Annotated in this window: 227 protein-coding genes and 9 pseudogenes; 115 read left to right on the top strand and 121 right to left on the bottom strand. The window is 72.4% G+C overall.

From position 1 onward, the window contains the following. A partial coding sequence (locus ABFY07_RS04255) for a TIGR00366 family protein (RefSeq protein ID WP_346173115.1) occupies positions 1–1074 on the top strand: 1074 nt, incomplete at its 5' end. Between the two features lie 7 nt (positions 1075–1081). Here ABFY07_RS04255 and ABFY07_RS04250 read toward each other — a convergent pair. From ABFY07_RS04250 to ABFY07_RS04240, 3 genes are all read right to left on the bottom strand, one after another. Next, a complete protein-coding gene (locus tag ABFY07_RS04250; RefSeq protein ID WP_346173114.1) occupies positions 1082–1867 on the bottom strand; it encodes a glycosyltransferase family 2 protein in 786 nt (261 codons plus the stop codon). A gap of 40 nt (positions 1868–1907) precedes the next feature. Beyond that, complete coding sequence (locus tag ABFY07_RS04245; RefSeq protein ID WP_346173113.1) at positions 1908–2963, bottom strand: DUF8094 domain-containing protein; 1056 nt, start codon at positions 2961–2963, stop codon at positions 1908–1910. 153 nt (positions 2964–3116) lie between these two features. Beyond that, entirely contained in the window at positions 3117–4010 is an 894-nt protein-coding gene (locus tag ABFY07_RS04240; protein WP_346173112.1) for a Vgb family protein, read from the bottom strand. Between the two features lie 296 nt (positions 4011–4306). Between ABFY07_RS04240 and ABFY07_RS04235 the strand changes: the two genes are divergently transcribed. Both ABFY07_RS04235 and ABFY07_RS04230 read left to right on the top strand, forming a co-directional pair. Continuing rightward, complete coding sequence (locus tag ABFY07_RS04235; protein ID WP_346173111.1) at positions 4307–5959, top strand: MFS transporter; 1653 nt, start codon at positions 4307–4309, stop codon at positions 5957–5959. A gap of 204 nt (positions 5960–6163) precedes the next feature. Continuing rightward, a complete protein-coding gene (locus ABFY07_RS04230; protein ID WP_346173110.1) occupies positions 6164–6556 on the top strand; it encodes an SsgA family sporulation/cell division regulator in 393 nt (130 codons plus the stop codon). 170 nt (positions 6557–6726) lie between these two features. Here ABFY07_RS04230 and ABFY07_RS04225 read toward each other — a convergent pair whose 3' ends face one another. Then, a complete protein-coding gene (locus ABFY07_RS04225; RefSeq protein ID WP_346173109.1) occupies positions 6727–7248 on the bottom strand; it encodes a hypothetical protein in 522 nt (173 codons plus the stop codon). A gap of 289 nt (positions 7249–7537) precedes the next feature. Here ABFY07_RS04225 and ABFY07_RS04220 point away from each other — a divergent pair, with 289 nt between their 5' ends. Genes ABFY07_RS04220 through ABFY07_RS04210 form a run of 3 tightly spaced genes read left to right on the top strand, consistent with a single transcriptional unit; the run spans position 7538 to position 10754 of the window. Continuing rightward, positions 7538–8716: a hypothetical protein gene (locus ABFY07_RS04220; RefSeq protein WP_346173108.1), complete on the top strand. Its 1179-nt coding sequence runs from the start codon at positions 7538–7540 to the stop codon at positions 8714–8716. After that, a complete protein-coding gene (locus ABFY07_RS04215) occupies positions 8713–9582 on the top strand; it encodes a carbohydrate kinase family protein (protein WP_346173107.1) in 870 nt (289 codons plus the stop codon). Before ABFY07_RS04220 ends, ABFY07_RS04215 begins: the two co-directional genes overlap by 4 nt. Further along, positions 9579–10754, top strand: a complete 1176-nt coding sequence (locus ABFY07_RS04210; protein ID WP_346173106.1) for an MFS transporter — start codon at positions 9579–9581, stop codon at positions 10752–10754. The genes ABFY07_RS04215 and ABFY07_RS04210 overlap by 4 nt, the downstream gene beginning before the upstream one ends. A gap of 591 nt (positions 10755–11345) precedes the next feature. Here ABFY07_RS04210 and ABFY07_RS04205 read toward each other — a convergent pair. From ABFY07_RS04205 to ABFY07_RS04175, 7 genes are read right to left on the bottom strand one after another with little or no spacing between them, the layout of a single operon-like run. Beyond that, a complete protein-coding gene (locus ABFY07_RS04205; RefSeq protein ID WP_346173105.1) occupies positions 11346–12005 on the bottom strand; it encodes an OsmC family protein in 660 nt (219 codons plus the stop codon). Positions 12006–12023: 18 nt separating this feature from the next. Further along, on the bottom strand, positions 12024–13160 hold the full coding sequence (locus tag ABFY07_RS04200) for an alkylhydroperoxidase domain protein (protein WP_346173104.1): 1137 nt from the start codon (positions 13158–13160) through the stop codon (positions 12024–12026). Further along, a complete protein-coding gene (locus ABFY07_RS04195) occupies positions 13157–14299 on the bottom strand; it encodes an LLM class flavin-dependent oxidoreductase (RefSeq protein ID WP_346173103.1) in 1143 nt (380 codons plus the stop codon). Before ABFY07_RS04195 ends, ABFY07_RS04200 begins: the two co-directional genes overlap by 4 nt. Further along, positions 14299–15033, bottom strand: coding sequence for an ABC transporter ATP-binding protein (locus ABFY07_RS04190; protein ID WP_346173102.1), 735 nt, complete (start codon positions 15031–15033; stop codon positions 14299–14301). The genes ABFY07_RS04195 and ABFY07_RS04190 overlap by 1 nt, the downstream gene beginning before the upstream one ends. Next, entirely contained in the window at positions 15030–15908 is an 879-nt protein-coding gene (locus ABFY07_RS04185; protein WP_346173101.1) for an ABC transporter ATP-binding protein, read from the bottom strand. The genes ABFY07_RS04190 and ABFY07_RS04185 overlap by 4 nt, the downstream gene beginning before the upstream one ends. Continuing rightward, positions 15905–17722 carry an ABC transporter permease gene (locus ABFY07_RS04180; RefSeq protein WP_346173100.1) on the bottom strand — a complete coding sequence of 606 codons (1818 nt, stop codon included), beginning with the start codon at positions 17720–17722 and terminating at the stop codon, positions 15905–15907. Before ABFY07_RS04180 ends, ABFY07_RS04185 begins: the two co-directional genes overlap by 4 nt. A 10-nt stretch (positions 17723–17732) precedes the next feature. After that, a complete protein-coding gene (locus ABFY07_RS04175; RefSeq protein WP_346173099.1) occupies positions 17733–18872 on the bottom strand; it encodes an ABC transporter substrate-binding protein in 1140 nt (379 codons plus the stop codon). Positions 18873–19288: 416 nt separating this feature from the next. Here ABFY07_RS04175 and ABFY07_RS04170 point away from each other — a divergent pair, with 416 nt between their 5' ends. Further along, the gene (locus ABFY07_RS04170; RefSeq protein ID WP_346173098.1) at positions 19289–19921 is read left to right on the top strand and encodes a VOC family protein; all 633 of its coding nucleotides are present in this window, start codon (positions 19289–19291) and stop codon (positions 19919–19921) included. Continuing rightward, positions 19918–20577, top strand: a complete 660-nt coding sequence (locus ABFY07_RS04165; protein WP_346173097.1) for a GntR family transcriptional regulator — start codon at positions 19918–19920, stop codon at positions 20575–20577. The genes ABFY07_RS04170 and ABFY07_RS04165 overlap by 4 nt, the downstream gene beginning before the upstream one ends. A 216-nt stretch (positions 20578–20793) precedes the next feature. On the opposite strand, the gene ABFY07_RS04160 is transcribed toward ABFY07_RS04165, so the two are convergent. Then, positions 20794–22170, bottom strand: coding sequence for an FAD-binding oxidoreductase (locus tag ABFY07_RS04160; RefSeq protein ID WP_346173096.1), 1377 nt, complete (start codon positions 22168–22170; stop codon positions 20794–20796). Positions 22171–22330: 160 nt separating this feature from the next. On the opposite strand from ABFY07_RS04160, the gene ABFY07_RS04155 reads away from it, so the two are divergent. From ABFY07_RS04155 to fabG, 9 genes are all read left to right on the top strand, one after another. Then, complete coding sequence (locus ABFY07_RS04155; protein WP_346173095.1) at positions 22331–23350, top strand: beta-ketoacyl-ACP synthase III; 1020 nt, start codon at positions 22331–22333, stop codon at positions 23348–23350. 131 nt (positions 23351–23481) lie between these two features. Then, positions 23482–23721, top strand: coding sequence for an acyl carrier protein (locus ABFY07_RS04150; protein WP_346173094.1), 240 nt, complete (start codon positions 23482–23484; stop codon positions 23719–23721). Beyond that, complete coding sequence (locus ABFY07_RS04145) at positions 23721–24944, top strand: beta-ketoacyl-[acyl-carrier-protein] synthase family protein (protein ID WP_346173093.1); 1224 nt, start codon at positions 23721–23723, stop codon at positions 24942–24944. The genes ABFY07_RS04150 and ABFY07_RS04145 overlap by 1 nt, the downstream gene beginning before the upstream one ends. A 62-nt stretch (positions 24945–25006) precedes the next feature. After that, a complete protein-coding gene (locus ABFY07_RS04140; protein ID WP_346173092.1) occupies positions 25007–26860 on the top strand; it encodes an acyl-CoA dehydrogenase family protein in 1854 nt (617 codons plus the stop codon). Between the two features lie 3 nt (positions 26861–26863). Next, the gene (locus ABFY07_RS04135) at positions 26864–27286 is read left to right on the top strand and encodes an acyl-CoA thioesterase (RefSeq protein WP_346173091.1); all 423 of its coding nucleotides are present in this window, start codon (positions 26864–26866) and stop codon (positions 27284–27286) included. A 1-nt stretch (position 27287) separates the two neighbouring features. Then, entirely contained in the window at positions 27288–28166 is an 879-nt protein-coding gene (locus tag ABFY07_RS04130) for a fumarylacetoacetate hydrolase family protein (RefSeq protein ID WP_346173090.1), read from the top strand. A gap of 21 nt (positions 28167–28187) precedes the next feature. Beyond that, complete coding sequence (locus ABFY07_RS04125) at positions 28188–29765, top strand: acyl-CoA carboxylase subunit beta (RefSeq protein ID WP_346173089.1); 1578 nt, start codon at positions 28188–28190, stop codon at positions 29763–29765. A 35-nt stretch (positions 29766–29800) separates the two neighbouring features. Further along, entirely contained in the window at positions 29801–30883 is a 1083-nt protein-coding gene (locus ABFY07_RS04120) for a branched-chain amino acid aminotransferase (RefSeq protein ID WP_346173088.1), read from the top strand. A gap of 135 nt (positions 30884–31018) precedes the next feature. Then, positions 31019–31735, top strand: coding sequence for a 3-oxoacyl-[acyl-carrier-protein] reductase (fabG, locus tag ABFY07_RS04115; RefSeq protein ID WP_346173133.1), 717 nt, complete (start codon positions 31019–31021; stop codon positions 31733–31735). Positions 31736–31763: 28 nt separating this feature from the next. Here fabG and ABFY07_RS04110 read toward each other — a convergent pair whose 3' ends face one another. Continuing rightward, complete coding sequence (locus ABFY07_RS04110; protein WP_065967893.1) at positions 31764–32333, bottom strand: helix-turn-helix domain-containing protein; 570 nt, start codon at positions 32331–32333, stop codon at positions 31764–31766. A gap of 69 nt (positions 32334–32402) precedes the next feature. Between ABFY07_RS04110 and ABFY07_RS04105 the strand changes: the two genes are divergently transcribed. The 4 genes from ABFY07_RS04105 to ABFY07_RS04090 all read left to right on the top strand — a co-directional run bounded on the left by ABFY07_RS04105 (position 32403) and on the right by ABFY07_RS04090 (position 34621). Further along, entirely contained in the window at positions 32403–33086 is a 684-nt protein-coding gene (locus ABFY07_RS04105; RefSeq protein WP_346173087.1) for an AzlC family ABC transporter permease, read from the top strand. Positions 33087–33100: 14 nt separating this feature from the next. Beyond that, positions 33101–33415 (top strand): AzlD domain-containing protein, encoded by a 315-nt coding sequence (locus ABFY07_RS04100; RefSeq protein ID WP_065967916.1) that lies wholly within the window; start codon positions 33101–33103, stop codon positions 33413–33415. Positions 33416–34061: 646 nt separating this feature from the next. Then, entirely contained in the window at positions 34062–34280 is a 219-nt protein-coding gene (locus tag ABFY07_RS04095; protein WP_346173086.1) for a LuxR C-terminal-related transcriptional regulator, read from the top strand. Between the two features lie 191 nt (positions 34281–34471). After that, the gene (locus ABFY07_RS04090) at positions 34472–34621 is read left to right on the top strand and encodes a VOC family protein (protein ID WP_346173132.1); all 150 of its coding nucleotides are present in this window, start codon (positions 34472–34474) and stop codon (positions 34619–34621) included. Here the strand turns inward: ABFY07_RS04090 and ABFY07_RS04085 are convergent. Continuing rightward, a complete protein-coding gene (locus ABFY07_RS04085) occupies positions 34605–35864 on the bottom strand; it encodes an MFS transporter (RefSeq protein ID WP_428836850.1) in 1260 nt (419 codons plus the stop codon). The two genes, ABFY07_RS04090 and ABFY07_RS04085, sit on opposite strands and share 17 nt — an antisense overlap. A gap of 119 nt (positions 35865–35983) precedes the next feature. On the opposite strand from ABFY07_RS04085, the gene ABFY07_RS04080 reads away from it, so the two are divergent. From ABFY07_RS04080 to ABFY07_RS04060, 5 genes and pseudogenes are all read left to right on the top strand, one after another. Then, complete coding sequence (locus ABFY07_RS04080) at positions 35984–36436, top strand: winged helix-turn-helix transcriptional regulator (protein WP_346173130.1); 453 nt, start codon at positions 35984–35986, stop codon at positions 36434–36436. Between the two features lie 207 nt (positions 36437–36643). Then, positions 36644–37735 carry a homoserine dehydrogenase gene (locus tag ABFY07_RS04075; protein ID WP_346173085.1) on the top strand — a complete coding sequence of 364 codons (1092 nt, stop codon included), beginning with the start codon at positions 36644–36646 and terminating at the stop codon, positions 37733–37735. Continuing rightward, entirely contained in the window at positions 37728–39155 is a 1428-nt protein-coding gene (locus tag ABFY07_RS04070) for an aldehyde dehydrogenase family protein (RefSeq protein ID WP_346173084.1), read from the top strand. The genes ABFY07_RS04075 and ABFY07_RS04070 overlap by 8 nt, the downstream gene beginning before the upstream one ends. Positions 39156–39290: 135 nt before the next feature. Further along, positions 39291–39743 (top strand): annotated as a pseudogene (locus ABFY07_RS04065) (tellurite resistance TerB family protein); the annotation flags it as partial. A gap of 15 nt (positions 39744–39758) precedes the next feature. Next, positions 39759–40136: an ArsR/SmtB family transcription factor gene (locus ABFY07_RS04060; protein ID WP_346173129.1), complete on the top strand. Its 378-nt coding sequence runs from the start codon at positions 39759–39761 to the stop codon at positions 40134–40136. Between the two features lie 49 nt (positions 40137–40185). Here the strand turns inward: ABFY07_RS04060 and yicI are convergent, their stop codons facing one another. The 6 genes from yicI to ABFY07_RS04030 all read right to left on the bottom strand — a co-directional run bounded on the left by yicI (position 40186) and on the right by ABFY07_RS04030 (position 48238). After that, a complete protein-coding gene (gene yicI, locus ABFY07_RS04055; RefSeq protein WP_346173083.1) occupies positions 40186–42507 on the bottom strand; it encodes an alpha-xylosidase in 2322 nt (773 codons plus the stop codon). Between the two features lies 1 nt (position 42508). Beyond that, positions 42509–43927, bottom strand: coding sequence for a GH1 family beta-glucosidase (locus ABFY07_RS04050; RefSeq protein ID WP_346173082.1), 1419 nt, complete (start codon positions 43925–43927; stop codon positions 42509–42511). A 32-nt stretch (positions 43928–43959) separates the two neighbouring features. After that, positions 43960–44784: a carbohydrate ABC transporter permease gene (locus tag ABFY07_RS04045; RefSeq protein ID WP_104531495.1), complete on the bottom strand. Its 825-nt coding sequence runs from the start codon at positions 44782–44784 to the stop codon at positions 43960–43962. Further along, positions 44781–45734: a carbohydrate ABC transporter permease gene (locus ABFY07_RS04040; RefSeq protein ID WP_346173081.1), complete on the bottom strand. Its 954-nt coding sequence runs from the start codon at positions 45732–45734 to the stop codon at positions 44781–44783. Before ABFY07_RS04040 ends, ABFY07_RS04045 begins: the two co-directional genes overlap by 4 nt. 10 nt (positions 45735–45744) lie before the next feature. Then, complete coding sequence (locus ABFY07_RS04035; RefSeq protein WP_346173080.1) at positions 45745–46977, bottom strand: sugar ABC transporter substrate-binding protein; 1233 nt, start codon at positions 46975–46977, stop codon at positions 45745–45747. A 187-nt stretch (positions 46978–47164) separates the two neighbouring features. Beyond that, positions 47165–48238, bottom strand: a complete 1074-nt coding sequence (locus ABFY07_RS04030) for a LacI family DNA-binding transcriptional regulator (protein WP_346173079.1) — start codon at positions 48236–48238, stop codon at positions 47165–47167. Between the two features lie 177 nt (positions 48239–48415). On the opposite strand from ABFY07_RS04030, the gene ABFY07_RS04025 reads away from it, so the two are divergent. From ABFY07_RS04025 to ABFY07_RS04010, 4 genes and pseudogenes are all read left to right on the top strand, one after another. Further along, positions 48416–48973 carry a hypothetical protein gene (locus ABFY07_RS04025; RefSeq protein ID WP_346173078.1) on the top strand — a complete coding sequence of 186 codons (558 nt, stop codon included), beginning with the start codon at positions 48416–48418 and terminating at the stop codon, positions 48971–48973. Between the two features lie 55 nt (positions 48974–49028). Beyond that, positions 49029–50324 carry a DUF1266 domain-containing protein gene (locus ABFY07_RS04020; RefSeq protein WP_346173077.1) on the top strand — a complete coding sequence of 432 codons (1296 nt, stop codon included), beginning with the start codon at positions 49029–49031 and terminating at the stop codon, positions 50322–50324. A 172-nt stretch (positions 50325–50496) separates the two neighbouring features. Continuing rightward, a complete protein-coding gene (locus tag ABFY07_RS04015; protein WP_346173076.1) occupies positions 50497–51144 on the top strand; it encodes a carbonic anhydrase in 648 nt (215 codons plus the stop codon). Between the two features lie 242 nt (positions 51145–51386). Then, positions 51387–51794, top strand: a pseudogene (locus ABFY07_RS04010) (GNAT family N-acetyltransferase); the annotation flags it as partial. A 21-nt stretch (positions 51795–51815) separates the two neighbouring features. Here ABFY07_RS04010 and ABFY07_RS04005 read toward each other — a convergent pair. The 4 genes from ABFY07_RS04005 to ABFY07_RS03990 all read right to left on the bottom strand — a co-directional run bounded on the left by ABFY07_RS04005 (position 51816) and on the right by ABFY07_RS03990 (position 58138). Then, positions 51816–54713 carry an NHLP bacteriocin export ABC transporter permease/ATPase subunit gene (locus ABFY07_RS04005; protein ID WP_346173075.1) on the bottom strand — a complete coding sequence of 966 codons (2898 nt, stop codon included), beginning with the start codon at positions 54711–54713 and terminating at the stop codon, positions 51816–51818. Position 54714: 1 nt separating this feature from the next. Continuing rightward, positions 54715–56997, bottom strand: a complete 2283-nt coding sequence (locus tag ABFY07_RS04000) for an NHLP family bacteriocin export ABC transporter peptidase/permease/ATPase subunit (RefSeq protein WP_428836849.1) — start codon at positions 56995–56997, stop codon at positions 54715–54717. Continuing rightward, positions 56994–57800, bottom strand: coding sequence for an HlyD family efflux transporter periplasmic adaptor subunit (locus tag ABFY07_RS03995; RefSeq protein ID WP_346173074.1), 807 nt, complete (start codon positions 57798–57800; stop codon positions 56994–56996). The genes ABFY07_RS04000 and ABFY07_RS03995 overlap by 4 nt, the downstream gene beginning before the upstream one ends. 122 nt (positions 57801–57922) lie before the next feature. After that, positions 57923–58138 carry a type A2 lanthipeptide gene (locus ABFY07_RS03990; protein WP_346173073.1) on the bottom strand — a complete coding sequence of 72 codons (216 nt, stop codon included), beginning with the start codon at positions 58136–58138 and terminating at the stop codon, positions 57923–57925. A gap of 584 nt (positions 58139–58722) precedes the next feature. Here ABFY07_RS03990 and ABFY07_RS03985 point away from each other — a divergent pair. Next, complete coding sequence (locus ABFY07_RS03985; protein ID WP_346173072.1) at positions 58723–59688, top strand: alpha/beta hydrolase; 966 nt, start codon at positions 58723–58725, stop codon at positions 59686–59688. Positions 59689–59790: 102 nt separating this feature from the next. Here the strand turns inward: ABFY07_RS03985 and ABFY07_RS03980 are convergent, their stop codons facing one another. Next, complete coding sequence (locus tag ABFY07_RS03980; protein ID WP_346173071.1) at positions 59791–60744, bottom strand: LysR family transcriptional regulator; 954 nt, start codon at positions 60742–60744, stop codon at positions 59791–59793. A gap of 155 nt (positions 60745–60899) precedes the next feature. Here ABFY07_RS03980 and ABFY07_RS03975 point away from each other — a divergent pair, with 155 nt between their 5' ends. Further along, on the top strand, positions 60900–61922 hold the full coding sequence (locus ABFY07_RS03975) for a YeiH family protein (RefSeq protein WP_346173070.1): 1023 nt from the start codon (positions 60900–60902) through the stop codon (positions 61920–61922). A gap of 90 nt (positions 61923–62012) precedes the next feature. Here the strand turns inward: ABFY07_RS03975 and ABFY07_RS03970 are convergent, their stop codons facing one another. From ABFY07_RS03970 to eccD, 15 genes are all read right to left on the bottom strand, one after another. Next, the gene (locus ABFY07_RS03970; RefSeq protein WP_065967912.1) at positions 62013–62633 is read right to left on the bottom strand and encodes an L-threonylcarbamoyladenylate synthase; all 621 of its coding nucleotides are present in this window, start codon (positions 62631–62633) and stop codon (positions 62013–62015) included. Between the two features lie 88 nt (positions 62634–62721). Then, positions 62722–62880, bottom strand: a complete 159-nt coding sequence (locus ABFY07_RS03965) for a DUF6585 family protein (protein ID WP_346173127.1) — start codon at positions 62878–62880, stop codon at positions 62722–62724. A gap of 67 nt (positions 62881–62947) precedes the next feature. Continuing rightward, positions 62948–64249: a glucuronoarabinoxylan endo-1,4-beta-xylanase XynC gene (gene xynC / locus ABFY07_RS03960; protein ID WP_346173126.1), complete on the bottom strand. Its 1302-nt coding sequence runs from the start codon at positions 64247–64249 to the stop codon at positions 62948–62950. A 160-nt stretch (positions 64250–64409) separates the two neighbouring features. Next, on the bottom strand, positions 64410–65687 hold the full coding sequence (locus ABFY07_RS03955; protein WP_346173069.1) for an RICIN domain-containing protein: 1278 nt from the start codon (positions 65685–65687) through the stop codon (positions 64410–64412). A gap of 26 nt (positions 65688–65713) precedes the next feature. Then, the gene (locus tag ABFY07_RS03950) at positions 65714–69472 is read right to left on the bottom strand and encodes a hypothetical protein (protein ID WP_346173068.1); all 3759 of its coding nucleotides are present in this window, start codon (positions 69470–69472) and stop codon (positions 65714–65716) included. A gap of 348 nt (positions 69473–69820) precedes the next feature. Further along, positions 69821–70525, bottom strand: a complete 705-nt coding sequence (locus tag ABFY07_RS03945; RefSeq protein WP_346173125.1) for a type VII secretion system-associated protein — start codon at positions 70523–70525, stop codon at positions 69821–69823. 269 nt (positions 70526–70794) lie between these two features. Beyond that, positions 70795–113001, bottom strand: a complete 42207-nt coding sequence (locus ABFY07_RS03940) for a lonely Cys domain-containing protein (RefSeq protein ID WP_346173067.1) — start codon at positions 112999–113001, stop codon at positions 70795–70797. Between the two features lie 36 nt (positions 113002–113037). Further along, complete coding sequence (locus ABFY07_RS03935; protein WP_346173066.1) at positions 113038–113403, bottom strand: hypothetical protein; 366 nt, start codon at positions 113401–113403, stop codon at positions 113038–113040. 22 nt (positions 113404–113425) lie between these two features. Then, positions 113426–113872 carry a YbaB/EbfC family nucleoid-associated protein gene (locus ABFY07_RS03930; protein WP_346173065.1) on the bottom strand — a complete coding sequence of 149 codons (447 nt, stop codon included), beginning with the start codon at positions 113870–113872 and terminating at the stop codon, positions 113426–113428. A 72-nt stretch (positions 113873–113944) separates the two neighbouring features. Beyond that, positions 113945–117592 carry an AAWKG family protein gene (locus ABFY07_RS03925; RefSeq protein ID WP_346173064.1) on the bottom strand — a complete coding sequence of 1216 codons (3648 nt, stop codon included), beginning with the start codon at positions 117590–117592 and terminating at the stop codon, positions 113945–113947. A 77-nt stretch (positions 117593–117669) separates the two neighbouring features. Next, positions 117670–118161 carry a type VII secretion system-associated protein gene (locus ABFY07_RS03920; protein WP_346173063.1) on the bottom strand — a complete coding sequence of 164 codons (492 nt, stop codon included), beginning with the start codon at positions 118159–118161 and terminating at the stop codon, positions 117670–117672. Between the two features lie 97 nt (positions 118162–118258). Beyond that, complete coding sequence (locus ABFY07_RS03915) at positions 118259–118582, bottom strand: WXG100 family type VII secretion target (RefSeq protein ID WP_065967929.1); 324 nt, start codon at positions 118580–118582, stop codon at positions 118259–118261. 97 nt (positions 118583–118679) lie between these two features. After that, positions 118680–119030 (bottom strand): hypothetical protein, encoded by a 351-nt coding sequence (locus ABFY07_RS03910; RefSeq protein ID WP_346173062.1) that lies wholly within the window; start codon positions 119028–119030, stop codon positions 118680–118682. Positions 119031–119299: 269 nt separating this feature from the next. After that, positions 119300–120763 (bottom strand): type VII secretion protein EccB, encoded by a 1464-nt coding sequence (eccB, locus tag ABFY07_RS03905; protein WP_346173061.1) that lies wholly within the window; start codon positions 120761–120763, stop codon positions 119300–119302. A gap of 25 nt (positions 120764–120788) precedes the next feature. Beyond that, the gene (gene eccD, locus ABFY07_RS03900; RefSeq protein ID WP_346173060.1) at positions 120789–122189 is read right to left on the bottom strand and encodes a type VII secretion integral membrane protein EccD; all 1401 of its coding nucleotides are present in this window, start codon (positions 122187–122189) and stop codon (positions 120789–120791) included. A gap of 290 nt (positions 122190–122479) precedes the next feature. On the opposite strand from eccD, the gene eccCa reads away from it, so the two are divergent. Continuing rightward, positions 122480–126451, top strand: coding sequence for a type VII secretion protein EccCa (gene eccCa / locus ABFY07_RS03895; RefSeq protein WP_346173124.1), 3972 nt, complete (start codon positions 122480–122482; stop codon positions 126449–126451). A gap of 306 nt (positions 126452–126757) precedes the next feature. On the opposite strand, the gene ABFY07_RS03890 is transcribed toward eccCa, so the two are convergent. Beyond that, positions 126758–127969, bottom strand: coding sequence for a S8 family serine peptidase (locus tag ABFY07_RS03890; RefSeq protein ID WP_346173059.1), 1212 nt, complete (start codon positions 127967–127969; stop codon positions 126758–126760). 243 nt (positions 127970–128212) lie between these two features. Between ABFY07_RS03890 and ABFY07_RS03885 the strand changes: the two genes are divergently transcribed. Then, the gene (locus ABFY07_RS03885; RefSeq protein WP_346173058.1) at positions 128213–131524 is read left to right on the top strand and encodes a right-handed parallel beta-helix repeat-containing protein; all 3312 of its coding nucleotides are present in this window, start codon (positions 128213–128215) and stop codon (positions 131522–131524) included. 10 nt (positions 131525–131534) lie between these two features. Here the strand turns inward: ABFY07_RS03885 and ABFY07_RS03880 are convergent, their stop codons facing one another. The 10 genes from ABFY07_RS03880 to ABFY07_RS03835 all read right to left on the bottom strand — a co-directional run bounded on the left by ABFY07_RS03880 (position 131535) and on the right by ABFY07_RS03835 (position 140223). Further along, positions 131535–132155, bottom strand: a complete 621-nt coding sequence (locus ABFY07_RS03880; protein WP_346173057.1) for a YkgJ family cysteine cluster protein — start codon at positions 132153–132155, stop codon at positions 131535–131537. Continuing rightward, positions 132152–132721, bottom strand: a complete 570-nt coding sequence (locus ABFY07_RS03875) for a hypothetical protein (protein ID WP_346173056.1) — start codon at positions 132719–132721, stop codon at positions 132152–132154. Before ABFY07_RS03875 ends, ABFY07_RS03880 begins: the two co-directional genes overlap by 4 nt. A 161-nt stretch (positions 132722–132882) precedes the next feature. Continuing rightward, entirely contained in the window at positions 132883–133320 is a 438-nt protein-coding gene (locus ABFY07_RS03870; protein WP_346173055.1) for a universal stress protein, read from the bottom strand. Positions 133321–133406: 86 nt separating this feature from the next. After that, positions 133407–134066, bottom strand: a complete 660-nt coding sequence (locus ABFY07_RS03865; RefSeq protein WP_346173054.1) for an oxidoreductase — start codon at positions 134064–134066, stop codon at positions 133407–133409. Between the two features lie 56 nt (positions 134067–134122). Further along, positions 134123–135163, bottom strand: a complete 1041-nt coding sequence (locus ABFY07_RS03860) for a Gfo/Idh/MocA family protein (RefSeq protein WP_346173053.1) — start codon at positions 135161–135163, stop codon at positions 134123–134125. A 146-nt stretch (positions 135164–135309) separates the two neighbouring features. Then, positions 135310–136446: an NAD(P)/FAD-dependent oxidoreductase gene (locus ABFY07_RS03855; protein WP_346173052.1), complete on the bottom strand. Its 1137-nt coding sequence runs from the start codon at positions 136444–136446 to the stop codon at positions 135310–135312. A 273-nt stretch (positions 136447–136719) separates the two neighbouring features. Continuing rightward, the gene (locus ABFY07_RS03850; RefSeq protein WP_346173051.1) at positions 136720–137841 is read right to left on the bottom strand and encodes a LacI family DNA-binding transcriptional regulator; all 1122 of its coding nucleotides are present in this window, start codon (positions 137839–137841) and stop codon (positions 136720–136722) included. Beyond that, a complete protein-coding gene (locus tag ABFY07_RS03845) occupies positions 137841–138620 on the bottom strand; it encodes an amino acid ABC transporter ATP-binding protein (protein ID WP_065967941.1) in 780 nt (259 codons plus the stop codon). The genes ABFY07_RS03850 and ABFY07_RS03845 overlap by 1 nt, the downstream gene beginning before the upstream one ends. Further along, a complete protein-coding gene (locus ABFY07_RS03840; RefSeq protein ID WP_065967942.1) occupies positions 138617–139369 on the bottom strand; it encodes an amino acid ABC transporter permease in 753 nt (250 codons plus the stop codon). The genes ABFY07_RS03845 and ABFY07_RS03840 overlap by 4 nt, the downstream gene beginning before the upstream one ends. A gap of 2 nt (positions 139370–139371) precedes the next feature. Next, positions 139372–140223, bottom strand: coding sequence for an ABC transporter substrate-binding protein (locus tag ABFY07_RS03835; protein ID WP_346173050.1), 852 nt, complete (start codon positions 140221–140223; stop codon positions 139372–139374). Between the two features lie 905 nt (positions 140224–141128). On the opposite strand from ABFY07_RS03835, the gene ABFY07_RS03830 reads away from it, so the two are divergent. Then, the gene (locus ABFY07_RS03830; RefSeq protein ID WP_065967944.1) at positions 141129–141593 is read left to right on the top strand and encodes a DUF5709 domain-containing protein; all 465 of its coding nucleotides are present in this window, start codon (positions 141129–141131) and stop codon (positions 141591–141593) included. Positions 141594–141614: 21 nt separating this feature from the next. On the opposite strand, the gene ABFY07_RS03825 is transcribed toward ABFY07_RS03830, so the two are convergent. Continuing rightward, a complete protein-coding gene (locus ABFY07_RS03825) occupies positions 141615–142100 on the bottom strand; it encodes a hypothetical protein (protein ID WP_346173134.1) in 486 nt (161 codons plus the stop codon). Here ABFY07_RS03825 and ABFY07_RS03820 point away from each other — a divergent pair. Then, positions 142068–143132 (top strand): APC family permease, encoded by a 1065-nt coding sequence (locus ABFY07_RS03820; RefSeq protein ID WP_346173123.1) that lies wholly within the window; start codon positions 142068–142070, stop codon positions 143130–143132. The genes ABFY07_RS03825 and ABFY07_RS03820 overlap by 33 nt on opposite strands. 112 nt (positions 143133–143244) lie before the next feature. Further along, entirely contained in the window at positions 143245–143919 is a 675-nt protein-coding gene (locus ABFY07_RS03815; RefSeq protein WP_346173049.1) for a class I SAM-dependent methyltransferase, read from the top strand. Here the strand turns inward: ABFY07_RS03815 and ABFY07_RS03810 are convergent. Next, positions 143873–146674 carry a hypothetical protein gene (locus ABFY07_RS03810; RefSeq protein WP_346173048.1) on the bottom strand — a complete coding sequence of 934 codons (2802 nt, stop codon included), beginning with the start codon at positions 146672–146674 and terminating at the stop codon, positions 143873–143875. The genes ABFY07_RS03815 and ABFY07_RS03810 overlap by 47 nt on opposite strands. A 5-nt stretch (positions 146675–146679) precedes the next feature. Further along, positions 146680–148230 carry a purine-cytosine permease family protein gene (locus ABFY07_RS03805; RefSeq protein ID WP_346173047.1) on the bottom strand — a complete coding sequence of 517 codons (1551 nt, stop codon included), beginning with the start codon at positions 148228–148230 and terminating at the stop codon, positions 146680–146682. A gap of 189 nt (positions 148231–148419) precedes the next feature. Between ABFY07_RS03805 and ABFY07_RS03800 the strand changes: the two genes are divergently transcribed. Further along, positions 148420–149391 (top strand): LacI family DNA-binding transcriptional regulator, encoded by a 972-nt coding sequence (locus ABFY07_RS03800; RefSeq protein ID WP_346173046.1) that lies wholly within the window; start codon positions 148420–148422, stop codon positions 149389–149391. 29 nt (positions 149392–149420) lie between these two features. Here the strand turns inward: ABFY07_RS03800 and ABFY07_RS03795 are convergent, their stop codons facing one another. The 3 genes from ABFY07_RS03795 to ABFY07_RS03785 are packed head-to-tail and all read right to left on the bottom strand — an operon-like array spanning position 149421 to position 152253. Then, positions 149421–150419, bottom strand: coding sequence for an ABC transporter substrate-binding protein (locus tag ABFY07_RS03795; RefSeq protein ID WP_346173045.1), 999 nt, complete (start codon positions 150417–150419; stop codon positions 149421–149423). A gap of 8 nt (positions 150420–150427) precedes the next feature. Then, the gene (locus tag ABFY07_RS03790; RefSeq protein ID WP_346173044.1) at positions 150428–151195 is read right to left on the bottom strand and encodes an ABC transporter ATP-binding protein; all 768 of its coding nucleotides are present in this window, start codon (positions 151193–151195) and stop codon (positions 150428–150430) included. A gap of 2 nt (positions 151196–151197) precedes the next feature. Continuing rightward, complete coding sequence (locus tag ABFY07_RS03785; protein ID WP_346173043.1) at positions 151198–152253, bottom strand: FecCD family ABC transporter permease; 1056 nt, start codon at positions 152251–152253, stop codon at positions 151198–151200. A 451-nt stretch (positions 152254–152704) separates the two neighbouring features. Here ABFY07_RS03785 and ABFY07_RS03780 point away from each other — a divergent pair, with 451 nt between their 5' ends. Further along, positions 152705–153280, top strand: coding sequence for a Dps family protein (locus tag ABFY07_RS03780; protein ID WP_346173042.1), 576 nt, complete (start codon positions 152705–152707; stop codon positions 153278–153280). Positions 153281–153350: 70 nt separating this feature from the next. Here ABFY07_RS03780 and ABFY07_RS03775 read toward each other — a convergent pair whose 3' ends face one another. Then, on the bottom strand, positions 153351–154709 hold the full coding sequence (locus ABFY07_RS03775; protein WP_346173041.1) for an MFS transporter: 1359 nt from the start codon (positions 154707–154709) through the stop codon (positions 153351–153353). A gap of 159 nt (positions 154710–154868) precedes the next feature. On the opposite strand from ABFY07_RS03775, the gene ABFY07_RS03770 reads away from it, so the two are divergent. Then, positions 154869–155564 carry a GntR family transcriptional regulator gene (locus ABFY07_RS03770; RefSeq protein WP_346173040.1) on the top strand — a complete coding sequence of 232 codons (696 nt, stop codon included), beginning with the start codon at positions 154869–154871 and terminating at the stop codon, positions 155562–155564. A 35-nt stretch (positions 155565–155599) separates the two neighbouring features. Here the strand turns inward: ABFY07_RS03770 and gap (ABFY07_RS03765) are convergent, their stop codons facing one another. After that, on the bottom strand, positions 155600–156601 hold the full coding sequence (gene gap, locus ABFY07_RS03765; RefSeq protein WP_346173039.1) for a type I glyceraldehyde-3-phosphate dehydrogenase: 1002 nt from the start codon (positions 156599–156601) through the stop codon (positions 155600–155602). Between the two features lie 105 nt (positions 156602–156706). Further along, positions 156707–157663, bottom strand: a complete 957-nt coding sequence (locus ABFY07_RS03760; RefSeq protein ID WP_065967956.1) for a GlxA family transcriptional regulator — start codon at positions 157661–157663, stop codon at positions 156707–156709. 74 nt (positions 157664–157737) lie between these two features. Here ABFY07_RS03760 and ABFY07_RS03755 point away from each other — a divergent pair. Beyond that, positions 157738–158109 (top strand): annotated as a pseudogene (locus ABFY07_RS03755) (inositol monophosphatase family protein); the annotation flags it as partial. An 80-nt stretch (positions 158110–158189) separates the two neighbouring features. Here the strand turns inward: ABFY07_RS03755 and ABFY07_RS03750 are convergent. The 4 genes and pseudogenes from ABFY07_RS03750 to ABFY07_RS03735 form a co-directional block, all read right to left on the bottom strand. Further along, entirely contained in the window at positions 158190–158738 is a 549-nt protein-coding gene (locus ABFY07_RS03750; RefSeq protein ID WP_346173038.1) for a GNAT family N-acetyltransferase, read from the bottom strand. Between the two features lie 46 nt (positions 158739–158784). After that, complete coding sequence (locus ABFY07_RS03745; RefSeq protein WP_346173037.1) at positions 158785–160542, bottom strand: amylo-alpha-1,6-glucosidase; 1758 nt, start codon at positions 160540–160542, stop codon at positions 158785–158787. Between the two features lie 71 nt (positions 160543–160613). After that, positions 160614–161252, bottom strand: a pseudogene (locus ABFY07_RS03740) (carbohydrate ABC transporter permease); the annotation flags it as partial. 15 nt (positions 161253–161267) lie between these two features. Further along, complete coding sequence (locus ABFY07_RS03735; RefSeq protein ID WP_346173036.1) at positions 161268–162314, bottom strand: LacI family DNA-binding transcriptional regulator; 1047 nt, start codon at positions 162312–162314, stop codon at positions 161268–161270. 383 nt (positions 162315–162697) lie between these two features. Here ABFY07_RS03735 and ABFY07_RS03730 point away from each other — a divergent pair, with 383 nt between their 5' ends. From ABFY07_RS03730 to ABFY07_RS03720, 3 genes and pseudogenes are all read left to right on the top strand, one after another. Further along, positions 162698–166360: a LamG-like jellyroll fold domain-containing protein gene (locus ABFY07_RS03730; protein ID WP_346173035.1), complete on the top strand. Its 3663-nt coding sequence runs from the start codon at positions 162698–162700 to the stop codon at positions 166358–166360. A 69-nt stretch (positions 166361–166429) separates the two neighbouring features. After that, a pseudogene (locus ABFY07_RS03725) lies at positions 166430–167212 on the top strand (sensor histidine kinase); the annotation flags it as partial. Next, positions 167209–167838 carry a response regulator gene (locus tag ABFY07_RS03720; protein ID WP_346173034.1) on the top strand — a complete coding sequence of 210 codons (630 nt, stop codon included), beginning with the start codon at positions 167209–167211 and terminating at the stop codon, positions 167836–167838. The pseudogene ABFY07_RS03725 and the gene ABFY07_RS03720, both read left to right, overlap by 4 nt. A 24-nt stretch (positions 167839–167862) precedes the next feature. Here the strand turns inward: ABFY07_RS03720 and ABFY07_RS03715 are convergent, their stop codons facing one another. Then, on the bottom strand, positions 167863–168876 hold the full coding sequence (locus ABFY07_RS03715; protein WP_346173033.1) for a LacI family DNA-binding transcriptional regulator: 1014 nt from the start codon (positions 168874–168876) through the stop codon (positions 167863–167865). A 346-nt stretch (positions 168877–169222) separates the two neighbouring features. Between ABFY07_RS03715 and ABFY07_RS03710 the strand changes: the two genes are divergently transcribed. Further along, the gene (locus ABFY07_RS03710; RefSeq protein ID WP_346173032.1) at positions 169223–170188 is read left to right on the top strand and encodes a glycoside hydrolase family 6 protein; all 966 of its coding nucleotides are present in this window, start codon (positions 169223–169225) and stop codon (positions 170186–170188) included. Positions 170189–170249: 61 nt separating this feature from the next. Here ABFY07_RS03710 and ABFY07_RS03705 read toward each other — a convergent pair whose 3' ends face one another. Continuing rightward, positions 170250–171071 (bottom strand): class I SAM-dependent methyltransferase, encoded by an 822-nt coding sequence (locus ABFY07_RS03705; protein ID WP_346173031.1) that lies wholly within the window; start codon positions 171069–171071, stop codon positions 170250–170252. A 162-nt stretch (positions 171072–171233) separates the two neighbouring features. After that, entirely contained in the window at positions 171234–172502 is a 1269-nt protein-coding gene (locus ABFY07_RS03700) for a metal-dependent hydrolase family protein (RefSeq protein ID WP_346173030.1), read from the bottom strand. 199 nt (positions 172503–172701) lie between these two features. Here ABFY07_RS03700 and ABFY07_RS03695 point away from each other — a divergent pair, with 199 nt between their 5' ends. Continuing rightward, a complete protein-coding gene (locus tag ABFY07_RS03695; RefSeq protein ID WP_346173029.1) occupies positions 172702–173373 on the top strand; it encodes a trimeric intracellular cation channel family protein in 672 nt (223 codons plus the stop codon). A 60-nt stretch (positions 173374–173433) separates the two neighbouring features. Here the strand turns inward: ABFY07_RS03695 and ABFY07_RS03690 are convergent, their stop codons facing one another. The 3 genes from ABFY07_RS03690 to ABFY07_RS03680 all read right to left on the bottom strand — a co-directional run bounded on the left by ABFY07_RS03690 (position 173434) and on the right by ABFY07_RS03680 (position 175626). After that, complete coding sequence (locus ABFY07_RS03690) at positions 173434–174327, bottom strand: NAD-dependent protein deacetylase (protein WP_346173028.1); 894 nt, start codon at positions 174325–174327, stop codon at positions 173434–173436. 344 nt (positions 174328–174671) lie between these two features. Beyond that, a complete protein-coding gene (locus ABFY07_RS03685; RefSeq protein ID WP_346173027.1) occupies positions 174672–175058 on the bottom strand; it encodes a VOC family protein in 387 nt (128 codons plus the stop codon). 10 nt (positions 175059–175068) lie between these two features. After that, positions 175069–175626 carry a helix-turn-helix domain-containing protein gene (locus ABFY07_RS03680; protein ID WP_346173026.1) on the bottom strand — a complete coding sequence of 186 codons (558 nt, stop codon included), beginning with the start codon at positions 175624–175626 and terminating at the stop codon, positions 175069–175071. Positions 175627–176229: 603 nt separating this feature from the next. Between ABFY07_RS03680 and ABFY07_RS03675 the strand changes: the two genes are divergently transcribed. Then, a complete protein-coding gene (locus ABFY07_RS03675) occupies positions 176230–177867 on the top strand; it encodes a glycoside hydrolase family 43 protein (RefSeq protein WP_346173025.1) in 1638 nt (545 codons plus the stop codon). Between the two features lie 25 nt (positions 177868–177892). Continuing rightward, positions 177893–179782: pseudogene (locus tag ABFY07_RS03670) on the top strand (glycoside hydrolase family 127 protein); the annotation flags it as partial. A gap of 278 nt (positions 179783–180060) precedes the next feature. Here ABFY07_RS03670 and ABFY07_RS03665 read toward each other — a convergent pair. Genes ABFY07_RS03665 through ABFY07_RS03645 form a run of 5 tightly spaced genes read right to left on the bottom strand, consistent with a single transcriptional unit; the run spans position 180061 to position 186060 of the window. Continuing rightward, positions 180061–181137: a LacI family DNA-binding transcriptional regulator gene (locus ABFY07_RS03665; protein WP_346173024.1), complete on the bottom strand. Its 1077-nt coding sequence runs from the start codon at positions 181135–181137 to the stop codon at positions 180061–180063. Further along, a complete protein-coding gene (locus ABFY07_RS03660) occupies positions 181125–182783 on the bottom strand; it encodes a glycoside hydrolase family 13 protein (RefSeq protein WP_346173023.1) in 1659 nt (552 codons plus the stop codon). Before ABFY07_RS03660 ends, ABFY07_RS03665 begins: the two co-directional genes overlap by 13 nt. Before the next feature lie 60 nt (positions 182784–182843). Next, positions 182844–183755: a sugar ABC transporter permease gene (locus ABFY07_RS03655; protein WP_428836848.1), complete on the bottom strand. Its 912-nt coding sequence runs from the start codon at positions 183753–183755 to the stop codon at positions 182844–182846. After that, positions 183752–184762: a carbohydrate ABC transporter permease gene (locus tag ABFY07_RS03650; protein ID WP_346173022.1), complete on the bottom strand. Its 1011-nt coding sequence runs from the start codon at positions 184760–184762 to the stop codon at positions 183752–183754. The genes ABFY07_RS03655 and ABFY07_RS03650 overlap by 4 nt, the downstream gene beginning before the upstream one ends. 23 nt (positions 184763–184785) lie before the next feature. After that, the gene (locus ABFY07_RS03645; protein ID WP_346173021.1) at positions 184786–186060 is read right to left on the bottom strand and encodes an extracellular solute-binding protein; all 1275 of its coding nucleotides are present in this window, start codon (positions 186058–186060) and stop codon (positions 184786–184788) included. A gap of 237 nt (positions 186061–186297) precedes the next feature. On the opposite strand from ABFY07_RS03645, the gene ABFY07_RS03640 reads away from it, so the two are divergent. Beyond that, entirely contained in the window at positions 186298–187341 is a 1044-nt protein-coding gene (locus ABFY07_RS03640; protein ID WP_346173020.1) for a LacI family DNA-binding transcriptional regulator, read from the top strand. Positions 187342–187473: 132 nt separating this feature from the next. Here ABFY07_RS03640 and ABFY07_RS03635 read toward each other — a convergent pair whose 3' ends face one another. The 4 genes from ABFY07_RS03635 to ABFY07_RS03620 all read right to left on the bottom strand — a co-directional run bounded on the left by ABFY07_RS03635 (position 187474) and on the right by ABFY07_RS03620 (position 192470). Further along, entirely contained in the window at positions 187474–189168 is a 1695-nt protein-coding gene (locus ABFY07_RS03635) for a carbohydrate-binding module family 20 domain-containing protein (protein WP_346173019.1), read from the bottom strand. A gap of 250 nt (positions 189169–189418) precedes the next feature. Further along, the gene (locus tag ABFY07_RS03630; protein WP_346173018.1) at positions 189419–189931 is read right to left on the bottom strand and encodes a copper chaperone PCu(A)C; all 513 of its coding nucleotides are present in this window, start codon (positions 189929–189931) and stop codon (positions 189419–189421) included. Then, on the bottom strand, positions 189928–192189 hold the full coding sequence (locus tag ABFY07_RS03625) for a heavy metal translocating P-type ATPase (protein ID WP_346173017.1): 2262 nt from the start codon (positions 192187–192189) through the stop codon (positions 189928–189930). Before ABFY07_RS03625 ends, ABFY07_RS03630 begins: the two co-directional genes overlap by 4 nt. Further along, entirely contained in the window at positions 192189–192470 is a 282-nt protein-coding gene (locus ABFY07_RS03620) for a hypothetical protein (protein ID WP_346173016.1), read from the bottom strand. Before ABFY07_RS03620 ends, ABFY07_RS03625 begins: the two co-directional genes overlap by 1 nt. A 215-nt stretch (positions 192471–192685) precedes the next feature. Here ABFY07_RS03620 and ABFY07_RS03615 point away from each other — a divergent pair, with 215 nt between their 5' ends. Continuing rightward, complete coding sequence (locus ABFY07_RS03615) at positions 192686–193423, top strand: phosphotransferase family protein (RefSeq protein ID WP_346173015.1); 738 nt, start codon at positions 192686–192688, stop codon at positions 193421–193423. Positions 193424–193466: 43 nt separating this feature from the next. Here ABFY07_RS03615 and ABFY07_RS03610 read toward each other — a convergent pair whose 3' ends face one another. Beyond that, the gene (locus ABFY07_RS03610; protein ID WP_245738470.1) at positions 193467–193928 is read right to left on the bottom strand and encodes a MarR family winged helix-turn-helix transcriptional regulator; all 462 of its coding nucleotides are present in this window, start codon (positions 193926–193928) and stop codon (positions 193467–193469) included. Positions 193929–194070: 142 nt separating this feature from the next. Between ABFY07_RS03610 and gap (ABFY07_RS03605) the strand changes: the two genes are divergently transcribed. From gap (ABFY07_RS03605) to ABFY07_RS03550, 12 genes are all read left to right on the top strand, one after another. Then, complete coding sequence (gene gap / locus ABFY07_RS03605; protein ID WP_346173014.1) at positions 194071–195075, top strand: type I glyceraldehyde-3-phosphate dehydrogenase; 1005 nt, start codon at positions 194071–194073, stop codon at positions 195073–195075. A 374-nt stretch (positions 195076–195449) separates the two neighbouring features. Further along, positions 195450–196646, top strand: a complete 1197-nt coding sequence (gene penM / locus ABFY07_RS03600) for a pentalenolactone synthase (protein ID WP_346173013.1) — start codon at positions 195450–195452, stop codon at positions 196644–196646. Between the two features lie 153 nt (positions 196647–196799). Next, positions 196800–197651 (top strand): 1-deoxypentalenic acid 11-beta-hydroxylase, encoded by an 852-nt coding sequence (ptlH, locus tag ABFY07_RS03595; protein WP_346173012.1) that lies wholly within the window; start codon positions 196800–196802, stop codon positions 197649–197651. Positions 197652–197709: 58 nt separating this feature from the next. Further along, positions 197710–199164: an MFS transporter gene (locus ABFY07_RS03590; protein WP_346173011.1), complete on the top strand. Its 1455-nt coding sequence runs from the start codon at positions 197710–197712 to the stop codon at positions 199162–199164. Positions 199165–199290: 126 nt separating this feature from the next. After that, positions 199291–200091 (top strand): 1-deoxy-11-beta-hydroxypentalenate dehydrogenase, encoded by an 801-nt coding sequence (gene ptlF / locus ABFY07_RS03585; protein ID WP_346173010.1) that lies wholly within the window; start codon positions 199291–199293, stop codon positions 200089–200091. Continuing rightward, entirely contained in the window at positions 200049–201863 is a 1815-nt protein-coding gene (gene ptlE, locus ABFY07_RS03580) for a neopentalenolactone/pentalenolactone D synthase (RefSeq protein WP_346173009.1), read from the top strand. The genes ptlF and ptlE overlap by 43 nt, the downstream gene beginning before the upstream one ends. A 34-nt stretch (positions 201864–201897) precedes the next feature. Beyond that, positions 201898–202797: a neopentalenolactone/pentalenolactone F synthase gene (ptlD, locus tag ABFY07_RS03575; RefSeq protein ID WP_346173008.1), complete on the top strand. Its 900-nt coding sequence runs from the start codon at positions 201898–201900 to the stop codon at positions 202795–202797. A gap of 118 nt (positions 202798–202915) precedes the next feature. Further along, a complete protein-coding gene (locus tag ABFY07_RS03570; RefSeq protein ID WP_346173007.1) occupies positions 202916–203965 on the top strand; it encodes a polyprenyl synthetase family protein in 1050 nt (349 codons plus the stop codon). 218 nt (positions 203966–204183) lie between these two features. After that, a complete protein-coding gene (gene ptlA / locus ABFY07_RS03565; protein WP_346173006.1) occupies positions 204184–205197 on the top strand; it encodes a pentalenene synthase in 1014 nt (337 codons plus the stop codon). A gap of 32 nt (positions 205198–205229) precedes the next feature. Further along, positions 205230–206624 (top strand): pentalenene oxygenase, encoded by a 1395-nt coding sequence (gene ptlI / locus ABFY07_RS03560; RefSeq protein WP_346173005.1) that lies wholly within the window; start codon positions 205230–205232, stop codon positions 206622–206624. A 333-nt stretch (positions 206625–206957) separates the two neighbouring features. After that, positions 206958–207461: a hypothetical protein gene (locus ABFY07_RS03555; RefSeq protein WP_346173004.1), complete on the top strand. Its 504-nt coding sequence runs from the start codon at positions 206958–206960 to the stop codon at positions 207459–207461. 49 nt (positions 207462–207510) lie between these two features. Next, a complete protein-coding gene (locus ABFY07_RS03550; protein ID WP_346173003.1) occupies positions 207511–208335 on the top strand; it encodes an SDR family NAD(P)-dependent oxidoreductase in 825 nt (274 codons plus the stop codon). A 165-nt stretch (positions 208336–208500) separates the two neighbouring features. On the opposite strand, the gene ABFY07_RS03545 is transcribed toward ABFY07_RS03550, so the two are convergent. The 3 genes from ABFY07_RS03545 to ABFY07_RS03535 form a co-directional block, all read right to left on the bottom strand. Beyond that, the gene (locus ABFY07_RS03545) at positions 208501–209292 is read right to left on the bottom strand and encodes a copper homeostasis protein CutC (protein WP_346173121.1); all 792 of its coding nucleotides are present in this window, start codon (positions 209290–209292) and stop codon (positions 208501–208503) included. A 110-nt stretch (positions 209293–209402) separates the two neighbouring features. Continuing rightward, positions 209403–210923, bottom strand: coding sequence for a M81 family metallopeptidase (locus ABFY07_RS03540; RefSeq protein ID WP_346173002.1), 1521 nt, complete (start codon positions 210921–210923; stop codon positions 209403–209405). 25 nt (positions 210924–210948) lie between these two features. After that, positions 210949–212181, bottom strand: a complete 1233-nt coding sequence (locus tag ABFY07_RS03535) for an ROK family transcriptional regulator (protein ID WP_346173001.1) — start codon at positions 212179–212181, stop codon at positions 210949–210951. A gap of 301 nt (positions 212182–212482) precedes the next feature. Between ABFY07_RS03535 and ABFY07_RS03530 the strand changes: the two genes are divergently transcribed. From ABFY07_RS03530 to ABFY07_RS03375, 32 genes and pseudogenes are all read left to right on the top strand, one after another. After that, on the top strand, positions 212483–214300 hold the full coding sequence (locus ABFY07_RS03530) for a peptide ABC transporter substrate-binding protein (RefSeq protein WP_346173000.1): 1818 nt from the start codon (positions 212483–212485) through the stop codon (positions 214298–214300). Positions 214301–214350: 50 nt separating this feature from the next. Further along, the gene (locus ABFY07_RS03525; protein WP_346172999.1) at positions 214351–215310 is read left to right on the top strand and encodes an ABC transporter permease; all 960 of its coding nucleotides are present in this window, start codon (positions 214351–214353) and stop codon (positions 215308–215310) included. Next, positions 215307–216206: an ABC transporter permease gene (locus ABFY07_RS03520; RefSeq protein ID WP_346172998.1), complete on the top strand. Its 900-nt coding sequence runs from the start codon at positions 215307–215309 to the stop codon at positions 216204–216206. Before ABFY07_RS03525 ends, ABFY07_RS03520 begins: the two co-directional genes overlap by 4 nt. Further along, positions 216203–217933, top strand: coding sequence for a dipeptide ABC transporter ATP-binding protein (locus ABFY07_RS03515; RefSeq protein ID WP_346172997.1), 1731 nt, complete (start codon positions 216203–216205; stop codon positions 217931–217933). Before ABFY07_RS03520 ends, ABFY07_RS03515 begins: the two co-directional genes overlap by 4 nt. Before the next feature lie 11 nt (positions 217934–217944). Then, a complete protein-coding gene (locus tag ABFY07_RS03510; RefSeq protein ID WP_428836853.1) occupies positions 217945–218871 on the top strand; it encodes an ROK family protein in 927 nt (308 codons plus the stop codon). A 219-nt stretch (positions 218872–219090) separates the two neighbouring features. After that, entirely contained in the window at positions 219091–221838 is a 2748-nt protein-coding gene (locus ABFY07_RS03505) for a helix-turn-helix transcriptional regulator (protein WP_346172995.1), read from the top strand. A 90-nt stretch (positions 221839–221928) separates the two neighbouring features. Further along, complete coding sequence (locus ABFY07_RS03500; protein WP_346172994.1) at positions 221929–222717, top strand: alpha/beta fold hydrolase; 789 nt, start codon at positions 221929–221931, stop codon at positions 222715–222717. A 115-nt stretch (positions 222718–222832) separates the two neighbouring features. Continuing rightward, positions 222833–224041, top strand: a complete 1209-nt coding sequence (locus tag ABFY07_RS03495) for a sugar ABC transporter substrate-binding protein (protein ID WP_346172993.1) — start codon at positions 222833–222835, stop codon at positions 224039–224041. Between the two features lie 106 nt (positions 224042–224147). Further along, positions 224148–225002, top strand: coding sequence for a carbohydrate ABC transporter permease (locus ABFY07_RS03490; RefSeq protein ID WP_428836852.1), 855 nt, complete (start codon positions 224148–224150; stop codon positions 225000–225002). A 10-nt stretch (positions 225003–225012) separates the two neighbouring features. Then, entirely contained in the window at positions 225013–225801 is a 789-nt protein-coding gene (locus ABFY07_RS03485) for a carbohydrate ABC transporter permease (protein ID WP_346172991.1), read from the top strand. 76 nt (positions 225802–225877) lie between these two features. Continuing rightward, on the top strand, positions 225878–226918 hold the full coding sequence (locus ABFY07_RS03480) for an AraC-like ligand-binding domain-containing protein (RefSeq protein WP_346172990.1): 1041 nt from the start codon (positions 225878–225880) through the stop codon (positions 226916–226918). Positions 226919–227412: 494 nt separating this feature from the next. Further along, positions 227413–228891, top strand: a complete 1479-nt coding sequence (locus tag ABFY07_RS03475; RefSeq protein ID WP_346172989.1) for a sugar transferase — start codon at positions 227413–227415, stop codon at positions 228889–228891. A gap of 82 nt (positions 228892–228973) precedes the next feature. Continuing rightward, positions 228974–230299, top strand: a complete 1326-nt coding sequence (locus ABFY07_RS03470; RefSeq protein ID WP_065968057.1) for a nucleotide sugar dehydrogenase — start codon at positions 228974–228976, stop codon at positions 230297–230299. Next, positions 230289–231583 (top strand): annotated as a pseudogene (locus ABFY07_RS03465) (glycosyltransferase family 4 protein). Before ABFY07_RS03470 ends, ABFY07_RS03465 begins: the two are co-directional and overlap by 11 nt. Next, the gene (locus ABFY07_RS03460; protein ID WP_346172988.1) at positions 231580–232947 is read left to right on the top strand and encodes a Wzz/FepE/Etk N-terminal domain-containing protein; all 1368 of its coding nucleotides are present in this window, start codon (positions 231580–231582) and stop codon (positions 232945–232947) included. The pseudogene ABFY07_RS03465 and the gene ABFY07_RS03460 overlap by 4 nt, the downstream one beginning before the upstream one ends. Next, positions 232944–234470 (top strand): Wzz/FepE/Etk N-terminal domain-containing protein, encoded by a 1527-nt coding sequence (locus ABFY07_RS03455; protein WP_346172987.1) that lies wholly within the window; start codon positions 232944–232946, stop codon positions 234468–234470. The genes ABFY07_RS03460 and ABFY07_RS03455 overlap by 4 nt, the downstream gene beginning before the upstream one ends. A 3-nt stretch (positions 234471–234473) precedes the next feature. Then, positions 234474–236408, top strand: a complete 1935-nt coding sequence (asnB, locus tag ABFY07_RS03450) for an asparagine synthase (glutamine-hydrolyzing) (RefSeq protein WP_346172986.1) — start codon at positions 234474–234476, stop codon at positions 236406–236408. 18 nt (positions 236409–236426) lie between these two features. Then, positions 236427–238625, top strand: a complete 2199-nt coding sequence (locus ABFY07_RS03445) for a bi-domain-containing oxidoreductase (protein WP_346172985.1) — start codon at positions 236427–236429, stop codon at positions 238623–238625. Continuing rightward, a complete protein-coding gene (locus tag ABFY07_RS03440; RefSeq protein ID WP_346172984.1) occupies positions 238622–240598 on the top strand; it encodes an alginate lyase family protein in 1977 nt (658 codons plus the stop codon). Before ABFY07_RS03445 ends, ABFY07_RS03440 begins: the two co-directional genes overlap by 4 nt. A gap of 198 nt (positions 240599–240796) precedes the next feature. After that, the gene (locus tag ABFY07_RS03435) at positions 240797–242335 is read left to right on the top strand and encodes a right-handed parallel beta-helix repeat-containing protein (protein WP_346172983.1); all 1539 of its coding nucleotides are present in this window, start codon (positions 240797–240799) and stop codon (positions 242333–242335) included. A gap of 1 nt (position 242336) precedes the next feature. Further along, positions 242337–243647: an O-antigen ligase domain-containing protein gene (locus tag ABFY07_RS03430; protein ID WP_346172982.1), complete on the top strand. Its 1311-nt coding sequence runs from the start codon at positions 242337–242339 to the stop codon at positions 243645–243647. A 2-nt stretch (positions 243648–243649) separates the two neighbouring features. Then, entirely contained in the window at positions 243650–244870 is a 1221-nt protein-coding gene (locus ABFY07_RS03425) for a glycosyltransferase (protein ID WP_346172981.1), read from the top strand. Further along, on the top strand, positions 244871–246145 hold the full coding sequence (locus ABFY07_RS03420; RefSeq protein ID WP_346172980.1) for a class I SAM-dependent methyltransferase: 1275 nt from the start codon (positions 244871–244873) through the stop codon (positions 246143–246145). Beyond that, positions 246142–246936 (top strand): glycosyltransferase family protein, encoded by a 795-nt coding sequence (locus ABFY07_RS03415; protein ID WP_065968079.1) that lies wholly within the window; start codon positions 246142–246144, stop codon positions 246934–246936. The genes ABFY07_RS03420 and ABFY07_RS03415 overlap by 4 nt, the downstream gene beginning before the upstream one ends. Then, complete coding sequence (locus ABFY07_RS03410; RefSeq protein ID WP_346172979.1) at positions 246933–247580, top strand: PIG-L deacetylase family protein; 648 nt, start codon at positions 246933–246935, stop codon at positions 247578–247580. Before ABFY07_RS03415 ends, ABFY07_RS03410 begins: the two co-directional genes overlap by 4 nt. Before the next feature lie 3 nt (positions 247581–247583). Then, entirely contained in the window at positions 247584–248645 is a 1062-nt protein-coding gene (locus tag ABFY07_RS03405; RefSeq protein ID WP_346172978.1) for an NAD-dependent epimerase/dehydratase family protein, read from the top strand. Then, complete coding sequence (locus ABFY07_RS03400; protein ID WP_346172977.1) at positions 248633–249916, top strand: DUF4910 domain-containing protein; 1284 nt, start codon at positions 248633–248635, stop codon at positions 249914–249916. The genes ABFY07_RS03405 and ABFY07_RS03400 overlap by 13 nt, the downstream gene beginning before the upstream one ends. 17 nt (positions 249917–249933) lie before the next feature. Next, the gene (locus ABFY07_RS03395; protein WP_346173119.1) at positions 249934–251232 is read left to right on the top strand and encodes an MATE family efflux transporter; all 1299 of its coding nucleotides are present in this window, start codon (positions 249934–249936) and stop codon (positions 251230–251232) included. Continuing rightward, positions 251229–252239: a glycosyltransferase family 2 protein gene (locus ABFY07_RS03390; RefSeq protein WP_346172976.1), complete on the top strand. Its 1011-nt coding sequence runs from the start codon at positions 251229–251231 to the stop codon at positions 252237–252239. The genes ABFY07_RS03395 and ABFY07_RS03390 overlap by 4 nt, the downstream gene beginning before the upstream one ends. Further along, a complete protein-coding gene (locus ABFY07_RS03385) occupies positions 252236–253477 on the top strand; it encodes a polysaccharide pyruvyl transferase family protein (protein ID WP_346172975.1) in 1242 nt (413 codons plus the stop codon). Before ABFY07_RS03390 ends, ABFY07_RS03385 begins: the two co-directional genes overlap by 4 nt. Further along, complete coding sequence (locus ABFY07_RS03380) at positions 253474–254025, top strand: dTDP-4-dehydrorhamnose 3,5-epimerase family protein (protein ID WP_346172974.1); 552 nt, start codon at positions 253474–253476, stop codon at positions 254023–254025. The genes ABFY07_RS03385 and ABFY07_RS03380 overlap by 4 nt, the downstream gene beginning before the upstream one ends. A gap of 7 nt (positions 254026–254032) precedes the next feature. Then, positions 254033–255385, top strand: coding sequence for a glutamate-1-semialdehyde 2,1-aminomutase (locus ABFY07_RS03375; protein ID WP_346172973.1), 1353 nt, complete (start codon positions 254033–254035; stop codon positions 255383–255385). 12 nt (positions 255386–255397) lie between these two features. Here the strand turns inward: ABFY07_RS03375 and ABFY07_RS03370 are convergent, their stop codons facing one another. Continuing rightward, positions 255398–256078, bottom strand: coding sequence for a phosphatase PAP2 family protein (locus ABFY07_RS03370; protein WP_346172972.1), 681 nt, complete (start codon positions 256076–256078; stop codon positions 255398–255400). A 529-nt stretch (positions 256079–256607) separates the two neighbouring features. Between ABFY07_RS03370 and gyrB the strand changes: the two genes are divergently transcribed. Next, positions 256608–258668: a DNA topoisomerase (ATP-hydrolyzing) subunit B gene (gene gyrB / locus ABFY07_RS03365; protein WP_346172971.1), complete on the top strand. Its 2061-nt coding sequence runs from the start codon at positions 256608–256610 to the stop codon at positions 258666–258668. 34 nt (positions 258669–258702) lie between these two features. Here the strand turns inward: gyrB and ABFY07_RS03360 are convergent, their stop codons facing one another. Continuing rightward, entirely contained in the window at positions 258703–260217 is a 1515-nt protein-coding gene (locus ABFY07_RS03360; protein ID WP_346173118.1) for a carotenoid oxygenase family protein, read from the bottom strand. A gap of 720 nt (positions 260218–260937) precedes the next feature. On the opposite strand from ABFY07_RS03360, the gene ABFY07_RS03355 reads away from it, so the two are divergent. The 6 genes from ABFY07_RS03355 (at position 260938) to ABFY07_RS03330 (ending at position 267086) form a co-directional block, all read left to right on the top strand. Next, positions 260938–262737, top strand: coding sequence for a hypothetical protein (locus ABFY07_RS03355; protein ID WP_346172970.1), 1800 nt, complete (start codon positions 260938–260940; stop codon positions 262735–262737). A 4-nt stretch (positions 262738–262741) separates the two neighbouring features. Further along, a complete protein-coding gene (locus ABFY07_RS03350; RefSeq protein ID WP_346172969.1) occupies positions 262742–263506 on the top strand; it encodes a hypothetical protein in 765 nt (254 codons plus the stop codon). A gap of 166 nt (positions 263507–263672) precedes the next feature. Next, positions 263673–263837, top strand: a complete 165-nt coding sequence (gene rpmG, locus ABFY07_RS03345) for a 50S ribosomal protein L33 (RefSeq protein WP_076971187.1) — start codon at positions 263673–263675, stop codon at positions 263835–263837. Positions 263838–263887: 50 nt separating this feature from the next. Then, positions 263888–264148, top strand: a complete 261-nt coding sequence (locus ABFY07_RS03340) for a type B 50S ribosomal protein L31 (RefSeq protein WP_346172968.1) — start codon at positions 263888–263890, stop codon at positions 264146–264148. Positions 264149–264414: 266 nt separating this feature from the next. Beyond that, positions 264415–265812 (top strand): MFS transporter, encoded by a 1398-nt coding sequence (locus ABFY07_RS03335; RefSeq protein ID WP_346172967.1) that lies wholly within the window; start codon positions 264415–264417, stop codon positions 265810–265812. Continuing rightward, on the top strand, positions 265809–267086 hold the full coding sequence (locus ABFY07_RS03330) for an FAD-dependent monooxygenase (protein WP_346172966.1): 1278 nt from the start codon (positions 265809–265811) through the stop codon (positions 267084–267086). Before ABFY07_RS03335 ends, ABFY07_RS03330 begins: the two co-directional genes overlap by 4 nt. Here the strand turns inward: ABFY07_RS03330 and ABFY07_RS03325 are convergent. The 7 genes and pseudogenes from ABFY07_RS03325 to ABFY07_RS03295 all read right to left on the bottom strand — a co-directional run bounded on the left by ABFY07_RS03325 (position 267029) and on the right by ABFY07_RS03295 (position 273941). Then, positions 267029–267718, bottom strand: coding sequence for a response regulator transcription factor (locus tag ABFY07_RS03325; protein ID WP_346172965.1), 690 nt, complete (start codon positions 267716–267718; stop codon positions 267029–267031). The genes ABFY07_RS03330 and ABFY07_RS03325 overlap by 58 nt on opposite strands. Then, positions 267715–269103, bottom strand: a complete 1389-nt coding sequence (locus tag ABFY07_RS03320; RefSeq protein WP_346172964.1) for a sensor histidine kinase — start codon at positions 269101–269103, stop codon at positions 267715–267717. Before ABFY07_RS03320 ends, ABFY07_RS03325 begins: the two co-directional genes overlap by 4 nt. Before the next feature lie 135 nt (positions 269104–269238). After that, positions 269239–270632: pseudogene (locus ABFY07_RS03315) on the bottom strand (MMPL family transporter); the annotation flags it as partial. A gap of 183 nt (positions 270633–270815) precedes the next feature. Further along, complete coding sequence (locus tag ABFY07_RS03310; protein ID WP_346172963.1) at positions 270816–272078, bottom strand: MFS transporter; 1263 nt, start codon at positions 272076–272078, stop codon at positions 270816–270818. Next, positions 272075–272563 carry a MarR family winged helix-turn-helix transcriptional regulator gene (locus ABFY07_RS03305; protein ID WP_346172962.1) on the bottom strand — a complete coding sequence of 163 codons (489 nt, stop codon included), beginning with the start codon at positions 272561–272563 and terminating at the stop codon, positions 272075–272077. The genes ABFY07_RS03310 and ABFY07_RS03305 overlap by 4 nt, the downstream gene beginning before the upstream one ends. A 204-nt stretch (positions 272564–272767) precedes the next feature. Next, positions 272768–273481 (bottom strand): VOC family protein, encoded by a 714-nt coding sequence (locus tag ABFY07_RS03300; protein ID WP_346172961.1) that lies wholly within the window; start codon positions 273479–273481, stop codon positions 272768–272770. Between the two features lie 82 nt (positions 273482–273563). Then, positions 273564–273941, bottom strand: a complete 378-nt coding sequence (locus ABFY07_RS03295; RefSeq protein ID WP_018088611.1) for a nuclear transport factor 2 family protein — start codon at positions 273939–273941, stop codon at positions 273564–273566. A gap of 119 nt (positions 273942–274060) precedes the next feature. On the opposite strand from ABFY07_RS03295, the gene ABFY07_RS03290 reads away from it, so the two are divergent. After that, a complete protein-coding gene (locus ABFY07_RS03290; protein WP_428836847.1) occupies positions 274061–274327 on the top strand; it encodes a hypothetical protein in 267 nt (88 codons plus the stop codon). Positions 274328–274531: 204 nt separating this feature from the next. Beyond that, on the top strand, positions 274532–277399 hold the full coding sequence (locus tag ABFY07_RS03285; protein WP_346172960.1) for a tetratricopeptide repeat protein: 2868 nt from the start codon (positions 274532–274534) through the stop codon (positions 277397–277399). Here the strand turns inward: ABFY07_RS03285 and ABFY07_RS03280 are convergent. The 13 genes from ABFY07_RS03280 to ABFY07_RS03220 all read right to left on the bottom strand — a co-directional run bounded on the left by ABFY07_RS03280 (position 277369) and on the right by ABFY07_RS03220 (position 292508). Beyond that, a complete protein-coding gene (locus ABFY07_RS03280) occupies positions 277369–277848 on the bottom strand; it encodes a MarR family winged helix-turn-helix transcriptional regulator (protein ID WP_346172959.1) in 480 nt (159 codons plus the stop codon). The two genes, ABFY07_RS03285 and ABFY07_RS03280, sit on opposite strands and share 31 nt — an antisense overlap. Positions 277849–277909: 61 nt before the next feature. Further along, a complete protein-coding gene (locus tag ABFY07_RS03275) occupies positions 277910–280375 on the bottom strand; it encodes a SpoIIE family protein phosphatase (protein WP_346172958.1) in 2466 nt (821 codons plus the stop codon). 88 nt (positions 280376–280463) lie between these two features. Next, a complete protein-coding gene (locus ABFY07_RS03270; protein ID WP_346172957.1) occupies positions 280464–281609 on the bottom strand; it encodes an XdhC family protein in 1146 nt (381 codons plus the stop codon). 46 nt (positions 281610–281655) lie between these two features. Then, on the bottom strand, positions 281656–282426 hold the full coding sequence (locus ABFY07_RS03265) for a maleate cis-trans isomerase family protein (protein ID WP_346172956.1): 771 nt from the start codon (positions 282424–282426) through the stop codon (positions 281656–281658). 72 nt (positions 282427–282498) lie between these two features. Further along, a complete protein-coding gene (locus ABFY07_RS03260) occupies positions 282499–283359 on the bottom strand; it encodes an alpha/beta fold hydrolase (RefSeq protein ID WP_346172955.1) in 861 nt (286 codons plus the stop codon). A gap of 51 nt (positions 283360–283410) precedes the next feature. Further along, positions 283411–284094, bottom strand: a complete 684-nt coding sequence (locus tag ABFY07_RS03255) for an isochorismatase family protein (protein ID WP_346172954.1) — start codon at positions 284092–284094, stop codon at positions 283411–283413. Beyond that, the gene (locus tag ABFY07_RS03250) at positions 284091–284735 is read right to left on the bottom strand and encodes an SRPBCC family protein (protein WP_346172953.1); all 645 of its coding nucleotides are present in this window, start codon (positions 284733–284735) and stop codon (positions 284091–284093) included. Before ABFY07_RS03250 ends, ABFY07_RS03255 begins: the two co-directional genes overlap by 4 nt. Continuing rightward, positions 284726–285265 (bottom strand): (2Fe-2S)-binding protein, encoded by a 540-nt coding sequence (locus ABFY07_RS03245; RefSeq protein ID WP_346172952.1) that lies wholly within the window; start codon positions 285263–285265, stop codon positions 284726–284728. The genes ABFY07_RS03250 and ABFY07_RS03245 overlap by 10 nt, the downstream gene beginning before the upstream one ends. Then, positions 285262–287634 (bottom strand): xanthine dehydrogenase family protein molybdopterin-binding subunit, encoded by a 2373-nt coding sequence (locus tag ABFY07_RS03240; protein WP_346172951.1) that lies wholly within the window; start codon positions 287632–287634, stop codon positions 285262–285264. Before ABFY07_RS03240 ends, ABFY07_RS03245 begins: the two co-directional genes overlap by 4 nt. Further along, positions 287631–288479 (bottom strand): FAD binding domain-containing protein, encoded by an 849-nt coding sequence (locus ABFY07_RS03235; protein ID WP_346172950.1) that lies wholly within the window; start codon positions 288477–288479, stop codon positions 287631–287633. The genes ABFY07_RS03240 and ABFY07_RS03235 overlap by 4 nt, the downstream gene beginning before the upstream one ends. A gap of 59 nt (positions 288480–288538) precedes the next feature. Beyond that, entirely contained in the window at positions 288539–289942 is a 1404-nt protein-coding gene (locus ABFY07_RS03230) for an MFS transporter (RefSeq protein ID WP_346172949.1), read from the bottom strand. A gap of 228 nt (positions 289943–290170) precedes the next feature. Beyond that, positions 290171–291442, bottom strand: a complete 1272-nt coding sequence (locus ABFY07_RS03225) for an FAD-dependent monooxygenase (protein ID WP_346172948.1) — start codon at positions 291440–291442, stop codon at positions 290171–290173. Positions 291443–291476: 34 nt separating this feature from the next. Next, positions 291477–292508 carry a 2,5-dihydroxypyridine 5,6-dioxygenase NicX family protein gene (locus ABFY07_RS03220; RefSeq protein WP_065968151.1) on the bottom strand — a complete coding sequence of 344 codons (1032 nt, stop codon included), beginning with the start codon at positions 292506–292508 and terminating at the stop codon, positions 291477–291479. A 536-nt stretch (positions 292509–293044) separates the two neighbouring features. On the opposite strand from ABFY07_RS03220, the pseudogene ABFY07_RS03215 reads away from it, so the two are divergent. Then, positions 293045–293596, top strand: a pseudogene (locus tag ABFY07_RS03215) (aminoglycoside phosphotransferase family protein); the annotation flags it as partial. 244 nt (positions 293597–293840) lie between these two features. On the opposite strand, the gene ABFY07_RS03210 reads toward ABFY07_RS03215, so the two are convergent. Then, positions 293841–294734, bottom strand: coding sequence for an NADP-dependent oxidoreductase (locus ABFY07_RS03210; protein WP_346172947.1), 894 nt, complete (start codon positions 294732–294734; stop codon positions 293841–293843). 70 nt (positions 294735–294804) lie between these two features. On the opposite strand from ABFY07_RS03210, the gene ABFY07_RS03205 reads away from it, so the two are divergent. Next, positions 294805–295410 carry a TetR/AcrR family transcriptional regulator gene (locus tag ABFY07_RS03205; protein WP_346172946.1) on the top strand — a complete coding sequence of 202 codons (606 nt, stop codon included), beginning with the start codon at positions 294805–294807 and terminating at the stop codon, positions 295408–295410. Positions 295411–295526: 116 nt separating this feature from the next. Here ABFY07_RS03205 and ABFY07_RS03200 read toward each other — a convergent pair whose 3' ends face one another. After that, positions 295527–296450, bottom strand: a complete 924-nt coding sequence (locus tag ABFY07_RS03200) for a glycoside hydrolase family 16 protein (protein ID WP_346172945.1) — start codon at positions 296448–296450, stop codon at positions 295527–295529. Positions 296451–296793: 343 nt separating this feature from the next. Between ABFY07_RS03200 and ABFY07_RS03195 the strand changes: the two genes are divergently transcribed. The 3 genes from ABFY07_RS03195 to ABFY07_RS03185 all read left to right on the top strand — a co-directional run bounded on the left by ABFY07_RS03195 (position 296794) and on the right by ABFY07_RS03185 (position 299599). Beyond that, complete coding sequence (locus tag ABFY07_RS03195) at positions 296794–297462, top strand: DUF4232 domain-containing protein (RefSeq protein ID WP_346172944.1); 669 nt, start codon at positions 296794–296796, stop codon at positions 297460–297462. 169 nt (positions 297463–297631) lie between these two features. Continuing rightward, the gene (locus ABFY07_RS03190; RefSeq protein ID WP_346172943.1) at positions 297632–297775 is read left to right on the top strand and encodes a hypothetical protein; all 144 of its coding nucleotides are present in this window, start codon (positions 297632–297634) and stop codon (positions 297773–297775) included. A gap of 219 nt (positions 297776–297994) precedes the next feature. After that, the gene (locus ABFY07_RS03185; RefSeq protein WP_346172942.1) at positions 297995–299599 is read left to right on the top strand and encodes an ABC-F family ATP-binding cassette domain-containing protein; all 1605 of its coding nucleotides are present in this window, start codon (positions 297995–297997) and stop codon (positions 299597–299599) included. 111 nt (positions 299600–299710) lie between these two features. Here the strand turns inward: ABFY07_RS03185 and ABFY07_RS03180 are convergent, their stop codons facing one another. The 8 genes from ABFY07_RS03180 to ABFY07_RS03145 all read right to left on the bottom strand — a co-directional run bounded on the left by ABFY07_RS03180 (position 299711) and on the right by ABFY07_RS03145 (position 348457). Then, positions 299711–299881 carry a hypothetical protein gene (locus tag ABFY07_RS03180; RefSeq protein WP_346172941.1) on the bottom strand — a complete coding sequence of 57 codons (171 nt, stop codon included), beginning with the start codon at positions 299879–299881 and terminating at the stop codon, positions 299711–299713. 215 nt (positions 299882–300096) lie between these two features. Continuing rightward, positions 300097–301161 (bottom strand): methyltransferase, encoded by a 1065-nt coding sequence (locus tag ABFY07_RS03175; RefSeq protein ID WP_346172940.1) that lies wholly within the window; start codon positions 301159–301161, stop codon positions 300097–300099. Positions 301162–301197: 36 nt separating this feature from the next. Then, positions 301198–302322 carry a cytochrome P450 gene (locus ABFY07_RS03170; RefSeq protein ID WP_346172939.1) on the bottom strand — a complete coding sequence of 375 codons (1125 nt, stop codon included), beginning with the start codon at positions 302320–302322 and terminating at the stop codon, positions 301198–301200. A 158-nt stretch (positions 302323–302480) separates the two neighbouring features. Further along, on the bottom strand, positions 302481–305879 hold the full coding sequence (gene fabD / locus ABFY07_RS03165; RefSeq protein ID WP_346172938.1) for an ACP S-malonyltransferase: 3399 nt from the start codon (positions 305877–305879) through the stop codon (positions 302481–302483). Then, positions 305876–311998, bottom strand: a complete 6123-nt coding sequence (locus ABFY07_RS03160; protein WP_346172937.1) for a non-ribosomal peptide synthetase — start codon at positions 311996–311998, stop codon at positions 305876–305878. The genes fabD and ABFY07_RS03160 overlap by 4 nt, the downstream gene beginning before the upstream one ends. Before the next feature lie 69 nt (positions 311999–312067). Continuing rightward, a complete protein-coding gene (locus ABFY07_RS03155) occupies positions 312068–315733 on the bottom strand; it encodes a beta-ketoacyl synthase N-terminal-like domain-containing protein (RefSeq protein ID WP_346172936.1) in 3666 nt (1221 codons plus the stop codon). 16 nt (positions 315734–315749) lie between these two features. Continuing rightward, entirely contained in the window at positions 315750–324872 is a 9123-nt protein-coding gene (locus ABFY07_RS03150; protein ID WP_346172935.1) for an SDR family NAD(P)-dependent oxidoreductase, read from the bottom strand. Beyond that, positions 324869–348457 carry an amino acid adenylation domain-containing protein gene (locus tag ABFY07_RS03145; protein ID WP_346172934.1) on the bottom strand — a complete coding sequence of 7863 codons (23589 nt, stop codon included), beginning with the start codon at positions 348455–348457 and terminating at the stop codon, positions 324869–324871. Before ABFY07_RS03145 ends, ABFY07_RS03150 begins: the two co-directional genes overlap by 4 nt. Before the next feature lie 655 nt (positions 348458–349112). Between ABFY07_RS03145 and ABFY07_RS03140 the strand changes: the two genes are divergently transcribed. From ABFY07_RS03140 to ABFY07_RS03115, 6 genes are read left to right on the top strand one after another with little or no spacing between them, the layout of a single operon-like run. After that, on the top strand, positions 349113–349973 hold the full coding sequence (locus ABFY07_RS03140) for a 3-hydroxyacyl-CoA dehydrogenase family protein (RefSeq protein ID WP_346172933.1): 861 nt from the start codon (positions 349113–349115) through the stop codon (positions 349971–349973). Then, a complete protein-coding gene (locus ABFY07_RS03135; protein WP_346172932.1) occupies positions 349973–350653 on the top strand; it encodes an O-methyltransferase in 681 nt (226 codons plus the stop codon). Before ABFY07_RS03140 ends, ABFY07_RS03135 begins: the two co-directional genes overlap by 1 nt. Beyond that, the gene (locus tag ABFY07_RS03130; protein WP_346172931.1) at positions 350650–350931 is read left to right on the top strand and encodes an acyl carrier protein; all 282 of its coding nucleotides are present in this window, start codon (positions 350650–350652) and stop codon (positions 350929–350931) included. The genes ABFY07_RS03135 and ABFY07_RS03130 overlap by 4 nt, the downstream gene beginning before the upstream one ends. Next, the gene (locus ABFY07_RS03125) at positions 350918–352024 is read left to right on the top strand and encodes an acyl-CoA dehydrogenase family protein (protein WP_346172930.1); all 1107 of its coding nucleotides are present in this window, start codon (positions 350918–350920) and stop codon (positions 352022–352024) included. Before ABFY07_RS03130 ends, ABFY07_RS03125 begins: the two co-directional genes overlap by 14 nt. After that, the gene (locus ABFY07_RS03120; protein WP_065968181.1) at positions 352021–353007 is read left to right on the top strand and encodes a 3-oxoacyl-[acyl-carrier-protein] synthase III C-terminal domain-containing protein; all 987 of its coding nucleotides are present in this window, start codon (positions 352021–352023) and stop codon (positions 353005–353007) included. Before ABFY07_RS03125 ends, ABFY07_RS03120 begins: the two co-directional genes overlap by 4 nt. A gap of 10 nt (positions 353008–353017) precedes the next feature. Further along, positions 353018–354124, top strand: a complete 1107-nt coding sequence (locus ABFY07_RS03115) for an HAD-IIIC family phosphatase (protein ID WP_346172929.1) — start codon at positions 353018–353020, stop codon at positions 354122–354124. A gap of 378 nt (positions 354125–354502) precedes the next feature. Here ABFY07_RS03115 and ABFY07_RS03110 read toward each other — a convergent pair whose 3' ends face one another. The 5 genes from ABFY07_RS03110 to ABFY07_RS03090 all read right to left on the bottom strand — a co-directional run bounded on the left by ABFY07_RS03110 (position 354503) and on the right by ABFY07_RS03090 (position 377566). Further along, entirely contained in the window at positions 354503–357049 is a 2547-nt protein-coding gene (locus tag ABFY07_RS03110) for a type I polyketide synthase (protein ID WP_346172928.1), read from the bottom strand. A gap of 11 nt (positions 357050–357060) precedes the next feature. Continuing rightward, positions 357061–358197 carry an adenine nucleotide alpha hydrolase family protein gene (locus ABFY07_RS03105; protein WP_346172927.1) on the bottom strand — a complete coding sequence of 379 codons (1137 nt, stop codon included), beginning with the start codon at positions 358195–358197 and terminating at the stop codon, positions 357061–357063. A 58-nt stretch (positions 358198–358255) separates the two neighbouring features. Next, positions 358256–362110: a non-ribosomal peptide synthetase gene (locus ABFY07_RS03100; RefSeq protein ID WP_346172926.1), complete on the bottom strand. Its 3855-nt coding sequence runs from the start codon at positions 362108–362110 to the stop codon at positions 358256–358258. Positions 362111–362168: 58 nt separating this feature from the next. Then, positions 362169–376991, bottom strand: a complete 14823-nt coding sequence (locus ABFY07_RS03095; RefSeq protein WP_346172925.1) for an SDR family NAD(P)-dependent oxidoreductase — start codon at positions 376989–376991, stop codon at positions 362169–362171. A 131-nt stretch (positions 376992–377122) separates the two neighbouring features. Further along, entirely contained in the window at positions 377123–377566 is a 444-nt protein-coding gene (locus ABFY07_RS03090; protein ID WP_346172924.1) for a hypothetical protein, read from the bottom strand. A gap of 926 nt (positions 377567–378492) precedes the next feature. On the opposite strand from ABFY07_RS03090, the gene vph reads away from it, so the two are divergent. Next, complete coding sequence (gene vph, locus ABFY07_RS03085) at positions 378493–379356, top strand: viomycin phosphotransferase (RefSeq protein WP_346172923.1); 864 nt, start codon at positions 378493–378495, stop codon at positions 379354–379356. A 61-nt stretch (positions 379357–379417) separates the two neighbouring features. On the opposite strand, the gene ABFY07_RS03080 is transcribed toward vph, so the two are convergent. Further along, positions 379418–380383 carry an ArsR/SmtB family transcription factor gene (locus tag ABFY07_RS03080; protein ID WP_346172922.1) on the bottom strand — a complete coding sequence of 322 codons (966 nt, stop codon included), beginning with the start codon at positions 380381–380383 and terminating at the stop codon, positions 379418–379420. Positions 380384–380408 lie beyond the last annotated feature (25 nt).

Below are 380408 nucleotides of genomic sequence, written 5' to 3'. Positions count from 1 at the left end.
GCCACGGCGTATGTGAACTGGGCCTTCAGCCTCGTCTTCACCGCCATCCTCGCCAAGGAGATCGCCCGCCGGCTGGCCGGCGTCGACTACCGCGCCATCGGAGCCATGGCCTTCCTCGGCCTCGGCACGGTCTGGGCCCAGGGCCTGTCGGGGTCGGCCGCGCTCCAGGTGGCCAGCGCGGTGTCCAGCCCCGCCGCCGTACAGGAGATCATCGCCGAGGGGCGTGGCAGCGGGGTCATTCCCCTGACCGACACCATCTTCCTCTGGCAGGGCGTGGTGGCCACCGCGGTGGTCTTCGCGGTCGCGGTCACCATGGCCTGGTTCCTGGCCCCGTCGCCGGAGCGGGCGATGACCGCGGAGCGCCTCGGCATCGATCTCGGGCCCGGACTCCGCACGAACAGCCCGGACTCCCGGCGCAGCCGCCCCGGCGAGTGGGTCGAGTTCAGCCCGACCCTCACGATCGCGCTGTTCGTTCTGGGCGTGTGGTATCTCGTCCGCCACTTCGCCCAGGCCAAGGGCAACCCGCTCAACGCGCTGGACCTGAACACCGTCAATCTGATCCTGATCCTGCTGGCCCTCATCCTGCACTGGCGGCCCGTGCACCTCGCCCGCGCCTTCAAGGAGGGGGCGCCGGCCGCCTCAGGTGTGCTGCTGCAGTTCCCGCTGTACGGCGGCATCTTCGGGATGATCGCCTTCACCGGGCTGCACCAGACCATCGCGGACTGGCTGGTGTCGGTGTCGAACGAGTACCTCTATCCGCCCCTCATCGCCATCTACAGCTGTGTGCTCGGTGTGTTCGTGCCCAGCGGCGGTGGCAAGTGGGTGGTCGAGGCGCCCTATGTCCTGGGGGCGGCCAACGAGCTCCATGTGAACCAGGGGTGGATGGTCGTGGTGTACGACCTCGGCGAAGCCAGCGCCAATCTGCTCCAGCCGTTCTGGATGCTCCCCACCCTCGCGATCCTCGGTCTGAAGGCGCGGGACATCATGGGCTACACCTTCGCCATGTTCCTCGCCCTGTTCCCCACGGTGCTCGTGCTGGTGACGTTGCTCGCCCGGACTCTGACCTTCCCCTGACGGGCCCTCAGGGGGCGGTGGAACAGGCCTGCCCGCGCGGGCGCAGCATGTCGCGGAGGGCGCGGGTGTGGTGTTCGATGATGTGCATGCGGGCCTCCCACTCCGGTCCCCGGGAGTGGGAGGGGTGCTGGGTGATCTGGTCGGGGTGCTTCCGGTAGAGAAGGCCGACCTCGTCGTGGAACCAGCCGTCGGCCAGGGCGTCGAGGCCGAGGAGCAGGCCGGTGTCGCCGGACGCCGGCAACGCCATCCACCCGCCGAGGACCAGCAGGAGTTCTCGGCGGGCGCACAGCGTGGCGGGGTGGACCTGCGCCCGCTTGTTGTCCTGCCAGTACCGCCAGACGCTGCCGGCCGGGAGGACGCCTCGTTCGGGGTCTCCGTCGAAGCCCACGGTCGACCCGTCCGGAAGCAGGTCCAGCGCGCGCGACGTGGTCCATCCCACGGTGGGACGACGGCTCAGGATGTCGATGTCCCGGGCGAGCGCGCCCGGCGCCATCAGGTCGTCCGCGTCGAAGACCTTGATGTACTCGCTCTCCCCGGACATGCAGCTGCGGGCGAAGGCCATGGTGCGTGCCACCTGGGGGCCGCCGCGGCGCGAGGAGTCGATGGAGATCCTGGGGTCGCCGCCGGGCAGGTGCGCGGCGGCGTGGACGCCTTCGCCGTCCTCTTGTATCAGCCATTCCCACTCCCAGCCGTCGGGGAGTTCCTGCCGGAGGATCGACTCGTATGCTTCCGGCAGCAGGGACACGGCGGGCCCGTGCACGGGAGTGACGATCGAAACCAGGTGGCGGCTCACTGGTACTCCTCAGGGCTCACCGATGCGGAAGATCGACATGCTAGCCCTTGGCGTTGATGAGCTGGAAGCTGTACCCGGTCACGCGGACCCGCTTGCCGGACGGCGGGACGACGGCCATGGCCATCAGGGAGTCGGAGCGGGTCAGGCGGGTCGAGGTGGTCCTGCCGTCCAGGTAGACGTCCGTGACCGCGGGCATGTTGTCGATGCGCATGACGGCCTCGCACTGCAGGCCGTCGGTCTTCGCCCAGTTCACGTAGTCGACCCCGAAGTCGTACAGGGCCACGGCGCCGCCGTCGGTGGTCCTGAGGCCGTAGACCGTCTCGGCGGCGGTGCGGCCCGGGTTGTAGGTGCCGTTGACGCAGCCGTCGGGGAAGTCGGCGCGCTTCGCGTAATCCCTCTTCCAGTCCTTCACCGCCGAGGTGTCCGTGAATCTGCTGCCCGCCTTCTTGCCGCCGGTCAGGTAGAAGTCCTGGGACAGCCCGCGCAGATCGTCGAGCTCGGTGTTTCCCACCCGGTCCGACGCCCCCAGCACCGAGGCGAATCCGTCGCGGTCGCGCTGGATCTCCGGCGTTTTCTTTCCGAGCTCTCCGACAGCCACCGCCTTCCAGGCGGCGCCCTGACCGCTCTTGTCGCGCTTGAAGGCGATCAGTCGCCGGCGGTCCTTGCCGATGTTCTTGCCGGTGACCCGGGTGTCGACCCAGAAGACGCTCTCGGCGCCCTTGCGGGGAATGTAGAAGTGGGCGCCCTCGACCGGGTAGTAAAAGGGAACCTTGTAGGAATTCTGTTCCTTCTCCGACCAGGCGGAGAACTGGGTGAAGGTCGCCTGACTCTGCTGGAGCAGCGCGCCGCCCTCCACCTGGGCGATCTTCTTCGGGTCCTGTACGGCGTTGGCCTCGTTGTTGACCTTCGCGTAGTGGAGCAGGACTCCCCGCGCCGCTGTGAGGGAGATGACGCCGGCCGACGTGGACGACTCGTCCTCGGCGGCGGCGCTTTCGCCCGTGGAATCCGATCCGCCCCGGCCTCCGCCCCCGGACGTGGATCCCGAACCGGAGCAGGCGGTAAGGGCGACGGCGAGCGCGGCTGCGGAGACAGCCATTCGCCCAAGTCCGGATATGTGGTGGCGCATTGTTCGGGTCCTCTGCCATGGATTTCCGCGCGATGACCGCCACAGGCTAACGGACCGAGTCACTCCGCATATCGTGAGGCCCCCGCGGGGCGCGGCGCGCGGCGTGCGCCCCGCGCGGAGGCCTCACCGTCCGATACGGGCGATACGGGCGAGGGCGCCGATCTCGAGCGCCGTCCACAGCGCGCCGTCCGGGCCGAGGGCGATGCCGTGCGGCTCGCTGCCGGGGGTCGGCAGGTCGTACTCGCTGACCCTGCCGTCCGGGGTGATCGTCCCGACGCGGTTGCCGCCCCACTCGGTGAACCACACGGCGCCCTCGGCGTCGGTGGTGAGGGCGTGCGGCCGCGCCTGGCGGTCGGGCAGCGGGAATTCGGTGATGTCGCCTTCGGTCGTGATGCGGCCGATCTGACCGGCGGCGATCTCGACGAACCAGAGCGCGCCGTCGTGTCCCGCGGTGATGCCCACCGGTGCCGCGGCCTCCGTCGGCAGGGGGTGGAGTCGTACCGTGCCCGCGGTGTCGATCCGCCCGATGGCGTTCGCCTGGTTCAGGGTGAACCACAGCGCGCCGTCGCCGCCCGCGGTGATCGCGGAGGGAAACGCGCCGGTGACCGGCAGCTCGTACTCGGTGACCTGCCCGCCGGGGGTGATCCGGCCGATGCGGTCGGCCGTGGTCTCGGTGAACCACAGGGCGCCGTCGGGCCCCTGGGCGATGCCGAACGGGCCGCAGTCGGGAGTGGGCAGCGGGAACTCGTCGATCACCCCGGCGGTCGTGACGCGGCCGATCCGGTGCGCCCGGTATTCGGTGAACCACAGGGCGCCGTCGGGGCCGGGCGTGATGATCGTCGGCCCGCGGTCCGGCCCGAGCGGGTGGTCCGTCCGCTCACCGGCGAGGGTGAGCCGGCCGATCCGGCCGCTGTGGACCTGCGTGTACCACAGCGCGCCGTCCGGGCCGGCCGTGACCGCGTACGGGCCGCTCTCGCGGTCGGTCACCTGGTGTTCTTCGATCGAGGGCCGGGGCACTGTGTCTTCTCCTCCACGTGTTGGCCGAAACCACCACGGCACCCTGCCCACGGGCGGAAGCGAGTGCAACCACTCTTCTCGGGGAACGGGTGAGGATCGCATGGGCGGGGGCCGCCTCCGGCCCGCCCTGGCGCGCTGCGCTACGGGACCACAGCCCGTGCGCTGTCAGGCAACGCCTCCGGGCCGCGGTCCGTAGTCTCAGGGCCGACCGCGGCCTCAGGGCCGACCGCGCCCGCCGCACCGACCACCGCCCGCCAGAGCCATGGCATCCACAACGCACACCGGCATGGACCAGGATGAGCCCCGCACCATCACCGCGAACGACTTCGAAGCCGGAATCCGCCTGGGCGCCCCTCGCGGCGCGCGTCTTCCGGGCGCTGTGGATCGCCCAGCTGGTCTCCAACATCGGCAGCTGGATGCAGACGGTGGGCGCCCAGTGGCTGCTGATCGGGCACGACGCGGCTCTGGTGACCCTCGTCCAGACCGCTTCGAGTCTCCCCGTCGTGCTGCTGGCCCTGCCCTCCGGTGTGCTGGCCGACCGCTTCGACCGTCGTTCGGTGCTGCTGACCGCGCAGTTCGCGATGCTCGCGGTGTCCTGCGCGCTGACCGCGCTGGCGTTCACGGGCGCGCTCACCCCGGCCCTGCTGCTCACCCTCACCTTCCTGCTGGGCTGCGGCACCGCGTTGATGGGCCCGGCGTGGCAGGCGATCCAGCCGGAACTGGTGGCACGCGACCGGCTGTCCCAGGCGGCCGCGCTCGGCGCGGTGAACATGAACCTGGCCCGGGCCCTCGGGCCGGCGCTCGGCGGAGCGGTGGTCGCGGCGGCCGGCTCGGGGTGGGTCTTCGCCTTCAACGCCGCCTCCTACCTGGGCATCGCGGGTGTGCTCGTGTTCTGGCGGCGCCCGGCGGCGGCCCGCCCCGTCGCCGGGGGCGAGAAGGCGCTGGCCGCCCTGTACGCCGGCCGCCGCTATGTGTGGAACGCGCCGGGCGTCCGCCGGGTCCTCCTGCGCACGGTGTTGTTCATCCCCGGCGCCGCCGCCCTGTGGTCGCTGCTGCCGCTGACCGCGAGCCGTTCCCTCGGCCTCGGCTCGGGCGGGTACGGGCTGCTCCTGGGCGCGGTGGGGGTGGGCGCCGTGGCGGGGGCCTTCGCCCTGCCGCGGATCCGCCGCGCCCTCGGCGCGGGCGGCGTACTCGGCGGCGGCGCCCTGGTCTTCGCCTGCGTGCTGGCGGTGCTGGCCACGGTCCGGATCCCCTGGCTGGTGACGCTCGCGCTGCTGCCCGCGGGTCTGGCCTGGATCGGTGTGCTGTCCACCCTCAACGCGGCCGTGCAGACACGGCTTCCCGGCTGGGTCAGGGCTCGCGGCCTCGCCGTCTACCTCCTGGTCTTCCAGGGCGGGCAGGCGCTGGCGGCGCCGCTGTGGGGGGCCTTGGCCGGGTGGCTCGGGCTCGGCACCGCCCTGCTGATCGGCAGCCTCCTGATGCTGCTCGGCGTGGCCAGCGTGCGCCTGTGGCCGCTGTACGACGCGGAGGGCATCGACCCGTCGCCGTCCGACCACTGGCCCACTCCCCCGCTGGTGTTCGACCCCGGGCCGGCCCACGGCCCCGTGCTGGTCTCCGTCGCCTACCGGGTCGCCCCCGAGCACCGGGCCGAGTTCGTGACCCGCATGGGCCGCGTCGCCCGTTCGCGCCGCCGCACCGGGGCCCTCACCTGGGGCCTCTACCAGGACGGCAACGACCCGGCACGGTTCATCGAGAACTACCTGGTCGCCTCCTGGTCGGAACACCTCGCCCAGCACCACAGCCGGCTCACGGCCACCGATCGCCGCCACGAGGAACAGGCGCGCCGCCTGCTCGCCCCGGGCACCCGGCCGGAGGTGACACACGCCTTCGACACGGCCGAGGGGGCCGTCGTCCCGGACCCGGGCGACCCCGTGTCGCCCTCCCGCTGAGCAGCGGACACGACGGTTCCTCACCGGACAATTCCACGTGCGCTCCTCGGCAACCCGTCCGCCCGGGTCCGCCGTACGGTCGTCCTCGGCACCTGCCGCAGAGCCAGGGCCGACCGACCGAACCGCACCAACAGCCGCTGACAGGGGGCGATGATGGGACACTCTCCGTCCCGTGCTCACGACGGACTCTCGATCACTTTCCCGGTGGACGTCCACGTCACCGTCCCGGGCGCACCGCCGGTGCCGCTGCCCGCAGAGCTGCGGTACGACAGGGCGGACCCCTACGCCGTGTGCCTGTCCCTGGGCAGGCCCACCCCGTTCTCCGTCGACTGGTTCTTCGCCCGGTCGCTGCTCGCGGAGGGGCTCCACCGGCCCGCGGGGATCGGGGACATCGTGGTGATCCCGCAGCGCCACCGCCATCCCGACGCGCTCCGCATCCTCCTGCGGCCACGCGCCGGGGTGGCGCTCCTGGACGTCAAGGCCTCCGCGGTCGGCGCCTTCCTGCGGCAGACCGAGGCGATGGTGGAGCCGGGCACCGAGCACCGCCACCTCGACATCGACGATGTCGTCGCCAGGCTCACCGCCGACAGCGAGTGACCCGCCCACGGGGCGCCGTCACCGAGTACAGTGACGCGGCATGGCGTGCGGCGACGACCTCTCGAGCGGACCGGGATGCTGAAGCGGCCACATCGGCTCCTCGCCCCGGCCGCTCTCGCGGGCAGGCCGGTGGCGGGCCGGCGGGTCAACTTCTGGCTCTACGACAGGGGTCAGCCGCCGGCGTGCGGCTGACACCGTCCGCCGGAGACCGTGGCGGACGCCCGGACCCCCTCGGTGGTCCTGGCGTCCGAACCGATGGATCCCGGAGAGACGACGGTGGCCTTGGTCGTGGTCACCCGGATGCAGTGAGCGGGTCCGTCCTCCTCGGCGAAGACCGTGAAGTCCAGCCCCCGGTCGAGCACCTGCAGCTCCTCCCAGGCGCCCGTGCCCTCGGCCGCGCGCCGCAGGGCGTCATCCACCGCGTCACGGACGGCGTGGGCGCTGCTGTACGTGTCTCCGTCGACGGCCTCGGCCGCTTCCCGCGCCACCGCCCCGACCTCGCCGTCGCTCCACGTCCGCTCCTGGTGCACGTTCACCAGATAGAGGCCCAGGCCCACCAGAACGACTCCGTAGAGCAGCCATCCCGCCCGGCGGGAGAGGACGGCGTCGCCCGTCGGGGCGGGGGAGGTACGCGCGGCGGCTGTGAAGCAGGCCACCGCCAGCACGAAGACGACGACGATGACAGCAATCACCCACTCATGATGTCCCGGCCGGACACCCCCCGAAACCCGAAACGCCCGAACGACAGGGAAGGGCAGCGGACTCTCTCCCCGGGACCGCGGCACGGGTTTTCCGCGCATGCGCGTCGATAAACATCCGCCGATGTCCGGAATCGCGCGCGTATTGATAAACGGCACCGGAAAATCCCCGGTGTTCCGTCACCCGAAATTCCTTGAAAGGCAACGGAGTCGAACCCGCATCGCGTGATTGTTGTAACCTCTGCCTTCTCGCCCGATCACCCTGGCATCGAGAGGAACACGCGTGGGTTTATCCCCCGGCGCCGGAATTCCGTCCGCCCGCTCGACGGAGAAGACACGTGCCGTCCTTTACGTCGTCCACAACCGGGTTTCCCTGCGAACGCTGCGCCGGGTGCACCGGCTGCTGGCGGGCGACGGCCGGCTGTCCTTCGCCGCGACGCTCGCCCCGGACCGCTTCGGGCGGGGCTGCGAGGCGGAGGCGGACCGCTGGGGCCTGCCCCTGGTGCCGTTCGAGGCCGCGGCCGCCGAGCCGTGGGACCTGGCGCTCTTCGGCAACCACGGCGGGGCCCACCTGTTCACGCGGGCCGCGGCACGGGTGTTCGTCCCGCACGGGGTGGGCGCGGGCAAGTTGGCGCTGGGCCAGGACTTCACCTACGGCCCGGACTTCGTCCTGCGCTCGGGAAAGCCCATCTACACCGCCATGTTCGAGGCGAGCGAGGAGGGGCGGCAGCGGGCGGAGGACATCACCCCCCGGCTCGCCGGGCGGATACGGGTCGTCGGTGACCTGGAGACCGACGAGTTCCTCGCCGTCCTCGCGCGCCGCGCCACCGCCCGGGCCGTGCTGGGCGTGGCCCCCGAGGACTTCCTCGTGCTGCTCTCGGCCACCTGGGGCGACGCCGGGATGCTCGCGTGGCACGGCCCCGCCCTGCTGAGGAGCGCCCGCCGGCTGCCCGGGGACGTCCGCGTGGTCCTCAAGCCGCACCCCCACAACTGGGGCCCGCGCGGCCGCCCCCGCCCCCCTCTCGCCCGCGCGCTCGCCGCGGCCCCGGAGACGGTCTGCCTCGTCCCGCCGTGGCAGTCCTGGATGGGCGCGTACGCGGCCGCCGACCTGGCGGTGTACGACTTCGGCTCGCTCGCGCTGCGGTTCGCCCTGCGGCCCAGGCCGATGGTGGCCGTCCCCGCCGGGCCGGGCGCCGTCACCCCCGGGTCCCCGGTGGACGCGCTGCGCGCCATGACGCCCGAGCTGACCGAGCCCTCACTGCCCCGGGCGCTCGAACTCGCCTCGGCCGCGGGGGTGCCGCCGGACCTCGCCGACCTCGCGCCCCGCTTCGTCAGCCACCCCGGCCAGGCCGCGCACCGCACCCGTGGCGCGCTGTACGAGCTGCTCGACCTGGCCGCACCGGGCCCGCGGGAGGGAGAGGAGCGGGAGATACGGGAAAGGGCGCTGGAGGGCAGCGGATGAGGGCCGTCGTCGCCGGCATCGCCAACCAGCAGACCCGGCTGCCGGTGGAGGGCTTCCCGCACCCGTACAGCCCCGCGCGCCACCTGCCCGGCCGGATCGAGGACGCGGTCGGCGGGGTGGGCTTCAACGTGGCCGCCGCCCTCGCGCGGCTGGGGGCCGCCGTCGACCTGCTCGCGCCCCTGGCCGACGACCCCCCGGGGCGGGCGGTGCTGGCCGCGGCGGACCGCCTGGGTGTCGGCACCCGCCTGTGCACCCGGGCCCTGGACCGCACCCCGCGCTCCGTCGTCCTCGTGGACGCCACGGGCCGCCGCCAGGTCAACACCGACCTCGGCGGGGCCCTGGCCGCGTCCTTCGACCCGGCCGCCTTCCGCGCCGCCGCCACGGGGGCGGACGTGTGCGTCCTGGGCAACCTCGACTTCTCCCGCCCGCTGCTGCCCGCCGCCCGGGGTCTTCGCGTGCCGGTGGTGGTGGACCTGCAGGACGTGCGCGGCCCCGACCACCCGTACGACCAGGACTTCCTCGCCGCCGACACCCTCGTCATGAGCCACGAGCGCCTCGGGGGCCGGGACCTGCCCGGCTTCCTGCGCGCGCTGCGGTCCCGCTCCCGCGCCTCCCTGCTGGTCCTCACCCTCGGCGCCGACGGCAGCCTCGCCCTCACCCCCGACGACGCGGACTGCTGGCGCACCCCGGCCGTGGACGTGGGCCCGGTGTCCGACACCACCGGGGCGGGCGACGCCTTCACCGCCGCCCTCGCCCACGCGCTGCACGGCCGGCGCCTGCCCGCCCGGGAGGCCGTCCGCGCCGCCACCGCCCACGCGGCCTCCCGCCTCGCCCGCCGCCCCGCCCGGGGCGGGCCGCCGCGATGACGGGGCTGCGCGTGCTGGTGGCGGCCCAGGCGGTGTCGCTGGCCGGCTCGGGGATCAACGCGGCCGCCGTGGCCTACCTGGTGACGGTCCGTTCCGGCGTACCCGCCCTCGGGCTGGTGCAGGGAATCCCGCTGGTCGCCACCGTCGTGTGCGCCCCCTGGATCGGCGTCCTGGTGGACCGTCACGACGCCCGCCGCGCCCTGGTCGCCGCCTCGACGGTGCTGGCCGCCCTCACCGCGCTCATGCTCCACTACGGAGCCTGGTGGTACGCCCTGGTCCTGGCCGTCCGCACCCCGTGGGAGGTCGCCCTCTCCGGGTCCCTGGCCCGCCTCCTGCCGGCCGCCGCCGCCCGCGCCGCCGTGCCCGTGGCCAAGGCGAGCGGGACGATGTCGCTCACCGGCCGGCTGGCCACCGCCGCCGGGGTCGCCGCCGGCCCCTTCCTCGCCGGCACGCTGGGGCCGGCCGTGTTCGTGGCGGACGCGGCCACCTTCGCCGCCACCGCCGTCGCCTTCCACGCCCTGTGCCTGCCGGCCCAGGCCACCGCCACGCGCACCGGAGCGGGCGTGACCCGCCAGTTCCACGAGGGCCTGCGCTATCTGCACGGCCGCCCCCTGGCCCTCTATACGGCCGCGCTGTACACCGTCGCGGGCGTCGCCTGGGGCGCCAAGGACACCCTCTACGTCGCCTACGTCGACGAACGCCTGGGGCTGCCGGCCCAGGTGTGGGCCGGGCCCTACGGGGCCGCGGCCCTCGTCGGGGAGACCGCCGCCGCTGCCCTCATCGCCTCCGGCCGCCTGGGCCGGCCCGAGCGCATCCCCGCCGTGGCCACCGGCGCGGTGCTGCTGCTGGGCGGCTGCCTGCTGACGGCCGCCGTGACGACCTCGCCGCCGGTGGCCTTCGCCGCCAAGGTGCTGGAGGGAGCGGCGACGAACGTGGTCGGGGTGCTGGCCGTGACCTTCGTGTCGCTGCTGGCCGCCGAGCGCATGCGCGGCCGGATGAAGACCCTGCTGACCACCGCCAACCGGGTCTCCCTGGGCGCGGCGAAGGGGGCGCTGCCGGCCCTGGCCGGGGCGCGGGGCGTCCACACCGCCTACGCCGCGGCGGGGGCGGCGGTGCTGGCCGGGGTCGCCCTGGCCGCGCTCCTCCCGCGCCGCCGCCCGGCTCCACCCTGAGCAGCCCGACACCGGCACGGTGCGCAGCATCTGCACCGAGGTGTCGAGCAGTCGCTCGGACAGGGCGGACAGCCCGACGAGCGAGCCGAGCAGCAGCCCCAGCGAGGCGCCGATCAGGAAGCCGGAGGCCCAGCGCTCGACGCTCGTGGACAGGTCGGTGACGAGCGTGCCGTCTCCGGCGGAGTCCCACAGGACACGCGCCACCGCCCCGGGCGAGGGCAGCAGCAGCGGATCCATCCAGGTGTTCCAGGAGGCCAGCTGCCACACGGCGAGCACGCCGAGCGGACGCAGCCACGGCAGCGGGTCGTGCCGGAGGGCGCGGCGCCGCCGCGCACCGGCGGGATCCGTCTTCCGCGCCGACGGTCGCCAGGCCCGCCGGGTGCCGGGCGGCGCGGCCCTCGTCCCCGTACCGCTCACGGTGGTCACGGGCGGGCCTCCCCGCTCGCTCCCGCGCCCACGGGGGCGTTCAGCAGCGGGGCGACCTCGGTCGCGACGAGCTCCAGAGTGCGCAGCGACTCCGCCACCGTCGCCCCGTAGTGTCGACGGGGCCGTTCGCGTGGGTGAGGAAGCCGAGCCGTAGGCGGGGAGCCGTCATATCTCCTCCGGACTGCCGGTCAGGACGACCCGGCCGGTGATGTGCTGCGGGTTGATGAGGAGGTTGTAGATCGGGCACTTGCGCTCGACCGTCTCGTGCAGCTCGCGGATGCGCGCCTTGCCGGCGGGAGAGGTGATGTGCACGGTGTACGAGATGTTGTGCGGGTAGATCGGCACCTGCTCGAACCCGGGCCGGCCGGCGCGCGGGTCCTGGTCGGCCTGCACCTCGACCTCCAGGGAGTCCAGCGGGATCCGCAGGTCGGCGGCCTGGATGAGGAAGATGTGGGTGAGGCAGCTCGACAGCACGCCGAGCTGGATCTCGGGCGAGGCGGGCCCGAGGTCGTAACCGGCGAAGTCGGGCGGGGAATCACTGAGGATCTGGTGGTGGCGGATCCGGATGCGCCGTACGCCGCTGCGTTCCTCGGCCTTGGTCCTGGCTCGCAGCCGGTTGGGCCCGGTCACGGAGCCGGCGCGCTCGGCCTCGCGTTCGGCCTCGCGCTTGGCGAGCAGCGCGGCGCGCTTGACCTCGAGGTAGGCGCGCAGTCCGGGCCGCGGGTCGGGGGCGGTGGCGAGCAACTGCTGTACTTCCTGCTGTTCTCCCCGCTGCTCTTCCTGTCGGCTCTTGCCGGTGGTGTTCGGTGTGGCGGTGGTGGGCATGTGGGTCGCTCCTTCGGTTCAGGAATGCGCGGGCGGCTCGGGGTCGCCGAGGGTGAGCATCAGGCGGTTGGCCCAGGCGAAGAACGCGGCGGCCTGGACGGCGTCGAGGATGTCCAGGTCCTCCAGGCCGAGCTCGCGCAGGGCGGCGATGTGCGTGCGGTCGGCCGTCGGCGGGGTCGTGGTCAGCGCCGCCGCGAGGTCCGTGATGGCCCGCCAGCGACCGTCCAGCGGGGTGTCCACGCCTTCGTCCAGAAGCCGCTGCACGTCCTGGTCCCGCTTGCTCAGCTGGGAGGCGAACCGACTGTGCACCGACGCGCAGAACACGCAGCCGTTCACCCGCGAGGTCACGGTGGCGGCGAGTTCGCGCTCCTGCCGGGGCAGGCCGCCGCGGGTGTAGAAGATGCCGTTGTCGGTGGCGGTGCGTTCACCGAGTACGGCCGGGTCCAGGGCGAGCAGCCGGAAGTACGGGGACTGCAGGCGCTGTCCGGGCAGGACGGCGCGCTGTTCGTCCGTCACCTCCTCGACGGCGACGGGCTCCAGCCAGGGCGTCCAGCCCAGCTGTTCCTGCGTGAATCCGGTCCGGGGCGCGTCCAGCGGACCGCGTGCGGGGCCCGGCGCGGGCCGCTCGTCCCCCCGGATCAGCGCCAGGCCGGCGAGCAGCCGGACCTGGAAGCTGACGTACGCGATGAGCTGCGACACCGTGATGATCTCCGCCGCCCCGAGCCCGGCCTTGGCCAGGGCGTCCAGGTCGGCGGGGGTGGCCGCCGCGGGCCGCAGGACCAGCAGGTCCGCGTGCGCGAGGACGGCGCGCAGCCGGTCGGGCAGCGGTTCGGTGGCGGGGGGCAGCGGTCGGAGGTCCTTGACGGCTGTCACGAGCTCCTTCGTCGCACCCCCGGCCGCGAGCAGCTGCCCGGTGTAGTGCTCGGCCAGGGCCTGGTCGCCGTGCAGCTCCGCCACCCGCAACGCGGCCGCGAACCGCTCGGTGGGGGTCACGGAACCGGCGGGGGCGGCGGGCGGGAACAGCGCGTCGTAGCTGCCCTGCGTGTGACGGGTCGCCTCCGGTCGGAGGGCGCGCAGCCGCGCCACCGGCGAGCCCGGTTCGACACCGAGCAGCGTGTCGATCAGGTCGGTGGGTGTTGCGGGTCGGGTGGTCATCGTGGGTGGCCCTTCTGCACGGGGGTATCGGGGGTGGTGGTCTGCGCGGAGGACTCGGGGGTGGTGGTCCGCGCGGGGGAATCGGGGGTGGTGGAGCCACGCCCGGGGACGGTCCGCGCGGGGGCGGGGGTCCCGTCGTCACCGCCGGGCCGCCAGCCCAGCGCCGGGGCGACCTCGGTGGCGATCAGCTCCAGGGACCGGAGCGTCTTCTCCTGCGAGGGGTCGACCGAGTGGACCTGGACGATCAGGTCGCTCGCCAGCGGCAGCAGCCGGTCGGCGCCGAGCGAGGAGATGACGTCGTCGGGGCTGCCGACATGGGCGTCGTCCCGGGTGCGCCGGGCCGCCGCCTCGCCGGCCGCCGCGGCGAACCGGCGGAAGCCGTCCTCGGCGTCCGCCAGCGCCTCCGCGCGGCTCGGCGCCACGTACACCGACCGGGACAGGCCGATGCGGGGAGCGGCGTCCGGCGAGGCCCAGTGCTCCAGGTAGGCCGAGACCAGGGGGTACTGCGCCTCGCCGAGGGCTACGCGGGGCGGCTCGGGCCCCCCGTCCGGCACCGGGCTGACGGCGGTGCGGGCGAGCAGCAGACCACTGCCGTTCCGCGCGGCGCGGATCGCTCCCGCCGTTCCGAACGTGGCCTCCCAGAGCCGGTCGCCCAGGGTGCCGGCGGGTGGGAAGAGGGGCGGGGCGCCGGGCGCGGGTTCCTTGCCGGACAGCGCGTCGCGCACCACCCGCAGGGCCCGTTCGTACGCGTCGCGGCGGTCCTCCACACGCCGGCCGAAGACGGAGAACACGAGGTCGCCGCCGCCCGTGCCGAAGCCGAGCTCCAGCCGTCCACCGCTGAGCGCGTCGAGCACCGCGGCGTCCTCGGCGAGCCGGAAGGGGCTCTCCAGGGGCAGGGTGATGATCCCGGTGGCGAGCCGCAGCCGTGTCGTGCGAGCCGCGGCGGCCGTCAGGAAGACCAGCGGCGACGGCAGCCCGCCCTGGTCGCGCAGGTGGTGCTGGGCGACCCAGCCGGTGTCGAAGCCGAGTTCCTCGGCGACGGTGAACAGCTCCAGTGCCCGCGCGTACAGCTCGGCGGGCGGGGCGTCGTCGACCAGGCGGGTGAAGACGCCCAGGCGGAACGGTTGTCGTCCAGTCATCAGGTGGCCCTTCCCAGGTAGGACTCGCGGACAGACGGGTCGTCGAGGAGCGCTGCCGCCCGCCCGTGCAGCACGATCGACCCCGTGCGCAGCACATAGCCGCGGGAGGCGATGGACAGGGCCAGTTCGGCGTTCTGCTCGACGATGAGCACCGCGACGCCCAGCGTGCGGTTGATGTCGGCGATCATGTCCAGCACCCGGTCGACGAAGAGCGGGGACAGCCCCATCGTGGGTTCGTCCATGCAGATCAGCCGGGGTCTGCTCATCAGCGCCCGGGCGAAGGCGAGCATCTGCTGTTCCCCGCCGCTGAGGGTGCCGGCCTGCTGGGTGCGGCGTTCGGCGAGGCGCGGAAAGGACGTGTAGAGGCGCTCGATGTCCTCGCGGATCCCGGCGCGCCCCCTGCGGGTGAAGGCGCCGATGTGCAGGTTCTCCTCGACGGTCATGCCGGTGAACACCCGTCGGGCCTCGGGCACGGAGGCGACGCCCCGGCGCACCCGGGCCGCGGGGGGCAGGGTGTCGATCCGCTCGCCGTCCAGCAGGACCTGGCCGGCCGCCGGCCGCAGCAGGCCGAGGACGGTCTTCATGGTGGTCGACTTGCCGGAGGCGTTTCCGCCGAGCAGGGACACGATCTCGCCCGGTCCGACCCGCAGGGACACCTGGGTCAGCGCCTGTGAGGGGCCGTAGAACACGTCCACGTCCTTGAGTTCCAGCAGCGGGGGGCCGGTCACCGTCATCGGGAGGCCTCCTCGCGCCGGGCGCGGCGGCGGCCGAGGTAGGCCTCGACGACCCGCTCGTCGTCGCGGACCTCCGCGGGCGTCCCGGCGGCGATCACCTGTCCCTCGTCCATCACGATCACCCGGTCGGAGACCGCCAGCACCAGGTCGATCTTGTGCTCGACCAGCACGGTGGTCTGCCCCTCGGCCTTCAACGCGAGGAGTTGCTCCAGCACTTCGGCCGTCTCGGTCTGGTTCATGCCGGCCGTCGGCTCGTCGAGGAGCAGCAGCGTCGGTTCGAGGGCGAGTGCGCGGGCGATCTCGGTGCGCCGCCGGTTGGCGTACGACAGGGTGTGCGCGCGGTGGTCGGCGCGCGGGAGCAGCCGTGTCCCGAAGCGGGCGAGCTGCGCTTCGGTGCGCGCGGCGGCCTCGGACTGTTCGCGTCGTACGGCCGGTGGGGGGACGAGGGCCAGCAGCAGCTCGGCGAGCAGGGGGATCCAGCGCAGCACGGGCAGGTGGCGGAGCCGGGGGAAGGGCCGGGTGCGCCTCAGCTTGGCGTACTGGCCGACCTGGACGTTGTCCGCGACCGGCAGGCTCGCGAAGACCCTGCCGTTCTGGAAGGTGCGGGCGATGCCCAGTTCCGCCCGGCGCTCGGCGGGCAGCCGTTCGATGCGGCGCCCGTGCAGTCGGATCTCGCCGCTGTCGGGGGTGAGCAGACCGCCGAGCAGGTTCAGCGTGGTGGTCTTGCCGGAGCCGTTGGGGCCGATGAGGCTGACCACATCGCCCTGCCGGACCTGGAAGGAGACGCCGGCCACGGCTCGTACGGCGCCGAAGGAGCGGGCGAGGCCGGCGACCTCGAGTACGGGCGCGGGGCGGGGAGGGGGCGCGGCGGTCATGCCCGCCTCGCCCACAGGCCCTGCGGCCGGAAGCGGATGAGCAACAGCAAGAGCACTCCGTAGGTGAGAAGCCTGGCGTCCTGCGCCATCCGCAGGAACTCGGGGGCGCCCACGAGCACCACCGCGCCCAGCACGGCGCCGAACGGGCTGTTCATCCCGCCGAGCACGATGATGGTCAGGGCGAGCATGGACAGGTCCGGGCCGAACATCGTCGGGTCCAGATAGCTGTACTGGTGGGCCAGCAGGCTTCCGGCGAGCCCGGCGAGGAAGGCCCCGACGGCGTAGGCGAGCGCCTTGTAGTCGGCCGCGCGCAGGCCCGAGGCGCGCAGAGCCGTCTCGTCCGCGCCGACCGCCGACCAGACGGTGCCGAGGGCGGATTTCCGCAGCCGTACGACGATCGCGAGGGCGACCAGCAGCACGGCCAGGTCGAGGAGGTAGGTCTCGGTGGGCGTGATGATCTGGTGGCCGAGGAGGCTGGGCGGCGGGATCGCCGTGATGCCCAGCGGGCCGTGGGTGAGCCAGTCGAGGTTGAGGATGGCGGCCACGGTCACGGCGCCGATCCCGAGGGTGGCGATGGACACGTAGTGGCCGCTGAGCCGCCACGTCGGTGACATCAGAACGGTGCCGACGACCGCGGCCGCCAGGCCGCCGGCGAACAGGCCTGCCAGGAAGGGCCAGCCGTGTTCCCCGACGAGCAGCGCCGAGGAGTAGGCGCCCACCGCCATGGGCCCGGCCTGGCCGAGCGAGACCTGGGCCGCCGACCCGGAGACGAGGGTGAGGGAGAGCGCCAGGATCGCGAAGATCAGCACCTGGGTGCCGGTGGTGAGCTGGTAGTCGTCCGCCACCCACGGCACGACGCCGGCGGCGGCCCCGACCAGGGCCAGGGCCTGCCACCACCTCAGCCGGATGGGCCGTCCGCCGCCGAGGAACGTCCCCGTCAGCGGCTCGGCGGAGATCAGGGGCACCTTGCCCAGCAGTCCTCCGGGCCGGAGCCAGAGCACGAGCAGCAGGACGCCGAAGACGATGAGGTTGTCGACACCGGCGCCCCAGTACGAGATGCCGAAGGCCTCGACGACGCCCAGCGCCAGGCCGCCGAGCACGGCTCCGGGCAGATTGCCCAGGCCGCCCAGGGTCGCGGCGGTGAAGGCGGTCAGCCCCGCGGCCGTGCCGGAGCTGGGCGAGACGTTGCTGTTGTACATGCCGACCAGGACACCGGCCAGGCCGCCGAGCGCCGAGGCGAGCATGAACGACAGGTTGCGTACTCTGCCGACGGGCACGCCCATCTGCAGCGCCGCGTCGGAGTCCTGGGCGGTGGCGCGGATGGCCTGCCCGTACCGGGTGAACTTCAGGAAGCCGCCGAGCAGCAGGATGCAGCCGACGCTCACCGCGAACATCACCACGTCGAGGGTGCCGAAGCGGAAGCCCCCCACATGGAAGTTGAGCGTGTCCAGGGCCTGCGGGAACCGCCGGGTTTCGGGGCCGAACACCAGCTGGGAGAGGTTGTCCAGGATGACCGAGACCGCGTACGTGGCCAGCAGCGCGGCGATGGGCGGCACCTTGGACAGCGGCCGGACCGCCAGCAGGTTGACGCCCAGGCCCAGGACGGCGGTGAAGGCGCAGACGCCGGCGATCGCGGCCCACAGCGGCCAGTGCTGTTCGGCGATGAGCCACCAGCCGGACATGGTGCCGGCCGCGAAGACCGATCCCTGGGCGAAGTTGACCACATTGGATACGCCGAAGATCAGCGAGAGTCCGATCGCGACGAGCGCGTAGGTGTTGCCGTGGATGATCCCGGCGAGCAGTGTGTCGATCATGCTTCGGCCGTCATCCCTTTGCCGGGACCTGTTCGCCGTCCTTGACGATCACCGCGACGGGGGCCGGCGGGTCGGCGGGACGGCGGTCGGACTGGAAGCGGAACTTTCCGTACTGCACGCTCGGCAGGTCGGTGGAGTCCTTCAGCCCCCGGTACACGCCCTGCCGGGTCGCGCCGCCCTTCTTGGCCGCGTGGACCAACTGGGTCAGCGCGTCGTACGCGTACACCTCGAAGGCGCCGGGAACATGGCCGTACTTGGCCTTGAACGCCTTGGTGAACGCCTTGACCCGGGGCTCGGTGGAGTTGGGGAACCAGGTGGCCGTGGTGAGCGCGCCCTCGGCGCTCTTGCCGGCCAGCTCGATGCCCGTGGCCGTCAGCTGCTCGGTGAAGATCTTGGCGGTGACCCCCGCCTTGGGCGCCTGGGTGAGGACCGCCGCCGCGTCGTTGTCGTAGCCGATGTCGTAGACGAGGTCGGGTTTCGAATCCCTCGCCTTGATGAGCAGTGGCCGGAAGTCGGTGGTGGAGGGGAGGTAGGCGGAGCTGTAGGTGACCGTGAGCCCGAGCTTCCTGGCGCGCTTCCGGAAGATCTCGAACACCTGCTTGCCCCAGTCGGTGTTCTGGTAGATCACCGCTACCCGCTTGCCGAACTTCGCCAGCTCATCGGTCTGCTGGACCTCGGCGGTGGCCTGCGAGATGCCCGGGCTCCACATGTACTGCCCGCCGAGCGTGAACTTCGGCGAGGAGTTGGTGAAGCCGTACTGCACCAGCTTGTTCCGCTCGTAGACCGGGGAGGCGGCCATCGAGGCGGGGCTGGAGAAGTCGCCGAGCTCGGCGATGACGCTCTTGTCGTTGACGAACTTCTGGGCGATCGGGACGGATTGCTTGGGGTCGGACTGGCTGTCCTCCCACTTCAGTTTCACCTTGCGGCCGTTGATGCCGCCATCGGCGTTGATCTTGTCGAGCGCGAGGTCGAAGCCCTGCTTGTAGAACTTCCCGTACTCGGCGTACTGGCCGGTCACGGGAGCCGATACGCCGAAGTAGACGGGACCGGTGCCGTCGGCCGGGTCGCCGGGGCCTTCGCACGCCGACAGGGCCAGCAGGGAGGTGGTGGTCAGGGCCCCGATGAGCAGGCGTCTCTTGCTGGATATCACGGTCGTACTCCTGGTGAGGACATGGCATCGCGAGCCGGCCGCCCGAGCGCGCGGACGCACACGGCGGCAGCCGGGGGAAGATGAGAAGAAAGGGCGGAAAACGCCATATGGCGGGTCAGAACCCCGCGAACGCGGGACAGTGCCGCGGACGGTGGCGGGACGCTACCGGCCCCTCGCGGGGGCGGACCCGATCGAGGTCAGGCGCGACAGAGCGTGCCGGAGACCCGCAGCAGATCGATGTGGCGACGCAGGGCGCGGGCGAAGCCGACGAGGCGGACGGGGGCGCCGTACACAACGGACTTCACGGCTGCTCCCTCCCATCAGACCTCGGACTCGACTGGGCTCCGACCGTAGCCGGGCGCGTTCGCCCACGTCAAGGCTTGAACGTATACACGCGTGTACGTAGTCTCGCCGGGATGAACGCCCATCCCGCGCTCCTCGACCACATCGTCCTCGCCACGCCCGATCTCGAGGCCACGGTCGCCGACTTCGCCCGGCGCACCGGCGTGCACCCGGTCCCCGGTGGCGCCCACCCGGACCGGGGCACCCGCAACTACCTGGTGTCACTGGGCGGTTCCGGCTATCTGGAGATCATCGGCCCGGACGCGGACCAGCCCGAGCCGCCACGGCCCCGCCCCTTCGGCATCGACCGGCTGACCGGCCCCAGGACGGTGACCTGGGCCATCAGCCCGCCCGACCTGGACAAGGCGGTGGCCGACGCCCACGCGGTGGGCTACGACCCGGGGCCGGTGTCCCCGATGAGCCGCCGCCGTCCGGACGGCACCCTGCTGACGTGGCGCCTGACGTCCGCCGACACCGCGCACCCCTCCGGCCTGGTGCCGTTCCTCATCGACTGGACCGGATCGGCCCACCCCACCGAGGCCGCCCTCCCGCGGACCCCCCTGCTGGACCTGTCCGCCCGCACCCCGGACCCGGACGGGGTCCGCGCCCTCGTCCTGGCCCTCGGCACCGCCCTGCCGCTGGACACCGGCCCGCTGAGGCTCTCCTTCACCGTGGACACCCCCCGTGGACCGGTGACCTTCACATGAGCGTCTACGACTCCGCCGCCGCGCAGTACGAATCCATCCGCGCCATGATCATCGGTGGCGAACTGCCGCCCGGGACCGTCCTCCTGGAGACCGTCCTGGCGAAGAAGCTCGGCGTCTCCCGCACCCCCGTACGGGAAGCGCTCGCCCGCCTGGCCCAGGAGGAGCTGATCAACCGCGAGATACGCGGCTACGTCGTCAAGACGCGGACACCGGAGGAGATCCGCGAGATCTACGACGTCCGGATCATCCTCGAGTCCGCCTGCGCCGCGGCGGCCGCGGAACAGGCGTCCCGCCGCGATCTGATGTCCCTGGAGCGCATCACCGCCGAGGCCGGACACTGCGCGGACCAGGAGAAACACGCCGAGCTCAACGCCGAGTGGCACCGGGCCCTGCGAGCCGCGGCACACAACGGCACGATGTCCCGGCTGCTCGACGGGCTCGGCGTGCTCCAGCAGATCTACAATCCGCAGATGACGCAGGTCGACGACCTGGACCAGGCCCTCCGCGCCGGCCAGGAGGAACACGTGCTGATCCTCGACGCCATCCGCCGGGGTGACGCGGAAACGGCCCGCACGACGATGATCCGCCATCTGTCCCGCACCCGGGACCTGCGCGTGGACGCCTTCCAGAAGAACCACACGGCCATCCGGTGTTAGGGTCCGTCTTCAAAGGGGGCGTCCGGCCGCGAGCGGCGTCTGGTGCGGTGCATCGCAAGGCGGAGCATCGCCCTCGTACTGGGCGTACTCGGGCGTTGCGACAACGCAGCGAGGTGCCGTGCCAGGCGTCGCGAGCAGGGCGCCCCCTTTGAAGACGGGCCCTAGCCGGCCGCCTGCCGGGTGCGCGCGCCGAGGCGGGCACCCGCCCGGCGGGCGTCAGGCGGTGAAGACCTTCCCCGGGTTGAGGATGCCCGCCGGATCCCACACCCGCTTGATGCCGCGGTGCAGGTCCACCACGGCCGGGCTGAGCTCCCTGGCCAGGCCGCGCATCTTCAGCAGGCCCACCCCGTGCTCGCCGGTGACCGTGCCGCCCAGGGCGATCGCCTGGTCGACGACCTCCTCGAACACCTCGCGGCCCCGGGCCAGTTGCCGCTCGTCGCCACGCGGCACGACCAGCATCGGGTGCAGGTTGCCGTCCCCGGCGTGGGCGAGGCTCGCGATGCGTACGCCGTTGCTCTCGGCGGTGCGCTCCAGGCGGGCGAGCATCTCGGGGACGAGGGTGCGGGGGACGCAGATGTCCTCGCTGAGCACCATGCCCAGGCGTTCCAGCGCGGGGTAGACCAGCCGGCGGGCGGCGAACAGGGCGTCCGCCTCGGCCGGGTCGGCGGACCGGGCGCTCCAGGTGGCGCCCGCGGCCTCGAAGCAGGCCAGGACCGTGTCGGCCTCCTGGAGGCCGGCCGCTCCGGGGGCGTCGCAGCGGGCCAGCAGCAGCACGTCGCCGCCGTCGGTGAGGCCCATGTTCTTCCACTCGTCGACGGCGCGCAGACAGTAGCGGTCGACGAGTTCGAGGGCGCTGGGGACGACGCCGGAGGCCACCACGTGGGCGACGGCCCGTCCGGCGCTCGGCAGGTCGTCGAAGTAGCCGACGACGGTGTGCTCCTGGGCGCGCTCGCCGCGCAGCCGCAGGGTGATCTCGGTGACCAGACCCAGCGTGCCCTCGGAACCCACCAGCAGGCCGGCCAGTTCGAAGCCGGCCGAGCTCTTGGCGGTTCGCCGGCCGAGCCGGACCACCTCGCCGCGGCCGGTGACCGCCTCGAGGCCGAGCACGTAGTCACGGGTCACGCCGTACTTCACGCAGCACACCCCGCCCGCGTTGGTGGCGACGTTGCCCCCGATGGTGGACCACGGGGCGCTGGCCGGGTCGGGCGGATACCACAGACCCTTGGCCGCGCAGGCGGCCCGCAGGTGGTCGTTGACGACGCCGGGCTGCACCACGGCCAGGCGCTCGTCCGGGTCGATGCTCAGGACGCGGTCCATCGCGGCGAAGGAGACGACCACGCAGCCCTCCACGGCGTTGGCGCCACCGGACAGGCCGGTGCCGGCCCCGCGGGCGACCACGGGCACCCCGCGTTCGGCGCAGTACGCCACGACGGCCGCGACCTCGCCGGTGTCACGCGGCCGCACCACGGCCGCCGGGAGGGCGTACGGCGCGCCGGCGGCCTCGTCGTGGGCGAAGGAGGCCAGCCGGGCCGGGTCGGTGATCAGCCGGTCGGCCGGGAGGAGCCCCGCGAGATCACAAGGTGTCGTGGTCATGTCGGCGAGATTCGCACCGGGCCGCAAGCGGGGCAATTGGCCCTTGGTACACCGCCGCGCCGGGTGTACCAAGGGCCAATTGACCCCCTGACGAGGCGTCGGCAAGCCTGGTCCAACGCCACGCCAGGCCGTGAGAGGCGGCGATCAGGAGGGTGAGTCGATGACGGCGGTGCTCGCGGGAATCGGGGGCTTTCTCCCACCCAGGGTGGTCACGAACGACGACCTCTCGCGCACATTGGACACCACGGACGAGTGGATCCGCACCCGGACCGGGATCCGGGAGCGACGGGTCGTGGCCGACGGGCTGTCGACCGGGGGCCTGGCCGTGGCGGCCGGCGCCCGGGCCCTGCGTTCGGCGGGGGTGACCGGGGTGGACGCGGTGGTCGTGGCGACCACCTCGCCCGAGCGGCTGTGCCCGGCGGTGGCGCCGGAGGTGGCGGCCCGGCTGGGCCTCGGCACGGTGGCCGCCTTCGACCTGACCTCGGCGTGCAGCGGGTTCCTGTACGGGCTCGCCACCGCCTCCGGCCTGATCGACTCCGGCACCGCCGACACCGTCCTGCTCATCGGCTCGGAGGCGTTCACCACGCTGGTGAACCAGCGGGACCGGACCACCGCGCCGATCTTCGGCGACGGGGCGGGCGCGGTGGTGCTGCGCCGAGGCGAGCCGGAAGAGCCGGGCGCGCTGGGCCCGTTCGACCTGGGCAGCGACGGCGCGCTGGCCGACCTGCTGGCCATCCCGGCCGGCGGCTCGCGGCAGCGCTCCGCGGACGGCGGGCTCGGACACGACACGGTGACGACCGCGGACTGGTATCTGCGGATGGAGGGCCGTCCGCTGTACACCCAGGCCGTCGCGCGGATGACGCAGTCGGCGCAGACGGTCCTCAAGCGCGTGGACTGGTCGGTGGCGGACGTCGACTGGTTCGTCGGCCACCAGGCCAACATCCGCATCGTGCGGGCGGTCGCCGAGGAGCTGGAGCTGCCCGAGGAGCGGGTCGCGGTGAACATCGACCGGGTGGGCAACGCCCTGGCGGCGTCGGTGCCGCTGCTGCTGAACGACTACGCCGCCCGCGGCCTCCTCGCGCCGGGCCAGCGGGTGCTGCTGTCCGCCTTCGGGGCCGGCCTCTCCTGGGGCTCGACCACGCTGCGGTGGCCGGACGTCGAGGCCGAACCCGTCCACTGAGCCACGTCCACTGAGCCATGTCCTTCGCGTGTTCCAGCTGTTCCCCCTGCCGCACCTGTTCCCCCTGCCTCACCTGTCCTGCCCTGCCTCACCTGTCCTGCCCTGCCTCACCTGTTCCGGGAGGAAACGCCATGAGTTCCGTGCACGACTCCGTCGTCGAGGTCTTCGTCGCCCGTTTCGATCTCGACCCCGCGACGGTGGTGCCCGACGCCACCTTCGACGACCTGGGGCTCGACTCGCTGTCGCAGATCGAGCTGGCCACCGCGCTGAAGAAACGCCTGGGCATCGTGATCACCGACGAGGAGCTGGCCGAGATCGCCGTCGTCGGGGACATCATCGCCCTGGCCGAGCAGAAGGGCGCCGCGGTCTGATGACCGGCTTCGCCGCCGCCATCACCGGGATCGGGCTGGTCACGCCCGCCGGTATCGGGGTCAAGGAGAACTGGGACCGGGTGGTCGAGGGGAGGCCGACGGCGGCGTGCCACGCCGACCTGGACGGCCTGCCGGTCACCATGGCCTGCCGGGTGCCCGACTTCGATCCGGCCGGTCTGGGGTTGCGCGGCGCCTGGCAGTGGGACCGCTACGCCCAGTTCGCCCTCGTCGCCGCGCGCGAGGCCCTGGCCCAGGCCGGGCTCGCCCCCGGCGGGTGGGCGGACAGCTCCCGGGTGGCCGTGATCCTCGGCTCGGGCGCGGGCGGCACCACGACGCTGGAGGAGCAGCACCGGGTGCTGCTCGAGGAGGGGCCGTCGGAGGTGTCCGCGATGACCCTGCCGATGGGGCTGCTGAACATGGCGGCGGGCCAGGTGGCGATCGACATCGGCGCCCATGGGCCCTGCCTGGCGCCGTGCACGGCGTGTGCCGCCGGCGCCAGCGCGATCGGCCTGGGCCGGGAGCTGCTCCGGTCGGGGGTGGCCGATGTGGTGGTGGCCGGCGGCGCGGAGGCGCCGATCACTCCGCTGTACCTGTCCTCGTTCGCCAGGATGCGGGCGCTGTCGCGGCGGCTGGATGACCCTGGGACCGCGTCCCGCCCGTTCGACACGGGCCGCGACGGTTTCGTGCTCGGCGAGGGCGCCGGGGTCGTCGTCCTGGAGTCCGAGGAAGGCGCGCGGGCCCGGGGCGTGCGGCCGGTGGCCCGGGTGGTCGGGTACGGCGCCTCCGCGGACGCGCACCACGTCACCTCCCCTCACCCCGAGGGCAAGGGTGCCGAGCTGGCCGTGCGGGCGGCTCTCAGGGACGCCGGGCTGACCGGCCGGGACATCGGGTACGTCAACGCCCACGGCACCTCCACACCGCAGGGCGACGTCGTCGAGGCGGGGGTGATCCACCGGGTGGCCGGGCCGGACGTGCGGGTCAGCTCCACCAAAGGGGTCACCGGACATCCGCTCGGCGCGGCCGGGTCCATCGAGGCCGCGTTCGCCGCCCTCACGTTGCACCACGGGGTGATCCCGCCGACGGCGAGCACCACCGAGGTCGACCCGAGGGTGGAGGTGGACGTCGTGCACGGCGCGGCCCGAGGCGGCCGCGTGGAGGTGGCCCTGAGCAATTCCTTCGGCTTCGGCGGCCAGAACGCCGCGTTGCTGATCGCGGCCGCCTGACCGTGGTGGCCCGCCCCCTTCCGCCGGTCCTCACGAACCGAACCGCAGGAAAGGACCCACAGATGACCCCGTCGGTCTCGGCCGACCTGTCCCGGTTGCTCTTCGACGGCAGGTACGAGCAGACCCACCAGGACCTCCACGAGCTGCTGCTGGACCCGGTGTTCGACCCCCGCGAGGGGCTGACCATGGCCGAGGCCGGGAGGCTGGCCTACGAGCGGTCGCGGGCCGTGCACGCCGGCCTGGAGCGGCCACGGGAGATCCTGGCGGACCCGTGGCGGCTGTTCGCGCTGGCCGAGTGGCCGTCGCTGGTGGACGTGTCCACGTTCTCGCTGCTGATGGTGCACTACAACCTGGCCTTCGGCACGGTCGTGGAACACGGGGCCCGGGACGATCTGAAGGACCTGTTCGACGAGTTGGACCGGCTGGACTCGTTCAGCCCGTACATGGCCACCGAGCTGGGCTACGGCAACAACGTGGCCGCGCTGCGCACCGAGGCCGTGTACGACGCCGGGACCGGGACGTTCGTCCTGAACACCCCCGACGCGCTCGCGCAGAAGTACATGTCGTACAGCGGGTTCCAGGACATCCCGAAGCTGGCCGTGGTGATGGCCCGGCTGAAGGCGGACGGCAGGGACCACGGGGTGTTCCCGTTCCTGGTCCGGATCAGCGACCGGGACGGGCTGCGTCCGGGGGTGCACGCGGCGCCCTGCCCGGAGAAGCCGGTGCAGGGCCTGGACAACGGCCTCACCTGGTTCGACCATGTGCGGGTCCCGCGCCGCAACCTGCTCCACGGCGACATGGGCGGCTTCGACGAGAACGGTGTGTTCCGCCCGGCCGCCGGCAACCAGCGGAAGCGGTTCCTGCGCGCGATGAGCCGGATCCTGCCCGGTCGGCTGTGCGTCTCCAGCGCGGCCACGGGCGCGGGCCGGGCCGCCGTGTACATCGCCCTGCGGTACGCGGCGCGGCGGCTCACCAACGCGCCGGGCCGCAACGACCTGCCGGTCATCGAGTACCGCAGCCACCAGCTCGCGCTGTTCACCGCGCTGTCCAAGACGTACGCGATGACGCTGCTGCTCAACCACGCCAAGCGGGAGTTCACCAGCGCGCCGCGGGATGCGGTGCCGGCCGGGCTGGGCGACCTGGTGTCGATCACCAAGGCGCTGTCCACCTGGGAGATGACCGAGGTGGTCGCCACCTGCCGGGAGCGCTGCGGCGCGCAGGGCATCTTCAGCGTCAACCGGATCGCGGACTACGGCTCGCTGTTGCAGGGCCTGGTCACCGCGGAGGGCGACAACCAGGTGCTGCTGGCCACCACGGCGGGGCAGATCATCGCGCGGGGCGGCGACGGGACGGAGGACGGCGCGGAGCCGGGCACCGCCCCCGACCCGCGGGGCCGGAGCCTGCGGGACCCGGCGTTCCTGGGGGCGGCGCTGCGCCACCGGGAGCGGGAGCTGCTCCGGGCGGCCCGGGCGGCCATGGCGGACGACTCCGGGGACCGGACGTACTTCGAGGCGTGGAACGGGACCATCAACTCCGGTCTGGAGATGGCCCGGGCGCGCGGGGTGCGGATCGCGCTGGAGTGCTTCACGGCGGCGGTGGACGCGGCGCGGGACGAGACCGCGCGGGCGGCGCTGGGCCTGCTGGCGGCCCTGTACGGGCTGACCGAGGTGCGGCGGGCCGCCGACTGGCTCCTGGCGCGCGGGGCGCTGACGGCCGAGCAGGTGGAGCGGCTGCCGCTGGAGGCCGACGCGCTGTGCGCGGAGATCCGGCCGTACGCCGAGACGCTGATCGGCGGGTTCAACCTGTCGCCCGAGCTGCTGCGGGCGCCGATCGCGGCGGACGACTACGTGGCCGCGTTCCAGCGGCGGACCGGCGCCTTCGGCCCGGCCGCCGCCCGGCCCGCCGAGGGGGGCTGAGGGGTGGCGCGGCACAGCTACTTCTGCCCGATCCGCTGGTCGGACATGGACGCCTACGGGATCGTCAACAACGTGTCGTTCCTGCGCTATCTGGAGGAGGCCCGGGTCGACTTCGTCTTCCGGATGGCGCCGACCGAGGGGGACGCCTTCTTCCGGGACGGCTCGGTGGTGGTGGGGCACACGATCCGCTACCGGCGGCAGCTGGTGCACCGGCACGAGCCGGTCGAGATCGAGATGTGGGTCTCCGACCTCCAGTCGGCGACGGTGACCATCGACTACGCGGTCAAGGACGGCGACACCGTGTACGCCACCGCCTCGACCACGATGGCGCCGTTCGACTACCGGGCGGGCCGGCCCCGGCGGCTGACCGACGACGAGGCCCGTTTCTTCGAGAAGTACCTCGAGGACACCCGGGCGGTCGGCTGATATGCGGCTGCTGCGGATCGGTGCGCCGGGCGAGGAGCGGCCCTGCGCGGTGGGCCCCGGCGGGGTGGTGCGGGACCTGTCGGCGTGGGTGCCCGACTGGACGGGCGCGGCCCTGGACCCGGACGCGCTGCGGGAGCTGGGCGCACGGCTGGGGCGGGAGGCCGCCGGGCTGCCGGCGGTCGACCCGGCCGCCGAGCGCGTCGGGCCGCCCGTGCGTCCCGGCGGGCACCTGCTGTCGATCGGGCTCAACTACCGCATGCACGCGGCCGAGGCGGGCCTGGCGCTGCCGGACGAGCCGATCGTCTCGAGCAAGGCGCCGTCCACCCTGGTCGGCCCGCACGACGACCTGCTGCTGCCGCCGGGCGGGGAGAAGACCGACTGGGAGGTGGAGCTGGCGGTGGTGATCGGGCGGCGCGCCCGGTATCTGCCGGACCGCTCCGCCGCGCTCGCCCATGTCGCGGGCTTCGCCACGGGCAACGACGTGTCCGAGCGGAGCTGGCTGCTGGAGCGCGGCGGCCAGTGGGTGAAGGGCAAGTCGTTCGAGTCGTTCGGTCCGCTGGGTCCGTACCTGGTCACTCCGGACGAGGCCGGCGACCCGCAGCGGCTGCGGCTGACCTGCCGGGTCAACGGCCGGCTGATGCAGGACGGGTCGACCGCGGACATGGTGTTCGACGTGGCGCATCTGGTCTGGTACCTGAGCCGGTTCATGGTGCTGCACCCCGGTGACGTGGTGCTGACCGGGACGCCGGGCGGGGTCGCGCTGGGCCGCCCCGACCAGCCGTATCTGCGGGCCGGTGACGTGGTGGAGGCGGAGGTGGCGGGGCTGGGGGCGCAGCGGCAGCGCTGCCGCGCGGCGGCCTGGGCACAGGCCCGGGGGTGACAGGAAGGAGAGCGGGAGCGGATGACCGTCCAGCCGGAACTCATCGGGGGCGACACCCGGGCACGGGTGTCCGAACTGCACGCGACCAAGGAGCTGGCCCGCCACGGTCCGGGCGAGCGCGCGACTCGCACACAGCACGCGAAGGGCAAGCTGACCGCCCGTGAGCGCATCGACCTGCTGCTGGACGCCGGGTCGTTCGCCGAGGTGGAGCAGTTGCGCCGGCACCGGGCCGTCGGCTTCGGGATCGAGGAGCGCAAGCCGCACACGGACGGTGTGATCACGGGCTGGGGCACGGTCGAGGGCCGCACCGTGTTCGTCTACGCGCACGATTTCCGGATCTTCGGCGGGGCGCTCGGGGAGGCGCACGCCGAGAAGATCCACAAGATCATGGACATGGCCCTCGCGGCCGGCGCGCCACTGGTGGCGCTCAACGACGGGGCCGGGGCCCGGATCCAGGAGGGCGTCTCGGCCCTGGCCGGCTACGGAGGGATCTTCCGGCGCAATGTGCGGGCCTCCGGGGTGATCCCGCAGATCTCGGTCATCCTGGGGCCGTGCGCGGGCGGCGCGGCGTACTCCCCCGCGCTGACCGACTTCGTGTTCATGGTGCGCGGCACCTCGCAGATGTTCATCACCGGCCCGGACGTGGTGAAGGCCGTCACCGGCGAGGACGTCACCCAGGAGCGGCTCGGCGGCGCCGACATGCACGCCGAGCTGTCGGGCGTGTCCCACTTCGTGTACGACGACGAGTGGACCTGTCTCAGCGAGGTCCGTTACCTGCTGTCCCTGCTGCCGTCCAACAACCAGCAGAACCCGCCCTTCGCCCGGAGCACGGACCCGGCCGACCGGCGCACCGAGGCGCTGTCCGACCTGGTCCCGGCGGAGGGCAGGCTGCCGTACGACATGCGCCGGGTGATCGAGGAGATCGTGGACCACGGCGACTTCCTGGAGGTCCATGAGCGGTGGGCGCCCAACATCCTGTGCGGTCTGGCCCGGCTCGGCGGCCAGGTGATCGGCATCGTCGCCAACCAGCCGATCGCCCTGGCGGGGGTGCTGGACATCCGGGCCAGCGAGAAGGCCGCCCGCTTCGTGCGGCTGTGTGACGCCTTCAGCGTTCCGCTGCTGTCCCTGGTGGACGTGCCGGGTTTCCTGCCCGGGGTGGACCAGGAGCACGGCGGGGTGATCCGGCACGGGGCGAAGCTGCTCTACGCGTACTGCGAGGCCACCGTCCCGCGGGTGCAGCTGATCCTGCGCAAGGCCTACGGCGGCGCGTACATCGTGATGGACTCCCGCTCGATCGGCGCCGATCTGTCCTACGCCTGGCCGACCAACGAGATCGCGGTGATGGGCGCCGAGGGCGCCGCGAACGTCATCTTCCGCAAGCAGATCGCGGAGGCGGCCGATCCGGAAGCCGTGCGGACCCGGGTGGTCAAGGACTACCGGTCGGAGCTGATGCACCCCTACTACGCGGCCGAGCGCGGGCTGGTCGACGATGTGATCGACCCCGCCGAGACCCGGGCGGTGCTGGCGCGCGCCTTCCGCATGCTGCGGACCAAGCACGCCGAGCAGCCGTCCCGCAAGCACGCCAACACCCCCCTGTGACCCTCAAGTCCGGTGTCCCCTGCCCTGGAGCGCCCATGACCATCACCTTCACCACCGAGCCGGCCGTCCCGCGGCCCGCCGCCGAGCGGGCGGCGCTGCTGGAGGCGCCCGCCTTCGGCGAGGTGTTCACCGACCACATGATCAGCATCGACTGGGACCGGGAGCGGGGCTGGCACGACGCCCGGCTGCATCCGTACGGGCCGCTGGTGCTCGACCCGTCGGCCCAGGTCTTCCACTACGGCCAGGAGGTGTTCGAGGGCATGAAGGCCTACCGGCGCCCCGACGGCTCGGTGGTGACCTTCCGCCCGTACGCCAACGCGGCCCGGCTCAACCGCTCCTGTGCGCGGATGGCGATGCCACAGCTCCCCGAGGAGACCTTCGTGGAGGCCCTGGAGCTGCTGGTCACCGCCGACCGGGACTGGGTTCCGGACCGCCCGGGCCACAGCCTGTACCTGCGCCCGTTCATGATCGCCACCCAGCACACCATCGGCTTCTACGGGCCCTCCACCGCCTACCGGTTCATGGTGATCGCCTCACCGGCGGCCGCCTACTTCAAGGCCGGGGCGAAACCGCTCACGGTGTGGCTCTCGCGGGACTACACCCGGGCGGCTCCCGGGGGCACCGGCGAGGCCAAGTGCGGCGGCAACTACGCGGGCACCCTGGTGGCCCAGGCGCAGGCCCGGGAGAAGGGCTGCGACCAGGTGGTGTGGCTGGACTGCGTGGAGCACCGCTGGGTGGACGAGATGGGCACCAGCAACCTGTTCTTCGTCTACGGCAACCGGCTGGTCACCCCGGAGCTGTCGGGGACCCTGCTGGCCGGCGTCACCCGGGACTCGGTGCTGGCGCTGGCGGCCGAGCTCGGCTACCGGGCCGAGGAAGGGAGGGTCAGCGTGGAGCAGTGGCGCGCCGACGCCGAGTCGGGGGCGCTCACCGAGGTGTTCTCCTGCGGCACCTCGTCGATGGTCACGCCGGTCGGCTTCGTCAGGAGCGCGGACGGCGACTGGACGATCGGCGGCGGGGCGCCCGGCCCGGTCACCTCGCGGCTGCGAACGGAGTTGACGGACATTCAGCTCGGCGCGCGGCCGGACCCCTTCGGCTGGGTCCACAAGATCGCCTGACCGGCCCGGCGCCGGGTCCGGGCCCGCCGAATCCGGGTTTGTCGGGTCCGGGGCTGCCGGGCCCGGGGCTGCCGGGTCCGGGGCTGCCCGGTGCGTACCCATCGTGAACCGTCGAGAAGGGGTGTGGTGAGCATCGTGAGCCGTTCGGTCCTCGTGACGGGAGGGAACCGGGGCATCGGCCTCGCGGTCGCCCGCGCCTTCGCGGAGGCGGGCGACAGGGTGGCGCTGACCTACCGGACGGGCCCGCCGGAGGCCGCCACCGGGCTCGGCTGTCTCGCCGTCCGCTGCGATGTCACCGACGCCGGGCAGGTCGACCGGGCGTACAAGGAGGTGGAGGCGGCGCACGGGCCGGTGGAGGTGCTGGTGGCGAACGCCGGGATCACCCGGGACCAGCTGCTGCTGAGGATGGCCGAGAAGGACTTCTCGGATGTGCTGGACACCAATGTCATGGGGGCCTTCCGGGTGGCGAAGCGGGCCGCCGAGGAGATGGTCGAGGCGCGGCGGGGGCGGATCGTGCTGATCTCCTCGGTGGTCGGTCTGCTCGGCGCGGCCGGGCAGACCAACTACGCGGCCTCGAAGGCCGGTCTGATCGGCTTCGCCCGGTCCGTGGCGCGCGAGCTCGGCTCACGGGGCGTCACCTGCAACGTGGTGGCGCCGGGGTTCGTCGAGACGGACATGACCAGGGCGCTGAACGACAAGCAGCGGGCCGCCCTGCTGGGCAAGGTGCCCCTGGGGCGCGGCGCGCGGGCGGAGGAGGTGGCGGCGGCGGTGCGGTTCCTCGCCTCCGAGGACGCCGCCTACATCACCGGGGCCGTCCTGCCGGTGGACGGCGGCCTGGGCATGGGGCACTGAGGCCGACGGGCGCCGCGGCCACGGGTGCTCAGGGGTGCTCCGAGACCAGCACCGCGCGGGTGCCGGGCTCCTGCGCGTGGAAGACGTGCGGCACATCGGCCGGATAGCAGATGTAGTCGCCCGGGTGGAGTTCGACGGGCTCGTCGGCGGTTCCCACCAGGGCCCGGCCCGCGCTGATCACGACGTGCTCCACGACTCCCGGCAGGTGGGGCGCCGAGGAGCGCTGCGGGCCGGGCTCGGCGGCGATGCTGTAGACGTCCCGCCGGGCCCGGGGCGGGGAGGCGGCAAGGAGGGTGGCCCGGTAGTCGCTCTGGGCGGATCCGATGGCCGGCCCCTCCCCCGCCCGGATCACCTGGACCTGCGGCCGGGAGACGGCCAGCAGCCGGGAGAAGGGGATCTCCAGGGCCACGCAGAGCGCCCACAGCGTCTCCAGGCTGGGGTTTCCGGTGCCGGACTCCAGCTGGGAGAGCGTGGACTTGGCGAGCCCGGCCCGGCGGGCGACCTCGGTGAGGGAGAGGCCCGCTCGGGCACGCTCCGCCCGCAGGGACGCGGCGATCAGTTCGAGCGGAGGTTTGAGCGCGGGGTCGGCGTCGGACACGGGTCGTTCGCTCCAATGGTCGATCGTTCGGCTTGACGAACATTCGCTGATGCGTTCAGCATAAACTCCATGCGTTCGTTATGGAGAACTCTGGACGGGGGGCTGCTGCGCGACATCGCGCTCGTCTGCCTGGCCGTCGGCGTCATCGGCCTGTCGTACGGCGCCGTGGCGGTCACCTCGGGCTTCGCCTGGTGGTTCCCGGTCCTGATGGGGGCGCTCGTCCTGGCCGCGTCCTCCGAGTTCCTGTTCATCGGGATCATCGCGGCCGGGGGCAGCCCGATCGCCGCCCTGCTGGCCGGCCTCCTGGTGAACGCCCGCCATCTGCCGTTCGGCCTGGCGGTGCCCGATGTGCTCGGACGGGGGTGGCGCAGAATGCTCGGCACCCATCTGATGAACGACGAGACCGTCGTCTTCGCCATCGCCCAGGACGAGCTGTCGAGCAAGCGGGCCGCGTACTGGACCTGCGGCCTGGGCATCCTGCTCTGCTGGCCGGTGGGCGCCGCGCTGGGCGCGCTGCTCGGCAGCGTCGTGGAGGACACCGCGACCCTCGGGCTCGACGCCATGTTCCCCGCGGTGATCCTGGCGCTGATCCTGCCCGCCCTGAAGGACCGGGCGGTGCGGCGGACCGCGCTGGCCGGCATCGCGCTGGCGCTGGCCGCCACCACGTTCCTGCCGACCGGGCTGCCGGTACTGGCCGCCCTGGCCGCGCTCCCGCTGTTCACCGCGAAGGCGGCGGAAGGAGCCGCGCGGTGAGCGACGCCGTGCCGATGCTGCCGACGCTGGCGGCGATGTTCGCCCTGGCGGTCGGGACCTTTCTGCTCCGCCTCTCTGGGCCGTTCCTGCGGGCCAAGATCACCTTCCCGGCGCGGGCCGAGAAGCTGCTGGAGGCCTCGGCGGTGGTGCTGCTCGCCGCGCTCACCGCCATCGCCGCGCTCACCGAGGGGGACGACTTCGTCGGCCCCGCCCGGCCGGTCGGCGTCCTGGTCGGCGGAGTGCTCGCCTGGCGCAAGGCGCCGTTCCTGGTGGTCGTGCTCGCGGCGGCGGGCACCGCGGCGCTGCTCCGGCTCGCCGGCGTGCCGTGACGCGGCCGGCCACTCCGTTTCCCCTCCGCATTCCGTAAACACCGCGCAAGGCATTCGGCCCCCTTTGGCAAGTTTGGGTCAAACCATCTCAAATATTGGACCCGCCGTTGCTCGCCCCAGAATGAGTCCAGTAGCGTTGCCCGCAGTGACTGGCTTCGAAAGTCAGTCCGGTTCACGCGCACGCCAGTCGGCCTTCGTTCGGATGTTCGTTCTGTCGAGATATTCGGGGGGGTATCGTGAACGAGAGCGTCGCATCCTTTTCTCTGACCGACGTGCGGCACGCCCAGTCCATGGGGTGCCGGGCGGAGGACATGCTCCACGGCTGATCCTTCTCCGCCGCGAGCGGGGTTGACGCCATTTCGATCCGGAGCGCTTCCGCACAGACCCTCGGCGAGGCTCCGGAATCCTCACCCGCCGTCATTTCCGGGAGCGTCCGGAAAGAATGACGACCCGGTGCTTTCCTTTGTTATTCCTTGGCACGAACTGCGCGTCCATCCGCCCATTTCCCAAGCGGTGGCGGCTGTTTTTGGACGCGGACGGGGCCGACCCATATGTCGAGGCCGCGCCTGCGGCACAGCCCACGGAACGACCCAAGGAGCTCTGAGATACCGTGATGAATTCGGTGGACGAAGTCTGGGGCACGGCCATGGCACGCGTGCCCCTGCTGTCCGAGCGCGAACTCGACGTCTTCCAACTGCTGGGCAAGGGGGCCTCGAACCGCACCATCGCGACCCAGCTGGCCATTACCGAGCGCACCGCCAAGGCCCATGTGGCGCAGATCCTGGCCAAATTAGGCGTGGAATCACGACTCCAGGCCGGGATCGCCGGCTTCGCCTGGCAGATCGTCACCAGGGCCGGCATCTGAGAGCCAGGCAGGCCGCGTACATCCCGGTGATCGTGCCCCGGAGGGCCTCGGCGTCCGAGGGGGCCGCGCCGGGGCACGGACATGGAGAGCGCCACCGTACGCGCGCCGGGCGGACGCGGTCATGATGAGGCCGTGACGGGGCAGCCTGGTTCCTGTGACTGATCAGGAGAGCGGTATCCGGCTGGTAGGAGCTGAGGAGACAGCACGACCGCGTCCTCGCCCTGGGGGGCACTTTGCTGGCCGACCGGGAGCGGCCCGACCCTGACGACGACGAGGCTTTCCGCGTGTACCGCGACCCCGACGGCCATCCCTTCTGCGTCTTCGTCAGGCAGACCCCGTGATCCCCGGTCCCGGATCCGGGGTGCCGTCCCGGGTGAACGCCCACAGGGCGAGCCCGAGGCCGCTGAACCCGGCGCCCAGCGCGCACACGGCGCCCCAGCCCGCCGCCGTGTAGAGGGAGGTGGCGGCGATGGCGCCGGTGGCGCTGCCGATCGAGTAGAAGACCATGTATCCGCCGATCAGCCGGCTGCCCGCGTCCGGGTGCAGGGCGTAGATGAGGGTCTGGTTGGTGACGTGGACCGCCTGCACGGCGAGGTCGAGGAGGATCACCCCGGCGAACAGGGCCCACAGCGAGTGGCGGGTGAAGGCCAGGGGCAGCCATGAGGCGGTGAGCAGCGCCAGGGCGATGCCGGTGGTCCGTCGGGAGAGTCCGCGGTCGTTCAGGCGGCCGGCCACGGTCGCGGCCAGGGCGCCGGCGACACCGACCAGTCCCAGCGCCCCGATCGCGCTGTGGGGCAGGAAGTACGGAGCCTCGCTGAGCGGCAGCGCGACGCTGCTCCACAGGGTGCTGAACGCGGCGAAGACCAGCAGGCAGAACAGGGCACGGAGGCGCAGCAGTGGTTCGCGCGCGAACAGGGTGAGGGTGGAGCGCAGGAGTTGTCCGTAGCGCAGGGTCGCCGGCGGGGCCTCCCGGTGGCTCGGCAGCACGCGGTACAGGACCAGGGCGAGCAGCGCGGTGAGGGACGCCGAGGCGAGGTAGACGGAGCGCCAGCCCGCGAGGTCGGCCAGGACGCCGGACGCGGTGCGGGCGAGCAGGATGCCGATCACCACGCCGCTGGTGACCAGGCCGACGACGCGTCCGCGCCCGGCGGGAGGGGCCAGTGATGCCGCGAAGGCCACGAGCGTCTGGGTGACGACCGCGAGGAGCCCCGTCGCGGCCATGCCCGCGAGCAGGACCGCCGCCGTGGGGGCGGTGGCCACCACGGTCAGCGCCACCACGAGGAGCAGCAGTTGGGCCACGATGAGCCGCCGGCGGTCGGCCACGTCGCCCAGCGGCACGAGGAAGAAGAGCCCCAGCCCGTATCCGACGTGCGTGAGGGTGACCACGCTGCCGATGAGTGCCGGGCTCATGGCGAGGTCGTGGCCCATGGTCACCAGGAGCGGCTGGGAGAAGTAGACGTTGGCCACCGCGGCCCCGCAGGCGACGGCGAACAGCACCACGACGCCCCGGGACAGGACGAACGCGGGATCCTCCTCCCTTCGCGCCTCGGTCCGTCGTGTCCCGGCCTCACTGCTGCCCGGCATCGGCACTCCCCTATCTGGTTTCATGTTGCTACCAGTGGCGACGGTAACTTCCTTGGTAGCATGTTGCAACCATCGCGGGGTGAGGACGCCCGAGAGTGACGCCTGAGAGTGAGGACGCCATGGTCGCCAGGACACGCTTCGACCACAGCGCATGTCCCGTCGCCCGCTCGGTGGACGCGATCGGCGACTGGTGGTCGCTGCTGATCGTGCGGGACGCCTTCGACGGAAGCCGGCGCTTCGGGGAGTTCCAGCGCAGCCTCGGCGTGGCGAAGAACATCCTCACCGCGCGGCTGCGCACCCTGGTCGCCGGCGGTGTCCTCGAATCCGTCCCCGCCTCGGACGGCAGCGCCTACCGCGAGTACGTCCTGACCCCGAAGGGCGAGGCGCTCTTCCCCGTCATCGTGGCCCTGCGGCAGTGGGGCGAGCAGAACCTCTTCTCCCCCGGCGAGCCCCACTCCGAGTTGGTGGACCGCCGGGAGGGACACCGCCTCCGCGCCCTGGAAGTGCTGGCCGCGGACGGACGGCGGCTGAACCCCGACGACACCGCCGTCCACAAGCTCCCCGCCGAGTGATCCGGGCTCGGACTGATCCGGGCGCCGCCCACCGCCTCGTACCGCGGGAGGGCGGCGCGTACCCGGCAGCGGGCGAATCGGCACCGGGACGGTGCACATCGGCATACCCGGTGGCCGTTGTGGCATGGCGCGGGTGACAGGCCGGGGAGCGACGCTCTGAGCAGCCGCACCGTGAAGGTCGCGGTACGGCTGCGAAGGAGCGATCACATGGGCCGATACGACCTCGCCCTCATCGGATTCGGCGGTGTCAACCGCGCGCTCGCCGAACTCATATCCCAGCGTGGGGACCGCCTCGCCGACGAGCTGGGCTTCGCCCTGCGGGTCGTCGCGATCACCGATCTGCGGGCCGGTTCCCTCGTGGACACCGACGGCATCGACCTGGCCCCGCTGCTGGCGGCCGAACCCGGGGAGCTGAGCTTCGCCGGTCTGCCCGGCGGAAGCGCCGACACCCGCAACGAGAGCGTGATCCGCGAGGTCCCGGCCGACATCGTCGTGGAGGCCACGTTCACCAACCCCGGCGACGGCGAGCCCGCCCTCTCCCACGTCCGCTGGGCGCTGGAGGCCGGGAAGCACGTGTGCACCACCAACAAGGGGCCGGTCGCCGTCGCCGGCCGGGAACTCAGGAAGCTGGCCGAGCGGCACGGCGTCAGCTTCGAGTTCGAGGGCTCGGTGCTCAGCGGCACCCCCGTGCTGCGCACCGCCCGGCGCCTGTTCGGCGGGCTGGAGATCACCGGTGTCCAGGGCATCATGAACGGCACCTCGAACTACGTCCTGGGCCGCCTCGAGGAGGGCGTCGAGCTGCCCGAGGCGATCGCGCAGGCCCAGGAGCTGGGATACGCCGAAGCCGATCCCACCGCCGACATCGAGGGCCACGACGTCCAGCTCAAGGCCGTGATCCTGGCCAACGAGGTCCTGGGCGCCGATCTGCGCCGCGAGGACGTCGTCTGCGAGGGCATCTCCAGGATCACCCCACGGGACGCCCAGGACGCCCTCGGGAAGGGGCTGCGCTGGAAGCTGGTCGGCTCGGCCACCCGCCAGGCGGACGGCACCGTGACCGCCCGGGTCGCCCCCGTCGCGCTGCCCGCCCACCACCCGCTCGCGGGGATCTCCGGCCCGGGCAACGCGGTCTCCTTCCACACCGACCTGCTCGGCACCGTCACGGTGTCCGGACCCGGCGCCGGCCGGATGGAGACGGCCTACGCCCTGCTGTCGGACATCATCGCCATCCACCAGCGCCACCACGCTCACGACGACACCGCCCCCGTGCGCCGCGTCCTTGAGGAGGCCCCCCGTGGCTGACACCTTCGTGACCCCCGGCATCGAGCTCGGCGCCGACATGGCACCGGTGCGCAACCCCTACACCGGCGAGGTCATCGCCTCGATCTGCACCGTCGACGCCACCGCCATCCACACCGTCCTGCAGCGCGCCAGGTGCGGGCGGCGCACCTCGGCCGCGCTGTCCCGCGCCACCCGGGCCGGTGTCCTGGAGCGCGCCGCCCACCTGGTGCGGCGGCGCGCCGAGTCCTTCGCCCAGCTGATCGTCAGCGAGGCGGGCAAGACGATCACACAGGCCCGCAAAGAGGCCGCCCGCGCGGCCAACACCCTCGCCCTGTCGGCGGCGGAGGCACGCCGCAACGCCGGGGAGGTCGTCCCCTTCGACGCCTACGAGGGCTCCGAGAGGCGGCAGGGCTGGTTCACCCGCGAGCCCCTGGGCATCATCGCCGCCATCACCCCGTTCAACGACCCGCTCAACCTGGTCGCCCACAAACTCGGCCCGGCCATCGCCGGCGGCAACGCGGTGATCCTCAAACCCTCCGCCCACACGCCGCTGTCCGCGCTCCGCCTGGTCGACACGCTCATCGAGGCCGGCCTGCCGGAGGAGGTCGTCACGGTCGTGAACGGCGGGGCCGACATCGGCGCCGCGATCGTCGGCGCCCCCGAGGTGCGCATGGTGTCCTTCACCGGCGGGTTCGCCACCGGCGAGGCCATCTCCCGCACGGCCGGCCTGAAGAAACTGGCCATGGACCTGGGCGGCAACGCCCCGGTCATCGTCATGGACGACGCGGACCTGGACGAGGCGGTCGCATCCTGTGTCTCCGGTGCCTTCTGGGCCGCGGGCCAGAACTGCATCGGCACCCAGCGGATCCTGATCGCCCGTGAGGTCTACGAGACATTCCGCGACGCCTTCGTCGCCCGCACGAAACTGCTCCGCGTCGGCGACCCGACCGACGAGCACACCGACGTCGGCCCCATGATCACCCCCGAGGCCGCACAGGCCACCCAGCGGAAGGTCGACGAGGCGGTGGCCGAGGGCGCGGTGCTGCTGTGCGGCAACCAGCTCAACGGCTCCCTCTACACGCCGACCGTCCTGGAGAACGTCCCGGCCACCTGCGCGATCTGGCGGGAGGAGGCGTTCGCCCCGGTCGTCGCGCTGCAGCCGTTCGAGTCCTTCGACGACGCCATCGAGCAGGCCAACGCCATCGACTACAGCCTCCACGCGGGGGTCTTCACCTCCCGTCTGGACCGCGCCCTGTCCGCGGCCCGGCTCCTGGAGGCCGGAGGAGTGATGATCAACGACTCCTCCGACTACCGGTTCGACGCCATGCCCTTCGGCGGCTTCAAGTACGGCAGCATGGGCCGCGAGGGCGTGCGCTTCGCCTTCGAGGAGATGACCCAGCCCAAGGTCGTCTGCGTCAATCATCTGAACGACGCGCGGTAACAGAGTCTCGCGTCGGGCACGACTCCCTGAGCGCGCTTTCCACGCGGTAACCCGGCTGATTTTCCGGTACCTCTCTACAAACCTGTAGATTCTGTTTCTCCTCACACGGCGGGCAGTAGGGGCAAGGAGAAACAGATGGCGCTGTGGGACCGCCTCAGGGAATCGGCCCAGACGATGCAGGCTCAGCTCACCGCGAAGAAGCACGAGCTGCAGAGCGGGGCGTTCCGGGACGCGAGTATGGCGATGTGCGCCCTGGTGGCGGCGGCGGACGGCACCATCGACCCGTCGGAGCGGCGACGCGTCGCCCAGCTCGTCGCCACCAATGACGTGCTCCACCACTTTCCCCCGGACGCCCTGCATCGCCGCTTCGAGGATCACCTCGACCAGCTGACGGCGGACTTCACCCTCGGCAAGGTGAGCGCCCTCCAGGAGATCGGCAAGGCGAAGAGGAAACCGGCGGAGGCGCGAGCCGTCATCCAGATCGGCATTGTCATCGGATGCGCCGACGGCCACTTCGACGACAGCGAGCGGGCCGTCGTCCGCGAGGCCTGCTCGGCCCTGGACATCCCACCGGCCGAGTTCGACCTGCACCGCCCGCTCCGCGTGCCCCGCCCCTACCGAGCCGTGGACGAGCCCCCGGCGGCCCCCGGCGGGGAGGAGGCGGCACACCGTGAGGCCGTCCTGCCCGACGACGACCTTCAGGTCTTTCTCAAGGCACTGGCCAGCAGCACGCGGCAGAAGCTCTTCGCGCACTTCGCCGACGGAGAGGAGCTGACCGTCGGCGAAGTCGCCGAGCGCGCCGGACTCGGCCCGTCGACCACGTCCGAGCACCTCGCCGTCCTCCGCCGCGGAGGCCTGCTCCAGTCCACGCGGAGCGGCAAGCTGGTCCGCTACCGCGCCGACAAGGAGGGCATCGCCGAGCTGCTCGGTCAGCTCCACTCCTACCTCCGCTCCCCCTCGGGAGCACGGGACACCCCCTGAGGCCCCTCCGCGCGGCCCGGGCCGCGCGGAGGGGACGGCCGCGACTGCCTCACCCGCCGGCGGCCGGGACGACCAGGCGGTGGGTGCCGGGCGGGGCCTGGTACAGCGCTCCGGCCGGGTGGGCCCGGGCGTCGTCGGCCGGGGCGGCCCCCACGACCACGACGTTCCACGCCAGGTCGCTGTCCGTCTCGACGACCGTCTCCCCGCCCGAGCGCCGGATCGTGAAGACCGCCGCCGGGGCCCCCGAGCGTGCGGGGACGGTGGTCACGGTCTCCGAGCCGTCGGCCCCGCCCGGGTACACATGCAGGGTCACGCCGTCCGCCCAGTCGTACCGGGGACCGTCGTCCACCGCGCCGAACGGGATCACCGAGCCCGGCCGGGCCAGCAGCGGCAGCGTACGGAAACCGTGCCGCTCGCGCCGCCAGCCGGGACCGCTGACCCGCTTCCCGGTGAGCACATCGGTCCAGATGCCCTCCGGCACGTAGTACTCGACCGTGCCGTCCTCGCTGAACACGGGCGCCACCAGCAGATCGGCGCCGAGCATGTACTGACGGTCGAGCGTGTGGGTGGCCGGGTCCTCGGGGAACTCCAGCAGCATGGCCCGCATCACCGGCGTACCGGACTCCTTGGCCTCGACCGCGGCGTGGAAGAGGTAGGGCATCAGCCGGTGCTTGAGCCGGGTGAAGTCCCGGGTGACCTCGACCGCCTCCTCGCCGAAGTCCCACGGCACCCGGTAGGACTTGCTGCCGTGCAGCCGGCTGTGCGAGGAGAGCAGGCCGAACTGCACCCACCGCTTGAAGACGGCCGGCGGCGGGGTGCCCTCGAAGCCGCCGATGTCATGGCTCCAGAAGCCGAAGCCGGACAGCCCGAGGGACAGGCCGCCGCGCAGCGACTCGGCCATCGCCTCGAACGTCGACTCGCAGTCGCCGCCCCAGTGGACCGGCATGCGCTGGCCGCCCGCGGTGGCGGAGCGGGCGAAGACCACCGCCTCGCCCTCGCCGCGCTCCTCGACGAGCAGGTCGAAGACGGTCTCGTTGTAGAGCTGGGTGTAGTAGTTGTGCATCCGCTCCGGGTCCGAGCCGTCGAACCAGACGACGTCCTCGGTCGGCACCCGCTCGCCGAAGTCGGTCTTGAAGGCGTCCACCCCCTGGCCGAGCAGGTGGCGCAGCTTGGCGGCGAACCACTCGCGGGCGGCTGGGTTGGTGAAGTCCACCAGGCCCATCCCGGCCTGCCACTTGTCCCACTGCCAGACGTCGCCGTCAGCCCGCTTGAGCAGGTAGCCGCCCGCCATGCCCTCGGCGAACAGGGGGGACTTCTGCGCGATGTACGGATTGATCCAGACGCAGACGCGCAGCCCCCGCTCCTTCAGCCGGGACAGCATCCCCTCGGGGTCGGGGAAGACCTCGGGGTCCCAGACGAAGTCGGACCACTGGTACTCCCGCATCCAGAAGCAGTCGAAGTGGAAGACACTGAGCGGGATGTCCCGCTCGGTCATGCCCGCGACGAACCGGGACACCGTCTCCTCGGTGTAGGAGGTGGTGAAGGAGGTCGACAGCCACAGCCCGAAGGACCAGTCCGGTGGCAGGGCGGGCCGGCCCGTGAGACCCGTGTAGCGGCGCAGCACGTCCTTGGGGGCGGGTCCGGCGAAGACGAAGAATTCGAGGGACTGGTCCTCCACGCTGAACTGGACCCGGCCGACGTTCTCGGAGGCGATCTCGTAGGAGACCTTGCCGGGGTGGTTGACGAAGACGCCGTACCCGCGGTTGCTCAGATGGAACGGCACGTTCTTGTAGGCCTGTTCGCTGTTGGTGCCGCCGTCGGCCTGCCAGATGTCGATGCTCTGGCCGTTCTTGGTGAACGGGGTGAAGCGCTCGCCGAGGCCGTACACGGTCTCGCCGACGCCGAGCGACATCCTGGCCAGCATGTGGTGGCGGTCGTCCGCGTCGGTGACGAAGCCCAGGTCGCGGGGGCCGAGCGAGGTGATGACCTTGCCGCCGGAGCGGAATTCGAGGGTGCAGGGGCCCTCGGTGCCGGCCTTGAGGGACAGCGCGCCGGACACCAGCTCGACGGTCGGGCCCTCGCGCACGGTCTTCGCCGGCCCGCCGTCCGGGTCGGTGGCGAGCGGGAACCGCGGGGTCCGGGGGCGCCTGCCGCCGTGGTGCCACAGCCGTACCCCGATGACGCCCTCGGCGGGCGACCACGCCTCCACCGTCACCAGGGGCCCGTTGAGCGTGTCGCCGCGGTGCCGGACCCGGGTGACGGGCGCGTAGAGGGTGAACCGGTCGTCGGCGACGTCCACGTCGGCGACGGAGGTGGCGTAGCGGGCCGTCACCCCCGGCCGCAGCTGCCAATAGCCGTCGGTGAACTTCATGTCAGTGCTCCTGCGCGGACGCGCGGTTGACGGCGATCAGCTCACGGAACCAGTGGTAGCTGTCCTTGGGCGTCCGTTCCTGGGTCTCGTAGTCGACCCGTACGATCCCGAAGCGCTGACCGTAGCCCCGGGCCCACTCGAAGTTGTCCAGCAGCGACCAGCAGTAGTAGCCGCGGACGTCCACTCCCGCGTCGATGGCGGTGGACAGGGCCGCGAGGTGGTCGCGCAGGTAGCTCACCCGGTCGGTGTCCCGCACGGCCCCGTCCGGCGAGACGGTGTCGGCCTCGGCGGAGCCGTTCTCCGTGATGTAGAGGGGCGGCAGGTCGGGGTACCGCCTGGAGAGGTCCACCAGCAGCTCGGTGAAGGCCTCGGGGACGACGGGCCAGCCCATGGTGGTGTGCCGGGTGCCGTACGGGTCGCTCTCGGCCACCCGGATGTCCGTGGCCGTCCGCCGGGACGCGTCGGCCTCCGCGTACGGCGCGTCGGACACGGTCAGCGGGCGGTAGAAGTTCAGCCCCAGGAAGTCCAGCGGTGCGCCGATGATGTCCAGGTCGCCGTCGCGGCGGTAGCTGCCGTCGGCCGACTCGCCCCAGGTCTCGGCCTCGCCGGTGGGGTAGCGCCCGTGGAACAGGGGCTCGGTCCACACCTCGTTGTGCAGCGTCTCGGCGCGGCGCAGCGCGGCCTGGTCCGCCGGGGAGGCACTGGCGGCGTGGATCCGGTCGAGGTTCAGGGTGATGCCGACCTGGGGGGCGCCCGCCTCGCGCAGCACCCGCACGGCGTGGCCGTGGGCGAGCAGCAGGTGGTGGGCGGCGGCCAGGGCTCCGGTGCCCTCGCGGGCGCCGGGGGCGTGCCGTCCTTCGGCGTATCCCACGAAGGCGGAGCAGAAGGGCTCGTTGAGGGTGATCCACCGGCCCACCCGGTCGCCGAGACGCTCGACGACCAGCCGGGTGTACTCGGCGAAGGCCTCGGCGGTCTCCCGGACCCGCCAGCCGCCCCGGTCCTCCAGGGCCTGCGGCAGGTCCCAGTGGTAGAGCGTGACGGCGGGGGAAACCCCGGCTTCGAGCAGTGCGTCGGTGAGCCGGTCGTAGAAGTCCAGGCCCTTCGCGTTGGCCGGGCCGGTGCCGTGCGGCTGGATCCGCGGCCAGGCCACGGAGAAGCGGTACGAGTCGACGCCGAGCCGTCGCAGCAGCTCGACGTCCTCGCGGTAGCGGTGGTAGTGGTCGCACGCGATGTCGCCGGTGGCGCCGCCCTCGGTGCGGCCCGGGGTGTGGCTGAAGGTGTCCCAGATGGACGGTCCGCGGCCGTCCTCGTCGTGGGCGCCCTCGATCTGGTAGCTCGCGGTGGCGGTCCCGAAGACGAAGCCGGGCGGGAAGAGGGGGAATCGCGTGGTGTCGGATGACGGGGGTGGCGTGCTGGTCATGCGGGGGTGCGGACCTTCCGGGTGGGAGAGCGTCATTTGACGGAGCCGCCGGTGATTCCCGCGGCGACGTACTTCTGGGCCACTATCAGCAGGATCGCCGCCGGGACGGCGGAGACGACGGCCGTGGCCATGACCGCGCCCCAGTCGCTGACGTGGGCGCCGATGTACTCGTACATGCTGAGGGTGATCGGCTTGACGGCGTCCGTGGTGTTGAGGGTCAGCGCGAACATGAAGTCGGACCAGGCGAAGAGGAAGGTGAAGAGTCCTGCGGTGATGAGCGAGTTGCGGCTGATCGGGAGCACGATGCGCACGAAGGCGGTGAACCGGCTCGCCCCGTCGACCATCGCCGCCTCCACGACTTCTTTCGGTATCGACACCATGAACGCCCTCAGCAGCACGATGGAGAACGGCAGCCCGAGCGAGGCGTCGGCGAGGATCAGTCCTGCGAGCGAGTTGACCAGGTGCAGGTCGACATAGGCGCTGTAGAGCGCGTTGGCGATGACGATGCCGGGCACCATCTGGGTGATCAGGGTGCCGAACACGAGGGACCGGCCGCCCTTCAGGCCGAGCTGGGCCAGGCCGTAGGCGGCGGGCGCGGCCATCGCGAGACAGACCACGACGGCGCCGAGCGCGACGACCAGGCTGGTCACGAGCGAGCCGCCCTGGCTCTCCAGCGCCCGCTCGAAGTTGGACCAGCCCGGCGAGGTGGGGAGCCAGTGGGTCGAGGCGAGGCTTTCGCCCGGCTGGAGGGCGATGTTGAGCATCCAGTACAGCGGGAACAGCAGGATGACCAGGATGACCAGCGCGATGACGGTGTTACCGCGCCGTCGCAGGGTGCGGGTGGACACGGCGATCACTTCCCCTCGGCGAAGTCGGACCGGTTGGCCCGGAGATAGAACACGGCGAACACCGCGCTGATGAGGATGAGGACGTTGCCGACCACCGCGCCCTGCCCGAAGTCGAGCTGCTGGAAGGAGAGTTGGTAGGTGACCGTGCCGAGGGTCTGGGTGGAGTCGGCGGGGCCGCCGCCGGTGAGGGCGAGGATCAGGTCCAGGATCTTGATCGTCGACATGAAGCCGAGGACCAGGACCACCGTGATCACCGGCCGCAGCTGCGGCAGCGTGATGCTGCGGAACGTACGCCAGGGGCCGGCGCCGTCGAGCGAGGCGGCCTCGTACATCTCGCGCGGGATCTCCTGGAGCCCGCCGTAGAGGATCACCATGTTGAAGGGGATGCCGACCCAGATGTTGACCAGGACGGCGGACAGCAGGGCGACGCTCGGGCTGCTCAGCCAGGGCACCGGCTCGGAGGTGAGGTGCAGGTTCATCAGCAGGGTGTTGAGCACCCCGGTGTCCTGGTCGAGGAGTTTCCGCCAGACGACCGACGAGACGACCATCGGGACCAGCCACGGGAGCAGCAGCACGGCGCGGGCGAAGCCGGACAGCCGGAAGCGCCGGGAGAAGAACACGGCCAGCGCCAGGCCCAGGACGAACTGGCCGAGCAGGGAGCCCAGGGTGAAGAGGGCCGTGTGCCAGAGGGATTCGGTGAACAGCTTGTCGCCGAACACCGCGGTCCAGTTGTCGAGGCCGTTGAACGGCGCCTCGCCGGTGAAGAAGGTGCGCGGGGTGTAGTGCTGGAAGCTCATGACGACGTTGCGCACGAGCGGATACCCGAAGAAGGCCAGCATGTAGAGGACGGCGGGCGCGACGAAGAGCCAGCGGCTCAGCGTGGCGCGGGACGCCCGCCGGGCGGGGGCCGCGGGGCTCGTCGCCACTGACTCGGCGGGCGCGGCGGTGGTGGTACTCATGAGGGCTCTCTCACTCTCCGCCGGCCGTGGCCTGCGACTGGGCACGCTTCAGCGCCGCTTCGGGCGAGGAGCTGCCGGTCAGAACGGACTGGAAGGCACCCGCCAGGGCGGTGGAGACGGCCGGCCACCGGGCGCCGACGAGAGCGGTGCGGGAGCGGGCGGTGGCGACCGTGTCGGCGAAGCCCGCGAGCTTGGGGTTGTCGGCCTTGTACTGGGCGGCCGCGGTGTCCCTGGTGGGGATGTTGTTCACGCCCGCGCCCCAGCCCACCTGGTTCTTCCGCTCGTTCAGGCAGTTGAGGATCTTGGCGGCGGTGGTCTGGCGGCCGGTCTCGCCGGTGCGGGGCAGGGTCATCACGGTGCCGCCCATCGGGGCCACCGGATCCTTGCCGGCCACGGGCACCGGGATGGTGGTGACCGCCCAGTGCAGGGACGGGTGTTCGCTGAGCACGGGGACCTGCCAGGGGCCGTTGACCATCATGGCGGTCCGGCCCGCGATGAACTGGTCGTTGACGTCCTGCTGGTTCCAGGTGACCACGGCGCTCGACGCGGACCGCTCGGTGACCAGGTCCTTCCAGAGCTGGACGGCCTGGACACCCTTGCCGTTGTCGAGGTGGGCCTCGTTGCCGCCCGCCGACCAGAAGAAGGGGAGGAACTGGTAGACCCCGTCCGCGTCGGGCGTGGCGCTGAACGCCATCCCGAAGGTCTTGCCCCGGGTGAGCTTCTTGGCCGCCACCTTCAGCTCGTCCCAGGTGGTGGGCGGGGTCACCCCCGCCTTCTCCAGCAGATCGGTGTTGTAGAACAGCGCCAGGGTGTTGACCGAGCGGGCGATGCCGTACGCGGTGCCCTTGAAGCTCCCCATGCTCACGGCACCCGTCGAGAGCCCGTCCAGGCTCACGCCCGCCTTCTTCAGCGGGACCAGGCCACCGGTGTCGGCGAACTGCGGCAGCTCCGATCCGTCCAGCTCCAGGATGTCGGTCATCGAGTGCGACGACGCCATCCGCAGCGCCTTGGTGGCCACCTGCGCGGCGGGGACGCTGGTCTGCTCGACCTTCACCCCGAGCGGCTTGGCACACCGGTCGAAGAACTTCTGCTGTTGGTCGTGCTCGTGCTGGTCCGTGGCGGAGTTCAGCACCGTGATGGTGTCGGGGTCGGCTCCCCGCGCGCACCCGGTCAGGCCGGCCGAGGCCACGAGGAGGGTCAGGAGCAGGACCGGCGCCGCAGGGCGGCTGCGAAGGAATGGCATGTGGGTGTCTCTCGGTTCGGGCTACCGCTCTGTCAGGAGACGGAGGTCGCACGGGGCGCCGCACGGGTGATACGAAGAGGGGGCATCGAATCGATTCGACGAAGCGACTGGAGCGATGTTAAGGGCATGTGTCCGACGGCGACAAGAGCCTCAGGAGAAGAAAACAGGCCTCGGGCGGGCCCCGGGATCAGGCCCGCGGGGCGGTGAGCGGGGTGTCCCCCGGCAGCAGGGTGGGGGCGATCAGCAGATGGCCGACGGTGTCGGCGAGCAGCCGGGGACCGGCCTCGGCGTCTCCCACGGTGTTCTCGCGCAGCGCCGTGGCCGCGGTCACGGCCAGCCGGGTCACTTCGCCGGCCAGCGTCTCCACCGGCAGTTCGACCCGGGGCAGCCGCCGGCCGGACAGGTCCCCGGGCACGGCGCCGATCACCACGACGGTGAGGTCCTCGGGTGTCCGGAGCCCGGCATCGGTCATGGAGGTGAGGATGTGGTGGTGCGCGGAGGGGTGCTGCACGATCAGCGCGGTCGGCCGTCCACGCGCTCCGCCGTCCGCGCGCTCCACGAGCAGCCCCCGGAGCCGGCGGGCCACTTCCGCCGGGTCGTCCACCGCGTGGGCGACCGTGACGGTGGCGCCGGTGCCGCGGGCGCCGCGGGCCGCACCGGCGATGCCCCGGAGCGCGTAACTGCGCCTGCCCGCCACTTCCTCCTCGGTGGGCGCGAGGTACACCATCTCGTGGTGTCCGGCGGCGGCCAGCTCACGCACCGCCAGCGCGGCGGCCTCCTCCCAGTCCAGGTCGGTCCACGGCAGGGCGTCCTCGTCGGCCGGCCGCCCGATGAGCGCGGCGGGAAACGCCAGCTCCCGTACGACGTCGATCCGGGCGTCCTCCATGTCGACGGCCATCAGCACGGCCGCGTCGGCGAGCCCGCTCAGCGCCACCCGGCGCAGCCCCTCGGCCTTGTCCTGGGAGGTGGTGAGCAGCAGGTCGTAGCCGAGCCGTACGGCGGCGTCGCTGACCGCTATCGCGAACGGGCCGTCCACCGCGTTGCGCCGGCCGGCCGGGCGGGGCAGGGCGAGGGCGATCACATGGGTGCGGCTGCTGCGCAGCGTCCGGGCGCTGGCCCGCGGATGGTATCCGAGCGCGTCCACGGCCTCCTGCACCCGCCGGCGCGTCTCCTCGGAAATGGGCCGGGAGCCGTTGAACACATAGGAGACGGTGCTCGGCGCGACCCCGGCGTGCTGGGCGACATCCCTGATGGTTGGCAACCTCGACCCCTCGGTGATGCGGGCACGGCGACGATGAGCCGGAGCGGCGGATTCCATCATATAGAGGGGTCGACCACAGGGGCCGACGAGTATGGTCACCTCGCACGTTGTCGAGTACACGTGATCGGCGCGACCCCGGTGCGGTGTCCGCGCGGATCGCCCGTCGTGAGGAAGTCGATGTCGCTGCCGATCTCGCCCGGCGACCCGTACGGCGCCGTTCCCGGTGGGGCGTACGAAGCGCCGCGGTCCGCGCCCGCCCAGCCGGTGCCGGGCTATCCCCTGCGTCCGCGTCCCTCCGCCCCCGAGGCGGACGAGACCGGTGCGGATGCCCGGTACGCCGCGCCCGAGCAGCCGGTGTGTCAGGTGTGCTGCGGGTCTCCGGCCACCGAGGTCGCCGTCCGGCACCACCAGGGCCTCTTGCTCTTCCTGCTGTTCCGGAAGCAGAAGGGGCGGTTCTGCCGGACCTGCGGGACGGCGCTGTTCCGTGGCCTGACGGCCAGGACCCTGTGGCAGGGGTGGTGGCACCCGCTGTCCGCGCTCATCTTCAATCCCCTCACCATCGTCGTGAACCTGCGGGCCCGCGCGAAGATCAATCATCTGCCCGAGCCCGGGTACGACCTCCTCGGCACCCGGCGGGACCCCGGCAAGCCCGTTTTCCGCCGCCCCGCCGCCCTGGTGGCGGTGGTGCCCGCGGCGTTCGTCCTGTACGTGCTGAGTGCCCTCGTCGTGGGGTAGGCCCGGGCCGGGTGCCCGGCGGACGGGGGCGGATCGCTCGGTAGAGTGGTCCGCCATGGGGAACGGGGAGGGAACCACCACCGGCCGGGGGGACCACCTGGCGCGGGAGCCGCGGGACGCGTGGCAGGCGCCGGGCGCGGTCGAGCGGAAGCTGTACGAGGCCAAGCTGCGCGGTGACTGGCCGGCGTACTTCGACGTGCTGGCCGGCGCGGACCTCTTCATCGCCGACTCCAAGGCCCGGCTCGACGCCCATCCGACGACCCTCCGCTGCACGCCCTACTGGTATCCCCAGGTCCGCGCCAACTGCCTGCCCATCCTCACCGAGGGGATGCTGCCGCCCCCCGACCACGACGCGGACACGGTCTTCAACTGCGAGCCACTGGACTGGTTCGCGAGGACGTGGCAGAACGGCTCCACGACGTGGATCGTGATCAATCCGGGCAGCCCGTGTGAGGTGTTCTTCCCGGCGACACCGACACACCGGGCCCTGTGGCACGGACACGTCGAGCGCGCCCCGAAATGCGACTGCTGCGGCTTCCCTCCCCACCGGACGCTGCTGCGCGCCCTGGAAGGGGGCGCGGCGGCCTCGGGGCAGACGGCCCATGGCCTGGGCCTGGCCGCCCTGCTGTCCGTCAACAACGGTCAGCTCTGGAACGCCGTCGCCTACCACGGCACGGGCTACCACAGCGAGAAGAAGCGGCTCAAGGACTGGTGGGACATCACCAGCCGCCGGGAATGGCAGCACTACCAGGAGGATCTGCTCAACGCGGGCCAGGTCAGCGGGGTGTGGGAGTTCACACTCGGCGTCCGGCGGGCGCTGGCCCGCGACTTCGGCGGCGAGGTCGGGACGGACCACTGGCGGAAGGTCGCCGAGCGGGTGTTGCGGGAGAACAGCACGGGGACCGAATACCGGCTCGGCCCGGACGGCGTGACGAAGGTCGAGCCGCTCAGCGACACCGAGGTGAAGGCCCGGATCGCGGGAGTGCAGCGGCTCATCGGCCGGATCGCCCGCTACGAGAAGCGCTTCCGCGCGGACGGTCTGCTGGCCGAGGACGCGTTCATCCGCACGGTGGCGGCGTGGGACTACGGACGGGCCGCGGGGATGGCCCGCTGGGGCCTGGGCGCCCGCTACTGCACCCAGCAGGAATCGGAGAGCGCCATCCTCCGGGCGAGCACCGCCGCCCGGACCGCCTACCGCTCCTGGGAGGACTTCTCCGCCGCCTACATCCTCGGCCGCTGCCTCCACTTCGACGACGAGGAGTTCGGCACGTGGTACCAGGACGTGCTCAGCGCTCACCGCGTCCTCACCACCGATCCGGCAAGCCCCTGGCTGACCATCCCGTGGGCTTAGGGCCTCTCGTTTGGATCATGCCGGGCTCGCCTGCACTCCCGCCCGCACCCCGCCGACACCCCCGTCCGCACCGCGCCGACGCCCCCGCCGGCTCCTCCGTCGAGACGACACCCACCACACCGCTGGCGGCCCCCGTGCGTCGGCGAGCCGGCTCGGGTCGTACCCTGCGGCCATGAGTGACGCCATGCCTTCCACCCCGCGCGAAGCCTTCGACCTGCTCCTGGCCGGCAACCGCCGCTTCGCCGCCGGCACGCCCCGGCACCCCAACCAGGACGCCGCCCGCCGCGCCGACCTGGCCTCCGCCCAGCGCCCGTTCGCCGTGCTGCTCGGGTGCTCCGACTCCCGGCTGGCCGCCGAGATCATCTTCGACCAGGGGCTGGGGGACCTGTTCGTCGTCCGCACCGCCGGGCACGCGGCGGGGCCCGAGGTCCTGGGCAGCATCGAGTACGGGGTGAGCGTGCTGGACTGCCCGCTGGTCGTGGTCCTCGGCCATGACGCCTGCGGGGCGGTCGGGGCGGCCCGCGCCGCTGTGGCGGACGGCACGCCCGGCCGCGGATACCTGAGGGATGTGATCGAGCGCGTGACCCCCAGCGTGCTGGCCGCTCAGGCCGCCGGGGTGAGCGAGGACGAGGACTTCATCGCCACCCACGTCCGGCTCACCGTCGACTTCCTCATGGACCGCTCCCGGGAACTGGCCGACCAGGTCGACGCGGGACGCACCGCGGTGGTGGGCCTGTCCTACCGGCTGGCCGACGGCAGCGCCCGGCCGGTCACCGCCCGCGGTCTGGAGCTGTCCTCGGACCCGGCGCCGACGAGCTGACGCGCCCGCCGTCCGGCGGGCGGGACGGGCCGGGCCCGGGTCCTGGCACGGGTGGCCGGCGGCACCGCGTCGGTGATCATCGTTCGGTGCCGGAGACCAGGCCGGTGACGCCGGCCGCGAGCCCCGCCCCGCTCAGGATCTGGCTGCCGACCAGGAGGTCCCCGCTCGGTGATCCCCTGGTCGTACCGGTACTCGTGGCTGTTGAGAGAGTAAGGGTCCGCCGAGGTGGAAGGGTGCAGCGAATGAGGAGCGGTGACGCCGCGCTCGACGACCCCGTGGGCGAGTCACTGCGCGGTCACCACGCGGATCTCGCCCGCCGGCGCGGCCGGGCCGCCACGTACCTGCCCGATGTCGCGACCTTCTCGTCGGTGACCGCGGATCCGGGCCCGGCGGACTGGGCCGACCTCGCCCGGCTCCTCGGGCGTGGCGAGTTCGCCGACATGTTCGGCTGCCCGGCGACCCCGCCCTCGGACCGGGAGCCGGTTTTCGTCCTCGAAGGCCGGCAGATGGTCCGGCCCGGCAGCGGCCCACCGGCTCAGGCCGGCCTCGCGATCGACTCCGACGTGATCGAACTGGGTGCGGCCGACGTGCCCGAGATGCTGAAGCTCGTCGAGCGGACCCAACCAGGGCCGTTCCGGCCTGACGCGCACCCCGTGACGCGCCCTCCCCCGCTACCGCATCTGCCGCCGCACCAGTTCATGCAGCTTTCCGCCGGGAACGGCCATCAACGCGGCGGGGGCGCCCTGCTCCACGATCCGGCCGCCCTCCATGACCAGGACGCGGTCGGCGTCCATGACGGTGGACAGCCGGTGCGCGATCACCAGTCGGCTGGCGTTGAGGCGGCGGGTGCTCTCGATGACGATGCGCTGGGTGTCGTTGTCGAGGGCGCTGGTGGCCTCGTCGAAGAAGAGGATGCGCGGTCGGCGGATCAGGGCCTGGGCGATCATCAACCGCTGCCGCTGGCCGCCGGAGATGGCGCCGCTTCCGGAGATCATGGTCTGGAGCCCCATGGGCATCTGGCGGATGTCCTCGGCCAGACCCGCCAGCTCGGCGGCCGCCATGGCCTCCTCGGGGGTGTACGACTCGGCGCCGCGGATGCATTCGAGCACCGTTCCGCCCAGGGGCTGGGCATTCTGCAGGACCACCCCGCACTGGCGGCGCACCGCCGCCTGGTCGAGGGCGGCGAGGTCCTGGCCGTCGTAGAGCACACTGCCGGACACCGGCCGTTCGAAGCCGATGAGCAGCCGGAGCAGCGTCGACTTCCCGCAGCCGCTCGGCCCGACGACGGCGACGAACTCGCCCGGCCGGATCTCCAGTGAGACGTCGTCGAGCACCAGGGGCCCGTCGTCGCCGTAGCGGAAGGTGAGGTTCCTGGCCCTGAGGTCGCCCGAGAGCACCCCCGGCGGGGCGCTGCCGCCACGTACCTCGGGCAGCTCGTCCAGGATCGGCTTGACCTGCTCGAACAGGGGCAGGACGGCGACCACCGAGACCAGGGCGTTGGTGAGCTGGGTGAGCGAGGTGAGCAGCATGGTCACCGAGGTGTTGAACGTCAGGAAGGCGCCCGCCGACATGCTCCCCCGCGCCGGACCGGCCAGCAGCATGAACACGACGAGCGAGACCAGCGGAAGGTAGACCGCGTCCAGGACCTGGGTGAGGTTCTTGATGCGCCCGGTGCGCTGGTGCAGTTCGCGGGAGTGGGCGAAGCCGCGGGCCCACGCCGCGTACGCGAAGTTCTCGGCCGCGGCGACCCGCAGCTTGGGAAGGCCCCGCAGGGTCTGGAACGCCTGGTTGTCGAGCTTGTTCTCGCTCTCCACCAGCCGCCGCTGCCAGCGCACCTGCCACAGGCCCATCCCCAGGAAGACTCCGGAGACCACCAGCAGGAGGGCGATCACCGCGAGGGCGAGGGAAGCGCTGTAGTACATCAGCAGGGCGAGGTTCACCGCGCCCACGGTGCCGGCCTGGAGGACCGTCGGCGCGATTCCGGCCAGCACCCGGCGCATGGCGCTGATGCCCAGCGCCGCGCCGGCCAGCTCTCCGGTGGAGCGCCGGGCGAAGAAGGTGGTGGGCAGCCGCAGCAGCCGGTCCCACACGGCGGGCTGGAGGGTGGCCTCCAGCCGCCCCTCGAGCCGCAGCAGCGTGAGGTTCTGCAGCAGCATGAAGGCGGCGGCGACGACACCGGAGACGATCAGGGCCAGGGAGATCTGGACGATGGGGCTCTTCTCGGCGCGGGGCACGAATCCGCCGAGCACCTGTCCGGTGGCGAGGGGCACCAGCGCGCCGAGCGCCACCGTCACCACCCCGCTGATCAGCAGGTTGCGGATGTCCCCGGCGGATCCCCGGGCGGTGAAACGCATCAGCCGCCACACCGTCATCGGCCGGTCGGGCAGCGGGCGGTAGAACATCACGGCCCGTGGTTCGAACTCCTCCGCGTTGCTCCCGCCGACGCGGATCCGCAGGCCGGAGACGGGGTTGACCGCCTCGTAGCCGCCGCGCCGCCACAGCAGCGCCACCGGCGCCCCGGACCTGGCGCGGTAGCCCACCAGCGGGCCGGTGTCCTCCCGCCACCAGCGGCCCTCCAGCCGGACGGCGCGGGTGCGGATCCGGGCGTGTGCGGCGACGCGCTCCACCGGGTCCGTGCGGTCCTCGGCCACGCGGCCCCTCGGCGGTTCCGGCAGGGTGATCCCGGCGGCCTCCGCCACGGCGCGGCACACCGCGTGAACGACGTCGTCGGTGCTCTCCTCCGACGGCCGCCGGTCGCGCCGCGGCCCTCCGATGGAGGCGATCAGCGCCTGGTCGGCGCGGGAGCGCATGGCCTCACCGGCCCGGATCCCGGCCGCGGTGCGGTCCGCGTGGGCCCGCTCCATGGTCTCGATCCAGCGGTCCACGGCGGTGCCGAGACGGTACTGCTGGTTGACCATCCGCTGCCACAGCGCGCCGTCGATCAGCAGGTCGCCGGCGGCCCGGTCGCTGTACTCGGCGCCGTAGCGCACACTGCCGGGTGGCACCGGGAGCCAGAGCAGGTCCTCGTCGGCCGCCTCCGCGTCGGGCGCGGCCCCGCCGTGCAGCGGGGCCTGGAAGAGGACGCCGAGGCTGCGGCTCACCCCGAGCGCCACGGCGTGCTCCAGCGGCGTGGGCGCGGTGTCCTGGACCCCGCCGCCCCCGTACGCGCCGTAGGTGCCGTACATGCCGTACGGATCGTCGGCGCGGCCCGTGCCGTGCGCGCCGTACGCGTCGTAGGCCTCCGGCCGGTACAGCTCGCGCAGCGGGATGCGGCGCAGCAGGCAGTCCTGCGAGGGGCGGCCGAGCAGGGTGTGGCGCGGCCCCTCGACCGGGCCCGGGAGCGCCGCGCCGGTCTCCAGGCGGCCCAGGAAGTGCCACTGCCCCTCTTCGGCCGCGTCGACCGCGAACAGGTCCAGGGCGCCGCCGGCCACCAGCCAGAGCACCTGCGGCCCCTCCAGCGGAAGGCTGCGCAGCCCGGCGCCGACGGGCGTGCCGAGGGCGCCGAGCGCCTGGAGCACCGCGTCGCCGCCGTCCGTGGCCACCGGCGCGGCCGGGTGAACGGACGCCATGTCAGTGCTCCCTCATCAGCTCGGCGTACGGGCCTCCGGCGGCGGCGAGGTCCTCATGGCGTCCGCGTTCGACCACCGTGCCGCGGTTCAGGACGAGGATCTCGTCGCTGTCCCGCACGGTGCTGAGCCGGTGGGCGATCACCACGCACGCGCAGCCGCGGCGGCGCAGATTGTCCATGACGATCTGTTCGGTGCGCGCGTCCAGCGCGCTGGTGACCTCGTCGAGCACCAGTACGCTGGGGCGGCGGACCAGGGCGCGGGCGATCTCCAGCCGCTGTCGCTGCCCGCCGGAGAAGTTGCGGCCGTCCTGCTCCACGCGGCAGTAAACGCCCTCGGGGTGGCGGGCGATCACATCGTCGTAGAGCGCGGCGTCCCGCAGGGCGTCCACCACCGCCTCGTCGGGGATGGACGGATCCCACAGCGCCACGTTGTCCCGCACCGTGCCCTCGAACAGGAACACGTCCTGGTCGACGAAGGAGACCGAGGCGGCCAGCGCCGCTCGGGGGATGTCCTCCAGCCGCTGTCCGTCGATGCGGATGACCCCTTCCCAGGGGGTGTAGAGGCCGGAGACGAGCCGGGAGACGGTGGACTTGCCGCTGCCGGAGGCGCCGACCAGCGCCACCTGCCGGCCGGGGCCGACGGACAGCGAGAAGTCGCGCAGCAGCGGTTCGTCCAGCGGGCTGTAGCCGAAGGTGATGTTCTCCAGCGTCACCTGTCCGGTGAGCCGGCGGGTGTCCTCGCGTGGCTCGTCGCGGGTGTAGAGGGAGTCCACCGGGAAGTTCTCCACGTCCTTGAGCCGATTCACGTCGGCGGAGAAGTCCTGGATGCGGCCCGCCACGCCGCCCAGCCGTGCGATGGGCGCGGTGAAGCGGGCCACGAGCGCCTGGAAGGCCACCAGCAGACCGATGGAGACATGTCCCTCGACGGCGCGCAGCCCGCCGATCCAGAGGATGAGGGCGCTGTTGAGCGTGGCGAGGGTGGGGGCGACGACGGCCAGGACGGCGCCCGGCACCCCGAGGCGCTGCTGCTCCTCCAGGGTGGTGGCGTGCTGGCCCGCCCAGCGGCGGAAGTAGCCCGCCTCCCCGCCGGTGGCCTTCACCGTCTCGATGAGCTGGAGACCGGTGTACGACGTGGTGGTCAGGCGCGCGGTGTCGGCCCGCAGCTTCTGGGTCCTGGTGGCCCGCAGCCGTATCACCACCCGCATGGCCACCACGTTGAGCAGCGCCAGCCCGACTCCCACCAGGGCGAGTTGGGTGTCGTAGCTCCACAGCAGGCAGGCGTAGAGCACCACCACGACCCCGTCGACGGCCGCGGCGGCCAGATCGCGGGCCAGCGTCTCGGCGACGGTGTCGTTGGAGCGCAGCCGCTGGACGAGGTCCGCCGGGCTGCGCTGGGCGAAGAACGTGACGGGCAGCCGCAGCAGATGCCGCAGGAAACGCGCGCTGCCGAGGGTGGAGGAGATGATGCGTCCGCGCAGCAGATTCGCCTGCTGGACACCGGTCAGTACGGCGGTGAGCACCACCGCCACCGCCATGGAGGCGAACAGCGGGGTCAGCGTCGAGTCCTGGCCACCGATCAGGAAGGTGTCGATGAAGGTGCGGCTGAGCGCCGGGACCGCGGCCCCGACCGCCACCAGCAGCAGGCTCGCCAGCAGCGAGGCCACCAGGGTGCCCGTGGTGCCCCGCAGGCGCGCGGGCAGGGCGCCCAGCACACCGGGGCGGCGCCCGCCCCGGCGGAAGGACTCCTCGGGTTCGAAGACCAGGACCACGCCGGTGAAGCTGGTGTCGAACTCCTCGGCGGGGACGAAACGGCGCCCCTTGTCGGGGTCGTTGATGTGGACGCCGGGCCTGCCGAACCGCCGCCCCATGCCGTCGTAGACGACGTAGTGGTTGAACCTCCAGAACAGGATGGCCGGGGCCCGGACCTCCGCGAGGGCCTCGGGCTCCATCTGCATGCCCTTGGCGCGCAGCCCGTAACTCCGGGCGGCCTTCAGCAGGTTGCTCGCGCGCGACCCGTCCCGGGACACACCGCAGGCGATCCGCAGCTCCTCCAGCGGGACGTGGCGCCCGTAGTGTCCGAGCACCATGGCCAGCGACGCCGCACCGCACTCCAGCGCCTCCATCTGCAGCACGGTGGGGGTGCGCACCGTCCGGCGCCGGGGCTTCCTCGGGCCCGGCCCGACGCGGGGGGCGCGCCGCCGGCCGCGGGCCGGGTGGGGGCGGCGCGCGCCGCTGCTTCCGGCGGGCGCGGGCCGAGGCGGCCCGCCCTCGTTCGTCGCGGTCACGGGAGGAGCCAATCGATGGGGTGGTGGTCGGCCAGGTGGACGGTGCCGGTGGCCAGGGTCATGGAGTCGAGGGCGAACGGCGGACCCTGGGGGGACGACCAGCGGTAGCCGGAGCGGGTCGCGGAGGTGCGGTGGAGGCGTACCTGGACCGCGACCGGTGGCCCGTGGGCCGAGAACTCCTCGCCGAGTTGCTCGACCCCGAGCCAGGAGCCGATCTGCCGGCGTGACAGGGCGGTCCGGCCCACGGCCCGGACCTCGCCGCGCAGCACCCCGTAGGTCTGCGCCGGCGCGGACTGCACGCTGAGGTCGACCGAGGCCCCCGGCCGCACCGAGGCCGCCCGGTCCGCCGGTACGTACAGGGTCGCGACCAGCGGGTCCCCCACGTGGCGGACGCGCTCCACGGAGGCGATGTCCGCGCCGGTGCGCAGGACGGAGCCGATCGATACGGAGAGGGTGGTGAGCCGGCCGGCGGCGAGGACGCGCACCGCCGTGGTGCCGCGGGCGGTGCGGACCTTCAGCAGCGGTGCGCCCGCCCGGAGGGTGCTGCCCTCCCGGGCGAGGACGGAGGTCACCTGGCCCGTGATGGGGCTCTGCAGCACATAGCCGCCCTGCCCGTGGGTGAGGATGCCGGGGGCCTCCAGGGTGTTCGACACCGTCCCGGTGAAGGCCCATACGGTGGCGCCGGCCATGACCACCAGGGTGACCGCGAGTGCCAGCCATCCCTGGGGGCGGGCGTAGCGCACGGGCAGTTCGATGTCCTCTGCCGACTGCGACTTGGCGAGGGCCTGCTGGCGGAACTGCACGAAAGTCTTTCCTCAACCGCGAGAGAGGTGGCCGATGTGGCGGCGCCGCGCGGACCGGCCGCGGACCGCCGAGTGCCCCGGACCAGGCGGGCCCGGGGCACGGGGAGGGCGGTGTGCCGGCCTCAGAGGCTGGTGACGACGCCGCCGACGATGCCGGTGGTGTTCAGGCCGGTGACACCGTCGGCCGTGGTGGTGGCGGTGGCGACGATGCCGACGGCGCCGGTGAGGGAGTCGACGGTGCCGAGGGCGTCACCCACCACGTGGCCGACCCCGCCGGCCACGTTGTCCAGCTCGGCGTCGGAGATCTCCTGGGTGGCGACCTTGGGCGCGTTGTTCATTGTTGCGTCTCCCTTGGGTGACTGGCTCGTTGAGCTTGCGACAGCGCGTGGGCGCCGATGGGAATCGGCTCCCCAGGCAGGGTCACGGGGTTCCGGGAGGGCCCGGGAGTCGTGGATGCCTGAGCGCGGAAGGGATGTAACCACGGGGCACGTGGCACTGCGAATCAGCCAACCTCCGGAACCGGGCATTCCGCGATTTTCCGATCACGCGGCACGTGTTTTCGGGCACGTCATCGGTGCTTCTTCCGCACAGGAAGGTCACGATTGACGCTGGAAACCCTGCCCTTTTCGCGAGGCGAGCCACGTCATTTCGGCCATGACCGTCATGACCGGGGCCCGGGCGGGCGCGGCGGCCGGGGGGTGTCTGTGCCGTCTGTGTGACGGGTGTGCCGATCAGTTGAAGACCAGGCGAACGACGACCACAACCAGGGCCGGGCGGCGCGGGGCCCCGCCATGGACCACACCGGTGCACTCCCCTTGCGCTTGCCGTTGCACGCACCGCGTGCATAATAAGGACACATGCTTTCCGCAGGCATGGCCACCACGACACACCCCGCGTCCAGCCGGGGAAGGGAGAAGGAGACATGAGCGAGACCACCACCGCGCAGCGGCCGCAGGAGCCGGACTGGTCGACGCTGACGGCCGAGGAACTGGTCGCCTACCGCGACGCGGAGAACCGCTTCCGGGCCTCCAGCGCCATACGGGCGATCACCGGGCAGCCGGATCCCGGCGCCGTCATCGACTGGCAGGAGGTGGCGCTGCCCGGCCGCGACCTCCCGGTCCGGGTCTACCGGCCGGCGCCCGGACACGCCGGCGCGGGAGCCGACCGGGCGACCGGGCTGCCCCTCGTCCTCCACGTACACGGAGGCGGGTTCGTGGGGACGGCGGTGCAGTGCGACTGGACCAACAGCCACCTCGCCGCCCGGCTGCCCGCGCTCGTCGTCTCGGTCGAGCACCGCCTCCTCGCCCCGGAAACCCCCCTGTCGGCCGCCGCCGACGACGGCTGGGACGTGCTCGACCACGTGCTGCGGCACGCCGTGCGGTGGGGCGTCGACCCGGCGCGCACGGCCGTGTTCGGCGAGAGCTGCGGCGGGCTGATCAGCGCCCTGGCCGCCATCCGGGCCAGGGAGGCCGGACTGCGGCTCCGGGCGCAGGTGCTGGTCAACCCCGCGGTCGAGGTGACCGGGACGATGTTCGACTATCCCTCGATCGCCGAGTACGCGTACACCCCGTCCCGCGCCCTGCCGCTCCTGCGCTTCTTCCAGCAGCTCGCCGTCCCCCCGGGCACCGACAGCCGCGCCCTCTCCCCGTTGTACGCCGACGACCTGGGCGGACTGGCCCCCGCGCTCGTCCTGGTGCCGACCCAGGACGCGGTGGCCGACCACGGCCGCCGCTACGCCGAACGCCTGCGCGCGGCCGGGACGTCCACACGACTCACCGAATACCCCGGCGCGAAGCACGCGTTCCTCAGCATGCCGGGCGTGGAGCCGCAGGCCGAGGCCGCCCGGGCGGAGATCCTCGAGTTCCTCCGCGAGGCCCTCGCGGAGTGACGGACCTGGTTCGACCCGGCCAACTCCGCGGCCCTCACCACGGCCCTCGACGGCCTGCTCGCCGATGTGGACCAGTGACCCGAGCCGGCAATCCGTCCGGCGTCAGGTCAGATGTCGATCGGCCGGCCCCGGGCGGCGGTGGGCGGCCACGATGTCCGGTCTGTGGCGCCTGGTCACGGCCAGGAGCTCAGCGGCGGGGCCGGCCAGAGGGCGCTCCGACGCCCATACGGCGCGCAGGACGCGGTGCAGTTTGATGCCCTCGACGTCGACCGCCACCAGCCGGCGGTCGGCGAGGTCGGTGCGCACCGCGAGTTCGCTGATGACCGCCGGGCCGGTGCCGGCCATCACGGCGTTGCGCACGGCCGTGGCCGACCCCAGCTCCAGCAGGGGCCGGGGCTCGGCCGCCCCCGCCCGGCGCAGCGCCTGGTCCAGAGTCTCGCGGGTGCCCGATCCGCGTTCCCGGAGAACCAGCGGCGCGGCGGCGAGCTCGGCGACGCCCAGCGGGCGACGGCGGCGCGCCCAGGGATGCCCCGGCGCGACGACCACCAGCAGACGGTCATGGGCGACCCGTCGGGCGGGCAATCCGGCCGGGGCCCGCGGTGACTCGATGAATCCGAGATCCACCGCCCCGCTGCGCAGCAGCTCGGGGACGTGCTCGCTGTTGGTCACCTGGAGACCCACGTACAGCTCGGGCCGCGTCCGACGCAGCTCGCCGAGCCAACCCGGCACCAGGTACTCGGCCACCGTCATGCTCGCCGCGACGCGCAGCTCCGCGTCCCGCTTGGTGCGCAAGGCCTCGGCGCCGGTGAGGAGGCCGTCCAGGTCCTGGAGAACCTGCTGGGCCCAGCCCGCCACGGCCCGACCCGCGTCGGTGAGCTGCGATCCGCGCCGCGTGCGCTCCACCAACACCAGGCCGAGCCTGCGCTCCAGGGTGGACAGCCGCTTGCTGACCGACGGCTGCGCGAGACCGAGCTGCGCCGCCGCCCTGCTCAGACTTCCCAGGTCTCCGACGAGGACGAGCAGCCGCAGCGATTCCAGATCCGGCAACTGGCTCATGGCTCCAGGGTATGGCTCGGCTCGGACCAGCGGTCATACCGCTTGGCTATGACCTTCTCCTGCCGCGTGGCTATGACCTTGTCATTCCCTCCGGGTATGACGTCCGCACGCGGTGGCCGGTACCGCGCTCCGCGCACCACGATGACGATCAGATCATGACCAAACCAGGATCCGCCGTCGAGCGTTCCGCGGAGGCCGCCGAGCCAGTGCGTTCACTGGCCCCGGGGCTGCTCGTGGCGGCTGTCGGCACGGCAGCCGCGTTCTCTCTCAACAAGCTGGTGCCCGCGGTGAGCGCGCTGACCGTCGCGGTGGTGCTCGGGGTCGCCGTGGGAGGTCGCCTTCCGGCGAGCGCCCAGGAGGGTCTGCGCTGGGCGACGCGGAGGTTTCTGCGGCTCGGCGTCGTGCTGCTCGGCCTCCAGCTCGGACTCGGCGAGGTCTTCGGGCTCGGCGCGGGCAAGGTGCTGGCGGTGGTGGTCACCGTGCTCGTGGCCTTCTTCGGAACACTTCTGCTCGGCCGGCTGCTCCGGGTGTCACGGGGGCTCGCGCTGATGGTGGCGACCGGATTCTCCATCTGCGGGGCGTCGGCGATCGCGGCGATGGACAGCGTCACCGAGAGCGACAGGGAGGACGTGGCGACCGCTGTCACGCTCGTGACGCTCTACGGCAGTGCCGCGATCGCCTTCGTGCCGTTCGTCGGCCAGGCGCTGGGGATGAGTCCCGAGCGCCTCGGCTCCTGGGCGGGACTCTCCGTTCACGAGGTCGCCCAGGTCGTCGCGGCCGCGTCGCCGGCGGGCGCCGAGGCGGTCGCCATCGCCGTCGTCGTCAAGCTGACCAGGGTGGTCCTGCTCGCCCCGATGGTCGCCGGCGTCAGCATCGTGCGGCGTCGGCGAGGCGGGGCCCCGACGGGGAAACGCCCGGCGATCGTTCCGCTGTTCGTCCTGGGTTTCCTGGGGATGATGCTGGTGCGCACCAGCGGCGTCGTGCCGTCGCCCGCGCTGTCCGTGGCCAAGGTCGTCACCACGCTGCTGTTCGCCGCCGCGCTGTTCGGGCTGGGCAGCGGCGTCAAGGTCGGCGCGCTGTTTCGCGCGGGAAGGCGAGGGCTGGCCCTGGGGGCCCTGTCCACGCTTCTCGTCGCGGTCGCCGGCTACGGCGCGCTGGCCGTCGTCGGCGCGGGTTAGTCGCGTCCGGCCATGACAGGGCCAGCGGTGGGCGGCCGCGCTCGTGTGGGCTCGGCGGTGAGCGGGGCGATACCCCTGGGCCCGCCGCGGCTACTCGAACCGGGCCGGGTCGCCCGCCCCGCGGCGTACGATCTCGGCTTCGCCGCTGGAGAAGTCGATGACCGTGGTCGGCTCGGTGCCGCAGTCTCCCGAGTCGACCACGGCGTCCACCACGTGGTCGAGCCGCTCCTTGATCTCCCAGCCCTGCGTCAGCGGCTCGTCCTCGCCGGGCAGGAGCAACGTACTGGAGAGCAGTGGCTCACCGAGGTCCGCGAGCAAGGCCTGGGCAACGACATGGTCGGGAATCCGGACGCCGACCGTCCTCTTCTTTGGGTGCGGCAGCTGGCGCGGTACTTCCTTCGTCGCGGGGAGGATGAAGGTGTAGCTGCCGGGCGTGGCCGCCTTGATCGCGCGGAACACGTCTTTGTCGATGTGCACGAACTGCCCCAGCTGGGCGAAGTTCTGACACACCAAGGTGAAGTGGTGACGGTCGTCGAGGTGACGGATCGACCGGATCCGGGCGATGCCGTCACGGTTACCCATCTGGCATCCCAGGGCGAAACAGGAGTCCGTCGGATAGGCGACGAGCGCGCCGGAGCGGATCCTGTCAGCCACATTGCCGATGGTGCGCTGCTGAGGATTTTCTGGATGCACGTCGAAGTACTTCGCCATTCACCGAGCCTACGCCATCCGGAGGCAGTCCTTCCGAAGCGGACCGAGCGAACCCTGTGCGTCGGCTGCTCCCCTCACGCGGCGGTGTTCATCCACCTGCCTGTGCTTCGCGCACCAGGTGGAGGAACGCGGTGAGGTTGGGGACCGCGGAGATGCCCGCGGTGGCCCAGGTACCGCGCCGCCCCCGCTCGGTCACCTTGACGAAGCCACGCTCCACCGTGACCTGCTCGACCTGCGACCAGGGCAGCCGCTTGAAACGCTCCGGTGTCAGCGCCCGGCGGTCGAAACCACCGCCCTGCGGTCGAAACCGTGCCTCACCCGGTCACGAAGGTGGTCATGCTCCGGGCGGGAAGCTCGCCGGTGAAGGAGCCGTTCTGTGCGTTGATCACGCCGCGCGGCGCCACGTTCCTGCTCGCGTCCGTCAACCAGGACGACACGCTGGACGAGGCGTTGTTCACGATGGTGAACGGCTGACTCACCGATGAGGTGCCCTTGTTGACGGCGACGACGACCACCTTGGAGTTGCCACCCTTGTACGCCGAGACATAGAGGTTCGGCTGAGGGTTCGAGGTCGCGTCGATCCGCACATATCCGGGGCGGACGAACTTCGAGAAATGCGCCATGACGGCCCCCCGCTTGCTGATCTGCCCGTCTTCCCTCATCGGGCCGTAGCCACGCCGGATGTACCACCACACGTACGCCTGGAACCCGGCCTCCACCAGGGCACGGTGGATGTGCTCCCCCACGTCGAGGGCTTGGGGCCAGAGGTCCGCCGAATCGCTGCTGTTGGGGTAGTAGACCTCGGTCATCCAGAGTTCTTTTCCCGTGCCCTTCTGCTGGAAAAGGGGGTAGGGGAAATTCTGGTACGGCGTGCCGTAAAGGTGCGCCCCGAGAATGTCCAGGTTGGCGAGCGCTCCCGGGTCGTTGAGAATCGGGTCCGAGAAGCTCTTCACATACTGGAAGGACTCCGGAGCGATGACCTTGGTGCCGATCGAGCCGGCGTGATCCCGCAGGAACCGGACCATTTCGCTCGGGGTCCACCAGGTCCAGTCATGCGCGTAATCGGGCTCGTTCTGCACCGAGACGGCATACAGGTTCACCCCGTTGTCTCTCATATACCGGTAGAAGTCGTCCAAGTGCCGCGCATAAGCGCCGTACATGTCGTACCGGAGCCGCTTCGCGTTGGACTGACCGCCGTGGACGAAGGTCTCGACCATCTGGGCGGGGGGATTCCACGGCGACGCGATGACGGTCGCCCCGTGCTCGGTCGCACGCCTGGCCGTCGCCACCTCGCGGCTCCAGTCCGCCCGGTTCTCGTGCACGGGGATCCTCAGCACGGAGAACCCGAGCTGGCCGTCGCCGTTGCCGAATGCCGTCTCCCTCTGGGCAGCGGTCAGATCGCTGATCCAGACGGTGTGGTTCATCCCGCCGAAGCCTCGGATCGCCTGCCGCTCGACCGACGGGTCGACGGTCACACGGGTGGCCGCCGTCACCGCGGATGCCTCCGCGGGCGGTGTCGCGGCCACGAGGACCGGTAAGGCGCCTATCGTCGCCAGTACAGACCTCCGACTCGGGAACTCAGGGTCCGTGCCTCCGGTTTCACTCCGACGTGGCATCGCCTTCTCCTCCTCCTGAAACACGGGTTGGGAGCGCTCCCATACACAGTGGACGGCCCGCCTCGCCGCCGTCAACAGGCCGTCCGGGGTGCCTTTCACGGCGCGGGCCCCCTCCGCCGTGCGGCGGAGGGGGCCCGCTGGTGCTCGCGGGTGGCCGTCCTCAGAACGTCCACTCGTGGTTGCGGTCCGACCTGCACGGCCCGAGGGCCAGCGGGGCGGAGGGGTCACCGGACCCCCGGTCGGCCTTCACCGCCAGGCACATCTGGTTGCTGGCGTAGTTGTGGATCCAGAACGTCCTGTCACCTCGCTTCTCCAGCCACCACAACTGGTTGTCGTTGGTGGTGCCGTCGCAGCCCCACTCCTTGACCTCCGTGCCGTGTTCGACCCCGCCGTGCCCCGGCAGGTCCATGCACAGACCGTCCTTGATGTTGCGGATCTGGAAGAGGTTGGCGGAGCGGGGCCCCAGGCCCTTGTACCGCACCTCGAAGTCCCAGACCTGGTTGTCCGCGTCGGTGCCGTCGCAGTCGTACTGCCGGATCGGACCGTCCACGCTGCCCTTCTCGTAGTAAGGGATGTCGGCGCACTTGCCGGTGACCAGGTTCCTGAGGAGGACGTTCTTCTTGTTGGAGTAGTCGATCGCGGTCGCGACCCTCTTCGGCGACGCCTTCTTGCTCTTCTTGGGGGTGGGGCTGGGCTTCACCTCCGGCCCCTTCGTCGCGGGGCTCGGGGGCGCCGAGCGCTCCGGGGCCCTGGACTTCGCCTTGGCCGTGGCCTTGGGGCTCGGCGTGTCGTGCGACGGCGACTTCGGGGCGTACACCCCGGGGGCGTCGTCCTTCTTCTCGTCGGCCGGCATGGTGTGGGCCGACGCCTCGCGGGCCATCGCCGCCGGTTTGCTGTCGTCCTTGTCGCTGGTACCGGCGACCAGCAGCGGTACGGCGATCAGCAGCGCGCCACCGATGCCCGCCGCGGCCAGCAGGGCCTTGGTCGGGCGGCCGGACGGTGGCTCGTCCCCGTCGTCCGACGCGCCGTCACCCTGAGATGCGGCCGGTGGGCTTCCGCCTTCGGCGGCGGTGAGGATGCCCACGCCGACGTCGCCCTGGTCGCCGCTCGCGCGAGCCGAGGACGCGTCGTCCGCCGCCTTGCCGACGGACGACTTCTCGGCAGACGACTTCTCCGCGGACGCGCCGTCGGCGACCGCCTCGTCAGGGGACGCCTCGCCGGTGGACGAGACCGAGGACCCGTCCGACGTGGCAGCGGTGCTCGGCGTCGTCCGCACCGTCGGGCCGTGGACGGGCGCGGGCGTCGCCTCGGCTTCCCCCGCCTCGCCGCGGCCCGCCTGGGGACGCAGCGCGGAACCCGGGTCGGCGATCGCTCCAGGCATGGTGACGGTACGCCGCACCGTGGGCCCGGAGGGGCCCTCCTTGTCCTTCTGTGGCATCAAGTCTCCGTTTCGGTAGTGCCTGGTCAGTCGGACACCGGCCGGTTCGCGGACTGTCCGAGGGGGCCGTCGCACAACTCGGGCCAGTCGAACGGGCCCGGCGCCACCGAGTGGCCGCGCAACACCTCGTCGATCCGGTCGAGCGCCGCGCGGTCCGCGGAATCGAGTTCCGCGGCGCCGGGCTCGGGCTGTGCGTGCGGCGTGGTGAGGGGGACCTCGCGCAGCAGAATCAGCGGCGCGCCGCCCTCCTCACGTACATCGAGCACCCGCAGCAGGGTGCCCGGCGGGAACACCACCTCGTCCCGGGCGGCACCCGCTGAGCGCTGGTCGGTCAGCTGGCGCACCCGGCGCCCGGTGACCGACGAGATGACGTACTGCGCACCGCGCGGGCGCGGCGCGCCGGGCGCGAGCGGCAGCGCGCACACCGGCGCCGGATCCCGCAGCAGGTCTCCGGGCGCCGGCCCGTCGGCGATGCCCTCCGCCCCGGCGCCGCGGAACGCCACACCGCGGTACGAGGGCAGCCGGCGCAGCGCCGAGGCGAGGCAGGCGGCGTACGGCAGCAGCGGCCTGTCGCCACCGCGGAGCGCGCGGGCCAGCTCGTCGTGGCTCAACTCGCCTTTGGAGGTGGTCAGATACAGGTGCAGCGCGATCAGGTCCGCGCGCGCCGCCTCCTGTTCCTGCCCGCGCAGCGCGGGCATCCGGGTGAGCATACGGCCCACGGCGGTCCCGTGCCTGTCCCACACCGCCTCCGCGAGCGCCCGGAACGCGCTGCGTTCGGCCTCGGTGCTGATGTGGCCGGGCCGGAACGGCACCGGCGGCAACGGAGCCGCCACCCGCCGCACCGGTGGCGCGGGCGCGGTCTCGGTTTCCGGGTCGGTTTCCGGTTCTGGCGCGGTTTCCGTTTCCGATTCCGGCGCGGTTTCCGGTTCCCGTTCCGGCGCCGTTTCCGGCTCCGGCTCCGGGTCGGACTCAACGCGCTCGGGTTCGGGCTCGGGCCCCGCCGACTGCTCCGTCCCCGTGGGCTCGGGCCCCTTCTCGTCCGGGTCGCCGGAACCCGAGGACACGCTCATCATCGGCGGCCGCGCCGGAGGGGGCGGCGGTACGTACACATCCTCCTCCGCCCCGGGCGCCGGGGGCGCGTCGGCCGCCGGGGTGGCGTCGATCGCCGGGTGGCGGTCGGGGACCGTGGGTTCCCCGGGGCCCGGCGGCGTACCAGGCGCCGCGAGGGTGCCCGAGTCGGTGTCCGCGCCGGACCCCGCGCCCCTGTCGGGCGACGGGGCGGGACCGGACGCCGACGAGTTGTCAGGCGCCGGGAACGAACCGGCCGCGGCCCAGAAGTCGCGCCCGAACCGCGGGCCCGACCCCGGGTTCCGGCCCTCGGCCGGTGAGGCGCCGGGGACCGACTTTACGTCGCCATGGGGCGGAGCCGCGCTGGGCGCGGAGGCCGGAGCGGGCCCCTCTTCCGGACCGGGGCGCGGTGCCCGGGGCGCGCCCTGCTCCGAGGCCCCGTCAGCCGACGGAAACGAGCCGCCGGACACCGGAGACGGGCCGCTCACGCGCGACGGCCCGGGCCCCGACCGCGGACCCGGACTCGGGTCCGCGCCGGGCGGCGAGGGCCTGCCCGGCACCGGGGGGTCGCCGGGCGCCGCCGGCCCGCCGGGGGACGGCGGCATGTCTCCGGACAGGCGGGGGCCGGCCGGCGGAGCCGTACCGCCTGCCGGGCGCGGGGCGGGAAGTCGGCCTGCACCGGGTCGCGGGCCGGTGCCGGGGGCCGCTGGGGTTCCGGGCGTCGGGCGGGGGGCGGGGCCGTGGCCCGGCGTCGGTGCCGGGCCCCTGCCGAGGTCCGGGCCCCTGCCGAGGTCCGGGCCCCTGCCGGGGGCCGGGCGGCCGCCGGGTGCCGGGTGGCCTCCGGGTGCCGGGTGGCCTCCGGGTGCCGGGCCCCTGCCGGGGGCCGGGCGGCCGCCGGGGGCCGGGCGGCCGCCGGGCTGCGGGGGTGTGCCACGGCTCGGGCGCGTGCCGGGCGCTGAGCCCGCGGCGGCGGCCGAGCCCGTTGCCCCGGCCGGGGTGGTCGGACGGGGTGCGGGGGCCGCGGCGGCCGGACGGGACGCGGGGGTCGCGGGAGCCGAGCCCGGCGCGGCGGCCGGACGCGGTGTGGGGGTGGCGGCCGAGCCCGGCGCGGCGGCCGGGCGGGGGCCGGGGAGCGAGGGCGCGCCGACGGCCGGGCGGGCGCCGGCAGGGGTCGGGTGGGCGCCTGTGGTGGGGTGGGCGGCCGGGCGTGGGGCAGTGCTCGGTATCGGGCCGGGGGCTGCTGTCGGGCGGGGGGCGGAGGCCGGTCGGGGGGTGAAGCGGAGGGTTCGGACACCGTGCCGCGCCGCGATCGCGCGCAGTTCGCGGCCGCCGTCCGTGTTCGTGCCGTGCACGTACAGCCGCGCCCGGCCGCGCACATCGGCCCCCAGGCTCTCGAGGAGCCGGGTGAGTTCGGGCCACAGCGACGGGTCCAGCGCCTCGCCGGGGCGGCCGACCTCGATGGCCGGGCCCTCGGCGTCCACATCACGGGTCGAGGTGGCGGGCGCCTGGCCGTCGCGTTCGGTGATCCACAGGCCCGCCCGGGTCACCGTGATCTGCCAGCGGTCGGAGAGCCGGACGATGCCGTGCTCGACGTTGCCGGGGCCCGGCAGCGGCGGGGTCCAGCGCAGCAGGCGCGGGCTCGGGGCGGGTTCGCCCTTCGTCGAGGGGGCGCACACCACGGCGTCCACGAAGGGCCGCCACCGCGGGGTGCCGTCGGCGCCGACGAGTACGGCGCGGGCCGCGCCGCGCTGCGCGGGGCCGCCGGGGGCGAGGAGCGGCAGGCCCGTGTAGACCACGATCTCGGTGTCGAGCAGGTCGGCGGCCGACTGCCCCGTGCGCAGGATGTCGCGGGGGCTGCCGGGCGCGAGCCGGACCCTGGACCACAGGGCCTGGGGCAGGGCCGACAGCACCTCGCCGACGTCGGAGGCCGACACGTCCCCGCCCTCCGGGACACCGACCAGCACGGTGGGGCCCCGGGGGTCGACGGGCACCGAGTAGCACAGGTCGCCGCGCTGGGGGGCGGTCGCATGCGGGGAGCGGGCCAGCAGCCCCGCCGGGATCTGTTCGATGACACAGCCGCTGTCGGTGCGGGCGGGCACCTGCTCGACCCCGGGCTGCCAGGCGGGGGCGGGCTGACGGGTGCCCAGGGCGACCGGTTGGACACCCGGGGAGAAGCTCCACCAGCCCTTGCGGGGTGGCGGATCGGGCTGGACGAAGAGCCATCCGCCGGGAACGATCTGGACGTCGCCGTCCGGGGCGATCACCTCCAGCTCCCACGCGTCGGCGACCCGCCGGGCCACGGACGGGCGGTCCGGCCGCTCCTCCCCCGCGCCGGACATGACGAGCCGTACGGTGCCGGTGCCCGCCTCGCGCAGTGAGTCGAACACCTCCCCCAGGCGCTGCCAGAACTCCTCCACCCGGGGGCCGGACGCGGGCGTGGCGCCGGTCACGATGGTGGCGATGCCCGTCTCGGGGCCCAGCAGCTCGACGAGTTCGTCGACCTGCGTCTGGCTGATCGTGGTGTCCTGGGCGGAACGCAGGAGTATCAGAGCGCCGTACTCCTCGGCGAGCATCACCTCGTCCGGCCCCGCCCCGAGGGCGTCGGCCCCCGGGGCATCCAGCGAGGCGGGGGCGGCCGCGGAGGGCCGCCGGTCACCGCGTCCCGCCTTGCCCCGGCCGCCGAACCAGCGCGGCCGGCCACCGCCGGAACGGGTCACGTCGTCTCTCCTTCGCACTCCGGCTCGGCCGGGGCGGCACACCGGCGGGGGGTCTCGCTCATGCCGTTGTCACCTGGTCGTCGTCCCATGGGATTGAAGTGCCCGGGGCTGCCGGGGGCTTGGAGTATACGAAGTGGATATGGCAAACACGTGTCCCTGTCCAGCTACGGGCGGCAGAACTAGATGTTCCACTCGTGATCGCCACCGGCACGACACGGTTGGGTCTCGAGTGTGGCGATGACTACGTTCTTCATGGTGGAGAAGAGGGTGTCGGCCGTCACCGGGTTGCCATCCGAGGGCGTGTTCTCCGAGGACGCTCCCGGCGCCGGGCGGAGGCGGACGCCTCGGTCACCGGCTCTCGCCCGTCCGGGAGTCCGGTGCGGTGTCCCCGCGGGTCACCATCGTCGGCCACTCGACCCCGGCCTCCCCGGCCTCCCCCGCCGCGGGCTCCTCTGCGGGCTCCTCCGCGGGAGCCTCGGCCGCGGCGTTCATGATGTCCGCCAGGCCGTCCGTGGTCATCACCATGCTGACCGGGGCGGAGCTGTTGATGCACAGGCTGTGCCCCTCCGGAAGCCGCTCCAGAAGCGCGGGCACCCGCACCCGCTCGAACCCCAGCCGGCCGGCCGCGTGCAGATAGCGGGGCGAGGTGTAGATGGGGACCACCGCCCCGCCGTCCGGCGCCGACGCGCTCACCGGTTCGCCGTTCGCCGTCACCAGCACCGCCACCTCCGCCTTGGCCAGCGCGGCGGTGACGGCCTCCGCCGGACCGTAGCCGGTGGTGGCGAGCTGGATGGCGGCGTCCACGTCGTCCTCGGGCTCCGGCCAGCCGAGCGCTTCCGGGGAGGGCTGGTAGCTCTCGTTGTCCTGCCACTCCACGATCTCGCCGTCGTCGTCGGAGCGCCACTGGCCCACCACCGCCCAGTCCGGCGGCGGGCCTTCGCCCTGCCACGCGGGGTCGGTCAGGTACAGCCAGTGGTTCGGCGCCAGTTTGGCGGCCTTGACGAACTCCTCCGGCGGCTCCGGAGCTTCAGTGTCGTCGGCCTCCCCTGACACCGTGCCGTCGGGGGACGTCCCGGGTTCCGGGGAATCGGCGGCCGGCTCGAACTCCGCGGAACCGGCCGGCCGCTCGGCCGGTTCGGATGGGGTGACCGCGGCGGAAGCGCCGTTGTCGCTCATGCTGTCCTCGCTTACTGGGCCGATGGTGCTCAACAACTGGGAATGCTCGGCATGGTCGGTGATGTGGGCGCGCCCGCGCGGGGTTGCCCGGTGTGCCCGCCCCGTCCCCCGAGGCGCGTGGCGCCCCATGGAGATTACGCCCGCCCTCAGCCATGCCACGTGCCGGGGCGGGTGCCCACGGGCGCGCCACCGGGCAAGGGCGCGCCGCTGAGCACGGGTGGCACCGGGAGCGGGGCGTTCGTGGGGGTGGCGGGTTCGACCGGTTCCCTGAGGACCCAGCTCGCCGCCGTCGGCTTCGCCTCCAGCGGCGAGGGGGACAGGGACAGGACCGGGTGCTGCGCCCCGCTGGGGCGGGCGATCCCCGTGGTGCCGCTGGTGACCGTGGTGGGGCGGCCCAGCCGCTCGGTCAGCATGTCCGCGAGGCGGGTGTCGTAGAGGCCGGGGATGTCCAGCACCAGGACGCCGTTGAGGCGCCGGTCCACGAGTTTGGGATGGTAGGCCATCAGCTCCACGAATTCCTCGAACGGCACCCGGAAGACCGGTTTGTTGCCGCGGAAGCGCAGGCGCAGGGCGTCCGGGTCCGACGGGTCGTAGGACGCCCGCACCACGAAGGGCACGGCCCGCTCGTAGCCGGCGTCGTCCTGGCCGGTCCACGGGGCGTCCTCGAGGCCGTCGGGCGTCTGGATCCTGGAGGTGTCCAGTCGGGCGATCCTCGTCCCGGTGGACCAGTCGTTCCCGGCGTTCTCCCCGTTCAGCAGCGGGTCCTTCAGCCGGCAGGCCCAGGAGAAGGGCTCGGCCGCCTCCAGGTGGAACGCGGCCAGCACATGGAAATCGGCGGCGTCGCGGCCACGCGCGTACGCCTTGGCGACCAGCCGCCACAGCTCCTCCCGGCGCGCGGCGTCCACCGGGTCGGTCGCCTCCAGGTGGAGGGCCTTCCGGGCGAGCCCGTCGACGTCGAGACCGGGGCGATAGAGCAGTTCATGGGTCTTGACCTGGGCCCAGAACGCCCGGGAGCGATGGCCGTCCTCCACGTCGGCGGCGCCGACCCCCAGCATCGGCCCGACGACGCCGTCCCAGGCCGCTGCCGACAGGGCGCCCTTCCAGGAACTGGCCGCGTCCACGGCCGGCGACAGCGTCACGAAGTCGCTCAGGCGCGTGCCGTCGGCCGCGTTCGCCGCTTCCAGGAGCACCGCGCGGTAGTCCGCCCGGCGCGGACCCGTCTGACCCGCGGGGCGCTTCGCCGCGACGATCCGGTGGAACAGCTCCATCGTGAACGGGCCCGAGGCGTCGAACCGCCCGTCGGCGTGCCACATCCGGTCCAGCGCGGCGGCCCCGCGCAGCAGCCTGGCGTACTCAGGATCCTTCTTGACGCGCACGGCGTCGTCCACCTCGTTGCCCAGCGCCAGCTTCAGCGCTCGCACCAGCCGCAGCGTCCGGTGCCGCTGCGGTCCGGACACCCTTCCGTCCGGGCCGCCGAAACCGATCGCCCGCGCCCGGCGCTTCAGCTCGGCGGCCCGCGGCTCGGGGAAGAACTTCGCACGCTCGGACCGCCGCCCCTGGGGATCGGTGAGCATCGCGCGCAAGTAGACGCGGCGGTTCCGCGGCCCGGTCTCCGTGAGCCCCGCTATCCGGACGGTGCAGCGCACCTTGCGCCGCAGCCCGTTGGCGTAGTACTGACCGACTGGCACGTTCTCCAGCGGGTCGGCGACGAACGGCCCGGGGAAACCCGTACCGGCGTTGTCGCCGAGGGGTATCCGGGTGTTCCTGGGCGAACCCGCCCAGCAGATCTCCAGGTCGGCCCAGTAATCCGCGGGGATGACGGACATGCTGTTCCGCCGCGCGCGGGCCCATCGCTGCGTCCCGGGACCGTCCAGCATCCGCGTGCTGCCGTCCCACATCGGGACCGCGATGCCCCCCGCAAATCCGTGGCCGCCCTGGTAGACCCCCGGGGCGGCCTCGTCCGGGTCCGCCGGCGTGAAGCTTGTGGAGCATTCGCCCGTGGCGGGGTTGAAGTGGACGAACGACGTCACCTCGTCGATGCGGCGGAAGAATGCCTCACGGAAGCCGGCCAGTTCGGCGGGGGTGAACATGACGCGTCCGAACTGCTTCCTGGTCCGATTGCTGACCATGGGCCAGGTCTGCACGTCATGGTGCCAGGCGGGCACGTCGTCTGGGGAACCGGGGTCCAGGTCGGGAGGATTGGGCACCCAGTCGCCCTCGGGATCCCCCTTGTGATGGACCACCTGGAGCTTCGCAGGCTTCCCCTGCTCGACAACGAGCCCCACATCGCCGCTGTGCGCGTACACCAGGCGGCCGGTGCGGAACGCGAGCCGGCGCGCCAGGAACAGCAGGCCGCGACCCGCATACGGGACGGCCAGCACGATCGGCACGTCCTTCGGCAGCTTCGACAGCCCCGGGTCGTGCGCCATCAGCTCGGCGAACTCGTCGATCCCCAGGTCCCGAGTGGTGCGGTCCGGCCACGGCACCACGATCTTGCGCGGGTCCCCCGCCGCGGCCACGACATAGGCGGGTTCGTCCCAGTCCCACGGCTGGTCGTCCAGCCACTCGGCGGTGGCCGTGCCCTGTTTGTCCTTCTCGACCAGATCGACCTCGGAGGTGTCCAGCTCCGCGGCGCCCGAGCCCGTCCAGTTCACGCCCGCGGGTTCCCCCGGTCTGTCAGCGTCGGTGAACCGGTGGCGGTCGTCCAGTACGCCGCGCCGCTGGGCGTGGAACGCGCCCAGCGCCGCCAGGCCGGTCGCCCGGCCCGCCTTGTCCGCCTCCAGCACCAGGTCGAACAGCTCGTCCCGGACGCCCTGGTCGACGACCGTGCCTGGGAGCAGGTGGAGGATGAGCCTGGCGAGTGCGGACACGTCCATCGGTCCGTGGCGCATGCCCTTTTCCCGGCGGCGCAGCCGGTCCAGGGTCTCCGCCGCGTCCGCGCGGGGTTCGGTGGTGATCCGGATCAGCGTGGGCCGGGGGAACTGGGCGACCCTCTTGTTGGGGGGGACTTCGGGGAGGCCGTACTTCCGCAGCTCGAAGTCGTGCGGGCCCAGGCGCGACTGATCCGCCGGCAGGTCCCGCTGGAGGGTGGCCAGCGCGACGGCCAGCTCCTGCGTCAGGTGCGCGTACACGGCCTGGGCGCGCCGCGCACCGCGCTCCCGGGCCATCTCCTGCCGGGCCGGCAGCTCGGCGTTGGACCGTACGTCGTTGCCGAAGCCGACGATGAGGACTTCCGGCAGGGGTGCCCCGGCCCGGTGGTTCCGCAACCCGGCCAGGGCGAGGCGACGGGCCAGCCTGCGCACGTTCGCCCTGTCCGCGTCGGGCAGCGCGGTCGATCCCCGCACGAACCGCACCCCGGCCGTCGGCGGCAGCGCGGTACGGGAAACAGGCTTCGAGACCGGTGCTGAGCGGTGGGAATCCGAATCGGAGTCGGAGTCGGAGTCGGAATCGGAGTCGCTGTCCTCGGTTCCGGACGAGCGGGCGTCGTCCGAGAACAGGCTGTCCGCCGAGTCGGAGGACTCGGACGCCGAGTCGTCCAAGGCGTCCGGCATGTCGTCGTCGGAGTCCGACTCCGCCGACGTCTCGAAGTCCAGCAGGTCGGCGTCCCATGCCTCCCCGTCCAAGGACGCCGCGGCCGTCGACACGACCGGCCGGGGAAGCGGGGCGGGCGGGGCGGCCTCGGTCCACCGGGGCCGCAGGCCCAGCTCCCGCCGCAGCGTGTCGGCCAGTTCCCCGGCCGACCGGGCGTTCGGCCCGTGGACGAGCAGGTGCTCGGCGACGTTCCGTACCGCCTCGCGGAACACGTCCCCGGCGTAGCGGACGTCGGCCTGCGCCGCGTACGGCGGAAGGGGCAGCACCAGGAAGGCGGCGAGCTCCCAGGCCCGAGCGGCATCCAGGCCCGAGCCCTCCGGGACCCCGGGGCTGCCTTGCTCCCCGGGGCCGTCCTGCGGTCGCGCGCCGTCCTGCGGGGCTACGTTGTCCTGCGGGGCCGGGTTGTCCGCCGGGGCCGCGTTCTCGCGCGCCGCGGTGGCCTTCGCGAACTCCGCGTACGCCGATCGCCACAGCCGCCGCGACACCTCGGCCGCGAGCGTGTCGAGCCCGTCCGGCCCCGGGCCGGGCCGGTGCAGCAGCAGCCGCACCTGGTCCTGCGGGGTCAAACGCCCTGCCTGGAGCCGGTCGCCGCCCATGACGGCTTCCAGCTCCAGCGCGGGCGTCAGCTCACCACCCGCGGCCCGCAGTTCGGCGACGGTGACGTACTCGTCCGGGTCCAGGCGCGGCGCGCCCTGGCTCAGGTCCTCGGCCGTCACCTGGCCGGCGAGCCACCCCCGCAGGTCCTCGCCCAGGGCCGGAGCCGGGACCGCGACGGTGTCCCGGGGCGTGGTGGCGGCGGTCAGCTCGGCCGGCGGGACGCCGAGGCCGTACAGCCGGGCCACGGCGTCCTCGAGCCGCGCCAGGGCGTCCTCCAGCCGCCCGGCGGCGTCCGTGCCGGTGTCCGTGGCGGTGTCCGTGGCGGCGTCCGCCGCCTCGGCGAGAGATGCCAGCGCCCGGGTGTGCTCGTCCCAGGCGAGCGCGAGGGTGTCGGCGTCCTGGCGGCCGTCGTCCGGGGGCGGCGTGGCGGTGGCGTCGTCGGCGGTGGCGTCGTCGTCTCCGGGCGGCGCGGCCGGAGTGTCGGCGGGCTCCACGGCGTGCGGCGCCGCGCGACCGATCCCGTAGGTGGCCACGGGGCCGCCCGCGGGCGGCAGCGCCCAGGCGGGCCCCGAGGCCGGCGGCGTGAGATCGCCCGGCCTGATGAGGGCCCAGTCGGACGGCTGAGGCCGGCGCCCCCACGCGTCCGGCGCCATGTACACGGTGTATGTCCGGGACCCCGGCCGGCGGTGGATCCCGGTCCGGCCGGAGGTGGCCCAGACTCCGCGGCCCGAGTTCCGCGCGCCCTCCCCGGCGAGCGTCCCGGCGAGGGGCGCCCCGGCCGGGGGCCGGGCGCCGTCCGCCACCATGAGGATGTCGGCCTTCCAGGGCGCGCCGTGCAGCATGGCGTCGCGGAAGACCAGTTCGCCGAACTCCTGCCCCGGCACCGGCGCGCCCAGGACGCCGCCGTCGAAGACGTACTGGAACGGGGCCGGGTGGCCCGGTGCGTACCAGGGGGCGGGGGCCGTGCCGACCTCGACGAGCGAGCCGTCGGGCGCGTAGTCCATGAGGGTGATGACACTGGCGTCGAAGTCGCCGTCCAGTCCGGCTGAGCCGTGGCTCAGGTCCCGGCCGTTGATCGCGCCCGCGGTGTTCCTCCCGAGCGTACGGTCCGACAGGGCGCCCGCGCTCTCCAGGTGGTAGGCGGCCAGCTCGGGCAACGTGAAACGGCCCACGGCCAGCGCCTTGCGCGCCAGCGCGACCGCCTCGTCGAACCGAGCCGGGTCGGGGCGGCCGAGGTGCAGCACGCCGGCGGCGAACTCCGCGCCGTCGACGATGTTGTCCAGCAGCTCCAGCAGCCTGACCTCGGTCCACAGCAGCCAGGACAGCTCCGCCTCGCCCACCGGCTGCCCGGCCCCGAGGCCCAGGACCTCCCGGGCCATGGCCTCGGCGGCCGGGGTGCCCGCCGCGGGCAGCCGGTTCAGCGCGGTGGTCACGTGCGGCAGCGCGGCGAAGCCGCCGAGCGGGCGCCCGGGCCTGGCCTGCCACGCGGCGTCGGCCCAGGCCAGCACCTCCTGGATGTGCTCGGGGCCACCGGGCCGCGTGCCGGGCCGGCCCGGCGGGAACCGGCGCACCACCCGGTGCAGCAGGTCCAGGGTGAACTTGCGGTTGCCGTCGCGGTCGAGGTCCGGATCGCGCTCGCGCATGCGGTCCAGCGCGCCGAGGCCCCTGAGCAGGTCCGGATAGTCCGGCCGGAGGTCCACGTCCGGGTCGTCGAATGCCTCGCGCAGCGCGCGCACCAGCCGCAGCGCCCGGTCGCGCGTCGCCTCGGACGCGGGGCCGGCGCCGTGGTGCAGCCCGGCCGTCCGGGCCCGCTCGTCGAGCGCGGTGTCCTCCGGCTCCGGCGGGAACTTCACCAGACGGTCGCCCTCCCCGCGGGCGTTGGTGAACAGGGCTACGGCCAGGGTGCCGTCCGCCAGCGTCGGCGTGGCAACGCGGTGGAGGGGGCCGTACGCCGTCGCCTTGGTCTCGTTGGCCACGTCCTGTCCGACTGCCACCACGGCGAGCGGGTCGGGGACGAACGGCAGCGGGCCGTCGTACATTCCGTGTCCGATGACGCCGCCAACACCCGGCCGCGCGGCGGAGAAGCAGATCAGCAGCGCCTGCGAGCGGCGCGGCGACACCTGGGCCAGGGAGAACCAGCGGACCACGGCACGGGCGTGGTCACGGCCGCTCATGTCACGGCGCCCGTCCCGCGTGATCCAGGAAACGACGCCCGGGAAGCCGTGCAGGGCCTCGTAGACGGTCGTGCCGAGCGGCCAGGGCACGTCCCGCTTCGCGCCATACGCATGGAGCTGGGCGTTGTAGGTCACCAACGAGGTCGCCGTCGGCACCCGCGCGGCGCCCAGCAGCCGAGTCCGGCCCCCGTCGTCGTCGGCGCCGAGGTCGGCCGAGACGAAGCCCGTCACCCAGCCGTCGGCGTCGGGGAGGGGGAAGGTGTCCGCGTCCCGCACCCAGTCGTCCGTCCCCGGGCCGGCGGCCACGGGCCCGGGATGGGACATGAAGAAGTCGCCCCGGGGCCGCCCCTCCTCGTCCAGCAGGCCCAGCACCCGGTGACCCGCCCGGCCCGGAAGGTCCATGACGGTCAGGAAGCCGCTGGTGGACACCACGTTGCGGTTGTGCCGGGTGGCGAACGCCCGGGGCCGGGCGACGATCCGGCCGAGGCCGGGGATCATCAGGGCCACCATGACGTCCCAGGGGAGGGCGGCCATGACCGGGTCGAGCGCCATCAGCTCGTTGAACACCTCGAACGGCACATGGCGCGCGAATCCCGCGCGGCCCCGTACCAGAATCCGGTCCTCGCCCGAGGTGGCGAGGAAATAGGGGTCGGGGCGGCCCGGCCCGGAGGCCCACAACGCCGGCCGGACGTCGCCGACGGTGCTCCCCCCGTCCCGGCGGACCATCACCGCGGTGGTGCTCGGATCCAGGCCGGCGGGGATAGGGCTCCCGGTCCAGTTGATCCCCCGCGGACGGCCCCGGGTGTCGGTGACGCGGAAGCGGTCGTCGAACACGCCCCGGTCCACGAGGTACAGCGCGCTCAGGCCCGCCAGGCTCGTCACGTTCCGGGCCTCGGGCGAGGACGCCAGCCGGATCAGCTCGGCGCGCCGGTCGCCGGTCACCCGCTCCTCGGGGGCGAGCAGCAGTACGCGGCGGGCGAGCCGGTCCATGTCCAGCGGGCCGTGGCGCAGCTCGGGGTCGGCCGACCGGAGTTGGTTGAGCCGGGCCCGGGCGGCCGGTTCACCGGGCGTGAGCCAGACCGTGCGGCCCGGCGAGGAGGGGCTGCCGACGGCGCGGTCGGGCCACTGCCACCGGCCTCGGGGCCGTCCCCGGGAGCCCGCCCACGGCCCGGTCCGGTGGGTTCCGGGCCGGTGCCGGTTCACCCTGCCCGGTCCGGGCCTGTGCGCCTGTCGGGGTGCGGGGCCGCCGGGTGCGGTCCCGCCGGCCGCGGGGCGCCCGCTGTAGGTGGGGCCGGGTCCGGTGGCCGGATCGCCGGTGGAGGTGCCGGGGCCGGTGGTGGCACGGCCGGCGGGGGCCGTGGTGGAGGCGAACCGGGGGGCCGCGGTGCTGCCCTCGTAGTGGTCTCCTCCCATGGGGCGCCCGCTCGCGTCGACCACTCTGCTGTGGAAGAGCTCGATCTCCCATGCGGCGCTCGCGGGACCGATCCCGCGCCGCATGCCGCGCAGGCCCGGCCGCCCGTCGGCCCGGCTGTGGGACGAGGCGATGTCGATCCGTACGTCGAAGGCGTGCGCCAGCAGGTGGGGGAAGATGTCGCCGATGTCGGAGTTCCAGCTGTTGTCCCAGTCCAGGACCGCCGCGCGCAGGCCGGACAGCTCCTTGTCGTCCAGCGGGGTGTGCCGGAGGACCAGGTCGCCCATCTCCCCGCGCAGTTGCGCCCTGCTCGGGAACCGGCTCTGGTCCGGTACGGGGACGCCCAGCTCGGTCAGCCGGGTCACCAGCGCGACCTCGTCCATCCGGTCCACGGCCGCGGCCAGTCCGCCGGGCACCGAGTTGCGGTACTGATGGACGATCTCGACCGGCAGCCGTCCCCGGCTCGCGGTCAGGTGGTCCGCGACGAACCGTCGCATGGCGTCGAGGACATGGCGGTCCGAGGGGCCGGGCGCGGCGGCGCGCGCCAGGTCGGCCCGGACCCGGGCGGGGTCCGACAGCCAGGCGTACGCGTCCCGGTCGGCGGTGGACCGGCCGTCCGCGGCCAGGCCGGGCAGGGCGTCGCGGACGAGCAGCGGGCCGCTCGCCAGGAACGCGTGCAGCAGGCAGAAGCCGTCCCCGGGCACCGGCAGCGGCCGCCCCCGGGCCCAGCCCGGGGTGCCGCCCACCGGCGACGTCATGATGGGCGACCGTGGCGGCGCCTTGGGCGGTGCCCCCTCCGGCGTCGTCCCCTCCGGCGGCGTCGAGACCTTGGGTGTCGTCCCGTCCGGCGGTGTCTCCTTCGGCAGCGTCCCGTCCGCCGGTGTCTCCTCCGGTGCCGGCCCCTTCGGCAACCGCGGCGGGGCCTCGGGCATCGTGGCCGGCGGCACCCTGCGCGGCCGCTTGGCGGAGGGCGGCGCCGCTCCGAGCGGACGAGCGTGCCGCTTGGCCCCGGCCCGCGGACGGGGCCGCTTGCGGCCGGTCGCCGGGCGGGGGGTGACGCCGGTGGTGGTCGTGACGCCGGTGCTCGGGCCGGCGGAGACGAAGTCGGCGGCGGTGCGCTGCCGCCCGTGCCGGTCGGGGCCCAGGGCGATGGTGGTCCGGCCGTCCTCGTCGGTGTAGAAGTCCGCCATGCCGTAGGCGGTGTGCACCTTCACGCCCGTGCTCCGCGCGACCGCGTCCAGCAGCTTTTCGACAACGGGCCCCGCCGCGGCGGGGTCGGTGCGCGGGAGCAGCAGGACGATCTCGCCGCCCGCGCGGCGTTCGGGGTCGATGTGGAGCAGGTGGGCGAGGTCCTCCACGGGGACCCGCCCGGACAGCAGCCCCTCACCCAGCGGGCCGTTGAGCCGGACCACCCAGGGCGCCGGGCCCTCCGGCCGGTCCCAGGGCGCCGTTTCGGTGGTGTCGAAGGTGAGCCTGCCGTCGGGCCCGGCCCCGACCAGGGTGACCTGGCTCAGGTCCAGGTCCAGGGCGGGGAGGGGCTGGTCGCCGTCGCGGCCCATCGCCGTGCCGTCGAAGCGGCGGATGACCCGCTCCGGCGTGAACAGGCCCCCGGTCGCCAGGTGGAACGTGGCCAGCCGCGCGCTCCGGCTCGCGTCGATCCCGACGTCGGTGGCCCGTTCCAGCAGCCGCACCAGCTCCCGGCGCCGGGCCGGGTCGGGGGCGTCCAGGTGCAGGACGCGGGCGGCGAGGGCGTCCACGTCGTATCCGAAGTCCCGGACGACGGTCGCCCCGCGCTCCGCCAGACCGAACCCGGCCAGCACCGCGAGGCTGGGCGCGGCGGCCATCTCGGGGGCCAGCGCGATGCCCAGCAGTTCGTCCCGGTGCGCGTCGGTCACGGGCGTGTCCGGGTCCAGCATCAGCACATGGCGGGCGAGCGCGTCCATGTCCAGCGGGCCTTCGCCGAGTTCGGGGACCCCCGCCCGCAGCGTGTCCAGCAGGTCCAGGGCCCTCCGCAGGTCGCGGGGGCGGACCAGCGACCGGCCCTCGGCGTCGGACCGGCTGCGGGTGCCGGCCGGGGGCATGTCCAGGCCGAACGGCAGGCCGTCGTTGACCGGCCGCCGCCGTCCCCGGCCGGTGGGCGGGGGCTTCGGCGCGCCCTTGCCGCCGGGCGGTCCGACCGGGGGCAGGTCGACCACCGGCGGGGGCGGCGCGGGCCGGGAGGGCGGGGGCGGCGCGGGCCGGGAGGGCGGCGGCGGGGCCAGCTGGGCGGGCGGCGGGGTCGTCGCCGAACGGGCGGGCGGGGGCGGCGCCGGCTTGGTGGTGCGGAAGTTCCAGGGGCCGCGCGGGTTACGGGCGTCTCGGGGCATCGCCGCGAGGAAGTCGCCGCCGCGCTCGTACAGGACGATGGCGTTGTCCACGTCGTCGGACGCCGTGCCGAAGGTGTCGATCGTGCCGTTCTCGTGCACGTAGGTCACGTGCAGGTTCATGTGCTTCGCCACCAACTCGGCGGCGAGCAGGGCCGTACCCCGGCTCCAGCGGCGGGAACTCCGCAGGTGGGCGCGGATCAGGCCGTCCCGCACCCAGTCGGGCGGCGGCGGCCACGACTCGGGCAGCCGGCCGCCGCCGCGCCGGAACTCCCGGCGCCGCACGGCGTCCAGCGGGCGGAACCCGGCCTCGTACAGCTCGTCCTCGGTGAACGTGGCCCGGGGGTCGAGCTGGGCCGTCCGCGGCAGCGGCGCCGTGTCCATCAGCTCGGTCAGGTCGTCGATCACCTCGAACCCGCGGCCGCCCGTGGGGGCCGCCCCCAGGGCGACGGCGATCGCGGAGTAGAACAGGTTCCCGTCCCCGGCCAGGGGCGTGACCAGGTCGTAGGTGTAGCCGTCGGGGTCGGTCAGGGTGAGGATGTCGGTGGCCGCGTCGAACTTGGGCTGCTCCGCGTAGGTCTCGTCTTCCAGGCCCTCCCACGTCCACGGACGGGTGGCGTGGGCGGTCAGCAGGGAGTCGTCCGCCGGAGGCTGGGGCTTCGGCGGCGGGGGCGGGCCCTCGGCCACGGCGGCCGCTTCCACGGCGCGGAAGTGCCGGTCGGCCACGTACAGCACGACGCGCTCGGCGCCGGAGGACAGCGGACGGTCGGGGTGGGGCGAGAAGTCCTGGTAGGTGCCGTCCTCGCGGACGACGCGCACGCCCACCCCGTACATCCGGGCGGCGAGCGCGGGGAGCAGGTCGGCGGCGCTGTGGTCCCAGCCGGTGTCGTTCGCGGCGTCCGCGGCGCGCCGCAGCTGGGCGGCGGCGAGGCCGCGGCGCTGGGCGGGGCTCAGCGGCTGGTAGCGCCGCTCGGGGCCGGGGCGGTCGCCGGCCGAGTGCGGGATCACGCCGAGGGCGTCGAACTCCCGGCGCTGCGGGGTGTCGGTGCCCAGGTCCAGGGCCGCGGTGTCCAGTTCGGCGGCGGTGAAGGTGTCCGTCTCGTCCGGGGAGAAGTACGCCAGCAGCGGCGAGTCGTCCGGCAGCCCCTCCACCGCGTCCGCGAGTACGTTCCGCAGCCCGGCGGCGTCGAGCGGGGCGCCGTCGGCACCGGTGCGGGCCGCGGGCAGCGCGCGCTGGAAGGCGCGGTAGAAGGAGTTGTCCTGGGGGACGTCCAGCAGCCGGTGGGTGGTCCCCTCCGGGGACTTCAGCGCGGGCGCGCCGTCGCGGAGGGAGGTCACCTCGGTGTACCGCGGCGGCGTGCCGGAGGTCTCGGGCTCCTCCCGGAACATCGTGTCCGGGGTGTCATGCCGCCGGTCCGTCCCCGTGTCGGACCCGTCGGACCTGTCGGTGCCGGTGTCGTCCCCGGTGCTCCCCGGGTCGGAGGTGTCCGGCGCCGGGGCCTTACCCTCGGTCAGGTCCTCGGTCAGGTCCTCGGGCGTCTCCTCGGCGATGGGGTCCAGCCCCGACGGCGGCTTCGGTGCCGGCTTGGGCTTCCGCGCCGGCTTCGGCTCCGCCGACGGCTCCTCCGTGATGGAGTCCAGCTTCGGCGCCCGCACCAGCTTCGGCTTGTCGGAGTGCTTGGCCGGGTTCTCGGTCCGCTCGGTCTTCCCCGGTTCCCAGTCCGTCACCTTGGGCTCGGGCAGCCCGGCGCGGGTCGGGACCGCGCCCTCCTCGCCGCTGGGCGGGTCCTCGGGCAGCCGGTGCCAGTGCGTGAGCCGGTCGGTCTGGGCGCGCAGGTGGTGCAGGGCGTCCGCCGCGTTCTCGGCCTTGCGCTCCTGGCTCCGCACCGCCGTGATACGCGCCTCCATGGCGCGCTCGGCCGCCCGGAACGCCTGGGCCGCCGCGTGGGCCGCGTCCCGCGCGCCCGCCACGCGCTCGTCGGCCACGGCCGTCCGGCGCTCGAAGGCCCCCCGCGCCTCCGCCTCCATCCGGTCCCGCTCCCGGCGCCGGATGGAGCCGACCAGGTCCTCCGCCTCGGACAGCGCCAGCCGGGCGCTTTCCAGCCGGGCCTCGGCGGCGGCGCGCCGCGCGGGCGTGGTGTCGTCCGTCAGGTCGGTCAGCAGGGCGTCCTGGAGGGTCTGCCGCGCCCCCTCGGCCAGTTCCGTCGCCGACCGCAGCTCGTCGCCCACCGGGGCCGGGAAGTCCCCGGGGTCCTGGGTGAGCGCGGCGTCGGCGGCGCCCGTCGCCGCCGCGAGGTCCTGCCGCGCCGCCGCGTACTCCGCCCCGGCCGCGGCCTGGGCCTCCCGGTGCTGCCGGCGGGCCACCGAGCGGGCCACCCGGGCGGCCTCGACGGCCTCCCGCAGGTCGGGGAGGTCGCGGCGCAGCTCCCAGTACTTGGCGTCCTCGTCGGCCCATGTCTTGGCCGCGTCCTTGACCTTGTCCCATGCCTTGGCGACGGTCTCGGGGAAGTTGTCGTCGGTGATCAGCCCGAGTTGGCGGGCGACGTCCTCCCGCACCCAGGCCAGCACGTGGGTCTGCGACTCGACGGTCTGCGGGCCCGGCTTGACGCCGCCGAGCGAGCCCAGCAGGTGCTCGCGGACCCAGTTGCTGGACGGCAGGTCCTTGAACTGCCGGTGGACGTCGGCCACGCTCAGCCAGGCGGTGGGGATGGCGAACGCGAACACCCGGCCCGTGTTGGGCTTGACGGTCACCTGGCGGGCCTGATCGCCCGCGATCACCCGGCCGTCGCTGTCGGAGGTGTCGGCGCCGGTGCCGGAGGCGCCCGGGTTCGCCGAGCCGGTGGTGTCCGACTTCAGGGCGGGCGCGGCGCCGAGGACGGTGTTGTGGTCGCCGCCCTGGGAGGCGGTCGCGTTGTCGCTCTGGGTGATCCGGGTGGCGGACTCCATCCGGGCGCCGTCGGCCACCGCCATCAACCGCGCACCGGCGAAGTCGGGCCGGGAGAACACCCGCAGCGTTCCCTCGGAGCGGTCGGCGAGGGCGTTCTCGACCAGGCCGGCGGTCTCGTAGCCCCTGTTGCCCGAGGCGTGTTCGAAGAACGCGGACAGCGCCCCGGAGCCGAGGGAGTCCTCCAGCACCTGCGCGGAGCCGGTCCCCTCGGCGGTCAGCGGGGTGATCCGCGCGGTGCGCAGGACGCGCTCCAGCTCCTCCCCGGTGAGCCGGCCCGAGGTGGTGGCGAGCCGGTTGTCGTACGCCTTGGCCAGCGCGATGGTGCCGGCCGCGAGGATGTTCTCGGCGCCGATGACGTTGCGGACGTGGAAGCCGTTCTTGGGCGGGACGAACGGGCCCTGCGTCCCGTCGGGCAGGGTGATGGCGCGCCAGGAATCGAGAACACCGGTGATATCGCTGCTCTTCTCCAGCGGGGAGTCCTTCCCGGTGAGCACGTTCACCGCGGTCGGCTCGTCGCCGATCTCCGGCGGGGCCAGCGGGTCCGGTCCCTTCGCCGGGGCGGAGTCCCGGGCGGTGTCCGGCCGCATCAGGCTGAGCGGGACGATCTCGCGCTGGATGCCGACGTCACCGCTGTGCTCGATCCGCCGGGTCTCCGGGTGCCTGGGCCCGTCGCCCCGCTTCCGGCCCATCTCCATGGTGATGCGCAGCCGGTAGCGGGTGGCGTACTCGGCGTGCGGTTCGCTGGTGTACGAGGACCACACCCGGCCCCGGACGCGGGTGTCGGTCGCGGAGACGTTCTGCCGGTTGGAGCCGGTCTCGGCCATCGACGGGCCCGCCGTCGGCACATCGGTATCGCCGGTGTGGACGCCCTCGTTGACCTGTGTTCCGGCGTCGCTGCCCCGGCCGCTGGAGAAGCCGTCGCTGTAGGTCTCCACCGCCCACCGGTGGTCCTCCAGCTCGGTGCGCGGCCACAACTGGACGAAACGCGGCTCCCCCACGGGTTCGAGCTGCGCCCGGATGCGTACGTTCCGCCCGCCGATCCGGATCTGCTTCCAGCCGGGGCCGCCGATCCTCGCGGTCACCGCCGAGCCCGTGCCCATCATCTCCCGGCGCAGCGCGCGGGTGACCCGGGCCGAGGTCAGCCGGTGGATGGCCTCCCGGCTCTCGTCGTCGATGGCCAGGTCGTCCAGTTGCCGCTCGAACTCCTCCACCACCTTGGAGGTGTCCACGGAGTCGACCGGGTACGTGGCGAACGGCGCCTTGCGGAACCACCGCGGCTGGAGCCAGTCGCGGCGGGTGTACGTCGGGCCACCGCCGAGGTCGTCGCCCCGGATGAGGCCGAGCCGGTGGGCGGCCCGCTCGGGCAGGTGGCCCAGCCAGCCGCCCTTGACGACCTGCCGCTCCCCGGCCCAGTCACGCAGCCTGCGCACCACCGCGCCCAGCGGCGAGAGCACGCCGGAGGAGCGCATCTCGGCGGCCACCTCGTGCTCGGCGTCGCCGGTGGCGAGCACCTGGTGGCCCTGGTCGACCCGGTTGATGTCCGAGGTGACCGTGCGGGTGATGGTTCCGCTGGCGCCCCGGGTGCGCCACCACGGCCGCCAGACCATGCCGTAGTTGCCGGTGACGGCCGAACCCTGCTGGTGGGAGTGGCCGTAGACGGCGGTCAGACCGGCCGACTGGGTGAAGGACTTGCTCTGCGCCCCCGACATCCTGTTGCTGCCGCCGACCGTCATCTCGGTCTCCATCGGCTGCGGCCGGGTCAGCGCGCGCAGGTTGGTGACCCGCATCCGGTGCACGACGGTGGCCAGCCAGTCGATGTAGGGCCCCTTGCCGAACAGGCCCGTGGTGCGCGATCCGGTCGCGCTCGCGTTCTGGTCGACGTTGGCCGTCAGGAACTGCGGCTGCTCCGGGCGTACGGCGGCGTCGTGCGCGGGGGCGCCGACCCGGGTCAGCTGCCACTTGTTGTGGGACGCCTTGGCCAGGACCCGGTCGACGATTCCCGGGGAGGTCCTGTCGGCCACCACCGAGAGGGTCTGGTGGGGCACCCCCTCGAGCGGCCCGGGTTGCCGGCCGTCCTCGGTGGAGGCGTCGAGCAGCTTCCTGGCCTCGTCGCGGGTCATCGGGGCGCGGGTGACCGGGTTCGGGTCCAGGTACGGGTTGTCGGCGCCCGGCGCGTGCGGGTCGGACTTCGGGGAGTGCTCGGCCGGGATGCTCAGCAGCACCTTGCCCCGGACGGCCGGGACCTCGGCGTTGCCGCCGATGATGTCCCCCCGGTTCTTGGGGCCGCGGACGAAGAAGGAGGTGCCGAGAATGCCGAAGCTGACCAGGCCGCGCAGCAGGCTCCGGGGCCGCCAGTAGCCGCCGGTGCTCACGGTGAGAGACAGATCGTAGGAGTACAGGTTGCCCGGCTTGGTGCTGATCGACATCTGGTCGAACGTGGCGGTCGCGCCGTAGTTGGACTCGTCGCGCGTCTGCCAGCCGGCCTGGTAGCCGAGCTGCCCGGTCAGGGCGTGGCTGGGGAACCCGATGTCGTCGACGGCGGTGTCCCGCACCGACGCCAGCGCCTCGAAGCCGAACTCGGCTCCCTGCACCCCGTACTGGCTCTCGCCCAGGGTCGTGGCGCCGGGCGCGCTGTGGCGCAGGATGGTGTCCGTGGGAGACACATAGGTGCGGTTGGTCAGCTCCGCGTCGATCCAGATGTGGTAGTAACCGCGGGTGAACCGGCCGGGGTTCACCAGGCCGATCCGGATGCCGGTCCGGCTCATCGCCTCCAGGTTGCCGGCCATGCTGTGGTGCGAGAGCGCGTTGATGACGGTCAGCGTGTTGTGCAGCACCATCTGGTAGTGCGCGTGGTTGCGCCACCTCTTGTCGCCCGGGTCGCCGAGCTCCTCGAGTGTGGCGACCATCGTCGGGTACCTGCGGGAGACGGCGGTCAGCACCTGCCGGGTGAACGAGTCGAGCCGGTTGCGCTCGGCGAAGGTGACCTGCGGGCCCGCCTCGGTGGCCGGGCCGGGCTCGATCGCGGGCACGGTGCCGGTCCCGGTGCCGGCCCCGGTGCCGGCCCCGGTCCCGCTGTCGGTTTCGGCGACGGGCGGGGGCGTGGTCCCGGAGGAGGTGTCCTCTCCCTCGGTGGCCGCCACGAACCTGCGGCTGTAGCGGCCGTTGGCGTAGAGGAACTGCACCGGCCGGGCCATGCCGAGGGTCGGCGGGTGGTTCTCGGTGAGGTAGGCGGGGGCGTACGGCTCGGTGGCGCCGAAGGTGTTCTCGTCCTCCATGCCGGCCAGGCGGCGCGCCTCGGTGCGCGTCATCCGGTCCAGGCTCCAGGTGGTGAACGGTGTCGCGTGCGCGTCCCCGGTCTTGCGGATCCAGACGGTCTTCTCGACCCGGTACAGGTCGGTGGTGACGTTCTTGGCCCGGCCGACCGAGCGGACGGCGCCCGAGCCGCCGGTCATCGCCGAGCGGCCCCGGGTGTGCCCGATGCGCGCGCTGGGGCCGAGCTGGATCCGGGGCTTGACCCGGTTCATCCAGTCGGAGATGACGTTCTGGAGGCCGAACGTCGGCAGATTGAACGTGGGCCCGAGGACGAGGGAGAAGTCCTTGGCGATCGCCTTGGTCTGCTTCCGGGTGTTCTGCACCGTCAGGAAGGCCGAATCCCGCAGCTCCGCCTTGTCCGTCTCCGAGGCCAGCACGGCCCGCCCCGGGACCACTCGCTCGATGACGAAAGCGCCCAGCGGGGTGCGTTTCTTGTCGTCGGCGAACAGCGGCTTGCCCGGAACCGAGCCTCGGGCCATTCGCCCGGCGAGCTGGTGGAAGTTCCGGGAGGAGATGAACCGGTCCAGCTCCCGGTAGGCCGAGGAGTCCGGTTCGGCGCCGATCCGGTCCACCGCCCAGTCGCGGATCTGCGCGACGGGCCCGAAGTCCTCGGTGATGACGAGCCGGTAGTCGGACTCGGGCCCCAGCTCCAGCGTCCTCGGGGTCCGGCGGAGCTTGGGGTCCTTGGTCACGGCCTCCGGCAGCCGCGCCCCCAGCCCGTGGCGCACACCGAACGCGAACTCCACGTCCGGGGCCGCCACGGTGGCCGGCTTCGCCCGCCAGCGGGTGCCCAGGATCCCCCGCTTGGCCGGGCGCGGCGTTTCGGCGTCGGTGATGCGCACCTCGACGTACGCGTCGTCCAGGTACGGGTGCGAGGTGTCCCACCCGCGGGTCTCCCCCACGTTCAGGACCTGGTCCTGCATGGAGTAGTTGACCTCGCGGGTGCGGCCCAGCCGGAGGCCGATCCGGCCGAACGCGGAGAAGACCGCCGACTGCGGCCCCAGCGGCACCGTCGGGGCGAGCTGGCGGGTCTGGCCGACCGTCTTCGAACCGCCGACGCTGGCCTGCGCGCGGGACGCGTTGTCGACCTTGATGGGGGAGGTGCCGTCGGTGAACTTGGTCCACTCACCGTAGTTGCGGACCCTGATGTGCATCCTGCGCAGCCGCCCCGACTCCGCGCGGTACACGAACTCGCGGCCCTCCCCGAGGAAGGTCTGCGGGCGCTCGCGCATCGCGCGCTGCATCCGCTGGAAGACGGACTCGTCGATACCGCCGCCGCGCACCCGGTGGCGCCGCGACGGTTCCTCGCCCGAGGCCGTCTCCGCGCCCTCCGCCTCCATCTCGGCGTCGATGTGCTCCACGATCCGCTCCCAGCCGCGGAGGTAGACGTCGCTCTGTCCGAAGGCGATGGGCATGGCGGTGTCGTCGGACTCGTCGCCGGGGAACGCCAGGAAGCCGTCGACGTAGCCCGGCATCCGGCTGTCGTCGGAGAACCTGCTGGGCCGGTGCACCTGCGGCGGCGGCAGCATGTCACTGTCGACGCGCGGCCGGCGGCGCTTCTCCAGCTCCTCGTCGATCTGCCGCCCGGCCGGCCACGGCCGGGGGTTCTGGCCGGGCGGCGGGGTGGGCCCGAGCGTCGAGGGCGGCGACGGCGGGGGCGGGGGCGGTGAGGGCGGCCGGACCTCGGTGAGGGCGGTGGTGAGGTCGGGCAGCGGATCGTCGAGGCCCGGCACCCGGCCGCCGAGGTCGGGCAGCGGGTCGTCCAACCCGGGCACCGGGGCGTCCAGCTCCAGGGTCGGGGCGGGTGCGCGGCGGTCGCCGCGCGAGGAGCCGGGGGCGTCGGCGTCGAGCGGCGGGGGCGGCACCGGCCCCGGCATGCTCACCGGGTCCAGCGCGCGGGGAGCGGACACCCGGATGTCCCCGGCGGTGGGGGTGGCCCCGGTGGCGGGCGAGGGGTGCAGGGAGAACACCGGGTGCGCCGCCCCGCCGGCCGTGTGCTGCCCGACGGGGAACTCGGTGGAGTAGGTCTCCCGGCCGATGCGCTGGGCCAGGTCCTCCGCCAGGCCGGGGGCGAGCCGGTCCAGTTCGGAGACGGCCAGGAAGACGGGGACGGCCTGGTCGAGGGTCAGCAGCTCCGGGTCGCCCGCCACCAGTTCGAGGAACTCCGCGGCCGGCACCCGCCGGGTCACCCCGGCGTACGACACGAAGAGGTGGCTCGGGTCGTTGCGGTCCAGCTCGGCGCGGACCACGTACGGGTGCGGCCGGTCGCTCCCGTCCGCGGTCTTCCCGTGCCATGGCGCGTCCACCGTGCCGCCGGGGGTGTGGAGCTTCGACAGGTCCACGGCGGTGTCCCCCCGCGGCGTGGCCAGCAGATGGCGCCCGGCCGCCGGGCCGCCGGCCGTGACCGGGGGCATGGCCGTGGCGGCGGACAGGGCCTGTTCGGTCTCCAGGTGGTAGGCGCCCACCTGGGCCGGGTCGGCCCCGTCGCGGCCGACCCCGTACGCCGCGGCCGTCAGGTCCCGCGCCTGGTCCCGCCGCGCGTCGTCCACCTCGGACGGGTCCAGGTGCAGCACCTGCGCGGTGTACGCGTCCAGGCCGGCGGCGTCGAGCGCGCCCAGCGCCTCGTGCGCCTGGACCCGCGCCCAGAACATCCGCGAGCGTTCGTCCTCGCCCACCTCGTCCGGGCCGGAGAGCTGGAGGACGTCCGCGATCTCCCGCGTCACGTCCGGGCCGCCCAGCCAGGCGACGGCCCGGTCCACGGCCGGCGGCAGCGTCACGAAGTCGCTCAGTGACCTGCCGGGGCCGCTGCCGAGGGCCTGGGCGAGCACCGCGCGGTAGTCCGCTCGGCTCGGCCCGGCCTGCCCCAGGGAGAGCTTCGCGGCGGCGACCCGCTGGAAGAACTCCAGGGTGAACGGGCCCGCCTGCCGGAAACGCGGATCCTCCCGCCACATCCGCTCCAGCGCAGCCGCCCCGCGCAGCAGTTCCGCGTAGCCGGGGTCCTGCTCGATCCGGACGTCGTCGTCGACCTCGTTCCCGAGCGTCAGCTTCAGCGCCCGCACCAGCTCCAGCGTCCGCTGCCGCTCCTCCTCGGACACCGGGTCGTCCGGACCGCTGTGCAGCCCGATGGCGCGCGCCCGGCGGTCCAACTCGTCGGTCTCCGGCTCCGGGAAGAACTCCGCGTACGACCCCCAGCGCCCCTGCGGGTCGGTCACCAGGCCATGGACGTACTCGCCGTTGTGGAAAAAGACGCCTGAGCTGACGGTCGTGGCGCTCGTCTTGTTCCGCATCTCGTTCGCGTAGTGCTGGCCCTGGGCGACGTTCCTGAGCGGGTTGGGCACGAACGCGCCGGCGTTGCCGTAGCCGCGACGGGACGGGACAGCGCTGTCCTTCGGGGAACCCGCCTGGCACATCACCAGGCCGAGCCAGTCCTCCTTGTCCTTCAGGAGGCCGGTGAAACTCCTGCGCTTCTTGAGCCACTTGGCGCCCGCGTCGCCCCACGCCGTGTGCTTTCCCCCGTCGGCCAGGGCGAAGGACGTGTAGCCCGCCCCGCCGTGAGCGGCGAAGAACGCCTTCAGCTTCCCCCGGGCGGCCGGTTCCAGGGGGAACGTCTTGGAGAGGGTGCCGGTGGCGAAGTTGGCGTGCACGTACTTCGTCACCTGGTCGAGGTGGCGGAAGTCCTCCTCCCGTATAGCCAGATGGTCGGGCGAGTAGGAGGCGCGGCCGATCTGCAGGTCCGTCGCCGCGCTCGCCAGCGGGGAGGACAGCACGTCCTCGTGCCAGTCCTCGTCGCTCCCGTCGTCCGTGTCGTCCGCGCCGTCCGGGTCGGGCAGCATGCCGGGCGGGACGGGGAACCAGGAGCCCACCGGGCGCCCGGAAGCGGTGAAGACCGCGACGGCCAGCCGGCCGTCCGGCGTGGTCATCAGCCGCGCGTCGCCGCTGTGCGCCCATACGGTGCGGCCCGTCCGCTCCGCCAGGAGCCGCGCCAGGTACTGTTCGCCGTCGCCGGCGAACGGCATGGCCAGCACGATGGGCGCGTCCGCGGGGAGGCTCGCCAGCTCCTGGTCCTTCAGGACCTCCGCCACGAACCGCTCGGCGCTCACGGCCCGCGTCGTGCGGTCCAGCGTCGGAATCCTCACCCGGTCGCCGTCCATGGTGGCCGCCAGCAGGTACGGCGTGGGGCCGCCCAGCCACCTGGGGACCTTCGAGTCGAGGATCCGGGGGGTGGCGCCCGGCTGCTCCTCCAGGAGGCCGATGGTGTCCGTGTACAGCTCGCGGTCGGGCAGGCCCGTCCAGTTCAGGCCCGGGGCGCGGGTGCCGCCCGTGGTGAAGCGGTGGGCCGCGTAGCGTTCCGCGTCCTTCTCGGCGCGGTACGCCGCCACCTCCGCCAGGCTGCCCGCCCGGCCGTCCCGCATCGCCGCGTCGGTCACCGCGTACAGGTCCGCGCGAAGTGCGCCGGTGACCGGGGTGGCGTCGGCCAGGCCCAGGACGCGCCTGGCCAGGGCGGCCGGCCGGAACGGACCGTCCCGTAGACCGGGTTCGGCCTGCCGCAGCTCGTCCAGGCGCAGTGCCGTCGCCGAGTGCCGGTCGGCGGTGATGCCGATCGTCACCGAGGCGGGCGCCGGATCCGGTGACGTGGTGCCGTCGGTCGTCACGTGGAGGGTGAGGCCGCCTGCGGACAGGTCCGCTCCGGCCGCGCCGAGCGCGCTCAGCGCCCGGTCGAGGTGGCGCCGGAACACCGCGGCCACCGCGTCGGCCCGCGAGCGGGCGAGCTGCCCGTCCGCTCCGCTGCCGTGTCCGGTGATGCGGATCGGGGTCCCGGCCAGCTTCGCCCGCTTGTTCCGCAGGCCGGTCTCGGCCACCCGGGCCGCCAGCCGCGCGATCTCCGCCTCCTGATCGGCCGACACCTCGGCGGACTGCCCGTCGAACGCCACCGGGGTGGACCGCGGCAGCACGGACGGCCCGGGGGAAGAGGCGGCGGGCGGGGCTACGGGAGCAAACCTGCCGGTCGGCGTCGCCGGGGCCGGTGCGGCGGGCGGATCGCCGACGGGCACGGTGTGCACCTGGTCCGAGTCGATCCGGGCGGCCAGCTCCGCGATCCGGCCCGCGGACAGGCGCGGGCCCGGCGCCGGCGGTGACGCGGACGGGGCCGCCGACGACTGCGCGGGCCGGGCGGCCGACGCCCGCGCCAGGGCGGACCGGAGCGCCGGGGACAGCGCCGGCATCGGCGCCCAGGGCGACGGCATGATCCGGCCGGCGCTGCGGGGCAGCGGGGCCGGCACCGGGCGCGGGGTGTCGACCGGCGGGTTCGGGGCGATGGGTTCGGTCTCGCGGAAGTCCGCGGCCGTGGGGGCCGGGCCGTTCGGAGACGGGATCAGGGCGATCACGGGCGCCTGGGAGCCGGGAGGCGTGATCCGGTCCACGGGCAGGGAGGTCGAGTGGACCGGATGGCCGATCCGCTGGGCGAGCCGTTGCGCCAGGCCGGGGAAGTGCCGGTCGAGCTGCGAGATCTCCAGGAGGACGGCGGTGTTCTGTGGCGTGACGAGCAGGTGACGGTCGCGTGCCAGCAGCTCGACGAACTCGGCCTCCGACACGCTCTCGTCCGAGCCGTTGAGGAACAGCGCGAGGCGACCCGGGTTGTTCCTGTCCACCGAGGCCCGCACCACGTACGGGGCCGGCCGGCCGGGCCCCGCCCACGGCGCGTCCTCGAGACCGCCGGGCGTCCAGACCTTCGACAGGTCCAGGTCCGCGGTCTTCGGCGCGTCCACGAAGTGGCGTCCGGACGCCAGTTGCGGCGGGTCCCCCGGCTTGCCGGGGGTGGACACGGCGGTGGCGTCCGACAGAGCGCCCAGGCTCTCCAGGTAGCCCGCCCTCACCGTGACGACATCGCCCCCGTCGCGCCCGATCGCGTACAGCGCGGCCATCAGCCACCGGGTGGCATCGCGCAGGTCGTCGTCGGGCGTCCCGCCGAAGACCTGGGCGGTGATCCGGTCGATGTCCATGCCGGGAGCGGCCAGGGCCTCGTACATCTTGACCCGGGCCCAGAACACCCGGGACAGCTCGGCGGTTCCCACCTGCTGCGGGTCGTCCAGGGCCAGGGCGGCGGCGGTGGCCGCGGCCGGGTCCACACTGCTCCACCAGGCGGCCGCCTCGTCCAGCGCCCCCGTCAGCCTCGGGGCGAAGGCGGTCAGGGGCGTACCGTCGGGCGCGGCCGCCGCGGCGGTGAGCACCGCGCGGTAGTCGTCGTGGCGGGCCTCGGTCTGCCCCTGGGGGAGCCGGGCGGCGACGATCCGCTGGAGGAGGTCCAGTGTGAACGGGCCCGCGTCGTCGGACCGCGGGTCGTCCCGCCACATCCGGTCCAGCGCGGCGGCCCCGCGCAGCAGTTCCGCGTACTCCGCGTCCTGCTCCACCTGGACGCGGTCGTCGACGTCGTTCCCCAGCGTCAGCTTCAGCGCCCGCACCAGACGCAGCGTCCGCTGCCCGGCCTCCTCGGGCACCTCCCCCGGGCCCGTGTGGTATCCGGCCACGCGGGCGCGGCGGTCCAGCTCGGCGGTGTCGGGCTCGGGGTAGAACGTGACGATCGCGCCGAGCCGCCCCTGCGGGTCGGTGTAGACCGTGATGACGTATTCGCCGTCGTGGAACAGGACGCCGATCGGCCCGAAGGTGGCGCTGACCTTGTGCCGGGTCTCGTTCGCCGTGTGCTGTGCGACGGAGATGTCGGCGAGCGGATCGGGGACGAAGGCGGTGGACAGTGCGTGCAGCGCCCCGGGGAAGACGGTGTCCGGGTTCCCGATGCTTGGAACGGCACGGTCCACGGGAGAGCCGCTCCAGCACGACTCCATGTGGATCCAGTCGTCCTCGTCGAGGTTCTGCACGCTCTTGCGGTGCGCGAGGTACCGGGGCCCCTCGGCGCCGTAGGCGTAGTGGGTCGTGCCGTCCGCGAGCTGGAACGCCATCCAGCCCAACTTGCTGTGTCCGTCCCAGGTGTACCTCCTGCCCAGGTACGGCAGCGGGATCTTCCCGGACACGACCTCGCCCGTGACGCCGTTGACATGGACGTAGTGCGTCATCGTGCCGAAGTGACGCTGATCGTCCTCCGTGCCCAGCCGCACGACCTCATCTTCCGGCAGGCCGGAGCGGCCGGCCTGTCGCTTCGACCGCACGTCCATGATGGTCCGCGTCAGCACCTTGCGGTACCACTCCGGGAGGCCGGGGCCGCGGTCGGGCGCCATACCGGGCGGGCTGGGGATCCAGTCGCCCTGGTGACGGCCGCTCTCGTGGAACACGCCGAGGGACATCAGGCCCTGCTCGCTGCCGGCGAGCACATGGCCGGAGTGTGCCCACACCGTTCTGCCGGTCCGCTCGGCCAGCAGCCTCGGCAGATCAAGCCCCTGGTCGCCGGCGAAGGGGACGGCCAGCACGATGGGGTGGTCCTTCGGCAGGCCCTCCCGCTCCAGGTCGCGCGCGACCAGCTCGATGAACTCCCCGGCGGTCAGGTCGCGGGTCGTGCCGTCCGGCCACGGCACGACGACCTTCTCGTGGGTGCCCTCGGCCGCCACGACATAGGGCCTCGGCCCGCCGAGCCATTCGGCGTCGGGGGTGTCGGCCACCTCGAAGCTGCCGTCCGGCCGCTGCTCGATGATGTCGAACGAGTCGGTCATCACCTCGGCGACCTTCTCGTTGGCCCAGTTGAGGCCCGGGACACGGGTGCCGCCCACCGTCAGGTAGCGGTCCCGGTTCGGGGCGATCACGCCTTGCTGGAAGACGTGGTACGCGCCCAGCGCCGCCAGGCTGGTCGCCCAGCCGTCCGCGGCGGCGTCGGTGATCAGCGCGTGCAGCCGCTCGCGCACGTTCGCGTCCACCGGAGCGTCCGGGGGGAGATGGAGGATGCGGCGGGCGATGACGTCGCCGTCCAGCGGGTCGTTCACCAGGTCCGGGTCGGCGAGGCGGAGTTCGTTCAGCGTCGCGGCCGGGTCGGCCGACTCGATCGTCACCTGACGGCGCGCCGCCGCCACGTCCGCGTCCGGAGTGGTGCCGGTCCGCCCCACGTCCGCACCGCGCCCGCGCCAGACGATGTGGAAGTCGTCCGCCGTGATCCGGCTGTCCACGGGGACGTTCCCCTGGCGGCGTTCCAGCGCGCGGTTCAGGTCATCCGCGAACCGCTCGTACACGGCGGCCGCGCGTCGCAGTGCCTCGGCGTCCGCGTCCTGCGCCGTGCCCTCGCCGTAGCCGAGGATGATCGCGCCGGGCTTGGCGACGCCCCGGCCGTGGTGGTCGAGACCGATCCGGGCCACCTGGTCGGCCAGGTCCCTCAGCGCCGTCCCGGCGTCCTCGGACAGCGTGGCCGACCCCGGAGCGAAGTGCACCCGCGTGAGGGGCACGGGGCCGGGCGCGGCGGCCGGGGGTGTGACCGGGGCGACGTGCACCGGCGGCGGGGTCGCCGGCCGCAGCCCGGGCATCGGCCCCCCGGGCGCCGCCCGGACCACCGAAGCGGGCTGCGGCCGGGACTTGGCGACCGGTACGCCGTCGGGGGCGACGGACGACTCGGTGTCGGAGTCGGGCTCGGTGTCGGAATCGGTGTCGGGCTCGGCGTCGGTGTCGAACTCGGTGTCGAACCCGGTGTCGAACCCGGTGTCGGAATCGGTGTCGGAATCGGCGTCGGTGTCGAACTCGGCGTCGAACTCGGTGTCGGAATCGGCGTCGGGCTCGGCGTCGGCGTCGAACCCGGTGTCGGAATCGGTGTCGGAATCGGCGTCGGCGTCGAACTCGGAATCGAAGAGGCCCGGCACGGTGTCCGGCTCGGAGGTCGTGAACGGCCCCGTCGGCTCGGTCAGTTCGATCGTCGTCTGCCGCAGCACCTCCGGGTCCGCGTCACCGGACGCCGCGCCCTCGCCACGGCTGCGGGCGGTGAACCGGAAGTGCGCCGCGGTGAGCCGGTCGGCCTCCGGCACCCCCCGCTGAAGCCCGGCCAGCACCTCGTCCAAGGAGTCCTCGAACCACGCGAGAACCGTCTCGGCCCGCTCCTGCCCCATCTCCCGCGCCCGCACCGCCGGACCCTCGCCGAAGCCGGTGACCACACCCGACGGCAACGGCCGCCCCGCCCGCCAGTCCGCCAGCGCCGAAGACGCCACCTCACGCGCCAGATCCTCGATGTCCGCCACATCGTCCTCGGACACCATGGTCGACCCCGAATCGAACCGCACCGTGAACGCGCGCCCCGCCGGAGCCGGCACCGCCTCCGACGCCGCCAGGGGAGGCGGGGCCGGCACGGGGCGGGACGTGTTGGTCGGGTTCTGCGGGTCGACCGGCTTCGTGGAGGTCCATTGCACGGCCGCTGAGGACGCACCGGCCTGGGCCGGCGGGTTCAGGGTCAGCACCGGGCGCTGCGCGCCCTGGGGCACCGTCTGGCTCGGGACGGCCGAGGTGGTCCAGATCTCCCGGCCGAACTGCTGGGCCATGTCCCGCGCCAGCCCGGGGAAGTGGCGGTCGAACTCGGCGATGTCCAGCAGTAGCGGAACCGCCAGGTCCCTGCCGAGCAGGGAGCGGTCGCGGTCCAGCAGCTCGGTGAACTGCCGGGGGGTCAGACTCCTGGTGACGGTTCCGAAGGACACGAGCAGGCGGCCCGGGGTCTTCGGGTCCACCGTGGCCCGCACCACATAGGGCGCCGGCCTGGCCGTGTTCGTCCTCGTGTCCTTCCCCGCCCACGGCGCGGCCCGCACCCCGGACGGCGTCCGGATCTTCGACAGATCCGGGAAGGCGTCCTTCGGTCCGGGCCGGTAGTCGCGTCCGGACACCTCGTTCGGGGTGCCGGGCGCGTGCAGGGCCGTCGGATCGGCCACAGCGCCGAGGGTGTCGAGGTGGTACGCGTACAGCACGGCGGGATCGGACCCGTCGAGCCCGATCGCGTACGCCGTGGTCATCAGCTCCCGGGTGAAGTCGCGCCCCGCGTCGTCCACCTGGCCGGCGGAGGGCAGGTCGTACAGCTGGGCGGTCAGCTCGTCGAGGTTCACGGACGTGTCCAGCGCCTCGTACGTCTTGACCCGCGCCCAGAACATCCGGGACCACTCGGCCTCGTAGGGCGTGGTCGAGCCGTCCATACGCAGGGCCTTGACGGCCACCTCGGACAGGTCCACCGTGGCTTTCCACTCGGCCGCCCGGACCACCGACGACGGCAGTGTCACGAAGTCGCTCAGCTTCGTACCGTCGGGGGCGGCGGCCGCCGCCTTCAGTACGTCCCGGTAGTCGGCCTGACGCGCCTGTGTCCGCCCCGCGGGAAGCCGCGCCTCGACGATCCGCCGGAAGAGGTCCAGCGTGAACGGACCCGTGCCGCGGAGCTGCGGCTCCTTCATCCGCATCCGGTCCAGCGCGGCGGCACCGCGCAGCAGCTCCGCGTACTCCGGGTCCTGCCCCACCTGGACGCCGTCGTCGACGTCGTTCCCCAGCGTCAGCTTCAGCGCCCGCACGAGGCGCAGCGTGTGCTCCCGCGCCCAGGCCGGGGGCTGGGGGCCGGTGTAGTACCCGGCCTCGCGCACCCGGCGGTCCAGCTCGGCGGCGTCGGGCTCGGGGTAGAACTGCTGGAACCACTGCCGCCGCCCCTGGCGATCGGTGGCCAGGATCCGGAAGGGCATGTTCTGGTACAGCCCCACCCCGTCCAGGCGGATGAGGGCGTTCGTCTTGTGCCGGGTCTCGTTCGCGACGTGCTGTCCCATGGGGACGTCCGCGAGCGGATCGGGGACGAAGGGGCCGGGGAAGGAACGGCCCAAGGCCCCGAAGCCGGACGGCACGGCGCGGTCCGCGGGCGAACCGGCCCAGCAGATCAGCAGCTCGTTCCAGTCGTCCTCGCCGAGCGCCTGGCTGCTCTTGTGGTGCGCGAGGTACCGGGCCCCCTCGGCGCCGTAAGCACGGTAGACGGTGCCGTCCTCCAGCGGGAACATCAGGTAACCCGGGCCACCGTGCATCACCCAGTGCTGCCGCTTGGCGTCCGGCTTGCCCGGCCGTACCAGGCGAAGCGGCTTCGAGTAGCGGCCGGTGGCCGGATTCCAGTGAGCGGCCGCCCTGATCGAGTCGAGTGCGTCGTGGAGCCTTTCCCGACGCTCACGGACGACCTCGTCGGGGCGCAGCGCCTCACGGCCCGTCCGCTGCCCCGTGATGCGGCTCATGAGGGTCCGGGTGATCACCTTGCGCCACCAGGCCGGGGCGTTCCCTGGCCGGTCCGGCGCCATTCCGGGTGGGCTGGGGATCCAGTCGCCCTGGATCGCGTCGGCCTTGTGGAGGACCCCGATGTGGGGGGCGTCCGCCGTGGCGAGACCGCTGTGCGACCACACCATCCGGCCCGTCCGGTCGGCCAGCAGCCGTGGCAGGTCGAGTCCCCGGTCACCGGCGTGCGGAACGGCCAGCACGATCGGCGCCTCGAGGGGCAGCCCGGACAGCTCCGGATCGTTCGCGATCAGTTCCACGAACTCGTCGACGGTCAGGTCCCGGGTGGTGTCGTCCGGCAACGTCACCCGCACCATGTCGTGCCGGCCCGAGGCCACCACGACGTACGGCGTCGGGCCGCCCTTCCACGGAGCGTCCTTCGTGCCGATCACCTGGAGGGCGCCGTTGCCGTCACTCCGCAGGATCTCGATCGTGTCCGTGTCGTCCAGGTCGAGGACCTTGTCCTTGCCCCAGTTGACGCCCGGCACCCGTGTGCCACCCACCTTGAGGTAGCGGTCCCGGTCCCCGTCGAGCACGCCCTGCTGGTCCATGTGGTACGCGCCCAGGACCCCCAGGCCGGTCCCCCAGCCGTCCCGGCTCGCGTCGACGACCAGGTCGTACAGCTCCTGGCGTACGGCATCGTCCACCGCGGCGCTCGCGGGCAGGTGCAGGAGGCGACGGGCCATCACATCGACGTCCGGCGGGGCGTGCCGGAGGTCGGCGTCGGCCCTCCACGCGGCGTTCAGCACCGTCAGCGGGTCGACGAATTCCAGCGTCACCTGCCGACGCGCGTCCGGGGCGGGGGGCGTGACGGACGGTTCGAGGTCCTGACCGCGGGAGCGCCCGACGATGTCGAAGTCGTCCGCCTGAAGACGACGGGTGCCCTGGGGGACGCCGGTCTGGAGGCGGGTGAGCGCGGTGTCCAGGGCGGCCAGGAACTCGTCGTGCACGGCGCCCGTGCGCTGCTCGCCCTCCTCCAGCGCCTCATCAGCCGCGTCCGGGCCCGTCCCCTCGCCGTACCCGCTGATGGTCACTGCGGGGATCGGCCGGCCCCGGCGCCAGTTGTGCCACGCGGACCTGGCCAGGGCGTCGGCCGCGGACGCGATGGCGGACCCGGCCTGAACGGACAGCTCCGTGGAGCCCGCCGCGAACGGCAGCCGCACGGCCTTCGGCGGCGCGAGGGGGGCGGTGGCACCCGGACCGGCCACCGGCGCGGTGTGCACGGGCAGCGAGAACGAGGACCCTCCGGGCGGCCCCGGCACCGCCGGCCCGGACGACCGCAAGGTCCGCGGCCGCGGACTCGCGGCGTCCGGCACGGGAGCCGCGGACGTCTCCCCCGTGGTGTGATCGCTCACCGGTACCCGCGCCGTGTCGGCGCGGGGAGCCGGGGGGCGCACCGGGGAGGGGGCGAACTCCGGGTTCTGCGGGTCGACGGGGTCCGTGGGGCGCGGCTCCCCGACCACCCAGATCCGCCGGCCGAGGCGCTGGGCCAGGACCCCGGTCAGGCCGGGGGCGTGGGCGACGAGTCCCTGGATGTCCAGCAGGACCGGAGTCGTCAGGTCCTCCGCCCACAGGTCTTCGTCACGGGCCAGCAGCTCGGCGAACTCCTGGGGCGACAGGCTCCTGGTGAGGGGGCGGCCGGTGACGGACTCGAAGGTGACGAGCACCCGGCCCGGGGCGTTCGGGTCGACCGTGGCGTGCACCGAGTACGGAACGGGCTTCTCCTCACCCGTCTTGTACCTCCCGGCCCACGGGGCGTCCACCGGCCCCGACGGGGTCTGGATCTTCGACAGGTCCGGGGCCGTCCCGTTCAGGGACCCCAGGAAGTCCCGTCCGATCACCTCGTCCGGATCGCCGGGCGGGGACAGGGCGGTGGTCTTCGACACCGCGCCGTTCCTGTCGAGGAGGTAGGCGACCATCACGTCCGCGTCGGCTCCGTCGAGCCCGCCGGCGAACGCCCTCGTGACGAGGTCCTGGGTGAACTCGCGCTGCCGGTCGGTCACCTGGGCGGACGGGGGGAGGTCGAACAGGTGGGCCGTGATCCTTTCGAGGTCGGAGCCGCCCCACGCCTCCTCCATCTTGACCCGCGCCCAGAACATCCGGGACAACTCGCGCCTGCCCACGTCGCCGGGGCCGCCCAGGCGCAGGGCCCGGACGGCCGCGTCGACGACGTCCGCGGTGTCGAGCCAGTGTGCCGCGTCGTCCAGCGACGAGGGCAGCGCCACGAACGTGGCCGCCGTCGTACCGGCGGGGGCGGCGGCCGCCCGCTTGAGCACGTTCCGGTAGTCGTCCTGGCGCGCGGGTGTGCCCGCGGGAAGCGTCGCCGCGACGACCCGCTCGAAGAAGTCCAGCGTGACCGGGCCCGCGCCTGCGAACCGCGGGTCGCGGCGCCACATCCGGTCCAGCGCGGCGGCCCCGCGCAGCAGCTCCGCGTACTCCGGGTCCTGGTCGATCCGCAGGTCGTCGTCGATCTCCTTGCCCAGGGTCAGCCGCAGCGCCCGCACCAGCCGCAGCGTCGCCGCCCCGGCCACCGCGGGGACCGGCCCCGGGCCCGTGTGGTACCCGATCTCCCGCGCCCGGCGGTCCAGCTCCTCGGCGTCGGGCTCGGGGAAGTACTGCTGGTACGAACCCCGCCGCCCCTGGGCGTCGGTGTCCAGGGCCCGGATGTATCCACCCGGGTAGGCCACCGTGGCATCGGTGAGGATGCTGGCATTGACCTTCTTCCGCGTCTCGTTCGCGACGTGCTGCCCCATGGCGACGTCCGCGAGCGGGTCGGGCACGAAGGAGCCGGGGAAGCTGTCGCCGAGGTTGAAACGGGCGCGGTCCACGCCACGGTCCTGGGGCGAACCGGCGTAGCAGACCACCAGCTCGATCCAGTCGTCCTTGTCGAGCTCCTGCACGCTCCTGCGGCGCGCGATGTACCGCGCACCCTCTTGGTTCCAGGCGCGGATCTCCCTGCCGTCCTCCAGGGGGAGGACGATGTAGCCGGGCCCGCCGTGCGAGTCGAAGATGTACCGCTTGGTACCCGGCTTGCCCGGGCGCGGCAGCGGGAGCAGACCGCTGACGAACCTCCGCACGGCGGTGTTGTAGTGGGCGTAGTGCTTCATCGCGTCGAGATGACGCTGGTCCCACTCCATGTCCTTCTCGACGACCTCCTCCGGACGGAGCGCGGTGCGCCCGAAGCTCAGGCCCGTGAGCCCCACGAGGGTCCTGTTGACCACCTTGCGCCACCAGCTCGGATCGTCCGCCCTCGCGTCGGGCGCCGTGCCGGGCCGGCTGGCGATCCAGTCGCCCTGGATGCGGTCGTCCCGGTGGATCACGCCGATGCCGTACGTCTGCGGCCCGGTCTTGTGGAGCGTGGGGTGTCCGCTGTGCGCCCACACCGTCTTGCCCGTCCGGTCCGCCAGCTTCCGCGGCAGGTCCAGCCCCCGGTCCCCGCCCTGGGGGATGACCAGCACGATCGGGATGCCCGGAGGCGCTCCCTCCAGGTCGGCCGCGACCAGTTCGACGAACTCGTCGGGGGTCAGGTCGCGTGCCGTACCGTCCGGCCACCTCGCCTTCACGCGGTCGTGGCCGCCCTCGGCCACCACGGTGTACGGGAACCAGCCCGGTCCCCACGGGGCTGGGGCACTGCCGACCTTGTCGAACCCGCCACCGGGACGTTCCCGCAGGATGTCGACCCCGCTGACGTCCAGTCCGACGACCTCTGCCGCCGGGCTCCAGTTGATACCCGCGACGCGCTGGCCGTTCACCGTGAAGTGACGGGCCCGCTGCCTGGAGATCAATCCCTTCACGAAGGCGTGGTACGCGCCCAGCGCCCCCAGGCTGTGCGCCCAGCCGTTCTGGTACGCGTCGTGGACCAGTTCGCCGAACCGTTCGCGTAGCCCCAGGTCCACGGTGGCGCCGTCGGGGCGGTGCAGGACGCGGCGGATCAGACCGTCCATGTCCTGCGGCGCGTTCCGCAGGTCGGGATCGGCCTTGCGCAGGTCGTTCAGCAGCGTCATGGGCGAGACGACCTCGACCGTCACCCGGCGGCGCAGCGCTTCCGCGTTCCCGCCCGCGGACTGCCCGACGTCCCCGTCGAAACCGCGCCAGTCGATGGTGAAGTCATTGGCCGTGAGCTGCTCATCGGGGGGAAGGCTTTTTTGGCGGCGGCTCAACTCGACGTCCAGGCTCGCCAGGAACTCCACGTACGCGTTGGTGGCGCGGGCTTCTCCTTCGGCCTTCGCCTCCGCGTCCGTTCCCTCGCCGTACCCGGTCAGGATCACGAAGGGCAGCGGGAGGTCCTGCTTGCGGCTGCGCAGCCCGTCCCGGGCCACCCGGACGGCCAGGTCCTCCAGTGAATCCTGGGCGGTCTGGGACAGGTCGGTGTCCGCCGGTTCGAAGGACACCTCCGTCAGCCGGGGGGCGTGGGACCAGAACTTGTCGGCCGGGCTCCCCACCGGCGCGGTGTGCACCGGCAGGGTGACCTGACCCACTCCGGGCATCGCCTGTCCGGACGATGCCCGCACCCCCGGCCGGATGGGGGCCTGCGGTCTCGGCTGCGGCTCCGGCTCGGCCGACGGCACCTCGTCGAGCCCGAAGGCCGAGGCGAAGAGGGAGTCGGTGTCGGTGTCGGTGTCCGTGTCGGTGTCCGTGTCGCGGTCGGTGTCCGTGTCGCGGTCGGTGTCCGTGTCGCGGTCGGTGTCCGTGTCGAAAACGAAGTCGGCGTCGAGTACGGAGTCGGCGTCGAGTACGGGCTGCGTGGTGTCCGGCCGCGGAAGAGCGGCCTCGCCACCGGCCGCTGGGGGCACCGCCGCCCCGGCCGGATGCTCGGGTTCGGTCGCCTCGGTGGAGGGGGGCGGGCTCTGCGTGATGACCGACACGGGGGCATGCCCCGTGGTCAGCGCCGGAGGCTCGGTACGTCCCCAGTCGTCCGCGGCACTCGACTGCGCCGGGTCCGCCGTCACCACGATCACGTGCTGCTTCGCCGCGCTGTCGGCCACCACCGTGGCGGGGTGGGCGGGCGTCAGCACCGTCCTGGCGGTCCCCTCCCGGGCGGCCAGGGCGTCCGCCATCCTGGTGCCCCCGGGACCCTCGCTCGGTCCGATCAGGGCGATGGGAACGGTGAGCGGGGTGGTACGCAGGGCCTGTTCGACCAGCGCGACGACCTCCTCGTACGGCACCTTTCGGGTGGTGCCGCCGCGCCAGGGGATCTCGGCGTGGTCCTGGTCGCCGTCGACCATCAGCACGAACTTCGGGCCCTGGATGGTGCGGCTCTCGCCGCTTCCGGTCGTACCGTCGGGCGACACCCGGTAGACGTCCGTGTTCAGCGGGCCGCCCAGGGGCTTGCCCGTCAGGTTGAGGCCCGTCGTCTGTCCGGCGGGCGAGGTGATGGCCGTGGCCGGAGACAACAGCCCGCTCCGCCTGAGGTGGTGCGCGGCCAGGGCGACCGGGTCGTACACGTCGACGCCGATCAGCGCGGCCCCCGCCATCAGCCACAGGGCCATCTGCCGCATCGCGTCCGGGTTGGACGGCGCGCCCTCCACGTGCAGGATCCTGGCCGCCAGGGCATCCGGGTCCGGGTGGTTCATGAGCGCCGGCCCCGCCTTGGCGAGCGCCCAGAACACCAGCGACCGGGAGGGCTGTCCCGGAGCGGGGAGGGCCTTCAGCCCCATGGCGCCGAGGCTCTGCGGGGGGAGCAGCCCCATCATGGCCGCGGTCTGGTCGAGGACGGTGAGCGGGACGAAGTCGCGCAGGGCGACCGGGCCGGGCGCGCCCTGGAGACGGCCACGCGCGTCGTCCAATACCTGCCGGACGGCGCTGCGCAGTTCGGTGGAGTCGGCGAAGGCGGCCGGCCTCGGCTTCGGTGTCCCCCGCTGTTCGAGGTGGGCCCGCACCACGAAGTCCAGCAGGTCCAGGCTGAACGGACCCGCCTCCGCCAGCCCCGGATCGTCGCGGCGCATGACCTCCAGCGCCCCGATCCCGCGCAGGAGCTTCTGGTACTCCCCCGACGGGTCGTCCCTGCCGTTCTCGGCCTCGTGGCCGAACACCTCGCGCAGGGCCCGTACCAGCAGCAGGGTGTTGTCCCGGTCGGCCTCCGGCACCGGGGCGGAGTCCGGTATGCCGAAGGCCACCCGGGCGAGCCGGTCCAGCACCTCCGGCTCGGGCTCCGCCCGCAGCTCCGACCACGCCCCCTGCTCGCCCCGGACCGAGGCAAAGATGCCGATGAAGCCCTGTGTCACCGAGAAGCCGTGCACCCGGTTGGGGACGATCAGCGGGTGGTCTTCTCCGAGCTCGTTGGCCGCCTTCTGCGCCTGCGAGATGGTGGTCAACGGGTTGGGCACGAAAGGCGTCTCGACGCCATCGTGCACGGCGACGGGAAGGCTGCCGTCGTAGGCCGCGTTGGCCCAGCACGAATGGGCCACGATCGGAGTGCCCTTGGGGAGCGCTTGCACACTCGGGCGGCGCTTCAAGTAGCCGCCGACCTGGTCACCGGCGGCGGCCTTCCCCTCGCCGTGCCCATCGTCGGCCGTCGCGTCCACCGCGAAGAAGAAGCCCGCGAGACCGTGCAGGATGAAGTGATAGGCGTTCCGCCCGTACCACGGCGTCTTCTCCGCAGGGCCGAGCGCCTGCTTGGTGACCGGGTCGTAGTGGGCGAACTGCAGGTTCTGGAGGTTGCCGAAGTGCGCCTCTCGCTCGACCAGATCGGCGTCGGTCAAGACGGCCCGGCCACCCGGCCGGTTGGTCCCCGGCGTGGTGAGGGTGACGCTCTTGACGTCCCGGTCCATCAGCCTCGAACCGTCGGCCAGAACGATGAACCCGTTCCCCGCCTTGGCCCACGCGCCGTCCGGACCCAGGTCGTCGGGGCTGATGGAGATCCATCTGCCCCGCGGTATCCCCTGCGCCCGCTGGTCCGCCGAGGGGACGTTGTACCGCTTGGTGTTCGGGTTGTAGATCAGCAGGGGTGTGCCGCTGTGCACCAGCAGCCCCCGGCCGATGCCGGCGGAGATGCCCCGGGGCATCTCCAGCCCGCCGTCACCCGCGTGCGGCACCACCAGCGTCACCACGGCCTGGGGGCCCCGCTTGGCCAGCTCCTCGTCCATGGCGAGCAGTTCGGTGACCTCGTCGCCCGGCACCCGACGGGTCGAACCGTCCGGCCACGACACCACGATGTGGTCCGGCCCGCCGTCCGCGTCCACGAGGTACGGACGGTTGCTGCCGGACTGGTCGGGGCCGGGCGTGGCGGGCGGCGGGGTCTGCCGGTCCCTGAAAGTGCGGCCCACCACCGAACCGTCGTCGGGGGAGAACAGCAGGGTCCGCCCGGACAGCACATCGCCCCGCCGGACGAGGTGGAACGCGCCGAGAGCCGCGAGGCTCTTGTCCCGCCCCTCGGCCATCGCCTCGTCCACCAGCGCGTACAGCTCGTCGCGCACCGCCGCGCCCACGGGCGCGGCCGGGTCCAGGTGCAGGATCTTCCGCGCCAGCGGAACCGGGTCGAACGGGCCGTCCTCCAGCTCCGGGTCCGTGCGGCGCAGTTCGTCCAGCCGCCGCACCGCGGCCGTCCCGGACGGCAGCTCGAACTCGACCACCACCTGCCGGGCGTCGCCCTCCCCGGAAACCTCCCCCGGCTGCCGGCCGGACGCCGCGACGGTGAACGTGCCCGCCGCGCCCGGCCGCCCCAGCCCGGCGCGGTACGCCTCCGCGACGGCCGCGGCCCGCCGCCCGGCGGCCCCGGACCCGGACGCCTGGCCGCTGTCGTCGTAGCCGGTCACCACCAGGCGCGGCCCCGGGAGACCCGCGAGGGCATTGCGCTCCCCCGCCTCGATGACGCGCCCGAGGAGTTCACGGATCCGGGCCCGCTGGTTGTTGCTGGGCTTCTCCGCGCCCTCCGCGAAATTGATCCGGGCCGACACCGGCAGCACCGACTCGACAGGGCCCCAACGGCGCTCCGCGCCACCCTGGTCCGACAGCGAGAGCGAAGCCATCCCGGCGGTGGCGGTGGCGGTGGGGGCGGGGGCTTTCCCGGCGGGGGCCGTGGCCTGATCGCCCTTCGTTCCCGGAGACTTCTTTTTCTTCCCGGCGGTGGTGACGAAGGTGTCGAAGTGCGGCGCGGCCCACACCCCGGCCGCGGTGCGCACGGCGGAGGGCGCGGTGAACTCGACCGTCGTGCGCGGCGCCTCCGGGCTCGCACCGCCGGGGGCGGTGGCCGACCCGGCGTCCCCGTCCCGGCCGCGGCTGACGACGGTGAGGTGACCGGCGGTGAGACGGTCCTCCGGCGGTACCTCCGCCTGGAACCCGGCCAGCACCTCGTCCAGGCGCCCCAGGAGCCAGGCGCGCGCCGTCTCCGCGCGCGCCTGACCGGTCTCCAGGGCCCGCGCCGCCGGGCCTTCGCCGTAGCCGGTGATCACACCGTCCGGCAGCGGCCGGTTCGCCTTCCAGTTGTCCAGAGCGGCCAGCGCCACCTCCTGCGCCAGGACGTCGAGGTCCGCCATCGCGTCCTCGGACAGCGCGGTGGACCCCGGCGCGAACTCCAGCCGGGCCGGGGGCAGCACCGCGGCGGGCGCGGGACGGGCCGCGGAACGCGGCGCCTGCGCCGGCGCGGCGTGTGGACCCTGGTAGGGCGGGCCCTGGTGGGACGGGGCCGGGGCCGGCTGCTGGGCCTTGCTCCACGAGCCGAGCATCCTCGTCAGGGTGTCCCTGGTCACCGCCTGCTCGAGGCCCCGTTGCGCGGCATACGCCACGACCGTCTGTTCCAGCTCCGCCCATGTCAGGGGGTCGGCGCCCTGGCGTGCCCGCTCCCACGCCGCGAAGCCCTGGACCAGCGCCTGGAACTCCGCCGCCCGCTGCGGAGCGGTGTCGATGTCGGGCCCGTGAGTCTCGCGCAGGGCCCGCACCCACCGCAGCACCCGAGTGGTCCTCTGCGGCAGGTTCGCCGGCAGCCCCGCCCGATCGGCCAGGGCGTTCAGCCCCGCCCACTGCGGATCGGGGCGGAACTCCAGGATGCGGTACTTGGGCCGGTCCGGATCGTCGAATTTGATCAGCCGCGGCGGCATGCCCGCCTGGGCCGTCTCCACCGTGGTCGGCGCCTCCAACGCGAACACGGTCCGTCCGGTCTGGTTCGCGAGTTCCTGCGCCGCGAGGGTGCGCGCCAGCCGGTCCTTGCCCGGCGAGGCCAGCGCCATCTCGCACCACAGCAGCCACACCGGCGCGTCCGCCGACATCGCCCGGAGCACCGGGTCCCGGGCGAGCAGCCTCCCGACCTCCTTGGGCGGCACGACGTGGTTCTGTCCCGTGCTCCGGATCGGCAGCACCGCACGGCCCGCGTTCCCGTGCCCGACGGCGACGAACGCGCCGCTCAGCGGCCGGGGCAACGGCCGGAGTCCGCTTTGCCGGGCCGGGGCGACGCCCGGGAGCCCCTCGTCGTAGTCCGTGTAGTGCGCCACCGCCGACACGGAACGGAGGGCGTCCTCCAGGGCCGCCATGTCCGCCGCGTTCAGGTAGGTCCGTCCGGTCAGCGCCTGTCCGTCGATCCTGGTCAGCGCGTACGACTGGATGTCGTCGTCCTCGAACACCCTCCCGTCGGCGGCTGTGATCCGGTCCTGGGGGCCCGGGGCGACCAGGCCCGGATCATGGGGGAGCCATGTGCCCGCCGGCACCTGCCGCGGCGCGCCGTTGGCCAGCGCCAGCATCCGCCGACTGGTGCCGTCGTTGAGGGGCTGCAACCGGAAGTCGCCGTCGGTGGACCAGACCCGAGCCTGCGACCGGTCCGCCACCAACCGCTCGAACCCCATCGTCCCCACGCCGGTGGCGCCGGGCACCAGCAACAGCAGCGGGGCGCCCGGGGGTCGGGCCCGGTCGTGCGCCACGAGCTCCGCGAACTCCTCGTGGTCCACCTCCACCGTCGCCCCCTGACCGTCACGCACCACCAGCAGGCCGGTGTCCGCCACGTCCGCGAAGACCAGATGGACCGCCTGGCCGCCCCAGGGCGCGGGCGCCAGGTCCCACCCACCGGCATCGGTCCTCCTGGCGACGCTGTCGAGGTGCAGCTCCGGAATGGGGCGCCCCATCCAGTTCCGCCCCAGAGACCGGCCATCAGGGGCGGTCAGCGCCGTCGCGGCCGCCAGGGCACCCCTCTTCTCGAGCCCGTACGCCGCCACCGCCGCCAGGCTCCCCGCCCGATTCCGCCGTCCCGCGCTCGCCGCCAACGACAGGAGCTGGAAGGCCACCTGGGGGGTGAACGGCACCGAATCGGGCAAGTGCAGCACCCGCCGCGCGATCCCCTCCAGATCGATCGGTCCGGCCCCGAACCGGGCGTCCCTCGCACGCGCCGCGTCCACCACCGCCAGCGAATTCATCATCTGCTGGAACGTGGGATGCGCTGCCACGCCCGTACCGAACGTGGTCTCGAGCACGGTCCGCAACTGCTGCTCGTAGTTCGGCCCGCCCGCCGGCGGCGGGGGCAGGTCCCTCGTCGTCGGCGCGGTCTCCACCGCGGCGGGGGCGGGCGCCGGATCGGCACCGGGCACGGGGACGAGTTCATGGGGCTGGGGCTGGTGGGTGCCCTCGACACCGTCCCAGAACGCCCGGAACCCCTCGAAGATCCAGTTCTCCTTCCGCGGGCCGGCGAGCTGGTTCACCGGCCGCACGCCCTCGGTGTCGGGGTCGGGGCCGTACAGCCGCTCCAGCAGCGGCAGCAGCGCCTGCTCGTGCTGCCGCACCCAGGCGGCCCCGTTGTTCCGCCGCTGCCTGGTGTAGCCGTCCCTGCCGCCGTTGGTGCCCAGGTAGGCGTTGGTGACCTGGGCGAAGTACTCGAATTCGTTGAGGGACGAGTAGTTGGGCTGCTTGCGCCTGCCGGACGGGTCGCGCAGCGGGCCGTCCGGCCAGACCGCGGCGTCGCCCTGGGCCAGCTTGGCGTGGTACGCGTCGCGGATGCGCTGCCGGTCGGCGGCGGACAGCCCGTGCTCGTGGAGGGTGTGCGCGAACTCGTGGGTCGTCGTGGAGTAGCCCTCCGGGTAGGAGCGCCGGTCCGCGCGCACGGACGTCACCTCACCGAGCAGGTTCTCCTCCGTCACCCCCGTCTTGAGCAGGCCGCCACCGCGCACCTCCTCCCACGGGCGCCCGTCGGCCGTCGTGCTCCCCGCCAGGTGGCGGAACGGGTCCAGCGTGGTCATCGCCTCGCCCTTGGGCACCACGACCACGCGCGCGCCGTCCCTCAGCAGCTTCGCCGCCACCTCGGGATCGCGCAGCATGCGCGCGATCTGGTCCAGCACCTCGCGCCGGGCCGACACCGGCTGGTCCACGCCGGGCGGGATCTGCACCATCAGATGGGCGGCCGTCCGGGCGAACTCCTGGAGGGGCAGCTTCCGCCGCAACGTGTCCACCAGCACGAAGTTGGACGCCAGCCGCTCGCGGTCGGCGGAGGACAGCAGCGACAGCTCCCGGGCCCGGTCGTCGGGCGCCAGGTCCGGCAGGCGCGCCGCCAGGTCCGCGACCGGGTCCGCGGCCACCGGGGCGGCAGGCGTGGCATCGGCGGCGGGAGGAGAGTCGTGGCCCGTGGTCTCGGTGGACTCCGGGGTGTCGGGTACGGCGGTCGAGGCGGCGGTGGGCCGGGAAGGGGTGGGCGCCGGGTCGGCCGGGAGGTCGGTGGACGTGGTGGCGGTCGGCGTCGGCGGGAGCGGGTCGGTGGCGGTGACCTGGGCCTGCGACTCGATGGGCGCCGTCGCGTCACCGTGGACGAGGGGGGCGTGGCCGAGGCTCTTCCGGAGGGTGTCGGCGAGCGCGACGCCCGACGGCGCGTCCGGCCCGTGCCTCAGCAGGTGGTCGGCCACCTGCCGCACCGCGTCGCGGTACGCGGGCTCGGCGTGGCGGGAGTCCGCCAGGACGGGGGCCGACACCAGCGGCAGCACCAGGGTTATGGCCTTGTCCCAGGCCCGGTCGACATCGGCCGCGTCCGGCGGCGGAGGCGCGGCCTGCGGTGTGGCGGCCTGCGGTGTCGCGGTCTGCGAGGTCGTGTGCTGCGAGGTCGTGTGCTGCGGGGCCGCCGCCGGGCGGGGGTCGCCGCTCAGCGCCGCGGCTTTGAAGTCCGCGTACGCCCCGTCCCACACGCGCAGCGAGGCGTTGGCCGCCACCGTGTCGACCGCCGCCGGCCAGGGGCTGGGCTGTGCCATCAGCAGGCGTACCTGGTCGACCGGGTCCAGCGCGCTGACGGGGATCCGTCCGCCAGGCCGCGTCGCCGCCGCTTCGCGCTCGGGGTCCGGCGTGACGCCCGCGTCGCGCAGTGCGGCCGGCGTGACGGCGGCCTCCGGGCCGTGCAACCGGAGCAGGTCCTCCGCCAGGCCGTCCGGCAGGTCCTCCGCCGTGACCTGGTTCGCGATCCACTCGCGCTGGGCGTCGTCGCGCTGGGGCCGGGGCGGGGTGTGGCCGGGCTCGTTCGGGCCCGCGGCGTGCGGGTGGACCCCGAGGTCGCGCAACCGGGCCGAGGCGTCCAGCAGTTGGCCGTGGGCCTGCTGGGCGCGGGCCTGGGCGTCCGCGAGCGCGACGGAGGTGTCCACGCCGGTGCCGGCCCCGGGCTCCACGCCGTCACCGAGTTCGTGGACGGCGCGGACGGCGTCGGCGTACGTGGTGAGCGCGTCCGCGTAGGAGCCGCGCGCGCGGACGATGTCGTCCTGGCGCTGGGCACCCGGGACGCCGCTTCCGGGGGTGCGCGGGGCGTCGCCGAGGTGCGGCGCGTCCTTGTCGCCGAGGTGCGGCGCGTCCTTGTCGTCGGAGTGGGGTGCCGCGGCGTCGCCCGGGACCGTGTCGGTGCGCGGCCCGGCCTGCGTGTCCTGCTGCCCCGGCCCCTGCTCGGGGCGGAACTGTCCGGCAGGGGTCTGCTGCGGGAGAGGGTGCGCGGCCGGGGTTTTCGTCGGCGTCCCGTTCGGGGACCCGGTGTTGTTCTGGGGGGTGTCCGCGGTGTTGTCCGTGAAGTTCTCGGTGACGTTCTCGACGGGGTCGAGATCGCCGTAGTCCGTGGATTCACTGTACGGCCGCGAGACCGTCGGGACGTTCGGCGGCGGAGTGTTCAGCGCGGCGGGGCTGTTTGGCGCGGCTGGGCTGTTCAGGGAGCCCGGGCCGGTGACGGCGCTCGGGTTGTTCAGCAGGTTCGGCGGCGGAGTGTTCAGCGCGGCGGGGCTGTTCAGTGCGCCCGGACCGGTGACGGCGCTCGGATTGTTCAGCAGGCTCGGCGTCTTCGGCGCGTCCGGGCCGGGGGGCGTGGCCACGAAGCCGGGCGTGTCCAGCACGGACGCGATGTTCCGGAACTCCGGGGACGTGTTGAGGGAGGTCGGGTCCTTGAGGAAGTCCGGGCTCTTCGTATAGCCGCCCACGGTGCCCGGAGTGATCAGGCTGCTCGGCGACGTGATCGAGGAGGGGTTCGGGAGCGAGGAGGGGTTCGGGGTGACCGAGTCCGGCCTGTCACCGAAAGTGCTGCTGTCGTAGGACGTGACCGACGAGTTGTCCGAGAAGATGGAGTCGCCGTCGAAGCCGGACGGCTCGTACGACGAGACAGACCCGGTGTCCGAGCTGTCGTAGTCGATCGGATCGACCGGGAGCGGGGACGTGTTGCCGGCTCCGGGAGCGGGGTTGTTCGGAGCGGTGGGGACCGAGGAGCCCACGGTCGTGGGAGGGGCGGCGGGAGGTGTGGGCGGGGGCGTGGGTGTCGGCGTGGGTGTCGGCGTGGGCGTGTGGTTGTTCGGACCGGGATCCGGGGTGACCCTGGAATTGTTGCCGGCGCCCCCGCTGAGGCGCTCGATCAGGATGTTTTCGGTGTTCTGCTGGAACTTGGTGAAGATGTTCCCGTCGGGGAACACCTTGGTGTGCAGGGACTGGCCACTCTGTGCCGCGGGCCCCATCGTAAATATTTCGGACACACCGCTGAGACCGGAGCCGACGAGGTCCATCCAGTCCCATTTGCCGAGCACGATCGCCACGGCTATGGTCTCGCCGAACCCCTCGGTCACGAACGCCGTGGGGATGTCGAACGCCGCGTTGTTCGCGTTGTTCTTGGTGAAGATGTTCTTGAAGTCGATATCGAACTTGCCGAAGATGTTCTTGCCGAAATCGTTCTTGAAGACGTTCGACAGGACGTTCTTGAGGTTGAACGCCGCGGAGCCGAAATGGCCGATGAAGAATCCGGCCAGCCCGCCGACCGCGGCGTTGATCCCGACATCCTTCCAGTCGATCCCGCCGGGCCCGCTTTCGGGGGGATTGATGGCCATGGCCGCCAGCTGAACCGCGAGGCTCTGAATCGCCTCCTCGATCGCCTCGGACAGCGACGGGAAGAACTCGATGTACCGCAGGAGGCGGTCCACCGTCATCAGGATCGCCAGCCTGGCCCTCATCCGGGCCAGGATCATCTCCGAAGCCGAGGCGCCACCGGTGAAGAAGGACATCGCCGCCAGGAGTGCCAGTTCCAGGATCAGCGCCATGATCTCGGCGATGATCTCCAGGTGGGCCTTCTGAATGCTCAGGGACAGCTTGGCCTGGTTGGCGGCGTACTGGTCCAGCTGCCGCTCGAACTGCTGAAGGACGTCGCCGCCGTTTCTGTTCACCACCTGGGACAACGCCCGCTCATAGGCATCGGCCACGTTCGGCGGGAGGGAGTTCTTGACCTCGCCGATCGAGTCCAGCATCTGCTGGCGCAGGTCGATGATCGAGGTACCGAGTTCCAGATAGAGGTCACGGCTGACCCAGGCCTTGCCCGCCTTGCCCTGAACCGGCTTGGTGCCGATCAGGGCGAAGAGCATGCCTTCGACCTCTTTTGGATACTCGATATCGTACATCTAGCGCTTCCCGGAACCGCCGTTGCCGTATTTCTCGCTGTTCCCCTGGGCGTCCTTGATCCTGTCCTGGACCACCGCGTGGGTCTCCCCGACGCTGCGCAGGCTCTCCAGCACGGCCGACTGCAATCCGGTCAGGAACTTCTCCAGACCGGTGAGAACCAAGCGGCAGCTCTCATTCTGCTGCCGGTACGGCGGGTCGGACTTGTCGTGGAACTCGTCGTCCTCTCCGTTCCAACCCTCGACCCCCCGCTCCAGGGACTCGAACCGGGTCAACGCCTCCTTCGGCATTCCCGCTACCTGTCCGATCCGCCGGACGCCCCGCTCCAGGCCGTCAGCGTCCACCCAGTAGCTGTTGTAATCGGCCACTGCCCCTCACCTTCCCCGCACATCAATCGATGTCTTCGTCGATCTCGTCGAGCAGCCGGTTCCTCTGGGAACGGCCGGAACCGGCCTGACCGCCGCCGTCGAGCGCCGATCCGAAGACCCGGTTCCAGTCGAGGTCGATGCCCCGGCGCATCGATCCTTCAGGGCCCGGCTGGGTGAAGGGAGCGAACGTGTCCATCACCCGGCGGGCCATCTGCGCACGTCCCTGCCGAACGGCCTCCATGATCGAGGAGGCCAATTGAGGGCCCGTCATGTTCTGGTGCTTGTTGTCGAGGAACTTCAGCCCCGTCAACTCGCCCTGAGCACCGACGGTCGCCTCCACCACGCGATCGCTCGAGCGCACCGTCGCGGAAGCCTGACGGAGCTCCGCCTCCGCCCGCGCAACAGCGGCCTGAGTGGCCTGGAGCTCGGCCATGGCCTGGGCGATGCGCTCCTGCATCGGTTCGCTCAACGGACACTCCTGCTTAGGGATAGATGTTGATCATTGTGCAATGTCGGCCGACGAAAGGGAACTTCTCGCCCGTCAGCGTCCGATCACAGCCGGTGAGCCGCCCTCGTCGGTACCCCAGACGTCCTCCTCCTCCGGCTCCCAGACCTCGCGCTCGCGGTCGCTGCTCTCGGTCTCCGTCTGGCCGGGCGCGCCGGCACCGCCCATCGGCGGCAGGAACGGATTGCCGCCACTGGTGCTGATGGCCTGCCGGTCCTCGTACACGCCACCCCTGCCGCGCGGGACGGGGGCACTGCGGCGGTTGCTGACCACATCGCCGGTGTCGATCACATTGCGGACGCGTTCGGTGGCTCCGCCCTCGCCACCCTTGCTTCCCATGCCGCCCATACCACCCATGCCACCCATGGGCATGCCGCCCATCGGCATACCCCCCATGGGGCCGCCCCCCATCGAGCCGGGCATCGGGCCGCTGTTCAGCCGGGAGCCACTACCCGCGTCCGTCCCGCCTCCGGACTGGCCGGGGTTGCCCAGCGACGGCTCCTGGTACGGCTTGTCGTCGTACAGCTCCTCCTCGTAGGAGTGGCCGCCGTAGTCGTAGGAGGGCGGGTTCAGCGAGTGTCCGCCGTTCAGGGGGGAGCTGCTTCCGGGGCCGTGGTACTGGTAGTCCGGGCGCGCGTTGTCGGGGTCGTTCAGATAGCCCGTGGTCGTCGTGCCGTCCGGGCCGGTGATCGAGGTGGCGCCGGTGTCCGGGTCCACCCGGGAGGTGCTGCCGTCGGGGTACTCGGTGACCACCTGGCCGTGCCGGTCCAGGTGGGTGTTGCTGCCGTCGGGGTTGTGCAGGACATCGTCCGCGTTGAGCGGCCCGGAGTACGAGTGGCCGTCCGGCTTGATGACGGTCGACATCTGGGTGTGCGGGTCGATCACGGACTTGCTGCCGTCCGGGAAGTCCGTGACGAGGCGGCCCTGGGAATCCAGGTGCGACTGGCTGCCGCCGGGGTTGGTCAGCGAGTCGTCGCCGTTGACCGGGCCGTGGATTTCCGGCGAGAGATGCCTGAAGTCGCCGTTGTTGAGCTGGGTCGGATCGCCATGGTTGAGCTGGGTCAGATCGCCGTGGTTGAGTGCACCACTGAGCTTGGACTGTTCCTTCCGGAACTCCTCCTGCCGCTGCTGCTGTTGCCGCTGCAGCTCTTCCTGTCGCTTCTGCTGCTCCTCCTGGGCCTTGTCCTGCCTCTGCTGGTACTCCTCCTGTTTCTGCTCGGCCTCCTTCCGCTGTTCCTCCTGCCGCTGCTCCTGCTCGTGGCGGATCTGCTCCTGCTTCTTCTCCGCCTCCGCCTGCTTCTGCTCGGCCTCCTTCTGCTGCTGCTCCTGCCGCTGCTCCTGCTCGTGACGAATCTGCTCCTGCTTGGCCTGAGCCTCGGCCTGCTTCTCCTCCGCCTTCTTCTGCTGCTCCTCCTGCTTCTGCTCCTGCTCGTGACGAATCTGCTCCTGCTTGGCCTGAGCCTCGGCCTGCTTCTCCTCCGCCTTCTTCTGCTGCTCCTCCTGCTTCTGCTCCTGCTCCTGGCGGATCTGCTCCTGCTTCTTCTCCGCCTCGGCCTGCTTCTGCTCGGCCTCCTTCTCCTTCTCCGCCTGCATCTGCTCCTGCTCCTGGCGGATCTGCTCCTGCTTCTTCTCCGCCTCCGCCTGCTTCTGCTCGGCCTCCTTCTGCTGCTGCTCCTGCTTGGCCTCGGCCTCGGCTTCCTTCTTCGCCTGTAGCTTGTCCCGCTTCTCCTGCTCGGCCTTCTGCTGATTCACCTGCTGGACCTGGAACGCGTGCGCCTGCTTCTGCGCCTCGTCCTGCTTGGCCTGAGCCTCGGCCTGCTTCTGCTCGGCCTGCTTCCGCTGCTCTTCCTGCTTGGCCTCCTGCTCCTGGCGGATGTGGTCCTGCTTGGCCTGCTGCTCGGCCTGCTTCTGCTCGGCCTCTTTCTCCTTCTCCGCCGCCTTCTGCTCGGCCTCCTTCTCCTTCTCCGCCTGCTTCTTCTCCGCCTCGGCCTGCTTCTGCTCCGCCTCCTTCTCCTTCTCCGCCTGCTTCTGCTCCGCCTCCTTCTCCTTCTGTGCCGCCTTCTCCTCGGCCTCCTTCTGCTTCGCCTCCTGCTCCTTCTCCTTGGCGGCCGCCTTCTCCTCGGCCTCCTTCTCCTTCTGTGCCGCCTTCTCCTCGGCGGCCTTCTGCTTCGCCTCCTGCTCCTTCTCCTTGGCGGCCGCCTTCTCCTCGGCCTCCTTCTCCTTCTTCTCCGCCGCGGCCTTCTCTTCGGCGTACTTCTTGTCAGCCTCCGCCTTGTCCTTGGCAGCCTTGTCCTCCGCCGCCTTCTTGTCGTCCTCGTACTTCTTCTCCGCCGCCTTCTTGTCGTCCTCGTACTTCTTCTCCGCCGCCGCCTTGTCCTTCGCGGCCTTGTCCTCGGCGTCCTTCTTTTCCTTGTACGCCTTGTCTTCCTGGAAGTGTTCCTCGATGCCCTTGTCGCCCTTGGTCCGGATGGAGCCCAGATCGAAGTGGGACGACCCCCAGGCGGTGGCGAGGTCCTTGAGCGCCTGCTCGGCCGGGTCGATCAGATATTCCTTGACATCCTCCTCCCAGTTGGCGATGGCCTGATCGGCGACCTTCTTCCAGGTCTCCAGCTCCTTCATGTCGCCGTAATAACGCTGAGGGCGATACATCCCGCTGTCCCAGGCGACCTGTGTGAAGTTCGACGTCGTGGTGTAGTCCCAGTAACCGCCGCCGCCGTAAGGGCTGTAGCTGTACTGGTAGTCGGCGTCGACCTCCGTCAGATTTCGGTCCCAGGTCTGAATGGCGATCTCCGACAACAGGTCGACGAGATGCCGCAGCGGATTGCCATAGGACTCGTTCCAGAGCTCCCACTGGCTGACGAGTTTCTCGGCCTGGGTTTTGAGGTCCTGCCCCGCCTGCCTGAGCGCCTTGCCCTGCTTGGACACCCCGCCGATGGCTTCCATGTCATCGGCGTAATGACCGTATCGCCTGCCCAGCTCATGAATGAGGTTCCAGAAGACGCCGGCCGCCTGCCCCTTCCACGCGTCGTTCTCGTCCCGGCCCACCTTTTCCTGCCACTCGGTCATGGTGGCATTGCTGTCCCAGAAGAACTTCGCGACCCGGTCGAAGGCATCCGCCGCCATGTCGAAGGAGCCAAGGCGGACGCCCTTGTCTAGCGGGATGGGGGGCTTGCCGCCCCAGGAGAACCCGAGGGTTCCGTTCTCGTTCTCCACCAGGGCCTTCAGCGCCTTGCCCGTCCCGTACGAGTAACTGGTCAGGTCGAAGGTGTTCCAGGTCGTCCCGTTGTCGCTGGGCTTGAAGTGGCCGTCCTCCAGCTCCTTGCCGTACTTGCTCTTTCCCTCACCGCCCACGACCTCGCCGCGGTACGCCCCGTCTTCGCTCTTGAAGCCGAGCAGTGTGAAGCGGGCCTTGTAGTAATGGACGCTGCCGTCGTCGTTCGTGTAGAACGGGATGACGAAGTCGGTGTTGTTGATGTGCCAGCCTGCGTTTTCCGACAACCAGTCGAAGTCGGTGGCGTCGATGGTTTCGACGCTTTTCTGCTTGGTGATCTCCACCTTCATCTGCTTGATGCCGGCGTTGCCGACGATCTGGTCGAACAGGGTGTGCCTCGCGGGCGCTTCATACCCGGTGAAGAGCTTGACCGCTTTCAACCAGTAGTCGTCGTACTCTTTGTCATCGGCCACGGCGAGGCTGCTCCATCAGAAGGTGATCTACAGGCGGCGTAAGGGGACCTACAGGCGACGTAACGGCTGGGCGGCGACTATTTGTCCTTGTCCTTCCCGCCGCCGCTCTCCTCGTCCGCCGGGGTCGTCAGGTCGGCGTCGACATCCTCGAAGATGTCGACGAACTTCTGGCCGTCGATGGCGTCCAGGCTCTCTCCCTGGGTCTTGAACAGGGAGTCGATGGTCTCCTCGAGGGCGTCGTCGATGTCCTTGAAGAGCGTCAGATGGCTCTCGAGGATCCCGTCGAGGGCCGTCACCAGCTCCACCACGGCCTCGTTGACCGCCTGCCCGTGCGTTCCCTCGTCCTTCGCCAGGAATCCGATCGCCAGCGGAACGGGCGTGCCGAACGGGAGTCCGGGAACGCCGTCGTCCTCCCCCTTCAGAGCCTTCATCGAAGGAATCACCGGGGTCGCCGTGCTGTTCTCGGATACCGTTTTGAGCGACTTCCGGAAGTCCGCGAGATCAACCTTCCGGAAATTCTCGAGCCACTCCTTGTTGAGCTGTGTCGGCGGCTGCTTCTTGTCGGCCATGCCCTCGCCCTTTCCCTACCTCACTGTCCGGATGACACAGCGGGCGGCCGCTCCACGAGTTTCCCGACGTGGAACAGCCGCCCGCATGGCGCTGCGATCAGCGGCCAATCTTCACGTCCTGCCAGCTCTGCGTCTGGCTGCGCTCGTTCTGCGTGTACAGGTCGCGGATGTGGTTGAGCGTCTGCGCGTTGTCGCCGAGCCACTTGCTCATGTTCGCGACGGCCTGGTTCCAGGCGGCCTGCTTCTCGTTGTAGGCCTCGCGGTCGTCACCTTCCCAGGACTGCTGGAGCGACTGGAGTTCGTCGTTGAGGCTGCTGATGATCTTCTCGATCTCGCGCGTCTGGAGGCGCATGTCGTCGACCGCGTTGTCGACGTGCGCATAGCTGACATAAATGTATCCGTCAGACATGTTGTCGGGCATCGCTGACCTCTTCTCACTGAGGGGCATGAAAACAGGGGAAGTTGTTCCGGCCCGCGTCGGCCGACGCCGGGCCGCTGGGGCCACCGGCCCCTGACGGTCACCGTCCGGCGGTGCTGCCCATCAGATTGTCGAAAATGGTCGCCGACTGGGAGTACGCCTGGTCGATGGCCTCGTTCGACGACCCCTGAGTCAAACCCTGCTGGGTGAGCGTCTCGTTGAGCTGGTTGATCATGTCCTGAAGGTTCTTGGAGATGATTTCCGCGTGCTCGTCCCAGGAGTCCAGCAGCTTCTGGAAAGCGCCACCGTCACTGCCCTGGAGGGCCTGCATCATGCCGTGCTTCGTGTTCTCGACGTCCTGCCGACGGCTCTGGACACCCGAGAAGGCCATCTCAAGAGCCTGGATGCCGTTCCGTGTCGCCTGTTCTTCTGCCCGCTGCATACTCGACATGGGCGCTGCCCCTTTCCGGTGGATTTCCGCCGCCAGACCCGATGCGCTGACGTGGCTTGCGTAACCGGATGCGGAAGCACCGACATCCAGTTGGTCCAGACATGGATGGTAGGAGGACGACGAGCGATGGGCAATGCCTACCGGGAAGAAACGCGGTAACACATGTGTTTCTGCAAATCTCCCTAGTTTTACGTTGCTTGACGCTCCCGACGAAAGCTCAGGCCATCCTCAAATGTCGATATGCCGATGGTGAAGATTGCTCATTGATCTCATTGGTTCAGCGCCTTCTTGTTGTTTTCACCACACGGTGTCGTCGTCGCCTTGCTCCGGCCGGCGATCGCGGCCGCCGGCGTCAGGTCCGGGCCCGTCGGCAGCATGGACAGCAGCGACGACGGCAGCCGCTGGGCCTGCTCCGTGGTGTAGCCCAGCGCCTCCAGTGACTTGGCCGTCGGCACCCGGTACTTCACCCCGCTGTCCGTCACCAGGTAGACGGTGCTGCCGACGTTCGAGCCGTCCGCGCCGAGGGTGTGCACCAGGGCGCCGCCGCCCGGGGACGTCACGATCCGGTTGACCGTCACACACGCCGGGGTCAGCCCCTCCGGGGCCGCCTGTGCGGCCGGGCCGAGTCGGTCGCTCGCGGCCAGGGTCACGCTGACCCGCGTACCGTCGTCGCCGGACTCGATGCCCACGCACGGGGTCTCGTCCTGGCCGAGATCCACCGCCTTCGGCGGGCTCGCGGGCAGGTCCTCGGTGGTGTCGGCGTCCTCGGCGCCGGGCGCCAGATGGCCGATCACCGCGTCGGCGCCCAGGGTGATAGTGGAGACCGCCCCGCCCGCATACGCCTTCTCCTTGGTCTCCGGGTGGCCCAGGAGCAGCGCGGCGACGGTGGCGTTGACGGGGCTCAGCCCCTCCTTGCGCAGCACGTAGTACCGGGCGTCGCCACCGGGCGCGGCGACCTGGAAGACCTGGCCGATCCTGGTGCTGCCACCGCCCAGGGAGGGTCCCTTGCCACCGCGCCGCGGGATGTCGGGGGCGGCCAGATCGGGTCCCGTGGGCAGCGAGTTGAGCAGCGCCGCCGACACCTTCACCGGGGTGCGGGAGGCGTAGCCGAGGGCTTCGCGGGCGCGGCCGCTGGTGTCCATGCGCAGCTTGCCGCCCCGCCACACCAGGTAGTCGGCCTTGTCGGGCCCGGTGACCAGCAGCCCCTCGACGTCGCTGAGGCCTCTGCCGTCGATGTCCTCGCCGACGGCCACGGCGGTGGCGGTGGAGCCGTCGGTGGTGCCCGAGCACACCTGCCACGGGTCGGTGGTGAGGCTGCTCGGCAGGTCGTCGGGGGCTCCGATGATGCCGACGGGCGCGCCGTGCGGGGTGCCGCTGAGGGACTTGCCGCCCACGGAGGCGGTCTTCATCTTGCTGCCGAGGAGCAGCCGGGCCGAGGTGTAGTTGCGCACCGGGCGCAGCCGTCCGTCGAGGTACAGGTACCTGCCGCCGCTCTCCTTGTTGACCACCAGCGTGCCCTGGGCCCGCCAGGAGTTCTTCACACCGGGCTTGATCAGGCCGAAGACGAAGGATCCCGCGGCGATCAGGATCGCGATGATCACGCTGATGGCCACGCCCCGGTTGGTCCGGCCCTGGGGGCTCTCCGGGGCGTCGGGGTCGGCGCGCAGCATGCCCGAGGTGAGCCGCCCCATGATGAACATGTGCGCCTGGACCTGGTCGCGCTTGGACTGCACTGTGCGTTTCCTCCGGTTCGGGCGGTCAGCCGTTCAGGCCGCGCAGGGCGCTGTACACCCCGAGCACCCACAGGGCCAGCGGCAGCAGGGCGATGGCGGCGGCGGTGTGCAGGATCTCCGCCGCCCGGCCCCAGTACGGCACGAGCCGTCGCCCGGGCACGGTCCAGGAGGCGATGGCGATGCCCGCGGTGGCGGCGAGCAGGCCGGCGGTCAGCAGCAGCCGGCGGTCCGGCGAGTAGGACAGGGCGTTGAACAGGACCAGGAGGAGGAAACCTCCGGCCCCGGGGAGGAAGAGGGAAAGCCGCTGCCATACGTTCCCCAGGCCGCGTCCGTGCAGCAACAGCAGCAGCGAGAGCACGACGGCCATGATGACCTCGGGCAGTCCGCCGTCGTGGGTGAGCTGGGCCAGACAGGCGGCGCAGACGGCGCCCACGGCTCCGTACAGCGAGCTCATCCATCCGTCGGCGAGCACCGCGCGGGCGGCGACCACCGAGGTGGTGTGCGGCTCGATGCCCTCCTGGAGCTGCTGGGCGTTGGTCGGCAGCGGCGGCATGCGCATGCCGGACATCCGGAAGGCCAGCGAGGGGACGAACGCGCCGAGGATGACGGCCACCAGGGCGAGGATGCCGGACACATGGGCCGGCCCCAGGTCGGTGACGACCATCAGGGCCCCGGCGAGGGTGCCGAAGCCCATGACCACGGCGAGACCGAGGTAGAGCGCGGGGAAGGCGCCCACGGCGGCCAGCGCGACGATGGCGCCGCCCGCGCCGGCGGCGCAGGCGGCCAGCATCCGGGCGCCCAGGACCTCGTGGCCGTGCGGGCCGCCGAGGTCTCCTCCGGGCAGCAGCCATCCGGCGAGCGCGAGGTAGGGACCGACCATGAAGCCGAGGACCGCGCCGGCGGCGGCGTCGCCCACCGCGCGGCTGGCCGAGCCCGCCCCGGCGAGCAGCAGCACTCCGGCCGCCGCCGCGCACAGCGCCCGCAGGCCGGTCGAGCCGCCGGGCAGGGCGAGCACGGTGAGCCCGGCCACCAGGGCGGTCACCGCGAAGCCGCGCAGCAGCCGGGTGCTGGCCAGCGGGGACCAGCCGTGCGGGCGGTCCTGCATGGTGGTGGAGATGCCGTCCACCAGGTCGTCGAGGTGGACCTCGGGGAGTGCGTCGATGCGCGGCCGGAGGTAGATCGTCTCGCCGTCGCGCAGGTCGTAGGAGTCGAGGGTGCGCTCCTCGTCCATCGGTTCGCCGCCGAGGCGTTGCAGCACCCAGCCGCCGTGGTCGACTCCGGTCTCCGCCAGGTCGTCGCCGCCGTAGCCGAGGACGGCGGGCAGCAGGTCGGCCACCGGGACGTCCGAGGGCACCGCGAGATCGATGGCCTTGGTCGGCGCGCGTACGGTCAGGCGGCACAGACCGGCCACCTGGTTATCAGTCATCGGGCTGGCTCACGCTTCTTCCGGGGGTCTGCGAAGGGGGTTCCCGGGTTTCCGTTGTGAACGGAGTGGTGGGGGACGGATGATGCTGGCAAGGCAACAGGATATGTATGTGCCACGCGTGTCTCCGTAAGGGTGCACATTACTTGCCCCGTCCATGGACTGGTATACCGGATCGCACAGTTGTTGTTTTCCGGTGGTCTGTGCGGACGCGACGATACGCCACCGACCGAGAGCGTTGCCCCCACCGTTGTCCCACCGTTGTCCCACCGTGAGGAGACCATTCCTTGAGTGTGGTCCTGTTCCGCCGCCCGGCCCGTCGGCGCGGCCCCGAAATGCCCGACGGCGAGCTGAAGCTGCAGGAGCCCCCCACGCTGCCCGAGGTGGTTCCGGACAGCTCCGCCGTCTGGACCTATCTGCCCATGGCGCTCATGTCGGTCTCCATGATGCTGATGTTCATGAGGCCGGGCATGACCGGCAGCGGCGGCAGCCACTTCATGTACCTGGCGATGGGCCTGATGGTGCTGTCCTCGGCCGCCATGATGCTGGGGCAGATGATGCGCAAGGCGAGCGAGCGCAAACAGCGCCTGAAGGGCGAGCGCCGCGACTACCTGCGCTATCTCACCCAGATCCGGCGCAAGGTCCGCGCCGCCGTGGCCGACCAGCAAACAGCGCTGGCGTGGCGGCACCCGCCGCCGTCGGCCCTGTGGTCCCTGGTGGGCACCACCCGGCTGTGGGAACGCCGCCCGCAGGACGAGGACTTCGGCGAGATCCGGGTGGCCGTCGGGGAGCAGAAGCTGGGCCTGCGGCTGACGCCCACGGCCAACACTCCGGTCGAGGACCTGGAGCCGCTGACGGCGCACGCGCTGCGGAGTTTCATCCGGGCCTACTCCACCGTGCCCGAGCAGCCCATCGCCATCTATCTGCGGGCCTGGGCGCGGGTGCTGTTCCGGGGCGACGAGGAGCGGATACGTTCCCTCGCCCGCGCGATCGTCGCCCAGTTGGCGGCCTTCCACGCCCCGGACGACGTGTGGGTGGCGGTGTGCGTGTCGGACGAGCGGCGCGCGGACTGGGAGTGGGTGAAGTGGCTCCCCCACAACCTCCACCCCCAGGAGAACGACGGCGCGGGCCCGGCCCGGATGTTCGTCTCGGCCCTCAACGAGCTGGAGGACCTGCTCGGCGCGGAGTTCTTGGAACGGCCCTCGTTCGACCCGGACGCCTCGCCCGGGCGTGACGAGCCGTACACCGTGATCGTGGTGGACGGCGGCGCGGTCCCCGGCCGCCACCGGCTGGACGGGGCGGGTTTCCGCAACTGCGTCGTGCTCGACCTGACCGGCGCGCTGACCTGGCGCCCCGGGCGGGTCACCCTGCGCTTCGACGTCAGCGAGGACTCCTTCGAGCTGGTCCGCACCGACCGCGAGCGCAAGGAGCAGACCACCCGCCTCGGCCGCCCCGACTCCTTCGGACCGGTCGGTGCCACGGCCCTGGCCAAGCGCCTCGCCCCGTACCGGATGGGCATGGGCGGCGGGGACGCCGCCGAGCCGCTGTCCTCGGACGTCGAACTGACCACCCTGCTGGGCATCTCCGACCTGTACCGCCACGATCCGGAGAGCCTGTGGAAGCAGGCCACCGGGTCCAACCGGCTCAAGGTGCCGATCGCGGTCGGCCCCGACGGCACCCCGGTGGAGCTGGACATCAAGGAGTCCGCGCAGGGCGGCACCGGACCGCACGGCATGCTCATCGGGGCCACCGGCTCCGGCAAGAGCGAGCTGCTGCGCACCCTGGTGCTGGCGCTCGCGCTGTCGAACTCCTCCGAAACACTCAACTTCGTCCTGGTGGACTTCAAGGGTGGCGCCACCTTCCTCGGCCTGGACGAGCTGCCCCACACCTCCGCGGTGATCACCAACCTCGCCGGGGAGGCCGCGCTGGTGGGCCGCATGCAGGACGCCCTGCACGGGGAGCTGATCCGCCGCCAGGAGCTGCTGCGCGCCGCCGGCAACTACACCTCCGCCCTGGACTACGAGAAGGCACGGGCCTCGGGCACCCCGCTGGAGCCGCTGCCCAGCCTGTTCGTGATCGTCGACGAGTTCAGCGAGCTGCTCAGCGCGCACCGCGAGTTCATGGAGCTGTTCGTGATGATCGGACGGCTCGGGCGCAGCCTCGGCGTCCATCTGCTGCTCGCCTCGCAGCGGCTGGACGAGGGGCGGATGCACCAGCTCGAGAGCCACCTGTCGTACCGCATCGGTCTGCGCACCTTCTCCGCCATGGAGAGTCGCGGTGTGCTGGGTGTGCCCGACGCCTACCAGCTGCCGCCGCAGCCCGGCAGCGGCTACCTCAAGTCGGGTGTGGAGGCGCTGACCCGGTTCCGCGCCGCGTATGTCTCCGGCCCGTACCAGCAGCGGCGCAGCCGGGCCAACCAGGCGCGGGTGGCCAGCCAGACGGTGCCGTGGACGGCGGCGTACGTGGTGCCCCGCCAGCTGCCCGACGTGCCCGAGCCCGAGCCGGAGCCGGAGGAGGAGACCGGGGACACGCTGCTGTCGGTCGCCGTGGAGCGGCTGCTGGGCGCCGGGCCCCCCGCCCACCAGGTGTGGCTGCCGCCGCTCGACCTGCCCGCGACGCTGGACCAGGTGCTGCCGCCGCTGACACCCGACCCGGAGCTGGGTCTCACCACGGTCGGCTCGCCGCTGCGCGGTCGGCTGACGGTGCCGATCGGCATCGTGGACAAGCCCTTCGAGCAGCTGCGCGACCTGCTGACCATCGACCTGTCGGGGGTCGGCGGCCACGTGGCCATCGCGGGCGGTCCGCAGAGCGGCAAGAGCACCATGGTGCGGACGATCCTGACCGCGCTGGCCCTCACCCACACCCCGCGCGAAGTGCAGTTCTACTGCCTGGACTTCGGTGGTGGCACGCTGGCGCCGCTGGCCGATCTGCCGCACACCGCGGGGGTCGCGGCGCGGCTGGACAGCGAGCGGGTGGGCCGTACGATCTCCGAGGTCACCTCGCTGCTGGCCGACCGCGAGCGGTTCTTCCTGACCCACGGCATCGACTCCATGGCGACCTACCGCCGCCGCCGGGCGGCGGGTGAGTTCGCGGACCAGCCGCACGGCGATGTGTTCCTCGTGATCGACGGCTGGTCCACCGTGCGCCAGGACTACGACCGCAACGTCCAGACGTTCGCCGCCATCGCCGCCCGCGGCCTCAACTACGGCATCCACCTGATCGTGACCACCGCCCGCTGGGTGGAGCTCACCGCGGCCGTGCGCGACCAGGCGGGCACCCACCTCGAGCTGCGGATGGGCGATGCCATGGACTCCGAGATCGACACCCGCCGCGCCGCCACCGTGCCGCGCATCCCGGGCCGCGGTCTCACCCGGGAGGGCAAGCTGCACTACCTCACCGCGCTCCCCCGCATCGACGGGATGGAGTCGGCCGAGGACCTGTCGGACGGGGTGTCCGGTCTGGTGTCGGCGGTCAAGGAGAGCTGGCCGGGCCCGGTGGCCCCGCGGGTGCGGATGCTGCCGACCGAACTGCCCGCGCGGCAGCTTCCCCCGGCGGGTGGTGACTTCCGGGTGCCGATCGGCCTGGAGGAGGAGCGGCTGTCGGTCGTCTGGCACGACTTCAGCGAGAGCCCGCACCTGCTCGTGGTGGGTGACACCGAGAGCGGCAAGACCAATCTGCTGCGGCTGATGGCCAAGGCCATCATGGACCGGTACACCCCCGCCGAGGCGCGGATCATGCTGGTGGACTACCGCCGTGACCTGGTGGAGGCGGTGCCGGAGGAATACCGCCTGGCGCACGCGGTGTCCATGGACGCGCTGCGGGACATGATCGACGGGGCGGCGCGGGCGGTGCAGACCCGGGTGCCGGGCCCGGACATCGCCCCGGGCCGGATGAAGCAGGCCGACTGGTGGACCGGGCCGCGGCTGTTCATCCTGGTGGACGACTACGACATGCTGGGCGCCGGCATCGGCAACGCGCCGTTCGACCCGCTGCTCAACCATCTCGCGCTGGGCTGGGAGGTCGGGCTGCACATCATCGTCACCCGCTCCGCCACCGGTGCCGGACGCGGGCTGAACGAGATGCTCATGCGGCGGCTGCTGGAGGTCAACACGCCCGCCCTGCTGATGTCCTGCCCGCCCTCGGAGGGCTATCTGCTGGGCAACGTCAAGGGCCGGATCATGAACCCGGGCCGGGCCATCCGGGTCGCCCGCCGCAAGACCACACAGGTCCAGACGGCGCTCGTGGACCCCGTGGAAAACCCATAGGCACCGAGTAAATCCCGTAAACGGTTCCGCCCCCGGTGCACGGCACCGGGGGCGGTTCCGGTTCTCGGCGAGGAATCGGGCGGAGGCATTCGGGCCGAGGCAATCCGAGGCATTCGGGCTGAGGTATTCGGGCCGGGCCGTCCGATCGGCTTGTCCAGCCGGGTCCCCGGAATGCCGGCCGCGCATGTCTAGGGAAATCCCCAGTGTCCGGAGGCGATCCGCGGTGTCTAGGGAAATCCCCAGAACTACGCGGCGGGAAGAGGGGTGACGCGGAGGCCGGGGGTGCTTCGGGCCGCCGCGCCCGCCTCAGGCCGCCGGCCGGTCCTCCCGGCCCGCCGGGCGCCAGCCCCGGGCCCGGCCGCGCGGGATCACCACCGCCGCGGCCGCCACCAGCAGCACCGCTCCGCCACCCGCGCCCGCGATCAGCAGCGCGCGGTCCCGCGGCCCCGGAGGGGCGGCCGGCGGAACCTTCGCGGGCGCCGGACGGGGGGTGGCTCCCTGCCGGTCGGTCAGGACGGCGGTCACCGCCGCGTACGGGTCCAGCCGCGGCGGGACCGCCGGATAGGCCGCCGTGACGAGCTGGCGGGAGACCTCGGCGGCGCTCATCCGCGGGTACCGCGCACGCACCAACGCCGCCGCCCCGGCGACGTTCGCCGCCGCCAGCGAGGAGCCGGAGCCGATGAAGTGGCCGGAGCCGCGCGGGCCGACGCTGACCACCGCGTCCCCCGGCGCCGCCAGGTCCGCCCCGTCCTTGTTCGGCGCGTTCTCCGGGCGGGTGCCGTCCGGGCCGTAGTCCATGACCGACAGCACCCCGGGCGCGGCCGCGGGCCAGTACCAGGGCGCGGGCTCGGCCGGCTCGCGGGTCTTCGGGTCGTCGGGCATCGCGTCCGGGGCGAAGGGGGCGACGACCAGGGCGTCGTGCCGTGTCGCGTACGCCACGGCGGCGGTCAGCACGGCCCTCCCGGTGGGCACCGCGCGGCCCACGTAGACGACCTTCGCGCCGCCGTCGACCGCGGCCCGGATCCCGTTCGCCAGCCGCTCCGCCGTGGGATTGCCGCGGGTGTCCGTACCGCGCACCGCGAGGATCCGCGCCGCGGGCGCCACGCCCGCCACCCCCGAGCCCTCGCCGGGCGCGGCGGCGATCAGGCCGGCGGCGAAACTGCCGTGCCCCACGCAGTCGGTGCCCGCGCCGCCGTCCGCGGTGACCCGGCCGGCCAGGGCGGGGATGTCCGTACCGACACCGGTGTCCACCACCCCCACGGTCACGCCGTGGCCGTCCGTCAGCCGCCAGCTGCGCCGCAGACCGAGCGCCTGCCGCGTCCACGGCTCGTCGCGGGCCGTCTCGCCGGACGCCTTGGTACACGGCTCGTCGGGGGCCAGGACGGCCGGGACGGCGGGCAGCTCGACGGAGTCCGCCGCGGCGGCGGGGGGAGCCTGGGCGGCCAGGGGCGCCACGGCCAGCAGGGCGGCGGCCACCGCCCGCGCCACCGTACGGCGATGAGAACGGGCACGTCGCATGGCGCGCACGATACGCGCGGGACATCACCACGCGGTAACGTACCCCGGGTACGAACTGCCGCGCCGCGCCGCGGAAGCGGGTCCGCCGCCGATCTTCGGACCGGTGCCGGAGGCACCTGGATGACGGTGCCGCGGTCCCGTAGCCTTTCCCCCGCATGCTCGTCCCTCTTCCCCCGGCTTCCAGCGAGCCCGGGCTTCGGGCACCGAGGGCCGGCGGCGGCATCACAACGAGGAGGTCCCAGCGTGTCACGGCAGTTGCTCACGGTCGGTCCGGACCAGCCGGAGGGCTTCCGGACGATCGGCGAGGCCCTGGAGAAGGCGCGCGCGGGAGCGGTGATACGCGTCCGGCCCGGCCGCTACCGCGAGAACCTCACCGTTCGCACGCGCATCACCATCGCCGGGGACGGGGAGCGCGGCAGCGTGGAGATCTGCCCACCCCGGGGCACCGCCGTGGTGCTCGTCGCGGACGCGGTGATGCTCACCGACCTGACCCTGCGGGGTGGCAACGAGGACCTGCCGGTGGTGGACGCGCCCCGGGGCCAGGTGGCCATGGACGGCTGCACCGTGGTGGGTTCGGGCTGGACGGCCGTCCTCGCCCGCGAGACGGGCTCGGTGGCCATCCGGGACTGCCGGATCTCCAATCCCGAGGGCGCCGGGGTCGTGGACACCGCGCCCACCGGCAGCGTGGTCGCCGACTCCCTCCTCGAGCACCTCGGCACCTCCGCCGTGGTCCTCGGCGAGCAGGCCCGCACCACGGTACGGGGCTGCCGGATCCGCGACGCCCAGGGCAACGGCATCCTGGCCAACGGCGAGGCGCAGGGCCGGGTGGAGGACTGCGACGTCACCGCGACCGAGAAGCCCGCCATCGCGCTGGAGGGCAAGTGCGCCACCCATGTGCTGCGCGCCCGGGTGCACGACACCTCGGTCGGGGTCTACATCACCAGCAGCTCGCGGCCCACCCTCGAAGAGGTCACGGTCACCGACACCACCGGCCCCGGCATCGTCCTGTCCTCCGGCGCCGACCCCGAGGTGCTGCGCTGCGTCACCTCCCGCACCAAGGGCAACGGGCTCGCGGTCACCGAGCGCTCCCGCGGCACCTTCCAGGACTGCGCGTTCGACACCGCGACCGCCCCCGCGATCCGGGTCATCGGCTCCAGCGCGCCGCTGCTCACCGGCACCACCGTGCGCGACTGCGCCGACAAGACCGCGTCCGTGCTGCTGGCCGAGGGGTCCTCGGCGGAGTTCGACCGGCTGGAGGTGGCCGACGCCGCCGGGGTCGGCATCTCCATCCGTACCAACGCCAATCCCCTGCTGAGCCGGGCTCGGGTGTCCGACGCCCGCGGCCATGGCCTGGAGGTGGCCGAGGACGGCCGCGGGCGGCTGGAGGTGTGCACGGTCGAGAACGCGGAGGGCGCCGGCATCCGCATCTCCGACGGCGGCGCCCCCGACCTCCGCGACTGCGCGGTGCGCGGGACGGCCCAGGCCGGGATCTCGGTCGGCTCCGGGGGCCGCGCCACCCTCAGCGACAGCGAGGTCCGCTCCAGCGCCACCTCCGCCCTGCACGTGGAGGGCGGAGGCGAGGTGACCGCGCGCCGCCTCCACCTGGCCGAGTCCGGCGCCCACGGCGTCCTGGTCGCCGAGGGCGGCCGGGCCACGCTGGAGGCCTGCCAGGTCACCGGCAGCACCGGCGACGGCATCCGGGTCGACAGCGCCGAGAAGGTCACCCTCACCGGCTGCACCACCCGCGACAACCGTGGCGCGGGACTCAAGCAGTCACGTCCCAGCGACCGTCTCACCGTCGAGGGGCTGGACAGCAGCGGCAACGCGGCCGAGGACGCCTGGGGCGAGACCGCCGGCGGGATCGGCGCCGAACCGGCCGCGGGCGGCGGGACGAAGAAGCCGGAGGGCCCGCTGGAGGAGCTGGAGTCGCTCATCGGCCTGGCCGACGTCAAACACCAGGTGCGCACCCTGATCAACCTCAACCAGCTCGCCCAGCGCCGCGCCAGCCTCGGCATGCCCGCCCCGCCGATGAGCCGCCACCTGGTGTTCTCCGGCCCGCCCGGCACCGGCAAGACCACCGTCGCCCGGCTCTACGGCGGCATCCTCGCCGACCTCGGCGTCCTGCGCTCCGGCCATCTGGTGGAGGTCTCCCGGGCCGACCTCGTCGCCCAGATCATCGGCGGTACGGCCATCAAGACCACCGAGGCGTTCAACGAGGCCCTGGGCGGTGTGCTGTTCATCGACGAGGCGTACACCCTGCTCTCCGACAGCAAGGGCTCCGGGGCCGACTTCGGCCAGGAGGCCATCGACACCCTGCTGAAGCTCATGGAGGACCACCGCGACGACGTGGTCGTCATCGCCGCCGGATACACCGACGAGATGACCACCTTCCTCAGCTCCAACCCCGGTCTGGCCTCCCGGTTCACCCGCACCATCGAGTTCGCCAACTACTCGGTGGACGAGCTGGTCACCATCACCGAGTCCATGTGCGCGGCGCACCGGTACGAACTCGACCCGAGCACCCTGGGCGCGCTCGCCCGCCTCTACGAGCGGATGCCGCGCGACTCCACGTTCGGCAACGGCCGTGCCGCGCGCCGGGTGTTCGAGGAGATGGTGGACCGGCAGGCGTTCCGCCTCGGCTCGATGGCCAACCCGGCCGAGGCGGACCTCACCCTGCTGCTGCCCGAGGACGTCGCCGACGACGCGGACGTCAGCGGCGCGGACGGGGCCCGCAACTCCAAGGACCTGCTGACCGAGCTGGACGCGATGGTCGGCCTCGGCGCGGTCAAGCGCGAGGTGACCGACCTGGTCAACCTGCTGGAGGCCACCCGGCAGCGGCAGGCCGCCGGCCTGCCCACCCCGAAGATCAGCCACCATCTGATCTTCTCCGGCCCGCCCGGCACCGGTAAGACCACCGTCGCCCGGCTCTACGCGGACCTGCTGCACTCCCTCGGCGTGCTGAAGACCGGTCAGCTGGTGGAGGTGGCCCGCGCCGACCTGGTCGGCCGCTACGTGGGACACACCGCGCAGCTCACCAAGGAGGTGTTCGAGCGCGCCTTCGGCGGGGTGCTGTTCATCGACGAGGCGTACACCCTCACCCCCGAGGGGGCGGGCTCCGACTTCGGCCAGGAGGCAGTCGACACCCTGCTGAAGCTCATGGAGGACCACCGCGACGAGGTCGTGGTCATCGCCGCCGGATACACCGAGGAGATGCGCCGCTTCCTGGCCTCCAACCCCGGTCTGGCCTCGCGCTTCAGCCGCACCGTCGAGTTCGAGCACTACACCTCGGAGGAGCTGGTCACCATCATGAGCAGCTACGCGGCCGGCTCCGGCTACGACTGCCCCGAGGAGACCCTGGCGGCGCTGCGCGCCTATGTGGACCTCATCCCGCGCGACCGCTCCTTCGGCAACGCGCGCACCGCCCGCCAGCTGCTGGAGGCGATGATGACGCGCCAGGCCCGGCGCATCGGCGCCATGGCCGCGCCCGGCCTGGAGGACCTGCGGCTGCTGCTGCCCGACGACCTGCCGACGGGCTCCGCGCAGCCCGCCGGCTGATCATCCGCCGCTACGAGGAGGCCGTCTCCGCGGGGACGGCCTCCGTGTCCTGCCCGGGGTCGGTGGCGTCCTTCCCGGGGTCGGTGGCCAGGATGAACTCGTACAGGTCCTCGTGGGTGCGCGCCCGGCCACCCGCGTCCACCTCGGCGTTCCACCGCTCCACCAGGTCCAGGTGCTCGCGCCACGCCGCTCGGTTGCGCATGATGTCGCGCCGGTAGGCGACCAGGTCCATGGTGGCCAGGTTCCAGGAGTCCGGGCCGCCGCACAGGGTCTTCTCGCGGATGCCCACCGAGCCCTGGTCGAGCGCGGCCGGGAAGGTGGCGCACACCATCGGGCGGTGGACGTACGCGCCGCAACGCGCCTTGCCCGGGGCGATCTCCATCAGGAACACGCACCCCTTGGTGACCGGCCGGTGCAGCAGGTGGAGGTCGTACAGCGGGCCGCCGGGCCGGAAGCGGAAGTCGCTGTTGTCCTCCTCCTTGCCCTCCTTCAGGTAGACGAACTCCCTGGGGTGGAGGGCCATCCCGGACGCGAGCCTGCGGACGTCCGCGACGGTCACCGCGACGTTGTACTCCCGGCAGCACCTGCCCTCGCAGTCGGCGCAGCCCGCCAGGTTCGCCCCGCCGTTCACGCGACCACGTCCTCGGGCCAGGGCGTACCGGCCTCGCGCGCGGCCTGCGCCTCCAGCAGATAGCGCTGGAAGTCCTCGACGTCCGGCGGTGTTTCGGCCTTCTCGGCCAGCGTGTTCCAGCGGGCGACCAGCTCGAACCAGTGGTCCCGGTCGGCGATCCACTGACGCTCCGCCGCCGCCAGCTCCTCCTCGTCGAGCCGGTGTCCGCCCTCGCCCGCCGGCTCGGCCTTCCCGCCGGGCACCGAGGGGAACATGCGGCAGGACACGGGCGCGAGTTCGCCCAGCCCGCAGCGGCCGGTCCCCTCGAGGGTGCGTATGTGGAAGACGCAGCCATGGGCGGCGTTGGCCACCCGCAGGTTCACCCGGCGCCGCGCGTTGTCCAGCACCACCCCGGTCGGGTCGTTGGCGGCGGCCGGCGCGGTCTGTGTGAAGTGCCACGGCTCGAGGGCCAGGGTGCGGGCGATGCGGACCAGATCCGCACCGGTGACGTAACGCGGCCCGCGGTAGCACAGCGCCTTCGCTCGGGAGGTCTGCCATTGGGCTTCGGGGCCCGCGATGCTGTCCACTGTCAATCCATCGTCCCCTTCGCACAGGGCGAAACGCACAGCTTGTCAACGTAGTCGCCAGCGAGCGTAGCCGATGGGCAGTGGGTGGCCGGGCGCCACAACTCTGGGGATCTCCCTGGAAATCCGCGCCGCGGTGGCCGTGAGATACCGGCCGGCCCGGGTCAGCGCGGGTCGCCGGGGACGTCCTCCGGGGCGAGAAGTACGGCGATCCGGCTGCTGTGGGTGACGGCGTCGCTGACCCGGGGGTTGAGGAGGGCTTCGAGGGCCCCTCGGTGGTGGGGGCTGAGGACCAGAAGGTCGGCCTGCCACTCCTCGGCGGCGGAGGAGATGGTGGTGGCTATCTGAGTGGTCAGGGCGTCGGCGAGGGTGCCCTCGGCGTCGACGCCCGCGTCACGCAGCGAGGCGACGGCCTCGTCGAGGATGGCCTTGGCCTCCGCGTCCTCCTCCAGGGAGACCACGGCGGCGATCGTCGCCATGGAGGCGGCCACGTGCAGAACGCTGACCTTGCCCCCGGTCAGCCCGGCCATGTCGCCGGCCAGGCGTACGGCGGAGTGGCGGGCGGGGCTGGAATCGACAGCCACGAGAATCCGCTGGAACATTGCTTTCGTCCTTTTCAGATGTGAGGCCGCGAGGGGACGCCGTACTCGCCGACGGCGGGCGATGCCGCGACGGTTTCTCCGTCACCCTATGCCGGGCCGCGGCGGCCCGGTTGCCGGTGAGCGCACGGGGGTTTGTCCGGCAGCGCACCGGTCACAGCGCCATGCACAGCCGCCGGGCGTCGAGGATCGCGGCGTGTATGTTGCGGTGGGCGACCGCGTCGCCGATGCGGAACAGCTGGTAGTCGCCGTCCGGGTGGGCCACCGTGGTCTGCGGCCGGCCCTCGGTCAGGGCGGCCGGATCGGTCTCCCCGAGGTTTCACGAGCCGGCCCTGATTGGGGAAGCTGCGGTGCGCGCGCTCGCGCACCGCGGACGGGCCGACCGCCGGCAGCCACCGGTCGATGTCCCACTTGGAGCGGCGCCCCAGATGCGTGACCTGCAACATGATCGCGGCGCCGTGCTCATGCACCCGCTCGGAGATCGAGCGGTAGAACGGCAGCACCGCGTCGTCCCCGGCGTCGATCTGGTCGAACACGTTCGCGGAGTCGGGGGCGACGTTGCTCGATCCCCCGATGATCGTCAGAGCGATGCCGCCCTTGGCCTTCTCCTCGTGGTACAGCGCGTACCGCGGCCCCGGGGCGCCGCCGTCGAGATAGCCGGACGGTGCGTGTCCGGTGCTGTAAATGCGGTTCCTCAGCAGCAGGTTGTTCACCCGCAACGGCTGCAGGACCGGGTCGTTCCGGCTCACTGGGGAAGGCTCCGTTCGGGAGGGGAAAGGGGTTGAACGGGGTCACCGCGCTCGCGTTACGACAGGTTCACCACCGCCCCCGTGTCCGCGCTGGTCCGAGCGGCGTCCAGGACGGTCGCGGTGGCCACCGCGTCCCACGGATCAACGGGCAGGGGCCCGGTGCCACGCACCGCGGCGGCGAACGCCGGGTAGAACCGGTCCCACGCCCCACGGGCGGAAGCCACCTGCTCGCCGCGGTCCCCGCGCAGCACCCGGCCCCACCGGGACACGGGCTCGGTTCCCCAGCGGTCCCCCTCGGAGGCCGGGGAGGCGCCCGCGACCAGCAGCTCCTCCTGTCCGTCCATGCCCTCCACCACGTACGAACCGGTGGTCCCCGTGGCGCGGAAGCGGAGCCCCGGCGCGCCCTGCCGCCAGCTGCCCGACAGATGCGACCGGACGCCGCCGCGGTGGGTCAGCGCGACGAAGACGTCCTCGTCGAGCCCGGGTTCGCCGCCCGTGGCCTCGCGGTGGCGCAGTTCCGCGTAGACGCGCTCCACCGGCCCGCACAGGACGAGCGCCTGGTCGATCAGATGGCTGCCGAAGTCGAGCAGGGTGCCACCGCCCGCCGCGGGCGGTCCCGGTTCGGGCTGGAAGCGCTCGAACCGGGACTCGAGCCGGATGAGGGTGCCGAGGGTGCCCTGCTCGACCAGGCGCCGCAGGGTCAGGAAGTCCGAGTCCCAACGGCGGTTCTGATAGACGGTCAGCGGCACGCGGAGCCGCTCCGCCAGCTCCACCGTCTCCCGTGCCGATCGGGCGTCGAGGGCGAACGGCTTGTCGCAGACCACCGCCAGGCCCAGTTCCAGGGCCTGCCGCACCAGCGGGAGGTGCGTGGCGGCGGGTGTCGAGATGGCGACCGCCTCGGCTCCGCCCCGGGCGAGTTCCGCCAGCGAGGCGTACGCCGGGCGGCCGAGCTCCTCGGCGACCCGGGCCCGGCGCTCCGGCGAAGTGGTGACCACTCCGAGGAAGTCGCAGTTCGGTGCGGAGGCGAGCAGCGGCGCGTGGAAGTACCTGCCGCCGAAGCCGTAGCCGGCCAGTCCGATGCGGAGTGGAGCGCTCATTGAGGGGTGGGATCCTTCCTGCGGTGCCTGGGATGCGGGCGGGTCTCGGTCGCCGGTCGCCGGTCTTCGGTCGCCGGTCGCCGGTCTTCGGTTGCCAGTCGCCGGTCGCCGGTCTTCGGTTGCCAGTCGCCGGTCGTCGGTCGTCGTCAGCGGAAGCGGGCGGGGCTGAACGCCGCCAGCAGCGGGCTGCTCTCGCCGGTGACGATCTCCTCGGCCAGCAGTTCGCCGGCGATCAGGGCAAGGGTCGCGCCGCTGTGCGTGAACGCCACGTGCAGGCCGGCCACCTCCTCGACCGCGCCGAGCACCGGCTCGCCGTCCCCGGGGATCGGCTTGGGCCCCACTCCGTAGGAGGCCGCCGTCAGCTGCGGGTTGCCCTCCAGGACGGCCGACGCCTCCTGCAACAGCTGCTCGACCGTGTCGTCCTTGACCTCGTAGGTGCCGTCCGGGTGCACGATCACCTCGTCGGCCGAGGCGTCGGAGTCCATCACCAGGGATCCGTCCGGAGCGGGACGCACCGCCACGCGGGGCGTATTCAGCACGGCGCGCAGAGCGGTGTCCACGGGCGGGGTGCGCACCAGCAGCGCCACCGGGGTCGCGTCCGGGATCCGCACGCCGTATTCCTCGACCATGCGGGGCACCGCGGCGCCCGTCGCCAGGAGTACGGAGTCGACGTCGATCCGCTCGCCGGACCCGGTCCGAACGGCCGTGGCCCGGCCGCCTTCCACGACGACGGACGCGGCGCCGGCGCCGGTGACGACGCGGCCCCCGGCCGCGGTGAAGCCGTCGGCGAGCCGGGCGACGAGTGCCTCGAGGTCGACCCAGCCCTCCCCCGGGTTGAAGATGGCGCCGTCGTCCGGGATCGCGGCCGGATCGACACCGGGCGTCCAGTCGGCCACCTCGTCGCGGGTCAGCCACCGCGCGTCGTATCCGCATCGCCGCATGTGGTCGAACGCCGAGCGGTGTGACTCGGGGGCGTCGGGCGCCGCCCAGGTCAGCCCGCCGTCGAAGGTGAGGTAGGCGGAGGAGGACGGGTCGCGGTGGGCGAATGTGCGGTAGCGGTCGATGCCCAGCAGCCGCAGCTCGTGGTACGCCTGGGAGCGCAGGCCGGGGCCGCCGAAGGAGTTCAGCCACGACAGGGAGCGGCCCGACGCGCCGTCCGCGAGTTCCGCGGCGGTGACGAGGACGACCTGTGCCCCACGCCGGGCGAGTTGCGCCGCGGTGGAGACCCCGAGGACGCCACCGCCCACGACGGCGACGCGGGGGCTGGAGGAGGAATTGCGCATGGGAAAGTAACCTTCCGTGCTGGACATGGGCTGGACATGGGTGGGGAACGGCCCCTGCGACGGCCGGTGCCGGTCGGGCGACCGGCGGCGCGGAGCGCGCGCCGGCGGGGCCGCCCGGGTTGCCCGGGCCGCCGGGGTTGCCGGGGCCGCTGGTCGGGAGACCGCCCGTCCGGCGGCGTTGTTCGCGGTGCTGCGGTTTCGCGGGCCGCGGGGCCAGGGGCGTCCGCGGCGGCGGGTGATGCGCCGGGGCCGCCGGTCCGCGGATTTCAGGGGTCAGGCGGTATGGACGGCGTCCCGCCCGGCGGCGCTGGAACGGACGATCAGTTCGGTGGGCAGGATGATCCGCTCGCCCGGACTGTCGTCGCCCTTGATCCGTGCGAAGAGCCGTTCCGCGGCGATGCGGCCCATGTCCATCGGGGACTGGGCGACGACGGTGAGCGGCGGATCGACCAGGGTGGTCCAGTCCAGATCGTCGAAGCCGACCATGGAGATGTCGTCGGGGATGCCCAGGCCGCGGCCTCTGACAGCGGTGAACAGCCCCTGGGTGGCGACGTTGTCGGCGGCGAAGACGGCCGTGGGCGCATCCGGCAGGTCCAGCAACGCCTCCGCCTCGCGTTCGAGGTGGGCCGCCTCGCCGACGACGGTGTAGCGGATCAACTCGGCCGCGGTGGGGGCTCCGTACTGGTCCATGGCGGCGACGTAGCCGCGGATGCGGTCGATCGAGGGACGGGCCGCGCCGTGTACCTCCAGCCGTCCGGTGCCGGCCCGCCTGACCAGCTCCGGGCTTTCGGAGGGATCCACGCACAACAGCATCCCGACCCGGCGGTGGCCCAGCCGCAGCAGGTGCGAGACCGCCTCACGGGCGGCCGCCTCGTTGTCGATGACGACACTGTCCGCGTCGAGCACGCCGCTGTGCCGGTCGAGCAGGACGACGGGGACACCCAGCTCCTGGGCCCGCTGGAGATGGCCGACGTCGATGACCGCGTTCGGCGCGACGACGATGCCCTCGATCTGCTTCTCCAGCAGCACCTTGACGGCTGCTCGCTCGATGTCCAGCCGGTCGTCGCTGTTGGCCAGGATCGCCTCGTAGCCCTCCTTGCGGGCGACGTCGCAGATGCCGCGCATCGCGGTGGCGAAGTACGGGTTGGAGATGTCGACGCCGACGAAACCGATGGTGCGGGTACCGCCGGACCGCATGCTGCGCGCGACGCCGTTGGGCGAGTAGCCCAGCCGCGCGGCGGCCGCCCGCACCTGGTCGCGCAGGGCGTCGCCGACCCGGCCGTAGTCGCCGAGCGCCCGGCCTGCCGTGGCCACCGAAACGCCTGCCTCGCGGGCCACATCGGCCACCGTCGGGCGTCTGCGGCCGCCCTGCGCCCCGGTTTTCGTCGATGCCATCACAGCACCTGCGACAGGAACTTCTTCAGCCGCGGCGACTGCGGGGCTTCGAAGATCTGCTCGGGCGGCCCTGACTCCACTACGACTCCGGCGTCCATGAACACCACCGTATCGGCTACCTGCCGGGCGAACCCCATTTCGTGCGTCACCACCACCATCGTCATGCCCGCGCCGGCGAGGTCGGCCATCAACTGCAGCACCCCCTTGACCAGCTCGGGGTCCAGCGCGCTGGTGACCTCGTCGAAGAGCATGACCTGAGGCTCCATCGCCAGGGCCCGTGCGATGGCGACCCGCTGCTGCTGACCGCCGGACAGCTGGCCGGGCCGGTGGTCGCCGCGGTCGGACAGGCCGACCTCGCGCAGCCGCCGCCGGGCGATCCCGACCGCCTGCTCCTGGGACATCTTCTTGACGTTGCGCAGTGCGAGCGTGATGTTCTGGAGGGCGGTCTTGTGCGGGAAGAGGTTGAAGTGCTGGAACACCATGCCGACTCGCTGCCGCAGCACGTTGATGTCCATCGCCGCGGTGTCCTCCCCGTCGAGCAGGATGTCGCCCGCGGAGCGGGTTTCCAGCCCGTTCAGGCAGCGCAGCAGTGTCGACTTGCCCGAACCGGAGGGCCCGATGATGCACACCGCCTCACCGGCCGCCGCCGTCAGGTCGGCGCCGCGCAGCACCTCGACCGAGCCGTAGCTCATCCGGACGCCGCGGGCCTCGAGCGAGGCGCCCGCGAAGCGAGTGTCGGTGGCGGACGCCGAGGCGGCGGTCAGGTCCGGCGTCTTCATACGAGCACTTCCTTCGGATCGACGAGCGAGGGCTCCTCGGGCGTCGCGGCCGGCCGGCGGGACCCGTCGCGCAGCCGCCGGTCGATGTAGTTGACCAGGTGCGTCAGGGGGACGGTCAGCAGCAGGTAGCACAGGCCGGTGGCCAGCAGCGGCGACAGGTTGCCGGTCGCCACCGAGTCGTCCTGGCCGATCCGGAACAGCTCGCGCTGACTCGTGATCAGGCCCAGGAAGTACACCAGGCTGGAGTCCTTGATGATGGCGATGAACTGGTTGACCATCGCCGGCAGCACCCGGCGCACCCCTTGCGGCACCACCACCAGGCGCATCGCCTGGCCGTGCGTCATACCCAGGGCGCGGCAGGCCTCGCCCTGCCCCTTCTCCACGCTCTGGATGCCCGAGCGGAAGATCTCGCCGATGTACGCGCCGGACATCAGGCTCAGCGCCAGGATCGCCACCGGATACGGCGAGGCGAGCCAGCTGATCTGCGCCGAGAAGACCCCCTCGCCGATCATCAGGATGGTCAGCGCGGCCGGCATGCCACGGAAGATGTCGGTGTAGACCCGGGCGGGTGCCCGCAGCCACGGGCGGGACGAGAGGCTCATGATCGCCAGCACCATGCCGATGACACTGCCCAGCAGCGCGGAGAGCACCGACAGGATCAGGGTGTTGCGCAGTCCGTAGGTCAGCAGGTCGGGCAGGACATCACCGATCAGCTGCCAGTCGAAGAAGTTGTGCAGAAGGTCGTTCATGGCTAGCCCTTGGCGGTGTAGGGGGGCAGCTCACTGCTGCTCGGCACCGGGTCCTGCGGGAAGTACTTCTTGTAGAGCTTGAGCCACGTGCCGTCGGCGACCACTTCCTTGAGCGCCCGGTTGAGGCCGCTCAGCAGCTTGGTGTTGCCCTTGCGCACCGCCCATCCGGCGGGGAAGTCGGTGGCCGGGACGGTGATGGGCTGCTTCAGGTGCAGGTCGGGGTACTTCTTGGTGATGGCGAGGTTCGGCTCGAAGTCGTTGAAGAACCCGTCGACACGGTTGTTCTTCAGCGCCAGGTCGGCCGTGTTGTTGTCGGGGAAGCGGACGATCTGCGCCCCCGGGATGAACGTGCCCGAGTTCATGTCGGAGATCGAGCCCTGCAGCACCGCGATCCGCTTGCCCTTCACACTGGCGACATCCGAGGTGATCCCGCTCTTCGGGCGGGTCAGCACCCCGAAGTAGCCGGCGAGGTAGCCGTCGGAGAAATCGACCATCTTCTTGCGCGGCGGGGTGATGCCCACGGCTGCCGCCGCGACATCGAACTGCTTGTTGTTGACCGCCGGCAGCAGGCCCGCGAACTCGAGCGACACGAACTGCGGCTTGAGCTTGAGCTTGTGGGCCACCGCCGTGATCAGGTCGACGTCGAACCCCACCAGCTTGCCGTTCTCCTGGTAGGTGTACGGCTTGGTGTTGTTCGACGTGCCGATCTTCAGCGTGCCACCGGTGCCGACTCCGTACGTGTTCGCGGCCGATCCGGCCTGTCCCGTGGACGAACCGGAACCGCAGCCGACCGCGGTGAACGACAGCAGCGCCACGGCCAGCACCACCCCTCTTACCGACCGGAACTTCCCCATTTTTCCTCCATGCGTGCTGGAACGTCGTGCGTGTGCTGGAGCCCGGGCGCGTCTACAGAGCTCCGGACGGTGATCAGATGTGACGACATGCTCCACAAGGCCGGACGGCCACGATCGGCGGCCGATGGCAACGGGCGCCTGCCGACCCCCGCCGACAGCACGGCCGAGCGGCCGCATGGCTGGCGAAGGCGTCGGATCGCGCCCGGCTCCTCCTTGTGAGAACGTTCTCTCGGAGTGAAGTGAGAGAACGTTCTCACGGGCGTTGGGGAGCGTCAACCCCTTGTTCGTCAGACTTCTGGGAACGCTCTGATCCCTGCCGGGACGGCACCGAGGAAGAAGGCGTACAGGGCGTTGGAGCGGCGGAAGCAGCCGCGGGAGATGGGGAAGGCCGGGATGACGGCGCCCGGGGCGCGGCCGTGGTCCGCCTCGTCGGTCGACGTCGCCCCCGACAGGATCAGCGACGGCTTTCTCCAGGAAGCACCGCAGTGTGTCCCGCAGGCGGGCGCCGCCACTGGCTTCGGTCAGGGTGCGCAGCGGCTTCGGGATCAGCGACTCGTTATGGCTGAGTTCTCCTCTCGTGATCGCGCCGGAAACAGAACGATCCGAAGCCCGGCCGTCGGCGCCACGTACGGCACCGGGGACACCGACGGCTCATGTCCGGCCACTCACGGTGACCGGTGGTGCCACCGTGGCGCCGGAGTCCAACGCGTCGCGTATCCCACGCGCGCCCTCTTGTTGCCCAGGAGCGCACGCTATCTCGGTTCGTGGCGGTGGCGCGGAAAACGGCTGGGACACTTGTGTCCGTCACCGTTGCCGGATTGCCGAGGCGGCACGGGTTCAGTGCAAGACTGGTGGGAGAGCTGCCTCCAGCTTTCCGCCCCCGAACGACTCTGGAGCGCGAACGAATGGCCGACGAAGCGATGGGGGACGAGGTCTACCAGCCGGATGGGTCGGAGGTGCAGGACGACGTCGGGCTGCTGGACGCGTCGGACACCCTTGACTACCGGGCCGGCGACCAGGCCCTGGACGAGGGCTACTCGCCCCCGGAGAGGCCCTGGGCCGTGGAGCACACCGGTGTCACGGCGGCGGAGCAGCGGCGTGGGGAGAGTCTGGACGAGCGCCTTGCCGAGGAGGTTCCGGACATCGCCGTGCCGGAGGGCGACGGCATCGGGGACACCTGGGACACCGATGGTGAGCCCATCGACGACGAGGTCGGCGACGAGCGCGCCGGACGGCTGATCGGGCCGGACGAGGGCGCCCATGAGAACACCGAGTCCGACCTGGTCGCTTTCGACATCGGCCTGGACGGGGCCGGGGCCTCGGCCGAAGAGGCCGCGATCCATCTGATCCCCGACTCCGAGACCTCCTGACGGGAAGCGGCCTTCCGGCCCTCAGAACGCGTGGAAGTCCTCGAAGGGCGGCTCGGAGGAAGGATCGGGCAGGCGCAGCGCCTTGCAGCGGATCCTTGGTTCGTCCCGGGGACCGGAGCCCACCGCCGTCGCGGTTTCGCCGGGGAATGCGCCGGGAATTCCCGTCCACCCCAGGTTCTGCTCGTAGTAGCGCACGGCGGTTCGCACGGACGGCGCCCAGTCGTCGTCGACGACGATCAGCCCGCCGGGTCGGACGATCTTTCGCAGGAAATAGAGATCGACGAAGACTAGGTGGGCGCTGACCCGCTCGAAGGCCGTGGCCAGCAGCACCGGGGAGATCAGCGATCGGGTGCGGCCGCTGACGCCGGGCAGCTCGAAGGCGGCGGTGTCGAAGACGGAGAGCTTGTCGGTGTAGCGGGGGGCGAACGCCTCGACGCGCTCGACCAGCGCGCGGCCGTCGTCCTCGCCCTCGGCCTGTCCTCCGACCCGCCGAACTGGCTGCCCCATCTGGTCGCCCTGATCGTCCTGCTGGCCGCAGCGGTGATCACGGTGTTCCCGGCCCGGCGCGGAGCCGACCTGCTGCTGATGATCGAGGGAGCGACCGTCGTACTCATCCTGCTGATCAGCGCGGTGGTGATCTACCGGATCAGCACCGGACACGGCCCGCAGGGTCAGGAGTGCACCCTGTCCGTCTTCCGGCCCGCCGAATCCACCGGCACTTCGGCACTCTTCCTCGGCGCCGTGTTCGGCTTCCTGGCCTTCGCGGGCTTCGAGAGCGCGGCCACGCTCGGCGAGGAGGCCCGCGAACCACGCCGCGCCATCCCCCGAGCCGTCACCGGAACCGTCCTGATCGGCGGCGTCTTCTACATCGTCACCAGCGCGGTGGAAGTGATGGGGTTCGGCACCCGCGCCTCGGACCTGGCCCGACTGCACAACAGCGGCTCCCTGTACGGGGACCTGGGCGGGACCTATCTGTCCGCCTGGGTCGGTGACATCGTCGCCGTCGGCACCACGGTCTCGGCGCTGGGCGGCGCGATCGGCTGCCTGATCGGCGCCTCCCGGATGCTGCTGTCCCTGTCCAGGGCGGCGACGACGAAGGACACCGTGGTCACCCGCGTGTCCAAGCGGTACGGCACGCCGGTCGGCGCCGTGGGCGTGGCCTCCGCCGTGATGCTGGTGTCCGTGGTGGTGTTCGGCTGGGTGGCCCGCGTGCCGGTCGCCCTGCCGTGGGCGTGGATCGGGACGGTGGGCACCCTGATCGTGCTGGTGGTCTACCTGCTGGCGACGGTGGGCGCCGCGGGGATGCTGCTGCGCACCCGGCGGGTGCCGCGCTGGGAGCTGGTCATTCCGGCCGCGAGCGTGGCCGTGCTCGGCTACACCCTCTACCGCAACGTCGTGCCCTACCCGACGGGTGCGGCGTTCTGGCTGCCGATCACGGCCGGCGCCTGGATCGCGGTGGCCCTGGCCGCTGTCCTGCTCTCCCCGGCCCTGGTGCGGCGGATCGGGCGGCGCCTCACCGAGGAGGAAGGACTCGCCTGACACCGTCCCGCTCCGGAAGAGCCACCGCGCCGCCGACGCCCGTTGTCGGCGGCGCGCGCGAGATAGGATTCGTGCGATTACGGCCACGGATGAAAGACGAATAATGACGTCGATGGATGACATCCTGAGGGAAATCGCCGACCTTCGGCAGGTCATGGAAAACCGCTTCAGACAAGTCGAGGCGCTGACGAATCTCTACGGAATCATTCCCGTCAAGCACGCCATGCCACGACCCACGAAGTGGACGGCCTCGCCCGATTTCCTGCTCTTCCTGGTCTCACACATCCAGGAGCGTCGCCCGCTGTCCGTCCTGGACCTGGGAAGCGGCGCTTCGACGGTCTGGATGGCGAACGCGCTGCGCCACTTCGAGATCCCCGGGAAGATCGTCTCGATTGATCACGACAAGGACTTCGGCAGTGCGACAGCCGCCACCTTGCGGCAGCAAGGGCTGAGCGAGTACGCACAGGTGCGCATCGCCCCCCTGGTCGAGGTGGACATCGAAGGGGAGCGATGGCAGTGGTACGACCCGGCGCGGCTGGAAGACGTCGATAACTGCGACATGGTGGTGGTCGACGGGCCCCCGGGATTCCTGCAGCCGCTTTCCAGGTATCCGGCACTCCCTCTGCTCGAATCGAAGACGAACGGCGAGGCGCGGATATTCATGGACGACGCGAGCCGCCCGGACGAGCTGCGGATAGTCGAGCGCTGGTGCCGTCAGTATCCGGATTGGTCCTCCGAATTCATTGACCACGAAAAGGGGACGGCTGTTCTGACGCGGTCCCGCTGACCGCCCGGCGACCACCGAGGTCCGGCGGCGCGAGGGAGCGGCTCAGCAGCGGCGGCGCCAGCAGCCCGCACGGCTCGGGCTCGGCGCGGAGTCCGGTCCCGGCGTAGTAGCGGTTGGCCGCCGACGGCGCGACCCGGACGCGGAGTTCGTTCCCCCCGGGCCGCAGGGCGTCGGCGGGGATCGTGACGCGGTACGGCGCCCAGGCCCGCTCCCCCACCCGCACGCCGTTCACGGACACCACCACGGCTCCGGCGACAGCCGGGAGCACCAGCTCCAGGGGGACCGGCGCGTCGAGCTCGACCTGCCGCACATAGTCGGCGGTGCCCGCGAACGTCGCAAGGCCCTGACGCTCCCAGCCGCACGTCACCGCGATGTCGCGGCGGCTTCCCGCCTCCTCGTACGCGTCGTCGGCGATCTCGAGCAGCCAGCCGGAGACCAGTTCCTCCGGCGCCGACCGTTCCCATTCCGGCGTGCCGTGACCGGCCGCGACCCCGGAACCCTCCGTGGCGTCCGCCCGCCCGGAAGCGTGCTCTGTGTCCCTGAACACGCGCAACAGGCGCAACTCGTTCTGCTCCAGCCGCAGCACGACCGGGCCCCCGGCCGCGTCGAGGGCGTGTACGGTGCCGTCGGCGGCCACCCACTCCTCGAGCCGCCACGGCCCGTCGGGCAGCAGGAGCTCCACCGTCCCTGCGACCTCGGCGAAGCACGCGAAGCGGAAGCCGTCGGCCGCGTCCGGACCGCCGCGCCAGCGCACCGCCGAGCCCGCGGGCACGCGCAGCGTCGGCTCGGTCCGCTCCCGCCGCGCGCCGAGCCCGCGCAGGACCGTCTCCGCGGGGACCGCGTCGAACACCTCCACGGCCGGGGCGAGGGCTGCCCAGTCCGCCGCGGCGGTCTGCGGGCCCTCCTGGTAGACGGCGGGTGTCGCGCCGCCGGCGAGCACCCGGACCCCCGATTCGGCCAGACGGCTAAGCCGGCGCAGCGACGCGGCCGAGCGCAGCGTCGTCACGGCGGGAAGGACGAGCGCCCGGTACCGGCGGTCCCCAAAGCACACCGCGCCCTCCTCCACGGCGGCGGCCTCGAGATCGCGTTCGTCGACGAGGTGGAAGCCCACCCGGGCCTCGGTGAGCGCGCGCGCCCATGCGCCCAGCACCGACGCCTGCTCGCCGAGCTGACCGGCCGTCCACACCGTACGCAACGGGTACAGGACCGCGACATCGCACTGCGGGGACACCGGGTCGAGGAACTCGCTCAGCCGCGCGCTCTCGAGCGCGAACGGCAGGTGGTGGTCGGCGAACCACGGCTCGAAGTTGATGCCCGGGGGGAAGTCGAAGCGTGGGTTCCGCATCGACTCGTGATCGTCACCGTGACCGTGGGTCTGGTAGAAGCCATGGAAGATCATCTGCCGCATGCCCTGCAGATGGTGGTTGATCGCCGTGGTGCGCAGCTCCTCCAGGCTCAGCCCCCAGTGGCCGGACCACGGGGTCCCGCCTTCGGGCGGGGTGAGGAAGTACTGCTCGACCATCGTCCCGCCGCGGCCGTGGTGGCGGGCGACGGAGTCGCCGAACACGGGGCTGAGCTGCACCAGTGCGTCCTGCGCGTCCACCGCGGTGAGGTCGCGGTAACCGTCCACGCCGAAGTGGTCGAGCCCGAAGTTCACGCGCAGGTCCCAGTTCGTGAACGCGGTGTCGAGCGCCCACCCGCCGACGTGCCCGAGGACTTCATGGCCGGTCTGCCGCAGGCCGTGGGCGTGGCTCCAGGCGCGCAGCCTGCCGAGGAACGTCTCCATCGCGTAGCCGCTGAAGTGCTCGTAGAACTGGGCCCGGAGGCTCAGCCGCTCCGGGTCGTCCCCGTCGAGCACGGCGGCGAGCACCTGGGGGGTCCGCTCGCGCCAGCGCTCCCGGATGGAGGCGGCCAGGCTCTCGTGGAACGGCATCGCCGAACGCAGGTCTCCGGTGCGCTCCGCCCAGTCGTAGTACACGGCGTGCGGCTGGTCGAAGAACATGTAGGCGACGGTGGAGCCGAAGAACTCGCCGAGGGCGTCGGCGAAGGGCTGGTAGCCGGCCTCGACGAAGCGGTCGACGGCGAGCGGGTCGACCGGGTTCACGAGCCGGGAGGTCGCGCAGCGGGCGGAGACGAACACGATCGCCTCCGCGCCGTCCGGCACGGGCTCGGCGAGGCGGAGGCGGCATCCGTCGGCCGCGCCGTCCACGCGGTCGACGAGCCCGGGCCGCTCGGCGGCCGTGCCCCGCTCCCCTGCCACGACCAGCGCGTACTCGACCCGCCAGTCGGCCCAGGCGACGACCCCGCCCTCGTAGTGCCAGTCCATCGCGGCGGGGCCGAGGTTCTCCGTCGCCGAGCGGATTCCGCTGAGCACGCCGTCGCGCGCCCCCGCGGGGATCCGCACCCAGAAGAGGTGGCGTTCACGCAACTCGTCGTGGCCGGTCACGGCGCGGCCCGCGGCGTGACCGGTCTGCCAGTTGTAGTCGTCGTAGATGCCGACGATCATGCCGAGTTCGGCGGCCGTCTCCACGGCCACGCGGCAGGCGGCGAGGTAGTCCTCGTCCAGGTAGCCCTCGATCGGGTAGGACAACCGCGCCTGCACCTGGAAGCTCCGGATCCCGGCGTCGTGCATCTGGCGCACCTGGGCGCGGACCGTGTCCTCGTCGGGCAGCCGGTGCCAGAACCAGTAGGCGGCCGGCGCGTGCCACGGGTCCGGGTTCCGGAAGCGCCGCAGCGCGGTCTCCTGTGCGGACAACGGTGTCAGCCCCTTCCGGCCGCGTCCGGAGTCGGGACCTCACCACGGCCCTCCCGGCGAGCGGCGTCTCCCGCGGTCACCAGCGAGTAGTCGGGCTTGGGGTCCAGCCGGAGTCCGAACGTGAGGACCGCGTAGAGCGCGGCGCCGAGCACCATGGCGATGACGATGCCGAGCCCGCTCGACGCGAACACTCCGGTGCGGCCTTCCTCGGTCAGGAGGAATCCCGTGATCTTCCGGAAGTTCGGGTCGGAACTCGTCACCAGGCCGATGCCGACGACCGTGCCGACGATCAGGCTCAGAATCGCCGTCCAGCGCCCGTCGCGGCCGCCGTGGCCACGCGGGTTCGCCATGTCGGTGTTCCAGTCCATACGGCGCTGGCGGATGAAGTCGACGAGCTGGACACCGCCCATGGTGCCCATCATCACGGCGATGAGCGACAGGAACGACTGGAACGTCGCGAGGAAGGAGGTGGAGATGAACAGCAGGTAGAAGGCGCCCGCCGCGATGATGACCGCGTTGATCGCGGTCGTCACGGAGCGGCGCAGCGGCACGCCGACCGCCATGAGCGCGAGGCCGGAGCTGTACATGCCGGTGATGGCGGCCGAGACGAGCGAGATGACGATCACGATGGAGAACGGCACGAAGAACCACATCGGCAGGAGCGCGGTGAGGGCGCCGATGGGGTCGGACGCCGTGGCGGCGCCGAGCTTGGGATCCCCGCCGACGAGAAGCGCGCCGATGGCGAGGAGGATGACGACCGGCAGGCTGAGTCCGGCGACCGTCCAGCCGATGACGCCGCGCGCCGGGGTGTGGCGCGGGAGGTAGCGGGCGAAGTCGCCGCCGTAGTTGAGGAAGCCGAGGCCGACGAGGGTCATCGCCATGATGATGCCGCCGATGAACACGAGCGGTCCGCCCGCGGGGGTGTCACCGAGGTGCGACCACTGGATCTTGGGCAGCATGAATCCGAGGAACGCGACCGTCATGATGCCGGTCACCCACGAGATCCAGACCTCGACCTTCATGATGAGCTCGTGGCCGAGGACGGAGACCGTCATCGTCACGGCGAGCACGAGCACGAACCACAGGACGATCGTGAAGGTGGCACTCGACCCGTCCGCGGTGGCGAACACCGACGGCCACAGCTTCGCGAACAAGTTCGCACCGGTGGTCGAGGCAAGCGTGATGATGGTCACCTTCCAGCCCATATTGGACAGGTAGGCGAAGAACGCGGGGATCCTGTTGCCCTTCATCCCGAACGCGAAGCGCGTCTGGGCGAGGGTCGGCAGCCCGGTGCGGGGCCCGCCGACCGCGAGGATGCCGACGAGGGCGGACGAGGCGAGGTAGCCGATGGTCCCGGCGACGATGGTCTGCCAGACGTTCAGGCCCAGTCCGAAGACGAAGATGCCGTAGCTGATGCCGAGGATCGAGATGTTCCAGGCGAACCACACGGCGAACAGGCCGCTCGGCTTTCCGCGCCGCTCGGCATCGGGAACGGGGTTGACGCCGTTCGATTCGACGGCCGTGGCTCTCCGGCCTTGCTGAGCCTCATTGCTCATGGAAGGGCGCCTTTCGATGGGCCGCTGTTGCCTCCACGGCCTGACCAGGTCCTACGCGGGCGGCCACGCGTTTTGTCATGGCCGGGAAAAGCATTTCCGAACCTAAGCACGCCGGTCCCGTGGCGTCAACCGTTCGCGGGGAACGCCCCTGGTAGCATCGCGGAGCGGCGGGGACCAGAGGGGATGCAGATGGGCGCACGCGTCGGCTTGAAGGACGTTGCGTTGCGCGCGGGGGTGTCGGTGCCGACGGCGAGCCGTGTGCTCTCCGGTGTTCAGCGCAATGTCGATCCCGAGCTGGCGCTGCGGGTGCGGAACGCCTGCGAGGAACTGGGCTACAAGGTGAACGCGGCGGCGCGGGCGCTGCGGCTTCAGTCAACGGATTCTCTGGCGCTCGTCGTCCCGGCGATCGCCAACGCCTACTTCGCGGAGCTGGTCTCGGCGTACTCGCGTCGCCTGGATCTGCAGGGCAAGCGGCTGGTGACCATCGACACGGACGAGAGTCCGGAGATCGAGCGGCGTCAGCTCGGCGCCATGGACCGCGCGCTGGTGGACGCGGTGCTGGTCGTGCCCGCGGCGTTCGAGCGGAGCGGCGCGGCGATCACGGAACTCGCGCGGTCCAATCGGGTCGTGCAGGTGGACCGGCGCGCGCGGGGCGTCGAGGCACCGTCGGTGCGGCTCGACAACGCGGCGGGGGTGCGCCTCCTCGTGGATCATCTGCGGGCGCGGGGCCGCCGCAGCATCCTGATGGTCGACGCCCAGGAGGACTCGTCGTCGAGCATCGAGCGCACAGCGGCCTTCCGCGCGCTCGCCGGGCCGGGCGACCGGGTTCTGGAGATGCCGAGCTTCACGGTGGCCAGCGGCATCGACGCGGCGAAGCTCCTGCTCGCGGACCCCGGCGACACGGACGCGATCATCTGCACCGCCGACACCGTGGCGCTCGGATTGCTGACGGCGCTCCAGCACATGGGGAAGCGCGTGCCCGACGACTACGCGATCGCGAGCTTCGACGGTACGTACATCTCCGACACGGCCGCGCCGGGGCTCACCACCCTGGGCTCGACCGCCGGGCGTATGGTCGAGGCCTCCCTCGCGCTCCTCGAGGACGGCAGCGGTGACGTGGTGCTGAAACCCGAGCTGGTGGTGCGCGGTTCGAGCGGCTGAGCGCGGACGCGGCCGGGGCGGAGGGGTGTTCAGCGGTTTCCCCGCACCGTCCGCAGATAGGCGCCGAGCCGGGCGATCGCCGACGGGTTACGGGGACTTTCGACCAGGTCGGCGTAGTCCAGGGCGAGGATCCGCCGGTGCTTGACGGCGGAGACGCCCCGCAGGGGGGCGTAGGAGAGCAGGAACTTCTTCTTCTGCTCGACGCTCACGTCTCCGTAGTCACAGATGACGATGACGTCCGGGTCCCGCTCCACGACGCTCTCCCAGCCGACCGCGGTCCAGGAGTCCGCCACGTCGTGCATGACATTGACCCCGCCGGCCTCGCTGATGATCTGCTCCGGGGCCGCGTAGCGGCCGGAGGTGAAGGGCTGGCCCTGGCCGCTGTCGTAGAGGAAGACCGAAGGGCGGTCGGCGCCCTGGGGAGCCTTGGTCCGCACCGCCGCGATCTGCTTCCGGAAGCCGTCGATCAGCGCGGCGGCCCGCTTCTCGACGCCGAACAGCCTGCCGAGGTTGGTGAGGTCGGTGTACAGGGCGTCCAGTGGCGGCATGACGCCGCGCGAGGACTTGCCGCGGCCGTTGCGGCAGGACTCGGTGAGGATGTAGGAGGGGATGCCGAGCTTCTTCAGGGCGTCGGGGGTGAAGCCGCTGTCCTCGCTGAACCCGTAGTTCCAGCCGGCGAAGACCAGGTCCGCGCGGGCGGCGAGGACGTTCTCCTTGGTGAGCCGGTCCTTGGACAGCCACTTCACCCTGTCGTAGCCGTCCTTCCACGGCACGTCACCCAGGTCTCCCTTGTCGTCGGGCATGGCGAAGCCGGCCATGCGGTCCTCCAGGCCGAGGGCGAACATCAGCTCGGTGATGCCGATGTCGTTGGTGACGACGCGCTCGGGGACCTTGTCGTACGTCACCTTCCGGCCGCAGTTGGTGAGGGTGACCGCCGAGGACTTCGCGCCCCCGGACGGCTCGACGGTGGCGCCGCAGCCCGTGGCGCTCGCGGCGAGACAGAGGGCGGCGGCGAGCAGTTTACGCATGGGGGTCCTTATGTGGTGGGCGGCAGCCGGTCGAACAGGAGCTGGAGGGCGCCGGTTTCGGGATGTGTTACGGGGTGCGCCCGAACGCCGAACACCTCCGCGAGCAGCGGGGGGCGGAGCACCTCGCGCGGTGGCCCGGAGGCGACGATCCGGCCGCGGGCGATGACGTACAGGACATCGCAGTGGGCGGCGGCGAGGTTGAGGTCGTGCAGGGCGGCGAGCACGGTGAGCCCGCCGGCACGGACCAGGGAGAGGACGTCCAGCTGGTGGGCGATGTCCAGGTGGTTGGTGGGCTCGTCGAGGACCAGCACCCGGGGTTGCTGGGCGAGCGCGCGGGCGATGAGGACCCGCTGCTTCTCACCGCCGGACAGGCCGAGGAACCCGCGGTCGGCGAGGTGGGCCACGCCCGTACGTGTCATCGCCCGGGCGCAGATCCCCCGGTCGGAGGCGGCCGTCCGGTCCCGGTGCGGCAGCCGGCCCATGGCGACCACCTCGGCCACCGTGAAGTCGAACTCGGCCGGCGACTCCTGCGGCAGCGCGGCCAGGACGCGGGCGGCGGCCCGTGCGTCCATGGCGTGCAGGTCCTCGCCGTCCAGCCGTACCACCCCGCCGGTCGGTCGCAGTGCCCGGTACACGCTGCGCAGCAGGGTCGACTTGCCGCTGCCGTTGGGTCCGACGAGTCCGACGAACGTCCCGCTGCCCGCGGAGAGCCGGATGCCGTCGACCAGTCGGGCCCCGGCGGCCTCGATCGTCACCTCGTCGATGTCGAGTCGCACGCTCAGCGACCTCCGAACGCGTAACCGCCCCGCCGCATCAGCAGCAGGAACGCGGGGACTCCGACCACCGCGGTGATCACTCCGACCGGCAGTTCGGCCGGGGCGAGCAGCAGCCGCGACAGCAGGTCGGCCCATACCAGCAGCACCGCTCCCGCGAGCGGCGCCACGGCCAGCACCCGCCGGTGGTCGGCGCCGACCAGCATCCGTACGACGTGCGGCACCATGAGCCCGACGAAGCCGATGGCCCCGCTGACCGCGACGACACTCCCGGTGGCTGCCGCGGTGACCAGGAACAACTCCCGGCGCAGCCGGGACGGCTGGACACCGAGGGCGGCCGAGGTCTCGTCCCCCATGGCGAGGGCGTTGAGCGCCTCGGCGCGCCACCACAGCCACGCCCAGGCGCTCACCACGGTCGCCGCGGCGAGCGGCACCTGCTCCCAGGTCGCGCCGCCCAGGCTGCCCAGCAGCCACATCATCGCCGACCGGGCGGCCTCGCCCCGGGCCGCGCCGAACACCATGACCGTGGTGACGGCCTCGAAGCCGTAGGCCAGCGCCGTACCCGCCAGGATCAGCCGCAGCGGTGTCAGCCCGTGCGCCGACCGGGCCACGGCGTACACCAGCGCCATGGCCGCGAGCGCCGAGACGAACGCGGACGCCGACAGCGCCCACACGCCCAGCCCCGCGAACGCGCCCAGCAGGATGACGGCGTTGGCGCCCACCGCCGCGCCCGAGGAGATGCCCAGGACGAAGGGGTCGGCCAGCGCGTTACGGACCATGGCCTGCACGGCCACGCCGACGGCCGCGAGCCCCGCCCCGACGACGGCGGCGAGCAGGACACGCGGCAGCCGGATCTCCCAGACGATGGTGTACGCCGCCGCGTCACGCGCGTGCACGGTGCCTCCGGTGAGCCCGGCCCACAGGAAGCGGAGCACTTCGGCCCGGCCGACCCCGGCGGCGCCGAGCCCGACCCCGCACCACAGCGACAGCAGGAGCGACAGCCCCAGCCCGAGGCCGAGCGGCAGCACGGGTATCCGGCGGGGGGCTGTACTTCCGCGCACGGTGGAGGCCGTCCTTCACACGGGCCGCCTGCTGGACGTCGAGCACGAGACAGCCCGCACGGCCGGGCCGGCCGCGCTGTCCCCTCTCGCAGTCCACGGCGAGCAGTCAACGGGTCACAGGCCCCCCACAGGCGATCGGGCTCGCACGACGGACCACAGGGCCGCCGCGCACACCGTTGCGGGTCAGCGCCGGACTCTCACCGGACTTCCCCCACGGGAGGCGAGGGGAGCCTAACACCTGACACACGGCCCCCGGGCGGGAGGACGAGTCACGGGCGGACATCGTGCACTGCGGGATCAGCAGGAGTGCGCTGCTCGGCAAGCCGGCCACCGGGGCCGCCGCTCGGTGCGCTGACGGGCACCAACGCGTGCGCTCCGGGGCAACGCGTCGCGTGGTTCGGCCCCTAGCGTCGGAGGCGTTTCCACCGCACAACATCGCAGGAGGCCCTTTATGTCCCCCGCCGACAAGCCCACCAGCAGCCAACCGTGGCTTCATCAGAAGAGCCCGGTGGTCCAGGAGTTCGGAACGGTCAAGCAATTCCCCATCGCGCTGTCCTATGAGGCGCGCATGTATTCCTGCCAGCGCCTGAACAAGGTCCTGGCGGACACCCAGATCCTCTATGGCCTCTACAAGAAGCACCACTGGAGCATGCGGGGCGCGACCTTTTACCAGCTGCACCTGCTGCTGGACAAGCACGCGGGCGAGCAGCTGGAACTCGTCGACACCATCGCCGAGCGCGTCCAGACCCTGGGCGGCGTGGCGGTGGGCGATCCCCGGCACGTCGCCGAGATCACGTCGATTCCGCGCCCGCCGGACGGCGTGGAGGAGGTCCCGGCCATGCTCTCGCGGCTGCTGGAGGCCCTCGAGACCATCCTCACGGACGCCCATGACGCGGCCGCCCGCACCGCCGAGCTGGGCGACGACGGCACCAATGACCTGCTGGTCTCCCAGGTGATCCGCACCGGCGAACTGCAGGCCTGGTTCCTGGCCGAGCACCTGGTCGACACCCCGCTGGTCCGCGTCTGAGCAGGCGCCGACACCCGTGACGCCGAGCACGACCGCGAGGTCCGCTCGGCGTCGGGGTCGCCCTACGGGGTCAGCGGTAGGTCCCCGTCGAGGCCCGGAGGGCGTCGACGGTCGTGGCGGCGAGGTCGCGGCCGCGGGTCTCGGGGCCGAGGCCCACCGCGAGGCCGCCGACGACGCAGGAGGCGATGACGAACAGCGCGACGGCCCAGGAGCGGCCTCCCGTCGCGGCGACGAGGGCGACCGCGATGAGCGGGGTCAGTCCGCCGGTGACGGCGCCGGCGACCTCCCGGTACAGGGCCAGGCCGGTGAAGCGGGACCGCGCGGTGAACAGCTCGCTGAAGTAGGCGGCTTGCGGGGCGAACATGCAGCCCACGCCGATGCCCATGCTCACCACGACGGCCAGGGTGACGGTGAGCGAGGTGTGCGCGTGGTCGATGACCCAGAAGTACGGGAAGACGAAGGCGGCGGAGAAGAGGATGCCGGCCAGGGCCACCGGTTTGCGGCCGACGCGGTCGGTGAGATGGGCGAACACGGGCAGGGCGACGGCCGTCACGGCGGTGCCGACGGTGACGGCGACGGGGCCCGTCGAGCTGGAGAGTTCCAGGGTGTCGGTGAGGTAGGCGGCCAGGAACGTCAGGTTCAGGTAGGCGACGACGTTCTGCGCGGTCTGCAGGCCGAAGACGACCAGGCCGGCCCTCCACTCGGTGCGCACGACCTGGCGTACGGGGGAGATCTCGGCGGCCCTCGAGCGTTCCTGGGCGGCTTCGAACGCCGGGCTCTCGGTCAGCCGCAGGCGGATGACCAGGGCCACCGCGATGACCAGCACGCTGGCCGCGAACGGGATGCGCCAGCCCCAGGCCAGGAACTGGTCTTCCGGTAGCCGGGTCACCAGCGCGAAGGCGCCGGAGGCGAGGAGGATGCCGAGGTAGACGCCGACGCTGGGGGCCGCGCCGAACAGCCCGCGCCGTCGCGGCTGGGAGAACTCGGCCGCCAGGATGGCCGCCCCGCCGTATTCGGCACCGGCCCCGAGCCCCTGGACGGCTCGCAGGACGACCAGCAGGACGGGGGCGAGGACGCCCACGTGCTCGTACGTCGGGACGAGCGCCATGCCGACGGTGGAGGCGCCCATCACCAGCAGGGTGATGATCAGGACCCGTTTGCGGCCGATCAGATCGCCGAGGCGGCCGAACAGGAGACCGCCGAGCGGCCGGACGAAGTAGCCGATGGCGAGGGTGCCGAAGGAGGCGAGGAGTGAGGCCGTGGGGTCGGACGACGGGAAAATGATCTTGTTGAAGACGAGGGCCGCGGCCGTGCCGTAGAGGTAGAAGTCGTACCACTCGAGGGCGGAGCCGACGAGGGAGGCCAGCAGGACCCGGCGGCGGTGAGCGGCGGCGGTGGGGGTGGGCTTCGCCGTGGTGAGGGTGGACATCGTCGTCCTCCTGTCCCGGGAGGGGCACCCGGAGCCAGTTTCCTATAGATAATGACGGCGGGAGCCAGGATGCTATAGGAAAATAGGGCATGGCAATGCTCGCGCACCGAACAGTTCTTACGGACCCCGCATGAGCAGGGATTCTCTATGATTCATGCCATGGCTGACGGGACTCGACAGGATGCACTGACCGATCGCGTGTACGAAGGCGTCAAGGCGATGATCATGGACCACGAGATCGCACCCGGCGCCCGTGTGAGCATCGAGGGACTGGCCCGACAGCTCGACGTGTCGGCGACCCCCGTACGAGAGTCGCTCGCCCGGCTCGAGTCGGAGCGGCTCGTGGTCAAGCGGCCCAACGCCGGCTATCGCGCCACCGACCTGCTCGACCCCGACGCCCTGCTCGACCTGTTCGAGATGCGGCTGCTGCTCGAACCCCGGGCCGCCGCACTGGCCGCGGAGAACGCGCGCGACGACGAGCTGCGCCGGCTGCGGGCCATCGTCGAGGAGATGCGCCGCCAGCCCGACCTGGGCGAGAAGTACTCGGACTACCGCCGATTCGCCGCGCTCGACCAGGAGTTCCACGATGTGCTGGCCCAGGCCGCGGGGCGGCCGCTGCTCGCCGACGCGGTGAACCGCCTCCACGCCCATCTGCACATGCTGCGGCTGAACAGCGCGCCCGGGTCCGTCGAGGCCACCGTCGCCGAGCACGAGCACGTCCTGGACGCTCTCGTGCAGCGCAACCCGGAGAAGGCGGCCGAGGCGATGGCCACCCATCTGCGCTCCAGCCGGGTGCGCCACCGCCCGCAGCCCCCGACACCCCGCCCGGCGCGCAGCAGGACCGCGCCCCGCTGAGCGCCGGCGGGGCGAACGGTCAGCGGGGCGAACGGTCAGCGGGTGGCGAGGAGTTCCAGCGTGTCGATCACGCGGTTGGAGAAGCCCCACTCGTTGTCGTACCAGGCGACCACCTTCACGTGGCGGCCGTCGACCCGGGTGAGGGCCGCGTCGAAGATCGACGAGGCGGGGTTGCCGACGATGTCGGCCGAGACCAGCGGGTCCTCGGAGTACTCCAGGATGCCGACGAGCGGCCCCTCCTCCGCGGCGGCGCGGTATGCGGCCAGCACGTCGTCGCGGGTCACGTCGCGGGCGACGGTGGTGTTGAGTTCGACGATCGAGCCGACCGGCACCGGTACGCGGATCGAGTCGCCCGACAGCTTGCCGTCGAGGTTGGGCAGCACGAGCCCGATGGCCTTGGCGGCGCCCGTCGTGGTCGGCACGATGTTGACCGCGGCGGCACGGGCGCGGCGGGCGTCGCGGTGCGGGCCGTCCTGCAGGTTCTGCTCCTGCGTGTAGGCGTGCACGGTGGTCATGAAGCCGTGCTCGATGTGGGCGAGGTCGTCGAGGACCGCGGCCAGCGGTGCGAGCGCGTTGGTCGTGCACGAGGCGTTCGAGACGATCGTGTGCAGCTCCGGGTCGTAGGCGTCGGTGTTGACCCCGTAGGCGAGCGTGACGTCGGCGCCGTCCGAGGGCGCGCTGACGAGCACCTTCTTCGCGCCCGCGTCGAGGTGGACCCGCGCGGCCTTGGCGGCCGTGAAGCGGCCGGTCGCCTCCAGCACGATGTCGACACCCAGCTCGGCCCACGGCAGCCGCGCCGGCTCCCGCTCGGCGAGCACCCTGATGCGGCGGCCGTCGACCACGAGGGCGTCGCCGTCGACGGTCACCGGGCGGCCGAGCCGTCCGGCCGTGGTGTCGTAGGCGAGGAGCCGGGCGAGCGTGGCCGGCTCGGTGAGGTCGTTGACGGCCACGATCTCGAGGGCGCTGTCGCGTTCGAGCAGGGCGCGCAGCACGTTGCGTCCGATGCGGCCGAAACCGTTGATGGCGATGCGAGTCATGAATGGTGTCCCTTCCGTTCGCCATCAGCCTCGCGTGCAAGATCCGCCGATGGCCGTGGCGGGAGCGCCATGGTTCAAAAGGATCGCGCCAGATCGTGCGGTCGGCTACTCCCCCCGGGTGAAGGTCCGCCGGTACTCGCTCGGTGTGGTGCCCAGGATCCGCTGGAAGTGCATCCGCAGATTCGTGCCGGTGCCGAGACCGACGTCGTTCGCGATCTGCTCGACACTGCGCTCCGAGCGCTCGAGCAGCTCACGGGCCAGATCGATGCGGGCGCGCATGACCCACTGCATGGGCGTGTACCCGGTGTCCTCGACGAAGCGGCGCGAGAACGTGCGCGGCGAGACCGCCGCGTGGCGGGCGAGGGCTTCGAGGCTGAGGGGCTCGTCGAGCCGGTGCAGCGCCCATTCACGGGTGGCGGCGAACCGTTCGCCGAGCGGCTCGGGCACGCTGCGCGGCACGTACTGGGCCTGGCCACCGCTGCGGTAGGGGGCCGCGACCAGGCGCCGGGCGGCGTGGTTCGACGCGGCCACCCCGAGGTCACCGCGCAGGATGTGCAGGCACAGGTCGATGCCCGAGGCGGCGCCGGCCGAGGTCAGGACGCTGCCCTCGTCGACGAACAGAACGTTTTCGTCGACCCGGACGAGTGGATGCCTGGCCGTGAGCGCCCGCGTGTAGTGCCAGTGCGTGGTGGCGCGTCTGCCGTCGAGCAGCCCCGTGGCGGCGAGCGCGAAGGCGCCCGTCGAGATGGCGGCGAGCCGTGCGCCCCGGTCGTGTGCGGCGACCAGCGCGTCGACGACGGCCTGGGGCGGGTCGTCGCGGTCCGGAAAGCGGTAGCCGGGGACGAAGACGAGGTCGGCCCACGCGAGCGCGTCGAGGCCGTGGGCGACGTGGTACGCCAGGCCGTCGCCACCGGTCACGAGGCCGGGCGCCGCGCCGCACACCCGCACCTCGTACGGCATGCTGGCGCGGGTCGCGAACACCTGTGCGGGAATGCCGACATCGAGGGGTTTCGCGCCCTCGAGCACAAGGACGGCGACTCGACGCAGGCGGGAAGGCGACACGGGAATCAGGGTACGAGGTCTTCACCTCGCCGCCGTCCTCGTCCGGGCCCGCGGGCCTCGATAGTCTGCACGACATGATCAACTCATTCGCGGGCTCCGACGACGCCGCGGTCGCGACAGCCGGGGCGCGGGCCGGCGCGGACGTGGTCCGCGCCATGTACGGCCGGCGGCTCGACCGCGTCGACAAGGGGGCCGGGGACTTCGCCACCGCCGCCGACATCGAGGCCGAGAAGGCGATCCTCGGGGTCATCCGTGCCGCACGGCCCGATGACGCGGTGCTCGGGGAGGAAGGCGGCCGGCAGGGCGCCGTCGGCGCGGTGCGCCAGTGGTTGGTGGATCCCCTGTGCGGCACGCTGAACTACGCCGTCGGCAACATGCTGGTGGCCGTCAACGTGGCGCTGCGCGACGGGGCGGCGGCGGTGGCCGACCCGTTCGGCGGCGAGGTCGTGGGCTCGTGGTCGCCGCCGACGACGAGACCCACGGGCTGCTGATGTCGATGATCAAGCGGTAAGCGGCGCCGGGCGGCTCAGAACTCGGGAAGGGACGGATCGGGTGTCCAGGGGGCCGGTGCGGTGATGGCCCAGCGTTCGTGGTCCCGCCAGGCCCCGGCGATGTAGAGGTAGTCGGGCGAGACCCCTTCGTAGCGGAAGCCCAGCCGCCGGACCAGGGCCAGGGATGCCTTGTTCGCCGGCTGGATGCTGGCCTCCAGCCGGTGGAGCCGCAGGTCGGTGAAGGCGTGCCGCAGAACGAGGGCGAGTCCTTCGGTCATGTACCCGTGCCCCGCGGACGGGGCGAAGGCCGCATAGCCGAGGGACGCGCCCTGATAGCGGCCCCGGATGATCGAGTTGATGTTGATCGTGCCGGCGGCGGCGCCGGTCTCCCGGACGCGGACCAGATAGCCCCGGTTGGTGCCGTCGTCGAAGCGGCGCATCCAGGCCTGAAACGCCTCCGGGGTCGCGGGGAGTTGCATCCAAGGCTGGTGCAGCTCGGCGCTGGCCCGCACGAGCGCGCAGAACTCGTCCTGGTCGGAGAGGGTGAGCGGGCACAGTTCGACCCGCGACGGCGTCTTGAGCATGGACTTACGGTAAGGCCTGGGAGCGGTGGGCCACCCGCCTGATCCACTACCGGGACGATCTCGGCGTGGCTTGTGGCGATTTACGGGCGTGGGCCTCGGCGAGGAGCAGATAGCCGCTGGCGGTCCAGGTGTAGGCGCGGTCGCGCAGGCCGGTTCCGGTGAGGGCGTCGAAGTTCTCCGCGAAGCCGTGGGTCTCGCACAGGGTCCGGAAGCGGGCGCTGATCTCGTCCGCGAGGTTCCGGTGGCCGCTGCGGCGCAGGCCGTCCTCGATGAGGACGACGGCGGGGGCCCAGACGGGGCCGCGCCAGTAGCCGTCGGAGACGTAGTGCGGAGAGCCGGGCAGTTCGGTGGCGAGTCCGTACGGCGTCAGGTGTCTGTGGATGCGGTCGGCCAGCGCGGCCGCGACCTGCCGCGGCAGGTGCTCGCCGAGCGCGATGGGCATCAGGTCCAGCAGGCTGGAGCTGCTCCAGGTGTTCCCGCTGTGTGCTCCGCGGGCGACGAAGTGGTCGCCCTTCCAGAGGTGGTCGAGCAGCTCGGCCTGGGTCGCGTCCGCGGTCCGGCTCCACCGGCGGGCGTCGTCCGGCCGCCCCAGCTCTTCGGCCAGGCCGACGAGTTCGCGCAGTTGGAGGACCAGGAACCCGGCGAGGTCGGCGGTGGCGACCACCCGTTCCGGGTCGAAGGTGGTGGCGTTGTCCCAGCCGCTGTCATTGCCGTGCTGGTAGTGGGGAAGGGCGCTGCCGGGCGCTCTGCGCGCGGTGAGCCAGAACTCGGTCCAGCGTGCCAGCCGGTCGTACGCGCGGGCCAGCTCCGCCGGGTCGAGCGGTTCGGGCAGGCGTCGGCGCAGGTGGCCCAGGGCCCAGCCGTGGATGGGGGGTTTGACGTAGTTGTAGAGGATCTCGGAGTGGGTCACGGAGTCGGGCAGGGCTCCGCTCTCGTCCTGGTGGTCGAAGGGCAGGCAGAACTGGTCCCAGGCGGACGCGGGCAGGCCGGGGGCCATCGCCAGGGCGTTGAAGCAGTGGTCCCAGCTCCAGACCTTGTCCATCCAGTGCTTGGACATCAGCACGGCGGGCCGGGTGACGAAGCCCGCCGGGTTCACCGTCGCGGACCACAGGACGTAGGCGGCCAGTTCGGCGGCCGGGGTGCCGGCCGAGCGCCACGGGGCGACGGTGTCGGCGAAGGCCGCGAAGGCGTTCCGCGCGCCGGCCACGACCTGATCGAAGGACGTCCGCGCGGCGTAGGGGCGGCGTGCGCTGTCCAGTTCCTCGACAGCGGCCTCCCAGACCCCGCCGTCCTCCGCCGCGATGTCCAGACCGCGCTCGGCGCTGCCCAGGCCCTGGGCGCCGAACACATCGACCGCGCCGGCGGACAGTGCGGTGATCCGGTAGCGGCGCCCGGTCTCGTACGAGGTGAAGACGTACGCCCCGTCCACCGGGTCACGGAAGAAGTAGGCGCCCGTGAAGGGGGTCAGCGTCTGCTCGGCGGCGCGGACCCGCAGGCCGAGCCCCTCGCCGCGCAGCCGTACGGTGTCCGGTGACTCGTAGGCGAGGTCGATACGCCCGCCTTCGCCGATCCAGCTGAGCAGTCCCGGTGTCGCCTCGACACGGGTCGCTGCCCGGGCATCCGTCCCGGCGTCGAGGGGGACGAACCGCAGGACGGCGTGCAAACCGTTCTGGTGCGACACCAGATGGAGGTCGTCGGCGTAGGTCTTCTGCGCCACCACGGGCGAGATGCCGAACCAGGATCCTTGCGTACTGAACGGAATATCGTGGACCGAGAAGGCCGGGCCGGACGGGGCGGCGGTCATGAGCGTCACTCGTTTCTTCAGCGGTGGCGGGCCGGCGGCGTGCCGGGAGGGGGTGGCGGCGTACCGGGAGGTCAGTCCTTCACGGCGCCCGCGGTCACGCCGGCGGCGACGTACCGCTGGGCGAGCACGAGGATGACCGCGGCGGGCAGCGAGGCCACGACGGCGGTGGCCATGATGGCGTTCCACTTCTGGTTGTTGTTGCCGATGTAGTGGTAGATGCCGAGGGTGATCGGCTTGTGCACGCCGCCGCCCGCGAGGGTGCCGGCGAAGACGAAGTCGGACCAGGACCACAGGAAGGCGAACAGGGACACCGTGACGACCGCGTTGCGGCTCGTCGGCAGGACGATCGACCAGAAGGTGCGCAGGGGGCCGGCGCCGTCGGTCTTCGCGGCCTGGAGCAGTTCGCCGGGGATGCCGGACATGAAGGCGGTGAAGATGAGCACCGCGAAGGGGACGGCCAGGGTGGAGTCGGCGACGACCAGGCCGGGCACGGACTGGAGCAGGCCGAGCTGGAGGTAGATGGCGTAGAAGCCCATCGCCATGATGATGCCGGGGATCATCTGGGCGGCCAGGAGCAGGAAGCTGAGCACCCCGCCGCCGCGTGGGCGCAGCTTGGCCAGCGCATAACCGGCGGGCGCGGACAGGGCCACGGTCAGCACGACGGTGCCCAGACCGATGACGAGGCTGGTGCCGAGGTAGGGCAGCTGCTTGATCGTGGGGTGCGGTCAGGGGGTCGTGGCGGCGCGGGTGTCCGCCTCGGGCGTGGCTCCCGAAGGTCCGGTGCTGGCCCGCAGGGAGATGGGCGGCGTGAGCAGATGGTGCCGGGGCGGCGCGTCGGGATGGTCGAGCCGCTCCACCAGCAGCTCGACGGCGAGCCGGCCCATGTCGGCCGCCGGTACGTCGGCCGCGGTGAGCTGCGGGGTCACCGTCTCCGCCCAGCGGCTGGCCACCACTCCGGTGACGGAGAAGTCGCGCGGCACATGGCGGCCGGCCTGGGCGAGCCCTCGGTAGAGACCGCCCAGCGCGGCCTCGTTCAGCGTGACCAGGGCCGTGGTGGCGGGATCGTCGTGCAGGATGCCCTGTACACAGCTCTGGCCCGAGGCGGCGTCGTCCCCGCAGCAGTACGTCCGGACGGTCAGCCCGCGCTCGGCCGCCGCCTTGGTGAAACCGTCCAGGCCGCGGTGCGCGGACTCGTACCCGGCCCGCAGCAGCTGCTCGGGACGGTTGACGAAGGCGACCCGGCGGTGGCCGAGATCCGCCAGGTGGTGGACGCAGGCCTGCACCAGCGCGGTGTGGTCCAGCGCGACCCACCGACCGCCCTCGGGGCGGGCGGTCCGGCCGATGGTGACGGAGGGGAAGTCCAGGGCGGCCAGGTGGTCCACCCGGTCGTCCTCCAGTCTGATCTCCATCAGGATCGCCCCGTCGACCCGCCGCTCCCCCAGCAGCCGCTGGAACGACCGGTCGCTGTCCATGCCGCTCGGCGACAGCAGCACGTCGTAGTCGTAGGCCGCGGCGGCCTCCACCACACTCCCGATGAAGTCCAGCTGCATCCCCGTGTAGTGGTTCCCGGCCGGCGGGAAGACCAGGCCGAGGGTGCTGGTCCGCCCGTTGGCCAGGGCGCGGGCACTGGCGCTGGGCCGGTAGCCCAGCTCGTCGACGACCTGCTGGATCTTCCGGCGCGTGTCCTTGGACACCGGGCGCTTCCCGCTCAGCGCGTAGGACACGGTGCTCCGCGAGACACCGGCCCGCCGGGCGATCTCACCGATGTTCACGGCAACTCCTTGCTCGAGCCGGTTCGACGCTTCACAGGATGAGCGCCCGCCGGCCGGGGGGCGTGGTGCGGGAGGAGGGGGCGTCCCGGCTGTCGAACCGGTTCGCGTGAAGCGACGGTAGGAACCGCCCGAACGCCTGTCAATACCCCGGACATTCCTTTCACGGCCCAGTGAGAACCTGGCAATCATCGATGCGTCACAGGGATTGCTGACCGGGTTTCCCGGTGCTAGCTTCCCGAACCGGTTCGATGAAGCGATCCCTCCGGCACAAACGATTCGGCCGGCACCGCCCTCACACTCCCCAGCAGGACCTTCCCCCGGACGAGCAGCCGACCGAGGTCGGCCGACCGAAATCGCCCACTCAAGGATTGAGGACGCCATCCATGCCATCCGCTGACAGATCAGCCCGGCGGCGGGCACCGGCCGCCGTGGCGCCGGCCCTCGGCGCGGGCCTGCCGGCCGCACCGGCCGCCCCCGCACAGGCGGCCGACACCCCCCGGCCCGCCGCCCGCTACACCTTCGACCAGGACGACCTCGACTCCGGCTCCATCACCGACAGTTCCGGCAACGGCCTGACGGCGACCCTCGTCAACGGTTCCACCGCCCGGTCCGTCACCGGCACGGACGGGGGCAAGGCGCTCGCCCTGCCCGGCGGGGCACCCACCTCCACCGGCGCGTATGTCCGCCTGCCCCGCGAAGTCGTCGGCACCGCCGAGAGCTTGACGGTCTCCGCCCGGGTCACGTGGGGCGGCGACACGTCGCCGTGGCAGCGGATCTTCGATCTGGGCACCAACACGACCACATACCTCTTCGCCACCCCGGCCAACGGCAACGGGCTGCTTCAGACGTCCGTGACCACCGCCGGAGGGGGCGCGGAGACGCAGCTCCGCGGCTACGCGCCGCTCCCCGCGGACCAGTGGCGGACCATCACCGTCACCCTTGACACCGCCGCCGGCCGGCTCACCACCTACCTCGACGGCGTGGCGGTCTCCTCCGCCCCGACCGGCATCAGGGCCCGGGATCTGCTGGACGGTTCGGCCACGGCCGCCGGCTACATCGGCAAGTCCTTCCACCCGGATCCGCTGCTCGAGGGCGCGATCGACGAGTTCACCGTATGGCACTCGGCGCTCACCCCCGAGCAGGTGGCCGGCCTGGCCGGGGAGGTACCGACCCCCCAGCAGCTCTCGAAGACGTCGTTCGAGGTCCGCACGGCGACCGGGACCGCCCCGTCCCTCCCCGCCGCCGTCCGCTCGTCCTACTCCGACGGATACGACCGGGACACGCCGATCGCCTGGGACGCCGTGGCGCCCGACAGCTACGCCCGGCCCGGGACGTTCACCGTGGCGGGAACGGCCGCCGGGCGCGCGGTGCGGGCGGCCGTCACCGTGGTCCGCGAGGGGCAGCTGACCGTCGACCTCGGCTCGGACACCGGCGCGTTCCACGGCGGCGCCTCCGGCACCCTCTACGGCGTGTACGGACCGGACGTCCCCACCAACAACCTCATCGAGGGCATGGGCCTGCGCACGGTCTCCACGAAGGCGCAGGACGGCCCGCAGCACCCCGGCGCCGACGCCCTGGAGGTGGTGGGGCCGCTGGCCGACTCCACCGACGGGGACGTGTACATCTACATGCCCGACATCCACCGCGGTTTCCCCTACGAGTGGCCGGGCGACACCCCCGAGGAGAAGCTGAAGCTCTACAAGGAGAAGATCGCGACCCAGGTCGACCAGGTCCTCCACCTGCCGAAGCAGTACCAGGACAACATCGTCTTCGTGCCGTTCAACGAGCCCGAGGGCAACATGTTCGGCACCGGGCAGTGGAGCTACAACAAGGTCAGCTGGCTGAGCGACCCGGACGACTACTTCGCCGCCTGGGACGGCGTCTACAGGCTCATCAAGGACCGGATGCCCGGCGCCCGCGTCGCCGGCCCCAACACCAGCGTCCTGTACGACCAGGTGAAGGGCTTCCTCACCCACACCCTTGCCGCCGACACCCTCCCCGACGTCATCACCTGGCATGAGATGAGCCACCCGGAGGCCGTCCGCGAGAGCGTCGCCAGGTACCGGGGGTGGGAGAAGGAACTGTTCAAGGGCACTCCCCAGGAGGGCACCCGGCTCCCGGTCAACCTCAACGAGTACGCGTGGAACTACCACACCTCCGTCCCCGGCCAGATGATCCAGTGGGTGTCCGCGATCGAGGAGTCCAAGGTGGACGCCGACATCGCGTACTGGAACATCGACGGCAACCTCTCCGACTCCGCCGTGCAGTCGAACCGCGCCAACGGCCAGTGGTGGCTGCTGCACTCCTACGCCTCGATGAGCGGGCACACGGTGAAGGTGACCCCTCCGTTCCCCGGCGAGAGCTACACCATGCAGGGCGTCGCCACCGTGGACGAGAAGAAGCGGCAGGCCAGGCTGCTCTTCGGCGGGTCCACCGGCAAGGGCCACATCACCTTCGCCGATGTCCCCGAGAAGCTGTTCGGGAACCGTGTGCACGCCTGGGTGCGGGAGATCGAGTGGAGCGGACAGGTCGGCGACTCGTCGGGCCCCAAGCTGCTCGCCGAGACGAACCTGAAGGTCGGTGACGACGGCGAGGTCGTCGTCGACTTCGGCGACGGCGGGCTGCCGAAGCTGAAGGAGTCCTCGGCGTACGAGATCGTCCTCAGCCCGGCCGGGAAGGCGAGGGGCACCCAGGCCGAGCCCGTGCGCTGGCAGGCCTCGTACGAGGCGGAGGACGCCGCCCACACCGGGTCCGGCTACTCGAAGAACGGCCCGGAGGGCTCGCCGCGCGACGTGTCGAAGTTCTACACCTCCGGCGGCCACGACGTGGGCGGCCTGCGCACCGGCTCGGACGTCACGCTCGACTTCACCGTGGCCGTGCCGGAGGACGGCACCTACGACCTGAGCGTCTTCGCCAACTCCCTCAACACCTTCGACAAGGTGAAGGAGCAGGGCCCCACCAACGTCTTCCTGCGCGTGGACGGCAAGGCGGACAGCGAGCGGGAGCTGCACCTGCCGCTCGGCTACAAGTGGGTGGTGTGGGACCACACGGACACCAAGGTCCGCCTCACCCAGGGCAAACACACCCTGACGCTCGCCGCGAAGAGCCTCGACGGCAAGCGCGCCACCCAGGGCGACGCCATCGTCGACCGCCTCACCCTCTCCCTCCCCGGGCCCTCCGCCGCCACCCAGGTGTACGAAGGCGAACTGGCCTGGCCGGCCGGCGGCGCACGGCCCGTCTACGAGCTGCCCGAACACGCCGGAACCCCCGCCACCGGCTCGGGCGCGCTCCAGCTCCCGAACCACGGGACCGCCACCTTCTGGGTCTACTCCCCCGCCGACCGCGAGGCCACCCTCACCGTCGACACCCTCGGCGGCGCGGGCGCCCGGCTCTCCGTCAACGGCCACGACGTCCTGCGCCTGTCCAGGAGCAGGCACCGCGTCGCGGTCTCCCTCTCCGGCGGCATCAACAAGGTGACACTGACCGGAGGCCCGTCCACCACCCTCGTCGACCGCCTCACGGTCACACCCACCGAGGGCACGCTCACGGCGCGCACCTACGAGGCCCAGCACGCCAGGCTCACCGGCTCCGCCACGCTCACCCCGCTCTCCCTGGCGAGCGGCGGCACGGCGATCACCGACATCGGCGGCGACCCCGGCAACGGCAACACAGCGACCTTCACCGTGCACGCCGACCGGGCCGGCCTGCACGCGCTGCGCATCCGCTACTCCAACCCCGAGCAGTCCCAAGCCACCCACTACAACCCGGACCCACTCGTCCGCCACGCCGACATCACCGTGGGCGGCGGCGAGCCGCGGCGGGTGACCTTCCCCCACAGCTTCCACCGGAACAACTTCTGGGAGCTGACCGTCCCGGTCCACCTCGAGAAGGGACAGAACACCATCACCTTCCGCTCCGAGGAACTGCCGAACTTCGACGGCACCACCTACGCCTCGGACACCTTCCCCGGGGTGCTGCTCCGCTCCCGCCACGCACCGCTGATCGACCGGATCACCGTCGCGCCGTACGCCCAGGAGGTGCGGTGAGGTGATCACAGCGCCCGGGCCCGTCATTCCCGACGGCCCCGGGCGCCGCTGTGCGAGGAACCACGCGGAGTGGTCGTGGCGCCGCCCGCTGTCGCGGCGATCGCGGCCGCCGTCTTCGTCCATATGCGGCGCCAGGCCGACCGGCAGCGGCAGTTGATCGACGACCTCATCCGTACCCGGCGCGAACTGGCCGCCACCGAACGCCGCGAGGGCACCCTCGCCGAACGTCAGCGCCTGTCGATGGAGATCCACGACACCCTCGCCCAGGGCCTGTCCAGCCAGCAGATGCTGCTCCAGGCGGCCGACCGGGTGTGGGCGGCGGACCCCGAGGCCGCCCACCGCCACGTACGCACCGCCGCCTCGATCACCGAGCGGAACCTGGCCAAGGCCCGCCGGTTCGTGCACGATCTGACCCCCGCCGACCTCGCCGACGGCGACAGCCTGGAGGAGGCCCTGCGCGCCCTGGCCGCCCGCGCGTCGCAGGAGTCGGTGGACCTGGTGGTCCGCTGTCATGTCGTGGGAACGCCGGCGCTCCCGCTGCCCGACCGGGTCGCCTCCGCGCTGCTGCGCATCGCCCAGGGCGCGCTGGCCAACGTCCGCGAGCACGCCGGTGCCACGACGGCCACGCTCACCCTCACCCACCTCGGCGACCAGGTGGTCCTGGATGTGGCGGACGACGGCAGCGGCTTCCACGCCCCGCCCGCGGGCGCCCCGGCGGCGAGGGCGCGGGGGCACGGGCTGCCCGCGATGCACGCCCGGGCACGGCAGCTCGGCGGCACCCTGACCATCGAGTCGGCGCCCGGCGAGGGCACCGTCCTGTCCGCCGCGATGCCTCTGGAACCTCAGCCGTGACCGAAACCCGTGTGCGCATCCTGCTCTGCGACGACCACGCCGTGGTGCGTGCCGGACTGCTCGCCCTGCTCGGCAGCGAGCCCGACATCGAGGTGGTGGGAGAGGCCGGCAGCGGCGAGGAGGCGGTGGCCATGGCCGCGAAGCTCCGGCCGGACGTGGTGCTGATGGATCTCCAGCTCGGCCCCGGCATCGACGGGGTGGAGGCCACCCGGCGGATCCGGGCCACCGGCGTCCATGTGCTGGTGCTCACCACCTACGACATGGACGCGGACATCACCCGCGCCATCGCCGCAGGCGCCACCGGATACCTGCTGAAGGCCGAACGCCCCGAGGAGCTCTTCGCGGCGATCCGCTCCGCCGCCCAGGGCCGCGCCACCCTCTCGCCGCCCGTCGCCAGCCGCGTCATGAACCACATGCGCGGTGCCGCCCGGCCCGCGCTGACCTCCCGCGAACTGGACATCCTGGGTCAGCTCGCCCAGGGCCTCGGCAACCGCGAGATCGCCCGCGCGCTCTTCATCAGCCAGGCCACGGTGAAGACCCACCTGGGCCGGATCTACGACAAGCTCGGCGTCGACGGCAGAGCCGGCGCGGTGGCGGTGGCGAAGGAGCAACGGCTGCTGCCCTGAGCCGAGGGCACAGCGGCACGCCCGTCAGGCGCTGAGTCGGGTGACCAGGCGGGTGGGCAGGATCAGCGGGGTGGGGTCCTGGCCGTTGATGAGCGCGACGAGCATGCGCGCCGTCTCCCGTCCCAGAGCCGCTATGGGCTGATGGACGGTGGTGAGCGGCGGATCGGCGATCCGGGCGACGGCGAGGTCGTCGAAGCCGACCACGGCGACGTCGGCGGGGACCAGTCGGCCGGCCCCGCGCAACGTGCGCAGCGCTCCCGCCCCCATGTTGTCGTTGGCGGCGAACACCCCGTCCAGGTCGGGGTGGCCGGCCAGCAGTGCGGCCATGGCGGCGGCTCCGCTGGACTCCGTGAAGTCCCCCTCCTGCGGCGGGAACGGTTCGAGGCCGGCGGCCAGCATCGCGTCCCGGTAGCCGCGGTACCGGGCGCGCCCGGCCTCGGTGTCCAGACGCCCGCAGATCGCGGCCACGCGAGTCCGGCCGCGCGAGACCAGATACTCGGTCGCCTCGCGCGCTCCACCGACGTTGTCGACGTCCACGTACCACCGGGGAGTCGAACCGACCGGGCGTCCGCCGAACACGACGGGCATCACCGCCTCCTCGGCCATACGGGTCAACGGATCGTCCACACGCAGCGCCATCAGCATGGCGCCGTCGGCACCCTTGGAGCGAAGGAGTTCCTCGACCCGCTTCCGGCCCCGGTCGGAGGCGGCCAGACACAGCATCAGATGGAGGTCGGCCTCCTCCAGGGCGGCCGAGGCGCCCACGATCACCTGGGCGAAGAACGGATCCGCGAAGATCGACGGATCCTCTCCCGAGACGACCAGGGCGGCCGCTCCTGTCTGGCGGGTGGCCAGAGCGCGGGCGGTCGGATTGGGTACGTAACCGAGTTGCCGGGCGGCCCGCTCGACCGCCTCGCGTTTCGCACGGCTGACGTGCGGTGCGTTGTTGAGGGCGCGGGAGGCCACGGAGCGGGAGACACCGGCGAGTTCCGTCACCTCGTCGAGTGTCGGCTGCCGACGCGGCGCGTCTTTTGCCATGAGCCATGAGCCTTCCCGCTCGTCAGGGACCCGGGGAACTGGGAGCGCTTCCAGTTTCACCCGGACTCTAGGGCGTTGTCCTCGCCATGTGAAGAACGGGTTGTACGTGGACCCTTGACAGTTCTACCAGCCCGCAACACGATACCGACCACACCCCAAAGGTTCTCGGTGCTGTTGGAACCGCTCCCAATGGGAGCGCTCCCAATACTCGCCGCCGACCTTCGGACGTGTCGTCCCCTGCCGGAGGGCCGCCGGCAGGGGACGTCGTACCACCGCACTTCCTCAGCGCGTCGAACGCTCGGGAAGAGAGCGCGACGCATCCCTGTCAGGAAACCGAGGTACAGTCATGCGCCGCAGACTCCACGCCCTGTTGGCAGCCCTCTTCGCTCTGCCGCTGGCGCTCGCGATCGCACCGTCCGCCCACGCGGCCGATCCGACCACCATGACCAACGGGTTCTACGTGGACCCCGACTCCAGCGCGAAGAGGTGGGTCGCCGCCAACCCGAACGACGGCCGGGCACCCGCGATCAGCGCCTCCCTCGCCAATACCCCGATGGCCCGCTGGTTCGGCTCCTGGAGCGGCACCATCGGCACCGCCACCGGCGCGTACGCCGGCGCCGCGGACTCCAAGGACAAACTGCCCATCCTCGTCGCCTACAACATCTACAACCGCGACTACTGCGGCGGGCACTCCGCGGGCGGAGCCGCCTCACCGTCCGCCTACGCCACGTGGATCGCCCAGTTCGCCGGCGGGATAGCCAACCGCCCGGCCGTCGTCATCCTCGAACCGGACTCCCTGGGGGACTACGGCTGCATGACCCAGGCCCAGATCGACGAGCGCGAGGCCATGCTCACCGGCGCCCTCGACCAGTTCAACCGCCAGGCCCCCAACACCTGGGTCTACCTCGACGCCGGCAACCCCGGCTGGGCGAACGCGGCGACCATGGCCAAGCGCCTCCACGAAGCCGGCCTCCGGCAGGCCCACGGCTTCTCGCTCAACGTGTCCAACTACTTCACCACCGCCGAGAACACCGCCTACGGCAACGCGGTCAACAGTGAACTGGCCGCCCGCTACGGCTACACCAAGCCGTTCGTCGTGGACACCAGCCGCAACGGCAACGGCTCCAACGGCCAGTGGTGCAACCCCGCGGGCCGCCGCATCGGCACCCCCACCCGGCTGGGCGGAGGCGCCGAGATGCTCTTGTGGATCAAGGCCCCTGGCGAGTCCGACGGCAACTGTGGCGTCGGAGCCGGCTCCTCGGCCGGGCAGTTTCTCCCCGAGGTCGCCTACAAGATGATCTACGGCTACTGATCCAGGACACCCGTGGCCCCGTTCGCACCTCGCACCGCGACCGGGCCACGGGATCAGCCGGTCAAGGGGTGCCGGCGCGGACGGCGGTGGTCACCAGAGTGGTGTAGTGCATCGTGAAGCGGCCACCCAGAGCGTCGACGGCACGGCCGACCGCGCCCAGAATCTCGGCCAGTTGCTCGGGGCGGAGCCGGGTGAGGCCACCGGTCGTGGGGAGCAGATCCAGCCATTGGTCGCGCGTGTAGGACCGCTCCCAGTCGAATCGCCACTGCTCCGGGTCGCCGAAACGCCCGTTTTCGCGGATCGTGTCGGCGATCTGCGCGTACCCCGCCTGGTACGTCTCCAGCGGACGCCGCGCCGGCTGATTGCTGAACGGCGAGTCGGGCGCCACCCGACGGTAGGCGGCCGCGAACGGCTCGGCCACCTCGGCAGGCGGCTCGAATACGTGCCCGAAGATCGCCAGACGCCCGTTCGGCCGCAGCACCTGGGCCGCCTTCGCGGCGCCGGCGACCGGGTCCACCCAGTGCCATGACTGGGCGGCGATCAACGCGTCGAACACCCGGCCGGCCGGCTCCCATGCCTCGAAGGTCGCCACCTCGACCTGGAGGCCACGGGCCCGCGCGAAGTCGGCCATCCGCGCGTCCGGCTCGACACCGAGCACGGTGCAACCGGCGGCCTGGAACTGCCGGGCCGCGATGCCCGTGCCGCAGCCGACGTCGAGGACGTCGAGCCCCGGGCTGCCGGCGACGATACGCGCCACCAAGTCCTCGGGGTAGGCCGGTCGGGCCTGGTCGTAGCGTTGCGCGTCCATGCCGAAGGACTCGGCCATCTGTCGAGCCTGATGCAGTCGCGCCGGTTCCGGTTGCTCTCGCCGTAGAGTGGGCATGCGTTCACTCTAGTGGGCAAGTGCCCACTTGCCAAGAAATGATGTTCTGTCGGACGGCTGCGGGCAGGGCGGTCAGCGCCCCGACTGCCGGCAGGACGACGAGTGCGGCGGTGAGCAGCCACAGCTGGTAAAGGCGCGTCAAACCAAGCCCCCCTGCCCGACTCACCTGGCGACGACAGGTGCGGGAGTGCGGTGCACGGCGCCGGCCCGCATGACGAAGTCGATGCCCCCGATGGCCGTGATGTCCTCGAAGGGGTCGGCGGGCAGTGCGACCAGGTCGGCGGTCGCCCCGGGCTGGAGGCGCCCGAGGTCGGGCCGGCCGAGCAGGTCGGCGGCGACGCTGGTGGCGGCGCGCAGGGCCCGCACGGGGGCGATGCCGGACGTGACCATCGCCGGAAACTCACGCCAGTTGTCGGCGTGCGGAAACATGCCGGCGTCGGTGCCGAACGCGATGCGCACGTTGCTCGCGGCCACGTTGTGCGCGGAGTGACGGAGCTGGTCGGCGTAGCGGGTGAACTTCACCCGTTCCGCCGGATCCTTGCCCTCCCAGTAGCTGTCGTCGTCGAGGTGGTCGAGCGCGTCGAGGACCATGAACTGGGTCGGCACGAGGAACACGCCCCGTTCCTCCATCCGGGCCAGGGTCGACGCCGAAGCGAGGTTGCCGTGCTCGACCGAGCGGACACCGGCGGTGACGGCGCGCGAGACGCCCTCGTCGCCGTAGGCATGCGGGGTGCAGGGGATGCCCAGGTCGCGGGCCGTGGCGACCAGCGCGTTCATCTCCTCCTGCGTGTAGGTGGTCTGGGTGGGATCGTCGGCGGGGGTGGCGAAGCCGCCGGTGGCGCCGAACTTGATCCAGTCGGCGCCGGCCCTGATGTTCTCGCGCACCCTGCGCGTGATCTCGTCCGCGCCGTCCGCCAGCGCGCCGATCTCACGGTCGAGGTGGGACGCGAGCAAGGTCGAGGCGTCGCCGTGCGCGCCCCGCGCGGAGATCAGGTACGGCGCGACGACCATCCGTGGCCCCACGACGTGCCCGCGGGCGATGGCGTCGCGCAGGGACAGCGTGACCGGCTCGGCGGCGAAGGTGGCCAGGTCGCGGATCGTGGTGAAGCCACGGTCGAGCAGGTCGCGCAATACCGGCAAGGCGCGCAGCGCGATCGCCGCGGACCCGTCGGACACGAAGGCCCGCAGGAGCCGGCCCGGGTCGACGGTGGTGTGGATGTGGCAGTCGATCAGTCCCGGCAGCAGCATGCGATCGCCGAGTTCTACCACCTCGGCGTCGGCGCGGTCGACACTGGGTCCGACCTCGGCGATCCGACCGTCGCGCACCGCCACCTCGGTGTGCCCGGAGGGCCGGTCCGCCAGTCCGTCCCAGCCTCGTCCGGCGATCAGCACCACCGCGCCCTGTTCCGTGTCCCAGGCACCTGTTGTCACAGCGTTGCCCTCCGCCTGCGCCCCACCGGATGTCACTCGCTCGCCCTTGGTCCCGCCGGGGTCCAGGGTGCCAGCGGGGTGACAGGTCGCGCATCGCGTGTCGGCCGTTCGGGTCAACGCGGTGCGCGCGCCGTGACCTGGTGAGACAGTGCCGGGGGCTTCAGGACCAGCGGTTGCCGGGATGTGTGAGGGGTCGACGATGCATGGCTACGGACTGTTGCACCTCGTGCTCGACCTGTTGGGCACCTTCGCGTTCGCGTTGAACGGCGCGCTCACGGCGACCCGGGTGGCACGTCTGGACATCGTCGGTGTGCTCGCGCTCGCCATGGTGACCGCCCTGGGCGGCGGCGTGCTCCGCGACGTGCTCGCCGGCGCGCTGCCCCCGGCGACGTTCAGCGACTGGCGGTACCTGGCGGTCGCGGTGGCCGGCGGCATGGTCACGTTCCTGATGTGGCGGCACCTGGAGCGCTACACGACACTGATCACGGTGTTCGACGCGGCCGGCCTCAGTCTGTTCGCGGTCACCGGCGCCACCACCGCGCTGGAGTACCACATCGGCGCGCCCCAGGCGGTGCTGCTCGGCGTGGTGACCGGCGTCGGCGGCGGCACACTGCGCGATGTGCTCGTGTCGCGCCTGCCGACGGTGCTGTACGCGGACCTGTACGCGATCCCCGCGCTGCTGGGGGCGGGGATCACCGTCGCGTGCGCACGCACCGGCGTCTACGGTGTGCCCGCCGCGCTGGGGGCGGCCGTCGCCTGCTTCACGCTGCGGATGATCGGCGCCCACTACGGGCTCAACGCGCCGGGGCCGCGCCGCTCCGGGCGCGGCACCGCCGGGTCCGGCGACAGCTCGCGCGACGCCGCGTCATGACCCATGACCTCGGAGCCCGCCGAGCCGCCTGCGCCTCGGTGAGGGCAAGGCCGCCATGCGTCACTCCTGTGTGGCCCCGGGGATGCCCAGCCGGTCGGCCACGGCGGTGAGGGCCGGTCCCAGCGGGAGGGCGACCCGGGTGACGGCGTGCGGGTCGCCCCGGGTCGGGTCCAGATTGACGATCAGCACCGGCTTCCCGGCCCGAGCAGCCTGGCGGACGAACCGGAGTCCGGACATCACGGTCAGCGAGGAGCCGAGAACCAACAGTGAGGTCGCCTCGCGGACCAGCTCGCGGCAGTGCTCGACCCGCCGCGGCGGAACAGCTTCGCCGAAGAACACCACGTCCGGTTTGAGAATGCCGCCGCAGACCGTACAGGGCACCACGTGGAAGTCCCCGACCTGCTCGTCGGTGAGGTCGGCGTCACCGTCCGGGTTGATTCCGGCGGCCACCGGCTCGAAGCCCGCGTTGGCCTCCTCCAGCCGCCGGGCGAGTTCGCGGCGCGGGCTGAAGGCGCCGCAGGAAAGGCAGACGACCCGGTCCAGGCTTCCGTGGAGTTCCACGACCCCCTCGCTGCCGGCGGCCTGGTGCAGGCCGTCGACGTTCTGGGTGATCACACCCGAGAGCAGGCCGTGCCGCCCGAACGCGGCCACGGCCCGGTGCCCGGCGTTGGGGCGGGCGCGGCCGAAGGTCCGCCAGCCGAGGTGGCTGCGAGCCCAGTACCGGCGCCGGGCCTGTGCGTCGGCCGTGAAGTCCTGGTAGGTCATCGGGGTGTGCCGGCTCAGGCTCCCGCCCGCGCCCCGGTAGTCGGGGATGCCCGACTCCGTGGAGATGCCCGCCCCGCTGAGCACCAGCACCCCGCCGGTGCTCAGCGCATCGACGACCGGTCCCGGATCCGTGCTGCCCGGTGGGAGGTCCTCGGCAGGGGTCCAGCTCAACGTGGGGCGCATACGCATGCCGCCAGCGTACGGAACCTGCCGCCGGCACCCGCTTCCGCCGTCGACGCCGCAGCACTGGCCCATGTCACGGCACTGGAAGAGGCGCGCGCGCAGGTCCTGCGTCAGGTGGTCGAGATGCCGAGGCACTCCGGGAGAATCGCCGGGGCCCGGGCCTCGTTGGAGATCATCGAGGGCGGCCTGAACTGCGAGTACGAGGACGTCACCCAGTGCCCGAACTACCGGCGGGCCATCGCCGAGCGGGTCGGCTCCCCCGTGCCGGCGGACGGGCCGGCGCGATGCGGAGAGCCGCCTGCTCCGCGGGACGATCGAACCATGGCGCCGCGGCCACGTTCCCGACCTCCCTAGCGGAGATCACCGCTGATCACCCACAGGTGCCCGAAGGGGTCCTTGACCCTGCCCTGCCGCTTGCCGTACGGGCGGTTCTCGACGGGGATCACCAGCTCGGCTCCCAGCCGCACCATGCGGTCTGCGGTCGCATCCGGATCGGGCACGTTCACCGTGATGAGGACGGGCGAGCCGCCCAGCGACTCGGGGTCGTGCCACCCCCACTCCGCGACGCTCTGCGCCAAGGCGAGAGTCGCCGCTCCCACAGCGATCTCGGCGTGGTTCACCACGCCCTGTTCGTCTGCCACCCGGAGGGTGAGCGTCGCGTCCAGGGCCTCGGTGTAGAAGTCGATGGCCGCCTCGGCGTCGGACACGAGCAACTTGGGGTGTAGTTCATGGGTCATGGCGTGATGGTCACAGGGACGGGCGGCGCTGGGCTTGTAGATTTCGGCGTTCCTCCGTCAACCATCCGGACGGGGTCGTCTCCATGAGGTCGTTGAAGTCACGCACGAGGTGGCTCTGATCGTGGTAGCCGCTCTCGGCCGCGATCCGAGCCCAGGAGTCGGCCCCGTCGCCGGCCCGCCGCACAGCGGTGGCCAGACGCGCGACGCGTGAGGCGAATTTCGGCCCGACGCCGAGCGCGCGCCGCATCACATGGCGCAGCTGGCGCGGGCTCAGGTGCGCGTGTCGAGCCAACTCCTCAACGGACACCCGCCCGCCGCTTGCCGCGATGATCTTCAGTGGTTCGAGGGCGTCGGGGGACATCGTGGTCCGGCCGGCTCGCTCCAGGCGTTCAAGCAGACGAACGCGCATGTGCCACTCTCGTCGCCAGGCCGGATGACTCGCCAGCTCCTCGCACACCCGGCTCACCCAGGGCAGGAGGTCGTCCGCGTCGACACCCCCGGCATCCACCTCGCCGAGCGGCACTTCGGTGAGACGGTGCATGGCCGACGGGGACAGCTCCACGTACACCGTCGGCTGATCCGGCCGAAGGGTGAGGGACGGGGTGGCGGTCCCCGGTCGCATCAACCCGGCGACGACCGCCCGCGTGTGGCGGACGTGTCCGTCGTATCGGACCTCCATGGGCGCGCCCAGGCTGACGACCAGCCGAGCGGACAGAGCCGGTACTGCCCTGTGCAGCCGAGGCGGACCGGTGTGTTCGCCGGCGGCGACCACACCGATGCCGGCCTCATGACATGCCTGACGCAGTTCCACGCCCGCATTCTCACATCGCCCGAGGCGGAAGAGAGAGGGCAGCGATCAGCACACGCCCACGCCTCCGACGCGAACCCGGCCGTTGAGGAGACAGTCGTCGCGAAGATTCCACAGAGATCGGAGTCGCCCTCCTGGTTGAGCGGCACCGACCTGGAGCCCGGCATCGCGGGAGTGATGGGCGCACGGGGTGTTGACGCCTCGCGGAGGCCGCCTATCATCCAAACTTGTCCGACCTCCCGATTGTTGTTCGGTATTCCGAACGACAATTCAGGATCTGCACGGAGATGGGGACCCGCCACCGCGCCGGCACGTCGTCACCCCTGTAGCGCTTCCGCCTACGGCAAAGGAGAGCGATCCGACATGTCCTGGCTCCATCACGAGCACAGTCGCCGCAAAGCCCTGACCACGGCCACCGGTCTGATCGCGGGGGCGGCGGTGCCCGTGGCCGCCGGCTCCCCCGCCGCCGCGTCCCCCGCCGGCGGCGCGGCGACGGCCCCTTCCGCCGCCGCACAGTACGCGAATCCCGTGCTCTGGCAGGACTTCGCGGACATCGACATCATCCGCGTCGGTGACACGTACTACTACTCGGCCTCGACGATGCACTACTCGCCGGGGGCGCCCATCCTGCGCTCGTACGACCTGGTCAACTGGGAGTTCGCAGGACACTCGGTGCCGGTCCTGGACTTCGGGTCCAGGTACGACCTGAGCGGGGCACGCGGCTACGTGAAGGGGATCTGGGCCTCGTCGCTCGCCTACCGCCCGAGAAACAGGACGTTCTACTGGCTCGGCTGCATCGAGTTCGCCAAGTCGTACATCTACACCGCCCCCTCCGTGGAAGGGCCCTGGAGCAGGCTCACGACGATCAACAACGCCTATTACGACGCGGGGTTGCTCATCGATGACGACGACACGATGTATGTGTCCTACGGGAACACCACGATCAGCGTGGCCCAGCTCTCCGCCGACGGGCGCACCCAGGTCCGCGCGCAGCAGGTGTTCAATACCCCGTCGAGCGTCGGCACCCTTGAGGGATCACGCTTCTACAAGATCAACGGGAACTACTACATCTTCCTCACCCGCCCGGCCAACGGTCAGTACATCCTGAAGTCCACCAGCGGACCCTTCGGCCCCTACACGATGCGCGAGGTCCTGCTCAACCTGCGCGGCCCGGTCTCCGGCGGGGGCGTGCCGCACCAGGGCGGGCTGGTGCAGACCCAGAACGGCACCTGGCACTACATGGCCTTCGTCGACTCCTACCCCGGCGGCCGGATCCCGGTCCTGGCCCCGATCACCTGGACCTCGGACGGCTGGCCCGTCCTCCAGCTGGTGAACGGCGCCTGGGGCGCCTCCTACCCCAGCCCCCTCCCGACCCGCCAGGTCGCCCCCATGACCGGCGTCGACACCTTCGACGGCACCACCCTCAAGCCGAAGTGGGAGTGGAACCACAATCCCGACAACAGCAAGTGGTCCGTCGACAACGGCCTGACCCTGCGCACCGCGACGGTCACCAACGACCTGTACTGGGCCCGCAACACCCTCACCCACCGGATCCAGGGGCCCACCTCCACCGCCACCGTCCAGCTCGACCACTCCACGATGCGCGACGGCGACCGGGCCGGGCTCGCTCTGCTGCGCGACTCCTCCGCGTGGATCGGCCTCAAACGCGACGGCGGCGCGACCCGGGTGGTCATGGTGAACGGGCTGACCATGGACGGCAACTGGAACACCACCGGCACCGGCACCGAGGCCGCGAGCGCGAATGTCTCCGGCGGCCGCATCTGGCTGCGCGCCAACGCCGACATCCGCCCCGGCGCGCCCCGGTCCGCCACCTTTTCCTACAGCACCGACGGCACCAACTTCATCCGCCTGGGCCCGGCGTTCACCATGGGCAACGACTGGCGGTTCTTCATGGGTTACCGGTTCGCCATCTTCAACTACGCCACCCAGGCGCTCGGCGGCTCGGTCCGGGTCACCCGGTTCGAACTCGCCACGCCCTGACAGGTCATCGTGGAAAGGGTGCACCTTGTCCTCCTCCGTCAGTCGCCGTCGGCTGCTGCGGGCGGCCGGGGCCACGGCCGTGGCCTCCGCCGCCGAATCAGTCGTCGGATCCTCCCCGGCCCGAGCGGCGAGCGGCCCTGCCCGCGCCGACATCGGAACGTCCGCTCAGCCTTTCGAACTCACGCAGGTCCGATTGACCGCGAGCCGATGGCTGGACAACCAGAACCGCACGCAGAACTACCTGCGGTTCGTCGACACCGACCGATTGCTGTACAACTTCCGGGCCAACCACCGGTTGTCCACCCGCGGTGCCGCCACCAACGGTGGCTGGGACGGGCCGTCCTTCCCCTTCCGGTCCCATGTGCAGGGACACTTCCTCACCGCGTGGGCGCAGGTGTACGCCGCGGCGGGCGACACGACCTGCCGGGACAAGGCCGCCTATATGGTGGCGGAGTTGGCCAAGTGCCAGGCCAACAACGGCGCAGCCGGGTTCGGCAACGGGTATCTGGCCGGCTTCCCCGAGTCCGACTTCACCGCTCTCGAGGCGGGAACGCTGTCCAACGGCAACGTGCCGTACTACGTCATCCACAAGATCCTGGCCGGCCTGCTGGACGTATGGCGCCTCATGGGCAGTACCCAAGCCCGTGACGTGCTGCTGAACCTGGCGGGGTGGGTCGACCGGCGGACCGGCCGGCTGAGCGGCCAGCAGATGCAGTCGGTGTTGCGGACGGAGTTCGGTGGTATGAACGCCGTGCTGTCCGACATCTACCAGCAGACCGGCGACCCGCGATGGCTTGCCACCGCTCAGCGGTTCGACCACGGCGCGGTGTTCGACCCGCTGGCAGCCAACCAGGACCGGCTGAACGGACTGCACGCCAACACGCAGGTGCCCAAGTGGATCGGCGCCGTCCGGGAGTACAAGGCCACCGGCGCCACCCGCTACCGGGACATCGCCGCCAACGCCTGGAACATCTGCGTCAACGCGCACACCTACATCATCGGCGGCAACAGCCAGGCGGAGCACTTCCGCCCCCCGAACGCGATCGCCGCCTACCTGAACCGCGACACGTGCGAAAGCTGCAACACGTACAACATGCTCACACTCACCCGCGAGCTGTTCACGCTGGACCCCACCCGCGCCGCCCTGTTCGACTACTACGAACGGGCGTGGCTGAACCAGATGATCGGCCAGCAGAACCCGGCGGACGCCCACGGCCACGTCACCTACTTCACCCCGCTCAACCCGGGGGGCCGACGTGGCGTGGGGCCGGCGTGGGGCGGTGGCACCTGGAGCACCGACTACGACAGCTTCTGGTGCTGCCAGGGCACCGGCCTGGAAATGCACACCAAGCTGATGGACTCCGTCTACTTCCACAGCGACACCACGCTGATCGTGAACCTGTTCGTGCCCTCGGTGCTCGCCTGGTCGCAGCGGGGGATCACGGTCACCCAGACCACGTCGTACCCGGTCAGTGACACCACGACCCTCCAGGTCACCGGCAACGTCAGCGGCAGCTGGCCGATGCGCATCCGTATCCCGGGCTGGACCACCGGGGCCACCATCAGCGTCAACGGCGCTCAGCAGAACATCACCACGACGCCCGGCAGCTACGCCACCTTGACCCGTTCCTGGACCTCCGGCGACACGGTCACCGTCCGCCTGCCCATGCGGATCGTCATGCGGGCGGCCAACGACAACGCGGGCGTCGCCGCGGTCACCTACGGACCGGTGGTGCTGTCCGGCAACTACGGCAACGCCTCGCTCAGCTCCCTCCCGACGCTGAACACGTCCTCGATCACACGGACCAGCGGCAGCTCGCTCGCCTTCACGGCCACCGCCAACGGCTCCGCCGTCAACCTGGGCCCGTTCCACGACGCGCACGGCCACAACTACACCGTCTACTGGAACGTCACCGCTTGAGGCCAACCCTCTGGACACGCGGTTCTTGATGCTCGGGCAACTCCGCGAGACCCCGCCGCCACCCGGCCCACACCCGCTCGCAAACTCTTGCGCAAGCATTGCAGCGGTGTTACGTTCAACCACGCTTCCGGCCCGGCGCCGAGGGCCCGGTGACCCCGGGTTCCACGCGCCCGGCGCCCGGGTCGGCGGCGCCCACGAGCGAGGCTTCGGGGCTGACACTGTGACCCCGCCACCCGATCAGGGCAGGCCCCGAAGCCTCGAGCAGGGTCGGGCTACGCGCCGCCGTGGTGGCGCCGCGCCACCTGCGCGGTGGAGTCCCGCACGACGAGTTCCGGCTGGAACACGAACTCGGTGCGCTGCACCGGGGTTCCGCCGATCTCTTCCAGGAGCGCTCCCACCGCGGCGGTCGCCATCGCCTGCACGGGCTGGCGCACCGTGGTCAACGGCGGATCGGTGAACGGGATGAGGGGCGAGTCGTCGAAACCGATCACCGAGATGTCCCGCGGCACGTCGAGGCCGCGTTCCCGCACCGCTCTGATGACGCCGAGTGCCATCGGGTCACTGCCGCAGACGATGCCGGTGCAGCCCGCCTCCACCAGGGCGCCGCCGGCGGCGTGCCCGCCCTCGACGGTGAACAGGGTGCGCTGGATGAGCTTCTCGGCCTCGGGACGGCCTACCCCGAGCATGGTGTGCAGGGCCGCGACGAAACCCTCCGCCTTGCGCCGGGAGGGCACGAACCGGGTCGGGCCGATGGCCAGGCCGATGCGCTCGTGCCCCAGGTCGACGAGGTGGCGTACGGCCATCCGCGCGGCGGAGCGGTCGTCGGGCGACACGAAGGGCGCGTTGATCTGCTCGTTGAAGCCGTTGATGAGGACGAACGGCACCTTCCGCTCGGCGAGCCGCGCGTAACGGACGGTGTCCGCCGTGGTGTCCGCGTGCAGGCCGGACAGGAACACGATGCCGTTGACACCCCGCTCCTCCAACTGCTCGACCAGTTCGTCCTCGGTCGAGCCACCCGGCATCTGCGTGCACAGCACGGGGGTATAGCCGTACCCGGCGAGCACCTGCTCGATGACCTGCGCGAACGCCGGGAAGATCGGGTTCGTGAGCTCAGGGATGATCAACCCGATCAGCCCGGCGCTGCGCTGGCGCAGCCGCAGCGGGCGTTCGTACCCGAGGACGTCGAGTGCGGCGAGCACCTTCTGCCGGGTGGCGGCCGCCACCCCTGGTTTGCCGTTGAGGACGCGGCTCGCGGTGGCCTCGCTGACGCCTGCCTGCGTCGCGATGTCCAGGAGCCGCAGGGTGCCGCCGTCGGCACCCCGCGGCGTCAGCGGCTTCACGCCTCCCACCAGACCGCGCCGTCCGCGGGCAGCTCGACCTCGCCTCCGTGCACGGCGGTCGGGGCGCTCGACAGCAGCACCCGCCCGGGGGCCGGGATCCGCACGGGCTCGCCCGTGGTGTTGACGGTGCACACGAAGTCCCTGGTGGCCGAGGTGCGCCGGAAGGCCAGTACGCCTTCGGGGACGTCGTCGAGCCAGGCGACCTCCGAGCCGGCGCCGAGGGCCGGGTGCTCACGGCGCACGGCCAGTGCGTGGCGGTACAGCTCGAGGGTCGAGTCCGGGTCGCCGGTCTGGGCCTCGACGCTGAGCGCGCCCCAGTCCGGGGGCTGCGGGAGCCAGCTGCCGCCGTCCCCGAACCCGAACGAGGTGCCGTCGGCGGTCCACGGGATCGGCACCCGGCAGCCGTCACGCAGCCCGTCCTGGCCGTTCTCCCGGAAGAAGGACGGGTCCTGACGCACCTCGTCGGGCAGGTCGGTGACCTCGGGGAGGCCGAGTTCCTCGCCCTGGTAGACGTACGCGGATCCGGGCAGCGCCAGCATGAGCAGCGCGGCGGCGCGGGCACGGCGCAGGCCCTGGCCGGGGCCCTGCTCGGCGAACCGGGTGGTGTGCCGTACGACGTCGTGGTTGGACAGCACCCAGGTGGTCGGCGCGCCGACCGGGCGCATCGCGTCCAGCGACACGTCGATGGCCGCGCGCAGCGCGCCGGCGTCCCAGCCGGTGTTCAGGTAGTGGAAGTTGAACGCCTGGTGCAGCTCGTCGGGGCGCAGGTAGAGCGCGGTGCGCTCCGCGGTGGGGGTCCACGCCTCGGCGACGCCGACGCGTTCCCCGGGGTATTCGTCCAGGACCTTGCGCCACGAGCGGTAGATCTCGTGCACACCGTCCTGGTCGAAGAACGGCAGGGCCTGGTTGCCGAGCAGCCGGAGCTGTTCGGCGTGGCCCATGTCGGGCAGGCCCGCGGCCTTGACGAGGCCGTGGGCGACGTCGATACGGAACCCGTCGACACCCATGTCGAGCCAGAAGCGCAGGATGGAGCGGAACTCGTCGGCGACCGCCGGGTGGTCCCAGTTGAAGTCGGGCTGCTCGGGCGCGAACAGATGCAGGTACCAGTCGCCGGGGGTGCCGTCCGGGTTTTCGGTGCGGGTCCAGGCGGGCCCGCCGAAGATGGACTCCCAGTCGTTCGGCGGGAGCTCCCCCCGCTCCCCCTTGCCGGGCCGGAAGTGGAACCGATCGCGCAGCGGTGAGCCGGGGCCCTCGGTGAGCGCCCGCTGGAACCAGTCGTGCTGGTCGGAGCAGTGGTTGGGCACGATGTCGACGATGACGCGCAGGCCCAGTCGGTGGGCGTCGCGGATCAGGCCGTCGGCGTCGTGCAGGGTGCCGAACATCGGGTCGATGGCGCGGTAGTCGGCGACGTCGTACCCGGCGTCGGCCTGCGGCGAGGCGTAGAAGGGGCTGAGCCACACGGCGTCCACGCCCAGCTCACGCAGGTACGGCAGCCGGGAGCGGATGCCCGCCAGATCGCCCATGCCGTCGCCGTTTCCGTCGGCGAAGCTTCGGGGGTAGACCTGATAGATCACCGCTTCTCGCCACCAGCCCGGCCTTTCCTCCGGAATGGCGGCTTCCGTGCCTGTGGTGGGTTCAGCGAGGTGCTGAGTCATATCTTCCCTGAAGGTGATGAGGGGGGAACGGATCCGGACCGGTCGACGCGGTTCGGTGGGTCATGACTTGGTGGCCCCGGCGGTCAGGCCGGAGACCAGGTGACGCTGGACCAGCCCGAAGATCACCGCTGCGGGGGCGGCGATGATGACGGCGGCGGCGGTCAGCGAGCCCCAGTCGCTCGTGTACTGGTTGACGAAGGTCTGCAGGCCCCCGGAGAGCGTCAGGTTCTCCTCGCCGGTCATGAAGGCGGAGGCGTAGGCCACTTCCGCCCAGCCGGTGATGAAGGTGTAGAACGCGGTCACCGCGAGGCCCGGCTTGGCCAGCGGCAGGATCAGGCGCCAGAAGGTGCCGAAGGGGTTGAGGCCGTCGACCCGTCCGGCCTCGTCGATCTCGACGGGGATGCCGTCGAAGTAGCCCTTCATCATCCAGGCGCAGAACGGCACGGCCACCGTGAGATAGGTGACGACCAGTCCGACGGGCTGGTTGAGCAGGCCCAGCTTCGCCAGGAGGTTGTACAGCGGCACGATGAGGACCGCGACGGGGAACATCTGGGTGATCAGCAGCAGCCACATCAGCGGCCGCATCCCGGGAAACCTGAACCGGCTGACCGCGTATCCGGTGGTCGCGGAGATGAAGACGCCGATGACGGTGGACAGGCCGACCACGACCAGCGAGTTCTGCAGCCAGGAGGGGAAGTTGGTGTCGTTGATGACATGGCTGTAGTTGCCGAGGGTGAAGTCCTTGACGAGCGAGGTGTCGAACGCGTCGGTCTTCGGCTTGAAGGAGGTGACCAGCAGCCACAGGGGCGGGAACACCGCGATGACGGAGGCGATGATCAGCGACACGTGCAGGGCGACGGAGGCGAGCCTGCCGCGCTCCCCGCGCCGGCGCGGGGCCTTGGCGGTCCTGCGGGTGTCGGGCGCCCTGCGGCTGTCGGCGGTCTTGCGGGTGTCCGCGGTCGTTGCGTTCACCAGGAGTCTCCCTGCTTGCGAAGGGCACGGCGGTAGCCCACCGCGAAGAGCGCCAGGAGGAGCAGGATCACCACGCCCCAGGCTGCCGAACTCGCGTAGTCGCGGGGGCTGATGACGAAGGAGAGCCGGTAGGCGTACGTCACCAGGATCTCGGTCGCGTCCCCGGGGCCGCCCCGGGTGAGCAGGAAGATCACCGGGAACATGTTGAACGTCCAGATGGCGCTGAGCAGCACCACCGTGCTGGACACCGACCTCAGCCCCGGCAGGGTGATGTTGCGGAACCGCTGCCAGGGCCCGGCGCCGTCCATCTCCGCCGCCTCGTACAGCTCCGCCGGAATGGACTGGAGCCCGCCGAGCGTGGCGACCAGCATGAAGGGGACGCCGAGCCAGACGTTGACCGCGATGACGGACACCTTGGCCCACGTCGGGTCGTTCAGCCAGGAGATCCCGTCGAAGCCCCCGCCCTCGAGCAGCTTGTTGAACAGGCCGCTGCGCTCGTTGAACAGCAGCCGCCAGGTGAAGACGGAGACGAAGGCGGGCACCGCCCACGGCAGGACCAGCGCCGTGCGGTAGAAGGCGCGGCCCTTGATCTTGCGGTTGAGCATGTTCGCCAGGGCGAGACCGAGCGTGAACGAGAGCGCCACGCAGGTCACGGTCCACACCACGGTCCAGCCGAGCCGGTCCCAGAAGACGCTGTCGGTGAGGATCGCCTTGTAGTTGTCCAGGCCCACGAACTTGTAGGTGGCGGGGATGTGGTTGACGCCGATGTTCCGTTCGACGTTGGCCTCATTGGCGTCCGTGAACGACAGATAGGCTCCGCGGGCCAGGGGGTAGCCGATGATGACGCCGATCACGATCACCACGGGGGCGACCATGCTCCAGGCGTACCAGTGGGTGCCCAGTGCCCTGCGTATCCGTCCCGGGTTCCTCTCGCCGCCGCGGCCGCGGCCGCGGGCGCTCATGGCGCCCGCGGCCTTCGCCGCCGGCCGGCTGGTGTCGACAGCCATGGGGCGGTCCGTCCTTCCCGTGCCTACTTGTAGTCCTTGAGGAGCTTGCGGAAGGCGTCACCCGTGGCCTTGGCGGCGTTCTCCGGGCTGGTGTCACCCGAGAGCACCTTGGCCATCTGCAGCCGGATCGGCTCGAAGAGGGCGTTGCCCTGGGCGATCCACGGCCTCTGGACGGCCTTGTCGACGGCGGGCTTGAAGAACTTCACCATCTCGTTGTCCGCGACGGCCGGGACGTCGTAGACCGACTTCCGGGTGGGCAGCAGGCTGATCTTCTCGGTCGTCTCCTGCTGGACCTTCGCCGAGCTCATGTACTTGACGAACTCGTAGGAGGCGTCGAGGTTCTTGGAGCCGGCGTAGACGGAGAGGTCCCAGCCACCCTGCGGGGAGGCCTGCCTGACGCTGCCGGCCGGGACCGGGGCGACGCCGAGGTTCTCCTTGTCCTTGAACTGGGCACCCGAGGAGACGTCCTCGATCGCCCACGGGCCGTTGATCATCATGGCGACCTTGCCGGACTTGAAGGCGTTCTCCATGTTGTTCCAGCCGTCCGAGGCGTCGGTGATGGCCGCCTTGGAGTCGAGCAGGTCCTTCATGGCCGCGTACGCCTTGACGCCGGGCTGGTCGTCGACCTTGATCGTCTTGTTCTTCGCGTCGACCAGGTCGCCGCCCTCGCCGTACAGGTAGGGCAGGAACCAGTACGGGTCGTCGCCGCGCAGGTAGAAGCCGGTCTTGCCGGACTTCTTCCTGATCTTCGCGGAGACGTCCTTGAGTTCGTCCAGGGAGGTCGGGACCTTCGCCCCGGCGTCCTTGAGCATCTTCTTGTTGTAGAAGAGCGCGAGGGTGTCCGTCACCTGCGGGACCGCGTAGGTCTTGCCGTTGAACTTGGTGCTTCCGGCCGCGGTCGGCAGGTAGTCGTCCGCCTTGTCGAGCGCGGGCGTGCCGTCCAGCGGAGCCAGGTAGCCGAGGTTCGCGAAGTCGGCGACCCAGGCGACCTCGGTACGCATCACGTCGGGGGCGCCGGCGTTGCCGCCCGCGGCGTTCTTGAACTTGGCGTTGGCTTCGCCGAACGGGACGTTGACGTAGTTGACCTTGACGTTCGGGTGCTCCTTCTCGAAGCCCTCGGCGAGCGCCTTGTACGTGGCCTTCTCCGCCTCGTTGGAGGTGTCCCAGAAGGTGACGGTGCCAGAGAGCCCCTTGCCGCTCTTGGAGCCGTTGTTTCCGCCGTCGCTGTCCCCACCGCATGCCGCAGCTGTCATGGTCAGGGCCGCGACCAGCGCGGTGGCCGCTATGCCACGCCGCATGTCAACTCCTTCACCTCGTCCTGGCCGCTCCCTCGCGGCGCCGGGTTGGCAGGAACGTAACAGGATTGAAAGACGCCCGAAAGACCTTGCGCGATATTTCTGCAAGAATCCGGTGTCCGTCTCGGACCAGGCAGGAGCCGCCACACACCACTGCAACGGCTTTCACGCGGAGCGCTCCGGGCGCCTCCCCTCGCGCTGGTGGGCATCCTCAGCCCGTAGCCGGTACAGTCCATTCCCATGACCGCGCGGCTCGCCGACATAGCAGCCCAGGCGGGGGTCAGTGAAGCCACAGTCAGCCGCGTGCTCAACGGCAAGCCCGGCGTGGCCACCGGCACCCGCGAATCCGTCCTGGCCGCCCTGGACGTGCTCGGGTACGAGCGTCCCGTGCGACTGAGGACCCGTAGCGCGGGCCTGGTCGGCCTGATCACCCCCGAGCTGGACAACCCCATCTTCCCCGCGCTCGCCCAGGTCATCGGGCAGGCCCTGACCCGCCAGGGCTATACCCCCGTCCTGGCCACCCAGATGCCCGGCGGCTCCACCGAGGACGAACTCACCGAGATGCTGGTGGACCGGAACGTATCGGGCATCATCTACGTCTCCGGTCTGCACGCCGACACGACGGCGGACACCCACCGCTACGACCAGCTGCGCCTGCAGGGAATGCCGTTCGTGCTCCTCAACGGCTTCTCGCCCAGGATCAAGGCACCGTTCGTCTCGACCGACGACCGTGCCGCCACGCAGTTGGCCGTGACACATCTGGCCTCGCTCGGCCACACCAGGATCGGACTCGCGGTCGGGCCGCGCCGGTTCGTGCCGGTGCAGCGCAAGATCGAGGGCTTCCGGACGGGGATGCACGAGCGGCTCGGCCTCGCCCCCGAGAAGAGCGAAGAGCTGATCCAGCACTCCCTCTACACGATGGAGGGCGGACAAGCCGCGGCGACGACGCTGCTCGCCCAGGGGTGCACGGCGATCGTGTGCGCCAGCGACATGATGGCGCTCGGCGCGATCCGGGCCGCCCGCCAGGCCGGCCTGCGGGTACCCCAGGACGTGTCGGTGGTCGGCTTCGACGACTCCCCGCTCATAGCGTTCACCGATCCCCCACTGACCACCATCCGGCAGCCGGTGCAGGCCATGGGCCAGGCCGCGGTGCGGGCGGTGCTCGAGGAGATCGGCGGCACGCCCGCCCCCCACACCGAGTTCGTCTTCATGCCGGAGCTGGTGGTGCGGGGATCCACGACGGCCGCACCCGACGCACAGCAGACGACCACGCGCCGGGACTGACCCCGCCAGGTCGCCGCCCGGGGGGCACCGCCGTGCCCCGGGCGCGGGACCGCCCGGTGCGACGGGCCGGGCGGCCCTTGTCGTCGATCGCCGCCCCCGCCGGCGGTCAGGGACCGCCGGCGGGAAGGGCGGTCAGCCGCGCCATGTGTCGTTCAGCGTGACCGCGCCGCTGGACGGGACGGTGGCCGTGCGATGGGAACCGCCCTCCCAGATGACGTTGTCGCGGGCGTCCTTGCGGATGTACTTGTACTCGAACGAGGTGCCCGCGGGCAGGGACACATCGAGCTTCCAGACGGGGTAGCCCGCCGGGTCCAGTTTGAGGGCCTTGGAGGGGTTCCAGCCGCCGAGGGCGGAGGTGCTGCCGACGACGTGGATGTTCTCGCCCCACTGGGTGTTGGCGTTGACGTTGAAGGAGGCCCCGGTGGTCGCCGGGTCGGGGTTGGAGGTGTCGCAGCTCTTCGCCCCCACGTGCAGGGCGAGGGCCGAGTCGGCACCCAGGGTCGCGGTGAACCGTCCGTTGGAGTCGACCTTGACACCCTTGCCGCTCTGCACGTCGCAGTAGTCGCCGGCGGGCAGGGAGGTCTGGAAGGTGCGGGTCAGCGTGGCGCCCTCGTGGTTGATGACGACGTACGCCTTGTCACCGCGGCCGAAGGCGATCTGGTTGCCGCCGTTGTCCCACCAGTCGGTCACGGCGGTGCCGGCGGCCGTGTTGCGGAACTCGACCATGCCGGCGATCTCCCGCCAGGCGTGCTGGCACTTCCAGCCGTCGGAGTAACAGGCGTTCACCTGGCCGTTGTTCGGGCCGCCGGCGTCCTTGTCGCTGAACTCGTAGCCTGAGTGCACGTCGGGCGAGCCGTAGGGCCAGGCCAGCATGAAGACGTGGGCGAGGGTGTAGTCGGCGCCGTTCTTGTAGGTGAGACTGCCGCCGTTGCGCTCGGTGTCGTGGTTGTCGACGAACACCGACGCCTTGTCGGAGCGGACGTACCCCCACGCTTCTCCGAAGTTCTTCAGCTCCGCGAGCTTCTCACTGGTGAAGACCCGCTTGAGGTCGTAGGCGTAGTGGAACTCCTGCACGTCGCCCGTGTTGTAGAACTCGGGCGGCTGGACCGCCTCCCCGGAGGCGCCGATCGTCTCCTGCTTCCAGTAGACGCCGGAGTTGGTGAGCCGGGACTTGATGTTGGCGAGGTCGTCCTCGGGGATGTGCTTGGCCGCGTCGACGCGGAAGCCGTCGACCCCGAGAGAGAGCAGGTCGTTCAGGTAACCGGCGATGGTCCTGCGGACGTACTCCTCGCCGGTGTCGAGGTCGGGCAGGCCGCCCATCTCGCAGTGCTGGACGTTCCAGCGGTCCGCGTAGTTGCTGATGTTGCTCGTGCAGTCGTCCATGTCACCGGCGGAGTAGGTGCCGGGGTAGTCGTACTTGCTGAAGGGCGAGCCGGCGGTGCCCGTGCCGGAGGCGTTCGCCATGTGGTTGATCACGGTGTCCGCCACCACTTTGACACCCGCCGCGTGACAGGTGTCCACCATGCTCTTGAAGGCCGAGCGGTCGCCCAGTTTGGTGCCGATCCTGTAACTGACGGGCTGGTAGGCGGTCCACCAGGACGTGCCCTGGATGTGTTCGTTGGGCGGGGACACCTGGACGTACCCGTACCCGTCGGGGCCCAGCTCGTCCGTGCAGGCCTTCGCGACGGACGCGAAGTTCCATTCGAACATCACCGCGGTGACGTCCCTGCCGCCGGGCGCGCTCGCCTGCGCCGGCGTCGGTGCCGTGACGGCCACAGCGGCTCCCGCCAGGGCGGCGAGTGCAGCGGCCACGGTCTTTATGGCCATGATTGCTCCAGTGTGGAAGTGGGGGGGGTACCAGAGGTCAGCCTCGATCGACCACGCGCCCTGTCGGAGAAGGCCGTTATTGGTTCTTGCTGCAACAATTTGCGGTCGAGACCGTACGGCGCCGCTTACCAGAGGTCAACCCTTCGCGCAGAGAGAAGCCCGAAGCCGCAGGCACGCAACGCGGGGTGGTAACTTTCGGCAACTTATTGCACTCAAGCCAGAGTCGGTGTTTGGCTTTCCGTACAGCGCCTCACCCCGTACCCGGGCGCACCACCACCGCGAGGGCCTCGACCCGCCCGCTGTGTTCGAAGCGAAGAGTGAAGGGCACGAGGTCCCCGGTCCGCCAGTCCGCGTCGGCCGGGACGGTCACGTCGCTGCTGAACGGGGACATGTCGAGGGTGTCCCCCGCCGGGACCGCCAGGGAGTCCGTGATCTGCCGGTAGCCCGCTCCGTCGGCCGTCATCCTGTGCCGGCTGAGGGAGATGCCCTCGCTGATCCGCGAGGAGGTCACCGCGAGCAGGCGGTCCGCGCTGCCGCCGGTGTTGCTGATCCTGAAGAACGCGGCCGTCTCCGGGACGCCCCGGCCGGGGAGGTACAGCCGTGCGTCGGTGACGGCGATGTCCGCGGGACTGCCCGCGTTGCCCGTGGCGGTCCAGACCGCGAGTCCGCCCAGGGACAGGACGCAGGCGCAGACCGGGGCGAGAGCGGCCGACGCGGTGTCCGCAAGCCGGCGGCGGGTGGGGATCCAGGCGTGGGATGTCATCGGGCGGGCCTCTGTGGCGGAGTCGGGGATGGCCGCCAGGCGCGCAGCCGCAGGCTGTTGCCGACGACGAGCAGCGAGCTGACGGACATCGCGGCGGCGGCGAGCATCGGATTGAGCAGGCCGACCATGGCCAGGGGCACGGTCACGACGTTGTAGCCGAACGCCCACAGCAGGTTGGCCCGGATCGTGGCCAGGGTGCGGCGGGAGAGGCGGACGGCGTCGGCGAGGGCTTCGATGTCGCCGCGTACGAGGGTCACGTCGGCGGCGCCGATGGCCACGTCCGTGCCCGTGCTCATGGCGACCCCGAGGTCCGCGCCGGCCAGGGCCGCCGCGTCGTTGACGCCGTCGCCGACGACCGCCACCCGGTGGCCCTCCTCGCGCAGCCGCCGCACGAGGTCGGCCTTGTCCTCGGGGCCGCAGCGCGCGTGCACTTCCTCGATACGGAGTTCCGCGGCGATCGCCCGGGCGGGTGCCTCGCGGTCGCCGGTGGCCAGCACCGGCCGTACGCCGAGGCGTGTGAGCCGGTCCACGGCCCGGTAGCTGTCCGGCCGCAGCACGTCCCCGACCTCGACCAGGGCCTCCACCGTGCCGTCGACGCGGACCATGACCGGCGTGTGGGCGGCCTTCCCGGCGCGCGGCAGGGCGTGGGCCAGGGGGGCCGGAAGCGTGTCGTCCGGGGCCAGCACCTCCACCAGCCGCCCCGCCACGTGCCCGCGCACGCCCCGGCCCGGCAGCGCCGCGAAGCCGGTCACCGCCGGAAGCGTGTCCGGGGTGGCCCTTCGCCGGGCGTACGCGGTGACGGCGCGGCCCAGCGGGTGTTCCGAGCCCTGCTCGACCGCGCCGGCCAGCCGGATCGCCTCCTTCTCGCCGAGGCCGCTCGGTACGGCGGTGACCCGGGCGACACTCATGTGTCCCGAGGTGAGGGTGCCGGTCTTGTCGAGCACGACGACGTCGATGTGCTGGAGTCCCTCCAGCGCCCGCGGTCCGCTGACCAGGACACCCAGTTGGGCGCCGCGGCCGGTCGCCGCCATCAGCGCGGTGGGGGTGGCGAGCCCGAGCGCACAGGGGCAGGCCACGACCAGGACGGCCACGCACGCGGTGACCGCGGCCTGCGGGTCGGCTCCCGCGCCCAGCCAGAACCCGAGCACCGTGACGGCCTGGGTGAGCACCACCGGTACGAAGACCCCGGCGACCTTGTCCGCGAGGCGCTGGGCCCGGGCCTTGCCTGCCTGCGCCTCGGTCACCAGACGGGTGATGCGGGCCAGCTGGGTGTCGGCGCCGACCGCGGTGGCGCGGACCAGGAGCAGACCGCCGGCGTTGACGGCGCCACCGATCACGGCCGATCCGGGGCCGACCTCGACCGGTTCACTCTCTCCGGTGACCAGGGAGAGGTCCACAGCCGAACTCCCCTCCGTGACGGTGCCGTCGGTGGCCACCCGCTCGCCGGGGCGCACGACGAACACGTGTCCCGGCGCCAGTTCCTCGACCGGGACGAGACGTTCCCCCGAGCCGTCGCGTACGGACACCTCCTTGGCGGCCAGCCGGGCCAGTGAGCGCAGCGCCGCACCGGTTCCCCGTCGGGCGCGTGCCTCCAGGAACCGGCCCGCCAGGACGAACAGCGGTACGCCGGCCGCGGCCTCCAGGTACACATGGGCCACGCCGTCCGGGGCGGTGGGCATGAGGCGCAGCGGCATGCGCATGCCGGGATCGCCGGCGCCGCCGAGGAAGAGGGCGTAGGAGGACCAGGCGAAGGAGGCGATCACGCCGAGGGAGACCAGGGTGTCCATGGTCGCCGCCGAGTGCCGCAGCCCGCGCGCCGCCCGCCGGTGGAAGGGCCAGGCACTCCAGCCGACGACGGGCGTGGCGAGGACGAAGCACAGCCACTGCCAGTTGCGGAACTGCCACGCGGGCACCATCGACAGGACCAGCACCGGCACCGCCAGCAGTGCCGTGATCACCAGCCGGTCGCGGTCCCGCCGGGTGTCGTCCGGCTCGTCGCCGTCCTCGCGCGCCGCGCGCCGCGCCGGCTCCGGGAGCGCTGCCGGGTAACCGGCCTGCTCCACCGCCGCGATGAGCTGGTCCGGGCTTGTCGTCGAGGGGTGGTGCACCCGGGCCCGGCCGGTGGCCAGATTGACGCTCGCGGTGACCCCGTCCAGCCTGGCGAGCTTCCTCTCGACGCGTTTCACGCAGGCCGCGCACGTCATGCCGGCCACGGCGAGGTCGGTCACGACCTCCACGGACGCCGGTTCGGTGGCCATCAGCCCTCGCTTCCGCGAGGCGCGCCCGTATCACCCGTGCCGTTCATGTCCATGCCGCCCATGTCCATGCCGCCGCCGTCGTGGCCGCCCGGCGAGCCGCCTCCGGTCGTGCCGGGCCCGTGCATACCGGGCGCGACGGGGCCCACGCCCGCTCCGACGGTGTAGGACGCCGTGAACACCAGCGCCAGCAGGAGCAGGAAACCGCACAGGGCGGGCGGCGGCAGGGCTGCGCGCAGCAGCGCAGCTGCCGGACGGGAAGCGGGTCGCCGAGTCTGCGGCATCTGTCGTATCTCCCGATCGGGTCGTACGGCTTCCGGGGGATCGAGCCGTACCGGTACAGGAGTCGGGGTGGCGGCCGGTTGAGTTCCGAGGGGGGACAGGTGGCCTGCGTCACGCGGGTGTTCCCCGCACGCAGGGTTCAGCTGGATGTCGACCTCGATGTTCGACGTCGATATTCGATCGCGACGCCGGCGGGCGTCCCGGGATACTGGTCGCCATGGATGAGGTCGAGGTCGTCGTCGCCCACTCCGAGCGCGCGACCCTGCGCGTCGGCGATGTGTTCCTGAAGGTGGACGCCGATCAGGCGCGCATCGATGTCGAGGTCGAGGCGATGGCCCTGGCGCCGGTCCCGATCCCGGAGGTCCTGTGGCGCAAGCCGCCCGTGCTCGCGCTCGCCGCGGTCCCGGGGGCGGCGCTCGGCCGCCTCGGCCGGCCGTCGACCGCGTCGCCCGCGGCGTGGGCCGCGGCGGGCGCCGCCATCCGGAAGCTGCACGACGCGCCGTTGCCGCCCTGGCCCGGCCGGGGCCTCGAGGAGTTGGCGGCGGAACTCGACGGCGAGTGCGAGTGGCTCGTGACGAACGGCGTCCTGCCCGCCGACCTGGTCACCCGCAACCGCCAGGTCGCCGAGGCCGCGCTCCGACCGTGGACTCCGGTGTTCACGCACGGCGACCTGCAGATCAGCCACGTGTTCGTCGACGGCGACGAGGTCAGTGGCATCATCGACTGGTCCGAGGCGGGCCGGGGTGATGCCCTGTTCGACCTCGCCATCCTGACGCTCGGGCACGAGGAGCGCCTCGGCGACGTCGTCGCCGGCTATGGCGCCGACGTCGACCTCGACGTGATCCGCGGGTGGTGGTCGTTGCGCAGCCTGCTGGCGGTTCGCTGGCTGGTCGAGCACGGCTTCGACCCGTCCGCGCCGGGGTGTGAGGTCGACGTGCTGCGCTCCCGGCTGTGAGGCCCGGCGTGCCCTGCTCGCACGATCGGTGACTACGCGACGGCTACGGCCGCGCTCGGTGGCCGAGTTCCGCGAGGCGTGAGAGTGCGGGCAGCGCCGCGGTGATCGCCTGCTGTTCCTCGGGCGTCAACCGGGCGACGAGCGGAAGCAGACGGCGGGTCCGGTCTTCGAGACGGGAGGTGCCGACCTCTCGGCCGGCCTCGGTGATGTGGACGAGGGTGGCGCGGCCGTCCGTCGGGTCGGGGCGGCGTTCCACGAGCCCGTCCTGCTCGAGGCGCGTGACCAGCTGGGTGATTCCCGGCTGGCTGATCTGCTCGGTCCTGGCGAGCTCGGTGAGCCGTGTCGGGCCGCGGGAGGTCAGGGTGTCCAGCACGGACAGAGTCGTGAACGACAGCTTCCGCAGCGCGGGCAGGCGAATGTAGAAGCGGTTGAAGTTCTCGATCGTGGTGATCAGGGCGCCCACATCCACGTGGTCCCGGGAGCTGTTCGTCTGAGGAGGAGTCACCCTGGAAAAGTATCGCGCACTTATATAAGCTCGTTGATGCATCGGTGGTCAGCGCCTCGCGGCAGTGCGCGGGCTGCACCAGACCTCCATGGCGCAATGGCGCGTCCACCCACGTCAGTAGCGCAGAGTGAGGAATGCATCTATGACCACGCGCGTCGGCATCAACGGATTCGGGCGGATCGGCCGCAACGTCTTCCGCGCGGCGGCCGCACAGGGCACGGACCTCGAGATCGTCGCCGTCAACGACCTCGGTGACGTCACCACGATGGCCCACCTGCTCGCCTACGACTCGGTGCTGGGCCGGTTCCCCGCCGAGATCACCGCCGAGCCCGGCGCGATCCGGGTCGGCGACAAGACGATCAAGGTCCTTGCCGAGCGCGACCCCGGCGCCCTGCCCTGGGGCGACCTCGGGGTGGATGTGGTGATCGAGTCCACCGGCATCTTCACCGCCGCGGCCAAAGCGCGCGCACACGTCGAGGGCGGCGCGAAGAAGGTCATCATCGCCGCTCCGGCCAGCGGCGAGGACGTCACGATCGTGCTCGGGGTGAACGAGGGCATCTACGACCCGGAGCGCCACACGATCATCTCCAACGCCTCGTGCACCACCAACTGTCTCGCGGTGCTGGCGAAGGTGCTGCACGACGCCGTGGGCATCGAGTCCGGCATGATGACCACCGTCCACGCCTACACCCAGGACCAGAACCTCCTGGACGCGCCGCACAAGGATCTGCGCCGCGCCCGCGCCGCGGGCCTCAACATCGTGCCGACCTCCAGCGGCGCGGCCAAGGCCATCGGCCTGGTGCTGCCGGAGCTGGACGGCCGCCTGGACGCCTTCGCCCTGCGGGTGCCCGTGCCCACCGGCTCCATCACCGACCTGACGGTCACCCCCAGCCGCCGTACCAGTGTCCAGGAGGTGAAGGAGGCGTACCAGGCAGCCGCGGCCGGTGCCTACCAGGGCCTCCTCGCGTACACCGAGGCGCCCATCGTCAGCAGCGACATCGTCAATGACCCGGCCTCCTGCGTGTTCGACGCCGGGCTCACCCGCGTCTCCGAAGGGCAGGTCAAGGTCGTCGGCTGGTACGACAACGAGTGGGGTTACTCCAACCGCCTCCTCGACCTCGCCAAGCTGGTCGGGGCCTCGCTCTGACTCTTCCGCGACCTCTCCTCGCCGACTCGCCGACTCGCCGGGAAGGCAGCCGCCCGCCGGACGGGCGCCTGCCGCCGCGGCGTGCCCGCGGCGGCCCGGCGCAATTCTCCAACATTGGACGAGCGGGCATTCAGCAGCAATTCCGGGATGGAACACAGAGGAATACAACCTCTTAACCAAGGGGGTCACCGCGCGATCCCCCGGGAGCCGATGTCCTGTCATTTCTCCCCGATGTCAAGGAAACGGCACCGGCATTTCTCCAAACATCGATCGCACATGTGCCGACCGTAACAGTCAACCCCCGTCGATTCGATCGCCGAATTTCCGACTCAAACTTATTGACATAAAAACCCTGAACATATGATCATGACCACATGGACGAACTCCCGAGGTTACCGTTCGATAACCCGTCCGTGCTCGGCATCGCTCCCGAGATGCTCGCACTGCAGCGGGAGGGGCCGATCACCAGGGTGCGGACCGCCGGTGAGGATGCCTGGCTGGTCACCCGCTACGACGAGGTGAGAACGCTGCTCGCCGACCGTCGACTCGGGCTCAGCAATCCCCACCCGGAGCAGTCGGCCAAGAGCGCGGCCAGGCGTTTCATGGTCGCGCTGATGTACGGGGACGACCACGACACCGAGGCCGCCAGGCATGCGCGGATGCGCACGCTGCTCGTGCCCCGGTTCTCCACGCGCCGGATGCGCCTGATGAAGACCCGGATCGAGCAGCATGTGGACGAGCTGCTCGACCAGATGGCCGCCGGCACTCCGCCGACCGACCTGCACCGCGCGCTGTCGTTTCCCTTGCCGACCATGGTGATCTGCGATCTGCTCGGCGTGCCGTTGGCCGACCGGGAGCGGTTCGGACAGTGGGCGAGAGGAACATTCGACCAGAGCGACAACCAGCACTCGGCCAACACCTTTCAGCAGGTTGTCGACTACATAACGGAACTGGTGGCGCGCAAGCGAACCGAGCCCGGCGACGACCTTCTGTCCGAGCTGATCGCCCATAAAGACGGCGCACTGTCCGACGCGGAGATCGCCCACTTGGGCAACGCCGTGCTGTTGTTCGGCTACGAGACCACCATTGTGCGCATCGACCTGGGCACCCTGCTGCTGCTGCACAATCCGGCCCAGCGCGCCCTGCTGGCCGAGAAACCCGAACTCGCGCCGGCCGCGGTCGAGGAGATCCTGCGCCTGGGCGTCGGCGGCAAGGGATCCAACGCGATCATCCCCCGCTACGCGCACAGCGACATCACCGTCGGCGATACGAAGATCCGGACCGGAGACGCGGTGATGCTGGCCATCGGCGCGGCCAACTACGACGGCCGGGCCTTCCCCGACGGCGACCTGTTCGACCTGGCCCGGCACAAGCCCAAGTCGCACCTGTCGTTCGGACACGGCGTCCGGCACTGCATCGGCCGCACGCTGGCCCGGATCGAACTGACCGCGGTGTTCGAGCGGCTGTTCCGCAGACTGCCCGACCTGCGGCTCGCGGTACCCGAGGAGTCGCTGCGCTGGCAGGAGCACCGGATCACCGGCGGGTTCGACGAAATCCCCGTCACCTTCTGACCGCATCGCAATACCGCATCGCAATACGGCATCACGAGCGCAAACACAGCCGTCCCCCGTTCGTCGTCACACCCGGCACCTTCGAAGCCGTCCGCCCGCCCGGATGTTTGCCGCTCCTTCCCCCACGCACAGACGTCAGGAGGACCAGGAACCATGACGGACACGTTCAGCGACTACGTCGACTGCACGCCTCTTCTCGACGACCGCGAGGCCCTCGACCGGTTCTACGACGAGCACGGCTACCTCTATCTGCGCGGCGCCCTGGACCGCGAACTCGTGCGGACCGCCGCCGAGCAGATGCTCGAGGGCCTGATCGCACTCGGCCACGCCGCCCCCGGCACCACGCTCGACACCCTCACCATCGAGTCCTTCGAGGCGGTCGACGAGGTGGCGATGCACGACCACGTCAAGTACGACGACCTGTGGAACCACCCCTCGACCCACAAGGTCTGGGAGAAGGTCTTCGGCGAGCCCGTCTTCGTCTTCAAGTCGACGACGATCCGCTACTACCCCTCCGCCGCGGGTCGCCCGGAGCCGAGCTTCCTGACGCCGCTGCACCAGGACGGCTTCTACATCGGCCCGAACAAGGACTTCCGCACCGCCTGGGTGCCGCTGCTCCCGACGTCCCGCGGCATAGGCGGCGTGGCCCTCGCCGACGGCAGCCACAAGAAGGGCCCGCGCGAGCACGTCGTCACGGAGAACTTCCGCCGCTTCGGCCACCCCGTGCGCGGTATCCCGGCGGAGGAGTTCGGCGCGGACGAGCAACTGCTGTTCTCCCCCATGGAGCCGGGAGACGTGATCCTCTTCCACGCCTTCATGTGCCACAAGTCCATCCCGAACGTCTCGGTGGACCCGGCCGGCATGCGGATGTCGATGGACACCCGCGTCCAGCCCGCCTCCTCGCACCGCGGGTTCAACGCCCTGACCCCCTGGCCGGAGTCCGCGAAGGACCCCTCCAAGGGAATAATGTCGAAGATCACCGGCACCCCCACCACGACCGAGTGACGGTGGTGCCTCCGCACCCGCACCGACCGTCCCCCCACACACGCCAGGGTAGGAGCGCATGACGAAACGCGAGGGCCTCCCCCCTCTGAAGGGGCCCAACGCGACCCCGGAGCCCTCGGCCGGCACGGAACCGGCCGCCGCGGGGCTCAGTGGCATCGCCCTGGTGGTGGTGCTCACCGGATACGCCCTGTCCATCGTGGACGCCTCCATCGTCAATGTGGCACTGACCTCGATCAGTGACGACCTCCGGGGCGGCCCCGCCGCACTGGAGCTGGTGGTGTCCGGCTACGGCCTCACCTACGCCCTCGGCCTGGTGCTGGGCGGGCGGCTGGGCGATGCCTTCGGCAGACGGCGCCTGTACGCGTACGGGCTCGCGGCGTTCACCGTCACCTCGGCGCTGTGCGGACTCGCCCCGACCATCGAGTTCCTCGTCGCCGCCCGGCTGTTGCAGGGCGCCGGCGCCGCCATGCTCGTACCGCAGGTGCTGGCGACGATCCAGGCGGCCACCGCGGGCCAGGCGCGCGCCCGTGCGATCGGCATGTACGGTGCGACCGCGGCCCTCGGCATGGTCATCGGGCAGATCATGGGCGGGCTGCTGGTCTCGCTGGACATCGCCGGGATCGGCTGGCGGTCGGTCTTCGCGATCAATGTGCCGATCGGCGTGGCCGCGCTGCTGGCCGTCCGGCGCGTCCCCGCGACCAGGGCCGACGCGAAGCCGGGCTTCGACCCGGTGGGCACCGCGCTGTTCGGCGTCACCATGGTCTGTGTCCTGGCCCTGGTGGTGGCGGGCCCCGACCTGGGCTGGCCGCTGTGGCTGTGGTCGCTGCTCGCGGTCGCCGCGGTGGGGGCGGTGGCGCTGGTGCGGGCCGAGCGCGGGCTGGAGGCGCGGGGTGGCTCACCGCTGCTGTCCCCGTCGGTGCTGTCCCATCCGGGGATGCGCAGAGGGCTGGCGGCGCTGGTGCCGTTCTCGGCCGGTTTCGGCGCCTTCCTGTTCGTCTACGCGCTGATCGCGCAGGGTCACTTCGGCTTCGGCGGGCTCGCCTCCGGCGGGGTGCTGACGCCGTTCGCCGCGGCGTTCTTCGCGGTGACGCTGTTCACCCCGAGGATCGCGGCGGCCCTGGGCGCCCGGATCATCACCCTGGGCGCCCTCGTCCAGAGCGCGGGCCTGCTGCTGCTGGCGCTGGTGATCCGGCTGGGCTGGCCGCATCCCTCCCTGGTGCTGGTGCTCGTCGGGATCGGCTTCTTCGGCGCGGGCGCGGCGCTGATCGGCCCGACGCTGTTCCGGACGATCCTCGCCGACGTGCCCCCCGCGCAGGCCGGCATGGGCAGCGGTGTGCTGGTGACCAGCCAGCAGATGGCGACCGCGCTGGGCACGACCGTCGGCGGTACCTTCTACCTCTCCATGGAGAGCTGGCTGTCGACGGTGTCGGCGGCCGTGCTCGTTCTCGCCCTGCTGGCGTGTTTCTCGGTGACCGTTCTCGTGATCAGTCTGAAGCTCCCCGACCCCAGCTGACACCCGCGCCCCCGTACGGCGCGACCTGATCCAGACCTTCTCGTCGGCGACGGCGCGCCGTCCTTCGGCGTACCCGCGCGCAGAAGCGGAGACAGCCAAGTGCAGTTACGGACAAGGACAGCCGTGGTGACCGGCGCGGCCGGCGGCATCGGCCTCGCCCTCAGCGCCCGCTTCGCACGGGCCGGCGCCGGCGTGGTCATGGCGGACATCGAAGGCGACGCGCTGCACCACCGGGCCGCCGAACTCACCGCCCAGGGCGCCGAGGTCACCGCGGTGACCGCCGACCTGACGGACCCGGACGCCGTCGGGCGGCTCGCGGACACGGCGTTCGACCTGCTCGGCGACATCGACGTGGTGTGCAACAACGCCGGGGTCCTCGGCCCCGTGGGACAGCCCCTGTGGGAGGTGCCGCTGGAGCGGATGCGGCAGGTCTTCGAGGTGAACCACTGGGCGCACGTCCTGGTGGCCCGCGCCTTCGTCCCCCGGCTGCTGGAGCGCGGCCGGCCCGCCCATCTGATCCACACCGCCTCGATGTCCGCCTTCGTCGTCGGCGCCGGCAGCGCCGCCTACGCCGCCTCCAAACACGCCGACCTCGCGGTCGCCCGCAGTCTGCGCGCCGATCTGCGCGGCACCGGGGTCCGGGTGTCGGTGCTGTGCCCCGGCCGGGTCGACACCCCCATGGTCCAGGGCCTGACGGCCCCGCGCGGCGCGGGCGGCGACACCACGGTGAGCGCCGAGGACGTCGCCGGACTCGTCTGGGAGGCCCTCGGCTCCGATCGCTTCTATCTCTTCAGCAACTCCGACGCCCCGCTGCGGCTGCGCGATCAGTTCGACGACGTATGGCGTCATGTTTCCCTTCCGCCCCCTTCCCCCGAGGAGGAGTTGTGGCCCGCTCCGCAAGCGACGACCGTGGCGAAGAACCACTGACCATCGACCTGGAAGCGGTGAGGGAGAAGTACCGGCGGGAACGCGACAAGCGCGGAGTCGGTCGGACTTACCAGTTCGCGCGCGGTGACTTCAGCCGCTACGCGCGGGACCCCTACACCGAGCGGCGGGAGCGTGAGCCGCTCACCGACGAGGTGGACGTCGCCGTCGTCGGCGCCGGCATCGGCGGCCTGCTGACCGGCGCCCAGCTGCGCAAGGAGACCGGCCTGGAGCGCATCCGGCTGATCGACGAGGCCGGTGACGTCGGCGGCACCTGGTACTGGAACCGCTTCCCCGGCGTCCGGTGCGACGTCGAGAGCTACATCTACATGCCGCTGCTCGAAGAGACCGGCACGATACCCACCGAGAAGTACGCCACCGGGCCCGAGATCTTCGCCCACCTCCAGAAGATCGCCCACACGTACGACCTCTACCGCGACGCCCTCTTCCAGACCGCCGTCACCGAGCTGCGCTGGGACGAGGCCGCCGGGACGTGGCTGGTGAGCACCGACCGCGGGGATCTGATCCGGGCCCGGTACGTGGCCATGTCGATCGGTCTGATGCACCGCCCCAAACTCCCCCGGCTGCCGGGCCTGGAGACGTTCGCCGGGCACTCCTTCCACTCCAGCCGCTGGGACTTCGACTACACCGGCGGCGACAGCACCGGCGGGCTGACCAAGCTGAGGGACAAGAGGGTCGGCGTCATCGGCACCGGCTCGACCACCGTCCAGCTCGCCCCCCACCTCGCCGAGTGGGCCGAGCAGCTCGTCGTCTTCCAGCGCACCCCGCCCACGGTCGACGTCCGCGGCAACCGGCCCACCCCGCCCGACTGGGCGGCCAGTCTCGAACCGGGCTGGCAGCAGCGCCGGATGGAGAACTTCCACGCGCTGACCTCCGGAATCCCGCAGGACGAGGACCTGGTCCAGGACCGCTGGACCCAGACCACGGCCAAGCTGGCCGCCGCGATCCTGCCCACCGGCGACACCGGGGGCGACCCGAAGGAGCGGGCGCTGGCGGCCGAGCGGGCGGACTTCCTCAAGATGGAGGAGTTGCGCGCCCGTATCGACAGCGTCGTCACCGACCCCGCGACCGCCGCCGCCCTCAAGCCGTACTACCGCGTGTACTGCAAGCGGCCCTGCTTCCACGACAGCTACCTCCAGACCTTCAACCGGCCCAATGTGACCCTGGTCGACACCCAGGGGCGGGGCGTGGAGCGGCTCACCCCGGCCGGGGTGGTCGCGAACGGCCGGGAGTACCCGGTCGACTGCCTGATCTTCGCCACCGGCTACGAGCACGAGTTCTCCGTCCCGTACACCGACCGCGCCGGCTACGACATCGTCGGCCGCGACGGCGTGAAGCTGTCGGAGAAGTGGGCGGACGGGGCGCACACCCTGCACGGACTCCAGGTGAACGGCTTCCCCAACTGCTTCATCCTGTCCAAGATCCAGGCCGGCCGGCACGTCAACATCCCCTACATGCTGGGTGAGCAGACCCGGCACCTCGCGCACATCGTCAAGTGTGTCGAGGAGCGCGGCCACCGGGTCGTGGAGGCCTCCGAGGCCGGCGAGAAGGAATGGGTCGATGAGATCCTCCGGCTCGCCGCCAACGACCTCGACTTCCTGGAGAACTGCACACCCGGCCTCTACAACAACGAGGGCGACCCGGGCGGGCTGCCCCTGCGCAACTCCAGCTACGGCGGCGGCTCGGTGGAGTTCGTGAACATCCTCAGGAGGTGGCGCGAGGCGGGCGACCTCGCCGGGCTCGAACTGCGCTGACCACCCCACCGCTTCGCGAAAGGCGGCAACGCCCATGGACGTAACGCCGATCCCCGGCGCCGCTCTCGGCGCCGTCGTGCACGGCGCCCAAGTCACCGGCGCCATGGACAAGGCCCAGCTGGAGGAGATCTGGGCGGCCCTCGACGCACATCTCGTACTCGTCTTCCGTGGCCACGAGACCCCCTCCTTCCAGGAGTTCCTGGCCTTCGGACGCCGCTTCGGGCACATCCCGAAGACCGGCCTGACCAACGGCGCCCACCCCGACCACAACGAGATCCTGATCGTCTCCAACCTGGTGGAGGACGGCCGCAAGATCGGCGTCGGCGACGCCGAGTGGATGGGCTGGCACACCGACTACTCCTTCCGCCCCCGCGTCTCCCAGGTCGGCTTCCTGGAGGCCATGGAAGTGCCGTCCTCCGGCGGCGGGGAGACCCTCTTCACCGACATGTACGCCCTGTACGAGTCGCTGTCGCCCGAAGAGCGCCGGCGCCTGCACTCCTACCGGGTCCGCCACGCCCTGCGCACCGGGTACGAGGAGACCATCGAGGAGGAGCTCCAGGGCGAGGTGTCCCTCGGCGAGGGCACCGCACGGATCCAGCCCGAGGACGGCACCTCCACCGTCCACCCGCTGATCGCCCGCAATCCGCGCACCGGCCGGCAGTCGGTCTACGTCAGCGCCCTGAACACCAAGCGGATCGTGGACCTCGCCCCCGACGACAGCCGCACGTTGCTCGACGAACTGCTGTCGCACGCGGGCAAGCCGCAGTACACCTACGCCCACACCTGGCAGCCCGGGGACATCGTCGTGTGGGACCAGCTCGGCACCATCCACGCCAAGCAGGCCTTCGACCCGGCCGAACGGCGCATCATGCGCCAGGTCGTCAGCATCTTCGACGACCCGACGGCCCCTTGGCGCGCGGAGGTCGCCGCATGAGCGAGTCTTGGCGCGCTGCGCGGGCTGGACTGAGGAGCCGCGCAGCGACGGAGGAGCGAGCAGTGACGAGGGAAGCCCGCGCGTCGGAGCGCGCCAAGACTGAGCGGGAGGGAAGGGCATGAGCACGGCTCCCGCCTGCCTCGGCCACGGCCGGGTCACGATCACCCCGGCGCTGCGCGCCGCCGTCGACCGGCTCGACCACCGCTCACGTCACCAGGCGGCCTACCACTTCGGCTGGATCACCGCCGGCGGCGCGCCGACCAGCGCCGACGCCGGCAAAGCCGTACGGCCGGCGCTCGCGCTGCTGTCGGCCGAGGCGGTCGGAGCGCCGCCGGAGGTCGCCCTGCCCGGCGCCGTCGCCGTGGAGCTCGTGCACAACTTCTCCCTGGTGCACGACGATCTGATGGACGGCGACGAGGAGCGCCGCCACCGGCGCACGGTGTGGAAGCTGTGGGGTTCCTCCAGCGCCATCCTGACCGGTGACGCGATGCTGGCGCTCGCCCAGGAGGTGCTGCTGGACACCGGTCTGCCGACGGCGGCACCCGCCGCCCGGCTGCTGGCCCGCACCACCCGGCACCTGATCCGCGGCCAGGTCCAGGACCTGTCCTTCGAACAGCGCTCGCACGTCACGGTCGAGGAGTGCGTCGACATGGCCGCCGGCAAGACCGGCGCGCTGCTGTCGGCGAGCGCCGCGATCGGCGCCGTCCTCGCCGGGGCGCCGGAGGCGACGGTGGACGCGCTGGCGCTCTACGGCGACCAGGTCGGCCTCGCCTTCCAGCTCGTCGACGACGTTCTCGGCATCTGGGGCGACCCGGCCGTCACCGGCAAGCCGGTCCACTCGGATCTGCGCTCCCGCAAGAAGTCCCTGCCTGTGAGCTACGCGCTGAACCAGGAAGGCCCGCTCAGCGTCGAACTGGCCGCCTGGTTCGCGGCCCCGGGCGGACCCGGCGGACCCGGGAAACCTGGTGAACCCGGCGAACCCGGCGAGGCGGAACTGCGGCGCGTGGCCGGCCTGATCGAGGGCGCCGGCGGCCGGGACTGGGCGCTGACCGAGGCCGCCCGGCGGTTGGCGCTGGCCGAGGACGCGCTGCGCGGTGTCGAGCTGGACGCCGGCGCGCGGGACGAACTCGTCGCGCTCGGGCGATTCGTCGTCGACCGCGAGGTCTGAGACCGGGCCGGCCCCCGTCCCCCTACCCCCCCTTCCGACCCCCGCCCCCCCCGACCCCCGACTCCGACCCCCGACCCCCGACACCTGAGTCCTGCCTCCTCCTGCCTCCTGCCTCCTGCCTGCCGTCTTCCGGCTTCTGACTCCGCTCAGCGCAGCGCCCCCACCAGGGCACCACCATGCCCGCTGCGCCTCCGCAACCCACTCCCGAGGATTCCCCCATGCCCCAGGACGTCGACTTCCACATACCCCTGCCGGGCCGGCAGAGCCCGGATCACGCGCGTGCCGACGCCGAGCAGCTGATCTGGCCGCGGTCGCTCGGGCTGATCAAGTCCGAGGCGGCGGCGAAGCGTCATCTGCGTGGCGGCTACGCCGACCTGGCCTCCCGCTTCTACCCGCACGCCACCGGCGCCGACCTGGACCTGGGCGTCGACCTGATGTCGTGGTTCTTCCTCTTCGACGACCTCTTCGACGGGCCGCGCGGCGAGAACCCGGAGGAGACCAAGCAGCTCACCGACGCGGTCGCGGCGGCGCTGGACGGCCCCCTCCCCGACACCGCGCCCCCCATCGCCCACGGCTTCGCCGACATCTGGCGGCGCACCAGCGAGGGCATGACACCCGCCTGGTGCGCGCGCAGCGCCCGGCACTGGCGCAGGTACTTCGACGGCTACGTCGACGAGGCGGAGAGCCGCTTCTGGGACACGCCGTACAACTCCGCGGCCGAGTACCTGGCCGTGCGCCGGCAGACCATCGGGGTGCAGCCGACGGTCGACCTCGCCGAGCGCGCGGGCCGCTTCGAGGTGCCGCACCGGGTCTTCGACAGCGCCGTGCTCTCCGCGATGCTCCAGATCGCCGTCGACGTCAATCTGCTGCTCAACGACATCGCCTCGCTGGAGAAGGAAGAGGCCCGCGGCGAGCAGAACAACATGGTCATGATCCTGCGCCGGGAGCACGGCTGGTCCGACGACCGCAGCGTCGCCCACATCCAGGGCGAGGTGCGCGCCCGCCTGGAGCAGTACCTCCTGCTGGAGTCGTGCCTGCCGCAGGTCGGCGACATCTACCGGCTCGACGAGGCCGAGCGCGAGGCCCTGGAGCGCTACCGCAACGACGCCGTGCGGACCGTGATCCGCGGTTCCTACGACTGGCACCGCTCCTCGGGCCGCTACGACGCCGAGTTCGCGGTCGCCGCCGGGGTCCAGGGCTACCTGGAGGAGCTCGGCAGCACCGCCCACTAGCAGCACACACACGACGGGAAGTTGAGGATCGAATGACCGAGCAGACCACCTTCTCGGCGGGAGCGGCGCCCGGGGCGCTCCCCGTCGTGGGACACGCCCTCCAGATGATGCGTCACCCCGTGAACTTCATGACCTCGCTGTCGGCCCACGGCGACCTGGTCGAGATCAAGATCGGCCCTACCAGGGCCTATGTCCCGACCCACCCCGAACTGCTGCGGCACGTCCTGACCAACGACCGCATCTTCGACAAGGGCGGCGTCTTCTACGACCGCGCCCGTGACATCGCCGGCAACGGCCTGGTCACCTGCCCGTTCGCCGACCACCGCCGCCAGCGCCGGCTGATGCAGTCGGCGTTCACCCGCGGCCAACTCAAGCGGTACGCCGAGGCCATGCACGCCGAGATCGAGGCCACGGCGTCGCGCTGGCAGGACGGCATGGTTGTGGACGCCTTCCAGGAGATGTACGGCATGGCCCTGCGCACGGTCGGCCGCACCCTGTACTCCACCCCCGTCAGCCCCGAGCTGGCGGCGAAGGTGGAACGTTCCTTCGACGTCGTGCTCAACGGCCTGTTCCGGCAGATGTTCCTTCCGGCCTCGATCCGCCGGCTGCCCCTGCCGTCCCAGCGCCGCTACCGGAGCAACCTGGCCTTCCTCCACCGGACCACCCAGCGGCTCATCGACGACTACCGCGGCTCCGACACCGAGCACGACGACCTGCTCGCCGCCCTGCTCGCCTCCCGCGACGACGACGGCGGCCGACTCGGCGACAAGGAGATCCACGACCAGGTCATCACCGTCATGGCGGCCGGCACCGAGACCGTCGCCGGGACCCTCACCTGGGTCTTCTACCTCCTCTCCCAGCACCCGGAGATCGAGGCCGCGCTCTACGACGAGATCGACACCGTCCTCGACGGCCGCGCCCCGCGGTGGGACGACCTGCCGAACCTCTCCCTGACCGACCGGATCATCTCCGAGACGCTCCGACTCCACCCGCCGGCCTGGCTGTTCACCCGCCTCACCTCCTCCCCCACCGAACTCGCGGGCCGCCGCCTGCCCACCGGCTCCACCGTCGTCTTCAGTCCCGCCGCGGTCTCCCAGTACGAGGACGCCTTCGACCACCCCAAGAAGTTCGACCCCGACCGCTGGCTCCCGGACCGCATCGCCCCGGCCGCCCGCCACGCCTACGTACCGTTCGGCACCGGTGCCCGCAAGTGCATCGGCGACCTCTACGCACGCACCGAGGCCACCCTCGGGCTCGCCACCATCCTCGGCCGCTGGCGGGTCACCTGCGAGCCCGGCATGGACATCCGTCCGGTCCCGCTGGCCACCGTCTACCACCCCCGCCGCCTCCGCCTGAGGCTCGACGCCCGCACTCCGCACCGGACGACCTCCGCCGTTCCCGCACCGGCCGGGGGCGACGCGACGTGAGTCCAGGGTGCGCGGGGAGACGCACCTCCCGAACCCTTCGGGTTCTCGTCTATCGCGCACCTACCGTCGGCGGCTGCGGCTAGCGTCTGTCTGACTCGTTCGGACGACTCAGAGGAGGCACCTGTGGCTGCACTCATGCGACGGATGTCAGCGAGTGCTGTGATGATCGCCGGAATGCTCGGCGTCGCTGCTTGCTCGACCCAACAAGGGGTGAGCCGGCCATCGTCGTCTCCGGGCACGGAGGCACCGTCGAGAACGTCAAGACCTCCGTTAACCGCCGGGCAGCTGAAGGCACTCGCCTTGCAGGACAGTGAGGTGCCCCAGGCTTACGACGTGCCAGTGCAGGAACCTTCTCCGGAAGAGCGACGGAAGACGTCGCCACCGGTCTCGGATGCCTCCTGTCAAAGAGTCCTCGACATACTTGAGGCCGAGGGCGCGTCCGCCGTTGTGTTCCAGATCTACAACTGGAGGGAGAACATCTACGGGGGCGATTCCACACTGGCTTCTTACGAGGGCACGAAGGCGCAAAAGGCTTTCAGGCGGCTCCAGGAAGCCCTTGCGGACTGCAGGTCTTTTTCGGGTGTCAGTGTGGCGGGGAAGTACAAGGCCAAGATCACTACGGACAAGGTCCCGGACGTTGGGGACGAGGCCCTGAGTTTCCACGTGGTCATCCCGCTGCCCGACGGGGAGGGGGTTCGCGACGAACACCATGTTTTCGTGCGGACGGACGACGTCACAGCCAGTTTCACGGATACGAACGTAGGGATGCCGGCCCGGTTCCCCCTCGGCCTTGTCAACAAGCAGGTCGAACGGCTGAATTCCGCCCGGCGTTCCTGACCTCTACGATCGCTGCGTTTGTGATCTCGGAAGAGAAGGCTGAAACACTGTGACGGACGAGCGAGTTGTCATCGTGACCGGCGCCGGTTCCGGCATAGGCGCGGCCACCGCCCGGCTGCTGCGCGAGAAGGGGCACCAGGTGGTCGTGTCCGGGCGCCGGGTCGAGCCGCTGCGGCGCTTGGAGGACGAGACGGGCGTGCTGGCGTATCCGTCGGATGTGGGTGACCCCGAGGCCGCCGAGGGTCTGGTCGGCGCGGCGCTCGCCGCGTATGGGCGCATCGACGGTCTGGTCCTCAACGCGGGCATCGGGCGTGGCGGCACGGTCGGCGATCTGTCGCTGGCGGAGTGGGACGAGGTGATGCGCACCAATGTCACCGGTCCGCTGCTGCTCCTGCGCGCGGCGATCCCGCATCTGCGGCGGGCGCGGGGAGCGGTGGTCGCCGTCGCGTCGGTCTCGGCCCTGCTCAGCGGGCCCGGCGGTGCCCCGTATGCCGCGTCGAAGGCCGCCCTGGTGCAGCTGTGCCGTTCCGTGGCGGTGGACCACGGCCGGGAGGGGGTGCGCGCCAACGTGGTGTGTCCCAGCTGGGTGCGGACGGAGATGGCCGACCGGCGCATGGCGCGTTTCGCCCAGGAGGCGGGGCTGGGGGACGGTGGTGTGGACGCCGCCTACGAGGAGGCGACCCGGCTCCTGCCGATGGGCCGGCCGGGCGAACCGCGTGAAGTCGCCCAGGCGATCGGCTGGTTGCTCTCTCCGGCGGCGTCCTTCGTCAACGGCGCGGTGCTCACGGTTGACGGCGGGGCGACGGCGCTGGACCCGGGCACCGTCGCCTTCGACTTCCACATCGCGCCGCGCGACGAGGCCGGGTCGGCCTGAGCGGCCGGGGCCGGGCGGGGCGCGCCGATGCCCGGGGCGGCCGGCGGTAAGCCTCACCGGCCGGGGCCGGGCGGCGTGCGCCGATGGTCGGGGCGGCCGGCGGTCAGCCTCACCGGCCGGGGCCGGGCGGGGCGCGCCGATGCCCGGGGCGGCCGGCGGTAAGCCTCACCGGCCGGGGCCGGGCGGCGTGCGCCGATGGTCGGGGCGGCCGGTGGTCCGTGTGGCGTCCAGAGCCCGGCGGGCCTCGGCCACCACGTGCGGGTCGGTGACGAAGTGGGTGTCCTGGAGGGCGGAGGGTCCCGCGGCTCCGAGAGGTATCCAGGCACCGCCGCGCCGGGGCTCGGCCCGGGTCTTGGCGGAGAGGTGCACGGCGGCGACCCCCGCGGCCACCAGGGCGGGGATGTCGGGGGTGCGCACGCCGCCGCCTGCCATGACCTGCACACCGGGAGCCGCGGCGACCATCGCGGCGAGCGTGGTCGCCCCGTCGGCCGCGGTGGCCGCGCCGCCGGAGGTGAGGACCCTGGTGATGCCGAGCGAGGGGAGCAGCGCCGCGGTGGCGACCGGGTCGGCGGACTGGTCGATCGCGCGGTGGAGGGTGACCTCCACGGAGCGCTCGTGGTGCGAGGCCGCGTCATGGGCGGCGTCGGTCAGGCGGGTGAGGGCGTCGGTGTCCAGGAGGCCTTCGGCGGTCAGCGCGCCGACCACCACCCCGGAGGCGCCCGAGGCGACGACCGAGCGTACCTCGGCGACCATCAGCGCGATCTCCTCGGCGTCGTACACGAAGTCACCGGGGCGGCACCGCACCAGGGCGTGCACCGGGGATCCGACCGCTGCCACCGCCTCCACCGAGGCCGCCGACGGGGTCAGGCCGCCCAGTTCGAGCCCGGTGCACAGTTCGACCCGGTCGGCACCGTGGTCGCGGGCGGCACGGGCGCCCGCCGGGGAGGTGACCGCGATCTCGAGGGCGGTGTCCGGCGTTCCGGGGCCGCCCGGGGAGCCGGAGGGCGGGCCGGGTGGGTTCTGGTGAAGAGTGCGAGGGGCGCGAGGGGTGTAAGCGCTGCGGCCGGTCACTCGTCGTCCCCGGTGAGCGGCTGGTCGGAGGCCGGGATGATCCGGGCGGTCAGGTCCGGGTCGGCCATGTCGCGGTCGAAGGGGAACATGGGCCGGCGGATGCGGTGGTGGCCGAGTCGCACCAGGTCCTGGTCGACCCCACCCGGGGTGAGGGCCATCTTCCAGGCCGCGGCCATGTCGAACAGCTCCGGCTCCAGGTAGCCGATCTTCACGATGACCACGTCGGCGGAGCGGGGGGCCAGGTCCAGGTCGGAGAAGTCGTGTTCGTGGTGGTAGGGCTTGCGCCGCCGGGTCAGGATCGCGTACACGCTGCCGACGCGGACCACGACCTCGGTCTCGGCGTCGCGGTCGCCGTGCCGGATCGCGTGCACCACGCCGGTGAGGGTGACGGGGCCGGCGTGCCGGTCGTCCACCTCGGCGCCCGCGGTGACGGTGACGGTGGCGCCCACGCCGGCGGCGACCGCGGTGTCGACGGCGGCGGGGCCGGGCACCGAGGCGTACAGGACGGTCGGGCCGTCGTCCTTCTGGAACTCCGGGCGCTCCAGCAGCCTGGTCAGCCCCCAGGTGACGTCGCCGGCGCCGCCCGCGGTGGGGTTGTCACCGGTGTCGCTGATGAAGTACGGCCGGTGCCGCGAGCGCAGGGCCTCGTCGAGGAGGTCGTCGAAGGTGCCGGTCGGGGCGACGAAGTCGAAGTCGTGACGGGCCTCCCAGAAGCCGCGGGCGAGGCGTTCGGCGCCTGAGGACACGGCGTTCCGGTCGGGGCCGGTGACGACGACGGCCGCGCGGTTGCGTGGTTCGTCGGCCCAGGCGTAGCCGACCCATATCGCCGCGTCGGTCACCCCGGCCGTGGCCTCGACCTCCTGGACCGCCGCGTACACGCTCCTGGCGGGCTCGATGCGGGTGGAGGTCTGCTCTCCGGCCAGCAGCACCGGGACGGGCACCCATGCCTTCACCGGTCGGGGGGCGCCGGAGGCGAGCAGGTCGACCAGGTTGCGCACGGCGCGCTCCTTGGTCTCCATGTGGTCCTCGTGCGGGGCCATCCGGTAGCAGGTGATGAGGTCGCTGCGGTGGGCGAGTTCCCTGGAGACGTTGCCGTGCAGGTCCATCGAGGTGGAGACGATCACGTCGGGGCCGACGGTGGCCCGGATGCGTTCCAGCAGGACGGCCTCGGCGTCCTCGACGCCCTCGACGGTCATCGCGCCGTGGATGTCGTACCAGAGGCCGTCGAGCCGGGGCAGCGCGGCGAGGCGGTCGATGAGTTCGCCGGTGAGCGCGGACCAGGCGGCGGCGGTGACCATGCCGCCGGGCAGCGACTTGCCCACCAGGGCACCGTGCCAGTCGGCGGCCTCGCGCAGTTCCTCGCCGGATGCGAGGAAGGGGTAGCGGTCGAGTACGTCGGCGCCGCGCGAGGGGTGGAACGCGGGGGCCTCGGTGCGGGCCGGGGAGAAGGTGGACGACTCGATGCCGAGCCCGGCGATGGCGATGACCGGGCGGGCGGCGGTGCGGGATTCCGACATGGCTCCTCGTACGGGTTGGGGTGCGTCAGGGGGTGCGGGGTGCGGCGGTGCCGGGGCGCTCGTCACCGAGCCCGGTGCCGCCGGCGTTGCGCAGGGCGTGCGCCATGGCGCGCTGCAGGGCGAACTGTCCGGCCCCGACGACTCCGGCGTCGACGCCGAGGCTGGCCCGCTCGATCGTGAGGTGCTCGGTGACCAGCGGGTGGCAGCTGTCGTAGAGCTGGCTGCGGACCGCGGCGACGAAGGGTTCCAGGGTGGAGAGGATGCCGCCGAGGTAGACGGCGTCCGGGTTGAAGAAGTTGACGTTGGCGGCGAGCACCTGCCCGAGGTGTTCTCCGGCTCGGCGGACCGCGCGGGTGGCCTCGGGGTCGGCGTCGGCGGCGAGGCCCACGACGTCCTCGATGCTGCTGACGTCGGCGCCGCGCTCGCGCAGGATGCGTACCAGGGCGGCGCCGGAGGCCACGGTCTCCAGGCAGCCGGTCTTGCCGCAGGAGCAGGGGATGTCGGCGGCGCCGTCGATCCGGATGTGGGTGATGTCGCCGGCGGCGCCGGTGGCGCCCCGGTAGAGGCGGCCGTCGACGATGACGCCGGCGCCGATCGCCGAGCCGATCTTCACCATGATCGACTGTCGGTGTTCGGCGGGCCGGACGGTGTGCTCACCCATCGCCATGCAGTTGGCGTCGTTGTCGACCGCGGCCGGGACGCCGAAGCGTTCCTCCAGCCAGGTGGCGACCGGGAAGCGGTTCCACCCCGGCATCCGCGACGGCAGCATGACGCCTTCGGATCGGATGTCGACGGGGCCCGGGAGGGACAGGCCGACACCGCACAGCCGGTCGCGTCCGCGCTCCTCGGCCAGGGCCTCCAGGGTCTCGGCGAGCCGTGGCAGAGCCTCCTCGGGGCCGTCGGCGATGACGAACGGAACGGTGGAGACCTTTTCGAGCCGGCCGCCGGGCAGTGCCACACCGATCCGGGCGTGCCGGCCGCCGAGGTCGGCGGCGACCGCGAACTCGTCGGTGCCGCCGAGCCGGAGGACCTTGCGGGGGCGCCCGCCGGTGGACGACTGGGTGCCTTCCTCGGCGATCAGCCCGCGCTCGACCAGCTGCGCCACGGTCAGGGAGATGGTCGAGGGGGCGGCACCGAGCAGGCCGGCGAGTTCGGCGCGTGACGAGGCCTGGCCGGAGGCCACGAGTTCCAGGACGCGGGCGGCGAGGGGGGAACTCCCCTTCGCCGACTGACGGTTCCGCGCACTTATTTCAGTCATGTACGAAGTAACTTCCGCAACGGTGGGTGTGACGAAGACAGTACGCCCGCAGAACGCGTACGTGAACCGCTTCCCGGACAACATCGCCTTGGCCGGTAGCGTGGCAAACCGGGCCAAAGACGCCGATTTCGCTGCCCGGATCAGGCTGTGGAGACTTCTGCTCAGCTCGCAGAAACTTACTTTTTACTAATTCTTGTTTGTTTGATCGGCGTGTGGCACGTTGACTGTCGTCGCAGCGCCGATTCCCGCGGCGCCGGCCCCCACGGGGCACATCACGGGTCCTTCCACTCCGAGGAGAGTCATGTTCCTTGCTCATTCGGCGACCGGCCGCCGCTGGGCCCTCGTCGCGGGTGCCGCCGTCCTGTCCGGCGCACTGCTCACCGGCTGTTCCGGAGGCGGTACCTCGTCCTCCGGCGGACACTCGACCGACACCATCAACTACGCGCTCCCGGCCAACTTCACGCCGAACTGGATCCTCCCGGTCGGCACGGCCTCGCACCTCAACACCAACAACTCCTCCATATCCCAGTCCCTCTGGGAGCCGCTGATCGCGTACGACGGCTCCACCGGCGAGGTCGGCTGGAACAAGAAGAACTCCCTCGCCACCGCGGCGGACTTCGCCAAGGACAGCAAGAGCGTCACGATCACGCTCGGCAACCGGCACTGGAGCGACGGCAAGCCGGTCACCTCGCGTGACGTCGAGTTCTGGTTCAACCTGGTCAAGGCCAACAAGGCCGACTGGGCAAGCTACAGCCCGGGCAAGGCGCCGGACAACTGGACCTCGCTGAAGATCGTCGACGACACCCACTTCACCATCGCGTTCGACAAGGCGTACAACCAGCAGTGGATGCTCGCCAACGAGCTGAGCATGATCCGCCCGATGCCGCAGCACGTCTGGGACAAGACCGGCGACGCCGGTGCCGTCTCCGACCTGGACCGCACCAAGGCCGGCGCCAAGAAGGTCTGGAAATACCTCAACAACGCCGCAAAGAACATCTCCGGTTATGCCAGCGACCCGCTGTGGAAGGTCGTCAGCGGTCCGTACACCCTCAAGTCCTTCTCCACCGCGGGCAGGGTCGAACTGACCGCCAACGCCAAGTACGACGGCGGCGGCAAGGCCAACATCAAACACGTCAACCTCCTGCCCTTCACCACGACCGACGCCGAGGCGAACGCGCTGCGGGCGGGCACGGTCGACTACGGCTACATCAACGCCACCGACCTCAGCCAGGAGGCCTCCTTCAAGTCGCGGGGCTACACGATCAAGCCGTGGGCGGGCTGGGCGATCACCTACATGCCCTACAACTTCAACAACCCCGCCATGGGCGCCGTTTTCAAGCAGCTCTACGCCCGGCAGGCGATCCAGATGTCGGTCGACCAGACCAGCCTGTCGAAGGTGGTGTTCAACGGCACCGCGGTCCCCACCTACGGCCCGATCCCCCAGGGACAGGCCTCCGACTTCGTCTCTCCGGAGCAGAAGAACAACCCCTACCCGTTCGACACCGCCAAGGCGAAAAAGCTGCTGACCTCGCACGGCTGGACCGAGCGGAACGGCACCATGGTGTGCACCGACGCGGGCAGCGGCGACGACCAGTGCGGCTCGGGCGTCGCCAAGGGCACCAAGTTCGAGATGCACGTGCTGTCCCAGTCCGGTTCGACCGTGACCGACAACATGATGAGCGCGCTGCAGTCCTCCTTCTCGAAGACCGGCATCAAGTTCTCCATCAAGACCGCCCCCGTCAACTCGGTGCTCTCGCAGACCGGTCAGTGCAAGTCCGCCGACCCGGGTTGCAAGTGGCAGCTGTCCTTCTTCGGCACCGCCGGCAGCTGGTACTTCCCGGCGTACCCGAGCGGTGACTCGCTCTTCCAGACCGGCGGCGGTTCCAACTTCGGCAGCTACTCCAACCCGGAGGTGGACAAGCTGATCACGCAGACCACCACCTCCGACTCGACCGCCGCCGTCCAGAAGTACAGCGCCGCGCTGGCCAAGGACCTGCCGGTGATCTGGCTGCCGGAGCCCGACTACCAGGTCTCCGTGGTCAAGAACGGGCTGGGCGGCTTCGCGCAGGACTCGCTCGCCAACTTCCACCCCGCCATGTGGAAGTGGACGGACAACTGAGCCCGGCCGGTGACCCAGCGCATTCCTGAGCCGAAGCGACCGGAAAACACATGAGCACTCCTTCGTACCTGATCAGACGGGTCCTCCAGGCCGTCGCGGTGATCGTGATCGTGACGATCGTGGTCTTCGGTCTGCTGCACGCCCTGCCCGGGGGGCCCGCCCGCGGCATCCTCGGCCCGCAGGCCACGGCGCAGCAGATCGCCCGCTTCAACCACGAACAGGGCCTCGACGAGCCCCTGCCCGTGCAATACCTCCACTACCTGAACCAGTTGCTGCACGGTGACCTCGGCACCTCGTACACCCTGAACGCCCCGGTCTCCCGGCTCATCGGGGAGCGGCTGCCGAAGACCCTGGTGCTGACCGTCCTGTCGTTGGTCATCGGCCTGCTCCTGGCGATCCCGCTGGGTATGTGGCAAGCGGTGCGCCGCAACAGGCCGGCGGACTACGTCATCACCACGCTGAGCCTCATCGCCTACTCCACGCCGGTGTACTTCCTGGGGCTGATCCTGGTTCTGGTGTTCAGCCAGGTGCTGCCGTGGTTCCCGTCCCAGGCGCCGCAGGGGGAGTCGCTCGCCCAGGTGTTCTCCGAGCCGCAGGCCCTGGTGCTGCCGGTGGTCACCGGCGCCGCCTCCATGGTGGCGGTGTTCAGCCGCTACATGCGCGCCGCCACCCTGGAGAACCTCTCCGAGGACTACGTCAGGACGGCGCGGGCCGGGGGTTCCGGCTACGGCGCCATCCTGCGGCGGCATGTGTTCCGTAACTCCCTGACCCCGGTGATCGCCATGCTCGGCTACTACCTGCCGGTGCTCTTCGGCGGTGCCCTGGTGGTGGAGCAGCTCTTCAACTACCCCGGCATGGGGTTGTTGTTCTGGTCCGCCGCGCAGGCCTCCGACTACCCGGTCCTGCTGGGCTGTGTGCTGGTCATCGCCGTCGCCACCGTGGTCGGCACGCTGCTCGCCGACATCGTCCAGCGGATCATCGATCCCCGAGTGAAGGCAGGCCGGGCATGAGCGCCGTCATCCAGCCGGCCAAGGCGCCCGGCACCGCGGACACCCCCCGTGAGACCTCCGGCACCCGGCTCGCCGTGCGGCGCTTCCTGCGCAACCGGCTCGCCGTCGCCGGGCTCGGCGTCGTGGTGTTCTTCGTCCTGTTCTGCTTCGTGGGCCCGCTGCTGTACTCCACGGACCAGACCCACACCGCCCTCGACCAGGTCAACCTCGCCCCGAGCGGCGCACACTGGCTCGGCACCGACGCCGTCGGCCACGACGAGCTGGGCCGGCTGATGTACGGCGGCAAGGTGTCGCTGATCGTCGGTCTCGCCGCGGGCGCCCTGGCCACCGTCATCGGCACGCTGTGGGGCGCGGTCGCGGGCTATGCCGGCGGCTGGATCGACGCGGTGATGATGCGGATCGTGGACGCGGGCATCGCCATCCCCGCCCTCTTCATCCTGCTGGTGGTCTCCGCCATCACCACCCCCGGCCTGCCCGGCCTGATCCTCATCCTCGGACTGGTGTCATGGCTGGTGCCGTCCCGGCTCATCCGGGCCGAGACGCTGACCCTGAAGAACCGCGACTACGTACTGACCCTGCGCGCCATCGGGGGAACCCACGCCCGCGCGATCCTGCGGCACATCCTGCCCAACTCCGTGTCGACCATCATCGTCGCCACGACCTTCCAGATCGCCGACGCCATCCTCCTCGTCGCCTACGTCTCCTACCTGGGCCTGGGCGTGCAGCCACCGGCCACCGACTGGGGCGGCATGCTCTCCGCGGGACTCACCGCCGCCTACTCCGGCTACTGGTGGCTCATCCTGCCGCCCGGCCTGGCCATCATCCTGGTGGTGTGGGCGTTCAACGCGATCGGGGACGGGCTCCGTGACGCTTTCGACGTGAGGGGACGCGGATGACCGCCACCCAGGCCTCCGCCGCCCCGGCGGCCGAGCCGATTCTCGAACTCGACGACCTCGATGTCGTCTTCACCACCGAGTCCTCGGAGGTCCCCGCCGTACGGGGGGTGTCCCTTCAGGTGCGTCCCGGTGAGACCCTCGCCCTGGTCGGCGAGTCGGGCTCCGGGAAGTCCACCGTCGCGCTGGCCGCGATGGGGCTGCTGGCCGGAAACGCCCGGGCCACGGGCCGGGCCGTGATCGACGGCACCGACATCGTCGGCGCCGACGAGGCGGGGCTCGCCGCGCTGCGGGGCCGGACCGTCTCCATGGTGTTCCAGGAGCCGGCCACCGCGCTCGACCCGCTCACCCGGATCGGCAAGCAGATCGCCGAGGTGATCCGCAACCACGGCGACGTCTCCGCCAAGGACGCCGCCGCTCGCGCCGTCGACCTGCTGCGCAGGGTCGGCATCCCCGAGCCGGAGAAACGCGCGGCCGCCTACCCCTTCCAGCTCTCCGGGGGCCAGCGCCAGCGGGTGGTCATCGCCATGGCCATCGCGAACGATCCGGCCCTGCTGATCGCCGACGAGCCGACCACCGCGCTGGACGTCACCGTGCAGGCCGAGATCCTCGACCTGCTGCGCAGGCTCGCCGCCGAGACCCGCACCGGCGTCCTGCTCGTCACCCACAACATGGGTGTGGTCGCCGACTTCGCGGACCGGGTCGCCGTGATGTACCAGGGCCGGATCGTGGAGACCGGCCCGGTCGAGGACGTACTGCTGCGCCCGTCCCACGACTACACCCGGCGGCTGCTGGCCGCCGTGCCCCGGCTGTCGGTCGCGGAGCCCGACGGGCGCGCGCCGGCCGGCGAGGCCCGCCCGGACGACGGGTCCGGCGGCGGCGACGCCACCGCGCCGGTCGTCGAACTCCGCGACATCTCGGTGGTGTTCGGCCGCGGAAGGCGCGCGGTGCACGCCCTGGACGGTGTCTCGCTCGTCGTCCGCCCCGGCGAGACCCTGGGCCTGGTGGGCGAGTCGGGCTCCGGCAAGTCCACCGCGGCGCGGGTCGCGCTCGGCCTGATCCCGCCGACGTCCGGCACCGTGTCGCTGTTCGGCGCCGACCTTTCCCGTACCCGTTCCCGTGCCCGCCGGGCGCTGCGATCCGGCATCGGCGTGGTCCTCCAGGACCCGGTCGCCGCGCTCGACGCCAGGATGACGGTCGGCGAGTGCGTCGCCGAGCCGCTGCGGGTACATCGCAGTGGGCTGTCCGCCCAGGAGCGGCGCGGCAGGGTCGAGGCGGTGCTCGACCGGGTCCGGCTGCCCCGCGACATCGTCCGGCGCGCCCCCGGCGAGCTGTCCGGCGGTCAGCGCCAGCGGGTGTCCCTGGCCCGCGCGCTGGTGCTCGAGCCCCGGCTGCTGGTCGCCGACGAGCCCACCAGCGCGCTCGACGTGAGCGTGCAGGAGTCCGTGCTGAAGGTGATCACGGAGCTGCAGGACGAGCTGGGCTTCGCCTGTCTGTTCGTCTCCCACGACCTCGCGGTCGTCCAGCAGTTCGCCCGCCGGGTCGCCGTCATGCGGGCCGGGCGGATCGAGGAGCAGGGCCTCACCGGGGAGACGCTGCTGCACCCGGAGACGGACTACACCCGGCGGCTGCTGGCCGCCGTGCCGGTGCCCGACCCGGTGGTCCAGCGCGGACGCAGGGCCGAACGCCTGGCCACCCTGGCGGCCGGACGCACGGGGGCCGAGGCGTGAGCGACCGCCCCTTGTTCGCCGGCGTGGACATCGGCGGGACCACGACCCAGGTGGTGGTGTGCGACGACGACCTCACGGTGCTCGACCGGGCCGGAACGGCCACTCCGGCGGCCTCCGGCGGGCAGGCCATGATCGACGCCGCGCTCGGTGTCCTGACACCGCTGTTGCGGCGTACGCCCGGCCGGCTGATCGGCGTCGGGGTCGGCGCGGCCGGGGTGGTGGACACCGCGGGGGGCCGCATCCTGGTGGCCAGCGACTCCTTCAGCGGCTGGTCGGGCTTCCCGGTCACCGCCGCCGTGGAGGACGCCCTGGGCGTGCCCGCGTTCCTCGACAACGACGTCAACGCGTTCCTGCGCGGGGAGGTGTCGGGCGGCGCGGTACGGGGCGAGCCCGATGTCCTCGGCATCGCGCTGGGCACGGGTGTGGGCGGCGCGCTCTGGGCGGGCGGCCGGCTCTTCGCCGGCCCGCAGGGCGCGGCCGGTGAGATCGGACACATTCCCGGGTTCGGCGACCTGCCCTGTACCTGCGGGGGGCGTGGCCACCTGGAGACCCTGGCCTCCGGCCGTTCCATCGGGGCCCGGTTCGCCGACCGCACCGGCCGCCCGCTCACCGCGCGAGAGGTCGCCGACGCGGCCACGCGCGGCGACCAGGACGCCCTGGAGGTGTACCGCGCCGCCGGCGCCGGGCTCGCTCGGGCGGTGGTCATGACGGCCGGCCTGGTGGACATCACCACCGTGGTGATCGGTGGCGGCGTGAGCCGCGCCTGGCACCTCCTCGAGCCCGTCATACGGGCCCAGCTCGCCGAGGAGCCCCCGGTCAGCGGTCACCCGGTCCGCCTGGTCCGTGCCCGGCTCGGCGCCGATGCCGTACCCGTGGGCGCCGCCGCCCGCGCCCGCCTGGAGACCACACCGGGTGTGGGAGTCCTGACGACACCCTGAGGGCCAGCCGACAGCGAGAGGGATACGGCACGCTAAGCTACCAATCATCCCATCGCAGGCGTTCCGTCGCCCTTCCAGTTCCACACCGACCGCGGCAGCCGCACGCCCGGGTCGGGACGATGCCCTTCGGCACCGGCAGGTGGCGCCGAAGGGCGGAGTCCTGGCCGGGGTGGGCTGAGACCGGCCTCGGCCGGGAGGTACGGACAGGAAGGCACATGAGTGGCGGGGGCGGGCGGATCGCTGACCCGTAGAGGTCTGCGCGGCCGGGAGGCCGAGCTGGAAGAGCTCGAGGCGCTGATCGCCTCGGTGGCCCGCACCGGTAGCGGCGGGTTGGTCCTGCTGCAGGGGGAGCCGGGCATCGGTAAGACCACGCTGCTCGCCGAGGCCGCCTCCGGGGCCAGGGCAGCGGGGTTCTCGGTCGGCGTCGGCAAGGCCGATGAGCTTCATCACATCGTGCCGCTCTCGTCGCTGGCGGCCTGCCTCCTGCACGGCGATCAGCCGCTGCTGTCCGGCGACGCCCTTGCCGATCTCTCCCGCGGTCACGATCAGCGCATCTGGCTGGTGGAGCGCCTGGCGGAGGCGATCGAAGCCCGAGCGGGCAGCGTGCCGGTGCTGATCGGCCTGGACGACGCGCAGTGGGCCGATCCGCTGAGCCGGTTCGCCCTGAAGCAGCTTCCGACGCGCCTGCGGACCTCGCCGGTCCTGTGGGTGCTGACCGCGCGACGGGAGCCCGCGGGGCCGGCGGAAGAGGTGGTCGCGGCCGCGGCCGGCAACCTCCCGGCGGTCACCGTGCCCTTGGGGCCGCTGTCCGGCGCGGCCATCGATCAACTGGCCGGGGACACCCTCGGGGCAGCGGTTGACGGGAAAGTGCGGGACCTGCTCGACGGGGCCGGCGGGAACCCGTTTCTGGCGGCCGAGATGCTCGCGGGACTGCGGATCGCCGATGCGTCGGACGGGCTCATGCCCCCCGGGCTCGTGGTGGGTGTGCGTGGCAGACTCAGCTCCCTGCAGCCCGGCACCCTGCGCTTCCTCCAGATGGGAGCGGTGCTGGGACGCAGTTTCGGTTTCCACGACGCGGCCGCGCTCTCCGGGCGGCCGACCGCCGCTTTGATCGCGGCGCTCGAGGAAGCCGTGCGCGCGGGACTCCTGGACGACGACGGCGATCATCTGGTTTTCCGGCATGACCTGCTGCGCCAGGCGGTCTACGTCGACATCCCGCCCTCGGCCCGGAAGGCTCTTCACCGAGAGGCCGCCCACCACCTGGTCTCCGCGGGCCACCGGCCGATCGACGCGGTGCCGCACATCCTCAGGGGAGCCCTGCCCGGGGACGAGGAAGCCGTAGCGCTGCTGCGGCGAGCGGCCGACGACGTACTGCCGGTCACGCCGGGCCTCGCGGCCGACCTGATGACGCGCGCCCTGGACCTGGTGCCCTCGGCACTGCCCCTGAGGTTCACCGTGGGTGAGCAGACGATCCTCGCCCTGACACGGGCCGGCCGGCACCGCGAGGCCCTGACGACAGGCGACCGGCTCCTGGCCGGCCGACCACCGCTGGAGGCGTTCGGTCGGCTGCAGGCCGCCCTCGGCGGGACGCTGTGGAACATGGATCTCGCCGGTGAACTGCGCCGCCGGGTCGAAACGGCCCTCGCCACGGGGGGCGCCGCCCCGGAGATCGGGGCGAGGCTGGCCGCCCTGCGCGCACTTGCCCTGTCCCGGGGTGACGATCTCGTCGCGGCGCGTGAGGCCGGCGAGACCGCGCTGCGTGCCGCCACCGCGGCCGGTGACCGCGAGGCACACATCCTGGCCCTGTCCGGGCTCGGCGAGATCGCGCAGAACGCGGGTGAGAACGCCGTCGCCCTGGAGCGCTTCGCCGCGCTGAGCGCCATCGATTCCGCCTTCCTTCCCGAAGAGATCGTCGCGCACCTGCACGTGGACGACTTCGAGTCCGGCGAACGGCTGCTCTCGGAAGCGGCGGACCGCGCCGGGGCGACGCGGCAGGCGATGCTGCTGTGGGCACAGGGCCAGCACGATCTAGGGCTCGGTCGGCTCGACGACGCCGACGCCGGCTTCATGACCATGGAGCGCCTGGAGGACGAGGTGCAGGTGCCCGTCCAGCAGGTGAACGGTCGCGTGATCCGCTCCCGGATCGCCCTGCTGCGCGGCGACCGGGAAGCGGCGCGGGAGCACCTGGTCGCGGCGCGGGAGAGGCTGGTGGCCAAGCCGAACCCGGGCAACACGGCCGCGGTGCGCTTCCTGGAGGCGGTCCATGCCGAGGCCGACGGAGACATCGGGCTCGCCGTCGACAAGATCCGGCAAGTGCAGCAGGAGGGGCCCTTCATGCGCTGGCGGCTTCTGCGCGACTGGGTCGACTCCGCGATCCGCATGGCCCTGCGCGGCGCGGAGCACGAGCTCGCCGAGGACCTGGCCGCGCAGGCCGGAGCCCACGCCCAACGCAACGCCGCCGTGCCGACCGCCAGGGGCATCGCGGCGCAGGCCCTCGGGCTGGTGAGAAACGATCCCGCCGTGCTCGAACACGCGGCGGAGCTGCTGAAGGCGAGCCCCCGCCCGCTGGTCCGAGCCGCCGCCTACGCCGATCTCGGGCAGGCTCTCCTGGCGGCAGGCCGGAAACGTCCGGCGGCAGCCGCCCTGGCGCACGCCAGGAGCACGTTCGCCGAGTCGGGCGCCCACGCCGCGGCGGCACGCGCACAGCGCGCTCGGGAGGAGTCGGGAGCCGGCGGCCGCAGGGCGGCGGCCAAGCAGCGCCCCGTCCAGGGGTGGGGGGCCCTCACGGCCTCGGAGAAGAAGGTCGCGCGGCTCATCGCCGCGGGTCACACCAACCGGTCGGCCGCCGGCCTGCTCGTCGTCTCCCCGCACACGGTCAACACTCATCTGACGTCCGTCTTCCAGAAGTTGTCGATCAACTCCCGGGTGCAACTCGCCAACCTGGTCACGGCCTTGCCCGACAGCTGAGCGGAGCTGTTGGTACGTTCACGCGATGCGCCGCCGCCCCTGGAGGCGCTTGGCTGGCGCCTCCCTCACACTCCGTCGGAGGTCACCGGCATGCACAGCTCCGTCCCCGCACCGCCGACCGTTGTGCTGGTGCACGGGGCGTTCACCGATGCCTCGTCGTGGGCGGGGGTCATCAGCCGCCTGCACACCGCCGGACTGACCGTGCGCGCCCCGGCGAACCCGCTGCGCGATCTGGCGCGGGACGCCGCCTACCTCAGAAGCGTGGTGCGGCAGATCGAGGTCCCTGTCGTCCTGGTCGGCCACGACTACGGTGGCGCGGTCATCACCCACGCCGCCACCGACGCCGACAACGTCCTGGCCCTGTGCTACGTCGCCGCGTTCGGCCTCGACGCCGGCGAGTGCGTCCTGGACATCACGAACCGCTTCGCCCCCGCACCGGCGGCCGACGCGACCTGCACCGCCGCCCTCCCCGCGCGGACCCCCGGCGAGCCGGACCGCGAGCTCTACATCCGTCGGGAACAGTTCCCGCAGGTGTACGCCGCCGACCTGCCGGCCAGCGACAAGGAGGTGCTGTCCGTGGCACAACGCCCGATCGCCTGCGGCGCGCTGACCGGTAGATCGGGCCCGCCGGCATGGGCCTCCAAGCCGTCCTGGTACGCCATCGCGACCGCCGACCGCATGCTCAACCCCACCGCTCAGCGCTTCATGGCACAACGCATGGCAGCCACCGAGTACGCGCTGGAGGGTTCACACGCCGTCGTGCTGTCGCAGCCCGACGCCGTGGTGGCGATGATCCGGGATGCGGTGGCCCATGTCGGCGGCCGGCCGGGGCTCGGTACGATGCGTCCGAGCGGAAGATGCCTGTATCGGCCATCTTGACGGCACCACGGGGTCCGTCCCCCGCGCGAGCCGGCTTCGGCCTCAGACGTCTCCCGACAAAGGCACCAGCATGACCTCACCGGCCAGACCGTCGGTTCGGCGGATCGCCGCCCTCTTGACCGGAACGATCACCCTGGTGGTGGCCGCCACCGGGTGCGGTGGCGGACCCGGCGCCGGGTCCGCAACAGACAAGGTGACCTCCATCACCGCGCTGGACTACTACACCGACGAACCCGAGCACACCCAGTGGGACGAGATGCTCACCGCCTGCGGCAGGGCCGCCGGCGTGAAGGTCGAGCAGACGAGTGTTCCGGCGGCGTCGCTCATCCCCAAGGTCCTGCGGCAGGCGTCCTCGCGGACCCTTCCCGACCTGCTGATGCTGGACAACCCCGACCTGCAGCAGATCGCACAGACCGGCGCGCTGACCCCTCTGGACCAGTACGGCATCCGGCCCAGGGGCTACGCCAAGGGCATCCTGTCGGCGGGCACCTACCGGGGAAAGGTGTACGGACTGGCCCCCTACGTCAGCACGGTCGCCCTCTTCTACAACAAGGACATGCTCGCCAGGGCCGGTGTCGCCGTACCGAGGACCTGGGACGAGCTGAAGACGGCCGCCACCAAGCTGACCCGTCCCGGGCGCTACGGCATGGCGGTCGACGCGAACGCCACGTTCGAGGGCACCTGGCAGTTCCTGCCCTTCCTGTGGTCCAACGGCGGGGACGAGAGGCGGCTGGACACCCCACAGGCCGCGCAGGCACTCCAGCTGTGGGTCGACCTGGTGAAGAGCGGATCCATGTCGAGGTCGGTGCTGAACTGGACACAGGCCGACGTCCACGATCAGTTCGTCGCCGGGAGGACAGCCATGATGATCAATGGCCCCTGGCGGATCCGCGCCCTGAACACGGACAAGGACCTGCACTGGGGGGTTGCCCCCATCCCCGTCCCCCGGGCGGGGCAGACCCCGGTCACCCCGCTCGGCGGTGAGGTGTGGACGGTGCCGCAGAACCCTTCCGAGGCCCGGCGGGCGAAGGCCGCCCAGGTCCTCGCCTGCCTGAACAACTCCTCCAACATGCTCACCCTGGCCCGGCAGCACTTCACCGTGCCCTCCCGCACCGCGGTGGCCGCCCGGCACGCCGAGCAGGTTCCGACGATGTCCGTCTTCGCCACGAGCGTGGCAGCGGCGCGGGCCCGCACCAGCGAGCTCGGCGTCAGGTGGCCCAAGGCGGCGACCGGCATCTACACCGCGATCCAGTCCGCACTGACGGGCGAGCAGACGCCGGCGGAAGCTCTCAGGCACGCGCAGCGGTTCGCGACCGGTGACTGACCCGTCCCCGGTCCTCCGGAACGGCACCGGGCAGGACGACGGCGTTGGCTCGGCGGGGCACCGGGGCGCGGCCCGGTCGCGCCCCGGCGAGCGGCTGGCCCAGTGGATGTTCATCGTGCCCGCCGCGGCGTACCTGCTGCTGTTCTTCGGATACCCGATCCTGAGGAACGCCGTGATGAGCTTCCAGGAGTACACGACCACGACGTTCTACACGGGTTCCGCGCCGTTCGTGGGGCTGCGGAACTACTCGGAGATCCTGTCGTCGGACCTGTTCTCCAAAACCGCGGCGACCACGGTCCTGTTCACCGCGGGCTCGATAGTCGGGCAGTTCGCACTCGGCCTGGCCTTCGCCCTGTTCTTCCAGCGCCGCTTCCCGCTCGGCGGCCTTCTGCGATCGCTCCTGCTGCTGCCGTGGCTGTTGCCGCTGGTCGTCTCCGGAACGACGTGGAAGTGGATGCTCGATCCCGACACGGGAGTCGTCAACGCGGCCCTGCGCGGCCTCCATCTCTCGTCCTCCGGCATCCCCTGGCTCACCGGCCCCTCACAGGCGCTCGGGTCGGTGATTCTCGTCAACATCTGGGTCGGCATCCCCTTCAACACCGCGATCCTCTACAGCGGCCTGCGGAACATCCCCGCGCACCTGTACGAGGCGGCGAAGCTGGACGGCGCCGGCCCGGTGGCGTCGTTCCGCCATATCACCTGGCCACTGCTGCGGCCCCAGGTCGGCGTCGTACTGGTGCTGGGCGTGGTCTACACGCTCAAGGTGCTGGACATCATCCTCGTGGTAACGGGCGGAGGGCCGGCCAACGCCACGGACACCATCGCCACGCAGGCCTACGCACTGTCCTTCCAGCAGTTCGAGTTCGGGCGCGGTGCCGCGTTGAGCAACGTACTCCTCGTCATCTCGCTCACTTCCGCCCTCGTCTACCTGCGCGCCGTCCAGCGCGCCCGTAACGTCTGAGAGGCGATCTATGAAGCGTGCGCCGGGCCGTGGCCGGTCGTCCACCGTCGTCGGGCTCGTCCTGCTCGCGGTGATGCTGTTTCCCGTCTACTGGACGGTGAACGCCTCCCTCCAGCCGGCGGGCAACACACTGCAAGGCGGATGGTTCCCCTCTCATCCGGACCTCAGCGGATATGTCACCGCACTGCGCGATCAGGGCGGCAACCTCGTCACCAGCCTTGTCGTAAGCCTCGGCAGCGTGGTGCTCGGCCTCGGGCTCGCCGCGCCGGCGGCCCACGCGCTGGCACACTTCCCCCTCCGCGGAATCAACCTCGTGCTCTTCGGCATCCTGATCGCGCAGATGGTGCCGAGCATCGCGGTGGCCAACGCGCTCTACGGCGCCTACCAGGACCTGGGACTCCTGGACTCCTACGCCGGACTGGTCCTCGCCGACTCCACCGCCGGAGTCCCCTTCGCGATCATCATCATGCGTTCGTTCATGCGGAGCATTCCCAGGGAGATCATCGACGCCGCGCGCCTGGACGGCGCCGGCAGGCTGCGCGTCTTCCGCTCCGTGGTGCTCCCGATGAGCACGAACGCTCTGATCACCGCCGCCGTCTTCACCTTCCTCTTCACCTGGAGCGACGTCCTCTTCGCCCTGACGCTGACCACCACGGACACCGTTCGCCCGATCACCTTGGGCATCTACCAGTACATCGGAGCCCACACGAACCAGTGGAACGCCGTCATGGCCACCTCCGTGATGGCGTCCGTCCCCGCCGCTGTCCTGCTGGCCGTCGCCCAGCGCCGTGTCATCTAGCGGATTCACGCGATGTGCCGCTCCAGGACCGCTGGCACGGTGATTCAGACGGCTCATCGGTTGAAGGACAGGGATCATGGTGCTGGATACATCGAGGCCGGAGCCTGTGCGGCTGGAAGGAAGCGCCCCCGGCGGCTTCCACACCACCGCCGCGCTGCCCGTCCTCCACAGAGGGTCGTACTGGCGCGAGGCCCTGTCCCGGACGTTCGGCGCCATGCGCATAACCGCCCCCGACGGGGTGTGCTCCGGCACGATCCGTACGGCGCCGCTCGGCCGGCTCCGGGCCGTCACCGTGGAGGGCGAGCGCCTGTCCGCCCTGCGAACGCACCGACTCGTCGCCCGGGACGGTGAAGACGGCCCCGTGGTCATCACACTGCTGGACAGAGGAGTCGCCCGGCTGGAGCAGGACGGCCGTGAGGCGGTCCTCGGGCCGGGGGACATGTTCGTCTACGACATGGCGCGCCCCTTCCGGCTGGATCTCCCCCAGTCCTTCCGAACGAAGTCCCTCGTCGTGCCGAGAGACGTCCTGGGGCTGAGCGAGTCCGGCATCGCTCATGTCACGGCCACCCCGCTCGGCGCCGACATGCCCCTCGGGGGTCTGCTCTCGCCCTTCCTGGCCGCTCTCGTGGACGGCGCGGGAACCTACTCGCCGAGCGCCGGAGAGCTGATGGCGCGCAACGTCGTGGACCTGCTCGGCGGGCTGGCCGGAGAGGTTCTCGGCCGATCGGAAGCGGACACGTCGGGTGGGAACCGGGCACTGCTGCTGCGGATCCAGGCGTTCATCGACCGCCACCTCCCGGATCCCGATCTCACCCCTGAGGCCATCGCCCGTGCCCACCGCATATCCCTGCGCTATCTGCACAAGCTGTTCGAGGGCGAAGAGGCCACCGTCGGCCGGTGGATCCAGCGGCGTCGCCTGGAGGAATGCCGACGCGACCTGGCCCGCCACGCGCATGGCTCCACGATCGCCGCGGTGGCGCACCGATGGGGTTTCATCAGCGCCGCGCACTTCAGCCGGGCTTTTCGGGCCGCCTACGGGATGGCTCCCAGCGAATGGCGCGACACCCGAGGCCTGGCGCCGCATCCCCCGCCACCCGCGCGGCTCCTCAGTGCCTGACAGCGAAGGACCCGGATCCCAAAGCTTGCCCACAAATTACACACATCCCCTCTACACACCGGCCCTGATGGTCTAGATTGACCGTGCTTCAGCTGTTCGTGCACGAGGCGACCAGAATGATCTATAGGTCCGGCGCTACGGAAAGCCAGCAGTCGCGTCCCCGGCGCCAGACGTGGGGGTGATCAGTTCTTGGAGCCCGAGGGGGGGCTTCGGGTGTGGGGGCACCCGAGGTTTCGACGGGTTCCCCTGCACCTTGAGAGTCCGGCAGGACATGTGAGTGTGCTGCCGGACTCTCGAGGTGGGTTCTTCACATAGCTCCGGCACAGCCGGGATGCCATCCGCCGGGGGGCGGGGGCCTCCCGCGCGGAGGAACGGCGCGGCGCGGGGGGCGGGGGCCTCCCGAGGGGAGGAACAGTGCGGGGGGCGGGGGCCTCCCGGGGGGAGGGGACAGTGTTAGGCGAACACGTCGAACCACTGGGGACCTGGGGGGTTCTGTGCGGCGAGGGGGATTAGTCAGCCCGTTTCCGCCGGCGCGCGGGCGTCTGGCGAACGGGGCCATCAGCCAGCCCGCGATCGACTGGGAGCAGCGGTACCGCCGTGCCGTGATCACCAGCGATACCGTCGCCACCGCCTTTGTGGTGGGGTCGATCGGCAACTTCTTCGGGGCCCGCGACGCGGCCAACTGGCACGAGAAGTGGGGGATTCTCGCATTCGGCACCGAGCTGCTGGTGCTGGGGGCGCTTGCGGTGAGCCGGTCGTGGGCTCCGGCGGTGCTCGGCCAGGGCGCCGAGGAATTCCGCCGGCTCGGGCGGTCACTGCTCACGGCGACGGTCGTACTGGCGCTCGGCGGGATCGCCCTCACCTCGCGCAACATCAAGCTCTGGATCTTCGTCGCGATCCCCGCGATCGCGCTCGTCACCATGACCGCGCGGTATCTGCTGCGCCTCTGGCTGCACAAGCAGCGGAAGGAAGGACGGTGTCTGCGACCGGTGCTCGCGGCCGGGAGCCCGGCCACCGTACGCGACCTGATCGTCCGAACCCGCAAGTTCCCGCACCTCGGCTGGCGGGTGGAGGCGGTGTGCACGACGGACGGTCTCGGGCCGGGCGGTGACCACCTGGACGGGGTGCCGGTCGTCGGCCGGCTGGCGGACGTCGCGGGCCACGTCCGCCGCGACGGCTACCGTGTCGTCGCGATCACACCGGACCCGCACTGGTCACCGGACCGGCTGCAGCGGCTGGCGTGGAACCTGGAGGGCAGCGAAGCCGAGATGGTCGTGGCCCCCGTGCTGATGGAGGTGGCCGGCCCGCGGCTGCACGTCGACGCGGTGCTCGGGATCCCGCTGCTGCGGGTCAGCATGCCGACCTTCACCGGCGGCCGCCGGGTGGTCAAAGAGGTCGTCGACCGGATGGGCGCGGCGGTCCTGCTGGTGCTGTTCGCGCCGCTGATGGTGCTCGTCGGGCTGCTCGTGCTGGTGGACAGCCGGGGCGGGGTGTTCTACCGCCAGCGCAGGGTCGGCAAGGACGGCCGCGAGTTCACCATTTTCAAGTTCCGCACCATGGTCGCCGGGGCCCACGGGGCGCGTGCCGGGCTGGCCCACCGCAACGAGGGCGCCGGGCTGTTGTTCAAGCTCCGCCGGGATCCGCGGGTGACCCGGGTGGGAGCGGTGTTGCGCCGGTACTCGATCGACGAGCTCCCGCAGCTCTTCAACGTGCTCACCGGCTCGATGTCGCTCGTCGGCCCGCGGCCTCCGTTGCCGGAGGAGTCCGCCGCCTACGGCCCGGACATCCGGCGGCGGCTGCTGGTCAAGCCCGGGCTCACCGGCCTGTGGCAGATCAGCGGGCGCAGCGATCTGCCGTGGGAGGAGGCGGTCCGGCTGGACCTGCGGTACGTGGAGGACTGGTCGCTCGCCCTGGACACGGTGATCTTGTGGAAGACGCTGCGCGCGGTGCTCCAGGGGCAGGGGGCCTATTGATGCGCGGGGGACTGAAACTCAACGGTCCCGTCGGCGTGCGGATCGCAGGCCGCGAGGGCCTGCCTGGGGGGAGGAACGGGTCATGAGAGTCAGCGTTTTCGGGCTCGGCTACGTGGGCTGCGTGTCGGCCGCGTGCCTGGCGAGCATGGGTCACGAGGTCGTCGGGGTGGACGTGAACCAGGTGAAGGTCGACCTGGTCAACGACGGCAAGGCTCCGGTGGTCGAGGAGCGGATCGGCGAGCTGGTCTCCGAGGTCGTGCGGTCCGGGGCGTTACGCGCCACCGGCGATGTCCTCGAGGCCGTCATGGGCAGCGAGGTGTCGCTGGTCTGCGTGGGTACGCCGTCGGAGCCCAACGGCAGCCTGTGCACCACGTACCTGGAGCGGGTCACCGAGCAGATCGGCGCGGCGCTGGCGGAGGGGGCCAAGCAGGGGGGCCGGCACACCGTCGTGTTCCGCAGCACCATGCTCCCGGGCACCTGTCTGAACCTGCTGGTGCCGATCCTGGAGAAGTACGTCGGCGGCACGGCCGGGGTGGACATCGGGGTGGCGGTCAACCCGGAGTTCCTGCGCGAGGGCACGAGCGTGCGGGACTTCTTCGACCCGCCCAAGACCGTCATCGGCGAGCTCGACCCGGCGAGCGGCGACGCGGTGACGGCGCTGTACGACGGCTTGCCCGGCGAGGTGTTCCGGGTGCCGGTCCCGACGGCCGAGGCGATCAAGTACGCGGACAACGCGTTCCACGGCCTCAAGATCGGCTTCGCGAACGAGCTGGGCGCGGTGTGCCAGGCGCTCGGGGTGGACTCGCACCAGGTGATCGACGTGTTCCTGGCCGACCGCAAGCTGAACATCAGCCCCGCCTACCTGCGGCCCGGCTTCGCCTTCGGTGGCTCCTGCCTGCCCAAGGACCTGCGCAGCCTGGTGCACGCGGCACGGCGGGCCGATGTCTCGGTGCCCATTCTGTCCCATGTGCTGTCCTCCAACTCCGACCATCTGCAGCGCGCGGTGGACCTGGTCGAGCGCACCGGCAAGCGCCGGGTGGGCCTGTTCGGGCTGTCCTTCAAACCCGGCACCGACGACCTCCGCGAGAGCCCGCTCGTCGAACTGGCGGAGAGGCTCTTCGGCAAGGGGTACGACCTGCGGATCCACGACGCCCATGTGAGCCTCTCCCGGCTGATCGGCGCGAACCGCGAGTACATCGAGACCCGGCTGCCGCACCTCGCGCAGCTGCTCGCGGACTCCGTCGACGAGGTGCTGGAGCACGCCGAGGTGTGCCTGGTGGGGACCAGGGACCCGGCCGTGGTGTCGGCGCTGCCGCATGGCGGCGGCCCGGTGATCGTCGATCTCGTCCGCCTTCCCGACGCCGAGGCGCGCCGGGCCGAACCGGGGTACATGGGCCTTGCTTGGTGACACGTCGTTCGGTGACACGTCGTTCGGTGAGACAGGCAGCGGCGACCGGCCGAACCGGCGCGCGCTGATCCTGGTGGAGAACCTGTCGGTGCCGTTCGACCGGCGGGTGTGGCAGGAGTGCGCGACGCTGCGCGACGCGGGCTGGAAGGTGCACGTCATCTGCCCTCAGGGGACGAAGCGGGACACGGAGCCGGAGGTGGAGATCGACGGGGTGCGGATCCACCGCTACCCGTTGCGCGCGGCCACCGGAGGGCCGGCCGGCTATCTGCGGGAGTACGGATCGGCGTTGTGGCACACGGCCCGGCTGGCCCGGAAGGTGGGCCCGGTCGATGTGGTCCACGCCTGCAACCCTCCCGACCTGCTGTTCCTCCCGGCGCTGTGGCTGAAGCGGCGCGGCGCGCGGTTCGTCTTCGACCAGCACGACCTGGTGCCCGAGCTGTATCTCTCCCGGTTCGGCCGCGGTGAGGATCTGCTCTACCGCGCCGTGTGCGCGCTGGAACGGCTGACCTACCGGGCCGCGGACGTCGTGCTCGCCACCAACGAGAGCTACCGGGACGTCGCGGTGCGCCGTGGCGGCCGGCGGCCGGAGGACGTGTTCGTGGTGCGCAGCGCGCCCGACATCGACCGGTTCCAGCCGGTGCCGCCCGAGGAGGAGCTGAAGCGCGGCAAGCCCCATCTGCTGTGTTACCTCGGCGTCATGGGCCCGCAGGACGGGGTCGACTACGCCTTGCGGGCCCTGGCGAAGCTGCGCGACGAGCTGGGGCGGACCGACTGGCACGCGGTGTTCGTCGGCGGCGGCGACGCCTTCGACGCGATGGTGGAGCTGTCCCGGCGGCTGGGGCTCTCGGAGCAGGTTCGGTTCACGGGGCGCATTCCGGACGCCGACCTGGTGCGCTACCTGTCCACCGCGGATGTGTGCCTCTCCCCCGACCCGCGCAATCCGCTCAACGACGTGTCGACCATGAACAAGGTCCTGGAGTACATGGCGATGGGCCGGCCGATCGTCTCCTTCGACCTGAAGGAGGCGCGGGTCTCCGCCGGTGACGCCGCCGTCTACGCGCCCGCCAACGACGAGGCCGAGTTCGCGGGGCTCATCGCGATGCTGCTGGACGACCCGGAGAAGCGGACCCGGATGGGCAAGATCGGCCAGGAGCGGATCGGCGGGCCGCTCTCCTGGCGGAACTCGCAGGCGTCGCTGCTCTCCGCCTACGCCGCCGCCTGCCGTGGCCGCGCTCGGAGCCGGCGGGCGACCCGGACCGGGCAGGGAGGAAGCCGCGCCGTTGAGCGATGACACGATACGCCTGGTCACGATCGGGCGGATTATCCGTCGGCGCTGGCGGCTCCTCACCCTCCTCACCGTGGTGGGCGCGCTGTTCGGCTACGGCGTCTCGGTGGTGTTTCCGCCGCGCTACACAGCGTCGGTGTCGGTGCTGCTGCCGGGGCAGTGGGAGGAGCGCGAGCTGCTGACCCAGGCGGAGATCGCGACCAGTTCGGTGGTGGTCGACCGCGTGGCCGCCGCGCTCGGCCGGCGCGGGGTCGGCGGCGGTGACCTGCGGGACCGGGTGAGCGCCAAGGCCGCCGACGGGAACATCATCAAGGTCTCGGGCACGGCGGACACCCCGGAGCGGGCCCAGCGGCTGTCCGACCAACTGGCCCGGCAGTTCGTCACCTTCGCCGGGCGGATCAACGGCGCCGACACCGACGCCGGCGCGGCGGCGGGGCCCGAGGCACTGCGGCAGAAGGTGGCGCAGACCAACCGCCGCATCACCGAGCTGGCCGACGCGGCCGATCCGGGGCGGGCCGTGGAGAGCGTGCAGGCCCGCACCGAGCTGGAGAAGCTGCGCAGCGCGCTGCAGGAGGCCATGAAGAAGCTGGACGAGGCCGACCCGGCGAGCGACAAGGCCGGCATGGTCGTCATGGGGGCGGCGCCCCGGCCGACCGGCGAGGCGCCGCCGACAAGGCTGCAACTCGTCGTCGGCGGGGCGGCGTTGTCCTTCCTGCTCGCGGTCATCGGCCATCTCACCGCCGCGCGGGTGAACCGCCGGCCGCGCAGCGGGCCGGAGATCGCCGCGGCGCTGGGCTCGGCGCTGCTGGGCACCGTCGACGTGCCCGGGGAACGGTCCGAGCACCGGGCGGAGGGCCCAGGTCCGCGGGCGCGGCTCCGCCGGCTGCTCGGCATCGACACCCGGTGGGACGTACCGACGCCGCGTACGTCCGGGGACGAGGCCGGCAGGCGGATCCGCTACCGGCGGGTGTGCGCCCGTCTCCGGCAGAAGCTGCCGGCCCCCCGGCGGTTGCTGGTCGTCGTGCCGGACGGCGACGAGGTCGCCCGCCGGGCCGCCGGGCAGCTCGCCACCGAGGCCGAGGGCGATGTGGTGCTGCGCGTGGTGGGGGTTCCGATGTCCCGGCCGCTGGTGCCGGACCGCGACACCGAGTCCGGCGCGCTGGTCGTGCTCAGCACGGGCAACTGGACCACGGGAGAACTCGCGGGCATCGCCGAGGCGTGTGCGGACGCGGGGCACCAGGTCGTCGGCGTCGTCGTCGCCGACGCGGTCCGGGCCCGTCCGACGCGCACCGCCGGCCGGCCTCCGCGGCACGCCACGCCGGCGATCGCGGTCGGCGAGGGCGCGAGGGGCGGTGGGGCGTGACGACGGACAACGACGCGGCGCCACAGGCCGCCGTTCCGCTGGTCGACCTGCGGTCGCTGGTGGCGGCGGTGCGCAGGCGCCGCCGCCTGTGGTGCTCCCTGGGGCTCCTGGGGCTGCTGATCGGCGCCGCGGTGGCGGTGGTGCTGCCGCCGCCTCCGACCGCGGTGACCAAGCTGCTGGTCGCGCACCAGGAGGACCAGCCGAACGACATGGGCACGCTGATCCGCACCGATGTGGAGCTGCTGGGAACCACGCGGATCGCGGACAGGGCCCTGCGGATCCTCAAGTCCCCGGAGAGCCCGGAGGACTTCATGCGGGACTACCGGGGCACGGGCCTGACCAACAACCTGCTGCGGATCACCGTGACGGCCGACAGCGACGCGAAGGCGAAGGCCCGGGCCAAGGCGCTGGCCGACGCCTTCATCGCGGACCATGTGAGGCGGATGCGGGAGGCCGCGAAGGCCGAGTCCGACGCGCTGCTCGCGCAGCGGGACCGCATGCGGAGCGAGCTCGCCAAGGTCAACAGGGAGATCGGGGACCGCTCGCCGGAGAGCGACCCGAAGGCGTCGGCGAGCATGGAGTCGCTCTTCGCCCGCCGCGCCGAGCTCGGCTCGCGGATCGCCGATCTGGACCAGCGCGCCGAGGAGGCGCGCCTGGGCACGCCCCGGCTCGTCGCCGGCACGCAGATCGTGGACGCCCCGCGCATGGTGCGGTACTCCCTGCCCAGGACCGCCGCCACCGACGCCGCGATCGGGCTCGTCCTCGGGCTCTTCCTCGGACTCGCGGTGGCCGCGGTCGGCTCGGTGGTGGCGGACCGCCCCGTACTGCGCCGGGAGATCGCGGCCAACCTGGGCGCCTCGGTCATCGCGGAGCTGCCCGCGCCCCGGAGGACGGCCGGGCCGTGGCGGCGCCGGCGGAGCCGCGCGGCGGGCGAACGGCTCACCACGACCCTGGCCCGCACCGTGCGCGGCACGGCGGAACCGGTGTCTCTGCTGGAGCTGGGCTGTGCGCGCAGCACGAGCGTGATCGCCCTGAGCGTCGCCAGGGCGCTGGCGGAGGAGGGCCCGGTGGTCGTCGTGGACGGCCTGCCGGGACCGGAGCTCGCCAAGAGCCCCCGGAGGCCGGGCGACCCGGCCGTGGTCAGCGGCGAGTCTACCGAGGCCGCGGCGCAGCAGGGGCGTCGGCTCGGCGTCGGCTCGGTCGCGCCGGGTACGGCGTGGACCGACCTCCAGTACCTCGGGAGCCGGACCGTGCTCGTGGTGCGGGCCGGGCACGGCAGCGCCACATGGCTGCACACCGTGGCGCGGCAACTCGCGGACCAGCACATTCCGGTGATCGGCGTGGTGCTGATCGACCCCGATCCGCGGGACCGGACCGACGGCACGCTCTGGGACGGAATGCACATCGCGCTGCGGGGCCACGGCGAGCGGCCGGCCCGGCAGAACGGGACGGGCCGGCCGCGGACGGAACGGCTGCCGATGAAGGCCGCACGCGTCCCGGACATCGATCAGGAGGCACGGTAGGACATGTGTGGCATCGCGGGCACATACCGGTGGCCGGACGGGAAGGCGGTGACCGACCGGCTCACCGAGACCCTCGCCCATCGCGGCCCGGACGGGGCGGGCCGGTACGGCCATCCGGTCGGTGACGGCGAAGTGCAGCTCGGGCACCGCCGACTGGCCATCGTCGACCTGTCCGGGACCGGCGCCCAGCCGATGGTCAAGGACGGCCTCGCCCTCACGTACAACGGCGAGCTGTACAACGCTCCCGAGCTGCGCGCCGAGCTGGCGGCCGCCGGGGTGCGCTTCCGCGGCACCTCCGACACCGAGGTGCTGCTCGAGGCGTGGCGGCGCTGGGGCACGGACTGTCTGCCCCGGCTGCGCGGCATGTTCGCGTTCGGGATCTTCGACGAGCGCACCGGTGAACTGGTGCTCGCCCGGGACCAGTTGGGCATCAAGCCGCTGTTCCTGCTCCGGCGCGGCGAGGGCCTGGTGTTCGCCTCCGAGCTGAAGGCGCTCGCCGCCGCCACCGGCGGGTCGCTGGAGGTGGACCACGCGGCGCTGGTGGCCTCGCTGCTGTACTACTGGGTGCCGGACTCGCGCTGCGCGTTCCGCGAGGCGGAGAAGCTGCCGCCGGGGAGCTGGCTCAGGTACGGGCCCGGCGGCCGGGTGGAGCGCGGCCGGTACTGGCACCTGAAGGACGTCGCCGCCGAGGGCAGGGAGCGGGCCCGGAGCGGCGAGCGGCCGGACCTGTCCGCCGTCGTCGCGGAGTCGACCCGGCACCACCTGCTCTCCGACGTACCCGTGGCGACCTTCCTCTCCGGCGGTCTCGACTCCAGCTACCTGACCGCCCTGGCGGCCCGCCACCAGCCCGGGATCTCCGCCTACACGATCGGGTTCCGCGCCGAGGACGCCAGGTTCGAGGCGATGCCGGACGACCTGCGCCACGCCCGGCGGGTGGCCGAGCGGTTCGGCGTCGATCTGCACGAGATCGAGATCGCCCCGGACGTGCTCGACCTGCTGCCGCGGATGACGTACCACCTGGACGAGCCGATCGGCGACCCCGCCGCGATCAACACCTTCCTGATCTGCTCGGCCGCCCGGGAGGCCGGGGTCAAGGTGATGCTCTCGGGGATGGGCGCCGACGAGCTGTTCGCCGGTTACCGCAAGCACCTGGCCAACCTGCTGGCGCTGCGCTACCAGCGCGTTCCGCGCCCCCTGCGGCGCGGCCTGTCGGCGGCCGTGGACCGGCTGCCGGTGGCCTCGGCCCGCCGGGGGTACCGGTCGGTGCGCTTCGCTAAGCGGTTCCTCTCCTTCGCCGATCTGCCGGAGGAGACCGCGTTCCGGCGCAGCTACACCATGTACGACCGGGACGAGCTGCTCGCCCTGATCGACCCGGACCTGGCCGGGGCGGTCGAGGACGTGCTGACCGAGCACGCGGACATCTACCAGGACAACGACCTCGACGACTTCGTCAACCGCATGTGTCTGGGCGACGCCCGGATGTTCCTGCCGGGCCTGAACCTCGCGTACACGGACCGGTCGAGCATGGCCGCGTCGACCGAGGTGCGGGTGCCGTACGTGGACGTCGAGGTGGTCAAGGCGGCGTTCGCCGTGCCCGGTGACCGCAAGATCGTCGGACGGCAGGGCAAGGCCGTCCTCAAGGAGGCGGCCGGCTCGGTCCTGCCCCGGGAGATCGTGTACCGGCCCAAGGGGCTGTTCAGCGCTCCCCTGCGCGCCTGGATGAGCCGGGACCTGGCGCCGCTGGTGCGCGAGGTGGTCAACGACGGGGTGCTCGTCAACTCCGGGTTCCTGCGCCGCGACGCGCTTCGGCGGCTCGTCGCCGAGGACGCCGCCGGGCACCGGGACTTCTCCAAGCATCTGTGGCACGTGCTGACCCTCGAGTACTGGTACCGCGGCGCGACCTCCGGGTCCGGCCGGAACTCTCCCCTGACGGCGTAGAGAAACAAGAGGACTTCGGTGAAACAGGTCGTACAGAACTACAAGAGCGGTGAGCTGGCGGTGCTCGACGTGCCGGTGCCGGGGTGCAAGCCGGGGGGTGTGCTGGTGCGCAGCGCCTACTCGCTGATCTCCACCGGGACCGAGCTGATGAAGGTGTCCGAGGCCGGCATGTCGATGCTGGGCAAGGCCCGTTCCCGCCCGGACCAGGTGGCCAAGGTCATGCGGAGCGTGGCCACCAACGGGGTGCCCGCCACCTACCGCAAGGTGATGGGCAAGCTGGACTCCTACACCCCGCTCGGCTACTCGCTGTGCGGGGTGGTCGAGCAGGTCGGCGCCGGGATCGACGACGTGGCGGTCGGTGACCTCGTGGCCTGCGCGGGCAACGAGCACGCGCTGCACGCCGAGCTGAACTGGGTGCCGAAGAACCTCTACGCCCGGGTGCCGGACGGTCTCGCGCCGCGGCACGCGGCCTTCGGCACCGTCGGGTCGATCGCGTTGCAGGGCGTCCGCCAGGGCGAGCCGCGCCTCGGTGAGGTGGCGCTGGTCATCGGCCTCGGGCTGATCGGGCAGTTGGTGGTGCAGCTCCTCGCCGCATCGGGAGTCCGGGTCGTCGGTGTCGACCCCGACCCGGTGCGCTGCGGGCTCGCCGAGCGCCTGGGCGCCGTGGCCTGCGGTGACCCCGCCTCCGCCGCCGTGGAGGCCACCGTCGCCGAGCTCACCGACGGCCTGGGTGTGGACCAGGTGTTCCTGGCCGCCGGTGGCGACAGCAACCAGCCCGTCGAGCTGGCCGCCCGGCTGAGCCGGGACCGCGGCCGGGTCGTCGACATCGGCAAGTGCCGCCTGGACCTGCCGTGGAACGCGTACTACGAGAAGGAGCTCGACGTCCGGTTCTCCCGCAGCTACGGCCCCGGTCGCTACGACCCGGAGTACGAACTGGAGGGGCGCGACTACCCGATCGGCTATGTGCGCTGGACGGAGCGCCGTAACCTGGCGTGTTTCCTCGATCTGCTCGCCCGCGGCCGCGTCGACGTGGAGCCCCTGGTCTCCCACGTCGCCGACTTCGACGACGCCGTCGAGACGTACCGGCTCCTGAAGGACGGCGGCCTGAAGGCCGTGGCCGTGCTGTTCCGCTACCCCGGCCGACCCGACCGGGCCGGGGAAGCGGTGGCCCCGGCGGTGGCCGTGCCCGCGGTGAGGCGAAGGGGCGGCGGGGCGGCCGCTCCGGCCCGGGCCGCCGGGGCACCGGTGCGGCTGGCGTTCGTCGGTGCGGGAAACTACGCCACCTCGATGCTGCTGCCGCACCTGACGCGGCGCGACGGTGTCGAGCTGTCGACGGTCGTCACCACGACGGCGCTGTCCGCGGCCAACGCGCAGCGGAAGTTCGGCTTCGCCGGGGCGACCACGGATCTCGACGCGGTGCTCGGCGACAAGTCCATCGACGCGGTGTTCGTGGTCACCCGGCACAGCTCGCACGCCGAACTGACCCGGAAGGCGCTGCTGGCCGGCAAGGCGGTGTTCGTGGAGAAGCCCCTGGCCCTCACCGAGGACGAGCTGGCCGGTGTGCTCGCGGCGGTGGAGGAGTCCGGCAACGACCGGCTGCAGGTGGGCTTCAACCGCCGGTTCGCGCCGCTGCTGCGGGAGGCCAAGCAGCGGTTCGGCGCCCGTCGCGGTCCGGCACACCTGCGCTACCTGGTCAACGCGGGCCGCCTCGACCACGGCAGCTGGTACCTCCGGCAGGGCACCGAGGGTTCGCGGTTCGTCGGCGAGGGCGGGCATTTCATCGACACGGCGAGCTGGCTGCTCGGTGCCGACCCGGTCTCGGTGTACGCCGTCGCCACCTCCGGCAACGACGACCTCCACGTCGTCCTGCGCTACCCGGACGGGTCCACCGCCACCATCAGCTACGTCACCACCGGCCCGTCCGGCTTCCCCAAGGAGACGCTGGACCTGGTCGCGGACGGCCGTGCGCTGCGGCTCGACGACTTCGTCCGTGCCTCGGTCTACGACGGCCGCCGCAAGCAGTGGGTCGGTTCGCGGCTGCCCAAGGCCCGGGACAAGGGCCAGTCCGCCGAGCTGGCCGCGTTCGTCAAGGCCGTACGCACCGGCGGGCCGATGCCGGTGCCACTGGAGTCGCTGGTCGCCACCACGGCGGCCACCCTCGCCGTGCCGGCCGGCTTGGCGGGCGGTGTCCCGGTGACGCCGGCGGAGGCGCGATGACGGTCGGCTCGGGGAGTCCCGGCTGGTACCTGCGGCGGCTGTCCCGGATGGGGCCGCGGGAGGTCGGCGGCCGTGCGGTCGACGCGGTGCGCAGGCGGCGGTGGCGGTCGGCGCCGCCGGACTGCCCGAGCGTGACCGGCGCCCGGTTCACCGCGGTACTGCCCGAAGGGGCGATCGCCGCGGTGTCACCGGACGCCGCGAAACGCCTCGTCGCCGAGGCGGACCGGCTGATGGCCGGGCAGGCCGAGTACTTCGGGGTGGTCCGCGACGACCTGGTCGACCCCGACTGGTGCTACGACCCGAAGACCGGGCGCCGGGCGCCGTGGGGCTACGCCTTCGACGTGCCGTACCGGAACGAGGACGCGGTCGGGGACATCAAGCAGATCTGGGAGCCGTCCCGGCACCAGTACCTCACCCGGCTCGCCGCCGCCTACGCGATCACCGGGAACGAGCGGTACGCCGAGCGGGTGGCCGAGCACCTGCGGTCGTGGTGGGCGGCCAACGCGCCGCTGCGCGGGGTGCACTGGGTCAGCGGCATCGAGCTGGGGATCCGGCTGCTGTCCTGGGTGTGGATCCGCCGGCTGCTCGACGGCTGGCCGGGCGCGGCCGGGCTGTTCGAGGGCAACCCGGTGGCGCGGAACCAGATCTGGCACCACCAGCGCTGGCTGGCCGCCTTCCCCAGCCGGGGGTCCTCGGCGAACAACCACGTCGTCGCCGAGGCCGCCGGGCAGTTCGCCGCGGCCTGCGCGTTCGGCTGGTTCCCCGCCTCGGCGCGCTGGCGGGCCGGTGCGCTGCGGTCGCTGGAGCGGCACCTGCGGAGCAACACCTTCCACTCCGGCCTCAACCGCGAGCTGGCCACCGAGTACCACGGGCTCGTGCTCGAACTCGGCCTGGCCGCGGTGGCCGAGGCGGACGCCGCCGGGGTGCCGGTCCCCGCGTCGATCCGGCTGGTGCTGCTGCGGATGACCGACGCGCTCGCGGCCGTGGTGGACGGCCGGCTGCGGCCGCCGCGCCAGGGGGACGCGGACGACGGGCACGGCCTGGTCGTGGACGGCGCGGGCACCGACCGCTGGGCCTCGCTGCTGGCCACCGGGGACGCCGTGTTCGGCCGGCTCGACTGGTGGCCGACGGTGACCGCCACCGATGTGCGCACCCCGCTGCTGGCCGCACTCGTCCGGCCGTACGGGAAGCACGGAGCGGCGCCGACCGTGGCCCGCCCGGCCCGCCGGCCGGCCCACTTCGCCGACGCGGGGATGACCATCCTGCGCGGGCCGGCGGAGATCTGGTGCCGCTGCGACGGGGGTCCGCACGGGTTCCTGTCCATCGCCGCGCACGCCCACGCGGACGCGCTGTCCGTGGAGGTCCGGCACGACGGGGTCGACGTGCTCGCCGACCCGGGGACGTTCTGCTACCACGGGCAGCCCGCGTGGCGGCGGTACTTCCGGTCGACCCTCGGCCACAACACCCTGCAACTGGACGGCGGTGACCAGTCGGTCTCCGGCGGCCCGTTCCTGTGGACCCGCCATGCCCGCAGCCGCGTCCTGCTCGCGGACACCTCCGGCGCCTCCGCCGGGGGCTCGGCCCGCTGGTGCGCCGAGCACGACGGTTATCTGCCCTCCGTGCACCGCCGCCGGGTGGAGCTGACACCCGCGGCCGAGGAGCTGACAGTGGTCGACGAGGTGCGCGGCCCCCGCCGGGCCGTGCGCCTGGCGTTCCACCTCGGCCCGGCGATCGCCGCTGACCTGGTGGGGAACCGGGCACGGCTCACCTGGACCCGGGACGGCGAGGACCGCTCCGCGGTGCTCGACCTGCCCGGGCAACTGTCCTGGCGGGCGCACCGCGGGGAGACCGACCCGCCACTGGGCTGGTACTCGGCGGGCTTCGGGCGCAAGGAACCCGCCACCACGCTGGTCGGTACCGGCTTCGCCGACGGCGTGGAGGGGTTCACCACCGTACTCAGGTTCCGCGGCTAGGGGGTGTCTTGTGGATCAGGCTGGATCAGCGAGCGGCGTCTGGGGCGTCCAGCCGCAAGGCGGAGGAGGAGAGCGCAGCGGCGCTGCGTGCGACGACGACAACGCAGCCGGGGGCACCTCCCGGGCGAAGCCTGGGGGCGGGCGTGCCAGGCGTCGGGAGCCCAGCATGATCCACAAGACACCCCCTAGGAGGGGCGCGTGGTGATCGGGAGGGGGCACCGGGCGTGGCCGGCGGCGCCGCTGGTGCTGGTCCTGCTGGCGGTGACCGGCTGTACGAGCGCGTCGGACGCCCCGGCGGAGCCGACCGGTGCGTCCGCCACGTCCGGTGCGCCCGCCAGGTCCGTCGCCCGGGTGTGCGCCGAGCCCGCGGCCGGGCCGGCGAAGGCGCCGCCGGGCGCGGTGACGGTCGACCCCGCGGTGGTCGGCGACCTGGCCGCGAAGACCAGGAGCAGCCCCGCGCACACCACGTTCTGGCTTCGACCGGGCGAGCACAGGCTCGAGCCGGACCGCTACGCCCAGGTCGTGCCCAAGCGGGGGGACCGCTACCTCGGCGCGCCGGGCGCGGTGCTCGACGGCCGGAAGGTCAACCAGTACGCGTTCGGCGGTACCGCCCGCGACGTCACCATCAGCCATCTGACCGTGCAGCGTTTCGTCGCGCCGAACAACGAGGGCGTGGTCAACCACGACATGGCCGACGGCTGGGTGATCGAGCACGCGAAGATCCAGGACAACTCCGGCGCGGGGCTGATGGCCGGGGCCCGCCAGCGGGTCCGCGCCAGCTGTCTGCGCGACAACGGGCAGTACGGAATGAACGCGTACAAGACCGGCGACTCCATCAGGGGCCTGGTGGTCGAGGGCAACGAGATCACGGGCAACAACACCGACGACTGGGAGCGGCGGCGGCCGGGTTGCGGCTGCACCGGAGGCGTCAAGTTCTGGGCCGTCAACGGCGCCGACATCCGCGGCAACTGGGTGCACGGCAACCGCGGAGCCGGGTTGTGGGCGGACAACAACAACAACGACTTCCGCATCGAGGGCAACCTGCTGGAGGCCAACGACGGTGCCGCGCTGGTGTACGAGACCAGCTACAACGCGGTCATCCGCGACAACACCATCCGGCGGAACAACTGGGTGGAGGGCCGCGAGAACGCGGCCCGCGGCGACGACTTCCCGTACGCGACGGTCTATGTGTCCGAGGCCGGCGGCGAACCACGGGTCCCGGCCCGCACGGACAAGATCGACATCTACCGGAACGTGCTGGAGAACAACTGGAACGGGATCACCCTGTGGGAGAACGCCGACCGGTTCTGCAACAGCCCGGCCAACACCTCGACGGGCTACTGCACCTTGCTGGTGAAGGACACCGCCCGCTGCGCGCGGCCGGCCATCGCCACCGCACCGCTCTACGCCGACTGCCGGTGGAAGACCCAGCGGGTGGACATCCACGGCAACCGCTTCGTGCTGGACACGTCCGTCGTGAAGTGCGCGGCGGAGTGCGGCCGCATGGCGGTGCTGGCCAACTACGGCACCTATCCGGACTGGTCGCCGTACCGGGGCAAGCGGGTGGCCGAGGCGATCACCCACAAGCAGCACAACCGCTGGCACGACAACGTCTACCGCGGGCCGTGGAGCTTCGTCGCGGGCGACCCGGGGCACACGCTCGAACCCGGGCAGTGGCAGGGCGCCTCGTACCAGCAGGACACGGGCAGCGCCTTCGGCCCACAGGCCGGTGATTGAGATGGCCGGGGAGCTGATGCGCGGCGGGCCGCCGGGCGGACCGGACGCGGCGGGTACGCGGCCCGGTGCCGCACCACGCCCCGCCGGCCCGCCGAAGGCCGTCTGGATGGTCTGGGCGCTGCTGGGCCTCAACACACTCGGCTCCGCCGGGGCGAAGACCATCGTCACGCTGCCCCGCTCCCTCATCCAGATGGCCACCATGGGGGCGCTGGTCGCCGCGTTCGCGCTGGCGCTCCTGCTCAATCTGCACCTGCGCGTCCGGGCCAGCGCCTTCGTGTTCCTGCTCACCCTGCTGCTGGTGCCGAGCGTGATCTCCAGCGTGCACCTGGGAGTCGGGCCCGGCGCGCTGTTCCGCTGCACCCGGCTGGCTCTGTTCGTCGGCACGCTGTGGCTGCTCAGCCGCTGGTGGGACGGCGGCCTGACGTTCGTCCGCCACCACATCCGGATGTACTTCGCGGTGCTCGTGTCGGTGGCCGTCGGCCTGGCCGTCTCACCGGGCACGGCCATGCCCGAGTACTACGGCGGGCGGCTGGTCGGCGCCTTGTGGCCGCTCACCCCGCCGCAGATCGGACAGTACTCGGCGGTGATCATCGGGCTCACCGTGCTGCTCCTGCTGGGCCGCCGGACCACCGGGGCCGGCGCGGCGCTGGTCATCGTGCCGACGCTCGTGCTGCTCGCGATGACCCACACCCGGACGGCCACGGTCGGTCTGCTCGTCGGGCTGGTGCTGGCGATCGGCTCGCTCATCCTGACCAGCGCCGCCGCCCGCCGGTTCTTCGCCTGGACGGTGCTGTGCGCCACGGTGGCCGCGGTGGCGTTCAGCTCCGCGCTGCGGGCGTGGTTCCTGCGCGGGCAGAGCCAGGAGAACTTCTCCAACCTCACCGGCCGGGCCAAGGTCTGGGACGCCCTGCTGGCAGCGCCCCGGACCACCGGGGAGAAGGTGTTCGGCACGGGCCTGGGCGACAAGTCCTTCGGCGGGCTGCCGATCGACAACAGCTGGCTGGCCGTCTACAACGAGCAGGGTCTGGTCGGCATCGCCATCGTGGCGGCGATCCTCCTCGTGCTGGGCGGCGTCGCGCTGCTGCGGCCGCCGTCGCTGCCGAGGGCCTGCGCGATCTTCCTGATCAGCTATGTCGCGATCTCGTCGTACACCGAGGCCGGTCTCGGCGACGCCTCGCCCTACCTGCTTCATCTGGCCCTGGCCGCCTCGCTCCTCGTGGCACCGGCACCCGCCGCGGCCGGGCCCTTCCCGACGCCCGCTCCCCCTCGACGACGTGTCCCGCGCTGGGCCCGGGACCGGAAGGTGACCTGAGCATGCACGTCCTCGTGGTGCACAACCGCTACTCCTCGGCGCAGCCGAGCGGGGAGAACAGGGTCGTCGACGAGGAGGTGGGGCTGCTGCGCGCGGCCGGCCACCGGGTCGACGTGTTCGAGCGGCGCAGCGACGACATCGCCACCCGGTCCCTGCTCGGCAAGGCCGCGGTGCCGCTCCTCGTACCGTGGAACCCGGCGGTCCGCACGCAGCTCGCCGCCCGGCTGCGCGCCGAGCGACCGGACGTGGTGCACATCCACAACGTCTTCCCGCTCCTGTCGCCCGCGGTGCTGGCCGCCTGCGCCGATGCCGGCGTGCCGGTCGTCGCCACGCTGCACAACTACACCCAGGTGTGCCCGCCCGGCACGCTGCACCGGGACGGCCGGCTGTGCACCGAGTGCGTCGGGTCGGCGGTGTCCCTGCCCGCCGTCCGGCACGGCTGCTACCGCGGCTCCCGGCTGGCGACGGTGCCGCTCGCGGTCAGCCTGTCGGTCAACCGTCGGCGGTGGTGGTCCGGCGTGGAGCGGTTCTTCTGCATCTCCGCGGCGCAGCGCGACATCCTGGTGCGGTCCGGCATGCCGGGTGAGCGGCTGGCGGTGAAGCACAACTTCGTGCCCGACCCGGGCGCGCGCCGGGTGGGCGACGGCGAGCATCTGCTCTTCCTCGGGCGGCTCGCGGAGGCCAAGGGCGTGCGGCTGCTCATGGCCACGTGGGACCGGATCGCAGCGGGCGGCGGTGTGGGGGTGCCGCTCGTGATCGCCGGCGCGGGGCCGCTGGAGGCCGAGGTGGCCGCCTGGGCGGCGGGCCGGGACGACGTGCGGTACGCCGGGCTCTACGACCCGGATCAGTGCCGGCGGGCCATCGCGCGCTCGGTCGCCGTGGTGGCTCCCTCGATGTCCCTGGAGACGTTCGGCCTGGTGGTCGCGGAGGCGATGGCGGCGGGGGTGCCGGCCGTCGCCGCCGGTCACGGCGCCTTCGTCGAACTCGTCGAGGAAGGGGTGACCGGGTTGCTGCACCGGCCGGGCGAGGCCGCCTCGCTGGCGTCCTGCCTGCGCCGGATCACGGCGGAGCCGGACCGCAACCGGGACATGGGCCGGGCGGCCCGGCGCCGTTACGAGCAGGGCTTCAGCCCGGCCGTCGGCCTCGAGCGCCTGGTGGACGAGTACCGCACCGCGATCGCGGGGCGGTCGGAATCAATGGGGGGAATCAATGGGGGGCAGTAAATGACACGATGCCGACTCTGCGGCTCGGCGACCCTGGCGAGCGTCGTCGATCTGGGGGCGACCCCGCCGTGTGAGAGTTTTCTCGCCGCGGACCAACTGGACGAGCCGGAACCGGCGTACCCGCTGCACCTGCGGGTCTGCACCGACTGCTGGCTCGCGCAGATCCCTCCGCTGATCACTCCGGAGGAGACGTTCACGCAGTACGCGTACTTCTCCTCCTACTCGACCTCCTGGGTCGAGCACGCGCGCACGTTTGTCGCCGACGCCGTACAGCGGGTGGGTCTCGGCCCCGACGCCTTCGTGGTCGAGGTCGCGAGCAACGACGGCTACCTGCTGAAGCACGTGGTGGACCGCGGGATCCGCTGCCTGGGCATCGAGCCGTCGGTGAACGTCGGCGCCGCGGCGCGGGAGGCGGGTGTGCCCACGCTCACCACGTTCCTGGACCCGGCCACCGGCGCGGACGTCCGTGCCGGGCACGGCCCGGCGGACCTGGTCGTGGCCAACAACGTGTACGCGCACATCCCCGACGTGGTCGGGTTCACCCGGGGGCTGCGCGCCCTGGTCGCCGACGACGGCTGGGTCTCCATCGAGGTGCAGCACCTGCTGACGCTGATCGAGGAGAACCAGTACGACACGATCTACCACGAGCACTTCCAGTACTACACGGTCGCGTCCGCGGCCCGGGCGCTGGCGAGCGGTGGACTCGCGCTGGTGGACGTCGAGCTGCTGCCCACGCACGGCGGTTCGATCCGGCTGTGGGCCCGGCCGGCCGAGGCGGCCGGCGAGCCGAGCGATGGGGTCTCCCCTGCTCGAGCGGAGCCGAGAGCTCGGGGAAGGGTGGCCGAGGTGCTGGACCGGGAGAAGGCCGCCGGGCTGCGGGAGCTGTCCGGGTACACCGAGTTCTCCACCCGGGTGGCCAAGGTGCGCCGGGACCTGCTGCGGTTCCTCATCGAGGTGGCCGAGCGCGGCGAGACGGTCGTCGGCTACGGCGCCCCGGGCAAGGGCAACACCCTGCTCAACCACTGCGGCATCCGGCCCGACCTGCTCCCGTACACGGTCGACCGCAACCCCTACAAGCACGGCAGGTTCACCCCGGGCACCCGCGTCCCGATCCTGCCGCCCGAGCGGATAGCCGCCGACAAGCCGGACTACGTCCTCGTCCTCCCGTGGAACCTGCGGGCGGAGCTGATCGAGCAGCTGTCCTTCGTACACGACTGGGGCGGCCGGCTGGTCTTCCCCATCCCGGAACTGAGCATTGTCGAGGTGGGGTCATGAAGGTCGTCCTGTTCTGCGGCGGCTACGGGATGCGGATGCGGAGCGGCGCCGCGGACGACGTGCCCAAGCCGATGGCGATGGTCGGCCCGCGGCCGCTGATCTGGCACGTCATGCGCTACTACGCGCACTTCGGGCACACGGAGTTCATCCTGTGCCTCGGCTACGGGGCCCACCACATCAAGAAGTTCTTCCTCACCTACGAGGAGACGACGTCCAACGACTTCGTGCTGCGGGGCGGGCGGACCGAGCTGCTGTCCACCGACATCTCCGACTGGACGATCACATTCGCGCAGACCGGCATCGAGTCACCGATCGGGGAGCGGCTGCGCCGGGTGCGGCACCACCTGGACGGCGACGAGATGTTCCTCGCCAACTACGCCGACGTGCTCACCGACGCCCCGCTGGACGAGATGATCGACCGGTTCGCCCGGCGCGACGCCGGTGCGTCGATGATGGTGGTGCCGCCGCAGTCCTCGTTCCACTGCGTGGACCTGGGCGACGACGGCCTGGTGGGGGGCATCACCGCGGTGAGCGACCTGCCGCTGTGGGAGAACGGCGGCTACTTCGTGCTCCGCCAGGAAGTCTTCGACCACATCCCGGAGAACGGGGACCTGGTCGCCGACGGATGCGCCCAGCTGGCCAAGCGGGGCCGGCTGGTGGCGCACCAGCACCGCGGCTTCTGGAAGCCGACCGACACCGTGAAGGAGCGGGCCGCGCTCGACGCCGCCTACGCCCAGGGCCACCGCCCGTGGGCCGTGTGGGAGCGGGACAGCGCCGGAGCGCGGGCGTGATCCGGCTCGGGGCCGGGCGCCTGGACCGGATCGTCGCGGTGGGCGCGCACTGCGACGACATCGCCATCGGCGCCGGCGGCACGCTGCTGACGCTGTGCCTCGCGCGGCCGGGCATCCGTGTCGACGCGCTGGTGCTCTCCGGCGGTGGCGGCGAGCGGGAGCGGGAGGAGCGGGCCGCGCTGGCCGCCTTCTGCCCGGGCGCCGACCTGCGGCTGACCGTGCACAAGCTGCCGGACGGCCGGCTGCCCGCGAACTGGGACGAGGCCAAGGCCGCGGTCGAGGAGCTGCGCCTGCGGACCGTTCCCGATCTGGTGCTGGCCCCGCGGACCGACGACGCGCACCAGGACCACCGCGGCCTGGCGGAGCTGATGACCACCGCGTTCCGCGACCATCTGGTGCTGCGCTACGAGATCGTCAAGTGGGACGGCGATCTCGGCCGCCCGGTGGCGTACCAGCCGCTGGCGCCGGAGGTCGCCGAGGAAAAGGTGCGGCTGCTCCAGGAGCACTACCCCTCGCAGCGGCACCGGCCCTGGTACGACCGCGAGGCCTTCCTCGGCCTCGCCCGGATCCGCGGCATCGAATGCCACGCGCGCTACGCCGAAGCGTTCGCCGTCACCAAACTCACTCTCGACCTGGGGGAATGAACCTTGCGCGTACTGCTGACCGGGCACCAGGGCTACCTGGGCACCGTCATGGCCCCCGTCCTCACGGCCGCCGGGCACGAGGTCGTCGGCCTTGACTCCGGACTGTTCGCCGACTGTGTGCTGGGCCCGCGGCCCGCGGACCCTCCCCCAGTCGGCGCTGACGCGCCTGTGGGCGGTGCCCCCGGGCGCCGGGTGGACCTGCGGGACGTCACGGCCGAACACGTGGCCGGGGTGGACGCCGTGATCCACCTGGCCGCGCTGTCCAACGACCCGCTGGGAGCGCTGGCCCCGGACCTCACCTACGACATCAACCACCACGCGTCCGTACGCCTCGCCCGGCTGGCCCGCGAGGCCGGGGTGCGGCGCTTCCTGTACGCGTCGACCTGCTCGGTCTACGGCGCCGCCGGCGGCGACGAGCTGGTGGCCGAGGACGCCCCGCTGCGCCCGGTGACGCCGTACGCGGAGTCCAAGGTGCGGGTGGAGGACGATCTGCACGCGCTGGCCGACGGCGACTTCAGCCCGGTGTACATGCGCAACGCCACCGCCTTCGGCTACTCGCCCCGGCTGCGCGCCGACATCGTGCTGAACAACCTGGTGGGCCACGCGCTGCTGTCCGGCGAGGTGCTGGTCCTCTCCGACGGCACCCCCTGGCGCCCGCTGGTGCACGCCGTCGACATCGCACGGGCCTTCGCGGCCGCGCTGTCCGCACCGCGGGAAGCGGTGCACGACCGGGCGTTCAACATCGGCAGCGAGATCAACAACGTCACGGTCGCCGAGATCGCCGAGCAGGTCGCCGAGGCGGTGTCCGGCGCGCGGGTGGTCATCACCGGGGAGACCGGTGCCGATCCGCGCTCGTACCGGGTGGACTTCTCCCGGTTCCGCGCCGCGGTGCCCGGCTTCGACTGCGAGTGGACGGTGAAGCAGGGCGCGCTCGAACTCGCCGACGCCTACCGGAAACACGGGCTGACCCGGGAAGGCTTCGAGCGGCGCTTCACCCGGCTGGCCCATCTGCGCGCGGCGTCCGAGGCCGGCGCCGTGGACGAGACCCTGCGGTGGCGCCGGTGACCGCGGCGGGCGACGAGATGTACGCGCTGGTGGAGCGGTTGTACCCACTGTGCCGGAGCATCACGGGTGACGGTGTGCGGGCCACCCTGGAGATCGTCGGCGAGTACGTTCCGCTGCGGGTGCACGAGGTGCCGACCGGGACTCAGGTGCTCGACTGGACGGTGCCGCAGGAGTGGAACATCCGGGACGCGTACATCGCCGACGCCACCGGCAAGCGGGTCGTCGACTTCGCCGCGTCCAGCCTGCACGTGCTCGGCTACAGCGTGCCGGTGTCGGCGACCATGCCGCTGGCCGAGCTGCGCGGACACCTGTACACCCTGCCGGAACACCCGGCTTGGGTGCCGTACCGCACCAGTTACTACCAGCCGGAATGGGGGTTCTGCCTGACCCAGGAGACCCTGGACGCGCTGCCGGACGGCGAGTACGAGGTGTGCGTCGACTCCACGCTCGCGGACGGCCACCTCACCTACGCCGAGCACGTGGTCCCCGGCCAGGTCCCCGACGAGGTGATCGTCTCCTGCCACGTCTGCCACCCGTCGCTGGCCAACGACAACCTGGCCGGCATCGCGGTGGCGACCTTCCTGGCCAGGGCGCTGGCCGAGCGGACGCCGTACTACACCTACCGGTTCGTCTTCGCGCCCGGCACCATCGGCGCCATCACCTGGCTGGCCCGCAACACGGATCGGATCGACCGGGTCAAGCACGGGCTCGTGCTGGCCTGCGCCGGCGACCCGGGCCGGCTGACGTACAAGCAGAGCAGGCGCGGCGACGCGGAGATCGACCGGGTGATGCGGCATGTGCTGGCCGCGTCGAAGCGCCCGCACCGCGTCACCGAGTTCACGCCGTACGGCTACGACGAGCGGCAGTTCTGCTCCCCCGGGTTCGATCTCGGCGTGGGCTCGCTCAGCCGGACCCCGTACGCGGGCTACCCCGAGTACCACACCTCGGCGGACAACCTGGACTTCGTCTCCCCCGCGGCGATGGCGGACACGCTCGCCCTCTGCCGCGAGGCGTTCGCCGTCCTCGACCGCAACCGGCGGTACGTCAACCTCAGCCCGTACGGCGAACCGCACTTGGGCCGACGTGGGTTGTACGACGCGCTCGGCGGCCGCAGCGACACCAAGCAGGCCCAGATGGCCATGTTGTGGGTGCTCAGCCTCTCCGACGGCGAGCACGGTCTGCTGGATGTCGCCGAGCGGTCCGGGCTGCCGTTCGACACCGTCGCCGCCGCGGCCGACGCCCTGCACGGCGCCGGGCTGATCAAGGCATGACCCCGATGACCGACCCGATGACCGGCGAGGAGGAGACTCCGCGGGCAACGGCGCCACCGGCCGGATCCACCCGGCGGGCCCTCGTCGGCCGGCTGTCCTGGGGGCTGGCCGACCAGGCGGCCTCCAGCGTGAGCAACTTCGTGGTGGGGATCTATGTGGCCCGCTCCCTGGGGCTGGCCGCCTTCGGCGTGTTCAGCCTGGCCTGGGTGACCTACGGCGTGCTGCTCAACGTCTCCCGCGGGCTGGCCACGGACCCGCTCACGGTGCGCTTCAGCGGTGTGCCGGTGGCGTCCTGGCGCGCGGCGGTGGCCCGGTCGTCGGGCAGCGCGCTCGGCCTCGGCGCCGCCCTCGGCGCGGCGTGCCTGGTGGTCGGCCTCGCGCTCGGCGGCCGCGTGGGGCCCGCGTTCGTCTGCCTCGGCGTCATGCTGCCGGCGCTGCTGCTGCAGGACGCCTGGCGGTTCGCGTTCTTCGCCGCCGGCACCGGGCACAAGGCGTTCGTCAACGACCTGGTGTGGGGCGTCGCCCTCGTCCCGGCCATGGTGGTAGCGGCCCGCGTGGGCAGCGTGGCGGCCTATCTGCTCGCCTGGGGCGCGTCCGCCGCGGTGGCCGCGGGGTACGGCTGCGTCCAGTCCGGCATCCGGCCCCGGATGCCCGAAGCGCGCGGGTGGCTTCGCGAGCAGCGCGACCTCGGCTACCGGTACCTGGTCGAGAACGTCGCCCTCAGCGGCGCGAGCCAGCTGCGGGCGTACGGGCTCGGCGCGATCGTCGGGGTCGGCTCGGTGGGCGCGGTCCGGGGCGCCGAGCTGCTGCTCGGCCCGTTCCTCGCGGTGTTGATGGGGCTGTCGCTGGTCACCGTCCCGGAGGCGGCGCGGGTGCTGCGCCGGGCCCCGCACCGCCTCGGCGCGTTCTGCCTCCTGCTGGGCGGCGGGCAGGCCGCCGCCGCGCTGCTCTGGGGCGCGGCTCTGCTGCTGATGCCGGACCGGCTCGGCGAGCTGGCGCTGGGCGGTGTCTGGCACTCCGCCTCGCGGCTCATCGTGCCGGTCACGCTCAGCGTCGCGGGCGCCGGCCTCGGCACCGGCGCGGCGGCCGGGCTTCGCGCGCTCGCCGCGGCCCGGCGCAGCCTGCGCTGCCAGCTGATCGCCTCCACCTTCTATGTCGGCGGCGGGCTCGGCGGGGCGGCCCTGGCCGGCACGGTCGGCTCGGCCTGGGGCGTCGCCGCCGCGACGTTGAGCGCCTCGGCCGTGTGGTGGCTGCACCTGCGGTCCGCCCTGCGCGAGCACCACCACGAACCCATCCCCGAAGTGAGGACGCCATGACCGACCGACCCCGGCTGAGCATCGGCCTGCCCGTGTACAACGGCGAGGAGTACCTGGCCGAGTCGCTCGACGCCCTGCTCGGCCAGACCTACGAGGACTTCGAGCTGGTCATCTCCGACAACGCCTCGACCGACGGGACCCGGGACATCTGCCGCCGGTACGCCGAGAAGGACTCGCGGATCCGGTACATCCGGCTGCCCAGGAACGTCGGCGCCACGCCGAACCACAACTATGTGTTCACCGAGTGCCGCGGCGAGCTGTTCAAATGGGCCTCGCACGACGACCTCTACGGCCGGGACCTGCTGCGGGTTTGCGTGGAGGCGCTGGACGAGCGGCCTGAGGTGATCCTCGCGCACGCCGACCAGGCCGTCATCGACGGCGACGGCCAGGTGAAGGTCCCGTACGAGTACGGGCTCGCCACCGCCTCGCCGCGCCCGCCGGAGCGCTTCCGCAGCATGCTGTTCGAGCCCGGTGGCGACGACTTCTACGGGGTGATCCGGGCCGACGTACTGCGCCGGGTGAAACCGATGGACAGCTACCACCACGCGGACCGCACGTTCGTCGCCGAGATCGGCCTGCACGGGCCCTTCCACCAGGTGCCGGAGCTGCTGTACTTCCGCCGCGACCACCCCACCCGCGCCGAGCGGGCGAACCCCGGCAAGCGCTCCCGGTGCGTCAACCTGGACCCGCGCCGGGCAGGCCCGCTGCACCCGACGCCCCGGCTGCTCGCCGAGTACGTCTGGGGCTTCGTTTCGGCGATCCGGCGGGCGCCGCTGTCCTCGGCGGACCGGCGCGCGTGCTACCGCCACCTGGCCGCGTGGATGGCCAGCCGGGCGCGGCCGGGCGCCGGTGAGCGGGTCGAGGACCGCGCCCCGGTCGACCCGGCCAAGCTGACGGTCTCCGTCGACGCGCTGGTCGCCGGCCGTGAAGGCCGGGACATTCGTGAAGGCCATGACGTTCGTGAAGGCCGTGACGTTCGTGAAGGCCGTGAAGGGAGGCGGGCATGACGCCCGCGAACGGGACTCCGGTGCGCGTCGGGGTGTTCGGCCTGCTCGGCTCCGGCAACCTCGGCAACGACGGGTCGTTGGAGGCCGTGCTCGGATACCTGCGCGCCGAGCACCCGGAGGCGGTCGTGGACGCGCTGTGCGGCGGGCCCGAGGCCGTCACGGCCCGGTTCGGGATCCCCGCGACGCGGCTGCACTGGTACCGCGGGGAGTACCGGACCGCGTCCCGTGCGGGCGCGATCGCGGCCAAGGGTCTGGGCAAACTGGTCGACGCCGTCCGCACCGCCGCCTGGGTGCGCCGGCACGACGTGGTGATCGTGCCGGGCATGGGCGTCCTGGAGGCCACGCTGCCGCTGCGGCCGTGGGGCTTCCCGTACTCGCTGTTCCTGCTCTGCGCGAGTGGCCGGCTGCTGCGCACCCGGGTCGCGCTGGTCAGCGTCGGCGCCGCCACGATCGGCAACCGGCCGACCCGGGCCCTGATGCGCTGGTCGGCGCGGCTGGCCGCGTACCGGTCGTACCGGGACGCCCGGTCCCGCGACGCGATGCGGGCGATGGGCGTGGACACCTCGCGCGACGAGGTCTACCCGGACCTCGCGTTCGCCCTGCCGACGCCACCGGCGACCGCACTCTCGGGTCCATCGGGTCCATCGGGCCGAGTCTGCCTCGGCGTCATGGCCTTCCACGGCGGCAATGACGACCGCGCCCGCGCCGAGGAGATCCACCGGCGCTACCTCGACGGGACGATCCGGTTCGTCCGCGCACTGGTCGAGGACGGCAGGCCGGTCCGGCTGCTCACCGGAGACGAGTGCGATGCGCCGGTGGTCGCCGCGATCCTGGACGCGGTGGACTCACCGCTGGTCACCGCCGCCGAGGCGGCGTCGCTGGCCGACCTGATGCAGGAGATGGCGGCTGCCGACACCGTGGTGGCGATCCGGTACCACAACCTGATCTGCGCGCTGAAGACCGGCACGCCGGTGCTCGCGCTCTGCTACGCGGCGAAGAGCGACGCCCTCATGGATCGGATGGGCCTCGGCGCGTACTGCCACCCGGCCCGCGAGGTGGACGCCGACCGGCTGCTCGAGCAGTTCCGGGCGCTGGAGAAGCGGTCGGCAGAACTTCGGCACACCCTCGCCGAGCGGAACCTGGCCGCCGCCCGGCAACTCGAGCACCAGTTCACCGCCCTGGACGCGGCCCTGTTCCCAGCGACCGACCACGCCCACGCCCTGCGGGAGGCTCCATGAAGGCGACCGAAGTCCGGGAGATCGCCGGCGCGTACCTGTTCGAGCCCGCGCCGTACGCCGACGAGCGCGGCTTCTTCTGCCGCACCTTCGACGCCGATGTGGTCCGCTCGGTGGGCCTCGACCCGCACGCCTTCGTCCAGGACAGCCTGTCCCGCTCGGCCCGGGGCGTGCTGCGCGGCCTCCACCTGCGCTCCGGCGCCGGCGAGGCCAAGCTGGTGCGGTGCTCGTACGGGAGGATCTTCGACGTGGTCGTGGACCTGCGGCCGGACTCGCCGACATACCTGGGCCGGGCCTTCTTCGAGCTGTCCGGCGAGACGCAGGTGACCCTGTACGTCCCGGCGGGGTGCGCGCACGGCTTCCAGGCGCTCACCGAAACCGCCGACACCTCGTACCGGATCGACCGCCCGCACGATCCGGCCGAGGACGTGACGATCGCCTTCGACGACCCGGAGCTCGCTATTCCCTGGCCGCTGCCGGTCGCGTCGATGTCCCAGCGGGACCGGGAGGCGCCGAGCCTCGCGGAGGTCCTGAAGCGCCAGGGAAGGTGAAGTGGGCGTGGTCACCGAACACACGGAAGGCACCGGATCCACCGGGGAGTTCCTCCTGCCACGGTCGCGGATGGCGAACGAGCGGCTGCACGCCCTGGTGCCAGGGGGCGCGCACACCTACGCCAAGGGCGACGACCAGTACCCCGAGGACCTGGCCCCGGTCATCAGCCACGGTCGCGGTGCCCATGTGTGGGACATCGACGGCAACCGCTATGTCGAGTACGGCTCCGGCCTGCGGTCGGTCAGCCTCGGCCACGCCCACCCCCGCGTGACCGAGGCGGTGCGGCGGGAACTCGACCGCGGCAGCAACTTCGTCCGGCCGTCCGTCGTGGAGCTGGAAGCCGCGGAACGCTTCCTGGCCACGGTGCCGACCGCCGAGATGGTGAAGTTCGCGAAGAACGGCTCCGACGCCACCACCGCCGCGGTGCGCCTCGCCCGCGCCGCCACCGGGCGCCCGCGGGCGGCCATCTGCGCCGACCATCCGTTCTTCTCCGCCGACGACTGGTTCATCGGCACCACGCCGATGTCCGCTGGTGTTCCGGCGGCGACCAACGAGCTCACCGTGGCGTTCCCCTACGGTGATCTGGCCGCCGTGGAGGAACTGCTCACCCGGTACAGGGACGAGGTCGCCTGCCTGATCCTCGAACCCGCCACCCACACCGAGCCGGCGCCCGGGTACCTCGCCGGCCTGCGCGAGCTGGCCGACCGGTACGGCTGCGTGCTGATCTTCGACGAGATGATCACCGGCTTCCGCTGGTCAGAGGCGGGCGCCCAGGGCCTGTACGGCGTCGTCCCCGACCTCTCCACGTTCGGCAAGGCGCTGGGCAACGGGTTCGCCGTCTCCGCGCTGGCCGGGCGCCGCGATCTGATGGAGCGGGGCGGGCTGCGTCACTCCGGCGACCGGGTGTTCCTGCTGTCCACCACGCACGGTGCGGAAACGCACTCCCTGGCGGCCGCGATGGCCGTGCTCACCAGCTACGCCGAAGAGGGCGTCACCGCCCGGCTGCACGCCCTCGGCGAGCGGTTGGCCGCCGGTGTCCGTGCCGCCGCGGCCGACATGGGCGTCGGCGACCACATCGTCCTCCGGGGCCGGGCCAGCAACCTGGTCTTCGCCACCCTCGACGAGAACCGGCAGCCGTCGCAGCGGTACCGCACCCTGTTCCTGCGCCGGCTCCTCGCGGGCGGGGTGCTGGCCCCGTCGTTCGTGGTGAGCAGCGCGCTCGACGACGCGGACATCGAGCACACCGTCGAGGTGGTGGCCCAGGCGTGCGCGGTGTACCGGAAGGCACTGGACGCCGCCGACCCCACTCCGTGGCTGGGCGGACGACCGGTGAAACCCGTGTTCCGCCGATGGGCATGAGATGACATGACGTCAGCGAGGCCCCCGCCGACCGGCGTGGGCCGCCCGGTCGACCGGCCGGTCGGCCATCCGGTCGATCAGCCACGCGGTCGCCGGTACCACCGCCAGCGCGGTGCACCAGCCGCCGAGGACATCGGTCGGGTAGTGCGCGTCCAGGGCGACCTGCGCCCACCCCATGGCGGCGCCGGCCACCAGCGCGGCGGCGAGCACGAGTGATGCGCCGGCGGTCCCGCCGGGGCCGAGTCGGCCGGTCGCGAGCAGCGCCACCACGAGGGCGAGCGCGGTGAGGAAGGCGGTGTGGCCACTCGGGTAGGACAGGCTTCCGTCGTGGATGGTACGTCCCACCAGGGACTTGAGCAGCGTCGCCGCTCCCACGCTCATGCCGGCGCCGACAACGGCCAGCACCGCCGCGCGAGGACTCCGAAGCAGCAGGCAGCCCGTCACGATGGCCACCACGAGCGTCGCCGCTCCCGCGGGCTCACCCAAGAAGTCAACGGCCAGAGCGACTTGCCGCCACGACGGCCCCACACCGTCCACCGCCGCCCGGACCCGCGCGTCCACCCTGCCGGGCTTGCTGTCGCCGGCGTACAGGACCCCGAGCACGGCGACCACCAGCGCGGCGAGGGCCGCGATCAGCCCGAGCCCCATGCGCAACGGCGGGGACAGCAGGGCGGGAGCCGGCCGGCCGGTCACACGCCCACCGCGCCCGGATCGATGAACGCGCGCACTACCCGCCGCTCTTCGGTTTCTGCCGGCGCCGACTCCCCACCAACGAGCCCCCCATCGTGTCCGACCCGGCCCGCGCGGGGCCGTCGCCAGTCTCCCCCTGCCACCCTAACCAACAACGCCGCCGCGCAAACCGTCGTCAGAAAGTGTCCGAGTGTGGTTCCGACCTGCGATCGCTGGAGAAAGTGTCTGCGGCCCTGCACGGCAAGGCGTCAGGAAAGCCACTGCACGCCCCCCTCGTGCATTTTGACGGATGCGACGCAGGGGGGATTGACCGATAGAGAGAAAGAGGGCCACAGGGGCGTACAGACATCTTCTCGCCCGGGGCACAGGAGACACCTTCGGTATCCTCGAAATCGTTCCGGCGGCCAGTGGTCCCGAGCCCTGAGGGCTCAGGGGTCTCCTTTGTGTTGCCGCGCCCCGTTCCGCCAGCTGTCCGTCGGCTCCCGCACCGTGGTGCCGGAGCGCGGTCCGCCATGCCCGAAAGAGAGCATCTGTGACCACTCACGGCACTCGCACCGCCACCGCCACCGCCACCGACACCTCCGGGTCCGAGCAGACCGGCCGTGCCGAGGCCGCGTCGTCCTATGACGCCGACGCCATCACCGTCCTGGACGGTCTCGACGCCGTGCGCAAGCGGCCCGGGATGTACATCGGCTCCACGGGCGAGCGAGGGCTGCACCACCTCGTGCAGGAGCTCGTGGACAACTCCGTGGACGAGGCGCTGGCCGGGGTGGCCGACCGGATCGAGGTGACGATCCTGGCCGACGGCGGCGTGCGGGTGGCCGACAACGGCCGTGGCATTCCGGTGGGGGTGCATCCGGTGGAGAAGCGGCCGGCCGTGGAGGTCGTGCTGACCGTGCTGCACGCGGGCGGGAAGTTCGGCGGCGGGGGGTATGCGGTCTCCGGGGGACTGCACGGTGTGGGCCTGTCGGTGGTCAACGCCCTGTCGACCCGGCTGTCGGCGGAGATCTGGACCGACGGCCACCGGTGGACACAGGACTACGAGGACGGCGCCCCCACCGCCCCGCTCGCCCGCCGCGAAGCCACCTCCCGGACGGGCACCTCGCTGACCTTCTGGGCGGACGGCGCCATCTTCGAGACCACCAACTACTCCTTCGAGACGCTGGCCAGGCGTTTCCAGGAGATGGCATTCCTCAACCGGGGGCTCACCCTGACCCTGACCGACGAACGTCCGTCCGCGCGTGCCACGGCCGCGGCCGACGAAGCCGGCTCGGACACTGCCGAGGAGCAGGCGGCGAAGACGGTCTCCTACCGCTATGACGGCGGCATCACCGACTTCGTCGCCCACCTCAACGCCCGCAAGGGCGAGCCGGTCCACCCCTCGGTGATCTCCATCGGCGCCGAGGACACCGAACGGCTGCTGTCGGTCGAGGTCGCGCTGCAGTGGAACGGCCAGTACGCGGACAGCGTCCACTCCTACGCCAACGCCATCCACACCCATGAGGGCGGCACCCACGAGGAGGGCTTCCGCACGGCGCTGACCACCGTCGTCAACCGCTACGCGCGGGAGAGGAAGCTGCTGCGGGACAAGGACGGCAACCTCGCCGGCGAGGACATCCGCGAGGGCCTGACCGCGATCATCTCGGTCAAGCTCGGCGAGCCGCAGTTCGAGGGCCAGACCAAGACCAAGCTCGGCAACACCGAGGCGCGGACCTTCGTGCAGAAGGTCGTGCACGAGCACCTGACCGACTGGTTCGACCGCAACCCGAACGAGGCGGCCGACATCGTACGCAAGGCCGTCCAGGCGGCCACCGCCCGGGTCGCGGCCCGCAAGGCGCGCGACCTGACCCGCCGAAAGGGCCTGCTGGAGTCCGCGGCGCTGCCGGGCAAGCTCGCCGACTGCCAGTCCAGCGACCCCTCCCGGTCGGAGATCTTCATCGTCGAGGGCGACTCCGCCGGCGGTTCGGCGAAGTCCGGCCGCGACCCGCGGTACCAGGCGATCCTTCCGATCCGCGGCAAGATCCTCAACGTCGAGAAGGCCAGGATCGACAAGATCCTCCACAACCAGGAGATCCAGGCGATCATCTCCGCGTTCGGCGCGGGCGTGCACGAGGACTTCGACATCGCCAAGCTCCGCTATCACAAGATCATCCTGATGGCGGACGCGGACGTCGACGGCCAGCACATCAACACCCTGCTGCTGACCTTCCTCTTCCGCTTCATGCGGCCGCTGATCGAAGGGGGCCACGTCTACCTCTCCCGTCCCCCGCTCTACAAGATCAAGTGGAGCCGGGACCACGTCGAATACGCCTACTCCGACCGCGAACGCGACGTGCTCCTCGAACGGGGCCGGCAGGCCGGCCGCCGCGGCAAAGACGACTCCATCCAGCGCTTCAAGGGCCTGGGCGAGATGAACGCCGAGGAGCTGCGCGTGACCACCATGGACCCCGACCACCGGGTCCTGGGCCGGGTCACCCTCGACGACGCGGCGGTCGCCGACGACCTGTTCTCCGTCCTGATGGGCGAGGACGTGGAAGCGCGCCGCCACTTCATCCAGCGCAACGCCAAAGACGTCCGCTTCCTCGACATCTGACCCGCCGCCCCCGGGCCCGCCACCCCGGCCGTGGCTAGGCGTCCGCGACCCAGCTGCCGTGGAATCCCAGCGGTACCCGGCCGGGGAGGTGGATACGGGCCAGCGGGTGGCCGCCGAAGTCCTGGGCCGAGAGGATGACCAGGTCGGTCGCGCCGCGGTCGGGGTCGTTCACATACGACAGGACGTAGCCGTCGTCCTCGTCCCGCGCGCCGCGCCGGGGGACGAACACCGGCTCGCTGACCGCCGCGCCCTCCGGGAAGCGGTGAAGCTGCCGGCTGCTCCGCAGCATGTCGTGCTTCACCAGGTGGTTGGTGAACTTCTCGTCCGGCGGCACCCCGTCGACGGTCTCGTACGCGCGCCACATCTCGGCCGCGCTCGCGGTGTAGGCGTAGCGGTGCCGACGGGAGACCAGAGACTCGTTGATGCGGGGGAACTCCTGCGGGCGGTCGTCCAGCCGGCTGCTGCGGACGCGGCCGGCGCGCAGGTCGATCGTCCAGCGGTCGAGGGTCGGGGCGCCGGTCGCGGAAGGTCCGCCCATGCCGCGCCCGGCGGCGTGGAACGGCGCGGGGAACCCGGTGTACTCGACCACGACCGTGTCGCCCTGGTCGTAGGCGTTGAGGGTGTGCGAGTAGTACACGGGGTCGATCTCGAACCAGCGTATGGCGCGGCCGCCGGTGCGACGCAACAGCCCGATGCGCATGGGATGCCTGTCGTTCCACACGTACGGCACGAGCGCGCCCGCCTCCGCGGCGGCACCGTCGAAAGTGATCGGCACGTCCACGATCACCACGTACTCCTCGGTGAGCGCGAAGTCGTGCATCATCGGCGCGTCCGCGACGGGGATCCGCGTGGTCCGCGCCACCCGGCCGGTCCGGTCGATCAGGATGTGCCGCACATGGTCCCACGTGGGGTAGTACGCGATCGCGTGCAGCTCGTCGGCCGCCGAGTCGTACTTGGTGTGCGCGGTGAACGCGCCGCCCAGCGTGGAGCGGAAGTCGTACGGGCGCAGGGTGTTGAGTTCCCCGTCCAGCTCGTACGGCAGCGGCCCGCCTTCCTGCATCGCGAGGATGCGTCCCTTGTACGCGATCACATGGGTGTTGCACGCGAAGTCGTCCGGTGGCGCCTGGCCCGGGTAGGCCTCCCCCAGCTTGGCCGTCACCTGCGAGGACCGCACCCAGCGGTTGCGGTACCACTCCGCGCGCCCGCCGCGCAGCCGGACCCCGTGCACCATTCCCTCGCCGAGCATCCAGTGGTGGGCACGGACATCCTCGAGGCCCAGCGGGTTCGGGCCGTTGCGCAGATAGCGGCCGTCCAGGTCACCCGGGACGCGGCCGGACACCTCGAGGTCAAAGGCCGTCAACTCCTCCGTGACCGGCTCGAAGGCCCCTTCCAGGAACGGGGTCGCGCCGATCGCGCCGCTCTCCCCGGCCACGGGGCCCGCCTGTGCCGCGGCCGGGAACAAGCCGGGCCCGAGGCCGCTGCCGACCACGCCGCCCGCTGCCGCGACCGCGGCGCCCTTGAGAATCCTCCGCCGTGCGTGACTGGCCATCATGCTTCCCCGCTCCCTTGTCGATGTCCGGCTCCGTCCGCCGGGTTCCGGGTGACGGGATCAACCCTCCTCCGCCGTGGCCCGTGAAACAGTCGGCCCAGGCCCCGAATCGGGGGTGGTGATGGCACCACCCCCGAGGCCGGGATGTCGCGGCGAGCCGCTGGAGGTCTTGTGGCACAGCACGCTGCCCGCGGACCGGCCGCACCGAACGGCCCGATGTCCGAAAACCAGCGCACGTGGGACGTGACCGACCTTCAGACTGTTGCCGTAACGCTCGAGCCATTCCGCCATCGCAGCCTGTTCCCGTCCTTGAGGGCCAGGACAGCCAGGCGTAGGGGCGCCGCCCCCGGGACGGCGGCCCGCAGACGACCCACGGGGAACACCATGACGGAGCACGAAGGCGTACACCGGCCACCCCAGGACTCCCCCGACGGCCCACCACCCGGCGCTTTCGGGCCACCGCCCCCGTCTCCGCCGAACTACCCGCCCCCGCGATCCCCGTACGCCGCGCCACCCGGCGTCTTCGGGCCACCGCCTCAGGGCCCGTACCCTCCGCACGGCCCGTACCCTCCGCAGGTACCGCCGCGGTACTCCCCCTACGGGCCTCCGCCCGGCCCGCCCCCTTTGCCGTACGGCCCTCCCCCGCCGCCCCCCGGGCAGGGACGGCGGCTGCTGCCCGCCGGGCGGCGGAAACGTCTTCTGTGGTTCGGCGGTGCCGGTGTGCTGGTCACGGCACTGCTGGCCGGGCTGCTGGTCTGGAACACCTCGGGATCCGAGAAGCCGGAGGCCAAGCGGGATCTGAAGCCCTTCCGGCAGGCCGTGGCCGCCCTGGCCGACGTCCCCGGCCTGCGGTACCAGGACTCCGGCGGCGTCCTGACCAAGCGGGATGTCACCGTCACCGCCTCCGGCAGCCGTTTCGGCACCGAGGGCTCCGGCGACGCCGACGCCAACCGCGAGATCCTGCACATCGGCGGCAGGACCTTCACCCGGCAGAAGGCCCCGGTCTCCGGTACGGAGTCCGGCAAGGGCGACTCGGGGAAGTGGGGGGCCGCGGAGGAGAGCGACGGTGTGACGCAGGAGGTGGTGAAGCATCGGCCGGCCCCGCCCGACCTGGCCACGAAGCTCTCGAAGGCTCTCGACAAGCTGAAGGACACACCCGCCCCGACCGAGTCGGCGAAGCCTCCCACGGTCAACGGCACACCGGCCCTCGCGGTGGACACCTCGGCGGGCCGTCTGCTCGTCACCGAGCAGAAGCCCCACCGGGTGCTGCGCCTGGAGTCCTACCGCACCTCCCGGTCGGCCGGCGGCTCCGAGGGCTCGGCCGCTCGCTCGGCCTCGGTCCGGCTGGCGCCCGCCGCGGCACAGGGGGCCTCCGAGGACGAGGATCCCCCCGAGACCCCCGAGGTGACGGACGGCCCCCTCGAGGGCAGCGAGGTCGCGGGGCTGGACCTGACTCCGGTCACCGGGGACGCCGTCGACCCGATGTTCGACTCCCTGGAGAAACAGACCAAGGAGCTGAACAAGGCGACCGACGGCGGCATCGCCCTGACCCTCAGCGGTTCGGGAACGGTCACATGCGGTTCCGGTGGCTGCACCGCCGCCAACAGCTTCACCGGGCAGATCACCACCAGCGCCAGGAGCCGCCTGAGCGACGGCAAGGTCACCGCGGCGATGACCGCCTCGTTCACCATCGACGGCAGGTCCGCGGGCCACTGCGCCAGCCCGCAGAGCTCCTTCGCGGTCACCGGCACCAGCGTCTCCGGCAAGCTGTCCTGCTCCAACCCGGGCGCCGGACCGACCTTCGCCTCGGTCGAGGCGCGGAAGAAGGCCGACGCACGGGCCCGCTCCCGGGCCAACGGCGGCCGTCCGGTCCAGTACCGCATCCCCTACCGCGCCGACACCGTGATCAGGGCCTATGCCCTGGCGAGGACCGAGGTCAGGAAGCTGGTCGACCGGGTACGGCAGGAACGCGACGGCACCGGCTGCACCCTCCGCGGCTCCGTGTCCGGCGCGGCGGCCCGTTCGGCCGGCGCCGCCGAGCCCTCCGAGCCGCCGTACGCCGCCGCCCTCCGCGCCCACCGCCCGCCCACCGGCGCCGAGGCCGTCGCCGGCGGCGCCAAGTGCCCGGACGAGAAGGCCGTGGGCGCCGCCGACAAGATCATCGAGCGGGCCGCGGAGGGCAGGGTACGCAAGTCCAGCAACTACCACCCCCACTTCAGCGACGAACGCGTGAGGGAGATCCTCAAAAACCCGGACGCGGTGTACCTCTCCCAGGGAAAGCGTGGGAACCTCATCTTCCGGAAGGGCGAGGACATCGTGGTCACCAAGGGCGACGGAGCCGGCGTGGGTGACGTCATCACGGGCTACGGCCCCTCCGGGAAGAAGGGGCCGAGCGGGGCCGAGGCTCTGGGCGGGTCGCCTGACGACCCGGGGCCTCCGGTGACCCACGAGGACATCGTGAATGGAAAGATCCCCGACACCAAGGGCGGCTTCATGCCACCCGCCAGGCGTATCCGATGAGGCGATGAGCACGGTGCAGATCACGCTCGGCGACACCATGGTCGCCGAAAGGACGGACAGGCCTCTCGCCTTCACCCCCCGCCTCGACTTCCGCGATCTCCAGCTGATCGTCGCGGGATACACGGACCCGGCCGGACGGGAGCGGCAGCTGTCGGCCACCTTCGGCAGCGCGCAGTGGTTGTGGTCGCAGGACGAGCATTTCCGTTTCGACCTTGGCAGCCGGGAACTGTGCAGCCTCACGTTCTTCGTGCCTCCGGAGTCTGTCTCCGTGCCACGGCGCCGCGCTCTCCCCGACGCCCCGCGTACGCTAGCGGGCGGACTGCGCGCGGAGGCGGCGCGGGACTTCGCCATGCCCCGGACCACGGTCTTCCACTGCGACGCCGAGGCCACCGAGCTGCGATGCCTCCGGGACATCGGTGTCCTCGACCGGGACCTGGACGCGCGGCTCGGCATCGCCCCCGACGTATCCCTCCTCGTGCAGCAAGGGGAGGTGGCCGGCTGGAGCCTCGCGGATCCCGCGCGGTATCTGACCGACGGGTTCGCCGAGCCCCGCCCCACCCCGCCGGCCCCTGCCACCCGGCTCCGGCTGGCCGAGTGCCTGGAACTGGTCTCCTCGCCGCTCGTCGACCAGGTGATGGACCAGGACGCGGACGCCTGGCACAGGCTCCGCGCGACCGAGCACGCCCTGTGGGTACAGCAGGAGGACCGGCCCCGCGCAGAGATCCTGCACGGGGTCATCAGCCGCCTCATCGAGGACTACGAGCCCTGAGGGGGGATCGCGAGCCCTGCGGCGATCGCCTGGCGCGGGACGGCAGTACCTCTTCTGAGCAGTGGCCGGCCACCGCCGGGAATGTGGCGCCGGGTGGTGTGGTTGAAGGGGACGTCTGACATGACCGAGTCAATCGGGACTCGGGTGGTGGCGGAAGGAGTCCCCCATGGCACGCAGCACCACGCGACCTGTCGTCAAGCTGAAGTCGACGGCCGGTACCGGAGTCACCTATGTGACCCGCAAGAACCGTGTGAACGACCCCGACCGGCTGGTCCTGCGCAAGTACGACCCGGTGGTCGGCGGACACGTCCTGTTCCGCGAAGAACGCTGACACCTGCCTCCGTCGTCCGGCGACGGAGGCCCCCTGAGGAGGCACCACCCATGAGGTCCGGCATCCACCCCACCTCCCGACCCGTCGTCTTCCGCGACCGCGCTTCGGGGTTCCAGCTGCTCACCCGCTCCACCATCGACACCCGGCAGACGGTCGAGTGGGAGGACGGCGCCACGTATCCGGTCGTCGACGTCGAGATCTCGTCGGCGAGCCACCCGTTCTACACCGGCACCTCGCGGGTCCTGGACACCGCGGGCCGGGTGGAGCGCTTCGAGCGGCGCTACGGCCGCACCGCTCCCCCTCGCCACTGACGGCCTGACCCTTTCATGGCCCGGCACCGCACACGCGGTGCCGGGCCATGCGCGTGGAGGGGGTGTCTCACTCCGCCCCGGCCCGAGCCGGGCTGTGGTGCCGGGCTGTGGTGCGTAGGCACCAGGACACGCGAGTGGCTGGTCCGGGCGCACCAGGGGAAGACGGCGCCGGGGGACGATGCCCGGCGGGGCGCCGGAGGGAAGTGTGGGAGGCGCGTGAATCCCGCGCATTCCCCTTGCCCCGCGGTGTCTGGAGTGATCAACAGGTGGCGACCGAAGCCGTGGTTTCCCCGGTACGCATCGGAAGGCTGTCGATCGGTGCCCTCGGCATCTTGGCACTCGCCCTCGGCACGCTGCAGTCAGTGGTGGAGCCCGCGCTCCCGCTGCTGCAGCGTGAGCTGGGGGTCAGTCCTGCCGAAGGGGCGTTGGTCGGCAACACGTTACTCATCACCGGCGCGGTCGTCGCACCCGTCGCAGGCAAACTCGGCGACCGCTACGGCGGAAAGCGGGTGCTGGTCCGGCTGATGGCCGTGGTCTCGGCCGGTGGTCTGTTGGCCGGCCTGGCACCGAACCTGCCGGTGTTGTTGCTCGGCCAGGTATTGCAGGGCGTCATGGTGGGCGCCTTGCCCCTCTCCTTCATCCTGGTACGCAAACACCTCCCGTCAGGAGAGTCCCAGCTGGCGATCGGGGTGGTCATGGCGCTGTTCACGGGCGGCGGCATGGTCGGGACGCTGTTTGCCGGGCCGATCGCGGAAGGACTGTCCTGGCATTGGATGTTCGCGCTGCCGACGATTGCGATCATCGCGGCGACGCTGGTCCTGACTCGGCTGATGCCGCATGATCCGCCGAGCCCGTCGGACCACAGGATCGACTGGCCCGGCATGGTGCTGCTGAGCGGCACATTGCTCACGTTCATGCTCGGGCTCGTGAAGACGACGGGCGCCGGCCTGCCGCCACTCGCGGTCGGTGCCATCGCGGTGGCCGTGGCCGCCCTCACGACCGGATGGGTCGTCGTCGAGCGCCGGGCGGCCTCGCCGATGGTCGATCTGGGCATGCTGGCAAAGCCCGCGATGTGGCATTCGTGCGTGCTCACCCTCGTCATCACCGCCGGTTTCGGCATGGTGGCCTTTCTGCTCCCGCAGCTGTTCGCGGTATCGGCAGACGGGTACGGCTTCGCTGCCGACACCACCGAGATCGGACTGTTCCTGCTGCCCGGCGCCGTCGCCGGGGCGGTGAGCGATTCGGTGGGCGGAATCGCGGCGCGGCGTTTCGGTCTGCGTGCCGTGCTCGTCGTGGGGGCCGTCGTCACGGCCGGCACGATGGTTGCCCTGATGTCGCTGCACACCGCGGAGTGGCAGCTCGTCCTCGCGAAGGTGCTGGCCGCCATCGGCGCGGGCCTCGGTACCACGGCGTTGCTCACCCGGACCGCCACCGCCGTCGGGACCAGGGACACCGGCATCGCCACCGGCCTGCTCGTGGTGACACGGGTGATCGGCGTCGCCGTGGGCTCCCAGGTCGCCGGCGCGATCCTCGACGCCGGGGCCGACTCGACGACGGGCCGGCCGGCCGAATCGGCCTTCGTCACGGGTTTCGCCGTCGCCGGCCTCGTCGCCGCGCTGTCCCTGCTCGTTGTCCGTTCCACAAAGAAGGGAACCCAGGCATGACACCTACGGATCTGTCGCTGGACGTGAGTACTCCCGCGACGCGCACCGTTCTGATCTCCGGGGCCAGTATTTCCGGGCCCGCCCTCGCGTACTGGCTGCACCGGTCCGGATGCGCGGTCACCGTGGTGGAGAAGGCAGGAACACCGCGCGACGGTGGTTACCCGATCGACGTCCGCGGCACCGCGATCGAGGTGGTCCGGCGGATGGGGATACTGCCGCGACTGCGGGACGCGCATATCGACTCGCGGCGCTGCACCTTCCTCGACGCCGATGGCAGTGAAGTGGCCTCGCTCAGCCCGTCGGCCGTGGCCGGCGGGGTCGAGGGACAGGACCTCGAGGTGCGTCGTGGGGATCTGGCCGCGATCCTCCACGCGCTGGTCCGCGACGACGTGGAATTCCTGTTCGGCGACTCCATCGACACCCTCGACCAGTCCGGACAAGGGGTCGACGTCACTTTCCGCAGTGGGCGGCGGCGCACGTTCGACCTGGTGGTCGGCGCCGACGGTATGCACTCGGCCACCCGGGAGTCCCTGTTCGGCCCCGAGGAACAGTTCCACCGCTACCTCGGCTACTGCTTCGCCATATTCACCATGCCGAACACCTTCGGCCTCTCCCACGAGGTCATGATGTGGAACACCCCGGGGAAAGCCGCGGCCCTCTACGCCGTCGGGGACGACGAGCTCCACGCCTTCCTGACCTTCCATCAGCCGGAGCCGCCGTTCCATGCCCTCCGGCACCCCGAGGCCCAGCGGGATCTGGTCGCCACGGTCTTCGCGGGCGCGGGATGGGAGATCCCCGGCATGGTCAAGGCCCTGCGCGACGCGGCGGACCTGTTCTTCGACACGGCCGGTCAGATCCGCATGCCCCACTGGTCCAGCAGCCGCGTCGCACTCGTCGGCGACGCCGCGTACGCACCCTCGTTCCTCACCGGCCAGGGGTCAAGCCTCGCGCTGGTCGGTGCCTACATGCTCGCCCACGCCCTGGCCACGAACCGCGACCACACCGCGGCCTTCGCCGCCTACGAACGCGACGTTCGCGAGTTCGTCGCCATGAACCAGGCCCTGGTCGACAACGGTGCGGCCACGCTCTTCCCCACCACGGCGCGGGCCCTGGAGCGACGCGACACCGTGCTGCGTGGCCTCGTCACTCTTCCCTCCGCACCCGCACGGCCTGCCCACTCGGCCCTTGCCCTGCCCGAAGCGCCCCCGGCACAGGACTACGACAGGCGGTCGGTGCCGCCGTCGGGGGCGGCATGGGCCAGGCCCGTGCGGTAGGCGATGACGACGAGTTGCGCCCGGTCTCGGGCCTCCAGCTTCGTCATGGCGCGCTGCACGTGGGCGCGGACGGTGAAGGGGCTGAGGAACATCCGCTCGGCGATCTCCTGGTTGGACAGGCCGGTCGCGACCAGGGCCACCATCTCGCGTTCGCGCGGGGTGAGCAGGGCGAGCTGTTCGGGGCGGTGCGGCGGGGCGTCCGGTGTGGCCAGGAAACGGGCGACCAACGAGCGGGTCGCGGCGGGGGACAGAAGGGTGTCCCCCGCTGCGATCGTCCGCACGGCGTCCAGCAGGTCCTCGGCCCCGATGCCCTTGCCGACGAAGCCGCCGGCCCCCGCGCGCAGCGCCTGGGCGACGTACTCGTCGGTCTCGTACGTGGTGAGGATCAGGATGCGGCTGGCCCGCAGTTCCGGGTCCGCGCAGATCTCCGACGTGGCGGCGAGACCGTCCACTTCGGGCATGCGTATATCCATGATCACCACGTCCGGGCGCAGTTCCCGGGTGAGTCTCACCGCCTCCCTGCCGTCGCCGGCCTCGCCGACCACGGTGATGTCGTCGGCACTGTCGAGGAGTATCCGGAAGGCACCGCGCAGCAGGGCCTGGTCGTCGGCGAGCAGCACCCGGAGCGTCACGGCGCACCCCCGGCCTCTCCGCCGCCCGTCCGTCCGCCGCCCGCTCGTCCGCCGCCCGCTCGTCCGTCGCCCGCTCGTCCGTCGCCTGTCGCTTCGTCGGCCATCCGCCCCTCCGTGGTTGTTGCTCCGTCAGTTCTCCGCGTCGTGTCCTTGGCGGGCGGCAGGGGCAGCTGGGTGGAGACGAGGAAGCCGCCCTCCGGGCGCCTGCCGGCGGAGAGGTGTCCCCCGACCGCGAGGGCCCGTTCACGCATCCCGATCAGACCGTAGCCGGGCGGGCGGTCCGGCGCCGTGGACGCGGTCGGCACCGTGGACCCACCCTGCGCCGCGGCCGCGGTCGGCGCCGTACGAGCGCCCCCTCCGTCGTCGGTGACGGTGATGGTCACGCGATCGCGGTTCCAGGACAGGCGCACCCGGGCGCTCTTGGTACCGGCGTGCTTGGTCACGTTGGTCAGGGCCTCCTGGACGATGCGGTAGGCGGTGAGGTCCACTCCCGGCGGCAGCGGCCTGGCCGTGCCCTCCTGGTGCACCGACACCTCCAGGCCCGCGCGGCGGAAGGACTCGAGGAGCGTGGGAAGCCGGGACAGCCCGGGCGCCGGTTCGGCGGGCGCGGCGGCGTCCCCGGACTGGCGCAGCAGACCGACCGTGGCCCGCAGTTCGTCGAGCGCCGCGCCGGTGGTCTCGACGAGCTCGTTCAGGCTCTTGCGGGTCTGCTCCGGGCGGGCGTCGAAGAGGTGGGCGGCGACCGTGGCCTGCGCGTTGGCCAGGGTGATCTGATGGGCCACGAGGTCGTGCAGTTCCCGGGCGATGCGCACCCGTTCCTCGGCCACTCTCCGGCGCGCCTCGCTGTCCCGGCTCTCCTCGGCCCGTCGGGCCCGCTCCTCCATGGCCGCGAGGTAGGCCCGTCGGTTCTGCGCCGAGTGCCCGAGTACGCCGGCCACCAGGGGGAACGCCGCCACCGCTCCCACCCTGCTCGCGTCCTTCCAGGAGAGGGCCCCGAACAAGGGGGTGGAGGCGACCAGCAGCGCCACGGAGGTGAGCGCCACCGCGCTCGCCGCGTGCCGTCGGGTGCGCGCGGTGAGCGAGTAGGCGGTGATCACGGCGGGGGCCACGATGAGCGGGCTCAGCAGGAGGCCCAGGGCCGGCACCAGCACGCCAGTCGCGGTCGTGGCCGCCATGGCGGCCAGGGGCGCCCGGTGCCGCACCGGCAGCACGGCACAGGACGCCACGGCGATGAAGTAGGCGGCGGCGGGCGGCGGTGACAGCGTGCTGCCGTCGTCCCGCACCACGCCGCCGAGCAGACAGAGCACGAACGCCGTCGCCGTGACCGCTCCCTCCCGCCACCACGTGCCGCGCGGTCGCGGGCCACCGCCATCCGTGTTCGTCACGGCCGGCTCAGTGCCGGTGCCGGCCGGCGGGGAGCCGCACCGCGTCCGACTCGGCCGCGGGGGCCGGGACATGCCTGCTCAGTGCCTCACCCTCGATATCCACATTCGGCAGCACACGGTTCAGGATACGGGGCGGCCGTTGAAGCCGGGGCCGAAGCCTTCCGACAGCAGGTCGTAGGCGCGGCGTTGGGTGGTCTCCACCGGCTTGGACTCGTCTCCGGGCAGCCCGAGTTCGAGGCTCAGCGCCGGTACGGCGACGGCGCCCAGGCCGAGTCCGGCGATCAGCAGCACGGCCGCCGGTCGGCGCAGCACGAACCGCGCCCAGCGGGTGCCGAGCCCGGGCCGGGCGGCCGCGGCGGGCATCGGGTGCGGGCGCGCGCTCCCCGGGCACTCCCTTCCCGGCCGCTCCCTTCCCGGCCACTCATTTCCCGGGTGCTCATTTCCCGGGTGCTCACTTCCCGGCCGCTCCCTTCCCGGGCGCTCGCTTACCGGCCGGCGATCCGCGGGTGCCTTGCGGACGGCTCGGGACAGTATCGGCCGAAGAAGCCGAACAGCGCGGGGACCAGGGTCAGTGCGACGAGTACGGCGAGGGCCACGGCGCCCGCGCCACCCATGCCCATCTTGGTGAGTTCGGGGATTCCGACGACCCCCAGCCCGGCCAGGGCGATGAAGACGGTCGCGCCGGCGAAGACGACGGCGGATCCGGCCGTGCCCACCGCCCGGCCGGCGGCCTCCTCCGGTTCGCTGCCCTGGGCCCGCTCGTCGCGGAAGCGGGAGGTGATGAAGAGCGCGTAGTCGATGCCGACCGCCAGCCCCAGCATCAGCGCCAGGATGGCGACGGTGGACGTCAGGCACAGCGGCACCGCCAGCGCGGCGACCAGGGCGAAGGCGATGGCCACGCCCAGGAAGGCGGTCAGCAGGGACAGTCCGGCCGCGGCCAGCGACCCGAGGGTGAGGACCAGCACCACCGCCGCCACCACCACGCCGATGATCTCCGTCGTACCGCCCGGTTCCTCTTCCGAGTCCAGGGCCGAGCCGCCGATCTCCACGGTCAGCCCCGCGTCCCGGGCGTGGCGCGCGGCGTCCTCGAGGGCGCTTTTCGTCGCCTCGGTCAGGTCGACGGCGTCCGCGGTGTAGGTGATCGTGGAGTAGGCGATGGTGCCGTCCTCGCTGACAGCGCCGGTCTCATAGGGGTCGGTGGTCGACGCGACCTGACCGCCCCCGTCCAGCGAGCCGAGCGCGTCCTCGACGGCCGCCTTGTTCTCCCTGGCCGTCACCCGCTGTCCGTCCGGGGCCCGGAACGCCAAGCGGGACTCGGCACCGTGGGAGTTGCTCTGCGGGAAGCGCTCGTCCAGCAGGTCGAACGCCTTCTGCGACTCGGTGCCGGGCAGGGAGAGGTCCTCTTCCTCCCCGGCCGGCGCCATGGCGGCGGCGGCGATGGCCAGCACCAGGGCCCCCGACCACAGACCACCTACGAGCCGGCGCCGCCGGAAGGCCCACCGTCCGACCCGGTAAAGACATGTCGCCACCTGTTGATCACTCCAGACACCGCGGGGCAAGGGGAATGCGCGGGATTCACGCGCCTCCCACACTTCCCTCCGGCGCCCCGCCGGGCATCGTCCCCCGACGCCGTCTTCCCCTGGTGCACCCGGACCAGCCGCTCAGGTGTCCTGGTGCCTGCGCACCACATGCCTGCGGGTGCCGGAATCAGGTCATCCGGGCTGACCTGCTGGTTCGGCGAGCGGTGTGCGGTAGGCGCGAAGTGGGGCGTTGGCCGCGGACACGGCGGCGACCGCCAGGACGGCGGACAGCCCGCCGAACACCAGGGAGAAGGGGGCGGAGGTGGCCGACGCCAACAGGCCACCGCGGAAGTTGCCGAGTTCGGGGCCCGCGACACCGATGACGTGTTCCACCGAGGAGACCCGCCCCCGGTACGCGTCCGGGGTCTCCAGTTGGACCAGGGCGCTGCGGGTGACGACGGACACGGTGTCAGCGGCGCCCGCCACGGCCAGGCAGCCGAGCGCGAGCCACAACGGCCCGGCCAGACCGAAACAGGCCAGTGCCAGGCCCCAGACGCCGGCGGCGGACAGCTGGACCAGTCCGCCGCGGCGCCAACGCGTCACCGTTCCGGAGAGCAGACCGGCCGTGATCCCCCCGACCGCGACGGCCGAGAGGAACAGGCCGAGGGTCTGCGGGTCTCCCCCGAAACGGATCTCGTTGACCAGGGGAAAGAGCGCGATGGGCATGGCGAGCAGCGTTGCGGACAGGTCGGTGGCCATCGAGCCCCACAGGGTCGGGCGGCGCAGGACGATCCGCCATCCGCCACGCTTCGGCCGGCGCCTGCCGCCTGCCGCGTCGGCGCCTTCGGGCCGCATGGTCGGCAGGCGGATGACCGCGAGCATCGAGACGGCCATGGCCACCGCCTGGGTCGCGTATGCGGCGGGCAGTCCCCAGTGGGCGATGATCAGCCCGGCCAGCGCGGGGCCGGCCAGCATCGCCGCCTGGAAGGAGACGTTGGTCAGCGCGAGACCGGCCGCGACCTGGTCGCCCGGCAACAGCCGGACCGGGAAGGTGCGCCGGGCCGGAGCGCCGAGAGCGCCGCAGCTTGTCCCCATGGCGACCAGGGCCAACAGCAGCAGCACGCTTCGGTTGTCCGCGAGGGCCTGGACACTCAGCCCCGCGGCGGCCAGCAGTTGGCCCGCGGTGGTGGCCCGCACCACCGTACGGCGGTCGACGCTGTCGGCCAACGCGCCGCCGAGCAGCCCGAACAGCACCATTGGCAGGCCGGTGGCGAGCCCGATGGCGCCGGTGCCCACCGGGCTGCCGGTCAGGTCCCAGACCTGGGCCAGCACCGCCACAGTGGCTATCTGTCCGCCGATCTGGGAGACCGAGGTGCCGATCCACAGGTCGCGGAACGCATGGCTGCCGCGCAGTGGGCGGGTGTCGAGGAACCGGACACGGACGCGTCGCCTCATCGCGGTGGCTCGACAAGATGGTGGAGGATCCGCTGCCGCATCGACCGTCGTTCCAGTGCCCGCCGCACCTCCTCGACAACGGCGGTCATCGCGTACGGGACCTCGCTGTCGAGCTCCGCCACCGTCTTGTGGGTGGCGCGCCACTCCGCCTCCAGGAACGGCACCAGCGACCTGCCCCGCTCGGTCAGGTCGATCCGGCGGGTGCGGGCGTCAGGCCCCGGCTCGGAGGTGACCAGGCCCTCCTTGCGCATGGCGGCGACGGTCTGGCTGATCGCGGAGTGCGAGCGGCCCAGGGACTCCGCGAGCTCGCGAATGGTCAGTGGTCCGGTGTGGGCGAGCCGGATGAGCGGATAGGCGAACCGAGGCCGCACCCCCTCGATGCCACGCTCGAGATAGACCTGCTCGATCTCGGCGTCCATGGCCGCCAGAAGCTCGTGCAGGGAGTGCCAGGGATCGGGCAGCGCTGTGGGATCCAGAGATGTCACAGCGCTAATATAACAGCGCTGTGACAATTGCGGGCAGTGATCCGAGGTCACCCTCCGGGAGCGCCGGGACCCGACCGGCGACAGCCTGGCCCGCCTCCTGGCCGGCAGCCGGGCCCGGCTGCCGGCGCGAGGTCAACTACGCGGCCGGCGACCTCGGGATCGCCCTTCTCGAACACGGCTGACAGGGCTCCGTCAGGCCCCGCTTCACCGGTGCGTGAGTACGCGGAACTCGTTGCCGTCGGGGTCGGCCATCAGCACCGCGCCGTCCCCGCCGCCGGCGGAGTCGAGACGCTTCGCCCCGAGGGACAGCAGCCGCTCGACCTCCCCTTGCGGATCGTCGTCCGGCGCGAGATCGAGGTGCAGGTCCTTGCCGGGATCCGGCATCAGCGGCGGACCGCCCCACGTGATCTTCGTACCGCCGTTGGGCGACTGGATGGCGGTCTCCTCGTCCTGGTCCCAGACCAGCGGCCAGCCCAGCGCCTCGCTCCAGAAGTAGCCCACGGCCTGCGAACCATCGCAGGCGAGCGCTCCGATCAGGCCGCAGCCGAGGAGGAACTTGTTGCCCGGCTCAAGGACACAGAACTCGTTGCCCTCGGGGTCGGCGAGCACCACATGGGAGACGTCCGGTCCTTGACCGACGTCGGCATGGCGCGCACCGAGGCCGAGCGCCCTGGCCACCGTCTCCTGCTGGTCCTCCGGGGAGGAACTGGTCAGGTCGAAGTGCGACCGGTTCTGGGCGACCTTCCGCGCCCGGGAAGGGCGGAAGCCGAGGCGGTAGTCGGCGTCATTCCCGGACAGCAGGGCGACGCTGCCGTGAGAATCGTCGGCTCTCTCCAACCCCAGGAGACCGGACCAGAAACGCGCCAGGCGCTCGGGCTGCCGCGCGTCGAAGGAGATTGCGAAGAGTCGGCTGCTCATGGCGCCACGCATCCTCTGGTCCGTTGAGTGCCGACCGTCGGCAGGGCGCCGTGTCAGCGCCTCGTACCGAGCGTAGCCTCACTCAGGAGGCGGACGGCTCGATCTCCCCCGCGAAGACGATGACCTGGTCGATGAGGCTCCGCCGCAGATGGACGACGTCCGTTCCCGCCAGGCGGGGGCCGCCGTCCGGCGTGGTGAAGACCCACTGGTACCGGGCCCACTCGCCAGGCATGTCCACCGCTGAGCAGCGCACCATCGTACCGGTCCCTGCCGGGTGGCGCCTGATGTCCAGCACGAACCGCTCGACCGCCTCGATCCCTTCACTGCGGCCCAATGGCCCCCAGAAGACCACGTCTGAGGTCAGGGCTTGGGAGAGCAGGGCAGTCACATAGCTGTCGTCCGAGGCGTTGAACGCTGAGATGAACGTGTCGATTGCGGAGCGCGCGGTTTCTTCCTGCATGCCCCAGTAATACCAGCCGTTTCGCGTGCGCTCGTCCCGCGAGCCGCCTTCCGGTCACGGTGAACCACCCCGGTCACAGCACCGACAGCCAGACCGCGAGTGCCGGAGAAGCGGTCACCGTGGCCTTTCGGGGCCGCCCCGCGACCCGGAGCTTCGGGACGAGGACCTGGGGGAATCCGACCGGCAACAACCCCCACCGCCTCTCCGACGGTGCCAAGCTGCTGCTCACCGAGATGAAGGATGCCGACCGAACCGGACGCACGTACGACGGACCGATCCCGCCGGACGAGGAGTTCCTCGTCGAGTCGAGGGACATCGGCACCAGCCGCGACCGCGCCCTGGACGCAGCCACCCACTGGCTCAGGCAGCAGCCCCACTGCCCATGAGCCAAGGCCCCGGTACCGTGCCCCTCCCCCGCTGGCAACATCTGCCCGTTGTTTCTCCTGTGCTCTTATCCGGGTATTCAACCGGGCATGGGGGGAAACAAGACGGAACCGGCAGCGGAATCCGACAGCGGTGGCGACGGAGGGCCCGGGCCAGGAGCCCGAGGGGGCACCTCTGGAGTAGCGCCGGCGCCGGCCGGTGGGGCCATGGTGAATCAGATCAACGGCGGGATCTACCTGAACGCGGTGGTCCAGGGCCGCACCGTCCATCTGCATCTGCCGCCCGTCGTCACCCCGGCGACCGGTGGCCTGCCTCCCGCCACGCCCGCCTTCGCCGGCCGCGGCGACCAGCTGCGGGAGATCCTCACCAGGCTGGCTCCCGCCCCACGCGATGTGCCGGGTCCAACCGGCGGATCGATCACTGTGCTGGCGGGTCTGGGCGGAGTCGGTAAGTCCGAGCTGGCCCTGCAGGTGGGTTGCCGCGCACTCGCGAAACCCGGCTGGTTTCCCGGCGGGGTGCTGTTCCTGGACCTGTTCGGCTATGACGAAGAACGCCGCCTGACCCCTGAGGCCGCCTTGGACGCGTTACTGCGCCGTCTGGCCGTTCCCCTCGAACACCTTCCCCCGGACCGGCAGGGGCGCAGCGCGCTCTACCGCACCATCCTGAAGGGCTATGCCGAGCAGGGGCGGCGCGTTCTCGTCATCCTGGACAACGCCTCCAGCAGCGAACAGGTCCGCTCGCTGCTGCCCTCCGACGGTGCCACTCCCGTCCTGCTCACCTCCCGGCACACCCTCACCTTCCACCTCGGTGAGCGCTTGTACGACCTCGACATACTCGAGCCCCACCTCGGCGTCGAGGTCATCCGCAATGTGCTTCGGCAAGCCGACCCGGCGGACGCGCGGGTGGCCACGGAACCGGCTCAGGCCCTCAGGATCAGCGAGCTGTGCGCCGGGCTGCCGCTCGCCCTGCGGGTCGCCACCGCGCTGCTCGCCGAAGCCCCTGCCCGGCCCTTGGCCGATCTCGCCCGGATGCTGGAGGACACGCGTCGTCGGCTGGACCGCCTGAGCCGTCGCGCCGACCTGGCCGTGCGGGCCGCCTTCGAGCTCTCCTACCGGGCTCTGTCTCCTGAGCACGCGCGGTTGTTCCGCTTCCTGTCCCTCGGCCAGGGTCCTGACATGTCGACCGTGGCCGCGGCCCGCCTGCTCGACGAAGACCCCGATGACGTCCAGGACCTCCTCGGCGATCTGGCCCGGGCCCATCTCGTGGGTCACGGCGCCACCTATGGACGTTGGCGCCTGCACGACCTGGTCCGGCTGTTCGCCCATGAGCAAGGCCGTGCCCGGGCCGAGGAGGACCGGCCGATGGAAGCCCTCGGCCGCCTCTTCGAGCATTACCGTCTCACCACGGAGGCGGCCGACGCCCACCTGGGGCCGGACGGCCATGCGCCGGGACGCTTTCCCGATCTCGTCGCGGCCTTGGAGTGGCTGGACGCGGAGCGTCCCAACCTCGTCGCCACCGTCCAGACCGCCCATGTCGTGGGACGTCCTGACGTCAGCGTCCACCTGGCCTTCGCGCTGACCCGGTACCTCGACCGCCGGCGACACATCGATGACTGGATCGGTACGAGTACCACCGCGGTGGGCCTGTGCCACCAGCACGACGCGGACGAAGGCATGGCCGCGGCGCTGAACAACCACGGTCTGGCACTGGCCGCGGCCCGGCGATTCGACGAGGCCGTCAAGGCGCACAGCCTCGCCCTGGGCATCAAGCGAGAGCGTGGTGACCCGCACGGGATGGCCGAGTCGCTCAGCAACATGGCCGGCAACTGGTGTGAGACACGCCGGTTCGAGGACGCCGTTCGCGCGTATACGGCAGCCGCTCGGATCTTCGGCGAACTCGATGACGACGACGGCAGGGCCCGTACGCTCGTCAACCTCGTAGCCGTCCTGGTCGAGCTGCGCAGCTTCGACGAGGCGCTCGCTGTCCTCGCCGAAGTCACGCGCGTCAAAGGAGACCCCGGCGACCACGACGACGCCGTTCTCCTCATGAACCGTGGCAAGTCGCTGTCCGGGGTGCGGGAATTCGACCGTGCTGTGGAGGATTTCAGCCGCGCGGCGCGCATCTACCGCCGCAATGCGGACCAGCACGGGGAGGCGTCGGCGCTCACCAACCTCGGCAACACCCTCCTGCAGGAGTGGCGTATCGACGACGCCCTGGACGCCCACACCCGGGCGGCCGAACTCCTGCACGCTGTCGGCGACCGTCACGGCGAAGCCGTGGCCCGCAACAGCATGGGGCTGTGTCTGATGCGGGCCCACCGGCTGCAGGAGGCCATCGAGGCTCACGCCCAGGGCGTCGAGGCCTTCCGTGACACCCACGACCGCCATGGCGAGGGCTTGGCTCGTACCAATCTCGGCATGTCCCTTGCCGCGGACGGTCGTGCCGGAGAGGCGGTGATCGAGCACACCCTGGCCGCGGAACTGCTCCAGGAGACCAGCGATCCCCACGGCGCGGGAATCGCCCTGAACAACCTCGGCTGCGCGCTGCGGAGGACGGGAGAGTTCGGTCGGGCCATCGAGGCCCACGACACGGCCGCTGAGCTCTTCCGGCAGACGGGGGACCGCAAGTCGGAGGCCGATGTCCACAACAACGTCGGTACGGCCCGCCGCGAGATGGGACAGCTCGAGGAGGCCGTCGCCGCCCACGCCGAGGCCGCCGCCATCTACCGGGAGATCTCCGAACGCCACGGTGAGGCCGAAGCCGTGGAGAAGACCGCGGCGGCGCTGCTGATGATGAACCGATTCGAGGAAGCGGACCGCGCCGGAGCCAAGGCCGCCGAAATCTTCCAGGGAACCGGGGATCGTTACGGAGAGGCTGTGGCACTCGCCAACCGCGCCCTCGCCCTCGTCGAACTGCGCCGGTTCGACGAGGCCGTCGCCGTCAGCGGGAAGGCGGTCCTCCTCTTCCGTGCGCTGGACAGCCCGCGCGAAGAGAATGCCGCGCTGAGAATCCTCATCCACGCGGGCAACGAGCTCGACGGGGGTCAGGAGCCCTCCGCCAGCCTCTCCCAGTGATCGGCGAGTGCCTGCAGCGTGGCCATGAACGGTGCGCGCTCCGCCTCTCCGAAGGACTCCAGGAGGATCTTGTCGAGCATGCGGGCACGGTCGTTGGCCTCACGAAGGGCGTCGCTGCCCGCGTCGGTGAGGTAGAGCAGCTTGCGACGGCCGTCGGCGGCGTCGGGGCGGCGGGCGAGCAGGCCGCGGGTCTCCAGCCTGCGGGCCACGTCGGCCATGGTGGACGTGTCCAGGGACACGGCAGCGGCCATGGACCGCTGGTCCCGACCCGGATTGGCCTCGACCGCCTGCAGTACCGCGAACTGGGGTCCGGTCAGCACCGGATCCACTTCGCGTCCCCACACCGCGAGATACGCCTGGTAGAGACGGCGGACTTGATAGCCGGGCGCGGCGGTCAGAGCAGCGGGTATCTCCGGCGTGGTCTCGGCTGGCGGGGTCTGGTCGGTCATGGGGCCTACTTAAGCATGCGCGGCCTGCGCCGAGCGACAGCGGACAGTGTTCGGGAGCGGGTCACGCGGCAGGCTCCGGGAGGGGCTGCTCGGCCCAGATGACCTTGCCCTCCGGCAGGTAGCGCGTGCCCCACCGCTGGGTGAACTGAGAGATCAGGAGCAGGCCGCGGCCGCCCTCGTCCGTCGTCTTCGGATGCCGCGGGTGCGGAGCGGTGGCCCTGCCGTCGAACACCTCGCAGATCAGCGACCGCTCCAGGATCAGGCGCAGCCGGATGGGACCGATGGCATGCCGCATCGCGTTGGTGACGAGTTCGCTGACCACCAGCTCGGTGGTGAAGGCCAGCTCGTCCAGCCCCCAGGCGGCGAGCTGCCGGCTGCTCGCTCTGCGGGCCTCGGCGACGACCGCCGGGTCGGTGGGCAGATCCCACGCGGCGACCCGTTCGGTGCCCAGGCGCCTGGTGCGTGCCATCAGCAGGGCCGCGTCGTCGTCGGGGCGGCCGGGGACCAGTTCGTCGACCACGGCGCGGCACTTGCGGTCGAGTGAGGGGGCGAAGCGCTCCATCTGGCGGCGCAGATGCCCTCTCGCCGTGCCGGGGTCCGTGCCCTTGTCGCCGTTGGCCGTGAGGAGGCCATCGGTGTACAGGGCGATCGTGGTGCCTTCCGGCAGGTCGAGTTCCACCGCCTCGAACGGCGGGCCGCCCACGCCGAGGGGCGGCCCGATGGGCAGCTCGGTGAACCTGACGTCGCCCTCGGGGTCGATGAGGGCCGGCGCCGGGTGTCCCGCACTGGCCATGGCGCTTCGACCATTGACCGGGTCGTAGACCGCGTACAGGCAGCGGGCTCCGACGGTCCGGCGGCCGCCCGCGGCCTGAGCGCCGGCTTCGGTGCTCTCCTCCCGTGCCGCCTGGGCGACCAGGTCGTCCAGGTGGGCGAGCACCTCCTCCGGTGACAGATCCAGGTCGGCGAGGGTGCGTACGGCGGTGCGCAGCTGTCCCATCGACGCGGCCGCGTCGATGCCGTGACCGGGGACCTCGCCGACCACCAGCGCGACCCGCGCTCCGGACAGCGGGATGACGTCGTACCAGTCGCCCCCGAGTCCGGTGAGCTCGTCGGCCGGCCGGTAGCAGGCCGCCACCGTCACCGCGTCCTGGTCCGGGAGCCGGTGCGGGAGAAGGTTGCGTTGCAGGACGAGGGCCGCCTCGCGCTCGCGGGTGTAGCGGCGGGCATTGTCGATGCAGACCGCGGCTCGGGCCACGAGGTCTTCCGCCAGGCTGAGGTCTTCCGCGCAGAAGGCCTCCTGGCGCTCGCGCCGGAAGAACGTGGCGACGCCCAGTATGATGCCTCGCGCCCGGATCGGCACGATCATCGCGCTGTGCAGGCCGTGCTCCCGGAATGTGGCTCTCCGCTCGGGCGGGCGTGCCTCGGCCCACTGCCGGGCCGACGGGTCGAGCCGCTCTTCCCGACAGGAGCCGCCGCCGGTCAGGCAGCGGATGGGTGGCGAGCCGGCCACGTAGGAGGTCGGGGCACCGATGTCCACGGCCGCTTCCGGGACCCCGCCCTTGGTGGACTGGTGTCCGGAGCGGCGCAGGGACGCGAGGTCGTGCTCGCCCAGCGGCCCGGACGGGGGCTCCATCCCGTGGAGCACGGCCTCCAGCAGGTCCACGGTGACGAAGTCGGCGAGCCCGGGAACGGACACGTCGGCCAGTTCCTGCGCGGTCCGCCGCACATCGAGCGAGCGTCCCATGCGCTGACCCGCCTGGTCGAGCAGGGCCAGCCGCCGCCGGGCGCGGTGGCGTTCGGTGATGTCCTCGACCGTGTAGAACACTCCGACGGGGTGACCGTCGTCGTCCTCGAGTCGGGTGAACGACAGCGAGTACGCCGTCTCCCGGTGCGGGGCCGCCCGTACCCGGCCCACGGTTTCGAAGGCGATGACGGGTTCGCCGGTCTTCAGCACGCGGCGCATCCGGGCCTCGTAGTTCTCGGCGTCGAGTCCGGGCTGGACATCGGCGAGCCGCTTGCCCAGTCGTTCGTACGGGGCGCCGCCGCCGAATCGGGCGAGGGCGGCGTTCGACCACACGTACCGCAGGTCGGTGTCCACGATCGCCATGCCCACCTGGGACTGCGACACCATGCGTTCGAGGATTCCCCGGCTCATGTCCCATCCCTGGGCCCGGCCGAGTTCCTGGAGGAGCACCAGCCAGCGATCCTGGCCGCCTGGCTCCGGGGTCAGGACGATCCGCACCATCAGCCTGACCGGATGCCCGTCGCGGTGCCGGGCCGTCAGCAGGCCGATCCATCCGGCGTTCGTCCGGCACCGCTCGGCCAGCTCGGGTATGTGTGCCGCGTCCTCGGGCGTGAGCAGTTCCACCGCCGATTTGCCGACGGCCTCGGAGGCCGGGTAGCCGAGCACGCGTGCCGCGTCGGGGGTCCAGCTGGTCACGGCCCCGTGGACGTCCAGGAGCAGCGGTGCGGCGTCGGCCACGTCGAATTGCTGCCGGGTGACGTCGGGGTCCTCGTGAATCCCCACAGCGGCACTCTCCGTCCCTGTGAGCCGTCGGCCCCCCGTCCGATTCTTCCATCCGGGGACATGCAACGTACTGGGAGCGCTTGATCGATCAAAGGCCGGGGCCGAGGTGGATCGGCCCGGACCGGTCGGCCAGCCGGAATCCGCTGCCGCCGCTCTTCACAGCGATGATCTCGGCCGCGATGGACACGGCGGTCTCCTCCGGGGTTCTGGCGCCCAGGTCCAGGCCGATCGGGCTGGACAGCCGCTTCAGCTCGGCCTCGGTCAGCCCCGCCTCGGTCAGCCGGTGCCACCGGTCCTCGTGGGTACGCCGGGAGCCCATCGCGCCGATGTAGCCGACGTCGGGCAGACGCAGCGCGACCCGCAGCAGGGGGACGTCGAATTTGTGGTCGTGGGTGAGTACGCAGATCACGGTGCGCCCGTCGATCCGCCCGGCATCCGCCTCGGCCTGGAGGTATCGGTGCGGCCACTCGACCACGATCTCGTCCGCCCCGGGCAGCCGCGCGGCGGTGGCGAACACGGGGCGGGCGTCGCACACCGTGACCCGGTAGCCCAGGAACGAACCCGTCCGGGCCACCGCGTCCGCGAAGTCGACGGCGCCGAAGACAAGCATCCGAGGCGGCGGCGCGAACGATTCGACGAACACCTCCAGGCCGGCCTCGCTCTCCTCGCTCGCCTGGCCGCGGCAGTGCCCGTCCGCGCCGTAGCGCAGCACACCGGTCCGGCCGGCCTCGAGCAGGCCGCGGGCGTCCCGGCACAGGAGGCCGTCCAGTCGGCCGGAGCCGGTCCCGCCCGCCACCCGGTCCGGCCAGACGATCAGTCGGCGACCGAGGCGCTCGGCGGGGCCGGTGATCACGGTGGCCACGGCGACCGGCCTGCCCGCCCGTACCGTCTCGACCACCTCCCCCAGCTGCGGGAACGTCGTCGAGTCGACCCTCTCCACGAACACGTCGAGCGTGCCGCCGCAGGTCAGCCCCACCGCGAAGGCATCGGCGTCGGACACCCCGTACCGCCGGCGCAGCGGCCGGGCTCCGGCGAGCACCTCCTGGCCCAGGTCGTAGACGGCGCCTTCGACGCAGCCGCCCGAGACGCTGCCGATCGCCTCCGCACCCGGCCCGACCAGCATCGAAGCCCCTGGTCGGCGGGGAGCGGAGTCCCGCGTGGCCACCACGGTGGCCAACGCCGACGCCTTGCCCTCGGCCCACCAGGACATCAGCGGTTCCAGCACGTCGCGCATGAGCCACTCCTCCCGCCACCCGGCGCCACCGGGACCACCCGTGCCCTCAGCTCGCGGCCGGGCTGGTCACCCGCCCGCTGAGCAGGCTTCCGGCGTCCGGCACGACGGGAGGCAGACCGAGCTCGGTCAGGATGCGGAACGCCGTCGACGTGGCCGCCGACAGCACGGGCAGCCCGGCTTCGTCCTCCACCGGCTGGATGGAGGCGAGGGAGGGCATCTGGACGCAGGCCGACAGCACCAGGGCGTCGGCCCGGCGCAGATCGAGGCGGCGCCAGTGGTCGCGCAGATCGGCGGGGTCGAGTCGGGCGACCGCCAGGTTGTCGGGCACTTCGAGGCTGAGCGCGTCGACCACCTCGACGCCGGCGTCCTCGATGTAGTCGACGACCGTGGCCGTCAGTTCCTTCATGTACGGCGTGATGATGGCGACCCGCCTGGCGCCGAGCGCGCCCATGCCGCTGAGCAGGGCGCCGGCGCTGGAGACCACCGGAGCCTTGGCGCCCTCGGCGCGCAGCACGGAGGTGATCTCGGCCTCCGCCACGCAGTGGTGGCCCGGCCCCTGGGCCATGATGGCGACCAGGCAGGCGGTGGCGACGACATCGGGGCGGGCGTCGGCCAGTTCGAGGGCGGCGCGCTCGGTCTGCGCGTTCATTCCGCGCAGTTCCTCGGGGGTGACGTGCTTCATCCGCATCCTGCTGCTGTGGAACAGGAAGCGGTCCTCGGGCCGGATGGCCTCGCGGGCGTTCAGCATCCGCGGCAGTTCGGTCTCCATCGTCAGGTTGGAGCTGGGCACGATCAGGCCGATGTGATGGTCCGTCATGGGATGGGTCCTCCGGTGGGGCGTGGGGCGTCCGTCGTCCGACGTGGCCCGCCGTCAGGGGCGTGAAGGGACTCAGGCGCCGGTGCGAGGCCGGGAGAGAAGGGTGGTCAGGGTCGTGCGCAGGGCCGCGAGGGCAACCGCCGGAGCGTCCCAGAAGATCATGTGTCCGGCGCCGGGAATCCGGTGGAGCGAGGCCAACGCGTTGCTCGCGGCGGCCTCCCGCGCGCCGGCTTCGGTGACGACGGGGCTGTCCGCGCCGTACAGCAGGTGCACGGGGTCGGGTACGCGCGGCCACCAGTCGAAGAAGTCCTCGTGCTCGAATCCCCGGTGGGTGGCCACGATGGCCTCCTCGGCGCAGCTGGACAGCCAGCGCGCCCGCAGTTCCTGCTCGCGCCGGGGCCAGGTGGGCCAGGAGCGGGCCACCTCGTCGGCATCCGTGCCGCGCCGGGCCTCGGACAGTTGCCGCAGGAAGGCGTCCCGGCTGGTGGGGTACGGTCCGCGGCCCGGGCCGCTCATCGGCGGATCGCCCAGCACCGCGCCCCGCAGGGGCACCTTGCCCCGCACGGCGACGACGGCCGCGATCCGGGCCCCCATGGAGTGGCCGAGGAGCAATGGCCGGTCGAGTCCGAGGCCGGTGATGAGCGCTTCGGTGTCCTCGGCGTACTCCTCCAGACCGTAGCTGTCGCCCTCGTCCGACAGTCCCCGGCCACGTACGTCCAGCACCACGGGCCTGACCAGATCGGTCAGCTCGCGGGCGACGAAGTCCATGGTGACCGCGGGGCTGGTGATGCCGGGGAGGACGACGAGCGGGGGCAGGTCACCGCCGTAGTCGAGTGCGTGCAGCCTCAGGCCGCCCGAGCGGACCCACCGGCTGGTGGCGGGCACGTCGGCGAGGTCCGCGAGCGCGGCCTGCGGGATCGATCGCTGGGACACGGTTCTCCTTCTCAGACATGTGGGCGTCGGCTCATGCACGCGGGCGTCGGCTCATGCACGCGGGCGCCGGGCGGCCGGGGGGACGGGCACGGAGCCGATGTAGCGGACGGCGTCGTCGAGGCTGATGACATCGCCGTACTTGGCCTGGATGTCGAACAGCGCCGCGGCCGCCGGTCCGTCGGCCCGGTCGCCCACGCAGGCGCTGGGGACCAGCACCGGGAAGCCCGACTGGACGGCGTCGACGGCGGTGGCCCGGACACAGCCGCTGGTGGTGGCGCCGCACACCACGACGGTGTCGCAGCCGAGTCCGGTCAGCGCGGCGGCGAGATGGGTGCCGTGGAAGGCGGAGGCTCCCTTTTTCACCACCAGCAGGTCATGTCCGGGCCGCATGGGCAGCCTCGGGTCGATGGCGACCGCGTCGCTGCCCTCGACCAGTCCGCGCAGCCCCGGTGCCTTGCGCAGCCAGGCGATCGAGTCGCCGGACGCCTCGGCCTCGGTGTAGGCGATGGCGGTGAAGACCACCGGCACGTCGGCCGGGCGCCCCGCCTCGATCAGAGAAGTGGTCGCCGCCACGACGTCGCTCAGGTCGGCGCCCGAGGGATACGACGCGTCGGTGAAGCCCCGGGTCAGGTCCACCACGACGATCGCCGGACGGCTGCCGCGCCGGACCGGGGCGCCGAAGCCGGCCTTCTCGTAGGTGCGGTCGGTCCCCGCACCGTAGAGTCCGCCGCTCATCGGCGCCTGCCCAGGAGCCGGCCCTGGAGGAGCCCGAACAGGAAGGCGGCGATCACCGGGCCGTACTTCTTCAGCAGCGGGACGGCGACCAGGGACAACCCGTTGAGCTCGGCGGACGCCGCCGCGGGGGCGGCGGTCACGGCAGTGCCCGCGACGGGGGCGGTGGCGGTGCCGGTCGTGGGAGCGGCCGCCCCGCCCTGGCTGAGCAGCAGATTCCCGAGGTTCTGGGCGAACTGCTGCAGGATCCGGTCGGACACGGTGGCGATGGCGCCCTTGCCGAACTGGGCGATCTTGCCCCGGATCACCAGATCCGTGGTGAGGTTCAGCTGCGCGCCGTCCGGGGCCGGGAGCACCTCAAGGCGGACCTCGGCCTCGGCGTCGCCGCTGCCGTGGGTGTCGGCCCCGCTGGCGTGGACCCGCAGGTAACGCTTCTCCGCGTCCACCTCCAGGAAGCGCACACTGCCGGCGTAGGCGGCCGTGATCGGGCCCACCTTGACCTTGACCGAGCCGCGCCAGGCGTCGCCGTCACGGCCCTCCAGAGCGGCGCCCGGCATACAGGACGCCACTCGCTCGACGTCGCTGATCAGGGCGAACACCGCGTCAGGCGCGGCTTTGACGGGAACGGTGTTGATCAGTTGCATGATGTCTCCTCGGTGCCCGCGGCTCGCTGGGCCCGCCGGGCGATCGCGCAGGCGTCGATCGCCTCGACGATGGTCTGGTAGCCGGTGCACCGGCACAGGTTCGCGGCGACGACCTCCCGGATCTCCTCCTTGCTCGCCTCGGGCCGCTCGGTGAGGAAGCCCTGGGCGAGCATGAGGAAGCCGGGGGTGCAGAAGCCGCACTGCAGACCGTGGTGGTCACTGAACGCCCGCTGCAGATCGCCGAGTTCGCCGGTGTCCGCGTCGGCGAGGGACTCGACGGTGGTGATCCGCGCCCCTTCCGCCTGCGCGGCGAACATCAGGCAGGCCCTGGAAGGCAGCCCGTCGACGAGCACGGTGCAGGCTCCGCAGATGCCGTGCTCGCAGCCGACGTGCGTGCCGGTCAGCCGCAGGTCGTGGCGGAGCACGTCCACCAGGGTGCGGCGCGGTGCGGTGATCACTTCGTACGACGTTCCGTTGACGTCGAGGGTGATGAGCTGGGCGTCGTCGCCGAGGCCGCTGGTGTCGTTCATCGGGTCTGCTCCAGTGCGGGGGAGGTCAGGGCGCGGTGGACCGTCTCCGGTGTGATGGGGGTGGTGTCCAGTTCGACGCCGGTGGCGCGCAGTGCGTCGTTGACGGCGTTGAGCACCGCGGCCGGGGCCCCGATGGTGCCGCCCTCCCCGGCCCCCTTGGCGCCGGTCTCGGTGAAGGCACACGGGGTTTCCAGGTGGTGGATGGTGACATCGGGTATCTCGTGGGCGGTGGGCACCTTGTAGTCCATGAAGCTGGTGGCCGACGGCTCGCCCTGCGCGTCGTAGGTGATCTGCTCGAAGAGCGCTCCGGCGATGCCCTGGGCGATGCCGCCACGGCACTGGCCCTCCACGACCTGCGGGTGGATCGCCACGCCGCAGTCCTCGACGCAGACGTACGCGAGGATCTCCACCTGGCCGGTGCCCTCGTGCAGTTCGACGACCACTCCATGGGTGGCGTTGGAGAAGGTGCCGTCGGTGGTGACGTCGAAGGCGGCGGTGGCGGTGAGACCGGGCTCGATGTCCTCCGGCAGCAGATGCGACTTGAGGTAGGCGATGTCGGCCAGGTGCTCGTAGGTGAGCTCCGTGCCGGGTTCGTCGCGGCGGCGGACCCGGCCGTGGGCCAGTTCCGTCTCCTCCGGGGGGACACCCCACTCGGCGGCGGCGATGGCGCGGAGTTTGTCACCGAGCTTGACCGCCGCCCGGCGTACGGCGCTGCCGCCGACCGTGATCGAGCGGCTGGCGAAGGTGCCCCAGCCGTAGGTGATGCGGTCGGTGTCGCCCTGGTGGAGTTTGACCTTGGCGATGTCGACGCCGAGCGCGTCGGCCACGATCTGCGCCATGGTCGTCTCATGGCTCTGCCCGTGGCTCATGGTGCCGGTGGTGACGGTGACCGCGCCGCCGGTGTCCATCCGGACCTCGGAGAGGTCGAAGCCGGGCACGACCTGCATCTTGCGGGCGGCGAAGGCGGCCGAGCCGTATCCGGTGCGTTCGCTGAAGCAGCTGTAGCCGATCCCGATGTGCCGCCCCTCGGCCCGGGCGGCGGCCTGCCGGACGTACCAGCCCGCTTCCTTCAGCGCCTGCTCGCACAGGTCGAGGGACTCCAGGTACGAGCCGGGGTCGTAGGTGATGTTGTTGACGCCGGTGTACGGGAAGTCGGTGATGAGGTTGCGCCGCCGGATCTCCAGCGGATCCATGTTCAGTTCGCGTGCGGCGCGTTCCATGAGCCGTTCGACGACCATCACGTACTGCGGGCGGCTCACGCCCCGGTAGGGGGCGGTGGGCGCCTTGTTGGTGGTGATGGCCCGGCCGCGCACCCGATAGGCGGGGACCTTGTAGACGCCGGGCATCTCGCCGGCGGCCATCAGCGGCTCGATGCCCGCGGTGAAGGGGTAGCAGGAGTAGGCGCCCATGTCGCAGACCACGTCGGCGTCGAGGCCGAGGATCCGGCCGTCGGCGTCGAAGGCCGCTCGTGCGGTGTAGTGCTGTTCACGGGCGAGGAAGGACGCGGACAGGGCGTCCTTGCGGTCCTCGATCCACTTGACGGGCCGGCGGAGCCGCAGTGCGGCCGCCGCGGCGGCGATCTCCTCGCGGCCGACCACGCATTTGAGGCCGAAGCCGCCCCCCATGTCGGGGACGATCACACGCACCGCGCGCTCGTCGAGCCCCAGACAGCGCGAGGCGACGGTGCGCACCTGGTGCGGGATCTGGGTGCAGGTGTGCACGACGAGCTGTTCCTCGCGGGCGTCCCACTGCGCCACCGCGCCGCGGGTCTCCAGCGGGAGCGCGTTCTGCCGTCCGGTCCTCGCCTCGACACGGACCACACAGGGGGCGTTTTCGAAGATCCCGTCGATGCCCTCGGTGGCGAACAGGGAGACGTCGACCAAGGTGTTGTGTGCGGCCTCCTCGTGCACCAGGGCGGCGCCCGGAGCGAGGGCCTGCTCCTCGCAGGTGACGGGCGGGAGCGACTCGTATGTCACCCTGGCCGCTTCCAGTCCGTCCTCGGCTGCGTACGGGTCCCGGGCGACGACGACGGCGATGGGCTCGCCGACGTAGCGGACCCGGTCGCGGGCGAGGACGGGCATGGCGGTGGGCACGAATTCGGCCGGCGGGCGGTCGAGTCGGGCGGTGATGTCGCCCAGCCCGAGATCGGCGGCGGTGAACGCCGCGACGACGCCCGGCACCCGGCGTACCGCCGTGAGGTCGACGGCGGTGATCAGGCCGTGGGCGACGGTGCTGCGGACGAACTGCGCGTGCAGCATGCCGGGCAGCTCGATGTCGTCGACGAAACGGCCGTGTCCGGTCAGCAGCCGGGGGTCCTCGCGGCGCGCCACCGACCTGCCGACCAGCTGGTTCTCCGTGACGGACTTCATCGGGACATCGCCTCCTCGCAGGCGCGTTCGACCAGGGTGCGGATGAGGTGTTTGCGGTAGTGGGCGCTGCCGTTGGCGTCGCCCGGCGGGTCCACCGCGTCCGCCGCCGCTTCCGCGCAGTCGCGGAAGGAACCGCCCGCGGCCAGCACCGCCTCGGCCTCGGGGACCCGCACCGGCATGGCGGCCACACCTCCGAGGGCGACCCGGCCGCTGTGGACGGTCCGGCCGTCGGTGTCCAGATCGACGGCGGCCGACACGATGGCGAAGTCCCCGCGGCGCTCGGCGAACTCGGTGAGCGCCGCGTGCGGCGCGGGACGCGGGAAGACGATCTCGACCAGGATCTCGTCCGGGTCCAGGGCTGTCGTGTAGTAGCCGAAGAAGAACTCCCGGGCCGGGATGCGGCGTTGGCCGCGCGGGCCCCGGGCCACGAACTCGGCGTCCAGCAGTACGGCGAGCAGGCACCACTCGGCGGTGGCGTCGCCGTGGGCCATGCTGCCGCCGACCGTGCCGCGGGTGCGGATGGGCAGATGGCCGATCCACGCCATGGCGTCACGGATGACGTCGAAGCCCGCTCCCAGCTCGTGCGGCGAGGCGATCTCCACCGTGTGGTGGGTGGTGAGTGCCCCGATGCGCAGCTCGCCGTCGGCGCCGACGCCGAGGTGGTCGAGTTCCCGCAGGCCGCCGATGTCGACCAGGTGGGCGGGGCGGGCCAGCCGGAAGTTCATCATCGCGACCAGGCTCTGGCCGCCGGCGATGACCTTGGCGTCGTCGCCCAGCTCGGCGAGGAGCGCTGTGGCGCCCTCGACATCGCGCGCCCGGTGGTAGCGGAAGGGAGCGGGCTTCATGTCTCTCCTGTCGTACGGAGTTCGCGGGCGGGATGGGCCCGGTCAGGCGGGGAGCACCCTCAGAGCACCGCCTGACCGGGGGCCTGTGCCGGGGCCCGGCGGGTTCCCGGAACGATCTCGGGGCTGTCGTCCAGTGCCCGACCCCTGGTCTCGGGGGCGGCGACCGCCATCCAGCCGACGGACCCCACCACGGCGAGCGCGAGCACCGCGAAGGTCAGCGGCAGCCCCAGCAGTGGCCACATCACCGAACCGAACAGCAGCGGGGCGAAGCCGGTCAGCACCCGGCTGAAGGAGGACGCCCAGCCGAAGCCGCTGGCCCGCAGCTCCGTCGGGTACAGCTCGGACACGTAGGCGTACATGGCGGGGATGGTCAGCTGCATCAGGAAACCGAAGACGGCGAGGGCGACCACCGCCCCCGTGGGCATGTGCAGCAGCTCCGCGAACACCACCAGCGCCAGAGAGGCGAGTGGGGCCGTGACGCCGATGAGCCACTTCCGGCCCACCATGTCCACCAGCACGGTGGACGCCAGAACGGCGAGGATGCCGACGCCGCTCATCAGCGTGGTGCTCATGAACGCGACCCGGTCGCCGAGCCCCTGTTCCTCGAGAATGGACGGCATCCAGCTCAGCGCCGCGTAGTACACCAGCATGACGGTGGCGAACAGCAGCCAGGCGGCGGAGGTGACGCGGGGGCTGAACTTCCAGACGTCCCGCAGCTGTTCGAGTGCGGCCCGGGGCCCACGCGTCTTGCGGTCCTCCACCGGGGCGGGGATGACGTACGGCTCGACCGGCGCTCCGGTACGGGCCACCAGATCGTCGATGACGATGCGTGCCTCGGCCTCCCTGCCCTTCTTGCTGAGGAAGATCGGCGATTCGGGAACACCCCGGCGCACCCAGAACAACAGCAGCGCGGGAACGCTCATGGTGGTGAGCATCCATCGCCAGTTGTTGTCGAGGGTCAGCATCGCCGTCGACACCAGGCCGCACAGCGTCACGCCGATGGGCCACCACACGTCCAGCGCGGTGAGGACACGCCCGCGGTACTTCTTCGGGGAGAACTCGGCCACCAGGGCGTAGTCGACCGGGATACAGCCGCCGAGCCCGACACCGGCCACGAAGCGCAGGAGAAGGAAGACCCAGTAGCTCGGTGAGAGGGCGCTGAGCACCGAGAACAGCGCGAAGATCAGCAGCGTGACGCTGAACGCCTTCTTGCGGCCGATGCGGTCCGCGACGGCGCCCCAGGCCACCGCGCCCACGGCCATGCCGACCAGGTTGGCGGTGGCCACCAGGCCGCGCTCGGAGAGTGTGAGATGGAAGTGTCCACCCAGTGGCGGCATGAGGAAGCCGTTGAGGGCGATGTCGTAGGCGTCGAACAGGTAGCCGAGGCCGCCGATGATGAAGATCTTGCCCTGGACTCCCCATCTCCATGGGAGGTCCTGAACAATCTGGTCGCCTGTTTTCACGTTCACTCCACGGGTGTGCGAGGGGGACGCGCCCGCGCGGGGGCGGACACCGGGGATGGAGAGCGGGTGAGCGGGGAGCGGAGAGCGGGGGGGCAGGAGCGGTTGAGCGGGGAGGGGGCGGCAGAGCGGGTGAGCGGGGAGCGGAGAGCGGGGGCAGGAGTGGTTGAGCGGGGAGGGGGCGGCAGAGCGGGTGAGCGGGGAGCCGGCAAGGGCGCCCGTGGGGTCCGGTCAGCGGGCGAAGCGGTATTCGTACGCGCCCAGGTCCGGGTCGTTGAGTGGTGTGCCGCTCCACAACCAGTCGTAGGACACGTCGGACTCGCCGTCGAAGCCACGCCTGAGCAGCTCGTCCCGGGCCTCCTGCTGAGGACCGTCCGGGTAGTGGTAGAAGGTCTTGTTCTGCAACGACGCGTCCTGAACCATGCCCGCGTGCTTGGCGCGCCGGTCGACGTACCGGCGAAGCGCGACCTCGATGCCGTCGGCGGCGACCCGGCCCAGCTCCTCGGCGAGGACGGCGGCGTCCTCCATGGCCTGGGAGGCGCCCTGTGCCTGGTAGGGCAGCATGGCGTGGCAGGCGTCGCCCAGAAGGGCCACCCGGCCGTCCACCCAGATCGGGTCGCGGCGGCGGTGGTGGAGCGCGAAGGCCAGGACGTCGTCCTTCGCCTTGGACAGCATCGCCGCGACACGGTCGTCCCAGTCGGAGTACGCGTTGACGAGATCGTCGGCGGTGGCGGTGGTGGTCCACTTCTCGGCCACCTCGTCGGTGCACGGGACACAGCCGACGACGTTGAGGTACTCACCGCCACGGATCATGTAGTGGACGAGGTGCCGGCCGGGGCCGTACCAGATGGTGCTCTGGAAGCGGTCCACCAGGAAACGGGTCGCCGGGTCCGCGGCGATGAGGTCGCCGGGGATCAGGGCCCGGAAGGCCATCTCCCCGGAGAACTCCAGGGTGTCCGGCAGGCCCATGAGGTCGCGGACGCGGGAACGTATGCCGTCGGCGCCGATCAGTACGTCGGCTTCGAAGCGCCGCCCGTCGTCGGTCACCGCGGCCGGGCGGCGGGGGTTGCCGCGGTCCAGTTCGGTGACCCGGCTCGCCGTGCGCAGTTCGACGACCGGTCCCGGTCCGGCCGGGTCGACGCAGGCGTCCGTGAGGACCTGGTGCAGGTCGGCCCGGTGGTAGTGCCAGTACGGCGCGTTGTACCGCTGCTTGCAGACGTCGCCGAGCTGGGTCAGCCCGACGATGCTGCCGTCCTTCCACCGGCGCCGCACCTGGTCCTGGGGCTCGGTGCGGATGGCCTCCAGCCGCTTGCGCAGACCCAGCCCGAGCAGGACCCGGCTCGCGTTGGGCGCGGTCTGGATGCCCGCGCCGATCTCGCCGAACTGCGGCGCCTGCTCCAGCACGGTGACCCTCAGGCCCCGTTGCCGCAGCGACAGCGCGGCGGTCATCCCACCGAGTCCGCCTCCGACGATGACAGCTTCGAACGATTGGGTGGATGCCATGTGTGTTCTCCAGGTACAGGTGCGGCAGGCGGTATCAGAAGTCGACGAGTCGCCCCGCGGTGACGACGTCCTGGTCGTCGACGGAGACGGTGCAGCCGCGCATGGCGATGTCGAGATGCGCGTACGACTCACGGCCGAGCACGGGGTGCGGGCCGGTGGACCACAGGAAGTTGCCGGCGAACGCCCGGGCGTCCATGCCCATCAGCTCTTCCTTGCCGTACAGGGCGGTGGCGAACCAGTCGGCGGTCCGCATCAGGCCCCAGCCCATGTGGGACAGGCTGCGCGCCCATTGGTCGTTCGCGTCCTCGAAGAAGGTGTTCAGCAGCTGCGCCTCGGCCCCTCCGGACACCTTCTCGATGTTTCCGCCCGCGATCTCCAGGGTGACCGGCTGGCGCACGTACTCCTTGAACGGCAGCAGGATGTCGCCCTCGGCCAGCACGATCCGGCCGTCGGAGAGCCGCGGCCAGCACAGCACCATGGTGCTCGGCCAGTGGTCCCAGCGGCCCGGGTCGTCGGCGAAGCCGACCTGGAACTCCGGCTTGGAGCCGGGAAGTTCCACGGTCAGGTCGGTACCGGCCTCGGAGGTCACCCGCAGGACGGACGCGTTCTTCAGCAGTTCCACGCCCTTGAGGACCTCCGCCTTGTCCTCCTCCCTGGGCAGGTTGCGGATGAGGACGTCCGGGGCGTCACAGACGAAGAGGATGCGGGTGCCGGCCCGCAGGATCTCCTGCTGCAGGGGGGCGTGGATGAAGCCCTCCCGCGTGAGGTCCACGACCAGGTCGGCCGCCTTGAGCAGCTCCTGCGCGGTGGAGTCGTTCAACACCGCGGTCAGGCCGGGCCCGGCGCCGGTACGGGTGCTGTCCGCGGGCGACGGGTTGCCGCCGGGCACGGTGGCGGCGATGACGTGCGCGCCGCATGCCTTCGCCGCGCCGAAGGCGGCCGCCACGTAGTCACCGCGGCTGGTCGGCTCGGACAGGACGACGACGTGTTCGTCGGGCCGGAGCTTGCAGAGCTTCAGCTCCCGGGTGAACGCGTCGAGGAGATCGACGGAGGTGAGGTCGAGCATGTCTCGCTCCTAAGCGATGGGAAGGGGAAAGACGGCGATCGCACGGCTCGAGAGTGCGAGCGGGGGCATGGATCCAGCCATGCGGACAGACGCCGACGTCCTGAGTCGCGGTGCTCCGGAACGCCACTGACGGAATTAATCCGAGCACGCACGATCTCGATCCGGCAAGAGGCCGGCGTCGAGATTGACCCGACTTCCTCTAGTGACTTGCATCACATGCCATCGATATGCCCCGCCCGACCTGCATTTTCTCCCACCCTCACGTCGCCCACCCAGGAGCCGCGCATGAGCAGGCGATGAATGCAGTGGACACGGAACCTTGCGCGAGGGAAGCCGTACGTGCTCGGATTTGCTTCATCCGCATCCGGACGACGGCCGACGGAGCCTTTCGATGGCTGATTCCCGACGGTGCGTGCCGCCTGTGAGGAGAGCCCCGATGTCATCCCTTGCTTCCCCCCGGCCTGGCCGATCGCTGTCTCCCGTGATCTGGTCCGATTCGCTCGTCGGCTCGCGTTCACAGCGAGCGGTGGAAAAGCGGAACACCTGCGGAGGACATGCCCGCTGCTTCCCTTCCGGAACAGTGGTCGGATCTGCTCGCCGCCTTGCACGGGGTCGCTCCGCCTCCGCTGCCGACGCGTGTGCTGCGTGAGCGGTGCGAGGAGGCCTTCGCCCGGGTCGGCAGGCGGCTGTCCGAGCCTGCGATCAGCGCGCGGATGGACGTCACCGCGTGGGACAGGGCCATCCAGCGGTGCGAGCGGCTGCTGGACACGCAAGCCACGACCGTGCTGCTCCACGGCGACCTGCACCTGGGCAACGTGCTCGACGGCGGCGCGGAGCGCGGTCTCATGGCCATCGACCCGAAAGCCTGTGTCGGTGATCCGTGCTTCGACGCTGTGGACTACGTCCTGACCGGCGCCGGGCTGGAGGGCGTCGAGACCCGCTGCGCGCGCGTGGCGGCGGCGTGCGGGCTCGATGGCGACCGGCTCCACGCCTGGAGCCAGGTGATCGCGCCATTTGCGGCCATCGCCCACCTCGGTGACGGTGGTGAGGAATTGGTGATCGACGAACTGCTCGCGTTGGCCCGGTGAGCACACCGGAATGGGCAGACACGGCCGGCAACCTGTCCGCCGACAGATGCCGAGCGACTGGGTCGTTCTCCAGATCGGCGTTCGGCCGGTGCGACGACCCTGCCCGGTCTGTGATCACAGCCCCGCCCCGAGGACCGGGCCGGAGGCACACCGCCGCCCGCGACCGCCGAAGCCCCGGCGGCCCGGTGTTCACCGGGCCGGCGCCGTCCTCAATATCTACGGGAGGACGGCGCGCGGCCGGCTGTCAAACAACCAGGACCCGGCGCCCGCGCGTGTGACCGGCCTGGCTGTCGATGTGCGCCGCGGCGGCCTCAGCGAGCGGGTACGACTTCTCGACCGGGATGTGGAGCTTTCCCCGCGAGATAAGGTCGACGGCCTCGGCAAGCGCCTCCGGGACGCTCCCTGCCACGCCGGAGAACCGGACACCGAACTCCGGCGCGGCGAGATCGGCGATGGAGATCACCTTCTGCGGGTCCCCGGTCAGCTCGACGAGTTCGCGGATCACGCCCGAGCCGGCCAGATCGAGAGCCGCGTCGACCTGGCCGAGCCGCCGCACCCGCTCGACCCAGCCCTCGCCGTATGTCGTGGCGAGGGCGCCCAGGCTGCGCAGATAGTCCTGGTTCGCGGCCCCGGCCGTGCCGATCACCGTGATGCCGCGGTCGCGGGCGATCTGCAGCACCGCCGACCCGACTCCCCCGGACGCCCCGCTGACCAGCAGCGTCTGCCCGGGCTGCACACCGACCTGGCGGAGGATGCGCAGCGCGGTCTCCACCACGGAGGGGTATCCGGCCGCCTCTTCGAACGTCAGCCCCTCGGGCATACGGGCCCAGGCCGAGAGCACGGCGAACTCGGCGTAGGTGCTCGAGCCTTCGCCGAACACGTGGTCGCCGACCTCGACCCCTTCGACGCCCTCGCCGACCTCGTCCACCACGCCGGAGGCGTCCAGCCCGACTCCGGAGGGCAGCTCGATCGGATGCGCCTTGAGGATCTGGCCTTCACGAATCCTCCAGTCGACGGGGTTCACCCCCGCCGCCCGCACAGCGATGCGCACCTGGCCGGGGCCCGCGTGGGGCTCCTCGGCATCCACGAATCGCAGAACCTCCGGACCGCCGAACTCGGCGAAGCTCACTCTCTTCATGCCACCGACCGTAATGCTAACGGTTAGTTTTTTGCAACGGTTATTTCTTTGGCTCTGATAGCGTGAGGGCATGACCGTGCCGTCCGGGCGACGCGAGCGCAAGAAGGCCGCGACCCGCCAGAAGATCGCCGACACCGCCCTGAAGCTCTTCCTGGAACGCGGGTACGACGCGGTGGGCATCCGCGACGTGGCCGCCGAGGCCGATGTCGCCGTCACCACGGTCTTCTCCCACTTCGCCTCGAAAGAGGCCCTGGTGTTCGAGCAGGACCAAGACTTCGAGCAACGCCTCACGCAGGCGGTCACCGGCCGGGCACCGCACGAGCCGCTCATCCCCGCGCTACGACGTGAGATCCAGGCCCTGGTACGCCATTGCACGGCGGACAGCGCCGCCCCGATCTGGCGCATGATCGACGAATCCCCCGCCCTGCGGGAGTACGAGGACTCGATGAGGCTGCGTCATGCGGAGTCGCTGGCAGCGGCCATCGCCGCCGATCCCGCCCTCTCGCGGACCCCCACGGCCTGCCGGGCGATCGCGAGGTTCGTGATCGACGCCTACTCGCTGGCCCGTGAGGCGGCCGACCCGCAGACCGCGGTGGACGAGATCTTCCAGATGATCGAGGCCGCCTGGGCCGTCACCTGCCACCCCGGAAACTCCACCGGCACCACCGGGCCGTAGCTTCGGCGGCGCCGTCAACGAGCACAGATGTGTCGCTCGGCCAGGACCGATGATCCCGTGTGTCGGGGCAGGGCCGCGGCGGCCCTGCCCCGACACACCTGGCTCCCCTGGCCCGCCTACCTCTGCCAGACGCGCACGTAGTCGACCGACTTCTGCGCCGAGACCGTCGCCGGGTTCGGTTCCAAGCCGGGGCGGGAGTACACGTACAGGTCCTCGATGATGTTCGTGTTCTCCGAGGGGGTACCCGCCACGGTGCACACCAGCTTGCCGTCAATGTAGAACCTCGTGCCACTGGGCGAGATGTCCGCACCGTAGGTGTGGAAGCCCTCCCCCGGGTCGAACCCCAGCGTCGGCTGGCAGCCGCCGCCGGAGCCCGCGTGCGAGGTCAGGTGGAGCTTGCGCGGGTTGTCGCTGTACTGCTCGTAGACATCGGTCTCCTGCCAGGAGTTCACGCCGTCCGCCTGCCAGGTCCAAAAGGCGGGCCAGAAACCGCGCTTGTCGGAGACGGGCTTGCCGCTCGCGTCCTTGACGTTGTACGTCAGCTTGGCGCGCGACTCGATGAAGGCGTGCTTGAAGGTGTAGCCGCTGGAGCCGGTCGAGGTGAGCAGGCAGGACGTCCAGCTGTAGTCCGTGCCCGACGGGGAGGTGTGGTTCTCCCGCTTCGCGGTGATGGTGACCGCGCCGTCCTTTTCCTGGCAGTTGCGATCGAGGTTGTAGTCCAGCTGCTGGTTGCCCTTGTTGCCGCGGCCGTTGTCGGCGAGGGAGCTGGAGTCACCGCGCCACTTGGTGCCCCAGTCGACCGAGGTGCCGTTGAACTCGTCCCACCACTTGATGTTCCAGCCAGTGCCGCCACCCTGCGGTTGCACCCCGGTCGGCGGGTTCTCCCCACCGGACGAGGACTGCCCGAACTCCTGTCCCGCCACGGTCGCGGCGGCCTGCCGGCTGCCGCCTCCCAGCGGATTGGCGAGGGCAGATCCCTGCGTGCTGAGGAGTGTTCCGAATGCAACGGGGATGAGTACCGCCCGCCAGGGTCGACGCATGTCCAACCTCCGTGTGGCTGCCGAATGATGCAACACAATGGGGCCGGTCTCAGCACGCGTCAAATCGGGTGCAGCAGCCCATGGAAACACGGCCATGACAGTTGCCGCGGTGGAGGGGCCGTACCGGCATCGCGGGCGCGGGCCGCACGGCGAACAGGGCGCCACATGCGTGTTCCAGCGGCTCCAGACCACCCGCCGCTCGGCGTCAGCCGTTCGCGAGCGGTGCGTTTACGGGACGTGAGTGAGACGTTTCCAGAACGTCAGTGGCCCCGGGAAAAGTGGTGTCCACACCGCGGGAGCCGCCACAGAGGCATCCCGCACGGAACGCAGGGGGATCCTGATCATGCGTACTTCCCGGATTCGCACCGCCGCCCTGGCCACCGTCACCGCCGCGCTGGCACTGGGCCTGACCGCCTGCGGCGGCGGCGACGGCGACTCGAAGGCATCGGGCGGCGAGAAGACCGCCGCCACCGCGCAGAGCCGGACCGCGTCCGACGGGGACGGCAAGGGCGGCGCGGAGCAGACCAACAGCGCCCCTGACAAGGCCGCGGGCGGGTCGGAGGAGGTCGCGACCAAGGGCGCGAGGGCCGGCGCCCAGCAGTGCGTGGGCGACGAGATGCTGGTCACCGCGGTCCACCGGTTCGCCGGACAGCAGGGCGACCACCTGCTGGTCACCGCGTCCAACCAGGGCACCAAGCCGTGCTGGGTCACCTCGTACCCGGCCGTGAGGCTCGGCGACGACCGCCTCGAACTGCCGCACTCGAAGAAGGACAACCCGGGCGGCGACAAGCGCATCACCCTCCAGCCCGGCGGCAAGGTCTACAGCGCCGTGAACCTCTTCGACTACGGCTCCCACCACCAGACGGCACAGTCGCTCGCCATCGCCCTGCGCGGCGCCGACGGCCACGAAAGCCCCTACTACTCCGTCGTCATGAAGGGCCAGAAGCAGCAGTTCAGCTGGAACGAGGCCGACGTGCTGAACTGGAACACCGAGAAGCCCTACGACTTCTGACAGAAGGCCCCGGCTTCCGGAACGGTGCCGGGGCCGACTGGCTCGACGAGCGGTTCCTGACGGTGGAGCGAGACCTGCGCCGGATGTTCAGCGAGATCCACGAGGCGGCCCCGGGCGCGGACACCGTGCTGGTGGGCTACCCCAGGATCGTGCCCGAGGACACCTCCGCGTGCCTCGAACCCATCCCGGGCGGCACCGAGAAGCCGCTCGCCTCGGACTGCCGCTGCCGTGGTACGTCCACCCGAACCGCACCGGCCGTGATCTGCAGGCCGAACTGGTCGCGGAGACAATCAAGCACATCACGACCGCCTGACCTGGGGCAGGTCAGGACCGGTGGTGGGTCAGGCCTCGCCGGCTCCCTGACCCGCCCTCAGGTGGTGCTTGGAGCCCGGTCGACCGCGGTCGGCCGGGCTCCGCCCGGTAGCCCCCTGCGGCGGCTATGGTAGGGGCATGTCTACGCCCCGAGTTTCCTAGCTGAGGACCCGCTTCCACGCCAGAAGTGTGTCCTTTTGCTTTCTCGGAGCGTCATCCCGTGATTACTGTTCGCGATGTCGAGTTGCGTGCAGGTGCCCGCCTGCTGCTCTCGGACATTTCTTTCACTGTCTCTCCCGGTGACCGTATCGGCCTGGTCGGCCGCAACGGGGCGGGGAAGACCACCTTGATGACCGCCCTTGCGGGGCGGACCAAGCCCGCCGCCGGGACGATCACCCGTACCGGCACGGTCGGGTTCCTGGCGCAGGACTCCCGAGCGGCCGACCCGACGGTCACGGTCACGGACCGGATCCTGTCCGCTCGCGGTCTGGATGCGGCGCTGCGCCGGCTGCGTGCGGCCGAGGCCGCGATGGCCGAGGCCGCCGGGTCCGGCGACCTGGAGCGGGCGATGCGGGCCTATGCCGGGGCCGAGGCGGCCTTCCAGGCCGGCGGCGGATACGCGGCCGAGGCCGAGGCCGCCCGTGTGGCGGCCGGGCTCGGTCTGCCCGAGCGGGTACTGACCGAGCCGGTCGGCAACCTCTCGGGCGGGCAGCGGCGCCGGGTGGAACTGGCACGGATCTTGTTCGCCGGCCACGAGGGTGTGTTGCTGCTGGACGAGCCGACCAATCACCTGGACGCCGACTCCATCGCCTGGCTGCGCGTTTTCCTGCGGGAGTACCGGGGTGGCCTGGTGGTCATCAGCCATGACACCGCCCTGCTCGCCGGTGTGGTCAACCGGGTCTTCCACCTGGATGCCACCCGGGCGACGATCGACATCCACAACACCGGCTGGGCCACCTACCTGACCCGGCGTGAGGCGGACCAGCGGCGGTGGGAGCGGGAGCGGGCGAACGCCGAGCGCAAGGCCGCCGCCCTGCATGCGCAGGCGGAGAAGATGAAGTCCCGCTCGGCCACCGCGGTCATGGCCCGCAGCATGGCCCGCCGCGCGGACCGCATGCTGGCGGATCTGGAGCCGGTCCGCCGCGCGGAGAAGGTGGCCAGGATCCGGCTGCCCGAGCCGCTGCCGTGCGGCCGGATGCCGCTGGGCGCGGTCAGCCTGTCCAAGTCCTACGGCGGCCACCGTGTACTCGACGGGGTGGACCTGGCCGTGGACCGGGGCAGCCGCCTGGTCGTCCTCGGCCTCAACGGTGCGGGCAAGACCACCCTGCTGCGCATCCTCGCGGGCGCGGAGCAGCCTGATGCCGGTCGTGTGGTGCACGGACATGGGCTGCGGCTGGGCTACTTCGCCCAGGAGCACGACGCCCTCGATCCCGGCCGCACGGTCCGGCAGAACCTGTCGGATGCCGCGCCGCACCTGACGGACGGCGAGGCACGGCGGGTCCTGGGCGCGTTCCTGTTCAGCGGGGACGACGCGGACAAGAGCGCCGGGGTGCTGTCCGGCGGGGAGAAGACCCGCCTGGCGCTGGCCGGGCTGGTCCACTCCGGCGCGAACGTGCTGTTGCTGGACGAGCCGACCAATAACCTCGACCCCGCCTCGCGTGCCGAGGTCCTGGCGGCCGTCGGCTCCTACCCCGGCGCGATCGTGATGGTCACCCACGACGAGGGCGCCATCGACGCCCTGCGCCCCGACCGCGTCCTGCTCCTGCCGGACGCGGACGAGGACCTGTGGAGCGAGGACTACCGCGACCTGGTCGCCCTCGCCTGATCCGCTCCCGCCCCCCTTCGTCCGCCGGGACCGTTTCCGGGCCCGGCGGATGGGGGCGGGCCCCCCGGGGCTGCCCCCTCCCCGGGGCTGCCCCAGGTCGTGCGCCGGGTTCTACTGCGGGCCGTAGGCCTCGAGTTCGACGAGGCGCGAGTAGTTGCCGCCGGCGAAGTGGATCAGGACGCGTACCGCGTCGGTCCGCTCGGCGGGGAACCTGGTGACGACGTGCTCCTCGGTGTTGCCCCCGACCTGCGCGACGGTGCGCCAGGTGTCGCCGTCACGCACCTGGATGTCGAAGTCGCGGATCCCGCTCGTGGCGGCGGGCGTCTTGGTCCACAGCTCGACCCGGTCGACCCTGCAGGGTGGCCTCCGCGAAGACCGGTTCGGTGCCGCTCGGTAACGGTATCGCCAGTACTTCAGCACGGACTGGCACCCAGTAGTGGTGGCGGGAGCGGCAGAGCCGCCTGGGTCAGGCGGCTCTGCCCGCCGGGCGCTGTGCTTCAGTCGCGCTTGGCCACCAGCAGGTTCCAGTGGGTGAAGCCGTCGAAGAACGGCGTGATCGATTCGACCTCGAAGCCGGCCGCGCCGACCATCACCCGGTACTCCGACTGGGGCCGGACCCTTCCTCCGTTGGTGGCGAAAACGGCGAAGTCGATGGCCGACTCCTGCTGTGCGTGGACGGGGTTCACCTCATCGCCGGTGACCTCGTCGGCGATCATCGAATCGATCACCAGCAGGGTCGTACCCGGTGCGGCGGCGCGGTGGATGTTGCCGAGGATTCGCGCGGCGTGCTCGTCGTCCCAGTCGCACAGCGTGCTCTTGATCATGTAGAGGTCACAGTCGCCGGGAACCTCCCGCAAGAAGTCACCGTCGATCAGGTCGACCCGGTCGTCCGTGCCCGCCTCTGTGAACAGCCCTTTCGCCCTGCGGATCACCTCGGCCCGCTCGTACAGCACTCCGCGCACACCGGGCACCCTTGTCAGCACGCCGTTCAACAGATTCCCATGGCCACCGCCGATATCGGCGATCCGCTGGAAAGGTGCGAAGTCGTATTGCCGCACCAGCGCCTGCGCGCAGTGCGCGGTGACGTGACTCATCGTCACGGCATAGTGCTCGGCTTCCTCCTCGTGGTGGTCGTAGTACTCCCAGAACTCATAGCCGTCGACCTTGGTGTCGACGCGGCGGCCCGCGCGCACCACCTCGGCGAACCGTTCCGCCCTGCGTGTGAGGTTGGGGCCGACTATGCCCATGGCGACGCTCTTCAAGCTGCCGTTGTCGGCCTCCATCGCGGACCCCAGCGGGCCGAGCTCAAAAGTGTCACCGTTCTCGCGGACCAGGCCCAGTGTTGCGGCGGAGCGCAGAAAGCGCCCCAGCGCGTCGGGGTCGGCATCGATCGCCTTGGCCAGTGCCTCGACACTTCGGGGGCCGTCGGCCAGGTGCTCGGTGATCCCGAGCTGCGCCGTCGCCCGCACGATTTGCGAGAAAATGTAGCCGGTGATGATCGTCCGCAGCGTCGTCGCCGCGTCGGTGTCCGCCGCGGGGGCGCCCATCTCGTCCTTGGTCATCGTCGGATTCTCCTCATGGTCGCGTAGCAGGCCTCGTCACCAGACGACCGGTAGTTCCTCGAGCCCGCACACATTGATGGATTCCTTGCACGAAAGGTGTTCGATCGGGGCGGCCGGCCGAAAATCCGGACGTCGGCGCAACAAGGTCTCGAGCACGATGCGGAGCTCGGTGCGTGCCAGTTTCGCGCCGACACACTGATGCGCCCCGTGACCGAAGGCCAGATGGCCGCGGCCCTGGCCGATACGCAGTTCATCGGGCTCGCTGAATGCCCGGGGGTCGCGGTTGGCCGCCTGTACCGACAGCACCACGCCTTCCCCCTTGCGAATCGTCACTCCGCCGACCACGACGTCCTCGTTCGCGACGCGCAGGAGCGCCTGCTGGGCAATGGTGAAGTAGCGGAGGAACTCCTCGATGGCCTCTGGGATGCGCGCCGGATCTCGCGCGAGTTCATGCCGGAGTTCGTCGTCGGTCAGCAGTCTCGCGACCGAGACCGTGATCATGCCGGCCGTGGTCTCGTGTCCCGCTATGAGCAGCAGGTTCGCGAGGGACACCAGCTCGTCGTGATCGTACTCGCCGGCTTCCCGAAGGAGCCGGATCTGCCTGCCGAGCAGGTCGTCCGGCGGGTCCGCCTCCTTGTCGCGGACGAGCCGATCCACATACGACATCAGCTCCGTGAAGATGCCCACCCGGTCCGCCGCGCTGGTCTCACGCCGGAATGCGGCGGTGGTGCGGTCGTTGAACCAGTCGTGGTCGGCGTAGGGAATGCCCAGCAGCATGCAGATCACAGCTGACGGGACAGGCAGCGCGAGTGCCTGGACCACATCGACCGGCCCGCCGCCCGCGTTCTCGATCGCGTCGAAAGCGGCGTCGACAATGCGCTGGATGGCCGGCTCCATGGCCCGGACCCGACGGGTGCCGAACTCTTCCTGGATTCTGCGCCTGATCACCGTGTGCTCGGGTGCGTCCATTCCCGCCATGGTCGGCGGCATGCTGGCCACGGCTTCTCGCTGGCCGGGCGCCAGCACCGGGTAGCCGTCCCGGCGGAGGTCCGCACTGAACCTGGGGTCGGCGAGGGCGGCGCGGACGTCCGCGTACCTGGTCACCAGCCACGGGTGGCCTTCGTGCGTCGTGACCGGGCACACAGGAGCGGTGTCCTGCACACGTAAGTACTCACTCGGCGGCGCGAAGGGCCATGGGCACGGAAGGGGGAATGACACGACCGCGTTCTCCGCGAGCCCTGGGGGCTCGACCATCGTTCCTCCTCGAAAACCATCAGTCGTCCGGGTACTGCCCGCCCACCTGCACCTCGTCCACACCGTCACCCGGAGCCGTAGCGGGCCGCCCGGTCCCGCAGGAGAGCAGCCGTCTCGGACATCAGGTGCTCCGCGACGGTGTCGACGTGGCGGGACCGCCACGGCTCGAGACCGGTGCCGGCCACCCAGGAGTTGAACGCGCCCATCGCGGGGCCGCAGTAGACCAGGTAGTCGACCTTCCGCTCCCGGTCCCCGCGCAGCGCCAGCCGGAAGCCGCGGTGGAGGTAGGACCGGAAGGCCGTGGCCATCCGGCGCTTGCCGTCGTCCCCCGGCCCCGCGTCCGACTCCGCGGCGGCCTCGTGAAACGATCCGTGCAGGAACTTCTCCTCGATCCGACGGCGGGTCGGCGCGTCGATGTCCTCGAAGGAGTCGTGGCGTCGCCACAGCTCGTGCAGCTTCGCCGCCTTCGCCGGGAGCAGCACACCGCGCTTGACCACCTGCGCACGCACCCCCAGTTCGAACATCTCCGGGGCGGGTGCGAGGGCGACGTCATGGACCTCCACCTCCTGCAGCAGATCCTTGACGGCCTCGCTGGTGGCCGCTTCGGGGGTGCACTGGTTGATCGATCCGGTGACCAGGAACTCCGCGCCCAGGACGAACGCGGCGGCCGCGGCCTCCGGGCTGCCGATCCCGCCGGCCGCGCCCACATGGATCCTCGGCCCGGCTCCGGCCCGCGCGGCCCGGGCGTCCCGCAGCCGGACCACGGCGGGCAGCAGCGTGGCCGGCGTGCCGGTGGCGTCGTACCAGCCGGCGCCGACCTCCACGCACAGGTCGTCGGCCATCGGCAGGTGTGCGAAGCGCTCGGCGTCCGCGGCGGCTATCCGCCCCTCGTCGAGCAGTTGCCGGACGATGCGCCGCGGCGCGGGTTCCAGGAACGCGGCCGCCATATCGGTGCTGGACACCTTGGCCAGCACCCTGCCCCCGCTCAGCCGGTACTTGACCAGCGCGGGGGTGATCCGCAGGAAGCCGGATGCCTCGATGGTGCGCACACCGGCCCGCAGGAACAGGTCGACCAGCGCCGATTCCCGTTCCGGGTCGGCGTACTGGTGCAGCAGGTTCGCTCCGTACGCCCCGTCGGCGCCCAGGGCTGCCCGCACCGCGTCGAGTCCCGCCCCGACCTCGTCCAGGGCCAGCCCGCCGCTCCCGAAGAAGCCCATCCCGCCGGACTTCGCCAGCCGGATCAGCAGCTCCGCTCCGGACACCCCGCCGTACATGCCACCGGCCAGGCAGGCGTACCGGAGACCGTAGCGCTCCCGGAAGGTCGCGGCGCCCAGCGTCTCCGCCCTGACCCCGCCAGGAGCGGCGGCCACCTCGGCGGCGACCGGCGGCGCGGTGACCCGAGCCTCAGCGAGCGGTGGTGCGGTGACTGGTGGCGCGGTGACCGGTCGTTCGGCGACAGGCTGCTCGGTGGCAGGTTGCTCGGTGGCCTGTGGCTCGGTGACCAGCGGTTCCGCCTCGGCCTTGATCTTGGTGACCAGCTTGCGGAGCACCGTGCCCGGTCCCAGTTCCTCGAACTCGAACTCGCCCTTGCCCATCAGGTATCTGATCGTGTCCGTCCACCGCACCGTCGAGGCGATCTGCCGGGCCAGCGTCCGCTTCACCTCGCCGGGCCGGTACGGGCGGGCATCCACGTTGGCGATCACGGGAATCTCGGGGTCGCGCAGCGTGAAGCCGTCGAGGTAGCGGGCGAACTCGTCGGCGGTCTCGCGCAGGTAGCGCGAGTGGAAGGGGGCGCTGACGTTCAGCGTCACGAAGTGTGCGCCGAGCCCCTCGAACACCGGCTTGGCCTGAGCGAGCTGGTCGGCGGGCCCGGCGAGGACGACCTGCGCGGGCGCGTTGTGGTTGGCGATGTCCAGGCCGGTCAGCCGGTGGTCGCGCAGCGCCTGTTCCACCCCGTCCAGGTCGCAGCCCAGCACGGCGGCCATCCGCCCGCCGTCGGCGCGGCTCATCAGCTCGCCGCGGCGCTTGACCAGCCGCAGACCGGTCTCGAAGTCGAAGGCCCCGGCGGCGAACAGCGCGACGTACTCGCCGAGGCTGTGCCCCACCAGGCAGTCCGGCGGGGTGGGGTCGTCGCGCAGCCTCCGCAGCCAGGTCAGGGCGCTGACCACGTACAGCGCGGGCTGGGTGAACTGGGTGAGCTTCAGCTCCCGCCGGGGATCCTGGGTGCACAGCTCCCTGATCGAGTACCCGAGCACGGCGTCCGCCACCGCGGTCTCTTCCGGGAACTCGTCGAACAGGTCCTTGCCCATCCCCTTGGCCTGGCTGCCCTGACCGGGGAATCCGTATACCTTCATGATGCCCTCCTGGGGGTGCGTGGGGGCGGGGCGGGTGCGCGGGGGCACGGCGGAGCGCAGCCCGGCCAGCGCGCGGGTGTCCTGGCTCAGCGGGCTGAGCAACGCGTGGGAGCGCGACCGCGAGTGGGCGGGCAGGCCGGCCCGGACGAAGTTGTGCAGGGTGCCGGACGGACCGAGGTCGATGTACCGGTACGGGCCGCCGCGCTCCAGCGCGGTCAGCGTGGCCGCGAACTCGATCGGCGCCCTGGTCGCCCGCCACAGGTGGTCGGCCGTCACCCGGCCGACCGGGCCCATGGCGGCGCAGGACACGATCGGGATCCGCGGCGGGCGCAGCTCCGTCTCCGCGAGGGTGGCCCGGAACGCCGGCTCGCCGGCGTCCATGAGGGCCGAGTGGAAGGCGTACGGGACGGGCACCCGGTGGCAGGCCACATCGCGCGCCCGCAGCAGTTCCTCGGCGGCGGTCAGGGCGTCGGCGGGGCCGGACAGGACGAGGTGTCCGGGGTAGTTGCGGGCGGCGACCTCGGTGTGGTCGCGCAGCAGCGGGATGTCCCGGTGCAGCCGCTCGTCGCCCAGGACCGCGAGCATCCCGCCGGGCGGAGCTCCGCGCGCCGCCCTGGCCTGCCGGATGAGCAGCCGCAGACAGGTGTCCCGGTCCACCACGCCCGCCAGCACGCAGGCGGTGAACTCGCCGAGGCTCGCGCCGAGCAGCAGGTCGGGTTCGATCCCGTACCCGGCGAGGGTGTCCGCGAGGGCGAGTTGCACCATGACGATCGCCGGATGGGTGAACTCCAGGTCGTCGAACGGCTCGGACGGGCCGCGGCCCGGGTCGTACATCCGGCCCAGGACGGACGCCCCGAGTTCCGCCTGGGCGACGGTGTCGAGGCGGTCGAGCGTCTCCCGGAACACCGGCTCGGCCCGGTACAGGTCCTGGCCCATCCCGTGGTACTGGGAGCCCTGGCCCGAGAACATGAAGACGGTGGGCAGGGCGGCGGTGGACAGGGAGTCGGGGGGCTGGGAGGCGGTGGACAGGGAGTCGGGGGGCTGGGAGGCGGTGGGCGGAGAGGCGGCGGGCGGGGAGTCGACGGACCCGGGACCAGTGGGTGCCGTCACCGGTCCTCGCCCAGCAGCGCGACGATGTCCTTGACCACGAACTCGCCCTCACGGAAGGCGAGGAGGTCGTCCGGGGCGGGCGCCCCCCGGAGGGCCGCCGCCAGCAGGTCCCGCACACCCTGCGGCCGGTCGGCCGCGAGGACTTCGAGCACCGAGGTGAAGGCGCCGATAAGACGGGTGATCGTGGCGTCCGTGAAGCGGTCCCGGTAGTACGACATGTGCAGCTTGACCGTCTCCGTCGGGAAGACGTCCAGCCGCAGCGGGAAGCCCATCCGCGAGATGTAGTACGCCGCGCTGAAGCGTTCGGAGTTGTCGAGACCGACGTTCTGGAAGACCAGGTAGCTCTCGGTGGGCAGGGCGTCCTCCGGCTGTCCGCCCCAGGCCAGCGCCCGGTGCATCGGAGTGTTCTCGTAGGCGCTCATGGCGACCAGTTCGTCCCTGACCCGGGCGAGGTACGCCGGGACCTGCTCGGCGGCGTCCAGCCGGGTGCGCAGCGGCAGGATGTTCAGGGTGGGGGCGACCATGCCGGACACCCCCTGGGGTCCGCCGGAGCGCCCGGTGAACAGCACGCCGTGGGTCAGGTCGGCCCGCTCCCGCCCCTGGGCGACGAAGGCCGCGACCGTCGCCGCCCATCCGGCCTGGAAGAGCACGTTGAGGGTCAGCCGGTGCTCGCGGGCCACCTCGCGCAGCCGGGCCGCGAGCTCCTTCGGCAGCGCTGTCCACTGCCGGCCGAATCCGCTCTCGCTGCCGACGGCGTTGCCGGGCACGTGCTCGGAGAGCAGGGTCGGCCCCGGCAGACCGCCCAGGGCCCGCTGCCAGTAGCGTTCGGCGGCGCGCTGGTCGCCACCGCGCACCGCGGCCACGAAATCCTTGAAGGGCAGGGCCGCGTCGAGTTCTATCGGCCTGCCCTGGGCGAGCGCGGGCAGGCCCTGGTCGAGCTGGTTGGCGATGATGTCGAAGCTCCAGCCGTCCAGGCACAGATAGCTCAGACTGACCACGATGACACAGGTGTCGTCGTCGACGTCGGCCACGAAATAGCGTATGGCGCCGGGCTCTTCCGGCTCGATCCCGCGTTCCCGGTCCGCCTTGAGGTGGCGTTCGAGCGCCTCGTCCTGCTCGGTGGGCGTCAGTGCCCGCCAGTCGACGAAGTCCAGCTCGACCCGCGGCTCACGGTGGACCACCTGGACCGCCCGGTCCGGTGCGATCCACCGGAAGGAGGTCCGCATCGCCGGGTAGGTACGGGCCTGGGCCTCCAGGAAGCGTCGGAAGTCATCCTTGTCGGCCATTCCCCGGGGCACCGCGGTGAGGCGGTGGACCTGGAACATCCCCGGCTCCGGGGTACGCAGCTTGCGCAGGGCCCACTCCTGGAACGGGGCCACCGGGTACACGTCCTCGACGTCCGGGTCCGCCCGGAGCTCGGCCAGCGCCGTGGCGGCGTCCCGGTCGCCGGGCTCGTCGTCGGCATCGGCCCGCGCGCCCGCCCCGGGGGCCGCTTGGGCCGCCGCCGCGAGTTCCGCGAGCGTGTCGTACTGGAAGATCATCTGCGGGGTCAGCTCGAGGCCCCGTTCGCGGGCCTTGGCCACCACGTGAATGCTGTGGATGGAGTCGCCGCCCAGCCGGAAGAAGTTGTTGCCCACGCCGATCGGCCCCACGCCGAGCACCTCGGTCCAGACCTCGGCGATGATCCGCTCGGCCGGTGTCCGGGGCTCGGTGGTGTCCCCGGACTCGTCGGCCGGCTCGGCCGACGGCTCCGGCAGAGCGCTCTGGTCCAGCTTTCCGTTGGCGTTGACGGGGTACTGCTTCAGCGCGACGTAGGCGGCCGGGAGCATGTAGTCCGGCAGCCGGTCCTTGAGGTATCCGCGCAGCTCGGGCACCACCGCCCGGGCCCACCGGTTGAACACCGGGTCGGTGGCGTACTCCTGCCACCGGCCCGTCGGTTCCGCCGTCTCGAAGGCGGCCCAGTCCCGGTCGTCGCCCACGGGGCCGAGCAGGACCGCGTAGCTTCCGTCGGCGCGGTCCGGCATCCAGTCGACGGTCGCGGTGCGTCCCAGGCGTTCGGCCAGCCGCCACCACTGTTCCGGCTGGACGCCCTGGTCGCCGGCCGTGGCCAGCCGGGCGTTGGGCACGTCGACCACGGCCAGCGCCCGGTCGGGCTCGGCGCGCAGCCGCTCCTCGACCGCGGCGCGGGTGTGCGTCCCGTCGGACCAGGAGATCCTGGCCTCGGGCACGGCCGGGGCCGCCGCCTCCCCGCCGACGTGCAGGAAGGCGTCGTAGCGGTACCGGCTCATCTCGTTCTCGTGCACGCCGCGCCGCAGCTGGGTCCGTACCCGCGCGAGGCGGGGCTCCTCCTGCTGCACGGCCCGGAAGAAGTCCGGGTGCAGCACCAGCTCCTGGTCCTGGGCGATGCGCCGGCGGACCCGTGCGCGCAGCCGCTCCTCGCTCGGCGTGGGACCGGGCTGGTGGAGCTCCACGTCCGTGTGGAACGCCTCCAGGAGGGCCAGGTTGCGCACATCGCCCACGAACACGGTGCCGCCGTCGTCCACGCAGCGCAGCGCCTTGCTCAGGACATCCCGCAGATATCCGGCGTCCGGGAAGTACTGGACCACCGAGTTGATGACCACCAGGTCGAACTGCCGGTCCTGGAAGGCGGAGAGGTCGTCCGCGCCACCGTGGTGCAGCCGTACGTGGGACAGCTCCTCCCGGCGCTCCACCAGCCGGCCGCGCACATGGTCCAGCGCGGTTCGCGAGATGTCGGTGCCGTGGTAGACCTCGCAGTGCGGGGCGACCCGGGAGAGCAGCAGGCCGGTGCCGCAGCCGATCTCCAGCACGCGCCGGGGGCGCAGGGCCAGGATGCGCTCCACGGTGGTGTCGACCCACTCGTGCATCTCCGCGTCGGAGAGCTGTCCGCCGTGGTAGCTGCTGTCCCAGCCGCTGATCTTGAAGTCGTCGGGGCCGGCGGCCTCTTCGTCCCTTCCTTCCCCCTCTCCTTCCCCGTAGACGCGGTCGAAGACGGCCTCCCACTCCGTCCCCCGGGCCGGCGCCCCCTCGGAGGCGGCCTCGGAAGCGGTCTCGGGGACGGCCTCGGAGGTGTCCGCGCCGTCCTGGGCTCCGTCCTGGGCTCCGTCCCCGGCCCCGTCCTGGGTCCCGTCCTTGCGGGCTTCCGGCACGACATAGGCGACCAGGCGCTTGTTGCCGGTGTCCCCGGGCTCCCGCCGGGCGAGCACCACCGCTTCCCCGACCCTCGGGTGCTCGGCCAGGGCCGCCTCGATCTCGCCCAGTTCGATGCGGTGGCCGCGGATCTTCACCTGGTCGTCGGCGCGCCCCAGGTACTCCAGCTCCCCCTCGGCCGTCCAGCGGGCCAGGTCCCCGCTCCGGTACCAGCGGGAGCCGTCGGGGTCGTGCAGGAAGCGCTGCCGGTTCAGCTCCGGGCGGTTGAGGTACCCCAGGGCCACCCCGGCCCCGCCCACGTACATCTCTCCCCGCACCCCGACCGGGGCGGGCTGGCCGTAGCGGTCCAGCACCCGCACGCGCAGGTCGGGAATGGGCCGTCCGATCGGGCTGTGCGCGGTGGCGGCGTCCACGTCCGCGCGGGTCACCGGGCGGTAGGTGACGTGCACGGTCGTCTCGGTGATCCCGTACATGTTCACCAGCCGGGGTGACTGGTCCCCGTGCCGGTCGAACCAGTCGCGCAGGCCGCGCACATCGAGTTCCTCGCCGCCGAACACGACCACCCGCAGGCACAGGGCGCCCCGCTCCACCTCCGACAGGTGGCGGAACGCCAGCGGCGTCTGGTTGAGCACCGTGACCCGCTCGTCCCGCAGCAGCTCGTAGAAGCTCTCCGGGGAGCGGCTCACCCAGTGCGGGACGACGACCAGACGCCCGCCGTGCGCGAGGGCGCCCCAGATCTCCCACACCGAGAAGTCGAAGGTGAAAGCGTGGAAGAGCGTCCAGGTGTCCGACCGTCCGAAACCGAACCACTGCTGGGTGGCGGAGAAGAGCCGCACCACGTTGGCGTGGCTGACCAGCACGCCCTTCGGTGTTCCGGTGGAGCCGGAGGTGTAGATGACGTACGCGGGGTCCTGCGGGCCTGCACCGTCCGCCCGCTCGGGGGCGTGCTCGTCGCTCTCCCCGTCGAGCACCACCAGCCGGGCCTGGTGCTCGGGCAGGCCGTCGACCAGGTGCGGCTGGGTCACCAGGATCGGCGCGGAGCTGTCGGCCAGCAGATAGGAGATCCGCTCGGGCGGATAGTCGGCCGCGATGGGCAGATAAGCGGCGCCGGACTTCAGGATGCCCAGGATCCCGACCAGCAGGTCCACGGACCGCTCGGCGCACAGCCCGATCACCGTGCCGGGACGGGCGCCCAGCCCGCGCAGCCGGTGCGCGAGCGCGTTGGCGCGCCCGTCGAGCTCGCGGTAGGTGACGTGCTCGCCGTCGTGGCTGACCGCCACCGCGCCGGGCGCCTCCGCCGTACGCTCCTGGAACAGCTCGTGCAGCAGCGCGGCGGGCGGCGGCTCCACAGCGGCCGGTGCCGTGGCGGACGGTGCGGTGGCGGACGGTGCGTTGGCGGACGGTGTCGTGGCGGCTGGGGCGGTGGCGGACGGTGTCGTGGCGGCCGGTGCGGTGGCGGCTGGTGCCGTGGCGCCGCGCCCGGCCCGCTCCAGCCGCTCGCGGTCGGCGGCCGGCATGACCGGCAGCTCCCCGACGCCCAGCCCCGGGTCGGCGGCGACCGCCTCCAGCACCACCTGGTAGCCGTCGAGCAGCCGCTGGACGGTCGCCTCGTCGAAGACCGCGGAGTTGTACTCCACCTCGACCAGGAAGTCCCGGTCGCGGTCCACCACGCTGATCCACAGGTCGAACTTCGAGGTGTCGTTGCGGATGCCCTCGATCGCCTCGACCGTCAGCTCCTCCCCGGAGCTGAGATCACGGGCCGGCAGGAAGCTGAAGGACACCTGGAACAGCGGGTTCTGGCTGAGGTAGCGCTCCGGCTGGAGGGCCTCCACGACCGCCTCGAAGGGGACCTCCTGGTACTGGTGGGCCCCGTTCACCACGTCCTGCACCCGGCGCAGCACCTCGCGGAAGTCCGGCTCCCCGTCCAGCCGGGTCTTGTAGACGAGGGTGTTGACGAACAGCCCGATCAACTGCTCGATGTCCAGGCGGGTCCGGTTGGTGACCGGCGAGCCGACCGCGATGTCCTCCTGCCCGGTGTACCGGTGCAGCAGGACGTTGAGCGCGCCGAGCAGCACGGTGAAGAGGTTGACCCCCTCCCGCTTGCACAGCCCGGTCAGCTCGGTGCGCAGCGAGGCCGGGAAGACGGTCCGGAGGTCCCGCCCCTCGAAGGTCTGCACCGGAGGGCGGGGCCGGTCGAAGGGCAGCTCCAGCGGCTCCGTGCCCTCGCCCAGCTGCTCGCGCCAGTACGTCAACTGCTGCTCGAGCCGGTCACCGCTGAGGTGGTCCCGCTGCCAGAGGGCGAAGTCCGCGTACTGGATCGGCAGCTCGGGCAGCGGGGACGGGCGCCCGGCCGCGAAGGCGTGGTACAGGGTCAGCAGCTCCTGCCAGAACAGGCCGAGCGACCACCCGTCGACGACGATGTGGTGGGCGTTGAGCAGCACCACGTGCAGCTCGGGTTCCAGCCGGTACAGGGTGACCCGCAGCAGCGGCCCCGTGGCCAGGTCGAACGGGCGCCGCGCCGCCTCGTCGATCCGGCCGTCCAGCGCGCCCGGGTCCGCGCCGAGGTCCACCAGCTCGACCGGCACGCCGAGCCGCGGCAGGACCTGCTGCCAGGGCTCGCCGTCCTCGCTGGGCAGCACGGTGCGCAGCGACTCGTGCCGGCGGACGATCTCGTCGACCGCGCGCTGCAGCACCTCGTGGCGCAGCGGCCCGCGCAGCCGGAAGCTCATCGGGACGTTGTACGCGGCGCTGTCGGGCACCATCTGGTCAAGGAACCACAGCCGGCGCTGGGCGAAGGAGAGCGGCGGACGGACGCCGTCCGGGCGGCGCGGGATGCCGGTGGTGCGCGCGGTGCCCGCCGGCCGCTTGGCGCCGCTCAGCTTCTCCAGCAGCGCCCGCTTCGCCGGGGACAGTTGCGCCTTGCGCGTGGTGGCGAGGTCTTCGGGGGACATGGCGGGAGAACTCCTTCGGGATATGCGGCTTTCCTCAGCTTTTCGCGCCTGTCCGCGGCTTTCCGCGACTCACGCGAGCAAGGTGGCGACGGTGTCTTCGGGCAGTTCTTCGATGCGCTCGATCAGCTCCGCTTCGAGCATGGCGACCATGTCGGCCAGGGTGCGGGCCTGGAACAGCTCGCCCAGGTCCAGCTCGATCGGGAAGCCGCTCTTGAGCCGGGAGATGATCTGGGTGGCGAGGATCGAGTCGCCGCCGAGTTCCTGGAAGTCGTCCTCGGGGTGTGCCGAGGCGACGCCCAGCACCTCCCGCCAGGCGTCGACCACCATGGCCTGGAGCGAGCCCCCGGCGGCCTCGGCGGTCTCGGCAGCTTCCGCGACCTCCGCGACCTCCGCGGTCTCGGCGGTCTCGGCGGTCTCCGTGGGCGGTACGGGGTCGGTGGACGATACGGGGGCCGCCGCCACCGGCGGCTCCGCCGGGGCGGCCACCGGGGCCCGCGCCGGGAGGGCGGCGGCGGTGGTGTCCATCAGGGCCCCCTCGTTCTCCGCCAGGACGACGGCCTGATACGCCTGGTCCTCGCGCACCGGCGCCAGCGACAGGCTGCGCACCGCGCGGAAGCCGCCCCGCTCCAGGGCCTGGCGCCACATGGCGACGCTCAGCAGCGGCGAGCCCGGCAGCCTGTGCTCGTGGTCCTGGAACGCCCACCAGCCGGCCATCAGACCGAAGGTGAGGGTGAAGAACTCCTGCACCCGGGTGGTCTCCAGCAGGATCATCACCCCGCCCGGGCGCAGCAACTGCCGGGCGTGGGCCAGCGAGTCGTCGATCCGCCGGGTCGCGTGCAGCACGTTGCAGGCCAGGACGACGTCGTAGCCGCCCGCCTCGAAGCCCTGCCCGGCCGGCGGGGACTCGATGTCCAGCTGCTGGAAGCTCAGGAACGGGTGGTCCTTGGCGTACCGGTTGCGCCCGTACAGGGTGAAGCTGCGCGAGATGTCGGTGTACATGTAGCGCACCCGGTCCTGGAGGCCGTCCAGCGCGGGCAGCACCTTCGCGGTCGTGCCGCCGGTGCCCGCGCCGATCTCCAGCACGGACACCCGCGCGTCCGGGTCGTGGGCCGACCGCGCCCGCGCGTACGCGGCGACCAACTCGGCCACCAGGGTGTTGGTGTCCTGGTCGCTGTGGTAGACGGCCTCCACGGCGTCGAAGGAGCCGTCGGGGAAGAGGACTTCGTGGGCCTTCCTGCGGCCGGTGAGGATGGCTGGGAACTCCTCCAGGCAGTTGGTCAGCAGCCGGAAGTAGCCCTCCATCTCCGGGTAGTGGCCGGTCACCTCGGTCCTGAGGGCCTCCAGCCGGTCCGGCTCCCAGCGCAGCAGCCCGGGGGCGGCGACCCGGTCGGTGGTGACCAGTTCCTCGCCCTCGGCGCGCAGCAGCCCGTGGTCGGCGAGGATGCCGAGCAGCGCGCGGAACAGCGAGGTGTGCTCGTCCACGACGCCCAGCCGCCGGATCAGATCGGGCGCGCTGTGGCGCTCGCCGGGGGCCTGGAACACCTCCATCCGGCGCAGCGAGGCGAACAGCATCTCGCGGCAGACCCTGCCCAGCTCGCGGACCATCACATCGTTGCGGAGCGCCGCTTCGATGTCCGCGGCCGACGGGTCGGCCCGCAGGTGTTCCTCGGCCGCCGCGTCGAGTTCCGCCAGGACCGAGGGCACGGCCCCGGCGGCCGGGCGCGGCGGCGCGGTGTCACGGCCGGGGGCGTCGGCGGGGGCGCCGTCGGCCCAGGCGTGGCGGAACACCTCGCGCTCGAAGGGGTGGCCGGGCAGCTGGATCCGCCGGGGCGCGGCGCCGGTGTGCAGCCGTGGCCAGTCGACCGCGGCGCCGGTGCTCCAGGCCGCGGCGAGCTCGTCCACATCGCGCCCGGCCGCGGTCGGGGCCTGCCCGCCCGTACGGTCCTCGGGGACCCGCCCCCGGTGGGTGCCCGGAACGTCGTCGGCGCCGCCCGCGAACGCCTCCAGCCGCTCGATCAGTTCACTCATCGAGTCGGCCGACACGGCGAGCCGCTCGGGGAACGCCTCGCGGCCCACCTGGAGGGTGTAGGCCACATCCCGCAGCGCCGCGGCGTCGCCCGGCTCCCCGTCGCGCAGCCGCGCCGCCAGCGCCCCGGCCTTCCGCCGGAGCTGCGGGTCGGTCTTCGCGGACAGCGGTACGAGCTGCCGCCGGGGCGGGGCCGGGGCGCGGCGCTCGGCGGCGCGGTACTCCTCGATGATCACGTGGGCGTTGGTGCCGCTGTACCCGAAGGAGCTGACGCCGGCCAGCCGGAGACCGGTGTCGTCCGGGGCCCAGTCGGCCGACTCGCGGTTGACGTAGACCGGGCTGTCGGCGAAGTCGACGTGCTTGTTCTCGTCGCGGAAGTTGGCCGCCGGGGGGAGCTTTCCGTGCCGCAGGCACAGCAGCACCTTGATGGCGCCCAGCACCCCCGCGGCCCCCATCGTGTGGCCGATGTTGGCCTTGATCGAGCCGATCGCGCAGAACTGCTTGCGCTCGGTGAATTCCTCGAACGCCTCGGTCAGGCCGTGCACCTCGATGGGGTCGCCGAGGCTGGTCCCGGTGCCGTGCGCCTCCACGTAGCGCAGCCGGCCCATGTCGACGCCGCTGCGCCGGTAGACCTCGCGCAGCAGGGCGCTCTGGGCGGTGGAGCTGGGGGAGGTGATCCCCGAGGTCCGGCCGTCCTGGTTGGTGCCGCTACCCCGGATGACGCCCAGGATCCGGTCGTTGTCCCGGACCGCGTCGGACAGACGCTTGAGCACCAGCACCCCGACGCCGTCGCCCACCAGCATGCCGTCGGCCTCCGCGTCGAAGGGCCGGCAGGTGCGGCGCGGCGACACGGTGCCCAGGGCCTCCATGGTGACGAAGGTCCCGGGGTGGTTGACCACGTAGACCCCGGCGGCCAGGGCGAGTTCCGCCTCGCCGGACAGCAGCAGCCGCCGCGCGATGTCCACCGCGACGAGCGAGGACGAGCAGGCGGTGTCCACGGTCAGCGCGGGCCCGGCGAGGTCGAGGTGGTAGGCCAGGCGGGCGGCCATGATGCTGGTGTCGGAGCCCATCAGCGCGTGCGCGGAGTACTCGGACTGCGGGGCGAGCCCGGTGGAGCCGACGACGGTCGCGACTGCGCGGCCGCGCAGCGCCGAGGCGTCCTGGGCCGCGTCCTCCAGCGCGTGGTAGCAGGACTCCAGCAGGACCCGCTGGGCGGCGTCCATCGCGGCGGCCTCGCGCGGTGAGATCCGGAAGAACGCCGGGTCGAAGCACTCGGCCTCGGCCATGGCGCCGTAGGCGGGCGCCGCCGCGTCCGGGAAGTGCTCGCGGAACAGCGAGAGCGCCACCGGGTCGGCGACCGGGCCGGTGCAGTCCCGGCCCTTGCTGATCACCTCCCACAGCTCCTCGGGGTCGGCGGCGCCGGCGGTACGGCAGTGCATGCCGATCACCGCCACCGCCTCCGGCGGGGCGGCCTGCCGGGCGAGGGTGGCCTCGACGTGCTCGGCGAGCCGGCCGAGGTCGCCCGCCCCGGTCACCGCGCTGGTCGGAAGCGCCGTGCCGAACCGGGCGTTGATCTCCTCGGTCAGCTCCACGGCCGTGACCAGGCCGAGGCCCAGCTCCTGGAAGGATGCCTCGGACGCCCGCTCGGGGGAGGTGTCCAGCACCCGGGCCGCGAGCTGTGACAGCGTCTGCTTGACGTGGGGCGACATCGTCTCTGAATCTCCTTCAGCTCGCCGCGGCGCGCGGACGCCCGGTGGTCTCGGCCAGTTGTGCCCGGTTGAGCCGGAGCCGTTCCTCCTCGGTCGAGGCGGTCACCTTGCGCAGCCGGAAGAGGTGGTGCCGTATCCAGCCCCGGCGCAGCGGCTCGGCCAGGTCGGGGTCGGGCGCCTGGGTGTCGTGCGGGATGAGTTCGTCCACCACGAGCCGGTTCCGGGCGAACACCTCGGCCCAGGTGTGCGCCGTGGGGACGCTGATTCCGAGCCCGGGGTCGACCAGGTCGCCGCTCAGGGTGCACAGGAAGTCAGCCAGCAGGACCTGGCCGCCGTCCACGACGGCGGCGTCCAGGTTCGCGAACAGCGCCTGCTTGTCCTCGGCCCGCAAGCAGGCGCCGATGCCGAACGCCAGGTCGTAGTGGCCGGGGAAGGGTTCGGCGGGGTCCGCGTGGAACACCGCGGCCCGGTCCCGCAGGCCGCGCTCCCCGATCTCCCGGTCCGCGCCGTCGGCCAGTTCCTTGTCGCCGGTCACGCCGTGGACCACCAGGGCGGGGTGGGCCTCCGCGAGGTCGGCGGCGTCGCCCGCGCCACGGCAGCCGAACTCCAGCACCGCGCCGAGCCGGTCCAGGTCCTGACCGTCCAGCAGCAGTCGGCGGATCTCCTCCTGGGCGGGGGCCGGGGGTGCCGCGACCACCGGGGCCGGGGTCGGGGCGGGTGCCACGGCCGCCGGGGCCGTAGCGGGTGCCGCGGCCGGTGCGGGTGCCAGGGCTTGTGGCTCGGCCAGTGTGGGTGCCGCGGCCGGTGCGGGGGCCGGCGCTTGTGCCGCGGCCGGTGTGGGTGCCGGGGCCGGGGGCCTGCCGCCCTTGCGGGCGGCCGTGGTGAGCCGCTGCCGCAGATACTCCGCGAGCGCGCCGGGCGCCGGGTGGTCGAAGACCAGGGTGACCGGCAGCCGCAGCCCGGTGGCCCGGCTCAGCCGGTTGCGGAGCTCCACCGCGGTGAGCGAGTCCAGGCCCAGCTCGACGAACCCGGTGTCGGGCCCGACGTCCTCGGGATCGACCACCAGCACGGCCGCCACCTGTTGGCGCACCAGCTCCATGACCCGCGCCCGCTGTTCGTCCTCGGGCAGACCCGCGAGCCCGTCCAGGCCGCCGCCGGTGTCCGGCGCGGCGGCCGCCGACCGCGGCGCGGTCCGCACCAGCGCCCGGTGGATGGGGTGGCCGGTGCCGGACTCGGCCTGGGTCCGCAGCGCGGCCAGGTCGATGCGCATGGGGACCTGCAGCGCCTCGTCGGCGCCCCGGGCCACGTCGAACAGCGCGAGCCCCTGTTCGTCGGAGAGCCCCAGCAGACCGCCCCGGGTCATCCGGCCCGTGTCGCCCTCGGTGAGGTGCTTGGTGAGGCCGGTCGCCTGCTCCCAGTAGCCGTAGGCCATGGAGACGCCCGGCAGCCCCCGCGCCCTGCGGTGGTGGGCGAGCGCGTCCAGGAAGGAGCTGGCCGCGGCGTAGTTGGCCTGGCCGGGGTTGCCGAGCACTCCGGCGGCCCCGGAGAGGAACACGAACTGGGTCAGGTCCGTGCCGCGGGTCAGCTCGTGCAGATTCAGCGCGCCCTCGGCCTTCGGCCGCAGCACGTGGGCCAGCCGGTCGGGGGTCATCGCGTCGAACACCCCGTCGTCGAGCGCGCCCGCGGTGTGGATGACGGTGCCCAGCGGATGCTCGGCCGGGATGGCGCCGAGCACCTCGGCCAGCTTGTCGCGGTCGGCCGCGTCGCAGGCCACCACCGTGACCCGGGCGCCGGCCGCGGTGAGTTCCGCGGTCAGCTCGGCCGCGCCGGGGGCGTCGGGTCCGCGCCGGCTGAGGAGGACCAGGTGCCGGGCACCGTGTTCGGCCACCAGGTGCCTGGCGAGCATTCCGCCCAGGGTGCCGGTGCCACCGGTGATCAGCACCGTGTGCGACGGGTCGGGGCGCCGGGGCACGGTCAGCACGATCTTGCCCACGTGCCGCGCCTGGCTCATGAACCGGAAGGCCTCCGGCGCGCGCCGCAGGTCCCAGGTGATCCTGGGCAGCAGCTCCAGCACGCCCCGCTCGAACAGGTCCACGATCTCGGCGAGGATCTCCCCGATCCGCTGCGGCCCGGCGTCGACCACGTCGAACGCCCGGTAGCGGACCCCGAAGTGCCGGGTCGCGACCTGCTGGGCGTCACGGATGTCGGTCTTGCCCATCTCCACGAACCGGCCGCCGCGCGGCAGCAGCCGCAGCGAGGCGTCGACGAACTCGCGCGCGAGCGAGTTCAGTACGACATCCATCCCGCGGCCCTCGGTGCGGGCCCGGAACCCGGCCTCGAAGCCCAGGTCACGGGAGGAGGCGAGGTGGTCGTCGGGCACTCCCAGCGCCCGTACGGTGTCCCACTTGCCCTCGCTCGCGGTGGCGAACACCTCCGCGCCCACATGCCGGGCCAGTTGCACGGCGGCCATGCCCACCCCGCCCGCGGCGGCGTGGACCAGCACCGACTCACCGGCGCTCAGCGCGCCCATGTCGAACAGGCCGTAGTACGCGGTGACGAAGGCGACCGGGACCGTCGCGGCCTCCTCGAAGGACCATCCGGCGGGCATCCTGACCACCGTGTGGGCGTCGGCCACACACACCGGGCCCAGGCCGCTCGGGAACAGCCCCATCACCCGGTCCCCGACCGCCAGCCCGGTCACCCCGGGGCCGACCTCGAGGACCAGTCCGGCGCCCTCCGCGCCGAGCGTCAGCTCCCCCGGGTACATGCCGAGCGCGCCCAGCACATCGCGGAAGTTCAGCCCGGCCGCGCGCACCTCGATCCGTACCTGCCCCGGGGTCAGCGGCGCGTCGGCGGCGGGCCAGGGCAGCAGCGCCAGGTTCTCCAGGGTGCCCGCGCCCGTGGTGTCCAGCCGCCACGCGCCGCCGCCCGGGGGCGGCACCAGCGTGCCGTCCGAGCCGACCGGGGCCAGCCGGGGCACCAGCGCCGCTCCCCCGCGCAGCGCGAGCTGCGACTCGCCGGCCGCCACCGCGGCCGCCACCGCCCCCGGCAGCGCGGCCACCGACGCCTCGTCACCGTCCAGGTCGACCAGCAGCAGCCGGTCCGGGTTCTCCGCCTGTGCCGTACGCAGCAGCCCCCAGACCGGGGCGTGCACCAGGTCCGTGATGTCCTCGCCGACACGGACGGCCACCGCTCCCCGGGTCACCACCACCAGCCGCGCCGCGGCCTGCGCCTCGTCCGCGAGCCAGCCCTGCACCAGGTCGAGGGCGCGCGCGGTGGCGGCCCGGATCCCGGCGGCCAGGTCCGCCTGGTCCGCCGGGTCCGCCGGGTCCGCGGGCCGCTCCCCGGTGGCCAGCGACATCAGCGCCACGTCGGCCGCGTCCTCGGACACGGTGGCGCCGGCGCGGCGCAGGGCGGCCCCCAGCCGAAGGTCGTCCGGGCCCGGCAGGGACCAGGCGCCGTCCCGCCCGGCCACCTCGGCGAGCGCGAGCGCGGTCCAGTCCAGCCGGAACAGCGAGTCGTGCGGTGCGGCCGTGCCGGCGGTGCCGGTGCTGGTGCTGGTGCTGGTGCTGGTGCCGGAACGTTCGCCGGACACCGGGTGTTCGCCCGAGACGGGGCGCAGCACCAGCGAGTCCAGTGCGGCCACCGGCCGTCCCGCGCTGTCGGCGACCTCGGCCGAGACCGCGTCGGTACCGGCCGCCGTGAGCCGCACCCGCACCGCGGCGGCCCCGCGCCCGAACAGCCGCATCCCGGACCAGGAGAAGGGCAGCAGTCCGCCGCCGTCGCGTACGAAGCCGCCGAAGCCCATCGCGTGCAGGGCCGAGTCCAGCAGGGCGGGGTGCAGACCGTAGCGGGCGGCGTCCGGAGCGTCGGCGATCTCGGCCTCGGCGAACACCTCGTCGCCGCGCTTCCAGACCGCGCGCAGCCCGCTGAACGCCGGGCCGTAGGCGTATCCGGCGTCGGCCATCGCCCGGTAGTAGCCGTCCACCGGCACCGGCTCCGCGCCGGCGGGCGGCCACGCGGTCAGATCGGGGCCCGTCTCCTGCTCTCCGGCCCCCAGCAGACCACTGGCGTGCCGTGTCCACGGCCGCTCCGCCGCCTCGCCCGACGGCTCCTCCTCCGCCCGTGAGTACACCTCCACCGGGCGGCCACCCGTGGCGTCGGGCGCCCCGACGGTCACCTGGAGCCGTACCGAGCCGCGCTCGGTCAGGACCAGCGGGGCCTGGAGGGTCAGCTCGTCCAGCCGCCCGCAGCCCAGGTCCCGCCCGGCGTGCAGCGCCATGTCGACGAAGGCCGTGCCGGGGAAGAGCACCGTGCCGGACACCGCGTGATCGGCGATCCAGGGGTGGGAGGCCAGCGACACCTCGCCGCTGAACACCGCCCCTCCGTCGGCGAGCGGCACGGACGACGTCAGCAGCGGATGGCCGTCCGGCGCCTGCGCGGCCGGGTCGGCCGGGAGGAGGGCCGTGGTGGCCGGCTCGGCGGGGAGGGGGGTCGTGGTGGCCGGGTCGGCCGGAAGAGGGGTCGTGGTGGCCGGGGCCCCCCTCGCCGGCGCGGGCCGGGCCGGGGTGCCGGCGGCCGTGGCGGCGGGAAGCGGCGCCGGGGCGGACTCGTCCACCCAGCAGACCTGGCGCTCGAACGGGTAGGTCGGCAGCCCCGGCACCCGGCCGGGTACGTCGTCGCCGTACAGCTCGCTCCAGTCGACCGTCGCCCCGTGCGCCCACAGGCTCGCCACCCGGCCGAGGTCGCGCTCGCGCAGCGCCGCGTCAAGCTCCGCGGCCTTCACCCGCCCGGCGGTGGCGGTGACCACCGCGCTGCCCGGGCGGCCCCGGCGCCAGCGGGTGAGCTGCCCCAACAGCTCCTCGGCGCCCTTGACGACCACCGCCAGCCGGTGCGTCAGATCCACCCGGCCGACCTGGAGCGTGTGGGCGATGCCCGCGAGGTCGACCCGGGGGCCGCCGCGGAGGAACTCGATCCACTGGTCGACATAGACGCCGAGCCGCTCCTCGGTGTGCGCCGACAGCGTGAACACCACCGGCCCGCGCACGGCCGCCCGCGAGGGCGCGGGCTCGGGCGCCTCCTCGAGGACGACATGGGCGTTCGTCCCGCCCCCGCCGATCGAGGTGATGCCCGCCCGGCGCGGCGCCGGGGTGCCGTCCACGACCACCGGCTCCCAGGGCACGGCGCTGCCGGAGAGCTCGAACGGGAGCCTGTCGAAGTCGATGGCGGGGTTGAACTCCTCGGGCAGCCGGGTCGGCGGCAGGGTGCGGTGCCGCAGGGCCAGGACGACCTTGAACAGCTGGGCCATGCCCGCGGCTGCCTCGCCGTGCCCGATGTTGGGCTTGACCGACCCCACCCCGAACCGCCCGCTGGCGCCCGGCCGCTCGTCGAACGCCTGGGTGAGGGCCGTCATCTCGACCGCGTCGCCGATCTCCGAGCCGTTGGCGTGGGCCTCCACGTAGCCGACCGTCCGCGGGTCCACGCCGCCGTCGCGCAGCGCCTCACGGATCACATCGGCCTGCCGCTGCGCGCTGGGGCTGGTGAACCCGATGGTCCGCCCGTTGTGGTTGACGGCCGTGCCGCGAATGACGGCCCGTATCGGGTCGCCGTCGCGCAGCGCCTGCCGCAGCGGCTTGAGCAGCACCGCCGCGACGCCCTCGCCCGGAACGATCCCGTTGGCCTCCGCGCCGAAGGACCCGCACTCCGAACGGTCGGACAGCAGCCCCACGGTGCCCAGCTCGACATAGGTCGAGGGGTGCAGATAGAGGTTCACCGCTCCGGCGAGGGCCAGTTCGCACTGGCCGGCACGCAGACTCTGCACCGCCTCGTGCAGCGCCACCAGGGCGGAGGAGCAGGCGGTGTCCACCGCCTTGCTCGGTCCGCCGAGGTCGAACTGGAAGGAGACCCGGTTGACCATGTCGCCGAAGGAGGTGCGCGGCATCTCCAGCCGCCCCTCCGCGCCGAGCCGGGTGAAGCCGTGCTTGGCGCCGCCCGCGAAGACCCCGATGCGCCGGCGCACCGGGGCGGGCAGCTTCGACGGGGCGTAGCCCGCGTCCTCCAGCGCCTTCCAGCACTCCTGGAGGAACAGCCGCACCTGCGGGTCGGTGTTGCGTGCCTCGTCCTCGGTGAACCTGAACAGGGCCGGGTCGAACTCGTCGAACCCGTCGAGGAAGGCACCCCACTTGGAGTGGCTCTTGCGCACCACGTCCGCGCCCTCGGGGCGGGGGTCGTAGTGCTCCCGCCAGTCCCAGCGGCGCGGCGGGACCTCGGTGACGACCGACCGGCCCTCCATGAGCAGGGACCAGTACCGGTCCAGGTCGGGGGCGCCCGGGAAGCGGCCGCTCATCCCGATGATCGCGACGGCGTCCGCCGCCGGGTCGTTGTTCCCCTCGCCCTCGTGCTCCTGGCTGTCCCGGTCCTCCCGGGGGGTCAGCTCGGCGGCCGGGGCGGGTTCGGGGGCGTGCTCCGCGGCGGGAGCGGGTACGGGGGCGGGAGCGGGCTCGGCGGGGGCGGCGACCGGGACGGGCCCGGCGGCGGGGCCCTGCCCGACGTACGCCCGGCACTCGTCCGGGAACCGATCGGCCAGGTGCTCGGCGACGCCCTCGACCTTCGGGAAGTCGAAGAACAGCGTCCGGGAGGCGGCCGGAAACGCCTCGCCCAGCGCGTGGTTCATCCTGGTCCGGGTGATGGAGTCGATTCCGTAGCGGTCCAGGTGGTCCTTGATGTCGAGGTCGGCCGCCGACGCGCCGATCATCTCCGCGGCCAGCAGCGCCAGCCGCTCCTCGACGGCAGCCGCCAGCCGCTCGGGAGCATACGGCTCGGCCCCGGCGACGGCTTCGGCCAGAGGCTCGGCGACGGGCTCGGCGACGGGCTGGGGCAGCGGCGCCGGGGCGGGCTCGGCGGCCGGTTGTGCCACGGGCCGCACCGCCTGCTGGGTGAACAGCTTGCCGTGCCGGTTCCTGGCGAACGGATAGCCGGGCAGCGGCACCCGGCGCCCCGGGCCGTCCTGCCGCGCCCCGCGCCAGTCGATCGGCCCGCCGCGCACCCACAGCTCGGCCGCCTGGGTGAGCTTGCCGCGGTCCAGCCATCTGCCCACGGCCTCCCGCAGGTCATCGTCGTCGTCGAAGAGCCGGACCACCTCGCTGTCGTGGTCCGCCCGCCCCAGCCGGCAGGTGTCGGGAAGCTCCTCCCCGGCCGCCACGGCCCGGAGCCCGGCGACCAGTTCCGTCAGGTCGCGCACGACGAACGCGGCGCGCGCCGGCAGCTCCGTCCGGCCCAGTTGAAGGGTGCGAGCCACATCGGCGAGCAGCGGCCGCCCGCCGGCGCCGGCGGCGCGGTCCTCGGCGCCGCTCGCTCGCGGTGCCCCGCCCGCCTCGGCGATCAGCCGGGCCAGTTCCCCGGCCGTACGGCCCTCGTGCGGGACGTCGGCGGCCAGCCGCACCCCGAACCGGGCGTCCAGCGCCTCGCCGATCCGGGCGAACTGCCCCGGCCGCACACCGTAGGAGTCCAGCGGCTCGTCCGGGTCGATCTCGTCGGCCGCGACGCCCAGGACCTCCGCCACCACGCCGCACACCTCGGCGGGCGCCACCGGTGCGGCGGCGGGCTCGGGCGCCTCCTCAGCCGTCGGGTCCAGGAACTCCGCCAGCACCCCGGCGTATTCGCGCAGCCGCTCGGGGTCGCGCGCCGACAGCGGCACGAGCCGCGGGCTGCCGTCGTCCGCGGGGGTCGCCTCGGCGGCGGTCGGCTGATACTGCTCGACCACCGCGTGCACATTGGTCCCGCTGTGCCCGAAGGAGTTGACCGCGGCCATCAGCGGGGCCCCGGAGTCGCTCTGCCAGGGCCGCGCCGCGTCGTCCAGGACGAAGGCCGAATCGGCCAGGTCGATCAGCGGGTTGAGCCGGCGCAGGGTCGGCATGCCGACCAGGCGGCCGTGGCGCATGGACAGCAGGACCTTGATCAGCCCGACCAGCCCGGCGGCGGCGCCCGTGTGCCCGATGTGGGACTTCGCGCTGCCGACCGCGCAGAACGCCCGCTCGCCGGTCAGCCGCCGGAACGCCCGCACCAGCGCGTTGGCCTCCACCGGGTCGCCGAGCGGGGTCGCGGTGCCGTGGGCCTCGACGTATCCGACGCGCTCGGCCGGAATGCCGAAGCGCCGGTAGACGTCGAGGATCAGCTCTTCCTGTGCCGCCCCGTTCGGCGCGGTGATGCCGTTGCTGGCGCCGTCCTGGTTCATTCCGGTCGCGCGGACGACGCCGTGGATGTGGTCGCCGTCGGCCACCGCGTCGGCCAGTCGCTTGAGCACCACGACGGCCACGGCCTCGGAGTAGACGGTGCCGTCCGCGTCCGCGTCGAAGGTGCGGCACTGGCCGGTGGGTGACATCGCGCCGCTCTGCAGCAGCAGGTCGAGACCGCGCCCGTCGAGGCCGGCGTTCGCGCCGCCGACCAGCGCCAGGGAGGACTCGCCCGACCGCAGGCTCTGGCAGGCCAGGTGCAGGGCCGCCAGCGAGGACGAGCAGGCGGTGTTGACCACCAGCGCGGCCCCGCGCAGGTCGAGGAAGTACGACAGCCGGGACGCCACCAGGGCGTCGGAGGCGCCGGTGAACGACTCGTGCGGATAGCTGGTGGGCTCGGCGCCGACGAACAGCCCGGTGCGCGAACCGGCCAGGGCCCTGGGGTCGATCGCGGCGTCCTCCAGCGCGTGCCAGCTCTCCTGCAGCAGCAGCCGCTGGTGGTGGCTCATCAGGTCCGCCTCGTGCGGGCGGATGCCGAAGAACTCGGGGTCGAAGCTGTCGCGCTCGGCGAGCACCCCGCCCCAGCTGTAGGCGTTCCGCTCCTCGGGGGCGAGGTAGTGGTCGGGCAGCTCGCCGTACCCGACGCGGCCCTCGGCGAGGTTGCGCCAGAACTCGCGGACGTCCACCGCCCCCGGGAACTGCCCGGACATGCCGATCACCGCGATGTCCAGCGTCCTGGGGCCCTCGGCCGGCCCGGGGGCCGCGTCCTGCCCGGACGACGCCGGAGCCGTGGGGCGGCCCGGGTCCTGCGCCGGGCGCCGCGCGGCCAGCAGGTCGCGCGCCTGCTCCGCGCCGACCGCTCCCCTGGCGTACCGGTCGAGGATGTCCCGGAACTCTGCGGTGCTCATCGTCGCTCCCTCGTGGCCAACTCGGCGTCGAGCAGTTCCAGCACCTCCGCGGCGGAGAGCTCCCCGGCCGCGAAACGTGCCTCCAACGTCGCGATCAGTTCGTCCGGCGCCGCCGGATCGCCGGTGCCGCCGGCCGGCGGCTCCTCGCCGGACCCGGCCCCCGGCTCGTCGAACCCGGCCGCCGGCTCGTCGGGGCCGACCAGTTCGACCAAGTGGTCCGCCAGCCGCTCGACGGTCGAGTACTCGTACAGGGCGGCCGCGTTCAGCTCCACGTCCAGCTCCTCGCCGATCTGTGTCACGAACGTCGAGCCCGTGATCGAGTCGACGCCCAGGTCGGAGAAGGCCACCGAGGGCGAGAGGTCCCCGGCCGGCACCCGCAGCGTCCTGGCGAGCCGTTCGACCAGCAGCCTCCGGATCGCCCGGCGCCGCTCGCCGTCCCCGGCCGGGCCGGCGCCGCCCGGCCGGGCGGGGGCCGCCGGCGCAGGGGCCGCCGGCGCGGGGGCGGTGGTGGGGGCGGCCGGGGCGGGGCGGACAGCCGGGGCCCGCATGGCGACGACCTGGCGGTACCGGCCCCCGCGCAGCAGGCGCACGGCGGTGTCGAAGCAGGCCGCGCCCTCGTCGTCGTCCAGGAAGCCCAGCGTCGGGTAGTCCCGCGCCGCCTCCCCGAACGAGGCCCGCCAGGCACCCCAGTTGACGATGCCGACCGGGAACGCGGAGCGTGGGCCGACGCTGCGGGCGAACGCGTCGGCGAAGGTGATCCCGGCCGCGTACGCCGCGTGGGTGCCGGCCCCGCCGAAGGCGAAGGCCTGGGCGGAGGAGAAGTAGCACAGGAAGTCCAGCGGCTCCTCGGCCACGGCCTCGTACACATGGCGGCTGCCCGCGGCCTTGACGTCGAAGTGCTCGCGGAACTCCGCCTCGCCGAGCGCGGTCAGGTCGCCCGGGCCCCCGGTGATCCGGGTGGCGCCGGCGAACAGCACGCCGTGGAGCCCGCCGAGCGCGGCCTTCGCCGCGGCGATCGCCTGCCGCGCCTGCCCCGGGTCGGTGACATCGGCCTGTACGTAGCCGATCCGCCCGCCCTCCAGGGCCTCCCGCACCGCCGGGTCGCTCTGTGGCCTGCGTCCGACGCAGACCACCTGGGCGCCGTGGCGCTCGATCAGATGGCGGCTGACGATCCGGCCGACGAAGCCACTGCCGCCGACCACCACGTACTTGCCGCCCGGCCGTATCCCCGGCAGCCCCGCGTCCGCCGCCTCGGCCGGGTCGACCGGGCGGACCTCCTGCCGGTACCGGCGCCCGCCGCGCAGCGCGACCAGGTCGCCGCCGGGGGCCGGGGGTTCGGCGGCGACCGCCGCGGCAACCTCCGCCCGGCCGGCGGGCGTGGTCAGGTCGGCGCCCGACACATCCAGGTTGCGCACCGCGAACCGCCGGGAGTCGCGGGCCAGGAAGTAGACGAGACCGGCCAGGCCCGCGCCGCGCGCCCCGCTGGGCTCCCCGGCCACCGACTGGGTCTCCTGGGTGACGACGCTCAGGTCCGTCGGGCGGTCGGCCTCCAGCCGGCTCAGGGCCTTGACCAGCCGGAGCAGGGCCAGTTCGTGCTCGGCGGCGGCGTCCCGGCCGATCGGGCCCGCGCCCACCACGAGGTGCACCCGATCCGGTGCCGGGCCATCTGGGCCGTCCCAGGGCAGCGGTGCGCCCAGCGCGCACTCGGCCACCTCGGAGGCGTCACCGACGCCCCGGTAGTGCTCGGCCAGCGCCAGTGCCAGCGGGGTGCCCGTCTCCTCCGCGACGATCAGCACCCTGCGCGGCGCACGCGCGGGGGCCGGTGCGGGGGTCGACTCCACCCAGCGCACCACGGTCAGCAGGCCCGGCGGCGGGACCACCGGGGCGACGGCCCCGGCGACCGGGGCGGCACCCGCAGCCGGGGCGGCACTCGCGGCCGGGGCGGCACCCGCGGCCGGGGCGGCACCCGCAGCCGGGGGCGTGGTGTGCGGGACCGTGGCGGCGGGCGCGGCCGGCGACGTGGCGTGCGGGACCGTGGCGGCGGGCGCGGCCGGCGGCCGCCCCTCGTCCTCCCCGCGCCCCGCCGGGATCCAGTGCCGCTCGCCCGCGAACGGGTAGGTCGGCAGGCTCGTGCGGCGCGGCCGGCCCGCCCCGTCCGCCCCGTACAGCGCGGCCCAGTCCACCGCTCCGCCCTCGGCCCAGCGCCGGGCCGTCTCCCCCGGCTCCGTGCCCGACGGCCCGGGGCGCGCCCCGGAGACGGCGAACTCGTCGAGCCGCGCCACGAGTTCGGCGACGTCGCGCACCACGAAGGCGACCCGTACGGGCCACTCGACCCGGCCGACCTGGAGGGTGTGGGCGACATCGCGCAGCGCCGGCCGGGCGGTGCCCGCGGTCAGGGCGCCCCGCAGCCGCGCGGCCATCTCCCGCAGTTGGTCCTCGGTGCGCGCGGACAGCGGCACCACGGCCGGGCCTTCGGCGAGGTTTCCGGCACCGGCGGGCTCGGGGGGCAGGTACTCCTCCAGCACGATGTGCGCGCCTGCTCCGGTGGCGCCGAAGGAGCTCAGGCCGGCGCGCCGCGGCCCCTCGGGCGGCGCGGGCCACGCGGTGGTGTCGCGCTGCAGCCGGAAGGGGGTCTCGTCCAGCCTCAGCAGCGGGTTCACGGTGTCCGCGTGCAGGGAGGGCACCAGCGTGCGGTGGTGGAGTTGCAGCACCGCCTTGGTCAGGCCCGCGATCCCGGCCGCCGACTCCGCGTGTCCGATGTTGGACTTCACCGAGCCCAGCGCGCAGAACCCGGTGTCCGAGGTGTCCTTGGCGAAGGCGGCGGTCAGCCCCCGCACCTCGACCGGGTCGCCGAGCGAGGTGCCCGTGCCGTGGGCCTCGACGTAGCCGATCGAGCGGGCGTCGACGCCCGCCGCGGCCAGGGCGGCGGAGACCACGGCGGCCTGTCCCACCGGGCTGGGGACGCTGAATCCGCTGACGGCCCCGCCGTGGCCCACCGCGGTCGCCGCTATGACGGCGTAGATGTGGTCGCCGTCGGCCTCGGCGGCGGCCAGCGGCTTGAGCACCACCGCGCCGACCCCCTCGGACGACACATAGCCGTCCCCGCCCTCCCCGAAGGAGCGGCAGCGGCCGTCCGAGGAGTGCATGCCGACCGTGCCGTACGTCCGGTACTTCCCGGGGTGCAGCGAGAGGTTGACCCCGCCCGCGAGCGCGACCTCGCACTCCCGGCGGCGCAGGCTCTCCACCGCGAGGTGCAGGGCGGTCAGGGAGGAGGAGCAGAGCGTGTCCACGGTCATGCTCGGGCCGTGGAAGTCGCAGAAGAAGGAGACCCGGTTGGCGATCTGGCCCTGGTTGAGGCTCAGCGGAACCGGCTCAGGCGCCTCCGCGGCCACCAGGGTGTAGTCCTTGTGCATCACCCCGGCGAACACGCCGACGGCGCGGCGCCGGTCGGGCCCGGTGGCCCCGGCGAGCGTGGCCGGGGTGTACCCGGCGTCCTCGATGGCCTCCCAGCAGGTCCGCAGGAACCACCGCTCCTGCGGGTCGGTGATCTCCGCTTCGGGACGGGAGATCCGGAAGAAGTCGGCGTCGAACCGGTCGACGTCGTCGAGGAACCCGCCCCAGCGGGACACCCGCTCCCCGGCGGGGGTCCGCCAGCGCTCGGCGGGCACCTCGGCGACGCTGTCCCGGCCCGCCTTGAGGTTGTCCCAGAAGGCCGCCAGGTCGGGCGCGCCGGGGTAGTGCCCGGCCATGCCGACGATCGCGAACCGCTCGGCGCCCGGCGCCGGCAGCCGGCGCCGGTTCAGCCTCGGGCGCTCCAGCGGCCGCCGGGTGGCGGCGCCGGCGCCGCCGGCGGCCAGGACGGCGTGGGCGTTGGTGCCGCCGTCCGCGAAGCTGGACACGGCGGCGACCAGCGGCGCGTCCGGCCAGGGGGTCAGCTCGCGGTCGAACCTGAGGGGTGTGGCGCCCATGTCGAAGTGGGCCGGCGGCTGCTGACCGCTCAGGAACGGCACGATCCGGCGATTGCGCAGCATCAGCACGGTCTTGATGACCCCGGCGATGCCCTCCGCGCACTGCGGGTGGCCGATGTTCGGCTTGACCGACCCCAGGCTGCACGGTGTGTCGGAGCCGTTCCGGTAGACGGCCTGGATCGCCTTCAGCTCGATCAGGTCGGGGACGGCCGACCCGGCCGCGTTGGTCTCGATGTACGTCACGTCGTCGGCGTCGACACCGGCCCGGGCCAGCGCGGTGGCCATGACCCGCTGCTGGGCCGCCGGGTTCGGGGTGGCCGGTCCGGCGGTGCGGCCGTCGTTGTTGACCGCCACCGCCTTGATCACGGCGTGCACCTGGTCGCCGTCCGCCTCGGCGGCGGCCAGTGGCTTCAGCAGCAGGACGCCGACGCCCTCGGCGGGCGTGAAACCGCGGGCCCGCCGGTCGAAGACGTGGAACTCCGGCTCCTGGTTCAGCAGCCCGCGCTGGTCGAACAGCCGGTGTCCGCCCTCGTCCGGCAGCAGGCCGATCCCGGCCACCACGGCCGCCTCGGCGTCACCTGACCGGAGGGCCTGGACGGCGTGGTGCATCGCGACCAGCGCCGAGGAGCACGCGGTGTCCACGACGGTGCTCGGGCCCCGCAGGTCGAAGTAGTGGGACAGGTTGGCGGCCAGGTAGTTCTGGCCGATCGCGACCACCGGGTTGCGGCTGCGGGCCAGAACCTGCTCGCCCGGGTCGTGCCGGGTGCGGCCGCCCACGTACACGCCGATGTCGCGCCCCTTGAGTTCCTCGGGGGCGTATCCGGCGTCGGCGAACGCGAACAGCGTCTCCTCCAGCAGCAGCAGCGCCTGGGGGTCCATGGCGGCGGCGTCGCTGTCGGAGAGGTGGAAGTGGCCGGGGTCGAACCCGTCGATGTCGATCAGGCCCGCGCGGTACCCGGTCGCCCGTCCCCAGCGCCGGGCGGGCACCGGGGCGATCGCGGAGCGGCCCTCGCTGAGCAGCCGCCAGTAGGCGTCCAGGTCCCTGGCGCCGGGGAAGCGGCCGGACATCCCGATGATCGCGACGGCGGACTCGTCGCCGGCCGTGCGCCCGGCCGTCGGCCGGGCCGCTGCCGTGCCCGCTGCCGTGGCCGCTGCCGGGGCGGCTTCCGGGGTCGCGGTGGGCACGGTCATGGTGGCGGCGGCACGGGCGGGACGGCCTGCGGCCGGTACGGCGGCTCGTACGGACGCCGCCTCCCCTTCCGTACCGAAGCCTTCCGTACCGAAGCCTTCCGTACCGAAGCCTTCTGTGCCCAAGCCGTCCGTGCCCAAGTCTTCCGTGCCGAAGGCCGCCGCCAAGGCCTGGCCGTGGTTTTCGGCCAGCCAGCCGACGAAGGACTCCACCGTGGGCTGTTCCGCCAGCACGGACGGGTCGAGTTCGACGCCCAGCCGGCCGCCGACCTGCCGCAGGAGCTGCACCATCATGATCGAGTCGGTTCCGTAGTCGGCGATGGGCACATCGGCCGCGAGCCGGTCGCGGTCGAAGCCCAACTGCCCGGCCAGCAGGGCGAGCAGCCAGGACTCGGCCTCCCGCACGGCGGCCCGGGCCACGTCGCCGTGGGCGGACGGCTCGGTGGGGGGCGCGGGGGCGGCGGTCCTGGCCGGGGCCTTCGGCCCGCGGACCCGCAGGGCTTCCGGGGTCCACCGCTCGGGGACAATCGCGGGCAGCACCACCGGGCCGGCCCCGGTGGACAGGATGTGGTCGAGCAGCCGCAGCCCCTCGGCCTCGGAGAGTTCGCCGAGCCCGGTGGCCTGATAGCCGGGGCCGGGCCGCTCGGTGCCCATGCCGGTGTCACGCCAGCTCGGCCAGGCCACGCTCACCAGGGGCAGTCCGTGCGGCTTCCGCCTGGCCACGGCGTCCAGGTGGGCGTTGGCCATCGCGTAGTCGCTCTGGCCGACCGCGGCGGCCGGTACCGCCGAGGCGACCGACGAGAACAGCACGAAGAACCGCACCGGATCGGCCGCCACCGCGTCCACCAGCGCGTCCACTCCGGAGGTCTTCGGCGCCAGCACCGCGCGCACCGCGTCGACCGGCTTGGTGACGAAGGCGAGGTGGTCCCGGTCCACCAGTCCGGCGGCGTGCAGCACACCGCCGATCGGCCCCAGTTCGCGCCGGACGCCGGCCACCGCCTCGCGCACGGCGGCCGGGTCCTCGCCCAGGGGCAGCGACAGCACCCGGAGCCGGACCCCGTCCCGCTCCAGCTCCCGCAGCCCGCGCAGCTTGCGGCCCAGCGCCGTGTCCGGGCCGTGGCGGTGCCAGTCCTCGCGCGGGGGCAGCTGCTCACGGCCGGTGAGCACCAGGGTGCGGGCCCCCCACCTGGCAACGGCGTGGCGGGCGAGCGCCAGACCGATGCCCCGGGTGCCACCGGTGATCAGCAGCGCCTCGTCGGCCGGGAAGCGGACCGGGGCGCCGGTGCCGACCGGCAGCTCGGCGAGGCGGGCCCGGTGCCGCACCCCGTCCAGGTAGCCGACCTCGGTGTCCTCGCCCCCGTCGGCCAGTTCCCGGGCGACCAGGCCCGGCAGCCCGGGGTCGGCGGGATCCGCCTCCAGATAGCGGGACCTGACGCGGCCGTACTCGTGTCCCAGCATCCGGTAGAGCCCGGCCCTGGCGTCCCCCGACCCCACGCCGAGCAGCAGGGCCTCGCGCCCGGCCATCCGCTGTACGGCCGGCAGCCAGGTGTCGAGCGGCAGTCCGCCCAGGTCGACCAGCGCGTCGAAGCGGTCGTCCAGGCCCGCCGCCGAGGCGACCGGCGTCGCGTCGGGCAGGGCCTCGGCGAGCCGCCGGGCCGCGGGCCCGGCGCCGAGCACCGCCACCGCCGTGGGGCGCCGTCCGCCGGTGGCCGGAGCCGGCTCCCACTCCCGGGCTAGCAGCCGGGTTCCGGCGGGCGCCGGGACCTCGACCGGCCGCTGCGCGGCGAACACCTCGCCGAACGCGTCCGGCGCCGCGACGGGCCGCCACACCGCCCCGAAGCCGCTGTCGCCCAGCACCTCCTCCCAGCGGGGGCCGGTGAGGATGGGCGCCCCGGGGACGCGGACCTCCTCGTCGTCGTACAGCCACCAGCCGTCGAGCAGCCCGAACGTCAGCGTCAGGGCCGCGGACTTGCGGGTGACCTCGTTGATCACCAGGACCCCGCCCGGGCGCAGCGCGGCGGCCAGGTTGCGCAGGACCAGCCGGATGTCCCGGGTGGCGTGCAGCACGTTGGTCGCCACGATCACATCGCAGCCGCCGCCGGTCAGCCGCTCGCCGGCGCCCGGCTGCTCCACGTTCCACCGGCCGTAGCGCAGATACGGACGTCCGGGCCCGAAGCGGCGCTCGGCCTGGTCGAGGAAGGCCGGGGAGAGGTCGGTGTACCAGTACTCGAGCCGCTCGGCGTGTGCGTCGAGCCGGGGCAGCACCACGGCCGTCGTGCCCCCGGTGCCGGCGCCCACCTCGGCCACCCGCACGGCCGCCGACGGGTCCTCGGCCAGGCGGTCGCGCACCGCCGCCGCGGCCACCTCGGCCACCACCTCGTTGAGCCGGTCCGCGACCGGGTTGCCCTGGTAGACCGCGGTGAGCTTGGCCATGGAGCCGCCGGGGAACAGCACGTCGGTGGCGGGCAGCGCGCCGGACAGGATCTCGGGCAGCCGGTCCACGCACTCGCCCACCAGGGAGAGCTGCGCGTTCCAGTAGGGGTCGGTGGCGAAGCGCTCGCGCGCCTCCTCCCACGTGGGGTCGCCGACGGCCGGCCCGGCGCCCGGCTCCAGGACACCGTCGCGCAGCCGGGCCAGGCCCGTGGCGTCGAGCAGCCGGGCGGCCTCCTCGAGCCAGCGCCGGTACTTGTCCACGACGGACAGCCGGTCGGCCAGCCCGGTCAGCGACTCGCCGCGGCCCTCCGCGAACGTGCCCGCCTCGCGCAGCCGCGCCAGCACCCGGGAGGCGATCAGGCGGTCGAGTCCGTCCGCCGTGAGGCCGGTCGGGGCGGGGGCCGGCGGGATGCGCGTGGCCGCCTCGATCCGGCTCAGCCCGCCCGGCAGGCCGGGACGGGCCGGCGCGGGGCCGTCAGCCGGCGTGGGGCCCTCGGCCGGTGCGGGGCCGTCGGCCGGTGTCGGTGCGTCCAGCGGTGCGAACGCGTCCGGATACCGCTCGGCGAGGTGGGCGGCCAGCTCGCGGATGGTGGTGTATTCGAACAGGAGCGTCGGGTCCAGCTCCCGGCCCACCTCGCGGTGCAGCTCTTCGGCCAGTTCCAGCACCTGCACGGAGTCGATCCCGAGCTCGTAGTACCCGGTGTCGACCGGGACCGCCTCGGGCTCGCGGCCCAGGTGACGAGCCACCAGCCGGCGCAGCCGGTCCCGGACCCCGGCCGCCGCGCCGGGCCGGGGCTCCGGCCCGCCGGCAGGCACGGTGGCGGGTTCGGTGGCCGATACGGTGGCCGGCGCGGTGGCGGGCTCGGCGGCCGGGGTGGTGGCGGGCTCGGCGGCCGGGGCGGTGGCGGGCTCGGTGGCCGGTGCGGTCCGTACGGACTTGCTGGACAGCCCGGACAGCTCGGCCACCTGCCGGCCGGTCTCGTCGAAGAAGTCCACGGAGAGCCGGACGAGTTCACCGCGCCGACTCACCGAGGAGCGGCGCACCCGGGCCGTGGAACTCCCGGTCAGCGGGCCCGTGGTACGGAACGAGGCCACGTGCAGCGGCAGGAACGCCTGACCGCCGGTGTCCAGCAGGGAGCCCGCCGCGACCGCGCCGCCGAGCAGCAGGGCCGGGTGCACCAGGTGGTCGCCGGGCGCCGCGGTGAGTTCGGCGACCAGCTGTTCCCGGTCGGTCCACAGCAGGCCATCGGCCCGTGCCGCGCCGCTGTACTGCTGGCCGTTGCCGCCGTCCCGCCGGTAGATCTCGTCCAGCGGCCGCGGGGCGCCCTGCGGACGGCTCGGGGACAGCCGGTCCGCGAAGGCGGGCGCGCCGGTCAGCTCGACCTCGGCCCTGGCGTACGGCTCGCCGCCGGCGACGGTGACCTGCCAGCGGCCGGGCCCCGAGACGGTGGCCCGGATCTCCACGGACACCGGCCCGTCCGTCACATCCAGCGGTCGCAGCGCGGTCAGGTCACGGAAGGTCAGCTCTCCGAGCGGGTGGCCGTGGTCGCGGAAGACGCCCGCGACGAGGTCGAAGTAGGCCAGCGCGGGCAGCAGAGACCGGCCCTGGACCCGGTGTCCGGCGATGACGGGAGTGTCGGCCGAGAGCAGCACCTCACCTCGCAGGTCGCGGTCCCGGGCGGGCGCGGGCCCCCGCACCGCGTCGGCGGCGGGCAGCCAGCAGCGCTCACGGGCGAACGGGTAGCCGGGCAGCGGAATCCGCGGGCCGCCGCCGGGCCACTCGACCTTCGCGCCGCGTACCCAGGCCGCGGCCATTTCGTGCGGCGTGCGGTCCGCGGGCGGTGCGGCGGAGCGGGCGGCGGCGCCGGTCAGCACCCGGGGCGAGCCGCCGGACAGATGGCGTTCGAGTTCGCCCGCCAGGTCCTCGACGTGCTCGAAGACCACGGCCAGCCGGCGCACCAGCGGCTCGCGGGTCTGCAGGGTCCGGGCGAGCGCCGCGGGGTGCGCGTGGCGCCCCTCGCCGCGCAGGTACTCGGCCGTCCGCGCGGTGTGCTCGGCCAGCCGCTCCTCGTCGCGGGCCGAGAGCACGCACACATAGGGCGGCGGGGCTTCCTCGGGGCTCGGGCTGGACGACACGTACTCCTCCAGGATCACGTGGGCGTTGCTGCCGCCCGCCCCGAACGCGCTGATCCCGGCGGTGCGGGGCAGCGCCCGGCCGGCCGGGTCGACCCGCGGGGTCCACTCGGTCAGCTCGCGCTGCACCCGGAACGGGGTGGCGTCCAGGTCGAGGTTGGGGTTGAGCCGTTCGGCGTGCAGCGAGGGCACCAGCTCCCGGTGGCGCAGTTGGAGCAGCACCTTGGTGAGCGCCGCGATGCCCGCCGCCGACTCGGCGTGGCCGATGTTCGACTTCACCGAGCCGATGGGGATGCGCACGCCGTCCAGGTCGTGGCCCTGGAAGCCGCGCAGCAGTCCGGTGATCTCGACCGGGTCGCCGAGCGAGGTGCCGGTGCCGTGCGCCTCCAGGTAGTCCAGGTCCGCGGGGGCGAGACCGGCCCGGTCCAGGGCCTGGCCGATCAGCACGCCCTGGGCCTTGGGGTTGGGCACGCTGAAGCCCTTGCCGGCCCCGCCGTGGTTGACCGCAGTGGATTTGATCACGGCCAGGATGCGGTCGCCGTCCGCCTCGGCCGCCGAGCGGCGCTTGAGCAGCACCGCGCCGACCCCCTCGGCGGGCACATAGCCGTCGCCGCCCTCGCCGAAGCTGCGGCACCTGCCGTCGCTGGACAGGAAGCCGCCCTTGGCGAGCTGGAGGTACTTCACGGGGTGGCTGGAGACGTTGACGCCGCCGGCCACCGCCGCCTCGCAGTCCCCGTCCCGGATCGCCCGGCAGGCGAGGTGGAGGGCGGTGAGCGAGGAGGAGCACATGGTGTCCAGGGCGATGCTCGGCCCGTCGAAGTCGAAGAAGTACGACACCCGGTTGGCCACCGAGGCGTACGAGGACGAGGTGGCCGTGCCGACCCCGCGCAGCGCCTCGTCGACCCCGTACAACTGGTAGTGGCCGTACATCAGGCCGACGAACACCCCGGTACGGACCCGGGACAGCGCGGCCCGGGAGGTGCCGGCGTCCTCCAGCAGATGCCACACGGTCTGCAGGAAGAGCCGCTCCTGCGGGTCGATGTGGACCGCCTCCACCTGGGACATGCGGAAGAACATCGGGTCGAAGGAGGTGACGTCGGAGAGCCAGCCGCCCCATTTGGCGTAGGTCTTGCCCGGGGCGTCGCGGTCCGGGTCGTAGAACCGGCCGTGGTCCCAGCGGTCCTCGGGGACCTCCTCGACGCAGTCCCGGCCCTCCCGCAGATTGCGCCAGAACTGCCCGAGGTCGTCGGCCTGCGGATAGCGTCCGGCCACCCCGACGATCACGATCTCGTCCTCGGCGGGCGCGCGGCGGTCGGGCGCGATGCGGGCGGGCACGGCGGCGGCGGGCACGGCGGCGGCGGGCACGGCGGTGGCGGGCACGGCGGTGGTTGTGGTGGCGGTGGTTGTGGTGGCGGCCGGCGACCGGTGTTCGTCCGGGCGCTTGGGGCCGACGAGTTCGCGCAGCGTCTCGCCGTGGTGCTCGACCAGGAACCCGGCCAGCTCGGCGACGGTCAGATACTCGAAGAACAGCGTCTTGGACAGCGGGCCGAAGTGGCGCTCCAGTTCCCGGGTGAGGCTGAGCACCAGCAGCGAGTCGATGCCGTAGTGCTCGAAGGACTCGTCCGTGGCGATGTCGTCGGCCGCCATCTTCAGCTCGGTCGCCAGCAGCCCGCGCAGGAACTCCTCGGCGGGGCCCCGCAGATCGCCGGCCGGCTGCTCCGGGAGTGCCGGTGCCGTCTCCACGGCCCTCCGCGGCGCCGGGTCCACGGGCTCCCGCCGCAGCGCCTCCTCGATCCGGCCGCGGTCGCCCGCGGTCAGCAGGACGCGGGAGGCCCCGCTCGCCAGCGCGCCTTCCAGCGCGTCGAGGGCGGCCTCGGCCGGCAGCGGTTCCATGCCGAAGGAGCGCCGCATCGCCTGCCGTGCCTCGGCGTCGATGGTCATCCCGCCGTCGCGCCACAGCGACCAGTCCACCGCGAGGCCCCGGCCGGGCCGCCGCTCCAGGTAGTGGGCGAGGAAGCTGTTGGCGAAGGCGTAGTCGGTCTGCCCGACGTTGCCGAACACCGCGGCGGTCGAGCCGAACGCGACGAAGTAGTCGAGCTGGTCCCGCCTGGTCGCCTCGTCCAGCAGGACCAGGCCGCGCACCTTGGGCGCGAGCACCGCGTCGGCGTCCGCCCCGCTCTTGTGCAGCGCCAGCGAGTCCCGCAGCGTCCCTGCCGCGTGCACGACGCCCGCGATGCGCCCGAACCTACGCCGGGCCTCGCGCACCACCCGCTCGACGTCCTCCCGCACCCCGACGTCGGCCCGGAGGTACAGCCAGCCCTCCGGCAGGTCCTCGGCCGGCTCCGAGCGGCCGACCAGCACGACGCCCGCGCCGGGGTGCCGGGCGATCCGGTGGGCGACCAGCCGGGCCAGCTTCCCCGAGCCCCCGGTGACGATGTGCGCCCCGTCCCGGGCCAGCGGTGAGGCCCCGGCCGCGGGCAGCGTCAGCGCCCGCCAGCCGCGGACCGTACGCCGTGCCCCGTCGACCCGCAGCTCCGGCTCGGCGCCGCGGAGTTCGGCGAGCACCAGGCGGGCCAGGTCGGCGGCGGACGCGGACGCGGCACCGGGGTGCGCGAGCACGGTCATCCGGATCCCGGGGTGCTCCTGCCCGATCGAGCGCGCGAAGCCGTCCAGCGCGGCGTGTGCCGACCCGGCCGCCCCGGGCTCGTCCGCGTGGACGTACAGATAGCGCAGCGGCCCGCCGCGTCCGGCGATCCGGGCCCGGCACACCTCCAGCGCGGTGTGGAAGCCGCCGCGGAGGGCCTCCTCGAGCCCGCCCCGGGGGGCGAGGTGGACGAGGTGCGAGGCCGCGCCCGGGTCGCCGACGCGGACGCTCAGCCCGGGGGCCAGCCGCAGGAGTTCCTCGCGCAGCTCCGCCGCCCGCCCGTCGCCGGTGTCCAGGACGGCCAGCAGCTCCACCTCGGCGCCGGTGTCACCCTCGTCGCCCTCGTCGTCAAGTTCTCGCCACACCGGCTCGAAGGCATGCACACCCGGCTCGGGCCGGGACACGGCACGCAGGGTGAACCGCTCGATGCGGGCGACCACGGTGCCGTCCTCGGCGGTCAGCGCGATGTCGAAGACCTGGCCGTCGGCGCGCCGCTGCACCACCGTGACGTGCGCGTAACAGACCTCGGGCAGCTCGGCGTGCAGCGCCACGGACCCGATCGAGTAAGGCAGGTGCGGCACCGAGCCGGACACCAGCCAGCCCGCGGTCTGCAACGCGCCGTCCAGCAGCGACGGGTGGAAACGGTGGTCGCCGACGTCGGGGCGGCGCAGCCGGGCCAGGGCCTCGGTGTCGTCGAGCGCCAGCTCCTCGATCACGCGGAAGCTCGGCCCGTACCGGAAGTCCAGGCTCTCGAAGTAGTCGTAGGCCTCCTGCCGGCTCCTGGTGCGCGAGCACCGGCTCCGTACGGCGGCCAGGTCGATCCGCTCCGCCGCCGCGCCCGCCTCGTCCGCCTCGTCCGCCTGCTCGAACACGAGCGTTCCGCGGGCGTGCGGGTGTTCCCCGGCGATGTCGAACGCGCCGGAAGGGGTCACCACGACGCGCAGGTCGTGGCCCTGCCCGGGGGCGAGGGCGACGGGCGCGGCCCAGACGACGTCGTCGATGCGCCTGACCCGGGCGGCGCCGTGTGCCCGCTCGCCCGCCAGCCGGGCCATTTCCAGATAGACCACGCCGGGCAGGACGCGCTCCTCGCCGACCACGTGATCGGCGAGGAAGAACTCGGCCCCGGTCAGCCGCTTGGTGAAGGCGGACTCGCCGAAGGTCGACACGTTCTCGTCCAGCAGCGCGGCCCGGCCGCTTCGGGCGGTGGATTCCACCCAGTGCCGGGTCCGTTCGAACGGGTAGGCCGGCAGCCCGATCCGCCGGGCGGGCGGCAGCCCGGACCAGTCGACGTCGGCGCCCTCGGCCCACAGCTGGGCCAGCGCCTCCAGGTCGCGCTCGGCGCACAGCGCCCGTACGTACTCCCGCCAGGCGGCGCCGCGCGAGGCCGCGTCGCGCCGCGGGCCGGCGGGCACCCGGCCGGTCAGCGCCCCGGGCCCGGTCCGGCCCTCGGCGTGGGCGTCCAGGTGGTCGAGCAGTTCTGCGTGGCCGCGGGCGACGAAGGCGAGCCGGTGTTCCATCGGCTCGCGGCCGGTGCGCAGGGTGTGGGCGACGTCGGCCGGGGCGGGCCGCTCGGCGCGGACGAACGCGGCCAGCCGCCGCGCCTGCTCCCGCAGCGCGCGTGCGGTCCTGGCGGACAGCACGAACAGCTGCCCCTGCCCGTCGTCCGTACCGGCCGGGGTGGGCTCCGCCTCCTCGACCACCACATGCGCGTTGGCGCCGCCGAAGCCGAAGGAGCTCACCCCCGCCCGGCGGGGCAGCGGAGTGCCGTCCGCGGCCACCGGGGCGGGCCAGGGGCGGGTGGAGTCCACGATCTCGAAGGGGCTGCCGGACAGCTCCAGGTACGGGTTGGGCTCGTGGAAGTGGAGGCTGGCCGGGAGGGTGCGGTGGCGCAGCGCGAGAACGACCTTCAGCAGCCCGGCGATGCCCGCGGCGGCCTCCAGGTGGCCGATGTTGGTCTTCACCGAGCCGATCCCGCAGCGCGGCCCGCCGGTCTCCGCGCCCCCCTCCGCGTCCCCCGACAGCTCGGCGAACGCCTGCTTCAGGGCGCCGAACTCGATCGGGTCGCCCAGGGCCGTGCCGGTGCCGTGCGCCTCGATGTAGCCGACCGTCCGGGGGTCGATGCCCGCCGTCCGGTACGCCTCGACCAGCAGCTCGGTCTGCGCGTTGGGGTTCGGGGAGGTGAGCGAGGTGGTGCGGCCCCCGTGGCCGACGGCGGTCGCCTTGATCACGGCGGCCACCGGGTCGCCGTCCCGGCGGGCCGCCGCGTGATCGCGCAGCACCACGACGCCCACGCCCTCACCGCGCACATAGCCGTTGGCCGCGGCGTCGAACGCCTTGCAGCGCCCGTCCTCGCTGAGCATCTCGCCCTGGCTGAGCGCCGCGTAGAGACCGGGGTCCAGGATCAGGCTGGCCCCGCCCGCGATCGCCAGGTCGCAGGTGCCGTCGCGCAGGGCTGCGACCGCCTGGTGCACGGCGGTCAGCGAGCTGGAGCAGGCGGTGTCCACCGCCACGCTGGGGCCGCGCAGGTCGAGGAGGTAGGAGATCCGGTTCGGGATGATCGACTGGGCGGCGCCGGTGAGGGTGTGGGCGTCGACCGCTCGCCCGGCGGCCCGCTGGACCTCGGGATAGTCGGAGTTGGTGGTGCCGATGAACACCCCGACCCGCTTGCCCGCGAGGTCCGAGGCCTGGTAGCCCGCGTCCTCGATCGCCGACCACACCACCTCGAGCAGCAGCCGCTGCTGGGGGTCCATCAGCTCGGCCTCACGGGGCGAGATGGAGAAGAAGGCCGCGTCGAAGCGGTCCACGTCGGTGAGGAATCCGCCCCAGCGCGAGCGGGACTCGTCCGCGTGCGCCCGCCAGTCCCACCGGTCGGGGGGGATCTCGCCGACCAGGTCCCGGCCCTGCTCCAGGTGGTCCCAGAACTCCGCCAGGTCGGCCGAGCCGGGCAGCCGGGCGGCCATGCCGACGATCGCGATGTCCCCGGCCCCGCCGGGGCGCCCGGGAGCCGCCCGCTCGGGCGCCGGCCGTACGGTCGCCTCGGCGACCCGGGCCCGGCCCGCGTCCGGGTGGGCATCCGGGTGGGCGTCCGCGCCCGGGTCGTACGCCGCGGGGTCGTACGCGGCGGGGTCCGCGGCCCCGCCGCCGGCCAGGTGGGCGGCCACCGCGGTGAGCGTCGGGAAGCGGTAGAACAGCGTCGGCAGCACCTCGATCCCGTACCGCTCGCCGATCCGCGTGCTGAGCGCGGTGAAGCTGACGGAGTTCATCCCCAGCTCGCCGAGCGGGGCGTCGGGGCGCACCTGTGACACGTCGACGGCGAGGATGTCGGCGACCATCGCGGCCAGCTCGTCGGTGCCGACCGCCGGACGCCGCGCGGGGGCGGGCGCCCCACGCAGCTCGTCCAGGGGCGCGTCGGTCAGCCTGACCCGGTCCACCTTCCCGTTGAGGGTCTGCGGAAGCGCCGGCAGCGCCACGAGGGCGTCCGGGACGAGGTGCGCGGGCAGGTGTACGGCGAGCGCGTCCCGCGAGGGCACGGTGGCGCCGTCCTCCAGCACCAGGAACGCGTACAGGACGTTCTCGCCGCCGACCCGGCGCGCCACCACGACGGCCTCGCGCACCCCCGGCCGGCCGCGCAGCACCGACTCGACCTCGCCCGGCTCCACCCGGAAGCCGCGCACCTTCACCTGGGCGTCGAGCCTGCCCAGATACTCGACGCGGCCGTCGGGGAGGGCCCGCACCAGGTCTCCGGTGCGGTAGCGGCGGTCGCCCTCCACGGTGACGAACCGCTGGGCGGTCAGCTCCGGGCGGCCCAGGTAGCCGGTGGCCAGCCCGGTGCCCCCGATGTACAGCTCGCCGGGGACGCCGGTCGGCACCGGCCTGCCGTGGGTGTCGAGGATGTGGAGCCGGGTGTTGTCGATCGGGTGGCCGATGGTGACCCTGTCGCCGGGGACCAGCCGGCAGACGGTGGACCAGATGGTGGTCTCGGTCGGCCCGAACATGTTCCACACCTGGCCGGCACGGGCGAGCAGTTCCTCGGCGGTGTCCTGGTCGAGCGCCTCGCCGCCGCACAGGACCTTCAGCCCGCTGTTCCCCCGCCATCCGGCGGCGAGCAGCATCTTCCAGGTGGCGGGGGTGGCCTGGACGACCGTGGCCCGGCCGGCCTCCAGCAGCCGGCGCAGCAGCACGCCGTCCCGGGCGATGTGGGTGGGCACGATCTCCACCCGGCCGCCGGTGATCAGCGGCAGGAACAGCTCCAGCGCGGCGATGTCGAAGCAGACGGTGGTGAGGGCCAGCAGGTGGTCGTCGGCCGTGAGCCCCGGCTCCTCGGCCATCGACAGCAGGAGGTTGGCCAGGGCCCGGTGCGGGACCTGGACGCCCTTGGGGCGGCCGGTGGAACCCGAGGTGTAGATGACGTACGCGGGGTCGTCGGGGGTGGCGGCGGACTCCCCCGGCCGGCCGTCCGCGGCCGGGGAGGGATCGTCCTCCACCACGTCGAGCAGCAGGACTTCGGCTCCGAGGTCGGCCCGCGCCGAGGACTGGGTGACCAGCAGGCGCAGCCCGGCGTCCTCGGCCATGTAGCGCAGCCGCTCGGCGGGGTAGTCCGGGTCGAGCGGTACGTACGCGCCGCCGGCCGCGAGCACCCCGAGCAGGGCCACCAGCATGTCGTGGGAGCGGTGGACCAGCACCCCGACGGTGCTCCCGGGGGCCACTCCGCGCCGCCTGAGCCGGCCGGCCAGCCGCTCGACGCGCTCCATCAGCTGCCGGTAGGTCAGCTCGGTGTCCGGGTCGGACACCGCGACGGCGTCGGGGGTCCGGCGGGCCTGCTCGGCGAGCAGCTCGGGCAGGGTGCGGTCGTCGCGCACGGCCCGGCGGCCGACCAGGGGCGCCTGGGACGCCTGGTGGGCCGTGGTCCGCTCGCCGCCGGCCGGCCGGGTCAGCCGGTCGAGGGGGGCGTCCGGCTCGGCCAGCGCCGCGTCGAGCAGCCGGGCGAACCGCTCGCCGAGCCGGCGCACGGTGTCCTCGTCGAACAGGTCCGGGTTGTACTTGAGGCAGTACCGGGCGCCCTCGGGCTCCTCGACCACCTCCAGGGTGATGTCGAACTCACCTTCCTGGTGCACCCCGGGGAACACCCCGGCCACCGGGGCGGTGTCGCCGCCGTCCTTGACCCAGTTCTGGAAGTAGAACGCGGTGTCGAACAGACGGCCGGGGGCGCGGAGTTCCTGCGCCAGCGTCAGCAGCGGGTAGTCGCTGTGCTCCAGGGCCTCGACGACGGTGTCCCGCACGCCGCGCAGTAGGGTCCTGAAGTCACGCTGGGGGTCGAGGTCGTGCTTGAGCACGACCATGTTCATGAAGTAGCCGAGAACACCGGCGTACCGGGGTGACGGGCGCCCGGCGACGGGCGTGCCGACCAGGACCCGGTCCCCGGGGGCGTAGCCGTGCAGCAGCATGACGTAGGCGGCGAGCAGCACGCAGAACAGCGAGGTGCCCTCGTCGTCGGCCAGCCGCCCGGCCGCCTCGACCGGGCCCGCCTCCAGGCGGCCTTCGAGGGAGGCCCCCCGGTAGCTGGGCACGACGGGCCGCGGGCGGTCCAGCGGGAGGCGCAGCGCGGGCAGTTCCCCGGCCAGCTGCCGCAGCCAGTAGTCGCGCAGCCGCCCGCCGCGCTCCGAGGCCAGCAGGTCCCGCTGTTCGTGTACGAAGTCGGCGAAGGTCGCCTCGGGCGCGCCGGCCGGCGGGGACTGCCGGTAGAACGCGGACAGCTCGCGCAGGAAGACCGGGATGGACACGCCGTCGAAGACGATGTGGTGGAAGGTGAGCAGCAGCACGTGGCGGCCGTCGGCCAGGCCGAACAGCGTGGCCCGCAGCAGCGGCCCGGCGGCGAGGTCGAAGGGCTCCCGTACGCAGGCCAGGGCCGCCTCGCGCACCGCGTTCACGTCGCTGGTGTCCAGCCGCCGCTCGGTGAACGCGAGCTCCCCGTCCGGGTCCACCACCTGCCGCTCGCCGACCACGCGGGCCCGTAGCTGGGGGTGGCGGTCGACCATGGACCGCAGCGCCGCGCGCAGGGCGGTCACGTCGACGTCCGGGTCCAGCCAGAAGGCCAGGGGCAGGTTGTAGGCGTAGTTGCCCGGTGCGGTCCGTTCGATGACGCTCAGCGCCCGCTGGCCCGCCGAGAGCGGGAAGGACACCGGTTCCCGCCGGTGGACCGGCTCCTCGGGCGCGGGGGGCGCCGCGGCCGGGGCGGCTCCGTTCGCCCCGTTCTCCGCGAGGTGGTCGGTCAGGTCGCGCAGGGTGGGATGCCGGAGGAGGTCGCCCAGCCGGACCCGGGCCCCCAGATCCTCTTCGATCACTCCGGCGATCCGCATGCCGCTCAGGGAGTCGAAGCCGTACTCGGACAGCGGACGGTCCGGGTCGAGCGGCTGATCCAGCTTCAGCGCCGCCTCGAAGATCGCGGCGAGCCGGGGCAGCAGCGGGGCGGCGGCGCTGCCGGTGGCGGTGGCGGTTTCGGTGTTGGTGTCGCGGTCCGCGACGGTGGCGGTGGCGGACACCGGTCGTGCGGCCGCGGCGGACACGGCCGGGGCGGTGGGGGGCGCGGGGCGGGCGCCGTTCTCACCGATGATCACGTGCTGGCCCAGCCGGGGGCCGCGGTCCAGCACCAGCGTGTCCGTGAAGCCCTCTTCGACCAGCAGCCGCTGCCAGGTGCCCGCGTGGGCCAGGGGCGCGTCCTTGATGCGCAGCTCGCCGTCGGCGAAGGCCCACCAGCCGTCCAGCACCCCGCCGGTGACGGTGATGCCGGCGCGGATCGCGGTCAGCTCGTTGAGTACCAGCCAGCCGCCCGGGCGCAGCAGCTGACGCGCCTTGCGCAGGGTCGCGCGGAGGTCGGAGGTGGCGTGCACCACGTTGGTGGCCACCACGACATCCACGCTGCCCGGCTCGAACCCCTGCCCGGCCAGGTCCAGTTCCAGGTTCAGGGTGCGGAAGCGGGTGAACGGGTAGGCCGCGCCGAACCGGCGCTCCGCGCTGTCCAGGAACTCCGGCGAGATGTCGGTGAAGACGTACTCGACCCGGTCGGCGTGTGCGGACAGGGCCGGCAGCACCCGGTCGGTGGTCGCCCCGGTGCCGGCCCCGAACTCGACCAGGCGCAGCCGTTGCCCGGCGCCGAGCGCGGGCAGGGGGGCGCGCGCGTGCTCGGCCACCGCCCGGGCGACCAGCTCGTTGAAGGAGTCGGTGAGCGGATTGCCCCGGTAGAAGTCCTGGACCAGCTCCATCGAGGCGCCCGGGAACATGATCTCGGTGGCGACGACCTCGCCGCGCAGCACCTCCGGGTAGCTGCGCAGGAACAGCCGGGTCAGCGTCACGGTGGCCGCGATGTCGGGGTGGTCGGCGGCGATCCGGTCGAACTCGCCGTCCCGGCGGTGCGGGTCGCTCTCGTCCGGGGCGGACACCACCTCGACCTCGTCGCCCCGGACGGTGAGGTGTCCGGCGTCGGCGAGGATGTTCAGCAGGGCCGAGTGCAGCCGGTGGTATTTGGGCACGATGCCGAGCCGGTCGGCGAGGCCGGACACGGTGTGCCGCTCGCCCGGCCGCAGCAGGGCGCCCATCCGCTGGTAGACGCCGAGCAGCGCGGACTCGCACAGCGCGGTCAGCCGCTCGTAGCCGGCCACCACCGCGTCGGCGCCCGCGCCGGCCGGGGCCGGCCGGCCGATCCGCTCGGCCAGGGCCGACCTGCGCAGCCCCATCGCCTCAAGGGCCCGCCGGTCCGCGCGGATCGGCATGACCTGCACGAGGGGGGCGGCCAGCACCCGCTCCAGAGCGTCGAGCCCTTCGCGTACGGAGAACTCGGCGACGCCGCTGTTCCGGAAGATCTGCTGCAGGCCGGGCTGGGCGCCGGAGCCGATCCGGCCCCAGTAGCCCCAGTTGATCACCCGTACGGGATGGGGGCGCTCGGTGGCGAGCAGCCGCCCGTAGGCGTCCTGGAAGGCGCTGGCGGCCACGTAGGCGGCGTTGCCCGCGGCGCTGACGAACGAGCCCACGGAGCTGAAGAACGCCAGGAAGTCCAGGGGTTCCCCGGCCACGGCGGCGGCCAGCGCGAGCGAGCCGTCGACCTTGGCGGCGATCGCGGCCCGCAGCTCGGGCTCGGTGAGTTCGGCGATGGTGCTGGTGTTGAACGTCATCGCGGCGTGGAACACGCCGTGCAGCGCGCCGAACCGCCGCTTGGTCTCCGCCACGGCCTCGCGCAGCGCGGCCGGGTCCGCGACGTCCGCCCGCAGGTGCAGCAGCCGGCCGCCGGCCTCCCGCACCCGCCGTGCGGTCTCCCGCTGTTCGGGGCCCAGCTCGCCGCGGCTGAGCCACACCAGGTTGGCGCCGTGGCGCGACGCGAGGTCCTCGGAGAGGGCCTGGCCGATGCCTCCGGTCCCGCCGACGACCAGGTAGGTGCCGCCGGTGCGGTAGGGGGAGCGCTCGGGCGCGGGCAGGGGGGCCGCGACCAGCCGCCGTACGTGTCGGCGGCCGGCGCGTACCAGCACGGCCTGGCCGGCCGGGTGCGGGGGCTCGGCGAGCACCGCGGCGAGCGCCTGCTCGGGGTCGGTGTCCGAGACGTCCACGCAGGTGATGTCGAGGCCGGGGCACTCGGCTGCCATCACCTGGGCGAAGCCCAGGATCCCGGCCGCGTGGGGGTTGTCCTCGTGCGCGCCCGCGGTGACGACGGTGAGCCGGCCCCGGGTGACGCGGGTGCGGAACAGCGTGAGCACGCCGTCCCGCAGCGCCCCGTCGGAGGTGTCCGGGCGCCGGGTGCCGCCGAGGTGGTAGAGGTGGTCGACCGGCTGGGCGAGCAGGGACGCGGGGTCGTCCCGGTCCAGCCGGAACAGCCGGGCCCCGGGGTGGTGGCGCAGCAGCGCCCGCGCCAGGGCGTCGGGCTCGCCGGGGCTGAGCACCGCCACCCGGTGCGGCTCGGCGGCGGGGGGTGCGGGGGCCGTCTGGTCCTCGGGGCACCAGATCGGCTCGTAGTAGCCCAGTTCGGGGACGTTCGGCGGTACGGGCGGCCGGTCGTCGGGCGCGGGCTCCGGGACCCCCACCGCTTCGGTGGGGGTCCCGTCGGCGGCACGCGCCGGGGCCGGGGCGGGCGCGGGGGCCGGTCCGTCGTGGCCGGGCGGGAGCGGGATCCAGTAGCGCTTGCGGGCGAAGGGGTAGGCGGGCAGGCCGATCCGGCGGGCGCCGGTGTCGGGCCAGTCGGCGGGGGCGCCCTGGGTCCACAGCCGTGCCGCGGTGCGCAGGTCGCCCTCGGCCAGGGCGCGCGCCAGCCGGTCCCCGGCGTCCCGGTCCAGCGATCGGCGGGTGCGGCTCGCGTCGTTCAGCTCGACGTCGGCCGGCTCGCCCGCCGCGACCGCCCGCAGCAGTTCGCGCACCCGGTCCAGACCGGTCGCGGGGAACGCCAGCCGGACGTCCAGCTCTTCCCGGCCGACCCGCAGCGTGTGGGCGACGTCGGCCAGGGCCGGGGCCGGTTCGTCGCCCGCCTCGCCCGCCAGGTCGCGCAGCGACATCTCCCCGGAGACGGTGTGGTCGAGCCCCAGTCGCTCGCTCAGCGCGACCAGTTCGGCCGCGCCGAACCCGTGGTCCACCAGGTCCAGGTCGAGGTCCAGGTCCTCCGGGCGCACCCGGAGCACCGCGGCGGCCGCCCGGGCGCACTCCGTGAGGGAGGCGCCCGTGGTCGGCCGCCGGCCGAGGAAGTCGGCCAGCTCGCCCGCGTAGGCCCGCAGCCGCTCCTCCGTGAGCGCGGAGAGCACGATCAGTTCGGCGTGCCCGCCGTCCCGGGTACGGGGTCTGGTGTCCCGGTACTCCTCCACGACGAGATGCGCGTTCGCCCCGCCGCCGCCGAAGGAGCTGATTCCGGCGCGGCGCGGGATCTCCACCTCCCGGCCGTCGCGGTCGCGCGCTACGGGACGGGCCCAGGGTTCGGCCTCCTGCTGCACCCGGAACGGCGTCTTCGACAGGTCGATGTCCGGGTTCAGCTCGGCCGAGTGCAGTGAGGGCGGAAGGACACCGTGCTTCAGCTGCATCAGCACCTTGGTCAGGGCGGCGATGCCCGCGGCTGATTCCAGATGGCCGATATTCGACTTGAGTGAGCCAATGGCGCAGCCTTCACCGCCCGCACCGGGTACGGCACCGCTTTCGTCACGGAAGGCCTCCCGCAGCCCGGCGATCTCGATCGGATCGCCCAGCGGAGTTCCCGTACCGTGCGCCTCCACGTAGGTGACGGTCCGGGGGTCGACTCTCCCCCGCCGCATCGCCGCGCGGATCACCTCGGCCTGGGCCGTCGGGTTGGGCACGGTGTAACCGCTGGTTTTTCCGCCGGCGTTGATCGCCGAGCCCTTCAAAACCGCATAGATTCGGTCACCGTCGGCTTCCGCCGCGCTCAGCGGCTTGAGCAGAACGGCGCCCACGCCCTCGCCGTCCACGAATCCATCGGCGCCCGCGCCGAAGCTGCGGCATTGGTCACCGTGCGAAATCATCTGGCGGTCCGCCAGCATCCGCAGATGCATCGGGTGCAGGATCAGGTTCACCCCGCCGGCCACCGCCACCCGGCACTCTCCGCGCCGCAGGCTTTCACAGGCCAGATGCACGGCGGTGAGCGAGGCGGAACAGGCGCTGTCCACCGTCAGGCTCGGCCCGCGCAGATCGAGCACATACGACACCCGGTTGGCGATCGACCAGTGCGCGGAGCGCGCGTTGGTGTGCACCCCGAACGCGCTGCTCTGCCCGGCCAGCCATTCGTAGTCGTTGTTCATGACGCCGGCGAAGACGCCCACCGGATTGCCCGCGCCGAGCCCGCGGGGCCGATATCCCGCGTCCTCGATGGTCGCCCACACCGTCTCCAGGAACAGCCGCTCCTGTGGGTCCATCTCCTCGGCGTCCGACGGCGAGATCTGAAACAGCAGCGGGTCGAACTTGTCGACGTCCTCCAGCCAGCCGCCCCACTTGCTGTAGCTGCGCCCGTCCCGGCCGTCGGGGTGGTAGTGCTCCTCGGCCCGCCATCGGTCGGCGGGCACCTCACGGACGCAGTTGCGGCCTTCGACGACGTTGCTCCACAACTCGTCCGGGGTCCTCGCCGAGGGATACCGCCCGGCCAGGCCGATGACCGCGATGTCCTCGCGCTCCGCCGTGGCCCCGGGCGCCGCGCGTTCCTGTACGGATGCCAGCAGTTTCAGAAGAAGAGCACGCTTGTCGTCCATAGGCCTTTGTCTCGTGGTCACAGCGACTCATGGCTGGAACGTTTATGACGGCACACTCAAAGCGCTGCTCCGCGCGGCGGCACAGCGAAAGAAGAATTATTCGTTAAACGCGCAATAAAAGTCGGATGACTTCAGCCCTGCCCCCGTCGGCATCACTGTCCGCGAACTACTCTCAGTAGCCGCTCCCCGTCAGCTTGCTTCGCCGTTGCAACGTAACATCGAACATCAACACGCGGCAACCATCTATCGACCAGCGGTTTCTGATTCGCCTTCAGCGCAAACGCCCCATGTCCGCTTCTATCTCCTATCCACCCCAACCGCTATCCGATTCGCCCTCACCGCACGGAGAAACAAACAGGTTGCCAAGGGCGCCCAGCCGTCGGCAGTCCACCGGCATTCGCCCCGAATGCCATCTGGCGCGCCCCAGAAGGCGCGTGATAGGGTCCGAGGCCGACGGGCCGATATGAGAAAATGGCGCCGCATTTGTGAGTCATCGCACACGGGGGCCAGGTGGCGATTTCCGGAATGGCGCACTTACGATCCGTCTGCCGCTGGGCATCGAGTCTTTCCGGCCCCTCCCCCATGCCGACGACGAGACCTGCCCGGGTTGCTGTCCGTTCGATCCACTGGTGAACCGCACTCGCGGAGGTATGTGGTGAGCAAGGAAGAGCCGACCCCTCGGCTGGCCGTACTGGGGGCCGGTGTCATGGGCACCAGCATCACGACCCTGGCCCTGATCCACGGCGTCCCCGTCGTCCTGGTCGAGAGCGACCCCGAGAAGCGGGCGGGGGCCCGCGCCAGGGTCGAGCGCGAGCTGCGGACGGCCCAGCTCCTCGGCGCCCGGCCCGACATACCCGAGGGGGAACTGGTGATCAGCGCCTCGGCAGCCGACTGCCGGGGCGCTGATGTGGTGATCGAGGCGATCACCGAGGAGTCCGGCCTGAAGGTCAAGGCGCTCACCGAGGTCGACGCGGCCGTCGGCGCGGACACCGCGCTGGTCACCAACACCTCCTCCATCCCGGTGGACGAGCTCGCGGAAGCCCTGCCGCGCCCCGGGAACCTGCTCGGGGTGCACTTCATGAACCCCTCCTACCTGATCCGCACGGTCGAGGTGATCCGCGGCTCCCGCACCGGCGAGCGGGCCCTGGCCTCGGTCGAGCGGCTGCTCACCGCGCTCGGCCGGCGCGGCGTCCGGGTCGGCGACGGCCCCGGGTTCGTCACCAGCCGGGTACTGCACCGCATGATCAACGACGCGGCCCGGGTGGTCCAGGAGGGACGGGCCACCGCCGAGGACGTCGACACGCTGATGCAGGAGTGCCTGGGACACCGCACCGGGCCACTGCGCACCGCCGATCTGATCGGCATCGACAACCTGGTTGACTCCCTGAAGGTGCTGCACGAGCGCACCGGCGACGAGGGGTGCCGCCCCTGCGAGCTGCTCCTGCGGAAGGTGGCCGACGGCGAGCTGGGCCGCAAGAGCGGGCGCGGCTTCTACACCTACGCGGTCGGCCTCTGATGGCCGGCCAGCTCCAGCTCACCGACGAGCTCCAGGACTACGTCCGGCACATGTCGCTGCGCGACGACGACATCCTGCGCGACCTGCGCGAGGAGACGGCCGGAATGCCGATGCTCCAGGCGATGCTCGTGCTGCCGGAGGAGGCGCAGCTGCTCGCCCTGCTGGTGCGGCTGACCGGCGCGTACCGGGTCCTGGAGGTCGGCACCTTCACCGGCTACAGCAGTCTGTGCATGGCGCGCGCCCTGCCCCCCGGCGGCACCGTGGTCACCTGCGACATCAGCGAGCGCTGGACCGCCGTCGCGGCCCGCTACTGGGAGCGGGCCGGGGTCGCCGACCGGATCGACCAGCGGCTCGGGGACGCGGCCGACACCCTCGCCCAGCTGAAGTCCCAGTCGGGCGAGGACAGTTTCGACCTGGCCTTCATCGACGCGGACAAGACCAACTACCTGCGGTACTACGAGCAGTCCCTGGAGCTGGTGCGCCCGGGCGGGCTGCTGGTGCTGGACAACACGCTGTTCTTCGGCAGGGTCGTCGATCCGGACGCCCAGGATCCGGACACCGTGGCCATCCGCGAACTCAACACCCGGTTGCGCGACGACGAGCGGGTGGAGATCTCCATGCTGCCCGTCGCCGACGGCCTCACTCTCGTCCACAAGAAACCTGGGAGGAAGCAGAGATGAGCAACCCCACCGCCGACCGTCAGCTCACGGCGGAAGGAGTCGCGGCCGAGTTGCAGAAGTTCCTGCGGGAGCGCACCAAGACCGACTGGGAGCCGGACACCGATCTGTTCGCCTCCGGGAGCGTCTCCTCCATGTTCGCGATGGAACTGGTGGTCCACGTCGAGCAGACCTTCGGGGTCGCCATCGCCGGGCCGGACCTGAAGATCGACAACTTTCGTACGGTGAACGCCATGACCGCCCTCGTCCTGCGTCTGGCCCGGGCAGATGACACCGCGTGAGGAACTGGCCGCGCTGCTGAGCGAGGAGGTCGGGGACCGGGCCGGCGACTGGGACCTGGCGGGTGCCATCCCGCTGGAGACCCTCCGCCGGCTCGGCGCCGAGGGCGTGCTGTGCGCGGAGGTCCCCGCCGAGTTCGGCGGGCGGGGCCTGTCCGGCCTGGACAACGGCGAACTCACCGCCCACGCCGGGACGCTGTGCAGCTCGCTGCGGTCCGTGATGACCTCACAGGGCATGGCGGCCTGGACCATCCAGCGGTTCGGCACCCGGGAGCAGCGCTCGAAGGAACTCGCCGCCCTCACCCGGGGCGACCTCGCCGCGGTGGCGTTCAGCGAACCGCAGGCCGGCAGCGACCTCGCGGCGATCGCCACCACGGTCGTGGACGACGGCGACTCGGTGGTCCTGAGCGGACACAAGGTGTGGTCGACCGCGTCCGCCTACGCCGATGTGCTGGTGGTGTTCGGCCGCTACCAGGACGGCGCGGCCGCGGTGCTGGTGCCCACCCGGGCGCCCGGAGTCACCGTACGGCCCGTCCCGCAGCCACTCGGCTGTCGCGCGGCCGGCCACGCCGACGTACTCCTGGAAGACGTGCGCCTGCCCGCCACGCGGGTGCTCTCGGGAGCGAGCGTGTCGCTCGGCCTGCTCACCACCATCGCGCTCACCTACGGCCGACTGTCGGTGGCCTGGGGCTGCGTCGGCATCATCCGCGCCTGCCTGACAGCCGCCGCCACCCACGCCCGCGCTCGCGAGCAGTTCGGCAAGCCCCTGGCCGAACACCAGCTCGTCGCCCGCCACCTGGCCGAGATGTACGTGGCGGAGCAGACCGCGACCCGGCTGTGCGAGCACGCCTCCGGCTGCTGGGACAGCCGTTCCGCCGAGCTGAGCAGCGCCTCGGTGCTCGCCAAGCACGCCGCCGCGGGCCACGCGGCGCACGCCGCCTCCGCCGCGGTGCAGATCCTGGCCTCGGCGGGGTCGGTGGACGGCGGGACGGTGGCCCGGGCGTACCGGGACGCCAAGCTGATGCAGATCATCGAGGGCAGCGAGGAGATCTGTCAGCTCATCCTCGCGGAGCGCGCTCTGGAGAGGGTGACATGACCATCGGAACCGAAACCGCGGGGACCGTCGGCCTGGGGGCGGTGTACTGCCTGCTGCCGGAAGAACGGGTGGCCGTCGAGGACCTGCCGGAGCTGGACCTGCTCGGCGACGAGGAGCTGAAGTTCGCCGAGCAGGCGGGCATCCGGACGGTCGGGGTGTTCCCCGACACCGAACCGACCGAACTCGCCGCCCGCGCCTGCCGGGAGCTGATCGCCGCCCATCCCACCACCCCCGACCTCGTCCTGCACATCGGCTCGCGGGCGCCGGACGTCCTGATCGGCTCGGACGCCGGGAAGATCTCCCACCTCGCCGGGCTGACCGGCACCTTTCCGTTCACCATCGACGGCCTGGGCTGCGCCGGCTCCTCGGCCGCCTGGGGGCTGGGCCGCGATCTGATCCTCGGCGACCCCGCCCGGCAGAGTGTGCTGATCACCTACGGCAGCCGGCCCACCGCCGCCGCCCGGGTCCGCCGCCCGGTCACGGTGATCGGGGACGGGGCCTTCGCCATGACCCTGGTCCGGGGCGGCCGCCCGGTGCTCAAGGCCCACCGGATGGAGGCCGACGGCTCCTTCCACGACCTGTTCAAGGTCGAGTACAAGGACCGGCCCTGGTCCCAGTGGCGCGAGGAGTGCGCCGACAACGACCGCTACTCCTTCGAGCTCGCCATGCAGAGCCGTACCCGCCTCGGCCCGCTGGTCGACCAGGTCCTCGCCGACGCGGGCGTCGGCAAGGGCGAGGTGGCCACCATGCTGATGCAGAACGTCACCGCCAGCGCGTTCGACTTCTGGCACGCCACGCTGGGCGTGCCGATCCACCCGGTCTGCGCGGCACACCTGGCCGAGCTGGGCCACCTCGGCCCGATGGACGTCGTGCTCAACCTCGACCGCCTGCTGGCCACCGGGGAGCTGAATCCCGGCGACCACGTCCTGGTGATCAGCAACAGCCCGGTCGCCGCCTGGACCGTAACCCTGTGGGAAGTGTGAACCGGGAGGGATGGACCACGTGACCGAGCAGCACCCCACCGTCAAGTGCCTGGTCTGGGACCTGGACAACACCCTGTGGCGCGGCACCCTGCTGGAGGGCGACGAGGTCGAGATCCCGCCCGCGATCAGGGACGTCGTGGTCGAACTCGACTCACGCGGCATCCTCCAGTCGGTCGCCAGCCGCAACGACCACACCCACGCCTGGGAGCGGCTGGAGAAGCTCGGGCTCGCCGAGTACTTCGTCCTTCCGCGCATCGGCTGGGGGGCGAAGTCCGCCTCCGTCCGGGCCATCGCCGACGAGCTGAACTTCGCGCCGTCGGCCGTCGCCTTCATCGACGACCAGCCGACCGAGCGGGCGGAGGTCGAGTTCCACCTCCCCGACGTGCGCTGCTACCCGGCCGAGGACGCGCTGTCCCTGCCCACCCGCCCGGAGTTCAGCCCGACCGTGGTCACCCACGACGCCCGCCGCCGCCGGGAGATGTACCAGGCGGGCTTCCGCCGGGAGGCCGAGCGCTCCGAGCACAGCGGCACCGACGAGGAGTTCCTGCGCTCCCTGTCCCTGGAGCTGCGCATCGAGCACGCGGGCGACGAGGAGATCTCCCGCGTCGAGGAGCTCACCCTGCGCACCAGCCAGATGAACGCCACCGGCGTCCACTACTCCGACGCGGACCTGCGCTCCCTCATCGAGGACGAGCGGCACGAGGTGCTGGTCGCCTCCCTCACCGACCGCTTCGGCCCGCACGGTGCCATCGGCGTCATCCTCCTCGAGCGGCGCCCCGACGCCCACCACATCAAACTGCTCGCCACCTCCTGCCGCGTGGTGTCCTTCGGTGTGGGGGCGGCCCTGCTGCGCTGGCTCACCGACGAGGCCGCCCGCGCCGGCACCGCCCTCACCGCGGCCTTCCGCCGCACCGAACGCAACCGGATGATGGAGGTCGCCTACCGCTTCGCGGGTTTCGAGGACGCGCCCGGCCGGCCGGACCCGGCGGAGGACGGCGTCCAGACCCTCCTCCTCAAGCCCTCCCGCCAGTCCGCGCCGCCCCACCTCAAGGTGGTCGCCCCGCGCCTGTTCTCCCCCGGGCGCGAGCTGATCGAGTGGGGCGCGGCCGACGGCTGACCCGACCGCCGGCCGGCGATGTCTCCAGGAGGAGCGGGCCGGGTTCGCCGACACCGTCGGCGAACCCGGCCCGTTTGCTGTAGGGGGTGTCTCCCCGATCTCTGTGACGGTGACATCAGCGGCTGACGCCGCGGGGCCCGCGGCGTCTGGTGCTCCCCCAGCTACCGCTGGGCGGTACCCCCCGATCGCAAGGCGGAGGGTCGCCCTCGCGGGGGCGCCCCCAGCCTTCGGCCGGGAGGTACCCCCGCCCAGCGGTAGCTGGGGGCGGGCCTACTCGGGCGGGCCCGACAACGCAGCGAGAGGGGGCACCTCCCAGCGTTAGCTGGGGGAGCGTGCCAGGCGTCGCGGGCCCGCAGAGATCGGGGAGACACCCCTAGGTCAGGCCTGGCCGGTGCGGCGGGCGGCCGCGCGCTGGGCCCGCCGGGAGGTCCGGATGGTGTCCTGCTGCGCCGGGGACTCCTCCACCAGGCCGAGGTCGATGGCCAGGTGCTCGGAGAAGGAGCGGATCGTGGGGTACTCCACGAACGCGGACGCGTCCACCTGCTCGCCCAGCGCGTCGCCGAGATGGGCGGTCACGTCGATCAGGATGAGCGAGTCCAGGCCCATGTCGAACAGATTGCGGTCGGTCTCCGGGAGCCCGCCCGCCTCCCCGCCCAGCACCGTGGCGATCTTTCGCTGCACGAACTCGGTGATGATGTCGACACGTTCGTGGCCGACAGCCGCGGCGAGCCGCTCGGGCAGGGCGTCGGGCGCCGGTGTGCGCCGCGCGGCGCGGTGTTCCGGTTCGATCCAGTGGCGCGTGCGCTCGAACGGGTAGTGCGGCAGCGGGACACGGCAGCGCTGCTCGCCGCCGTAGAACGCCTCCCAGTCGACGTCGGCTCCCGCGGTCCACACCGTCGCCAGGTCGTGTGCGGTGCGGTGCAGGCCCAGGGAAGCGGTGCTCTCGGGCTGGAGGCGCAGCAGCAGGGCGCCCGTGGGGATGTCGGAGGGCGTCGGCGGTACGCCGGTCCAGGTGGCCGGGTCCTCCTCGATCAGGCGCAGGGCCTCCGGTACGGTGAGCCCGCCGGCCAGGCAGGCGGCGACGAGCCGGGCCACCGGGCCGCCGGTCACGGCGGCGGGCCGCACACCCCACGCGGTGAACAGGCGGGCGGCGGCCAGCTGGGCGACCAGGGCCGCAGCCAGGTCGTCCGAGCCCAGCAGCGCTTCGGCGTCCCCTCCGTCCGTGCCGGTCACCGCCTGGATCTCCGTGCGGTAGGCGGGCAGTTCGCGCAGCAGCGCCACGGCGTGGGCGCCACCGTCCCCGAGCCGGTCGGCCACGCCGTAGACCACGTCGGGGCGGTCGCCCGCCAGCTCCCCGGTGATCAGCTGCTCGCGGTCCGCGAGGGCGAGGGCGAGGGCTGCCTCGCGCAGGTCGGAGCAGACCACGGCGCAGCGATGGCGATGGGCACGGCGGCCGACGCCGAGGGTCTTGGCCACGTCGGCGGGTGAGAGTTCCGGATGCTTCCGCAGGTGCCGGGCCAGGTCGGCCATGGCCCGCTGGAGGGCCTGCGGTGAGCGGGCCGAGAGCACCAGGAGCTCGGCCGGACGGGGCTCGGACGGCGCCGGGCGGGCCGGCGGCGCCTCCAGGACGACGTGCGCGTTGGTGCCGCCGATCCCGAACGCGCTGACGCCGGCGCGGCGCGGCGCGCCGTCGGTGGCGGGCCAGTCGGTGAGTTCGGTGGCGACGTGGAACGGCCCGGCGTCGAAGTCGATGTCCGGGTTGGGCGACTCGAAGTTCAGGCTGGGGACCAGCTCGGCGTGGCGCAGCATCAGCGAGGTCTTGATCAGGCCCGCCATGCCCGCGGCGACGTCGAGGTGGCCGATGTTGGTCTTCACCGAGCCGATCGCGCAGCGGCCGACCCCCTCGGTGTCCTCGGTGAACACGGTGTTGAGCGCGGTCACCTCGATGGGGTCGCCGAGCGGTGTGCCCGTGCCGTGCGCCTCGACGTATCCGATGGTGTGCGGCGGGCAGTCGGCGATCTCCTGGGCGTCGCGGATGACGGCCGCCTGGCCCTCGACGGTCGGAGCGGTGTAACCGGCCTTCGCCGCGCCGTCGTTGTTGACGGCGGTGCCCTTGATGACCGCGTGGATGAAGTCGCCGTCATCGAGGGCGTCGCGGAGCCGCTTGAGGACCACCACGCCGACGCCGTCCCCGACGATGGTGCCCTGCGCCTTGGCGTCGAAGGCGCGGCAGTGCCCGTCCGGGGAGAGGATCATGCCTTCCTGGTAGCGGTACCCCTTCCGCTGGGGCACCTTGATGTGCACCGCCCCGGCCAGTGCCGCGTCGCAGTCGCCGCTGATCAGGCTGAGGCAGGCGGTGTGCACGGCGACCAGTGAGGTGGAGCACGCGGTGTTGATGCTGAGACTGGGGCCCCGCAGGTCCAGCTTGTAGGACACCCGGGTGGCCAGGAAGTCCTTGTCGTTGGCCAGCATCAGCCGGTAGTCGTCGAGGGTGGAGGCGTCGCGGTAGCGGTCGTGGAGGTTGTTGAGCAGGTAGGTGTTCAGGCCGGCGCCCGCGTACACGCCGATGGTGCCGTCGTAGGCGCCGGGGTCGTATCCGGCGTCCTCCAGCGCTTCCAGGGCGCATTCGAGGAACTGCCGTTGCTGCGGGTCGAGTATCTCCGCCTCGTCCGCGGTGACCCGGAAGAGGTCGGCGTCGAACGTGTCGATGTCGGGCAGCAGTTGGGCGGCCTTGACATAGTTCGGGTCATTGATGAGCTGCGGATCCACGCCCGCGGCGAGCAGTTCCTCGTCGGACAGGAAGGTCGTCGACTCCACGCCCTCCCGCAGATTGCGCCAGAAGGCCTCCACGGAGGGAGCGCCCGGCAGGCGGCACGCCATGCCGACGATGGCGATATCGGTTTCCCTGATGTCGTGCTGGTCCATCTCTGCCTCCTTCAGGCGAGCTTTATTCCCATACGGGTGGCCGTCGCGCGCATGTCGAGGAAACTGCGGGCCACGAAGTGGGCCGCGTTCTCGTCCCCATGGAGTTCCCTGAAGATCTCGACCAGCGCCGGCTCGTGCACCCGCGGGTCGGCATCGCCCCGGGCGATGTCGAAGATGATGTCCTGGAGACGCTGCTCGAGGTCCGGCAGATTCGCCGCGCGCGGGAACTTGATGCTGTAGGTGGAGCGGTCGTAGTTCTTGTTCTTCTTCACCGCGCGCAGGTAACTGGAGGCGTTCAGCTTGTAGAACATGCAGCCCCAGTTCTTGAACGAGTAGTAGTTCAGCAGGGGATACAGGGTGCAGTGGGTCTCCAGCGGCGAGGACTGGTACAGCCCCTTGGCCTTCAGTTCCCGCACCATCGCGTCGGGGTCGTAGTCGTAGCGCATCGCGATGAACGGGAAGACGACCTTCGGGAGCTCCTCGTCGGTGGCGAACAGCACGTCCTCCAGTTCCTCCCCGAAGAGCCGACCGGTCAGCTCGCGGCCGAACGTCTCGTAGAAACCGCGCACGATCTCCCGGACGTTGGACTCCATGGTGAGGATCTGCTGCGGGTCCGCGCACAGGGCGATGTACGGGATCTTGTTGCGGATCGCGCAGAGAATGGCCCGGATCACGAAGAACGTGCGACAGGACACGCACGGCAGTTTCTCGTCGAGATACTCTCCGGGCTTCTGCGGCGCGGGCCGGTTGAAGACGTCGCGCATCATCGTCGTGATGCCGGCCTCGTCCGAGTCCAGCACGAAATGCGCGGGGATCTTCTCCTTCGCCAGCTTGATGTTGTCGGCGGCGTGCTCGCTCTCGAAGGGGATGTCGAAGGTATAGGCAAGGACCCGCTTGCCGTATTCGTTGACGAACTTGTCCAGCATGTACGTGCTGTCCTTGCCGCCGCTGTACATGAACAGGCAGTCGAACTCGCCGTCGCGGTTGGGGCCGGCGGCGGTGAACTCCTCGAAGACCCGGTTGGTGTAGGTGAAGTTCTCCAGCAGCTCATCGGCCACTTCGAGGTTGCACAGGTTGCAGGTCCCGTTCTCGTCCAGGGTGATGCCGGGGTGGCCCTCTTGCAGAGAGCACACGGCGCAGTGGGCCATGGTCCTTCCCTTCACGGATGGGCGTACGCGGAATGACGCGGGCGGAATGACGTGTGTCTCAGGTGGCGGTGGGGCCCGTTCCCCTCGTGGTGCGCCTGCGGCGCAGCCGTTCCAGCGACTCGCGCCGGGCCCGGGTCGGCCGGGCCGGGGCGGCCGGCCGTTCGCCGCCCCGCCGCGCGGCCAGGTGGCGGGCCATCTCGCCGACGGTGGGGTAGCGGAACACGTCGACGCGGGTGACCGACGGATCCAGCGTGTCCCGCAACTCCTTGACCACGTGCATCATCAAGAGGGAATTGCCGCCCAGGTCGAAGAAGTTGTCCCGCGGGCCGACCAGGGGCACGCCGAGCACCCGGCGCCAGACGGCGGCGACCGCCCGCTCGGTGTCGGTGGTGAGCGCGGCCGGGCGCTCCGGCCCGGCCTGGACCGGGACGGGCAGGGCCTTGCGGTCGACCTTGCCGTTGTGGGTGAGCGGCACCTCGTCCAGGACGACCACGGCCGCGGGCACCATGTAGCCCGGCAGCACGCCGCGCAGGGCGTCGCGCAGCGCGGCGGTGTCCGGTGCCGTGCCGGGGTCGGCCACCACGTACGCGACGAGCCGGCGGTCGCCCGGGCTGTCCTCGCGGACCACCGCGACCGCCTCCCGGATGCCCTGCCGGGCGCGCAGGTGGTGCTCGATCTCGCCCAGTTCGATGCGGTAGCCGTGCAGCTTGACCTGGCTGTCGACGCGGTTGAGGTACTCCAGCCGGCCGTCGGCGAGCTGCCGGACGAGGTCGCCGGTCCGGTACATCCGCGTACCGCCGGGCCCGAAGGGATCCTTCACGAACCGCTCGGCGGTGAGCTCGGGCCGCCCGAGGTATCCGTCGGCCACTCCGTCCCCGGCGATGTACAGCTCCCCCGGTTTCCCGGGCGGGACGGGTTCGCCGAAGCGGTCCAGCACATAGCAGCGGGTGTTCGCCAGGGGGCGGCCGATCGTCACCCGGTCACCGCGTTCGACGCGGCAGGCCGTCGACCAGATGGTGGTCTCGGTGGGCCCGTACAGGTTCCACAGTTCCCCGGCCCTGGCGAGGATTTCATCGGCCAGGTCCGACGGCAGCGCCTCACCGCCGCACAGCGCCTTCAGGCCCGGATGTCCCGTCCAGCCCGCGGTGAGCAGCATGCGCCAGGTGGCGGGGGTGGCCTGCATCATGGTGGGCCGGGTCCGCTCCAGCAGGGCTCCCAGGGCGAAGCCGTCCGCCGCGGTCTCGGCCGGCGCGATCTCCACCCGCGCCCCCGTGATCAGCGGCAGGTACAGCTCCAGTCCCGCGATGTCGAAGCACACGGTGGTCACGGCCAGCAGCCGGTCGTGCCCGGCGCAGCCGAGTCGCCGGGCCATGGCGCACAGGAAGTTCGTCAGCGCGCGATGCCCGATCCGCACGCCCTTGGGCCTCCCGGTGGAGCCCGAGGTGTAGATGACGTACGCCAGGTCGTCGGGACCGGCCGGGACGCACCGGCCGGCCGGGCGTTCGCGGTCCTCGTCGAGGAGCAGCAGGCCGGCGTGTACGCCGCTCAGCGTGGGCCGCAGCGCGGACTCGGTGACCACCAGCCGCAGTCGCGCGTCGTCGGCCATGGCCGCGATGCGCTCCGGCGGGTACACGGGGTCGAGCGGGACGTAGGCGGCACCCGCCTTCAGCACGGCCAGCAGGCCGACCAGCAGTTCCGGGGAGCGGCTCAGCGCCACCCCGACCAGCTCACCGGGGCGGGCGCCGCGTGCGGCGAGTTCGGACGCGAGCCGGTCGGACCGCTCGTCCAGTTCCCGGTAGGTGAGCGTGCGGTCCCCGCAGGCGACGGCGACGGCGTCGGGGCGGCGCCGGGCCTGGTCGGCGAAGAGTTGGTGCACACAGAGGTGGGAGGGGTAGTCGGCCGCGGTGTCGTTCCACTCCTCCAGCACACGGGTGCGCTCGTCGGGGGTCGGCTCCGCCACCTCGGTCACCGGCCGGCCGGGGTCGGCCGCGACGGCGTCGAGGAAGGCCGCGAACCGCGCGGCCGCCGCCGGGTCGGGGTCCGCCCAGTCCACCCACGAGCCGTCCTCGGCGATCCGCACCAGCCGGGCCGTCGCGCCGCCGGTCGCCTCGCCAGGGAGCGCGGCGCCGCCCGGGGCGGGTCCGGTGTGCAGTTCGACGCGGACCGGCCAGCGTTCCGTCCGCGGGTCCCGGGCGGGGACGCCCATCGTCTCGTCGTCGTGCAGGAGGGACCGCACCTCGTCGTGGATCCGGGCGAAGGGCCTGCCGTCGTCGAGGAACGGCAGGGGGAACGGAACGTGGGTCGCCACCGCCGGGTGGGGCGGGCAGGCGGCCAGGTGCCGCCAACGCAGGGCGACCCCGGTGTCCGCCTCCTCCGTGCCGCGGGAGACGAAGGCCAGGACCGCGGCGAGCAGCAGCTCCGGATCGGCCGTGTGCCGGGTGTCCAGCCGGACCACGGGGGCAGGCCCGGTGGGGTCGGCCTGTGGGGGGTTCGGGGGGTTCAGCCGGGCCGTCCGCTCGGCCCAGTGCCGCCGCGCGTCGGGGCCGCACGCCGCCCGGCGCCGGGCCAGCGCGCCGGAGCCCGGGCCGGTCCCGGCGCACAGCTCTCCGGTCGGCAGGTCGGGTGTCTCGATCAGCGCCCGGAGCAGCGTCACCGTGTCGTCCAGCACCTGCCGGGCGACCGCGTCCGTCAGCCGCCGCCGGTCGTGGCCGAGCTTGAGGAGCAGCCGCTCGTCCTGGTAGGCGCTGAGGGTGAGCGGGTAGTTGCTGCGTTCCTCCAGGTGGAAGTCGCGGTCCCGCCAGGCTCCGCCCCGCTGCCGCAGCTCGGCCTGGACGGTACGGCTTTCGAAGACGACGACGCTCTCGAACAGGGTGGAGTCATCCGGAACGGCGCTGAGCCGGTGGATGCGGGGCAGCTCGATGTGCTCGCCGCGGCGCAGGGCGAGATGCCCCTCGCGCAGGGCGCGCACCAGGTCGGCCCCGGTGGCCGAGGCGTCGAGGGCCACGCGCAACGGCAGGGTGTTGATCAGCAGGCCCACCATGTCGCGGCCTTCGGGCGCGAAGGACCTGCGGGACTTGGTGACGCCGAACACCACCTCGCCGCTGCCGCTGTAGCTGCCGAGCAGCAGGGACCACGCGGCCTGGACGACGTTGTTGAGGGTGCCGCCGCACCGCTTGGCGAGCGCGGCGGCGGCTTCCACCGTGTCCGCGTCCAGTTCCGCCCGGACGGTACCGAAGGCGTCCTCGCCGGGGCCGAGTGCGCGCTCGGCGGCCACCACGAGCGGCGTGGGGCCGCGGAGCCCATCCAGGTACTCCCGCCAGAACGTCTCGCCCGGCGTGGGGTCCTGCTCGGCGAGCCGGCGCACATACGCCTCGAACCCGGGCCGCGGGGGCAACACGGCTTCCCGGCCCCCGACCGCGGCGTCGTACGACTCGAACAGCTCGGACAGCAGCAGTGCGTAGGAGCGGCCGTCCATCAGCGCGTGGTGCGACGTCCACAGCAGCCGGTAGTCGGCCTGGCCGATGCGCAGCAGGGCGAAGCGCGTCGGCGGTTCCTCGGCGAAGGCGAAGGGACGCCGGGCGTCCTCGCGCAGAAAGCGGCGCAGGCGGCCCTCGGGGTCCGCGTCGCCGCGCCAGTCGTCATGGAACAGCGTGGCCCGGCCGTGCGGGTGGACCACTTGGCGGGGGGCGGACGGGTCGTCCAGTGCGAAGGTGGTGCGCAGCACCGGATGCCGGGCCACCAGGTCGTCGAGCGCCCGCTGCAGCACGGTCGCGTCCACGGTGTGGCGCAGGGTGACGATCTTCTGCTGCACGTACACGCCGTCGTCCGGGGCGCTGAGGCTGTACAGCAGCATCCCGTGCTGAAGCGCGGTGAGCGGTGACTCGTACGGCTGTGCCGCCTGGTACGCCGTCATGACGGGCGGTTCCCTTCGTCCGTGTCGGGGCCTGCGGCGGACGGGCGCGGCAGGGCGGTCATCGTCCGCCTTCCTCGGGCTCGCCGTACTGGGAGAGCAGTTCGGCCAGCAGTTCATCGACCGCCGCGTCGGACAGGGAGGCGACCAGCCGCTCGGCGTCGTCGCCCCCGGCGGCCCCGGGTTCCGCGGGAGCGGGGGACGCGGGGACGGGGGGCGCGGGGGCGGGTTCCGCGGGAGCTGGGGACGCCGGGGCGGTGGACGCCGGGGCGGGTGTCTCGACGCGGAGGTGGTCGGCCAGCTGCCGGATGGTGATCCGCTCGAAGAGGAGGGTCGCCGGCTGGGGTCCGTACACCGCTTCCAGGGCCCTGGTCAGTTCGAGGACGACCAGCGAGTCCACTCCGTAGTTCTCGAAGGTGAGGTCGGGGTCGAGCCGGTCGGGGGTCATCTCCAGGACCCGGGCGAAGACCTCCGTCACCCGCCGGAGCTCGTCGTCGCCGCCGGAAACCGGAGCCGGGGCGGGGGCGGGGGCCGGGGCCGGGGCGACGGGGGCGGGGGCCGGGGAAACCGGGAGGGGGGACGGGGAGACGGGGGCGGGGGCCGGGGAAACCGGGAGGGGGGACGGGGAGACGGGGGTGGGGGCCGGGTCCCGCCGCTCGGCGACGGACACCACGCCGTCGCTGACGGCGGCGATGACGCTCTGGAAGGCCGCTCCGGCCTCCGTCGTCGGCGCCGCCGCGCTGATGTGCGTGAATCCGCACGCCGCCAGGACGTCCCGCCACTGCCGCTCGCTCGCCAGTGGCGACCGGGGCAGCCGCTGCTCGGGGTCGGCGAACAACCACCAGCCCGCCGTCAGGCCGAAGATCAGCGCCAGTTGGTGCCGGGGCCTGGTGCCCTCGACGAGGAGGAGCACCCCGCCCCTTCGCAGCAGCGCCTTGGCGCGCGTCAGGGTGTCGGACAACCGCCGGGTGGCGTGCAGGACGTTGGTGCCGAGCACCACGTCGTGGGCGCCGGGCGCCGGCCCCCACCCCGCCGGGTCGGCCTCGATGTCCAGCGTCTCGAAGCGTACGAAGGGGTACCGCGCGCCGAACCGGCTCCTGGCCTTTCGGACGAAGGCCGGGGAGACATCGGTGAACACGTACTCCACCGCGTCCCGGTAGGGGGCGAGCGCCTCGAGGACGGTCGCCGTCGTGCCGCCCGTCCCGGCGCCGACCTCCAGGATCCGGACCGGTGTGGTGGGGTCGGCGGCCCGGCGGGCCTCGACCTGTTCGACCACGAGCCGGGCCACCTCCGCGTTGCAGCGGTCGGTGACCGGGTCGCCCCGGTACACGGCGGCCACCCGCTCGGCGGAGCCGTCGGGGAAGAGGATCTCCATGGCGGGGCGGCGGCCGGTGAGGATGGCGGGCAGCTCGGTCAGGCAGTCGCGCAGCAGCGTGCCCACCGGCGCGAGGGCCGGGTGGCGGGCCGTCAGCCCGTCCAGAGCGGCGAGCGACACCGCCTCGGGCTCCACCGCCCGGCCCGTCGGGCGGAAACCACCGGTGCCGGTGACCGTCAGCCAGCCCGTCTCCACGAGGATGTCGAGCTGGGCCCGGAACAGCGCGGCGTGCTCGGGCACCACGCCCAGGCGCCCGGCGAGTTCCTCCCCGGACGCCTCGCCCGCGTCCCCGGACGCCTCGCGCGCGTCGGACAGGCCCGCCCGGTGCAGCACCGACGCCAGCAGTGACGCCGCCAGTCGCTCCAGCTCGGCGACGGCGTGCTGGTGCGTGACCAGTTCGGCGGACGCTCCCGCGGAGCGGACCTCGGGCAGCGGGTCCGGCGCGACGCCCGGCAGCACGCTCAGGGTGCGGTCGGGGTCGATGCCGAGGTTCTCCAGGATGGGCCGGTCGGCGTCCAGGGCGAACACCTGGGGCAGCCCGGCCGCGAGGGTCCGCTCGACGACGGTCATGCCCTGCTCGGCGCTCAGCGGCCGGATGCCGGCGGCGCCGAAGCGGCGCAGCACCCGCTCCCGCTCCGGGTCGCCGCCCGCGTGCCAGTAGCCGAGGTTGAGGACCCGCACCGGGAAGGGCAGGGTGCGAGCGGCGTGCAGGGCACAGGCGTCGGCGAAGGCGCAGCCGGCGGCGTAGCCGGCCTGGCCGTGGTTGGCCTCGAAGGCCACGCCGGACGAGTAGAAGAGCGCGAAGTCCAGCGGCACCTCGCGCACCGCCCGCAGCAGGCTCCACGTGGAGTCGGTCTTGGACTCCAGGGCGGTCCGCAGCCCGGCCTCGGGCAGCTCCCTCAGCACCTGGTTGACCAGCACCATCGCCGCGTTGATCACCCCGTGCAGGGCGCCGAACTCCTGTACGGCGCCCTCGACGGCCTCCTTCAGCGCGTCCGGGTCGGTGGCGTCGAGGGCGAGGTAGCGGACCTCGGCGCCCGCCTTCTCCAGCTCCGCGACGATCTGCCGCCGGGTCTCGTCGAGCGGTGAGCGACCGACCACGACCAGCTTCGCTCCGTAGGCACGGGCCAGGTACCGGCAGGTGTCCCGGCCGACGGCGCCGAGCCCGCCGACGACCAGGTAGACGCCGCCCGGGCGGAACCGGGGGGCCGCGGCGGGCAGTTCGACCCGCTCCAGGGAGCGCACCCGGCGGACGCCCGCGCGCAGCGACACCGGCACCGGCCGGGCCGGGAACGGCTCGGCCACGATCGCGTCGGCGGCCCGGGCCGCCTCCGCCGCGCGGACGTCGACGAGCGCCACGCGGAGCGCGGGGAACTCCTTGGCCGCGACGGCGGCCAGGCCGGCGGTTCCGGCGGCCCACGGGGAGGAGTCGTCGCCTGCCTCCAGCGGGTGGACGTCGGTGGTGACGACCTTCAGGCGGGTCTCGCGCTCCAGCACGCCGTGCCGGGCCAGCGCCCGCACCAGGCGGTACAGGGCGACCGGGCCCCGGTCGGTCAGGGCGCGCAGCTCGGCGCGGTCGGCGGGCTCGTGCCCGGGGGCCGGGCTGAGGAAGTAGACCAGGTCCGGTGCGTCGGCTCCGGCCAGGGCGCGGTCGAGTTCGGCGTCCGTGAGGCCGCGGGGGCCGGCCGGGAGCCGCCGTACGTCGGCGCCGTGGTGGGCGCGGGCGATGCCGGCGGCGGGCTCGGCGTCCAGCCGCTCCCCGACCAGCAGCACGCTGCGGGCGGCCGCGGCGCGCTCCTCGGCGGGCCGGGCGGTCCACACCGGCCGGTGCACGACCACCGCGGACGGTTTGGCCTCGCGGTAGGTCAGACCCTCGAACCGGACCCGTACCGCGCCGGTGTCGTCGCAGAGCAGCACCTCGCAGCGGTCGGTCGCGGTCTCCCGGACGTACGACCAGCCGGTCGCCGGTACCGGGCCGAACACCTCGACGCGGTCGGCCGCGAACGGCAGCATCGGCCGGGCGTCCCGGTCCCGGCGGCGCACCAGCAGGGCGGCGACGGTGTGCAGGGCGGCGTCCAGGACGCCCGGGTGCAGGGCGTGCGCCGGGTCTGTGCCCGCGGCCTCGCCGATCCGGCCGAGCACCTCGTCCCGGCCGGTCCACACCTGCCGGACGCGGCGGAAGAACGGCCCGTACGGCAGCCCCTGCCCGGCCAGCGCCCGGTAGAAGGAGTCCTCGTCCGGGCCCTCGTCCAGGCGGGCGCGCAGCGCGGTGACGTCGAGGGGGTCGGGCGCGGGCGGGGCGGCGGCGAGGCGGCCGCAGGAGCGTACGGCGTCGTCGGCGCCGCGGATCTCGTACCGGTCGCCGTCGAAGGCCACCGCCACCCTCTCCTCGGCCCCGCTCAGGGCCAGCGGGACGACCCACCGGACGTCCAGGCAGGCCCGCCCGGCCAGTCCCCCGCTCGCCTCGGCGACCAGGTCCAGGTGGCCGACGCCGGGCAGGATGGGCCGCCCGTCGACCACGTGGTCGCGCAGCACCGGCTCGTCGGCGGCGAGCCGGCGCTCCCATCGGCGCGGGCCCCGCGCGGGGGCGGGGGTGGAGGCGGGCGTGGTGTCGAGCCAGTGCCGTGCCCGCTCGAAGGGGTACGTCGGCAGCGGCACCCGGCGGCGCCCGGCGGGGCGCAGGCGGTCCAGCAGGTCCCAGTCGACGGTGACGCCCGACACCCACATCCGGCCGAGGAGGTCGTCGGCGCCGGCCGCGATCTGGCCGGCGAGGAACTCCTCGCCGCCGACGCCGTCGGTCAGCAGGCCGGCCAGCGGCGGGTGCTGCTCCACCCGGCCCCGGTGCAGCCACTGGCCGCCCTCGCCCCGGCCGACGGCGGCGAGCTTGCCGGCCGCGTCCGCGAGGTCGGCGGCGACGAACGCCAGCCGTACGGCGAGGGGTTCGCGGCCCACGCGCAGGGTGTGGGCGACGTCGGCCAGCCTGGGGGCGCCCGGCTCGGCGAGGGCGCGGCCCAGGTCGGCCGCGCGGGCGCGCAGCCGGTCCTCGTCGCGGGCGGACAGGACGATCAGCTCCGCCTGCTCGGGCCCGGCCGGGGCCGGCTCGGGGGTCAGGTACTCCTCCACCACGACGTGCGCGTTGGTGCCGCCGGCCCCGAACGAGCTGACGGCGGCGCGGCGCGGCAGCGGACGGCCGTCGCCGTCGTACGCGCGCGGCCACGGCGCCGTCTCCCGCTGCACGGTGAACGGCGAGTTCTCGAAGTCGATGACGGGGTTGAGTTCCTCGGCGTGCAGGGTGGGCAGCAGTGTGCCGTGGCGCAGTTGGAGGACGGCCTTGGTGAGCCCGGCGATTCCGGCCGCGCCCTCCAGGTGGCCGATGGCGGACTTCACCGAGCCGAGCGCGCAGAACCCGGTGTCGCCGGTGTGCCGGGCGAAGGCCTGGGCCAGCGCGGTGTGCTCGATCGGATCACCGAGCGCGGTGCCGGTGCCGTGGGCCTCGACGCAGCCGATGGTGCGGGCGTCGATGCCCGCGGCGGCCAGCGCCTGTTCCACCAGCGCCTGCTGGGCCTGCGGGTTGGGGACGGTGTAGCCGCTGGTGCGGCCGCCGTGGTTGACGGCGCTGGCCCGGATCACGGCGTGCACGGTGTCACCGTCCCGGACCGCGTCCGACAGCCGCTTGAGCAGCACCGCGCCGACGCCCTCGCCGGGCACGTACCCGGTGCCGCCCGCGCCGAAGGCGCGGCAGCGGCCGTCGGTGGACAGCATGCTCTTGCGGCTGAGGTGGACGTACTTGTCGGGGTGCACGGCGACGTTGACGCCGCCGGCGATGGCGTACGAGCACTCGCCGCGGCGGATCGACTCGCAGGCCTGGTGCACGGCGACCAGGGACGCGGAGCAGGCGGTGTCGATCACCACGCTCGGGCCGCGGAAGTCCCCGAAGTAGGAGACCTGGTTGGCGATGGCGGAACGGTTGGCGAGCACGACCTGGTGGTTGCCACGCGCGGACTCGGTGGCGGCGAGGATCGCGTAGTCGTCCCACATGACGCCGACGAACACGCCGACGTCGTGCCCCTGCCCGCCGAACCTCGGCGCCGGGATGCGCGACGGGGGGTAGCCCGCGTTCTCCAGCGCCGACCAGGCCGTCTCCAGGAACAGCCGCTCCTGCGGGTCCATCGTGCGGGCCTGCTTGGGCGAGATCTGGAAGAACAGCGAGTCGAAGGAGTCGACATCGGACAGGAAACCGCCCCAGCGGCCATAGCTGCGGCCCGGCGCGTCCGGATCCGGGTCGAACAGGGCCTCCGCGTCCCAGCGGTCCGCCGGGACCTCCGTCACACAGTCGCGGCCCTCGGCGAGGTTGCGCCAGAACTCCTCCAGGGTGTCCGCCTGGGGATAGCGGCCGCTGACGCCGATGATCGCGATCGGCTCGTCGGCGTCTCGGCCGGCGGGCGGGGTGTGCGGGCCGGGGGCCGGCGCGGACGCGGGAGCGGGAGCGGTGTCCTGCCGCGCCAGCGGTGTCTCCTGCCGTGACGACGGCGTCTCCTGCCGAGACGGCTCGGTCTCCTCGGGGAACAGGCGGGTGACGGCGTCGGCCTGCTCGGCGAGAATGTGGTCGGCCAGCTCGTCGACCGTCCGGAACTCGAAGAACACGGTGCCGCGCAGGCCCGGGAAGTCCTTGCCCAGCAGTGAGTTGGTCTCCATGACCAGCACCGAGTCCAGGCCGTAGTCGTCCAGCGGGACGCGGCTGTCGAGGCGCCCGACGGGCAGCTTCAGCACGCCCGCGAGGACCTCGCGCAGGTGCTCCACCAACCGCTCCCGGAGCCGGCCGGCGCGGGCGGCGCCGGGAGCCGACTGGACGGGCTCCGATGCGAGGGGCTCCGACGCGAGAGGCCGGGACGGGGTGGGCCGGGACGGGGCGGGCGTGCCCGTCAGGGCGGCGTCGACGGCCGCCGGGTCGCCCCAGGCGGGCACGAGCCACGAGGCGCCGGGGGCGAAGGAGCGGGCGAGGAGGTCGAGGCCCGCTTCCGCGCTCAGCGCCCGCATACCGCTGCGGCGGGTGTACGCGGCCAGTTCCTCCTCGTGGACCAGCCCGTCGACCCCGCCGACCGCCCAGAGCGGCCAGGCCAGGGACAGACTGCGGCCGTGCCCCTCGCCCCGGCGCACCCGGCGGTCGCGGAGCACCGTGTAGAGGTCGGCGAAGCGGTTGGCGGTGGCGTAGCCGGCCGCTCCGAAGTCCCCGATGAGGGAGGAGAGGGAGGAGAAGACCACGAAGAGGTCGAGCGGGTCCTCGCGGGTCAGCCGGTCCAGGTGGAGCAGGCCGTGGGTCTTGGCGCCGAGCAGCCGGGCGAAGCGCTCCCGGTCGCCGTCGGCGCGGCCCTGGTCGGCGACGCCCGCCAGGTGGAACACGCCGTGCACGGCGCCGTACCGGTCCCGGGCGGCGGTCAGCGCCGCGCCGAGTTCGTCGGCCCGGGCCACGTCGGCCCGCAGCGCGAGCACCTCGGCGCCGAGTCCGGTCAGCGTGCGGTGCCAGGCGCGGGTCCGCTCGTCGGGCTCGGAGCGGCCGATCAGCACCAGCTTGGCCGCATGGGTGCGGGCCAGATGCTCGGCGAGGACACGGCCGAGGGCGCCGGCGCCGCCGGTCAGGACGTACACGCCGCCGTCCCGCAGCGGCACGTCGGCCGGCGCGGCCGGGCCGGTGAGCGGGCGCAGGGCCCGTACCTGCCGCTCGCCGGAGGCCGTACGGCGGACCTCCAGGCCCGCGGCGCGGGGCGCGGCGCGCAGTTCCACCGCCACGGCCCGGGCGACCTCGGTGGCCGGGGCCGCGATGTCGACGCCGAGGGTGAGCAGTTCCAGGCGCGGCGCGACCGGCCCCGTGGAGCGGGCGAACCCGGCCAGGGCGGCCCACTCGGGCCGGTCCTCGCCGGAGTTCTGCCGGTGCAGCACCAGGCACCGCACCCGGCCGGGCAGCACGCCGGTGCGGGCCGCGTCGAGCACGTCCAGGACGGGGGCGCAGGCGCGCTCGAGCCGGTCGGCGGGCGAGCCGTCGTCCGCGTCGCCGAGGACGGCGGCGAGGTCGAGCCCGTCCTCGTCGGCGAGGGAGGCGAGCCGGCCGGTGTCCTCCCCGATGGCGACGACGCGCCGCCACACACCGGTCGCGGCCAGCGCGGACTCCAGTTCCGTGGGGCGGCGGCCGAGCAGGACGAGGGTCCCGGCGCCCTCCGCCGGTTCCGGGTCGGCGGCGGGGCGCCAGTACGGCTCGTAGAGTCGGGGCTCGCCGGAGGCGGGCTCGGGCACGGCCTCCCCGGTGGGCGCGGCGGGCGTCCGGCCGGCAAGCGCCGTCCGGGCGTCGGCCGCGGGGCCCGCGCCGGCCGCCCGGCTGCCGGGCAGACGGCCCGCGAAGTCCCGTACGGAGGCCAGCACGCGGCCCTGATCGTCGTACACGGTCAGGTCGAAGCGGCGCACCCCCGCCGACTCGTCGACCAGCCGGGCGTGCGCGTGGCAGACCTCGGGCAGCGGGGCGAAGTGGTCCAGGGCGCCGAGGCTGAAGGGCACGGCGAGCTCACCGGGGCGCGGTGCGGTGGTCCGGCCGGTCCAGTGGCAGGCCCGCAGGGCGCCGTCGAGCAGCTCCGGGGGCAGTTGGGTGTCCGGGGCGGTGCCGGTCCGGGCCAGCCGGACCAGCGCCTCGCCGGGGCCGACCCGGATCTCGTCGATGACGCGGAAGGAGGGCCCGTACGCGAAGCCGGCGGCCGCGTAATCGGTGTACGCGGTGGGTCCGTCGCGTACGACGGACAGACGGGCGCGCAGCGCGGCGAGGTCCTCGGCGGCCTCGGGGGCGGCGGGGGCCGGGACGGCACTGCCGCGGGCGTGGGTGGTGCGGTCGGCACCGGTCCCGCTGTACACCTCGAAGGCCAGGCCGGTGCCGTCCGGGCGGAAGGAGGCGTACAACTCCAGCTGGCCCTCGGCGAGTTCGACGGCCCGGCCCCACACCACCTCGCGCAGGGCGTGCCGGGTGCCGGGCTCGGCGAGCGCGGCGGCGGCGCGGACGAACTCCAGCGTCGCCGCGCCCGCGAGCAGCGGTCGGCCCTCGATCACGTGGTCGCGCAGCAGCGGGTCGTGCGCGTGCAGTGTCTTGCGGAAGCGGACCTCGGTGACCGTGGACTCGTTGGCGTCGACCAGCGGGTGCGGAGCGCCCGTGCCCAGGTCGGGGTCGAGCGGGATCCAGTAGCGCTCCGGGGCGAACGGGTAGCGGGGGGCGCGCACCCGGCGCGGGGCGGGCCCCGGCCGGCCGGCGTGCCAGGCCGCCCAGTCCACGTCGGCGCCGCCCAGCCAGCGGCGGGCCGGCTCGGCCAGCGGGCCCGCGTCGCCGAGGTCGGGGGCCGGGCCGCCGTCGGCGAACCGGCTCAGGGCGGCGACGAGTTCGCGGCCGTCGGTGACCGCCACCGCGAGCCGGGCGTCGAGGGGCTCGCGGCCCACCTGGGTGGTGAAGCACAGGTCGGCGAGCGGCACGTGCTCGGTCCGGACGAAGCGGGCGGCCGACTCGGCGTAGGCGCGCAGCCTTTCCTCGTCGCGGGCGGACAGCAGGAACAGCACGGGTTCGCCGGCGCGCTGCTCGCCCGCCGGTACGTCGGTGACCGGGTCGGGGTTCGGGGACTCCTCCAGGACGAGGTGGGCGTTGGAGCCGCCCGCGCCGAAGGAGCTGAGGCCGGCCCGGCGCGGCCGGTCCCCGTCGGGCCAGGCGGACAGCTCGCGCTGGACGCGGAACGGGGAACGCTCGAAGTCGATGTTGGGGTTCAGCTCGGCCGAGTGCAGCGAGGGGACCAGGGTGCGGTGCCGGAACTGCAGCAGCACCTTGGTGAGTCCGGCGACGCCGGCCGCGGACTCCAGGTGCCCGATGTTGGACTTGACCGAGCCGATCGGCCAGGTGCCGGGCGCGGCGTCGGCGGACCGGTAGGCGTGGGTGAGGCCGGTCAGCTCGATCGGGTCGCCCAGGGCGGTGCCGGTGCCGTGCGCCTCGACGTAGCCGATGTCCTTGGGGGTGACGCCGGGCCGTTCCAGCGCGGTGGTGATCGCGCGCTGCTGGGCGCGCGGGTTGGGCACGCTGTATCCGTTGGTCCGGGCGCCGTGGTTGACGGCGCTGCCCAGGATCAGGCCGTGGATGCGGTCCCCGTCGGCCAGCGCCTTGCGGTAGGGCTTCAGCAGGACGGCGCCGACGCCCTCCCCGGGCACATAGCCGTCGCCGCCCGCGCCGAAGGCCCGGCAGCGGCCGTCGGAGGACAGGAAGCGGCCCTGGCTGAGGAAGGCGAACTTGTACGGGTGGATCGAGACGTTGACGCCCCCGGCGATGGCCAGTTCGCTCTCGCCGCTGCGCAGGCTCTCGCACGCCAGGTGGATCGCGGTGAGCGAGGAGGAGCACATGGTGTCCAGCGCCATGCTCGGACCGGACAGGTCCAGGGCGTGGCTGACCCGGTTGGCGATGCTCGCGTAGGACGAGCCGGTGAGCGGCCGACCGCCGCGCAGCGCGTCCAGGGCGCCCTGGAACTGGTACTCGCCGTACATCACGCCGACGTACACGCCGACCGGGCGGCCGGCCAGGTCGGCGCGCCGGTAGCCGGCGTCCTCCAGCACATGCCAGGCGTTCTGCAGGAACAGCCGCTCCTGGGGGTCCATCAGCTCGGCCTGACGCGGGGAGATGCCGAAGAACAGCGGGTCGAAGCGGTCCACGTCGCTCAGGAACCCGCCCCACCGGGTGTGGGCGAGGCCGGGCGCCGCCGGGTCCGGGTCGTACCACCGGTCGCGGTCCCAGCGCTCCTCGGGGATCTCGGTGATGGCGTCGCGGCCCTCGACCAGGCTGGTCCAGAACTCGTCGAGGTCGTCGCCGGCCGGGTAGCGGCCGGCCAGGCCGATGACGGCGATGGCGGCGGTGTCGTCGTCGGCGGGTTCGGCCGGCCCGGCGGGTCTGGCGGGTCTGGCGGGTTCGGCGACGCCGGCTCGTGCGGTACGGCGCGGGGCGCGCGGCGGGCGCGGGGCGGTGCCTTCGGTGGCGGGCGTGACCGCTGCGGCCGCCGGTGTGCCGCCGGTCAGTTCGGCCGCGTGGTGCTCGGCGAAGTAGCCGGCCAGCTCGCCCAGAGTGGCGTATTCGAAGAACAGGGTCTTGGACAGGGCCTCGAAGTGCCGGTCCAGCTCGCGGTTGAGCTTGGCGATCATCAGCGAGTCGATGCCGAGCCGGTCGAACGGGGCGTCCTCGGCCAGTTCGGCCGGATCCAGGCCGGTCTCGGCGGCGATCAGCTCGCGCAGCAGCCGCAGGGCCTCGTCGCGCGGGCCGCCGCCCTCGGCGGGCGCGGTGGCCGTGGCGGGCCGGGCCGCCCGGGCGACGGGCGCGGTGAGCGCGGTGGTGATGGTGCGGAGGTCTCCGTAGGCGGCGACGAGCGCGCCGGGGGTGCCGAGGGCCTGCTCGAACAGGGCGAGGCCGGTCCGGGTGGGCAGTACGCCGAAGCCGGTGCGGGCGGCGATGTCCGCGGCGGCCTCGGCGCTCTGGCGCATCCCGCCGTCGGCCCACATCGGCCACGCGATCGCGGTGATCCGGCCGTGCCGTTCGGCGTACGCCTCCAGGTAGGCGTTGGCGTACGCGTAGTCGGTCTGGCCGGGGTTGCCGATGTGGGCGGCGATGGAGGAGAACGCGACGAAGAAGTCCAGCGGGTCGTCGGCGGTGGCCGCGTCCAGGGCGCGCAGTCCGGCGGCCTTGGGGGCGAGGACGGCGGCGAAGTCCTCGGCGGACTTGGTCAGGGCGAAGCCGTCGCGCAGCACACCGGCGGCGTGGACGACACCGGTGAGCGGCCCGAACTCCTCGCGTATGGAGGCGAGCGCGGCGGTCACGGCGTCCGGGTCGGACACGTCGACGCTGCGGTAGACCAGGCGCTCGTCCAGATCGGCGGGCCGTTCGCCGCGGCCCAGCAGGACCACGCGGGCGTCGGCCCGGGAGAGCAGCCGGCCGGCGACGGCGCGGCCCAGCCCACCGGCGCCGCCCGTCACCACGTACACACCACCGTCGCGGACGGCTGCCGGGGCGGTGGCCGGGGCCGGCTCGGCGCGCGGGACCCGGCGGCCCTGGGCGGTGTGGGCGACCTCCGGGTCGCGGCCGTGGCCGGCCAGTTCGCCGGCGAGCGCGTCGTCCTCGGCCACGTCCTCGGCGAGGCCCACGGCCTGCACTTCGAGCAGGGGGTTCTCCGCGCGGACGGTCCGGGCGAACGCGGCGAGTGCGGCGCGTTCGGGGCGTGGGCCGCCGGTGTCGTGGCGGTGCAGCAGCAGGACGCGCACGGGCGCGGTGGGGCGGGCGGCGAGGAGCGTGCGGACGACGTGCAGCGCCTGTTCGGGGGCCGGTTCGTCGACCAGGACGACGTCCGGCGCGGTGGCCGGGTCGAGATCGCGGGTGACCGTGCCGACGCCCAGCGCGGTGAGGTGCGCGGCGAGCTGTGCGCCGCGCGCCGGGTCGGCGGTGACGACGGCGGCCGTGTCGCCGAGGGGTGCGCCGGTGGGCTCGGCGGGCGCGGCGGTCCAGCGGCGGACCAGCAGGGCCGACTCGCGGGGCTCGCCGAGGACGCGCACGGCGAGGTCGCGCAGGCGGGCCAGGACCTGGCCGTGGGCGTCCAGGACGGTGAGGTCGGCGTGCGCGGTCCGCTCCCCCAGCGGGCCGGCCGTGACGTGGACGTGGCAGGGCCCGGTGACGGGGGCGTGCACGGTGAGTTCGCCCAGGGCCAGCGGCAGGAAGCCGTCGGCCCGCTCGCCGTAGGCGCGGGCCAGCAGCACGACCAGGGCGTGCAGCGCGCCGTCCAGGAGGGCGGGGTTGAGCACGACGCCGTCGAGCGAGGCGCCGTCGGGCAGTTCGAGGGTGCCCAGGGCCTCCCCGTCGCCGAGCCGGACCTCGGTGAGGGCGCGCATGCGGGGGCCGTAGTCCAGGCCGTGGGCGCGCAGGAGGTCGTAGCAGTCGGCGTGGGTGACCGGCTCGGCGCAGCGGGCGGCGAGGGCGGCCGGGTCGGCCGGCTCCGGGCGCGGGGCGGCCCCGGGGTGGATCTCGCCGGTCGTGACCACCCGCTCGTCGGCGACGAGTTCGAATCCGACCGTGTCGCGCTCGCGCCACAGCTGGACCAGCGCGGTGCGCGGCCCGGTGGCGTAGGGGAGCAACTGCTCGAAGGAGACTCCGCGCAGCCGGACCGGTCCGCCGAGGGAGAGCTCGCCGGCCGCGCGGGCCAGTTCCAGCTGCCCGGCGGCGGGCATGACGGGCTCGTCGTCGACGCGGTGGTCGGCCAGGTAGAACTCGGTGCCGGTGCGGGAGCTGCGGTAGACGAGGGTGTCCAGGGTGGAGACGTTCTCGTCCAGCATGGGGTGCGGGCCGGGGCCGGTGACCCGGTCGGCGGGTGCGTCGGCGTCCGGGCCGGTCAGCCAGCAGCGGCGGCCCTCGAAGGGGTACGTCGGCAGCGGGACGCGGCCGCGCTCCTCGCCCTCGAACCAGGCCGCCCAGTCGACGGCGGCGCCGGTTTGCCAGGCGCGGGCCACCCCGTCCCAGGGGCCGTCGGTCACCGTGAGGGCGACACCGCGGACCTCGTCGTCGGCGCCGCGCACCGGGATGCGCGCGCGGGCCGCGGCCGGCACCGGGCCGTCGCCGGTCAGCGCGTCCTGAAGCCGCAGCGCCCCGGTCACACAGGCGGCGGCCCGGGCGGCGAGCCCGTCGCCGTGCACCGCGACCGGGGTGAGGCCCCAGCCGCGCCACAGCTTGCCGAGCGCGTACTGCACGGCGAACGCCCGCCCCCGCTCGCCGAGCCGGTCGGCGCCCGCGGCGAGTGCGGCCTCGTGGTGCCCGGCGAAGGCGGGCTCGGCTGCGGCCCACCGAGCGGCCAGGCCCGCCGCGTCCGGGACGTCCTCGGCGAAGACGAAGGAGACCTCGCCGGTCCCGGGCCGCTCGGGGACCGGGGCCTCGCGCAGCGCCCCGGCGAGGGCGGCGCGGTCGGAGCCGGTGACGGCGATCCGGTACTCGTGGGCGCGGCGGCCCACGGCCAGCGTGTAGGCGACGTCGGCGAGCGCGGCCGGGTCGTCGCCGTCGAGGTGGTCGGCCAGGTTCCGGGCGGCCGTGGCCAGCGCGGTCGCGGTACGGGCGGACACCACCAGCAGCTGCTGCGCGCGGTGCGCGTCGCCGGTGACGGGGGCGGGCGGGGCCTCCTGGAGGATCGCGTGCGCGTTGGTGCCGCCGATGCCGAAGGAGCTGACGCCCGCGCGCAGGGGGCCCTCCCCGGTCCAGGGGACGGTGTCGGTGCTCACCTTGAAGGGGCTGGCCGCGAAGTCGATGGCCGGGTTGGGGGTGGTGTGGTTGACGGTCGGCACCAGCGTCCGGTGCTTCATCATCAGCACCGTCTTGATCACGCCCGCGACACCGGCCGCCGCGTCCAGGTGGCCGACGTTGGACTTCACCGAGCCGATGGCGCAGAACCCGGTGTCGGCGGTGGACTCCCTGAACGCCCGGGTGAGCGCCGAGACCTCGACCGGGTCGCCGAGGCGGGTGGCGGTACCGTGTGCCTCGACGTAGCCGATGGAGCGGGGATCGACACCGGAGACGGTGTGCGCCTCGCGGACGACGGCGGTCTGGCCGGCGGCGCCGGGCGCGGCGAAGCTGACCTTTTCGGAGCCGTCGTTGTTGGTGGCCGTGCCCTTGATGACGGCGTGGATGGTGTCCCGGTCCGCGATGGCGTCCCGCAGGGGCTTGAGGACCAGGACACCGACGCCGTTGCCGGCGACGGTGCCGCTGGCGTCCGCGTCGAAGGTGCGCACATGCCCGTCCCGGGACAGGATCGCGCCCTCCTCGTACAGGTACCCCTTGGCCTGCGGCAGTTTCACCGTGACACCGCCGGCCAGCGCCATGTCGCACTCGCCGTTGATCAGCCCCTGGCAGGCCAGGTGGATGGCGACCAGGGAGGTGGAGCAGGCGGTCTGGACGGCGTAGCTGGGACCTCTGAGGTCGAGTTTGTACGACAGCCGGGTGGCCAGGAAGTCCTTGTCGTTGCCGACCATCACCGCGAAGTGGTTCGAGGTGGTGGTCTGGTCGACGCGGGGCAGGACCTGCTGCTGGAGGTAGGTGTTGATGGCCGCGCCGGCGTAGACGCTGATCAGCCCGTCGTAGCGGGCGGGGTCGTAGCCGGCGTGCTCCAGGGCGGCGTGGCCGGTGGTCAGCAGGATGCGGTGCTGCGGGTCGGTGATCGCGGCCTCGGCCGGGGTGAACTCGAAGTACCCGGTGTCGAACAGGTCGATGTCCGGGATGACCCCGTGGGCGGGGACGTACTCCGGGTCGTCCAGCAGCCGCGCGGGCACCCCCGCCGCCGCCAGTTCCTCCCGGCTGAAGCGGGTGATGCCCTCGCGGCCCTCGCTCAGCAGGCGCCAGAAGGACTCCAGGTCGTCGGCGCCGGGGAAACGCCCGGCCATGCCGATGATCGCGACATCCGTCTCGGCTGCCTGGACCTCGTGGCTGCTCACTGGCCCTGTCTCCCCTTTTCGTGGGCCCGTTCCGGTCCGGACGGGCAGGTGGCGGCATTGGTCGGTACGGGCCCTCGGCCCCTTGGCGCTGCGGCAAGCGGGTCCGGGTGGTCAGCCCGGCCCGGGGCGGCTCACGGGGCCGTCCTCGGCGATCCGACCGGCGCGGTCGGGTCCGGGTTGCGGGCGCTTTGGGCGGCGGAGGCGGCCGTGAGCGTCGGGGACGGCATCGGGGTGTCCGCGTTCCACCCGGCCGGCGGGCGCCGGCCCTCGGCGGCGGGCCCCCGAACATGGCGGCGCCCGCCGAGCGGCCCGGCCGTGCGGCACCGGTCGGGCGTCAGCGGGAGGTGGAGGACGGGGCCGTCGTTGTCCCCGTGTTCGGCGGCGGGTGTCAGGCCCGAGCGGAAGAGGTCGTACTCCCGGCACCAGATGTGAATCTCGCCCATCGATAATTCCCGTCGGCTCCGTGGTACGGCGCCGACGACGGCCGCGCGTTCCTCGGCGAAAAGATAAATGTCCGCGGCGTCGTCGAATGCCTCCGCGGACATCACGTCGGCGGGAAGTATCTCCTCGGTCACTGTTCCCCCGGGCCCCGTTCTCCGTCCGCTTGCCAGGCGTTCAGCGATAAGCGCTCGTCGCGTGCCCGTGCGGCGATGGCGAAGTCCCCGATCCGCTCGGTCTTCTCCGCCATCGTGTCGTCACCGGCCCCTTCGAGATGGCCACGAGCCAGTCGCAGGTCTCGTTTTATCGGTTGTGGGCTCACACAGGTGGCGCCGCGGCCGGCCGACGGCTGTGCGGGCGCCTATCGGTCCAGTTGTCCTCGATGAAGGCGAGGCAGCCAGTGTCGCGACAGATGTCATCGTTTTCTTTGAAGGGAATGGACATACCACCCCTCACCTGGAGAGACCTGAGCCATCGTGACGTTTCCTGTAAGCCGCCCCCAAGATCGCCACCTTGGTTTGCCGATGCCAAGAGTCAGTAACCAGTAGGGGGACAATCACGGAGATGCCGCCTCCGACCCGTGCGGCCTGAGGCTTCCCCGTCTCGCTCCCCTATTCCGAATCGAGAGCTTAGGTTGACTTGATCACGGCCGTCAACCGCCTTCCGAGGGCCGCGTAGCTCGATTCCTCGCCCCGGAGCCACCGCGCAACAGTCGACCCTTCCCCGGGGAAAGAGGGAAACGGAGGTTGACCACGTTGCCATCAGCCCTGATCGGTCAAGCTTTTCGATCGCAACCGGACTCTCGCGGGTAGCGTTGCCCACGCTCGTGTCGATGGCCCTCACGGACTGGGTGACGAACAACTCGGCACCCGGGATACTTGAGTCACCTATCCGCCATCGGCGGTTTCATCGGTAGAATTGACGGCGCCTTCACAGTTGAAGAATTGACGGGACGCGCACCGAGCCGCGTGATCACTGAAGGAGGACCGAACCGGCCAGGCCTCCGCAGGCATGCGGGGCCGCCACGACCTCCGACCCGACGAAGGATCCAAAGGTCACACTCGTGAGCATCCGTACGACGCATCGCGCTCTGCTGAGCCGCCTGCTGCCCGATGACAAACCGGACGACCTCGCAGTACGTCAGGGGCAATTCCACACCGTGGTCATGGGCTCAGACCGCGTCGTATGCCTGCCTCGCACCCGGGCAGCGGCCGCTCGGTTACCGGAGCGGATGGCCGCACTACACGCACTCGCCGGCCTCGACCTCGGCTTCCGCACCCCTGAGCCGCTGCTCCAGGGCGGCGCCCACGGCACCGACGAGGCGCCGTTCCTCGTACTCGGTCGCATTCCCGGGGAACCGCTGGAGGCCGGCGCCCTCAACGATGCCGAAGTGGCCGACACCGTGGCGGCGCAGTACGCCACGCTGCTGTCCGCTCTGGCCCGTGCCGGCAGCGACGAGACGGTACGAGCAGTTCTCCCCCGGGCACCAGAAGGCCGGTGGCGGCGGTTCGCGGAGAACGTGCGCGCGGAGCTGTTCCAGCTCATGTCCGACAGCGGGCGCCTACGGGCCGAGCGGGAACTCACAGCACTCGACGGCCTTCCCCACGTCACCCGAGCGGTGGTGCATGGCGACCTCGGTGCAGAAAACGTCCTCTGGGTGTGGAAGCACGGCCTGCCGCACCTGTCCGGAGTACTCGACTGGGACGATGTCGCACTCAGCGACCCGGCCGAGGATCTCGCAGCCATCGGCGCGAGTTACGGCCGGGAAATGCTGGAGCGGGTGCTCGCCCTGGGCAGCTGGTCCACCCACGGACTCCCTACCCGCATCGCCGCGATCCGCGGCACATTCGCCCTGCAGCAAGCCCTTTTCGCAATCCGCGACGGCGACGAGGAAGAACTCGCGGACGGCCTGGCAGGCTACCGCTGAGGCACATCACCCCATCCGCTTCGTCGAGCACTCCCTGTCAACAGCGGTCCGGCGAACCTGTTCAGTAGAGCGACGCGCTCGCGACCAGCGTGCCGAGGGCCGTGCGCTGGTGGGTGACCGAGCGGCCTGTGCGGGTCGTCGTCGCCATGCCTGCCGATCTGAGCGCCGCCGCGTGGGAGGAGGCCGTCGCGTTGCTGACGTGGAGGGCGCGGGCCAGGGATGTCGTGGTGTGGGGCTCGGCGAGGAGGCGCAGCGCGTCGAGCCGGGTGCGGCCCAGGACGGCGGCCAGGGCCTCGGCGGGCACGGCCGGGCGCCCCGCGGTGGGCGGGAGCCCGGGACCGGCCGGGTACGTCAGGATTGCGGGGCGGCCCGGGATGTCCTGGAGAAGCGGGCCCGCCGGGTGGTGGAAAGTGGGCAGCAGGACCAGGCCGCGCCCGTCGAGGCGGACATCGCGGGCCGGCGCCGCGCCGGGCCATTCCCACACGGCCTCGTGGAGCCGGCTGCCCGGGGCCAGGCCGGTCAGCGTGGCGGCCACGCCGTGCTCGGCGACAGCCAGGGCGTAGCGGGTGAACTCCTCTCGGTGCAGATCCTGTACGACGGGCCAGACCGGGGCGAGGACCGTCTCGTACGCGGCCTGCTGGGCGCGGTGCAGGGTGCGCCAGGCCGTCTCGTCGCCCGCGTGCAGGCTGCGGATCCAGCGAGGGGCGGGCACCGCCCCGTAGACCCGCTCCAGCTCGGAGCGGACGTGGCCGGGGCTGGTGGCGCGGATCTGCGCGAAGCCGTCGGCCATGGTGTCGCCGAGGACGTCGAGGAAGGAGGGCGGGCGGCCCGCCGGAACCAGGTCGGCGAGCGGGTCACTGGCGGCCGGGAGGGAACGCAGGACACGGGCGCGCCACGGTGCGAACAGTGGCCCGCCCCGCCGGGCCACGGCTGTCGTCAGGGCGGCGTGCAGCTCCTGGAGCGGCGCCGGGCGGGTGGCGAAGCGGACCCGGGCGAAGTCCTGCGCCGTGAAGTGGATTCGCAGCACTCTCACAACTCCTCGTCCTGGACCA

The sequence above is a fragment of the Streptomyces sparsogenes subsp. cuspidosporus genome, assembly GCF_039532705.1.
GTDB classification, from domain to species: Bacteria; Actinomycetota; Actinomycetes; order Streptomycetales; family Streptomycetaceae; genus Streptomyces; species Streptomyces sparsogenes.
This window is presented reverse-complemented; position numbering and strand designations above follow the sequence as displayed.

Excerpts from the sequence above, each read along its gene's own strand:
- ABFY07_RS04245 (WP_346173113.1), bottom strand. The coding sequence starts at position 2,963 with ATGGCTGTCTCCGCAGCCGCGCTCGCCGTCGCCCTTACCGCCTGCTCC.
- ABFY07_RS04235 (WP_346173111.1), top strand. The coding sequence starts at position 4,307 with ATGAGCCCCGCACCATCACCGCGAACGACTTCGAAGCCGGAATCCGCC.
- ABFY07_RS04215 (WP_346173107.1), top strand. The coding sequence starts at position 8,713 with ATGAGGGCCGTCGTCGCCGGCATCGCCAACCAGCAGACCCGGCTGCCG.
- ABFY07_RS04210 (WP_346173106.1), top strand. The coding sequence starts at position 9,579 with ATGACGGGGCTGCGCGTGCTGGTGGCGGCCCAGGCGGTGTCGCTGGCC.
- ABFY07_RS04205 (WP_346173105.1), bottom strand. The coding sequence starts at position 12,005 with ATGCCCACCACCGCCACACCGAACACCACCGGCAAGAGCCGACAGGAA.
- ABFY07_RS04200 (WP_346173104.1), bottom strand. The coding sequence starts at position 13,160 with ATGACCACCCGACCCGCAACACCCACCGACCTGATCGACACGCTGCTC.
- ABFY07_RS04195 (WP_346173103.1), bottom strand. The coding sequence starts at position 14,299 with ATGACTGGACGACAACCGTTCCGCCTGGGCGTCTTCACCCGCCTGGTC.
- ABFY07_RS04190 (WP_346173102.1), bottom strand. The coding sequence starts at position 15,033 with ATGACGGTGACCGGCCCCCCGCTGCTGGAACTCAAGGACGTGGACGTG.
- ABFY07_RS04185 (WP_346173101.1), bottom strand. The coding sequence starts at position 15,908 with ATGACCGCCGCGCCCCCTCCCCGCCCCGCGCCCGTACTCGAGGTCGCC.
- ABFY07_RS04180 (WP_346173100.1), bottom strand. The coding sequence starts at position 17,722 with ATGATCGACACACTGCTCGCCGGGATCATCCACGGCAACACCTACGCG.
- ABFY07_RS04170 (WP_346173098.1), top strand. The coding sequence starts at position 19,289 with ATGAACGCCCATCCCGCGCTCCTCGACCACATCGTCCTCGCCACGCCC.
- ABFY07_RS04165 (WP_346173097.1), top strand. The coding sequence starts at position 19,918 with ATGAGCGTCTACGACTCCGCCGCCGCGCAGTACGAATCCATCCGCGCC.
- ABFY07_RS04160 (WP_346173096.1), bottom strand. The coding sequence starts at position 22,170 with ATGACCACGACACCTTGTGATCTCGCGGGGCTCCTCCCGGCCGACCGG.
- ABFY07_RS04155 (WP_346173095.1), top strand. The coding sequence starts at position 22,331 with ATGACGGCGGTGCTCGCGGGAATCGGGGGCTTTCTCCCACCCAGGGTG.
- ABFY07_RS04150 (WP_346173094.1), top strand. The coding sequence starts at position 23,482 with ATGAGTTCCGTGCACGACTCCGTCGTCGAGGTCTTCGTCGCCCGTTTC.
- ABFY07_RS04145 (WP_346173093.1), top strand. The coding sequence starts at position 23,721 with ATGACCGGCTTCGCCGCCGCCATCACCGGGATCGGGCTGGTCACGCCC.
- ABFY07_RS04140 (WP_346173092.1), top strand. The coding sequence starts at position 25,007 with ATGACCCCGTCGGTCTCGGCCGACCTGTCCCGGTTGCTCTTCGACGGC.
- ABFY07_RS04130 (WP_346173090.1), top strand. The coding sequence starts at position 27,288 with ATGCGGCTGCTGCGGATCGGTGCGCCGGGCGAGGAGCGGCCCTGCGCG.
- ABFY07_RS04125 (WP_346173089.1), top strand. The coding sequence starts at position 28,188 with ATGACCGTCCAGCCGGAACTCATCGGGGGCGACACCCGGGCACGGGTG.
- ABFY07_RS04120 (WP_346173088.1), top strand. The coding sequence starts at position 29,801 with ATGACCATCACCTTCACCACCGAGCCGGCCGTCCCGCGGCCCGCCGCC.
- ABFY07_RS04105 (WP_346173087.1), top strand. The coding sequence starts at position 32,403 with ATGCGTTCGTTATGGAGAACTCTGGACGGGGGGCTGCTGCGCGACATC.
- ABFY07_RS04100 (WP_065967916.1), top strand. The coding sequence starts at position 33,101 with ATGCTGCCGACGCTGGCGGCGATGTTCGCCCTGGCGGTCGGGACCTTT.
- ABFY07_RS04095 (WP_346173086.1), top strand. The coding sequence starts at position 34,062 with ATGGCACGCGTGCCCCTGCTGTCCGAGCGCGAACTCGACGTCTTCCAA.
- ABFY07_RS04085 (WP_428836850.1), bottom strand. The coding sequence starts at position 35,864 with ATGCCGGGCAGCAGTGAGGCCGGGACACGACGGACCGAGGCGCGAAGG.
- ABFY07_RS04080 (WP_346173130.1), top strand. The coding sequence starts at position 35,984 with ATGGTCGCCAGGACACGCTTCGACCACAGCGCATGTCCCGTCGCCCGC.
- ABFY07_RS04075 (WP_346173085.1), top strand. The coding sequence starts at position 36,644 with ATGGGCCGATACGACCTCGCCCTCATCGGATTCGGCGGTGTCAACCGC.
- yicI (WP_346173083.1), bottom strand. The coding sequence starts at position 42,507 with ATGAAGTTCACCGACGGCTATTGGCAGCTGCGGCCGGGGGTGACGGCC.
- ABFY07_RS04050 (WP_346173082.1), bottom strand. The coding sequence starts at position 43,927 with ATGACCAGCACGCCACCCCCGTCATCCGACACCACGCGATTCCCCCTC.
- ABFY07_RS04040 (WP_346173081.1), bottom strand. The coding sequence starts at position 45,734 with ATGAGTACCACCACCGCCGCGCCCGCCGAGTCAGTGGCGACGAGCCCC.
- ABFY07_RS04035 (WP_346173080.1), bottom strand. The coding sequence starts at position 46,977 with ATGCCATTCCTTCGCAGCCGCCCTGCGGCGCCGGTCCTGCTCCTGACC.
- ABFY07_RS04025 (WP_346173078.1), top strand. The coding sequence starts at position 48,416 with ATGTCGCTGCCGATCTCGCCCGGCGACCCGTACGGCGCCGTTCCCGGT.
- ABFY07_RS04020 (WP_346173077.1), top strand. The coding sequence starts at position 49,029 with ATGGGGAACGGGGAGGGAACCACCACCGGCCGGGGGGACCACCTGGCG.
- ABFY07_RS04015 (WP_346173076.1), top strand. The coding sequence starts at position 50,497 with ATGAGTGACGCCATGCCTTCCACCCCGCGCGAAGCCTTCGACCTGCTC.
- ABFY07_RS04005 (WP_346173075.1), bottom strand. The coding sequence starts at position 54,713 with ATGGCGTCCGTTCACCCGGCCGCGCCGGTGGCCACGGACGGCGGCGAC.
- ABFY07_RS03990 (WP_346173073.1), bottom strand. The coding sequence starts at position 58,138 with ATGAACAACGCGCCCAAGGTCGCCACCCAGGAGATCTCCGACGCCGAG.
- ABFY07_RS03985 (WP_346173072.1), top strand. The coding sequence starts at position 58,723 with ATGAGCGAGACCACCACCGCGCAGCGGCCGCAGGAGCCGGACTGGTCG.
- ABFY07_RS03980 (WP_346173071.1), bottom strand. The coding sequence starts at position 60,744 with ATGAGCCAGTTGCCGGATCTGGAATCGCTGCGGCTGCTCGTCCTCGTC.
- ABFY07_RS03975 (WP_346173070.1), top strand. The coding sequence starts at position 60,900 with ATGACCAAACCAGGATCCGCCGTCGAGCGTTCCGCGGAGGCCGCCGAG.
- ABFY07_RS03970 (WP_065967912.1), bottom strand. The coding sequence starts at position 62,633 with ATGGCGAAGTACTTCGACGTGCATCCAGAAAATCCTCAGCAGCGCACC.
- xynC (WP_346173126.1), bottom strand. The coding sequence starts at position 64,249 with ATGCCACGTCGGAGTGAAACCGGAGGCACGGACCCTGAGTTCCCGAGT.
- ABFY07_RS03955 (WP_346173069.1), bottom strand. The coding sequence starts at position 65,687 with ATGCCACAGAAGGACAAGGAGGGCCCCTCCGGGCCCACGGTGCGGCGT.
- ABFY07_RS03940 (WP_346173067.1), bottom strand. The coding sequence starts at position 113,001 with ATGCTCTTCGCCCTGATCGGCACCAAGCCGGTTCAGGGCAAGGCGGGC.
- ABFY07_RS03920 (WP_346173063.1), bottom strand. The coding sequence starts at position 118,161 with ATGGCCGACAAGAAGCAGCCGCCGACACAGCTCAACAAGGAGTGGCTC.
- ABFY07_RS03915 (WP_065967929.1), bottom strand. The coding sequence starts at position 118,582 with ATGCCCGACAACATGTCTGACGGATACATTTATGTCAGCTATGCGCAC.
- ABFY07_RS03910 (WP_346173062.1), bottom strand. The coding sequence starts at position 119,030 with ATGTCGAGTATGCAGCGGGCAGAAGAACAGGCGACACGGAACGGCATC.
- eccD (WP_346173060.1), bottom strand. The coding sequence starts at position 122,189 with ATGACTGATAACCAGGTGGCCGGTCTGTGCCGCCTGACCGTACGCGCG.
- ABFY07_RS03890 (WP_346173059.1), bottom strand. The coding sequence starts at position 127,969 with ATGCGACGTGCCCGTTCTCATCGCCGTACGGTGGCGCGGGCGGTGGCC.
- ABFY07_RS03870 (WP_346173055.1), bottom strand. The coding sequence starts at position 133,320 with ATGTTCCAGCGGATTCTCGTGGCTGTCGATTCCAGCCCCGCCCGCCAC.
- ABFY07_RS03860 (WP_346173053.1), bottom strand. The coding sequence starts at position 135,163 with ATGAGCGCTCCACTCCGCATCGGACTGGCCGGCTACGGCTTCGGCGGC.
- ABFY07_RS03855 (WP_346173052.1), bottom strand. The coding sequence starts at position 136,446 with ATGCGCAATTCCTCCTCCAGCCCCCGCGTCGCCGTCGTGGGCGGTGGC.
- ABFY07_RS03850 (WP_346173051.1), bottom strand. The coding sequence starts at position 137,841 with ATGGCATCGACGAAAACCGGGGCGCAGGGCGGCCGCAGACGCCCGACG.
- ABFY07_RS03845 (WP_065967941.1), bottom strand. The coding sequence starts at position 138,620 with ATGAAGACGCCGGACCTGACCGCCGCCTCGGCGTCCGCCACCGACACT.
- ABFY07_RS03840 (WP_065967942.1), bottom strand. The coding sequence starts at position 139,369 with ATGAACGACCTTCTGCACAACTTCTTCGACTGGCAGCTGATCGGTGAT.
- ABFY07_RS03835 (WP_346173050.1), bottom strand. The coding sequence starts at position 140,223 with ATGGGGAAGTTCCGGTCGGTAAGAGGGGTGGTGCTGGCCGTGGCGCTG.
- ABFY07_RS03830 (WP_065967944.1), top strand. The coding sequence starts at position 141,129 with ATGGCCGACGAAGCGATGGGGGACGAGGTCTACCAGCCGGATGGGTCG.
- ABFY07_RS03825 (WP_346173134.1), bottom strand. The coding sequence starts at position 142,100 with ATGGGGCAGCCAGTTCGGCGGGTCGGAGGACAGGCCGAGGGCGAGGAC.
- ABFY07_RS03815 (WP_346173049.1), top strand. The coding sequence starts at position 143,245 with ATGGATGACATCCTGAGGGAAATCGCCGACCTTCGGCAGGTCATGGAA.
- ABFY07_RS03805 (WP_346173047.1), bottom strand. The coding sequence starts at position 148,230 with ATGAGCAATGAGGCTCAGCAAGGCCGGAGAGCCACGGCCGTCGAATCG.
- ABFY07_RS03800 (WP_346173046.1), top strand. The coding sequence starts at position 148,420 with ATGGGCGCACGCGTCGGCTTGAAGGACGTTGCGTTGCGCGCGGGGGTG.
- ABFY07_RS03795 (WP_346173045.1), bottom strand. The coding sequence starts at position 150,419 with ATGCGTAAACTGCTCGCCGCCGCCCTCTGTCTCGCCGCGAGCGCCACG.
- ABFY07_RS03780 (WP_346173042.1), top strand. The coding sequence starts at position 152,705 with ATGTCCCCCGCCGACAAGCCCACCAGCAGCCAACCGTGGCTTCATCAG.
- ABFY07_RS03775 (WP_346173041.1), bottom strand. The coding sequence starts at position 154,709 with ATGTCCACCCTCACCACGGCGAAGCCCACCCCCACCGCCGCCGCTCAC.
- ABFY07_RS03770 (WP_346173040.1), top strand. The coding sequence starts at position 154,869 with ATGGCTGACGGGACTCGACAGGATGCACTGACCGATCGCGTGTACGAA.
- gap (WP_346173039.1), bottom strand. The coding sequence starts at position 156,601 with ATGACTCGCATCGCCATCAACGGTTTCGGCCGCATCGGACGCAACGTG.
- ABFY07_RS03750 (WP_346173038.1), bottom strand. The coding sequence starts at position 158,738 with ATGCTCAAGACGCCGTCGCGGGTCGAACTGTGCCCGCTCACCCTCTCC.
- ABFY07_RS03745 (WP_346173037.1), bottom strand. The coding sequence starts at position 160,542 with ATGACCGCCGCCCCGTCCGGCCCGGCCTTCTCGGTCCACGATATTCCG.
- ABFY07_RS03730 (WP_346173035.1), top strand. The coding sequence starts at position 162,698 with ATGCCATCCGCTGACAGATCAGCCCGGCGGCGGGCACCGGCCGCCGTG.
- ABFY07_RS03715 (WP_346173033.1), bottom strand. The coding sequence starts at position 168,876 with ATGGCAAAAGACGCGCCGCGTCGGCAGCCGACACTCGACGAGGTGACG.
- ABFY07_RS03710 (WP_346173032.1), top strand. The coding sequence starts at position 169,223 with ATGCGCCGCAGACTCCACGCCCTGTTGGCAGCCCTCTTCGCTCTGCCG.
- ABFY07_RS03705 (WP_346173031.1), bottom strand. The coding sequence starts at position 171,071 with ATGCCCACTCTACGGCGAGAGCAACCGGAACCGGCGCGACTGCATCAG.
- ABFY07_RS03695 (WP_346173029.1), top strand. The coding sequence starts at position 172,702 with ATGCATGGCTACGGACTGTTGCACCTCGTGCTCGACCTGTTGGGCACC.
- ABFY07_RS03690 (WP_346173028.1), bottom strand. The coding sequence starts at position 174,327 with ATGCGTATGCGCCCCACGTTGAGCTGGACCCCTGCCGAGGACCTCCCA.
- ABFY07_RS03685 (WP_346173027.1), bottom strand. The coding sequence starts at position 175,058 with ATGACCCATGAACTACACCCCAAGTTGCTCGTGTCCGACGCCGAGGCG.
- ABFY07_RS03675 (WP_346173025.1), top strand. The coding sequence starts at position 176,230 with ATGTCCTGGCTCCATCACGAGCACAGTCGCCGCAAAGCCCTGACCACG.
- ABFY07_RS03660 (WP_346173023.1), bottom strand. The coding sequence starts at position 182,783 with ATGACTCAGCACCTCGCTGAACCCACCACAGGCACGGAAGCCGCCATT.
- ABFY07_RS03650 (WP_346173022.1), bottom strand. The coding sequence starts at position 184,762 with ATGGCTGTCGACACCAGCCGGCCGGCGGCGAAGGCCGCGGGCGCCATG.
- ABFY07_RS03645 (WP_346173021.1), bottom strand. The coding sequence starts at position 186,060 with ATGCGGCGTGGCATAGCGGCCACCGCGCTGGTCGCGGCCCTGACCATG.
- ABFY07_RS03640 (WP_346173020.1), top strand. The coding sequence starts at position 186,298 with ATGACCGCGCGGCTCGCCGACATAGCAGCCCAGGCGGGGGTCAGTGAA.
- ABFY07_RS03635 (WP_346173019.1), bottom strand. The coding sequence starts at position 189,168 with ATGGCCATAAAGACCGTGGCCGCTGCACTCGCCGCCCTGGCGGGAGCC.
- ABFY07_RS03630 (WP_346173018.1), bottom strand. The coding sequence starts at position 189,931 with ATGACATCCCACGCCTGGATCCCCACCCGCCGCCGGCTTGCGGACACC.
- ABFY07_RS03625 (WP_346173017.1), bottom strand. The coding sequence starts at position 192,189 with ATGGCCACCGAACCGGCGTCCGTGGAGGTCGTGACCGACCTCGCCGTG.
- ABFY07_RS03620 (WP_346173016.1), bottom strand. The coding sequence starts at position 192,470 with ATGCCGCAGACTCGGCGACCCGCTTCCCGTCCGGCAGCTGCGCTGCTG.
- ABFY07_RS03615 (WP_346173015.1), top strand. The coding sequence starts at position 192,686 with ATGGATGAGGTCGAGGTCGTCGTCGCCCACTCCGAGCGCGCGACCCTG.
- gap (WP_346173014.1), top strand. The coding sequence starts at position 194,071 with ATGACCACGCGCGTCGGCATCAACGGATTCGGGCGGATCGGCCGCAAC.
- penM (WP_346173013.1), top strand. The coding sequence starts at position 195,450 with ATGGACGAACTCCCGAGGTTACCGTTCGATAACCCGTCCGTGCTCGGC.
- ptlH (WP_346173012.1), top strand. The coding sequence starts at position 196,800 with ATGACGGACACGTTCAGCGACTACGTCGACTGCACGCCTCTTCTCGAC.
- ABFY07_RS03590 (WP_346173011.1), top strand. The coding sequence starts at position 197,710 with ATGACGAAACGCGAGGGCCTCCCCCCTCTGAAGGGGCCCAACGCGACC.
- ptlD (WP_346173008.1), top strand. The coding sequence starts at position 201,898 with ATGGACGTAACGCCGATCCCCGGCGCCGCTCTCGGCGCCGTCGTGCAC.
- ABFY07_RS03570 (WP_346173007.1), top strand. The coding sequence starts at position 202,916 with ATGAGCACGGCTCCCGCCTGCCTCGGCCACGGCCGGGTCACGATCACC.
- ptlA (WP_346173006.1), top strand. The coding sequence starts at position 204,184 with ATGCCCCAGGACGTCGACTTCCACATACCCCTGCCGGGCCGGCAGAGC.
- ptlI (WP_346173005.1), top strand. The coding sequence starts at position 205,230 with ATGACCGAGCAGACCACCTTCTCGGCGGGAGCGGCGCCCGGGGCGCTC.
- ABFY07_RS03540 (WP_346173002.1), bottom strand. The coding sequence starts at position 210,923 with ATGTCGGAATCCCGCACCGCCGCCCGCCCGGTCATCGCCATCGCCGGG.
- ABFY07_RS03535 (WP_346173001.1), bottom strand. The coding sequence starts at position 212,181 with ATGACTGAAATAAGTGCGCGGAACCGTCAGTCGGCGAAGGGGAGTTCC.
- ABFY07_RS03530 (WP_346173000.1), top strand. The coding sequence starts at position 212,483 with ATGTTCCTTGCTCATTCGGCGACCGGCCGCCGCTGGGCCCTCGTCGCG.
- ABFY07_RS03525 (WP_346172999.1), top strand. The coding sequence starts at position 214,351 with ATGAGCACTCCTTCGTACCTGATCAGACGGGTCCTCCAGGCCGTCGCG.
- ABFY07_RS03520 (WP_346172998.1), top strand. The coding sequence starts at position 215,307 with ATGAGCGCCGTCATCCAGCCGGCCAAGGCGCCCGGCACCGCGGACACC.
- ABFY07_RS03515 (WP_346172997.1), top strand. The coding sequence starts at position 216,203 with ATGACCGCCACCCAGGCCTCCGCCGCCCCGGCGGCCGAGCCGATTCTC.
- ABFY07_RS03500 (WP_346172994.1), top strand. The coding sequence starts at position 221,929 with ATGCACAGCTCCGTCCCCGCACCGCCGACCGTTGTGCTGGTGCACGGG.
- ABFY07_RS03490 (WP_428836852.1), top strand. The coding sequence starts at position 224,148 with ATGTTCATCGTGCCCGCCGCGGCGTACCTGCTGCTGTTCTTCGGATAC.
- ABFY07_RS03485 (WP_346172991.1), top strand. The coding sequence starts at position 225,013 with ATGAAGCGTGCGCCGGGCCGTGGCCGGTCGTCCACCGTCGTCGGGCTC.
- ABFY07_RS03480 (WP_346172990.1), top strand. The coding sequence starts at position 225,878 with ATGGTGCTGGATACATCGAGGCCGGAGCCTGTGCGGCTGGAAGGAAGC.
- ABFY07_RS03470 (WP_065968057.1), top strand. The coding sequence starts at position 228,974 with ATGAGAGTCAGCGTTTTCGGGCTCGGCTACGTGGGCTGCGTGTCGGCC.
- asnB (WP_346172986.1), top strand. The coding sequence starts at position 234,474 with ATGTGTGGCATCGCGGGCACATACCGGTGGCCGGACGGGAAGGCGGTG.
- ABFY07_RS03440 (WP_346172984.1), top strand. The coding sequence starts at position 238,622 with ATGACGGTCGGCTCGGGGAGTCCCGGCTGGTACCTGCGGCGGCTGTCC.
- ABFY07_RS03430 (WP_346172982.1), top strand. The coding sequence starts at position 242,337 with ATGGCCGGGGAGCTGATGCGCGGCGGGCCGCCGGGCGGACCGGACGCG.
- ABFY07_RS03425 (WP_346172981.1), top strand. The coding sequence starts at position 243,650 with ATGCACGTCCTCGTGGTGCACAACCGCTACTCCTCGGCGCAGCCGAGC.
- ABFY07_RS03420 (WP_346172980.1), top strand. The coding sequence starts at position 244,871 with ATGACACGATGCCGACTCTGCGGCTCGGCGACCCTGGCGAGCGTCGTC.
- ABFY07_RS03415 (WP_065968079.1), top strand. The coding sequence starts at position 246,142 with ATGAAGGTCGTCCTGTTCTGCGGCGGCTACGGGATGCGGATGCGGAGC.
- ABFY07_RS03395 (WP_346173119.1), top strand. The coding sequence starts at position 249,934 with ATGACCGGCGAGGAGGAGACTCCGCGGGCAACGGCGCCACCGGCCGGA.
- ABFY07_RS03390 (WP_346172976.1), top strand. The coding sequence starts at position 251,229 with ATGACCGACCGACCCCGGCTGAGCATCGGCCTGCCCGTGTACAACGGC.
- ABFY07_RS03385 (WP_346172975.1), top strand. The coding sequence starts at position 252,236 with ATGACGCCCGCGAACGGGACTCCGGTGCGCGTCGGGGTGTTCGGCCTG.
- ABFY07_RS03380 (WP_346172974.1), top strand. The coding sequence starts at position 253,474 with ATGAAGGCGACCGAAGTCCGGGAGATCGCCGGCGCGTACCTGTTCGAG.
- ABFY07_RS03360 (WP_346173118.1), bottom strand. The coding sequence starts at position 260,217 with ATGGCCAGTCACGCACGGCGGAGGATTCTCAAGGGCGCCGCGGTCGCG.
- ABFY07_RS03350 (WP_346172969.1), top strand. The coding sequence starts at position 262,742 with ATGAGCACGGTGCAGATCACGCTCGGCGACACCATGGTCGCCGAAAGG.
- rpmG (WP_076971187.1), top strand. The coding sequence starts at position 263,673 with ATGGCACGCAGCACCACGCGACCTGTCGTCAAGCTGAAGTCGACGGCC.
- ABFY07_RS03340 (WP_346172968.1), top strand. The coding sequence starts at position 263,888 with ATGAGGTCCGGCATCCACCCCACCTCCCGACCCGTCGTCTTCCGCGAC.
- ABFY07_RS03330 (WP_346172966.1), top strand. The coding sequence starts at position 265,809 with ATGACACCTACGGATCTGTCGCTGGACGTGAGTACTCCCGCGACGCGC.
- ABFY07_RS03310 (WP_346172963.1), bottom strand. The coding sequence starts at position 272,078 with ATGAGGCGACGCGTCCGTGTCCGGTTCCTCGACACCCGCCCACTGCGC.
- ABFY07_RS03300 (WP_346172961.1), bottom strand. The coding sequence starts at position 273,481 with ATGAGCAGCCGACTCTTCGCAATCTCCTTCGACGCGCGGCAGCCCGAG.
- ABFY07_RS03295 (WP_018088611.1), bottom strand. The coding sequence starts at position 273,941 with ATGCAGGAAGAAACCGCGCGCTCCGCAATCGACACGTTCATCTCAGCG.
- ABFY07_RS03285 (WP_346172960.1), top strand. The coding sequence starts at position 274,532 with ATGGTGAATCAGATCAACGGCGGGATCTACCTGAACGCGGTGGTCCAG.
- ABFY07_RS03280 (WP_346172959.1), bottom strand. The coding sequence starts at position 277,848 with ATGACCGACCAGACCCCGCCAGCCGAGACCACGCCGGAGATACCCGCT.
- ABFY07_RS03270 (WP_346172957.1), bottom strand. The coding sequence starts at position 281,609 with ATGCGCGACGTGCTGGAACCGCTGATGTCCTGGTGGGCCGAGGGCAAG.
- ABFY07_RS03265 (WP_346172956.1), bottom strand. The coding sequence starts at position 282,426 with ATGACGGACCATCACATCGGCCTGATCGTGCCCAGCTCCAACCTGACG.
- ABFY07_RS03255 (WP_346172954.1), bottom strand. The coding sequence starts at position 284,094 with ATGAGCGGCGGACTCTACGGTGCGGGGACCGACCGCACCTACGAGAAG.
- ABFY07_RS03250 (WP_346172953.1), bottom strand. The coding sequence starts at position 284,735 with ATGCAACTGATCAACACCGTTCCCGTCAAAGCCGCGCCTGACGCGGTG.
- ABFY07_RS03245 (WP_346172952.1), bottom strand. The coding sequence starts at position 285,265 with ATGAACGACACCAGCGGCCTCGGCGACGACGCCCAGCTCATCACCCTC.
- ABFY07_RS03240 (WP_346172951.1), bottom strand. The coding sequence starts at position 287,634 with ATGAAGTCCGTCACGGAGAACCAGCTGGTCGGCAGGTCGGTGGCGCGC.
- ABFY07_RS03235 (WP_346172950.1), bottom strand. The coding sequence starts at position 288,479 with ATGAAGCCCGCTCCCTTCCGCTACCACCGGGCGCGCGATGTCGAGGGC.
- ABFY07_RS03225 (WP_346172948.1), bottom strand. The coding sequence starts at position 291,442 with ATGGCATCCACCCAATCGTTCGAAGCTGTCATCGTCGGAGGCGGACTC.
- ABFY07_RS03220 (WP_065968151.1), bottom strand. The coding sequence starts at position 292,508 with ATGCTCGACCTCACCTCCGTCGATCTCCTCGACGCGTTCACCCGGGAG.
- ABFY07_RS03210 (WP_346172947.1), bottom strand. The coding sequence starts at position 294,734 with ATGAAGAGAGTGAGCTTCGCCGAGTTCGGCGGTCCGGAGGTTCTGCGA.
- ABFY07_RS03205 (WP_346172946.1), top strand. The coding sequence starts at position 294,805 with ATGACCGTGCCGTCCGGGCGACGCGAGCGCAAGAAGGCCGCGACCCGC.
- ABFY07_RS03200 (WP_346172945.1), bottom strand. The coding sequence starts at position 296,450 with ATGCGTCGACCCTGGCGGGCGGTACTCATCCCCGTTGCATTCGGAACA.
- ABFY07_RS03195 (WP_346172944.1), top strand. The coding sequence starts at position 296,794 with ATGCGTACTTCCCGGATTCGCACCGCCGCCCTGGCCACCGTCACCGCC.
- ABFY07_RS03175 (WP_346172940.1), bottom strand. The coding sequence starts at position 301,161 with ATGACCAAGGACGAGATGGGCGCCCCCGCGGCGGACACCGACGCGGCG.
- ABFY07_RS03160 (WP_346172937.1), bottom strand. The coding sequence starts at position 311,998 with ATGTCCCCCGAAGACCTCGCCACCACGCGCAAGGCGCAACTGTCCCCG.
- ABFY07_RS03155 (WP_346172936.1), bottom strand. The coding sequence starts at position 315,733 with ATGTCGCCCCACGTCAAGCAGACGCTGTCACAGCTCGCGGCCCGGGTG.
- ABFY07_RS03150 (WP_346172935.1), bottom strand. The coding sequence starts at position 324,872 with ATGAGCACCGCAGAGTTCCGGGACATCCTCGACCGGTACGCCAGGGGA.
- ABFY07_RS03145 (WP_346172934.1), bottom strand. The coding sequence starts at position 348,457 with ATGGACGACAAGCGTGCTCTTCTTCTGAAACTGCTGGCATCCGTACAG.
- ABFY07_RS03135 (WP_346172932.1), top strand. The coding sequence starts at position 349,973 with ATGGCCGGCCAGCTCCAGCTCACCGACGAGCTCCAGGACTACGTCCGG.
- ABFY07_RS03130 (WP_346172931.1), top strand. The coding sequence starts at position 350,650 with ATGAGCAACCCCACCGCCGACCGTCAGCTCACGGCGGAAGGAGTCGCG.
- ABFY07_RS03125 (WP_346172930.1), top strand. The coding sequence starts at position 350,918 with ATGACACCGCGTGAGGAACTGGCCGCGCTGCTGAGCGAGGAGGTCGGG.
- ABFY07_RS03120 (WP_065968181.1), top strand. The coding sequence starts at position 352,021 with ATGACCATCGGAACCGAAACCGCGGGGACCGTCGGCCTGGGGGCGGTG.
- ABFY07_RS03115 (WP_346172929.1), top strand. The coding sequence starts at position 353,018 with ATGGACCACGTGACCGAGCAGCACCCCACCGTCAAGTGCCTGGTCTGG.
- ABFY07_RS03110 (WP_346172928.1), bottom strand. The coding sequence starts at position 357,049 with ATGGACCAGCACGACATCAGGGAAACCGATATCGCCATCGTCGGCATG.
- ABFY07_RS03105 (WP_346172927.1), bottom strand. The coding sequence starts at position 358,197 with ATGGCCCACTGCGCCGTGTGCTCTCTGCAAGAGGGCCACCCCGGCATC.
- ABFY07_RS03100 (WP_346172926.1), bottom strand. The coding sequence starts at position 362,110 with ATGACGGCGTACCAGGCGGCACAGCCGTACGAGTCACCGCTCACCGCG.